This is a genomic window from Bradyrhizobium sp. BWA-3-5 (genome assembly GCF_032917985.1).
Taxonomy (GTDB): domain Bacteria; phylum Pseudomonadota; class Alphaproteobacteria; order Rhizobiales; family Xanthobacteraceae; genus Bradyrhizobium.
This window is the reverse complement of record NZ_CP136626.1, coordinates 6731855-7185906: the sequence shown is the minus strand read 5'-3', so window position 1 is coordinate 7185906 and position 454052 is coordinate 6731855. Positions and strand designations below refer to the sequence as shown.

Genomic DNA, 454052 nt, shown 5'->3' with positions numbered 1-454052 from the left:
GGCGGCGCGCTGCATGTTGGAAGACATTTCAGAGGTGACGGTGCTCTGCTCCTCGACGGCGGCGGCGGTCGCGTTGACGTACTCGCTGACGCCCTGGATCGCCTGCTTGATGCTGTCGAGGGCGCCGACGACGTCGCCGGAGATGCCGTTGAGGTTGCCGATCTCCTGGCCGATCTTGTCGGTGGCCTGCTTGGCCTGGGTGGCGAGGTTCTTGACCTCGGAGGCCACCACGGCGAAGCCGCGGCCCGCTTCGCCGGCGCGCGCCGATTCGATCGTCGCATTCAGCGCCAGGAGGTTGATCTGGCCGGTGATGTTGCCGATCAACTCGACGATGCCGCTCATCGCCTGCGCCGCCTCGTTCAACCGCTGCGCCTGGGCGTCGGCGGCTTCGACCCGCCCCACCGCAGTGGACGCGGTCTCGCGCGACTTGGTCATGGCTTCGGAGATTTCCCGCACCGAAGCGTTCAGCTCCTCGGCGCCGGCGGCGACCGATTCCATCATGCCGCGCACCCGCTCGTTGCCGAGGCGGACCAGCACCTGCGCCGTGGTGTCGGTGGCGTATTTCACCACCTTGAACGGCTTGCCGTTGAGATCGAGGATCGGATTGTACGACGCCTGGATCCAGACCTCCTTGCCGTTCTTGCCGATCCGCTTGTATTCGGCGGCCTGGTATTCGCCGCGGTTCAGCGCCGCCCAGAATTCGCGATAGGCCGCGCTGTCGCGCTCGCTCTGTTCGACGAACATGCTGTGATGCTTGCCCTGGATCTCATTGAGCGAATAGCCGACGGTCTTCAGGAAATTCTGGTTGGCGCCGATGATGGTGCCGTTCATGTTGAACTCGATCACCGCCTGCGACTTGCTGATGGCGGCGATCTGGCCGGCGAGGTCGGCGGTCGAAAGCTTCTGGCTGGTGATGTCGGTGGCGAACTTCACCACGCGGAACGGCTTGCCCTTGTCGTCGAGCACCGGGTTGTAGGAGGCGAGGATCCAGACTTCGCGGCCGCCCTTGCCGATCCGCTTGTATTCGGCCGCCTGGGTTTCGCCGCGGTTCAGCTTGGCCCAGAGTTCCCGATAGCCCGCACTGTCGCGCTCGCGCAGCTCGACGAACATGCTGTGGTGCTTGCCCTGGATTTCGCCGAGCGTATAGCCCATCGCCTTTAAGAAGTTGTCGTTGGCGGTGACGATGGTGCCGTCCATCTCGAAGGCGATGACGGCCTGGGCGCGGCTGATCGCGGCGATCTGGCTCGCGTCTTCCATGCTCCTGATCTTGCGCGCGGTGATGTCAGTGGCGAACTTCACCACCTTGACCGGCTTGCCGCTGCCGTCGAGGATCGGGTTGTAGGTCGCCTGGATCCAGACTTCCTTGCCGCCTTTGCCGATCCGCTTGTATTCGGCCGCCTGGTACTCGCCACGCCTCAGCGCCGCCCAGAAATCGCGGTAGGCCGTCGTGTCGCGCTCCGACGGGTCGACGAACATGCTGTGATGCTTGCCCTGGATCTCATTGAGCGAATAACCGAGGGCTTTGAGAAAATTGTCGTTGGCGGTGATGATGGTGCCGTCCGGCTTAAACTCGATCACGGCCTGCGAGCGGCTGAGCGCCTCGGCAAGCGCCTTGTCTGCCGAGGAGTTCTTGAGCAATTGAAACACGGGAAGGCCTCATCCAAATGGCGGTAGAAAATGAGGCCGTCGATAATCCACCCGAGCCTCGTTGCTAGCGCTCCACCGTGGATGGAAGGAAGAAAGATTACGTTAACGCTGTTATCCGTAATGTGACGGAGAGCCTCGCCAGCCTGACGGCGTTCTCATGCACAGCGCTGAGCGCGACTCGGCAAGATTAAGGCGCCGCACGCCTACTTCCCTTCACGACGCTCTCATAGGCGGCTTGCAATCGCTCGCCGACCGATGGACCGATTCGCTTGCGGCGCTTGATGCCGAGGTGAGCATCGCGCAGCTCATCCATGAACTCGGCCCACATCTTCGGTCCGCCCTCGCTGAGCAGCCGCGCGCGGATGCCAAGTTCCTCGCTGACGGGCAGATAGCGGTAACCCCAGGCGGCCATCTGCGCCAGAACCGGCAACAGCTCGATGCCCTGTTCGGTGAGCGAATAGATTCCCTTCTGCTTGTGCGTCGGATCGTCCTCGCGGGTGATGATGCCGGCCTCGAGCAGGGTCTTCAGCCGGTCGGCAAGAATATTGGAGGAGATGCCTTCCTCCGATTTCGTCAAGAGCTCGCGAAAATGCCGCCGGTTGCCGAACATCATGTCGCGGATGATCAGAAGGCTCCATTTGTCGCCGAGCACTTCCAGCGAAAGATTGATCGGGCAGCCGGAACGCTGGGCGTCGGTCATGGGCGGTCTCCGGGCGCCCGCTGGCGCCTTCGAAAAACTGCTTGCAATATTGCACCGGTTGGCCCAAGGTACAACCAGTTGCAATTCGCAATCAGTCTGGGAGATGGTGAGATGGCGAGGCTGATCATGTGGAACCTGATGACGCTGGACGGCTTCGTCGAAGGTCCGAACCGCGACATTTCCTGGCATGAGGACGTCTGGGGCGACGAGCTGGAACAACTGTCGATCCGGCAGCTGAATGAGGCCGGCGGACTGTTGTTCGGCCGCGTCACCTATGAATTGATGGCGAACTACTGGCCGGGCGCGACCGGCGAGGTCGCCGACTTCATGAACGCGGCGCCGAAATATGTCTTCTCGCGCACGGTGAAGAACTTGCCGTGGAACAACACGCAGGTTTTTGGCGTCGACGTGTCCGGCACCGTCGCCCGGCTGAAGCGCGAGAGCGCCAAGGATCTCTTTCTGTTCGGCAGTGCCGATCTTGCCGCCACGCTGATCTCTCACGGCCTGATCGACGAATTCCGCATCGCGGTGAACCCGGTCATCCTTGGCGGCGGAACGCCGCTGTTCAAGCCGGGCGAGAAGGTCAGGCTCACGCTGATCGACAGCCGGCCATTGTCGACCGGCATTGTCATCCTGCGCTACGTGCCGGCGGCGGCGAAATAGTCGATGCTTGAATCTGGAATTGTAAAGGAGTCTCCATGTCGCTGACGCTGCATTATCACCCTCTCGCCTCGTACTGCTGGAAGGCGCTCATCGCGCTTTACGAGAACGACGTCCCGTTCACGCCGAACCTCGTCGATCTCGGCAATCCCGCGGAGCGCGCCGCGCTGGTGAAGCTGTGGGGGGTCGGCAAGTTTCCGGTGCTGCAGGACGATGCGCGCGGCGAGATCGTTCCGGAATCCAGCATCATCATCGAATATCTCGATCGCCATCCTGGCGGCCGCACACCGCTGATCCCTGCCGATCCCGACAAGGCGCTGCAGGCCCGGCTGCGCGACCGCTTCTACGATCTCTATGTGCATCTGCCGATGCAGAAGATCGTGGTCGACCGGATGCGGCCCGACGGAAGAAGGGATCCACACGGTGTCGCGGAGGCGAGGGCGCAGCTCTGCGCCTCCTACGCCATGATCGAGCACCAGATGGCCGGCGGCGGCTGGGCGATCGGGGCCGACTTCACGCTGGCCGATTGCGCCGCGGCGCCGTCGCTGTTCTACGGCAATATGGCCGAGCCGTTCGGTGACGATCACCGGCACGTCGCCGCCTATCTGGAGCGGCTGAAGGCGCGGCCTTCCGTCGCCCGCGTACTCAAGGAGGCGGAGCCGTATTTCCATATGGTGCCCAAGGAACCTTAAGGCGGAACCTGATAGCGGGAGCCTTGGAGCCGAGCCCCAAAGGACAGCGCTCAACCAGGCGCGCCGTGCACGCGGTCTTTATGGTCTGCCTTGCGGACAACCACCAGTTGGTCGAGGCGCGGAGCGAGCAGCCGGCTGCTTGCACCAAAAATAATTCTCTCCGACATGTCGGCGGCGTAAAAGCCCGTTCGTCTTGTTGACGAAGGCCGGCGGACTGTCGCCGCTCCAGCAGGACGGAAATGGAGAATGACGATGCGATTCATGGTGATAGTGAAGGCCAGCAAGGATACGGAAGCCGGCGTCATGCCGAGCACGGAGCTGCTGGCCGCGATGGGCAAGTTCAACGAGGAGCTGGTCAAGGCCGGCGTAATGGAAGCCGGCGAGGGCCTGCATCCGACCTCCAAGGGCGCGCGGATCAGGTATGGCAGCGGCGAGAGCGTCACGCGCGGGCCGTTCGCGCTGAGCACGGATCTCGTTGCCGGTTTCTGGCTGATCAACACCAAGTCGCTCGACGAGGCGATCGCATGGATGAAGCGCGCGCCGTTCGCCGAGGGCGACGAGATCGAGATACGCCAGGTGTTCTCAGCGGAAGATTTCGGCGAAGCGCTCACCCCCGAATTGCGCGAGCAGGAAGAGCGGCTGCGCGCCGAGGCGGCAAAGAAGTAATTCTTGCTCCTTCATTCCGGGATGGTCCGAAGGACCAGACCTCAGATGCGCAATTGCGCATCGGGGAATCTCGAGATTCTCAGGTGCGCAATCGCTCACCATAGTTCGATGCTTCGCATCGCCCGGAATGACGACAACCAAAGAGGACTCCTCGCATGCGATTCATGATGCTGATGATCCCCCTCGGCTATGAGACCGCGCCGCCCGACGTCCAGCTCGACCCTGAGAGGGTCAAGGCGATGATGGCGTACAACAAGGCGCTGAAAGAGGCCGGCGTCCTGATTGCGCTTGACGGGCTGCATCCGCCCTCGATGGGTGCGCGGGTCTCGTTTGCCACCGGCAAGGCGGTCGTCACCGACGGCCCCTTCACCGAAGCCAAGGAAGTGCTCGGCGGCTACTGGATGATCAACGTGAGGTCGCGGGAGGAGGCGATCGAATGGGCAAAGAAGTGCCCGGCTTCCGAGAACGAGATCATCGAGATCCGCCAGGTCCAGGAGATGGCGGATTTCTCCGAGGAGGTGCAAGAGGCGGCCAAGGGGTTTGAGGAACTGCAGAAGGGAAATGCGCACAAGGCGCGGTGAGGTGCCCGATCTCTCCCTCTCCCCGTTCTTCACGGGGAGAGGGTCGGGGTGAGGGGCCTCTTCCCGCGTGTGAGCTCTATCGATAGACCTGTACCGCCGCGCAAGCGCGCGTCGACCTCTCCCCGCAAGCGGGGCGAGGTTTGCGAGCCGTCGAATGACCGCCCTACTATCCAACCGTTAACCTTCCTGAACGCGCAAAATAAGTGACCTTTACGGCCAGCTCATGTAAAAGCCCTTTACATGAGCTGGCGCAAGGACCAAGGCCGCAGCGAGCGCGGCTATCATCACGGTAATCTAAAAGAGGCGCTGCTGCAGGCGGCGCTCGATCTGATCTCGCAGAAGGGGCCGGCGGGCTTCACCTTCGCCGATGCCGCGCGCATGGCCGGCGTCAGCCCGGCGGCGCCTTACCGGCATTTCCGCGATCGCGATGAGTTGCTGTCGTCGATCGCCCAGCGCGGTTTCGAGCAGTTCGAGGCGATGCTGACGCAGGCCTGGGACGACGGCCGCCCGGACACGGTCACCGCCTTCGAACGGGTCGGCAAGGCCTATCTGGCATTCGCCCGCAACGAGCCGGCGTTCTATTCGGCGATGTTCGAATCGGGAATTCCCGTCGAATCCAATCCTAATTTGATGGCGGCGAGCGAGCGCGCCTTCGCCATCATCCGCGCCGCCGCCGAGCGGCTCGCGGCGATGGCGCCCCCGGGCGTGCCGCGACCGCCCGCGCTGATGATGGCGCTGCACATCTGGTCGATGGCGCACGGCGTGGCCTCGCTGTTCGGGCGCGGCGACGGCGCGCGGCGCAAACTGCCAATGTCGCCGGACGACCTCCTGGAGGCGCAGGTGCTGATCTATCTGCGCGGCCTCGGCTTCCCGACCGACCGGCGACCTTCCGACCCGAAGCCGCCGCCGGTCCCTCCCGGCGGACCCTGGGGTACCCCCAAATAATTTTTCAGGGGCGCGGCAAGCCGCCCGCTTGACAAAGACGCGGGATGGTTTAGGTATGTAAATGTTATTTACATTCACAACGGCGTGATCGCCGTCATGGAGAGGGAAATGGCCTACACCGCAGATGTCAATCGATGGCGCGGCCCGACGGAAGAGACCTATCACCGCCCCCATATGCTCGAGAGCCCGTGGCACCCCGGCTGGATCGTGGTGACCATTCTCGGCTTCATCATCTGGTGGCCGATCGGCCTTGCCCTTCTCTTTTTCACACTAGGGAGCAGAAAGATGGGTTGCTGGAGCCACCACGATCGCGATCGCTGGGCGAACAGGATGGAGAAGATGCAGTACAAGATGGACCGGATGCGGAGTCGCATGGAGCGCCGCGGCTTTGGCGGCTTCGGCTTCGGCCCGCCGTCGAGCGGCAACCGCGCCTTCGACGAGTACCGCATGGAAACCTTGCGCCGGCTCGAGGAAGAGCAGGTCGAGTTCAAGAACTTCCTCGACCGCCTGCGTCACGCCAAGGACAAGGAGGAGTTCGACGCGTTCATGGCGCAGCACAAGCAGCGTCCGACCCCGCCGAACGACCAGCCGCAGCAGGGTTGAAGTTCAGCAAGTCTCCAGGAAGTTCAGCCGCGGGTGTGATGCCCCCATGACGCCCGACGGCGGATACAACCGCCCATTTGCGAAAGCAGGTGGGCGGTTTGTTCTTTGGCTATCGAAGAGGCGACCGAACCGCGATGGCAACAGCAAGCGAGCGTGGGGATCTGCGGCTAAGCGAATACGGTCCGCTAGCGGCGCCTTCCCGGCGGTTCTATATTGTGTGACGCGCTAACCCAAGGGCGGACGTCATGATTGAAAGCCTGTTTGTCGATCAGCTCTGGCGCTCGATCCGCCAGGAAGCCGAAAGCGCCATTGTGCGCGATCCTGTATTCGGCGCCGCGCTCGCTTCGTCCATTCTCGATCATCCCGATTTCGCGCATGCGCTGGCGCACCAGATCGGCGCGCGGCTCGGCAAGACGGCGGACGATCGCGCGCACTTCGCACATTTCGCGCGCGAGGCGTTCACGGCATCGCCCGATCTGGTCGACGCCGCCAGCCTCGACCTGCAGAGCATCGCGGTTCACGATCCCGCAAAGACAACGCTGTTGCCGCCGCTGCTGAACTTCAAGGGATACATCGCGCTGCAGGTCTTTCGTGTCTCGAACTGGCTCTGGCGCGAAGGGCGCCACGATCTCGCGCTTCTGCTGCAAAGCCTGTCGTCGGACCAGCTTCAGGTCAGCATTCACCCCACGGCATCGATCGGAACGTCGGTGTTCCTTGATCACGCCACTGGCATCATCATTGGCGCCTTTGTCGTGATTGGTGACGGGGTGACGATTTTGCAGAACGTCACCATTGGCCGCAAACATTCGGAGCCGGATCGCGCGCCGAAGATCGGAAACGGTGTTTATCTCGGCGGCGGGTCGACCATGATCGGTGGTATCAGCATTGGTGATTTCGCCAAGATCGGCGCCGGGGCGCTCGTCGAGCAAGACGTGCCCGCCGGCTGCACCGCGGTCGGCGTTCCCGCGCGATTGACGGATTACCCGGAAGTTTCCGCCTGAGTGCGTAGCCCGGCCGAGCCACCGGGTCGCGCGAATGCGCGCCCGATGACAGGCTCCGCGACCCCGGGGACAATATTCCCGCATATCGCGTGCACTCATGCGGGCTACGATATACCCGCAAATCCCTACTTCACCATCGCCCCGTAGACGATGTCCTGCACCTGCTCGCGATAGTACTTCCTGAGTTCACCGGGCGCCGCCGTTCCCACGACAACGACAAGCCGCTCTTTCGGGTCGCTGAAGAACTGCGTACCGTAAGCACCGTTCCAGGTGAATTCGCCCGGATTGCCCGGCACCGACGACAGGCCTTCGCTGGTGCGCACCGCGACGCTGAGGCCGAAGCCAAAGCCGCCGCGATGCGGCTCCACATTGCCGACATTGTTCTTGATCTCGGGGCCGAGGTGGTTGGAGATCATGTGGTGCACGGTCTTGGGCCCGAGAATGCGCTGGCCGTCGAGTTCGCCGCCATTGAGCAGCATCTGCCCGAAGCGGACGTAGTCGCCCATGGTGGCGAACGCGCAGGCGCCGCCGCAGTCGAACTTGGTCGGCGTGTCCAGCAGCTTGATCGCCTGCGGCTTGCCGGTCAGCGGATCGTTTGGAAATGGCCGGGCAAGCCGCGCGCGTTGCGCTTCGTTCGGGTGGAACGTGGCGTCCTTCATGCCGAGCGGCTGCCATACATTGCTGGCGAGATAATCGCCAAGCCGCTGCTCGCTGACTTTCTCAACGACGGCACCGAGCACGTCGATCGAGAAGCCGTATTCAAAAACCGTCGCCGGCTGGTGCGCCAGCGGCAGTTTGGTGATGCGATCGATGAAGGCCTGGGTATCGCCTTCGATCGCCGGCGCGGTGCCGTCAGGATACTGACGCGCCACTGGGCTCGAGCTATCCGGGCGTCCGCCATACATCAGGCCGGATGTGTGCCGGTAAAGGTCGTGGATGAAGATCGGTGACGCCTGCGCATCGAGCTTTAGCGAACCGTCCGCTTGCGGAACACCCACCTTCATCTCGGCGAAGGCCGGATAGTAATCCGCAAGTTTTGCCTGCAGCGGCAGGCGGCCCTGTTCCATCAAGGTCAGGCCAGCGACGGCGGCCATCGGCTTGGTCATGGAGGCCAGCGCGAACACGGCATCCAGCGGCATCGGCATGCCCTTGACCGGATCCAGCTGCCCGTACGCCTTGTACTGCACGAGTTTGCCGTCGCGCGCGATCGCAACCACCGCACCCGGCACGCGCTTGGCGGCAATCTCGCGCGCAAAGAAATCGTCCAGGCGGGCGAGACCCGCTTGCGAAAATCCAACGTCATCCGGCTTTGCCTCGGGCAGCGGCGCAGCATGTGCCGAATGGGCGGCGACGCCGGCAACGATCGCTGCGGCCATCATGAATGGCTTCATGGTCTTCTCCCTGCAAATGCGGTTCAGGTCCGCATGATTGTTGTGTTTGGGAGCACCATGTTAGATCGCGCCCGCATGAGCGACAAGGCGAGCGAGCAAAGGGACGCGTAGTGCCGTAGTCCGGGCGAGCGAAGCGACCCCCGGGGACAGTGTTCCCGCATATCGCTACGCTCATGCGGGCTACATTCTCTGTGAATGTGACTGCCCGACGAGGCAAATCACTTCCGATTTTCAGAAGTTGCGTCAAGCCAATAATTTCTGAGAATCACCGCTTCCCTTCACCCAAATCAACGGCATAACTCCGCTCGTCTCACCGCGGGATGAGGGGCGTTGGCCATCGTCACCGACGCGCGGGGAGATGCGATGGACGCGGATGCCATGACAGACGAGTCCTATGGTTCTGGCGCCGTGGTGCTGGCGTTAAGTCCGCAAGAGGCGAAAGCGTCTTGCCGGCGACGGAGGCAAAAGAGCCGTTCTCCGGGAAGAGTACGAAGTAAGCCGTAAGCCATTGCGCAGGGAAGGCCGGGATGCTCCCGCCGAACCTGTATGCTCGCGTGCATCTTTTGCTAATGCGCATAATGGCACGCGAGACCACGGGTGCGGCGTGCACCGGTCTTCCCTGCATCCTCTAATTGGTGGGGCAACGAGATGCAAACCTCGGGCAATTCATGTCGCGAGAATGCCGCCTCATATTCAGTCGTCATCCCCGCGAAGGCGGGGATCCAGTATTCCAGAGACTCCAATGATTGAACCGATAAGCCGCGGCGTACTGGATCCTCCGCCTGCGCGGAGGATGACAGCGGTATGTGGTGCACACGCCGCCGATCCCAATGGCCTCCAGGTCCTAATACCCCCGCACCCCGTCCCCAGGGAACCCGACCTCAGCCGCCCTAACCGCCCGGCCGGCCTGGATTTCCGGCAGCCAAGTTCCCCTTTGGTAACCAAAACTTAACCAAGCTTAGCGTCTGGTTAGGGACGGAATGACGCGCTGACAGCCCTCGTTTTGACATGTTGGCAGGGGAAGCAATGCCCGGCTTTCGGCGGGCCCCCCATGCGACACCAAGAGAGCTCTCGCGCTGCGAAAATCGCCGCGCCCGACGCGCGGCTGTGGAGCCGGCAGCCATTTGCTCCCGGAGGAAATAGGGACACTTTGCGTTGAGAGGATACCGCCCATGAATCCCGCTGACGTTGCTCAGTCAGCCTTGCCGATGGTGTCGGCCGACGTATCGCTGATCGCGCTGTTCATGCAGGCGCATTGGGTCGTCAAGACGGTCATGCTCGGCCTGCTTGCCTGCTCGGTCTGGGTATGGGCGATCGCGATCGACAAGATTTTCCTCTATTCGCGCACGAAGCGGGCCATGGACCGCTTCGAGCAGGCGTTCTGGTCCGGACAGTCGATCGAGGAGCTCTATCGTGCGCTGTCGGCAAAACCGACGCAATCGATGGCGGCGTGCTTCGTCGCCGCGATGCGCGAGTGGAAACGCTCGTTCGAGAGCCAGTCGCGCTCCTTTGCCGGTTTGCAGATGCGGATCGAGAAGGTGATGAACGTCTCGATCGCGCGCGAGGTCGAGCGGCTGGAGCGGCGGCTCTTAGTGCTCGCGACCGTCGGCTCGGCAGGTCCCTTTGTCGGCCTGTTCGGAACCGTCTGGGGCATCATGTCGAGCTTCCAGTCGATCGCGGCCTCGAAAAACACTTCGCTGGCCGTGGTGGCGCCCGGTATTGCCGAAGCGCTGTTTGCGACCGCTATCGGGCTTATCGCCGCCATCCCCGCGACCATTTTCTACAATAAATTCACGTCCGAGGTGAATCGGCAGGCTCAGCGGCTGGAAGGTTTTGCCGACGAGTTTTCCGCCATCCTGTCCCGCCAGATCGACGAGCGCGGATGAGGGCGGCATATGACGAGCGCAGCGTGAGAGCTAGATCATGGCGATGAACATGGCAGGTTCGGCTGGTGGCGGCGGTGGACGCCGCGGCCGGCGTCGCGCCGCCGTGATGGCGGAGATCAACGTCACGCCGATGGTCGACGTGATGTTGGTGCTGCTCATCATCTTCATGGTGGCGGCGCCGCTGATGACTTCGAGCATCGACATCGACCTGCCGGTCGCCGGCGGCGGCAAGCAGATCCAGGCCAACGCCCCGCCGCTGACGCTGTCGGTCAAGCGCACCGGCGGCGCCTGCAATTCCAATGTCGAGCTCTATCTTGGGGATTCGCCGATTCCGGCCAACGAGCTGCTGCCCAAGATCACGGCGATCAAAGAGACCCGAACCGAGGCCGAGCGGGTGGTATACCTGCGGGGGGACAAAGACGTCTGCTACACGGATATGATGAAACTTTTGGGGTATATTCGGCAGGCGGGGTTCAAAGCGAATATCGTGATCGTGCCGGAGCAGGGGTCCTGAGCCATGTCATACACGACGGCTGACGGGGGAGCGGGAAAGCTCAAGTGAGGATCAAGGTCGACAAGACGGTTCTGGCGTCGGTTGCCCTGCACGTGCTCGTGCTGGGGTGGGTGATGCTGTCGTTCTCGACCAAGGCACTGGAAATGCCGCCCGAAGATTCGGTCCCCGTCGACGTGATTTCGGCCAACGAACTGGCCAAGACCATGGCCGGGATGAAGACCGGCAAGAAGGAAAATCCGAAGCCGCTGGTCGAGAAGGTCGCCGAAGCCAAGCCGGTCGATGACACCGTCGGCAAGATCAGCGAGAAGGCGCCCGTGGTGACCGAGACCGCGCCACAGCCGCAGCCGAAGGTCGAGGAGAAGCCGGTCGAGAAGAAACCCGACCCGCCGAAGGTCGTCGAAAAACCGAAGGAAGAGCCGAAGCCGGTCGAGAAGCCGAAGGAAGAGGCGAGGCCGGTCGAGAAAAAGCCCGAGCAGAAGGTCGACCAGATCGGCGACACCATCAAGAAGGAAGAGAAGAAGTCGCCGCCACCGCCGAAGCCCGCGCAGGCCGCCAAGCCGCCGGAGCCGCCGAAGCAAAGAATCGTGGAGCGGCATTTCGACCAGAGCCAGATCGCGGCGCTGCTCGACAAGCGCGATCCGACGCGTCAGGCCACGACCGGCGACACCATGAATTCCAATGCCGCGCTCGGCACTGCCAAGGGGTCGGCCGCGGACAATTCCGCCACCTGGGGCTCGATGTTCCAGCGTCAGGTCGAGCGCTGCTGGAAGAAGCCCTATGGCGGCATCGAGTCACAGAAGCCTGAAGTGGCGTTCGCCATTCGCCTGAAGCGTGACGGCACGCTCGAAGGCGCGCCGGTTCCGGAAGGAACGCCGGCGACGCCGTTCCTGCGCGTCTATCAGGAGAGCGCGCTGCGCGCGATCATCGAATGCCAGCCCTACAAGCTGCCGGCGGCCATGTATGACGAATGGAAATACTTCGCGCCGGTGTTCAAGGAAAAAGTCTAACGATTTGGTCACGTGGCGGCCACCTGTTAGCAATGACAGATATGAGCAAAGCTTGAAGCGATGACTGACAAAGATGGATTGCCGAACATGCTGTATCGCCCGAGCCGCCGGCAGATCATTTCCGGAATGGCTGCGCTTGGTGTAGTCGCCGGCGGTCGCAATGCCTTCGCGCAGAAGCGAGTCGTCATTCCCGAGGGCGAATTCACCCCGCTTCCGATCGCGATTACGAACTTCGTGGCCGGCACGCCTGGAGACGCCGAGGTCGGTGTTGGCGTGTCGCAGGTCATCACCAACAACCTCAAGCGCAGCGGATTGTTTGCGCCGATCGATCAGGCCGCCTTCATCGAGCGTATCAGCAATCCGGACAGCCCACCGACGTTTCAGAGCTGGAAGCAGATCAATGCGCAGGCACTGGTGCTTGGTCGCATGACGCGGCAGGGCGATGGACGCCTCAAGGCCGAATTCCGTCTCTGGGACGTCAACACTCAGCAGCAGCTCGCCGGCCAACAGTACTTTACCTCGCCGGAATATTGGCGGCGGATCGCCCACATCATCTCCGACCAGATCTACGAGCGTCTCACCGGCGAGAAGGGCTATTTCGACAGCCGGGTCGTGTTCGTCGATGAGACCGGTGCGAAGGAGCGCCGCGTCAAGCGGCTGGCGCTGATGGATCAGGACGGCGCCAATGTCCGCTATCTCACCAAGGGCTCCGACCTGGTGCTGACGCCGCGGTTCTCGCCGTCGACACAAGAGATCACCTACATGGAATTCGGCCAGGGCGATCCGCGCGTCTATCTGTTCAACGTCGAAACCGGACAGCGCGAGATCGTCGGCAACTTCCCCGGCATGTCGTTTTCGCCGCGGTTCTCGCCGGACGGCCAACGCATCATCATGAGCCTGCAGCAGGGCGGCAATTCGAACCTGTTCGTTATGGACCTGCGCTCGAAATCGATGACGCGGCTCACCGATACGCCGGCGATCGATACCTCACCTTCCTATTCGCCCGACGGCAGCCGGATCTGCTTCGAGTCCGACCGCGGCGGCAAGCCGCAGATTTACGTGATGTCGGCCAATGGCGGCGGCGCGCAGCGCATCTCATTCAATGAGGGCAGCTACTCGACGCCGGTCTGGTCGCCGCGCGGCGACTACATCGCCTTCACCAAGCAGGGTGGCGGGCAATTCGCCATCGGCATCATGAAGACCGACGGTTCGGGCGAGCGCATCCTCACCGCCGGCTTCCACAACGAGGGGCCGACCTTTTCGCCGAACGGCCGGGTCGTGATGTTCTTCCGCGATCCCGGCGGCAGCGGCGGGCCGTCGCTCTACACTGTCGATATCTCCGGTCGCAACGAACTACGGGTACCAACACCCGGTTTTGCTTCCGATCCGGCGTGGTCACCATTGTTGTCGTAGTGGAACTCAACCCCAGGGCGGCGCAGTCGTTAATCGGCAAACATTGCCTAGCCCACTGATTTTACAGGAATAATTTTTCGCGTATCAGCGAAAAGCAACGTCTCGGTAACGATGTTCCCTCAGAAAGACTTCATCTGAGGCGGGTAGAAATACCTACCCTAACAGGACGCGTGCCCTGGCGATGCAATTGGTCGACCCGAAAAAGAGAGGCAGCCGTGAAGAGCTGGAGCCGGTGCTCTATGCTGCGCTGGTCGATTCGATGTGCCAGAATTTCTGGCCCATGTTCATCGGCTCGGTCTCCACAGCGGTCGCCGCGGTACTGACGGCGCTGAAGACCGGCAACGTGTTGTTATGGCCCTGCGCGGTCCTGATCATCGGAATCGGCACGGTTCGCGCCCTTCACATGCGCACATACGAACGTCGCACCCAGGTGTTGACGTACGAGCAGGCCAAATATCTCGAGCCGCGCTACGCGGCCGGCGCCATGCTGTATGCCAGCGTGGTCGGCATCTGGTGCTTTCTCACCATTTTCGCCAACGACGATGCCGTAGCCCACGCGGTGTGTGTCGCCGCGACGGTCGGCTACACGGCCGGCGGTGCGGCGCGCAACTACGGCCGTCCCAAGCTGATCCAGTATCACATCCTGCTGGCATGCGGGCCGATGTCGCTGGCGCTCGCGCTGCACGGCGATTTCTATTACGTCAGCCTCGCCGTGCTGCTGGGGTTGTTTTTCCTCGGCCTGAAGGACATCAACCTCAGCCTGCACGCCATCTTCGTCAAGGCATTCACGTCGAGCTTCCGGGAAGCGGCGCTGGCCCGCCAGTTCGACACCGCGCTCAACAACATGCCGCACGGGCTCTGCATGTTTCGCGCCGACGGCCAGCTTGCCGTGATGAATCATCGTTTCAGCCAGATGATGAATCTTTCCGGGAATCTCATCCAGCGCGGCGCCAGTGCGCACGATATCGTGGCGGCCTGCATCGATTCCGGCGCGATCTCGGCGGCGAGCGGCGAGATGATCCTGTCGGAGATCGTGAACACGCATGCCCGCGACATGGTAACGACCGATCCCAACGCCACGCGCGGCCGATCGCTGTCGTGGACATTCCAGGCGATGGAGGGCGGCGGCGCAGTCGTACTGGTTGAAGACATCACCGAGCGCCGCAATGCGGAAGCCCGCATCAGTCATCTGGCGCGCTACGACGAATTGACCACGCTGCCGAACCGGGTCAATTTCAGGGACGAGATCGGACGGCTGCTGGCAGTCCAGCAGGGCGCCGATCATTTGTCCGCACTGCTGTTCATTGACCTCGACCAGTTCAAGCAGGTCAACGACACGCTCGGCCATCCCTGCGGCGATCAGTTGCTCTGCGCGGTGTCCGAACGGCTGCGCGAGATGCTGCGGCCCGAGGATTTCGTGGCGCGGTTCGGCGGCGACGAGTTCGTGGTGTTCCAGCAGAACATCCATTCCACCGACGACGCTGCCGGTCTTGCCCGGCGCATCGTGGATCGGTTGAGCGAGCGCTACAAGATCGACAATCATCTGGTCGAGATCGGCGCCAGCGTCGGCATTGCGATGACCTCGCGCGGCGTCAGCGCCGACACGCTGCTCAAGAACGCCGACATGGCGCTGTATCGCGCCAAGGCCGACGGCCGCGGCACCTTCTGTTTCTTCCGGGAGGAGATGGCGCAAGTCGTCGAATCCCGCCGCATCCTCGAACTGGATTTGCGCAAGGCGCTGGCCAACGAGGAGTTCGAACTGTTCTTCCAGCCGCTGGTCAATCTCAAGTCAGGACGAATATCGACCTGCGAGGCGCTGATCCGCTGGAATCATCCGGTGCGCGGCACGGTGTCGCCGACCGACATCATTCCGATCGCCGAGGACATGGGCCTGATCGTCGATCTTGGCCGCTGGATTCTGCGCAAGGCCTGCATGGAATGCATGAAGTGGCCCGAGGGCGTCAGCGTCGCCGTCAATTTCTCGCCGCAGCAATTCCACCAGCGCGACGTGCTGAGCGAAGTGCGCTACGCGCTCGAGGTGTCCGGCTTGCCGGCGAACCGGCTCGAGATCGAGATCACCGAATCCTCGCTGTTGCGCAACACGCAACTGACGCACGACGTGCTGTCGCAACTGCATTCGCTCGGCGTGCGGATCTCGCTCGACGATTTCGGCACCGGCTATTCGAGCCTGAGCTACCTTCACAACTTCCCCTTGCAGAAGGTCAAGATCGATCGCTCGTTCCTGGAAGGGATCGACAGCGACCGTCCGCTGACGCTGCTCCGGGGCGTGGCGCGGCTGTCGGCCGACCTTGGAATGTCGGTCGTGGTCGAAGGCATCGAGACCAACGAGCAGCTCGAACTGATCAGTGCCGACGGCGCGGTGACCGAGGCGCAGGGCTATCTGTTCAGCCCGCCGGTGCCCGCGGTGCGGGTGCGCCAGCTCCTCAATGCCTCGCACGGCCGCCGCCCGTCGGAGAGCCATCTGGTCCCGGTTGCCTCGCGATCCATCGCTTAAGACTCCGTGAAAATACGGGTCCTGGGCTCTTAACCCTAAGATTGTGTTCTGTTTGCAATCCGTTAAGAAGCTGTTAATCTTCTCCTAAGCTCGCAGAGGTTGCTTGATAGTGCTAGGAGTACAGTAGATGAGGTCCCCGGCCGAAGTTTCGACGGCCTTTGGACGAAGCTCGGACCTGTTGGATCAAGTCGACTATCGTCTCGCGCAAACACCCGAAGAAAAAGAAGAGATCTACAACCTTCGCTATCGCGCCTATCTTCGCGAAGGCGCAGTGAAGGAATCTCTCGCGCAGCGCGTCACCGATCAGTATGATGACCTGCCGAATTCCTGGACGTTTGGCGTCTATCTGCACGGAGAACTCTACAGTTCCGTTCGCATCAGTGTGCTGACGTCCGAATGGCGCGAGTCCTGTTCGGCCGAGGCATTCGGTGAAATTCTGCACCCCCGGCTCGATCGGGGCGAGGTGATCATCGATCCCGCGCGTTTCGTCGCCGATCCGGACAAGGCCAGGCGTTTCCCCGAGCTGCCCTATCTGACGCTGCGGCTCGCCTATATGGCGTGTGAATATTTCAACGCCGACCTCGGGCTCGCAATCGTGCGTGCCGAGCATCAGGCGTTCTATCGCCGGGTGTTCCTGCATGAAACCATTGCCGAGCCGCGCTTCTTCCCCGGCCTGTTGAAGCCGGTCGGATTGATGGCGGCGGATTTTCCGGCAATGAAGGAAAAAGTGTTCGAGCGTTATCCGATGATGCGCTCGACCGCCTTCGAGCGGCGCATGCTGTTCGAGCGCCTTAGCGAGCGGCGAGCCCGGCCGGCGGCGAAGGTCGCCGAATACGTCCAGGCCTCGATCGCTCCGAATTCCTGAACCGAAGCCCAATTCCTTAACCGAGGCGGTTGCCGGCGGACCCGAATCATTCGGGCCCCTCGCGCCTGCTATCGAAGCACCCGGCGAAGGCTTGTCATTTTGCAGCGATTGACGGGTCTGAACCTGCCGATTCCGGTGATTTCCGCCCTCGGGTACTTGCCTTCACCATCGCGCCACATTTACAAATCATTAACTATCGCAGTGGCTTTTCACGGTTTGTCGGCATTTGATCGAGCCTGGCAAGGTTCCATCAAGGTTGACGGAACGTTCGTTTAACCATCGACCTGTAGACCGGATCACAGTCGAAAAACGTGAGCGTTGGAGGCTCCGGAATGAAATATCAGATGCGTATCCTCCAGGGATGGAAGCTAGCGGCTGTGGTCGCTGTGGCGCTGTCGATGGGCGCCTGCGCCAAGAACAACATCGGCGCCGATGGCGCGATGGCGAGCGCGGCCACCCCGGGGAGCCAGCAGGATTTCGTGGTCAATGTCGGCGACCGCGTGTTCTTCGAGAGCGATCAGACCGATCTGAGCCCGCAGGCGATCGCTACCCTCGACAAGCAGGCGCAGTGGCTGCAGACCTACAACCGCTATTCCTTCACCATCGAAGGCCATGCCGACGAGCGCGGCACCCGCGAATACAACATCGCGCTCGGAGCGCGCCGCGCCCAGTCGGTGCGCAGCTATCTCGCCTCGCGCGGCATCGATCCGAACCGCATGCGCACGATCTCCTACGGCAAGGAGCGTCCGGTGGCGGTGTGTAACGACATCTCCTGCTGGTCGCAGAACCGCCGCGCCGTCACGGTGCTGAACGCCGGCGCCTGAGCGGTTTGCACTGTTCGTAAGTTCTCAAAGCCGGCGCCTTCAGGCGCCGGCTTAATTTCGCTTAGTGCTTTCAAGCCAAGTGGATGCGGGCGCGTGTTAAGAAAACTCACCAAGAAGTTAATCTAGCGCTTCAGGATAAAATTCCGGATCACTGCCAACGCTCGTTCCGGCGCGTCTGGCACGACGCCGTGCCCACAATCTGCGAACCGCTCGAATTGCACCAGATGGGCCGGTAGCGCGGCCGCGATATCCGCTTGGCTTTCGATCGGATGCATCGGATCGTCCTCGCCGCCGAGCACCAGGGTCGGGCACCGGATGCGGTCGAGATCCGGAAACATGTCGAAGCGGTCGCTTTCGCCGTCGGGCTTTGCGAACCAGTGCAGGCTCACCGCAGGGCGGTTGACGGCACGGCGCGCCATTTCCGGATCCCGTGGCCGGCGCGTATAGACCGGGAAAGCAAGCTGGAGCCAAGCCTCGCGTGACGCCTGATCCCAGGGCTCTTCAGGCCGGAGGAAGCGGCGCCGGGCCAGCGCGCCGACTTCCGGCCCGCCGAGGCGCTCGAACAGCGCCGCACGACGTTCCGGATAGGAACCGCCGCGGGCTTCGGTACTGATCAGGATTAGTTTCGCAGGATGCTCGGGGTGCCGAGTGGCGTAGGACAGCGCGACCATGCCGCCGAAGGACGCACCGAGCACGACTGGGTTGACTATGCCGAGCGTCTCGCAGAACGCGGCGACGTCGTCACCCCATTGCGCCAGATTCCAGCCCTCGCGGGGCCCGTCCTCGCTGCGGCCGTTGCCGCGATGGTCGAGATAGATGGTCTGGGCGACGTCGGCCAAGGCCGAATAGGCGGGCTTGTAAATCGAATGATCGAAACCGGGTCCGCCATGCAGCATCAGCAAGACCGGCTTTTCCCGCATTACGGGACCATCAGGGACGAGTTTCGCGCCCTCGACATCGAAGAACAGCCGCACTCCGTTCACTGAAACATACATGAACGAGGCTCCTCCGAATTGTGAACGGCCCGCCGGGCCATGCGGCTTGTCTTGAAGGAGATACTAAACCATACCGGAACCAGCGAACCGAATCGGAGACGCCAGTCACAATTCCGGCGCACTCCATTACTCCAGTGTTCTGCTTTCGTTTGACACGGAATTTCGTCGTCAGGGCAAAATGTCATCCAGATTCCTCAATGCAGCGGGCGCCGCGGCTGTTGCCGCGATGCTGGCTTTGTCTGTGCAGCCCGCATCCGCACAGATCACGTTTCCCTGGGAACGCGAACGCGCTCCGCAAGGCTACCCGCAGGGCCAGCCACAGTCCGATGATGCCGACGCGGAAATGCGGATCCAGCGGCTGGAACAGCAGCTTCGGCAACTGACCGGCCAGAACGAGGAACTGCAGTACCGCAACCGCCAGCTCGAAGAGCGGCTGCGCCAGCTCGGCGCTGCTCCGCCCGGGCCGGGCCAGCCACAAGCGGCGGCGCAGCCTGGCATGGCCGCTGCACCGCCGCCCGTCCAGCCGGGTCCGGCCGCAGAGCCGCAGCAGGGCTATCCGCAGCAACCGGGCTATCGCCAGCCATCACAGGGCTATCCGCAGGCGCAGCCGGGCTATGACCGGCAGCCGCAGATCGCTTCGCCCGCGCCCATCGTGCAAGAGCCGGCAGCCGGCGGCCGGCGCCGCGGCGATGCCTTCGATCCGAACCAGAATCCCAATGCGCCCGGCGCGCCTCGGGCGCTCGGCGGCGGCCAGATGCCAGTGTCGAGCGATGCTGCGGCCGGCGCCCCCGGCGGGCGCGGTCCAGGCGAGCCGCTTAATATCGGTGGCCCGCGCGATTCCGCCGGCGCTTTGCCGCCACCCGCGGCGGCCGCGTCGTCACCGCGTGGTCCGGGACCCGGCGCCAGCGCCGCGCTGACCACGCTGCCGCCCTCGGCGACGCCGAAGGACGAGTTCGATCTCGGCATCGGCTACATGCAGCGCAAGGACTATGCGCTGGCCGAGGAGACCATGAAGAACTTCGCGCAGAAATATCCGAACGATGCGCTGCTCGGGGACGCGCAATACTGGCTCGGCGAAAGTTATTTCCAGCGCCAGCAATATCGTGACGCCGCCGAAGCATTTCTCGGCGTGACCTCCAAATACGACAAGTCGGGCAAGGCGCCCGACGCGCTGCTGCGGCTCGGCCAGTCGCTGGCGGCATTGAAGGAAAAGGAAGCCGCCTGCGCGGCGCTCGGCGAGGTCGGACGGAAATATCCGCGCGCGTCAGCGGGCGTAAAGGCTGCCGTCGATCGGGAGCAGAAGCGGGTCAAGTGCTGACCACGATCTCCTGCAGCGCCGAGGGGCTGCAGGAGAGATTGGCGAACCGCGTCGATTGCTACTCGGCCTGCTCGATCGCCGCCGGCATTTTAGCTACCGACATCAGCGACCGCGCGACCTGGTTGAGAAGCTGATCGGAGTTTTCCTCTTCCGCCAGCGACTTCGACAACAAGGCGACCACCGCGCTGTGGCGGAGTTGCTGAGCCAGATTCTTCGCCGTCGTGTAGGCCGACATCTCGTAATGTTCGACGCGCTGCGCAGCGCCGATCAGCGCGAGGTCGGCGGCGGCATCTCCCTTTTCCTCGCCCTCGGCCATGACCTCCTGACCTTCCTCGATGAGCCCCATCATGCCTTTGCACGGCTTTGCGCGGGCGGTCTTGCCAAGCAGGTCGAAGCATTCATTGATGCGCTCGACCTGATTTTCGGTCTCGACGAGATGCTGCTCGAGCAGCTCGCGGAGCTGATCGAAGCGCGCCGCTTCGGCCATTTTCGGCAGCGCCTTGGTGAGCTGCTTTTCCGCATGCAGGATGTCGCGAAGCTCATCAATCAGGAGTTCGGTCAAGCCGGCTTCGTCGACCGGCGGCGAACTCTCCGTGACGATGACGGTGCCGGCACCTGCATCGGCCTGGATGGCGGGCGATTCCGTGAACACCCAGTCGCCGCCCTCATTCCACGGGCCACGGGTGTCGATCTCGCCGTGATCGCCGGTGCCGGTGGAATCGTTGAAGAACTGATCGACCAGCCCCGGGGTCGGTGCGATGCGTCCGATGCTGAAGGCCGGCTTCTGCATGCTTTCAAGCGCCAGCGCGAACGCCTTCATATGGGTGATCTCGCGGGTCATCAGGAACTGCAGCGCGTCCTTGGTGCCGGCATCGTCACAGAAATTGATCAGCCGCTCGTAGACAATCTTGGCCCGCGCCTCGGCAGCGATGTTGCTGCGCAGGTCGACGTCGAGCTCGCCTGTGATCTTCAGATAGTCGGCGGTCCAGGCGTTGCCTTGCGAGTTGAACAGGTTGACGCCGCCGCCGCCCGCGATGGCGATGAGCGGGTCGGCCTCCGCGGCCTGACGATCGAACTTTGCGGGTTTGAGATGCATGCGCGCCAGCGTGCCGACGACCTCAAGGTGGCTCAGCTCTTCCGTGCCGATATCCATCAAGAGGTCCTTGCGATCCGGATCCTCGCAGTTGAGCCCTTGAATTGAATACTGCATGGCGGCCGCGAGTTCGCCATTGGCGCCGCCGAACTGTTCGAGCAGCATGTTGCCGAAGCGCGGATCGGGCTCGTCGACGCGGACAGTGAACATCAGTTTCTTGACATGGTGATACATGGGAGGCCTCGGCGGTTGGGATGAAGAATCCCGAACGAGGGCCTCTGTGGTTTGTTCCTAAACCAGTGCGTGCCGGCAGGCAGCTGCCTCGATAGGAACGGTGGTCGCGGACGTGGGTTGACGGGAGGGCAAGCGCCTTGCGGTAATGGACAGATCGCTCCAAACATAGGCGTTCTCACCACCCGCAGAGCCATGCCCGATCCCGACCATTCGCCGATCTCGGCACAGCAAGCGAAAGAGCTGTTTGCGCACTGGAAGGCCGCGCCCGCGCTTGTACTGGCGGTGTCCGGAGGACCCGACTCGCTTGCCCTGATGTGGCTTGCCGCCCGCTGGCGCCGGGCGCTCTCGCGCGGGCCGCGTCTGATTGCCGTCACCATCGATCATGGCTTGCGGCCCGAAGCGGCGCGAGAGGCGCGCGACGTCAAGCGATTGGCCAGGCAACTCGATCTGCCTCACCGCACGCTGCGCTGGACCGGCGCCAAGCCGAAGAGCGGCCTGCCGGCCGCGGCCCGCGCCGCGCGCTATCAGTTGCTGGCGAAAGCCGCGCAAGCGAGCGGCGCCACGCATATCCTCACCGCCCATACCCGCGACGACCAGGCCGAGACGCTGTTGATGCGGATGCTGCGTGGCAGCGGCATCGCGGGTCTAGCGGCGATGGCGCGCGAGAGCGAACGCGAGGGCGTGTGGCTGGCGCGGCCGTTGCTGGATATCCCGAAATCCCGGCTCATTGCGACACTCGGCAAGGCGAAAGTCGCCTTCGCCGACGATCCCACCAATCGCGACATGAGTTTCACACGGCCTCGGCTGCGGGCACTGATGCCGGCGCTGGCCGGGGAGGGGGGCGACAGCCGAAACCTGGCGCGGCTGGCGTTCCGCTTGGCGCGGGCCAATGCCGCCATCGAGGTTCTGGCCGACGGCGCCGAGCGCTATCTCGCATTAAAAAATCGCAACGATGCCTCGCGCTTCGGTTTCGATGCGCAGGCATTTGCAGGCCTGCCCGAGGAGATCCGGCTTCGGCTGCTCAAGCGCGCCATCGATCGAGCGGGCCACGAAGGACCTGCGGAACTCGGCAAAGTGGAAACCCTTCTGGCCGTGCTGGACCGGGCCATTGCGCGCGGCGAAAGGGCCACAAGGCTGAAACAGACGCTTGCGGGGGCTGCGATCAGCCTGATCCAAGGCCGGATTCATGTTGATCGGGCGCCGCCGCGCCGTGGTAGCCGGGTGTGAGTGCCATTCCCTTACCGCGCTATCCGCGATATGGGGGACCGAGAGCCTTAACCACCCCGGAAAAAGCTCGGATTCTGCGCCATTTTTTGACCGGGAATCGCGTTAAGATGCGTTAAATAGTCCTGCGTGGTTCCCTTGGCATTGACCCGGGCGCCACCTAAATTGGGATGCAGTGGACCGGGGATTCTCGCCTCACTACCCAAGGATATTCAAGGCTTACTGCCAAGGACATAGGGCCGCGATCCGCGCGACCACGAAGGAAGATCAATGAACGCCAATCTGCGCAACTTCGCCCTCTGGGTCATCATTGTTTTGCTGCTGTTGGCATTGTTCACGCTTTTCCAGAATCCGGGTCAGCGCACGTCCTCGCAGGACATCTCCTTCTCGCAGCTCTTGAGCGAGGTCGATCAGGGCCGCGTGCGCGACGTCATCATCCAGGGGCCGGACATTCACGGCACCTTCACCAATGGCTCGAGCTTCCAGACCTATGCGCCGAGCGATCCGACGCTCGTGAAGCGGCTCTATGACGCCAAGGTCTCGATCACCGCCAAGCCGCCCGGCGACAACGTGCCGTGGTTCGTCTCGTTGCTGGTTTCCTGGCTGCCCTTCATCGCGCTGATCGGCGTGTGGATCTTCCTGTCGCGGCAGATGCAGGGCGGTGCCGGCAAGGCGATGGGCTTCGGCAAATCGCGCGCCAAGATGCTGACGGAAGCGCATGGCCGCGTCACCTTCGAGGATGTGGCCGGCGTCGACGAGGCCAAGCAGGACCTGCAGGAGATCGTCGAGTTCCTGCGCGACCCCGGAAAATTCCAGCGCCTCGGCGGCCGCATTCCGCGCGGCGTGCTCCTGGTCGGTCCTCCCGGCACAGGCAAGACGCTGATCGCGCGCGCGGTCGCGGGCGAAGCCAACGTTCCGTTCTTCACCATCTCGGGTTCGGACTTCGTCGAAATGTTCGTCGGCGTCGGTGCCAGCCGCGTGCGTGACATGTTCGAACAGGCCAAGAAGAACGCGCCCTGCATCATCTTCATCGACGAAATCGATGCGGTCGGCCGTCATCGCGGCGCCGGTCTCGGCGGCGGCAATGACGAACGCGAACAGACACTCAACCAGTTGCTGGTCGAGATGGACGGCTTTGAAGCCAATGAAGGCGTGATCCTGATCGCGGCGACCAACCGCCCCGACGTGCTCGATCCCGCGCTGCTGCGTCCCGGCCGTTTCGACCGCCAGGTCGTCGTGCCGAATCCGGACGTTGTCGGCCGCGAACAGATCCTCAAGGTTCACGTCCGCAAGGTGCCGCTGGCGCCGGATATCAACCTCAAGACCATCGCGCGGGGCACCCCGGGCTTCTCCGGTGCCGACCTGATGAACCTCGTCAACGAGGCTGCGCTGACCGCCGCCCGCCGCAACAAGCGGATGGTGACGCAGGCCGAGTTCGAAGAGGCCAAGGACAAGGTGATGATGGGCGCCGAGCGCAAGTCGCTCGTCATGACCGAGGAAGAGAAGCTCTTGACGGCCTATCACGAGGGCGGCCACGCCATCGTCGGTCTCAACGTCGTCGCGACCGACCCGATCCACAAGGCCACGATCATCCCGCGCGGCCGCGCGCTCGGCATGGTGATGCAGTTGCCCGAGCGCGACAAGCTGTCCATGTCGCTGGAGCAGATGACCTCGCGACTCGCCATCATGATGGGCGGCCGCGTTGCCGAAGAGCTGATCTTCGGCCGCGAAAAGGTCACCTCGGGCGCCGCCTCCGACATCGAGCAGGCGACGCGCCTGGCACGGATGATGGTGACGCGCTGGGGCCTTTCGGAAGAGCTCGGCACCGTGTCCTACGGCGAAAACCAGGACGAGGTGTTTCTGGGCATGTCGGTGTCGCGCACGCAGAACGCGTCGGAAGCGACCGTCCAGAAGATCGACAAGGAGATCAAGCGGCTGGTCGAGGAAGGCTATAACGAGGCCACCAAGATCCTTACCGAGAAGCGCGAAGACCTCGAGACCCTCGCCAAGGGCTTGCTTGAGTTCGAAACGCTGAGCGGCGACGAGATCATCGACCTCCTGAAGGGCAAGAAGCCCAACCGCGAGTCGGTGCTGGAGCCCAGCACGCCGCGCGCCTCCGCGGTGCCGCCGGCCGGCAAGCCCCGCCCGCGTCCCGATCCGGACCCGGGTCTGGAGCCGCAGCCGCAGGCGTAAAGCGGATGGCATCTCGAACAAGAAACGCGGCGGAGACGCCGCGTTTTTTTGTGAAACATCATGGCGCCGCGGTCGGAGCCCCGAGGTGTACAGCCAGAATGTGTTCCGGTGTCTCCGTCACCTCGATCGTCTGCCCGTCGCCGCCGACGAAGGCGAGCACGGTGCGCTCGCCTTCGCGCGACATGCTGCCGACGAGCGCGATGTTGATGTGAATGGTTTGTCCTGTCTCGAACCTCGTGCATTGAATCCAGAAGCGCATCGCGATCTCCTTCTATCCCACGTGGGCAAAGCATAGGCAGCGTCGCAGGGCGGGCAAAGCCGCGGTGCGGGCAGCCATTGCGCAAGGAGAGCGAGCGAAAGGCGGCGCGCTGCCCTGGGAATAGGGATCTCGCTATCGGCTCTGCGAACGCCAGCACGGCGGACAATAACCCGCGTCACCGTTCCAAAACTTAAGATTTCCTCAATTCAGTCCGGCCTATTGCTTGGGGTGTGCGCCTTCGGAAAGGGCACAAGCAAGGACCCGCGCATGACCGCCTCTTTGAAGACCGCGCCCAAGCAAGCCGCTATTCCCGAATGGCTCATGAAGGTGTGCCTGGCGCTGGCGGTGGCCAATGTCGCGCTTTGCCCCGCGGCCTATTTCGCGAGCTGGTGGATCTACAATCCGGATGGCCTCGGCATTCCGACCGACTTCATCAATGTCTGGGCCGCGGGCCGCCTGGTGCTCGATGGCGTTCCGGCGCAGGCCTATGATTGGGACATCCAGAAGCAGGTCGAAATCGCCAAGCTCGGTCAGGATTTCACCGGCTATTTTGCCTGGCACTATCCGCCGCCATTTCTGTTCGTCGCCTCGCTGCTCGCGATGCTGCCCTATTCGGTCGGCTATGCCGGCTGGGTGTATGTCAGCATGCTGCCTTATCTTGCCGTCATGCGCGCCATCGTCGGCCACAATCTCGGCATCCTGATCGCGCTCGCCCTCCCGACCGTGCTGATGAATACCTATGCCGGGCAGAACGGCTTCCTCACCGCGGCGCTGATCGGTGGCACGATCTACCTGATCCCGGTCCGGCCGGTCCTCGCGGGCATTTGCCTCGGACTACTGAGCTACAAGCCGCAATACGGGCTGCTGTTTCCGGTCGTGCTGGTCGCGGCCGGGCATTGGCGGGTGTTCGTCAGCGCCGCCGTGACCACCGTCGCGCTGTCGCTCGTCTCCGCGCTCGCCCTGGGCGTTGAGAGCTGGCTCGCATTCTTCCACTGGATGCCGCGATTCTCGCAGGCGTTCCTGACCGAGGGCAAGGCGACCTGGTGGAAGCTGCAAAGCATCTTTTCACTGGTGCGCTATTTCGGCGGCAGCGAGCCGCTCGGCTGGGCGTTCCAGTGGGTTCTCACCGCCTCGGTGGCCGTGGTGCAGGCGCTGATGTGGCGCAGCCGCGTGCCCTATACGTTGAAGGGCGCAGCGCTTGCGGTCGGCACGCTGCTGATCACGCCCTATCTCTTCGTCTACGACATGATGGTGCTGGCGATCCCGATCGGCTTTCTCGTTCGCATTGGCTTGAAGAGGGGCTTTCGTCCCTATGAGCTTCCCGCACTCGGCGCGGTCGTCGCCCTCATCACCTGCTACATGTTCGCGGGCATACCGACGGGCCTCAGTGCCACGCTGCTCGTCGGTGCGCTGGTCCTGCGCCGCGCCGGATCATGGTGGCGGCAGGAGCCGGCGCCGAAGGTCGTTGCGGCGGGCGCAGCTATTTGATGTACGCCGCCCATAGCGCGGCGCTCGCAAGCGTGCCGATCTCGTTCATGTGGCAGCCGTCGGAGCTGCGGCCTTCATTTCCGATCGTATCGGTATCCGGCCCCTGGCGGATGTTCAGCGCCGTGTCGACCGCGGATAGTTGCCCAGCTCGGACCGCCGCGATGTTCGTCGGCCCTAGATAGTCGCATTTTGTGCTGCGCGAGACGTAGAACGGCGCATCAAAGCCGGCGGCGCGAAACCGCTTCACGAGCTGGTGCAGCAGCGCCGCATATTCTTCGGCGGTCGTCGTCATCAGCGCATCGCTTTCTCCCTGCTGAAACAGGATATGCGTCGGAGTCAGGCCCGCGGCCGTGAGCTTCGCAACGCCGTTGGTCGTCAGCTCGGCGCCCTCGTTATTCAGGAAGGAAAGCGAGGCGCCGCCCCGCGCGATCGGCACGAGGATCACGCGGTCGTAGCGTCCGCTCTGGATCAGCATGTCGCCAAGACGCGTCGCAAAGCTCCCGCCCATGCCGTCGGTGCCCAGCAGCGGGTCGGCGGCGGCAAAGCATCTGCCCGTTCCAGGATCGAAATTGTCGACGGCCTGGCGCGCCGTGTACCGGGCCCTCTCCCAATTGGCCGCATTGCTCTGGCCATGCACAACGATGATTGCCGTCTTGGCGGATACGGGGTTGCAGGCCGTTAGCGTGGCGGCGGCGGTATTGTGGCCAATCGGATCCGCCCGCGCGCCACTTCATGAACTCGCCGATGACGATGCCGATCAGTAGCCCGCCCGCCACGATTATGGCGAGGCGCGGCCATCGGTTGGTTCGCCGGAGCGCGGGAGGTAATCCGAGGCTGTCCATTGGCCTGCATGCTGGCCGGGCCGCGTTGAGAGCTTGTTAATGGATTGAACGCGGGTTGCCGGAAAGATCGCATGGATGCGCGTCGCAGAACCGGCTTGTCATCGGCCCTGAATAGTTGTTCACTTCTTCAAAGCAACGGGCGTGCTCGTTGCTCAAGGGATTGAAGATGTGCGCGTTCTCGAAAGTCCCCACGGGCTCGAGCGCGCGCCGGGGACGGACAACGCGCCATGGTGTATCGGCGAACCCATCAGGTCGTAAAACGGCTGGCGGCCCGGCGCAGCGCCATCCTGGCTGCGGCGCGGGACGCCGCAGCCGAGGGCGGCATGGCGGCGGTGCAGATCGCGCCGGTGGCGGTCCGCGCCAATGTCGCGGCCGGCACCGTCTATCGTTACTTCCCCTCCAAGGCCGAGCTGATTTCCGAATTGATCGCGGAAGTGTCGCGCGATGAGTTGGCGGCGATCCGCCGCGCGGCGGACGCCGCGCCGGGGCCGTCCTCGGCGCTGGCGGCCGCCGTCACCACCGTTGCCGTCCACGTGCTGTCGCAGCGCAAGCTCGCCTGGGGCATCCTGGCCGAGCCTGTCGATGTCGACGTCTCGGTGTCGCGGCTCGCCAGCCGCCGCGAAATCTCCGGCGAGATTGCCACCCGGATCGACGCCGCGGTGCGCGCCGGCCATCTTCCGGCGCAGGACACGGCGCTCGCCGCCACCGCGCTGCTCGGCGCGCTGCACGAATCGCTGGTCGGGCCGCTAGCGCCGGACAATCTCGATGATCCCGCCAAGCTGCGCGATGCCGTGCAAACGGTCACGCTGCTGGCGCTGCGCGCCGTAGGCGTGATGGACGCCCGCGCCCGCGGCCTCGTTGTGCAGGCGGTGCTGCCGGCGAAGACGCTGGTGGGGGCGTAGACGCCGTCATTTGCGACACGCTGCCGTCGCAACCATTTGGCAGCTTGCGGCTTATCGACGGTCCAACCCGTAAGCAGGAGCATGCGATGACAACGACATCAGGGTCGGCCAAGTGGCAGGGTGGCATCAAGGACGGCAAAGGCGCGATATCGACCAAGAGCGGGGCGCTCAATGATTATCCTTACGGCTTCTCCAGCCGCTTCGAGGGCAAAGCCGGCTCCAATCCGGAAGAGCTGATCGGCGCGGCGCATGCCGCCTGCTTCACCATGGCGCTGTCGTTGATCCTGGGCGAAGCCAAGCTCACCGCCGAGCACATGGAGACCAAGGCCGACGTCACGCTGGAAAAGCAGGACGATGGGTTTGCCATCACCTCGGTCCACCTGACGCTGAACGCGAAGATACCGGGCGCTGACAATGCGAAGTTTCAGGAGCTGGCGGGCAAGGCCAAGGCCGGCTGCCCGGTGTCGAAGCTGCTGAAGACGAACATCACGCTGGATGCGAAGCTGGTGTAGTTTTCTGAGTCATTCCGGGGCGATGCGTCAGCATCGAACTATGGTGCGCACTTGCGCACCTGAGGATCTCGAGATTCTCAGATGCGCAAGTGCGCATCATAGTTCGCGGTTACGCGCGCCCCGGAATGACAGTGAAAGTTCGTGATAGGCCGTCACTTCTCCGCCTCGACATTGGCGATGCGCACCATGTTGGTGGTGCCGGGGATGCCTAGCGGCACGCCGGCGACGATGATCACGCGCTGGCCGGCCTTGGCAAAGCCGTCGCGGAAGGCAATCGAGCCGGCGCGATCGACCATGTCGTCCTGGTCGTGAGCGTCTTCCGCCACCACGCAATGCACGCCCCAGACGACGGACAATTTGCGCCCCGTCGCAACGTTCGGCGTGATCGCCACCACAGGCGGCTTCGGCCGTTCGCGTGCGACGCGGATGCCGGTCGAGCCCGACGAGGTCCAGCAAATGATCGCCGACAATTCCAGCGTCTCGGCGATCTGCCGCGCGGCGTCGGCGATGGCATCGCCGACGGTGTTTTCCGGCTGCATGCGCTGCGCCGTCAGCACCGAACGATAGGTCGGGTCGCGCTCCACTTCCTCGCCGATGCGGTTCATGGTGGAGACCGCCTCGACCGGGAATTTGCCGGCAGCGGATTCGGCCGACAGCATGATGGCGTCGGCGCCTTCATAGACAGCGGTCGCGACGTCGGAGACTTCGGCGCGTGTCGGCACCGGAGCCTGGATCATCGATTCCAGCATCTGGGTGGCGATTACCACCGGCTTGCCGGCGCGGCGCGCCATCCGCGTCATTTGCTTCTGCAGGCTCGGTACCCGCTCCAGCGGCAGTTCGACGCCGAGGTCGCCGCGCGCCACCATCAGCGCATCGGATGCGTCGATGATTTCGGCAAGGCGGTCGATCGCCTGCGGCTTCTCGATCTTGGCCATCACGGCGGCGCGGCCGCGGATCATCCGCTTGGCCTCGTGGACATCCTCTGCGCGCTGCACGAAGGAGAGCGCGATCCAGTCGACTCCGGTTACCAATGCGGCCTCGAGATCGGCGCGGTCCTTCGGCGTCATCGCCGACACAGGCAGATCGGTATCGGGCAGGCTGACGCCCTTGCGGTCCGACATCTTGCCGCCGATCACGACGCGCGTCACCGCGCGCTCGGGCGTGGTCTCTTCCGCAATCAGGCGCACCTTGCCGTCGTCGAGCAGCAGGGCATGGCCGGGGCGAAGGGCCGCGAGAATTTCCGGATGCGGCAGCTGCACGCGGTTGTTGTCGCCCGGCGCCTTGTCGGAATCGAGCACAAAGCTCTGACCGTTCTTGAGTTGCGTCGAGCCATCGGTGAACGCGCCAAGCCGCAGCTTCGGCCCCTGCAGGTCGACCAGAATGCCGATCGGGCGGCCGTAGCTGCTCTCGACATTGCGGATGGTGGCGACCAGCTCCCGCATCTTGTCATGCGGGGTGTGGCTCATGTTGATACGGAACACGTCCGCGCCGGCCTCGAACAGCTTCCGGATCATCGCGCTGTCTGATGATGCCGGGCCGAGGGTCGCGAGGATCTTGATGCGACGAAGCCGTCTCATTGCTTGGGCGCCGGGGCTGGCGGCAGACCCGGTCCGCCCGGCGGCGGATTGGCGAGGCCCGGAACCCCGCCGGGGCCGCCCGGTCCCATCGTTCCCGGAATCCCCGGCACGCGCTGTGCGGGCTGTTCGTTGGCTTCGGTCAGTTGCACGGTCCACGCTCGCTGTTCGCCTGTATCGACCTCGAAGAAGCCCGTGCGGTCGTAGCCGCGCGCCAGGCAATTCTCGGTGCCCTTGATGGTGAATTCTTTGTCACGCGAACACATGAAGGCCTGCCCCGACCATTCACCGCCGCGGTCATAGTCGAGCGCGTAGATGTAATAGTAACGTGCGACAAGAGTTCCGCGTAGCAGGGTCTCGCAGCTGCGCGAGGACACGTTCCACCAGCCTTCGGTGGTCCAGCCCTCGGCGTCCTTGTAGCCAAGCGCAATGCCGACCCGGCTCGACGTGTTGTTGCAGAGTCGGAAATCGGCCGCCGCAGGATCGCTCCAGAGGCACGTCACCGCCAAGGCCAGCACCGGCGCCAGAAGGCCGGCGGCTGTGCGAGCGCGAAAGGGGGACAAGCAGCGCGAATCTTTTGCAATCATGCAGCCAAGCTATATCAAATCATTGACGATTTCGCGTGAGCCGGCGGGACCTGTCAACGGCCGGGGAACGCCTTTCCCGCGTTGTGGGAAACCGGAGCTTCCTGTGAGGCCGGCAATTTTGCGCGCAGATATGGCAAAATCTGTGACAAATTCCCACCTGAGATCAAATGCCCGGCACCATGTGAGGCAGTACCCGCCATGACGATCGACGACAAAACCAGAACGGAATTGGAAGCCGCCGCTTTCCGGCGCCTGGTCAGCCATCTGCAGGCCCGGACCGACGTCCAGAACATCGATCTGATGAACCTGGCCGGCTTCTGCCGCAACTGCCTGTCCAACTGGATGAAGGAGGAGGCCGACGCCAAGGGCATCGCCATCAGCAAGGACGAGAGCCGCGAGGCGATCTACGGCATGCCCTATGAGGAGTGGAAGACAAAGCACCAGGGCACGGCCACGGCGGAGCAGCTCGCCGCGATGAAGAAGGTTCACCCCGGGCATTGAGCTCGGTCTGGCTCTCGCGTGCGCTAGCAACAAAGTTCTCCGTCATGCCCGGGCTTGTCGCGGGCATCCATGTCTTTGACGGGCCTCGACAGAAGACGTGGATGGCCGGGTCAAGCCCGGCCGTGACGTGGCAGACACTATGCTCCCATCTCCTGTGGGCGCGCTGTGGATGAGCATGATGCCGCCTTGACGCAAGGCCCCCCGATATTGAGGGTCATCTTGCAAAAAGCGCCGTGCGGTAACGCGTGCGGCGCTTGATCTTTCAGCATCACGCATCAGTTCCATTCAGGAGTATCCGATGGCCAATTCCGCCGCCGCAGCCGTCCAGGACGACGCCGCGCACAGATTCGCCAAAGACCAGCTCAAGGCCATCGTCGAGCGCATCGAGCGTCTGGAAGAAGAAAAGAAGACCATCTCCGACGACATCCGCGACGTCTATGCCGAAGCCAAGGGCAATGGTTTCGACACCAAGGCGCTGCGCACCATCGTGCGGATGCGCAAGCAGGACGCCAACGAGCGCGCCGAGCAGGAAACCATTCTGGAAACCTACATGCAGGCGCTGGGCATGCTGTGAGGCCCTGGGCCGCTACACAAGTTCCCCGTCGTCCCGGACAAGCCAACGGGTCGGCGCAAAGCGCCGCCCGATGACAGGCTCCGCGCGATCCGGGACGCATAACCACTGTTGGTCGAGTTGAAGAATGCTGGAGCTCCAGCAAACTTAACGACACGCATCTGTGGGGATGGGTCCTCGCGTTCGCAGGGACGACGGCGAGTTTGGGGAAACAGGGCGCCTTAGCGCAGCGCGGCGGTGCGCATCACGAACGACTGGGTCGGCAGCTGCGTGGTCGCCGATCCCGTGAAGCTGTCGCTGCTCATTCCCATCATCGGATCATCCGAGAAGGTCATGGCGATCGCGGCCTTCGGCTTGACGAAGTAGGCGCGCATCTGGGTCATCTCGGTGTCGCCGAGCACCGTCGTCGACATGGCGGTGCTTGCGCTCGGCGCGAGCATCACGACCCGCATCCAGACATCGTTACCGCGGGCGGCGGCCAGACGGGTCGCAGTGGCGACCACGGCGTCCTGGCCCTGACCTTGGGCGCTGCCCTGCGGGCCCTTGGCGACCACGGTGTTGATTTCAGTCGCGGCCGCGCCGGCGGTGCGGGCCGGCCGCACGGACCGCGGCACGGGCACGGAAGCCGCGACGATGTTGGCGCGATCGACCGGCGAGGAGGCGGCCGGTGCATAGGCCATCGCACGGTTGAAGGATTCGGTGACGCTGGCGGTCGGCTGCGGATCGGTGGCGGCGGCGAGGGCCTGGCGGGCGCGGAGGGCGGCGACCTGCGCGGGCGTGGCCTGGTTCGGGGATTTCGGGATGTCGTCCCAGAAGCCGCGTGAGTTGATGATATCGGCCGGGGTCTGGGGCTTCGGCTCGCTGGTGTCGGCGGCGGCCTGCTGGGCCGGCTTCGCCTCAGGCTTTGATTCGGCTTTGGCTTTAGGCGGCGACACGATCTGCGCGTCGGCGGCCGCCAGCTGAATGGTCGCGCCGACCGGTTTTGCGCGCGGCGTCGGAACCGGGTCGGCGGATTTCACAGCGGCCACGCTGGTCGGCGCCGGCTTCTCGTTCTTGACCGGCGCGCTGGCGCCCTCGTCATCCTCTTCCGTCGACGACTTGCCGCCCTTGAACAGTGCCGCGAACAGATTCGGCATCTTGACGGTCGAGGCATCGCCGCCATTGCCGCGGCGTTCGATGTCGGCGCGGGCCAGCTCGTAGCCCTTCATCGGTCCGCTGGTGGACTGGTGAACGGTCCGTCCGTCCGGGAAGACCTTGGCTAGCTGATCATGGGTCATGCGCGGCCAGTGACGGATGCTGCCGGTGTCGAGATGGACGAACGGCGAGCCTGAGGTCGGGTAGAAACCGACGCCGCCACGCTGCAGCCGGAGGCCGGCGGCGCGGATATTCTCCAGCGGCACGTCCGGGATGTAGAAATCCATCGCATGGCCGAGCATGTGCTGGCTGAAGCGCGCCACGCCGGAAGAGCGGCGGCGGAGCATGGCGTTGGTGGCGGGGGAACGGTAGGCGGAGATGATCTGGATCGGCTTCTTGCCGTCGACGTCGCGGTAGACTTCCCAGATGATATCGAACAGGTGCCGATCCATCGTGGTGGAGTCCTGGCTGCGCCAGTCGCGGAGGAAGTGATTGAGCTTCTTCAGCGCGTCTTCGTCGTAGCGGCCATCGCGCTTGAAGGTGACGGTGAGGTCTTCGTCGGAATGGGTGTGGTGGAAGGAGAGGGTGCGAGTTTCGTTCAGCGCAGTCGCGTCATGCACCGTGCCGGCGCCGGCGAGCAGCAACAGCGACGTCAGCCCGATCCGATATCCGGCCTTTGGCAGAGCAAGCGGATTGAATTGGCGCGCGAAACCAGCCAGCACGTATGAGCCCACCCAGTCGACGAGCGTTCACGGTGTTCTTTTGCAGACCCCCGGCAAAAGACGATGAACGCTTTCTTAAAGCAATACAGTTAACCGAGGTTTACCGTATTGCCCCCAAGCAAGCCTTAACCTAACCCGCGGACTGTGGCGAAAAAGTGCCGCATGCCCGATCGGCAGGGATAGTGGTTAACGTAAACAACCTCTCCGGCGGGGAGAGGTTGTTGATATTGTTAAGAAATTCTAACCAGGAGGCTCGCGCCGTAGTCCTGCGGGATTACCGGGTGAAGCGCTGCTGCGGCCGGCGGCCGACCGGGGCAGGGGGCGTCGCGGCGGTCGACGGACCGCCGAACAGGCGCTCGAAGAACGAGGGGCCGGACGAGTAGGTGTTGTCGCTGGCGAAGTTGACCCCCGCCGGCAGGCTCGAGCCGGACGGCCGCGAATAGCTCGGCTGCGCATGGGCGACCATGGCCTCCAGGTCCTTGTTGCGGCTGTTCTTGAGCAAGGCAATCATGACGGCGTCGCGGCCATAGACGTCCTTGCGGATCTGCAGCTTGCCGGCGTCGTCCACGAACGCGGTCTGGTAGGTGATGTTCACCGGGATCGGCGTCGGGAATTTCAGGTCGATCTCGCTGCGGCCGTACATGCTGCGAATTCGTTCCGGCGTGTAGCGCTCGTTCGGCATCGTGATGTTGAGCAGCGTTGCGGCGTAGACGTCCGGGTTCTGCACGCGCATGCAGCCGTGGCTGAACGCACGCTCTTCCTTGGCGAACAGGTGCTTGTCCGGGGTATCGTGCTGATAGACCAGGAACTTGTTCGGGAAGTTGAAGCGGACACGGCCGAGTGCATTGGCCTCGCCCGGCGGCTGCGAGATGTGGATGCTACCGTCGCGGTTGCGCTCGAGCTTCAGGCCCATGCGCTGCAGCACGGTCGGGTCCTGCTGCAGGGCCGGCAGGTATTCGTTGTAGATGATCGAGGGCGGCACGTTCCAGGTCGGGTTGACGGTGATGAACTTCATCGTCTCCGTCAGCATCGGCGTGGCGTGCTTGCCCGGCTTTCCGGTCACCACGCGCGTGGTCCAGACCTGCGCGCCGTTCTGCATCACCTTCAGCGTGAAATCAGGCACGTTGAGGATGACATAGGCATTGCCGATCGAGGCTGCGCCGAGCTGGCGCGGCAGCCAGCGCCAGCGCTCCATGTTGACGAGCACGATGTCGATCTGCCGGTCGCGCTTCGGGCTGTTGAGCGCCTTGACCGTGCGGTCGTCGAGCACGCCGGTCGGCTTGAGGTCGACGCTCTCCTGGAATTTGCGCACGGCAGCGGCGACCTTGGCGTCGTAAAGCGTGCTGTCCGGATGGTCGGAGACGTGGAGCTTAGCGCGCAGTTGCGGCACGCGCGAATCTTCCGGCGCGACCTCACCCTGCTTCTTGGTCGCGGCCTTGTAGGCCAGCGCCGGGCCTTCGGCGATCTGAAGCAGCGGTCCGTCGCCCTGGCCGCGCAGCTCGGCGAGCTTGGCCTTCAGTTCCTTGTAGAGCTTGTGCGGCGGGTTGTAGCCCTCGAGCGCCGCCGAGGCATCCTTGGCGGTCGAGATGTTGGCGAGCACTTCGGCCGGGTCGGTCGGGTGCTCGGGATACTGGATGTCGGCAGAGACCTGCGACCAGTGCATCCGGCCGCTCTGGGCCTGCCGTGCATAGTCGAGCATGCTCGCGGTCAGCTTCAGCTCGGCTTCGGCGAGCAGATCCGGCGAATTCGCGGAAGCAAAATCCGGCACCGGATAGTCGACCGGATTGAGGCCTTCGGCGCCGGCATCCTTCAAACGCGCGATCACACCCTTGCCGCTGTCGGTCAGCTTGCCGGCCTGCGTCCATTGCGGCGCATAGTCGCGCGCGGCGTAAAACTTCTCGACGGCCGCACGCTCGTTCTTGCGGTCGAAATAGCGCAGCGACTTGGTGCCGAGCATATCGCGCAGCTTGTCGGCGACCGGCTGATCGGCCGGCGCGACGGTACTGACTTTCACAGGCTCCTTGGCCGGTTCGGCGGCGGGCGCAGTGGCTGTCGCAGCCGGTGGCGGAGCGGTCGCGGCGTCGCTCGCGGCAGGTGCGGCGGCGGTGTCGGCCGGCTTGGGTTCAACGGCCTTCGCAGCCGTGCTCGGGTCGGCGGGCTTGTCGATCGCCTTGGTTGCGTCGGGCACTGAGGCAGTGGAGTCCATCTTGAAATCGCTGGCGGTCGGCGGCGGAACGTTGGCCGGTTCGGGGCGGGGTATGGCTGCGTCGATCGCCAGCTCGGCAGCACTGGTGCGCGGCGTCGTCGACTGACCCGCCAGTGCTGAGGTCGCAGACACCGTGAGGAAGGTTGCCGCGACGGCCATCAGCACGCGGTCAAATCCTGCACGATTGGTCGAACAGTCACGCATCGTCACACCCCCTTGGGCGAAACTGCCCCGGCATGGAACAGTTAGCATCGCTCGTCATAGCTTGCGCGGGAAAGCGCCGGCTTCGGTTCAGTCGTACGCCGCACGCCACGATTCAACGCGAGACGATACATGTGCCCCTATCATGCAGCCAGCGCCATGCGGGACAACTCACGACAAACTGACCTCAAACTACCCATTGAACTCGGGTCGCGTGTTTTTGCCACGCCCCCCGCCTTTTGTCTGTCACCGCCAAGCCACGGTTCAAAAGCTTCCGACCGACTCATGTCCTTGGTTTGCCACGATCTTTGCCATGCGGGCGCCATAATCAGGCACGCTGCCGCGCGCACGTCTTTCGCGGCTCAATTGGCGTCCTGTGCGCCGCCTTCGGCGGGGTTGTCGGCGGCCGCTTCATCGAGTTTGCGGTAGAGCGTGGAGCGGCCGATCTTGAGACGGCGCGCGACTTCCGACATCTGGCCGCGATAGTGCGAGATCGCAAAACGGATGATTTCGTTTTCCATCTCTTCGAGCGGCCGGACCTCGCCGGAGGCCGTGAGCATCGAAAGACTGCCGGCACTGCTCAGCGGGGCAATTGGTATGTCGCTACCCGATACCAGGGACGGTACCGCCGACGGTGCGACGACCAGCGGTTCGCTGTGCCGGAGTTCGCCGTCCGGCTGGGCCTGGCCGATCGTCTGCGGAAAATCGGACAGCGCAAGCATGTCGCTCTCGCTCAGCACCACGGCGCGGTACACCGTGTTCTCGAGCTGGCGGATGTTGCCGGGCCAGTCGAGCTGCGCGAGATGGGCGACGGCCTCGCCGTTGATGCCGGTGATGGTGCGGTTTTCCTCGGCGGCAAAGCGCGCCAGAAAGTGCCGTAGCAGATGCGGGATATCTTCGCGCCGCGTCCGCAAGGGCGGGATCGTCAGCGGCAATACGTGAAGGCGGTAGAACAGATCCTCGCGGAATGCGCCGCTCTTCACGAGGTCGAGCAGCTTGCGGTTGGTCGCGGAAATGATGCGGACGTCGACTTTCACGGGCTTGCGGCCGCCGACCGGCTCGACGGTGCCTTCCTGCAATGCGCGGAGCAGCTTTACCTGCGCGGCCAGCGGCAGTTCGCCGACCTCGTCGAGAAACAGCGTGCCGCCCGAAGCTTCGACGAACTTGCCCATGTGACGTTCGGTGGCGCCGGTGAAGGCGCCTTTCTCGTGACCGAACAGGATCGATTCCACGAGATTGTCGGGAATGGCGCCGCAATTGACCGCCACGAAGGGTTTTGATTTGCGTTCACTGGAGCCGTGGATGGCGCGGGCGAACAATTCCTTGCCGACGCCGGACTCGCCCTCGATCAGCACCGGAATGCCCGATGTCGCGGCCTTCTGCGCCGTGCGCAGCACGGCCGACATGGCCTCGCTGCGGGTGATGATGTCGGCGAAGGTGAGGCGTCCCTCGCGGCTGTGGCGGATGCGCTGCAATTCGCCCTTCAGCGCCGAGGTGTTGAGCGCGTTGCGCAGCGAAACCTGCAGCCGCTCGAAGCCGACGGGCTTGACCACGAAATCCTGCGCGCCGGCACGCATCGCCGAAACCACATTGTCGATGCCGCCATGGGCCGTTTGCACGATGACGGGGATGTTGACGCCGGCATCGCGGAGTTTGGCGAGCACGCCGAGGCCGTCGAGGCCGGGCATCACGAGGTCGAGCACGACCGCATCGATCGCCTGCGCGTCCGGGGAGGTCAGCAGGGCGACGGCGGCGTCGCCGTTTTCGACGACAAGGGGCTCATAGCCGCACTTCTGCACCATGTTTTCAACCAAACGGCGCTGCACGGCGTCGTCGTCGGCAATCAAAATGGTGGCAGCCATGGTTTTCCCCGCACGCTACTGAATTGTACCGAATCGGGGCACTTTCGCCGAAGCCGATTAACGACCTCTTAAACGTTGAAAAATGGCGTTGTTGGGAACGACGAGATGTTGAGGTGGGGCCACACCTCCAGCGAGCCGCGATAGCACATGTCGAACGCCACATAGAGGATGATCAAAAGGCCGACATAGGCGATCCAGCGATGCTTTTCCAACAGGCGTGCAATGAAATTGGCCGCGAAGCCCATTAATGCAATCGAAAGCCCAAGGCCGAATATCAGGATGATCGGGTGTTCCCGTGCGGCGCCCGCAACGGCCAGCACGTTGTCGAGCGACATCGATACGTCGGCGAGGGTGATCTGCCATATCGCCTGACCGAGCGTCTTCTGACGATGACCGGGCACATCGGTGGCGTCCATCGTCCTTGCAGCCGACAGATCGTGGAACTTCGGCTGATGCGCATGCGTGGCCTGCAGTTCGCGCCACATTTTCCAGCATACCCAGAGCAGCAGAACGCCGCCGGCAAGCAACAGCCCGATGATCTGCAACAGCTGCACAGTGATGCTGGCAAATCCGATGCGCAGCGCCGTGGCTGCCAGGATGCCGACAAGAATCGCTTTCTTGCGCTGGCCCTCGGGCAGCCCGGCGGCGGCAAGCCCGATGACGATCGCGTTGTCGCCGGCGAGCACCAGGTCGATCATGATGACCTGGAAAAGCGCCGTCAGGTGTTGCGAGGAGATCAATTCCAGCATGTGGGCCACTCCGTTCAAGGTCCAATCCGACATCGCAGTTCGCTTGAACTGCCAGAGGGGCCCGGGCCTGGACGCACACAGTTGAATGCGCAGTCAGAACCGCGCGGGGAGATGAGGTTCCTTACTCAGATTGGTCAGAGGCGCCGCATAGCCTCATCAGTTGTTCGGGCTCGATCAGCACGGAAAGAACGACGCCGATGAATGTCAGGCCGCCGGCGATCTCGAACCACGCCATGCGGAATGGGCCGGCGCGGCACAGCAGCGCGAGGACGGCCGTCGCCGCGCCGACCGCGAACAGCAGCGTGACGATGACCGGCGCCAGCGCGTCCGTCGGCACCAGGTTCCGGATCGCGAGCGCCGTAACCAACGCGGCCAGCAGGATGCCGGCCGTCAGCTCCTTGCCATGCGCGGGCGATGCCCGCTCGGTGGTTCGGACAATCTGACTGCGGTCGAGCAACGCCATCGGGTTCTTATTCGCGAGCTGGAATTGTGGTAGGGAACATGACCCACCCAGCAATTCATATTGGCTAGTTTAGTAAACATGAAACGTGCGAAACATCAAGACGTTTTCACTGAACGTCCGCCGGCCAAGGCTGCGCCCGACGCCAAGCAATTGCGTAAACTGGCTGGGGATTGGCTGAAGCAGCGCCGGGCGGATGCCGAATTGTCGCAGGCCGATCTCGCCGCGCGCCTCGGCCTGAAATATTACACGTTCATTTCTCAGGTGGAGAACGGGTTCAGCCGTGTTCCAACCGAAATCATGGGCGCGTGGGCGAATGAATTGGGCCTTGAACAGGCCGCGTTCGCTAGGCATCTGTTGCTATACTATGAGCCGGAATTGCACCGGCTGCTGTTCGGAGCAGAGAAGAAATGAACGTGGTTGCGTTCGCGCGCAAACAAGACACCGGCGAATGGAGCGAAAGGGAACTCCGCACCATTCTCACGGCGCTGGAGACAACGCTTGCGCCGGGGACCGGACGCGACTGGGAAACCGGCATGACGGAGGCGGGCGATGCCCAGTTCTATCTGCTCGGCCCGTTGCCGGACCGGGCGTGCGAATGGTGCCTGTCCCGAATCAAGGGCCGTTACATCCTAGAAAACGGATCGGGCCGGCTGCTGTTCGAGCACCGCAACCTCGATCTGGTGATGCTGCACGCGCAGGCCGCGGTGCCATCGACGTCGTGGCTGATGGTCCGCGCGATCACATTGTGGTGTGCTACGCGCAATACGATCCACGAAAAGGTGGAGCCGCTGCTCGTCGAGGGCGAAGAGATGTTCGTCCAGTTGGTTCCGCAGCTTGCGGCGTTCGCCTGATCTCCTCGCCCATTTCCTGATCACCTCTCACGTTTTGAAAGTGTCATGAGCGCAAAATCTGCGACTTCCCGAGCCGGCAAGACGTCCCGCAAACCCGCCACCAACAGCAAGGCAGCGGCAGCCAAATCCAAAACCGGCAAGCTGCCGGAATGGAACCTTGGCGATCTCTATTCGGGGATCGACGCGCCCGAGATTGCGCGCGACCTGCAGAAGCTGGATGCAGAGTGCGTCGCGTTCGAAACCGATTACAAGGGCAAGTTGGCCGAAGGCGTTGCCCGCGACGACGGCGGTGTCTGGCTGGCCCAGGCGGTCAGGCGCTACGAGGCGATCGACGATCTCGCCGGCCGGCTCGGCTCCTATGCCGGCCTGGTTCACGCCGGCGACAGCGTCGATGCCGCGATCTCGAAATTTTACGGCGACGTCTCCGAGCGGCTGACGGCGGCCTCGCTGCATCTCCTGTTTTTTGCGCTTGAGCTCAACCGCATCGACGACGCCGTGATCGAGCGCGCGATGCAGGCGCCCGAGCTTGCCCACTACCGTCCGTGGATCGAGGACCTGCGCAAGGACAAGCCGTATCAGCTCGAAGACCGCGTCGAACAGCTGTTTCACGAGAAGTCGCAGAGCGGTTACGCCGCCTGGAACCGGCTGTTCGACCAGACCATTTCCGGGCTGCGCTTCAAGGTCGGGGCCAAGGAGCTTGCGATCGAGCCGGTCCTCAATCTCCTGCAGGATCGTGCGCCGGAAAAACGCAAGGCCGCTGCGCAGGCGCTGGCGAAAACCTTCAAGGACAATGAGCGGACCTTCGCGCTCATCACCAACACGCTCGCCAAGGACAAGGAGATTTCCGACCGCTGGCGCGGCTTCCAGGATGTCGCGGATTCACGCCACCTCAACAACCGTGTCGAGCGCGAAGTGGTCGACGCGCTGGTCAGTTCGGTTCGCGCGGCCTATCCGCGCCTGTCGCATCGTTACTACGCGCTGAAGGCCGGCTGGTTCAAAAAGAAGAAGCTCGCCCATTGGGACCGCAACGCGCCGCTGCCGTTTGCGGCGACCGGCACCGTTGCCTGGCCCGAGGCGCAGAAGATGGTGCTGACGGCCTATCGCGGCTTTTCCACCGAGATGGCTGACATCGCCGAGCGCTTCTTCGCCGAGCGCTGGATCGATGCGCCGGTGCGGCCGGGCAAGGCGCCGGGCGCGTTCTCGCACCCGACCACGCCGTCGGCGCATCCCTATGTGCTGATGAACTACCAGGGCAAGCCACGCGACGTGATGACGCTCGCCCATGAGCTCGGCCACGGCGTGCACCAGGTGCTGGCGGCCAAGCAGGGCGCGCTGATGGCGCCGACGCCGCTGACGCTGGCGGAGACCGCGAGCGTGTTCGGCGAGATGCTGACGTTCAAGCGGCTGTTGTCGCAGACCAGCAACGCCAAGCAGCGCCAGGCGCTGCTCGCCGGCAAGGTCGAGGACATGATCAACACTGTGGTGCGGCAGATCGCGTTCTATTCGTTCGAGCGCGCCGTGCATACCGAGCGCAAGGACGGTGAATTGACCGCCGAGCGGATCGGCCAGATCTGGCTCAGCGTGCAGAACGAGAGCCTCGGACCGGCGATCGACATCCGTCCCGGCTACGAGAATTTCTGGATGTACATCCCCCATTTCATCCATTCGCCGTTCTACGTCTACGCTTACGCGTTCGGCGACTGCCTGGTGAATTCGCTCTACGCGGTCTACGAGAACGCCTCGGAAGGTTTCGCCGAGCGCTATCTCGAGATGCTCGCGGCCGGCGGCACCAAGCATTATTCCGAGCTGCTGAGGCCGTTCGGGCTGGACGCCAAGGATCCAAAATTCTGGGACGGCGGCCTCTCGGTAATCTCCGGCATGATCGACGAACTCGAGGCGATGGGCTGATCCGCGCGGCGCCTGCGCAAACGGATTTGTGATGGACGCGGACACAATTTCAGCCGCCGTCGCCCTTCATGATGGTGGTGAGAGAAGGGGAGGGCCCCATGATCGACACCCCGACGCGGCGCGTAGTGCTTCAAGCAGGCGTCTTCGCCGCCGGTTCGCTGCTCCTGGTCGATGGCAGCGTGGCTCAGGCCCCGCTTGCGCCAACGCCTGCATGCCACGACGGCGACGACCGCACGATGGCGCAAACCGAAGGGCCATACTTCAAGCCAGCGTCGCCGGAGCGAACCGAGCTGTTTGAAGAGGGCATGGCAGGCCAGCCGATCGAACTGGTTGGCTTCGTGTTCACCCGTGCCTGCAAACCGCTCGCCGGCGCCTTGCTAGATTTCTGGCAGGCGGACGACAAGGGCCGCTACGACAATTCCGGTTTTCGCCTGCGCGGCCATCAATTCTCCGATGCGGAAGGCCGCTATCGGTTGCGCAGCATTGTGCCCGGCATTTATCCCGGCCGTACGCGCCATATCCATGTGAAGGTGCAGCCGCGCGGTGGTCCCGTGTTGACCACCCAGCTCTATTTCCCCGGCGAGCCAAAAAACCGCTCTGACGACCTCTTCCGCAAGGAATTGCTGCTGCGCACGGCCAAGAACTCAGGCTCGCTCGCCGGTCGCTTCGATTTCGTGGTGGCCTAGGGGCCTCCACCCCAAAGTTCTGGCGTAAAACATCCGTTGAACATGCCATCCAACGATGTTATACATTTTGTATAACGGAGCTGGTGCCATGAACAAAACCCCTCGCGGAATGGAAGAGGCCAATGTCCTTCAAATCCGGAAGATCGGTAATTCGGTCGGTGTGATTCTGCCGAAAGAGCTTCTTGCCCGGCTCAACCTCAAGGAGGGCGACAAGTTCTATCCGGTGGAGCAACCGGACGGCAGCTTGCGGCTTTCACCCTTCAATCCCAAGCACGCGCGGACCATGGCAATCGCCCGCCAGGTCATGCACGAATATCGCGATACGTTTGCCGCGCTTGCCGAATGAGTGAGCCGATCTGGCTCGACGTCGATGAAGTCGTCGACATGGATGCCGAGCAACTGGCGCTATTCGGCGGTCCGGAAGGCATTCGGGACCGAGGCCTCCTTGAGTCGGCGATTTTGCGGCCGGTCAATCAATGGAATTATGGGACGACGGATATGGCTGCACTTGCTGCCGCCTATGCGTTCGGTCTCGCCCGTAAGCATGCTTTCGTGGATGGCAACAAGCGCATCGCGTTCCACGCCATGATGGTTTTCCTGCGCGTGAACGACATACCCTTTGCGCCCGATCCCGCGCACGCCACCGCCATCATCCTCTCCCTCGCCGCGGGCGAAGTCAGCGAGCAGAGCCTGACCCGCTGGATCCGGGATAATTGGCCTTCCGAATGACCCGATAGGCAAGGGGCCGTTGCCCTGCCAAACGCTTTGCGGTAATTGCACGCGAGAAACGAGAGATTTTCACTGGGGATACCGATGGCAGACCATAGCGAAGTGGCCTACACGACCGCGGACGGCAACGATTATCCGGCCCACGAGCAGACCTATGAAGGGTTCATCATGCTCGTCAAATACGGCACGGCCGCCGTCGTGATCATCGTCGCCCTGATGGGCTATTTCCTGACCTGACCGATCGCGGCCCCGCGTCGCCGCAATCTGCGGCGGCCGGAAAATTGCACGCATGCCGGTTACGAAACCGGTATCCAACTAAGCGAAAAAGACGCTAGTTTGCTTGCGCGCGCGCCCGCCGCGCCGGGGGAGGCTCCATGAAGATTGCGATTGCCAGGGAAATCGATCCGTCCGAACCGCGCGTTGCCGCTTCCCCGGACACGGTGAAGAAATTCAAGGCGCTCGGCGCCGAAGTGGCGATCGAGCCGGGCGCGGGCATCAAGTCGGGCCTGCCGGATTCCGAATTCACCGCGGTCGGCGCCACCGTCAGCGCGGATGCCTTGAAGGACGCCGACATCGTCATCAAGGTGAAGCGGCCCGAGGCCTCGGAGCTCGCCAGCTACAAGCGCGGCGCGCTCGTCATCGCGATCATGGATCCCTACGGCAATGAAGCGGCGCTGAAGACGATGGCGGATGCCGGCGTCTCCGCCTTTGCCATGGAACTGATGCCCCGCATCACCCGCGCGCAGGTGATGGACGTCTTGTCCTCGCAGGCCAACCTCGCCGGCTATCGCGCGGTGATCGAGGCCGCCGAAGCGTTCGGCCGCGCGTTCCCGATGATGATGACCGCCGCCGGCACCGTTCCGGCGGCAAAAGTGTTCGTGATGGGCGTCGGCGTCGCCGGCTTGCAGGCGATCGCGACCGCGCGCCGCTTAGGGGCCGTCGTCACCGCAACCGACGTGCGCCCGGCGACAAAGGAACAGGTCGAATCGCTCGGCGCAAAATTCCTCGCGGTCGAGGACGAAGAATTCAAGAACGCGCAGACCGCCGGCGGCTACGCCAAGGAAATGTCGAAAGAGTATCAGGCCAAGCAGGCCGCGCTGACCGCCGAGCACGTCAAGAAGCAGGACATCGTGATCACCACCGCGCTGATCCCGGGCCGTCCGGCGCCAAAGCTCGTCAGCGCCGAGATGGTGAAATCGATGAAGCCGGGCTCGGTGCTGGTCGATCTCGCCGTCGAGCGCGGCGGCAATGTCGAGGGCGCCAGGGCCGGCGAAGTCGTCGATATCGATGGCATCAAGATCGTCGGCTACACCAACGTCGCCGGCCGCGTCGCGGCGTCCGCCTCCGGCCTCTATGCCCGCAACCTGTTCTCGTTCATCGAAACCCTGGTCGACAAGGCGAACAAGGCCTTGGCCGTCAACTGGGACGATGAACTCGTGAAGGCGACCGCTCTGACCAAAGACGGCGCCGTCATCCATCCGAACTTCCAGCCGAAAGCCTAAGGAGAGAAGCCATGGAGCATGTCGCTCAAGCCGTCGACCCCTTCGTGTTCCGGCTGTCGATCTTCGTCCTTGCCGTCTTCGTCGGCTATTTCGTGGTCTGGTCGGTGACCCCCGCGCTGCACACGCCGCTGATGTCGGTAACCAACGCGATCTCCTCGGTGATCGTGGTCGGCGCGCTGCTCGCGGTGGGCGTCGGCATGATCTCGAGCGGCTCGGGCTGGGCGCGCGGTTTCGGCTTCATCGCGCTGATCTTCGCCTGCATCAATATCTTCGGCGGGTTCCTTGTCACCCAGCGCATGCTGGCGATGTACAAGAAGAAGACCAAGTGAATATCGAGCGTGAGTGGCAAGCACCTCGGGGTGCCGAAGGCATATAATGGGGACCTGAGATGAGCGCCAATCTCTCTGCACTTCTCTATCTGGTGGCGGGTGTGCTGTTCATCCTGTCGCTGCGCGGCCTGTCGAGCCCGGCGTCATCCCGCCAGGGCAATCTGTTCGGCATGATCGGCATGGCGATTGCCGTCGCCACCACGCTCGCCAATCATCCGCCGGCTGACGGTCTTGCCTGGGTCCTGGTCATCCTCGGTATCGCGATCGGTGCCGCCATCGGCGCTGTCATCGCTCGCCGCGTGCCGATGACCTCGATGCCGGAACTGGTCGCGGCGTTCCACTCGCTGGTCGGCATGGCCGCGGTGCTGGTCGCCGCCGGCGCGTTCTATGCGCCGGAAGCCTTCGACATCGGTACATCCGGCAACATCCACGCCTCGAGCCTCGTCGAAATGTCGCTCGGCGTTGCCATCGGCGCGCTGACCTTCACCGGCTCGGTGATCGCGTTCCTGAAGCTTTCCGCGCGCATGAGCGGCGCGCCGATCATCCTGCCCGGCCGCCACATCATCAACATCGCGCTGGCGCTGGCGCTGGTGTTCTTCATCTTCGGCCTGGTCCGCTCCGGCAGCGCGGTCGATTTCTGGCTGATCACCATCATTGCTCTGGTGCTCGGCGTGCTCATGATCATCCCGATCGGCGGCGCCGATATGCCGGTCGTGATCTCGATGCTGAACTCGTATTCGGGTTGGGCCGCGGCCGGCATCGGCTTCACGCTCGGCAATTCCGCGCTGATCATCACCGGCGCGCTGGTCGGCTCCTCGGGCGCGATCCTGTCCTATATCATGTGCCACGCGATGAACCGCTCCTTCATCTCGGTCATCCTCGGTGGCTTCGGCGGCGAGACCGCGGCCGCAGGCGGTGGCAGCGGCGAACAGAAGCCGGCCAAGCTCGGCTCGGCCGACGACGCCGCCTTTATCATGAAGAACGCCTCCAAGGTCATCATCGTGCCCGGATACGGCATGGCGGTGGCACAGGCTCAGCACGCGCTGCGCGAAATGGCCGATCTTCTGAAGAAGGAAGGCGTCGAGGTGAAGTACGCGATCCACCCGGTCGCGGGGCGCATGCCCGGCCACATGAACGTGCTGCTGGCCGAAGCCAACGTGCCCTATGACGAGGTGTTCGAGCTCGAGGACATCAACTCCGAATTCGCGCAGGCCGATATCGCCTTCGTGATCGGCGCCAACGACGTCACCAACCCGGCCGCGGAAGAAGACAAGACGTCGCCGATCTATGGCATGCCGGTGCTGCAGGTCTGGAAGGCGGGCACCGTGATGTTCATCAAGCGCTCGCTGGCATCAGGTTATGCCGGTATCGACAATCCACTGTTCTATCGCGACAACACCATGATGCTCCTTGGTGATGCCAAGAAGGTGACCGAGAACATCGTCAAGGGGATGTAACGCGCTCGCAGGAACTTCATGACCGCGCTGAAATGGCTGCTGATCACCGCCTCAGCCGGTTATGTCCTGGGCCTGCTCGCGCTGTTCCTTGGGCAGCGCGCCTTCCTGTTTCCGGCGCCGACGAGCGTGCGCACGCCGCCGGACGCGGCGGGCTTTCCGGAAGTTGAAGAACACGTCCTGGCCACAGCGGATGGTGAAAAGGTCATCGTCTGGCACGTTCCGGCCAAACCTGGACGCCCGGTCGTGCTCTATTTCCACGGCAATGGCGATTATCTCGCCGGCTTCTTCGGCCGCTTTCGCCCGCTGATCGCCGACGGGATCGGGATCGTTGCGCTGTCCTATCGCGGCTATGCCGGCTCGAGCGGGTATCCCAGCGAGCAGGGATTGCTGCAGGATGCCGCCGCGGCCTACGCCTTCACGGCAACGCGCTACAAGGCGGAAAGAATCGTCCCCTGGGGATTCTCGCTCGGCAGCGGCGTCGCCGTCGCGCTGGCTGCCGCACAGCCGGTCGGCAAGCTGATCCTGGAAGCGCCCTATACCTCTATCGTCGACGTCGCCGCGTCAGCGTTCTGGTTTGCGCCGGTGCGGCTGTTGATGCGCGATCACTTCTACTCCGACCGGCAGATCGGCCGGATCAGGGTCCCGCTGCTGGTGATGCATGGCGCGCTCGATCCTACGATCCCAGTCGCGTTCGGTGAACGGCTGTTTGCGCGGGCGAACGAACCGAAACGGTTCGTCCGCCTGGCAAGGGGCGGCCACAACGATCTGGACAATTTCGGCGCGATTGAAATCGCCCGCAATTTCATCAACCTTGCGAAGAGGTGATAGCTGCTTGGGGTTAGCGTCTTCGGCCCACCAACCTATTGGGAGCTTGATCGCATGAGCGCACATGGACCGATGCCGCGATCGGCCTGGATATTCCCGGCGCTGGCGATGCTGCTCTTTGGGCTGGCGACCGGGCTCGGGCTCGATTTCAAGCCGTCGGTCGGCGGCATGCTTTTCGCGGTGGTGCTGCTGGCGATCCTGTTCGGCACCGTGTTCGCGGCCGTACATCATGCCGAGGTGATTGCGGAGCGGATCGGCGAGCCTTACGGCACGCTACTGCTGACGCTCGCGGTCACCATCATCGAAGTGGCGCTGATCGCCACCATCATGCTCGGCGGAAAGCCGCAGCCGGCGCTGACGCGCGACACCGTGTTTGCGGTGGTGATGATCGTGTGCAACGGCCTTGTCGGCTTCTGCATCTTTATCGGCGGGCTGCGCTACCGCGAGCAGAATTTTCAGGTCTCGGGTGCGAACCTCTATCTCAGCGTGCTGTTACGCTGATCATGCCGAACTATACGCTGACGGCGCCGTGACGGAAATGATCGGTGCGCCGCCGGCTTTCGCCGGTGTGGTGGTGGCGCTGTTGATACTGATGCCGGAAACCGTTCCGGCTGTCGGTGCCGCCCGCCGGAACGACCTGCAGAAGAGCATCAATCTAGCGCTCGGCTCTTCGCTTGCCACGATCGGGCTGACGGTGCCGGCGGTCGCGGTCGTTGCCTATACGCTCGACAAGCAGCTGATGCTGGGGCTCAATGCGCCGGAGATGGTGCTGCTGTTGCTGACCTCGTCATCAGCATGCTCACCTTCGACACCGGGCGCACGAATGTTCTGTTCGGGCTTGTGCATATGCTGGTGTTCGCCGTGTACCTGTCATGGTATTCGTGCCGTAAATCCGCTGGAGTGAATCAACGATGCTTGCCGCCAAGTCCGAAGTTCAGGTCGATACATCAGAAGTCCGCGTTACCGAATGGCGGCTGGCGCCGGGCAGCGCCACCGGTCATCACACCCATGAGATGGATTACGTGATCGTGCCGGTGACGGCGGGCGAGATGACCATCGTCGCGCCGAACGGCGAACGCAGCAAGGCGCAACTGGCGGCCGGCAAGTCCTATTTCCGGAAGGCCGGCGTCCAGCATGACGTGCTCAACGAGACGGCGACCGAGATCGTGTTCCTAGAGGTGGAGCTGAAGCCGTGATTGCGGGTTCCCGGGCGGAGGTGTTCAATTCGGGGACAGTCGGCTGCCTGGATCCGCGACGTCTGCACAGGAACTGCTGATTTGCCATCGATCCGTCGCAGTTGATCCCTCAATTTGCCCTTAAGTTCCTGCATTTCAAGGGCCGCGGGGAGTGGCTCTTAATGCTGAATTACCTCAAGAAATTCGCGGTGGACATCTTCCCTTCGGTGGCTGCGACCGTCATCGGGGCGTACATCGTGAACCACTACATTGTGGCGAAGCCGGCGGACGTCCCTGCCGCCGCGGCGGTATCAGCCGCCAATCCCAAAGCAGACACCAAGCCCGCTGAATCGAAAGCCGACGACGGCGGCAAGTCTGACGAGGCTACGGCCAGCAATCTTCCGACGGCCGGCGTCAAGGCGCGGGGCATCTCCGAGAAGGCCGTCATGGATAAGACGGCCGCCGAGAAATCTCAGAAGGCAGACGAGAAGGCTGACGCCAAGTCTGCCGAAGCTAAGCCTGCTGAAGCCAGGTCCGACGCCAACAAGCCCGATGTGAAATCGGCTGAAAGCCCGGCCGACACCGAGCGCCGACATGCCGCCGCACCGCGCGAGAAGGAAAAGATCCGCGTCGTGCTGCCGTCGCCGATCCAGGCCGTGGAATCGCCGACAACCAACTCTCCGGTCGTGACGGCAGCCCCGACGGCGGTGCCCGCACCAGCCACCCCAGTCGAGACTTCGGCCGCGCCGGCGGAACGCCGCGACGCCAACGACTTGGCGCGCGCTGCGATCGAGCGCCTGCGCGCTAACGGTGAGGCCGTTCCGCGCGGCGCCGAACCGAGTCGTGCGCCCGAAGCGCCGAAGGTCGCGCATGCGCCGGCGGCCGCGAAGGAGCCTGCTGCCTCGCCCGTGCTTCGTCCGCTCCCGCCGCCGATCATGGTCTCGGGCTCGCCGGTCGGCGAACCCTTTGGCCACGCGCCGACGCAAGCGCGGCCGCCTTACGCTGAGGCCAATGATCCGAACCGCCCGGTCCCGCCAGCCGATATTCCGGTTTCGCGCCCGCTCGATCTGCGTGCCGAAATGGGCGAGCCCTCCGTGCGTGACCGCGCCACCGCCGCCGCCGAGGACGCGTTGTCGACCGCTAAGTCGATCTTCAACTCGGTGATCCCGAAGTAACTTTCGAGTATTTTTGGCTCTTTGTGTGAAGGAAGCTCCCGAAGTTGATTCGGGGGCTTTTGCTTTGTGCGCGCGAGAAGCGCGGCACTCCGGACTGCAGCAAAATATCAAATCCGACAAAGCTAGCCGCCGGTGCGCACGAGGCCGCTTCGCGCGGCTTCATCCCTGGGCCGCAGTGCAAGCGCCCGGCCATAGGATGCGAACGCCTTGGCCTTGTCGCCGAGCCGTTCATAGGTGACGCCGCGGGCCGACCAGGCCTGCGCGCTGTTGGGATCGGCCTGCACCGCTTCGTCGAGATCGGAGGCGGCTTCCTTTGTCTTGTCAATGGCGAGGTAGCTGGTCGCGCGCGCGAGCAGCGGCTCGACCCGCTGCGGCGTCAGGCCGTTGGCCGCGGTGAAATCCGCGATCGCCTGCTCATGCCGCTTTTCGGCCTGGTAGAGCAGGCCGCGGCCATACAGCGCCGGCACGTTGTAGGGATCGAGCGCGAGCGCGCGGTCGAATTCCGCCAGCGCCTCTTCGCTCTTGCCGGATTTGGCAAGCGCCTGGCCGCGCGCTGCATTGCCTTGGGCGTCGCTGACGTTTTGTCCGCTGATCGTACCGGTCGGCTTCTGATCAGTTGCCTGCGGCTTGTCCTTGTCCGGTCCCCATGAGCCCAGATCGAACGAACAGCCGCACAGGGGAAGTGCAAGAGCGGTTGCAAGTAGCGCGACAGGCAAAGCCGCAAAGCGCGCGGAGCAGAAGGCATTGCAATCCGTAACGGCCATGCAGCGGAATACTCTCGCGTTCACTGCACACATTGGTAGCGTGCCAAAATGCAAAATGCATCGGTCAAAATATCCGCAAGACTACTTGTTCGAGCGCTTTCGGCTTGAGGCCGCTCGCCACGGCTTCCGCAAGCGACGCAAAAAATTGCATGAGCAACGCACGAAGGTGCTCCTACTGAAATACGCTGACCCGCAAAAGCAAAAACGCGGACCCGAGGCCCGCGTTTCAGTTCGTGTCTCGCTAAGAACGCGCTTAGCGCGGTCCGCGTGGACCTGCGCCCGGGCCGCCACGGCCGCCGGCACCACCACGGTCGCCGGGACCGGCGCCGAACACCGGCTTCGGCTTCATCGGCAGCAGGCCTTCGCGCTGCAGCTTCTTGCGGGCCAGCTTGCGCGCGCGGCGCACGGCTTCGGCCTTTTCACGGGCCTTCTTCTCGGAGGGCTTTTCGTAGTGACCGCGGAGCTTCATCTCGCGGAAGATTCCCTCGCGCTGCATCTTCTTCTTCAGCGCCTTGAGGGCTTGATCGACATTGTTATCGCGAACGAGAACCTGCACGCGGCATCCTCTTTCAATTGACCGGATAGGAATTCTGGTGAAGCGAAGGGCCGGCGAAAGGCCTGGCTCTTAACCCTGAGCGCGGGCATGTAGCAGACAAAACCGCCGATGTCCACCTGAGAAGGCGGTTTTGGGCCCGGAAAAGCCCCGGAAATCGGCAAGATTCGGCCGGGACGCCCCCGATTCCCGCAAAATAACGAGCCCCTCACGGCACCTGGCCTAGCCTTGGGTCACGCAAAACATGCGGGAGGTGCGTATGAGTATGAAAAGATATGCCGCAGAAGCGATCGGCACGTTTTGGCTCACTTTTGCGGGATGCGGCAGTGCGGTCATTGCGGCCGGCTTCCCCCAGGTCGGGATCGGCCTAGTCGGGGTGTCTCTGGCGTTCGGCCTGAGCGTCGTGACCATGGCCTATGCCGTCGGCCACATCTCCGGCTGCCATCTCAACCCCGCGGTGACGGTGGGCCTCGCGGCGGGTGGACGGTTTCCGGCGCAGCAGATCCTTCCTTACGTGATCGCGCAGGTGATTGGCGCCATCGTTGCCGCATCGCTGCTCTACGCGATCGCCAGCGGCGCGCCGGGCTTCGATCTCGGCAAGGGCTTTGCCGCCAACGGCTATGATGCGCATTCGCCCGGCCAGTACGGCATGGTGGCCTGCTTCATCACCGAGGTGGTAATGACGATGATGTTCCTGTTCATCATCATGGGTGTCACACACGGCAAGGCGCCGGCGGGCTTTGCCCCGCTGGCGATCGGGCTGGCGCTGGTGATGATTCATCTCGTCAGCATTCCCGTCACCAATACATCGGTAAATCCGGCGCGCAGCACTGGACCCGCGCTGTTCGTCGGTGGCTGGGCGATGATGCAGCTCTGGCTGTTCTGGGTTGCGCCGCTGATCGGCGGCGTGCTCGGCGGCATCGTCTATCGCTGGCTCAGCGAGGAGCCGGCCGGCGTCGTGGAAGGCTTGAAGACGGCCTGATCGCGAGGCAAGCGTAGCAAGCGTTATTTGCTGCTCGCCGGGGCCACCTCGGTGACATGCCCCATCTTGCGGCCCGGCCGCGGCGCGCCTTTGCCGTAGAGGTGAACCGTCGCGCCGGGCACCGCCAGCCAGCGCTCATAGGTGAGAATATCATCACCGATCAGGTTGGTCATGGTGACCTGGCCGTGGCGAACCGGCTTGCCGAGCGGCCAGCCGGCGATCGCACGGATGTGCTGCTCGAACTGCGAGATCGACGCGCCGTCGAGCGTCCAGTGCCCGGAATTATGCACCCTCGGCGCAATCTCATTGACCAACACGTGCGGCCCGCCGTTTCCGGCAACGACGAATAATTCGACCGCGAGCACGCCGACATAGTCCAGGGCGTTGGCGATCTTCTCCGCGACAGCGCGCGCATCGGCGGCCAGCTTGTCCGAGATCGCGGCGGGCACGCGCGAGAATTTCAGGATGTGATCGCGATGTTCGTTCTCGGTGACGTCGTAGCATTCGACCTGACCGTCGACTGAGCGCGCGGCGATCACGGAGATCTCGCGCTCGAACGGCACGAAGGCTTCCAGGATCGCGGATTTGGTGCCGAGCTCTTCCCAGACCTGGTTGAGGTCATCGCCCTCGCGGATGATAGCCTGGCCCTTGCCGTCATAGCCGAAGCGGCGGGTCTTGATCACGGCAGGAAGGCCGATGCGCGCGACGGCGCTCTGCAGGGTATCGACCGATGACACGTCGGCATAGTCGGCGGTGCCGATGCCGATCCGCTTGACGAAATCCTTTTCGATCAGCCGGTCCTGCGTGGTCTCGAGGATCTTCTGTGCCGGCAACACCGGGCGGCGCGCGGCCAGCACCATGGCGGTCGCGGCAGGGACGTTCTCGAATTCATAGGTGATGACGTCGACGTCGTTGGCGAACAGCTCGAGCGCCTCGACGTCGGCATATTCGGCGCAGGTCGCGTTCAGCACCACGTCGAACGCGGGCGAATCCGGGTCCGGCGAGAACACCTGGCATTTGAGGCCGAGGCGCGCCGCCGCCATGGCCAGCATCCGGCCCAATTGTCCGCCGCCGAGAATTCCGATGGTGTCGCCCGGCTTCAGCTTCACCCTGCCTGAAGCCGTCACGCCGATCCCTCCGGGCGCTCCTTGACCGCTTCCGTCTGCTGCTGGCGCCAGGCGGCAAGCCGGCTCGCCAGCGCGGCATCGTTCAGCGCGAGCACGCTGGCGGCAAGGAGGGCGGCGTTGATGGCGCCGGCCTTGCCGATCGCCAGCGTGCCGACGGGAACGCCGGCCGGCATCTGCACGATCGAGTAGAGCGAATCGACCCCCGACAGCGCCTTGGACTCGACGGGAACGCCGAATACCGGCAGTTCCGTCAGCGCCGCCGCCATGCCCGGTAGATGCGCCGCCCCGCCGGCGCCGGCGATAATGACCTTGAAACCCGCCGCCTTGGCGCCCTTGGCGAACGCGAACAGTCGGTCGGGGGTGCGGTGGGCAGAGACGATGCGCTTTTCGCAGTCGACCCCGAGCGCCAGCAGGGTTTCGGCGGCGTGGCGCATGGTCTCCCAGTCGGACTGGCTGCCCATAATGATGGCGATCGGTGCGGTCATCTCGTCAATTCTGTGCGGGAATCCAGAAACATAGGCCGATTATAGGGTCGGCCCGGGGCTCATCCAAGGCGTGGCAAGGGATCAGGAATGGACTATCCTGTCTAGGTGAATCCCGGCAAGCCTTGATAAGCGAGCCTGCACAGGGAAGGCCATGAAGAAAAAGACCAGGGCGTCCGCCGGAAAGGCCAGAAAACGCCCCAAAAACGCGGCTTCCGGGCGAAAAACCGCTCCAAGGCGGCCGGCGACCGGCGGGTCCATGGCGCCTGCCATCTCCAACGGCACCAAGGCAACGATTCGCCGGCTCAAGGCCGAGCTGGCCCGGACCCAGGCGCAGATCGAGGAACTTCAGGCCACCGCCGACACCGACCATCTGCTCGGGATCGCGAACCGGCGCGGTTTCGAGCGCGAGCTCAATCGCGCCATTGCCTATATGAAACGCTATCGCGCCTTCGGCGCCTTGGTCGTGCTCGATGTCGATCGCTTAAAGCCGATCAACGACGCCTTCGGTCACGCTGCCGGCGATCAGGTGCTCAAGGCCATCGTGGCGGAGCTGACCGCCCATGTGCGCGCCTCCGACGTGGTCGGTCGTCTCGGCGGCGACGAGTTTGCGCTACTGCTGTGGAATCTTAGCGAGACCGACGCCAGGGCCAAGGCCGCTGCCCTGGAGGAAGCGATCGATAGTCTCAGTTTCGAGTTCGACGGCAGCACCATCAATGCAGGCGCCTCCGCCGGCGTCGCCGTTCTTGACACGCACTCCGAAGCCGGCCGTGCGCTGGAAGCGGCCGACAGCGCCATGTATGTGCGCAAGGCGCTGCGGCGGCACGAGAGCTGATATTGCAGCGCGCGAAACATGCGTTGTGCAGCGATGGAGCGCGATGATGGCGATTGCAGTGTCCGGGCGTGCGCCCTCACCGGTGGAATATATCGACCTTCGCGCGCGAGCGGGCTGGGGCGCGATCGATCAGGAAACCGCGACCAGGACGATTCACGCCGCGTCATTCACCGCCTGCCTGCGCGACAACGACCGTCTGATCGGGCTTGTCCGCGCGATGGGTGACGGCGTGCTCTATTTCTTTCTCGCCGATTTGATCATCGATCCCGGCTATCGCGGCGGCGGGCACGGCGATACCTTGATGCGGCTCGCCACTGAATATTTCGATCGAAACGCCAAGCCGGGCGCGTCAATCACGCTCGTTGCCCTGGATGGTCGCGAGACGTTCTACGAGCGCTTCGGCTTTGTGCGTTGCCCGAACGGCCCATTCGGCATGGGCATGCACTACGCGCCGGCTCCCTCGCCGAGATAGCGGCACGTCGCCGAAGCAGATGCGATTTCCTACAGCTCGCTCAGATCGTCAGGCACGTTGCCGAACTTGCGCAAAAGTTTCGCATCGCTGAATTCGCCGAGCATGGGATCGCCGCTGCGGCTGAAGGCGATGGCGCCGATGCTGCCGGCCATGCGCGACATCATCTCGGCGCGCCGCAGCGCCGTCGTCGGGCTCTGGCATTCTTCGGCGGCGCCCGCGACCGGCGCGCCGCTATCGTCCTGCAGGAATGGCATTGCGACGTAATAGGTGAGGTCGGCCATTGTCTTGCTCCGGGGGCTCTTGCTCCTGTGATGATCGGTCAGGCCGCGTCGCTCTTTGCCTCGGAGCTTCGCGCCGGCACGCAGCCGGCGGCGATGGCCGCCTGCCATTCCTCCAGCTCGATTTCCAGATACTCGTTCGCCATGATCAGCGCCTTGATGGTCGAGCGCAGATTGCCGTCGCACATCGCGATGGCCTGATCGCAGGCCTGCTCGTAGCGGCTGTTGTCGGAGAGGGGCGACGTGACGGACATGGCGATTACTCCCGAGGCGGCGGCAAGCAATGTTCTCTTTTTGTTCTCAAGAAGTCAAGCCCGCATGCGCCCGCGGCACGCCCGTTTTTTCGGCGCTCCGTAAGGCGCGATCGCTGCGTCTGTGGATGTCGGGGAAAGAGCCCGCGGAAACGCGAGCGCTTTCCGCGCATCAGACCGGCCGAACCAGGCGGCGCAAATCAGGCGATGATGTCGGGCGTGATCTGGTCTTCGATGAAGGCGATGCGGTCGCGCAATTGCAACTTGCGCTTCTTCAATCGCTGCAGTCGCAGCAGATCCGGCGCAGGCGACTGATGCAACGCGTCGATCGCCGCATCGAGATCGCGATGCTCCTGCTGCAGCCGAGCGAGCTCGTTTTCAAGCTCGCGCTCATCATCGTCGGTCATGGTGTATGCTAGCTGAAAACGTGATGAGGTTGTGAACGGATTCTGTTGAGCCGGCGGTGAATATCGGGCCTGCGAGGGCGCCGCGCAAGCTACCCGGTTCCATACTCACGATTGGTTACAGATAAATCCGAAAATATGAGAAGCGCGATTTTCGGATACCCATCGACAGATTCGTCGGCTGGTGTACACTCTCGCGTCCGGATCGAATCTGAGGTTCACCCACCGAGGAGATTTCGAATGGCTCTACAGGCGCATCTTGTTGAACTTGAACGTAAACACAAGATTCTCGAGAACGAGTTGCACGAAGCGCTACTGCACCTGTCCACAGACGACCTGCAAATTGTCGAGTTGAAGCGCCGCAAGTTGATGGTCAAGGATCAGATCGAGCGGTTGAGACATACCGCCGAAGAAACTCTCCACTAACCAGTCCCCTAGAGTACAGAAAATCGCACACGGCCGGATGGGCGCCACTGCGCTCATCCGCCTGGTGGTCGCACTTGCGGCCTCGGTCAAAGCCCCGCGAGATGGCCGACATGATCGGCGATCGCGAGCGAGGACGTCAGTCCCGGTGATTCAATACCGAACAGGTTGATCAGTCCGGCGACGCCGTGATCGGCAGGGCCCTGGATCAGAAAGTCCTGCGTGGCGACGGCTGGCGGCACGATCTTCGGCCGGATTCCGGAATAGCTCGGCATCAGTGCGCCGTCCGGCAGCGTCGGCCAGTAGCGCCGGATCGCCGGGTAGAAGCGTTCGGCGCGCGCCGGATCGACCGCATAATCGATGCTCTCGACCCATTCGACGTCGGGCCCGAAACGCGCCTGTCCGGCCATGTCGAGCGTCAGGTGCACGCCGAGCCCGCCGGGCTCGGGCACCGGATAGATCAGGCGTGAAAACGGCGCCCGCGCGCTGCAGCTGAAATAATTGCCCTTGGCGAGATAGGCGCAGGGGATCATGCCGACCGGCATGCCGTCGATGCTGCGCGCCACCGCGGGAGCGCTCAGGCCCGCCGCGTTGACGAACAGGTCGCAGGCCAGCATCATCGGCGCATCGCCACCGGTTTCGATTTCGATCCGGCCGCCGCTGGCGCGTGCGTGCAATAGCGGCGTGTGGAAGGCAAAGGCTGCGCCGGCCTCTTCCGCATCGCCGCGCAGCGCCAACATGTAGGCGTGGCTGTCGATGATGCCGGTGGATGGCGAGAGCAGGGCGGCATCGCAGTTGAGCGCCGGCTCCAGCGCCCGCGCCGCATCGCCCGTCAGCAATTGCAAGTCGTCGACGCCATTGGCTTCGGCATGCGCGCGGATCGACTGCAGCTTTTCGGCTTCGCTCGGTGTCGTCGCCACGATCAGCTTGCCGCAATGCCGATGCGGGATGCCGTGGTCGCGGCAATAGCGGTAAAGCGCATGCTTGCCGCTGACGCACATCCGCGCCATCAGGCTGCCGGCGCGGTAATAGATGCCGGCGTGAATCACCTCGCTGTTGCGGGAGGAGGTGACGGTGCCGATGCCCTCGGCGGCCTCGATCACGATGACTTCGCGGCCCGCCTGGGCCAGGCGCCGTGCGATCGCGAGCCCGATCACTCCAGCTCCGACGACGACGCAATCAACCTTTTCCATGTCTGCTTCAGGCCCGGGAATCTGGTGCGGTAGTCGGCGCCTGCCGCGCGCCGCGGTGATCGTTTCGCTCGGTCGAGCCGCCAGCCAACCCGTTGGTTTGCCTCGAATTATGCCGCGGACGCCATTCCATTAGTGAAGTATTAATCATGTCAGGGCAATTGCCGTAATTTGGGTCACATTTTAGAATTGTACGGGTAGGCGTTTACCCGATCCAAACCCGTCAAGCCAGACACTCCGCCCGCAAACCTTGGGTGGGTAATGGCTGACAGCAACCGGCAGGCAGGACGGAAGAATTCGATTCCGGCGCAGGCCCTCGTCTGTCTGCTCGCCATTGCTGCGCCGTGCGGATCTGCGTCGGCCGCGCCTGCCGTCGGCGAACTCGATCCCAATCAGATGTGGGAGATCCTGCTCGGCGGGATCGCGGGCGTCTCTTTCCTTCTCGCGATCGGCATCTGGATACTGGCCGCTTTTCGAAGGGCCAGGAACGCCCTGGCCCAGCGCAGCGCCTTCATCAGTTCGGCGCTCAACACGCTCAACCAGGGCGTGATGATGACCAACGCGCAAAATCGCGTGGTCTTCTGCAACGACCGCTTTCTCGAAATGTACGGGCTCAGCCGGGCCGAGATTTCGAGCAAGATGACCGGCCGCGAGCTGCTCGAATTGCGGCGCGCGCGCGGGCTGCTCAACCTCACGGTCGAGGAATTCAGCAAGCTGGCCCGTCGCCCCGAAGGGGTCGTCACCGATCTGCCGGACGGGCGCTCGGTGCTGACGAAAATCTTCCGCTTGCCCAATGGCGGAACGATCGGGACGCATGAGGACTGCACGCAGCAGCGCCAACTGTCGCGCAAGCTGGCATCGACCACCAAGTTCCTGGAATCGGTGCTCGACAACGTGCCGGTCTGTGTCGCCGCCAAGAACATCGAGGACGGCCGCTACATCTTCGTCAACCGCGCGTTCGAGCGTTTCTCGCGTTTCTCCCGCGATCGCATTGTCGGCAAGCGCGCCGACGAGATGTTCCGGCCCGAGACCGCCAAGAGCATCGAGGCGGCGGACCAGGCGGCGCTGACCGCGCCCGACGGCCATCACCATAACGAATACGTCGTTCAGCGGAGCGACGAGGAGCGCGTTCTGTCGGCCAACCGCGTCATCGCGCGCAACGAGAACAACAAGCCGGAATTCCTGATCACGCTGTTCGACGACGTCACCGACCGCCGGTCGCTGTCGCGCGAGCTGGAGAGCACCAAGAAATTCCTTGAGCTCGTGGTCGACAACATCCCGGTATCGCTGATCGTCGAGCGCGTCAGCGACGGGCGGTATCTGCTCGCCAACCGCAGCGCGGAGACCATTCTCAATCGCCGCCGCGAGGACGCCACCGGCCTGACGGCAGCCGACATCTTCAATCCGCGCGAAGCCAAACTGATCATCGCGCGCGACGAAGCCGCGATCAAGAAACGCGGCCTGCTCACCGAAGAGCACCCGATCTCGACCAAGGATGGCCTGCGGCTGTTCCTGACCCGCCGCATGACCGTGCTCGATGAGGCCGGCGAACCGCAATACCTGATCAAGACCCACGAGGACGTCACTGACAGGCGCCAGACCGAATCGCGGATGGCGCATATGGCCTATCATGACGGCCTGACCGACCTGCCGAACCGCGCCGCCTTCCTGCAGGCGCTGGCGCAGATGATCGAGGCCTGTGCCGGCACCGACGAGGAATTCGCGGTGCTGTGCGTCGACCTCGACGGCCTCAAGGAAATCAACGACGTGTTCGGCCATGCCATGGGCGACAAGCTGCTGATCGAAGTTGCCGGCCGCATCCAGGCCTGTGCCCGCGGCGGCGTGGTGGCGCGTCTTTCCGGCGACGAGTTCGGCCTGATTATCGACGGCACGCAGCCGGAGGCCGGCAAGGCGCTCGCCGAAAAGCTCGCGCAAACCCTGTCGGACGAGTTCGTGATCGACGGCAAGTCGGTGCGGACCGGTGTCACAACAGGCATTTCGGTGTTCCCGCATAACGGTTCCGACGCAGCTTCCCTGCTCGCCAATTCCGGCGCGGCGCTGTTCCGCGCCAAACAGAAATCGCGCGGCTCGATCAGCGTTTTCGAGCCGGAAATGGACCAGCAGATCCGCGATCGCCGCGTGCTGCACCAGGACCTCTCGATGGCGATCCGGAACGGCGAATTGTCGTTGTATTACCAGCCGCAGGCCGCGGCGGGGCCGACGATCGGCACCAGCAAGATCATCGGCTTCGAGGCGCTGGCGCGCTGGTTTCATCCGGTGCGCGGCTTCGTGTCACCAGGCGAATTCATTCCGCTGGCGGAAGAAAGCGGCCTGATCGTCGAAATGGGGGTCTGGATACTGCGCGAAGCCTGCCGGGAGGCCGCCTCCTGGCCGGAGCCGATGCAGATCGCCGTCAACCTGTCGCCGGCGCAGTTCATGCATGGCGACGTCGTCAGCCTGGTGCATTCGATCCTGCTTGAGACGGGTCTTGCGCCGGATAGGCTCGAGCTCGAAATCACCGAAGGCGTGCTGATCGAGGATTTCGACCGCGGTCTGGCGCTGCTGCGGCGGCTGAAGGCGCTCGGCGTGCGGATCTCGATGGACGATTTCGGTTCAGGCTACTCCTCGCTGAGCTATCTGCAGGCGTTCCCGTTCGACAAGATCAAGATCGATCGCGCCTTCGTCATGAATCTCGGCCGCAACCCGCAGTCGGCGGCAATCGTGCGGGCCGTCATCGATCTCGGCCATGGCCTCGAAATGTCGATCGTTGCCGAAGGTGTGGAAACCCAGGAACAGCTCGGTTTCCTCGCGGACGAGGGCTGCGACTCGGTGCAGGGCTATCTGCTCGGCAAGCCCCAGCCGATCGGCCACTACGCCGCGCTGGTCGGCCGCAGTGCCGCCAACGACGCCGAGACCGAACGCAAGCTCGCCAGCGCCTGATTCTCTCGCGATATCTATTTTTGGCCATCATGGCCTAGTGTAGTGAATTCACGATTCTCTGCAGTAGCCCTTGCGTATGGCGGACTACGATCTCGCGATCATTGGCGGCGGGTTAAACGGCGTCAGCATCGCGCGGGACGCTGTCGGACGCGGCCTGCGCGTCATTCTGCTGGAACAGGGCGATCTCGGCGCCGGCGCCTCCTCGGCCACGCCGCGGCTGATCCATGGCGATCTCGCAGGGCTTGAGCGGCGGCATTTTCTGCGCGTCCGTTCGGCGCTTGCCGAGCGCAGCATCTGGCTCACCATCGCGCCGCATCTGGTGCGCCCGGTGCGCTTTGCGATTCCCGCCCATTCGGAAGAGCGGCCCATCTGGCAGCTGCGCTCATGGCTGCTGCTCTACGATCGCTTGGCCGCGCGCAGCGGGCTTCCGGTCTCCGCCACCGTCGACGTCACCCATCATCCCCTCGGCAACGCGCTGAAGCGACCGTTCGGCACGGCCTTCGAATATTCCGACTGTATCGTCGACGATTCGCGCCTCGTGGTTCTCACGGCCGTGGATGCCGCGGCGCGGGGGGCGTTGATCCGCACCGGCGCACGGTGCACCCGCGCCGAACGTGGCAGGGAATGGCGTCTCGTGACGAAAGATCGCGGCTTTCGCCAGGTCGTCACGGCGAGAGCGGTCGCCAACGCTACCGGCGCCTGGACGCCGTCCGTCGCCGAGACGGTGTTGCGGGTGCCGCCGCCGAAGCTCGCCGCCGTTCAGATGAGCCAGATCGTCGTTCGCCGCCTGTTCGACGGCGACAACATCTATGTGTTCCAGAACAGCGACGGACGGCTGATCTTCGCAAGCCCCTATGAGCGCGAGTTCACCCTGATCGGCACGGCAAATCACCCCTTCAAGGGCGATCCGGCCGTCGTCGCGATGGGGGCGGACGATGTCGCCTATCTCTGCGACGCGGCCAACCGCTATTTCCGCGAGCGGATCGAGACCGTCGACGTGGTGCGGACGCTTTCAGGCGCCAACATGGCGCAAAATCCCGCGGATAGAAGCGAAGGGGCGGTGCGGCTTGACCGTGGCCGCGACAAGGCGCCGCTGCTAACGGTGTTCGGCGGCGACGTCACCACCTCGCGTCGGCGTGCGGAGCAGGCCGTCTCGAAGCTGACGCCGTTCTATCCGATGTCGCCGTGCTGGACCGCCAAGGCGCCATTGCCCGGCGGCGATTTTGCGTGGGATTGCTTTGACAACGAGGTCGAGGATGCGCGGGAGCGCTGGCGATTTCTCGGTGAGGAAGAAGCGAGGCGCCTGGTCGCCGCTTACGGAACGAAAGTCAAGGAGATCCTCGGCGAGGCCAAAGCGCGCAGCGACCTCGGCCCGGCCTTCGGACCGGAATTGACCGGCGCCGAAGTGCGCTATCTCATGCAGAAGGAATGGGCGCGCTTTCCGGACGATATCCTGTGGCGGCGCTCCAAGCTCGGGCTGACCATGCCGCCGGCGGACCGCGAGGCGCTGGCGGTGTTCATGGCGGACAGAGGTGCGAGTTGACGATCGGGAAGGCGAAGAAGGTCGGTCGCTTGAATGGTATCTAGAAATCGAGCCTGTCGCGCACCGCGTCGATGCCCGCTTTCGCGCAGGCTTCATCCGCCTCACCACCGGGAGCGCCGGACACGCCGACCGCGCCGAGCAGAGAGCCCGCCGATTCGACGGTCAAGCCGCCGCCGAGAATGACGGCGCCAGGCAGATGGCGGATTCCCGCTTGCATCATTCCGGGCTGGCTGATGGCAATGAGTTCGGTCGTGCTGGTGCGGAAGCTGGCTGCCGTCCACGCTTTGCCCGACGCGGTCGTCACCGTATGGGGACCTGCATAGCGGTCGCGCAGCAGCACTTGCGTCACGCCGAAACGGTCGACGACGGCGACCGACACCTGGTAGCCGCGCTTTTGGCAATCCGCCATCGTGGCACGCGCCAGATCGAGGGCCAGTTCGGGGCTCAACGCCTTGTAGCTCACGGTGGCCTCCTGGGCTCTGCCAGCTCCGGCGATCAGGAAGGGAATAGCCGTTGCGGCCAGCAGCTTCCGGATGATCATCTCGTTCCTCCGCGATCTGATACGTGAGCGTCGTCTCCGAGTATTAGCAGAAACTGTGCTCCTCTCCTGCGAACCGGTTGAGCCGGCGACAATCCGCCGGTAGCTTGCAACCACGGTTTGGCTGACGGATACCATGGCTGAGGAATTGGCAAAAATCGAGGGCATGGCGGAATTGGCAAATCTTGCGCGGCCGGCCGCGGCCGACGCACCGCTGCTTTCCATCGAGGGAGTTGCCAAGAATTTCGGCAGCTTTCGCGCGGTAGACCGGCTCTCGCTCGACATCCGCGCCGGCGAGTTCTTTGCGCTGCTCGGCCCCAGCGGCTGCGGCAAGACCACGCTGCTACGGATGCTGGCCGGCTTCGAGACGCCCGACGAGGGACGCATCCTGCTGGACGGCCGCGACATCGCGCCGGTGCTGCCGCATGAGCGGCCCGTCAACATGATGTTCCAGAACTACGCGTTGTTTCCGCACCTGTCGGTGCGCGACAACATCGCCTTCGGCCTGAAGCGCGCCGGCATGGCGCGCGCTGGGATCGATACCCGCGTCAGCGAGATGGTGGCGCTGGTCAAGCTTGATGGCATGGAGAAGCGCAAGCCGGACCAGCTTTCCGGTGGCCAGCGGCAGCGCGTGGCGCTGGCCCGCTCGCTGGCGCGGCGGCCAAAGGTGCTGCTGCTCGACGAGCCGCTCGCCGCGCTCGACAAGAAGCTGCGTGAGAGCACGCAGCAGGAACTGATGGAGCTGCAGCGCAGCCTCGGCATGACCTTCATCGTCGTCACCCATGACCAGGAAGAGGCGATGACGATGGCGAACCGGATCGGCGTCATGAATGCCGGCCGGCTCGAACAGGTGGCGGCCCCGCGCGATCTCTACGAGGCGCCAGCCTCGCGCTGGGTCGCCGAGTTTGTCGGCGACGTCAATCTGTTCGACGGCGAAGTTGCCTCGCACGAGCATCATCGGTTGACCGTTGCCAGCAGGAACGGCGGAAACATCGTGGCGACGGAGCCGCGCCAATTGGTCGCCGGCACCGGCGTCTCGGTTGCGATCCGCCCCGAGAAAGTGAAGTTGTGGCATGACGGCGGGCCCGCGTCGGACGCAGGCCGTTCGCAAGCGATCAACCGGCTGGCAGGCATAGTCGCGGACGTCAGCTATCTCGGTGGCGCGACAGTCTACAAGGTCAAGCTGGATTCCGGTGCGGTCGTGCGCGCGTCGATGGCCAATACCACGCGGCTGGATATCCATACCTATAGCGCCGGACAGCGCGTGGTGGCGTGGTTCACGCCCGACGATTGCGTGGTGCTGGAACGATGAGCGGGCGCCGTATCTTCGCGCAGCCGGCGCGCTATGCCGCCATCGCGCCCTATCTGTGGATGGTGCTGTTCTTCCTGGTGCCGTTCGGCTTCGTTCTGAAGATCAGCCTGTCGCAGACCGCGATCGCGCAGCCGCCTTACCTGCCGGTATTCGATTTCGCGGAAGGCTGGACGGCGATCAAGGAAGCCTTCGCGCAGCTCTCCTTCGATAATTTCAGGCTGCTCACTTCGGATAGCCTCTACATCAGCTCCTATCTGCGCAGCGTCGTCGTCGCCGTGACGTCGACGCTGATCCTGCTCTTGATCGGCTATCCCATTGCCTACGGCATGGCGCGGCTGCCGCAGCGCTGGCAACCGGTCGCGATGATGCTTGTCATCGTTCCGTTCTGGACCTCGTTCCTGATCCGCATCTATGCCTGGGTCAACATCCTGCAGCATGATGGCCTGCTCAACCAGGTGCTGCTCGCGCTACATCTGGTCGCGGCCCCGGTGGGGTGGCTCTCGACCGATACGGCGATGTATATCGGCGTCGTCTATTCCTATCTGCCGTTCATGATCCTGCCGCTCTACGCGACGCTCTCCCGGATGGACGCCTCGCTATTGGAAGCGGCCGCCGATCTCGGCGCGTCGCCGCTTCAGGCGTTCTGGCTGGTGACATTTCCGCTGTCCCTGCCGGGGGTAGTTGCCGGTGCGCTGCTCTGCTTTATCCCGATTGTCGGCGAGTTCGTGATTCCGGATCTATTGGCGGGTTCCGGCTCGATGATGATCGGCCAGACGCTGTGGCTGGAATTCTTCACCAACAAGGACTGGCCGGTTGCCGCGGCAGCGGCCATCGCTCTCCTGGTGATGCTGGTGCCGCCGCTGTTATTGTACGACCGGCTGCAGCGCCGCACCCTGGCCGGAGGTGGCTGATGGCGAGCAGGGTCAACCACCTGTCGCGCCTCAACATCACCGCGCTCGCGCTCGGGATAGCGTTTCTGTACCTGCCGATCGTGATCCTCGTGATCTATTCGTTCAACGCCTCGCGGCTGGTCACGGTGTGGGGCGGCTGGTCCCTGCGCTGGTATTACGAGTTCTTCAACGACCGCGCGATGCTGGATGCGGCGTGGATGAGCTTGCGCGTCGCCGCGCTTTCGGCGACGTCAGCGACCGTGCTCGGCACGCTCGCCGCCGTGGCCCTGGTGCGCGGTGAGCGCTTCCGCGGCCGGGCGCTGTTTTCCGGCATGCTCTATGCGCCGCTGGTGATGCCCGAGGTGATCTCCGGCCTCTCGCTGCTGCTATTGTTCGTGGCGCTGAATGCCGAACGCGGCTTCTGGACGGTGACGATCGCCCATACCACGCTGACCATGTGCTTCGTCACGGTGGTCGTGCAGTCGCGCCTCGCCTCGCTCGACCGTAGCCTGGAGGAGGCCGCAATGGATCTCGGCTGCGATCCGGTGCAGGCCTTCCTTCGCGTCACGCTGCCGCTGATCCTTCCGGCGATCGTGGCGGGGTGGATGCTGGCATTCACGCTCTCGCTCGACGATGTCGTGATCGCGAGCTTCACCACCGGCCCCGGCTCGGCAACGCTGCCGATCCGGATCTATTCCGAGGTGCGGCTCGGCGTGAAACCCGAGATCAACGCGATCTGCACCATGGTGATCGCATTGATCGCCGTGATCGTCGTGATCGCCTCACTGGCGTCGAAACTGTCGAGCTCGGAAGCCAAAAGCGCCGCGCCGCTGTAGCCTCCGTCATTGCTGCGAGCGAAGCGAAGCAATCCATGGCTCCACTTGCCGAGAGATGGATTGCTTCGTCGCTTGCGCTCCTCGCAATGACGGCGAAGGTACGTTCAGGATTTAACCGCGCCGGCTGTCAGTCCGCCCACCATGTACCGCTTGAACGCGTAATAGATCGCGGCCGGCGGCAGGGCGTAGATGAAGCCGGTGGTCATCAAGAGTTCCCACGGCGAGTCGTCCGCGGCCAGGAAGTTGCCGAGCGCGACGGGCAGCGTGATCTCGGTATCCTTGGAGAGCAGCAGGAACGCGTAGAGATATTCGTTCCAGGCGAGCAGGATCGCGTAGGTGCCGATCGCGACCAGCGAAGGCATCATCAGCGGCACATAGACCAGGCGGAACAGCTGCAGCGTGGTGGCGCCGTCCATGGTGGCGGCTTCATCGAGCTCGACCGGCAGCTTGTCGGAGGCCTGCTTCAACACCCAGATCGCGTAGGGCGAGGCAATCGTCACCATCGCCAGGATCAGCGACCAGTGATTGTTGAGGAGGCCGTAATTGCCCATGGTGCGGTACATCGGCACGGCAAGGAACGCCGCGGGGATGAAGTAGGTGAGCAGCGCCAGATTCATCACCCAGCGCCCGCCGGGGACGCGCAGCCGCGAGATCGAGAACGCGGCGGCGGTTGCGATCACCAGCGTCAACGCGCCGGCGGAAAGCGCGATCACCACCGAATTGAAGAACTGGATCCAGAAATCGCGCAGGAAGTAGTGCTCCTGGTAGAACACGATCTTGAAATTGTTCAGCGTCGGATGCGCTGGCCACAGTTTTCCCGAGAACGCGTCCTCCTTCGGCGAGATCGCGAACAGGAACATGTGGTAGATCGGCACCATCGTCCAGATCAGCACGGGAATGCCGATCAGAAGCAGCTTGGCCTCGTTACCGATTTCTTTGAGGGAGGGCAGCTTCATCGCGACAACCGTTTCATCATGAAATAAACCAGCGGCAGCACCAGCGGCAGCGCGCAGACGATCGAGGCCATCGCGAGCGAAAGCTGGTCGAGCCGGAGATAGCGGATACCGAGGGTGGCCAGCACGTGGGTGAGGTCGGCGGGGCCGCCGCCGGTGAGCAGGTAAACGCTGTTGAAGTCGCCAAGCGTCCAGATCATCGAGAGCAGCGTGCAGGTGATGTAGAGCGTCTGCATTGACGGCCAGGTGATGTAGCGGAATTTCTGCGACCAACTCGCGCCGTCGACCTCGGCCGCCTCATAAAGGTCGTGCGAGATCGCAAGGCGCCCGGTCAAGAGGATCAGCGTCCAGAATGGCAGCGATTTCCAGATGTGCACGCCGATCGCCATGCCGAGCGCCACCGTCGGGTCGTTCAGCCAGTTCGGGCCGTCCTCGGCGGTGAACTTGAAGATCAGCTGGTTGATCACGCCCCATTCCGGATTGAGCATGAAGCGCACGGACAGGATGGTGGGGATCGACGGCACCGCCCAGGGCAGGATGAACAGCACCGACAGCCATTTGATCCAGGTGCGCTGCTGCGCAAAGAAGCCGGACAAAAACAGCGCGATCGCCATTTTGACGTTGATACCGACCAAGAGGAAGATCAGCGTGTTGACGGCGGCGCGCGCGAAGATCGGGTCATGCCAGAGCGCGACATAGCTTGCCGGATGCCGCGCCAGCCACAGGCCGTAGCCGACGGGGTAGACCACGAAGGCCAGGAACACGAGCAGATAGGGCGCCAGCAGCAGGATGCCCCAGATCTGCGGCGTCGTCAGGCGGGCTGACAGAGGCGGGCTTGGGATCGCGTGATCGCCTGAAAGCGTGATTGCCATAGATTACTCTTAGACGACATGTCTGCCCCGGCTACGCCGTCGTCCCTGCGAACGCAGGGACCCATAACCACAGGCGGTTGTTGTTGCGCAAAGCCGTTGACCAGCATCTTTCAAAACGGCCGCCGCGGCGTATGGGTCCCTGCGTTCGCAGGGACGACAGCACACCGCGGCGGCCGGCAATGGGTACTCTAACCCGCGACCTGCTTGATGCGGGCGATCAGTTCGTCGACGGCCTTGTCGACCGGCACCTTCTCGCTCACCACGCGGTTCATCGCCTTGGCCCAGACGTTCTCGTTGTTGAGAATCGTGAACTTCCAGTTCTTGGTGAAGTCGAACGGCGTGGTGCCGCCGGTGAACTGATTGTACACCGCCTTGCGATGCCGGTCAGCCTGCCAGAACGGGCTCTGCTGGCTGGCCGTCGTCACCGGGAACCAGCGCCCGAGCGCGCCTTCGATGTACGGGCGGAGATTCTCTTCCTGCATCAGGAACTTGACGAACTCCTTGCCCTCCGCCTTGTTCTTGGCGGACGCGAACATCAGACCGGTCTTGACGTCGGAGCGATACTTGATCGGGGTACCGTCCGGCTTGTTCGGGAAGGCTGCGGTGATGATAACCTCTTCGTAGTTCTTCTTGCCGAGCGCGCGCTGCTCCGGCGTCAGCGCCGGGTTGTTGGCGTCGTCGAGCCACTTCGCCGCGATCGAGATCGTGAAGTTGTGCGTCATCACGATCGTCTTGTTGTGGAAGGCAACGTTGTTGTCCGGGTCCTTCCAGGTGGTGGAGGAGGGCGGCGTGCAGCCCTTGATGTAGGTATCGGTGTAATCCTTGAGCGCCTTGATCAGGTTTTCCCGCGTCTTTGGATCGTCGACCAGGAGCTTGCCCTCGTCATCGACCAGCTTGACATTGTGAGCGTCCATGAAGGTGTAGAACGACTGGAAGCTGTCGGTGGATTCCACGCCCATCGGCTGGCCGACGGCATAGATGCGCTGACCGGTCGCCTTGCGGATCGCCGGCTGCACTTTGTCGCACCAGAACGACCAGTAGTCTTCCCACTTGGTCGGGATGTCGCTCTGCTTGAAGCCGGCCTGCTCCAGCATGTCCTGCCAGATCTGCACATGCATGCTCTGCTGCTTCAGCGGGAAGCCGTAATAGGCGCGCTTCTTGGCGACGTCGTTGTAGAGGTTGACGGTCTCCAGCGTGTTCGGCGCGAATGCCGGCTTCATCGGCGTCATGATGTCGGAAAGATCTTCCAGCTTGCCTTCGAACGCCCACTTGCCCTGCGCCTGCACGTCATAGCTGTCGGAATAGGCGACATCCGGCACAGTGCCGGAATCCAGCGCCGCCACCGTCTTCGGAATCATGTCCTGGATGGCGTATTGCGACAATTCGACCTTGATGCCGGTCTTGGCCTCGAATTTCTTGATCGCCTCGAGCAGTGCGTCGTCCTCAGACTTGTAGAAGCCTTTGCCGAACCAGACGGTGATGGTCTTCTGCTGGGCGAGCGCGGGTGCCGTGGCGTAAAACAGCCCGACGGCAGCAACGGCGAGCGAAAATGACTTTAGTCTCCTGGATATCACGTTGTTCTCCCTGAAAACGCCGGGCTTTTTAACCGGTTGGATAATGATAGCGCAACCATGCAGCCATATCCAGCCAGCAAATCCCAGACTTCTGTAGGGGAGGGATCGTTTGTGGCGTCATTGCGGGCGAGCCGGTCAATTCGTTAAAGCTTTGATGAAGCGGAACCAATCGGCCCCTGACCTGACCGATGACGGGCCAAAATCCAATGATGGCTGACGCTAATCCGCCTTGCGCCGGGCTTTCCGTCTTGGCGCCGCGCGTTCCCTGATCGCGGCAACGCGGTGCGCCGCCGCCAGCGCGGATCGCGCCCAGGCGACAAATTCCTCAGGCTCGTCGAACAGCCGCTCGGGGATGCGCCAGAAAGAGAGATCGATGGTGCCGCCGCCCTTCGCGTAGTTGAGCGGCGGATAGGCCTCGGCCTCCTTGAACGCTTCCTTGCTCTCGTCATCGACCCGGAGATAGAGCGTGTTCTCCGTCACCATGCCGAACATCACGCCGTCGCAGAACACGCCGGTCTTGCCGAACATGCGCCGCATGGTGATGCCGCCGAGCGGGGCGAGTTGCTCACGCAGGAATTCGGCAAAGGACTCGCTCGCAACCATTTTCTGTCCATCGCAAAAATATGCAACTCGCAGAGCGCGGTGATATGCGGGATCTTCAAAACGAATTCGCCAGCTCGATCTCCGCCTTGAGCGCCGCGATACGTCGTTCGGCCTCCTGTGCCGTCAAATTCTTCGCGAACAGTTTGGGCTGATAGGCCTCAGCGCTGAGGCTGCGCAGGGTTGCCAGTTGGCGGGGCGTCATCGGGGCGTCCACCTGGTCGGGGAGGCGGGACATCGGGAACTCCAAGGATTTTTCATCAGAGAATTTTCAATTGGATGTCGACTCTTAACTTGAAATTTGTTCTTTATTTGTTCTTATAGGGTTCTACCGCAGTGAGGTGGCCCATGGATAACAAACTTAATGAAATTCGTAGAAAAATCAGAATGTTGCGGACGGATATGCGGAGCGCGGAGGATAACATCCGCAAACAGGTGAACCGGGATGAGGATTGCTCGGTCGCCGCCACGCATCTCATGGCCATGCGGGCCACAATGGTCGGCCTGATCGGCGAGCGGAACCGGCTCGGCGGCGAGGAGCGGCTGCTCAGTGTCGATGAGCGGCTGAAGCTGGAGGCCCGTGCGGTCGGCCGGAAGCCCTCTACCGGCGTGCCCAACGGCCGTGAGCGATGACACTGTAGAGGCCCTGCGCCGGCGGATTATCGAGCTGGACCAGCTTGCGCGCCAGCGCGATCAATCCGGCCTGAACAATGCAAGGGCGCAGCTCCTGCTCTCGCGCAAGCGGGCGGAGCTGGAAGATTTCATCAACAGAGGCCGGCGATGTCAGGACCGCTCCGATGGTACGATCACAGCGCGGACAACCCGCCGTGGATAAACGCGCTGGCGGAAGTCCGCATCATGGCGACGCGCGAAGGCTGGTGCCACGCCCATGTCCAGGCGATCATCGTCGCGATCGATCAATATGCCGAAGCGGCGCTGGGTAACCGGAGTTATTTTCTGAACAAGCCGTATGGTGTCGGGGGTGGCCGGGGCAATGACGTGCCGTAGTGAAGCGAGCGGGACGAAAGGCTTCGGCTACGCTCGTCTAGACGTAGCCGGCGTTACCGCGATGCCTGTTCGGAAACAGGAAGATGAGCGGAAGCGCCAGCGGCCCGATAAACGCGGCAATCCACGCCCACACCGTGAAGCGCCGTCCGCGCCGCTCGGCAATTCGGCCGGCGAGGTACATTGAACCGATCGCCACGATGGTCAGCAATGCAAAGAGGATGTTGGCGTCGAAGGCAATGTCGGCACTCATTCCACGAGCTCCAATCCGGCATTGCGCCAAGCATAATATGGAACTGGCCGCCCGGCGACTGCCGCTCAGGCCGCTCTCATTTAATTGAGATGGCCGGCGATCAATTCGCCTTCGCGCCGTCAGCGGTCTCCGGCGCCGCCGGTTTCGCTCCGCCGCCGGTAAACCGCTCGATCACCGAGCGCACCGCGTCGCGCGTCTTGCGGTCCTTTACGGCGTCAAGCAGCGGGGCCGCGCCTGGCGAACGGCGGATCAGGCTCTCGGGATCGGGAAATACCAGCGGATCGTCCCACGGGCCCTGCACCACGAAGGGCAGCTCAAACCCCTTGTCACCGCCGGACGCAGCCGCCGTCAGGCTGGCGACGCCCTTGAGGTCGTATTCGCGGCTCGGCACCGAAGCGGTGCCGGTGAGCGTCAGGCGCGTCGTCGGGCCGTCGACGCGGATATCCTCCACGGTGGCAATGCCGTCGTTGAAGCGCACGGAAACGTTGAGACTGTCGTAGGGCGTCGAGCCGCTGCGCAGATTACCACTGCCGGACAGCGGCCGCCGCTCCAGCCGTTTCAGCAACTGCTCGATATTGAAGCCCGCGATCGCGCCGTCATGGCCGACCAGGGTTGCGGTGCCGTCGAGCGAGGAGGCGAGGCCGAACGGGCTGGCGCCTGACGCCACCAGCGAGACACCGAGATTGCCGCGGCCGGACAGCTTTGTGATGCCGAACAATTCATTGGCGCAAGCCTGCAGGTCGACATCGGTGAACTGCAACTGCGCCTTGACGTCGGCGACTGCGTCCGAGCGCGCGATCCCGAACGAACCCCTGGCAATGCCGCCATACATCTGCGCCTCGCCGACCGAGAGCGCCAGCGCGCCGTTGCGCAAATTGGCGCCGAGGGCAGTGCGGCCGAGCTTGGTCCCGCCGACCGTCACCCGCGCAGCCGACAAGCGCATATCGAGATCGGTGGCGGAGAGCGACGACAGGTCGAACAACTGCCTGTTCCAGTCGCGCGCGCCGCTCGCCAAAAGGCGGAACGTCGATATGTACGGCGTGAAATCGAGGTTGCCGGCGGCGAGCGTTGCCTGCAGCGTCTGACGGCCGTTATTGGCGACGGTCATCACGCCTTCGGCGACGTTGCCGTCGAGCTCGACATTCACGTTGGTGAGCGCCACCGAGGCGCCGACGACGTTGGCGCGGGCCTTCAGCGCGAAACGGCCGAAGCCGCCGCTGCCGGGCACCTGTCCTCCCATCCAGCGCAGCGCGTTGCGCAGCGACAGGCTGTCGACGGTCATGGTGCCTTCCATCATCAGGCTGGTGCGGTTGGCAACCGAGCCGTCGAACGCGAGTTTTAAGGGTGCGCTGATCAGCCGCGCCTTCAGGCCCGAGCGGTCGCCCGAGAGCATCGCGACGAAGTCGCTGGCGGAGATCGAGCCGTCGACGCGTTCGCCGCGAAAGTCGAACTGGCCGGTCGCCGCGAACGAACGCGAGATCGAGGGCCAGGCCAGCGAGAGATCGATGTCGCCGAGCTGTTCCTTGAGATTATTGGCGGCGTCCTCGTATTTCAGCACGCCATCCTGAATCCTGATCTCGGAAAACGACACTTGATTTTCCGCGCCGGGCCGCATCGTGCGCGCGATCCGTTCGACGAACGGCGTCCAGTTGCTTTCTCCGCTTGCCTCCCTGACGACGCGGATATGCGGCCGCAGCATCATGACATCGGCGATCTCGAAGCGGCGCAGCAGCAGCGGCAGCAGGCGCAGGTTGGCGGTCAGCACGTCGACCTGCAGCGCGGGATCGGTGGTGCCACCGCCCTTCAGCCCGACATTGTGAAAGGAGACGTAGCTGCCCGGAAACACGGACACGTCGATCGCGCCTGAAACAACCAGATCGAGCCCGGTGACGGCGCGGATCTGCGCCTCGACCGCCTGCCGGAGCGCATCGCGGTTGAGGAACCAGGAGGTTCCGATCAACGCGAGCACGGCGACGGCAAACACTGCCGCAATCGGCATCCCGAGGCGCTTCATTCCTTGGGCCATCGTCAATGACATATCCGGATCTGGTTAAACCGAAGTCGGGTTACTGCTATAGCGTTTATCTTGATTAGGGCAGGCCGCGCAAAGATTAGCCCGTGCCAATTCACACAACTTGAAGCGTTTTCGTGACCCTTTCAAGGCCAGCCCGGGGTCGGTTCCGGCGGCGGATCGCAAACCCAGGGCTCGGCCGCCCGAAGCCGTACCATTCCCGTACCATTACGGATCACCAGAAGGTCCGAAGCGTGGGCCGAAAATCTCATGGCGGCCCCGAAGAAACTTGCTAGTATTTCCCAATATTGTCCGGCCCTGATTTTTATTAAGGGGGTCATCCATGGTTTCGGCTAATAGCGCCCGTTTGCTCCTGCCCAAGAACTTTCTGACATCCGGCGCCACTTCAAAATGCGCCATTTCGACGGCAATTCTTGTTATGTTGGCCTCCGCGGCGCAGGCGCTGAGCATCGAAGCGGCGATAGAAAATTGCCGGATGAGCGTCGGCCGCCCGATGGTTCAGGCGTGCATGCGCGCCTCCGGCGGCAGGGAAAATCTCGAAGCCTGCCGTGCCCAAGCGACGCCACGTGTACGCGCCTGTGTCAAGGCCGCGCTCGACAAGGCCAACGGCCGCGCCAACGTAGCGGTCGCGATTCCAACCGAAGTCGCGCCCAAGGTGGCGCCCGGTAGCGCGCAACCGGCCGGCTTCGTCGCGCCGCCGAGAACGATCACCGACATTACCGCGATCCTGGACAGCGAGAAGGCCGATCTCAAGACGATCGAGGCGCTGAAAGCGAAGGCTGATGCCAAGCCGGGCAGGGAGGCAGGCGAGGACCTCGCTCAATTCTATTTCGATCGCGGTAACGCACGTGCCCAGCTCGGCCGGCTGGCCGATTCCATCGCCGACGCCTACAAAGCCATGGAAGTCGGACGTGGGACCGTTTCTGCCCTCCTGATGGGAAGGTTTATTACGCTCGCCGCCCAGCAGCACGGCGCGGCAGGCGATCCCAAGAAGGCCGTTGAAGTGTATCAGCGGCTGATTCGCGAGACGTCCAACCAAAGGGGAGCGAGGGGATTCTCGATCGGTGCCAACCGGGCTATTGCCACCTATCTTATTCAGATGGGCGATATCGGGCAGGCTGAAGCTTATCTCCGCCGCAGCCAGCCGCTGCTTCAGGAAGCGCGGACCAGCGGCAATCCCTTGATGCGGGCGGCATACAACACCTACGGCCAGAACTGGGAGGCCGAAGTCGAAATCGGTCGCGCCATGATTTTTGAAGCGCGGGGACAGTATCGCGATGCTGAGACTTCGTACAAGCTGGCCGAAATGCGCAAACGAGCGGCAATCAAGCCGATGTTGGCCTCCGAGAGTCCGCCGTCGGAGTCCAGTATGGTGCTCGCAGTCGATTTCAACGTCGTGAGCCAGGCCAGGGTAAAAGCGCGACAAGGGCGGCTGCAGGAAGCCGAGGTCGATGCGCGCCGTGCGCTGCTCTCGCAATTGAAGAACCAAGGCAAGTACAATCCGATCACGCCGCGCTTTGTTACCGGATTAGCCGACATTCTGGTCGAGCAGGGCCGTTACGCCGAAGCTGAGCAATTGGTCCGGGTTTCTCTTGAGATCATCCGAACCGTCGGCATTGCCGAGGATTCGCTCTCGAACGTGCAGCAGCTTTCGCAGCTTGGCAATATCCTGAACCTGCAGCGTAAGGGGGGAGCTGCGATTGCCGTGTTCGCGCAGCTGGACAAGGCGATCGCCAACTGGGAGCCGGCGCGACGGCAGAGCTTTGAACTAGGTGGCGGACGCATCACCTCGCTCTATGCCGCCGGGCAGGTCGATGCCGGCATTGCGGCCGCCGAGCAACTCGTGAAGAGGCAGGTTTCCAGGGTCGGAGAAAATCATGCCGATACAGCCTTGGCACGCGGCATTCTGGCGGTCGGTCTGATGCGCGCCGGACGCGACGCGGAAGCTGCTCGCGAATTCCGCACCGCGATCCCAATTCTGATGGCATACTCCCGCGAGAATGCGGATGACGATACGACCGCGGTCGCTGCACGTAACCTCCGCCTGCAGAATACTGTCGAAGCCTACCTCGTCATGCTGGCGCGCGAGAAAAACGCTTCCGGCGAGATCGGTGCCGAGACCTTCAGCCTGGCCGATGCCATTCGAGGTCGCTCCGTGCAGCAGGCGCTCGCAGCCTCGAGCGCACGCGCCGCGGCCAGCGATCCGGCACTGGCCGAACTGGTGCGCAAGGAGCAGGACCTTGGCAAGCAGATCAACGCGCAACTGGGCACGCTGAACAACGTGCTGTCGCTGTCATCGGCGGAACGGGACGAGAAGGGCGTGCAGGCGATAAACGCCTCGATCAACGCCCTGCGCGCCGATCGCCTCAAGGCGCAGCAGGAGATCGGCCAGCGCTTCCCGGCCTATGCCGGCCTGGTCTCACCGAAACCACCGTCGGTCGAGCACATCAGGGCGACGCTGGCTGAGGACGAGGCGATGCTGTCGTTCTATTTCGGACAGAACTACAGCTTCGTCTGGGCCGTCCCGAAGAGCGGTCCGGTCGCATTCGCCGCGATCAAGGCAAGCAGTGGCGACATCGAAAGCAAGGTGCGCAAGCTGCGCGAGGCTCTGGAGCCGCAGGCTGCGATGATTTCGGACATTCCGCCATTCGATCTCAAGCTCGCCCATGAACTCTATTCGCTACTGCTGCAGCCGGTGGAAAGCGGATGGAAGCCGGCGAATAACCTCATCATGGTGACCAATGGCGCGCTCGGCCTGCTGCCGCTGTCACTGTTGCCGACCGCGCCGTCTGAAGCTCGCAGCGACGACGATCCGCTGTTCTCAAGCTACAAGGACGTACCTTGGCTGGCGCGCACCCATGCCATCACCACCGTGCCGTCAGCGGCGGCGCTGCGCACGCTGCGGCAATTGCCGCCGGGCAAGGCGGGGCGCAGCGAGTTGATTGCGTTCGGCGATCCCTATTTCAGCAAGGAGCAGGAAGCTGAAGCCATCGCCAGCGAAAAGGTCAGACTCGCCGACGCCAGCGGCAATACCACGCGCGGCGGTCCGTTGAAACGGCGCAACAGCGTCAAGCTCGATGGCGTCGACAGCGCTGAACTGGCAATGTTGCCGCGACTTCCAGACACGTCGGAAGAGTTGAAATCGATTGCGCTGGCGTTGCAGGCCGATCCGTCAAAGGTTCTGAACCTCGGCAAGCAGGCGAGCGAGCAGGCGGTCAAGACGATGGATCTGTCCGGCTTCAAGGTGCTGGCGTTCGCGACCCACGGCCTGGTGCCTGGAGAGCTGAACGGCCTGTCGCAGCCGGCGCTGGCGATGTCCTCTCCGACCGTGACCGGCGGCGAGGGCGATGGGCTGCTGACCATGGAGGAAATACTTGGCCTCAAGCTCGATGCCGACTGGGTGGTGCTGTCGGCGTGCAACACCGGTACCGGCGCGGGCGCCGGAGCCGAGGCGGCATCGGGTCTCGGCCGCGCCTTTTTCTATGCCGGCACCCGCGCGCTCCTGGTGACCAACTGGTCGGTTCATTCCCAGTCGGCACGCGAACTGGTGGCCGACCTGTTCAAGCGGCAGGCGCAGGATCCGAAACTGACGCGCGGCGAAGCCTTGCGGCAGGCGATGATGGCGCTGATCGACGGCCCGGGTTATGCCGGCCCCGATGGCAAGACAGAATTCGCCTATGCCCATCCGTTATTCTGGGCGCCATACAGCATCATTGGCGACGGCGGTGTGCGATAGGTTGGTAACGAGGGGAGGAAGAGCAATCGTGCGAAGTTGGAAATTGGGGGTGCTGTTGGCAAGTGCTGCGGCCATCGCAGGTTCGTCGCCGGCACGCGCTGCGCAGGTTCTGATCACCCCCGAGGAAGCGGCGTTGCCGCCGCCGAAAGGCGCGGTGATAACGGAACGGCGGGGGATCACGCGAGGACCCAAAGTCGACGTGGTGACAAGCCCGGGAGAGCTTCGATCTCCGATGCGCTTTCAATTGAAATTTGAACCGTATGGCGGAGCGAAGATCGATCCTACCTCCGTCAAGGTGATCTATCTCCGCACCCCGAACGTCGATCTCACGCAGCGGATAAAAGCCTTTGTGCAACCGTCCGGCATCGACATTCCGGAAGTCGAGTTGCCAGCCGGCGAGCATATGGTGCGCGTAGACGTCAAGGACAGTGACGGGCGCATCGGGACCACGAGCTTCCTCCTCAAGGTTGTGCCCTGAGCACCGCCTGTCCATATTGCGCGCGCGAAAATCCGCCAGCGGCGCGCGTCTGCGGTTCCTGCTCGCGCGAAATAGCCGTGCCGGAAAAGCTGCTCACCGAGCGCGACGAACTGGCTCGCAAGCGTGACATGTTGCGGCTGGAACTGGACCAGGCGCGCACCGAGCTCGAAGCGCTCCGGCGGAAACGAAAGCGGTCAGCCTGATGGAATGCCCGTTCTGCGCTGAAACGATCAAGGATGAGGCCGTCGTTTGCAAGCATTGCTCGCGCGATCTGCGGATCGTGCGCCCGGTCATTGCCGAGATCCAGGAAATCGTCCTGGAACTGGACGGGCTGCAGCGCGAACTGGACCGTACCCGCGCGCGCATCGAACGGATTCGCTCGCCGGGCCATTTCTACGTTGTTCACTCGCTCGCCTATGTCGTCGTACCCGTCATCCTGCTGGTCGCCGCGCACATCTTTGTCACCATCACGTTGAATGTGAGCCCGCTTTATCTCCGGCTCGCCTCGGTGATTATCCCGCTGCCGTTCGGGCTGCTGATCCGTGCGCGTCACAAGGTCGGCTTTCGCGGCGCCATATTGGTCGGGTTTCTGACCGCGGCGATCGCGGTGACATGCATGCTGACCGTCACGGGTATCAACGACAATGTTCCGATCGTACCGGGGCCGTGGGTCGAGTGGCGGGAAGTGATTGAATATTCGCTGAGCATTGCGCTCGCCTTTGTCACTGGCAACATTCTCGGATCGCTGATCTTCGAGATCTTGCCAAAGACGATGACGCAAGGCGGCGGCAAGCCCAATCCCGTGGCTTACAAGCTGGCCGGCCTGCTCGGTCAGCATGTCGGCGAGGAGCATCTTCGCCGCCGCGCGCGGACCATCCAGGACCTCATGACGACCGCGGGTCCCCTGCTCGGGGTGGTTGGGACCGCGGCAGGCTCCATATACGCAGGTCTGAAGGGCGTCATCGGCTGAGTGCATTGACGCACCGCGAAGAATTCGCCTAATACTCCTGATAATGCCGGCTTTCGGCCGTTCCCTTCATCAGGTCTTATTTCCATGAACAAGGTTTATCCCGACGCCAAATCGGCACTCGATGGCGTTCTCAAGGACGGCATGATGATCATGTCGGGCGGCTTCGGCCTGTGCGGTATCGCCGAAACTCTTTCGGACGCGATCCGCGATTCCGGCGTCAAGAATCTGACGGTTGTTTCCAACAATGCGGGCGTCGACGGCATCGGCCTCAGCCGCCTGCTGGAAACCCGGCAGATTAGGAAAATGATCTCGTCCTATGTCGGCGAGAACAAGCTGTTCGCGCAGCAGTATCTCGCCGGCGAGCTGGAACTCGAGTTCAACCCGCAGGGCACGCTGGCCGAGCGCATCCGGGCCGGCGGCGCCGGTATCCCGGCGTTCTACACCAAGACCGGCGTCGGCACGCTGATCGCCGAAGGCAAGGAAGTGAAGGAATTCGACGGCGAGAAGTACATCATGGAGCGCGGCCTGTTTGCCGACCTCGCCATCGTGCACGCCTGGAAGGGCGACACCGCCGGTAACTTGATCTACCGCAAGACCGCGCGCAACTTTAACCCGATGATGGCGACCGCTGCGAAGATCACCGTGGCCGAAGTCGAGCAGCTGGTTCCGGCCGGCGAACTCAATCCGGACCACATCCACACGCCCGGCATTTTCGTCAAACGCATCATTGAAGTGGGCACCGGCAAGAAGCGGATCGAATTCCGCAACACCCGCCCGCGGCCGGCTGCTTGAGCGCACGCACAGGAGAAACGATATGGCCTGGACCCGTGAACAGATGGCTGCGCGCGCCGCGAAGGAATTGCGCGACGGCTACTACGTCAATCTCGGCATCGGCATTCCGACGCTGGTCTCGAACTACATCCCCGACGGCATGGACGTCAGCCTGCAGAGCGAGAACGGCATGCTCGGCATGGGCCCGTTCCCCTACGAGGGCGAGGAAGATGCCGACCTGATCAACGCCGGCAAGCAGACGGTGAGCGAACTGCCGTCGACCAGCTATTTCTCGAGCGCGGACTCCTTCGGTATGATCCGGGGCGGCCATATGGATCTATCGATCCTTGGCGCGATGCAGGTCGCCCAGAACGGCGATCTCGCCAACTGGATGATCCCGGGCAAGATGGTGAAGGGCATGGGCGGCGCGATGGACCTCGTCGCCGGCGTCAAGCGGGTGATTGTGGTGATGGAGCATTCCGCCAAGGACGGCCCGAAACTGCTGAAGAAGTGCAATTTGCCGCTGACCGGCGAGCGCGTGGTCGACATGGTCGTGACCGATCTTGCCGTCTTCACCATCGACAAACACGGCAAGGACGGCATGGCGCTGATCGAGCTCGCCGACGGGGTTACGCTGGACGAGGTGAAGGCCAAGACCGAGGCCGAATTCCGCGTCGCGCTGAAGAACGCCTGATGTGATGGCGGGGCGGTCGCAAGTAGCGATCCGTCCCGCGCGTCGCGAAGACGCAAGATTCATTGCCCGCAACATCCTGGCCTCGCAGCGCGGCCCATTCCGGCGCGGCTGGTTCGACATCGCCCTCGGTTGGGACGAGCCGCAATGTCTTGCGTTCGTCGAATGCATCGCGCTCGCGCCAACGCCATCGTGGTGGCACATCACTCACTTCATCGTCGCCGAGGTCGAGGGGGAGCCGGCGGCATCGCTGTGCGCGCTGCCCGCGGCCGGCCCCGAGGCCGCGCGAGCGGCGATCCAGGAGGTGGCGACCGCAATGGGGCTGGGCGCCACCGATCTGAAGGCGATCTTCCGGCGCGGTACCTATGGAGTGAACTGCTGGGTGCAGGGCGGCGAAGGGGACTGGCTGATCGAACATGTCGCGACGCTACCTGAATATCGCGGGCGCGGGCTGGTGCAGGCGCTGATCGAGCATGCGCTCGCCGCTGGCAGGGCCGCGGGGTTCGAGATTGCGCCGATTTCGTTCCTGATTGGCAACGAGGCGGCCGAGCGTTGTTATGCCAAGGTCGGCTTTGCCTTCGCCGAAGAGAAGCGCGATCCGGCGTTCGAGGCTATCACGGGATCGCCGGGCTTCCGGCGGTTCGTGCGGGCGATCGGCGCACCGAGCTGACAAACGCGCAAGGCGCATTAGTGGTCGGCGGGTGTCCCCGGTCCCAGATGATAGCGGCTGGAGAAGTACACCAGCGGAAGATTGTCACTGTGATGGCAGCTGGATACTTCGGCGATGAACAGCGTGTGGTCGCTGACGTCGATCGTCCGGATCACCTCGCAGGCGAAGAACGCCACGCAGTTCGACAGCCGCGGCAGGCCATCGACAATGTCGTCGCCGGGAAATGCCTCGCGCGATTGATCCGCAAAATGCTTCGATAGCGCCTTCGCATGTTCCGGCAGCACGTTAACGCCGTAGCGCCGGCTCGCTGACACCGCCTCATGCGTCCTGCCTGGTTTCACCGAGACCAGCACGGTCGGCGGCGTGAGGCTGATCGTGACAAAACTGTTGGCCGTCATGCCGCAGGCCGCGCCATGCCGGTCGAGCGCGGTCAGTACCGCAACCCCCGTCGCAAAGCGCGACGCCGCCTGGCGGAAGGCAAGCGGGTCGGCGCGCTGCATCGCAGGCTCGCTCACGCCGTGGCCCGCACCGGTACCGCCGGCGTCTTGCGCTCGATCCAGGCATGGATGCGGTCGGCCGAGGCGACGCGGTCCCATTGAAGGTCCGGATAGTTGAAATTCTCGGTAAACTCGTCGGCAAGCGCCTGGTTCTGGCTCATCGTGCCGATCAGCATGCCGAGTGCCTCCGACGGCGGTTGCAGCATGATATTGGTCCACCGCGCCGCCGCCAGCACGCGGTCCTGCCGCTTGAGATCGACCTTCTCGCAGAAGCGCGCATCGAGCACGTCGGTGCCCACGATCTCCTCGCCGAGCACGAAAGCGGCGTAGGAGGCGACATTGGCGCCCTGTCCCATCATGGGATCGACGACCGAATGAACATCGCCGAGCGCAATCGCGCATTTGCCGCCGTCGAATTCCACCACCGTATTGCGAACCGTCGGCACCACGCCGCCCTGCAGCAAATCGAGCGGCTGTGCGAGATCGAAGCGCGCGGTGTCGATGCGGTCATAGGTGGTCGGATGATGCTTCTCGAGCTTGTCAAGCACGGTGCGCAGGAAACGCTTGCGGTCTGCATCATAGCTCAGCGTCGCCAGTTCCTCCATGTCGCCGCCCGGGACGTTCTCCATCAGAAGCGCGCTGGCGATGCCGTTGAAGGTGATGGTGGGAATGACGATCATCTCGCCATGCCCCGGCGAGACCGACAGCGTCACGTTCATGGGGTCCGGCTCGCGAACGCCGGTGTAAAGCCCGACACAAAGGCGCCGCTGTGGCTGGGAATAGGGCGAGTGCTCGGGCCGGTAGGCGAACAGCTGGCCGAGCGGACCCTTGCCGCTGGCGACGACGAGCAGGTCGAAGCGATTGACTAGCGGCATGATGTCATCTTCCTCGATGCGGCGGTATTCGATCCTGCCGCCACGATCGGCAAAATCCTTCATCAGCACCGGCAGGTAGATGCGGTAATCGACCGCGCGGCTCGGCCGCGAGAAGTAGCCGCGGAAGCTGATCGGCTGCGGGAAGTTGAAGAAGTGATCGTGGTAGTAATAGTGATGTTTCGGATCGCCCCAGTGATTGACGTCGAGATAGTCCTCGCGCGCGATCGTCACATGGTGATGCGCGACCGTGTTGAGCAGGCGGATGCCGCGATAGTCGTCTGGCGCGCGGTCGGTGATCAACGTCGCGTCGACGCCGTGCTTCTGAAGATAGAGGGCCAGGTGCAGGCCGGCGATGCCGGCCCCAACGATCCCGATGCGCCGCCTCATGTCCGCCTCCCCAAAAGATTGTCCAAGGATTGCCCGGGAGGTCGCGCTCCCGTTGTTGGCTGCAGCCTAGCTGCGAACTTGCCCGGGAAAAACGGAATGGATAGGATATGATCTATTCCTAATAGGAATGATCGAATGGACCGGCTCGACTGTCTGCGCGCCTTTGTCCGTGCCCTGGAGGGCGGCAGTTTCTCCGTCGCCGCCCATGAGCTCGGCATCGGCCAGCCAGCGGTGAGCAAGCGCATCGCGCTGCTCGAAAGCGAATTCGGCACGCAACTATTCTTTCGCACCACGCGCAAGCTCAAGCCGACGCCGGAAGGCCAGCGAATATATGATTTGGCCCGGCAGATTCTCGGCAACTTCGATCTGGCCCGAGCCAACGTCGAGGAGAATTCGCTGCGGCCGAGCGGCACGCTGCGGGTGAGCCTGCCCTCGTCGTTCGGCCGGCGCTACCTGATGCCCGTCATCGCCGAATATATCAGGACCTATCAGGGCGTTCGCCTCGACGTCCGCTTCAGCGAGCGTTTCGTCAACCTTGTGGAAGAGGGGATCGAGCTGGCGCTGCGGATCGGGCAGCTCGAATCGAGCACACTCGTTGCGCGGCGGCTCGGCACGGTGCGGCGTTATCTGGTCGCGACGCCGGCCTACCTCAAGGGTCGCACAGTCCCGCGCGCGCCTGACGATCTCAATGCGCATCAATGCATCGTCTATTCGCGGCTGCCGTCCGCCAACGACTGGATATTCGAATCCGAGCACGGCCGCCACGTCGTTTCGATCACCGGGCCGCTTCTGGTCGACGATGCCGATGCGATGGAGCAGGCGGTGAGGCATCATCTCGGCATCGCGATACTGCCGGAATGGAGCGCGCTTGCCGGCATCCGCGGTGGCCAGTTGCAGAACCTGTTGCCGGATTTTTCGATTGCCGCGCTGCCGCTGCACGCGGTCTATCCCGAGACGCACTGGATGTCGCTTCGGGCACGAAGCTTCCTCGATCTGCTGATCAAGCGCGCCGGGCAATTCTCCACGCCGTAAGACGGGTGAGAACTGGAAGCGGACTATGCCGGCCCTGACGGAACATCCGAAAACCGCGTCAGCCACGCAACCGGGCCGATGCTGGCGGCGACGATCAATAGCGCCGCCAGCGCGCCTTCCTCAAAGCTGCCGCGGCTGGCATATTGGTAGATCGAGGTCGCCAGCGTGTCGACGTTGAGCGGCCGCAGCAGCAGCGTCGCCGGCAGTTCGTTCAGGCAGTCCACGAACACGACGATGACAGCGCCGAGCATGGCCGGGCGGAGCAGCGGCAGATGGACCAGCCGCATCGTCGTGGTCTGGCTGGCGCCGACGGCGCGCGCGCTGTCGTCATAGTCGCGCGGGATCCGCTCGAAGCCTGCCTTGATGAACCCGGTCGGCACCGCCAGAAACCGGATCACATAGGCGATGACGACGGCGGCGCCGGAGCCGACCACGATCAGGCCCGGCGAGGCGCGCCCGAGCCATCCGGCGATCGCATTCAGCGAATTGTCGATAGCGAGCACCGGCCCGAGCAACCCGATCGCCAGCACCAGGCCCGGAAGGGTGTAGCCGGACTGTGCGACGTTCATGGCAATGAGGCGCAACGCGTTCGGCCGCCAGCGCCAGGCCAAAATGGTGGCAAAGCCGAGCAGCAGCGAAGCCAGCGCCGCGATGGTCGCGAACGCGATCGAGTTGAAGGCGTCGCGCCACAGCGCCGCATCGAAATTCGCAAACAGCCCGCGCTTGAAGCTCTGGTGGGTGAGATACGATAGCGGCACGAGGAAGCCGAGCGCCACCGGCAGCAGGCAGGCTGCGAGGGCCGCGGCACCCTTGAGGCCGGCAAGCTCGGTCCGCTGCGTCAGCCGCGGGCTCTCGGCGGAGAACTCCACGTTGATGTTGCGGCGGCCGTAACGCTCGATCGCGATCAGCCCGGCGACGATCGCGAGCATGAAGCAGGACAATTGCGCCGCGCCGGCAAGGCTGCCGCGGTTGAGCCAGGTCGTGAACACGGAGACGGTGAGGGTGCGGACGCCGAGATATTCGCTGGCGCCGATGTCGTTCAGCGTCTCCAGCGACACCAGCGCGACGCCGACCGCCAGCGCCGGCCGCGCCATCGGCAGCGAGACGCGCCAGAAGATGGTCCAGCGTCCGGCGCCAAGCGTCCGTGCCGCTTCCGCAAATTCGGCGCTCTGAAGCTGAAACATCGGCCGTGCTGAAAAATAGACGTAGGGGTAAAGCACCAGCGCGATCACGAAGATGGCGCCGGGCAGCGAGCGCAAGTTGGGCAGCATACGCACCGCGTCCTGCATTGGCAGCCACAGCGCCAGCGTCCGGTGGACCAGGCCAAGCGGTTCGAACAGGTCGACATAGACGTAAGCGGCAAGATAGGTCGGGATCGCCAGCGGCAGCGGCACCAGCCACAGCAAAATCCCGCGACCGCGGAAATCATGCAGCGAGATCAGCCACGCGGTGCCGGCGCCCATCGCGAGCGACAATACGCCGACGCCGCCGAGCAGCAGTGCGGTGTCGAGAATAGTGGCCGGCAGCACATAGTTGATCAGATGCTGCCAGACGTCAGGCGCAGGCTGCAGCGCGAGCGCGATGATGGAGATGACGGGAGCGGCGACGAGAATGGCCGTCGCAACCGCAATCGCGGCGGCGATCTGGCTGGAGCGCGAGGTGGGCGTCACGCCGGCACACGTCGACGAGGAGAGCCGAAGTTTTTCCGCTTGCGCAGGTAGACTCCCTCCCTCCTTGCGGGGGAGGGCGGGGGAGAGGGGTAGCCACGAGCGATACTGCCCGTGTGGCTCACCCCTCTCCCTAACCCTCCCCCGCAAGGGGGGAGGGGACGCAGTTGTGTCTGGCGCGCGATCACGGGTCTAACACTTCACCGGCGATCGCGATCAATTATCGAACCCGACCTTGTCGACCAGCGTCGAGGCCGCCTTGCGGTTGGCGACGATCTTGGCGATCGGCGTCGGGTCGGCGGTGAGCCTGCCGTAGCCCGCGATGGTCGGGTTGACGGCGACGCCGGCGCGGATCGGATACTCGTAGTTGGAATCGGCGTAGATGTGCTGCGCCTTGTCACCGACGAGCCACTCGATCAGCTTGACGGCGTTGGCCTTGTTGGGCGCGTGCTTGGCCAGGATGACGCCGGAGAGATTGACGTGGGTGCCGCCGCCTTCGAACGTCGGCAGGATCACCTTGGTGGCTTCGGCCCACGGCTTCTTCTCGGGGTCGTTGTTCATCATCAGCGCCCAGTAATAGGTGTTGCCGATGCCGATATCGCACTTGCCGGCCGCGACGTCACGCGCGGCTTCGCGGTCGCCGCCGGAGGGTTTTTGCGCCAAATTGGCCTTCACGCCCTTCAGCCATTCTTCGGCCTTGGCCTCGCCGTACTTGGCGACATAGGCCGCGAACAGGCCATTGTTGTAGATGTGCTGGCCGGAGCGGATGCAGATCTTGCCCTTCCACTTGGGATCGGCAAGCTCTTCATAGGTGATCTTGTCCTGCTTGACGCGGTCCTTCGACGCATAGATCACGCGCGCGCGCATCGAGATGCCGGCCCATTGGCCGTCCGGATCGCGGTACTGTGCCGGCACGATCTCGTCGATCACCACGGACTTGATCGGCTGGGTCACGCTGGCCTGCACGGCGTCGTCAAGGCGGCCGAGATCGACCGTCAGCAGCACATCGGCCGGGCTCGACGCGCCTTCCGCCTTCATCCGCTGCTCGAGGCCCGAGCTGGCCGAGACCACGTTGACCTTGATGCCGGTGTCCTTGGTGAAGGCATCGAACAGCGGCTGGACCAGCTTGGTTTCGCGATAGGTGTAGACGTTGACCTCGCCGTCGGCGGATGCCGGCGAAGCTCCGAACGCGGTGAGACAAAGCAACGCTGCGGTTGCGGCGGTAGCGCGAAATTTCGTCATGAAAGCTGCTCGACAAAGTTGAGGAGATGCCGGTCTCAGTAGCGCAGCCTCCATCATGCCGTCAGCGACGGGATGTCGCGAATGCCTCGATTTAGAGCGATTCCAACGAGATGATTTAGAGTGATTCCAAATATGGCAGGCTCAGCCGCCCCCTGGACCGGACGCACGCAATGCCAGCCCGAATTGGGCGGCAATACCGCGACCCGATGGCAGTCAACAGGAGCGGTTGAAATCAACGACGTCGGTATTGCCGCCGCAGATGATCACCCCAACGCGCTCGCCCGCAGCGGGCCGGTAGGCGCCCGATAGGACCGCCGCGAGCGCTGCCGCACCACCCGGCTCCGCCACGACGCGCAAGGCGCGCCACAGCGTCGCCTGCGTCTCGGCAATCGCGGCGTCGGTAACCAGCACCGTCTGTCGTGCATATTTCCAGACGATCGGAAAGACCCGTTCACCCACGCGTCGCGGCGCCAGTGAATCCGCGGCCAGTCCGCCGGCCTCCGCGTCGACCGGATGGCCGGCCTCAAAAGCTCTCGTCAGCGTCGGCGCTGCAAACGGCTCGACGCCAACAATCTTGACGCGGCCGGAATACCAGGCGGCCAGTCCGGAGATCAGCCCGCCGCCGCCAACCGAGACGAGCACCGTATCGATCTCAGGCGCCTGGCCCGCGAGCTCGAGGCCGAGCGTTCCCTGTCCCGTGATGGTCTCGTTCTGATCGAATGCGTGCACCGGCAATGCGCCGGTTTGCTGCAACCACGTCTCGCTGGCCGCAAGCGCATCGGCATAGCGATCGCCCCCGATCGTGAGATCGGCGCCGTAACCTTTGATGTGCTCAACCTTCGCCGGCGAGCAGATGCCCGGCACGAAGATCTTGGCCGGCTTGCCGAGCTTCATCGCCGCATAGGCGACGGCCACGCCATGATTGCCGCCGGACGCCGCCACCACGCCGGCCTTCGGCACGTCGCGGGTCAGCAAATTGGCGAACGCGCCGCGCGCCTTGAACGAGCCGGAATGCTGAAGCAGCTCGAGCTTGAGCGTCAGCGTATGGCCGCGGAGGCCGAACTCCGCGCCATCGACCTCAATTACCGGCGTTCGCCGGATGAAGGGCCGAATGCGCTGCTCACATTCTGCAATCGCTTCAGGAGTTACGGCATCCAAAGGCGCGTCCATCGGACATTTCCAGGTTTGACAGAAATTAGGCATTTAGCTAATTAGCAATATGACTTCTTTGGATGACGACGTCGAGTCTGCATTTCGCGCGCTGGCCAGCGATCGGCGGCTCCAGATCCTGGAGTGGCTGAAGCGCCCCCGCACGCATTTTCGCGAGCAGATCGATGGCGATCTGGTCAAAGACGGAGTCTGCGGGGTGTTGATTGCCGAGAAGCTCGGTGTGAGCCAGCCCACCGTGAGCGAGCATTTGAAGATACTGTCACAGGCCGGCCTGGTGAGCGCCAAGCGGGTCAAGCAATGGACGTTCTACAAGCGCGATGAAGCGCGCATCGCGAAGCTGAAAGCAGCCATGCTGGCGAAGATCTGAAGCGACGCCTAGCTTGCTCTGCCAACATTTTGGGCAGCGGGGCGAGTCTTATCCGTTCGACCCAGGCGTCATCAGTGCCTAGTCTTGGTGGACAAGAGGATGACGATCATGCGCGCAATGCTGGACTATTGTATCAGGGGAATTCAGCGAACCGTGCCGGCTGGCGCGCTCGTGCTCCAAGAGGGCAGCAAGACCGGGCATCTGTTCGTGCTGCTCGAAGGGCGGCTGGAGGTCATCAAGGGCGACAGCGTCGTCGCCGTCCTGACCGAGCCTGGGGCGATGCTGGGCGAAATGTCGGTATTGCTCGAGCAGCCCCACACCGCGACCGTGCGCGCCGCCGCCGATTCCGTCGTCTATGAGTTCGACGACGCCGCGGCGTTCCTGCGCGACCAGCCGGCGGCGGCGCTATTGATTGCGCGCCTGCTGGCGCAACGCCTCAACGTCGCCAACACCTATCTGGCCGACCTGATGCATCAATATGCCGGCCACGGTAATCATCTCTCGATGGTTGGCGAACTCCTGCAGAGCATGATCAACCTGCCGCCGACAGAGGTCTCGCCAGGCTCGGATCGGCAATCCGACCCAAGGATATGAGCCAGGGCGGCGGGTTCTCGATCGGGGCCGCCGGCCGCGCCAAAGGCGCACGCAGGTCGATGCGTTGCGCTTCGCCGGCCGCCAGCCAGAACGCGGCGCCTTCATCGAGGTCGAGCACGATGCACACCGGCGGGCGGCCGTGCTGCAGGCCGGTGTTGAACACCCAGGTCGAGCCGAGCCGATCGAACCACGAGCCGTCGGGAATGAAGGGCGATTGATGCACGTGGCCCGAGATCACCATCGAGGGCTGATATTGCGCGATCCATTGCACCAGCTCGACGTCGCCGAAGAACCGCTTGCCGCCCCAGCTCGTCGGCGAATTCGCCGGCGGCGCGTGATGCACCCAGATCCAGCGCTGCTCCCGCTCGCGCGCGGCGTCGCGAAGCTGCGCTTCGATTTGGTTTTTCACCAGCGGCCCGTCCCACCATGGGCATACCGTGAAGCTGGTGTCACCGACGGTCAGGCTGTCGCCGTCGCAGACGATGCCGAGTTCTCTGATGTCGCCGATCCAGCGCGCGATCTTTTCGCCTTCCGCGCTTCGTTCGTCGAGGTCGTGATTGCCCGAGCAGAGAATGACGCGCGTCGTCTGGGACAACAGCGACAGGTATTTCTTCACCACCAGGATCTGCGCGCGGAAATCGACGAACGATCCGATGTCGAGCGCGTCGCCGGCGAAAATCACGACGTCGAATTCGGGTGCGGCCGCGAGCAGCCAGTCGAACTGCGGCAATGAATAATGCAAGTCGGCAACGACAAGGCAGCGCATAATCATCAAATCCAAAATGCCAGGAAACGGGCGATCCGCAGGCGGATGCATTCAGGCAGACTGGATTCGAGCAAGAATTGTGCCGAACCTTATTTCCAGACGGGATCTGGCAAATCGACGCGAATAGCCCTTTTCAGACTTCAGACGACGTTTGATTCGAGTCCGGAAAGCGCCGGATAGATGACATCGATCAGGCCGCGCTCGCGGAGCTGGATTGATGATTAGTACTGAGCCTAATCCTCGGCCGCTTTGAAGCGGTCGAGGCCCTTCAGCACGAAGGGTGCCAATAGCGCGATCAGCGCGATGGCGAGCAGTGTCGCCGACATCGGGCTTTGCAGCAGCACGATGGGATCGCCGAGGCTGATGGCGAGCGCACGGCGCAACTGGCTTTCCGCGATCGGACCCAGGATCAGCCCGACGACGACGGGCGCGATCGGAAAATCGAACCGTCGCATCAAAAAGCCCATCACGCCAAAGCCCGCCAGCATCGAGAGTTCCACCACTGACGGTTTTGCCGCGATTGTGCCCATCGTCGCGAATACGAGAATGCCGGCATAGAGCCATGGCTGCGGGATTGCTAGCAGTTTCACCCAGAGGCCGACCAGCGGCAGGTTGAGGACCAGCAGCATCACGTTGGCGATGAAGAGGCTCGCGATCAGGCCCCAGACGAGATCGGGCCGTTCGGCGAACAATAGCGGCCCCGGGTTCAGTCCATATTGCTGGAAGCCCGCCAGCATCATCGCGGCGGTCGCCGAGGTCGGCAGGCCGAGCGTCAGGAGCGGCACCAGCGTGCCGGCGGCCGAAGCGTTGTTGGCGGCTTCCGGACCTGCGACGCCTTCGATCGCGCCCTTGCCGAATTCCTCCGGATGCTTCGTCAGCCGCTTCTCGGTCGAATAGGACAAGAAGGTCGGAATCTCCGCGCCGCCGGCCGGCAAGGCGCCGATCGGAAAACCGAACATCGTGCCGCGCAGCCACGCCTTCCACGACCGCTTCCAGTCCTCCAGCGTCATCCACAGCGAGCCGCGCACCGGCTCGATCTGCTCCTCGGCGTGATGGCGGCGCGAGGCGACGTACAGCGCTTCGCCGACCGCGAACAGGCCGACTGCCAGCGTCGTCACCTCGACGCCGTCGAGCAATTCCGGCACGCCGAACGCAAGCCGTGCCTGGCCGGTGAGCTTGTCGATGCCGATCAGGCCGAGCGTCAACCCGATGAACAGGCTGGTCAGGCCGCGGATCGGCGAATCGCCGAACGTCGCTGACACCGTGATGAAGGCGACGCACATCAGCGCGAAATAATCCTCAGGACCGAAGCGCACCGCAAAATCCACCAGCCATGGCGCGAGAAAAGCGAGGCCGATGGTGGCGATGGTGCCGGCGACGAACGAGCCGATCGCCGCGGTTGCCAGTGCCGGACCGCCGCGGCCGGCTTTCGCCATTTTGTTGCCCTCGAGCGCGGTCGCCATCGATGCGCTCTCGCCGGGCGTGTTGATGAGAATGGCGGTGGTCGATCCGCCATACATGCCGCCGTAATAAATTCCCGCGAACATGATCAGCGAGCCGCCGGGATCGAGCTTGTAGGTCACCGGCAATAGCAATGCGACGGTGAGCGCCGGGCCGATGCCGGGCAGCACGCCGACCGCCGTGCCGAGGAACACGCCGATCAGCGCATAGAGCAGGTTCATCGGCTGCACGGCGACGGCCATGCCGTGCGCGAGGGCGGCAAAGGTTTCCATTACAGCAGTCTTTCCAGAGGGCCGGTGGGCAGGCTGAGCGTCAGCAGCCGGTCGAAAGCCAGATAGATCAGGGTGCTCATCACGAGGGCGATGATGAGATCGGTCAAGACGGCGTGCCGCCCGAAGGCGGCGGACGTTGCGACGAACAGCGCCGAGGTCGCGAGGATGAAGCCGCCGCCAAAGCCGATGATGGCGATGAGCAGCGCGAGCCCGCCGAGGATCAGCAGCACGGGCTTCGGATCGGAGCTCTCGCGCGGCGGCAGGTTGCCGCGCAGGGCATCGATCAGATTGCCGATCGCGAGCAGGCCGAGACCTGTCGCGACGACGACCGGCATCGCCTCGGGACCCATGCCGTACATCGACGTCGACGGCAGTTGGCTGGCGTCCCACACCAGCACGGCGGCGAGCACCGCCAGCGCCAGCGCAATGACGATTCCGGCGGGATCGATGCGCCGCGGGGCGGGCGCATCACTGGAGGCGTTGTCGGTCATGACTTGACGAGGCCGACCGACTTCAGCACGTCGGTGACGCGCGTCGTTTCCTTCTTCAGGAAATCGGCGAACGCATCGCCGCCGAGATAGGCGTCCTCCCAGCCCTTCTGCTTGAGGATCTCCTTCCAGGCATCGGAGTGGACCATCTTCTCCACGGCATCGCTCAAGACCTTGCGCTGCTCCGGCGTGATGCCGGGAGGCGCGACCACCGAGCGCCAGTTGGCGATCACGAGGTCGATGCCCTGCTCTTTGAAGGTCGGAATGTCCTGGCCTGGGATACGCTTCTCCGAGGTCACGCCGAGCGCGCGCAATTTGCCCGACTTGATCTGGCCTTCATATTCGGAGAGGCCCGAAATGCCTGCGGTGACCTTGCCGCCGAGGATGGCTGCCAGCGACTCGCCGCCGCCGGAGAACGGGATGTAGTTGACCTTCTTGGCGTCGGCGCCGATCGCACCCGCAAACAGCGCCGCCATCACATGGTCGACACCGCCAGCCGAGCCGCCGGCAAAGGTGACTTTGGCGATATCGGCCTTCACGGCGTTGGCAAGATCCTGCGCGGTCTTGAGCGGCGAATTCGCCGGCACCACGATCACCTGGATTTCCTCGGTGAGCCGCGCAATCGGCGTCACCTGCTCGAGCGTCACCGGCGACTTGTTCATGGCGAGCGCGCCCACCATGACGAAGCCGTTCACCATCATCTGGTTACCATCGCCCTTGGCACCATTGACGAACTGCGCGATGCCGACGCTGCCGCCGGCGCCCGCCACGTTGGTGACCTGGACGCTGCGGGCGATCTTGGCGGCGACGAGGGCCTGCTGCATCGAGCGCGCGGTCTGATCCCATCCGCCGCCGGGGGCCGCGGGCGCCATGATCTTGAGCTCGAGCTGCTGCGAGAGGGCAGGGCTGGCTGCAAGCGCCAACGCAACGACCGCGCCGAACAGGCGCGTTTTAAACGGCATCATGGGTTTCCTCCAGGCTCACACGGCGCATCTGTGTGTCAATTCGCCGCATATCATCCGGAAATGCCGCCGCTGTCCAGACGGACTCTCGATGACGGTCCACCTTTTGATGCTGATGTGACGGCCGCGGCAAAACCGTTCCGCAGGTCGCGGTTCAGCGCGCCGAAAACACGCGCGCCGGCATGACCGATGCCCGCAAGGTCAGGCGCGCGCGACCGCGTGCGGAAACACGATCTCGATCAGCGTGCCGGAGCGGCCGCCGGTCTTGATCCGGAATTTGGCGCGGTTGGCTTCCACCAGCGCCTTGGTCAGCGACAGGCTGACCGCTGAAGTCTCCGCTTGATCGGAAGGCGCTCGCGTGCGGAACGGCTCGAGCGCCGCGGCAACCTCGTTGTCGTTGAGGCCGTTGCCGGTGTCGCGGACGCGGAGCATCACCTCGCCGAAATCGGACAGGGCGGTGGAGACGATGACCTGGCCGCCGGCATTGGCGAGGTGGATCGAGTTGCCGATCAGGTTCAGTGTGATCTGGCGCAGCGCCCGCGCATCAGCTACGACCGGCGGCAGCGAATGCCCGAGCGAGGTGCGGATGATGATGCGCTCGCGATTGGCCTGCGGCTGCATCACCGCCACGCAGCTCCCCACCATCTCGTTGAGGTTCTGATGGGTGAAGGCGAGATCGAGCTTGCCGGTTTCGATCCTGGAGATATCCAAGAGGTCGTTGATGATGGCGATCACGCGCTCGCCGGAGGCGCGGATGTCCTTCATGTATTCCCGGTAGCGCTCGTTGCAGAGCGCGCCGAAACGCTCGCCGATCATTACTTCGGAGAAGCCGATGATAGCGTTGAGCGGCGTCCGCACTTCGTGGCTGATCCGCGCCAGCACGTCGGCCTTGGCGTTGGCGGCGCGTTCGGCGAGCCGCCGCGCCTCGCGCAATTCGCTCTCGGTCTTCTTGGCCTGCGAAAGGTCGCGGAACACCGCGAAGAAGTTCGGACCGTCGGCGCGCGTTCGGCCGATGGTCATCGACAGCGGGATGATGCCGCCCTTGGCCTCGCGGCCCAGCACCTCGCGGCCCTGCTCGAGCAGGCTCTCGACGCCGGAAGCCTTGATGCCGGCGAGATATTCGAACACCGCGTGCTGGCTTTCCGGCGCGAAGAGATCGGCGAGATTGCGCTGCACGAGCTCGCTGCCGTCGCGGCCGAACAGCGCTTCGGCGCTGCGGTTGGCTGCGTGGATGTTGCCCTCGGCATCGAACATCACGATGCCTTCGGCCGTGGTGTCGAGGATGGCGGCGAGTTCTTCAGCGTTGGCGTGGCCGACATCGGAGGGCGGGACGATTTCGGCCGCGGCTGCGGGCTCTGTTTGGGCGAGCGCGGCGGCGACCGCCGCGGCCTCATGGCGCGTGCCCGAGAAGATTAGGGCGAGCGCGGAATCGCCGTCCCATGAAATCGTGTAAAGGCGGGCCTCTGCCGCCGCTGACGGCGCGGCATCATCTGCGGGCGCGCTTGCGGAAATTATCACGGGACGGCCGGTATCCGACGTCGAGGACGCATTGGAAGCGCCGGGTTCGACATAGAGCGCGTCGAGGCCACCGGCTTCTTCGAGCGCATGCAGGCTCGGATAGCCCATCTGCGTCAGGAAGGCGGGATTGGCATAGAGCAGACGGTCGAGCCGGTAGATCAGGATGCCGACGGGGAGGAGATCGAGCAGCGCCTTGTCGCGCGCGGTCTCGCCATGGGCCGGCGGCTCCGGCGTCGCCAGCCATTCCGGCGGTGCGGCCAGCGGTTCGAAGGGAGATCCTTCGCCGGCGTCCAGCGCATTTGTTTCTTGGCCGTTCTCGGTGTCGAGCCGCGCCGACAATCGGCGCGCCAGCTCGTCGAACGCGCTGTTTTCGACCGGCGTCAGCGATAGCGACTTGGTATCGCCCGGCGCGCGGAAGGGCAGGATGTTTCCGGCCGCGTCCGCCGGCAATCCGGTCGCGGCTTCGGTCGAACTATTCATGACGCTTTCCTTGACGTCGTCCTCGACGCTTTCCTCGACGCTCTCCTTGGGAGGTTCCACGGGCGTCTCCAGATCTTCCTGATGTGAAGTCTCGGCAGCGGTCAGGGCGGGCAATTCGTCTTGCGATGGTGATGGTGCTTTGATGGGCTCTGCCGCTGTAGCAGCGGGCGCTTCCTGCGGCGTCATCGACTCGCCGGATAATTCTGCAAGCCGCCGGGCGGCAAGCCGCGCCAGCGCGTCGAAATCCCGGCAGACGCCAAAGCCCCGATAGCCGACGAAATTTCGCAGCCCGTCGAAGACAGGCAATCCCGACAGTTCCGCCGGCAGCGTGCCGCCGCCATCGACCGGCCAGTTCAGCGTGATGCCGCTCCAGGTCGCCCCCGTCGCGAATGCCTTCATGATCCGTCCCTCCGGATCGAAGCCGAAGGTCTCGGCGATGTCGCGCCAGGGACGGCCGAACGCGGCCGTGGTGCGCGGGCCGATCAGTCCGGTGAATTCGTCGGCACCGAGCGTGAAGCGGCCTTCCTTGTCCATCTGCCAGGTGAAGCGCAGCGGCAGCCGACGCCCCTGTGTGGTGTGGCCGGCGAAGGCTTCGAACTTGAATGTTTCGAGCGCAGGTGCGGGCGGGGGTACGTCGGTTTCGGTCGCAGGCGGCGTCTCGGCTGCGGCGGGCTGCTCGGCAGCGGAAGATTTTTCAATCGTGTCATGCTCGGCGAGCGCATCGAACAGCGTAAAGCCGGCGGGCTGGTCATCGGGTGCCGGCGGCGGCGCGGCCGGTTGCTCGGCGATGGTCATGGCGGGCGCGCTTGGCCGCTGGCTCGTTTCCGATGATGCGGCAGCGGGCGGCATTTCATTCTCGGGCGGTTGATACGCCGGCGCCGGCCGCGGCGTCATCAGCGCGATATTGCCGGCAGCGATGAGGACGCCGTGGCCGCCGTCCGGAAAATCGAAGCGCGAACAGCCGCAGGTCGCGAGCATGCCGGGGGCTGCGCCAAATCCCCTCAGGCGCTCCAGGCGGATGGCGCCGCTGGCGAGCAGCCGGCCTGCGAGCCGCGCGATCTGCCGCCGGTGATGGTCGGCCGGCCCGAAATTTCGTTCAGCAAGGGCCGCCGCGCTGGTAGCGCCGAACACGCGGACGCCGGCCGCATTGGCCCAGAGAACCCGCCGGCCGTCGGCGCTCCATAACCATGCGGGCAGGCGGCTCGCCGCATAGGCCGCCAATCGCGGATCGCTCTGCGCCCGCCACTGAAATTCCGCATCCTTCATCGCTTGCTACATCACCGTCCGGCATCACATCGGCAGCCAGAACGCCGACAGGGTTAAGGCTTCGTTAGTATCGCAAGCCGGCCGCGGCAGGTCCACGGCCCGGCTAGCCGCTTGGTAACCTTAGCCGAGGATAACCTTAACCCGGCCGCATCCGCCTCAAGCGCTAGACCCTTGCGCAGCGTATTGCGTTCGGTGGGTTGCACGCCGGCGCCAGGACCATGATCGAGGAGGCTCCCGACGCCGTCTGATTCGGAGCGGCTTCCTCGGCGTTATCGGACGCGATCCGGAAGGAGCACGCGATGAGTGACGATATGCCAGGCCGTTTCGAGATACCCAGGGAGATCCGTGCGATGGCGGAAGCGAGCTTCGAGCAGGCTCGCCAGACCTTCGAGAAGTTCGCCGCCTCCGCCCAGGCCGTGGCCGGCTCCCTCGAAGAGCGCAACGCTACCGTCAATGCCGGCGCCCGAGACGTCGGCCAGAAGGCGATCGTCAACGCCGAGCGCAACGTCCGCGCCTCGCTGGACCACGCGCAATCGTTGCTCAAGGCCAAGGATCTGACCGAGGTGATCCGACTGCAGGGCGAATATGTGCAGGCTCAAATGCGCGTACTGGCGGAGCAGGCGGCCGAAATGGGCCAGCTCGTCAGCAAGACCGCGCTCGATGCAGCGAAGCCAAAAAACTGACCCGGCCGCATTGGCAAAGACTGCAACCACTGGGAATACCAGATGGAACCGGCATCCGTGGCGAGAATAAATGTTGCGACGCGCCACAAACTGCATTGCGTTGCACAAATTTGACATGATATGGGTGCTTATTAGGCAAGCCCGTGGATGGGCACTTCGGTGAATGCGTGTGTACGTAACCCCTTCGGTCGCTTGTCTGCCCGCGTCCGCGAGGGGGAAATATCGTTTAACCCCGTTGTGAAGGATGCAAGCCGTGACCAGCTCCACCGATCCCTTCTCTGCCTCCATCATTCCCTTCGAAGTGCCCGAGCAGATGCGCGCGCTCGCCGAAAAGGGCGTCTCGCAGGCCCGCGACAGCTATGCCAAGTTCAAGGACGCCGCCGAGACCCATAACGGCACCATCGAGGCCGTGTTCACCTCGGCCAGCAAGGGCGCCAGCGAGTACAACGCCAAGCTGATCGAGTTCTTCAAGGCCAACACCTCGTCCTCGCTCGATTTCGCGCAGGAGCTGTTCGGCGTGAAGACCCCGGCCGCGGCGCTCGAGCTGTGGACCTCGCACGCCAAGAAGCAGTACGAGACCTTCACTGCCCAGGCCAAGGAACTGGCCGAGCTCGGCCAGAAAGTTGCGAGCGAGACCGTCGAGCCGATCAAGACCTCCGCCGCGAAGTACTACAAGCCCGCCGCCTGATCGCTTGGGTATGAACTCTGGAAAAGCCCGGGCGAAACGGCCCGGGCTTTTTGCTTGCCCGTTTTTGCTTGCCTGTTTTTGCTTGTCCGGGCCGGTCACCGCCCTGGCGGACGGTTCGCAAAAATGAACGCAAAATGTCTCGCCGGCGACCATTATGTGTGACGTGGCGCACTTGCCAAAGCGAGGCGTTGCACCTAGTTTCCGGCCCATTCGCGAGGCCGCTTTTCGGCCCCCCGCGGTAGGATGCAGTTGTAGCTCAGTTGGTTAGAGCGCCTGTCTGTGGAACAGGAGGTCGGTGGTTCGAGCCCACCCAACTGTACCATCCTTCATCCCGCTAAATGGCCGCCGGACCCGAACTGCCGCGACACTTGTGCTGTGGCGCGTCGTCCACCCGTGCTTGCGAATCCCCCGCCATTCACCCACAATTCTGCCAAAGTTTGGGCTGGGGAATTTGATGACGATTTTTCGGGCAGGGATTTTTCGGATCGGATTGTTTTTGGCCACCGCGCTGTCGCTCTCAGCTGGGCCCACTGCGGCGCAGTCCTACACCGCCGAGCAGCAGCAGGCCTGCACCGGCGATGCGTTCCGCCTCTGCAGCGCCGACATTCCCGATGTCGACCGCATCACCGCCTGCATGATCAGGAACAAGTCGCAACTCTCGCCACCTTGCCGTGCGCAATTCAGGGCCGGCCCGGAGCCGGGGGAGGTTTCAGCCAGATCAGCGGGCCGGCCGATGGTGATCCGGCCGGCAACGCCGCGCAAGGCCGTGGGCGCGAAGCCGCGGAAGAAGAAGCCGGCGAAACCGGCGGCGTGACCGACATCACAAGGTTTCACGGTTTCGTTCGCGGCGGATTGATACCTTGTTTGCTGCCTCTGCAATGAACATCTCCTGACCTAAGAGGAGAGGGTGTTCATTGAGTAAGCATCAGAAGGAGCTCGACCGGCATTTTGCCTGGTTCGAGAAGAAGCTGCCGCCGCGGCCGGCGAAGTTCGTCGGCTGGGTGCGCAAGCCATCGTCGTTTTATGTGCGCGTTCCGCTCGCGTTTTTGCTTGTTGTCGGCGGCTTTCTCAGCTTCCTGCCGGTGCTCGGGCTCTGGATGCTGCCGCTCGGACTCCTTTTGTTCGCGCAGGATGTGCCGCCACTGCAGAAGCCGCTGGCGCAAGGGCTGGGCTGGGTCGAGCGTAAAATGGCTCGAGCGTCAGCGCGCCAAGTTCGAACGCGAGCACGCAAACAGCGCGCAGTGAGGCCCAGCAGAGCAAGCTTGCCGATTTCCGTGTCGTCCAGTCGGTGATTGCGCGGTGTGACTCAAAAACCAGCCTTATTGGCAATTAAGTGGCCCCATCGCGGCGGCCGTTAAATTTTTCTTTCACGAATCAGCGCGCTGATTCATTTTCGGCTTCTGGGGTCAACTGGAGGCCAAGGTATGAACGTAATTGTTTTTGCATCACGTAAAGGGGGGTCGGGAAAAAGTACCCTGGCTGCTCATCTTGCTGCCCATGTTCACAAGGCAACAAAACCTATACTGCTCGTCGACGCCGATCCGCAGGGCTCGCTCACGCTGTGGCACAAGCTGCGCGGCACCAATGAACCGCCGATCAAGGCTGCGGTGAATTCCGTCAGCGGCATCGTCGCCGCCGCCAAGCGCGACGGCATCGAATGGGTGTTCATCGACACGCCGCCGAACCTGTCGGCCGTGGTCGACGACGCGATCCGCAACGCGACGATGGTGATCATTCCGGCGCGACCCGGCGTGTTCGACGTCAACGCGGTGCAGGAAACGATTCAGACCTGCCGCTCGGCGCGCAAGCCCTACGCGGTTGTGATCAACGGCGCCCCCGCCGAACGTGACGGCGTCGAGAGCCGCATCGTCACCATCGCGCGCGAAGCGCTGGCGAAATTCCGCGCTCCCGTCTGGAGCGGCCAGATCACCAACCGCGCCGATCTGTTGATGGCGCTGAGCCAGGGCGAAGGCGCCCGCGAATATTACGCCGAAGGCCGCGCCGCGGCGGAGATCTCGAGGCTCTGGGGCGCGATCGAACGTTCGATCAAGGCGATCCGCGGAACCGCCTCGGCATCGGGCGCCATGCACAAGCAGGCGGCGTAACAACGCCGCTTGTCTTTCCGGACTGTTGAAGACGCGCGGCGCCCCGCGCGTTTTTCTCTTTTTGGGGTTGTTGTTCAGCAGTCATTCCGGAGCGATGCGAAGCATCGAACCCGGTTCTCGAGATTCTCAGGTGCGCAATCGCGCACCATAGTTCGCTTCGCGCCCCGGAATGACGCTGCCATTTGTGATCGCGCGCTTACGCTACCATCAGCACATAAAACACGACGACCGGCGACAGCGTCAGGATCACCGACCAGATGCCGACGGCCCAGACAATGTCCTCCGTGGAGAAGCCCTGTTCGGCCAGCCTGTTGTTTTCGAAATGCACGACGCGCCCCGCGTTTCTCGTTGCTCCGGCCAGTTTGATACGTGGCCGGTTTTAAAAACCTGGTTGAGATTTCGCTTGCAATTGAATCCACCTGCTACGGCGGACTAACCGCCGCCAGTGCTGGTTAACATCCGGTGACCGCGCGGCGTCAAAGTCGAGCGAAGCCGCGTCCGCAACGTTAGAATTTTACGCGTATGGATTCTTCTCAGAAAAAGTTTCGGGGGGATTCCATGACCTTTCATCGCAATAGATTTTCGTTCGGCGATTACGCCCAGAGCATGCACGACGTCCTCCTGGTGTCGTCGTTCGCCGCCTGGGCGATGCTGCTCGGTTTCGCGCCGGTCATGACCTATCGGCTGCTCTTCAGCTAGAGCGCATCGCTCCCGCTCGCCATCGAGCGGGAGTTGACCGGCTTCTCTTGTGTGCACCATTCAGGCCCGCATCTTCAGCGGCGGACTGCGCCGCGCGATTTCCTCGTCCAGTAGCGCCGCCAGCTCGGCGCTCACGTCGACCATCGGCAGGCGCACTTCGGCGCTGTCGATCAACCCGCTGCGCGCGAGCCAATACTTGGCGGGCGCCGGGCTCGGCTCGCTGAATAGCAGCCGGGTCAGAACCGAAACCTGCTTCCAGCAGACAAGCGCACCGTCGCGGTCGCCCTGCGCCAGCAGCGTCCGCACCGATGCGAAGGCCTCCGTCTCAAGATGCGCGGACAGCAGGATCGCGCCGTCGGCGCCGTCGCTGAGCCCTTCATGGTATTGCGCGTCTTCGCCGGTCAGCACGCGAAAGCCTGCAGGACGCCGGCTCAGGAAGTCGATCGACTGCGCGCGGTCGGCGCTGCAATCCTTCATGCCGACGATGTTCGGATGTGCGGCAAGCTGCAGCAGCGTTTCGTTGGTGATGTTGACCGCGGTCCGGTAGGGGATGTTGTAGAGCACGAGGGGGCGCGCAGCCCGGTCGGCGAGCGCGGTGAAGTGCTGCAGGATGCCGCGTTGCGACGGCCTGGTGTAATAGGGGCTCGCGATCAGATAGCCGTCGATCGGCCAGCCAGCCGTCTCGTCGAGCGCCGCCAGCATCTTGGCGGTCGAGGCGCCGGAGAGGCCGAGCAAGATCGGCAAATGACGCCGGCCGGCGGTGGCGAGCTCGCTGCGCGTCACCCTCACCAGCCGCTCGAGCTCGTCGGTGCGCAGCGACATGCCTTCGCCCGATGTCGCCGCGAGAATGAAGCCGTCGATCGGGCCGGCTGCATAGTGTCTGACGAGCCGGCGCAGCGACGCCTCGTCGAGTTCGCCGTTTCGAAACGGCGTGATCAGCGGCAGCCACAGGCCCTGCAGGCGGCTCGTCAAATCACGGGTCGAAGGTTCAATCATCGTTCCATCTCCTCTTGGGGTAAGCCGGAGACGGGGCCAATAAAAAACCCCGTCCAGACGGCGGGGCTTTGCGGATCACGGTTTGCGGCAGTTCAGCGCGCGCGTCGATCCCGGGTCCCCGGATGGAGACCTTTTTTCGACGACAGAGCTGCACACGAACGCGTGATCATCTGCGCATGATGGTTGTGAAAGGTTTCAATGTCAATCGGCGGACTCATGGGGTGCGCCTAAGAAAAAAAGCCGGGCCCAAGAGAGCCCGGCTTGAGGTATTGGCCACGTGAGGCCGACACAATCACCTTCCAAGAGGGATTACTGAACCGCCGCGTCACTGGAGGAGGGGGACATATGCGCGACACGACCGATCAGCGTTTGAGCACTATGATCCTCATCCATGCCCTGCAGCAACCGTCGAGGTCGCATGTCAGACATGCGGTGAGCGCGCCCTCTATAAAATAGGCTAATCCACAGGACGCGCGCGCATTTACGAAGGCCAGCGCTGCGCCTTGCTCACCACGAAGTCGCGGAACACCTGCACCCGCGCGACTGTCTTCAACTCTTCGGGATAGACGAAATAGGTGTCGAGCTGGATCGAGTCGGATTCGCCGAACAGCTGCACCAGACGGTCGTTTGACTCGACGAGATAGTCGGGCAGCGCGGCAATGCCGAGACCCTGCTGGCAGGCGCGGACCAGCCCCAAGATGTTGTTCACCTTGAAATAGGCTTCGCGCGGGCCCGAGCCGTTGCGGCCGGCGTCGATCAGCCAGGCACGGTTCTGCAGATGCGTCGGAACCTGCGCGTCGCCGAGCATAATGATGCGGTGCGAATCGAGGTCATCGAGGGTGCGCGGCGTGCCGAAGCGCTTGATGTATTCCGGCGAGCAATAAGCGTGGAAGCCGATCGAGAACAGCTTGCGCTGGATCAGGTCGGGCTGCGTCGGCTTGCGGGTCCGGATCGCGACGTCGGCCTCGCGCATCGACAGGTCGAGATCCTCATCGGTGACGATCAGCGAGATGCGGATGTCGGGATAGAGCGCGGTGAACTCGTCGAGCCGCGGGATCAGCCAGTTGATGCCGAGGGCAGGGGGCGTGGTGATCTTCAGATCGCCGCTCGGCCGCTCGCGGCTATCGGTCAGCTTGGCGCGCGCCGCCTGCAACTGCATGAACACGTCATGCGCGGTGCGGAACAATAGGTCGCCCTGCTCGGTGAGGATGAGCCCTCGCGCATGGCGATGGAACAGCGACACCGAAAGCTCCTGCTCGAGCGCACTGACCTGCCGAGACACCGCCGATTGCGAGAGCCCAAGTTGCTCGCCGGCATGGGTGAAGCTTCCCGCTTCCGCAGCCGCGTGAAACACCTTCAGCTTGTCCCAATCCATGTCCGTAAATCCGTCCCGCGTTCGAGCCATGATTATTCTGCCGCCGCGCGATCGCTCGCACGCAAAGCCAGGAAACGTTCGGCCTCGAGGGCCGCCATGCAGCCGAGGCCGGCGGCCGTGACCGCCTGCCGGTAGGTTTCGTCGGCAACGTCGCCGGCAGCGAACAGGCCGGGCACGGAGGTCGCCGTCGAGTTCGGCGCCACCTCGACATAGCCGGAGGATTTCAGCTTGATCTGGTCTTTGACGAGGTCGGTCGCCGGCGCGTGGCCGATGGCGATGAAGACGCCGTCGGCCGGCACTTCCGTCAGCGCGCCGGTCCTGACGTTCTTCAGCCGCACATGGGTGACCTTGCTAGGATTCTCGGCGCCGCAGATTTCGTCGATTGTCGAGTCCCACACCACCTTGATCTTGGGGTGCTTGAACAGGCGGTCCTGCAGGATGCGTTCGGCGCGGAAATGATCGCGACGATGCACGATCGTCACTTGCGAAGCAAAGTTGGTCAGGAACAGCGCTTCCTCGACCGCGGTGTTGCCGCCGCCGACCACGATCACTTCCTTACCGCGGTAGAAGAAGCCGTCGCAGGTCGCGCAGGCCGAAACGCCAAAACCCTTGAACTTCTCTTCCGAGGGGATGCCGAGCCAGCGCGCCTGGGCGCCGGTAGCGAGGATCACGGTCTCCGCCAGATAGACGTCGCCGCTATCGCAGGTCAGACGGAACGGGCGCTGCGCCAGTTCCAGCTTGCTGACGAGATCGGTGACGATCTTGGTGCCGACATGCGCCGCCTGCTTCTCCATCTGCTCCATCAGCCAGGGACCCTGGATGACGTCGGCGAAACCCGGATAGTTCTCCACGTCGGTGGTGATGGTGAGTTGTCCTCCGGGCTGGATGCCCTGGATCAGTATGGGCTCCAGCATCGCGCGCGCCGCGTAGATCGCCGCGGTGTAACCGGCGGGGCCGGAACCGATAATGACGACCTTGGCATGGATAGGCGCAGGCATCGGCGGATCCCTCTCTTATTCGGGGGTTGTTTTGACTGAGCAGAAAGCGCCCGGGGAGGAGGTCGCGGCGGCGCTGAAAGTGTCAAATCCAAGTCTAAGATATCTGGGTAGCTATGCAAGATTTGCAATTCATCCCAGCGAATTTTCCCCGGAACCGAATTCACAATCGCGAAATTGGGCAGCGCACGCGCAATAAAATTGCTCAAGCCGCGCGGCCTGCGCTAAGAGATTGCCAGCAAAGCTGCCCGGGCGCAGCGAAAATTAGGGAACCCGACGCGCGTGTCGAAGAATTTGGACGAAATCGATCTCAAGATCCTTGCCGAAATCCAGGCCGATGGCCGAATCACCAATGTGGAACTGGCCAAGCGCGTCGGCATCTCGCCGCCGCCCTGCCTGCGCCGGGTCCGCACCCTGGAGGAGGAGGGCTACATCCAGGGCTATCGCGGCCTCTTGGACCCGCGCCGGCTCGGCTTTGATGTCACTGTGTTTGCTTCTGTGCATCTGTCCAGCCAGGCGGACGCCGATTTACGCGCCTTCGAGGAGTTCGTCCGCGCCGAGCCCCTGGTGCGGGAATGCTGGATGCTGTCGGGCGAGGTCGACTTCATCCTCAAATGCGTCGCGCCCGACATGGCGACGTTTCAGGATTTCGTCACGCACCTGACGGCGGCGCCGCACGTGCGCAACGTCCGGACCTCGCTGGTGCTGCACAATTCGAAATACGAGGCGGCCGTGCCGCTCGATGTGAAGGTGGCGGGGTGAGAAGAGAGGGGCATTCCGGGGCGATGCGAAAGCATCGAACCTGGAATCTCAAGATTCCCGATGCGCAATTGCGCATCTGAGGTCTGGTGCTTACGCGCCATCCCGGAATGACTGAACCGACGCTCAGTCACCTCTTCCGCATCATGGCGTCGGCGCTGATCGGGCCGCCGCCGGCGGTCGCCAGATAGAGACAGGCGAAGCAGAACAGGATCGCCGCCGTGCCACCATTGAGTAGCGGCAGGAACACCGGTGCGTCGGGGGTCTTGAACATGTGGCCGATGAAGTAGGCGAACGCCATTTCGCCGGAAAGGATGAACGCGCTCAGGCGCGTGAACAGGCCGATCATCAACAGCGCGCCGAGCACGAGTTCGATCGTGCCGGCTACCACGATCAAGGGCGGTATCTTGGCGAACATAGGCACGGCCGGAAAGCCGAGAATCTTGGCGACGCCGTATTGAAACAGCAGAAGCCCGGTAATGAAGCGAAACAGGCTCAGCGCTGTCGGCTCCCATTTCGCGAGCATCTTGTCGAGTTGGTCCATGTCATTGTCCCCCTTTGTTTGACGCGCCAGAACTTGGCGCGACGAGATTACACGGTGTTGGCGGAACGCGTGTGATGCCGAGACAACACCAGCGAAATTGAATCATTCCCGCCGCTTCGCGAGATTGTCGCGATGCAGCGCAACAAGATCGTTTCGGCAGGCCGGTCCCCGCCGTTTCGATCCCTTGCCTGGTCCGGCGAACGAAACTCGCCGCGCCCGAATGGCAAGCTCATTTAGTTATGAAGTATAAGCATTGTACCAGGTTCGGTATTACGGAATCCGCGGTGTCGCCACTCACAATGCTGTCAGAAAGCGCAAGCAAGAGAACCACGTCGCCATGCGCGCCTTTACCGCAACAGTTACTCGCGGGTGACCGTCGTCTCGCGACGATTCCAAAGGTGCGCGCTGCGGCTATGGCTTGGGAGCGGAGCCGCGGCTCAGGCAGGTGACCGCCTTGGGCTGGCAGGCAGTGCCGATGTTGGAGCAGACCGGTTCAGCGTCCTTGTCGTCGCGCGCGCAGTTCACGCAGCCGTCGCTCCACCGGCTGCAATTCGGCGGGCCCTTCTGAACCGAAACATTGTCGTACCCACGGCGCGGCGGGATTTCGATTTCGGCGGCGAGTGCGGCCGATCCGCCGAGCGCGAGGAGGGCGACGACAAGGCGGTAACGCAGCATTCCGCTCTCCGTAGCCTGGGGCCGAATTCACCGGCAGGAAATACGTGAGAGCAGCAGAAAAGAATTTACCGCCACTCGACCTTGGTGATCTCGTAAGCCTTGGCGCCGCCGGGCGCCATCACTTCGACGGTGGCGCCCTTCTTCTTGCCGATCAGCGCGCGGGCGAGCGGCGAGGTGATGGAGATGCGGCCCTTCTTGGCATCGGCCTCGACTTCGCCGACGATCTGCCACACCGCCTTCTTCTCGGTGTCCTCGTCGACCAGCGTGACGGTCGCGCCGAATTTGATGGTGTCGCCGGACAGCTTCGAGATGTCGATGATGTCGGCGCGCGCGAGCTTGTCCTCGATCTCGGCAATGCGGCCTTCATTATGCGACTGCTCTTCCTTGGCCGCGTGATATTCCGCGTTCTCGGAGAGGTCGCCATGCGAGCGCGCCTCGGCGATATGCTCGATGATGCGTGGACGATCCACCGACTGGCGCTGCTTCAACTCGAGCTCCAGGGCGGCGTAGCCGCCGGCAGTCATCGGAACCTTATCCATCATCTCTTCCGTCCTTGCATCGCGCGAACCACCATTGGCGCAGCACGCACGAGCTACTTTCTAGATTTCGATTCGGGCCTTCGTGGCTCGGATATGAGCCGCCAGCCTATTAATTTTCGGCCCCTTCCGGGGCCGATTCAACATCCAACCAAGCGGTGAGTTCCAGCCATACGGCTTTATTGCCAATCGCTTAGCGGGCGTTCGCCCGGCCAAGGATCAGTTTTCGGAAAAGTAACTCTGCAACGTGCGAACCTCAAGGTCCCCGCCCAGATAGGCGCGGATGCCCTGGGCGGCCGCAACAGCACCCGAAAGAGTGGTGTAATACGGCACTTTATGCAAGAGGGCAGCCCGACGCAGCGAACGGCTGTCGGCCAGCGCCTGCGGGCCTTCAGTGGTGTTGAAGACGAGCTGGATGTCGCCATTGGTGATGGCGTCGACGATATGCGGCCGTCCCTCCAGCACCTTGTTGACTTTCTCGGTCGGAATGCCCCTGTCGGCAAGGAAGCGCTGAGTGCCCGACGTGCCCATCACCTTGAAGCCGAGCGAGTGCAACAGACGGACAGCTTCCGCGATGCGGTTCTTGTCGGTCTCGCGCACCGAGACGAACACGGTGCCGTTGCGCGGCACGCGGGTGCCACCGCCGAGTTGGCTCTTGGCAAAGGCAACCTCGAACGAGCGGTCGATGCCCATGACCTCGCCGGTCGATCGCATTTCCGGACCGAGCACGGTATCGACGCCGGGGAAGCGGGCGAACGGGAAAACGGATTCCTTCACGCCGACATGGCCGAGCTGCTTCTTCTTCAGCTTGAAGTCGGCGAGCTTCTCGCCGGCCATGATTCTTGCTGCGATCTTGGCCACCGGCGTGCCGATCACCTTGGCGACGAACGGCACGGTGCGCGAGGCGCGAGGGTTGACCTCGAGCACGTAGATCTCGCCGTCCTTGATCGCATATTGCACGTTCATCAGGCCGACGACGTCGAGGCCGAGCGCGAGCTCGCGGGTCTGGCGTTCCAGCTCCTCGATCATCTTCGCGTCCAGCGAATGCGGCGGCAGCGAGCAGGCGGAATCGCCGGAGTGAATGCCGGCTTCCTCGATATGCTCCATGATCCCGACGATGAAGGTATCCTTGCCGTCGCAGAGGCAGTCGACATCGATCTCGGTGGCGTCGGACAGATAGCGGTCGAACAGCAGCGGGTTTTTGCCGAGCACCGTGTTGATCTGCCCGGTCTTGTCGTTCGGGTAGCGCGCCTTGACGTCGGCCGGCACGAGCTCGGGCAGCGTGCCGAGCAGGTAGTCGTCGAGCTGGGTCTCCTCGCGGATGATCTGCATGGCGCGGCCGCCCAGCACGTAGGACGGGCGCACCACCAGCGGCAGGCCGAGATCTGCCGTCACCAGACGCGCCTGCTCGACCGAATAGGCGATGCCGTTCTTGGGCTGCTTCAGCCGCAGTCGGTCGAGCACGCGCTTGAAGCGGTCGCGATCCTCGGCGAGGTCGATGGCGTCGGGCGAGGTGCCGAGGATCGGCACTTCGGCGGCTTCCAGCGCGCGCGCCAGCTTGAGCGGGGTCTGGCCGCCGAACTGCACGATCACGCCGTGCAGCGTGCCGTTCTGCCGCTCGGTGGCGATGATCTCCAGCACGTCCTCGGCGGTGAGCGGCTCGAAATAGAGCCGGTCGGCGGTGTCGTAGTCGGTCGAGACCGTCTCCGGATTGCAGTTGACCATGATGGTCTCATAGCCGGCGTCATCGAGCGCGAAGCAGGCGTGGCAGCAGCAATAATCGAATTCGATGCCCTGGCCGATCCGGTTCGGGCCGCCGCCGAGGATGATCACCTTCTTGCGGTCGGAGGGCGCGCTCTCGTCGGCGAGGCTGCCTGCAAACGGCGCCTCATAGCTCGAATACATGTAGGCGGTCGGCGAGGCGAATTCGGCGGCGCAGGTGTCGATGCGCTTGAACGCGGGGCGGACGCCGAGCGCGTGCCGCTTGGCCTTCACCTCGGCCTCGGTGGTCTCGGTCAGTACCGCGAGGCGCGCATCGGAGAAGCCCATCGCTTTGAGCATGCGCATGCCGTAGCCGTTCGGCGGCAGACCGTTGGCCCGCACCTTGGCTTCCATGTCGACGATGCCGCGCATCTCGCTGAGGAACCACGGATCGATCTTGCAGGAGTTGAAGATCTCCTCGTTCGACCAGCCGAGCCGCATCGCCTGCGCCACCTGCAGGATGCGGTTCGGCGTCGGCGTGCCGAGTGCGGCGCGGATCGCGTTCTTGTCGTCGCCGCGGCCGAGGCCTTCGATCTCGATCTCGTCGAGGCCGGTGAGGCCGGTCTCGAGCCCGCGCAGCGCCTTCTGCAGGCTCTCCTGGAAGGTGCGGCCGATCGCCATGACTTCGCCCACTGACTTCATCGACGTCGTCAGCGTGGTGGAAGCGCCGGGGAATTTCTCGAACGCAAACCGGGGGACCTTGGTGACGACATAGTCGATGGTCGGCTCGAACGAGGCCGGCGTCGCGCCTCCGGTGATGTCGTTGGCGATTTCATCGAGCGTGTAGCCGATCGCGAGCTTGGCGGCGACTTTGGCGATCGGAAAGCCGGTCGCCTTCGAGGCCAGCGCCGAGGAACGCGACACGCGCGGGTTCATCTCGATAACGACCATGCGGCCGTCGGCCGGGTTGACGCCGAACTGCACGTTGGAGCCGCCGGTCTCGACCCCGATCTCGCGCAGCACCGCCAGCGAGGCGTCGCGCATGATCTGGTATTCCTTGTCGGTCAGCGTCAGCGCCGGCGCCACCGTGATGGAATCGCCGGTGTGCACGCCCATCGGATCGAGGTTCTCGATCGAGCAGACGATGATGCAATTGTCCTTCTTGTCGCGCACCACCTCCATCTCGAACTCTTTCCAGCCGAGCACGGATTCCTCGATCAAGACTTCGTTGGTCGGGGAGGCATCCAAGCCGCGTTCGATGATGTCGAGGAACTCTTCCTTGTTGTAGGCGATGCCGCCGCCGGTGCCACCCATGGTGAAGGAGGGGCGGATGATCGCTGGCAGCCCGATCTCGGACAGCGCCATCAGCGCTTGGCCGAGGGCGTGCTCCTGGTAGCGCTTGCGGCGTTCGCTTTCGCCGAGCGTCCATTGCCTTTCGAGTTCATCCAGCGCCGCGCCGGATAGTTTCTCCCGTTCGGCGAGGTATTTGTCGCGATAGGACTTCTTCAATTCCGAGGCGTTGGCGAGCCGCGATTTCGGCGTCTCGAGCCCGATCTTGGTCATGGCCTCGCGGAACAGCTGGCGGTCCTCGGCCTTGTCGATCGCGTCGGCCGTGGCGCCGATCATCTCGACGTCGAACTTGTCGAGCGTGCCCTGGCGGCGCAGCGACAGTGCGCAGTTCAGCGCGGTCTGGCCGCCCATGGTCGGCAGCAGTGCAAAGCCGCCGGGGATGACGTGACGTTCCTTCTCGATGATCTTGGCGACGATTTCCGGGGTGATCGGCTCGATATAGGTCGCATCAGCAAGTTCCGGATCCGTCATGATGGTGGCCGGATTGGAATTGACGAGGACGATGCGGTAGCCCTCTTCCTTCAGCGTCTTCACCGCCTGGGTGCCGGAATAGTCGAATTCGCAGGCCTGGCCGATCACGATGGGACCGGCGCCGATGATCAGGATGGTGGAGATGTCTGTTCTTTTGGGCATCAGCTCTCAAACGGGAAATTGGGCACAAAAAAAGGGCGCGCAGCCGCGCGTCCCCTAAGCCAAGAGCGCGGGTCACCCTCGCGCGCGGGTGGTCTTTAGACCAGATTTTGCACCCGCGAAACCCCCAAAAACGGGCCATCAACGGGGATTTTCAGGGATTTGGCAGCCTGCGAGTTGTGCGGTGGCCAGCTCGGTCCGCCTTCGCTCTGCGAGCTACGGCGGGACAGCCTTCGCTACGAAAGGGCCTGTCTAGCCGAACCCGCCGCCGCTCTGCGAGCTGTGGCGGAGCAAGGCTGGCTTGCCTAGCCGAAGCTGCGTAAGCAGCGAAGGCTGGAGGCCCGGCCTGGATTTGAACCAGGATAAAGAGCATTGCACTGCTCCCGCGTCGACGCTTCCGCCACCGGGCCATGCTCATCATGGCCGATCACGGCGCGGTGAACCATGCTTACCGTGGTTTAGGGTTAACAACCTTAGGGCGCCATAGCGTCTAATTGAGCTTCAGAGCGTGCCGCGCGACGAAGGTCATCCGCCAGGGGTTGTGGCCGATGTTCTGGGGCGCGCGCGAGGTCGAGAAGCCGGCGCGCGTGAGCTTCCCAATCATGTCATTCTCGGTGTAGCGCTGCAGTCCGATCCGCGTGCGCAGCTGCCGGTAATCCGACAGCGCCGTGCTCGCGAGGCCGTACAGGGCATCCTTCAGGAACCCGTGGGCGGAGGCGAACTTCAACAGCGCCAGCACGTCCCTGAACATGCCGACCTCGGGCCGCAGGATGTCGCCGACCACCAAGCGGCCGTTGGGCTTTAGCAGCCGGCGGACCACGCCAAAGGCCGAATCCAGCTCCGACGGCGTCATGTATTGCGCGACCGAATTCATGACGACGAGATCGACCGAGCCTTCCGCCATCCGCGAGAGATCCTCGAGCGAGCGGACGCGGATTTTGGTGTTCGGCGCAAAGCGCGCGATCAGCCGGCCGCGCACGCCGGGCGCCGGCTCGGCCAGATAGAGCATGGCGCAGGCGTCCGCCACGCGGGCCGCCGACAGCGCCTCGCCGCAGGCATAATCGAGCACGACGGCATCGGGCGTGGCGATGTAGCCGATGATGTCGCGCGCGATGAGCTGGAAATGCAGGTCGCGATGCAGCTTGCTCGCATAAATCGTATGCGTGGAATCGTAATAGTCGATCCATTCATCCATGCGTGCGCGCCCGGCCAAAGTCGCCGGTTCCGGTCGCGGAACCAGCCTGAAACTGATGCGTTAGGTCGTCCGGCGGCCAATGTCCACCGCCGCCGGTATCTGGTCCTAACAGGAAGGTGTAATGTGAGCAAAACCAACAATAAATCCGACAAGGTATCCCCCGACCTCGATACGCCGACCGACCTGGCGCCGGCCGCCGTCGAGAAGATTTCGGCATCGCTCAACGTGCTCCTGGCGGACGCCTTCGCGCTTTACTTGAAGACCAAGAACTTCCACTGGCATGTCAGCGGCCGCCACTTCCGCGACTATCATTTGCTGCTCGACGAACAATCCGAAGCGATCTTCGCAACCACCGACCAGCTTGCCGAGCGGGTGCGCAAGATCGGCGGCATTACGCTGCGCTCGATCGGTCAGATCGCCAAGCTGCAGACCATCCAGGACAACAATGAGGATTACGTGCCGCCGCGGCAAATGCTGCGCGAATTGATGGAAGACAACAAGAAGATGGCGGCGGCGATGCGCAAGGCGCACAAGCTCGCCGACGATAATGAGGACACGGGCACCGCCCAGCTGCTCGAACTTTTCATCGACGAGACCGAGCGCCGCACCTGGTTCCTGTTCGAGGCCAGCCGGCAGGAAGGCGCCAACGCGGCTTGACCCACAGCCTCCCGTGCGGGAGGAGCAGGTTCGCCAACGGGCCGGCGCGACCCGCCGCTCCGTCAGGCGTGGCCGATCTTTGAATCGACGTGCAGTGCCAAAGTAAAGGTAGCTTGCGGGGCGGGTTCCGCTACGATGCTGTCGTGCGAGATTAACGGGAGGCCTGCGATGCCTATCTCCTTCTCGATGATCATCTTGAACTCGCATCTGATCGTTATGGCGGCTGACGGAATGCCGAACTACGATATTGCCCGGAGCTGCAAGCTCGTCGCGGCCGCGGCTGCCGGGCTCTCTCTTGATCAATCGGTCAAGACCTGCGTCAGCGATGAACAAAAAGCGCAGAAGCAGCTCGCGGGCCAATGGTCCAAATTTCCTGCGCCGAGCCGCGCAGGCTGTGCTTCGCAAGAAAATATCGGTGGCACGCCAAGTTACGTCAGCTTGTTAACGTGTCTGCAAATGGGCCAGGCGGGCAGATGACCGACTAGCGTGGCTTCAATGCGCCTCGGACGCCGGCGCCCGAAGCGTCGGGAGTACCGAAGTGCCTTCCTTCATTGCGCCGCTCCAACCGTCGCCAGTGTCCGCACAACCGGCGGCGGATTCCATCTTCCGGTAAGTGCTTCGGACTTCGGCGCGTAAAGGCGCATGGTGAGATTGAAGGCTCCCTTCGGTGCCGGCAGCCAGTTGGCGTCCTTATCCTTTCCGGGGCTTTCGTTCTGGAAGTACAGGTCAAGCGAACCGTCGGCGTTGTACTTGAACGGCATCCAGCTGCTCACGGCGAAACGGCCCAGTACGTTGCTGACCTGGAATCCTTCCGGATCGTACAGCGTGATCGACCAGAACGCATTTACCGGCGGTGCAGCGCCCTTCTCGAACGTGAGGGTGTATTTGTTTGAGCCGTCGAGCGGCTTGCCGGATTCGTCACCGAGATTGAGCGGATAGATGGCGTCCTCAGGCAGATTGGCTCCGAGCCCCACTTGCGCGACGATCGCCCGCTTCAGGTAGTAGTTGCCGTAGACGCCCATGGTGTCGGTGTTCATGGACCAGTTGTTCGCGACCCGCGCCAGCGTCGGCACCTTCCAGGCCATCAGCTTCTGTGCCTCTTGCGGTGCAGTCTCCAATGCCCGCCGTATGTGGGGATCGAGCATGCCGATGTCAAAGCTCTTGCCTGGCTCGATGCCGATCTTCTTCATCTGCGCGATGATCGGCTCGTCGGTGATATGCGGCGGATGCAGCTTGAGCAATTCAGCCGCGTTGGCGAAGTAGACGCCGGCCGACATGGTATCGACCTGGACCTTTGGCGGTGTCTTCATATCGACGCTCGGATCGATCTTGACCTCGGCCGGCTTTGGCGTTTTGCCGAACTCGGATAGCGGGGTAACCTTGTACCCGGCCTGGATTTTATGAACGGCGCTGTAATCCGCCGGGCCATCCGTCTTGGTGCGGCCGATGATCCAGACATAGGGCGTCGGCGCTTCGATCCGCTGCGTATCTTCTGGAAGCCTGAACGCCTCGGCGAACTTCTCGCGCAGATCGGGCCTCCAGCCGGGCGGTGTTAGCAGAAACGTCCCCGCCTCGGTGCCCGTCGTTCGCCACCCCGGCGATGCAAAAACATCGGACCACATGTCGAGCATCGGCAACAAATAGTAGCGTCCATCTGTATCCGGGACAGTGATAACGACCGGCTCCTTGGACATGTCCAACCATGCCGAGGAATAAAGGGTGTCAAAATTGGACCGCACGACACCCTTGAAATCCGCCGGCGGGTATTCGCGCACGTTCACGATCGTGTTCATCGGGCCTTTGAAACTGTCCGTACCCGTTTCAACGTTCGTGAATTGCCTCCGCGTGATATCCATAGACAGGAGAGGGTAGAAATAGACATAAGCATCCACTGCAATGGCGCGCCCTTCGTCTTCGGCGATCGACGCCGTGAGCTGGGCCAGCGCCGCCGGCGCAGCAGCCGCACCTATGCAGAGAGATAGTGTCAGCGGCAGAATTCCTCGAAACATGTCGAATCCTCCTTCTGTCGTGATTGTTTGTGAGATATTCGGAGCCGTAGCTGATGCGCGTGGCCTCCATTGCTCCGCAAAATTAGTGGCAGACGCGATCGTGCGGTCGCGTCCGGAAATGGATTGCGTGCCCTAACGTGTCATTGTCGGCATCAAATGCCGACGCGCATGCTGACTTAGATCAAGGTTTCTTGGAAAACCGATGCCGGCGGGGTTGATCGAGGTGTGTTCAGCTACTTCCAACTGAGCGACGATGCGCGGCCCACCCGACAACCCGCTGCAGCCAAGTGTCGCAGGTAAATGACATGCGCACAAAGAAAGTGCTGCGGGATTCCGATAGTCAATTTAAGCGTGTTTGGGCGAGATTGCCGGTAGCATGTAACCCGGCCGGGTGAGCTGATTGCGCGGTAAAACAATAGCAACTTTCAAGTCCATAATTGCCGAGTTTGGAATCCTGCGATGCAGAAAATTGTCGAATTACGTGACGTAACATCCGGCCATCGGGCCGGCCCATCCGGTCAGCCGGCCACGAAAGCGCCGGGCTCACAGGCAGCGGTGCCGTCGATCGAGCCGATCTATGCGGTGGTCGATTCCCTGTCTCGCACGCTGGAATGCATCAAGACGATGTGCGCGACCGTTCCGAACGGGCCGGTCCGTGATGACAAGCTCGAGATCGAGCGCACCAATCTCGTCATCGGGCTGTTCGTGGCGCGGATCGCGGCGATGCGGGTCTCACCGGCCGATGCGGAGCCAGCCGCCGTGGCCGAGCCAAAATTCCCACTCGCCCGGAGCGGCTGACGAACTCCGTCTCATCCCGCGCGGCGGCTCCATAGCCGCACCAGCGGCCCGTCTTCACCGCGCACGGGATCGGTCTTCGGCACCTTCACGTCCGGGATCGTCTTCAACGCTTTTGCGTGGTTCTCCGGCGTCGGCCGCGTGATCTGCATCGGCGGCCCCGGCGGGTAGGCGCCGACCACGCAGAAATCAGGGCTGGCGAACACGCATTGATGCCCGGTGCCGGCCGGCAGGATGGCGACGTCGCCGGCGGATATTTCAAGCTCCTGACCGCCATTGCCGCCGAAGCGGACGCGCGCGCGGCCGCGGGCAACGCCGAGCACTTCATGCACGGTGGCGTGGTAGTGCACGTAATCATAAACGCCATTACGCCACATGGCGCCCCAGCCATTGGCGCCGAACAATCCCTCGATGGTCTTTTCCGGATGCTCGTTGGCAACGTCCACCGCGCCCCTGTAGACCAGGAACGGCAGCGGATTGTTCGGCACGAGGCCGTCGTCCTCGAAGACGAGGGCGAGCGGCTCGATATCGGCGTTGACGACGGACATGATGGGTTCTCCGCAGGACGCAGCAACCCATGGTGAGGAGCGCGTTGCGCGTCTCGAACCATGAGGTCCGGCCGATGGCTTCATCCTTCGAGACGCCTCTGCGCGGCTCCTCAGGATGGAGTCGACAAACCTACACTTTCAAACCGCCGCCAGCGCCTCACGTTCCTTCGGAATCTCGAAAACCATGCACGTCGTCGTGGCATGCGCAATTGTTGCGCCGGCTAATTCAGTCCGCCGTCATTGCGAGCGAAGCGAAGCAATCCATCTCTCGGCAATGAGGAAAGATGGATTGCTTCGTCGCTGGCGCTCCTCGCAATGACGATAGCGGCTTCTTACGCTCGCTTCCTCTGCCGCATCAGATCGGCGAACCGCTTGAACAGGTAGTGCGAGTCGCGCGGGCCCGGGGATGCTTCCGGGTGATACTGCACCGAGAAGACCGGCTTACCCTTCAGCTCGATGCCGCAATTGGAGCCGTCGAACAGCGAGATGTGAGTCTGCGTCGCGCCCTCGGGCAACGTGTCCTGATCCACGGCAAAACCGTGGTTCATCGAGGTGATCTCGACCTTGCCGGTGGTCTCGTCTTTCACCGGATGGTTGGCGCCGTGGTGGCCCTGATGCATCTTCTTAGTTCTGGCGCCGACCGCGAGGCCCAGCATCTGGTGGCCGAGGCAGATGCCGAAGGTCGGCGTGCCCGATTTGATCACCTCCTGGATGACGGGCACGGCATATTTGCCGGTTGCCGCCGGATCGCCCGGGCCATTGCTCAGGAAAACGCCGTCCGGCTTCATCGCCAGGATGTCCTCGGCCGGCGTCGTCGCCGGCACCACCGTGACCTTGCAGCCTTCGGCGGCGAGCAGGCGCAGAATGTTGCGCTTGATGCCGTAGTCGATCGCGACCACGTTGAATTCCGGATCGCTCTGGCGGCCAAAGCCCTTCTGCCAGTCCCAGGGCGTCTCGTCCCAGGTGAAGCGCTGGCCGGAGGTGACCATCGGCACCAGGTCCATGCCCTCGAGGCCCGGCCATTCGCGCGCCTCTTCCTTCAACGCGTGCAGGTCGAACTCGCCCCTCTTCGAATGTGCGATCACGGCATTCGGCATGCCCTTGGAACGGATCAGTGCGGTGAGCGCGCGGGTGTCGATGCCGGAGAGACCGATGATGCCCCTGGCGCGCAGCCACTGGTCGAGATGTTTTGTCGCGCGGTAGTTCGAGGGATCGGTGATGGCAGTGCGCAGGATCACGCCGCGCGCGCCGGGCGTTGCCGCCATGTTCACCGTCTCGATGTCTTCCTCGTTGGTACCGACATTGCCGATATGCGGGAAGGTGAAGGTGATGAGCTGGCCGGCATAGGAGGGATCGGTGAGGATCTCCTCATAACCGGTCATCGCGGTGTTGAAGCAGACCTCGCCGACGGCGCGGCCTTCCGCGCCGAGGCCAAAGCCCTCCAGCACGGTACCATCGGCGAGCACGAGGAGCGCGGTCGGCTTGTGGTCCGGCCAGGCTGAGGCGTTTTCGGATGTTGTCATGAGCGCACTTCATAGTCGCAAGCGCCCCCGCGCGTCAAAGCCGGAAGGCCAGAAAACGGCGCGATTCACATGCGTTTACCGCATATTTGATCGCCGGTTCCGGCGACCCGGCCGGTTTGGGCCCAATTCGCCGGAATTGGCCGCCCAGCTTAACCAATTCGAGCTGATGCCGCTCGTTCAGGTCCCACCGGCCGACATCCCAGCAGTGGCGCGGCTCGCTTGGCCGCTATATAGACGCGCGATCTTCCGATAGACCAAGGGTCCACCGGCGGCACCATCTTCAGTGAGGCAACCATGCTGCGCGACGACATCAACAACGCGGTCAAGGAGGCCATGAAGGCCAAGGACGAGCGCAAGCTCTCCACGTTGCGCATGGTCAACTCGACCCTCAAGAATGCCGACATCGAGGCGCGCGGGCAGGGCAAGCCGCCGCTCGCCGACGCCGACATCCTTGGCGTGCTGCAGAAGATGATCAAGCAGCGCCAGGAATCGGTCGAGCTCTATGAGAAGGGCGGCCGCGCCGAGCTTGCCGCGCAGGAGCGCGAGGAGATCGCCGTCATCTCCGCCTATCTGCCCAAGCAGATGTCCGACGACGAGGTGAAGGCGGCGATCTCGGCAGCGATCGCCGAGACCGGCGCCGCCGGCATGAAGGACATGGGCAAGGTGATCGGTGTGCTGCGCGCGAAGTTTGCCGGCCAGATGGATTTCGGCAAGGCGAGCGGCCTGGTGAAGGCGGCGCTGTCAGGCTAGTCTTGCCTCGAACCAACCCGGACTCCGACGATTCAAGTATTACGACGATTCATGTGTTACGCGGCCCGTTGCTTCCCTGATTTTTCATCGGTGATGGTCGCGGTTTCATCGAGCGCCTTTTCATAATTGCCCGCAAGCCTCTCGATGCTGTCGGCCCACAACCTCAGCATCGAAACCTGCAAGTGCATGATTGGCCTTAAGGCATCCATGCCGATTGCTGTCGCCATGATACGGCTCTGCGCGTCGTGTGCGGCGCGGTTTACGTTGGCGGAATCTGCCATGCTGCTGGCTCCTCTGCTCTTGTGTGTGGCCTACAATTAAGTCCCGGCCGGCGCACTTCGTGACTTCAAGCGCTCGGCCAAGGCCTGGTCTGCTGCGAGTCTCGCACTTCGATCGTCATGCAATTCGTCCAGCTTCTTCAAGTAAGCGACGGCCGCGATTTGCAAGAGACCGAAATCATAGTCGCCGGTATCGCGAAGATTGGAGACATAGCGATAAAGGGCGGAACGCCTGCTATCGTTCTCACTGATGCTGCTGTCTCGCAGCAGGTAGTTCCGCCAAGCGAACGCACATGCACCTTCTATGGCCTGAGAAGTCATGGGCACCTCCCAAAGGTCGAGAAAGACCGACGAGCCGTTTCGTTCCGCGAATCTGTGAGGTGTAACGCTGTTCTGTTGCTGCGCCGCACGAGTGCGACATCAGTGCCGGCGGTCGGCGTCCATGAGGCAATCGGTCGCGCAACGTGCCTCAGGAACACTACCGGACCGCTCGTCGTGCGGGTTTGCATGCGGCCGGAAGCAGGCATGCGACGGCTTGGCCGGCTGCTGGAGCGCACGCGGACAGCAAACGCCGTCAACTTTCCTAAGGTGCGCGGCCGAGTTCTCGGGAACCTTTCCGCCGAGGCTGCATCCAACGGGTTCAAGCTCGTTAATGCAAGCGTGGAAAGGCCTCTCGATGAATCCGAATGTACATGCACTGGATCGCGCTAGGACCCGGCCGTCTGAAATCCAGCGGCCTGATCGGGCCGAGGTCGAAGCGGCCGTTCGCACCATCCTCCGATGGACCGGCGAAGACCCTGACCGGGACGGCCTGCGCGAGACGCCGGCGCGGGTAACGCGCGCGTTCGAGGAATTCTTCTCCGGCTATGCGCAGGACCCCGTCGAAATCCTGAGAAAGACGTTTGAGGAGATCGAAGGCTATGACGAGATGATCGTGCTGCGCGGCATCCGTTTCGAGAGCCATTGCGAGCACCACATGGCGCCGATCGTCGGCCAGGCCTGGGTGGCCTATATTCCAAACGGCCGCGTCGTCGGCATCAGCAAGCTGGCGCGCGTCGTCGATGTCTATGCAAAGCGCTTGCAGATCCAGGAAAAGATGACGGCGCAGATCGCCAACACCATCAATGACGTGCTGGAACCGCAGGGCGTCGGCGTCATTATCAAGGCGACGCATCACTGCATGACGACGCGCGGCGTGCACAAGCCGGACACCGATCTCGTCACCAGCCGCATGCTCGGCTGCTTTCGCGACAACGCGCTGACCCGTCAGGAATTTCTGGGAATGGCAACTTAACGCCACGCTGCGGAGGAAGAGATGGCCGATCAGCAATCGCCGCCCGCCGGTCCCGATCTGTCAAAGGGCGTCACGCCGTCCGAATTCACCGGCCAGATGTTGCTCGGCCATGTCGGCGACGAGGAAGTCCTGCTGGTGCGTTCCGGGCCGGAGATTTATGCGATCGGCGCGCATTGCACGCACTATCACGGGCCCCTCGCCGAAGGTCTTGTGACCGGGGATGGCGTTCGTTGTCCCTGGCATCATGCCTGTTTCGACCTGCGTACCGGCGAAGCTACACGGGCGCCGGCGCTCAGTCCGGTCGCCGTTTGGAAGGTCGAGCTGCAAGGTGATCGCGTCTTCGTTCGCGAGAAGCGCGAACAGCCCAAACCGCGGATCAAGCCGCAGCCCGCTACCGACATGCCCGGCCAGATCGTGATCGTCGGCGGCGGCGCGGCGGGCTTTGCCGCCGCCGAGATGCTGCGGCGTCAGGACTATCGCGGCAACATCGTGATGCTGAGTGACGATGGCGCGGCGCCGGTCGACCGGCCGAACCTGTCAAAGGATTATCTCGCCGGCAGCGCGCCGGAGGATTGGCTGCCGCTGCGGCCGGATGATTTCTATACTGACGCGAAGATCGACCTCCGGCTCAATACCGAGGTCACGTCGATCGACACCAAGGCACGCCATGTCATCACGTCTGGCGGCGAGACCATTCCCTATGACCGCTTGCTGCTGGCGACCGGCGCCGAGCCGGTGCGCCTGCAAATACCGGGCATCGATCAGCCTCATGTCCACGTGCTGCGCTCGCTGGCGGATTCCCGTGCGATCATTGCGCAGGCCGATGGCGCGCGGCGCGCCGTCGTTATCGGCGCGAGTTTTATCGGATTGGAGACCGCAGCGTCACTGCGGGCCAGAAATGTCGAAGTTCATGTCGTCGGCCTGGAGCAGCGGCCGATGGAGCGCGTGCTCGGGCCCGAACTGGGCGACTTCGTCCGTGCGCTGCATGAGGAGCACGGCGTCATCTTCCATCTCGGCGACACTGTCACTGCGATCGACGGCAAGCGCGCGACGCTGAAAAGCGGTAGCGTGGTCGAGGCCGATATCGTCGTGGTCGGCGTCGGCGTGCGCCCGCGTCTTGGCTTGGCCGAGAAGGCGGGGCTTGCGATCGATCGCGGCGTCACCGTCGATATCTATCTGGAAACCAGCGTTCCCGGCATCTATGCCGCCGGCGATATCGCCCGCTGGCCCGATCCGCATTCCGGCGAAAACATCCGGGTCGAGCATTGGGTGGTGGCGGAGCGACAGGGCCAGACCGCGGCGCGCAACATGCTCGGGCAACAGGAACGTTTTGACGCCGTGCCGTTCTTCTGGAGCCAGCATTACGACGTCCCGATCAACTATGTCGGTCACGCCGAGAAATGGGACGAAATTACCGTGGACGGCGACATCGCCGGCAAGGATTGCCTGCTACAGTACAAGCGCAAGGGGCGCGTGCTTGCCGTCACCTCGATCTATCGCGACGTCGCAAGCCTCGAGGCCGAGCTTGCGATGGAGCAGGCGCTGATTTTTTGAGATTGACATCACCTCGGATGTCGTCCCCGCGAAAGCGGGAACCCATACTCCGCGGCCGCGCGATATATTCTAGATGCGCGTTGAATCGTTCTTACCCATAGCTAAACTTGGTGGCTATGGGTCCCCGCCTTCGCGGGGACGACGAACGAAGGCGTCCGATGCTCACCGAAGCCGCAACCTACGACGAACTCTACCGCAACTTCCGTTGGACCATCCCCGCGCGCTTCAACATGGCGACCGCGTGCTGCGACCGCCACGCCGACGGCTCCGGCCGGCTCGCGCTGGTTTATGTCGACGAGAGCGGCGCCATCACGCGCACTTCGTTCGACGAGGTTGCCGAGTATTCTCGCCGCTTTGCCAACGTGTTGAAAGCCGACGGCCTAATGCGCGGTGACCGCATCGCCGTGTTCCTCTCGCAATCGCTGGAACTGCCGATCGCGCATCTCGCCGCGTTCCGCTCCGGTATGATCTCGATCCCGCTGTTCGCGCTGTTCGGTGAGGATGCGCTGGAATTCCGGCTGTCGAATTCCGGCGCGCGGGCCATCATTACCGACGAAAGCGGGTGGGAGAAGCTCTCGAAGATCCGCGACCGGCTGCCCTATCTTCAGGCTATCTATGTCACGACCAGCATCGCGCACGCTGGCGCGAAGCCGTTCTGGCCGGCGATCGAGGAGGCGGACGAGGTGTTTCCTACCGTCGATACCTCGTCCGACGATCCCGCGCTGATCATCTACACCTCCGGCACCACAGGAAACCCAAAAGGTGCGCTGCATGCGCACCGCGTCGTACTCGGCCATCTGCCGAATGTCGAGATGTGCCACAACTTCCTGCCCAAGCCCGGCGATCTGATGTGGACGCCGGCCGACTGGGCCTGGATCGGCGGGCTGATCAACGGCCTGCTCGCGTTCTGGTATCATGGCATTCCGCTGGTCGGGCATCGCGCGCGAAAGTTCGAGCCGCAGGCAGCGATGCAAATGATGGCCGACCTCGGCATCCGCAACACGTTCCTGCCGCCGACCGCGCTGAAACTGATGCGGCAGGCGGACGTAAGGAATCCCGGCCTGAAGCTGCGCAGCATCTTCACCGGCGGCGAATCGCTCGGTGGCGAATTGCATGGCTGGGTGCGCGAAACGTTTGGCATCGACGCGCATGAGGTGTTCGGCCAGACCGAATGCAATCTTGTGATCGGCAGCAATTCGAACCTGTTTCCGATTCGCCCGGGATCGATGGGCAAGGCAACCCCGGGCTTCGACGTCCGCATCGTCAATGACAAGGGCGAGGAGCTGCCGCGCGGCGAGCGCGGCATCATCGGCGTGCGCCAGCCATGCCCGTGCACCATGATCGAATACTGGAAGAACCCGGAAGCGACCGCGAAGAAATATGCCGGCGAATTTCTGCTCACCGGCGATCTCGGTGTGCAGGATGAAGACGACTATTTCTGGTACGTCAGCCGCGAGGATGACGTCATCACCACCGCCGGCTACCGCGTCGGGCCCTCCGAGATCGAGCACACGCTGATGAAGCATCCAGCGGTCGCGATGTCGGCCGTGGTCGGCATTCCCGATCCGATCCGCACTGAATCGATCAAGGCCTGGATCGTGCTGCGTCCGGGCTTTGCCGCCAGCGACGAATTGGCGCGCGAGATCCAGGAATTCGTCAAGGTGCAGCTTGCCGCCCACGAATATCCGCGCTTTGTGCAGTTCGCCGAGACGCTGCCAATGACGGCGACGGGCAAGGTGCTGCGCCGCGAATTGCGGGCGCTGGGATAATTTTCGTTTCGGGGGACGAATGAAGAAGACTGCCAAACGCGTGGCGGGCCTGCACCGCGCCTCGCTCACCAAGCTCGACGAGTTGGATGCCGCGCTCGAACTGATGTACTACGGCTGGCGCGGCATGACGCTCACGGCCGACCAGTATCTTGCGACGCTCGGCCTGTCGCGCCCGCACCATCGCATTCTCTATGTCGTGGCGCGGCAGCCCGATATCTCGATCGGCGCGCTGATCGACATCCTCGGGATTTCCAAGCAGGCCGTGAACCGGCCGCTCAACCTGCTATTGGAACGCAAGCTCCTGATATCGAAGCGGTCGCCCGAGCAGCACCGCTCCAAATTGTTGCGGCTGACCCCGGAGGGGCAACGGATCGAACAGCGGGCGTCGGGTTATGAGCGCAAGGTGCTGCGCGCGGCGTTCGACCATGTCGGCGAGACCGGCGCTGCAGCCTGGATGGCGGTGATGGGAGCCATCGCCGACAAGCATTGACGCTTCTAACGTCAATATAGTTGACTTGAAAATTGCCTTGTGCCATCTCTTCTCCGCCGTTGCACGGAGAAGAGGGCGCGAGCATGAGCCAACAGCCAATGGACCGGGCGGCGATCGGGCGCTTTGTCGAGACATGGTGTGCGAACTGGTGCAAGGTCGATATCGACGCGGTCGTCTCGCACTTTGCCGAGAACGCCGAGATGCGCAGCCCGCTGGCGGTCAAATTGACCGGCGCTCCCGTGGTCGCGGGCGCCGAGAACATCCGTACCTATTGGCGGAAGGCGTATGGCCACATCGCCAGCGCTGATCTGAAAATCCTGAACTGGAGCTGGGACGAGACGATTTCGCGCCTGACCGTGTGGTGGCAATTGGGCGAGGCGCGCGCTAGCGAGTTCATGGATTTCGACAGCGCCGGCCGCGTGGTGCGCAGCGAAGCGTTCTACGGAAAGTAGCCATGCGATTTCTTCCGGATCTTGTCCTGCTGCTCAATGCGCTCTGGTTCGGCGGCGCCTTCATCCAGTTCAGCATCGCCCAGGGTAATACGCTGAAGATACTGGTGCCGCGCGAGGAGCGCGGAAATCCGATCGCGCCGACCTTGTCGGCCAGCGTGGCGTTTCTCGGCGGCATAAATCTGCCGATCGGCTTGCTGTCTGTGTATCTCCTGCTGTTCCGGCCGCCGTTCTTTGGGGCGCATGACGCGCAGCTTGCGCTGTTCCTGTTCTTCTCGGCGTGTCACTTCAGCCAGTTCGCCTACAACCTTCCGATCCTGATGCGCGGCGGCCGGGTCGGGGTGGCGTATTGGCCGGTCCTGAAGGGCCCGATGCTCAGGATCTTCGTCATCGATGCCGCGCTGTTCGTGGCCAATGCGATCGTCGCGATGATGCTGGCGGCGTGATGTAACGTCAATGTCGTCCCTGCGAACGCAGGGACCCATACGCCGCGGCCGTCATTATCGGAAAGGACGGGTAATTGACCGGCGCAAAAACAATTTCCGCTGGTGGTTATGGGTCCCTGCGTTCGCAGGGACGACAGTGAGAGGGGGGCTCGCCTCTCGATTCTTGACCGAGATCAACACATCTTTTGCTCCGCCTGCCTCAATGCCTCCGACAACACGGAGGAACCCATGGCGTCGGTTTCCGGCAAGGCCGATCCGGTGGTGCGGCGCATTGCGGCGGCCGATATCGCCGAGGCGCTGGGGCTGGGCTTGCGTGATTTCCAGGCGGTGCCGCTCTACGGGCTCGCCTTCGGCGCTTTCTATGCCGCTGGCGGCATTGCGATCCTGCTCTGCCTGACCGCGTTCGGCATGGTTTATCTGGCCTATCCGCTCGCCGCCGGCTTTGCGCTGCTCGGCCCGTTCGTTGCGATCGGGCTCTATGAGGTCAGCCGCCGGCGCGAAATGGGGCTGACGATATCGATCGGCGCGATCTGGACCACGGTGCGGACGCGCAGCGAGATCGGCTGGATGGCGTTCGTCACGCTGTTCGTGTTCGTGGTCTGGATGTATCAGGTGCGGCTGTTGATCGCGCTGCTGCTCGGCCTCAACGCGTCCTTCTCCAGCCTGCACGACTTCATCACGGTGGTGCTCACGACCAATGAGGGCCTGCTGTTTCTCGCGATCGGCAACGCCGTCGGCGCCGCGCTGTCGCTGATCCTGTTCTCGCTCACGGTGGTGTCGTTTCCGCTATTGCTCGACCGTGACGTCGATTTCGTCACCGCGATGATCACCAGTGTGCGCGCGGTGGTGACGAGCCCGATGCCGATGATCTCGTGGGCGGCGCTGATCGTGATCCTGCTGGCGGTGTCGGCGATGCCGTACTTTCTCGGCCTCCTCGTCACGCTGCCGGTGCTCGGCCACACCACCTGGCACCTTTATCGCCGGATCATCGCGCCGCTAAAGGAATAAGCTGGCCCTTAGCTCGCCTTCAAAGCCGAACGCAGCATCGATGCCAAGTCGTGGCGGCGATAGGGCTTGTTGAGAATCCGCACCTCGCGACCGTCGCCATCGGTCGCATCGACGGGATGTTCGGTGTGGCCTGACGTCAACAGGATTTTCAGCGCCGGCCGCAGCCGGGCGGCTTCCTTGGCGAGCTCGGTCCCGAACATGCCGCCGGGCATCACCACATCCGTGAACAGAAGGTCGATGCTCTCGGGCCCCCTCAATATGTCGAGCGCCGCGGGCGCGTGGCGCGTGACGATGACGCGATAGCCGAGCGCCTTCAATTCGCCCTCGACATAGCTGCGCACCATGTCGTCGTCCTCGACCACGAGAATGGTCTCGCTGCCAATGGGCGAGGTCCGCTGTGTGGTGGTGGGGGCAGCGCTGGCGCGGGGTGTGCCGACGCGGGGGAAGAACAGCCTGACGGCGGTGCCGTTTCCCGGCTCGGACCGTATCTGCATCAACCCGCCGGATTGCCGGGCGAATCCATAGACCATGCTGAGGCCAAGGCCTGTGCCTTTGCCCACCTCCTTGGTGGTGAAGAACGGCTCGAAGGCGCGGCGCGCGACCTCAGTGGTCATGCCGGTGCCGGTATCTGTCACCGCGACCATGACGTAGTCGCCGGGACGCGCCTCGCCGTTGACGTCGACATCGGATTCGCCGAGCGAGGTATTTTGCACCTCGACCGTCAGCTTGCCGCCCGACGGCATGGCGTCGCGCGCGTTGAGCACGAGATTGAGCAGCGCGGAGGCCAGCTGGCCGGGATCGACGCTGGCCTGCCATAATTCCTGATCGATGAGGAATTCGCACTCGATATGCTCGCCGAGCGTCCGCCGCAGCAAGGACTCCATGCCGACGACCTTCTGGCCGATGTTGATGTCCTTCGGCATCAATGGCTGCTTGCGCGCGAACGCGAGCAGGCTGCGCGTCAGGTCCGACCCGCGTTCGGCGGCGGTCGCGATGCTCTCGGCGATGGCGCTCAGCTCCTTGTGAGGGGCGAGCTGCTCGGCCAGGTGCTCGGCATTGCCGAGGATCACGGTCAGCAAATTGTTGAAATCATGGGCCACGCCGCCGGTGAGCTGGCCCATCGCTTCCATCTTCTGGGATTGGGTGAGCTTCTGATTGAGCTCGTCGATGGCCGTGCGCTGCCGCTGCAGCGATTCCGCGGTGCCGTTGAGCAGCGTCATCAGCCCGCCGAGTTCGCCACTCGGATGCGGCGGCGCGATCCGCGCGCTGAGGTCGCCAAGTCCGAGCTTCCTTGCCATCGCCGCTAGCCGTCCGACCTGACGGCCGATGCTAATGGTCGCCAGAATCCAGACGCCTGCCAGAAGCAGCAGCGAGGCCACCGCGAGAATGGCGAGGTCCTCATACAGGCGGCGGTTGGCCGTCGCCACCAGGCTGTCCTTGGGCCGTCCGACCAGAATGGTAAGCCCGGCATCGCGTGACGAGGGCGAGCGCGCGGCAGCCCAGACGCGGGTGCGGCCGTTGCGGCCGGTCACTTCCTGGAATGGCTCGCGGGTCGGCGACTCCGCAAATCGGAATAATTCCGAATTCGCCATCGACGTGCCGGCCGGCTTGGTCCAATCCTTGCTGTCGGGTGCGACGAGGACAGTGCCCTTCCTGTCAACGAGCAAAATCTCGCTATCATCGGACAGGCGCCTGTCGTGGTCCTCGGCGAATTTCTTCAGGTTGAACGAGGCGAGCAGGATGAATTTCAGCTCGCCGGATTCGGAGCGAACGGGATAGGCGATCTGCAGCACGGAGATCCCCGTCAGCCGGCCGAACACGGGCTCGAGCGTAACGATGCCATGGGCTTTCAGCGCCTGCCTGAAATATTCGCGGTCCCGCAAGTCCAGCGTCCGGTTGGTCCGCAGCGAGTCGCAGAACAGGCTGCCGTCCGGATTGATGGTCAATATGCCGGTGTATCGCGTGTATTCTTCGCGCACGGCGGACAGGAAGTCCGAACATGCCGCCTTGTCGCGCGTGTCGAGATCGCTGGCGCGAGCGAGGCCGTAGTGGAGCTGGGCGGTGCCCTGAATTTTCTCGTCGAGATCGCCCTGGATGTCGTTGGCGGTCGCCGACAGGCTGGCCAGCGCAGCATCAATGTCGTTGGTCCGGTTCTGAACGAAGCGCAATCCCACCAGCGTGGCCGGCACCAGCATCGCGGCGATAACCAGGATCAATAGCCGGGTGCGGAGGCTCATCGGTGCGTGGTTCCACGCTCAGGTCAGCGGTGTTGCGATAGGTAGCGTCCGGCGCGTGCGAGGCAGCCGTACTGTCCACGCATGCTGGAATATCCCTTGGGCGGGCTTAAGTCTACTTGCGAGCGGCGGCTTCCAGGTCTCAAGGTTACGTTCAACCGTCATCACCCGCGAAGGCGGGGTGACCCAGTAATCCGAGACACCGATGATTGAACCGAGAAGCCGCGGCGTACTGGATACCCCGCCTTTCGCGGGGTATGACAGCGGTGGGAATGGCGACATTCGCTCGCAATGATGACGGAAACTAATGCAGCTACTTCGGCGTTCCGATCCCCATTTCCTTCAGCGCTTTTAGCATCCGCTCCGGCGGCTGCATCTTGATCGCCAGCGCATGGCCGGTTTCCAAAAGGCTCTTCAGGCTCGACAGGATCGCGGGCCAGCCGGCGCGGCCGCCGGACAGGATGTCGTCGCTGATGTCCCGGTCATGCGACTGCAACATCGTCAGCTTGACGACGTCGCCGGCCTCCTCGATCTCATAGGTGACGAGCGTCGGCCCGAGCTTCTCCACTAGCCCCGGCCAGTTCACGTTCCAGGTGATGGTCAGCCGCTTCGGTGGATCGCATTCGATCACTTCGCCGGAGATATGTTCGGAGCCGTCGGGCGCGCGGGCGATGAAGGCGCCGCCGACCTTGAGGTCGGCCTCGATCGCAAAGCCGGAAAAATAGTTGCGGCTGAAATCGGCCGTCGTCAGCGCCTTCCAGATCTGCTCGGGCGTGGCGGCGATGTAGATCGTGTAGACGATCATCGGCTTGAATTTCTTGACGTCAATTCCGCTACCCTTACTCATCACGCTTCTCCAACTGCCGTTTCAACTCAGAGAGCGCGGCGAGCCTCCCGCGCTCGAATTTCCTGATCCAGCGCTCGCCGATCTGATGGATCGGGACGGGGTTGATGTAGTGCAGCTTCTCGCGGCCGTGCTTCATCGTACCGACGAGGTTGGCCGCTTCGAGAACGTCAAGGTGCTTGGTGACGGCCTGCCGCGTCATCGCAAGGCCATCGCAGAGTTCGTTCAGCGTCTGTCCGTTTCTGGCGTGAAGCCGATCCAGCAGCGCGCGCCGCGAACCGTCGGCAAGCGCTTTGAAGACTTCATCCATGCCTGGGATAATAGGCAACCAAAAGGTTGCATGTCAAGGGCGTGTGTTGGGCATGGCCCGCAGCCTGTGTTATCGTAACGTCAGCCAGCGCAGATTGGCCTTGAACATTCGGGGGTGGAAGATGAGCGCTCGCCTCACACTCGCAGCCTTTTTCTCGGTTCACCTCCTTGCTTGCCCAAATATCGCTTCTGCGCAGCAGCAAGTGATTGGCGCGCCACCCGAAGCGCTCAACATGAAGCTGGTCGGAACCAGCGACCTGCAGGCGCGCAGCGGCTATCAGCCGACCATTCATCATCAGGGCGAGCGCTGGATCGCCTATATCGGCCATCACGGCGGCAGCGACGAGATTCCCGCACCCGTCAATCCGCAGACCGGCAAGGCCGAGCCGAACGGCACCTCGATCGTCGATGTTACCGATCCCTCGCAGCCGAAATATCTGCGCCATCTGCCTGGCCAGGAGGGCAAATATGAGTCTGGCGGGGCGCAAATGGTGCGGATTTGCAACGGCAAGTCGCTGCCGAAGGGCGACCGCAACGCGGTCTACATGCTCCGGACGTTTGGCGGCGCGGCGCATGAAATCTGGAATGTCGCCGATCCCGCCAACCCCGTGCTGGTGACGCGGATCGCCGGCTTGAAGGACACACACAAGAACTGGTGGGAGTGCGACACCGGCATTGGCTTCCTGGTGTCGGGGGCGCCCGACTGGCGCACGCGCCGGATGACGCAAGTCTATGATCTCTCCGATCCGGCGCATCCGCAGAAGATCCGGGATTTCGGCCTGCCCGGTCAGGAGCCCGGCGCGACCGGGGCGGTGCCGACCGAGTTGCATGGGCCGATCTCGACCGGACCGTCCGGCAACCGGGTCTATTTCGGCTACGGCACCAACAAGGGCGGCATCCTGCAGATCGTCGATCGCGACAAGCTGCTCAATGGCCCGAAGGAGCCGACGCCGGACAATCTGCGCCTGCCGGAAATTGCGCGGCTGCCGATGTCGGCCTTCAACGGCGCCCATACCACGTTTCCGATGCCGGGCATGCCGATTGCGGAATTCGCCAAGGACAAGGACGGCAAGACCCGCGACATCGTCATGATCGTCGACGAGGCGATCCTGAACGAATGCAACGAGCCCAGGCAGATGGTGTGGTTCGCCGACGTCACGGTCGAAAAGGCCCCGATGATCATCTCGAACTACACGGTGCCGGAAGCGAGCGGCGCGTTCTGCGAGCGGGGAGGGCGGTTCGGCGCGCATTCCTCCAACGAGAGCATGGCGCCGGTGTTCTACAAGAAGATGGCGTTCATCGCCTTCTTCAATGCCGGGGTACGCGCGCTCGACATCCGCGACCCCTATCACCCCAGGGAGGTCGGCTATTTCATTCCCGCGATCACGGATGCGACCGACAAGCGCTGCGTCAAAGTCGGCGAGCAGGACCGCTGCAAGGTCGCGATCCAGACCAATAATGTCGAGACCGACGAGCGCGGCTATGTCTACATCGTCGACCGCGCCAACACCGGCCTCCACATCCTGGAGCTGACCGGGCCGGCGCGCGGGGCTGCCGGCCTGCCGTGAGGACGCCGGCCATGCGCCGATGGCCGCTCATTGCGTCAGTCCTTGTGGCGCTCGGCGCGATGTCGGGCGCGGCGGCCTATCATCAGCATGCCGGACTGCATCAGCAAGACGCATGGCAGGAAATCGCCTGGCCATTTCCGCGCGATGGCTGGCCCGCCGGCAAGGCGTTCCGCTGCGGTAACGCTGCGTGCGGCGGCGAAGTGGAGCTTTACGTGCGGCCGAAGCTGGGATTTTGTAATTGCGACCGCGGCGTCGCCGATGACGATGAGGTCGATCGCGTCGCCGATCTCGACCTGATGAGCGAACATTTTGCGCCACTGGCGCCGGGCGATATGGCGCAGCTCGCCGACATGCCCGGGCGGATCAGGGCCTATGATCTCAAGATGCCCGATCGTATGCCGCATACCGCCATCGGCATCGCCGTCTCGCGCCGCTGCGATCTCCTCGTTGCGGTCGCACACGGCAAAGGTGATGCGGCCGAATTGCGGCGCGCGGCGCTGGCGTTTCTGGAGAGGTATGAAATGAAGCGCTGGATGACCGCCGCGATGGCGGGAGGGTAGCAGTCTCTAACCTCGCCCCACTTGCGGGGAGAGGTCGGATCGCATCGAAGATGCAATCCGGGTGAGGGGGGACTCTCCGCGATTTGTACGCGCGGTAACAGCCCCTCACCCCAACCCTCTCCCCGTGAAGGACGGGGAGAGGGAGCAGAAGCAGCGGCGTACAAGAAATTGCGCCGCTTCCATCTCCACCCCTCACATGCATAATACCCCAATCGCTGTCCCACCCAGGATTCCTCTCCCATGTCCCTACAAGTCTATCTCGCCTTCGTCGCCGCCTGCATTGCGCTTGCGCTGTTGCCGGGCCCGGTCGTGACGCTTTTGATCGCCAACGGCCTGCGGCATGGGACTCGCGCGGCGATGATCAATTGCGCCGGCGTGCAAACCGGTATGGCGATCGTGATTGGCACCGTCGCGATCGGTCTGACCACGTTGATGGCGACCATGGGGTACTGGTTCGATTGGGTGCGCTTTGCCGGCGCGGCCTACCTGATCTGGCTCGGCATCAAGCTGATCCGATCCCCTGTCGAAGGCGTCAATACCGACGAGCCGCCACCGCCGCCGCGCGGCGGCTTCTTCCTGCAGGGCTTTCTGGTGCTGCTCAGTAACCCGAAGGTGCTGGTGTTCTTCGGCGCGTTCATTCCGCAGTTCATGGACATGGAGAAGCCGCATCTGCCGCAGGTGGCGCTGCTCGGCATCACCTTCATGGTGATCGCCGCCTCGACCGACGCGGTCTATGCTCTGCTCGCCGGCCGCGCGCGGCTGTTCTTCTCCAAGCAGCGGACCCGCCTGGTGTCGCGCGTTTCCGGCGGCTTCATGATCGGCGGCGGTATCTGGCTGGCGCTGACGCGGGCGCGCTGACCTCACACGCGTTGAACCCGGCGAGCCGGCGCGGCGTCTAACAGCCAGCCGTCTTAAGGGGGACAAGCCGTGCTGCCCGATCTGCCGTGGTTCGCCTATCTGATATTGCTGGGCCCGCTCGCGCTGCTGCTCGGCGCCGCCGTCTACAAGACACTCGAGGTGCGCGCGGCGCACGGATGGCCGTCCACTGCCGGCAAGGTGGTGGTCTCGAATGCCGAGGTGCGCGAAGTCAAAGTGATCGACGGCGAGCGCGAGAACGGCTTTCGCATGGAGCCGCGCAACTTCGCCAATGTGGTTTACGAATATTCCGTTGCTGGCAAGAAGCAGCGCAACAACCGCATCAGCATCGGTGAAGACCGCGGCGATTTCGAGCTTGCCGAGACGCTGGCGAAATACCCGGTCGGTACCATCGTCACCGTCTATTACAACCCCCGGCATCCGGATCGGGCAGTGCTGGAGCGCGACCTGCCGAAGGGCCTGTGGGGCTGCCTCGGCATCGGCACGGCCATCGTGCTGGCCATCCTGTTCGGCTCCGCGGTCGGACTGCACAAGATCACCGACTATATCGCGACCCAGATCCCCGCCTCCGGCAATCCGGCGGCCGCCGTCGCCTTCGCGGCGTTCGGCACCGTCGTGGCGCTGTTTGCGCTCGCGCTGCAGCGTCAGGCGTCGCTGGCAAAGGGATGGCCGGTCGTGACCGGCACCATCAAGCTCTCCGATATCGAGCAGTACCGCGCCGCGCCGACGGACGGCCGATCGCGGGGGCAGACCATGTATCAGCGCCGGGTGTCCTATACCTACAGGTACAACAATCTCACCTATACCAACACGCATGCCACGCTTGCGAGCAGCGTCGCTTCGAGCTCAAGCTGGCTGGTGAAGAAATCGACGACCGATTACAAGAACGGCGCCAGCGTGAAGGTCTTCGTCAATCCCGACAATCCGGCGCAGGCGACGCTGGAGCCGCGCGCAGGCTTTGTGTGGGTGCTATGGATCGCCGCCGCCGCGATCTGGGGCGTCGCGTATTACGCGGCGGTGCATGGCTGACGTTGCCAACGGCGGAGCAGACGCCGCCTGACCGTCCCGGGCAGCTTTCGGCCCTCCGAACTGCAATGCGTGTACGCGGATGGAGCGCCCCGGAAATTACGATGCCGAGGCGCGAGGAGGTTCCGCTTCTGGTCCCCGCCGACAGGCCTGTTTTGGCCGTCGACGGCGGCTTCCGGGTGGAAAACCACCCAGGCGACGACGAAGTCGCTTTTTGACCCAACTCGGGTCTCGGGCGGCCAAGTTTGTTGCGCCGCGATAAGCCACTTCCGGTAAACTGGCCCCACCGGCTCCAAAGGAGATATGTCCATCATGCTGGACCGCATTCTCGATGCAGCAACCGACAACCTCAGGTTCGCGAAGATTCTGGTCCAAATGGGTCTCGATCCGAACAACGTGACCTGGGACGCCATCTTCAACCGCCTGCTGGAAATCTTCCTGCACAACATCACGCTTGCCAATATGTTCGCGCTGGTCGGCGCGATCTTCTTTGTCGCCACATTGCTGACGCACACGATGGTGCCGCTGCGGGTCGCGAACATGATCGGTTGCGCATTCTTCGCCATCTTCGGTGCGCTCACCGGAGCCGTCGCGACGTTTCTTCTTTATCTCCTGATGATTCCGATTAATGCTTACCGTCTCCGTCAAATGCTCGCTCTCGTGAAGAAGGCGCGCACCGCAACACAGGGCGACACGTCGATGGAGTGGCTCAAGCCATTCATGACCGACCGCAAGTATCGCAAGGGCGATATCCTGATGAAGAAGGGTGACGCAGCAAATGAAATGCTGCTGACCGTTACCGGCAAATTCCGGGTCATCGAAATCAACGTCGAACTTCCGCCGGGGCGTTTGATGGGCGAGCTTGGTTTCCTCACGCCCGACAACCGCCGGACCGCGACGATCGAATGTATCGAGGATGGCCGCGTCCTGACCATCAGCTATGAAAAGCTGCTCGAGATCTACTTCCAAAACCCGCAGTTCGGCTATTACTTCCTTGTCTTGACCAGCCAGCGCCTGCTGGAAAATCTCGCGCGGGCCGAAGCCATCATCGCGCAGAACAAGATCGCGCCGCAGCCGCCTTTCGCCAACTGACCGCGGTCCGGGCGATTTGATCCCGGCCGTCGCCTGCCCTGCCGCCGTTCTAGTTCGCACCAGCTTCGCGTGCGGCGAGCGCGAGGCGCAAGGGCAGAAAACGTGGTCTCGTTCGCGCCACGCAGCGGCACAAGCAACGAGGCCGTCAAACCAACTGCCGCGCCCGCAGCGTTAGTTCGATCTCGCCGAGAATCCTCGCCAGCCGTTCCGCCCAGGCCTTCTCGCCCGCCTGATCCGAAATCAGATCCTGGCGGATTTCGATTCCCGTATTCATCAACCCGCGCGCTTCGCCATGGACGGGGATGGTGTAGTCGGTCTCGTCGCTCACCTTGTAGGGCTCGTTGTCGCCGACCACGAGGTCGCCCTCGGCGCGCAGCAGCTCCAGCATCAGCGGCGGCAAATGGGTGTCGCGATGGTAGAGCGTGCCGATGTGCCATGGACGCGCGATGCCCGCATAAACCGGGGTAAAGCTGTGCAGCGATACCAGCACCGTCGGCATGCCGGCGCTGCCGCGCTGGTCGATGATCTCGCCGATGCGCCGGTGGTAGGGATCGAAGATCTGCGTCCGCCGGATCGCGGCGGTCTCGCGCGAAAGACCTTCGTTACCGGGGATGGTGGTGGCCTCGCTGATGCGCGGGATCGAGCTTGCGACATGGGGCGGGCGGTTGCAGTCGATGACGAGCCGCGAATAGCGCTGCACGATCAAATGGGCGTCGAGATGCTTTGACAGCGCCTCGGCAACGCCGGCAATCCCGATGTCCCAGGCAATATGGCGCTTGAGCTCGCTCTCGGGCAGACCGAGGTCGCCGAGCAGGCGCGGGATCAGCCGGCCGTAATGGTCGCAGGTCAGAAGAAACGGCGAGCGCCCGGCTGCGTTGAACTCGTGGACCGGAGGAACATCTTCGTTGCTGAGGAGTAGAATTGTGCTGCTTGCGTCGTTCAAAGCATTTCCTCGAGAGCATTGCCTATCGAAGCGGCACGCCGATCTACAATTGGGCAGAATTCAGTTTAGGTGAGACCTGCCAGAATCGATGATTGTTTGACGATGCCGCCCCTGACCATCAATCACAAGACCATTTATCGTTACCGCCGGTGGCTTGGGCGCCGGATTCTCGACGTGTTTGCGCAAGACGAAGTACAACGGGGAGAAAAGGTCTGAGCCATGGAGATCAGGGTCGGCTTCGAGATCGCCTATGCGGCCGTGCAGCCGACGCCGATGGTGACCATGCTCTCGATCCACCCATCGCGCTTTTCCGATATCGTCGGGACCGAGCGCATTACGGCCGAGCCCGACGTGCCGATCAGCTTCTACCGCGACAGTTTTGGCAATGTGTGCGGCCGCCTGATCGCGCCCGCTGGCGGCATCACCCTGCGCGGCGAGGCATTGGTGCGCGATTGCGGTCTGCCCGATCCGTTCGTGCCGACCGCGCAGCAATTGCCGATCGACCAATTGCCAGACGACGTGCTGCTTTATCTGATGCCAAGCCGCTATTGCGAGACCGACAAGCTCACCGATATCGCCTGGTCGCTGTTCGGCAGCACGGCGCCGGGATGGCCGCGGGTCCAGACGATCGTCGATTTCGTCCACGGCCATGTCCGCTTCGGCTACCAGCACGCGCACCACATGAAGTCGGCGCACGATGTCTACGCGGAGGGCGCCGGTGTCTGCCGCGACTTTGCGCATCTGGCGCTGACCTTCTGCCGCTGCATGAACATCCCGGCGCGCTACTGCACCGGCTATCTCGGCGACATCGGCGTGCCCCGTGACCCCGCGCCGATGGATTTCTCCGGCTGGTTCCAGGTCTATCTCTCCGGCCAGTGGTACACGTTCGACGCCCGCCACAACACCCCGCGCATCGGCCGCATCCTGATGGCCACCGGCCGCGACGCCGCCGACGTCGCGCTGACCACCAGCTTTGGGCGGATGGATCTGGTGAAGTTTCTGGTGATCAGCGAAGAGGTCGTGCCGGCTTGACGTTTTGCTCCGTCCTCGCAATGACGCTATATCAATTCCCATGATTTCAGATCGACTGTTCGTCTACGGCACGCTGATGCGCGGCTTCGACCATCCGATGGCGCAGCTTCTGTCGCGCAGCGCGGATTTCCTCGGCACGGCTACCTGCCGCGGCCGGCTCTACCGCATCAAGCATTATCCGGGGCTGGTGCTCTCGGACGATCCTGATGATGTCGTGTTCGGCGAGCTCTATCGCCTGCGCGAGCGTGACGCGCTGCTCGCCGAGTTCGACATGTACGAGGCTTGCGGTGCCGGTTTTCCGGAGCCGACCGAATATATTCGCCGCATGCTTGACGTGACTCAGGAAGACGGCGCGTCCGGCGAGGCCTGGACCTATGTCTACAACTGGCCGGTGACAGGACTGCCGCAGATCACGTCGGGAAAGTTTTTGGAAACATAACTCTCGGGGCCCGGACGCGGTGCAGCGCGCAGCGATGCGCCGCAGAGCCGGGACCTATGCTCTCGTTGTGGCGCGGTGGTGGGCCCCGGCTCAGCAGCGCATCACTTCGTGCTGCGCAGCATCCGGGGCGCGAAGGCACCGAGGGCATCAATCGCCTGCGTCGAGCCGCTCGCGCTCCATCCTGATGTCCACCTCGCGCTCGACATATTTCCATTCCTCGCTGGCGCGCAGCGTTTGGACCAGCTCCTCGAACTTATCAGCATGTTCGGGCGCGTATTCGAACCAGGTCAGGAAATCGAAGGGCTCGCCGAGATCGCGGCTGTGATAGAGCTGGCGGGCAATATCAGGCAGATACTTGAGGCTCGCCGCGATGTGCTGCGATTTGTCCTCAAAGATCTCGCGCCGCTCTTCCTGCGTCAGATCCCACCATGCCGCCGATTTCTTGATCGGGATCAGCGCGGCATGGGTCGCCTCCGGTCGGCCGATCTCGGCCCGCACGGCGTCGAGCTCGCTCTTCTCGGGCCGTTCAGTATAGCGCAGGTGGCTGGCGACGCCGGCGAGCCGCCAAGAGGTCGGCGAGGGCAGGATCGGCAGCGCGATGGTCAGCGTATGCACGACCGACAGCGCCGGCGTCGGCGCCAGCGATGCGCCCTTCACCGGGGCAAACCGCGTCACCCGCCACGCCCCGCTCCTGCCACCCCGGAAAACCGTGAACATGCGGTATATGGAAGCGTGGAACCGTGACGGGATCAAGTATTCGCCGTCATTCCAGGGCGATGCGCGCCGGGGAATGACGGAGAGCTCCTGTGAATAGCGGCGAGAAATCCGGCGGCCTTCGCCTTTTAACGGCCCCGCCCTGTATCCATGGTCGGTTGGCACGGCCCCCTGATTCGGCAAAAACTCCACTGATGCGCTTTACACCCCAATTCCTCGAAGAACTGCGCGCCCGGCTTCCGGTCTCGGAAGTCGTGGGCCGGCGCGTCAAGCTGAAGAAGGCGGGCAGGGAGTTCAAGGGGCTGTCGCCGTTCCAGCAGGAGAAGACGCCGTCGTTTACGGTCAACGACCAGAAGCAGTTTTACCACGACTTCTCGACCGGCAAGCACGGCAACATTTTTGACTTTGTCATGGAGACCGAGGGCGTTTCGTTTCCGGAAGCCGTCGAGCGACTGGCCGCGATGGCCGGCCTGCCGCTGCCGGTGGCGACTCCCGACGCCGCGCGCCACGAGCAGCGGCGCAGGACGCTCTATGACGTGGTGGAACTCGCGGCAAAATTCTTTGCCGATACGCTGGCCTCACGCAACGGCGCGAAAGCGCGCGGTTATCTCGGCGACCGCGCGATTACGCCGGCGACGCAGCTCCAGTTTCGTCTCGGCTATGCGCTGCCGGATCGCTTTGCGCTGAAGGAGCACCTTGGCGCGCAGGGCATCTCCACCGACGACATGGTGGAAGCGGGCCTGCTGGTCGGCGGCGACGACATTCCGGTGCCTTACGACCGCTTCCGCGACCGTGTGATGTTTCCGATCACGGATGCCCGTGGCCGCGTCATCGCGTTCGGTGGCCGCGCGCTGGAGAAGGACGTTCCGGCAAAATACCTGAACTCGCCGGAAACGCCGCTGTTTCACAAAGGCGACAATCTCTACAACCTCGCCACCGCCCGCCAGGCCGCGCATGACGGCTCGCCGCTGATCGTGGTCGAAGGCTATGTCGACGTCATCGCCATGGTCACCGCGGGCTTTGCCGGGGCGGTGGCGCCGCTCGGCACGGCGCTCACCGAAAACCAGCTCGCGCTGCTCTGGCGGATGGCGGACGAGCCGATCCTGTGCTTCGACGGTGACCGCGCCGGGCAGAAGGCGGCGTATCGCGCCGCCGATCTTGCGCTACCCAATCTCGCGCCCGGCAAGAGCCTGCGCTTTGCGCTGCTGCCGGAAGGGCAGGACCCTGACGATCTCGCGCGCGCCGGTGGCCGCATGGCGATCGAGGAGGTGATCTCGGCGGCGCGGCCGCTCGCCGACATGATCTGGTCGCGCGAGATCGAGGGCGGCACGTTCGCTACCCCCGAGCGCCGTGCGGCGCTGGAAGCAAAAATCAACGAACTCAGTAACGGCATCCGTGACGAGGTGGTGCGCCGCTATTACCGGCAGGATCTGGCCGAGCGCCTGCAGCGCACCTTTGCTCCCGATACGGGGCGCGGCGGCTATGGCCGGGGCGGCTTCGTGGCCCGGCGCGGCGAATCACCCCGCGCCTTCGTCCCGCGTGGCGGCGCTCCGGCCGGCCGATTCGCTCCCCGCGGCGGCCGTCCGGCGGGAACGGCGTCGGGGATCGCCCCCGGTCCGTACCAGGCGGCGAGCCCGCAGCTTGCGACCAGCCCGATCATGCGCGGCCAGCGCAGCGCCATGTCCCGCCGCGAGGCTCTGATCCTGCAATCCCTGATTAACCATCCCTGGCTGCTGCATGACCACCTCGAGGAGGTGGCCGCGCTGGAACTGGCGCATGCTGAGGCCAACAAGCTGCGCGCCGGTATCATCGCCGCCTTTGCCAACGACCATCACCATTCCCCCGACGCCGAGGAGGCGGCCGAGAAGATGCGCGCCGATCTCGAAGCACGCGGATTAGGCGAGATTCTTCAAAGGGTTGAACGGGCAATCACGACTTCTGCGGTGTGGGGCACAAGGCCGGGGGCGGCGCGCGAAGACGTTTTGGCCACCTGGCAGCAACTCGTTGTCTTGCATCAGAAAACGCACGCCCTACTTAGGGAGAAGCGAGATGCCGAGATGGCGTTGGGCGAGGAGCCCAGTGAGGCCAATCTGGCGTGGCTGAAGGACGTCGGCGCCCGGCTGGAGTCGCTCGACGGCACGGAAGCCCTGATCGAGGGTTTTGGCGAGCTTTCGGGCCGGTTCCGGAAGAGCGTTTAGAATACAAAAAACATTTGCGGATGGCGGCGGCCGTGCCCGCAAAAAGACTCGCCAAATCCATGGTTTGGCGGCAAAAACAGGGTTAAGCGAAGCTTAATAGTCCGAAGGTACTTAACCAGCGAGGCGCCTTTCGGGCTATGGCATAACACCGGCGATGGCGGGTTACAGGGGTGGCGACGGTCTGCGCCGCCCTTTGCGCGTCGTAAGCATGCGAATACTCAGGGGCGGGCGTGATCCGGAAAAGCGGTAACCGGTTTTCGATATGGATCGCGCGCAGAGCAAGGATCTAGCGGGTTGGCTTTTCAAACAAAAGACATCCTGCTGTCGACTTCAGTAATTCAGGAGCGGATGACGCCTGGCGTCGTTCCGCACGAGCGCGTTTCGGGAGCTTCATGAATGGCCACCAAGGCAAAGACGCTGCAGGTTAAGGACAAGGAAAAAGACGACAAGGCAGCGGACGCCCCGGAGAAGGATTCGGCCGACGCGCCGTCGCCGTTGCTCGACCTCTCCGACGCTGCCGTCAAGAAGATGATCAAGCAGGCCAAGAAGCGCGGCTTCGTGACCTTCGATCAGCTCAACGAAGTGCTGCCCTCCGACACCACCTCGCCGGAGCAGATCGAGGACATCATGTCGATGCTCTCGGACATGGGCATCAACGTCTCCGAGGCCGAGGAAGCCGACGACGAGGCCGAGAAGGAAGACGATGACGACACCGACAACGAGCTTGTCGAGGTCACGGCGAAGGCCGTCACCGAGGTCAAGAAGTCCGAGCCCGGCGAGCGCACCGACGATCCCGTCCGCATGTATCTGCGCGAGATGGGCACGGTGGAGCTGTTGTCGCGCGAAGGCGAAATCGCGATCGCCAAGCGCATCGAAGCCGGCCGCGAGGCGATGATCGCGGGCCTCTGCGAAAGTCCGCTGACCTTCCAGGCCATCATTATCTGGCGCGATGAACTCAACGAAGGAAAGATCTTCCTTCGCGACATCATCGATCTCGAAGCCACCTATGCCGGCCCCGACGCCAAGAACAACATGAACCCGGCGCTGATCACCGCGCCCGCCGAGGGCCAGGCCGCCAATGGCGAGGCCGCTGCGCCCGCCCATGTCGCACCGCCCGCCGCGCCGCCGACGGCGACCCCGTTCCGCGCCACGCCCGATGCCGATGGCGAGGAAAAGGACCCGGGCGAAGCCGCCGCCGAAGGCGACATGGAAGAGGACGAGTTCGAGAACCAGATGTCGCTCGCCGCCATCGAGGCCGAACTGAAGCCGAAGGTGGTCGAGACCTTCGACAAGATCGCGTCCGAATACAAGAAGCTGCGCCGCCTGCAGGAGCAGGACATCGCCAACCAGCTGCAGAGCGAGTCGCTGTCGCCCTCGCAGGAGCGCAAGTACAAGAAGCTGAAGGACGAGATCATCGTCGAGGTGAAGTCGCTGCGCCTCAACCAGGCCCGCATCGACTCACTCGTCGAGCAGCTCTACGACATCAACAAGAAGCTGGTCTCGTTCGAGGGCCGCCTGCTGCGTCTCGGCGACAGCCATGGCGTCGCGCGCGAGGACTTCTTGCGCAACTACCAGGGCTCGGAGCTCGATCCGCGCTGGCTCAACCGCGTCTCAAAACTGTCGGCCAAGGGTTGGAAGAATTTCGTTCACTACGAGAAGGACCGCATCAAGGAGCTGCGCGGCGAGATCCAGCAGCTTGCGGCGCTGACCGGGCTAGAGATCGGCGAATTCCGCAAGATCGTGCACGGCGTGCAGAAGGGCGAGCGCGAGGCACGCCAGGCCAAGAAGGAAATGGTCGAGGCCAACCTTCGCCTCGTGATCTCGATCGCCAAGAAGTACACCAACCGCGGCCTGCAGTTCCTCGACCTGATCCAGGAAGGCAACATCGGGTTGATGAAGGCGGTTGATAAATTCGAGTATCGCCGCGGCTACAAGTTCTCGACCTACGCCACTTGGTGGATCCGGCAGGCGATCACGCGCAGCATTGCGGACCAGGCCCGCACCATCCGCATCCCCGTGCACATGATCGAAACGATCAACAAGATCGTGCGCACCTCGCGGCAGATGCTCAACGAGATCGGCCGTGAGCCGACCCCGGAAGAGCTCGCCGAAAAGCTCGGCATGCCCCTGGAGAAGGTCCGCAAGGTCCTCAAGATCGCCAAAGAGCCGCTGTCGCTGGAAACGCCTGTTGGCGACGAAGAGGATTCGCACCTCGGCGATTTCATCGAGGACAAGAACGCGATCCTCCCCATTGACGCGGCGATCCAGTCCAATCTGCGCGAGACTACCACGCGCGTTTTGGCCTCGCTCACCCCGCGCGAAGAGCGCGTGCTGCGCATGCGCTTCGGCATCGGCATGAACACCGACCACACGCTGGAAGAAGTCGGCCAGCAGTTCAGTGTGACGCGCGAACGCATCCGCCAGATCGAGGCAAAAGCGCTGCGCAAGCTGAAGCATCCCTCACGGTCGCGGAAGCTGCGGAGCTTCCTCGACAATTAATTCGCCGGGCGGTGTATGCATTCGAATGAAAACGGCGGGCGAAAGCCCGCCGTTTTTGTCTTGAATCGCATTGCATCCACGACGGCGCTCTTCTCCCTCTCCCGCTTGCGGGAGAGGGCGGGGTGGGGGTGTCGTCACGAGTCGCATCTCTCGTGTGGAGAGAGCCCCCACCCGCCGCGCTGCGCGCGTCGACCTCCTCCGCAAGCGGGAGAGGTGAATTGCCCACAGCGTTTCTGTCTTACTTCTTCTTCGCCCCGACGCGGCTGATGCTCTTGATCTCGAGCTGCGGACGGCCGGATTTTTCGGCGATCTCGCGATCCTGCTCGCGGATGAAGGCGCGGGCCGGCTCGTCGCCGTCGAGCCCGCCGAGCAGCTCCGACGGCACGCGGCGGTTGGAGCGCATGGAATCGTCTTCGTAGACGACGTTGAAAAAGGCGAATTCGCCTTTGGGATTGGTTCCGGGTTTTTTGGCCATGGCCGGCTTGTCCTCGATAGGGCCGCTGCTGTCAAAGCAAAATAATGCGCTTGCCGTGCCCATCTGCCCTGCGCGATCGGGCGGTCCGGCTGCTTGCCAAGCGGCAGGCGTCACGTGGCGGCTCGACGCGGTGGCGGGGCGCGATTACGCTCGCGGCTATGGCCGCGCCTCATCTCACCGTCTGGTACAACACACGCTGCCCGGTCTGCGACGCCGGCATCCACTGGCAGCAGAGCAAGCTGCTGGCGGCGGTGCGCGCCGGCGCCATCGCATTCAAGGATATCAACGAACAGCCCGACGCGCTCGCCGGCTACGGTGCCTCGCTCGAGGACGTGCGCCGCCGCCTGCACGCGACCGATGAAGGCGGACGCCTCGTTGTCGGCGCGGATGTCGCCATTGCGATCTGGCGGCTCACGCCCGGCGAACGTTGGCTCGCCACCCTGTTCGGCAATCGCCTCGCGCTGCCGTTCACGCGGTTCTTCTACGACCGCTTTGCCGACCTGCTGTTTGCCTGGAACAAGCGCAAGAGGCGGTGGTGATGCCGGCGTCGCGGGGGAAGGGCGAGCTCAGGCCGGTGCTGGTCGCCTGCTGCCTTGCGATGCTTGCGGTCGGCGACAACTCGACCGCGATCATGGCCGCGCTTCCCGACATGAAGGCTGGCCTGCGGCTTGGTCCGGCCGAGCTCGAATGGGTGGTCAACGCCTATCTCCTGACGGCCGCAATCTTCATCGTCGTCGGCGGCGGCGCCGCGGACCGGCTCGGCGCGCGGCGCTCCTCGGTGATCGGCATCGTGCTGTTCGCGCTGGCCTCACTGATCATCGCGTTGGCGCCGGCGGGCTTCGTCGTGATTGGCGCCCGCGCGATGCAGGGGCTGGGGGCCGCGTTCGCCGTAGCAGGCACGCTGGCGGCGGTGACGGAAGCTGCGCCTGACGAACGGCGGGCGGACGCAATCGGCGCCTGGACCGGCTTTCTGATGCTCGGCTTCAGCATCGGTCCGCTGGTCGGCGGCGCGGTCACGCATTACGCCGGCTGGCGCTTCATCTTCTGGTTGAACATCGCCGCGATGGTGCCCTCAGCCCTGATGCTGCTGCGGCACCCCGCCGCGCGCGGCCACGGCACGATATCGATGGACTGGGCCGGGCTCGGCCTTCTCGTCGTCTTCATGGTGACGCTGATCTCGGGCCTACAGGCGCTCGCGCACAGCAGCGGCAACGCGCTGGCCGCGATCGTTCCGCTCGCCGTGGCGGTAATCGCCTTTGCTGCGCTGCTGCGGATCGAGACGCAGCGCCCGCAGCCGCTGGTCGATTTCACTCTGTTCGCGAACCGCAATTTCGCAATTGCCGCCAGCCTCTTGTTCCTCGTGATGTCTGACATCATGACGCTGCTGCTCTACTACAATCTCTTCGCGCAATCCGTTGATGGACTTCACATGTCGGCCGTCGCGGCCGGCCTTTCCCTGGTGCCGCTCTCGCTGGCGCTGTTCGCCTTGGCGCGCGCGGCGCCGATGATCGCAGCAAAGATCGGCGTGCGCCGCATGCTGATATCAGCATCGCTCCTGCTCGCGGCCGGCTGCGCCATCATCTGGTGGTCACTGCAGATCGGCGCGACCTTCGTGGTCCTGATGCCGGGCCTGTGTATCGCGGGCATCGGCATCGCGCTCATCTATGCCTCGGCGCCGCGGCTTGGCCTCGCGGCGCTGCCGCCAACGCAGGCGGGCAAGGGATCCGGCATGCTCAATTCATGCAGCTTCCTCGGCGGAACCGTCGGCGTCACCTTCGGCGGCCTGGTGTTCGCGAGCCACGGATTATCCGGCGTACTGGAGCTGCTCGGGGCTTCAGCGCTGGCGAGTGCGGTGCTCTGCCTTCGGCTGCACGCAGATTGAGGGGTATTCGCGCGAAATCTGCAAATCTCCGTCGCGTTTCAACCGTGATCGGCGGCGATCCTCCCGCGCGTGCACCTTCCGAAACCGCTTCCAGATCATCCGCCATCCAGCCCGAGCGCCGCCGCCATCTGGCCGCCGCTCCGCCGCTTCATGGTCGCCGAATACCGCCTCGGCCGCGTCATGGCGCGGCGGCGCTGGACCTCGGCGCTCTACGAATTCATCCGCTTCGGCGCCAAGCAGGCCTTCGCCTGCCTGTTCGGCGGCATCGCCGTGTTCCTGATGATCGCGACCTGGCGTTTCTATCCGGCGGATGCCGCGCTGGCGCGCTACGACTTCCTGTTCCTCTGCATGATCGCGGTGCAGATCGCGCTGCTCGCCGGCCGCCTGGAAACGCTGGAAGAAGCCAAGGTCATCCTGATCTATCACCTCGTCGGGTCAGCGATGGAGCTGTTTAAGACAAAGGTCGGCTCCTGGATCTATCCCGAGCCGAACTTCTTTCGCATCGGTGGCGTGCCGCTGTTCTCCGGCTTCATGTATTCCTGCATCGGCAGCTACATCTGCCGCGCCTGGCGCCTGTTCGATTTCGAGTTCACGGCACACCCGCGCCGCCTTGCGCTCGCCGTGCTCAGCCTCGCGATCTACGTCAACTTCTTCAGCCATCACTTCATTATGGACCTGCGTTGGATCTTGTTCGCATGGAGTATCCTGCTGTTCTCCCGCACCCGCGTCCATTTCAGGGTCTGGCGCGAGTACCGCGCGATGCCGCTGCTGCTCGGGCTCTTCCTGGTGTCGGTGTTCATCTGGTTCTCGGAAAACATCGGCACCTTCACCAAAACCTGGCTCTATCCGTCGCAGCGGCAGGGCTGGGAGCCGGTATCCTTCGGCAAGCTCGGCTCGTGGTTCCTGCTGCTGATCATCAGCTACACGCTGGTGAGCCTGATCAACAGGCCCAGGGAAAGGCGAGGCGAGGCGCGCGCGGCCGGCATCCGCCAGAAGCTCAGTCGCACGCTGGATTTCTGGCATTCGCGATCGCAAGAAACGTGATCGTGGCCGGGGGCAGCGCGATCGCATCTGGCGGCGTTGCCACGCCGGCAAGCGCCGGCAGATCGTCATTCGGCCCGAGTTCCAAGGTCGTTCCGTTCAGCTTCACGTCGGCGCTCTGCAAATCATCCGCCGACAGCGTGTAGCGCTCGCTCCCCGCTGATAAAAGCAGCGCCGTCGCCGCCGTCCGGCTCGTATTGATCGCCAGCAGCGCAACGCCGCGCGCCCCGCGACGGCAATGCGCATAGAGGTGCATCTCCCTGTGCTCGCCGGCGTCGAGAACGACCGTGCCCATTAGTCGGCGCCACAGCAGCGCCGCCCAATAGTTCGGCCGCGGGCGGGACGTCGTCTCGTCGAGCAGGCCGTAATCGCTCGCCGCCAGCGTGTTGTGCGCCACCACCTGGATGCCGGCGCGGGCCAGCCGGCCGAGCTGATCGAGATAGCGGAACGTATCAAGGAAGGTCGAAGCCCAAGGATTGCCGCCGCAGGCCGCTTCCGCGGTCTCGGTCAGCCACATTGGCTTATCAGACGCAAACTCATCGCGCAGCGATTGGTAGAACGCGCGCGTGCGGTCGGTGCGCGCAAGCCAGTCATCCGACAGCGCGGCCTCTGGCGTGGTCTCGCCCGGAATTCCGGAGCATCGCTGCGATAGCGCGCCGTAATGATGGTAGGAAAACGCATCGATGCCGGGCCCCGATGCGGCCAAGAGGTCGCGCGTGCCGATGAAGCCGGCGCTGGATGGCGCCGCCGCCGTCTCGCTTGCCGAACCCGGGCCGAGAACGAGCGCGTCGGGCTCGCTGGCCTTCATGAACGCAACAAAAGCCCTGAAGTCCCGCCCGTAAGCCGCCGCATCATAGCCCTTGGGCGCGCTGCCCATGCCGGCCAGGTTCGGCTCGTTCATGAACTCGGCGGCGGCAATCCGGCCGCCAATGGATTTGGTATAGGCAAACAAGTGCCGCGCCTGGTCGCTCTGCCACAGGCCCGTTGCATCCCGCGCGCCGGGCCCTGTTGCCATCGAGGTCACGATGTCAGCATTTACCGCGCGGGCAAAGTCGATGACAGCCTTCCAGCGCGCCCGGCTCAGCACCGCGCGGAAACCATCCGGCGGCGTCGCAGGCGGCGCATCGCTGTCGGCAAAGTAGGTGGTGTTGGCCCAGGTGCCGCTGACGCGCACGTAGCTAGGGGCGAGGGCAGCCGCCAATGTGCGCAGCCGGGTGTTCGAGAAATCGATCGGCTTCCGATATTCATAGAGGTCCGGATTGCCGCCGCCTGGAGCATTGCCGGTGTTCGCCGCATCGCGCGCCGACGGCGAAGCGCCCGCCCGGTAGGGCCTCCAGAACCGTCCACCGGTAACTTCGACCATTTCGACATTATACGACTGAAAGCGCGCGTCGATGGTGCCGAGACGGGGCAGTCGTGAAGGATCTAAAGAAAGCGCCGGTAATTGTGCGGCCGCCGTTTCGCTTCCGGCCAGCGCAGCAATGGTAATTCCAATCCCGGCTTTGAAGCCGTCGAACCTGGCCATGGCCTTTGTCCTTGGAGCGCCAAGCGGTCTAAGCGCGCGTTGAAACTACGACGCCGGAGTTCGACGCCGTAGTTCAGGCGGAGCCGGCAGACCGGCGGTTCAAACTAGTCGCAATCATGGCTGATTTCGAGATGTCAATGGAGATGGCAAGCCTCGAAGCGCGGCGAAGGACATGCTAGAAACCGGGGCTTACTTGTAGCGCCCTATCAGGAATGGTTGTCTATGCTCCGCATCGTTTTTGTTTTCAGCGCTTCGCTGGCAACGCTCGTATCTTTCACCACTCACAGCCACGCCGCCACCTGCGGCAGCTCGGCCGCCGGCTACGCCGCCTGGAAACAGGAGTTCGCCGGCGAAGCCCGCGCCAAAGGCATCAGCGCGGGCACCATCCAGGCGCTGATGGCGACGAATTATGCGCAGGCGACGATCAATGCCGATCGCGGGCAGCGCAGCTTCAATCTCTCGCTCGAGGCGTTTCTCGCCAAGCGCGGGGCGACGACCATCGTGGCGAGGGGGCGGCAGCTCAAGAACTCGCAAGGCGCGCTGTTCGCTTCGATCCGGGAGCGCTATGGCGTGCCGCCGGGGCCGCTGTTGGCGATCTGGGGCATGGAGACCGGCTTCGGCAGCCAGCGCGGCAACCAGAACATGCTCGCCTCGATCGCGACGCTGTCCTATGACTGCCGCCGCTCGGCCTATTTCACCGAGCACCTCTACGCGGCGCTGCAATTGATCGATCGCGGCGCGCTGTCACCGTCGCAGCGCGGCTCGATGCATGGCGAGGTCGGCCAGACGCAGTTCATGCCGAAGGCGATCCTCGCCTACGGGACCGGCAATCTCGAGAACTCGGCGAATGCGCTGATGTCGACCGCGGCATTCCTGAAGGCACATGGCTGGAGGGCCGGTGCCGGCTACCAGCCGGGCGAGCCGAACTTTGCCGCGATCCAGGCCTGGAACGCCGCCGGCGTCTATCAGAAGGCGATCGCGCTGATGGGCCGCCAGATCGACGGCGGCAGCGAGTAGGCTATCACGGTCGTCCCCGCGCAGGCGGGGACCCATAGCCACCGGCGGCAATTGTTCAAGCCAAGCCGTCGACACGTCCGCTCTTACAAGGCAGGCCGCGGCGTATGGGTCCCGGCGTGCGCCGGGACGACAAAGTTAGAGCCAAAGCCAAAAGCACTTAACGAGCGCAGCAACTCACGCTGCCGGTTTCACATCCGCGCCCCCGCGCCATTCTTTCTGGCTCGCAAGGATGCTCTGCCACAGCGCCGCGACGCTGCGCTGCGTCTCCGGCGCGATCAGGCAGTGGCCCTGATTGTCGAAGCCGCAGAATTTTGCGGAGGCATCGCCGCGCACGTGTGAACAAGCCGCGTTGATCGCCTCGAGGCATTCGATCACCTGTTCGATATCCTCAAGGCGCGTGTGATAGAGGATGTCGATCAGCCGGAACGCCATCACCGGGGGCTGTCCGAACGAAATGCCGGGACGGGCAAATTCGAAGAACACGTTGAATGCCGGCATCATCCCCTTGATCTCTGCCAGCACCGCGGCCGCCTCTTCCGTCGTGCAGGCGACCAGATGTGCGGCCTGCGGATGCTCCGCGGGCGTCTCGGGCGCGAGGCCGAGCGAGGCGATCACTTGCTGCTCGATCCACTGCCGAACCGGCGTAGGGGCGTTGCGGATCTGGTCCGTGGTCAGGGTAATTCCGATCATCGAGGCTCTCCGTTTTGACCGATCCTAGGAAAGCCGGCGCGCGGCAATATTGACGCGGATCAAGCGCGGGAGCTGGAAATCAGAGGCTCTCAGCGGCGCGGTTTGGCAGGTGTCGCAAGCCGCCGGGATTGAGCGCGAGCAGGCCGCCGACCAGGGCGGCCGCCAGCGCCACGCCGATCGCCAGGTTGATCGCGAGCAGGCGAAACAGCTGCACGCGCAGCACGCCGGGGCGGACACGGTTCTGGTTCGCGCGGTCGTCCTGGATCACCGCATTTCTCCTGAGCAATGGCGGGCCGAATATCTCATCGCACGCCATTCTATTGCATCTTTGCGCCGGCTCAAATCCGGCAACAATCTCGAACGGCCGGCGCGGCCGTGCTACAAGCAGCGCCGGTTTGCCCGTGCCCTTCCGAAAATGGCTCCCCATGCACTCGTTTCGCCTCGTCTTTGCCTTCTGCGCGTCGGCGCTTGCCGTCCTCGCTTTTGCCAGCCCCGCCCGCGCCGCCCGGTGCGGCGGCGATTTCAACGCCTTCATCGCCGCGATGTCGCAGGAGGCGGCCGCGGCGGGCATCTCGCAAGGCGTGATCAGCCAGGCCTTCGCCGGCATCACGCAGGACCCGGCGGTGCTCGCCTTCGACCGCCGCCAGCGCGGCACCTTCAACAAGTCGTTCGAGCAATATGTCTCAACCCGCGTTGGCCCTGGCCGCATCAATATGGGGCGGCAGATGCTGCTGAGGCACGGCTCGCTGCTGGCGCGCATCGAGCAGAAGTTCGGCGTGCCGCGGGAGATCGTGGTCGCGATCTGGGGGCTGGAGTCCGATTTCGGCAAGGGCGATATCGGCAAGCTGCCGGTCATCCGCACGCTCGCCACCATGGCGCATGATTGCCGCCGCACCGAATTGTTCCAGGGCGAGCTGCTGGCCGCGCTCAAGATCGTGCAGCGTGGCGATCTGCCGCTCCGCGACCTGATCGGCGCGTTCGCCGGCGAGATCGGCCAGACGCAGTTTCTGCCGTCGTCCTACATCAAGTACGGCGTCGACTTCGACGGCAACGGCCATGTCGATCTGCGCCACAGCGTCCCTGACGTGCTCGCCTCCACCGCGAACCTGCTGCACACCGCCGGCTACAAGGCCGGTGCCCCCTATGACGAGGGCACCGCCAATTTCGAGGCGATGCGCGAGTGGAACAGGGCAACGATCTACCGCAAGACCATCGGCTATTTTGCGGATCGGTTGGCGGCGCGATAGCGACACGGGGGCTGCGCTTTCTTTCTTGTGAGCAGGGCGCCGCCCGCATATTCCACCTGTCATCGTCCGCGAAGGCGGACGATCCAGTATCCCAGAGACAGCAGTGATTGATCCGAGGAGCCGCGGCGTACCGGATCCCGCATGCGCGGGGATGACGGTCGTGTGTGCGGCGCTATTTCCCCGCCTTCGCCCCCATCTTCTCGATCCGCTTCGCCAGCACGCTCCAATAGGTCGCCGGGCGAAACCGCTGCAACAGATCCAGGAATTTCGCGTCGTTGCCGATCAAGATGCGCGGCTGGTTTTTCTCGATGCCGGCGATGATGCGCTGCGCGGCGATCGGCGGCGTCGTCTTGGCGATCGCATCGAAGCGGTCGATCGATTCGGCGCGGCGGGCATTGTCTGATATGCCTCTGCCGGTGCGGGAATTGCGCACGATGTTGGTGAGCACGCCGCCGGGATGCACCACCGACAGTTTTACGGGACTGTTCGCCATCGCCAGCTCATGCCGCAGGCTTTCCGAAAAACCGCGCACCGCGAATTTGGCGGCGCAATAGGCGGTCTGGCCGGGCGGGGCGACGATGCCGAAGATCGAGGACAGGTTGACGATATGCGCTTCGCGCCGCGTCGACAGGTGCGGCAGGAAGGCGCGGGTGCCGTGCACCACCCCCCAGAAATTGATGTTGATCAGCCACTCCATTTGCGCCTGGTCGACCTCGCCAAACGCGCCGAGCAGGGCGACGCCGGCATTGTTGATGACGATGTTCAGCCCCGGATGGGCGGCGATGGCGCCTTGTGCGAACACCTCGATCTCCGCGGCCACGCCGACATCGATGCGGTGCGTGGTGATCTTGCGTTTGTGCGCCTTGCCGATCTCGGCAGCCACCTCGAGCAACCCGGCCTCATCGCGATCGGCCAGCGCCAAGTCGCAGCCGCGCGCGGCCAGTTCCAGCGCCAGAGCGCGGCCGATGCCGCTGGCCGCGCCGGTCACGGCGGCGGCGCTTCCGGATATCGCAGTCATGTCGGGAGAGCTCCTTGGAAGATCTGGAGGGTAGTTCCCGCAAACTTTCGCAAATTGGAACCGAACCGAAAAGCGGTTTCATTGCTTAGTGTCGATTACCGGAAAAAAAACGACGTCGCCCGACCGACGCGAATCTTTCAGGAGGCTGACATGGGACAATCAAAACCCCTTCGCGCTACAGCCCTCATCGTCGAAGACGATCCGATGCAGCGGGACATGATCTGTCTCCTGCTGGAGGAGAGCGAGGTTGATGTCATCGAATGCGAGAGTGCGGAAGCTGCCGAGCTGGTGCTGGAGCGCGCCGCCGACAATCTCGTCCTGCTGATGACCGACGTGCAGCTCGCCGGCAACATGGACGGCGTCGAGCTCGCGCATATCGCGCGGCGATACAATCCCGAAATGGGCGTGATCGTCACCTCGGGCAAGCCGCTGCACCAGGAATTGCCTGACGGCGTCAAATTCTGGGCCAAGCCCTGGGCGCCGCTCGATGTGATCCGCGAGGCGGAGCGGATGGTCTATGAGCACCGCCACGATCACGGACGCGAGGCGCGCTCGTAAGCACGCAGGCCTGCTTTCGCGGCCGCTGGCGGCGTGATAAAGGCGAGGGATGACGCTGTCATTCCTCCTGACCTCCCTGATCGTGGTCGCATCCCCCGGCACCGGCGTGCTCTATACGCTGGCCGTGGCGCTGACGCAGGGCGCACGGCCCTCGGTCGCCGCGGCCTTCGGCTGCACGCTCGGTATCGTGCCGCACATGCTCGCGGCGATGCTCGGGCTTGCCGCGGTGCTGCACACCAGCGCGCTGGCCTTTGCCGTGCTGAAATGGTGCGGCGTGATCTACCTGCTCTATATGGCCTGGCAGGCGCTGCGCGAGACAGGCGCGCTGTCGGTCGATACCCGCCCCGCCGCGGCCACCCGCTCCAGCCGGCGCGTCATCGTCACCGCCGTCCTGATCAACATCCTCAATCCAAAACTGTCGATCTTCTTCCTCGCCTTCCTGCCGCAATTCGTCGCCGCCACCGAGCCGCATCCGCTCGCGCGCATGCTGGAGCTGAGCGCGGCCTTCATGGCGATGACCTTTGCGGTGTTCGCGGTCTACGGCCTGTTCGCGGCAGGGGTGCGCGACCGCGTCATCACGCGGCCGAAGGCGATGGCCTGGCTGCGCCGCAGCTTTGCCGCCGGTTTTGCCGCGCTCGGGGCCAAGCTCGCGCTCTCGGAGCGGTGAATTAAACCGCTGCTTATGTCCGTCATTGCGAGGAGCGAAGCGACGCGGCAATCCATCTTCGTGCTTGCGGCGCTATGGATTGCTTCGCTACGCTCGCAATGAAGGCTGAGAGACCGAAATAAAAAGGCGGACCCGCGGCCCGCCATTCTCCAAAAACGATCCCGGAGCTTGGGAGCCCGGGCGGAGCTGAGCACTCCACCCGGGCCAAAATTCACTTCTTCTTGGCCTTCTTGGCCTTTTTCGCCTTCGCCTTTTTGGCCTTCTTCGCTTTCTTAGCCATAGTATCCTCTCAAGGTTTTCATGGATTGAAACGCGACACCGAGGCATGCTTGGCGGAGGGCCAGCCTCGCAACATCCTCGTGCATGATCCCAGCAGATTCGCGGGCCGCTGCCGCGTGCCGTCATGGCGTTGTCATCACGTTATCCACAGTTGTTATGCATTTTGACGCGATTTTGTGCCGGAACGCGCGCTACCTTCGTCATTCGCAAGCGCGCACGTCATGCTTAACGATCCCCCAACGCGCGCGATCTTCATCAATTCAAAACCAAGGATTGGATTGGCCGGTGGCGGTGAGGGTCCGTTAAGCGGCGCGGATGCACCTTGTCCCGCAAGACGGCGGGGATCGTCGTGGGAGAAAACGCTGGGCACGCGCGTGCGCGCAAGGTCTCGGGCGGTCGTCAGAACAAGAGGGGAGACGGGACATTGCTGTCCTGATTTCGCGATGCTGAGCGTTCCGACGCTGTGGACGGTGTTCGTCATCAATTTTCTGGCGCTGGGCCTGATCTGGGCTTACGTCATGCGTTGCTATCCCTCGTTCGAGGCCGCGCGGTTCTGGACGGCTTGCGCATTCGTCGGCGCGGCAGGTGCAGCGGTCGCGATGCTGCGGGTCGTGCTGCCGGATACCATGGTGCCGCTGTTGTTCGCGGGCACCGCGCTGATCCTGGCGATCTGCCTTGCCGCGATGGGGGTGCAGCGGTTTTTCAATCAGCCCGTCTACTGGCGCTACGCTGTGCTGATCACGGCGCTTGGCTCGATCGGACTGTGCTTCTTCACCTATGTCCATGACAGCGTGCCCGCGCGAATGACCGTCTTGACGATCACCCAGACGCTGCCGATGGCGTTCAGCCTGAAACTGCTCTTGGCGCGGCATGACGGCCACATCAATCCGGGCGCGCGGCTGGCCGGCATGGTCACCATCATCATCATGGCCATCTTCGCCGTCCGCCTGTTGGGCGCGGTGACAGGCGTCGGCGGCGGCTTCTCCTATCTGCATTTCAACGCGACCCAGTCGGTCGTGGTCCTGGTGCTGGTGTTCCTGTCGATGGCGCTGAATTTCGGCTTCCTGCTGATGGCGATGGACCGCCTGCGCAACGAGGTCGCCGATCTCGCGCTGCTCGACGACCTCACCGGCGTCGGCAACCGCCGCTACCTCTTGCAGCGCCTCACGGAAGAATGCGCGCGCTCGGAGCGCAGCGGGCAGCCTTTCGCACTGCTCGTGATCGATCTCGACGGCTTCAAGGGCATCAACGACACCTACGGCCATGCGGCGGGCGACGCCTGCCTGCAGCATTTCACGCTGATGGCGCAGACGCGCCTGCGGCCCGGCGACATGCTGGCGCGCACCGGTGGCGACGAATTCTGCATCGTGCTGCCGTCCTCGACGCTGCGCGAGGGCGCCATGATCGCGCGCCGCGTGCTGGAGGTCTGCCGTGCCGATGCCGCGCAGTGCAGCGGCAACGACATCCCGGTCGCGGTCTCGATCGGCGTCGCGCAATGGACGGCCGAGATGGGCCTCTATCCCGACCGCTTGATCGCCGCCGCCGACCATGCGCTCTACGATGCCAAGAAGGCCGGCCGCAACGGCTTTGCGACCTACACGCCGGCGCCGCCGCTTCAGCCCGAAGCGGTCGATCTGCAAGTGACCGAGATGAGCCTGCGCCAGCGCGCCTGAAGCGTGGTACTGAGGTTCGTCACCGGATCTCGATCATGAATCGCTTCCTCGCGACCGCACTTTTGATCCTCGCCTTTCCCGCCTGCGCTGTTGCGCAGGCGCCCGACCTCGCCGCGATCGCGCGCGCGTCGGGAACGCCTGACATTCCCGGCCTGAAGATGGTGTGGCTCGCGCCGTGGGGCGACCTCGCCAAGTCCCATCCATGGCGCAACATCATCGTGCACCAGACCGAGGGGCCGGCGGGCTCGGCGCGCGGCGGCGCGCTGGCGCAGTCGAAGAACCCGACGCGGCGCGGCGTCATGGTGTGGGTCGAAACCGACGGCACGGTGTACTGGGCGGTAGCTGAGCATCTCGTGCCGACCCATGGCGACGGCGCCAACCGCAACGACGACAAGTACATCGACAACAAGGCGACCTATCGCCAGGTGGTCGGCCACAATTCGGTCGGCGTCGAGTTCGCCGGCAACTATCCCGACGTGACGCGCGGGCCGACCGAGGCGCAGATCGCCGCCTGGAAAATCCTGGTGAAGGTGCTGCGCGCGCGCTACGGCATTCCGCTGGACCGCGTCTATGCGCATAACTGGATCGACTACAAGGACGCGCGGTATTGCGAAGGCTGCGCGCTTGCGACAATGGCGCGGGAGTGGGGGGAGTAGGGGCGGGCGCACTCTCGTCGTCCGCGCAGGCGGGGACCCATACCCCCTAACGTTCATTGCTGCGACGGAAAGGCAATGGGCACCGCCGTAGCCACGACCGCTGCGGCGTATGGGTCCCCGCCTGCGCGTCGCCTGCGCGGGGACGACACCGTATGTGGAGAAACAGCGTGCCCCAAAAACAAAAAGCCGGCGTTGCCGCCGGCTTTCGTCGATTGTTACCTAGCCTCGCGATCAGTGCGCGGCTTCGAGCTCGGCTTCCTGCCGCGCAATCGTGCCCTTGACGGCCGACTGCACCTTTTCGAAAGCGCGGACCTCGATCTGCCGCACGCGTTCGCGGGAGACGCCGAACTCGGCGGCGAGGTCTTCCAGCGTCATCGGCTCTTCCGCCAGGCGCCGCGCCTCGAAGATGCGGCGTTCGCGCGGGTTGAGCACACCGATGGCGCCGTTCAGCGCCTGACGGCGATGATCGAACTCCTCGCTCTCCGCCATGATGGTTTCCTGGCTCGGTGAGTTGTCGACCAGCCAGTCCTGCCATTCGCCGGCTTCACCGTCGTCGCGGATCGGCGCGTTGAGCGAGGCATCGCCGCCGAGACGGCGGTTCATGTCGATCACGTCCTGATCCGTCACGCCGAGGCGCTTGGCAATCAGCTTCACCTGGTCGGGGTGGAGATCACCCTCGTCCAGTGCGGAGATCTTGCTCTTCGCCTTGCGCAGGTTGAAGAACAGCTTCTTCTGGTTCGCGGTGGTTCCCATTTTCACGAGCGACCACGAACGCAGGATGTACTCTTGAATCGAGGCCTTGATCCACCACATGGCGTAAGTGGCAAGACGGAAACCCTTCTCGGGCTCGAACCGCTTGACCGCCTGCATCAGGCCGACATTGCCTTCCGAGACGACCTCGGAGATCGGCAAGCCGTAGCCGCGATAGCCCATGGCGATCTTGGCCACGAGCCGGAGATGGCTGGTGACAAGGTGATGTGCCGCGTCGCGATCGTCATGCTCGCGCCAACGCTTGGCGAGCATGTATTCCTGCTGGGGTTCCAGCATGGGGAATTTGCGGATCTCGGCGAGGTATCTGGAAAGACCGGATTCTCCATTGAGAACCGGCAAGGTAGCTGTACGGGCCATTGAGCGCCCTCCAGTTGGTTCAGGCCCCCGATAGCGGCGGGCCCGGCAGGTGATCGCTGTGTTAAAGCCGACCAGGCTGCGATGTTCCGCGCTGGATATTCAGCGCAGGTGCAACATAGCAAAAATCGAACAAATAGGGAAGGAATACTGACGTCACGTAACCGTGTGTCTGGCATAACTTATTGTCATATCTTAGCTTTTCCAAAAGGCCTGCGTCATAGCGCCGCTTCGAGGGCGCTTTGCAGGGTAAGCAAATCCTCCGGCAGGCCGCTTTCCCAATGCAAAAATTCCGCGGTCCGCGGGTGTTCCAGGGCTAGCAGATAGGCGTGCAGGGCCTGCCGGCCAAGGCTGGTGAGCGCGTCCTGACCTTGGGAGCCGAGCTGGCCGGCCTTGGTCTTGAAGTGCGGGCCGTAAACGCCATCGCCCATCAGGGGGTGGCCGATATGGGCGAGGTGGACGCGGATCTGGTGCGTCCGCCCGGTCTCGAGCTGGCAGGCGAGCAGCGACGCGATGCCCTTGCCGTCGCGCCCCTGATAGGCCGCTTGCAGCTCCCAATGGGTGATCGCCTCGCGTCCGCCCGGGCGCACCGCCATTTTCTCGCGGGCGAACGGATGCCGGTCGATCGGCGCGTCGACCGTGCCGCGCTGGCGGTTCGGCACCCCCCAGATGAAGGCCATGTAGCCGCGCTGCATCGGCCCGGTGCGGCCGTGATCGGCGAATTGCGCGGTCAGCGATTGATGCGCGTGGTCGTTCTTGGCGACCACCATCAGCCCGGTCGTGTCCTTGTCCAGCCGGTGCACGATGCCCGGGCGGCGGACACCCCCAATCCCTGAAAGGCTGGCGCCGCAATGGGCGATCAGCGCATTCACCAGCGTGCCGGTCTCGTGTCCCGCGGCCGGGTGGACGACCAGGCCTTTTGGCTTGTCGATGACGATGATGTCGTCGTCCTCATAGACAATATTAAGGGCGATATCTTCGCCCTTGGGCTCCGGCGGGACGGCTTCGGGCACGTCGATTGTGATCGTATCCCCTCGCGCGACATGATAAGCGGGGTCGCGGATGGGGACGCCCTTGGCGGTGACGGAACCGGCCAGGATCAGCGCCTTCAGCCGCGAGCGCGACAGTTCCGGGCGAAGCACCGCGAGCACGCGGTCGAGCCGGGGCGATCCCTCGTCGCCGCCGACGGTGACCTCCAGCCTCTGACCGCTATTTGATGATCTCTGTTCCAACCAAGAGTCCTGCATGACCGATACCGTCGCGCCCGAACCGACCCCCGAGCAGGCCGCGCTGATCGCGCGTGTCAGGCGGATGATGCTGGTTGCGGGCCTGACCTCGGCGCTCGCGGTGGCCGTGGTCCTGATCGCCGTCGGGTACCGTCTTTCCCGCGGCGAGGGAAGCCCCGCAGCGGCCACGACCGACATCACGGCAAGCCTGCCCAGGGGCGCCAGGATCGTATCGACCGCCGTCGCGGGCGAGCGGCTGGTGCTGACGCTGGACATCGGCGGGGCGACCGAAATCCGCACCTTCGACGCCAAGACGCTGAAACCGGCCGGAAAGCTCAGATTTGTCAACGAACCGTAATTGACCTTCCCTGCCGTCATTCCGGGGCATCCCGCAGGGCTGAACCCGGAATCCATCTTGAGGCTGTGACGGCGGCACGTTGGATTCCGCTTCCGGACCCGGACAAACAGCACCTTCCGCCTTGCCCGCCGCACATTTCGCGGCTATTCCCTCTGACCAACGCTCCCTTCGTCTAGCGGTTAGGACGCGGCCCTCTCAAGGCTGAAACAGGGGTTCGATTCCCCTAGGGAGCGCCATAAAATCAATAGCTTAGAAGATGATCGCCTTGGTCATCCAATATCCGAAAAATTTGCATCGACGTACATCAGCGGACTGTGCCGGTTCAAACATTGCTCGCAGACTTTGCGATTGTCGATCTCCAACCGATTTTACGCCTCCGCTCCAACAGTTCGCGACGCTACTAGCGCGCTTTTGCTGACCCTCCTTCCGTAAAACGCGGATCGTTTGGGCGCAGCAGAGAATGCATTTTCCCGATGCACGCACCAATGATGGCAATCTAAACTCCGAAATACGAGATCAAGATTTGCGAACGAAAACGCGGGAGCCGGAAGCGTGCCGACTAAGTGGATTTTGGTTATGCAAGTCGCCAGCCCGATCAGGCGGCATCATTCCCAACGCAAGACATTGATCGGCCTTGGGCTGAACCGCATTCGACGACAGAGAATACTGCCGAACACGCCCGAAGTCCGGGGCATGCTTTGCAAGGTCAAACATTTGGTGCGCGTGTTCGACGGTCCGCTTATGGGCGAGATCACACCGGCCAAGAAAAACGTCTTCGATGTGCTTAGGCGATTCAATCGGCGGGTAACCCGCACCGAACAATCCGCGTTCTGGAGGCGCTTCGCAACTCAGGTGCCAAACGTTATTTCCCGTATGGATAAGATGACGTTCAAGAGAACCGGCGACGCTCGTTTCGAGATGCAGGGTATCATCCATTCTTCATTGGAGGATTTCGATCAAGACGCGATCGCCGCCTTTGTCCTCGACTATCGACAATACACGCAGAAAAACGACGCGATTTCGATTGCCTCTCTGGCGGAAATCTATTCGCAGCCGTGGATGCACGTCGGCGCGCGCAAGAATTTTGAAGAGTTCCGTGTGCACTTCAATCGCGCGCTTGATGCACCATCTACGCTAATCTTCGGAACGCATCATATCAGCACGCGCGAACTGGTTGAAACTGTCGTCTACGGCGGATTGGCACATTCAAATTCAGAAAAAGCTGCAACATTCGAAAGCTGGGAAGGGTCCGGCATCATGGGGTTCGTTTGGGCGGTATTCTTTGCGGCTATGCGCGACTTGATGCGAACGCTGAAGCAGGTCCGACTGCTCAATGAGCAAGTGCTGTCTTTAGCTGATCCCGAAGGAGTGCAAGATGCCTGACTGGATCGGCACCGCCATTTCAGGCGTGGCGTTGTGCGTCTCCGCGTACAGCCTTTTCATCGCGCGCCGTACGGCGCAGCGGGCTATCGACGCCGAGAATGTCTCGGCGTGGATCGAGATCGCGAAATCCGGCGACAAGGAATGGTTTGTGTGCACGGTGCACGTCAAAAATCCCTCGCGACACGACATAAAAATTGAAAAGCTAACTGTCGATCTTCCCGACTTTCGGATTGCCGATGTCCGGGCGGCCTACCAAGCCAGTAGCAGTGGCGATATTGTGATGAAGGAAAAAGTCGAAGTCGAACCGAAAGACCTGACACTGCCGCTCTCGCTGACGATAAAATCTGGGGAGACGAAGGAAAAGCAATTTTGTTTGTATCAACCCGCCCATAGTCAGCGGAGGAGCACGAAGGTGAGCGTGATGTACTGGACGCTGGAGCCTGTGCAACGATGGCGCATTCTGCCGGTCACCGTGAACACGAGATCGAGCTTTTAGTGGAGGGACGCGAATTGAAAATGCCGACGCGTCCTTGGTATCCTCCCGTGGAGTCCCTGAAAGATATCTTCGGACTTCATCACGTAACGATATTGGGCGCGGCGTGCGAGAGCGGTGTCGAACGTCAGCGCCGCGTGACCAGAGTAAAGGCGGGTGTGCTGGAGGCTTTTCTTGCCGCCTCACAGCATCTGGGCGAAGAGGTAGCTAGAGAGCTTTTCAAGCAGGTGCTTCGTCGCCCGAAGCGCGGAGCCGGGAAGTCGATTGCGACCGACCGCGATGCGATCCTTCTAGCCGCTTTCGACGCCGCGCCCGGTGAGAGCATCGCATCCGTCGCCCGCAAACTTCACGCGAAACATCAACGGCTCGGAAACACACCGGCAGCGATTGCCGCGCAAATCCGCAAGTTGGTGCAGGAACGCAAAGATCGGGAATATCGACGGCGCGTCGAAGCGCGGCGTTGGCGGATGGCAATGCGAAACGAACCGCCCTCGTTAATTAGCGGCGCGCTCACCGCGCGCAAGAAATGACCCCTAGCCCTTTTCTCTCTAGGGCCGGCAGACTTCGTCGCCTAACGTCGTCGCAAGCTTGAATTGGGGAGACCGGATCCCATGACGAGGGGAGACGATCATCTAGATGCATTCGCGAAGATACTGAGTGCGCTCGCGACGCTGTTGACAGCAGTAACGAGCGGAGCGGTGGCGGGCCACTCTATCGGTTGGTGGTAGGCGTCTCGATGTGTTCGTGTTTGGCAGCAAGCGTAGCCCCGGATGAGCGCGCAGCGACATCCGGGGGATGGGTCCTTACCGCACGGGCTCGGAAGGCTTACCCGTAGGCCCGAGCCTCCTGCCTCTCACAAGAGTCATGTCCCTTCTATCAATCACTTATACCGCTCCAAATAGAACAATAAAAGAACATTCAAAATTGCTTAACCATAGGCTGTCAGTGTAGAACACAGCAACGGGAGCGCACATGGCTGGTTTCTCGAAAATCGAATGGACGGATTCGACCTTCAATCCGTGGGTGGGATGCACCAAAATCGATCGACCAGGCGGCGCGCCCTCAGCTTGCGATTTCTGCTATGCGGAGGGATGGTCGAAACGTAGCGGCCATGTGAAATGGGGTAACAATCCGAGACGCAGGACCACTGAGTCCTACTGGAGCGCGCCCGCAAAGTGGAACGCCGCGGCCGCGAAATTTCAACGAGAGCATGGTCGCCGGCAAAGGGTCTTTTGCGCTTCGCTGGCCGATGTATTTGACAATCAGGTGGATCGTACCTGGCGTTCTGACCTCTGGAACCTTATTCGTGAATGCGATGCGCTGGACTGGCAGTTGTTGACAAAGCGCCCGCAAAACATCAGGAAAATGCTTCCGAAGGATTGGGGACAGGGCTACCCGAACGTTTGGCTGGGGACTACCGCGGAGGATGCGGCGGCCTATCAGCAGCGCGGACGTCACCTTCTGGAGATCCCGGCAGCAGTGCATTTTGTGAGCTATGAGCCGGCCATGGGTCCCCTCGGGCAGTTGCCGATCGCGGGCAAGGTGCCGCATTGGGTTATCATCGGAGGAGAAAGCGGAGTAGCTCTAGACAAAACTAGGCCGACCCACCCACAGTGGGCTAGGGCTGCGATCGCCGAGTGCTATAGAGTGGGAACGGCACCGTTTCTTAAGCAGTGGGGTCGGTACGCAAACAATCCCTTGGTGGTCGAAAACGGCATGAACGAGCGGGAAGCCGCCGCAGTGGACCCGTCTAGCAACGGCAAGGGCGGAGGGCTCCTCGACGGCCGCCTTTATCGCGATTTTCCAAAAACCTTGGGGTATTCCGTTGTTGCCGCTTGAGGTTGCTCGGCCGATGCTCCAGCATCGGTTGCATGATCAAACAGGGCAACCTATTCCCGGACCTTCCGTCAACCGATAAGCCGCTACGCTTTCGTTCGCCAGATCGGCCAATCTGGACGGAGAACAAGGCCAAGTTGATCGAACGCTACCTCTACTACTTCGTGATGATCACGAAACATGGAGCGTACATCGATGGATTTGCGGGGCCGCAGTATCCCGACAAGCAAGATGCTTGGGCGGCAAAGCTTGTTATCGAATCGAAGCCGCCATTTCTTCGCAAATTCTGGCTGTGTGAGACGAGCGAAGAAAAGCTGCCGGCGCTTTACAGTCTGGCCTCTGCCAGCTTTCAAAAAGGGCGATCCATTAAGGTGCTGCCCGGCGACTTCAACAAAAATCTGGAGTCGATCTTGGCCAGCGGTGCGATCACTGAAAAAATGGCCACGTTTTGTCTGCTCGACCAGCATACATTCGAGTGCGAGTGGAAGTCCCTTCAAGCATTGGCGGTACACAAGAAAGATAATAAGATTGAGTTGTTTTATTTTCTCGCCACGGGCTGGCTAGATCGAGCGATCGCGGCAACGACGCGTAGCCAGCATATCGTTAAAGCATGGTGGGGCGGAGATGATTGGAAAAAACTATTAGGCATGCGGTCGTTCGACCGAGCTCAGCTTTTTGCCAGCCGCTTCAGGCTAGAACTCGGCTACAAGCACGCTCATGCGTGGCCTATATACGATAGGGAAAGCGGCGCGCGTCGGGTTATGTATCACATGATTCACGCATCGGATCATGATGAGGCTCCAAAGCTGATGAGCCGTGCCTACCGAAAGGCAAACGAGCCAAAGGAAGAACTGGCTGATGTTCAGCGCGAACTTTTTGGGTCGGAAAGTTTTCACAAGCGTTAGGGTGCGTAACTATGCCGCTGCAAGTGAACCATCGAGGCGGGGAGGGTATAACAGTTCCGTATCCACCTCTCTTCGATGGCATCCGGGAAAACCGCGGATTCATTGACGCCAGGAGTAGGGTCGAGCTCGCATCAGAAATCGCTGAAGGCATTACGTCCAATGCCCTGCGAAATTGTCTGGTGAAAATCGCTGAAGAGAATAAATATGTGATGGCGAGGAGGGCCAAAGGCTGACGTCAGCGAGGCGCAGCCCGCGATTGCCTGACGCACGTCGCGGGACAAGCAGCCTCACGCAACCGCAAAACGGCAACTCTCCCCTTCATAGGAAACCTATCGTGCCGCCGTCACCCGCAACGATTTCCTCAGCGCCCGTTCGGGGCTCGATTCCGGATCTCCGATTGGGCGGCGGTAGGTCGCGACGCGGCGCAGCCAGCCGGCCTCGAAGACGCGGTTGGAGGGGAGGTTGCGAATTCTCTGCTGCAGGACGAACTGCGCCGCATCGGCGAATTCGGCGCGCACGGCCTTCGGATCGCCGGTCTCACCGTTCATCTTGAGCAGCACCTGCTTGAGACCCCAGCCCTGCCGCCGCCCGGTCTCCCTGTCCATGGCGGCTTCGTTCGGGTTGGTGCCCTCGCCCTTGAAGTTGATGTAGTCGATCAGCGGATAAAAATCATCGGAGGCGCTGACGACGCGCGTGAACTGGATGACGATATGGTCGCGCTCGGTGCCGTCGGGCGTCGTCTTGAGGATCTTCTCCATCGCACCTTGCGCCCGCACCACCATGAATTGCGTCTGCTCCGCCACGGTGTCGAGCATGAACTGCCTCAACTCTTTCATCCGCGGTGAGTTGGCGTTCCTCCTGAACTCGGCCCGGCTGGTCCACGGGTTGGCCGGAATTTGCGCCTGGTCCAGCCAGGCGGGCAAACGCACGTTCTTCTGGCGCATGAATTCGAGCAGGGCCGGAAAGCTCTCCTCGAAAGGCAGCCATTTGCCGACAGGAAACCAGATGAAATGACCGATGCCTAGGGAAGCGAATTCCTCGTTCGCATTCCATGACGTGATCGCATCAATTCTTCCGCCTGTTTCATTCAGCCAGATCTTCTGGCCGATCTTCTTCGCCAGATCCGCGGGCAAGACGAGCTGTGGTACAGGTAAATCCTTGGGTAAATCCTTGGGTAAATCCTTGACTAAATCCTTGGCCTCGGGGCTCGATTTCGGGGCGTCCGGCATTTGAACCGCAGCTTCCGGCGCCGGCTTCTGCACCTCGTTCTGTCGCAGGGCTGTTTCGGGTTCCGGCTTCTGCGTGCGCGATGCTCGTGCGGCGCCAGGCCCGCCCGGCTCTTTTTCGGGATCAGCGACGCCTGTCGCGGCCGGCGTTTCCGCCAATGCCGTTTGCGTCGCCATGCCGGCGACGATGACACACGCGAGCAGCCATGCGCTGCACGCAAGCCGCTTCGCGCTGTACGGTCCGCCTTTCACTAGCTGTGCCGTTCTCCCGCCGCCACCCGCACGCCAGCCATCAATGAAATCACAGCCCATATCCACTTTCCGAAGGCCAGCCTGACGGGAAGGATCGTACAGGCGAACAACACGATGCGTATGGCGAAATCGTGGGGTCATGGTGGCGGACCGGAGCCGCCGTCCATGTGTTGCTTTTCGGTGCCGACAAGTCCAGCCAGCGCCGCGATATCGCCAGGGCAAAGCGCATGGTGAGGGAGTTGAAGGAGGGCGGGCTACTCGCTAGATCGTGGACGCCGCTCTATCCGCGTCATTGCGAGCGCAGCGAAGCAATCCATTTATCCCCGAGGCGAGACGTCGATTGCTTCGCTGCGCTCGCAATGACGGAAGTGAAAGATTCGCAGGCTCTCAGGATGAGGGTTTTTCGAGCGCATATACGCAATCACTTTATCTCCTCCAGCAGCTTCCGCGCGTCACCCAACACCGCCTGTATCCGTCTTCGCTCTTCGATCGCATCCGTGGTGAACAGGCCGTGCTTGCGCGCGTTCAAGTTTGCCCTTGGCGCGCCGGAGCCCTTCGCGCCGCCGTGCATGCGGCAGCGGTTTTTGCCGTGCATCGCCGGCGAGCGGCACGCGCTACCGGCGCGCGTCTTGGCGCCACAGCGCGGGCTCGCCCGCATCGGGCCGGGGTTTCTGACGTGATCGCTCATGCCTCCGCTTCCCGCTCGGCATCTGCGCAATCGCGCCTTCGCCTGGCGCTTGCGGCCTTCGGCGGCTTGCGCGCCGCGGAGGCCGGGCGGTTGTCCGAAACAATCATGCGGGCATGCTGCGTGACATTGCCGACAATGGCCTTGCCGCCGCCGGCGATCGATACGTTCTGCACGGTGATGGCGGGCTCGCCATGGCTGCGGTAGCGGTTCAGCGCCTCGATCTGCATGGGGAAGGTGCGGGCGAGCCGTCCGAGGGCGCGTGCGGCGCTGTCGTGCTGGGCGAGGTCGTCGGCGCCGGCGAGGTGATGGGCGCAGCGCATCGCCATCACGTGAACCGAAACCATCTGCGCCACCAGCATGGCCTCGACGGAATCCCGGGGGCGGATGCTTCTGACCATCGACAGCATGAAGGAGAGGGTGACCTCGTCGGGACCTTCGCCGCTCACGCTGGCCTTCACCAATTGCCTGATAATGCCGTGCATCGCCTCGCGGTCGGTGACGCCCAGCGCATCGGCCATAAGCTGTTCGCCGAGGGTCTGATCCGGATGGTCGATGGCGAAGCCGTGCGACTGAAGTTTTATCCGCGGGACCGCGGCCGCGTTGGTCTGGTCGATTGCGCCGACCGGCGTTGACGTCGTGCTATCAGGAGCGGTGTTCATGTCGAGATTCCCTTATGCATGCGTGCTGGCGCACGCGGTTCGGCCACGCGCAGGCGATCGTTCGCCGCGGTGGTTAGACAAATTTCAATTGGCGGTGAGGAAGTTTTCGGCTGCGAGGGCCGCGCCCGCTATTGCGGGGCGACCGGCGCGTGCAGGATTTCGGAATATCGGAAAATGCCCCTGATTTGCCCGACATGTCAAGTCGCGATATCGAACGCCGGCCGCCGCCGGCTACTGTGCATGGGGTTGTTTTCGATATTTTTGGAAATGCGCCCCTCCGGAAGGGAGTTTCCCAGTGCCATCAAGCCGATGGTCTGGTGAAGACGTAGACCAGGCCCACCAGCATGAATGCGCCGACGCTGGCCATCAGGATCGGGCCGGGCGCGCTGCCGATCCAGAACAGCAGGAAGCCAACGATGATGCCGGCGAGGGCCAGCAGCTTCGCGCGCAGCGGGATGGCGCCGCGCTCGCGCCAGTCACGCAGCGCCGGCCCGAAATGAGGGTGGGAGAGCAGCCAGTTTTCGAGCCGCGGAGACGATCGTGCAAAGCAGGTCGTCGCGAGAATCAGGAAAGGTGTCGTTGGGAGCACCGGCAGGAAGGCTCCGATGAATCCGAGCGCGACGAAGAAAAAGCCGAGAACAAGATAAAGCCGACGCATCAGCCGCAACCCATCATGCAAGCGCGAGGACGTGATGAAGCGTTTTCCGCTAATCCCTATCCGCCGCTTGCCGCAGCTTGAAATGCCCGAACGCGGTGGCGATCGGCTTTGATGCGTCGTCCTGCCAGGCCTGTGCCTGAAAGGCGACGATGCGCAGGCCCTGCTTGACGATCGAGACATTCGCAAAACTGTCGAGCGCCCGTCCAGAACGCAGATAGTTGATGGTCAGGCCGATCGGCTTCGGCGGCGTTGCGAAGCCGAGTTCGCGCGCGACGCCGATGATCGCCGTCGTCTCCAGGAAGGCGCCGGTGATACCGCCGTGGATGGCGGGCAGCACCGGATTGCCGATGATTTTTGGCGAGAACGGCATGTGCAGCACGCCGTCATCAGCGATGCCGATGCCGAGGCAGCGCGCGAACGGGCTTTTGGCGAACGGGCCTGAAGGATCTTCGGGCAGATCGAGGGTCGGCACCTCATAGGCTTCCCGGTCCTGCAGCATATTGGTGCGGTTGGCGCCGATCATGAAGCAGGCGGCGGCGGTCGCGACCGGATCCTGCTCGGTCTCCTGATAGGCGGTGGCGCGCACGAAGGCGATCGAACGCGTGACGTGGTAGCAGATCGCGTGCGCCTTGATGTCGATGCCGGGTTTTGCCGGCTTCTGGTAATCGATGCGCAGGTCGAGTGTCGCAATCGCACGGCTGCCGTCGAGCGCCAGCTGCACGGCCATGCCGCAGCTTTCGTCCAGCATGGCGGTGACCACGCCGCCATGGATCACGCCGGTCGTGGTGTCGCCGGCGAAGACGGATTGGTAGGGCAGGCTGGACCAGGCTTCGCCGCGCTCGGCGCGATCGATGCAAAGGCCGCTGGCGCGGCCATAGAGCGAGCGGCGTTCTGCGATCGCTCTGGCGAGTTGTTCGAAGGGCAGCGGCTGCCCGCCATAGGTTGTGATTTCCGACATGGTGGTGATTTTAGCATGCCGCTGTGATGAATGGTGCAGCAATGCGCATGAGGTATCAGCATCGGCGGAGGTGGTCTTGGGCCGAAAAATCTGCCTCTATTGGAATCGAGGCGGTCCTCTGCGGCCGTCGATGTATCTTGCGGAACTGCCGGCGGCCGGGCCTCGCGTTCCTGCATGTGGGAGTGGCGATATGGGTGGCTTGGTGATCAGTGGCGGCCGGGTGGTGGATCCCGCCAGCGGGATGGATGGGATCGGCGATGTTGCCGTCGTTGATGGCCGGATCGCCGCGGTCGGCACCGATCTCGGCAGCGCCGAACGGGTGATCGACGCGACCGGGCTCGTGGTGGCGCCGGGCTTCATCGACCTGCATGCGCATGGCCAGTCGATCCCGGCGGACCGCATGCAGGCCTTCGACGGGGTGACGACGACGCTCGATCTCGAGGCCGGCGTGTTGCCGGTCGCATCGTGGTATCGGAAACAGGCCGACAAAGGCCGTGTGCTCAACTACGGCGCCGCTGCCAACTGGGCCTTTGCGCGCATCGGCGCGATGACGGGCTCGAACGCGGAGAGTTCGCTGGAGGCGTTCGGCAACGCCATGCGCGACCGGCGCTGGATGGACAATGTGGCCAGCGAGACCGAGGTGGCGGGCATCCTCGACCGCCTCGCAATCGGGCTGAAAGAGGGGGGCATCGGCATCGGCATCCTCAACGCCTATGCCCCGGGCGCCGGCGTGCAGGAGCTGACCGCGGTGTGCCAGCTCGCGGCCGCGCACAATGTCGCGACCTTCACCCATGTCGCCTACATGTCCCGCATCGATCCCGAGAGCGCGGCCGAAGCCTATATCCGCCTGATCGGCTATGCCGGCGCCACCGGCGCGCATATGCACATCTGTCACTTCAACTCGTCCAGCAAGACCGACATCGAGCGTTGCGCCGTGCTGGTGAAGAAGGCGCAGGCGCAGGGCCTGCCGATCACGGTGGAGGCCTATCCCTACGGCACCGGCTCGACGGTGCTGGCGGCGGCGTTCTTCAGCGACCCCGAATTCGAGGCGCGCAACGGCCTCGGCTACGATTCGGTGCAGCGGGTCACCGACGGGCGGCGCTTCCGCGACCGCGAGGAATTGCTGGCGGCGCAAGCCGAAGAGCCTTCGACGCTGGTGCTGTGGCATATCCTCGATACCGAGAACAATCCGCATCACCGCGATCTCCTCGACATCTCCGTGCTGTATCCCGGCGGCGCGATCGCCTCCGATGCGATGCCCTGGACGCTGTCGGACGGCAGCGTCTACACCGGTGATGCCTGGCCGCTGCCGAAGGACGCCACCTCGCATCCGCGTTCCGCCGGCTGCTTCACCCGTTTTATCCGCGAGTGGGTGCGCGAGCGCAAGGCGGTATCGCTGCTGGAAGGCATCCGCAAATGCGCACTGATTCCGGCGGAGATTCTCTCGGCGAGCACGCCGGCGATGCGTGCCAAGGGTCGGCTGCAGCAGGGCGCGGATGCCGACATCGTCGTGTTCGATTTCGAGGCGCTGAGCGACCGTGCGACGTTTTCGGCGATGAACCGGCCCTCGGAAGGCGTCAGGCATCTCGTGGTCAGCGGCCATCCGCTGATTTCGGACGGCGTGATGGATGTGGCGGCGCGGCCCGGCCGGCCGGTGCGCCGGCCCGTGGTCGAGAGCTGATCATGCCGGTTCCGGTCCTGCTCGTCACCGGCTTTCTCGGCGCGGGCAAGACCACGGTCGTGAACCATCTGCTGGCGCATGCGGAAGGGCGGCGCATCGCCGCCGTGGTCAATGATTTCGGCGCGATCAATATCGACGCGGAGCTGATCGCCGGCGCGAGCGATGGTGTGGTCAGCCTTAGCAACGGCTGCATCTGCTGCTCGCTGGAAGCCGACCTGTTGCGCACGCTCGCCACGCTGCTGCGGCGCGATCCGCCGCCGGAGTTCATCGTGATCGAAACCAGCGGCGTCGCCGATCCCGCCGATATCGTCCGCAACCTGATGGACCCCCTGATCTGGAAAGAAGCGCCGCTGGACACGGTGCTGTGCGTGGTCGACGCGACGACAACGGCAGCGGCGCTGAACGAGGACGCGCTGTTGCGGTCTCAGCTTCGCGCGGCCGATGTGGTGGCACTCAGCAAGATCGATCTGGTGGACGCAGCTCGTAGTGCGCAACTGCGCGAGGCCATCCGCGGGCTACATCCAGCGGCCGCGGTGGTCGATGCTCTGCACGGCGAAGTCCCGGTTACGCTTCTGTTCCCTGTTGACGTCGACCGCGCCCTCGCGCCGCGCGAGGTCGGGCTACAACGCCCCAAGGCTGACCGGTTCGAGACCCTGAGCTGGACATCGGAACGGCCGATATCGCTGCCGCGCTTGCAGCAGGCGATCGGCCGGTTGGCACCGAGGCTCATTCGGGCCAAGGGATTGGTTGAGACGGTGGAGCAGCCCGGGCGGTTGATGGTGTTTCAACTCGCCGGCGGCCGTGCGACCTTGGCACCAGGCGGGCCGTTGACGGTCGGAGTGCTGCGGACACGGATCGTATTCATCGCCGAGCTCGGGGTTCTCTCGAAGGGCGAGATCGAGAGGATCATGGAAGCGTGCACCGGGTGAGGTGCACCTGTTGCTATTGCTGCAACGACGACACGCTCGCCGCAATATTCTCCGCGAGCGCCTGCACCAGCGGCACGTAACGCCCGACGGCATCGGCGCGGTCGAGCGCCGAGGTGAAGTAGGTCATGCCGACGGTGGCGAGCACGCGGTCATTCGCGATGATCGGAACGGCGATCGTGTTCGACGAGCGCGGATCGACCATCGGGTCGCGTTCGGCAAAGCCTTGCTTGCGGATGGCGGCCAGCAGCGACAGCGCGCGCTTGCGCTCATTGGCGAGCTTGTCTTCGCGTTGCTGCGAGCGCGCCAGCATGTCGAGCAGGATCGATCGTTCGTTCACCGGGCAGAACGCCAGATAGGCGCGGCCGAGCGCCCGGCCGAGCAGGCTCAAATGCATGTTGAGCGTGCCGTGAAACGGCGAGACCGGGCTGTCGGGAATCGTGCTGAAGCGTACCACGACGGAGCTGCGGTCAAGCACGGCGATCGCGATCGGCCATTGATATTGCCGCGTGAAAGCGAGCGCCCAGGGCCGCGCGGCCTCCACCACCAGCGGATCGCCGTGAAAGCCGTTGCTCAGCGACTTGACCCGCGAGGCGACCGCGTAGCCGCCCTGCCGGCGGTCGTTGGCCGCATAGCCCATCGCGCAGAGCGATTTCATCAGCCGCACCACCGTCGATTTCGGTAGCCCCGTCGCCTTGTGCAGGCGATTGATCGAGGTGACGCGGTGGCGGTTGAGCTCCTCCAGCAGCAGAAGCGTGCGGGAGGCGGCTTCGACGGTGTCGGACTTGAGCGGCATCTAGGTATTCCACCTGGTGGAACGCGGCGGAATAGCTATGGCCGACCGCCCGCCGCCCTGCAATGGTTTTCACCAAGCTACGCCGGAGCGCCTCGAACGCGGTCCTGAGCCGATGGCGGGGAGGAACAATGTCTGGAGACGCCGTCAGGCCGCATTTTTCGTCGTTCCGCCGCCGCTTCGTCGCGCGGCAGACCGTTGTCGGCACCTTCATTAAGACGCCGACCACCCATGCGACCGAGATCTTCGGCGCGCTCGGCTATGATTTTGTCGTGATCGACGAGGAGCACGCGCCGATCGATCGCGCGATGACCGATGTCATGCTGCTGGCGGCCCGCGCCAGCAACCTTGCCGGCATCGTGCGGGTATCGTCAGACGATCCCTCGAAAATCCTGTCGTGCCTCGACTGCGGTGCCGCCGGCGTGCTGGTGCCGCATGTCGCGACCGTCGAGAAGGCGCGCGCGGTTGCCGCCGCGGCGCGCTATCGCGGCGGGCGGCGCGGCTATTCCGGCTCGGCCCGCGCCGGCAGCTATGGCGGCACGCCGATGTGGTCGCTGGTTGAGGAACAGGACGCATCGGTCTGCGCGATTGCGATGATCGAGGATCCCGAGGCGCTGGATCAGATCGACGCCATCGCCGCCGTCGACGGCATCCACGGCTTCTTCATTGGCCGCGGCGATCTCACCGTCGCCCTCGGCGCCAGATCCTCAGGCGACGCGTCGGTAAAGGATGCGGTCATCCGCATCATTGCTGCGGCGCAGAAGGTCACCAAGCCGGTCTGCGTGATGGTCGCGAGCGCGGCGGAAGCGAAGGATCTCGCCGGGCTCGGCGCCAGCGCCTTCATCATCTCGTCGGACCAGGGCCAGATGCGCCGGGCCGCGGCGCAGACGCTCACCGATTTCAGGAATCTCGTTCAAACCACGGATGGTCTCCATGTATCACACCAGTGATCCCCGCGCCGCGCTTGCCGCTGCGCCCGTCGGCGCAAAGCCCGCCGCCACGCATTTTGCCGGCGCGGAGTATGCAAAGTTCTACGAAATGGAGCCTGCCGAGAACCAGAACGGCGCGCGCACCTGGTACGCCCGCGGCCAGAACTTCATCATTGCCTACAGCGACGCCGATGAGGGTGCCGTGCTGGCCCGCGCCAACCAGCCGGATGAATATGTCGTGCTGCTTCCCGACCCCGGCGCGGGCGCCGAGATCGTGTGGGGCAATGAGCGCGCGCTGGTCAACGGCCACACGATCAGTTTCGTGCCGGCGGGTGCAAGCTCCGTCACGCTGCTTGGCGCCGCCAAGGTGGTGCGCTTGATGACGACGCAATCGGAAGATCTCGCCAAGCGCTGCTCGAATGCGGCGTCCTATGCGACGCCGCATCCGAATCTGCCGCCGTTCGAGCCGTGGCCGGAAGCGGCCGGCGGTCCTAAGATCCGCACCTACAGTCTCGACATCGCGGCAACGCCCGGAAGGTTCGGGCGGATCTTCCGCTGCTCGACCTTCATGGTGAATTTTCTCGAGCCGCGAAACGGCCCGCGCGATACGACCAAGATGTCGCCCCATCATCATGATGATTTCGAACAATGCTCGCTGGCGTTGGCCGGCACGTTCATCCATCATCTGCGCTGGCCATGGACGACAGACATGGCGCAGTGGCGCGACGACGATCACGAACACTGCGGATCGCCGTCGATCGCGGTCATTCCACCGCCGTCGATCCACACCACGCAGGCGATCGACCCCAAGCTCAACATCCTCGTCGATATCTTCTGTCCGCCGCGGCTGGATTTCTCGGCCAAGCCCGGCTGGGTGCTGAACGCGGACGATTATCCGATGCCTGAGCCCACGCCCGCCGGCAAATCCGCTGCCTGATCTGTCTTCAATCGAAAGGGCCCGCCATGGCCGAGAAGCAAGCGTCCTATCCGACCACCGTCCCGCTGCCGCCGCTGTCGCGCGCAGCGGAGGTTGCCGAGCTCCTGGTCGGCGCCATCGACTTGCACTGCCATAGCGGGCCGGCGGCGATGCCGCGCATCCTCGATCATCACGAGGAACTGCTCGATGCGGCCGCGGCCAAATTCCGCGCGGTGCTGTTCAAGGATCATTTCTACGCCGGCATGCCGCACGCGATCCTCTTGGAGAAGCTGTTCCCTGAGACCAATGTAAAATTGTTCTCGGGGATCGTGCTCAACAATGCGTCCGGCGGCATCAACCCGCACGCTGTCGATCACACGATCAAGCTCGGCGGCAAGATCGTCTGGATGCCGACGCTGTCGGCGGCGAACCACATAAGAGCGATGGCGGCGGGCAACTCGACCTTTCCGAAGACCGCACAAAAGATGCTCGATCCCATCCCGCTTTCCGCGCTCGATGCCAACGGCAAGCTCACGGATGACACCAGGAAAGTCATCGATCTTATCGCGGAAGCGGACATCATCCTGGCCGGTGGCCATCTGCCGGCCAACGAGCTGCACATCCTGTTCGACGAAGCGGCACGGCGCGGCGTCAAGAAGATGATGGTCAACCATCCCACTTACATCGTCGGCTGCAACGATACCGATATCCGCCAGCTTGTTGCACGCGGCGTCAAGATGGAGCACTCGATCTGCATGTTCATCGAAGGCAAGTCGCTGAAGTACAGCCCGGATGATCTCGCGCATTTGATCGAGGTGGCCGGCGTCGACAACACGATCCTGTCGTCCGATCTCGGGCTGCAGGGCTCGCAGCGCCCCGTCGACGGTTTCCGCAGCATCACGCAGATACTGCTCGATCTGCAGATGCCGCGCACGGCGATCAGAAAACTCATCAGCGACAATGCCGCAAGGTTCCTGAATCTTCCAGACATGGCGGCGCAGAACGCCGCCTAGCGAGAGGCGTAAAGACCGCAAAGCGGCGCGCCGGGGAGGGAGGCAGATGACGAGGAACAGTAAGGGCTGGCAACCGATTGCCGTGGCCTTGATGTTTGCCGCGATGAACAATCCGGTCTGTGCCCAAGAGGATCGCAAGAAGCCGCCGATCATCCTGGAATCGACCGGTGCGTATGAAGTGGGCGGCAAGATCATCGCCAAGCCCGGAGATCCTGGCCAGACGCTCTCTTGCGATCATGGTTACGTCGAATACTTCATTCCGGCAAAACGGCGCAGTGTCGGCCTGATCATGTGGCACTCTTCCAGCACGAAGGTGTGGGAGAACCGCTGGGACGGCGGTGAGGGTTACAAGAGCATATTTCTGCGCAAGGGCTATCCGGTCTATCTTTGGGACGGCCCGCGTGTCGGCCGCGCGAACTGGAGCTGCGAGCCGATCACCTACACGCCCGATTATTTCGATCAGCGCAATTTCGCCGCCTGGCGTTTCGGCCTGACCTATCTGAACTGGCATCCGGGCTTGCAGTTTCCGACAGCCGACAAGGAAGCCTGGAATCAGGCGACGCGCGCCCGCTATGACGAGTTCGATACGCTGGAGAATGCACTGCTGCAGGCTGAGGCCGGCGGCCAAGCCATCGACAGGATCGGGCCGGTCGTTGCCGTCACCAATTCCGCGGGCGGGTGGCGCGCGCTGTTGTCGGCGCTGAAGGCCAGGAGCGACAACCTGAAGGGCATCGTTGCCTATGAGACGCCGGGCTTCGTCTTTCCGGAAGGCGAAGGGCCCGAGCCGAAGCCGGACGCGCCGTATGGCCCGAACGCCGTGCCGCTCGCCGAGTTCAAGAAGCTGACGAAGTTCCCGATCCAGATCGTGTTCGGCGACTACACCGATACGCGTCCGATCTGGGCGAGCTCGGTCAAGGTGGCGCGGACGTTCTGCGACATCGTCAATCGCCACGGCGGGGATTGCGAGGTCCTGCTGCTGCCCGACGCGGGCCTGCGCGGCAACACGCACATCGCCTTTGCCGATCTCAATAACGAAGCCGTTGCGGATGAGATGTCCAAATGGTTGCACCGAAAGGGCCTGGACAGGTTCGCCGGAGAATAAGCGCGTCGGTCAACGAAAGGCACACGTCAGGAGGAAGCATGCGCCCGCTAGTTTTTGGCCTCTTGGGCCTGGCTCTCGCCCTCAGCCCATATCACCGCGCCGCCGCGCAGGGTTGGCCGAATCGTCCGGTGACCATGATCGTGCCGTTCCCGGCAGGCGCTGCCGTCGATACGCTGGCACGTGCGGTGGCCCACGCGCTCAGCGAAGATTTTGGCAAGCAGTTCATCGTCGACAACCGTGCGGGCGCGGGCGGCAATCTCGGCGGCACGGCGGTGGCCAAGGCTGCGGCCGACGGCCACACCTGGCTGTTCGGCACGCCGGCGCCCATCGCGCTCAACAAGCTCATGTACAAGGGTCTCGCCTACGATTCCGATCGGGATTTCACGCCGGTCATCCTTGTTGCCAAGTCGCCGATGATCATTGCGGCGACATCGGCCTTTCCGGCCAAGACGCTTCCCGAGTTGATCGCCTACGCCAAGCAGAACCCCGGCAAGGTCAATGTCGGCCATCCCGGCAACGGCACGCTCGGGCACATCACCTCAGCGCTGATCCAGCAGTTCGCCGGCGTGGAGATGACGCATGTACCCTACCGCGGCTCGGCGCCGCTGATCACCGATCTGCTGTCGGGACAGGTCGACGTCGCCATGGATTTCATGCCGACCTATCTGCCGCTGATAGCCGACCGCAGGATCCGCGCGCTGGCGGTGACGACGAGCCAGCGGGTGGCGCAGCTACCGGATGTGCCGACCGTGCAGGAAGCAGGTTTCAAGGGATTCGAGGCGACCGCATGGTATGCGATCGTCGCGCCGACCGGCACGCCGCCAGAGATCGTGGCGAAGGTGAACAAGGCGGTGAATGCCTTTCTGAGCAGCGACAAGGGCAAAACTATCCTCGAACAGAATTCGCTGCAGGGCGTCGGGGGCTCGCCTGATGACCTCAAGGCCTTCATCGACGGCGAACGCGACAAATGGCATCCGGTGATCGAGGCCGCGAAGATCGCGATGCAGTGACGAGATCGCCGATGACTGTAATTGAAATTCCGGTGCTGACGGCGCCGAAGGTCGCGCTGGTCACCGGCGGCAACAGCGGCATCGGCAAGGCGACCGCGGCACGGCTTGCTGCTATGGGGGCAGCCGTCGTGGTTGGCTACAACATCCGCCGCTCGCTGGCGGAAGAGCTGATCGAGGGACTGCAGGGAAGTGGGCATCTCGCGATGCGCACCGCCATTGACGATCCGGCTTCGATCTCCGAAGCAGCCGCGGCCGTGGAGAGGCGGTACGGGCGGCTCGATGTACTGGTCAATTGCGGAGGCGCCACGACGCCGGTACCCGCTGCCGATCTGGACGGGCTGACGGACGACATCTTCGATCGCACCGTTACGACCAATCTGCGCGGGCCGTTCGCCATGATCCGCGCCTTTCGCCCGTTGCTGGAGCGCGGCAGCGGCGCAGCCGTCGTGAACATCTCGTCGATTGCGGCCCGCACGGGCGTCGGCAGCAGCCTGGCCTATCTCGCCGCCAAGGCGGGCGTCGACGCGCTGACGATCGCGCTCGCAAAGGTGCTGGCGCCGCGCATTCGCGTGTTCTCCGTCTCGCCGGCCGGTGTGGATACGGATTTTGTCGCGGGCCGTACGCGAGAGCAGTTGCAGAAGATTGCCAAAAAACTGCCGCTCGCCCACCTCACCACGCCCGATGATGTCGCGAGGGCGGTGATCGCCTGCATCGTCAACCTGACGAGCTCGACGGGAATTGTGCTGCCGGTGGATGAGGGCAGGCATCTCTGACTGAACAACGCCATGCGGGCATCATGAACGGGGAACGATGGAAAAACTGAAATTCTATATCGAGGGCGCATGGGTCGATCCGGCGGCGCCGTCAACGCTCGGCGTGGTCAACCCTGCGAGGGAAGAGATCTTCGCCTGGATCAGCCTCGGCTCGAAGTCCGACGTGGATAGGGCCGTCGCTGCGGCGCGCCGCGCGTTCGCGGTCTATTCCGAAACCAGCGTCGAGGAACGCCTGTCGTGGCTGCAGAAGATCATCGAGGGTTTTAGAGCGCGCCTGCCGGAGCTGGCGCGGACGATGACGCTCGAAATGGGCGCGCCGATCACGTTCGCGACGGAGCGTCAGGCTACCGTGGCGCTGTTTCATTTCGAGGAAGCTGCGCGCGTGCTGGCGCAATACTCCTTCGAGGAGCGGATGGGAAACGGCATCGTCCGCCGCGAGCCGATCGGCGTCTGCGGATTGATCACACCGTGGAACTGGCCGCTGAACCAGGTTGCTTCCAAGGTCGCGCCGGCGCTCGCCACCGGATGCACCGTGGTCCTGAAGCCCAGCGAGATCGCCCCGCTCAGCGCGATGCTGTTTGCCGAGATCGTCGACGCTGCCGGCGTGCCGTCGGGCGTCTTCAATCTCGTCAACGGTGATGGCCCCACGGTCGGCGAGGCGATCGCCGTGCACCCCGGGATCGACATGGTATCGTTCACGGGCTCAACGACGGCCGGCGTGCGAGTGGCAAAACTCGCTGCAGATACCGTCAAGCGCGTCACGCAGGAACTCGGCGGCAAGTCCGCCAACATCATCCTCGCCGATGCCGACTTGAAGAACGCCGTGATCCAGGGCGTTCATGCCTGTTACACCAATGCCGGCCAGAATTGCCAGTCTCCGACGCGCATGCTGGTCCCCCGCGCGCAACTCGGGACGGCATTCGCGGCCGCGCAGGAGGCGGTCGGCAGCATCCGCGTCGGCGACCCCCTTGATCCGGCATCCACCATGGGGCCGCTGGTGAGCCAGGCGCAGTTCGACAAGGTGCAGGATTTCATTCAGTCCGGCATTGACGAGGGGGCGACGCTGGTCGCTGGCGGTCCGGGGCGGCCAGCCGACATCAACCGCGGATACTATGTTCGCCCGACCGTCTTCGGCCACGTGATGCCACAGATGAAGATTGCACGCGAGGAGATCTTTGGGCCGGTGCTGTCGATCATCAGTTACGATACCGAGGACGAGGCAGTCGAGATCGCCAACGACACGCCATTTGGCCTGGCGGGATTCGTGCAGTCTAGGGACGTTGCACGCGCCCACAAGATCGCCAATCGCATCCGCGCCGGGCGGGTCTATCTCAACGGCGCGCCGTTCGACCGCAGCCTGCCGTTCGGCGGCTACAAGCAATCCGGCAATGGGCGTGAGTTCGGCGTGTTCGGATTTGAAGAGTATCTGGAGGTGAAGGCGATCATCGGCTAGCACGCCTCGCATTCAGGTCGCGGGACGGAAATGTCCGGGCGGATGCTTCGTGTCGCGCCGGATCAGCCGGCGCAGCGTGGACGGCTCCGCATATCCGACGCGCCGCGCGATTTCGTCGACCGAAAGCCGCGTGGTCTCCAGCAAGAATCGCGCGGTCTCCAGCTTGATCCGTTGCACGAACTGAATCGGCGACACGCCGCAGGTCGCCGCCATTCGCCGGGCAAATGTCCGCGGCGCCAGCGCCACGGCTGCGGCGAGCTCTTCGATCGCGAAGTCGCGCGCGATGTTGTCGCGCACCCATTGCTCGGCCTTGGCGATCCGTTCGTCCTGTCCCGCCAGATAATTGATGGCCATGAAGGGCGCCTGCGAGCGTCGCCCTTCAAGCAGCAGATAGTTGGCGCAGGCTTGCGCCAGGGCCGATCCGGCAAACCGGCCGACGATCGCAAGCATGAGGTCCATCTGCGCCATGGCCGCGCCGCCGGTCGCGATGGGCCAGTCGGCGACCACAATCTGCTCCGGCACCAGGTCGACTGCGGGATAGCGCTGCCGGAATAGCGGTGCGAACCACCACGTCGTGGTCGCACGCCGGCTCTCGAGCAGCCCGGTGTCCGCCAGCAGGAAGGTGCTCGCGCAGGACGCGGCGAGCGCGGCGCCACCTTCGAACGCACCGGCAAGCATGTCGCCGGCGCGCCGGCAGGCCGAACTCTTCAACTTGAGAAGCAGCTCGTCTGCCGATGGCGTGCCAAGGCCGGGGACGATGGCGAGTTCGATGCCGCGCAGATCGACATTGCTGCGGCGTGGCCCGCACCGCACCGTCGTCACCTTGAACGGCACATGGCGCTTCGCACTGCCGATCCGGTTGGCAGTCGCAAATACGTCGTGGGTGATGGCCGCGCTTGAAGCCATGCATCCCTCGATCTCGATGATCGCGACTTTGGTCATGTCAAAAAATGCTCGATTAATGTCGTTTTTGACACTAGCGCGCCACCAGAAAAATCGCAACGATCGCTGCGAAAAGGCTGTCTTGGAAGGAATTGCGCCCATGCCGAACCGATCGATGAAAGAGGACGATCCGCTCGAGGATTTCACCCGCCGCGAGATCACGCTCGATGGCATCGCCAAGGTCGTCTACGTCGCCGGCACCGGGCCTGGCGTCATCGTGATGGCGGAGATGCCGGGCATCAGTCCGCATGTGGCGCGATTTGCGCGTTGGGTCCGTGACGCCGGCTTCACCGTCTACATGCCGTCGCTGTTCGGCCGCGACGGCGCCGTTCCCGGTGTGGAGGAGGGCGCGGCGGTCTTTCAGCGCGCCTGTGTGAGCGCCGAGTTTCGCGCGCTCGCCTCAAACCAATCCAGTCCGGTGACGAAGTGGCTGCGATCGCTAGCGCGATTTGCACGTGGCGAATGCGGCGGTCCCGGCGTCGGCGCGATCGGGATGTGCTTTACGGGAAATTTCGCGCTGACCATGATGCTCGAGCCGTCGATGCTGGCGCCGGTGCTCTCGCAGCCGTCGCTGCCGCTGAACGATCCGGCCGGCATTGAAATCGCGCCGGACGAAATCAGGGCGGTTCGCGAACGGCTCGAACGCGACGATCTGACGGTCATGGCCTATCGCTTCGAGGGCGACAAGTTCTGCATGGCGCAGCGCTTCAAGGCCTATGCGGAAGCGCTCGGTGACCGCTTCGTCGGGCGGGTGCTGCCGGACAGCGCGGCCAATACCGATCTTGCGCCGTTCTTCGCCCGCCACGTCACGACGCCGCACAGCGTCGTCACCGCGCACCTGATCGACGAAGCCGGCCAGCCCACGATCGCGGCACGCGATGAGATCCTGGCGTTCTTCAGGCACAGGCTGAGGTCATAGAAGGGCAGCACTCTGATCGAGATCAAACGAAGGGCGGAATGTGGTAAGCTCCTTTTGAAAAGGAGCCCACATGCGGGTATTGACTTGCACAGTTATGACGATCGCCGCGGCGCTGGCGGCCTCGCCGCTGCGCGCCCAGACCTACGACCCCAATTATCCGGTTTGCATCCAGATCTATTCCATCGGCGGCGGCAGAATCGATTGCAGCTTTACGTCCCTGGCGCAGTGCGCCGCATCGGCATCGGGCCGTGCGGCACAGTGCTACGATAATCCGTACTTCGCGCAGCCAGGCAGGAAACTGTCTCGACCACGCGGCGTTTACTAGAGAGCGCGGCTGGCTTGCGCCGGAGGCATCATATGCCGCTTTTGCCCGCGCCGGTGCTTCTACGTATAATGCGTTGAAACCATCCATTCCGTGAGGTCATGTGACTGCCCCCAATCCCGCTGCCGGCAAGCCGGTCGACCCCGCTTCCCTCGTCAACGTACCGCAACTGGTCACGGCCTATTTCGCTTTGAAGCCTGACCCGGCCGATCCCACCCAGCGGGTTGCGTTCGGGACCTCGGGTCATCGCGGGACGTCGCTGAAAAACTCGTTCAACGAAAACCACATCCTGGCGACGACGCAGGCCATCTGCGATCACCGCCGCGAGACCGGACTGACCGGGCCACTGTTCATCGGCATTGATACCCATGCCCTTGCCGAGCCGGCGCTGGCAAGCGCGGTGGAAGTATTTGCCGCCAACGGCGTCGACATCATGATCGACGAGCGCGGCGGCTACACGCCGACGCCCGTCATCTCGCATGCGATCCTGAACTACAACAAGGGCCGCACCAGCGGGCTCGCCGACGGCGTCGTCATCACGCCGTCGCACAATCCGCCCGAGGACGGCGGGTACAAATACAATCCTCCGCACGGTGGCCCCGCCGATACCGACGTGACCGGCAAGGTCGAGAAGGCGGCCAACGCCTATATGGAAGCCGGCATGAAGGGCGTCGCGCGGATGCCGTATGAGCGCGCCCGCAAGGCGCCCTCGACGCATCGGCACGACTATATCAGGTCCTTTGTCGCCGATCTCGGCAATGTCGTGGATATGGCGCTGATCAAATCGGCCGGCGTCAAGATAGGCATCGATCCGCTCGGCGGCGCTGCGGTTCACTACTGGGCGCCGCTGATCGAGCATTACGGAATCAACGCGACCGTCGTGAACAAGGCCGTCGATCCGACCTTCCGCTTCATGACGGCGGACTGGGACGGCAAGATCCGGATGGACTGTTCCTCGCCGTTCGCGATGGCAAGCCTGATCCAGATGCGCGACAGGTTCGACGTCGCCTTTGCCAACGATACCGACGCCGATCGCCACGGCATCGTAACGCGCACCGGCGGGCTGATGAACCCGAACCACTTTCTCGCCACCGCGATCGCCTATCTGTTCGAGCATCGGCCGCAATGGGGCGGCGGGGCCGCAATCGGCAAGACCATTGTCTCGAGCTCGATCATCGATCGGATCGCGCGCAAGCTGAACCGCAAGCTGGTCGAAACGCCGGTCGGCTTCAAATGGTTCGTCGAAGGCCTCGGCAGCGGTGCATTCGGCTTTGCAGGCGAGGAAAGCGCCGGCGCCTCGTTCCTCAAGCGCGACGGCTCGGTATGGACGACCGACAAGGACGGCGTCGTGATGGGGCTGCTCGCCGCCGAAATCCTCGGCCGCACCGGCCGCGACCCGAGCCAGTTGTTTGCTGCGCTGACCGCCGAGCTCGGCGTGCCCTTCTACGAGCGGATCGACGTGCCGGCAACGCCAAAGCAGAAGAGCGCGCTGAAGGCGCTCGGACCGGACGAGCTCGACATGCGCCAGCTCGCCGGCGACGCGGTCACGGCGGTTCGCACCCGGGCGCCGGGTAACGATCAATCCTTCGGCGGCATCAAGGTGGAGACCGAGGCCGGGTGGTTCGCCGCGCGGCCGTCAGGCACCGAGGACGTCTACAAGATCTATGCCGAGAGTTTTCGCGACCAGAATCATCTGAAGGCCATTCAGCAGGACGCCCAGCGCGCCATCGCGAAGGCGTTCTGATTTCCGCGAAGGCGCGTTGGCTCCGCACCGACTGATTTTTTTTCCCGGAAAGTGCAGGGATCCTGCGTCGATCTGCGTCCGATTGCACCAGTTCGGCACAGGCCGGCAGACAATGGAACTGCAGCACCAAATTTCGGCCGCGATTGCACCTCCGATCACGCTGAAATCACGAAGGGGCACGCAGTGTTAGGCTCGGGAAGTAGCTGTAAAAAGCCATCCGAATCGGGGGGCTCGTCAGCTATCACGGTACCGGGGGATGAGAATGAGTGCGGAATCGGTCGTTTACTACCTGAATCGCGTGCCTGAGAGCGATCCGAATGACCAAACCGAGTGGCTGTTGACGGCGTTGGGGAGCTATACCGGCGCGGAACTGCGTGAACTGCTCTATGTCGCGGAGGAACCGGGCTTCTTTGAGCTGATGCGCGGGCTATTTGCGCTGTCGGACGAAAGCCGTGCCGTTCTGCTGCACTATCTCGAAACCGGTCGTCCGTCGGGCATGAAGGCGGCGATCGACTCGAAAGGCCGGTTGACGCTCGAGCACGCCACTGAGGAGCCGCGGGTCAAATGGCTCCCTGTGATCGCAAATTAGCAGCAGAATCTCTCTGAGGTTGTGTTAGGGTCTCCCAGTTCAACAGGGTTGGGAGCTTGCCCATGGCGACGAGGAAGTCCGGCCCGCTGGACGTGCTGGTGGGTACGAGGATTCGTACATTTCGGGTGAACCGCGGCATGAGCCAGGCCGTGCTGGCGGCGCGGACCGGCGTTACTTATCAACAATTGCAGAAATTTGAGCGCGGGACTGAACGGGTCGGCGCCAGCCGGTTATCGCGGATCGCTGTCGTGCTGGACATTTCGGTCGGCGAATTTTTCGAATCTTCCGAGACAGGATCTTCCGACTTGGGTTTGCCGGTGCGCTTGCTCACCGAGCCGGGCGCCTTGCGCGTGCTCGAGGCCTATGCGCGGACGACCAATCCGCGCGTGCGCCGCAGCCTCGCGAAGCTCGTTGAAAGCATCGCCGATCGAATCCCCGGCGCCAAGGCTACGGTTGCGCGCCTCGAGCAGAGCGATCTTGCCGATCGGAGAAGGTCTCCGTCCCAGCGATAATCCGGCTGCGAATTTTCAGCCGGTCGCGCGAATCGCCAGCCGTTCCGGTGGCCGGCTGCCGGGCACGAACTCGCCGATCCAGTCGCGGCGCGTCGCCTCGATGTGCCAGGACATCGCCTCGGCCGAATAGGGCGCCGGATCGGGAATGTCCTTGCGGATCTCCTTGCCATCGAGCCAGCCGCAACTATGCGAATAGCGCGCCTTGCCGACGAGATGAATATCGCCATGGTCCTGCAGCAACACGTATCCGTCGGCAGGAAAGAATGTGCCGGCAAGCTCGATCGCAGCGGGCGGCTGGCGCACGAGCAGGAATGTGCTGGTGGACTGCTTTTCCGATTCGGAAACCAGCAGGCCGACCATACTATGGATTGGCGTGATTGACTGCGGTGCAACCACTGCGAGAGGTTCTGTGATCGGGCCAGCTGTCGCAATCGACAGGTATTCGCCTTCCGGTCCCCAGCGGCAGGCGATCAGCCACTCACGGCTTCGGCTACGAATCAAGGTCGGCTTGGCGTAATCCGATCGGGCAATATCTGCCGCCATGGCTATGACGAAGGCTTTCGCGAGCATAAGTTCCTCCAGGACGAGGGCTGGCCTCTCGTTCACAAGTCTGCACGTCAAGTCGTGAGGTCACCGTGAGCGGTACCGTAAATTCGATGCAGGAATTGTTTGCTGACGCGGCATCGTTGCTTCTTGGCAACGCATTGGACGCAGCCAGAGATCACGAAGCCAGAGGTGTGCTGCAGGCCCTGGAATATGAGGCTGAATCCGATAGGCGGACCGATCCGAAAACAACGAATCGCGCGCATTTGCTGATCGCGGCCTCCCGGTTTGCGCGGGTGTTCGAACTGGCGGCGCCAACGGCGCCCGGCCTGATCAGCTTTGGCGCGCAGTTTGATCCGGCGTTTGCCGACAAGTTGCACGACGGAAGCCCCATCGTTGGCGTTTCCGGCGTTGGTATCACACTGCAGGAGGCGTTTCAGGGCTGCATCGGTGAGGGAATAGAGTACCTCTCTCAATTGCTGACCGGGGCGGATCTGCTGCTCAATTCCTCCGTCGACGACTGGCGTGGAAGACTCGGACCAAAGGCGTTGGAGCTGGTGGCGCTTCTTTTGGAGCGTCGTATTCAACCGGAGCGAGCGCTTTCCTGGTGCCGTGCGACGCGGCTGACGGATGGTGGCGAGGTGTGGCTTCCGGCGGATATCTGCCTGCGCCGTCCGCCGGCGCAGCGTGATTTCGTGCCGCCATTTCCCTTGAGCATCGGCTCGGCCGCCGGACCGTCGTGGGACGCCGCAGCCCTGCACGGCCTTCTGGAATTGATCGAACGCGATGCGGCCAGCCTGTGGTGGAGGGGCGGTCGGTTAGCCCGATCGATTCCGCCGCAACACGCTGCCGGCGCGGCGGCGGAAGCGTTGTTGCAGAAGCTTCGCCACGGCATCTCGACGCCGCGCCGGACATGGCTGCTCGATATCACGACGGATATCGGCGTACCCTGCGTCGCCGCGGTCTCGTGCCGGGCGGATGGCGGCGGCTTTGCATTCGGCCTCGCTGCGCGGCCGGCGCTGGAGGCTGCGGTTCGCTCCGCGATTCTCGAAATGTGTCAGCTCGAACTTGCCGATGCCATTGTTTCGGCGAAGCGCGGCGAGCGCGGTGACGATGCGCTCAATGTTCAGGATCGCATCCATCTGCGGCGCGCGGCGATCAACGCGGATCAGTGCCGATTGCTGCAACCCGTCGCGGAGCCCGCCGCCCATCTGCCTCTCGACGCAACTGAAGCGAGCGACATATTCGGACTGATCGTGCAGCGTTTGCAAAAACTGGGAATCGATACATTTTGTATCGATCTCACGCGCGAACGCTTCGCCGTGCCGGTGGTCCGCGTGATCGCCCCGGGCCTGCAGCTGGAGCCATCCGAAATCGTCACCCCCAGGCTGCAGGATACGATTGCGCAAACCGGCGGGGGCGCAACCTATACCGGGGGCGTCTCTTTGATATAGACTGAACGGAATTAACCGGTCGGTTCCGGAAACTGTTGCAATGCCGGTCAGCGCCAACGCCATCACTGCAGACAACGCCGCGGCGCTCGACAGCGCGCCGCGCCTGTCGATATCGCTGATCGGCCGGCTCGGTGTGCGATTCAACGGCCGGCCGATCGAACTGCGCACCCGCAAGGCCGGCGCCGTTCTGAGCTATCTCGCCCTGTCGGAGACGAAACAGGAGAGCCGCGAGCGGCTGGTCGGCCTGCTCTGGAGCCGTTCGGACGAGGAGAAGGCGCGTGCTTCGCTGCGCCAGGTGGTTCGCGAACTGCGGTCGATGCTCGAGGAGGCAGGCTACGACGGCTTCGTCGCGGAACGCCTGATGGTCGGTCTCGACATCGGACGAATCGAGGTCGATATCGAAAGCGTGCTTCAACTCGCCGAGGGTGGACGCGTTCACCCGCTGCTGCTCAACACGCCGCAACTCGACGGGCGGCTGCTCGAAGGAATGGACGATCTCGACCCGTCATTCCGGGTCTGGGTTCTCGCCAAGCGCCAGACCATTCATGAACGCCTGATGCGAAACCTCGACGAGGGCTTGACCTCCGTCAACGTGCCGGCCGATTCCAAGAAGAAGATCGCGGCCGCGATCGTCAATCTCGATCCGACGCATGAATATGCCTGCCGCTATCTGATGCGGGCGCATGCGGAAGAGGGCGACACCGCCGGCGCGCTGCGCATCTACAAGTCGTTGTGGGATCTTTTGGATCGCGACTATGCGATGGAGCCGTCAGCGGCCACCGAAGAGCTCGTCGCCAACATCAAGCTCGGGATTCTGGAACGCGCGCCGGCCGATCGGGGCGCCTCGGCGGCGAACGATGAATTCGCCATCCGGATGGTCAGAGGAATCGGTCTGCAGCCGGTGGTCCCGCTCGCGCCGGCGTCCAATCCGCCGGCCAAGACACGCCTTGTGTTGCGGCCCTTTGCAATGCACGGCGTCGACGAGGATCACAGCCATCTGGTGCAGGGATTCTCCCAGCATCTCGCCGCTTGTCTGGTGCGCTTCCGCGAATGGAGCGTCGTCGACCGTCCGCCGGCCGCCGTCGTGCTTCCCGCCTCGGGCACGGCACCGCAATACTGCATCGAAACCACCGCCTATCAGGCGGGGGCCGAAATCAACATCGTGATGGTGCTGCGCGACGATACCACCGGGATCTATATCTGGAGCGAAAGCTTCCGCCTAGGTCTTGGCAACTGGTTCGAAACACAGCAGCACATCATCCGCCGGATCGCGACTTCCTTGAATGTACAGTTGTCGACCGAGCGACTGATGCGGCTCGCCGGCGAGCCCGACGTTTCGCTCGATCTTCATGACCGCTGGCTGCGAGGCCAGAGCCTTATTGCGAAGTTTGACCGGGAAAGCTGGCACCGGGCTGTCGCGATCTTTCGTGATTCAATCCGCGAAAATCCTGCTTTCTCGCCGTTTTACAGCAGCCTTGTGCAGATGAACAATATCGAGCATCTCGTGCACCCGGGAGTCTTCCGCAATCTCGACAAGACAAAGGCAACACTTGAACTGGCGAAAACCGCAGTCGAGCTCGATCCGGTCGATTCAAGGGCGCATCTCTGTTGTGGCTGGTCTTATACGTTTGCCTTACGCGAGGCCGAGGCAGCGCCGCACATGGATCTCGCGTGCGAGCTGAACGACACCGATCCGTGGACGTTGCTGTCCAGCGCTCATTATTTCGCTTTCTGCGGTTCGATCGAAAAGACCCGGTTGCGCTCCAGCCAATCGCTTGCCCTTTCGCTGGCGCCGTCGCGCCTCGAATGGGGCTATCACTGCGTCAATCGTTTCCTGTGCGGCGACTATGAGGGCGCGATAGAGGCCGCCGACCGCGCCTACAACGTCATTCAGACATTGCCGGCCTGGCGTGCCGCCGCGCTGTTCGAACTGGGGCAGCGGGAGGCGGCGCGCGAGGAAGCGCAGCGATTTCTGAACGGCATCCGCTCGTTCTGGGTTGGGTCAGACGCGCCGACCGACGTGACGATCACACGCTGGCTCTTGCAGGCGCATCCCATCAACATCATGGCGCGGTGGGAAGCCCTGCGCCGCAGCTTGCGCGGCGCCGGGTTTCCGGTCGAAGGCGTTGCGCCATTGTGCTGGTGACAAGTCCCGTCGTGGATCAGGCACAGGCACTGATGGTGTAGTCGCCAATACGTTCGGCGTGCACCTTGAACTTCTCGCTCTCCGGGATCACCGGATCCATGCCGTTGAACAAGCGCTTGTAGAACGGCGGCAGCGGATAGGTGGCTCCGGGTTGGTTGAGCAGCGCCTCGGAATCCTCAATCATCACTTTCGGGGGCAACTTCACCAGGATCGTGTCCTGCTCCTGTGCCACGAACTTGATGTGCTTGAAGCGGTCCGGCACGGTGGCGAATACCTGTGCCTTGGCGAGCTGCTCCTTGAACTCTTCCATCGTCTCCGGCAGCGGATAGACGTTGTCATCCTCGAGGTAGTTGGTGCCGGTCGCCCAGGTCTTCACCAGCTTTCCCCAACGCTCATGATTGGTCACCTGTAGCCTTTCGATACGCTGCATAATCTGGCTCCTTCGGGTTGGGTGAGACGGAACAATTCCGCTCACAAAAATGCAGGACAGGCCTGCTGCAGTTCGGCAATCTCGCTCGTGAAACTCACCAACTGCGCCATGCTTGAGATGGGGGGGATTTCCTGGAAAAAATCCACCGAATAACGTTCCCGGGAAAGGCGGGCGAGCTGCGCCGCGAGGGCGTCGCCGCTGGACGAGCGCGGATCATTTGCAAGCACGCCGAAAATCACTTCTGCTACGATGATAGAGCCGAGCGTTCCGAGCTTCAGACCCGCCATCTGCTGCATCGCTTCGAACAGTACGAAGAACGGCAGCGGCGGATCGTTCGAGAGGGTTTCGATGTCCTCCACGGTCAGAGCGCTGTAGGCATGCCCCGCAGCGAGCCATTGGCGGAGTTGGTCGACACGGTAGGCACGATCTGCAAGCAATCGCGACGCGGCGATGAGATGCGGCTGCCTGCTGCGGATCTCGCCGATCAATGCATCGACAGACCACATTCCGGCGAAACCCGCGCCGAGCAGGTCACGGTAGAGCAGGCCAACCCGTTCCGTCTCGTCGAACGCCGGAAAGATCTGATCATTGCCGAGTCCGTCGCTGAGAAACGGCCCGATCCGCCGGCTGAAGTTCGGCGTGGTTTCGGTGATTTCGAAAAACCGAGACCACTGAACCATCCAGGTTTCATCAAGCGGCATATTGACCGGGTCGTTGGCGGATGTCTTTTCGAGCGTGCTGTTGAGGTCCTGAATCGACAGATCATTGATGCAGTATTCATGTCGGACCATGGCGTGACCGAAGCGAAACGCGCCGTGCGAGAACTCAAACGGAATTTCCCAGTCGCCGATCGCAAGGCCTTGGTCGGCGTTATCGGGCCGGTCCATGAAGTGCGGAAACGGTCCGCTATAAGCCGCATAGATCGCTGGATGAATGACTCGCTGCATCAGATCGTTGCGGAGAATATTGTGATAGGTCAGCGTGACGGCCTCGCGGGCGCACAGAAACCGCTTATAGGCGGCGCCGAACTGGCTGTTTCGTCCGCTACCGTGCTCCTGCCGCCGGATGAGATCGATCAGGGCGTTGTGGAGCAGCGCGAATAGCGCGGTGAGCTGCGACATCACGGCGTGATCATCATTGCGCGGGTCGGCGACCAAAGCTTCGGTGAGCGCAACCCGAACGCCGGCGATGCTGCGATCTATCCCCGTCACGTTCTCGGCCTGGGCGCGGGCGATGTCGCGGAACGGGCAGCCGGTTGCGGGCTCATTCTCCTTCCAGCGCATGCGGCCTAGCCGCAGCTTGGTGCGGCGATCGTCGTTCGGCGCGTCGAGCGCGTAGATATGCGGGGATCCGACAGGGCCGCTGCCATACAGCGTCTCCAGCCGAAGCGGTATGCGGCGGGCGTTGGCCGTTCCGCGGCCGAGCCCTCCCGCCACCGAAAGCGGGATCGCAGAATGCACCAGATCATGCGCGATGAACTGCAGCAGATAGGTGTAGCCGGAGGGGATGAAGGGATTTTCCCAGTATTCCGCCGACTGGACATGGTGTGGCGGCCACTTGATGGCGGCGTCCATCCGTCGCGATAGGCGATGCATCAATCCGCGCAGCTTGGCATGATCCGACGAAGCGAGCGGATCGACACCGAAGGCGCGGAAGCGTTGCGCAGGCGATGGTGCGCCGAGGAAATGACGAAATCCGGGAGTGGTTGCAGCAGAAATGGGGCAACGCGCCGTGCGTCCGGAAGCTCGAAAGGACGATGCGTCAGCGGCCTCTTGCACAGCCATCAAACCTGCTCTCGCATTTGGTCAAGGCGGCAAGATTGGAAAGAAAGTCGTGAAATTATCGTGAGTTAAATCGTTAGAACCTGTGAACATTTGTGGACATCTTAGGCCTTTCGAACGCGTCTCTCACGCCTGTTTCACGGTGGCGGAAGCAGCGGTATGATTTGCATGTCGCGGCGAGGAATGAGAGGAGTACATCGTGAAGCTGATCGAGGCGGCATCCTTGGCGCGCCGTCTCGGCGCGATGCTCGCGGTGATGATTGTTGTCTCGGGCATCGCTCGAGCCGAGCCGGTTTTCTCCTTCGATGCGACGCCGGGCAAGCTGCCGAAAACCGTCGTTCCGATCCACTACGCGATCGAGCTGAGGCCCGATGCCGAGAATCTGACGCTCGGCGGTGTCGAACTGATCGACATCGAGGTGCGCGAACCTACCGCCCGCCTGACACTCAATGCGGTGAGCACCGCCTTTGCGTCCGTAACGATCGATGGTGGTGCCGAGCGCGCCGACATCGCGCTCGATGCCGCCGCCGAGACGGCAACATTCACCTTTGCGCAGCCGTTAGCTGCGGGCGCGCATCGGCTGCGCGTCGAGTTTACCGCTGGGATCAACAAGTTCGACCGCGGTTTCTTTTTCGTCGATTACCCGACCGACAACGGCACCAGGCGGCTGTTGACCAGCAAGCTCGAGCCCGCCGATGCGCGACGGATATTTCCCTGCTGGGACGAGCCCGCCTTCAAGGCGAGCTTTGGGCTGACCGTGATCGTGCCACGTCATCTCGTCGCCGTGGCCAACATGCCCGTGACGCGAGAAGAAATGCTGGAGCCGAACCTGAAGCGCGTTGCTTTCGCGTCCACGCCGAGAATGTCGACCTATCTGTTCGTCCTGATGGTGGGCGAGCTGGAGCGCATCACCGCGGAAGCGGAAGGCGTGACGATCGGCATCGTCGCCACCATGGGTAAGGCCGCGAAGGGACAGTTCGCGCTCGACAGCGCGATGAAGCTGCTTGGCTGGTTCAATGACTATTTCGGCGTCAAGTATCCGCTGCCCAAGCTCGACCTGATCGCCGTGCCCGGCGGCTTTGGCGGCGCAATGGAGAACTGGGGCGGCATCACCTTCTTCGAGAGCCGGTTGCTGTTCGATCCCGCGACCAATCCGGATAGCGCGCGGCGCGGCATCTTTTCCATCATCGCCCATGAGATGGCGCATCAATGGTTCGGCGATCTCGTCACCATGGCGTGGTGGGACAATCTGTGGCTCAACGAGGGCTTTGCGACCTGGATGGCGACAAAGGCGGCCGAGCAGTTTCATCCGCAGTGGCAGGGCTGGCTGAACGGCTACGGCCAGAAGCAGTTCGCCATGGCGCTCGACGCACGGCGCACCACGCATCCGATCCAGCAGGCCGTCGCCAATGAAAGCGAAGCCATGGTCGCGTTCGACGCCATCACCTACAACAAGGGGCAGGCGCTGATCCGGATGCTGGAGAACTATCTCGGCGAAGCCGCATTCCGGGACGGCATCCGCGCCTACATGGCCGCGCATGCTTACAGCAACACCACCACGGCCGATCTCTGGCGGGCGCTGGAGCGCGCGGGCCACAAGCCGGTGGCCGAAATTGCCGCATCCTTTACCGAGCAGGACGGCGTGCCACTGGTTTGGGCCGAAACCGTTTGCCAGGGCGGTACGCAGCGCATGATGCTGCGGCAGGATCGATTTGCGATCGCCCCCGCATGGATGGGCCCAGCCCTGCCGCCGCGCAACTGGCAGGTGCCGGTTGCGATCGGGCCGTTGGGCGCGACGCCGCCCGCCGATGTCGTATTGCTTCGCGGCTCGGCGGAAGTGGCGGCCGGGTCCTGCGGCGAGGCGGTCAAGGCCAATCTTGGCGATATCGGCTACTACCGCGTGGAATACGGGCCAGCGAGCCGGATGGCATTGACAAAGGCGCTGCCGCGGATGTCGGCGACAGATCGCGTCAATTTCCTCGCCGATAGCTGGGCGATGGTGCAGGCCGGCCGCGCCGAGCCGCCATCCTATCTCGCCTTGGTCGAACAGATCAGTGCGGATGACCGCCGTCCGGTATGGGATCAGGTCATCGGTGTGTTCTCTTCGCTCAACCGCCTGTCGCGCGAGCGCACTGAGCGACCGGCGCTGCAGCGCTATGCCCGCGCCAAATTGCGCCCGGTGCTCGATCGGCTCGGCTGGAATGGCAGCGGCTCTGGTGATGACGACGATACGCTGCTGCGCAGCAGCCTGATCTGGACGCTCGGCGACCTCGGCGACGAAGACGTCATTGCGGAGGCGAGGCGGCGGTTTGCCGGCTTCCTCGGCGATCCGCAATCCCTGCCCAACGCGTTGCGCGATGCGGTCACGCACGTTACGGGCGTAACGGCGGATCGTGCGACGTATGACGCGCTGCTAGCGCTCGCGCGCAAGAGCACCGTGACCAGCGAACGTACCCGTTATTACCTCGCCGCTGCTAGCGGGCGCGATCCGGCGCTGGCCCGCGCCACGCTGGCGTTGACGCTGACCGATGAAGTGCCGGGCACCATCGTTACCGGCATGATCAATTCAGTCGGGTTTTCCGGTGAGCAGCCCGGTCTGGCCTGGGAGTTCCTGCAGAAAAATTATGATGCGCTGTTCGCCAAGCAGGGACCGCAATTCCGCGACCAGTTCGTGGCGAACTTCATGACCAATTTCAGCGACGAGAGCCGCGCCACCGAACTCGCCGCCTTCGCACCGGCTCAGGCAACCTCTGGCGGACGCGTGATGGCCGGCCGGGCCCGGGAGACGATCGCGATCTCGGCCGATCTCAAGGCGCGTGCGCTGCCGGCAATCGAGGTCTGGATCAGGGAACGCAAATAGCGAACATTGCCTTGGATCGGCATTCCGGATAGCCATGGCGAAAACGACCTTTCCGATTGAGGCATGTTTCTTTCATGGCTGATTTTCACGGCGTCTTTCCCTATCTGGTCTCGCCGATCGATGCGTCTGGACAGGTCCGTACCGACGTTCTCGGCCGGCTCTGCGACGATCTGATCAAGGCGGGCGTGCATGGGCTGACGCCGCTGGGTTCGACCGGCGAGTTTGCCTATCTGAACCAGGCGCAGCGGGCGGCCGTGGTGCGGACCACGATCGAGGCGGCAAGTGGCCGCGTGCCGGTGATTGCCGGCGTGGCTTCGACGTCGACGGCGGATGCCGTGGCGCAGGCGAGGGAGTATCAAAAGCGCGGCGCCGACGGCATTCTCGCGATCATGGAAGCCTACTTTCCGGTCGCCGACGCGCAGGTCGAAGCCTACTTCCGCGCCATTGCCGACGCCGTCGACATTCCCATTGTCATGTACACCAATCCGCAATTTCAGCGGTCCGATCTGACGCTCGACGTTATCGCGCGTCTCTCGACCCATCCGCGCATCGGCTACATCAAGGATGCTTCGACCAACACCGGCCGGCTGCTGTCGATCATGAACCGTTGCGGCGAGGGCATCAAAGTCTTCTCGGCATCCGCCCACATCCCGGCGGCGGTGATGCTGATCGGCGGGCTCGGCTGGATGGCAGGCCCCGCCTGCATCATCCCGCGGCAGAGCGTCGAGCTCTACAATCTCTGCAAGGCAGCGCGATGGGATGAGGCGATGGCGCTGCAGCGCAGGCTGTGGCGCATCAACGAGGCCTTTGCGCGTTTCAATCTGGCCGCCTGCATCAAGGCCGGGCTCGACATCCAGGGCTATGCGGTCGGCGACCCCGTGCCGCCGCAGGCGCCGCTGACGGCCGAACAGCGCAAGGTGATCGAAGCTGCGCTGCGCGATTTGGCTTAGGCGAAATTTCGCAGGTTGGACTAAACCGCCCGCAATGCTTCCTTCGGCGTCTCTCGGATCAACGCCTCCAGATCGCTTTGCTCAAGCGTCTCCTTCTCCAGCAATTTCTTCGCCGCCCGGTCCAGGATCGCGCGCCGCGCTTTCAGGATGCCTTGCGCCCGCTCGAACACATGATCGACGATCGATCGAACCTCCTCGTCGACAGTCGCGGCGGTCTCGTCGGCATAGTCGCGCTCGCGCGTCGGATAGGGTCGATCGGCGCCGGCGAGGAAATTGCCGGGATCGCGCTCATAGGCGACGCTGCCGAGCTTTTCCGACATGCCATAGCGCGTCACCATGCTGCGGGCGATGTCGGTGACGCGGCGAAGGTCGTCGGCCGCGCCGGTGGAGAGATGATTGAACACGATCAATTCCGCCGCGCGGCCGCCGAGCAGCACCGCCATCTTGTTCTCCAGCTCCTCCTTGGTCATCAGGAAGCGGTCTTCGATCGGGCGCTGGATAGTGTATCCAAGCGCGCCGACGCCGCGCGGGATGATCGATACCTTGTGCACGGGGTCGACGCCGGGCAGCGACAGCGCGATCAGCGCGTGGCCCATCTCGTGATTGGCGACGATCTCGCGCTCCCTGGGATTGAGCAGCCGGTTTCGCTTCTCCAGCCCCGCCACCATGCGCTCGACCGCATTGTTGAAGTCGGTCATGGCTACCGCGCCGGCGCCGCGGCGCGTGGCGAGCAGGGCGGCTTCGTTGACAAGGTTGGCGAGATCGGCGCCGGTGAAGCCGGGCGTGAGTGCCGCGACCGCTTCGGCATCGACGCTCGTATCGAGCTGAATTTTCTTCATGTGCACTTTAAGAATCTCGATGCGGCCCTTCTTGTCGGGGCGGTCGACCAGCACCTGACGGTCGAAGCGGCCGGCGCGCAGCAGCGCCGGATCGAGGATTTCCGGCCGGTTGGTCGCGGCCAGGATGACGAGACCCGAACGCGAGTCGAAGCCGTCGAGTTCGACCAGCAGCTGGTTGAGCGTCTGCTCCTTTTCGTCGTGCCCGCCGGCAAACGGCCCGATGCCGCGGGCGCGGCCCAGCGCGTCGAGCTCGTCGATGAAGATGATCGCCGGAGCCTTCTGGTGCGCCTGCTGGAACAGGTCGCGCACCCGCGCCGCGCCAACGCCGACGAACATCTCGACGAACTCCGAACCGGAGATCGAGAAGAACGGCACCTTGGCCTCGCCGGCGACGGCCTTGGCCAGCAAGGTCTTGCCGGTGCCGGGCGGGCCGACCAGCAGCACGCCTTTCGGCATACGGCCGCCGAGCCGCCCGTAGTCGGACGGATTTTTGAGGAAGTCGACGACCTCGCGCAGCTCGTCCTTGGCTTCGTCGACACCGGCGACATCGGAGAAGTTCACGCCAGTATCGGACTCGACATAGATCTTGGCCTTGCTCTTGCCGATCGCCATCAGCCCGCCGCCAAGACCGCCGCCTTCCGCGGCGCGCTTGCCGATGTACCACCACAGTCCGAGGAACAGCAGCACCGGCATGACCCAGGACAAGAGGTCGCGCAGGAACGTGCTCTCGATCTGCCCGGTGAATTTGACGTTGTATTTCTCGAGCTCCTGCGCGGTCTCCTGGTCGACGCGGGTGGTGATGAACTGCTTCTGCCCTCCCGAAAGCGGCTCCTTCAACGTGCCCTGCACGGTGCGGTCGGAGATGCCGACGCTCACGACTTTTCCCTGCTTCAATAGCTGCTGGTATTCGCTGTAGGGAATAACGGCGATCTGGTTCGCCATGGAAATGAAGTACTGGATCACAAAGACGGCAAAGATGGCGGCGATGGCATAGCCGACGTTGAAACGTGTCTTGTTGTTCATGATCGAACTCCGGGCGCACACCCCAATCCCGCGTCGGCACATTTGCCTCAAATCAGCAAAAGCCGTGGCGCAACCTCGATTGTGGCCTTCTGACAATGGGATGAGGGAGGCTTGGTTTCAACAAGCAAGGGCTGCTTGCGCGACAATGCGCGCTCCCTAGATGATGGCTGCCCAACCCCGGGTGCGCCAACAAGTCTCTGAACGGTCAGAAACTTTCGGCTGTTCGGGGCGTTTGTTGACGCGGATACCTCATGGGCTGAAATCTCCGCCGCCCGTTCTCCTCGCCGGAGGCGGCATTTTACAGATGAGTAATCGATGAGCCGTCGCTTCGCGCTTTTCCTCACCGTCGTCGCAGCCGTACTGGTTGCCTTGACGCTCTCCAACATCCGCTATAGCCCATGGACAAATACGTCGGCCCGCAGCGTTGACCAGCGCGGGCCACTCTCCGAGGCCGAGCGCGCCAATATCGAATTGTTCGAGCGCGTGTCACCGTCGGTCGTGCAGGTCGCCGCACGCTCCGGCGCCGCCAATCCGCTGGCCGAAGATGAGGGCGGCGAAGCCGGCGCGGGCGCGGCTTCGGGCACAGGCTTTATTTGGGACAATGATGGCCACGTGGTTACGAACAATCACGTCGTTCAGAATGGCAGCGAAGTCGCGGTTCGCTTCGCCTCCGGCGAAGTGGCCCGGGCAGAGATCATCGGCGTCGCGCCAAACTACGACCTCGCGGTGCTCAGGATCAGGAGCGCCCGCAAGCTGCCGCCACCGGTGGCGCTGGGAAGTTCGAGTGAACTGAAGGTCGGTCAATCGGCCTTTGCGATCGGCAATCCCTTCGGCCTCGATCAATCGCTCACCAGCGGCATCATCAGTGCGCTCAAGCGCCGGTTGCCAACCTCAAGCGGCCGGGAGATCGCCAACGTGATCCAGACCGACACCGCGATCAATCCGGGCAATTCGGGCGGGCCGCTGCTGGATTCAGCGGGGAGGCTGATCGGCGTCAACACCGCGATCCTCTCGCCCTCCGGCACCAGCGCCGGCATCGGCTTTGCGATCCCCGTCGACATCGTCAACCGCGTAGTCCCCGATCTCATCAAGAATGGCCGTGTGCCGACGCCCGGAATCGGCATCGTCGCCGCCAGCGAGGCGGTCTCGACCAGGCTGGGCGTCGAGGGGGTGATCGTCGTGCGCACCGCGCCCGGCAGCCCAGCTGAACGCGCGGGTATCCGCGGCGTCGATTTCAACTCGGGTGCGCTCGGCGACGTCATCGTCCAGGCCGACGGCAAGCCGGTGCACCGGCTTTCCGACCTGACCGACCAAATTGAGCAGATCGGTGCCGGCAAGAGCATCCGCATCGGCCTGAAACGAGGCTCGCAGACGCGCGATGTCACGCTCGATATCGTTGACGTCGGCCGTAGCTGATAGCCCTTTTTGACAGCAGGATCATACCCGCCTGCGGGCCGGCCGCGAGGCGCCCTGGCGCATTTATTGCAGGCATTATTTCAATGAATTGAATGCGTTGCCTCCTGCGGAAAAACCGCTAAAACCCCGCCCAATTCCTACCAAGAAGCTCGAAGGAAAAACGGATGAACATTCTTCCCGGCAATATGCGTTTCGGTGCGGGCCAGCCGGTCAAGCGTTTGGAAGACCAGCGGCTGCTGACCGGGAAGGGACAGTTCATCGACGACAAGCCGGAGGAGGGCGCGCTGTGGCTCTATCTGCTGCGCTCGCCGCATGCCCACGCCAAGATCGTCTCGATCGATACGCAAGCTGCGGTCGGGATGAACGGCGTCCAGGCGGTCTATACTGGCGCCGATCTGATCAAGGACGACATTGGCACGCTCCCGACGCTCGCCATCTTCAAGCGGCCGGACGGTTCGGCGATGACGGTGCCGCCGCGCCGGCTGCTTGCGCACGAGGTCGTGCGCTACGCCGGCGAGGCCGTCGCCGCCGTGGTCGCGACCTCGCGGGTGCAGGCGCAGACCGCGGCCGAAGCCATCGTCGTGGACTATGAGGTGCTGCCGTCGGTGGTCGATCCGGTGGAAGCGGTCAAGCCCGGTGCGCCCGTGGTGTGGCCGGAGGCGCCCGACAATGTCGTCGCCGCCATGAGCTATGGCGATGCCGCCAAGGTCGAGGAAGCTTTTGCCAATGCCGCGCACAAAGTCTCGCTCGATCTGGTCAGCCAGCGGCTGGTGCCGTCGGCAATGGAGCCGCGCTCGACGATTGCCGAAATCGAAAAGAAGACCGGCCGCCTGATCCTGCATGTGCAGTCGCAAACCCCCGGCTCGACCCGCGACCTGCTCGCCGAATCCATCCTGAAGCGGCCGAAGGACAGCGTCCTCGTGCTGGTCGGCGATATCGGCGGCGGTTTTGGCCAGAAGACCAGCCTCTATCCCGAGGACGGCATCGTCGCCTACGCCGCGACCAAGCTGAACAGGAAGATCCGCTGGCGCGGCGATCGTACGGATGAATTTGTCGGCGGCACCCATGGCCGCGATCTCACCTCGACCGGTGAATTCGCGCTCGACGCCAAGGGGCGCGTGCTGGCCTATCGCGTGCGCTCGATAGGCGGCACCGGCGCGTACTCCTCGGGGACCGCGAACATCATTCCGCTGGTGCTCGGGCCCTTCGTGCAGACCGGCGTCTACGATCTGCCGCTGGTGCATTTCGAGGTGAAGTCGGTGATGACCAACACCGCGCCGGTCGGCGCCTATCGCGGGGCGGGGCGGCCGGAGGCGGTGTTCATCGTCGAGCGGCTGATGGACGCCGCGGCGCGGCAGATCGGCATGGACCCGCGCACCATCCGCAAGGTCAACTACATCAAGCCGGCGCAGCTGCCTTACACCAACGCCGTCGGCCAGGTGTATGATTCCGGCGCGTTTGCGCACATGCTGTCGCGCGCCGCCGAGCTGGCGGACTGGGACGGCTTTGCCGCACGCAAGAAGGCCGCGAAGAAAAAGGGCCTGCTCTACGGGCGCGGCCTCACCAGCTACATCGAATGGACCGGCGGGCGCGCGCACACCGAAAAGGTCTCCCTGCACGCGACCGCGGACGGCCGCATCATCCTGCATTCCGGCACCATGGCGATGGGGCAGGGGCTGCAGACCACCTACTCGCAAATGGTATCGGAATCGCTCGGCATTCCCCTCGACAAGATCGATGTCGTGCAGGGCGATACCGATCTCGCCACCGGCTTCGGCAGCGTCGGCTCGCGCTCGCTGTTCGTCGGCGGCACGGCGGTCGCGGTTTCGGCGAACGACATGATCACCAAGGCGCGCGAGAAGGCGTCGAACGTGCTGGAGACCTCGGTCGAGGATATCGAATATCGCGACGGCTGGCTGACGGTGGTCGGCACCGACAAGAAGATCAGCCTGTTCGAGATCGCGAAGAACGAGGACGGCGCGCGTCTGTCAGTCGATTCCGAGGGCGAGGTCGACGGGCCGAGCTGGCCGAACGGCACGCATATCTGCGAGGTCGAGATCGATCCGGAAACCGGCGTCACGCGGGTGGTGCGCTACACCACGGTTGACGACGTCGGCGTGGCCGTTAACCCGATGCTGGTGACCGGGCAGGTGCATGGTGGCGTCGCCCAGGGCATCGGGCAGGCGCTCTATGAGGGCGTTGCCTACAGCGAGGAAGGCCAGCTCTTGACCGCGAGCTATCAGGACTACTGCGTGCCGCGCGCCGACGACATTCCGCCGATCGTGGTCACGCTCGATGATTCCGCGCCCTGCCGCACCAACCCGCTCGGCGCCAAGGGCTGCGGCGAATCCGGCGCCATCGGCGGCCCGCCCTGTGTCGCCAACGGCGTGATGGATGCGCTTAGTGAGCTCGGCATCAAGCAGCTCAACACGCCGCTGACGCCGGCCAAGGTGTGGCAGGCGATCAGGGATGCGAGGATGACGGGGTAGAGACTGCGTAGCGTTCCCATCCTCCCCTGGAGGGACCCTCCAGGGGAGGATAAGACGACCAACGGCTAGTCGCCCTTAAAGCCCCAACACCATCTTCGCCACGATATCCCTCTGAATCTCCGACGAGCCGCCGAAGATCGTGTACGCCCGGCCGTTGAGATATTCCGGGACCACGGGCAGCATCTCCTCTGGAATTCCCGGCGCCCCGTTCAGCCGATACAGCGGCCGCATTGGCTCGACATACAGACCGTCATGGCCGATCACGTCGACGCCCAGCCGCGTCACCGCCTGGCGGATTTCGCTGTTGCGTAGTTTCAATATCGACGACACCGCGCCGGGGTTTTGCCCGGTTTGCAGCGCGGAGAGCACGCGCAACTCGGTCATCTCGAGCGTATCGATGTCGACCTCGATCTCCGACATCCGCATCGCGATGTCAGGGTCGTCGATGGCGCGGCCGGTCGCCTCTGACGCGGCGAGGTCGCGAATCGTTTTCAGCGCATCGCGCAGCTTGGCCGAGGCGATTCCGGCGCCGCGCTCGAACTCGAGCAGGTATTTGCCGTAGGTCCAGCCCTTGCCTTCCTCGCCGACGCGGTTCGTGACAGGCACGCGCACATCGTCAAAGAACACCTGGTTGACCTCGTGGTCGCCACCGATAGTAAGGATCGGCCGCGTCGTGATCCCTGCGCTCTTCATATCGATCAGGATGAAGGAGATGCCGTCCTGCTGCCGTTCGGTCTCGTTGGTGCGCACCAGTGCGAACATCATGTTGGCGTGGTGGGCATGCGTGGTCCAGATCTTGGTGCCATTGATGACGTAGTGGTCGCCGTCGCGTACCGCGCGGGTTTTCAGCGAGGCGAGGTCGGAACCGGAGCCCGGTTCGGAGTAGCCCTGGCACCAATAATCCTTGCCGGCGATAATCCGTGGCAAATAATAGTTCTTCTGCTCGAGCGTTCCGAAGCCGATGATGACCGGGCCGACCATCTTGACGCCCATCACATTCACATTCGGCACACCGGCGCGAGCGCTTTCGCTCTCGAAGATCCAGCGCTGCGCCGGGGTCCAGGGCGGTCCGCCATATTCGACCGGCCAGCCCGGCGCGCCCCAGCCTTTCCGGTGCAGCGCGCGCTGCCAGGCCATGCCGATATCGGGGTCGGAGAACACCGAGGGTGTCAGCGCGGTGGCGCGCTTCATTTCCGGGGTAAGATTGGCAGCGATAAAATCGCGGACTTCCTTTTCGAACGCGCGCTCTTCGGCGTTGAAGGTTAGGTGCATGGTTTCGGCTCCTTGTCAGGCCTGAGCGGCACGGCCGCCGAGCGCGGCATGACGGCGATAATGATGGGCGCTGCCGCCGAACAGCGTCTCGAAGGCGAGCAGCCGCTTGAAATAGGCACCGATGTCGAGCTCTTCGGTGACGCCCATGGCGCCGTGGAGCTGCACCGATTGTTCGGCGACGAAGAGCGCGCATTTTCCGATCTTGGCTTTCGCGCCTGACGCGGCGCGGCTCCGTGCCACCGGCTCGGCATTCGCCATCAGCGCGGCGCGTAGCGCCATCGAGCGTGCCTCGTCGCACTGCATCGCCATGTCGGCGAGGCGATGACGGATCACCTGGTTGGCGGAAAGCGGCCGGCCGAACTGTTTTCGGATCTTGGTGTATTCGAGCGTCTGGTCCAGCAGCGTCTGCATGATGCCGACGGCCTCAGCGCCGAGCGCAGCCATTGCGCGGTCGACCACCGCCTCGACCATCGGCAGCGCGTCGCCGCCGTCGCCGAGCAGTGCATCGGCGGGAAGCTCGACGCCGGTCAGTTCGAGATTGCAGGCGCGGCCGCCGCCAAGCCGCGGGTAGTCGCGCAAGGCCAGGCCTCGTGTGCCCTGCGGCATCAGGAACAGGCAGAGCTTGCCGTCATCGATGCGGGCCGAAACGATAATCTGGTGGGCCGCACTGCCGTCCAGCACGGCGGTCTTTTGCCCGTCGAGGCGCCAGCCGCCGGACGTCTTCTTCGCCGTGGTCCGAACATTGCCGAGATCGAAGCGCGCCTGACGCTCCCAATGCGCTGATGCGAGATACAGCGATCCGTCGGCGATCTTCGGCAACAGCGCTTGTTTCTGCGCTTCCGTACCGCACTCCGCGATCAGCGATGCCCCGATCACGGCGGTGGAGAGGTACGGCTCGGCGACGAGGCCGCGGCCGAACGCTTCCATGAGGATGCCGATCTCGATCGCGCCGCCGCCGAGCCCGCCGTAGACTTCAGGAATCGGCAGCGCCAGCCAGCCGAGTTCGGCGAACTGTTTCCAGATCGCGGCGCTGAAGCCGAGCGGGTCGTTCGCGATGCGGCGGCGATGATCGGCGGTGTAGGTTTCGCTGACGAAGCGGTCGGCACTTTCTCGCAGCAATCGCTGCTCGTCGCTCAGGGTGAGGTCCATTTGTTGGTCAGTGCTTTCTCTATTTGAACTTCTCTATTTGACCTGCGCCGATTTTCGAACCGAGGGATGAAGGCCTGCGGGATCGACCACCATGCCGAACTCCTGCAGGTTGTGCGCGTGGCAGAGCTGATGCAGTGCGAAGGCCTGATCGATCGCCGCTGGCTGTCCCATCACGTCGACCGAGCGATTGACCGCTTCCTTGGTCAGCTTCAGCGCAAACGAAGGTTTGGCCGCGATCCGCTCGGCGAGCTTCATGACGAAGGACGACAACTGCTCGCGTGGGATCACGTGGTTGACCATGCCGAGGCGATGCGCTTCCTCTGCGCTCCAGACGTCAGCCGTGAACAGCAATTCCTTTGCTTTGCGTGGGCCGAGCTCCCAGGGATGCACGAACCATTCGACGCCGCAGACGCCCATGGTGACAACGGGGTCGCAGAATTCTGCATCACTGCTTGCAACGATGAGGTCGCAGGCCCATGCCAGCATCAAGCCGCCGGCGATGCACTTGCCGTGCACTTCGGCGATCGTCGGCTTGGCCAGATTGCGCCAACGCCTCGTGATCTGGAGGTAGATCTCCTGCTCGCGGGCGAAGCGGCCATGGGCGTTGGGCTCGGCGAACCCGCCCCAATTTCCAACCGGCGGAAAATCCGCGCCGGCGGTGTTTTTGCCGCCCGGCCGCAGATCATGTCCCGACGAGAAATGCGGACCGTTGCCGGCGAGAATGATGACCTTGATCGTATCGTCCTGCACCGCCTGGTCGAAGGCGGCATTGAGGTCGTAGGTCATCTGCAGGTTCTGCGCGTTGCGCGCCTCGGGGCGGTTCATCACGATCCGGGCGATGCGCGGCTCCGGCCGCTCCACGACGATGGTTTCAAATGGCATCTAAAGCCCTCGCGTTTTCGCTTTTTGTTGCCGGGCATGTTGTTATTTCGGCAAATGATACGCAAGGGCTGTCTGGTGCATTCGGCCTGCAAAATCGGCCTGACGCAATTTCTGGCTTGCATACCGCGCGCAACCATTCTGCTATGCTGTCGTTTGATTGTTTTTGGGAGAGTTCGATGCGCAGACTATTGACCATGCTGGCGACGCTGTCGTGCCTGAGCCTGACCAATTGCGGCTACAACGCGATCCAGACCAACGACGAGCAGGTCAAGTCAAGCTGGTCGGAAGTGGTCAACCAGTATCAGCGCCGCGCCGATCTGGTGCCCAACCTCGTCAATTCCGTGAAGGGCTTTGCGCAGCAGGAAAAGGACGTCCTGCTCGGGGTCACCAATGCCCGTGCCAAGGTCGGCAGCCTCCAAGCGACGCCGGAAGTGCTGAACGACCCCGCTGCGTTCCAGAAATTCCAGGCGGCGCAGAGCGAGTTGACGAGCGCGTTATCGCGCCTCCTGGTCGTGACCGAGAACTATCCACAGCTCAAGTCGGATACGCTGTTTCGCGATTTGATGGCACAGCTCGAGGGCACCGAGAACCGCATCACCGTGGCGCGCAACCGCTACATCAAGGCGGTGCAGGACTATAATGTCGGCATCCGCACCTTCCCGAACAACCTGACGGCGATGGCATTCGGCTACAAGGAGAAGCCGAACTTCACGGTCGACAACGAGAAGGCGATCTCGACTGCGCCGAAGGTGGATTTCAATCCGACGCCAGCGCCCGCGAAATAGCGGGTGAGCGGACGATCCGCGATGAACATTGCAAGAGCCTCTCTTCTTGCGCTGCTGTTCTGCTGGGCTTCTTCGGCGCTGGCGCTCGTCGCGGTGCCGCCGCTGACGGGGCGCGTAGTCGACCAGACGGGCACATTGTCGGCGGGCGATATTGCTGCATTGACGCAGACGTTGAAAGATCTGGAAGCGCGGAAGGGCAGCCAGGTCGCGGTGCTGATCGTGCCGACGACCGATGGCGAGGCGATCGAGCCGTTTTCCCTGCGAGTGGCAGAGGCCTGGAAGATCGGCCGCAAGAAGGTTGACGACGGCGCGCTGCTGGTCATCGCCAAGAACGATCGGCATCTGCGCATCGAGGTCGGCTATGGCCTCGAAGGCGCGCTGACCGACGCCACAACAAAACGCATCATCGACGAGGACATCACACCGAAATTCAAGGCCGGTGATTTCGCCGGCGGCGTCTCCGCAGGAATCAATCGGATGATCCGGGTGATCGACGGCGAAAAGCTGCCGACGCCGGAGCCGGCGCATTGGGAAGCGCCTGACGTTCTGAACTATCTCAATCCAGGCAATCCGCTGGTTATCTTCGGGTTGATCATTCTGGCCGCGGCGCTGCGCAGTTTCCTCGGCCGGTTGATCGGCGCCGTAGCCCTGGGCGGGATGGTCGGGGTCTTCGGCTGGTTCATCTCGGGATCACTGGGAGCGGCGATCCTGGTGGGCTTCATCGCCTTCCTCGTCACATTCCTGTTCCAGAACCTGCAGTCGAGCGGGCCAACCATGCGCGGCCGCCGAACTCAGCGGGATTCCGGCGGCTGGGTGATCGGCGGTGGCGGCGGCTCCTGGGGCGGCGGCTCCTCTTCCAGCGACAGTGACAGCGGCAGCTTCAGTGGGGGCGGCGGCAGCTTTGGCGGCGGCGGCGCATCGGGGAGCTGGTAGATATGAGCGTTTCCCGCATCATCCGGCATCTTCTCCAGCATCACTGGCGGCGTCGTCTTGCCTTTCCGCCGGCGACGCTGGCGAAGATCGAGCAGGCGATCAACGCGGGCGAAGCCACGCACGCCGCCCAGCTCCGCTTCGTCGTCGAAGGCGCCCTCGACGGCGCCCCGCTGTTTCGCAACCAGCCGGCGCGCGAGCGGGCGTTGGACGTCTTCTCGCAGCTCCGCATTTGGGATACCGCGCAGAATAACGGCGTGCTGATCTATTTGCTGCTCGCCGATCGCGACGTCGAGATCGTCGCCGACCGCGGCATCAACGCCAAGGTCGGCGATGAAGGCTGGGAGCGCATCTGCCGGGAGATGGAAGCGGATTTCAGGGCAGGGGATTTCGAGCGCGGCGTGATCAGGGGTGTCGAGGCAGTGTCGCGCGAGCTGGCGAAGCATTTTCCCAAGGTCAGCGGTGGGCCGAACGAATTGCCGGATACGCCGGTGGTGATATAGCCGACCATCTCCCTAAACCAATGGATAGTCGTGCCCATCCGTTTCCATGGTGGCGCGCCTACCTTGGTTCGGTTCGCAAATACCTGCGCGCAATGGCGTCAGGCGGTCCTGGATGATACTGATCGAACAGTTCTAATTGCACAATGCACAGCAGCGGAACCGGACCTGCGAGCCGGCAGTTGCAAGACAAGGTCGGCGGCGTAACGCTCGCCGGCCTTTTCTCTTCTCTTGATCGACCGACCGCGGTCAAATGGGTGACCGCAAACAGCCCGTCTCACACGGACTCATCAGCTTTGAGCGTGCCGCGGTAGGCATGCTTTCGATATTCGGCCGGCGTGATGTTCATGTGACGGCGAAACACCCGATTAAGATGGCTCTGATCGGCGAAGCCGCTCAACAGAGCGATCTCCTTGAGCGGCAATCGATCCTTACGCAGAAGCTGGCACGCACGCTCCACCTTGCGGCTCAAGACATAGGCATGTGGGCGCATTCCGTAATGCACCTGGAATTTGCGGGCAAACTGTACCGGTGTGCAGTTGCAGGTGTTTGCCAGCTCCTCAAGCGTGATGTTCCGGAAGATATTTTGTTCGATATAGTCTTCGATCAGGCGCGCATGGGGCGGTCTGAAACGTCCCTGTGCGCAGGGCATCTTGAACTGCACGGAGGCGTATTTGCGCAAGATGTGCACGCTGGCCTGCAGCGCCAGCGCATCGTAGCAGAGCCGCCCGCCCGGACCTCCTGAGGCAACCTCCTGAACCATTTGATCGCCGATCCAGGTCAGGACCGGATCGTCGATCCTGAGCAGGTCGTGGAGCTCGACGGCTTCCGCGTCGCGGTCGAAAGCCTCGCTCGCGGTTTTCGCCATCAGCGTCGGCGAAATGTAGAAATGGCTGACCTCGATGTCATGCGCCCAGCGCCAGTTCGAGGCTTCGGCGCGGGTCAGCAGCGTGGCGACGCCGCGGCCGACATGATCCTGCTTCCAGGCGCCCGTAACGCGGCGGTTCATCGACGTCGTGCCTTCGCGGTAGACGACGATCAGAAAATTTTCCGACGGCGGGACCCAGATATCTGACGGCGCATAGCGGAACACGCGCAGCCGGAAATCGGCCTTTCCCAACGCAAAACTGTCCAGCTTTAGTTCACCGGGAGCATAGCGGGGCAGCTCCTCGACCGTGATGAATTGGCCCATCGCCTAGGCTCCCTCCGTGCAACTCAGTATGGCGCGCTTAGGCGCTCTTTCTCGTTGGCCGGATTGCAGCCTGGGCAGCATAAGCCGCTTTTGTCATTTGCCAAGCGAACTATGCGTAGCCGCTCGCGGGGTAGCGGTGAGTTTGTTCAAAGGATTGTCTGTTTCGTCCAAGCCCGGGACGCAGGCGGGACCGTAGGCTCCTTCCCGTCTCGAGCAGGAACGGGAAGAACGGCGAAAAAGCCGCGGGCCCACAGAACTCGTCCGATCGACCGCCGGGACTGACCATTGCGACGCGTCGCCAGCCGATCACATCTCGGGTGGAAGGAAAGCCGCGCGCGAAAAACCTGGGAGGGAGGGAAAGATGACGGAAGCTGCGACCAAGTCCAACGGAAGCAACGGCACGCAAGTGACGGCGAAACTCGATGCGGTGGTTGTCGGGGTCGGCGTTGCCGGGCTCTATGCACTGCACCGTCTGCGTGAACAGGGCTTGAACGTCAGGGCGATCGATGCTGCAACGGGGGTCGGCGGCACCTGGTATTGGAATCGCTACCCTGGCGCGCGCTTCGATTCCGAAAGCTATATCTATCAGTACCTGTTTTCCGAAGAGCTCTACAAGGGATGGAGCTGGAGCGAGAAATTCCCCGGCCAGCCGGAAATCGAACGCTGGCTGAACTACGTGGCGGACCGTCTCGATCTCCGGAAGGACATCCAGTTTGCCACGACGGTCAAGAGCGCGCATTTCAACGAAGCAACGCAGCGCTGGCTGATCACGACCGATCGGGGTGACGTGATCGACAGCCAGTTCCTGGTCACCTGCTGCGGCATGCTTTCGGCGCCTCACGTGTCGTTCCCCGGACAGCAATCGTTCGAGGGGCAGGTGTTCCATACGGCACGCTGGCCGAAGCAACCGGTCGATTTCGCCGGAAAGCGCGTCGGCGTCATCGGAAACGGCGCGACCGGCATCCAGGTCATCCAGACCATCGCCGGCGAGGTCGGCCAGATGAAGGTGTTCGTCCGCACGCCGCAATACATCATCCCGATGAAGAATCCGAAATACAGCCCGGCGGACGCGGAAGCCTACAAGTCGAAGTTCAAGCGCTTCACCGAGCGGCTGCCGCATACCTTTACCGGATTCGAATACGATTTCGAGCACAGCTGGGCCGGCCTGACCCAAGAGCAGCGCCGTGAGGTGATCGAGGATTGCTGGAACGACGGCTCCCTCAAACTGTGGATCTCGTCCTTCGCGGAGCTGTTCTTTGAAGAGGAGGTCAACAGCGAGATCTCCGAATTTGTGCGCAAGAAAATGCGCGAACGGCTCAAGGATCCGAAACTGTGCGAGCTGCTGATTCCGTCGGATTATGGGTTCGGGACCCACCGGGTCCCGCTCGAGCAGAACTTTCTCGAGGCCTTCCACCGTCCCAACGTCGAGATCGTCAGCGTCAAGGATAATCCGATCGAATGCGTGACACCGGCCGGCATCAGGACCGCCGACGGGACGATTCACGATCTCGACATCATTATCCTGGCGACCGGGTTTGACGCCGGCACCGGCGCGCTGACGCGGATCGACATCAGAGGTCGCGGCGGACGATCGCTCAGGGATGACTGGAGCAGGGACATCCGCACCACGATGGGCCTCCAGGTTCACGGCTATCCGAACCTGTTCACGACCGCCGTGCCGCTCGCGCCCTCGGCTGCGCTGTGCAACATGACCACGTGCCTGCAGCAGCAGGTCGAATGGATCGACGATTGCATCGCCCACATGCGCCGCCAGAGCCTCAACGTCGTCGAGCCGACGAAGGACGCGGAGGACGGGTGGGTAGCCCATCACGATGAGATCGCCAATGCGACGCTGATTGCAAAAACCAATTCCTGGTATCTGGGCTCGAACGTTGAAGGCAAGCCGCGTCGGATCCTGTCGTACTGCGGCGGCGTCGGCGCCTACCGCCAGAAGTGCGACGAGGTCGCCGCGAATGGCTACCCGGGTTTCGCCATGCAGTGATCAAAGTGCCAGGCCGACGAAGCTATTCCAATCCAGAAGGGGAAAGATCATGAGCGCCAACTTCAGTGCGGCGGCGGACGCCGTTCTTGATGGTATCGTTACCTCCACTCCGCGCGTACCCGGCGTCGTCGCCATGGTGACGGACCGCCATCGCAACATCTACGAAGGTGCGGCCGGCAAGCGCCGCCTCGATCAGCCTGCCGACATGACGACCGACAGCATTTTCGCCATCTTCTCCACGACCAAGGCGATTACCGGGACTGCCGTCCTACAACTTGTCGAGGAAGGCAAGCTAGATCTCGACGCGCCAGCGCGACGCTATGCGCCCGAAATCGGAAAGCTGCAGGTGATCGAGGGTTTTGCCGCCAATGGCGAGCCGATCCTGCGGGCGCCGAAGCGCGACATCACCACGCGCATGCTGATGGTTCACACTTCCGGCCTGAGCTACGATTTCATCAACCACACCTATAATCGCCTGGCGCAGGAGAGGGGACAACCCAGCGTCATCACCGCGTCCAAGGCGTGCCTGATGACGCCATTGCTGTTCGATCCGGGCGAGCGATGGGAATACGGCACCAATCTCGATTGGTGCGGTCAAATCGTGGAGGCCATCACGGGGAGCCGGCTCGGCGAAGTGTTCAAGACAAGAATTTTCGAACCGCTCGGCACGCACGACACCACATTCGAACTTACCGATGCGATGCGCAAGAAGCTGGCCGGGATTCACGCGCGAAATGCCGACGGGTCACTGACGCCGATGAATTTCGAGCTGCCGGCCAAGCCCGAGGTACACATGGGCGGTCATGGCCTTTATGGCACGGTCAGTGACTACATGCGCTTCATCCGAATGTGGTTGAATGACGGAATGGGCGAGCACGGCCGTGTGCTGAAGGCCGAGACGGTGCGGATGGCGGAGAAGAACCATCTGGGGGAGAGCAAGGTGACTCCTATCACTGGCGTCATTCCTTCGCTGTGCAACGATGCGGAGTTCTTCCCGGGGCAATCAAAGTCCTGGGCGCTAACCTTCATGATCAACGACGAGGAGGCTCCCACCGGCCGTCCCGCCGGCGCCCTCGGCTGGGCGGGCCTTGCCAACCTGTTCTATTGGATCGATCGGCGGAACGGGTTCGGCGGGTTCTGGGCCACCCAGATTCTTCCCTTCGGCGATCCGGCGTCGTTCATAGGTTACATGAACCTCGAGACCGCGTTCTACGCGAGCCTGAGGCAGCGCAAGGCAGGCTGAAGCCCACAGGCAATGGGATCACGCCTTCACCGAGGGCCGCATGCATTCGGCGTAGCGGAATACAGCAAGCCGGCTGGCCTAGCTGTCGTCGAGCTTGTTGAGGTCGCGCACCGACTGCATGATCGGCTCGAAATTCGCGCGCGCGTCCAGCGCGTCGAACAACTGCGCGGTGTCGGACAGCAGGCCGTGCGAGCGCTGGATCGCGATCCGCACGTCCTCCTGCGGCGTGTCGGACAGCCGCCCGTGGCCGGACAGCAGGATCCTGGAGTCGAGGCCCTTCAGCCGCTCCAGCGACTGGATGTAGTCGGCGATGCTGCCGGAGCCGAATACGCCGCCCATTACCCCGCCGGGCATCAGGGTATCGGAGGCGAACAGCAATCCCTTGTCCTGCTCGAACAGCGTGATGCAGGCGGAGGTGTGGCCCGGCGTATGCATCACGTTGAGGCGGAAATTGCCGAGATCGATCAAATTGCCTTCTTCCAACCAGAGATCGATGTTGATCGGCACGTTCGGCTCGTTGAACATCTTGCGCAGCATCGAGAAGTCGTCGCGCAGCATGATCTTGTTGGCGGCCAGCCGGTGTGCGGCGATGAAAGCACGGCCATGGAAATGATAGGCGGCGCCGATATGGTCGAGATGCTCATGGCTCAGCACCACCATGTCGATATCGTCGGGCTTCACCCCGATATGGCTCAGTGATTTCAGGAGGTAAGGATAGTTCGAGGAGAGGCCCACGTCGATCATGATGGTGCGCGAGCTGCCGCGCACCAGATAGGCGTTCGCCGCTCGATTCTTGAACCGCATCTGATAGACGTCCTTGGCCGCCTCGATCAGCGTGCACATCTCGCTGTCGAGCAGCGTCTTGAATGGGCTTGGCCGGCGCTCGCTCATGAAGAGGCCGCGGCTTTGTAGGCGACGGTATTTGAGGCCCGCAGGCGCTTGCTGAGCGCATCCATGATCATCAGCGCAAAGGCCGGCTGCTGGCTGACCAAATAGACGAAGCGGGCATGGTTGATCCGCATCACGCGGGTGTTCGGGGCGGCCGCGATGGCCGTTGCCGAACGGGACGAGCCGTCGATGACCGCCATCTCGCCGAAGAACTCGCCCTTGCCCAGCGTGACGATCACCGTCTTGCTGGCGCCGTTCATCTTGGCGATCTCGACCTTGCCGTCGAGCACGACGAACAGTTCCCGCCCGGTCGAGCCTTCCTCAAAAATGACGTCATCTACATCAAAGTCGGCGATGCATTTCTCGATGGTCATGGCGGCCTCCTGCCTTTCTGGCTGGTCGGTTACGTCCATGTTAGTCGGGAAACAGACCGGCGCAAACGGAACCAGCGAATGCCGCGGGGCAGCATAGGGCCCAGGGATCGGGTCGGCCAATACTTAGCGATCCAAAATCCCGGCCGGATGAGTTCCTAAAATTTCGGTAAGGCCGTGGCCGGTAACGATTTGGCAAGCAATAAAAGTTACCAAATGGTCAATCAATTCTGGAGAATCCAAACGTGAGCGATCAGCAATCCCAGCCCGCCAGTGGTGAAACCGGAACTTCCGGCACGGGGCCGTCCGGTCCCGTGATATCAGCGCCGAACGAGCCCGTCATGGCCGCGCCGGACGTGCAGGCGGCAAGGCTGGCGCCTGAGCAGGAAGAGACCTCGCCCAAGGCGGACGCGCCCAAGCTGGAAGCTGACAGAATCGAAGCGGCGGAGGTCAAGGCGCCCAAGGTCGAGGCGCTCAAGGCTGAGGCTCCGAAGGCCGAGGCTCCGAAGGCTGAAGCATCCAAGCCCGAAGCTTCCAAGGCCGAAACTCCCAAGATCGACGCCGTGAAGGCGGAAGCGCCGCGCTTCCCCGGCAATGTGACGATCATGTCGTCCGGCGACCGCGTCGGCGCCGATGCGAAGGCCGCGAAGGTGGAAACATCGTCCGACAAACGCAGGTTCGGCGCCATGGCCGCAGTGGTGGCGCTGGCGACGGTGGCGGGTGCGCTGGGTGGTGCGCTGGCGACCGCGGGCATTGGCAAGCTGATGGCCGAGGAGCCGGCCGCCCAGGCTGCCGTGAAGGACGGCGCGCTCGAAGCCGCGGTGGCGCGGATCGATGCCGACATCGCCACGCTCAAGGCCAGCATCGAACATACCGCCAAGGCCGGCGCGACCCAGTTAAACAAGGCCAACGACCGCCTCGACAAGGTCGAGAAGGCGCAGGCCGAGCCGGCTGCGAAACTCGCCAAGCTCAGCGAGACCGTCGACAAGCTCCGCGCCGCCCAGGCGTCGGTGACGACAACGGCTGCCGCAACTTCCACGAAGGAGAAGGACGTCACGGGCTCGATACCGCAACAGGCGGCCGCTGCACCGGCACCCGCGCCCGCCGCGCCGCCCAAGCCCGAGGTTGCCCGCCTGCCGACCGTCGAAGGCTGGGTGCTGCGCGACGTCGCCAACGGCAGCGCGCTGATCGAGAGCCGCCGCGGCATGTATGAAGTCTATGCTGGCGATCCCGTGCCCGGCCTCGGCCGCGTCGATGCCATCCGCAAGCAGGATGGCCGCTGGGTGGTCGTGACCAGCAAGGGCCTGATCGTCGCGCGTTGACAGGACAACAAAGCTGACAGCAAGGCGCCTCACGGCGATGTGAGGCGCCTTTCTTCTTGAATAGACCACTTTGTGCGGTGTTAGTGTGGCATGAGCCGCGCCCCGGGATTTCTCGCCATCATGTTCGTTCTGCTGTGCGCCGCCTTGCCGGCGTGCGCGGCACAGGATGAGGCGTTGGAGCGTGGCACCGCGATCCTCGATCCCGCGACGCTCCGCAAATTCGATGCCGGAAAATTTCGCCTCGACCGTATGCTGGTGCCGGAACGGCCGGCCGCCACCCCGCTCGCCAACAACGAACTGTTCGCCATCCCGTCGATGACGCCGCTCCGGCAAGCGATCGATGGCGAGTTCGATCGCTATGTCGCGCGGCACCGCGCGAGCCTGCCGAAGGAGACGATCGGCGTCGGCGCCGGCTTTGATTTTCAGCTGTTCGACCGTGCGCTGCTTTACTCGGCGGATACGCGGTTCGTGCTGGCCGGCATCATCAACCGCATGGATCGCACCTACGTCGCGGAGGCAGGCTGCGGCGAGATCCGCCTGATCTATCGCCTGACGCGGATCAACAAGGCGGCCGGCGACGACGCTTCGCCGCGGCTGCCGATGACGCTCAATCTCGTATTGAAGACGAAAGCCGAGGGTGCGGCGATCACCTGCGCCGAAATCGCACGTCGCTGGCTGGCCGCGTCAACGGCAGGCGCATGGACGGCCAATGGCGGCCCGCTTGATCTGATCGGCCCCGAGAATATCGGCCGCATCGAGACCAATCTGCAGATCGCGCATGCGCCGAAATCCGCGGTGCGCGATTTCCGCACCGACTATCTGCTGAAAGTGTTCCGCTACGATCGGAACATCAGCATGTTCGCGGAAGCGCCGATGGAAAACCAGATCGATCGCGCGCGGCTGTTGGCGGATGACGGCCTCAAGCGCGAGTTCAAGGCGTGGCTGCTGGATCCCGCCAATCTCGCCGCGTTCGATCGCGGCACGCTGCTGATCCCGGAAAAATTTCTCGCGAACGCTGCGATTGCGCCGACGCCCGTCGGCTTCGATCCATCCGATCTCGAGCCCGAATTCGGGCTGGTGCAGGGCGAGGGCGCCGTGTTCGGCGAGGCCGATGTCGTGGCAGCGCTGAGGAAGGCGGCGGAGGGCGGCGTGAAGCTGCAGAACATCCGCTCGCCCGCCGGGTTCGAACGGCGCCTCAACGACGTGACCTGCTCCGGTTGCCACCAGACCCGCGGCATCGGCGGCTTTCATTTCCCCGGCGTCGACTGGATGGAGGACAAGCCGTCGAATATGGCCGTCGTGCCGGCGTCGCCGCATTTCTTCGGCGACCAGGTCCGTCGCCGCGATATTCTCGCCTCCTTGCGTGACGGCAAGTCGCCGGACTATTCGCGCGGCTTCGCCAACCGTCCGCAACTACGCGGCAGCACCGAGCTCGCCGGCAGCAACTATTCCGATGGATGGGGCGCGCATTGCTATGCGCAGGGCAAGCCGGCCGCCGGCAACGACGCGAGCTTTCGCGACTGGATCTGCGCCGAAGGCCTGAGCTGCCAGGCCGCCGGTAAGGTCTCGCGCATCGGCATGTGCTTCGTCAAAAGCCGCTGAGGTCATGTTACTTGGCGTAATGCGTCAGGCGCTTACCCGGCAATAGGTCATAGGCCGATTTCCAGCCCGGCAGTTGCGCCATGCGTCCAAGCCACGCGCTGATCGCGGGATGGCTCGTTGCCAGATCATATCCCGTCTCGTCAGCGGGATAATGCAGATAGGCCATCATGGAAATGTCCGCGACTGTCGGTCGGTCGCCGATCGCAAATGCATTCTTCTGCATGTGCTGCTCGAGGATGGACAGGAAATCGTCAAGACGGCGGCGAAAATGCTTTACCACATGCTCATCCGGCGATGGCGTGAACGTGCGGAAATAGCGGTAGGTCGCCATGTAGCCGGTGAGCTTGTGGTTGTCCCAGAACAGCCAGCGCAGCAGTTCGAACTCTTCCTGCTCGGTCTCGCCACGGAACTTGCCGAATTGCTTCGCGAGCTTGAGCAGGATCGGTGCAGTCTGGGTGAGGCGTTCGCCGTCCACCTCCAGCACCGGAATTTCGCCCATCTCGTTGACATCGCGCCGCCATTCCGGCGTCCGCGTTACGCCGCCGCCAAAATCCGTCCAGACCTCTTCGAAGCTCTGGCCACACAGAGTGAGCATCAGTGCGAGCTTGTAGCTGTTTCCCGATTCCGGGAAATAATGCAGGCGATAGCGGGGCATCGCTCGTTCCTTCTCAAGCCACCGCGCCGGCCGTGCGCAGTGCCTTGATCGCGGCCTCGTCATAGCCGGCGCCGCGTAGGATTTCGTCGCTGTGTTCGCCGATGCCGGGCGGCTTGCGCGGCTGGACCTTCTTGCTGCCATCCACCCAGATCGGGCTATTGATCGTCAGCATGGTGTCGTTCTCGAACGGCACCAGCACCTCGTTCTCGATCATCTGCTTGTCGTTTGGAATGTCGTCGAGGATGCCGACCACGCCGAACACCAGGCCGTTGCCGTCGAGGATCCTGCGCCATTCGGCGAGGTCCCTGGTGGCGAACACTTCATCGAAGATCTTGATCAGTTCGAGCGAGCGTGCGTGACGATCCTTCTTCGCTTCAAAGCGTGGGTCGCTGACGAGGTCTTCGCGGCCGAGGCAGCGCGCCAGCGTCGGCCACTGCCGGTCTTCATTTAGTAGCGAGAGGATCAGCCAGCGGCCGTCCTTGCACTGATAGTGGTTGGTGCACGCGTTCAGTGCGCGCTCGCGGGGCCGCCGCTCGCCGAATTTCGCGCCGACGAGTTTCGCCTGCGCCAGCACCGAAGCGGCCCAGACGCCGTTCGCCATCAGGTTGGAGCTGACATGCGAGCCCTTGCCGGTGCGCTCGCGCTTGTAGAGTGCGGTGACGATCGCGCCGTAAAATGCCATCGCGCAGGGGTGGTCGCCCATGCCGGCGATCGAGCGCGCTGGCGTGGTGTGCTCATCCGCCCGCACCAGGTCCATCAGGCCCGAACGGGCCCAATAGGCGTTGGAGTCGAAGCCGGGCTTGTTGGCTTCCTCGCCCTTTTCGCCGTAGCCGGTGAAGGAGGCATAGATCAGGCGCTCATTGTGGGGCGCCAGATGGTCATGGGTGATACCGAGCCGCTCGCGCACCTGGGGCGGATAGTTGGTGATGAAGACGTCGGCCTGGGCCGCCAGCCGGTGCAGCACCGCCTGTCCCTCGGGCTTGGAGAGATCGAGCGCGAGGCTCCGCTTGTTGCGGGCTTCCAGCATCCACGCGAAATTGTGCTCGCTGTGCGGGTAGCCCGGGAGATTCGGCAGGTTGCGATAGGGATCGCCGGCGCCGGGAGGCTCGATCTTGATCACGTCGGCGCCGAAATCCGACAGCACGGTGGCGGCCGCTGGCGCAGCGATGAAGCTCGCGCAATCCAGAACCTTGAGGCCTTCGAAAATACCCTTTTCCATCGTGGCGCCGCTCCGTGACGTTTATTCCGTCTTGTTGAATTATCGCCTCTCATCGCTTTTGGGCGATCAGGTTCAGACGTCATTTGGCGCATCTTGCGGGGGGATGCAACTACTCGTCGCCCGACATCAGCGCTGCATTTCCGCCGGCCGCCGCCGTGTTGACCGTTACCGTCTGTTCGGTTGCAAACCGCGCGAGATAATGCGGCCCGCCGGCCTTGGGCCCGGTGCCCGATAAGCCATGGCCGCCGAACGGCTGGACGCCGACGACGGCGCCGATCATGTTGCGATTAACGTAGATATTGCCGACCTGGAGCTTTTCGATCGTATCCTCCACGGTGTCGTCGATCCGTGAATGGATGCCGAGCGTCAGCCCATAGCCGGAACGTTCGACCGATTGCAGCACCTGGTCGAAGCGGTCGGCACGATAACGCACCACATGCAGCACCGGGCCGAACACTTCCTCTGTGAGTTGTCCGGCATCGGGCAATTCGAAAATATGCGGCGCGACGTAATTGCCCGGCGGCGCGCTGCCTACGAAATGCGCCCGGGCTTCCTTCTTCATACGCGCGATATGCGCATCCAGCCGCTGCTTGGCCTCGGTGTCGATCACCGGGCCGATATGCGTCGCGGGATCGGAGGGATCGCCGATGACGAGCTCGCGCGCCGCGCCCGCGATCATCTCGATCATGCGGTCGGCGACATCGTCCTGCAGGAACAACAATCGCAGCGCCGAGCAGCGCTGGCCGGCGGAGCGGAACGCCGACGTAACCACATCGTCGGAAACCTGTTCGGGCAGGGCCGTGGCATCGACGATCATGGCATTGATGCCGCCGGTCTCGGCGATCAGCGGCACGATCGGTCCGTCCTTGGCGGCGAGCGTGCGGTTGATCGTGCGCGCGACTTCGGTCGAGCCGGTGAAGACGACGCCGGCAATACCGGGATGGGCCACCAGCACGCCGCCGATCCGGCCATCGCCGGCGACCAGATGCAGCGCCGGTTCCGGCACGCCGGCTTCATGCAATAGCCGCACCGCCTCCGCCGCGATCAGCGGCGTCTGCTCGGCCGGCTTCGCAACGACCGCGTTGCCCGCCATCAATGCCGCGCTGACCTGACCGAGGAAGATCGCCAGCGGGAAATTCCACGGCGAGATCGCGACGAAGACGCCGCGCCCGCGCAGGCGGAGCACGTTGCTCTCGCCGGTCGGCCCCGGCATCAGCCTGCCGTCGCCGAACAGTTCGCGCCCTTGCATGGCATAGTAACGGCAGAAATCCACGGCCTCGCGGACTTCCGAAATCGCATCATCCAGCGTCTTGCCGCCCTCGCTTTGCAACAGCGCGATGAAACGGGCGGCGCGCGCCTCCAGCAGGTCGGCCGCCTTTTCCAGTGCGGCGGCGCGCGTCCCGGCCGATGTCGCAGCCCAATGCACGAAGCCGCCGCGCGCGGCCACGATCGCCGCATTGGCCTCGCTCTTGGTTGCGTCAGCGACGCTGCCCGGAGCTGGCAATGATGCGGCGGCGATGTCCGAGACGAGCTGCGCCAACGCCGCGCGGTCACCGAGTTCGGTGCCGCGGGAGTTTCTTCGTGTCGTCCCGTAGAGATCGCGCGGCAACGGAATGTTCGGATGATTGGCATTTTCGGCGGTGCTGATAATTTCGGCCGGCCGCCGCAGCAATTGCGACACCGGCACCGTCTCGTCCGCGGCGAGTGCAACAAACGATGAATTGGCGCCGTTCTCCAATAGTCGCCGCACCAGATAGGCCAGCAGATCTCGATGGCTGCCCACGGGAGCATAGGTGCGATGGGCGATGTCCGGGCGATCCTCGCCGAGCTTGGCATAGAGCGCCTCGCCCATGCCGTGCAGACGTTGGAATTCGAAGCCGGTGTGGTCCGTCGCCAGTTCGAGGATGCTTGCGACCGTAAGCGCATTATGGGTGGCGAATTGCGGAAATATCCGCGGCCGCAGCGCCAGCAATTGCTGCGCGCAGGTAATGTAGTTCAGATCCGTCATCGCCTTGCGGGTGAAGACGGGATAGCCGTCGAGCCCGCGTTCCTGCGCGCGCTTGATCTCGGTGTCCCAATAGGCGCCCTTGACCAGCCGCACCATCATCTTGCGGCGGAGGCTGCGTGCGAGATGATCGACATAGTCGATCACATCGATGGCGCGCTTCTGATAGGCCTGGATCGCCAGCCCAAACCCATCCCAGCCCGCAAGTGAGAGATCGCCGATCGCTGCCGCGATTACGTCGAGCGACAGTTCCAGCCGGTCCGCTTCCTCGGCGTCGACGGTAAGATTGAGGTCGTAGGATTTGGCTTGCCGCGCGAGATCGATCAGCCGCGGCACCAGTTCGTCCATCACCCGCGCGCGGCTTACCGCCTCGAAACGGGGATGCAGCGCCGACAGCTTGACCGAGATGCCGGGCCGGTCGGGCAGGGGACGATCGCCCGCGATGCGGCCGATTGCCTCGATCGCACTGGTGTAGGAATTGAAATAGCGCGTGGCGTCGTCTTTGGTGCGCGCCCCTTCGCCGAGCATGTCGAAGGAGTAGCGCTGGTGGCGCGAGGCGTGCGGCTGCGCGCGCGACAGCGCCGCCTCGATGGTCTCGCCGAGCACGAAATGATTGCCCATCAGCCGCATCGCCTGCCGCGTCGCGGCCCGCACCGCCGGGGCGCCGAGCCGCTTGGTCAGCCGTCCGATGGTCCCCTGCGGCGTCTCGCCGGGCTGGATCACGCGGGCCGACATGCCGAGCGCCCAGGCGGAGGCGTTGACGAGGAAGGCGCTCGATCGCGTTTCATGGTGGACGAAGTCGCCCTGGCCGAGCTTGTCCTCGATGAACTGGTCGGCGGTGCGGGCGTCCGGCACGCGCAGCAGCGCTTCGGCCAGTACCATCAGCGCAAGGCCCTCCTTGGTCGAGAGCGCGAACTCGCGCAGCATGTCCTCAACCCCGCCGAGCGGGTCGTCATTGGCCCTGATGGCCTCGATCAGGGTCCTCGCCGTGCGGTCGATGCGGGCCTCCTGCGCCGCATCGAGCCGCGCGGCCCGAAGCAGGCGGGTAGCCATGGTGCGATCATCGGGCGCATAGGGCGCGCTGAAAGGCGGAGGGGGCGAGGCGGGAATCGGCATGGGATTCGGCATGGGATTCTCTTGGCTTCGGCCAGCTTACCGGGGACGGGAGGACCGGAACAGGCGCAATCCCGCCGACTGGCGCACCGAGAGCACAGCCGGCGTATTTTCGGCGCGGCGATCCACGGGACTGCGGGCTTGACGGTTGGCAGCGCGACGGCGCCGCGCTAATCGTCACGCACGCCGTCGTCGGGGAACTCGCTGACATGATGAGGGACGCTGCTCTGCCGATACCGGGAAGCCGCACATGGAACCACGTCGCCGCGGTGCTTGGCGTGCTCCTTGCCGCGATGATCGGCGCTCGGGCCGCGACAGCCGCCGGAATCAGCTCCGCGATCAGCTATCTCTACGAATCGGTATCGATCAATCCGCCGACGGCCAGCTCCATGACGGTGTGCTACGGCTTCGTCTGCCGCCGCCGGGAGGTTCTCGAGTTCACCGACGCCGACCGGAAGGCAATCGCCCAGATCATGACCGCCGGGCGCGCTTCGGCGGCGGCTGAGCGCGCGGCCGTGCAGAAGGTGGTGGTATGGTTCGACCGCCGAATGGGCCCGATCCTCGGCACCAACAAGCGCGTGGCGAAGGCGGACTTCCGCTACTTCGACGACAAGCACAATTACGATTGCTGGGACACGACGCGCAACACCACCAGCCTGCTCCTGGTGCTGCAGGAGTGGGGCCTGCTCAAGCATCATTCGATCGGCGATCCGAAGTATCGCGGCAATACGCTGGTGCTGCAGACGCCGCACAACACGGCGGTGCTGGTCGACCGCGGCACCAAGGTCGAATGGGTCGTCGATCTCTGGCCTCGCGGCTATCTGCAGCCACCGGACGTGATGACGGTTCAGCAATGGGTGACGGAAGATTGAGCGGCCGGTGCTTGCGCACGAGTGGACCATCGCGCGTGCAGAAGCGGTGCCCGCTCCGCCGAACGCTCACAGTTTTCGGGTAGTTTCTTTAGCCTACTCCCGGATCTCGATCCGAGAGCGTGCCGTTGCCGACGGCGCCTGCGCGCTAAACCTTGAGGTTCTCGGCCGAAGTCTTGCCGCGGTTGGCGATCTCTTCGTACTCGACGGTCTGTCCTTCATTGAGTGTCGAAAGGCCCGCTTTCTCAACTGCCGAAATATGAACGAACACGTCCTTGCCGCCCGTCGAGGGCTGGATGAACCCGTACCCCTTGGTTGGGTTGAACCACTTTACCGTACCTTTAGCCATTCACGTCGTCTCCGCGGAATCAAAAAAATAAACGAGCCGCCGGTCCCCGCACTAACCGGCATGCCCGTTCATGAAGGATACGCGGGTTAGGGCAGGCTGAATAGCGCAAACGGATCGGCCGTTTCGGCGAAAAAGCCCCCATTCGCCGCCGATTTTAGCCGTTTTGCCGGTTTCGTCCCGATTTCGCGGGACCAAGTGGCGGCGATTCCCGAATTGGCCGGTTGCCCTGACCCCTACGCGCGAAGGTGTCATTCTCGCGCTCGGTCCCCGATCAGGCGAGTCGCAGCACTGCGAAAAACCCCGGCCGCAGCAGCGACCGGGGTGTCTGCACCGAACGTGCGTTGATCTAAATCAACGGAATAGTTGATCTGGATCAGTAGCAGACGTTCACGGTGCGCCAGCGGAAGCCGTAGGGCGTCAGCACCCGGCGGGTCACGTAGCAGCCATCATAGCCACCGCCAGTGAAGCCGATGCCGAAGCCGTGGCCGTAGCCCCAGTGATGGTGGTGATGATGGTAGTTCGGCCAGATGAAGCCGCCGGCCGAAGCGCTGGTCGGAGCCAGCGCGATGGCGCCGAGGGATGCTGCAGCGGCAAGCGCGAGGGTCAATTTGCGAAACATGGTCGTTCTCCGTTAAGTGCGCGCGTTCGACGTTTTGTCTTGGCGCGGGTTGAGGTTTCAGTCTTACCCATCGCCAATCAGTCGCGTGCCCGGAAATGCGGGTTCGAGGAATCTGCGCCGCGCGGGCCGACAATTTTCTGAACGATTATTCAGATGTGAAAAACATCACAGAGGCGCTGAACCACTATTACTGCAGCGTTTTACGCGGCGGCGCTTTGCTCGCCATTAACCAATGCCGACAGCGTTCGCGCATCACTGACCGTGCGCACGATCATCGGTTCGTTGCGTCCGCGGATCGTGACCTCCTGTGCCGGCAACGCATCTTCCGAAAGTCCCGCGGTCGCGCGCACCTCGTCCGAGACGACGAGCTCGCACGCAAGGCTCTTGGTCATGTCCTGCAGGCGGGCCGCGACATTGACGGGATCGCCGAGCGCGGTGAACACCATGTGGTCGCGATAGCCGATGTCGCCGACGATGACTTCGCCGCCATTGATGCCGATGCCGAAGCGGATCGGCTCACGCAGATCATGCTCGAGAAACTTGTTGAGCGCGTCGACATTGGCGGCGATCAGCGCCGCGGCGCGGAGCGCCTGGCGACAGGCTTGCTGTCGGGTGGTGGAGAGCCCGAACAGCGCCAGCATGCCGTCGCCGACGAACTGGTTCGGCATGCCGCCGCTCTCGAGCACCGCCTGCGACACCGCGCCGAGGAAGCGGTTGACGATGAACACCGTGTCGAACGGCAGGCGCTTCTCGGCCAATTGCGTCGAGCCGCGCATGTCGACGAACAGGCTGACGAGGTAGCGCTCCTGACCGACGCGTGTCGGATTGGACTCATGGCCGTCGGCGGAAGTGTGCGGCAGGAAGAGCTGGAAGAAGGAAAGGTCGGACGGCGGCCGCAGCTGGCAGGCGAGGCGGATCGACGGATCCGATGTGCCGACCCGGCCGAGCACGAACGCTTCGCGCTGCGAGGGTTTTGGCAGGTCGTGGCAGTCGCCGATGATGCGGATGCGGCAGGTCGAGCAGCGCGCGCGGCCGCCGCAGACGCTGGCGTGCGGCACGTTGTTGCGCAGGCTCGCCTCCAGCACGCTGAGGCCCCGGGGAACGCGCACGGTGCGGCCGTTGCCGTAGGAGAGGTTGATCATGCCGCGGCGGCGTTCGTTGATGGCGCGGGCGCCCCGCGCGAGCAGCGCGATGCCGATCAGACCGAAATAGCCGAACAGGAAATAGTCTGTGATGCGGTCGAGCGTCTGTGCCTCGGCGCGGGTGCCGATCTGTCGCTCCGATTGGGTCTCGGCACGCCATTCCTCGCTGTCGAGCTCGATCACCATGCGGCCGCTCTGATAGAAGCCGAGCATGGACAGCGTCGGCACCAGCACCGCGGCGGCGAGCAGGAACGGCGCGGCGCGCTTGTAGATCGCCCGCATCCGTAGCCAGAAATACAGGCCGATGCAGCCATGGACCCAGGCAATGGTCATCACCGCGAGCATCATCGGAATCCGCCATGGCGCCCAGATCCAGTACAGGAACAGGATCTGCGGATAGAGCCGCTCATGACCGTACAGTGTCTCGCCGAGCCGGATGCCAATGACATGGGCGATGATCAGCATCGGTATGCTTAAGCCAAGCGCGAGCTGCAGCGGCTCGATCGCCTTCCAGCGGAACTGCCGGCGCTCATAGAGCGCCCAGATGCCGAGCGCGGTGTGCACCACGCAGGCGGCGTAGAACAGGATCGTGATCGGGAGGAATTGCCAGAATGCGACGTGGATCTGGACGCCGGCCGCCAGCGCGTCCAGCGAGATGTTGCCGAGCGCGTGGTTGAGGAAGTGGCTGATCAGGTAGGCGAACAGCACGACGCCGGTGACAAGACGGATCTGCCGCAGGCTGATGCCGCGCAGGAAGGTCGTTACGCGTTCTCGGGACAGGGCGGCCATGCGATCCATAGTGGCTATATCGGCGATACCGGTGCTTTATTCCAGCGGTGAACATTCCGGTTGGTCGTCCCTGCGAATGCAGGGACCCATACTCCGCGGCGGTTCAGTGGCGCCGTAGTGCAAGCCGTTTTCCTTACCACGATCGGTGGTTATGGGTCCCTGCGTTCGCCGGGACGACGATCAAATTTTTCCGGTCAAGCCGCGTTGACACTCCCCGCTCAGTCGAGGAGAAAGCGCCGTGACGAATGCCCCGCCCCAGAAGAGTCAAGCCGGCCCGGCCGTCTCGCCATGGCGCGCCGTTATCCTGCTGATCGCGGCGATGACGGCGATGCGACTGGTCTATGCCAGCGTGCTCGAGCTGCGTACCGACGAGGCCTATTACTGGACCTGGTCGAAGGAGAGCGCGCTCGCCTTTCTCGACCATCCCCCCGGCATCGCCTGGCTGATCCGATTTGGCACGGCGATCTTCGGCGATACCAATCTCGGCGTGCGGTTCGGCGGCATCGTCGCGATGCTGGTCACGCAGCTCCTGCTCGCCGATATCGTCCGCCGCGTGACCCATGACATGCGCGCCGTGATCTTCGCGGTGTTGCTGCCGGAGGCTGCGCTCTATTACGGGCTGTTGATGGCGAAGGTGGCGCCCGATACGGCGATGATCCCCTGTGCGGTCGCGATGCTGTGGGCACTGGTGCGGCTCGACGAAAGCGGAAACCGGCGCTGGTGGCTTGCCGCCGGGCTGTTCGCGGGGCTGGCGCTGCTGTCGAAATTCACCGCGATCATGCTGCTGCCGGCGGTCGCCGCCTTCGTGCTGGTGCCGGACTGGCGGCGGCGCTGGCTGCTCAGCCCGTATCCATGGGCTGCAATGCTGATCGCGGCGATCGTGTTTTCGCCGGTCCTGATCTGGAATGTGCAGCATGACTGGGCTTCGTTCCGCTTCCAGTTTGTGCGCGCGGTCGCCACCCATCCGTTTTCGTTCCGCACCGTCGGCGAATTCGTCGGCCTGCAGTTCGGCCTCGTCGGCTTCGTGCTGCTGCCGGTGGTGCTGTCGGGCGTGACACTGACGGCCTGGCGCGGTTATCGCACTCGCGAGCCGGTCGCGATCCTGCTGTCGACCGCCGTGCTGGTGCCGTTCCTCTACTTTCTCTGGAAGTCGCTGACGCTGCGCGTCGGCGATACCTGGCCGATGTTCCTGTGGCCCGCCGGCTTTGCCGCGACCGCGATCAACTTGGTGATGCTGCCGCGCGAAAATTTTCCGGAATGGATGGTGAAGTCGACGTTCCACTGGGCGCGGATGGCGGTCATCTCCGGCATCGTCTTCGTCGTCTGTGTGTTCTTCTATTACGTCGCCACCCCGTGGAATCTGATCGGCAGGACCGATCCGATCGGAGGCGAGGCCGGCTATCAACAGGTCGCAGCGAGCGCGCGCGAGCAGTTGCAGAAAACCGGCGCGACGTGGATCGCCACGACCGACTACCGCACCTATGCGATGCTGCGCTGGTATTTCAACAGCGAGGTGCCGGTGGTGCAGGTCAACGAGCGCGGCCGCTTTCAGGGCTTTGCCGATCCCGGCATGAAGCTGATCAAGGATCATCCCGGCCTCTATGTCGCGCGCGAGCCCGATCATCGCCTGCCGCTGTGGGATCTCACAGGTGCCAGGCGCGAGCCGCTGGAGCGGGTCGAGCGCGTCTGGCGCGGCATGGTGATGGATACGTACGCGCTGGAGAAGCTGACGGGCTGGACGCCGGAGCTTTCGCCGCCGCCGGACTCCCCGCTGTTCCGCTGGCGCGTGCTGGCGGGAAGTGACGGGGGCGAGATGCGCGCCGCGCACACAACTGTCATTCCCGCGCATGCGGGAATCCAGTACGCCGCGGATTCTCGGTTCAAGCATTGACGTCTCTGGATACTGGGTCGCCCGGTCAAGCCGGGCGATGACAATTGCGTTTGAGGAGCATTCTCGCGCCCTACTTCGCTTTGCTCACCTACGAAGGCTCAGGCATCATCATCGCGCTTGCTCAACAAGTCCTTGGCGAGATCGCCGAGCGCCGGCCGCGGCAACGCCGTGAACGGCAGGGGGCGCGTGACGTCGATTGCCGCGAGCCCGAGCCTTGCCGTCAGCAGGCCGTTGAGCACGCCTTCGCCGAGCCGTTGCGAGAGCTTGGCCGCGATGCCGTGGCCGAGCACCTGTTGAACGAGACTGTCGCCGACCGCCATGCCGCCTGTTATGGCGAGGTGGCCGATCACATGACGGAGCAGGCTGATCATGCCGAGCGTGCCGGGCCTGCCGCCATAGAGCCGTGCCAACTGCCGGATCAGCCGCATCGCAGCGACGAACACGAACAGCACGTCGATCAGCGCGCGGGGGCTCACCGCCGTCACCACCGAGACGCGCTGCGCGGTCGCCGAGACCAGCCGGCGCGCCTCCTCATCGAGCGGCGCCATCAGTTCGCGTTCGGCGAGCTTGATCATGTCGGCGCCGTCGATAATGTCGTCGGCGTGGCTGACCAGCGTGGCGCGGGCGCGCGCCAGTTGCGGGTTCTGGTGGGCAAGCTTGAGCAGGTCCTGAACGATCTCGCGGCTCGCGGCGCGGTCGTCGCTGCGCAATACCTCAATGGCGCGCTGATGCAGTTTCTCGATTGCTGCGAGCCGCGCCAGCCCGAAGGCTTCGCGGCCGATGACGACGGCAAGCGCCAGCCCCGCGGCGATTGCGAATGCCAGTGCGACATAGCCGAGCGTCTGGCTGCGCGCGAACAAATCCTCGATCAGGTTGACGACGCCGAGCCCAGAGCCGAGCAGGACCAGCCCACTGAGCGCCGACCAGAACAGCGTGCCCCAGCGAAAGCCGCGCCGCGCCGGGAGAAGCGGTTTGTCGATCGGCACGGGCAGCGTCGCCGGATCCGCCTCAGGCGTGATCTGCACGGTGCCGCGGGCCGGGCGGGCGCTCTCGTCGGGGTCGATGACGATCACGTTGGGGTCGCCGAGCTTGAACGTCGCCGGCCGCCGATGGGGCGTCTTCTCGCTCATTGCAGTCGGTCTCCGATCAGGAACTGAAGCGCGCGGTCGAGACGGATGTGCGGCAGCGCCGGCTCTTCCTTGGGCCTGCGTTCCAGCAGCGGCGGCCGGAAACGCAGGAAGCGGAAGTCGGCCGCCTCATGCGGCGTCGAGGAAAGCCCGCGAAAGCCGCCCTTGAACAACGCCTCGGGATCGGCGGGCAGGTCGCCCGGAAAGGTCGCCACTTCCGTCTCGCCGTCGAATGTGTCGCCATTGGCGGTCTCGCCGGGCGCGGGCGTGCCGAGGATCGACGGCAGTTTTTCGCGGCCGCGCGCCACCATCGCCTCGCGGGTGGCGCGGACGGCGGCGAGCGCGACGACGTCGATGACCGCACCGGCATATTCGGCGCGATCCGCCGCCTTGGCGACGGCGCGGCGCAGCACCGCTTCCAGGTGGTCATGGCTGGCGTGATGCAGGTGATCGGCCTTGGTGGCGGCGAACAGGATGCGATCGATCCGCGGGCGAAACAGGCTGCTCAGGATCGTAGAGCGGCCGACACGAAAGCAATCGAGAATGCCGGCAAGGGCGGCTTCGAGATCGTGCAGCGCCTCAGGCCCGGCGTTGAAGGCCGCGAGCGCATCGACCAGCACGACCTGGCGGTCGAGCCGCGCAAAATGATCGCGGAAGAACGGGCGCACCACGATGTCCTTGTAAGCTTCATAGCGCCGCCGCATCATCGCCCACAGCGAACCGTCCGGCGCGGTGCCGTCGACGGCCACATCCAGCGGCGCAAACGTCAGCGCCGGCGTGCCGGCGAGGTTGCCCGGCATCAGGAAACGGCCGGGCGGCAAGAGGCTCATCGCAAAGCGTTCGTCGCGGCAGGCGCGCAGGTAATCGGTGAACAGCTTTGCCGCGGCGAGTGTCGCCTGCTCGTCCTCGCGAGCCTCGGGGACGAGCGTTGCCAGATGCGCGTGCCAGGGCGCCGCGAGTTTTGCACGCGGGCCCTCGCGCGAGAGCGCCAAGCTCTCGGCCGACCATTGCTCAAAACTCTTGTTGAGCAGGGGAAGGTCGAGCAGCCATTCGCCGGGATAGTCGACGATGTCGATGGTGAGCGTCCGGTCGGCGCCGTTCTGCCGCTGGTAGTCGATGACGAGCCGGAGTTCAGAGATGTCGGTGGTCGAGTTCGGCCAGCGCCGTTCCTCGATCAGGGTGCGGACATGGTTCTCATAGGCGAAGCGCGGCACGGCATCATCAGGCTGCGGCTCGAGCCGGCCGCGGGCGATCCGGCCCGAGGCATAGGGTTCAAACACCGGAAACCTGCCGCCACGGGTGAGGCCGTGGATCAGCGCCGTGATGAACACGGTCTTGCCGGCACGTGACAGGCCCGTGACGCCGAGGCGCACGGTGGGGTTGAAGAAGCTGTCGCCGTAATCAAGCAGCGCCCGCGCCGACAGGCGCGCTTCCTCGATGATGTCTGAAAAACGGGGGGCCATGCGGGCAGGAAACTCGATGAGAGAGGCGGGGCGGGCGACCACCGAAAAGTGGCGATTGGCCGGCCAAAATCAAGCTTTCGTCATACCCTGCGAAGGCGGGGTATCCAGTAATCGCAGGTGCGCGAAAAAGCCACGGTGGTGGGATACTGGATCATCCGCCCCAGTGCGCAATTGCGCACAAGGCGGATGATGACAGCTAGCTTGGGGCCCAGCTCATTCTCCCCGGGGAACATGTGTTATATGACTTCTCTCATCGGTTTTTGCGGGCCTGCATGACGATCTTCAGACTGAAACAACTCGCCTCGACATCCATCCACGCGGCGGCCGGTGTCATGCACTGGAACTACGACCGTGCCGAGCTGATCGCCGACGGTGTCGTTCATATCATCGGTGTGTGCCTCGGGCTTGTCGCGGCCACAGCGCTGATCGTCTTGACGGCGGTCTATGCCAGCACGTTCGAAATCACCGTAGTGTCGGTCTATGTCGCCGGCCTGCTCGCGATGCTGGTGCTGTCGGCGATGTATAATCTCTGGCCGGTTTCACGCGCCAAATGGGTGCTGCGCCGCTTCGATCATTCCGCGATCTATCTGCTGATCGCCGCCACGTATACGCCGTTCATCGCGGGGCTGAAGGAGAGCTATCTGGCGATCGCGCTGTTGATCGGGGTGTGGTGCGCTGCGATCGCCGGTATCGTGCTGAAGCTGGCGTTGCCCGGACGGTACGATCGTCTGGCGGTCGGGCTTTATCTCGCGCTCGGCTGGAGCGGCGTCATGATCTACGACGCCGTGGTGAAGGCGGTGCCCCCGATGGCGCTCGGCTTTGTGGTCGCCGGCGGCGTGCTCTACAGCCTAGGCGTGATCTTCCATGCCTGGCAGCGGCTGCGCTTCCAGAACGCGATCTGGCACGGCTTCGTCTTGCTCGGCGCCGCCTGCCATTATACGGCTATTCTCGATATGATGGTCCTGACCTAGGACCAAAATAAACGGGAGGAGCGGCCATGCAGGTGACGGGCAAAGTCGTGGTTGTCACCGGTGGCGGCAACGGCATCGGCAAGGCGATGTGCGAGGCCTTCCACCGCGAGGGCGCCGCCAAGGTGGTGGTGGTCGATCTCGACCATGCCGCGGCCGAGAAGCTTGCCGTCTCGATCAACGGCGCGGCGTTCAAATGCGACGTCGGACAGGAAAAGAACATCCGCCATGTCATCGAGGAGACCGAGCGGCAGTTCGGGCAGATCGAGCTGTTCTGTTCCAATGCCGGCATCGGCGGCGGTTTCGATCCACTGTCGGTGAATGCCGGCGGCAGCTCGGACGAGCCGTGGCAGCGAAGCTGGGCCGTTCACGTGATGGCGCACGTCTATGCGGCGCGGCATCTGATTCCCCGCATGAAGGCGCGCGGCGGCGGCTATTTCCTCAACACGATCTCGGCGGCGGGATTGTTGTCGCAGGTCGGCAGCCCGGCCTATTCGACGACCAAGCACGCCGCGGTCGGCTTTGCCGAGAATCTCGCGATCTCGCACCAGGCCGACAACATCCGCGTCTCGATCCTCTGTCCGCAGGGCGTCGATACCAACATGCTGCGCGGGATTCCGAAGGGCCCGCAATCCAGCGACGGCGACCTGTCGCCGGAGCAGGTAGCGGAGGATGTGCTGAAGGGGCTGGACGCGGAAACTTTTGTCATCCTGCCGCACCCGCAGGTGCTCGGCTACATGCGCAAGAAGACCGAGAACTACGACCGCTGGATATCAGGCATGGCGAAGATCCAGGCCAAGATGCGGGACGCTTACGGGAAGTGATTTGAGGGCGCATCGACCTCTCCTCCGTCATTGCGAGCCACCCGGTCGGCGCGAAGCGCCGCCGGATGACAGGCTCCGCGAAGCAATCCATCGCGCCACACGGGGATAGATGGATTGCTTTCGCGTTTATCGCAGGCAATGACGGGGATTGATTGCCCCAAGATCACTGGCACCTGTGCATCAGGCCGTCCTCGAGACGGATCAGGGTGCCGGGCTGGCAGATGATGCCATTGCGCGCCGCGTAATCCTGGCTCCATACGCCCGGCCCGCTGTAATAGGCATAAGTACCGCCGGTGTAGGTGGGGCCGCTTCCGACGTACGGAGCGTTGCCGTCGTAATAGGCGTACGGGCCGCTTCCGTTATAATAGGGCCCGCCCGCGCCGTAGGTGGGACCGCCACCGGCGTAGTAGGCGGCGGTTGCTCCGGCTGCGACCGCACCAGCGCCAACCGCGGCGGCGCCCGCGCCCATCGCCGTCGCACGGCCCGCCCGCCGCGCCGAGCGGCGGGTGGTGAAGGCCGGGCTCGCCGTCTCGTCTATCGTCTGTGCTTGCGCGCGCCCGATGGACAGCGAGCCGCCCTTCTGTTCGCTCCCGTCAAATGAGAGCATGATCGCGCAGGCGAAGACGGAGACCGCGAGGGCTGCTTTTCCAAGAACTGGCTGTTTCATGGTATTCACTCCAGGGTTGCCCCATGCTGCACTCTCGTGCGAGCGTAGAGGGCCGTCAAATCACGTTCGCGGGTGACTTGCAGGCCAATTGTCGATCGTTTGAATCAAACGAGGCCTTATGAGCTGGCGTGGCTGGCTATCGGGACAAACGCCATCGGCGCCGGGCACGCCGGGTACGCTGCTCGCCGGGATCAAGCAGCGGGGCAGGCAATATCTCGATGACGCCGACAACGGCAAATGGGTCTTCCCGGCCTGCAAGCGGACCACCGCGGATGCCGGCGCCGACAGGGCGACGGTCTGCGATCATACCCGGCTGGAAGCGTTCCGCTATCTGCTGATGGTGCCGCGGGGCGAGTTCAAACTGCTCGCCGAGCCGGATTCGCAAGGCGCTGCCATCGAGGCCTATCTGCGCCAGCGGCCGCACGAGGACATCGTGATCGAATTCACCGGCAACACCATGAACGACCTCGCGACCGCCGTGATCGCCGGGTTCAACTGGCTCAACCATTGCGCCGGCCTTGCCCGCGCCGATCGCCGGCCGTTTTCCGGCACGCTCAATCACTTTCGCAGAGTGGCGCTGTCGGCACAGAAATGGTGGGAGATGGAGGGCGCAAAGGCGCGCTCTGCGCAGATGCTGCAGGCCGGGCAGGAGCCGCCGCTGTTGCTCAATCTGGTGTGGGCGGATTACGGGCGGCTTGCGGCGGAGATCGCCGCGGGGCGGCGGGGTTAGCTCTTGCCGAGGGGCTGCGTTCGTTCCCCGTCATTGCGAGGAGCGAAGCGACGAAGCAATCCATGGTGCGGCAAGCGGCGCCATGGATTGCTTCGCTTCGCTCGCAATGACGGGGATAGAGCCTTCGTCTCAATCCTTCCGTGCATAGAGCAGCGGCACGGCGGAATCGACGATCACCTCGACGAGGCTGGTGCCATCATGTGAAAGGCCCTGTTTCAACGCGGCCGGCAGTTCGGATGATTTCGTCACCCGTACGGCGTGGCAGCCCATGCTCTCCGCGAGTCCAGCGAAATCGATGCCGGGCAGCTCCAGCCCCGGCACGTTGCGCACCTGCATGACCTGGCTGAACGAGCGCATGGCGCCGTAGCCCGAATTGTTGATGACGACGACGGTGAGCGGCAGCTTGCGCTGCGCCGCGGTCCACAGCGCCTGGATCGAATACATCGCCGAGCCGTCGCCGATCAGGCAGACCGTGCGCGCATTGTGCCGGCCGAGCGCCATGCCGACCGCGGCCGGCAGGCTGTAGCCGAGGCCGCCGCTCGACATGGTGTAAAAACTGTCCTGGCCGCGCATCGGCATGAATTTTTGCATCGCCGGCCGATGCGAGGGCGCCTCTTCCACCAGCACGTCGTGCGGCCCCATCGCCGTCGAGAGCGCATGGAGCAGGAATTCGGCCTGGATCGGGTCGGAGGCCTTCGGCGGCGGCGGCAGCACGCGGCCTGCGGGCATCGCGCGCGACGTTTCGGGCAGCAGGTCGAGCAGCATCGCAAGCGCCGGCTTCATGGTGGCGATGATGCTGGCGCCCGACGGGGTGACGGCGGCGGCGTCCGGATCGTCGGTGATCTGGAAGATCGTGGTGCTGCCGTCGAAAATAGAAGCGTGGCCCTCGACATGGAAGGTGAAGACCGGCGCGCCGATCACCACGACGAGGTCGTGGTCGCGCAGCGCCTCCGATAGCTGTCCCGGCGAAGCGTGCAGGAAGCCGGAGAACTGCGGATGGCGTTCCGGGAACGAGCAGCGAGCCGAGAACGGGCTGACCCAGACGGCGGCCTTCGCCTTCTCGGCCACCTTCACCATCAGCTCGACGGCGCCGGCGCGATCGACGGCGGGGCCGACGATCAGGGCAGGGCGCTTGCTCTTCGACAGCACTTCGACGACTGCGTTCATCGCCGCCGCATCGGGGCCGATCTCGCGGCTGATCTGGCGGGCGTCGATCGGTTGCGTCGGGCGCGTCCAGTCGTCGATCGGGATCGAGACGAAGGTCGGCCCGCAGGGCGGCTGCATTGCGACGTAATAGGCGCGTGCGATCGCCGCCGGCACGTCCTCAGCGCGCGCCGGCTCGACGCTGTACTTGACGTAGGGCCGCGGAAATTCGGAAGCGCGCTCGGCATAGAGAAAAGCCTGCAGCGGCAGGATCGAGCGCGCCTGCTGGCCGGCGGTGATGACGAGCGGCGTCTGGTTGCGGTGCGCGGTATAGATATTGCCGAGCGCATTACCGACCCCGGCGCCGGAATGCAGATTGACGAAGCCGGCGTTGCGCGTCGCCTGCGCATAGCCATCGGCCATGCCGACCACGGAAGCCTCCTGCAGGCCGAGCACATATTCGATGTCCTCCGGCCAGTCGCTGAGAAAGGGCAGCTCGGTCGAGCCGGGATTGCCGAACACCTTGTCGATGCCGAAGGCGCGGAGCAGGCCGAAGGTGGCGTCCTTGACGGTGAGGGCGGTGGCGGCGGATTTGGCCGGTTTGCGGGACGACATCAGGCGGCTCCCATTTCTGGTTTCTTGCTGTTCCGTTGCGAGGAGCAAACGATTACCCGTCCGCCATGGCGCGTGAGCGAAGGCGGAAGCCATCCACCTGTCGATGGATTGGCTTGCGAAGTCAAGCAGCGGGGCGCAATGACGGCTCAGGGACGTATTCAAAAAGAGCCTGGACCTGTGTCTTGGATCACACGACCGCCGTTGCCGCAGTGCGATCGTCGTTGCCGCTGACGGCTTGTCGATCTGGTGACGCCGAACCTTTGATCGGGCGTCAAACGCCGGCGTCGCGTCTCTGGTGTCCTTGAAGATCGGAGGGTCCAATGTTTCCCATCCTGTGCCGATTGCTGACGCTTGTTCTTTGCTGGCTCATCAGCGAAGCTGCTTATGCCGGCGAACTGCGGCAGAAGGTTTTCACGGCGAAATCCTACGCCGGCTCGCGCGATCGCCACTATCAGGTCTTCGTGCCGTCCACCTACACGGGGCAGGACGCGGTGCCGCTCGTCATGATCCTGCACGGCTGCCGCCAGACCGACGTCAACATGATCAACGAGACCCGCTTCAAGGATCTGGCGGAACGCGACAACATCATCGCGGTTTATCCCTTCATCACCTCCTATGACGGTATGCGGGAAACGAATTGCTGGGGTTTCTTTCTCGACCAGCACATTCACAAGGGTGCCGGCGAGGCCGAGGACCTGCACCAGATCGCAGTCGAGGTCGAGGCCGAGCTGAAGATCGATCCCAATCGGCGCTATGTGACCGGCCTGTCCTCGGGCGCCGGCATGTCGGTGGCGCTCGCCGTCGCTCACAGCGACTATTTTGCCGCGGGCGGCTCTGTCGAGGGCTTGCCCTACGCAGAGACATCCTCCGCAGTTGGGTTCGTCTGCGCCAATCCGGGAAGTTTCAAGCCGGTCTCCGCCGACGTGGTCGCGATGAAAACAGAGCAGCAGCAACCCGAGGAGCAGCGTCCGGTTCCGATCATGGCCATTCATTCGCGCAATGATTGCGTCGTCAATAAATTGGCCTCCGAGAACATACGCGATGCCTGGATCCGCCGTTACGGACTTAGTCCGTCTGCGGTTGCGACATTGGATTGTACGGCTGAAGGCGTGCCCTGCACCCAGACAAAGTATGGGAGCCCGCAGCGTTCCGTGGTCGAGACAGTGTTTTACGAGGGCAAACGCGGCGATTTCATCGGCACCGGCTCGCACTATTGGGTTGGCGACAACAGCGGACAATATGCCGATCCGACCGGGCCGAGCGCCAGTGAGTTGCAATGGGCGTTTTTCAAGGCGCATCCATTCCGCGAGACCCCACCCCCGTCGATCTCGATCAGTTCGGCCCAGGCCACCGGAAATTCGATCGGCGTGAATGGGACGACATCCGCCGCCGCGGGCTCGGTTGCAAGTGTGACCGTGCGGCTGGATGGCCGCTTTCCTCAGCCATCCAAACCAGCGTTGGGCGCAAGCAATTGGGCCGTCACGTTCGACAATCTGCCGATGGATGCCGTCTATGTGCCGGTCGCGACCGCGAAAGACAATGATGGCGCCACCGCGACGATATCAGGCAATCCGATCACGGTTGGATCGCCGCCGCCGAATGTCCCACCCAGCGTCACGATCAGCAGCGCCTCGGTCAGCAGTGACTGTGTCACGATAGCAGGCTCGGCATCCGATCCCGAGGGACAGCTTGCCAACGTCCAGGTCGAGTTGGGGACGCGGCCACGAAAACAAGCGGCTCTGAGCCAGGACAGGTTCAAATACCAGGAATGCGGGCTGCCGGGAGGAACCTATTCGACCCGAGCCCAGGCAACGGATCGCGCCGGCGCAACGAGTCCAGTTAATTCGGGCCCCGACGTAACCGTGAGCAATTTGCAGGCCGTGACCGCCAATTGGCAGGCCCACATGGGGGCGGGGAGGCTCCGGGTCTACTCGGCGCCCTGTGCGAATATTGGATTTGGCTCGTGCGATCAGGGATTTTCCGAGATCTTCCTCGCCAACATGTTCAATCCCTTCCCGCTGCACAGGAAAGCGAGTTCCAATGACTGGTATGTGCGGCGGGAGATCATACCCTGAGGGTTTGGTGGACTGTTTGAACCTCTGTCCGGATTCACCCATGTCGATCTCAAACACCGGCTCGTAGCCGCTGGTACTCGCGCGGATATGCCGGGCGAGTGTCGGAGCCCGGCTATACGCAGAAAACACCATCTGTTCACCAACACCCTGAACGGGCTGACAACCACCTTTCCTAACTGGCCCGAAACGGCTGCGCGCTAGTCTCCCCAGACAAACAGGGGACAGCCAATGTCATCCGCTCTTCAAATTGTGCTCCTGCTACTCAGCGCCTACGCAGGTTCTGCCCTTGCGACGGTGCAGTTCGGGGAATTGCCCGAAACATCTGACGTGTCATCGAGATAGTCCGCGCGAGAACGATCATGTCCACTGCCCTTGCCAATATTCAAATTGATGAAGAGCACTCGCGCGCGATCTGCGAGGAAATCGGTGATCGCCTGCGTATCGCACTGGGCGGCCCCCCTCCAGCCTCAGCAATTCTGGACAGCCTGGTCGCCAGGCTCATCGAATTGGACGAGCACGATTCTCCTTCAATTGTGCCGGCTATCGATAGCGCAGAAGTCGAGGTCGAAGTCGGCATCTGACCTCGTGATTATTTCCCGGAGCCGATCCGGAATTGCTTGAGAGTCTGTCTCTTGCTCATCAGCAACGATTGGTAAGTCGCGTCCCGAATTAAAGCGTGCCTGAAGACGAAGGCACCCTCAGAAGGAGGTGCGCTGCCACGAGTTCGGCGATGGCGGCGTCAAGGACCGCGGATGGCAACTCGCAAACACGAGCAAGCAGATCCCGGCCAAACTCGCGGCCGATGACAGAGGCAATTTGTGCAGCCTCCCTTGCGGTCGGCTCGCATCGATCAAGTCGCACTAGGAGAGATCCCTGCAGTGTCGCTGGCAACACCATCTTAGTTTCGCGCTCGCTCGCATCGCGTTCGACAAGAAAGCGGGCCATCTCCTCGACGAACAGTGGGATGCCGTCGGTTTGATCAACGATTTCATTGACCAGTCGAGCGCTGGCGCTCAGACCTACGATGTTTCGTACCATGTCGGCGACAAGTGGCTGGGCGAGGGCCCCGATGGAAAGCGGCAGCACGTGATCGCATGCGCGGGACCATTCGGATTTCCAGCTCGGCCGATGGGTCACAAGCAACATGACAGGTGCTCGATTGATCGCTGGCAGTAGGGCGTCGAGCAGCTCGGTCGTGGTTGGATCGATCCAGTGGGCATCTTCAACAACCAGCAGCAGGGTGGTACGTCCCGCGCGGTGTAGGAAGTGCTCGACGAGAGTCTGCAAGATGAGACCCTTCCTTTGCTGTGGCGCGAGTTCGAGCTCGCCATAGCGATCATGGTAGTCAAGTGAAAGGAGCTCGGCGTAGACGGAACCCACGGCGCTGGTGTCGATGCAGAGATCGGTGAGCATGCGCTCGAGTTTGTCGAGGCGCTGATCGTTATGATCGTCCGGGTCGAAAGGCGGCCATTCGCGACAGGTTCTGAACGATTGGAAATAGCGCACTGTTGCTATGGTAGGGTGAGCACTGAAGACAGATGACCTCGTGCGGTGCGGTATCGAGCTTTTCTATAAGGACCTGGACGAGCCGCGACTTGCCGATGCCGGCGTCTCCCGATAGCAGGACTGCCTGTCCCTTCGCCCCGCGCGCGAGATTCGATTTTTCGAGGAGCAGGGCGAGTTCATGTACGCGACCAACGAATGGCGACAGTTCTCCCGCATGAGCGGCGTGGAAGCGGCTCTTTACCTCACGTTCCGACTCGACGAGATCTGGCTTCTGTGAGATGCGGGAGCACCCTCAGGTCGATGTCGTTGGCAACGAATGCATCGGAATATTGCTCAAGGCCGAGCGCACGCAGCCACGTATGAACGTCGTCGCTCATTGGCTTCCCGTCGCTTCTTCACTCCCTTTTTGTGCTTGCCATGCGGTCAAGCCGTCACCGGGGTCGAGAAAAGCCGGCGCAATGCTATGTTGGTCCGAAACAGGTCAATTCTTGCTCGGGCGGCGACCATCCCCGATCTGCTCCCGCCGGTAGCACTTTGGACCATCGGCCAGCTTGCTGGCTAACCCATGCGGTAGGCGTCCAGAGCGTGGGCGGCAAAGATTGCCACGCTAAGTACCGTCAATAGGGCTATTGAAATCTCGATCATTGCCCGGCCTCCAGTTGAGCCATTTCGATGAGATACTGGCTGCGTGACTGATCCCAAATCAGATCTAAAATGAATTGCATGTGACCGTCCCCTATTAATCGAGTGAGGGTACCCGGCCTTTTGTTTCAGGACGGTTTCGTCGCCTCAGGAAAATGGTTTCGTCCCGACAGTGGCTGGATTTGCTTAATGACGAAATCCAAGCGCGCGCCCATGCTCCCTCTGGGCGAGGTGATTCGATGATGTTGGAAACAATTCTATTGCTGATGGGCATTGCGAGTTGTGCCCTGGTCCTCATCGCCTTCAGGGGCACTGACTTACTGGGCAATGAGTGGCGCAAGCGGCACTAGGCAGTGCCCTTGGTATCGAGTGCCTGGCGCCGCCGCAGGCGGCGCGTTTGTCAGTGGGCTCCCTGACCGAGCCTTACCAGCTCGCCGTGCCCTTCATGGTCGGCTGACCCTCGGCGTTCGCGATCCACAATTCCATGCCGGCGCTGGTCTCGTTGGCGTTGATCGAGAACTCGCCGCCCTCGAACAGTGGCTGCACGCCGCGATAGCTGAACTTTTTCGGCGCCGAGTCGCCATGCAGCTTGGCGGCGAATTCGACTATCAGCGCAGCCTGCAACGGACCGTGGAAGATCAGACCGGGATAGCCCTCGACCTTGGTGACGTAGTCGCGGTCGTAGTGGATGCGGTGGCCGTTGAAGGTCAGCGCGGAATAGCGGAACAGCAGAACGGGATCGCTGACATGGGTTTCCCGGTGCCTGGCGACCGGCGGCGGAGGAGGGGCCTTGGGCGGCGAAGCGGGGGTCGCGCCGCCCATCTCGCGGTAGACGATGTCCTGCCGCTCGCGGATCGCCACGCCGCGCGATGTTGTTATCGTGTGCTCGACCGCGACGAAGCACAGCGCGCCGGTCGAGCCGGTCTTCAGCGTCACGTCGGCGATGCGCGAGGTGCGCGTCGCTTCATCGCCGACGCGCAAGGAGGCGAGGAATTCGATCTCGCCGCCGGCCCACATCCGGCGCGGCAGCGGCACCGGCGGCAGAAAACCGCCGCGGGTCGGATGGCCGTCGGGGCCGAGCATCGACATCGGGAACACCGGCTGCGCCAGGCACCAATGCGTGGTCCATGGCGCGGCGTCGCCCGGCCTGGGTTCGCCGATGTCCTGAAACAGCGTCGCGCGCAGGCCCTTGACGAGCTGCGCGGTGACGATGTCGGAGGCTTCGGTGCTGCGGCCGATCCATTGGCGCAGATGGTCGAGATCGAGTTTGGCGGCGGATTCGGTCATGATTTCAGGCTTTTTTGCGGGCTTTGGGAAATTCGGCGTGCTCGCCGATTGCGGGCACGGCGCCATAGTGCCTGTCTTCGCCGACGAAGATCGCGGCCGGCGCGGCGTAGCTCACTTTGCCATTCGGCGTATCGACCTCGATGCGGCGCAGATGCGGATGCACCGCGAGATCGGCCATGCTGTTGACCTCGGCAAAGGCGATGTCGGCTTCATCAAGGCGCTTGAGCAGTTCGATGCGATCCATCGCGGCAAAACTGTCGGCCACCGTCCTGTCGGTGAGCGCCCGGTTGCGCACGCGCTCGACCATGTTGGCAAAGCGTGGATCGTTCGGCAGATCAGGCTGTCCCAGCACCTCGGCGCAGAGCTTCTTCCACTCGCGCTCGCTCTGGATCGAGATCAGGATGCCCTTGCCGTCCCTGGAATTAAACACGCCATAGGGCGCGATCGAGGGATGGGCCAGCGCCATCCGCTTCGGCGGGTTGCCGGCTTCCGAATTGATCAGCGGCACCGCCATCCAGTCAGCCATCACGTCGAACATCGAGATGCGGATATCGGCGCCCTTGCCGGTACGTCCGCGCGCGATCAGCGCTTCGAGGATCGACGCATGCGCCGTGGCGCCGGTTGCGATATCGACCACAGAAATGCCGACGCGCGACGGGCCCTCGGGGCCGCCGGTGATCGAGGCAAGCCCGCTCTCGGCCTGGATCAAGAGGTCGTAGGCCTTGCGTTCGGCATAAGGGCCGCTGTCGCCATAGCCGGAGATGGTGCAGCAGATCAGCGCCGGATAATCCTTGCGCAGCCGCTGCAGCGAGAAGCCGAGCTTGTCCATCGAGCCCGGCTTGAGGTTCTGCAGCAGCACGTCGGCGCTCGCGATCAGTTCTTCGAGCGCCGCACGGCCTTGCTTGGTTGCGAGGTCGATCACCTGCGAATGCTTGCCGCGGTTGAGCCAGACGAAATAGCTGCTCTGTCCCTTGGCGGCGGCGTCATAACCGCGGGCGAAATCGCCCTCGGGGCGTTCGACCTTGACGACATGCGCGCCGGCGTCCGCCAGGCGCGAGCTGCAGAACGGCGCGGCGACGGCCTGTTCGACGGAGACGACGATCAATCCTTCAAGCGGCAGCATGTTCTGAACTCAGTAGGAGCGGGGCAGGCCGAGCACATGCTCGGCGACGTAGGACAGGATCAAATTGGTCGAGATCGGCGCGACCTGATAGAGCCGCGTCTCGCGGAACTTGCGTTCGACATCGTATTCTTCCGCAAAACCGAAGCCGCCATGGGTCTGCACGCAGGCATTGGCGGCTTCCCACGACGCATCCGCCGCCAGCATCTTGGCCATGTTGGCCTCGGCGCCGCAATCGAGCCCGGCCTCGTATTTGCGCGTGGCTTCCTTCACCATCAATTCGGCTGCGCGCATCTGCGCGTAGGACTTCGCGATCGGGAACTGGATGCCCTGATTCATGCCGATCGGACGGCCGAACACGGCGCGCTCCTTGGCGTAGTTGGTCGCCTTGGCGATGAACCATTTGGCGTCGCCGATGCATTCTGCCGCGATGAGGATGCGCTCGGCGTTCATGCCTGACAGAATGTAGCGAAAGCCCTTGCCTTCCTCGCCGATCAGGTTCTCGGCGGGCACGCGCATATCCGTGAAGAACACTTCCGTGGTGGCGTGGTTCATCATGGTGCGGATCGGGCGGATCTCGAGCCCCTTGCCCTTGACCTCGCGCATGTCGACGATGAAGACTGAAAGACCATCGGTGCGCTTCCTGGCCTGCTCCTTCGGCGTGGTGCGCGCCAGCAGGATCATCAGGTCGGAATGCTCGGCGCGGCTGGTCCAGATCTTCTGGCCGTTGACGACGTAGTGGTCGCCGTCGCGCCTGGCGACTGTCTTCAGGGAGGAGGTGTCGGTGCCGCTGGTCGGCTCGGTGACGCCGAATGCCTGCAGCCGTAATTTGCCGCTGGCGATGCCGGGCAGGTACTTCGCCTTCTGGGCATCGTTGCCGTGCCGCAGCACGGTGCCCATCGTGTACATCTGAGCATGGCAGCCGCCACCGTTGCATCCGGCGCGCTGGATCTCTTCCAGGATCGCGGCCGCCGCCGACAGTTTCAGCCCGGAGCCGCCATATTCCTCGGGAATCAGCACCGAGAGGTAGCCGGCCTCGGTCAGCGCATCGACGAACTCCTTCGGATACGCCATCTCGCGATCCAGCTTGCGCCAGTACTCGCCGGGGAACTGGGCGCAGAGTTTGGCAACGGCGTCGCGGATGTCGTGGAATTCGTCTTGCTGTTCTTGTGCGGTCATCTGATTTTTTGGGCGTGGATACGGGTTGATGTCAATTGCTCGGGGAAGGGGAACGTTGTGCAACGGCGGCGGGTCCCCTATGCTGAATTGTTATAGCGTATGAACCTGCCTTCGAAGAATGGCAAGCAATGGATATCAGGCAGCTCAGGACCTTCAGTTGCGTCGCCGAGCTCGGCAGCCTCAGCAAGGCTTCCGATACGCTGCGCGTGGCGCAGCCGGCGCTGAGCCGGCAGATCAAATTGCTCGAGCATGAACTGCGCGCCGAGCTGTTCACGCGGAACGGCCGGGGCATGGTGCTGACCGACGCCGGCCGGCTTCTGCTTGCAAGAACGTCGGGCATTGTACGGCAGATCGACCAGGTGCGCGACGAGATCCAGTCCGCCGGCGGCCCGCCCTCGGGCCGCGTGGTGCTTGGCCTGGTGCCGACCGTGAGCTGCGTGATCTCGGCGCGGCTCGCCCGCCGCACCGTCGACAAGTATCCGGGGATCTCGCTCTGCATCGTCGAAAGCTACAGCGGCCACCTGACGGAATGGCTGCATCGCGGCGAGATGGATCTGGCGCTGATCTATGGTCCCTCGAGCGACCTGCACCTTGCCGTGAAAAGCCTCGGCCGCGATCCCATCGTCGCCGTCGGTCCGCGCGGCAGCGGATTGTCCAAAAAGAAGCAGGTCGATATCGGCTGGCTCTTGAAGCAGCGCCTGGTGCTGCCCAGTCATTCGCACGGTCTCCGGGCGCTGATCGAGCAGGCAGCGGCGAAGAAGAAACTGAAGCTCGACGTCAAGCTGGAGGCGGACTCCTTCCGCGTGCTGACCAGCCTGGTCGAGGAGGGGCTGGGATACACGCTTCTGCCGCCGTCCTCGGTGCGCAGCGAGGTCGCCGGGGGCCGGCTGGAGACCGCGGCGATCGCGAAACCGTCGCCGATGCGCGAACTGACCCTTGCGTCTCCCATCGATCATCCCGGCTCGACTGCGATTGCGCTGGTGAGCGAGCTGCTTCGCGATGAGCTGATCGCCTGCCGCGAAGAGGGCCTCTGGGACATCAAGCTCGCCTGAGCCGGTGCCGGCCCATGAGCGTTGGCTTAGAGCAAAACGGCCGCTCGCGGCATTCTCATCTGGCTACTTCTGTCATGCCGCAATTGTATAGGGGGCACCCAGCTGGCGCGCTCGGTCCTGGATGCGAACAGATCGAGTCGACGCGCTTGATCTAAATCAAGTCGCTGAAGCGTCCAAAAGCACAGCGCTATGCAGCGAAGAAGGTCATCGCCTGCCGCGGCAAGAGGGAAGAACACCGATGTGGGTCCTGATGTATGTCTTCTCCTACTCGGTCAGTCCGGCTGCTACGAATGACCGGGCGGAATGGAGGCTCCTCCCGACCGTGGTGTTCCAGGAGTTTTCGAATGAAGAGCGATGCAAGGCGGCCAAGGCAACACTCGAAGGCAGCCTGAAGGACGCAGGGACGCGGCTGAAAAGTGGGTTGGAGGACCTGAAGACCATCGGCAAGGCCGACCCTGCGCAGATCATCATCGCCTATAATGTGGAATGCCTTCTGAAATAGGCACGCCATTCGGACATCCTGTGCTGATGGCTCACTGCGCACCGGAGCGGCCCGTGAGGCTCTGCAGGCCAGCTCGCTGGCCGCCCCGGCTTTCCGGCCTGTACGAAGTTCTTGTGCGGGCGACAGAGGTTTCGTCGACCGTAGGTGGCTCCTCCGTAGAACCGGAGCTGCACTTCTGATCGCCCTCGCCGCCCTTGCGAGCGAACGGTTCGCGCACGATCACCTTTGAAGCCAGCAGATCGGCCTGATCGAGATACGTGATCTTGCCAGGCGGTGTCGCTACCATCTTTCCGATGGTCGAGCTGGGAATGCCAAGTTGCGCAGACAGCCTTGCGAAATAGATCGTGTCCCGGACGGCGCCGTTGTCCTCATTGCCATACTCGTTGCCGACCGCATGAACGCCGATCTTCGCGTCTTTTCCGATGTAGCGCTTGGTGCCGAGGAGAAAGATGAAAGCGCACGCCGAATCGCATTCCTTTGCCACGAAGGTGGCAAGCCGCTTTTGGCGGGCCATAGCTGCAATTCGAACGCCTTCGTAAAGTGAGCCGCCGCCGGAATGCAGATCCAGTCCGACGATCCGTCGCGGATCGCCGAAATGGGATCGAAACTTAGCATAGTCGCCGTGCTCTATCGGGCCCCGCAGCCGCAGCACGTCACCGCCGACGCATCCTACCAGCCGTGACATTTCCATCGCGGCACCTGGCTCGGAAATCGCAGTGATCAATGACGTGATCAGCACGAACTGGCGGATGCGTCTCTGTCGCAAGTTCGCGAACGCCCTCGACAGAACCCTGTCGAGGCGCGTCGCGGTAGCGAACTGCATTGCAACCCGTGCCATGCCTCTTCACTTGAGCTCGGGTATCTTCGCACCCCTTGCGATCCAATTTTCATAGGTGCGGAATGGCAGCCCGAGCCTGTCGTAGTGAACGCGCAGATACCCGTCGCCGCCACGATGGACGGCATCGGGACGGACTACGCTGACCTCCTGCGCCATCACGCCGACATAGGCTTTCTCGCTGCCCTCGTAGGCGAAACGATAGTAGCCCAATCCATTCTCGAGGCGGCCGAGCAGCACGATGTCGTGCTTGAGCGCGATGTCCGACCGGCGTCCACCGCCGCGCCCGCCGCCGCCACGGAATCCGCCGCCACCGCCGCGGAAGGCTGCCCCGCCACCGCCGCCGCGAAATGCTGCACGGTGTCCGCCGCCGGCAAACCGGGTGGCGCCCCCGTGGCGCATGCCGGCCGAGGGCCTGAAGTGCCCAGCCCGCGAGGCTGGTCGCGCGGCTACCCGACCTGCGCGCGCGCTGCGTCCCGCTGTCGGGCGATTCCGGCTGACGGCTTGCCGGTTCGCGGCCGTCCTTCCGGCGCCCGCCTGCCGGCCACGATCGATGCCTTGCGCTCGGTTGCCGATGCCTTGGGCGCGATCGGCGACATTCGGCCGATTGGTGCCCTGGCCCACGCCCTGGCGTCCGCCGCCGGGACGTTGGTTCGGATTGCCAAATCTCTGCTGCAGGTTTGCGTTGTTGTAACGCGCGCCCTGGCGATGCGCCGGATTGTGCTGCCAGTGCTCGACGCGGGCACCGCGGTTGATGTTGATGCCACCGCCGGCCCAGTTGACGCGGCTGCCGCCCCAATAGCCTCCGCGGCCCCAATATCCGCCGGTGGCCCATCGGCCTAATCCGTAGGCTGCACCGAATGCGAGACCGGTCGCAATCACGCCGGCGGCGATGTAGCCAGGATAGCCCCAATAGTAGGGATAGGCGGGATAGTCTGCGTAGGGCCAGTCTCCGAACATCACGGGCGGATCGTAGTAAGGAACGTAGATGCTGTCGGATACGGCGGGCTCGATGTAGATCATCTGCCGGTTCTGCTCCTGTCGCACGGACACGACCTGTTGTGGCGTAGTGACAAGTTTCTGCCTGTCGTGGGCCCTCGCGCGCAGCCGCTGCACCGCGTCCATGACGTCCTGCTGCTGAGCCAGGAACGCTTCGCCGAGCTTCTGCGTCCAGTCGAGACGCTCGTTCATCATGTCCAGCACGGAAGGTGTCGCGACCAGCGCCTTTACGCTGGAGTCCCAGCTCTGCTGTTCGGCCGCGGCCTTCAGCGCGTCGCCCTGCAGCTTGCTGTTGTCCTTCAGCCAGCGTTCGGCCCGGACGATCTCCAGCGGATAGGTCGCCGCCATCAGGACATTGGCGAGAAGCGTGTCGGGATAAAGCGCGATGGGCGCAACCAGTCCGTCGAGTTCGGCCGGCTTGAGCAGTTCAGGGGCCGGCGCGGCTGGCGTAGCCGCTGGCGGCGGCGCGGTCTGGTCGCCGGTCTGGGCGAGGGCGGGATGGCCGAGGTTCAGCGCGCCGAGAACGGCGAGGAAGCGGATCTTCTTGAATGCAAGCATGGGCTTGTGCCTCCCGTTGATGATCCGGAGCAGCGACGAAACGGCCGCCGGCCCGGGCAGAGCGAAGTGCGGGTGCGTCCCTGGCAGCAATATGTGGGCGTGCAGCCTGGGGGGCTGTCGGAGAGGGCAATTGACGTAAGTCAACGAAACTCAAATCACCGTTCTCGATGCGCACCAGCGGTCACTTCAATTGTGGCCGAAGCCGTCCACGACCTGCGAGGGCTGTTTTGCGATGTGGATTGAGATAGGCAGCCGGCGTCTCTCAGCCGCAAACCAGCCCGCTGTTGATCTAGATCAAGGGATCAAAATGGCCGCCTCGAAAGTTAGGCAAGGCGCTTTCTTCAGTCGAGTTCCTGCCATGACCACGCTGCTCCGGGTTCTTCTGGCGATCCTCGTTGCGCTCGCGTCGCTGGGCGCGATTTCCGAAGGCGTGCGCCAGGAGGGGGTGAGCGATGACGAAATCCGTATCGGCAATCTTATGCCCTACAGCGGAGGCCTTTCGATCTTCGGGGCGATCGGCAAAGCGGAAGCGGCTTATTTCGAGATGCTGAACCAGCGCGGCGGCATCAACGGCCGCAAGGTCCGCTTCATCTCCTATGACGACAAGTCCGATCCCGCCTCCGCGCTCAATCTGACGCGCACGTTGGTCGAAGAAGACAAGGTGCTCCTGATGTTCGGCTCGTTCGGCACGCCGGGCAATTTCGCGGTCCGCAAATATCTCAACGAGCGGCAGATTCCCCAGCTCTTCGTGGCGTCCGGAGACGATCATCTCAGCGATCCCTCGCTGTTCCCATGGACCATGGGCTGGCAGCCCTCGTTCCGAGAGGAGGGGCGCATCTACGCCAACTACATCCAGGCGTTTTATCCGGGCAAGCGGATCGTCGCGCTCTGGCAGAACGATTATTTCGGCCGCGAGGTCATCAAGGGCATGGAGGACGGCCTCGGCCCCGTCGCGCGCATGATCAGGGTCGGCATCGCCTATGATCTGAGGGATGAGCATCTCGATACGCACGTATCGATCCTGAAGCGATCGGGCGCTGAAATCCTGGTGTTCGCGGGCGTGCCTGAAAACGCCGCGAAGGTCATTCGCCTGGCGGCGAGCCTCGACTGGCGTCCGGTGGTCATCATGAACCAGATGGCTTCGTCGATCGGCGACGGGCTGAAACCCGCGGGCCTCGAAAACGCGGTGGGCGTGACGACCGCCGCCTATCTGAAGGACGCCGACGATCCGGCCTGGAAGGACGACCAGTCCGGTGCCGACTGGCAGTCGTTCCTGGAAAACTATCGCCGCGCCGGCGGCACGGATGAAAGCGCCGCCATGTTCGGCTTTGCCGCCGCAGAGACATTGGCGCAGGTGCTGAGGCAATGCGGCAACGACCTGTCGCGCGAGAACGTCATGAAGCAGGCGGCGGCGCTGAAGGATTATCAGGGCTCCGTTCTGCTGCCTGGTATCAAGATCAGCACCGGGCCCTGGAACTTCCGTCCCATCAAGCACATGCGGCTGGTGCAGTTCGACGGCCGTACCTGGCAGCCGATCGGCGACGTCCTCGAAACCGCGTTTGCCGGCACCGACAAGTAGACCTTTTCGATTCACGGAGGAGCACGCAGGTCATGGCCGAAACCAAAAAGCTCTCGGTGGAAAAGGCGCTCAACAAGATCCGCGAAGCGGACGCAACGAAATCTCGGACCGAGCGCCGCGACGAGGAAATGGATGTGCTCGACGAGGAGATCAAGCGGATGAGATTGCAGCGTCAGCGTCTCGAGCGGCGTCAACGCAAGCAGGATTGAAAGGGCGCGGGCGCGCGGAAGTGAGAGCAGTTCTTTGGGGGCTCCTGATCCTTGCCCTTCTTCATGGCGAACCAGGAGTTCGCCGACGGGCGCTATACCCGTAGCGCCAAGAAGGCGCTGACGAAGATCAGGAACACGATCGGCATCTGGTATCTGGCAGTCATACCAACAGCTCGTGCGAGCCGTGGCTTGCAGCATGCGAGTGAACGGTATGGTCTTGAACGACATGCGACAGACCGGCAGCGTGTTCTTCGGCCGGGGAAAGCGCAGCCACGATCTCCGGGATTGCTGCTGGTCCGCCGAGCTCGGCCAGCTCCGCCGGGCCCGTGGGTTCGAAACCGGTGTTCTTGAACTGGAATGAATTTCCGTGCCCGGGCTCGTTCACCGTCGGCGCGGGACTGATGCCGGCGGAAGTGGCTTGATGGCTCTGGCCGGGGGACGTCGCTGGCGCCGACGCTGAGTGGGCATTGTTGGAGCCGGCTTGCAGAGCGGCCGCAGGCAGCTCGTGCGGCGGCTGGTTGTGGCTCGCGCCGCTGCCCGGCGTTACCCCGAGTTGTGCAAGCTGGGACGCGGCGACGGGGTTCGCCACCGAATGAGGCTCATTGGGTCCGGCTTGCTGAGCGGCGGCGTGCGGCTCATGCTGCGACTGCTGATGGTTCGCACCGCCGCCGGGCGTCACACCATGTTGGGCATGCTGTGAGGCGGGGACTGCATTTTCCACCGAATGAGGATCATTGGGTGCAGCCTGTTGCGCGGCGGAGTGTGGTTCATGCGGCGGCTGATGGTTCGCACCGCTGCCCGGCGTCACCTCATTGCTCACAAGCTGAGACGTGGCGACCACATTCCCCACCATGAAGCCGGCCGGCTCGATGCTGACCGGAACCATGATCTCGCCGGTCACAGTGGCGCCGGCGTTGATCGCTGCTTGATGGAATGTGAAGTGATTCTCCGTTAGCGTTCCGATGTAATCGTGCCAAAGCTCGGCCGGTGATGCGCCTGCCGGCGCAATGGCCGCCTCATCTTCGCTGACTGCCGTCGCGTAGGTGGGAGCCTCGCCAAAGTGGGCTAGCCTGACGGAATCGATGGTTTCGACGTCGCGCTCGAAACGGAATTTGAAGCTCTCTTCTTCGGCTTGCAGAGTCCAGGCGCTGGTGCCGCCCGCGATGGAGCCTTCGGTCGAGCCGGTGAAGGTTTCGGAGAACGTTTCAGCGCTGGCCGCCGCCAGAACGGCGTCTTCGGCCGCAAGTAACTGAAGCGAGACGTCGATCGCTTCGCCGGCTGCAGCGACGGCATTTGTCGCCGCCTGATAGATGAAATCCGATTCCCGGACGGACACAACGCCCTGCAGGTGAATTTCCAGGAGAGACGAATCGCCGATCTTCAGGGTGTTACCGGTCGGATTCACGTAGACGATGGTTTCATTGCTCGCACTGTCGTAGATCCAGGCGATGGTATGCGGCGGCACCGATGTGCTTGTCGACGTCAGGTGCAGGAATGCCAGCCCGCCAAGGGCCGCCAGGTTGATCTTGTCCGACCCCGATGCGAAATCGGTAATGGTGTCGAACTGCGTGGCATTGGAATCGGCAACCGACAGGTAGACGAAGACGTCATTGCCGTTGCTGCCGGTCAGCCTGTCCGCGCCAAATCCGCCCGTGATGGTATCGTTGCCGTTGTTGCCGTTGACGGTGTCGTTCCCGGACCCTCCATAAATCGTGTCGTTGCCGTCGTTTCCCTTGATCGTATCGTTGCCGGATCCCGAATAGAGAATGTCGTCCCTGCCGGTGCCGTTGACGACGTCATCGCCGGCGCCGGCGTAGACGATCTGAAATTCATCGCCGCCGCCCGCAATATTCTCGCCGTTCGGCGTTCCGTACACGTATGGCGTATTGACGATGACGTGGTCCCCCTGCGCCAGATTATCGAAATCGTTGGGATCCGCATCGCTGCTGCCGTGGATGACGATGGTCACGGTCTGTGTGGTGCCGTCGATCGTGGCGACGGTGAACGTGTCGGTCAGCGTCTGGCCGGCCTCGAGGGCCTGTACCGTGCCGTTGTTGTTGTCCAGCATGTAGGTCCACACGCCGGCCACCGTGATCATGAAGGTGCCATAGCCTTTGCTGCTCGCGGTCGGCGAGGTCACGGCGGTGAAACTGTTGGCCGCATTGTCGACGTCGGTATCGGTAAGAGTGCCGGTCGCAGTCGGCGTGCCCGGCGTGGTGGTGCCGGCCTCGATCACCGAGCCGGTGGTGGCACCGGAAATGACGGCTGCGTCATTGGCGCCGACGATGGTGATCGTCACCACCTGGAGAGTGCCGTCGACGGTGGTAACGGTAAAGGTGTCGGTCAGCGTCGCGCCGATATTGAGCGCTTGCACGGCGGGGTTAGTATTGTCCAGCGTGTAGGTCCACACGCCGGCCGCGGTCATGGTGAAGGTGCCATAGCCGTTATGGCTCGCGGTCGGCGAGCTGACGGCTGTGAAGGTGTTCGCGGCATTGTCGGTGTCGGAAGCGGTGAGCGTGCCGGTCGCGACGGGTATGCCGGCGGCAGTGCCGGTGGCCTCGACCACCGAGCCGGCGACGGAGCCAGAAATAATCGCTGCGTCATTGGCGCCGGTGATGGTGATCATCACCACCTGCGTGGTGCCGTCCACGGTGGCCACCGTGAAGGTGTCCGTCAGCCTCTCGCCGGCGTTGAGCGCCTGTACGGCAGCGTTGGCGTTGTCGAGCGTGTAGGTCCACACGCCGGCCGCCGTCATGGTGAAGCTGCCGTAGCCCTTGTTGCTCGCGGTTGGAGAGGGCACGGCGGCAAAACTGTTGGCTGCGTTGTCGACGTCGGTATCGGTGAGCGTGCCGCTCGCGACAGGAACTCCGGCCGCGGTGCCGCTGGCCTCGATCACCGTTCCGGTCTGGGCCCCGGAAATGACGGCCGCATCATTGGCCCCGGTGATGATGATCGTCACCACCTGGGTGGTGCCATCTATTGTGGCCACGGTGAAGGCATCGACCAGCGTCGCGCCAACATTGAGCGCCTGCACAGCGGGGTTGGTATCGTTCACCGTGTAGGTCCACACGCCCGCCGCTGTTATCGTGAACGTGCCGTAGCCCTTCGCGCTCGGTGTCGCCGAGCTAACTTCGGTGAAGGTATTCGCTGGATTATCGACGTCAGTGTCGGTGAGCGTACCGCTCGCGGTCGGCGCGCCAGGCGCGGCGTTGGCTAGGCCGCCCGCCTCCGCCACGGCGCCGCTCGCGGTGCCGCTAATGATCGCGGCGTCATTCGTGCCGTTGATGATGACCGTGTAGGTTTGACTGACCGACAGCGTGCCGTCCGAAACCGTGATGGTGAAATTTTCGGTCGTGGGTACCGACAGCGCGTTCACCGCGGCATTTTCCGGGACGTAGAGGTAGGCGCCGGTTGTGCTGTTGAGGTAGAGCGTGCCGTAGAGGCCTGTCTTCGAGATATTGTAGGTGATGGCTTCCATCACCGTGTTGCCGGCGGTGCCGCCGGCGATGCCGAAGGTCAGCGTCGCTCCTGGCTGGGAACTGCTGGCGGTGAAACTTCCCCCCGACGCGGTGAAGAGATCGAGCGCCGCCGTATCGATCAGCGTCGGGCCAGTCGCCGAATTCAACGATGGCGGTTGGGGCGGCGGAATGAAGGGTTCGATGACTATGGGACTTGGACCCTCCGGCAGCGGCGGGAGCACGCCTGGCGCTATCAAGCCGCCGGACTGCACGTTGTTGATCGGCTGCAGTTTCGGCAAATCAAGGTAGTAGGGAGTGCCGGATCCGCCCGGACCATAGCCCTTGGCGTAATTGGCCAGCACGGCCTGTTGGGCCGTTTGCAATTCCTCCATGCGGGCCGCGGAATTAGTGACCTGGCTTACGCTGACCGAAGAGCCCTTCCTGGTGAGCACGACTGTCTCGCCGGGATCTTCGACGATGATGTGTCGCGGGATGGCTTCCTTGGTCCACAGCTCGAATGCGCCGTGTTCGAAATCCTTGTACGCGATATTGTCGTCATCCAGGAACGTCGCGTCAGGGTCGGCCGCCTTGGCATCGCTCATCATTGCGAAAGTGAGCGCCGTGAGCGACAGCATGCCAAATCCGCCAGCTTGGGCCCGGCCGCGAATACTTCCGACCGGCGTCTCGATCCGGAGCGAACCGGCCTTTGCCATCCGGCCAGCAACGAAGGCGAATGATCCCTTGTCCACCGCGAACAGCGACGATTGCGAGACACAGCCGGGATCGTCAGCGAAGCCGTCAAAAACCACCCGCGTGTCGTGCGACAGAACGAATTGGGTGCCGTCGATCAGGCTGATTGCGATCTGCCCGTCGGCCGCAGTCTCGATGACATCGCCTTCGCGAATGGAATCGCCGGCCATCGCTGGAACAGCAATACCGTCTGCAGGCGTCCAGGTGCCGCAACCGATCGTTGCTTGGATGGTGCCGATGATCGGGGGAAGCGCGGCCGCAACGGCCTGGTCTCCGGACGCAACATGGGACGCAACTGACATGGCTTGACCTCGCTGCCCCGCGTGGCGCCGCCGTCTTCTTGCTTTGGCTTGCCGGACGCCCCTGAGGTCCAATTACTGGCGCCGGCCAGCCTTAGGCTGCCCGCCGAAATGTCTGATCAAATAATCTAGTATCTTCAGGGGGAAGACGTGGTCAGGGCGACGTCAAACAAGCTTCTTGTTTCGCCGCGAACGTGTCCGGCCCCTCAAGAATTATTGAATTCGTCTTGAGGAACAACCTGCGCCCTTTTTGTGGCACCACGCAAGTCCCTGGAGTACAGTTGAAAAAAATATTTGCAATGGTCGGCATTAAACTACCACACTACATCGGACTGGCGCATTAGACGTCGTGCAGCGTTTGGTTGTTCTTTAGTGAACCAGCGGACTGTTACGCGAACGGGATCTTCTCAGGAAAGGAGAGGGTCATGGTTACGCAAAAGAATATATTATTAGTAGCCGGTTTTGTTTTGACGCTGGCAGGCTGTTTCCCTGGCTATTCTGTGGCCCAAATTGCGCCGCCACGGCCGGCCGTTCTGGATGCCCAGTCTAAGGCGATTGGCAAAGTGGTTGTTGTCACCGGTTCGGTCTCGATTGAGCGCGCCAGCGCGATGGTCGTTCAGGCAAGCACTGCCGCGCCGGAGACCAAGATCGGTGATCTCGTCTATCAGGGCGATGTGGTCAAGACAGGTGCTGATGGTCGGATCGGCATCAACTTTGCCGATAGCAGCTCGTTCAATCTATCGAGTAACGCGCGCATCGCGTTGGACGAGTTCGTTTACGATCCGAATAGCAAATCGAACTCCACCCTCTTCAATCTGACGAGCGGGACGATCACTTTCGTGGCCGGCAATGTCGCGAAAAGCGGCGACATGAAAGTCGATACGCCGGTCGCGACGATGGGTATCCGAGGCACGACGCCACATGTCGAGATCGCGGAAGATGGCGCAGTGAAATTCTCGACGCTGATCGAAGCGGGCAAGGACAAGCTTGCGAAGCGATCAGCGCCGGCCGCCCCGCAGCGGACCGAACCGCAGGAGCGCGACCGGTTGAATCTAAAGATTTGCCGGGGATGCTAGGTGCTTCTTCGCGCGCAGACCCGAGCTTACCAGCGGCGGCGGGACGCCAATTTCTGCACAGGGCTCTTTTCGGATAGCCGCGTCGGGAAAGCCGACATGAGACGTGGTGCAAGAAGCTGCTTGGGCGAGGGGACGGTCGCCATTCTCGTCGTGCTGCTGCTCGGATGGCCCGCGGCGGCGCAGTCGCCAGGACAGAAGAGTGATTATCTGAAGAATACTGAATTGTGCAACGGCAAAGGCGCCACGTCTCCCGAAGCCCGGATCGAAGGTTGCACGGCACTCATCCAGACCGTTCAAGGCAACGCGACGGCACTGCCGATCGCCTACAACAACCGCGGCAATGCGTATATCGCGAAGCACGACTACGACCGCGCCATCCAGGACTTCGAACAATCGATCAAGCTCAATCAGACCTACACCAAGCCGTTCAACAATCGCGGCGTGGCCTACCTCCGAAAGGGCGAATACGACCTTGCAATCAGGGCTTTCGATGCGGCGATCAGGCTCAAGCCGGATTATGGCGAGGCCTTCGCCAACCGCGCCGCGGTCTACCTGAAAAAGAAAGAGTACGATCGCGCTGTGCGAGACTTCGACGAGGCCATCCGGATCGATCCCGGTCTGCGGGCTGCCTGGAGTGGCCGCTGCTGGAGCCGGGCTATCGCCGGCGCATTGCAGGCCGCGCTGGAAGATTGCGACAAAGCGCTCGAGACCGAGCCGGACAGCGCCGTGGCATATGATTCCCGCGGATTGATCCGCCTGAAGATGGGGCAGCCCGGCGCGGCCCTGGCCGATTACAATTCCGCGCTACGTCTTGATCCGAAGCTTGCAAGCGCGCTTTACGGCCGCGGATTTGCCAAGCTCAGAACCGGCCGCGTCGCCGATGGCAATGACGATATCGCGGCGGCAACCTCGATCGATGCCGAAATCGCCGACAAGTTCATGCATTACGGTGTTCGGTGATCTCAACCCGATGAACGGTTGGCGTGTGGAGGCGGATTGAGGCTGTCTTGATACGATCCTTGCTGTGTTCACAAGTGCACCGATCGAAGCGCCCCGTCCGTAATACTGCGGAGCGCCATGAGAAAATCTTTTAAGCGATCATTAGGTGCTTGGCTCTCATGCTGAGCCAATGAAGGTCATCGTTGCCGCATCGGTGTGCTGTATTGTTGTTTCGCTGGCGGACCGGGCGCTTTTCGGTGGCCGGCTCGTCGAAAGCTTGCCCTTGTTCTTCAAGGCGGTTGCGCGGGGCTTCTTCGGCTGACATCGGGCCCGTTCGTAGCGGCATCTCTGTTCAGATTCTTGCCTGCGACAATTGAATGCCGAGCGCGGCGACGGTCGCGGCGATGCGGATGCCGCCGCCGCTCAGCCGGGAATGCGCACCGGCAGCTGCTCGATGCCGCGCACGAAGCTGGAATAGACCCGCTTCGGCTCGCCGACCACTTCGATGCGGTCGAAGCGCTTGAGCATTTCCTGCCAGACGATTTTGAGCTGCAGTTCGGCAAGGCGCATGCCGACGCAGCGGTGGATGCCGAAGCCGAACGACAGATGGGTGCGCGGGCGGGCGCGGTCGATGATGAACTCGTCGGGACGCTCGATGCCTTCCTCGTCGCGATTGCCCGAGACGTACCACATCACGACGCGGTCGCCCTTCCTGATCTTCTTGCCGCCGATCTCGGTATCGACCAGAGCGGTGCGCCGCATATGGGCGAGCGGCGTCTGCCAGCGGATCACCTCAGGCACCATGGTGTCGATCAGCGCGGGGTTTTCGCGCAGCTTCTGGTATTGATCCGGGTTCTCGTTCAGCGCCAGCACCGAGCCGCTCATGGTGTTGCGCGTGGTATCGTTGCCGCCGACGATGAGCAGGATGATGTTGCCCATCAGGTTATCGGGGTCCATGTGCCGCGTGGCGTCGCTATGCGCCATCATCGACAAAAGGTCGTTCTTCGGCGGCGCGTTGACGCGCTCGTTCCACAGCTTCGAGAAATAGGCGTAGCACTCGTCCATCTCGCGGCGGCGCTGCTCCGGCGATTCCACGACGCCGCTCTTGGGCAGCGCGGTCGAGACGTCGGACCAGCGCGTCAGCTTGCGCCGCTCTTCCCAAGGGAAGTCGAACAAGGTCGCCAGCATCTGCGTGGTCAATTCGATCGAGACGCGCTCGACGAAGTTGAAGGTCTCGTTGCGCGGCAGATTGTCCAGCACCTTTTGCGAGCGCTCGCGGATTAGCTTGGCCAGCTCATCCAGATGCGTCGGCGTGAACATCGGCGACACCGTCTTGCGCTGCGCCGAGTGGCGCGGCTGGTCCATCGCGATGAAGCTCGGATAGTCGTAGCCGGGCGGGACGTCGCGGATCGAGATGCCGCCGAGCGTGGAATCGGAGGAGAAGATGCCGTGATTGGTGTCGACATGCATGATGTCGTTGTATTTGGTGACCGACCAATAGGGCTCGATCGGCGCGTTGGTGCAGTAATGCACCGGCTCTTCCTTGCGCAGCCGCTCGAACCACGGCCACAGGGTGTCGTTCTGGAACAGCTTTGGCGCACCGGGATGAAAATCCTTCAGCGGCGTCGAATAGGCCTCTTCGCGCGCGGCGCGAAGCAGCTCTTTCTTGTCGGCCCTGATTGAGGTCTGAACGTTCATGGTTCGGTCATCCCGGGTGACGTTGAATTCAGACGAGACTGCTAGGCGGCGATGCGCACCGGCAGGGTCTCGTAGCCCTTGACGAAACTCGAATACACCCGCTTCGGTTCGCCAGCCAGCGCAATATTATCGTATCGCTTGAGAATTTCCTCCCAGATAATCCTGAGTTGCAGCTCGGCCAGCCTGATCCCGACGCAGCGGTGGATGCCGAAGCCGAAGGAAAGGTGCGTGCGGGGACGGGCGCGGTCAATGATGAACTCGTAGGGACGATCGATCACGTCCTCGTCACGGTTGCCCGAGACATACCACATCACGACCTTGTCGCCCTTCTTGAACTGCTTGCCTCTGAACTCGATGTCTTCCAGCGCAGTGCGGCGCATATGCGCCAGCGGCGTCTGCCAGCGGATCACCTCAGGCACGAAACTATCGATCAGGTCGGGGTTGTCGCGCAGCTTGCGATACTGGTCCGGATTCTTGTTCAAGGCATAGACGCTGCCGGAGAGCGTGTTGCGCGTAGTGTCGTTGCCGCCGACGATCAGGAGGATGAGGTTGCCGAGAAAGTTCTTCGGGTCCATGTCGCGCGTGGCCTCGCTATGCGCCATCATCGACAGCAGGTCGCTTTTCGGCGGCGCGTTGATGCGCTCCTTCCACAGCCTTGCGAAATAGGTCGCGCATTCCATCAACTCGGCCTGCCGCTCCTCCTCGGTGGCGACCAGCCCGCCCGGGCCTGGAATGGTGGTCGCAACGTCCGACCAGCGCGTCAGCTTGCGGCGATCCTCCCAGGGGAAGTCGAACAGCACGGCCAGCATCTGCGTGGTGAGCTCGATCGAGACCTGGTCGACCCAGTCGAACACTTCGTTCTTCGGAAGGTTGTCGAGGCATTCAGCCGAACGTTTGCGGATGTTGATCGCGAGCTGATCCAGATGCGTCGGCGTGAACATCGGCGCCACCGTCTTGCGCTGCGCGGAGTGGCGCGGCTGGTCCATGGCGATGAAGCTCTCGCGACGCAGGTCCGGCGCGACGTCGCGGATGGTGATGCCGCCGAGCGAGGCCGCCGACGAGAACACCGCATGGTTGGTTTCGATATCCATGATGTCGTTGTATTTGGTCACCGACCAATAGGGACCGAACATCGAGTCCTTGCAGTAATGCACCGGCTCTTCGCGGCGCAGCCGGTCGAAATACGGCCAGAACGTATCGCTCTTGAACAGTTCGGGGTTGCCGACATCGAAATCGGCAAGCGGAGTGGACTGGGCCGCATCGCGCGCGGCCCGCAGATGGGAGTCTCCGGCGAGATCGATGGTTCCTTGCATGAGCCGCTCTCCCAAATTTCCCCGCGCGAAGCATGCCGAACGGGTGATGTTTTACCCTATTACATCCCGAGCCGTGGCCCGGCGCAAGGGCGAGTTCAGTGCATTTGGCCGCAGCAATGGCCAGTGGGCTACACTCATTTCGTCGCGTGACAACGGCAGTCTCGAAGACTAAGTCTGTTTGAAACAACGTTTAATTCCGCCGGGAGGCGACCATGATCCCCAACGTCCATCGGATGCTCAATTTCGATCTTGGCGAGACTGCGGACGCGATCCGCGAGACGGTGCAGGCGTTCTCGCAGAACGAAATCGCTCCTCGCGCCGCCGAGATCGACCGCAGCAATCAGTTTCCGCGTGACCTCTGGCCGAAGATCGGCGCGCTCGGCCTGCACGGCATCACGGTCGAGGAGGAGTATGGCGGTGCCGGCCTGGGCTATCTTGAGCACTGCATCGCGGTCGAGGAAATATCCCGCGCCTCCGCCGCGGTCGGGCTGTCCTATGGCGCGCATTCCAACCTCTGCATCAACCAGATCCGCCGCAATGGCAACGAGGCGCAAAAGCGCAAATACCTGCCGAAGCTGATCTCCGGTGAGCATGTCGGCTCGCTCGCGATGTCCGAGCCCGGCGCCGGCAGTGACGTGGTCTCGATGAAGACCCGCGCCGAGAAGAAGGGCGACCGCTTTGTGCTCAACGGCAACAAGATGTGGATCACCAACGGCCCGGTCGCCAATACGCTGGTGGTCTACGCCAAGACTGATCCCAACGCCGGCCCGCGCGGCATGACGGCTTTCCTGATCGAAAAGGGCATGAAGGGGTTTTCCACCGCGCAGAAGCTCGACAAGCTCGGCATGCGCGGCTCCGATACCTGCGAATTGCTGTTCGAGGATTGCGAGGTGCCGGAGGAGAATGTGCTCGGCGAGGTCGGCCGCGGCGTCAACGTGTTGATGTCCGGTCTCGACTATGAGCGCGCGGTGCTGGCGGCCGGCCCGATCGGCATCATGCAGGCCTGCATGGACGTGGTGTTGCCCTATGTGCACGAGCGCAAACAGTTCGGCGAGCCGATCGGCACGTTTCAACTGGTGCAGGGCAAGATCGCCGACATGTACACCACGATGAACGCCTCGCGCGCCTATGTCTATGCGGTGGCGAAAGCCTGCGACCGCGGCGAGACCACGCGGGAGGACGCCGCCGGCGCCATTCTCTATGCCGCCGAGAAGGCCACGCAATGCGCGCTCGACGCCATCCAGCTCTTAGGCGGCAACGGCTACATCAACGACTATCCGACCGGGCGGCTGCTCCGCGACGCCAAGCTCTACGAGATCGGCGCCGGCACATCCGAAATCCGCCGCATGCTGATCGGCCGGGAGCTGTTCGAGAAGACGGCGTAAGGTGCGGATTTGCGCGCTGATATAGTCCAGAAACTGGACTATATTGGCGGCCCGCGTGATGCTAAAGTTCTCGTCATGAAAGGCTATGGATCATTTTGTCCCGTAGCCAAAGCTGCGGAAATCCTCACGGAGCGGTGGACTCCGCTCGTGCTCCGCGAGCTGTTGCTCGGGTCCCGCCACTTCAACCAGCTTCGCCGCGGCATCCCTCAGATGTCGCCGAGCCTCCTCTCCAAGCGCCTTCAAACGCTAGAAGAAGCCGGGCTAATCTCACGCCAATCAGGCGATAACGGGCATTGGGAGTACCATCCAACCCAAGCGGCCAGAGAAGCCCGGCCAATTATCGATGCATTGGGTCATTGGGGTCACAGATGGGCGCGCAGCCAGCTCACGCCCAACGAGCTCCACGCGGGCCGGCTCATGTGGAATATGCGCCGTTCGTTCGATCTAAAGCACATTCCATGCGACTTCGTGCTGTACATCGAGATTGCGGACGCTCGGCCAAGGTGCTGGTGGTTTGTTGTGAAGAAGGAGGAAGCCGATCTCTGCTGGGATGATCCCGGTTTCGAGGTCGATATCAGTCTCTATGCGAGTCTGCGGACACTTGTGCAGATTTTCATGGGCGAGCTGCCGCTGCTCCGGGCGCGTGAGCTCGGCAAAATCGAGATCGACGGTCCAAAACATCTTGTGGACAGCATGGGCATTTGGTTCCCACGCAGCAAATATGCCGATGAGGCGCCTGCGCTGGCAGGTCAGGTCTCGGTCCGCTGACGACATTCTCTCCAGTTCACTTTTTGGACTAGTGGTCCTGTTTTGCTCAGCGGTAGCGTTTGCGCTCACGCTAAGCATCTCAAGGAGGCAAAGATGAGCCGCCCTTCTCTTCCTGCCTACGTCGTGCTGTTGATCCTAACTTGTGCTTGCGTTGGTCATGCAGGGGCAGACCAACTTGCCAACGAAATTTCCTCGTTGGCTGCCAAATGGGATGCCGCCATCAACAACGCGGACTTCGATGCCCTGCTTCCATTGTATACCGCGGACGGCAGACTGATGCCGCCCGGTGCCCAGCCGGTCACCGGCCCTCTGGCAATCCGTGATTTCTTTGCCGGGCGGGGAAGAAGCGTCAGAAACCACAAGGTTGAACTAGTCGATGTGTTACCCGTCGGGAACTATGCCTATACCACCTCCCATTTCACGGCCACGTTGGTGGTGAATGAGAAGGCTGCGCCAATTTCTGGCAGCACCGTGAGGCTCCTTGAACGCCAAGCCGACGGGCGGTGGAAGATAAAGTCTCATATGTTCGTTAGAGAATGAACACGTGGTGCCACAGCCATCCGGTCAGACAGCCAGAAACCTGACACGGCTCATAGATGATCATGCACCCGATTTTGCCCTAATCGGCTTCGAGTGATGTTCGGCGCCAGCCCGCAAAAACCGCTGCAAAGCGGACGCAGATCAACCGATATCCGCCCATCTCGATTGGTGAGTTTGCCCCATAGCAAGCGATTGTGGGACCTGGGTCACACAACGGCCGACAATTTCGTGATTTGATCCGCGACAAATCACCCTGGAGTTGATCCGTGAACCAGATGACCTGGCCGCCGCAGGTGCCGCCGATGCCGTCGCCCGTACCGCCGCCGATGCCGGTGGCATTCTCCGGCAAGCGACGCGAATTCTTCGACCTGGTCAAGCGCGGCGCCGGGCTGGAATTCGTCACGCTTGGCTTCTATCGCTTCTGGCTGCTTACCGATATCCGCAGGCATCTCTGGGCCAACACGCAGGTCGGCGGCGATGCCGCCGAATATACCGGCCGCGGCAAGGAGTTGTTGATCGGATTTCTGGTCGCGCTGGCGATCCTGATGCCAGTCTATATTGGCTATTTCCTAGTCGGCCTTGAGGCCGAGCATATCCAGGCCTTTGCCAGTATTCCGCTGATCGCCTTCTTCTATGTGTTTGGGCAGTTCGCGATCTACCGCGCGCGGCGCTACCGCCTGACGCGCACGGTGTGGCGCGGCGTGCGGTTCTGGATGACCGGCTCGGGATGGATCTATGCGCTGCAGGCCTCGCTATGGGGGCTGTTGATGATCCTCACGCTCGGGCTGATCCTGCCCTGGCGCAATGCGGCGCTCGAGCGCTACAAGATGCGCCATTCCCATTACGGCGACCTGCAGGGCAGTTTCGAGGGCCGCGGCTGGGATTTCTTCAAGCGGGGCTGGTGGCTGTGGCTGCTGACGCCGATCGCACTCTATGTGACGCCGATCGCGCCTTTCATTTACGGCGCGTACAAGGCGATCGAATGGCGCTGGTGGCTGTCGGGCATCCGGTTCGGCGGCGTGCGCGTGGAATCGACGCTGCGAAAAGGCGATCTGATCGGGCTGTACTGGAAAGTGATCGGCTGGATCGTCGTGTTCGCCCTGGTCTTCTCGGTCTATCTGGGCTTGGCAGCGGTGCTGGTCGCCAGCATGACCGACGGGTCATTCACCGAGTTCTTCAAATCGCAGGAGTTCATGAAGAGCATTCCGTTCCTGGTGCTCGCCGGCCTCGGCTATCTCGTGTTCGCGCTGGCGATGAACATCGTAATCCGGGTCTATCTGCTGCGCGATCTCTGGGTGAGGGTGCTCGGCTCGATCAATGTGAGCGGGCTCGAGGCTGCGGCCAATGTCGCCGCGCGCGGCGATTTGGCCAATGCGCTCGGCGAGGGGTTTGCCGACGGCCTTGATGTCGGCGGCTTCTGATCGGAGCTTTGATGGCCATGGATAACGCGACGCCCGAGCAACTGACAACGCAGACATCGCAAGGAAGCGGACCAGCGATCTATTTCGACGGCGTGTCGAGCCGGCGACGCGCGGTCACGCTTTATCTGTCTGAGCGGCTCGAGATCGGCGAGGACGGGCAGGCGCTCGCGGCATGGGATTATCAGGACATCCGCCGCGTCGATAGCCCCGCCGGCGTGCTGCGCCTCTCCAGCCTGACCGCGCCGGCGCTGGCGCGGCTCGAAATTCGCGACCAGGCGCTGGCGGCTGAGCTCGCCTCGCGCTGTACCAATATCGATGATCACATGATCGGCCGCCGCGGCGTTGCCGCCATTGTCGGCTGGTCGCTGGCGGCCGCGGCTTCGATCGTTGCGGTCGTGCTGTTCGGACTGCCGCTGATTGCCGACCGCCTGACACCGCTGGTGCCCGAAGCTTTCGAACGGCGGCTCGGCGAGGTCGCCGACGCCCAGGTCAAGACCATGTTCGACGCCAAGGTCTGCGACGATGAGGCCGGGCAGAAGGCGTTCGTCAAGCTCGTCACCGCGATCCGCGAATCCGCGGGCCTTGATACGTCAGTGCAGTCGGGCGTGCTGTCGAGCTCGATTCCCAACGCCTTCGCGCTGCCGGGCGGCAAGGTCTATCTGTTCAACGGCCTGCTCGCGAAGGCCGAGAACGCCGACGAGATCGCGGGCGTGCTGGCCCATGAGCTCGGCCATCTCAAGCACCGCGACAGCATGCGCGGGCTGATCCACAATGGCGGCACGTCGTTCCTGGTCGGGCTATTGTTCGGCGACATCACTGGCTCCAGCGCGCTGATCTTTGGCTCGCGCACGCTGGTGACGTCATCCCACTCCCGCGAGGCCGAAACCAACGCCGACAGCTTTGCCATCGAAATCATGCACCGGCTCGGCCGGCCGGCGAAACCGACCGGCGAGCTGTTGCTTCGGGTGACCGGAAAGGAAGGCAAGGGCCTTTCCATCATCTCCACCCATCCCCTGAGCGAGGACCGCCTGGCGCGGATGAGCCGGCAGGATCCGCCGGCCAGCGGGCCGCCTCTGCTGACGTCAGCGGAGTGGAGGGCGCTGAAGTCGATCTGCAGCGCCAAGTTTGACACAAAGTCCGAGAAGATCTGAGATCAATATCTGTCCCCGGCTACCTGCGCGCGCTCTTGCGCGACCGCGCCGCTTCGATCGGTGCGGGCGCGGTGTTGCTCGGCTGCAGGTCCCAAACCGACTGCATGACGGAAAACGCGCGGGCGATGACCGGCTCGTGGCGCCGCGACGTCAGACAGGCGAAGCTGAGGTCGCAGGTCAGAGCCACCTCGTCGGCAACCACGAAATTCCGTTGGCGCGTGATGCGGTCGAGCACGCTATCTCTGATGAGGCTGAGACCGGCGCCGGATTCGACGAGGCCGATCATGGCGTCTTCCTGCTCGGCGAAGGCGCCGCGCTTGGGCAGCGTTCCCATCGGACGATAGACATCGTCGAGCAGCCGCCGCTGCGCCGAATCGAGCGGGGGCGCGAGCCAGGGCAGGTCGACGAGATCTGCCCAGCTCTTTCCCATGACCATGCCGCTCCATTCGGCGGGCGCGATCACGCGGTAGTTGAAGCGCGACAAAGCAACGAGCAGGAACTTGCCCTCTTCGATGGTGCGTTCCGGCGAGGCGCCCGATGCCAGGGATTCGGGAGGCGTGGCATCGATGTAGAAGCCGACATCGAGCTCGCCCCGGCCGATCTGCGCCAGCACGTCGTCGCTCATGCCGTAGCGCAGCACGACTTCGGTCTTCTTCGAAGAGGTGGCGAGGCTGCGCACGAACGGGCCGAGCCGGATCGATTCCGGATCCAGGATGGTGCCGATCCGGAGCGTGCTGCGCTGCGATTCGCGCAAAGAGTCGGCGGCCGTCCTGAAATCCGCCGAGGCCGCCACCGTGCGGTGCGCCAGCGGCAGCAGGGCGGCGCCCGCTTCGGTCAGGGTGAAGCCGCCCGGGGTGCGGTTGAACAGCTGCAGCCCGGTATTTTCCTCCAGGCCCTTCAATTGCAGGCTGACAGCAGGCTGAGTCAGGTGCAGCAAGGTGGCCGCGCGCGACACCGTGCCCTCGCGGGCGACGGTGATAAAGCAGCGCAAAGCCTGAATTCGCGGCAGGTCGTTCATTTGGCAGAAGTATCGAAGGCGCCCATGGCCCCATTAGACAGGATTTGCTCTTGGAAGTCACAATGTTTCGACAACAAAACTTTGCGTTGTTGTCGAAAAACGGTGAATGGTGCCGCGATCCGGTGGCCGGGGGTCTCCCACAGGCCTCCGGGGAGCCGTTCCGGTCCCATGGCTTGGGAACTCTCCAAGGTTGCAACTGGCTGGAAGGCGGCGTCGGCGGCATGGTCCGGCCGTCATGGCAAGGAAGCGCGGCGCGTCACTGCGGCAGGTTGTTGACTTTGCGCACCCAGGCGCGGACGTCGGCAAGCACGTCCGGCAGCACCGCCTTGGCCTCCTGAACGGTCATGCCGGGCTTGATCCGGGGATTGTAGAGCAGGTTGAGCAGATACTGGTCGTAGACGTCGAAATAGCCCATCGACACGTTGTCGTTGAACATGGTCCAGGGCACGGTCGAGGTATCGTTGATCGGCCCGAGCGACTGCAGCAGTTCCTCATAGGCGCAGTCGAAGAAGACGAAGTCGCCATTGTCGACGGTGAGGATCACGTCGGAGCGCTCGATTTCGAACTTCTCGTTCTTGCGGAAGCCCGACAGGCATTGCGGATCGAGCGAGGAGCGAATCTCTTTCGCCCGTTCGCTGCCGTAGAAGGTCGTGATGGTCTTCTGCAGGTCGCGGTCGCGCACCAGCTTGACCTGCACATTGGCGTCTTCGAGGCTTTCAGCCATGCCAATGTCAAGGTGCTGGACGCGCGCGGCGATGTCGGCGACGATTTTCGCGATCTGCGCCTTGCGGTCGGCGCGGTTGCCGTCGGCAAACACCCGCACCGGCCCGTCATATTTGCGGATGCGGTCGACGCGGCCGGCGAGGTGATATTCGGCGCCGAACGCGATCTTCAAAAAACCCTCGACGATCTCGTTGTCGGTGAAGCTCTTTTTCTCGGTGCGCTGACGCTGCGCGATCGCCGCAATCTCGCCGGCGGCCGCCGGCGGCACGGTGATTTCGCCGAACATGACGGCGCCGAGGGCAGCCGCTAGCGTCCGTACAGACAAGAATCGGCGGAGCGTGCGCATTTCAAACGACGCTGCAGCAATCGACGCGCGCGTGCAAGGGGCGTGCAAGGGGTATGTAAGCCTGGAAGGGCGCGATCACGCGATTGCGTGCATGATCGCGCCGGTTCCTTGCCTCAATTCCTGACGATGACCGTGGTGCCGACTCGGACGCGGCTATAGAGATCGGTGACGTCCTCATTGGTCATGCGGAAGCAACCGGAGGATACCGCCTGTCCGATCGTCTCGGGCTCGTTGGAGCCGTGGATGCGGTAGAGCGTCGATCCCAGATACAGCGCCCGCGCGCCGAGCGGATTTTCGATGCCGCCGGGCATGTGGCGCGGCAGGTCCGGCCGCCGCCGCAGCATCTGGGCCGGCGGGGTCCAGCTCGGCCATTCCTTCTTCGCCGAAATGCGGTGGGTTCCACTCCAGCGAAAACCATCCCGGCCGACGCCGATGCCATAGCGGAGCGCCTGACCGTTGCCTAGCACGAGATAGAGCCGCCGCTCGGCGGTGGAGATAAGGATCGTGCCGGGCGCATAATTGCTGTCGAAGTACACGGTGGTGCGTGGGATCGGGCTCGATCCCGAGGGCATGCCTGGCCGGAAGAAGCCGGGGCCGCCGCCCATGATGTCGCGCGAGTCTTCGAATTGAAAGAAACCTTGGGCCTGTGCCTGGCCGGCTCCCGCCAGCATGGTGAGCGCCGCAAGTAGCAAAGCAAAAGCCCGGGTCATTCTTTTTCCCTCGCGAAAAAATCTCAATATGCAAGGACACAGGCCATAATTGCGGCGGTCGTGCAACCAACGAGCCTGTGACCACAGCCATTTTCAATCGCTGCGGTTAAAAAAGGCAACATGCCCTACGCGATGGCTGCCTTGTTCCGCTAAACCTTTGACGAAACGCGAGAACAATGTTTGATCTTCAGCGGCTCAAGAAAAACGAAGCGCGAAGGGGAATGAGGCTATGAACGGTGCGGAAAGTCTGGTGCGGACATTGGTCGCGGGCGGCGTCGACGTCTGCTTCACCAATCCCGGCACCTCGGAGATGCATTTCGTCGCCGCACTGGACCGGGTCGAGGGAATGCGCTGCGTGCTCGGCCTGTTCGAGGGTGTGGTGACGGGCGCGGCCGACGGCTATTACCGCATGAAGGGCACGCCGGCGTCGACGCTGCTGCATCTCGGCCCCGGTCTCGCCAATGGCCTTGCCAATCTGCACAACGCCAAGAAAGCCAATTCCGGCATCGTCAACATCGTCGGCCAGCATGCGACGTATCATATCGGTTACAACGCGCCGCTGACGTCGGACATCGAAGGGCTGGCGCGGCCGATGTCGGCCTGGGTGCGGACCTCGCCGGACGCCAGGTCTGTCGCCGCCGACGGCGCCGCCGCCATTGCGGCGGCGAGGAGCGCGCAGATCGCCACCCTGATCCTGCCCGCCGACACGGCCTGGAACGAGGCCGACGGCATCGCGCAGGTGCCGCACGACAGCCAGCGCGCTAGCTATTCCGCGCAGGCGGTCGACCATGCCGCCAAGGTCATGCGCAACGGCGGCGCATCGACGCTGCTCTTGATGACCGGCAGCGCGCTGACCGAGCATGGGTTGGATCTGGCGGCCCGGATCGCCGGCAAGACCGGCTGCAAGGTGATGGCGCAGACCTATAATCCGCGCATGGCGCGCGGCAAGGGTCGCTTCTCGGTCGACCGCATCCCTTACGTGATCGAGCAGGCGCTGCCGATCCTGAAGGATTTCAAGAATATCGTATTGGTTGAGGCCAACGATCCCGTCGCCTTCTTCGCCTATCCGAACAAGCCGAGCATGCTCAAGCCGCAGGGCTGCGAGGTGCACCGCATGACCTCGGGCGCGGAGAATTCGGTCGCGGCGCTGGAAGCGCTGGCCGGCGCGCTGCATGCGCAGCCGTCGGACCGGCAGGCGCAGAAGCTGGTCGAGATCGCAAAACCGACCGGCGCGCTGACGCATGCCTCGATCGCGCAGGCGATTGCGATGGCGATCCCGGAAAACGCCATCGTGGTCGACGAATCCGTCACCACCGGCCGCGGCTTCTTCCCGCCGACGGCGGCCGCCGCGCCGCACGACTGGCTGCAGAACATGGGCGGCTCGATCGGCTTCTCGACCCCGGTGGCCACCGGCGCCGCAGTGGCGTGTCCCGATCGTAAAGTCATCTGCATGGTTGGCGACGGCAGCGCGATGTACACGCTGCAATCGCTGTGGACGCAGGCGCGCGAGGGCCTCAACGTCGTCACGATCGTCTTCGCCAACCGGATCTACCAGATCCTGCGCGGCGAGTTCGATGGCGTCGGCGCCGGCGAGCCCGGACAGCGGGCGCAGGACATGCTCAAGATCGACCGGCCGACGCTGGACTTCGTCGCGATGGCCAAGGGCATGGGCGTGCCGGGCCGCGCGGTCGCCAACGCCGACGACTTCAACAAGGCGCTGGCGGAGGCCATTGCCGAGCCCGGACCGCGGCTGATCGAAGTGCAGATGTAAGGCGGCGTATACCGCCTTCGTGGGAGGCGACATGCAGACCGAGCTGAACAAGGTCATCACCGCCCTTCACGAGTTCTATGCGCGCGAAGCGTTCCTGCTGGAGCGGGATGTCGGCGAGCGCGCGCTGACGCACCGCCTGGCGGTGCATTTCGAAAAGCCGTTTGCGGGTTGGGAAATCGATTGCGAATATGACCGGCTCGGTGACCGCACGCTGCGGCTGCCGCACGGCTCGATCGTGTCGACCGACGATCACCTCGCCAAATCGATCTATCCCGACATCGTGGTGCACCAGCGCGCCATTCCCAACAATCTGCTCGCGGTCGAGATACGCAAATCGGCCAATCATCAGCCGATCGAGCACGACCAGCACAAGCTGCGCGCGCTGACCGATCCACATCTGTGGTTCGCCTACTGGATCGGCCTGCTGCTGACGCTCGGCAAGACGCAGGTCACGGCGTCGGAAGTCTATACCAGCGGCGTGTTCGACCAGGCGCTGTCGGCCTGGTTCGCAAGCCGGCTGAAAGAGGCCGGCTTAAGCGCAGGATAAAGTTACCAACGGAGTATTTTTTGATGACGCTCACCCGATCGATCCTGGCCATTGTCTTCGTCGCCGCTGCGCAGCACGCGCTGATCCAGGAGGTGCGGGCGCAAGGCGCTGGTGCGCCTGACCTCGAGGCCATTCTCGCCGCCCCCAAGATCGTCAAGGCGCTCGACGACATCAAGGCCGATGACGAACGGACGTTTGCCGAACAAAAGCGCATCACGGAAATTCCGGCGCCGCCGTTCAAGGAAAAGGTCCGCGCCGAATTCTACCAGAAGCGGATGCAGGAGCTCGGCCTCAAGGACGCGTCGATCGATGCCGAGGGCAATGTGATCGCACTGCGCAAGGGCAGCGGCGGCGGCCGGCCGAAGCTCGTGGTGTCGGCGCATCTCGACACGGTCTTTCCCGAAGGCACTGATGTGGCCGTGAAGGAAAAGGACGGCGCGATCGTTGCGCCCGGCATCGGCGATGATTCACGCGGGCTTGCGGCGCTGCTGTCGCTGATCAAGGCGATCAACGAGAACCAGATCGGCACCTTCGGCGACATCATGTTCGTCGGTACGGTCGGCGAGGAAGAGCTCGGCAATCTGCGCGGCGTCAAGGCGCTGTTCCGCGACCACGCCGACATCGACGGCTTCATCTCGATCGACGGGCTCGGTATCACCCGCGTCGTCAACCAGGCGACCGGCAGCCATCGCTACGAGTTCGTGTTCAAGGGGCCCGGCGGACACTCGTTTGCGGAATTCGGCCTGCCGAGCGCGACCCATGCGATGGGCCGGGCGATCGCGAAGATCGCCGAGCTGCAGCCGCCTGCTGACCCCAAGACCACCTTCACCGTCGGCACCGTGACCGGCGGCACCTCTGTCAATGCCATCGCGGCCGAAGCGCGGATGGCGGTCGACATGCGCTCGAACTCGGAGGAAGAGCTGCTCAAGCTCGAGGCGCGGCTGCTCGAACTCGTCAAGGAAGCCGTGGCGGATGAAAACGCCCGCTGGAAGTCCGACAAGATGACGGTCGATGTAAAGCTGATCGGCGATCGTCCGGCCGGAATCGTGCCGATGGATTCGCCGATCGTGCAGGCCACCCAGCGCACGGTCGCGGCCGTCACCAAGGGCCCGCGCCCAACCTTTGCCGGCTCCTCGACCGATTCCAACATCGCGATGTCGCTCGGCATTCCCGCGGTCACCATCGGCGGCGGCGGCGAAGGGGGCAACTGGCACTCGCGCAACGAATGGTACAAGCCGGTCAACGCCTGGTACGGCCCGCAAAACGCGCTGCTGACGGTCTTGATGCTGTCCGGCCTCGATGGCGTCACCAAACCGGCGCTTTCGGTGCGAAAAGCCAGCAAATAGCGCCTAAATTCGTCCCCAAGGGCGGCGCCGCGCCCCTGATTGGTCAGATTATCGGCCCATTGCGGCCAAAGCCGTAACTGAAAATCCCCTCAAGTTCACCGAGCGTGAGGGGATTTTGTGATGGCGTACAGGATCGTGGCGGAGCGTCAGGACGAGACCGTCCGGATGGACCGGAGCAGCATGCTGGTGGCCGTCGCCAAGGCGCGGGTCTGGGCCAGCGAAGGCTGGAAGGTCACCATCATCGTCGGCGACGAGGACGAGATCGCGCCGTCCGACCCGCGCCGGCTTACCTTCAACTGATCGGGATCGTGCGCCGTCGTTCCGGCGGCGCGAAACTAAGGCGGAACCGGGAACCCGGTTCGGCGTTATCGCTGCGGGCAGGCTTTCTGGAGCAAGGCCATGCAGTGGCGGTCAGCAAGCACGGGCGCCGACGCGATGCGCGGCACCGACGACGACCAAATCTCCTACGCAACCGGATGGACCATCAGCGGGCTGGCGACGCTGGGCACGATCGTCGCGATCTGGCTGCTGGGGATCTGAGTTGATCTGGTGCTCTTGCGCGACCCGCATGCCGCCGGGCACGAGCACCCCTGTCCATGACGCCAACCAAAAAGACCGCCCGAAGGCGGTCTTTGCGTTTTCGGTCGGCTGACATCCATCAGACCGCGGCAAGCGCGCCAGGCTGTGGCCGGCGGCGGTACGCCACCAAGCCGACAAAGCCAAAGCCGGCCACCATCATGAACTAGGTGGAAGGCTCGGGGAGCGCGGCCACCGCAAGGAATGCCTCGGCGATTTTCTCATGCGCCGCCCCTGTCGGATGAATGCCGTCCCAATAGGCGTAAGTGGCGCAGTTCGCGCCGACGATCGCGCCGCAGGCATCGGTCACGTTGGTGAAACCAAACGCTCCCGGATTGAGCGAGCCATCGAAAAAATCCCATCATCTTTGGAGCTTACGGAGCTTACCGTTAAAGCATTGCTTGGCGCTACCTCGGCGAGGGCTGCGCGGTTGGTTGATGAAGTCATCTGCCGTTGAGGCAGTTGAGACGAACGCAGCCCGCAACTGACTTGGAGCATTACCATGAGCAAGTAAGTCCCTTCTCGTGAGACCTTCAGCGATTCGATTCGGAGACCCGCATCCGTTCTGACGGCGGCTTTCGTACCCGCCGGGCACAGTCAGAGAGTGGCGACCGTTCGCGATCGTGAGCCGCAAAAGAAGCCTGAGAGCGACACGGCCATTGAGAAGCTCGCCGACCCCACCAGGGCGGCGGGTTTTGATTTAAGCCGTGAACCCGAAATCGACCAAGCTGACGCTCGCGAGAGTCCGCTTTGCCCCGATAGCGATCAAATTCGGGATCGCAGCGAAATGACGCGATGGCCAAATTCCGACTTGGCCCCGCATCGACCGAGCAAGCATGATATGCTTCGGTTCTTTATTCGGTTTTTGTTGACGGTGATGACATGGCTCATCGAGGACTGACCGGGGCTGTACTGTATGCGAAGGATCTGCATCGGCTGGTGCAGTTTTATACTGCGGTAGCTGGTCTTGATGTGCAGAAGATCGAACGAGCATATGCAGTCCTTGGCCGTGAGCCATCGCAGTTGGTAATCGTCCGGATTCCAAAACGTATCGCAGCCGCGATTCAAATCACAACGCCTCCTAAACGCCGCGAAGACACGCCGATCAAGCTTGTATTCGCGGCCGAGGACATTGCGATCGCGCGAAGTCGGGCAGCAGAGTTGGGCGGCACCATGAATGCTGTGAACGAGAATGGAATTTTGAAGGCGCTAAAGTCTGCGATGGCTGCGATCCCGAGGGCAATGTTTTCCAGATCAGGGAGGCGGGCCGAATTCTTGAACGGTCCGCGGAGCGGCCTGGCTAAGGTCTGCTTTGGCTCAGCAGGCGACCTCGCCAATCCATCAGGCGCTAGTCCGCTCCACCTCACACCGGACATTTGCGCGCTCGTCACGCAGGTCAGCAACGGGCCACAAGCAGCAATCCCGCCGCTCATCTCGTCAGGTCCGGTTCTCCTCTAAGAGCGGCCTTTGCGACCCGCTCGAAGGCAGTTCGGCTGAGGGCCAAAAGCAGAGGAAACCATCGAGATTCAATGTTCATCGGTTGGATTTACCAGTCAGGGCATTCGCTTGCCGGCGAGCGGCTTGGCTATCTCCCGCGCGCACTCGATGAATAGCCGCCGCGCTGGATTTGGCGTACGGCCCTTCAGCGTGATGATTCCGATCGGCCACATCTGCGCGGGCATTTCGACAGGCAAGACTTTCATCGAGAGCCGCTTGGCGCTGAAATGCAGCATCGATGCCGGAAGGAAGCTCAGGAAGCGCTCCGACGAAAGCAAAGCCGACTGCATCAGGATCGAGTACACTGTCACGCTGGCCCGCGGCACCTCCAGTCCGGAGGCGTGAAACGCGTTGGCAATCCAACCGCCCGGAAAGCTTTCGCGCGGTGGCAGGCACCAGCGCTCGTTGACCAGTTCGGCGAGGCGGATCTTGCGCCGCCGCACCCACGGATGATTCAAGCCTGCAACAACTACACCGCTCTCGTGCAACAGCTCCTGCACTTCGGTGTCGGCAGCCGGCGTCGGGCTCGGCAGCCGTCCGATCATTAGGTCTATATCATGGTTGCGCAGATGCCGGTCCTGAAGCTCCGGCGGTTCGCCCTCGATGATATGAAGCGCGAGCCGTGGATATTGCCGCGAAAGTCGGTCAATAATGGCTGGAAGGAGGCCCGCCATCACCGGCTCCGTGCTTCCGATGCGCAGTTCGCCCATCGCGGGATCGGCCAGCGACTGCAACTCATCGACGCCGCTTCGCAGATCGTTGCACAGCGCGATGCTGCGTTTGAGCAAGGCGTTGCCGTACAGCGTGGGCTCGACGCCGAGCCGGCCGCGCTCCAGCAGAGGAACACCGAGCGTCTGCTCCAGGCTCGCGATCATTTTGGAAACGACGGGCTGCGAAATGGCAAGGTGCTCGGCCGCCTTGGCCATGCTCCCGTGCTCCACGACAGCGATGAAGACGTTCAGCTGCCGCAGCTTGATCCGCCGGCTGATCTGGGATGCGTCAAGCATGCCGACCCTTTCTGAAATGGAATAGAAGGATCGCAAATTAGAACTTTTCTTATATAGGTCCGACGGCCAAGCTGCAATTGCACCTGATTTCACTGCCAAGCCTTGGAGCAGCCCATGTCGGAGACACCGCATTCCCGCCTGCCCCGTCGCACGTTCCTGCTGGCAGGCCTTGCAGGATTACTGCTGCCCGGACAGGTCGCCGCGCAACCCTATCCGTCCAATCTCATTCGAATTGTCGTGCCGACCGGTGCCGGCACGCCACCTGACATCATCAGCCGCATGGTCGCCGACGAACTAGCCGCCAATGAAGGCTGGCGGCTCGTAGTGGAAGACCGTCCGGGTGCCTTGCAGACGATCGCCATGAACGAGGTAAGCGGCCGTCCGGCGGACGGTTATACGCTGCTCACAATGAGCCTGCCGATGACGGTCACGCCGTCGCTGTTTCCAAGGGCGGAGGTTCGCCCCGATGTGGATTTCGATCCCGTAATCAAGATCTCGAGGTCCTATACTGTCCTTGTCACAACGCCGTCCTTGCCGGTAAATTCCCTGGCCGAACTGGTGGCGTTGCTCAAGAGCAAGCCGGGAAAGCTCAACTTCTCCTCAGCCGGATTCGGAACGCCCTCGCATCTGATCGGCGAGATGTTCGCATTGCAGGCGGGCGTGCGCGCCACGCATGTGCCCTACCAGCAGTTTCCTCAGGCGATTGCCGATCTGATCAGCGGCAACGTTCAATACATGTTTGTCACCACGCTTCCAGTCATTGACCTCATCGCGACTGGCAAGCTGCGCGCGCTCGCTGTCACGGCCCCAACCCGGATCGCTGCGCTTCAGGACGTCCCCACCGTGGTCGAGGCGGGCTTTCCCAATCTCGTGACAGCCGACTGGATCGGCTTTGCCGCCAAGCGAGGAACGTCCACGGAGATCAGATTGCAGCTCAACAAGGCGATCAACAAGGTTCTTGCAGGGCCGAAAATCCGTGCTTCGCTCGACAAGATAGGAGCCGTACCCGTCGGCGGCACCGCCGCAGAATTTGGTGACGGAATCCGAACCGATGTTGGCCACTGGGCCAAGATCGTCAAGGACGCGGATATCAAGTTGCCCCAATGAGCAAGGCCGGATCCAAAGAGCCGACGGGCCGGCGCATGACCGGAACATTTGCTATAACGCCGCCGCAGATCGTCGGCCCGTTCTATCCAGTCTCTGAGCGCCCCGACCTGGCAACCGATCTGGCGCGTCCAACGGGCAGCGCCGCCGAGGCGCAGGGCCAGCTCATCCATGTCGGGGGCCGCGTGCTCACTCCTTCGGGAGAGCCGGTGTCGCATGCGCGCATCGATGTCTGGCAGGCCAACGCTGCAGGGAAATATCGTCACCCGAGCGATATCAACCCGGCGCCGCTCGATCCAAATTTCAAAGGCTTCGCGCGCCTCACGACAGATGCGTCCGGGCGATACAATTTTCGTACGATAAAACCTGGCTGCTATCCGACGGCAGAAGGCGAAATCAGGCCGCCGCACATTCACCTCACCATCGAGGGTCGGTTTGACCGCCTGGTAACTCAGCTCTATTTCGCCGGCGAAGCCGAAAACCTGACCGACCGCTGGCTTAACGCGGCCCCTCATCCCGAACGGCTAATTGTCACTTTGCAAGAGCCGCCATCGCACCTCGAAAAGCACGCGATGGTCGCGAATTTCGACATCGTTCTTGCCAGCGGGTGATGGGGAGTCTCGGCGGCTTGCAGGTCTGCTCAGGGTCACAAGCTGTGGTCCGGCCGCTCATTGCGTCAGATCCGGTTTGCCCTTGAGAGCTGCCTTTCGACCGCTCATAGGCAGTTCGGCTAAGGGCCAGGAGCGGACGTGCTGAGGGCGTAAGGTACCTGACGTCGCAGCTAAGGAACTGAAGCCGGCTCTGCAAGTTTGACGCTGATAAGCGAAGCGGAGGTTTGCCATGCGGCTCGTGATGATAGCAATTTGCCTGACCTTATCGTGCGGATTTGCCGCGGCGCAAACCGACCCAAACAAAGACGTCAACACGACGACCGGGCGCTCGCCGTCCGAAGATAGAGGCCGGTTGCAGCCGCAGGATGCGGCGGGGCCGTCCGAGACGAAATCGGGCGGCGCGCCCGCCGAAAGCCCACAGGGGGAAAGCCCGCCAGGCATGCAGGCAGCGCCCGAGGGATCGACCAAAGCCGTCGTTGAACCTCCCAAATAGCGCGTGTCTACGGCGGTCATTCCGCTCCGTCTGAAATGTCGAGAGCGAGATACTTTGCCGAATGCCTTAAGCGCGCCTTCGCCCTGTCGACGCTGATGGACCGATTAGCGGACAGAGACTTCCACCATGATTCAAAACGTGACATCGATCGACTTTACGCCTTCTGCCTTGGGTCATTCGCGACAGAGCACACGTTCTTGATCCATTTGGCCACTACTGAGCGAGCATCCGACAGCATGTTCTTGGCGCAACTTCTAATTATTTTGCGAAGATTGGGGGCAATCCTTGGCAGCTATTTGAAGTGAGGCGACATAGGTGGCCGCGTATGTCGGTCGGTTTTGAATTTCTGATTGAGGGGCCGTTCAGGAAACCGCGTGCTTCTCAGCGACTTTGGATAAACCGACCGAATTATGGGCGCACATGGGATCGAACCATGGACCTTTCGCATGTGAAGCGAACGGCTCTCCTGCCGAGCTTTTGCCTTAAGCCGATATGTCCTCTAAGGCGCTTTCTGCTCAACGGCAAAAGGTCGCGCGCAATAGCCTCCGATGAGATTAGCCGCGGTCCGATGGTGGCATCGTGCCGCTGATTTGCCCGACGTGTCAAATGGATTCGGAAAATCCGTAACCCTCATGGGGGCCGCATCGGCTACTGTGCATGGGGTTGTTTTCGATATTTTGGTGCGACGGTCGCGAAAGCCGCCGGCGGGCGCCTGGCGTCGAAGATTGTCCGCAACCGGTATGCTTCAGGAGGCAGGATGGTGGACGCACAAGGGATCGAACCTTGGACCTCTCCCGTGTGAAGGGAACGCTCTCCCGCTGAGCTATGCGTCCGGGAACGGCGAAAAATCAGGGCCGTCAGAGCCCGCGATTTACGAAGGACGGGCCCCTAGTGTCAAGCGATCAGTCGGGCCGAAACGTCGCGTTTCGCCCCGAATGAAGCAAATCAGGCGCCCTGGGGGCGGGCCCGCGAGGCATGGGACTGCAGCGCGCGGATGCGTTCGGCGAGCGTGCCGCCGCCTTCCGGCAGGCCGGCGGGCGCACCAGTGACGTCGTTGGCGGGCTTGGCCGGCACTTTCGGCACCGCCGGTTCCGCCGCCAGCATCGCCTCGATCGCCGAATTCGGTCCCTCGAGCTGCATGGCGAGTTTTGCCACTTCAGCCGCGATGTCGTTGATCCGCTCGCGCAGAAGCGCATTCTCCATCCGCTCGGTCTGCCAGGAGCTTTCTGCCTGTTGCTGGATCGCGTTGATGTCGCGCTGGAGTTTAGCGCGCTCGTCGCGGGCGATGCGAAGCTGCTCCTCGACGGCCGCCTTCTCGGCGCGCAGTTTTTCCACGACCGGCGACCTGCCGCCGTTCATCGCCGCGATCTCCTCGCGCAGTTCGCGTGCGGCGCGCTCGGCGTTTTCGTTGGCCTGCCGGAGCTGGTTGTTTTCGTAATCGCGCTCCGCCAATAGCTTGCCCTGCGTCGCCAGCCGCGCCTCGAGGTCGTCAACGCGGTTGCCGAGCATCTCGGCTTCCTTGACCTGCACGATCAATTGCCGGTCGAGATCGGTGACGCGCTGGCTCAGGTTTTCGACGCGGCTGCGCGCTTCCGAAAGCTCGCGCGTCGCATGCTCGGAATCGGCACGCTCCTGGGTGAGGCGGGCCTGCGTCGTCGAGAATTCCTTCTCGGCCTCGCCGACGCGGCCCTTCAATTCCTCGATCTGCGTGCGCACCGCGACCAGCTCGACCTGACGGCTGTCCGCCATTATCGAACGGTCGCTCAGTTCCTGATTGATCCTGGCGAGTTCGCCCTGCTTGTCGCTCAGCGCCTGTTCGGCGTTGCGCAGAAGCTCGGTCTTGGCCGCAAATTCCTCCTCGGTGGCGCGCAGCTGCTCCTTCATCGCCTTCTCGCGCGCCTCCAGCGCAAAGATCGTGGCGTTCTTTTCGCCGAGCTCGATCTTCATGCGGTTGATGGCGTCGCTCTTCTTGCCGAGTTCGGCGAGCTGGCTGGTGGTCTTGTTCTTAAGCTGCTCGACGCTCATTTCGAGCCGCCGTGCCGACATCGCGAATTCCGCGCGCAACTGGTCCTTGTCGGCCTGGATCTCGGCCATCGACAGCGGGGTTGCTGCCTCGAGCCGCCGCGTCGTCAGCCGCACCGCGCGGTTGTGCACCAGCGGCACGATCATCAGGCCGCACAGCATGGAGAGCAGAAAACCGATCGCCAGATACATGATCGGTTCGATCATGGATGGTCACTCCACACGAGGTTAGGATTCGTTAATCACAATGCCACGCCCGGCCCGAGCAACGCCAGCCCAATGCCGCATTAACCTGAATCCACCTGGGGAGATGATGCGCGTCGATGCGCGAGGACGGCTCAGAATGGGTTCCAGGTCGCCCGCGGCGTATATTTGAGATAGCCGACATTGGCGCCGAGCCGCAGGCCGATGCCGGAGCGGATCGGCACCAGCACGATGTTGTTGGCGGTCAGCGCCGTCATGCCGAAGCCGCCGACGATATAGGCGGAGCCGTCGATGCCGACGAAGCGCTGATAGATCGCGTTGGTGGCGGGCAGGTTGTAGACCAGCGTCATGGTGCGCGCGCCGTCGCCGCCCCAGTCGAAGCCGACCGAGGGGCCCTGCCAGTAGACCCGCAAATCACCGGCGTTCTTGGTGTAGAGCGTGCCTTCGCCATACCGCAGGCCGGCCACAAAAGCGCCCGAGCCTTCTTCGCCGAGCACATAGCCGTTGGGCAGGCCCCATTGGCTGACCGCCCGCTCGATGACGGAAGCGAGCCCGCGCGAAACATTGCCGAAGAATTTGTGCCCGGCCGATACCAGCTCATCGGGCCCGAACGTCTCGGGTCCCGCCTGGCGCTGCGGCGGCGGGTAAACCGCCGGCGGCTGCTGCGCGGGATACGCAGCCGGCGGCTGTGCCGGATAAGCGGGCGGTGGCTGCTGCGCCGGATAGGCCGGGGGCGGCGGCTGTTGTGCGAAGGCCGGAACGGTCCAGCACATCAGCGCGGCTGACATCACCGCGGCAAGGCGTGAAGCAAACGTCATGAAAGAACCCCTGGCATCGAAATTCTGGCCGCCGCCTTAACCTGACGCCAACAAGCATGGCTCTAGGTTGCGCCCAGTGTCCCCTCGACTCGCAATGTTATCGGCACCAACTATGACGGCACAACGGCAGGAAAGATACCAGTTGCGCCCCCAAATGGCCGTTTTTGCCTTACTGGCAAGCTTTTTTGGTTTGCTCGGCCTTGATTTCGCCGCCTCTGCTGCGACCACCGAACGGATTGTGGTGAACCGTTATTCCGGTCTCGCCATCGCCGGCTTCGATCCCGTTGCCTATTTCACCGACTCAATGGCGATCCAGGGACTGCCTGACTTCGAAGCCCGCGAAGGCGGCGCCGTCTGGCGTTTCCGCAACGAAGGTAACCGCGCTTCCTTCATCGCGCATCCGGAGATTTACGGGCCTCAGTTCGGGGGCTACGACCCAGTCGATCTCGGGCGCGGCGTCAGCTATCCGGGCAACCCGCATTTTTGGCTGGTCGCGGGGCAGCGGCTCTATTTGTTCGGTCGCGAGGAAAACCGCGATGCGTTCGCCGCCGAGCCGGAGCGTTTCCTGAAGGAAGCGGCGTCGCGCTGGCCGGCGGTTGAGCGCGAGCTGGCGCAGTAGCGAGCGGGCTGTCTCACGCTTGAGGCGCCGCCGCCGGATCGCCCCAGGCGATGAATTCCGGCACGATGCAGCCGTTCAGCCCGGTGCCGAAGACCAGCGGCGCGCCGCGTGAATCCGTGATCCGGCCGCCGGCCGCCGTGACGACCGCGAGGCCCGCGGCAACATCCCATTCCGAGGTCGGCGACAGGCGCGGGTAGATATCGACGGCGCCTTCGGCGACCCGGCCGAATTTCACCGCCGAGCCGAGCTCGCACCTGATCGCGCCCGGCCGCTTGGCGATGAAGGCTTCGGTCCTGGCATCGCCATGCAAACGGCTGACCGCGACCGTCCAGGGCTCGCCGCGCGGTGGACAGGGGCGGGTCCGCACCGGCTCGATCAGCGGCTTGCCTTGCCCCAGCGTCAGCCGTTCCGCACCCCGGCCGACGATGCCGCGCCAGATCAGCCCCAGCGCCGGCGCGCTGACGATGCCGAGCAGCGGGGTTCCACCGCTCACCAGCGCGACGTTGACGGTGAATTCCTTGCGGCCGGCGACGAACTCCTTGGTGCCGTCGAGCGGGTCGACCAGGAAGAAGCTTTCCCTATGGGGTGGCGCATCCTTCTCGACACGCTCTTCCGACAGCGAGGGGATCGCCGGTGCAAGCTGCGCGAGGCCTTCGGCGATGATGCGGTCGGCGGCGAGGTCCGCCTCGGTTACCGGCGATCCGTCGATCTTGCCGTCGACCCGCATGGCGGAACGGTTGACGGCGAGGATGGCCTCGCCGGCCCGGGTCACGATCTCGGTCAGCGGTTCGATCAGGGCCGCGGCGGCGTCGCGATCGAGCATGGAACGTGCCTCATTCATGGGCGGGGCCTGTTTGCTGTTCGTCCCTGCCTTACCATTGCCGCCCGATGCTGGCAGCAGGGGGTGGCGCAGTGTATCAAAGCGATAAGCACGCGTGATTCGTAACGGTCCGCCAGCAATCGGCTTTCGGCGGCTTTCCAGGAACCCATGATGTCTGGCACTTCGACTCCCGGTCCGGCTCCCGATGCCCTCGAACTTGCGGCGCTGCTCTGCTCGCGCGTCTGTCACGATCTCATCAGCCCGGTTGGCGCCATCGTCAATGGGCTTGAGGTGCTGGACGACAATCCCAAGCCCGAAGATCGCGATTTCGCGCTCGACCTGATCCGCAAGAGCGCCAAGACCGCTTCCGCGCGGTTGCAGTTCTGCCGCCTGGCATTTGGCGCTGCGGGATCGTCGGGTGCGCAGATCGATCTCGGCGACGCCCAGACCATGGCACGCGGTCACATCGAGGACGGCAAGGTCACCATCACCTGGAACTTGCCGCGCCTGCTGCTACCGAAGAACCGCGTGAAGCTGCTGCTCAACATGCTGATCATCGCGCAGCAGACGATCCCGCGCGGCGGCACGCTGACGATCGATCCGATCGGCGAGGGCGAGGGGATGAGCTTTCGCGTGACCTCATCCGGCCTGAACGCCCGCGTGCCGCAGAACATCGTCGATCTCCTGAGCACAAGCTCGACGGCATCAGTCGATGCGCACGCGGTGCAGCCTCACTATACGCGGCTCCTGGCGCAGGCCTGCGGGCTGAACGTGACCCTGGCGCCCGACGGGGAAAAGGTGGTCATCACCGCTTCCTAAAGGCGCTTCGGCGCGCAAATATGGTTAACCAACGGTTGAGAAAAAGCGGCAGAGTGTATTTCTGCCGCTTATCTCTTTGTTGATCCCGTTCTTTTCCATTTGCTCAACCAATATTAAACGCTTTGCATGGAAGCTGGGCCTCGTTCCGTAAGGCGCGTCGATGTCGCGTGCCGGTGCGTACGAAGGCCAGTTTCATGGATGATCTGTTGCGGGAGTTTTTGACCGAGACCAGCGAGAGCCTGGACACGGTCGACAATCAGTTGGTTCGCTTCGAGCAGGATCCGAGCGACGCGAAGATTCTGGATAACATCTTCCGCCTGGTCCACACCATCAAGGGTACCTGCGGCTTCCTCGGGTTGCCGCGGCTCGAAGCGCTGGCCCATGCCGGCGAGACCTTGATGGGCAAATTCCGCGACGGCATGCCGGTCAAGGCCGAGGCCGTGACGCTGATCCTGTCCTCGATCGACCGCATCAAGGAAATTCTCGCCGGGCTGGAAGCCACCGAGATCGAGCCCGAGGGCACCGACGAAGATCTGATCGAGCAGCTGCATGCGATGGCCGAGGGCGGCCACCACGCCGCCGCCGAGCCGCCGCCACCGGCCCCGGTGGTCGAGGCGCCGCCCGCGGCGCCCACGATGACCAAGGGCACGCTGGTCGAGCAGGTGCTGGAGCGCCCGTTGCGTCCGGGCGAAGTCTCGCTTGACGACCTCGAACGCGCCTTCCGCGAGACCGAGACCGAAGTCGCGCCGGCGCCCGTCGTCAAGGCCGCCCCTGCGCCGGAAGCCGCCAAGGAAATTGCGAAGGAAAAAGCCAAGCCCGCCAGGCGCGCGCCTGCCGCGGACGCCGACGGCGAGGTCGCCGACAAGATCGCCAACCAGTCGATCCGCGTCAATGTCGACACGCTCGAACACCTGATGACCATGGTCTCCGAGCTGGTCTTGACCCGCAACCAGCTTTTGGAAATCTCCCGCCGCAACGAGGACACCGAGTTCAAGGTGCCGCTGCAGCGGCTCTCCAACGTCACCGCCGAGCTGCAGGAAGGCGTCATGAAGACGCGCATGCAGCCGATCGGCAATGCCTGGCAGAAGCTGCCGCGCATCGTCCGCGACCTCTCCGGCGAACTCGGCAAGCAGATCGAATTGGAGATGCACGGCGCCGACACCGAGCTCGACCGCCAGGTGCTCGACCTGATCAAGGATCCGCTCACCCACATGGTGCGCAACTCCGCCGACCACGGCCTGGAGACCCCGGCCGAGCGGCTGGCCGCCGGCAAGGGCGAGCAGGGCACCATCCGGCTGTCCGCCTATCATGAGGGCGGCCACATCATCATCTGCATCGCCGACAATGGCCGCGGTTTGAACACCGAGCGGATCAAGGCGAAAGCGCTGCAGAACGGTCTCGTCAGCGAGGCCGAGCTGGAGAAGATGACCGAGGCCCAGATCCACAAGTTCATCTTCGCGCCGGGCTTCTCGACCGCGGCGACCGTCACCTCGGTGTCCGGCCGCGGCGTCGGCATGGACGTGGTGCGCACCAATATCGACCAGATCGGCGGCACCATCGACATCAAGAGCGTGGCCGGCGAGGGCTCCAGTGTCACCATCAAGATCCCGCTGACGCTGGCGATCGTCTCGGCCCTGATCGTCGAGGCCGGCGGCGACCGTTTTGCGATCCCGCAATTGTCTGTTGTCGAGCTGGTCCGGGCACGGGCCAACTCCGAGCACCGCATCGAGCGCATCAAGGACACCGCGGTCTTGCGGCTGCGCAACAAGCTCTTGCCGCTGATGCACCTGAAGAAGCTCCTGAAGATCGACGACGGCTCCTCGAGCGATCCCGAGAACGGCTTCATCGTGGTCACCCAAGTGGGCAGCCAGACCTTCGGCATCGTGGTCGACGGCGTGTTCCACACCGAGGAAATCGTCGTCAAGCCGATGTCGACCAAGCTGCGGCACATCGACATGTTCTCCGGCAACACCATTCTGGGCGATGGCGCGGTCATCATGATCATCGATCCCAACGGCATTGCCAAAGCGCTCGGCGCCTCCGGCTCCTCGGCCCATGAGATGGCCGACGAGGCCTCCGCCGCACACGCGGTCGGCGGCGAGCAACTCACCTCGCTGCTGGTGTTCCGCGCCGGCTCGAACCAGCCCAAGGCGGTGCCGCTCGGCCTCGTCACGCGGCTGGAAGAGATCGCCACCGACAAGATCGAGCTCAGTAACGGCCGCTACATGGTGCAGTACCGCGACCAGCTGATGCCGCTGGTGCAGATGAACGGCGTCAGCGTCCAGACCCAGGGCTCGCAGCCGATCCTGGTGTTCGCCGACGACGGCCGCTCGATGGGGCTCGTGGTCGACGAGATCATCGACATCGTCGAGGAGCGGCTGCACATCGAGGTCGCCGGCCAGGCCGACGGCATTCTGGGCTCGGCCGTGATCAAGGGCCAGGCCACCGAAGTGATCGATGTCGGCCACTTCCTGCCGATGGCGTTTGCCGACTGGTTCTCGCGCAAGGAGATGCGGGCGTCCTCGACCGCGCAGTCGGTGCTGCTGGTCGACGACTCAGCCTTCTTCCGCAACATGCTGGCCCCGGTGCTCAAGGCCGCCGGCTACAAGGTGCGGGTTGCCGTCAACGCGCAGGAGGGCCTCGCCGCGCTGCGTTCGAACCAGAGCTTCGACGTCGTGCTGACCGACATCGAGATGCCCGACATGAACGGCTTCGAGTTCGCCGAGACGATCCGCGCCGACAACAATCTGAGCCAGATGCCGATCATCGCCTTGTCCTCGCTGGTGTCGCCGGCGGCGATCGAGCGCGGCCGGCAGGCCGGCTTCCACGACTATGTCGCCAAGTTCGACCGTCCCGGCCTGATCGCGGCGCTGAAGGAACAGACCGCCGAGACGCGGAAAGCGGCCTAAGGATTAACGATCATGACAACCAAGACCGAGACCATCGAAGGCGCCGTGGCCGAATACGTCACGGCCGTGATCGGCGGGCAATTGTTCGGCCTGCCGATCTCGCGCGTGCAGGACGTGTTCATGCCGGAACGGCTGACGCGGGTGCCGCTGGCATCGAGCGAGATCGCCGGCGTGCTCAATCTGCGCGGCCGCATCGTCACCGTGGTCGACATGCGGGCCCGGCTCGGCCTGCCCAAGAACGACGACGGCAAGCCGCCGATGGCGGTCGGCGTCGACCTGCGCGGCGAGTCCTACGGGCTTCTGATCGACCAGATCGGCGAGGTGCTGCGGCTGCCCGAAGCGAGTTGCGAGGAAAACCCGGTCAACCTCGACCCCCGCATGGCCAAGCTCGCCGGCGGCGTGCATCGCCTCGACGGTCAGCTCATGGTCGTGCTCGACGTTGACCGCGTTCTCGAACTCGCGCCCGACATGATGGCGGCGTGAACATCAAACCTTGAATGAAACATCCCGGTTGGGAACTGGTGCAAGTGGAGGCCTAAAATGAAAACCTGTCTGGTCGTCGATGACTCCAGCGTCATCCGCAAGGTCGCACGAAGAATCCTCGAAGGTCTCGACTTTCAGATCGTCGAGGCCGAGGACGGCGCGAAGGCGCTTGAGGTCTGCAAGCGCGGGATGCCCGAGGCGGTGCTGCTCGACTGGAACATGCCTGTCATGGATGGCTACGAGTTCCTCGGCAATCTGCGCCGCATGCCCGGTGGCGACGCCCCCAAGGTGGTGTTCTGCACCACCGAAAACGACGTCGCGCACATCGCGCGCGCGCTGCATGCCGGTGCGAACGAATACATCATGAAGCCGTTCGACAAGGACATCGTCACCGCGAAGTTTCAGGAAGTGGGCCTGATCTGATCGCGCGTGTAGTCCCGGCGGCTCAACGGCCTTCGGCGTTGTATTTGTAAGTGTGCCGCTTGAGTTGGGTCGGGTGAAGGTATGAGTGTTGCGTTAACGAGGTCTCCGCCACCCGTCTCGACACGGCAGGATAAACTGCGTGTCATGGTGGTCGATGACTCCGTCGTGATCCGAGGGATGATCTCGCGGTGGATCGGCGCCGAGCCCGATATGGAGGTATCGGCCTCCTTGCGGACCGGCCTCGACGCAGTCAACCAGATCGAACGCATCAAGCCCGACGTCGCCGTGCTCGATATCGAAATGCCGGAGCTCGACGGCATTTCGGCGCTGCCGCAACTGCTCGCAAAAAAGCGCGACCTCGTCATCATCATGGCGTCGACGCTGACCCGCCGTAACGCGGAGATCAGCTTCAAGGCGCTGTCGCTAGGCGCGGCCGACTACATTCCAAAGCCGGAAAGCACCCGCGAGGCTTCTGCCGCCGAGACTTTCCACCACGATCTGATCCAAAAAATCCGTCATCTCGGCGCGCGGGCGCGCCGTCGCGCTTCGCCTGCCGCCGGTCCGTCGCCGGCGCCGGCCCTCGACCGGGTGCGCGAACTCGCGCCCCAGCCGGCCGCGGCGCCGCTTGCGCAACTGCAATTGGCGCGCCGTCCGTTCAGCATGCTGGCGCCGCGCGTGCTGCTGATCGGCTCGTCGACCGGCGGTCCGCAGGCGCTGATGACGCTGGTTGCCGATATCGGCCCGGTGATCGATCGTTTTCCGGTGCTGATCACCCAGCACATGCCGCCGACCTTCACGACGATCCTTGCCGAGCATCTGGGGCGCGCGAGCCGCCGGCCGGCGCACGAGGCGGTCGATGGCGAGCTGGTCAAGCCGGGCCGCATCTATCTTGCGCCGGGCGGCCGCCACATGCGCGTCGTGCGCCACGGCGCTGATGCAGCGATCGCGCTCGACGACGGGCCGCCGGTGAATTTCTGCAAGCCCGCGGTGGACCCGCTGTTCAATTCCGCCATCGACGTCTGGCAGGGCGGCATCATGTCGGTGATCCTGACCGGCATGGGCTCGGACGGCATGCGCGGCGGCAAGGAAATCGTCGCCGCCGGCGGCAGCGTGATTGCCCAGGACGAGGCCACAAGCGTGGTCTGGGGCATGCCGGGCGCGGCGGCCAATGCAGGGATCTGCGCTGCGGTGCTGCCGCTCAATCAGATCGCGCCCAAACTGGTTCGGTTGTTTTCGGGAGATCGTTCGTGACGCCTTCAGACTATGAGTATCTGCGTAAGCTTCTGAAAGAGCGCTCCGGGCTCGATCTCTCGGCCGACAAGCAATATCTGGTCGAAAGCCGGCTGTTGCCGCTCGCGCGCAAGGCGAGCCTGCCGGGCATTCCCGAGCTTGTCGCCAGGATGAGAGGCGGCGCCGAGGCGGTGACGGCGGAGGTGGTCGAAGCGATGACCACCAACGAGACGTTCTTTTTCCGCGACAAGATTCCATTCGATCATCTGCGCGAGGCTATACTCCCGGCGATGGCGCAGGCGCGCGCCGCCCGCCGCTCGCTGCGCATCTGGTGCGCGGCGTCCTCCACCGGGCAGGAGCCGTATTCGATCGCGATGTGCCTGAAGGAAGCCGGCCCCCTGCTGGCAGGCTGGCGCACCGAGATCGTCGCGACCGACCTATCGCAGGCCGTGCTGGAAAAATCGAAGGCCGGCATCTTCAGCCAGTTCGAGGTGCAGCGCGGATTGCCGATCCAATTGCTGGTGAAGTACTTCACCCAGAACGGCGAGCTCTGGCAGATCAATGCCGAGCTGCGCAGCATGGTGCAGCACCGCCAGCTCAATCTGCTGCAGGATTTCTCCCATCTCGGCGTGTTCGACATCATCTTCTGCCGCAACGTGCTGATCTATTTCGACCAGCCCACCAAGGCCAACATCTTCGAGCGGCTGTCGCGGATGATGGAGCCCGACGGCGTGCTGGCGCTGGGCGCGGCCGAATCCGTGGTCGGCATTACCAGTACCTTCAAGCCCTATCCGGAGCGGCGCGGGCTCTATCGTCCGAACATCGCGCCGGTGATACGGGTCGGCGCATCGACCATGATGCCGCAAACGTTGCGGGCGGTTGCTTCGGCGCTGTAAAGGGTCGCGCGGCGATGCCTCAGACCGTCCTGGTGCTTCGCCCTTTCTGGCTGCTTCCATTGCTGTTGGCGCTGCTCGGCTTCGCCGTGTGGACGCTATTTTCGCTCTGGCCGTGGCTGATGAATTCCGATGCGCCGCTTCGGATTCGCGAGGCGTGGGATATCCCTTTGTTCTGGCAGGTCGGCGTACCCGTCATGCTGCTCGCGCAACTCGTTGGCGGAATGCTGTCCGATGGCAGGATTTCATGGCAGCCGCTGGGCATGCTGGGCGGACTTCTTGCCGGGATCGTGCTGTTGCGTCCTTCCGGCAGCGATGGAGGCATGTTGTCCCTCGCCATGATCCTGATCGGCGTGCCGGCTTATGTCGGTCTGCTCGCGGCCGCAGCCGTCGGCCGTACCATCGGCAAGCATCTCGGCCCTTAGCCGGGCCCGGCTACGATCGCGTGCGGCAGGAAGCGCGAGGTGTTGCCCGTGATCGGGTTCACGTCCTCGCGGATCGACAGGCCGCACGGCGCACCGTCCACCAGCCAGCTTCCGAGCACCGGGTATTGGTCGGTGAAGCTTGGCAGCGGCGCAAAGGCCTGCCGGATAAACCCTTCGGCGCCGTAGGGACCCTCTTGCTCCGCCAGGGTGGTGCCGCCGCTGACCAGTGCGACATTGGCGCCTTCGCGCGAATAGAGCGGCTTGCGGACGAAGGAGGAGCCGAGCATGGACGCCTTCGGATCGTCCTCGAAATAGGCCGGCAGCAGATTGGGATGTTTCGGAAACATCTCCCACAGCAAGGGAAGGATGCCCTTGTTGGAGAGGACCGCCTTCCATGGCGGCTCGATCCAGCGCGTTGTCGCACTCGCGATCTTTTCGCCGAAGGTGTCGCGGAACATCCATTCCCAGGGATAGAGCTTGAAGGCGAGTTCGATGAGGTTGTCGTCGAGATCGACGAAACAGCCGTCGCTATCGAGCCCGATATCCTTGATGTCGAGCGGCGTGGTCGTTAGTCCGGCCTGGCGCGCGGTGTCTTCCAGATAGGCCAGCGTGCCTGAGTCCTCGGGGTTATCGACCATGCCAGCGAGATGAAGGTGCTTGGCGCCATGCTTCTTCCAGGCGCCGATCAGCCGGTCGTGGATTGAATTGAACTGGTCGGCGCGCTTCGGGATGATGGCACGCTCCATCGCCTGTTCAAGCCAGGTCCACTGAAAGACCGCCGCTTCGAACAGCGAAGTCGGCGTATCGGCGTTATATTCCAGAAGTTTCGCCGGGCTCCAGCCGTCATAGCTGAGGTCGAGCCGGCCGTAGAGGCTGGGATCCCTGCGGCGCCAGCTCTCGGCAATCAGCGGCCAGAACGCTTCGGGTATTTTCAGCCGTCGCAGATACTTCTCGTCCTTGACGACGCGGCCGACCAGCTCGAGGCACATCGCATCGATCTCGCCGGTGGGCCCTTCGATCCGCCGCTCGATCTCGTTCAGCGTGAATCCGTAATAGGCCCGCTCGTCCCAATAGCGTTCGCCATTGATGGTGTGAAAGACAAAGCCGACGCCTTCGGCGGTGGTGCGCCAGTCGTCGCGTTCGGGACAGTCGATCCGTTGCATGAAATTCAACCGCCTGAGAAGCCGATGGCATGCCCGAACGAGCCGAAGCCGCCGCGCTGCGCCGCGTGCGAGCCGGAATCGTAGGAGGAGGAGTGGCTCGACGAGGAACTCGATGAGGAGTCGCTGCTGTAATAGCTGCTGCGCGAAGATCCTGAGCCGCCGCCGGAGCTACTGCTGTGGCTCGAGGAAGAGCTGCGCGAGGAGCATTCGGCCGCGTTCTGCGTCGGAGATCCCGCGGAGGTATTCGATGGCTGCTCGCAGGTGCGGCTCGGCATCAGCGTGTAGGCGGTGGTGCCGACGGCAAGCGTACCCATCAGCAAGAGCGCGACGTGGCCCGAGCGCTTGGAGGGCGGCGGCGCGGGGCGCGGCGAATCCGGCACCGAAACCTGCTTGCGCTTGCCGAAATCCTGGTTGGGTTTGTCGGACATGGTCAGTAGACCATGCAGGCGGCGTTGAGCGCGCCGGCTGCCAGCGAGGACAGCCCGAGCCAGATCGCGGCGGCCAGCTCGCCGGAGGCGATCCGTTCCGACAGTTTCGGCACGGGAACCCTGACGAGGTAATAGACAATGATCTGCACGATCAGCGCGATCGCCGCCCAGATCAGGCAATCCCAGACATTGGCCGAGTGGGTGATGGCGCTGACCAGCGGCAGCACGAAGCCGAGTAGGCTGAGCCCCAGCGCAATGGCGGCCGCCGGCTCGTTGGCGCGGATCAGATCGAACTCGTTATGCGCGGTGACGCGGGTATAGACGAAGAGGTAGGCCACCACGGCGACGATGGCCGTACAGAAATAGACCAAAAATGCCGGGAGCCCGGCAAGCGATTGCAGGATCATTGAACTCGCCCCAACTCGTGCGTTCCAGAGATTCGCACGATCTGTCAGTCGGTGCACCGGGGCGGGGGGTTCAAACCCGAACAAAGGTTGCCCAAAACAAAAACCGCGCCGTTTCGGGCGGAGTTTCGCCAGATTTTCGTTGCGAACCGGGTCGGAACGCTACTCGGTCACCTCGATCTTGCCGTTCATGGCCGGGTGCAGGCCGCAGATGACAGATTGACAGCATTCACATCGGCGAGGTCCCCATCGCCCACCGCAAACACGCCTCTTCGTTCGAGGGTCCGGCAATAGGGCTGATGATGATCGTCCAGATCGCAACAGGTCTCATTGAACTTCGATCAATCCGGCGAGGTTGTAACACAACGTGATTAAACTTTGGAGCGAAATCCGGAATCGACGGACTACCTTGAGCAGGCAACTGCACTCTACTCGGGAGGATCGTCATGGCGACGAATTTGGTCTCTGCAGTGATGCAATTCCTCACGCCGGACGTGATCGCAAAGATCGCTTCTGTTCTGGGTCTTGATCGTAATGTCGCGCAAAAAGCCATTGCGGGTGCAATTCCCGCGCTTCTTGCAAGCCTCGCTGACGTTGCTTCCACCCCCAACGGCGCACGTCAGCTCACTAATACGCTGACGCAGCAATCCGGCTCGCTCGATGGTTTCAAGAATTTCACCGGCAGTGCCAGCGCGAATTCGCTCGCGGAAAGCGGGTCGAACATGCTTTCGGGCTTGTTGGGGGACAGAACCCTGGATGCGATGTCACAGACCATCGGCAAGTTCGCGGGGATTGGCGAGGAGACGACCAAGTCGATGCTCGGCATGCTTGGCCCCATGGTCCTTGGCGTCTTGGGCCAGCAGCAAGGCGAGGCTGGTCTCGACGCAAGCAAGTTGGCGTCGCATCTCTCTTCGCAGAAGGATCAGATCGCCGCGGCAATACCGTCCGGTCTCGCCGGTCCGTTGAGTGCCGCTGGTCTTATAGACGGAGCGACCGAAAGCTTGCGCAGCGGTGCCGCGGAAGCCAGCATGGCCGCCAGCCGGATAGCAGAGGCTTCGGAGCGGACCGTTCCTGGGGCTGATCAGGCGGCGTCTGCGATGGGCCGCAGGACTGCGGTACCACCATGGCCATATTGGCTGGCCGCTGCCGTAGTAGTGGGCGGACTCGCATGGTTCGCCCTTGGCCGTCCAGGGGAGGACACCATCGCTCAGGTGTCGCCTGCCGCCACGACGCGTAGCGACACCGGAACCGTGGGCAAGGCTCCGACGGATTTAACGGTCGGGGGCATGAATCTTGCGAACCAGATCAACTCGTCCGTTGGTTCGATCAGGACCGTGCTTCCCAGCATCACCGATGCCACCTCGGCCGAGGCCGCACTGCCCAAGCTGAAGGAAGCGACCGCTCAATTGCATGAGGTCAATTCCCGCGCAGCGCAGCTCCCCCCGGAAGGGAAGGTCGTTCTCGTAAAGCTGATCGTTGCGGCTACCCCCACGATCAATCAGATGTGTGACAAGGTGCTGGCGACGCCCGGCGCCGGCGACATTGCGAAGCCGGCGATTGATGAGCTTCGAGGCAAACTCGACGCGCTTGCGCGCACCTGAATGCCGGAACTTCGTGCCGTCCCGCATGCGCCGGACGGCAGTGTCGCCCCTGGGCCATCCGCCCAAACAAAAACCCCGCCGTTTCGGGCGGGGTTCAGGTCGGGAGGAGCGAGCCGTCCGGCTCGCCGTAAACCCTGATCAGGCGGGGATGCGCTCGTCCGCCTCGTGCGGCTCGCGCAGCACGTAGCCGCGGCCCCACACGGTCTCGATGAAGTTGCGGCCTTCGGAGGCGTTGGCCAGCTTCTTGCGCAGCTTGCAGATGAAGACGTCGATGATCTTCAGCTCGGGCTCGTCCATGCCGCCATAGAGGTGGTTGAGGAACATTTCCTTGGTGAGGGTGGTTCCCTTGCGGAGCGAGAGCAGCTCCAGCATCTGGTATTCCTTGCCGGTCAGGTGCACCCGCTGGCCGCCGACCTCGACCGTCTTGGTGTCGAGATTGACCACGAGGTCACCGGTCTGGATGACCGACTGGGCGTGACCCTTGGAACGGCGCACGATCGCATGGATGCGGGCAACCAGTTCGTCCTTGTGGAAGGGCTTGGTCATGTAGTCGTCGGCGCCGACGCCGAGACCCTTGACCTTGTCCTCGATGCCGGCGAGACCGGAGAGGATCAGGATGGGAGTCTTGATCTTGGAAACCCGCAGCTGCTTGAGCACGTCGTAGCCGGACATGTCGGGCAGATTGAGGTCGAGAAGGATAATATCGTAGTCGTAAAGCTTACCTAGATCGACGCCTTCTTCCCCGAGGTCCGTCGTATAGACGTTGAAACTCTCGGATTTCAGCATCAATTCGATCGACTGCGCGACGGCGCTGTCATCTTCTATCAGCAAAACGCGCATGCCAGTCCCCTTTAGTCCGCCGCTCCGGGCGTCAGGTCGGCCGCACTTGCGGCACTCAAAACGCCTTTAACAACTGATTCGGATCCTGACAGACATATGGTTAACAAAATCTGATTCCGGTTCGCAAGCTCTTTAAGTGCAATTTTTAGCGAATCGCCCTAAGATGTTGCTCGGAAGCAGCTTTTCTCCAAAATGCCCACTCAGGTTCCAGATTAAGAGACGGGCCTAACCGACTCCCGCGTTTAGCCATCTTCTGATGGCAAGCGCTCTCAGTCACCAAAGACAGTGACGCAATGATTAATGATGCGGGTAAACACGAGGTTAAGCGCGGTTTCTTAAAGTGCGGAAACTTAAGGTTTCCGCAATGAAGGCCCTCGCGGAGCAGATCGGCGATATCGACGGCGTCAATATATATGGCCGTGTTGTGGGCGTTCGCGGCCTGATGGTCGAGATCGCCGGGCCCATCCATGCAATGTCGGTCGGCGCCCGGATCGTGATCGACACCGGCGGCAACCGCTTTATCCCGGCCGAGGTCATCGGCTTCTCCGGCAGCAATGCGGTGGTCATGCCTTTCGGCGGACTCGACGGCGTCCGGCGCGGTTGCCGCGCGGTGATCGCTACCGCCGCCAGCCAGGTTCGGCCGTCGCCGGCCTGGCTCGGCCGCGTCATCAATGCGATGGGGGAACCGATCGACGGCAAGGGGCCGCTGGTACAGGGGCCGTCGCCGATGCCCTATCGCAACGCGCCGCCGCCGGCGCATTCGCGCAAACGTGTCGGCCTCCCGCTCGATCTTGGGGTGCGCGCGCTCAACACCTTTCTGACCTGCTGCCGCGGCCAGCGCCTCGGCATCTTTGCCGGTTCCGGCGTCGGCAAATCGGTGCTGCTGTCGATGCTGGCGCGCAACGTCGATGCCGACATTACCGTCATCGGCCTGATCGGCGAACGCGGCCGCGAGGTGCAGGAGTTCCTGCAGGAGGATCTCGGCGAGGAGGGTCTGGCGCGTTCGGTCGTAGTGGTTGCGACGTCGGACGAGCCGGCGCTGATGCGGCGGCAGGCGGCGTATCTGACGCTGGCGATATCAGAATATTTCCGCGACGAGGACCGGGACGTGCTGTGCCTGATGGATTCGGTCACGCGCTTTGCGATGGCGCAGCGCGAGATCGGGCTGTCGGCCGGCGAGCCGCCGACCGCCAAGGGCTACACGCCGACGGTGTTCACCGAACTGCCGAAACTCCTGGAGCGGGCAGGGCCGGGCACCGGCAGCGGAACCATCACCGGCATCTTCACGGTGCTGGTCGACGGCGACGACCATAACGAGCCGATCGCCGATGCGGTGCGCGGCATTCTGGACGGCCATATCGTGATGCAACGCTCGATTGCGGAGCGTGGACGATTTCCCGCCATCAATATTCTCAAATCGGTCTCCCGCACCATGCCGCGCTCGGCCGATCCGGCCTACCTGCCCGTACTCACACGGGCCCGGCAGGTGATGGCGACCTACGCCGACATGGAAGAGCTGATCCGTCTGGGCGCCTATCGCGCTGGTTCCAGTCCGGAAGTCGACGAGGCCGTAAAGCTGCACGAGCCGCTGGAAGCTTTTTTGCGTCAGGCCAAGGAAGAGAAATCGACCCTCCATGACGGCTATCGCCAATTGGCGCTAATCCTCGGCAATTTGGAAACGGAACGCTAACTTTGTCAGGCCATCATCCCCGGCACATGATTAACGACGCCGGTGGGGTCCTCCCGGGGAGCCGGCTCCGTCCCGCGTTCAGATTGGGACTTCTGGGGAGTATGAGTCGATGAAGTCACGAGAAACGCTGATCCGCCTGAAGAAATTTCAGGTCGACGAGAAGCGACGAAGGGTTACCCAGATCGAAGGCATGATCGCCGACTTCCAGCGCATGTCGGTCGATCTCGAGCGCGAGATCCAGACCGAGCAGGAGCGGGCCGGCATCAACGATCCCTCCCACTTTGCCTATCCGACCTACGCCAAGGCCGCGATCCAGCGCCGCGAAAACCTGACCCGCTCCGCCGACGAACTGCGCATTCAGCTCGAAGACGCCAAGAGCCTGCTCAGCGAGGCGTTCGAGGAATTGAAGAAGGTCGAGCTGCTCGACGAACGCGACCAGGCGCGCGAGCGCGCCGAGGAGAGCGCAAGAGAGCAGGCCGACATGGATTCGATAGGCCTGATGCGTGCCCGGCTGGGCGTCGCCTGACGCTTACAGCCTTTATCCGCCAAAGATCGTAGCCCGGGCCGCAAGGCCCGGGTTTTTGTTTGCCAATGGCGCGGAAACGGGCGACTTGGTGCCTCCAGTAACGCAGGATATGGTACGAAACTTCTCGACAGCTCCGGCGTAACACGCGGGTAGAGCACCGGGATCTGGGGGACACTGAATGCTGACGCCAGCGGAGCTGGTCTGGCTGATCGCCGCGGTGGCGAAGAGGGATGAGGCGGCTTTTGAGCGCCTATACGCCGCCACGCGCGCGAAACTCTTCGGCGTCGTGCTCCGTATCTTGCGGCGTCAGGACCTCGCGGAGGAGGTCATTCAGGAGGCTTACGTCAAGATCTGGAACAACGCCGGCCAGTTCAATCCGGCCCTGTCTTCGCCGATTACGTGGATGGCGTCGATCGCGCGCAACCGGGCGATCGACGTGGTGCGCAAGAAGAGCGAAAGCTCGATCGAGGAGGAGCCGGCCGCGATGGAAGTGGCGGCCGAGTCACCCGATCCGCTGGCGCGGCGCGAGATGACGGAAGAGTTGAAGCGGTTGCTGGAATGCGTCGGCCGCCTTGAGCCGGACCGGCAGAAGCTCGTGCTGCTCGCCTATTACAACGGCTGGAGCCGCGAACAGCTTGCCGCCAAGTTCGAGACGCCGGTGAATACGGTGAAGACGTGGCTGCGCCGCAGCATGATGGATATCAGGGAGTGTCTCGGGCTGTCGCGGCCCGGATCTTGAACGATGGCCTATAGCGAAGACCATATCGCGCTCGCCGCGGAATACGCACTCGGCACTCTCGATGCCGACGAACGCGCGCAGGTCGAGACCATGATGGCCGCAGATGACGAATTCACCGCGATCGTCCACGCCTGGGAATACCGGCTCGGCGTCCTGAACCAGATGGTCGGCCCGATCGAGCCACGGCCGGTCGTGTGGGAGAACATCAAGACCGCGATCGGTCACTCCACCGAGCAGCGGGCGCCGCTGGTCTTGCCGGAGGCGCCGCCGGCTTCGCCTGCGCCGGAACCACCGGCCGAGGTGGCGACAGCGGTCGAGACGCCTGCGGTCGTCGAGCCGCCTGCGCGGCAGCCCGCCGCTGACAATTCCAACATCGTCCTGTTGTCGGACGCCCGCGCCAGGCGCTGGCGCAATGTCGCGTCGATCGCTACCGCAGTTGCCGCGGCGCTGATCGCGGTGCTGGGGATGCAGGTCTATCAGCCCGATCGGTTGCCGGAGGCTCTGCGGCCGACGCCGCGCATCCAGACCGTCGAGGTGAAGGTACCGGCGCCGCCGCAGATGGCCTCGGGGCAATATGTCGCGCTGCTGCAGCGCGATGCCGGCTCGCCCGCCTTCATCCTGACGGTCGACGCTGCAACCAAGAATTTCACGGTCCGCCGGGTCGGCTCCGGCGCTGAGCCCGGCAAGAGCTTTGAACTCTGGCTGATCTCCGACAAGCTGCCGCAGCCGCGCTCGCTCGGCGTGATCGGCGGCAGCGATTTCACCGCGCGTCCCGTGCTCGCCGGCTACGACACCGGTACGATCAACGCCGCGACCTTCGCCGTCACTGTCGAGCAGGCCGGCGGCTCGCCGACAGGCCAACCGACCTCGGCGCCGATCTATACCGGCAAGCTGATCGAGACGGTGCCGGCGCGGTAGCCCTTGGTACATCCTCATGGTGAGGAGGCGCAAAGCGCCGTTTCGACCCATGAAGGCCCGACTAGCCGCCAATTGAAAATCGCCCGTGGCCATCCTTCGAGGCCGCCCGCTTCGCAGGCTCTCAGGATGGGGCTCGGTTGTTGACGAAGCAAGCGACGATCCCGATACCGAATTCCCAAAAAGAAAACGCCCGTGGGGAGCGGGCGTTTTCGCAGTCAACTTGGGGGTAGTTGGGGTCTTAATATCCACGTAGCGACTTTGGGGGGCTGTAAAGAGCCACGTGAATTCCGAAAAATTCTGTCTCCTCTAGCGAACGATTGAGTTGCTTGAGCTGGTGACGACGACCGGCTTACCGGCCTTCATCACGCGCGTGCTCGCGGTCTGGGTGAGACCTTCATCCGAGCTGGTGCGCGCCGAGATGCTGAAACCGGCGACCACGATACCTGCCACGAGCGCCACGACCACGATCTTGAGATGGGTCGTGCGATCTGCGCTGTAGATCGAGTGGTTCATGGAAGTCTCCTGCCGCCTTCCCGCGTGTGGATTCGTCGAATGCCTCCACGGGCGGGTTCAACGTCTCGCGTGCAGAAAACGTAGGAATTCGGGGATTCGTTCCCAATGGTCGATCACAAGGCGGTGAAAAGACTTGAACGGCCGCGATCAGGCGGTCGCGTCCAGCGGTCAAGAATGAACAATTATTTATGTACTGCAATATGTTGTGGCGGCGACCGTGCCGGTGACCGGGAAGGGGCCCGTTTTTCCCGATTTTAACAAACCGTTTGCATGTGACGAAAAGGCCTCGGGATTTTCCGGGGTGATTTGCCCCTTTCGCTATACACTCCCCACCGTCTTCAACCGCGCCCGCGGATGAATTTCGGCCTGCGACAATACGGTGGTCTGCGAGCGGAAGCGCTCGACCAGCGAGCGGACGAACGGGCGGATCGCCGCCGAGGTCACCAGCACCGGTGCCTCGCCCTCGCGGGCGGCCTGCTCGAAGGCATTGCGAACCGCGGTCATGAACTCCGAGAGTTTTGAAGGTTGCATCGCGAGGCTGCGCTCTTCGCCGGTGCCCACGATCGATTCTGCAAAGGCCTGCTCCCATCGCGCCGACAGCGCGATCAGCGGCAGGTAACCGTTGTATGTGGTATTCTGTGCGCAGATCTGGCGGGCGAGGCGGGCGCGGACGTGCTCGACCATGGTCGCCGGGTTGCGCGAGAAGGCGAGCGCGTCGGCGATGCCTTCGAGAATGGTCGAGAGGTCGCGGATCGAGATGCGCTCGGCGAGCAGCAACTGCAGCACGCGCTGGATGCCGGAGATCGTGACCTGGCTCGGCACGATGTCCTTGACCAGTTCGCCCTGTTCCTTCGGCAGGTCCTTGATCAGCTTCTGCACCTCGCCATAGGACAGCAAGTCGCTCATGTTATTCTTGAGCAGCTCGGTCAGATGGGTCGACAGCACGGTCGCGGCGTCGACCACGGTATAGCCCTTCAGTGAGGCCTCTTCCTTCAGCGCGGCATCGACCCAGGTGGCGGGCAGGCCGAACGTCGGCTCGACGGTGTGGATGCCGGGCACGCCGACCTGGTTACCGGCGGGGTCCATGACCATGAACTGGTTCGGCCAGATCTTGCCCGAGCCGGCGTCGACTTCCTTGATCTTGATGACGTAGGTGTTGGCCTCAAGCTGAACATTGTCGAGGATGCGCACCGCCGGCATGACAAAGCCCATCTCGATCGCCAGCGAGCGGCGCAGCGCCTTGATCTGCTCGGTCAGGCGGTCGGTGCCGTCGGGGCCGTTGACCAGCGGCAGCAGCGCGTAGCCGAGCTCGATCTTGAGGTCGTCGATCTTGAGCGCGGTGGCGATCGGCTCCTCGGCCGTCGCCTGGGCGGCGGCGGCGGCATCGGGTGCGGCGGCGGCGGCCGCTTCCTGCGCCTTGACGACCTTGTTGTGGTTGCGCGCCTTCCAGGCCAGCGCCGCGGCGCCGCCGCCGAGCGCCAGGAAGGGCAGCATCGGAATACCCGGCAACAGCGCCAGCACCAGCATCACGCCGGCCGACATGCCGAGTGCCTGCGGATAGCCGGAGAGCTGCTTTATCAGCGCCTTGTCGGCGGCACCGGTGATGCCGGCTTTGGAGACGAGCAGGCCCGCCGCGGTCGAGACGATCAGCGCCGGTACCTGGGTGACGAGGCCGTCGCCGACGGTCAGCACGGTATAGGTGCGGGCGGCATCGCCGAAGCTCATGCCCTGCTGGGCGACGCCGATGATGATGCCGCCGACGATGTTGATGAAGACGATCAAAAGACCCGCGATGGCATCGCCGCGGACGAATTTCGAGGCGCCGTCCATGGCGCCGAAGAATCCGCTTTCGTCCTCCAGCGCCTTGCGCCGTTCTTTCGCGGTCTTCTCGTCGATCAGGCCGGCGGAGAGGTCGGCATCGATCGCCATCTGCTTGCCGGGCATCGAATCGAGCTGGAAGCGGGCGGCGACTTCGGCGATGCGGCCCGAACCCTTGGTGATGACGACGAAGTTCACGATGACGAGGATCGCGAACACGATAATTCCGATCACGAAATTACCGGACATCACGAAATTGCCGAAGGCCTCGATGACGTGGCCGGCCGCCGCGGTGCCTTCATGGCCATGCGAGAGGATCAGGCGGGTCGACGCCATGTTGAGCGACAGCCGCAGCATGGTCGAGATCAACAGCACGGTCGGAAACGCCGAGAATTCGAGCGGCGCCTGGATGAACAGCGAGGTCATCAGGATCAGGATCGAGACCGTGATCGAGATCGCCAGGAACAGGTCGAGCACCAGCGAGGGCAGGGGCAGGATCAGGACGACCAGGATGACGAGGACGCCGAACGCCAGCGCCAGGTCGCCGCGCTTCAGGATCTCGCCGATCTCGCCAAGGCTCGGAAATTTGGTGCTCGGGGCGCCGCCGCCCTGACCCGCCGTCACATCGACCATGGTAGCCGCATCCCCCCGCGACTGGCGCCCGCGGGCGCCAAATGTCTGCGCGGCGGCCGAAGGACCGCCGGTTCGAAAGTGAGGCACCGCACTGGCGTTCACGGGGGTTCCTCCCGTATCTAACGCGGCCGACGACACTCGACTTCACCCGGCAATTTTTGCCCGGTGTATGGTTAGCAAAGGGTTAACGGGGGTGGGGGTGGGGCGGTCATTCCGTCCGGTCGGTCTCTTTCAGGGGCGTGCGCGAGAGTTCGACGGACGCCGACGGCGGATGGCGATCCCCTTGGAGCAGCCCGCTCTATCCAGGATGACCTGATCTGGACCTGGCGCAAACGTCTGGTTTGGTCTCTCGCGCCAATCGCTCTGCTTTCAGACGCTCGCGATTTTCCTGAATCGACCGCTGTTCCTTCGCGTAGTCGGTGAGCGGCTTGTTGCCTTCGATTGTCTTGAATATTGCATTGGCCTCGCGCAGAACGCGAGTAGCCCGACTTGTTCTCATCTCAACCTCGATACCGGTTTAAGCAGTAGGACAAGCGGGAGACCGGCGGCAGCCCTTGTATCCTGTCCTGGTAACGGACCGACCAGCCTCACCTGGAGCGGTCCACGCGGACGCGATTGAATTCTTCCGGCCCATTGAGCAGATGCCGCTTCCGGCTCGCCCTGTCGCCTGGATTGGCCGCGGCGTCGCCCACGTCGTCGATCGTGTCCGAAGCCATCTTGCGGGCGCGCCGCTGCTGCTTTCCGCCAAATCGGCGTCCGTCCTCTCCGACCGTCAGACCCAGTTCGACCAGACGGCCAAGGGCCTGCGGCAGCGTGGGTGTGTCGGGCTGATGCTCTGCCCATTTGATGATGGCCGCTCGCAGCGTTGGCGCCGGTCGGAAGCCCATCAGAGGTGCAAGCGCCGCACGCTTTTTCGACTTGCTGATCATCTGCAGCGCCGGGTGACTCGGATCGAGGGCATGGACACTCGCTGTTTCACTTGATGTTGCAGTTAACGGGCGACTTCTGCGCCAGTTCCTTGAAATCGGGCCGGACCTACAAAGTACCGCGGCTGCAACGAAATCAGTCCAGGGGCCGGACGAGGTCGAGGACCTGCTGCTCCAGCCGATCGCGATGGTCGACATATACCTGTTGCATCTCCTCGATTTCCCCGAGGATGAGAATAGCCTGCAGAGGATCTTCGCCCTTCTGCTCGATGCGTCGGACGGCTTCACGTTGAGACGCCAACTCGCGTTCGCCATCGGCAACGAACTGCCGGGCCGCGGAGAGGTATTCCAAGGTCTTCACCAGGCTCATCCAACTCCCCGTGCCTGCGGCCGAGGTAAACTCTCATCCGCATCGACCGTTCCAAAACGGAAGGAACGCCTTCAGCCTTGAGGATGGGACGAAGGGCTGGCGGCCTTCACCTCACAATACGCTGCCTAGCGAGCGCCAAAACACTTGGCGTGGACCGCGGCATGAGCGCACAGGTCGCGACAAGGAACCCGTTTATTCGTCGCGGCAAGAAAGCGATGGCTATTGAGATGGAAGGGGCGCATGCTCCTGGAAGGCAACGCTGGCCAGGCGTTTTCGAGAAAGGCAGGCGCACGTGACTATCGTGTCTAAACGCGAAGTCGTCACCTTCAAGCACGCCTTCCGCATCAAAGGTGTAGATCGCCTGCTGCCAGCCGGCAACTACGAGGTCGTGACCGACGACGAGATGATCGACGGACTGTCGTTCACGGCGTCCCGTCGCGTCGCCACCATGATCATGGTGCCGGCCAAGGACTCCCGCGGCCTTGCGATGGAGATGATCTCGCTCGGCATGGGCGACCTGGCCGACGCGCAGCGCATCGATGCGAGTGCTTCCAATGACTGATGAGCCGCTCGATCTCGACAGCCACCGCGGCATGATGGCTCAGAAGGCGACCGATCTCCGCCGTGCGCTCGGGGAGGTGGAAACCCATGCGCTGGAGCTGCGCCAGCGCCAAGCGAAGATCGAACGTCACCTGTTGTCGGTCCCCGCCGCGTCATGGGCGGAGGCGGCCGTCAAGGCGCGCTACGTCCTCAAGCTGTATGCTGCAGCGCTGCCGCCCCACGATACACTGCATCGCGATCTCGTCGTCGCCGTCCTCGAGGATTTTGCCCGGTTGACCAAGCAGGATTGAGGAATGATGGCGGCGGCGCTTTGAAGGAGTAGCACATGACGCTCCTGCGTGGCCGCTTCCTCGGCTATGAATACGACAGGATGGTCGTCCTGTTTTCGATGCTGGACGGAGAGAGGGAGGTGCCCTGCGCGATTTCGACTTCCGCCATGGATGAGCTGGAAGGCGTGGTGCGTGCGAGGGCGGGCGAGCGCGAGACACAGTTCATGCGGCTGCGTGAGCGGATCGAAGTCTGCGCCGACTACAAATATCGGGCGAGCGAGTTCGAAGGGCAGCCTCCGGGCATTATTCTTCGCAGCATCGATTTCCGGAACCGGCGATAGCAGTCTCGCTGTGTACACCGTTTGACCGACGTCAGAAGACCAAAGGGTCGCGCTTTTAGAATTGCGCTTCTCACTTGAGACGGCACCCCGAGACATGTGGTGCGATGACCAGACGAAGATCGTACTGTACAGCGTCACGAGAGGCTGGCAGGCAGTGGCTGACCTTAAAGCTGTCCATGAAGCGGTGACGGCACCGCGTTCGGCGCGGTTGCGGCGGTGACAATCGGATTTATGTGGGGCGGCTGGGTCACTGGCGGCACCGCAAAGCCATGACCGCAATGGCGGAGAGTAGCGGCCGGATGTCCGTCTTGGTCCCGATGTGGTTGCGCAGTTCACTTACGAAGATCTGAGCCGTTGATCCGTCAATATTGGTATCGAGCGAAATGAACGATCGGCGGTTTCGACGGCCTACTTACCTTGTGTACTGTCCGATGGCGGTCGTTCTGTTCGGCTGTCATGTGCTGCTCGACGGCCTTCAGGCCGATAGCTCCGCAACGATGGCTCCGAATCTGGTTCTCGCCAGATGACGCTTCGTGCGTCTGTCTACCGAGTACCTCGCCGGCTTCCTGCAGGCAGGTGACCTGAGGCAGGCGCACGATCAGCCTTCGTGTTCTCCCGGCCTGATGCACCGGCTTCCCGGCGATGGCTTATGTAAATGCCGGCTTCTTCCGCTTCTTTTTTACCGTCGGCACGTCGCCTGCATCGCGCCTTCGGGTTTCTTCGGCTTCCCTCAAGGTTCGCAAGCGCGCCATGTTTTCGCGAACTGCAATGGCTTGTCGTGCGACATCGACCAAAGCCTTCTTGCCTTCTTCGGCCGCGATCCTGAGGCGATTTGCCCTCGCAACGCTTTCGGGGGAAGGTTCGCCCGATTTCCTGCCGGTCATGTACTTCCCCCCCCATTTTCACGACGAAAACCCGCTCAACCCCTTGGGCCGAGCGGGCACAGCGCTTTCCAGTACATCCGTGGAACAGCGCGACGAGCCTTAGGCCAGCGAGAGATTGTCCGCGCTCACCTTGCCCCGCATCCTGTCGGTCTTTACTTCAAAGTTGACTTTCTGGCCTTCAGCCAGGCCGGAAAGGCCGGCTCGCTCAACCGCGCTGATATGCACGAACACATCGCTGCCGCCGTCGTTGGGCTGAATAAAGCCGAAGCCCTTCTGGCCATTGAACCACTTCACGGTACCTGTCGTCATTTCTCTTCTCCAATTGCAGCTCGCGCGCCAATCGCGCGAGCGAAATTCAACTTCGTCGATGTCGTTGGAAAAGAGCCCGCGGGCACGTTCAACAAGGCACAGCGGCTGATCGAATGACGCTAACATATACCTATTTCCAGTTGTTGCAATGGGGCGCTGCCAATTAAATCCTGGCGCGCTGTTCCCTTGACGTCTTCCTACAAGCAGATGGCGACGACCGTCGCGTGCTTAGCGATTCAACGGCCAGACGCTTTCGCTCCACAGCACGTCGAACGTCTCAGGGACGTAATCCGGTGTCCGCGCTTGCACGGCTTTTTCCGGACGCGACCACGCTTTTGGACCCGGCGGACTGCGGCGCTTCGCTGAGACCGCGTCGGCAACATCCTTGCGCGAGGCTCGGGCTGAATTTTTCCGTAGTGCTTGACCCCGCGAACCCAGTCTCGCTCTTCCTTGACAGCCGGCATCGGAGAGACCAGTCAAGCGCGTTGGACGAACTGGCGTAATCACGTGCGATGCTGACGACACCGGTAATGCGCGGCGCGATCCTCTGCGGCCAGAACTCGCTGCCAATCTTTTGCCTCGGCGTTCTCTTGACCATCGCCAGCCACATGGCGCTGTTCGACATTTCAGAGGGACCTGCCATGCATGGCGTTCAGTCTCCTCGGCGTCGCGGCGATGATCGCGACTGCGACACTGCTGAACCAATCCGTATCAAGCCCAGGCAGCGATCGTAATATCTGGGACACTGCGATCGAACGTTGTGCATCGAACCAGTCTTCGCCACATCGGGGCTGTGAGCAACATAACTTACTGAACTGCAATGACCGATCGCGCCGCAATTTCGTTTGCGGGCCAGAATGAATCCGCCGCCTTGCCAGATTTGAGTCGCATTGTGAACGAGGTCGCGGCCAAAGGTCGTGCGGCGTGGGGCGCAACACTGGAGTTTCCATGTCGGGTCATTTGCGATTGAGCATCGCCGCCTTCGTCGTTCTCACAAGCCTCCCGACTTCTGCGTCGTCGAATCCTCTTGCCGATGTGTTCGGTGCCTCTCCTCCCCCGGCAGCCCCGGAGCTCGCTCCTGCGGAAAAGGAAAGGGAATGCTCGTCGCGGCCCGGGACATCGACGGCGGACGGTCAGCGCTGGGTCTATCGCACCGAGGGAGGCCGCAAGTGCTGGTTCCAGACTGCCGAGGGGAACGCGACGGTGAAGCAGGTTCGTGATCGAGTTCGCGCCGCGAAGGCTCGTGTCGTTGGCGCGAACGAGACCGCGCGCAAGCGCAAGGCAGTCATGGAGGCGCGCGCGGAGATGCTGCGCTCCGCGCCGGTGGAAGCGCCTGAACCGCCGCGGCCGGCGCCCGAGGTCAAGGTCGTTGATGTTGCTCCCGTCCAGGCCACGGGCGCCGCGACCTTCGTGCCGGCGGTACCCGTCGCGGCTGCCAACCAAGCGACCGATCAGCCCGCGCCTGACCAACCCACGCCGCGCCGGCTCGACGAGAAGACGCTTCTGGCAGCCGCGCCGGCCCCGAGCGACGCGGTTGCCGTCTCCGTCCCTCCGGCTGCGCAGGCCGCCGCTCCGATCGCAGCGAGGGCCGATGATGGGCCGGGCTGGACGGCAACCTGGCTTGGCGTGCTGCTGATGGCGCTGGGACTCGCCGTTGTCTTGGGCTCGAGCCGGACCGTTCGGGAAGCCGTGCTGTTGCGCGATTGACGCGAGAACGAAATTGGTGGCCATCGCGAACGCCGGGGGATCGATCATTCGGCGGCGCCTCCATTCAACACCTGCGCGTTAGCATCCCGGCCGGCGTTAACCCTGTCGGCAAGCCGGCTGTGAGCCGCCGCCAAGTTGCCTCATTGAATCGGAGAATTTCACCAGCGCTAGACCAACCGGAGGAGCTACCATGCTCAGAATGGTGTTGGTGGGCCTCCTTATCCCATTGTGTGTAGGAGTGCTGGTGGCAATGGAATTCAGGACTCCCGCGCGTGATGCAGTGGCCATCCAGCCGCTTGCCGACACAACGATGCGCATGTCCGATTCACATGAAGCGTTGGCGAAGGCCGACCGGCTTGAAGTTGCCGTTGCGAGCAGTGAGGCGCCGGCGCAGCCTACTCCGATCAGCGAAGATATTGCTCAGCCGGAAGTCGTCAGTGTGGGTTCTTCGGAGCCCCCGATGCTGATCAACCGCCAACGACACGAGCCCAAACCGAAGAAGGTCACTGCCGCCGCACGTCCCAAGCCGAAGCCCAAAATAGTCAGTATCAAGACCGTCGCTATCAGGACAGTGGCGATCAAGACGTCAGCTATCAAGACGGCTGCCGTCAAGCGAATTGCCATTTCCGAACGGCCAAAGCTTGCCAGCGACGCCGAGACCTGTCGGCTAAGCGCCTTCGGTGGCTTGCGCAAAGCATTGAATTCAGCCGATTGCGAAATCTGATTCATCCGAATGGCTCCGACGGCTCTGACTCGAAGTTCTTCCAGAACCGTGAGCGCAAGGCCGGTCTCAGGACCAATTCGAGCCGGCGCGGTTACTGCTCTTCAGTCCAACTGGTTTTTTTACAACTGAGGCAGCGCAGGAGGCGAACGTTCTTGCCTTGCCGGCTATCCAGAATCTCGACGGCCCGTGCGGTGCCGCCGCAATGATTGCACGTATGATGTTGAAGCGGCTGGCGCCGCCCGGCCTCACCCTCACGCAACAGATTGCTCACGGCACCCTCCTCTAAAGGGCGACACTCAGATAAGACCCCAAACTCTCGTTCCAACGTGCCGAGTGACCATTGATCGAACAGCCGTTGTCTTGAGAACCGCAGACGATGAAATCAGTGTCGAAAATCAGCGACAGACCTCGTTAGGAAGAAACCGCGACGCCCCGAACGAGCCGCGGCAGGTCAACCTTTCAGCGGTCTAACAGCCAGATCCTTCCGCTCCACAGCGCATCGAACGTGTCGGGGACATAGTTCGGTGCCCGCGCTTGCACGGCTTCTTCCGGCACCCAGGGCTGCACGGCTTCTTTCGGCGACCACGCTTGTGCATCCAGTGGACTGCGGCGCTTCGCTGAGACCGCGTCGGCAAAATCCTTGCGGGAGGCTTGCGTAGAATCCTTCGGCGATGGTTCCGCCGAGGCGCTCTTTGGCCATTCCAGCAAGGCTTTCGAAAGTCCGGGCTTGCCTTCGTACCAGCACTTGCGTCCATCGATAAGACGATAGGACCACCATTTGCCGTTCTGGCTGGATGGCATCGCGGCGCTGCATTGCTGTTTCGCTTCGACGTCGGGCATTCCCAACAACAACAGCGCAGCAACGGAAGCCGTCAAAGTCGTTGATGAAGGCTGCTTGTTCATTTGAGCGCCTCCGAGCAACTGCGTTGCTGCAAGCGGCTCACCGCCGCCATCACGTCGGGACGCTCCAGAACCTCTACGAGCTTGTCGAGGATGCGCTCATTGTTCTGAGGCCGGGGTTGCAGATATTCTTCAAGTATCAGCTGAGCCTCGCCAATCGCGGCAATAGCCAATTGTTGGTCGGTCATACGCGTTACTCACCGATCGGCCCCGTTAAAACAAGAAAGCCAAATCAAGGCTGCATTCGGGTTTGTCCCCGTTTTTCAGCGAAATCAGATCAAATTTTGGTGTAGTTCCGCCGCCGCTGCGGTTCCATCGTTTCGATAAGTAGTTGGTTGGCTTGAGTTTTGCGTGAGTAAATCCAGCAGCGTGGGGAACTCGCCTGGTGCTATCGCACCGTTCTGCGGCCCGGCGATGCAAAGTCGAACGCGTATCATCCACGATCGGCGAGCAGCGCAGTCAGGAACGATTGCTTCGCTGGAAAAAGAGGGCGAGCCCTTGCCCAGGCGTGCTTCGCTGGTGCTGACGCTTTACTGCGCCATACACGCGCTGATGGCTGGCGCACTGGCAGCATCCCTGGAGCACGTCGCGTTCGAAAGCGCCTCTCAACGACTCCTTTCCGGTACGATCATCGACGGTGAGCGCATCGAGGGTTATCTGGCGAAGCCCGATGGCGCGGGTCCTTTTCCGGCCGTCGTCGGACTGCACGGCTGCGCCGGGATGCATGACACGACAAGGCAGAGGCTGGCCGATAGACTTGTCGGTCGCGGCTATGTCTTGCTTCTGGTTGACAGCTACGCCACGCGCCGCATCGTTGATGCCTGCACATCGACCGCGTTCGCCACCTTCCTCAAGCGCAGACCGGATGCTTATGGTGCGCTGCTCTTCTTGGGCAGCCAGACCTTCGTCGATTCGGAACGCGTGGCGGTGGTCGGCTTCTCGGCGGGCGCTCGGGTCACTCTCTCCGTCGCGGAGCCGAACTCATTCGAGCTGTTCCTTCCGCCGAGCAAGTTGCGCTTCCGGGCGGCGGCTGCGTTCTATCCGCCATGCAAGGATCCATGGACGTCCCGTCCGGGAATCCCGACGCTCATCTTCATTGGCGCCCTCGACAATTGGACGCCGGCGTCCGACTGCGCCGACAAGGTCGCGAGCTGGGGCAATGACGGGCCGCCGATCGAACTGATCGTCTATCCCGGCGTGTACCATGGATTCTATTACCCGCACCTGCAGCCCGGGCAGACCATGTTCGATCACTGGCTGGAATACGATGGCGAGGCGGCCGACGATGCAACGCACCGCCTGCACCAATTTCTCGATCGCCATCTCAAATGAAGGGTGCCGATCGCCTTTATGACCGCGCGCCGTCGGCAAGTTACAGAGGCGAGACGATGACTGAGATCGATGCGAAGCGCTGACGTCATTCCGCGCGGGAAAGCGCGGCGCGCGGCAGCGTGACCCGGCTCACAGAAATTTACCGGCTGTTAGGCAACAATGGAGCATCGGTGGAACGCAACAATTCGCTTCAAATTATTTCGGACAATTGAGGGCCGGTCATGAGCAAGCTCGAACATCTGTTGCAGCAGGCGGCCCGCGCCGAGCGGCTCTCGAAGGCCATTCTCGACACGCTGACGGTCGAACGGCTTCAGTTATTCGCAGGCCAATGCCGCGCGCAGGCCAAGACACTGGAGATCGAGCAGCAAACAACCAACTCGCCGCAGCAGGTCCGGCCTGCCGCTTAAGCGCGCTGCCATTGCTCGATGCAGATGGGAGCTATGCCGAAAGGTCTTCGACAGGAACACTCGCATCGACATTTGGTTGCAACCACACGAGCGAACCGAGGTCGGTGGGAGAAGCCTTGTTGAGTATCGGAACTCCGCAATCGTCCTGCGTCCCCAGGTTCGAGCACATGGACAATACGAACCGGACTAGTGTCGTCGAAATGAAGATTGGCAAATGGTATGACCCGATTTCGGAACGGTGGCTCGTGCCGCGTGAAGCCGTTTCGTTCCCCGCCAGTTCGTCGTGCGAGCAGCCGCCGAGCCCGGAGAGGGTGCTGGAAATCCACAGAAGGGCAGAAGCGCAACGCACCGAAGCACAGCGCATTTGGCAGCTGTTGGTCGAAAGCTGCGCACATCGATAAGCGCTGTTTCCGCAATCAACCAACGTTCGCGGCAGGCAGGCCTCTGCCGCAGGCGGCGAGGGCGCCCAAATTCGCCGGCGAAAACGCTGTGACTATTTCGGTCGGAGGGTTGGTGCTTCGCCGGCGGACCGGCGGATCTTCAGCCATGGATTGACGTGGGATGATTCTATCATCTGCGCCCGTCGAAGCAGCAGTTCCCGGGCCATGCTGCCGGGAGGCTCATGTTCCGCAGCTTCCCTGAATTTGTGCGCTTCTTGTTCCAGCCGCTCCGCATAAGTCTGCGTGTGAGCGATCCCTGTACGCTGGTGAGCCATGTGGCTGGATCCTTGTGAACAACAACGCCCCGGCATGTTGTAGGGAGCCATCTCGCGTTCCGTCTGTCCGATAGTGGACAGACACTCGGCAGAATCCGCGGCAGCGGGGGTGACGCATCGGACTTGCATCTTGTGGCCGGGCATCGCCGCCTGGATTACGGCGTCGCTTCCGCTCGCCAAGCCCGGCCATCGATCAATCGCAACGAACGCTCGCGCAGCGGCTCAGTTGCAATAGGTCCAGCCGCCATAGCCGTCGTCGCACCGCGCGCGCGTGCGATAAGGCACGCCCAGCGGCGGCCGCGGTGCGTATTCCGGCGCGTACTCGTAGTCCCGGGCGTAGTAACGCTCGGGATAGGCGGGTGCGCGCTCGACATAGACCGGCTGGGCCGCGTAGGCCGGACCGTAGTCGCCGTAAACTGCAGCCGGCGCGCGATAGGTGGGCGGCGCGCCGTAAGAGCGATAGCCGTAACCGGGTTCTGCGTACGGCCGATATTCGGGGCGCGGACGCACATAGACGTTGGACGACGGCGCGTAGACACCGCCCGGTGCGACGTACACGGACGACAAGTCGCTGGCCGCCGCAGTTGCCGAACAGAGGACGACAAAGGCCAGCGTGAGCGATGATCGGTACATTGTGAAGCCTCCAACAAACTCTAGCCGCGCCAGCCAGCACGGTTAATTTTCGCTAAACAATCTGCGTGGTGCAATGATATTTTGCGCGCTGATGTGTGCCATTTCTGGACTGCCCACAGCGCATCGGCATTGTGAACGAGGAACTGTGATGCGATCACAGGCATCGTGCTGCAATTATCGTGATGTCGTAGCAGCGTCATTGCGAGGAGCGCGCGACAAAATTGCAAAGCCATTTCGCACTGAGGCGACGAAGCAATGACGGCGGAGTGCATAGTCGAGGATCGTCATCGATGAACAGCTTCACCATCCGTGCCATGCGACCGGACGAAATCTCGATCGCGATCGAATGGGCGGCGGCGGAAGGCTGGAATCCGGGCCTTGCCGATGCGGCCTGCTTTGCCGCTGTCGATCCGCAGGGCTTCCTGATCGGTGAGCTCGACGGCAAGCCTGCCGCGACCATCTCCTGCGTCAATTACGACGCGCGCTTTGCCTTTCTCGGCTTCTATATCGTGCGACCGGATTTGCGCGGCAAAGGTCTTGGCTTGCGGATATGGAATGCAGCGGTCGCGCATGCGGGATCGCGCGTGATCGGGCTCGACGGCGTGGTGGCGCAGCAGAACAATTACAGGAAGTCCGGCTTTTCACTCGCTTACGCCAATATCCGCTATGGCGGCACGGTCGCAGCGCCGGATGCGCCGCGGAGCGATCTCGTCGCGCTCGGCGATGTGCCGTTCGCGGACGTGGCTGCCGATGACGCGACGGTGTTTCCGGCGCCGCGATCGTCCTTCCTGCGCGCGTGGATCGGCACGTCAGGACATGTCGGCTGCGCGCTGATGCGGGACGGAAAGCTTGCGGGGTGGGGCGTGATCCGCCCGTGCCGCACCGGGCGCAAGATCGGCCCGCTGGTGGCGGATGACCGCGCGGCGGCCGAATCGGTGCTGTCGGCGCTGCTCGCCAGGACGGGTGGCGGCGAGGTTTTCCTTGACGTGCCCGGCATCAACGGCGAGGCGAGCGCGCTGGCGGAAAGTCTTGAGCTCGCGCCGGTGTTCGAGACCGCGCGCATGTACACTGGCGTGATTGCGCCGCTGCGGCTGGAGCGGGTGTTCGGGGTTACGAGCTTTGAATTGGGGTAGGGTGCGATATCCGGGCGAACTATTCCGTCACCGTCTCATCCTGCGTCGTCCGGCGCGACGCGACAAAAATTTCCCAGCTCACCATGAAGATTGCGGCGATCAATGGGCCCAGCACAAAACCGTTGAGGCCGAACACATCGATGCCGCCGAGCGTGGAGATCAGCACGACGTAATCCGGCAGCTTGGTGTCCTTGCCGACCAGAAACGGCCGCAGCAGGTTGTCGACGAGGCCGATGACCAGCACGCCATAGGCGATCAGGCCAAGGCCCTGCCAGATCGCGCCTGACGCGAGAAAGTAGATCGCGACGGGCACCCAGACCAGGCCAGCGCCGATCGCCGGCACCAGCGACAGGAACGCCATCAGCACCGCCCACAGCAGCGCGGCATGAACGCCGAGAAACCAGAAGGCGAGGCCGCCGAGCGCGCCCTGCGCCATCGCCACCAGGATGCCGCCTTTGACGGTGGCGCGGACGACGTCGGCAAAGCGGCTGAACAGCGCCGACTTCCGGTCGCTGCGCAGCGGCACCGCCTCCTTGATGCTTTCGGCAAGCCTGCCGCCATCGCGCATCAGGAAGAACAGTAGATACAGCATGATGCCAAGGCTGATCATGAATTCGAACGTGTTCATGCCGATGCTGAGCGCTTGCGGCGCCAGGATCTGGCCGCCCTTCATCAGGCTGGACGACAGCGTCTCGCGAAGCCCGGAAAGATTGGTGAGGTTGAAGCGTTCGAGCAGACCGACTGCCCACGCCGGCAACGCGTCGAACACGCGCTGAACATAGCCGGCGAGGTCATATTCGCCGGACTGGATCTTTCCGAACAGACTGGTCGCTTCCTGGACCAGCGATGTCGCGACGATCGCCAGCGGCAGGATCACCATGGCGATGACGAGAAGGACGGTGAGCAGCGCCGCGAGGTTTTGCCGGCCAGGCATCGATGCCAGTAGCCTGCGGTTGACCGGTGCAAAGATCACCGCGACGATGATCGCCCACAGCACCGCGCCGTAGAAGGGGTACAGCACCCAGCCGAATGCCAATGTGACGACAAACAGCAGGAGCAGGAACGTTTGATCGTCAATTCGTCGCACGGGCGTCTCGTTTCGTCTTCTGCTCCTCGCATCCATGTTCAGGACGGAAGTCGAGCGCTGTCCAGCGCCTTGTACAACATTTTCGGGGCGCGCGTCATTTGCGTAGAGATGGCGGCCTGCGGATTAACTCTGATGGAGATTAGCGCGCGCCGAGGAACCGGATGAGGGATTCAACGGCAGCGCCGCATCGGCGGCGCTTCCATCATATCGGCCTCCATGCGTTCGTGGTGAGGTAGGTGCAATCCACGATACGCGTGGTTGTTCCTTCGTCAGACGCGATCAGCACGTGCGCGATCGCGGCGCAATGACCGGCACCGCAAGGCAGCCCGGTGCGGTGCCGGCGGGGGCGTCTATTTGGCTTTGTGTATTTTCGTCACGGTGTATCCCGACGCGCCGTTCTCCGCCTCGAACTCGACCTTGTCGCCGACCTGGACCTGCTTGAGCATCGCAGGGTCGTTGACGCGGAAGACCATGGTCATGCCCTGGTCCATCCCGAGATTCTTGATCGGGCCGTGCTTGAGCGTGACCTTGCGGGCGCCCTCGTCGATCTTCTTGACTTCGCCTTGAACGGCGTTGCCTTGCGCGTAAGCGGCAGGTGCCAGCAGCATCAGTGTGAAGGTTGCGGCTGCGAGCGGGTGTGCGAACTTCTTCATGGTGTTCTCCTTCAATAGGTCCCGGGTTCTGCGGCGGCTGCGAGATCTCTTGTGCTTCACTTCACGCTGATCTTGCCGATCATGCCGTAGTCGCGGTGGTCGGGGATCAGGCACGAATATTCGAACGTTCCGGTCTTGGTGAATTTCCAGATGATCTCCGCCGATTTCGCGGGCTTGAGCCGAACGGCGTTCGGTTCGTCGTGCTCCATGTGCGGGTGCTTCTTCATGTCCTCCGCGTGCTTGAGGTTCTCATCCGTCGTCGCGAGCAGGAATTCGTGATCTTCCTTGCCGGCATTACGGATCACCAAACGGATCTGCTCGCCGCGCTTCACCTCAATGCGCGATGGCGTGTATTCCATCTCGCTCATGGCAACCTCGATGGTGCGCGAAGGTTTCTCGGGATTGCCGGGCTCGCCGGCCGAATAGGTTTCATGGGCGTGCTTGTCGTGGCTCAACGCAGGTGGTGCCAGCGCGGCGAGCGCGATCAGTGCCAAGGTGATCGTCGCGATATTCTTCATCGGTATTGTTCCGTTGTTGATTGGGTTGTGTCCGGTTCAAGGCGGTGTGGGCCACTTGTTACATCTTCATCCCCTTGTGCATCGACTTGTGGTCCTTGCTCTTCGCGGGCGGTGAGGTCGCAGGCGTCTCCTGCCGCGGAGGACTGGCGGCGGGCGCGTCGACTTCCCACGCGACGGTGCCGGCTGGGAATTTATAGGGGCCGGGATCTCTGTAGTCGTCGCGCGCCAGCCCCTCGCGGATCTTCATCACCGTGAACATGCCGCCCATCTCGATCGGGCCGAACTGACCGGTGCCGGTCATCATTGGCAGCGTGTTGTCGGGCGCCGGCATTTCCATCTGGCCCATCGCCATGCCGGTCGATCCCATCACCATCGCGTCGGGCGCTAGCTTGCCGACCGCCTTGGCGAGATCCCGGTGCGGCACGCCGATCAGGTTCTTCACGTCGTGGCCCATCGCATTCATCGTGTGGTGCGACTTGTGGCAGTGGAATGCCCAGTCACCGGGATTGTCCGCCAGCATGTCAAAAGCCCTGACCGCGCCGACCGGAACATCGATGGTCGTCTCCGGCCATTGCGCGGTCTCCGGGACCCAGCCGCCGTCGGTGCACGACACCACGAATTTGTGGCCGTGCAGATGGATGGGATGGTTGGTCATGGTGAGATTGCCCATGCGCACACGCACGGTGTCGCCAAGCCGGACGGGCATCGGATCAATGCCGGGGAAGACGCGGCAATTCCAGGTCCACATGTTGAAGTCGGTCATCTCGGTGACCTTCGGCAAATAGGTGCCGGGGTCGATCAGATAGCTCGACATCACGAAGACGAAATCGCGATCGACCGGGCGGAATTTCGGATCGCGGGGATGCACGACGAACATGCCCATCATGCCCATCGCCATCTGCACCATCTCGTCGGAGTGCGGGTGGTACATGAACGTTCCGCTGTGCCTGAGCTGGAACTCGTAGACGAAGGTTTTCCCCGGCGGGATGTGCGGTTGGGTGAGGCCGCCGACGCCGTCCATGCCGCTGGGCAGGATCATGCCGTGCCAGTGCACCGTGGTGGCTTCGGGCAGGCGGTTGGTAACAAAGATGCGGACCTTGTCGCCTTCGACCGCCTCGATCGTCGGCCCGGGTGCCTGACCGTTGTAGCCCCACAGATTAGCCTTCATGCCTTCGGCGAATTCGCGCACCACGGGTTCGGCGACCAGGTGGAATTCCTTCCAGTCGCCGTTCATGCGCCAGGGCAGCGTCCAGCCGTTCAGCGTGACGACGGGGCGGTAGTCAGGGCCGGTGGTCGGATGCAGCGGCGGTTGCATCACCGCCTTGTCCATTGTCGCCGCCTCGGGAATCGATGCGGCCTGCACGTGGCCGGTGATGGCGCTGGCGCCGACGAGGGCTGCGGAGCCGAGAAATCCTCTACGTGAGAACATCGTGCTTCTCCTAATGTGCGCCAGCGGCGGCGGGTGCGGCTGCTGCCGTGGCCGTTGGATTCTCTTTCGCGCCCGATCCGCCGCCGTTGATTGCGGTTTGCAGGTCGGATTGCGCCAACCAGAACGCGCGCTTGGCGTCGATCGCCGCGCGCAGCGAGGCGAGGCGCTGGCGCGCTTCGGTCAGCAGCGCGAACACGTCGATCTGCATCGAGGAGAAGCGAAGCTGCATCTCCTCGGTGATGATCTGGCGCAGCGGCAGGATCTCGCGCTGGTAGTGGCTGGCGATATCCCAGGTCGAGCGGTAGACGCGGTAGGCGTCGCGCGCCTCCGAGCGCACGTTGACGGCCTTTTCAGTCAGCAGGTTGAAGGCCTGGTTGTAGCTCTCGACAGCCTGGCGGACGCGCACTTCGCCGCCGTCGAAGATCGGAATCTGGAACTGGATGTCGAAACCCCGTTCGCGGAACGGCGGCGTCTCCGGATCCGCCGTGCGCTTCGATATGCCGGCGACGTCGAGCAGCGTGACGAAGCGCGTCGCCCGGGTGAGACCGAGCGCCTTTTCGAGCGCGGCCAATTCCATCCGCGCGATCCGCAGGTCGATGCGATGGCCGACCGCGTCGGCTTCGATGGTCGGCAGCGATCGCGGCTGCCGCGGCAGCGCCGGAAGGCGGTTCGGCAGGCGGAAATCGACATCGTCGCCCCACAGGCCCATCAGGCGCGTCAGGCGCTCGCGGGCGCTGGCTGCCTCCTGCCGCGCGGAGGCGAGGTCGGCGGTGGTTTCGGCGTAAAACACCTGCTCGCGCGCCTGGTCGAGCTTGTTCAGCGAACCGGTCTCGCCGAGTTTTTTTGCAAGCTGCGCCGTGCTCTCGGCGGTCGATTTGGCATCGGACAGCAGCACGACCATCTCGTTGGCCGCAACGGTGCGGAAATAGGTGCGCCTGAGCTCGGCGGCGAGCCGCAGCGTCTCCAGTGCGGCGCGGAGTTGCGCCTGACGGAAACGCTCGCGCGCGATCTCGGAGCGGAACGGCAGGGTGGCGAGCGCGAGAATGTCGCCGATCACCTGCCGCTCGATTTCGCTGGCGCCGTTGCCGGAGATGCGGGAGATCGAGAACGTCGGGTTCGGTGGCAGGCTCTGGGCGATGAGATCGGTTTCCGCCAACGCCAGTTCATTATAGGCGGCCTGCAAGCCCTTGTTGCTGAGCAGCGCGACCTGCACAGCGGCATCGGCGGTGAGCGGCCGACCGAGCAGGCGGCGTACCGTGCCGCCGGTCCGCGTGGCATCGTCGGCCCAGCGCACGAAGGCGACGTCTTTGCCAATGGTCTGGTTAGCGACGTCAGCGACGACGGTCATGCCGGTACCCGGCGAAAACGACGCGCAGCCGGCGAGTGCAACGCTTGCTGTCAGCAGCACGATGATCGGCGTGTGCCGGATGAAGAGACATTTCATGGCCGTTCCCCTTGCTTCGGGGCGACACTGTCATTGCGTTCACGCCACGGCGCCGGTGTCGACGGGCGCAGCGCGGTATAGGGCGCGATGGTCGAACGGTAGCCGACGCCGGCCGTCTTCGCCGCGGGATCTGCCGGATCGGCACCGGCGATTCGCGTCGACGCGGGCGTACAGCCGACGGCGCCGGCGGCCAGCGCGATGGCGATCCCACACATCGGCAAATGAAATATGGAATGGCGCCCGCGCGCCGCATCAACGGCGGTGGGCTTCGCCCCAGACTGCGAAGACATGATCTATTCCTGATTCTGATGGACCACGGGCGTGCGCGCGCTCATCGCGCGGCTGCCGACGTCGTTAGGTCAGAAAATCAGGCGATGGGGGGACGGTAGAGCAGGGGGGTCGCCTTGCTCGGCAGGCGCTGGAAATTCTCGGATACACAGAGCGAAATCGGCTGCGACGGCGTTGCCACAGAAGGCAGATCGGCCGCGATCGCGGACACGCACAGCATGGCACAGCACGGCCCCGGCGAAGACTTGCCATGGTGCTGAGGCTCGGCTGGTTCGTCGTGAACGGCGCCGGCATTCGCATGATGGGCGCTATGCGCCTCATGGTGCTGATGCGGGGACGCATCGTGCCCCGGCGCAGCCGCGGCCGTTTCGACCTTCATCACAAGACACGAGGCCGCGTCACCGAGCGCCATCGCGGCGCCGGGCGCGAGCACGCAAGACAGATAGAGCAGGGCGGCAAACCACCCGGCTCTGGCGCGTGCAGGTCTCGTCAGGCGAACGAACATGGCGGCAAACTAATACCAACGGCCGATTCCGCCAAGGTACCGATGGCCGCCGTCCCATCACATTCTGCATGCCCAATATCTCGGCATTGTGGCTTGACGTTAGGCGATTGGCCCCCGAAGCTGCGCCCGCCGTGGTAATTTCTTCTGAACTTTCCCGAGATTCCGAGCTGTTCATTCCCGACTCGCGCCGGGCATGGCTGCGGCTTGTCGTTGCGGTGCTGATCGGCTCGCTCGGCAGCGTTGGCATGTGGTCGGTGGTGGTCGCGCTGCCGGTGGTGCAGGCCGAGTTTGCCGCCAGCCGCGGCACTGCCTCGCTCGCCTTCACCATGATCATGCTCGGCTTCGGCTCCGGCGCGGTGCTGACCGGCAAAATCACCGACCGCTACGGCATCGTCACCGCGATCGGGCTCGGCATCGGCATTCTCGGCCTCGGCTATGTGGTCGCGGGGATGTCGACCTCGATCTGGCAATTCATCCTGGTGCATTTTGCGATCGGACTGTCGTCGTCGGCGACCTTCGGTCCGTTGATGGCGGAGGCCTCGCACTGGTTCGTCCGCTACCGTGGGCTTGCCGTCGCAGTCGCCGCCAGCGGCAATTATATCGGCGGCGCGGTCTGGCCGCCGCTGGTCAATTACGGCATCGAGACGATGGGCTGGCGCACCACCCATATCGCGCTCGGCATCTTCACCGCGGTCGCTATGGCGCTGGCGCTGGTCGTCTTGCGCCTGCTGATGGGGGCGGGTGGGCAGCGCGACCACCAGAACGCGGCGCCGCCGCGCGTTGACTTACGGATATCCACCAACGCACTGACGGCGATCCTGTCGCTGGCCGCGATCGCCTGCTGCGTCGCGATGTCGATGCCGCAGGTTCACATCGTCGCTTATTGCGGCGATCTCGGCTATGGCGTGGCGCGCGGCGCCGAGATGCTGTCGCTGATGCTGGGCTTCGGCATCATTAGCCGGATCGGCTCCGGCTTCCTTGCCGACAAGATCGGCGGCATCCGCACGCTGCTGATCGGCTCGGTGGCGCAGGGCACCGCGCTGTTGTTCTACCTGTTCTTCGACAGCCTGACCTCGCTTTACGTCATCTCGGCGATGTTCGGCCTGTTCCAGGGCGGCATCGTGCCGAGCTACGCCATCATCGTGCGCGAGGCGATGCCGGCCGCGGAAGCCGCGACCCGCGTCGGCATCGTGATCTTCGCCTCCGTGTTCGGCATGTCGTTCGGCGGCTGGATCTCAGGCGCGATCTTCGACGCCACCGGCTCCTACACCGCTGCCTTTGCCAATGGGCTGGCGTGGAACGCGCTCAATATCGGCATTATGCTGCTGCTGTTGATGCGCGCACGGCAGCGGCTGGCGATGGCGTGAGACGAAATATTTCCTACCCCTCGATCTCGACGTCGATAAAGCCCTTCTGATCCTGCAGCATGCGTTCGAGGTCGGTGCGCATCGGTTGCGGCTGGGCGAACGATTCCTTCTCGAATTCGCCGAATTTCGGCACCTCGGACGTCTTCTTGCCGGCCTTCTTGAAGGCGTCGGCGTAGTTTCTGGTGTTGGCGACGCGCTTGCCGATTTCGGCGAGCAGGTCGGTGCGCGGAATGGTTTCGTAATTGCCGCGCCGTGTCGAGACGATCGCCCGGGCGCCGGCCTTCGACTGCACTGGCAGGATGGCGTCGAGGATTGCGAGCGGCTCGCCGGCGCTGGCGGCCGGCGTCATGCCCCAGGGCGTCGCATTGACGCTGCCGTGATGGCCGATCTTGTAGAAGGCCAGCGGGCCCTTCAGTTTTTCCTTGCGCAGCTTCCACATCACGTTCCAGGCGCAATTGGCCTTGCCTTCCTTGTACGCGCCGTCCCATTCGGCGTCGCCGACGAACAACAGCCGCTTGCCCTTCCATTCGATCAGCAGGACAACGCTGGTGTTGTTGCAGACCTTGCCGTCGAGATCGGCGAACGCCAGCGCGGTGGACAGCATGCGCGAGCGGAGCTGGCGGAAATCCGCAGGATCGATATTTGCCGGAGTAGGCACCGTGTCCGGCCGCGGCACCGCGGCCGACGGATCGGGCTGGCTGGTATCGCCAAAGCCGAACCGCCGCAGCGTCTGATCACCTTCCTTGCCGAGATAATAGAAATCGATGTCCTTTTCCGGCCCGAGCACGCTGACCTCGGCACCCCTGAGCGGCAGGGCGAGCTCGGTCTTCTTCGCGTTGGCGTGAACATAGACCGGCTTGATCTTGCTTGCCTTGGGCAGGGTCTCGCGCAGCGTCTTCATCGCATTCTTGTTGAGCGCGAGTGCCGCAGCGAGCTCCATCAAGGGCGGGCTGAGCGACAAATTGAGCCGCACCGCCTGTTCCATGGCATTGGCCGCGAAACTGTGCAGCTTCTTGGCCCGCTTCGCCTCAGGATGGTCGAGGTCCATCGCCGCGCTCATCCAGATCGCGCCGAACGACAGCCCGCCCCAGAGATCGAGGCCGAAGCCGGTCATATGATCCTTGTGCTCGTGGGTCACGACAAGCAGATCGACGTGACGCTTGCCGTCGATCTCGGGCAGCATGGTCTTCAGATTGTCGAGGGCGGCTTCCAGATAATCGGTGCTGCTCAGCGTTCCGCAGTCGATCAGGATATGGAAATCCCGGCCGCTCTCGTGGGCGTTCGGAATCCGGCAATAGATGCAGTCGCCGAGGCCGACGTCGTAGAGCCGGATCAGAAGCTTATTTGCCATTGCCGATCCCCCGTGCCGTCGTGTTCGTGGTCGTCGTCGAGCGCGAAATGCGGCGCGAGGCCAAAGCGCAGCGCGCCGTCGACGCGCTCGACGGTGAATGGCGGCGTGGCGCGCTGCAGCAGGCCGAGCTCGCCGCCGATCGATTCGCCGACCATGCCCGCGGCGATGCGCGCGGCGAGCGTGTCGAGCAACTCGTTGCGCCGGCGAACGCCCTCGGCCTGCTCGTTGAGCGCCACCTGCGAGGTGCCGACGGCGGCGGTGCCGGGCTTGCGCGCCCAGTGGATCAGATTGCCATTCTGGTCGAGAACGATCGTGGCGCCGCACAGCATCGTGGTTCGCTCGCCGGCAAACCGGCCGAACCTTTCGCCTTCGAGCACCAGCTCCTCGCGCCAGAGATATTGCACGATGGTCTGCTGCGGCAGCGGCAACCTGTCACGGCTGCGCTTGCTGGCGCGTATCACCTCGGGGACGTCGATGTCGGCGCTGGACGGAATGAAAAGCTTGGCGCGATTGTCGTCGAGAAAGCGGTAGGCGCCACCGCGCGAGGCGCCGATCGATTCGACGGAGTGGAAGACATCCAACGCCGGGCGGCGAAACACCGGCCCGTTCTCCATCAGCCACGCGCGGTCGACCTCGTCGAGAATACCGCGCTTGATGAAGCAGTCGATCATCAACTCGCGATAGCCCGATGGATCGGTCGGGTTGGCGACGTATTCGGCGCGTAGCACGGCCAGCGCGTAATCGCGGAACGTCACGGAGCAGGGCGGCAGCAGGTCGAGCGGCTGGATGGCGAGCATCTGCATGCGGGGGACGGTATCGGCGAGCGCACGGATGTCGCTCGGCTTGGCGCTGCGGCCGGCCTTTGCGCGCTCGACCTCATTCTTCTGGTGCTTGGCGAACACCCCCATGAGGATGTCGAAGATGGCCCCGGTCAGCACCTCCGACAGCGCATGCGGCTCCAGATTGCCGGCAAGATCCTGCATCGTGAGCTTGTTCAGGGCGGTCCGGAGGTAGGGAGCGTTCGCGGTCGCTTGCCCGAATTCGCGCGCCAGCCCCGCCAGCAACTGTGCGTTGGTGAGCTCGCCGTTGCTTTCCTTGAGCACCGCCTTGCGGAAGGCGTTGTTGCTGAAAGCCATCAGCAGGGCGGTGAGGTCGCCGAGGAATTCGTGAAACGCCGCAGTCTCGGCGAGAACGGATTCATAGTAATGCGGCCGTAGCCCGTCGAGCACCGCGTGGCCAAACTCGTGGTTCACGATGTCGGTCGACAGGCAGGTGTAGACCGTGCCCTTCTCGCTCTCGAACCAGTAGAGCTGCAGCGATTTGCTGCCCCGGTCGTAATAGGCGTTCTCGCCGTAGCCGGCGTGCGGCACGATGATCAGGCGGTTGCCCTCGAACGCCCAGCTGATCCGGCGGCCGAGCCCGGCGCCGCTCTCGAAGAAATCGAGCGTGTTCTGGACCGTCGCCCAGACGCTCAGTTGATGGTACTGATAGAGCTTCTTGACGTTGTCATCGAGCACGGTCTTGCGGTCGGGCGCCAGATAGCAGTTGTTGCGCGGGTGCCAGATCGCAGGCGGCGTCAGCACGTTCCTGGTCGCGTCGTAGTCGACCACGGCGAAGCGCGCGCTGGTCGGGCCGTCCGCGAGCCCCGGCTCCCAGGGCGTGGTGAAGTCGTCGTCGATGCCGGCGCCCTCGGTGCTTGCCGCGACCGCCGGGTCCTTGAAGTAGACGCGCACCTTCATGCGCAGGCCGGTTTCCTTGAGCGTGTCGAGCCCGAGATACTGCCGCGCCTGGTACAGATCGATCATCATCTCGCGCGTCAGCTTGCGCTCGGGCTTTTCCCGCGGCGTCCCGGTCTTCTTCGTCGTGTTCTTCTTTTTCGCTGAAGTGCCCATGTCTCGGCTCTCCTGCAGGAATGGCTCCGCCGCGACCTCAAAGCCAGCGGCCCGCGCGAATCGGTGGCCGTTGCAACTAAGGCCGAGTATGAATTTCGAAAGGCGTCCTGCAAATTCGGGACGGTCGTGAAACAATCAAAACGGGTAAAATCGAGCGAAGTATATTTCGGCGGTGGGCGGATGCAAGAGCCTCGATCCCGCCATGCGGGGCAAGCCCGCTGCCTCTATACCGACTGTCCCGCCTTCAACAGCGAGCAGCCGGTGATCTTCAGGCTGCCGTCGCTCTGCTGCTCCAGCGTATACATCGCCTCCCACACCTCGCCATTGTCGTCGACGATGTGGACGCGCTGGGCGATATGGCCGCCGGCGGCGCGCGCTTCGCCGAACTTCGAAGCTTTTGTGGCGATAGACCGGCGCGTAGCCCTGGCGGACCATCTGCATGAAGATGTCGGCCTGCGGGAAGAGCTGCCTGATCTCGGGCGCCGCATGGGAATAGGCGGCCGCAGCGTCGTCTCGGCTGAACGCCTGCTCCTGCGCGCGGATCACGCTTTGCGCCGCGGCGACGTCGTCGGCGCGGGCAGGGGCGCAAAGGCCGAGCAGGATGGCGAGGATCAAGATTGCGCGCACGGCACACTCCCGCTTCTCGTGTCAGTCCAGCCGTGTCAAGGTTACACACGGCCCGACATGCGCGCAAATCACGACTGGCTTGGCAAGCGCGGCATAGCCGGCCACGCCATGCCGATGCGATCTCCTAGTGCCCCATCAGATCGAGAAACGGCGTGTCGTTGGCGCTGACATAGAAAATGACCACTTTCGTCGGTTCTGTGGCGCTGCGGTTATAGCCGGTCATCGGCACCTTGGGCGGCTCGACCAGGGCCTCACCGGCCTTCACCGTGAGCGGCGGGCGGCCGTCGAGTTCGAGCGTGAAGGCGCCTTCGAGGACGTAGACCGTCACCGGAAAACGATGGGTGTGATAGACGGTCTTGTCGCCAGGCTTGAAGGTCGCCGTCATCACCCGCACGGTCTGCCTGTCGTCCGTCGGTAATCCCTCGACGACCTGCTGCAGCACCATGTTCGGCTTGGCGATATTGGGGGCGGCCGCGCCGTGCTGTTGTGCCCATGCCGGACTGCCGGCGCCGAGGCCGGCGAGCAGGGCGAGGCCGGGGATGAGATGGCTGCGCATGTATCGCTCCTTTGTTCGTTATGAAAGCTGTTTGGGCGCAAAAACCCTATGGCGGCGCGGCCATGCCGCGGGAGCCGCAAGATTGCGAGGGCCCGCTCCAAAAGTGCATAATGGCCGCATGTTCGACTGGAACGACCTGAAATACTTTCTTGCCGTCGCGCGCCATGGCAGCACGATCGCCGCCGGCAAGGCGCTCGGCACCAGCCAGTCAACCGTGCATCGACGCCTCGAAGAACTCGAACGCCGGATCGGGCAGGCGCTGGTGACGCGGCAAGCCAGCGGCTATCGCCTCACCGAATACGGCACCACATTACTGCCCTTCGCCGAACGCATCGAGGCCGCGGTCGGGGATTTTCAGCGGCGCGCCACCGATGCCGAGCAAGACATGAAGGGCACGATCCGTGTCACCTGTCCCGAGCCGATCGTCATCCGCATGACGCAGTCGGGCCTGATTGAACGGTTTCATGCCCGCCATCCGCATCTGCGGGTCGAGTTCATCACCAGTGACCGCTATCTCGACCTGTCGAAGGGCGAGGTCGACGTCGCATTTCGCTCAGGTGATACCGACGATGAATTGATCGGGCGGAAGATCGCGGACTCTTTGTGGGCGGTCTACGCCAGCCGGGATTATGTCGCCCGTCACGGCAAGCCCGATCGTGTCGAAGACTTAGCACAATTTCCGCTCATCGGCTTCGATGAGTCGTTGACCGGTCACCGCGCCGCCAAGTGGCTGAAGGAGGTCGCGCCCGGCGCCAAAATGCCGGTGCGCAACAACAGCGTGCTTGGGCTTGTGTCCGCGGTGAAATCAGGCGCCGGGATAGGACCGTTGCCGACGGCGCTCGGCGATGCCGAGCCGGACCTGATCCGCGTGCTGGGACCGGTGCCGGAGCTGACGCGAAGCTGGCGGCTGCTCACACATCCCGACATCCGCCGTGTGCCGCGCATTGCCGCCTTCTTCGATTACATCATCGAGCAGCGCGATGCGCTGAAGCCGATCCTGACGGGGTGAGGACGCGAGCGTCCTAATCACTTCCCCTGGAATACCGCGGCGCGCCGCTCGATAAAGGATTGAATGCCCTCGCGCGCATCGGCGCTGTTCAGCACGCGCTCGCGGACCTTCGGAATGTAGGCGATCGCCGCCTGCTCGCCCTGTTCAATATATTTCAGGGCGGCTTCCTTGGTGGCCTGGATGCCGAGCGGCGCATTGCTTGCGATGATCCTTGCCAGCGCCATGGCGCGCTCGACCTCTTGGCCCGCCGGCACCACCTCCTGCACCAGGCCGATCTCGCGGGCGCGCGCCGCCGTGAACTCGTCGCACAGGAACAGGTGATACATCGCATTGCCCCAGCCGGTGCGGGACAGGAAGCGGAAGTGCGCGCCGCCGAGCGGGGCGATGCCGCGCTTGGACTCCATCTGGCAGAAGCGGGCGTCGTCCGCGGCCACCACGATGTCGCCCGCCAGCATCAATTCGATGCCGATGGTGAAGACGATGCCCTGCACCGCCGTGACAATCGGCTTTCTGCAGCGCTTCTGCAGGCCGAACACATCGACATTGCCTTCCCTGAAATTGCGCTTCTCGGCGTTGGGGCCGAAGAATTTCGGCATGTCGAGACCCGCGGTGAAATCCTTTCCCTCGGCGCAGATCACGCCGACCCAATAGCTGTCGTTGTTGTGCAGCTCGGTCAGCGCGTCCGACAGCTGCTCCATCATCGCCGGCGAGAACGCGTTCTTCTTGGCGGGATTGTCGATGATGATCTTGAAGATGCGATCATGGGTCTCGGTGCGGATTTTTCCCTCAGTGCTCATGCTTCCTTCCCCGTCGTTATGTTCATTGCGCTATCGTTCGTATTTGACCGCGAGCGCGGTTCGAATCGCAGCGGCGCGCTCCGGCGAAAAATGTGACGGGCCGTGCTCGAGCAGGTCGGGGAACGACAGCACGCCGCCGCGCGAGCCCCAGCTCCTTGCCGGCATCGGCACCGGCTATGACGATCGTCATAACTCCACACGAGGCTGGCTATGTCAAGCGTCATAATCTAGGATAAGTTATCCCGCCGACGAGGAACCCGATGACATCTGTTACCCGCGCCAAGATGGTGGCAGGCGCCGCCGACCTGATGAGCCGCCGCGGCGTCAACGCCACCAGCATGCGCGAGGTGGTGCGCCACACCGGCACGCCGCGCGGCTCGATCGGCCATCACTTTCCGCGCGGCAAGCTGCAATTGATCGAGGACGCACTGCTGTTCGCCGGCAAGCAGGTGAGCGGGCCGCTCGCGCACCTCACGGAAACGCGCGGCGCGGTCGCGGGCCTGCGCACCTTCATCGCACTGTGGCGCCAGAGGCTGGAGCGGACGAAATTTCAGGCCGGCTGCCCCGTGCTCGCGGTCGCGGTCGAGCAATATGTCAACGACGCCACCGAGAAGGACGGCGAGCCCGATGAAGCCGCGCAGCAGCATCTGCTCGATCTCGCCAATGGCGTGTTTGCCGATTGGCAGCAGATCATGTTCACGGCGCTGCGGCGCGAAGGCGTCGCGCCGGCGCGCGCCCGGCGGCTCGCAGCCCTCGTCATCGCATCGACGGAAGGAACGGTCGCGATGTGCCGCGCCGCGCGCAGCGCCCAACCGCTCGACGACGTCAGGCAGGAGCTCGAGCTGCTGCTTGCCAGCGCGCTGGAGGAGTGATCCCGGCCCGGCACGCGCCTGCGCCGCTCCTGAGTAAGGCGGTTATCTATCCAGAAGAACTCACGATGCCAGCGCGATCAGAAGCATTCGCGCCAGGTCGGCGCTGACGTAGGGTTTTGGCAGCAGCAGCACGCCGGCATCGAGGCGGCCGTGATGGACGAGGGCATTCTCGGCATAACCGGAGGTGTACAGCACCTTGAGGCCCGGGCGTCGTTTCACCGCCTCGGTCGCAAGCTGGCGGCCATTTACGCCGCCGGGGAGCATGACGTCAGTGAACAGCAGGTTGACCCTGTCAGGTCCATCGATGATCGCCAGTGCCTCGGTGGCGTTGGCAGCGGCGAGCGTGCGGAATCCGAAACGGGTGATTTGCGCCAGGACATATTGGCGGACCAGCGGATCGTCCTCGACGATCAGGATCGTCTCGTCGCTATGTTCGCCGGCGTAGGAGCCCGTCTCGCCGGCGGGCTCCTGCGTGCCGGCACTCGTGGCCTGCGGCAAGTATAGCTTCACGCTCGTGCCGTGGCCCACCTCGCTGTAGATCTTGATGTGACCGTTCGACTGCCGGGCAAAGCCGTACACCATGCTGAGGCCGAGCCCCGAGCCCTTGCCGGCCTCCTTGGTGGTGAAGAACGGTTCGAACACCTTTTCGAGCAGGTTGCCGGGGATGCCTTCCCCGGTGTCGCTCACGGCGATCATGACGTAGTTGCCCGGTTTCACCTCGCTGTTCAGGCGGGCATAGTTCTCATCGAGCACCACGTTCTTGGTTTCCAGTGTCAGCTTGCCGCCATCGGGCATGGCGTCGCGCGCGTTCAAAGCAAGGTTCAGGATCGCGGTCGATAGCTGGCTGGGGTCGATCAGGGCCGGCGCCGAATCGTGCGCCAGCATCGATTCGATTTCGATGTGCTCGCCCAGCGTCGGGCGCAGCAGACGTGCCGCTTCGATCACCAGTGCGTTGACGTCGGTATTGCGCGGCTGCAGCGGCTGCCGGCGGGAGAAGGCGAGCAAATGCTTGGTCAGCTCGGCCCCCCGTGCCGCGGCCCCGCCCATCAGATCGGTGATCTGGGTGAGATGCGGGCGATCCTTGACGGCATCGGCGAGGATTTCGATGGTGCCGGTGATCACGGTCAGAATGTTGTTGAAGTCGTGCGCCACGCCGCCGGTGAGCTGGCCGATGGCCTCCATCTTCTGCGCTTGCCGCACCTTGGCCTCGGTGGCCTCCTTCTCTTCAAACCGCTTGACCATAGCCTCGGCCTCGCGGCGCTGCCTGACTTCCTCCTCGAGCGCGCTATAGGCATTGGCAAGCTGAATGCGCGTCGGCAGCACCAGGATTCGCGGCAGCGCCAGCAGGAGTGCTGCCGTGACCGGGATCGAGATCAGTGCCAGGAAGGCTTTGGCGAGGGCCTCGATTTCATAGGCCGGCGTCCACATGGTGAAGATCGATAGCAGGCGGGTCACCCCGCAGACCGCGACGAAGAGCGCGAATATCAGGAATACGCCCCGGAACATCAGCTCGCGGTAGCGCCGCCACGCGAAGAAGGCGAGGACATAGGCCGTCGTAAGAAGGGCGATGGCACTCATCGCATCGGAAACGACATTCAGCCAGATCAAGTCCGGCTTCCACAGCAGGCACGCGGCGTGCTCGGTGAGCTTCGACATGCGAAAAAGCTCCAACAAGCGGCTGCATGCGTGCAGCCGCACGCTTCCGATTTCTGCGTCGGATCACGTAAACTATTCAGCTTTTTTGCAACCTGCGCAAGCGCAGCGCCGGGCGTCATCATCACAACGCTGCAGCGGATTTATAGAAATTTATTTCTCGCCGCTCAGAAGGTCGGCGGTGTGCAGGCGCTGATCACTTCGCACGGCTTGGCGCCGACGCAGCGGAAGCGGTGCGGCCTTCGGCTCTCGAAATAATAGGCATCGCCGGGATCGAGGATGCGGCGCTCGTCGTCGACGGTGACCTCGAGCCGGCCGGAGACCACGATGCCGCCTTCCTCGCCGTCATGGGTCAGCGGCACGCGGCCGGTGTCGCTGCCGGGCTCGTAACGCTCTTTGAGGATTTGCAACGCGCGGCCGAACAGATTGTCGCCGACCTGGCGGTAGGAGATCGGTTTCTTGCCGATCTCGGTCAGCTCGTCGGAGCGGTAGAACGCCTTGCGCGGCCGCTCCGGCTCGATCGCAAAGAACTCGGCGAGCCCCATCGGCAGGCCGTCGAGGATGCGCTTCAGCGCCCCGACCGAGGGGTTCATCTGGTTGGATTCGATCAGCGAGATCGTTGAATTGGTCACTCCGGAACGCTTGGCCAGCTCGCGCTGCGACAGCTTGTGCCTGGAACGGATGAATCGGAGTCGCCCGCCGATATCGACGCTCATCGGAAAATCCCTGTTGCAGGTGTTTCGGATCGAACAAATATGCCCTATTGAGGCTAGTAAAATCAATAGGTTGCAGGAGCGAAGAAAAGGACTTGTTATGGCTTCCCGAGCGTGGCCCGGTGTTGGCTTGAGCTGCCAGCAAAGGAGCTAAGCCCGTGACCGTTCACCAAAAGCCGAACACCCTGCAGACCGACTCGTTCTGGATGCCTTTCACGGCCAACCGGCAGTTCAAGAAAGCGCCGCGCCTGTTCGCCTCTGCCGAGGGCATGCACTACACCACCGTCGACGGCCGCAAGGTGATCGACGGCTCCGCCGGCCTGTGGTGCGTCAATGCCGGCCATGGCCGCCGCCAGATCGCCGCCGCCGTCGAGCGCAGCCTGACCAACCTCGACTTCGCGCCCTCGTTCAACATGGGCCATCCGCTGGCCTTCGATTTCGCCGAGCGCCTCACCGAGATCGCGCCGAAGGGGCTCGATCGCATCTTCTTCACCAATTCGGGCTCTGAATCGGTCGACACCGCGCTGAAGATCGCGCTGGCCTATCAGCGCGCCATCGGGCAGGGCACGCGCACGCGCCTGATCGGCCGCGAGCGCGGCTATCACGGCGTCGGCTTCGGCGGTATGTCGGTCGGCGGCATGGTGGCGAACCGCCGCGCCTTTGCGACCCATCTGCCCGGCGTCGATCACATCCGCCACACCCATGACCTCACCCGCAACGCCTTCGCCAAGGATCTGCCGGAGCATGGCGCCGACCTCGCCGACGATCTCGAGCGGATGGTGGCGCTGCATGGCGCCGACACCATCGCCGCCGTGATCGTCGAGCCGGTGCCCGGCTCGACCGCGGTGTTGCCGCCGCCAAAGGGCTATCTGAAGCGCCTGCGCGAGATCGCCGACAAGCACGGCATCCTCTTGATCTTCGACGAGGTGATCACCGGCTTCGGCCGTCTCGGCACGCCGTTCGCCGCCGATTATTTCGGCGTCACGCCCGACATGATGACGACCGCCAAGGGCATCACCAACGGCACCGTGCCGTGCGGCGCCGTGTTCGCCAGCCGCAAGATCCATGACGGGCTGATGACCGGGCCGGAAGGCACCATCGAGCTGTTCCACGGCTACACCTATTCGGCGCATCCGACCGCCTGCGCCGCCGGCCTTGCGACGCTCGACATCTACAAGGACGAGAAGCTGCTGACCCGCGTTGCGTCGATGGCCGACTACTGGCGCGACGGCCTGCATTCGCTTAAAGGTTTGCCGAACGTCGTCGATATCAGAAATGTCGGCCTGATGGGCGCGGTCGAAGTCGCGCCGCGCAAGGAAGGCGTCGGCCTGCGCGGCTATGACGTGATGGTCGACTGCTTCAATCGCGGGCTTTATTTGCGCATGAGCGGCGACAGCTTTGCCTTGTCGCCGCCCCTGATCGTCGAGAAGAGCCACATCGACGACATCGTCTCGATCCTCGGCGACGCGATCAAGCGGGTGGCCTGATCCTTGCTGGTTAAGAAGACAGTAGCCGCGGCAACATTGCCGCGGCAAATCTGTGAGGCATTGTGAAAGTCATCGTTCTCGGCAGTGGCGTGATCGGCGTCACCACGGCCTACTATCTGGCGCGCGCCGGCCACGAAGTGGTCGTCGTCGACCGCCAGGCCGCACCCGCGCAGGAAACCAGCTTTGCCAATGCCGGCGAGGTTTCGCCCGGCTATTCCTCGCCCTGGGCGGGGCCGGGCGTTCCGGTCAAGGCGATCAAATGGCTATTGATGCGGCACGGCCCGCTGGTGATCTGGCCCAAGCTCGATCCTGTGATGTGGATCTGGGGGCTGAAGATGCTGCGCAACTGCACGGCCGCGCGCTACGCCGTCAACAAGAGCCGGATGATCCCGATCGCCGAATACAGCCGCGATTGCCTGCGGGCGCTGCGTGCCGAGATCGGCATCAAATATGACGAGCGCAGCCAGGGTACGCTGCAGCTGTTCCGCAAGCAGAAGCAGCTCGATTCGACGGGTAGCGACATCGCCGTGCTCAAGCAGTATGGCGTGCCTTACGAGGTGCTCGATCGCAACGGCTGCATCGGCGCGGAGCCGGCGCTGGCCGGCGTGAAGGACAAGTTCGTCGGGGGCTTGCGGCTGCCGCAGGACGAGACCGGCGATTGCCACATGTTTACGCAGGCGCTGGCCCAGGAAGCGGCCAAGCTCGGCGTGCAGTTCCACTTCAATACGGCGATCGAGCGGCTGGTCGCCGATGGCGACAAGATATCGGGCGTCGCCACCAGCACAGGCCTGTTCTTCCAAGGCGACGCCTATGTGGCCGCGCTCGGCAGCTGGTCGCCGCGCATGCTCAAGCCGATCGGCATTTCCGTTCCGGTCTATCCCGTGAAGGGCTATTCGATCACGGTGCCGATCACCGATCCCGACGGCGCGCCGGTCTCGACCGTGATGGACGAGAGCTATAAGGTCGCGATCACCCGGTTGGGGGATCGCATCCGCGTCGGCGGCACCGCGGAAATTTCGGGCTATTCGAATACGCTCGACGCGGCACGGCGTGCGACGCTCGACCATTCGCTGACCGACATGTTTCCGCGCGGCGGTGATTTGAGCAAGGCGACGTTTTGGAGCGGCCTGCGCCCGATGACGCCGGATGGCCCGCCGGTGATCGGCGCCACGCGCTTTAGCAATCTGCACCTCAACACCGGCCACGGCACGCTCGGCTGGACCATGGCCTGCGGCTCGGGGCGCGTGATGGCGGACCTGATCTCGGGGCGGAAACCGGACATCGATGTGAGCGAGCTGAATGTAAGCCGGTACGATTCAAGGTTTGGGTAAGACAAGCGCAACTCTCGACCCCGTCAATGCGAGCGAAGCGAAGCGATCCATCTCACAGCGCAGGGATAGATGGATTGCTTCGTCGCTTCGCTCCTCGCGATGACGGTGGAGCTAGCTCGTTCCCGTCACCGCTTCACTCCTGCTCCGGAGGATCGAAGGCGCGGATGTCGGGCAGCTCTCCCTGATACTTCTCGCACTCGACCACCGTCACCTGACCGCAGCAGCCTTGTGCGAGCCGCGACGTGCCGATGTCACGGGTCAGGACGTTCGGATTGCCATGAACGCACAGCGGATACTCCGCCACGCCGGCCTGCGGATCGTACCAGGCGCCGGTGGATAGTTGCATCACGCCTTGCATGACGTCGTGCGAAAGGACGGCAGCGGCGAGGCACGCGCCGCGATCGTTGAACAGGCGGACGATGTCGGCATTCTTGATGCCGCGGCAGGCTGCATCAGCGGGGTTGAGACGGACCGGTTCGCGGCCGACGACCTTCTTTGACTGACTGTACGCGCCGAAATCGAGCTGGCTGTGCAGCCGCGTCGCCGGCTGGTTGGCGATCAGCGTCAGCGGGTGGCGTGCATCCGGCGGTTCGGTCGAGGGCAGCCATGCCGGGTGGGATGGGCAGTCGTCGTAGCCGAAGCCCGCGATGGTTTCCGAAGAGATCTCGATCTTGCCGCTCGGCGTCGGCAGTTTGTTGCCGACGGGATCGTTGCGGAAGGCACGCAGGAAGCCGCCGTCATCGGGAGCGGAAGGCAATGCGAGTTCGCCGCGCCGCCAGAACTCCTCGAAGTCAGGGGCATCCCAACCAGCATCGAACAGCGCGCGCCGCGTCGGCTCGTAAAGATGCGCGAGCCACTGCCGACTGTTGCGTCCTTCCGTAAAAGCCTGTTCGACGCCGAGGCGCCGCGACAGGTCAGCAAAGATGTCGAAATCGTCGCGGGCTTCGCCGATCGGATCGACGGCCCGACGCATCGCCACCAGCCTCGGATCGGTGGCGGCGGCACCGATATCGTCGCGCTCTAGCGTCATCGACGCCGGCAGCACGATGTCGGCAAATTTCGCCATCGGCGTCCAGGCGCTTTCGTGCACGACGATGGTTTGCGGGACGTTGAAAGCGCGGCGCAGCCGGTTGGTGTCCTGGTGATGGTGGAACGGGTTGCCGCCCGCCCAATAGACCAGCTTGATGTCGGGGTAGTGCATCGCGCGGCCGTTATAATCGAACCGCTCGCCGGGATGCAGCAGCATGTCGGCGACACGCCCGACCGGGATGAAGTCGGCGACGCCGTTCTTGCCTTGCGGCAGCGTCGGGATTGGCACGGCGTTGGGCCGGCGGCCGGTATGGCCGAGGGCGCCGAGCGCGTAATGATAGCCGCCGCCCGGCAGGCCGATCTGGCCGAGCATCGCCGCCAGCACCGCGCCCATCCACACCGGCTGCTCGCCATATTGCGCGCGCTGCAGCGAATGCGAGACCGTGATCAGGGTGCGCCCGCGCGGCAGGCGGCGGGCGAGGTCGATGATTGCTGTAGCCGGAAGGCCGACAATATCGGCCGCCCATGCCGCATCCTTTGGCTGATGATCGTCGCGGCCGAGCAGATAGCGCTCGAAAATGTCGAAGCCGGTGCAATAGCGCGCGACGAAGCCGCTGTCCCAGAGGTTTTCGACAAGCAGCGTATGCGCCAGCGCCAGCATCAGCGCGACATCGGTGCCGACCTTGATCGGCAACCACCGGCCGCCGGCCTCTTCCGGCATGTCGTCGCGCAGCGGCGCAACGTTGTAGAAGACGGCGCCGCGGCGCGCAGCCCGTTGCATTGCGTCGCGCTCGATATGACGGCTGACGCCGCCGCTCGCGACATCCGCATTCTTTACGGCCATGCCGCCGAAGGCCAGCACCGTATCGCTATGCTCGGCGATCGCATCCCAGGTCACGTTATGGCGCGAGATGGCCTCATAGCCGCCCATCACGTGCGGCAGGATCACGGCCGAGGCGCCGGCGCTGTAACTGTTCACCGAGCGCACATAGCCGCCGAATGCCATGTTCAGGAACCGGTGAACCTGGCTCTGCGCGTGGTGGAAACGTCCGGCGCTGGACCAGCCGTAGGAGCCGCCATAGACCGCCGCGGCGCCATGCTCGGTTTTGATACGCGACAATTCGGTTGCGAGCAGGTCGAGCACTTCGTCCCAGGGGCATGCGACGAATTTCTGGTCGAACGTGCGCTCGCTGCGTATGCCGCGATCCAGCCATGCCTGGCGCACCATCGGACGGAGGATGCGCGCCTTGTGGCGCATGGCGTTGGAAAAATTCTGCAGCAGCGGTGAGGGGGCCGGATCGCCCTCGTAAGGCGTGACGTCGAGACTGGCGCCATTCCATCGCGCGGAAAAGGCTCCCCAGTGCGCGCTGTGTGGAACCCAATCGTCTGCGGCCTGATCCATCATTCACTCCAGACTGCTATTTACTCCGGGCTCACCCCGCCTGCGTCACGCAGTTCACCCATAGCACAACTGCCTTCGCATCATCTGCCGGATTTGAAAAGCGATGTGGCCGGCGGCTGGCGAAACGAAAACTGTCGCCGGTTTTCAGCGTCCAGGTTTCGGCGTCGACCGTTAGCGTCATCTCGCCTTCCAGCACGAGGCCGGCCTCTTCGCCGTCATGGGTGTAGAGTTCGTCGCCGGTGTTGCCGCCGGGCTCCATGTGGACGAGAAACAGGTTGAGCCGGTTTTCCGTTCCCGCCGGACTCAGCAATTGCTTGGAAATGCCGGTGCGCCACAGTTTCAGTTCGGCGCGCTGCAACTGGCGCGTCACCACGCCATCCGAAGCGGCATCCGCGCTATGCCCGGCGCCGAACAATGCGGCAATGCCGACGCCGAGCACGTCGGCAAGCGTTGCCAGCACGCGCAGCGACGGCGACGACAGGCCGCGCTCGATCTGGCTGAGGAAGCCGATCGACAGATCGGTTCGCGCGGCAATCGTCTCCAGCGACAGCCTGTGCTCGCGGCGCAGTTCGCGGATGCGGTGGCCGACCGCAACATCCATCGCGGGCTCGGCTGGCTTGGCGGCCGGCTTCGCCTTCGACGCAGCCCTTGCCTTGCCGGCCTTCATCCGCGCTCTCGGGGCAGATTTCCTGATCCTTTTGCCGCCGCTCACGTCAGGCTGCTTCCTTCATGTGGATGAAAATGGCTTGCAATGCCCGGGGAAGTGTGACCACAATTTCATATTGGTGAAAATAGGCCTGAACGGCTTGTCCCGCAACCCTTTGGTCGAACGCGGGCGAAACGCTTAGGGCCGGCGTTCAATTCGGGAGGTGGTGCGATGGCTCTGAAGCGTTTCGTTCAGGCCGCGATGGCGGCGTTTGTTCTTTTGGCCGCGATGCCGGCATCCGCGCAGCAGGTGCTGAAGGTGGGCTCGACGCCGACCGGCGTGCCCTTCACCTTCCTCGACACCAAGACCAACAGCATCCAGGGCATCATGGTGGATCTCATCACCGAGATCGGCAACGACGCCGGCTTCAAGGTGCAGATCGAGCCGATGCAGTTCTCGGCGCTCGTGCCGTCGCTGACCTCGAACAAGATCGACATCATTTCGGCCGCGATGTTCGCAACCGCGGCACGCAAGGAGGTGATCGATTTCTCCGACGCCGTCTACACCTATGGTGAGGGGCTCGTGGTCCCGAAGACCGACTCGAAGAATTACGCCTCGCAGGATGATCTCAAGGGCGAGGCCGTCGGCGCCCAGGTGGGAACGGCCTTTGTCGACGCATTGAAGAAAACCGGGCTGTTCAGCGAGGTCAAGGTCTACGACACCATTCCCGACATCCTGCGCGATGTGAATGCCGGCCGCCTCAAGGCGGGTTTTGCTGACTACCCGATCCTCGCCTACAATCTCAAGCAGGGCAATTTCGCCGAGGTACGTCTGGTCGATTCCTACAAGCCGGTCACCGTTGGTACCGTTGCGATCGGGGTGCGCAAGAGCGACACCGAGCTGCTCGGCAAGATCAATGCCTCACTCGCCAAGCTCAAGAAAAGCGGCGCGATCGGCAAAATTCTTGAGAAATGGGGACAGAAGGCCGACGCTTCCTGATCTCTTGAGCCACGCCGCAACATTCCCTTGGCAGGACGCAACCCTGACCTGAGCCGATGCAAAAGTTTTTCAGCGACGCCGTCGAGTTCGTGCCGATCCTGCTGCAGGGCGTCTGGCTGACGATTGTCGTCACCATCGGTTCGCTGGCGCTATCGACCGTGCTCGGGCTTTTCTGGGCGCTGCTGCGGGTATCCGGCGTCAGTGTGCTGGTCGGCCTGAGTGCCGGCCTGATCAATGTAATCCGCGGCATCCCGATCATCGTGCTGCTGTTCTACCTGTATTTCGTGATGCCGGATTTCGGCATCGCATTGACGGCGCTGCAGGCCTCGATTCTCGGGCTCGGCATCGCCTATTCCGCCTATCAGTCGGAAAATTTTCGCGCCGGTATCGAGGCGATCGACAAGGGGCAGATCGAGGCCGCGCAGACCATCGGCATGGGCTGGTGGCTCACCATGCGTCGGGTGGTGCTGCCGCAGGCGGTGAAGATCGTGTTGCCGCCTTACGGCAACATCATGATCATGCTGCTGAAGGATTCCTCGCAGGCCTCCACCATCACGGTGGCCGAGCTGGCGCTGCAGGGCAAGTTGATTGCGTCCTCGACCTTCAAGAACACCAGCGTGTTTACGCTGGTGGCGCTGATGTATCTGACCATGAGCATTCCGCTCATTCTGCTGGTTCGGCATTTCGAGAAGAAGGCGAACCGGAAATGATGGAGCTGGCGGATGTTCACAAGAGCTTTGGCAAGGTCGAGGTGCTCAAGGGAATCTCCGCGTCGATTGCGAAGAGCGAGGTGGTTTGCATCGTCGGCCCCTCGGGTTCGGGCAAATCCACCATCCTGCGCTGCATCAACGGATTGGAGAGCTACGACAGCGGCGACATCCGCGTCGAAGGCGCGCGGGTCGATCGCAATGCGTCGTCGATCGTTTCGATCCGGACGCAGGTTTCGATGGTGTTCCAGCGCTTTAACCTGTTTCCGCACCGCACCGCGCTCGAGAACGTCATCGAGGGCCCGGTCTATGTCAAGAAGGAGCCGCGCGCTGAGGCACTGAAGCGCGGCCGCGCGCTGCTGGCGCAGGTGGGGCTGGCCGAGAAGGCGGATAGCTATCCGCCGCAACTCTCCGGCGGACAGCAGCAGCGCGTCGCGATTGCGCGGGCGCTGGCGATGCAGCCGAAGGCGATTCTGTTCGACGAGCCGACCTCGGCGCTCGATCCGGAACTGGTCGGCGAGGTGCTCTCGGTGATGCGCAAGCTCGCCGATGACGGCATGACCATGGTCGTCGTCACCCACGAGATGGGATTTGCCCGCGATGTCGCCGACCGTGTGCTGTTTATCGATGGCGGGGTGATCGTCGAGCAGGGGCCTGCGAAATCCGTGCTCAACCAACCGCAGCATGCGCGCACGCAGGATTTTTTGCGGCGCGTGCTGCATCCGCTCTGAGTTATCAAACATGACTGCGCCCGCTCGACTGCCGCTGCCCCCGAGTCTCTATGCCGATACGGCGGTCGCGCCGGCAGCGACGCCGCCGCTCACGGCCGACAAGAGAGTTGCAGTTGCCATCGTCGGCGGCGGCTTCACCGGGCTTTCGACCGCTCTGCATCTGGCCGAGCAGGGCACAGGCGTCACCGTGCTGGAAGCGCGCGAGCCGGGCTGGGGCGCCTCGGGCAACAATGGCGGCCAGGTCAATCCGGGGCTGAAGCACGACCCTGATAAGATCGAGGCGGATTTCGGCACCGAGCTCGGCGGCCGGATGATCGCCTTTGCCTACGGCACCACCAACTACACATTCGACCTGATCCGCCGCCACCAGATCCCCTGCGAGGCACGGCAGAACGGCACGCTGCGCGCGGCTTATAATGAGGCAAGCGCCGCGGCCATCGAGAGCACGGCCAAGCAATGCATCCGCCGCGGAATGCCGGTAAGATTTCTGAACCGCGAGCAGATGCGCGAGATGACCGGCACCGACCGCTATCTCTGCGCCATGCTGGACAGTCGCGGCGGCGATCTGCATCCGCTGAGTTATGCGCGCGGCCTCGCGCGCGCCGCGATCTCGGCCGGCGCGGCCGTGCATGGCGAGACGCCGGCGCTCGCCTTGTCGCGCGAAGGCGCCACCTGGCGCATCGAAACGCCGCGTGCGGTCGTGCGCGCCGAGAAGGTGCTGCTGGCGACCAACGGGTTTACCGATAATCTGTGGCCCGGCCTGCGCCGCTCCATCGTGCCGGTGTTCTCCTCGATCACGGCCACCGAGCCGCTTTCCGATGAAGTTGCCCGCGCGATCATGCCGACGCGCCCGGTGCTCTACGAAAGCGGGCACATCACGGTCTATTACCGCATCGACCAGCATAATCGCCTGTTGATGGGCGGCCGCGGGCCGATGCGCTGGATCGATAAGCCCGCCGATGTCGCCTACCTGATCCGTTATGCCGAGCGGCTGTGGCCGCAGATCAAGGGCGTGAAGTGGACTCACGGCTGGAACAGCCGGCTCGCGATCACACCCGATCACTATCCCCATGTGCATGAGCCCACGGAGAATCTGTTGATCTCGCTCGGCTGCAACGGCCGCGGCGTCGCGCTATCGACCGCGATGGGCGCGCAACTGGCGCGCCGCCTCGCCGGTGGCAAGAATGTCGCCATCGATATGCCCATCACCGGCATCAAGCCGATGCCGATGCACGCCTTCTGGCCGCTCGGCGTCGCCGCCGCCGTCATGGCGGGACGGGTGCGGGACCGGCTTGGCATCTAACCTTCTGCTCAAACGTCGCCCCGGCGCTGCAAGACCTCGCCGAAAACCGCATTCAGGTAATGGTGTCGGCGCCTGCTACCATGATGCCCACTGTCGCCAGCGGCAAGGCAAGGCTGCTGATGGTCACCAACCGGGAGCGCTCGCCGATCGCGCCTGATGTGCCGACCGCGATGGAAGCGGGATTCCCCGAACTCACCTTCGATGGCGTGGTGGGCTTCTTCGGCGGACGCGATTTGCCGGCGGCCGTTCGTAATGGGATCGCCGATGACATCGCCATCGTTGGCAAAAATGCGGAGATCAATTCGCGGCTGCAGGCGGCCGGCGTCAAGGTGCGTATGCTGAACGCCGCGCAGTTTGCCGGCGCGATTGAGGAACAGCGCGTGAAGCTGCGCGAGATCGTGTCGACAAACAAGGCGGCGCAGTGAGCGCGGGTAAGGGACAGCTCAGGAGCGACTGCAATTCCAACCGGCGTGCGGAACCTCCGGCGGCGGCGAACGTTCGCATGCGTAACGCCGATCTGGAGGACGTCCACATGCGCAAGCAGTTGCTGTTATCGACGGGAATTATCTGCCTGATGCTGGCTCCGGCCGTGTCCTATGGCCAGGCGCCGAGCGCAAGAGGCGAAGAGCAGAAACAGATGCGGCCGGCAGATACCGGCAAGGGTGGTGCATCGCAGGAACGCGGCGCCGAGCGGGCGCAGGAACGCGGGCAAGCCGCGGAACAGAAGGGGGCGGCCGGCCGCGAGGAAAGGGGCGCCGGTTCCCGTCAGAGCGAGGAGCGGGGCAAGGCGTCGAGCGAACGCCCGGCAACCGCTGCCGATGACAAGCGCGGCCGTGGCGAGGATGCGAAATCCACCGAGCGCGCGCAGGATTCCCGCCAAGATTCTCACCACGGCAGCCGCGACCAAACGGCGCGCGAAGGCAAGGACGCCAAGGACAGCGCCAAAGACAGCAAGGGCAGCGCCGAGATGAAGCGCGACAGCGATCGCGAAAAATCGCGCGCGGAATCGGACAAGTCCAAGGAAGGCAAGGAAGGCACCACGGCCGCTCAGAAGGAGCGCGAGGGCACGGGCACGACGCAGAAGGACGCGGGCCGCGACCAGCGCGACAGCTCGAAGAATGCTGCGGAGCAGGGCAAGGATATGAGCAAGGATGCAAAACAGCCGTCGACTGCGACCGACACCACGCGGCAGCAGCCTTCCACCAATGCGCAAACCGCGCCGGCTGGCTCGACCAACCAGACCACGCAGAGCCAGTCCACACAGAGCCAGACCAACCAGACGCAGGTCAGCCAGCAGTCCAATCTGTCGACGGACAAGCAGGTGCGGATTTCGCAGACCCTGACCCGCGAGCGTCTGGCGGAGCCCGAGCGCAATCTGAGCATTTCAATCCGCGTCGGCGAGCGGGTGCCGGATCGCGTCCGCTTCCATCGGCTGCCAGATACCATCGTGTCGATCGAACCGGAATATCGCGGCTATGATTACTTCACGACTGAAGAGGAGATCGTGATCGTCGAGCCGCGCACGCACCGGATCGTAAGCCAGATCCCGCGCGACGCCTCGCGCATCCACGCGGCGGGCGGCGCCGGCGGCACTGGCAGCACCACCGGCACAGCCGGATACACCGGCACGACGGCGGCCGCCGGTGGCGCCTCGCCGTGCCGCATCATGCGGCGCGATACCGCCGGCAACGTCACCGAACTGACGCCACAGACCGTCGGAGCCGCGGCGCAGCAGCAATCCATCAGCGTCACGGTGCAGGTGCCCGGCGGTGCGACGACCCCGCCGATTGCGATGGGCTCGCCGGATGGACAGATCGTGGTGTCCGGTCAGAGCGGTGCTGATTGCACAGTGACGATCGAGGCGCAGACAAGATAGTCTGCACTTCACATCAATACTCTCTCGTCATGGCCGGGCTTGTCCCGGCCATCCACGTTTTGTTTTGCCACTCAAAGCGAAACCGTGGATGCCCGGGTCAAGCCCGGGCATGACGGTGAGAACAACCGATTATCCCTCCGCCACGGCCTCGCTCCAGGCGTGGAACGGCTCGCTGGCGCCGCTGTTGGTGTCGCCGCTGCGCATCACCATGCTGGGGACGGCAAATTTCATCGGCAGGGTCTGGCTTCCCGCGCGCTCGTAGTCGAAGCGTGCGGCGAGTGCATCATGCGTGGCCTGCGGCAGGCGTTTGTCGCCAATCACGATTGCGCCTTCGCTGGCATCGATGCGCGGCTGGTGGATCGCGGCGTCAAGGTCCATGCCGTAATCCATCACGAACGATAGCAGCTGGCTGACCGCGGGCAGGATGCGCCGGCCGCCGGACGCGCCGACCGCAACGCGGCAGCCGTCGGATGCCTGCGCCAGCACCGGCGTGTAGTTGGTCAGGCAGCGCTTGCCGGGCGCCAGCGAATTCGTCATGCCCGGCGTCGGGTCGAACCACATGATGCCGTTGTTCATGGTGATGCCGGTCGCTTCCGTGACGAATTTTGAGCCGAAGGTCGAGAGCAGGGTCTGCGTCACCGCCGCCATGTTGCCGTCGCGATCGACCGCCGAGAAATGCGTGGTGCAGGCCGGCGCCAGCGCCTCAGTGCCGAGCGAGCGCCGGCCATCCTCGTCGCCCATGCCCTTCAGGCGTTCACGGTAGGCGGCCTGCAGCGCCGATGCATAGGCGGCGTAAGCCGCGGCATCCGGCCCGCCGCGCGCCGGGGAAAGCTCCTTCTGCAGCAGGCCGAGCACGCGCGACAGCGTCGGGCCTGCGGTGAGTTCGGGCGTCGCGAACACCGTGCCGCTCCGATAGGGGATCACCAGCGGCTCGCGCAACTGGGCGCGGAACGGCTTGAGGTCTTCCAGCGACAGCGTGCCGCCGGCCGCCTTGATGTCGGCAACAAGGCTCGCCGCCAGATCGCCTTCGTAGAAGTCGCGTGCGCCGGCACTCGCAAGCTGCGCCATCGTAGCCTTGAGGCGATCCTGCGGCAGACGGATCACCGAGCGGATGCCCCATTGCGGGTTCGGCGGCAGGCCGTCGACGAGATAGGCGGCGGCGCTCGCGCCATAACGGCGCAGATCCGCAGCCGCGCTCGAAATCATCACGGTGGTCCACCAGTCGACCGCGAGGCCTTCGCCGGCAAGCCTGACGATCGGCGCCAGCAATTCCTTCCACGGCATTTTGGCGTGGCGGCGATGCGCTTCGTCCATGCCGGCGACCACGCCGGGCACGGCGATCGAACCGGGGCCGTGCATGTTGCGGTCGTCCTTGACGCGTGCCCACGGAAAGATGTCGGAAGCCGCCCCGCCGCCGGCCAGCGGATAATCCGCGACGTTCAGGCTCGCCGGCGCGCGCATGCCGTAATCGATCACTTCATAGCGATCTTCGCGCGCCCGGTAGAGCACCATCGCACCGCCGCCGCCGGGCCCGCTCATCCAGGGCTCGAGCACACCGAGCGCGAACGTCGTCGCGATGACCGCATCGACACAATCGCCGCCGGCGGCCAGCACCTCGGCGCCGACTTCGGCCGCCCGGCGCGATTGCGCCGCAACGACGCCGCCTTTGGAACTCACGGCTGGCTTGCGGGTTTGTTGGTTGTTGGAGAACTGGTCGCGCATCAGCTGGCTCTCGTTATCCGTGCGGTGGATTTGGTTTCCGGCAGCACTGCAGCGGACTTGCTGCTGTACCGGCCTCGCAACGAAGCGATACGGGTTCCCTCCCTTAGGAGATATTCCGGAACGCCGGTAGGGCCCTGAGCGCAGGGCCTCATTCGGAAGTCGTAGATGGCAGTCAGCCGATTTTAGGCTTGCACAAGCTTCGGGCACGTCGCAATCTTTCTGAAAATGGGAAGTTGGCTTGGTGTGCAGCTCGCTGGCAATAGCGAACTGGCGGACCGTAGAGGGTCAAAAAATGCCTCACGCTTCGAACTTCCTGCTTGGCCGGCTTGTGCCAGCGACGCTGGCGCGCCTCGGGCCGCATCTTTCGGTCGTTGAGTTGGCTGCGGGAGAGGTGCTTGCCGAACCTCATCAGCACATTCGGCGGGTCTATTTTCCGCATTCCGGCATCATCTCTAGCATCGTCGAGCTCTCCGACGGCTCGACCATCGAAACCGGCATGGTCGGCCATGACGGCGTCTTCGGTGCGAGCCAGGCGCTCGATGACAAGGTCTCCTTGAACCTCGTCACTGTGCAGATCCCCGGCAAGGCCTCGGCGATCGGCCCCGACCGGCTGCGTGTGCTGGCGAACGAATTGCCCGACTTCAAGGCGCTGCTGATCAAGTACGAGCAGTTCTTTCTTTCCCAGGTGCAGCAAACCGCTGCCTGCAATGCGGTCCACGACATCGAGGCCCGCACCTGCAAGTGGCTGGCGCGCATGCACGACCTCGCCGGTCCCGATCTGTTGCTGACCCAGGAGTTCTTTGCGCGGATGATGGGCGTGCGGCGCACCAGCGTGACGACGGTAGCCGGGGCGTTGCAGGGCGCCGGGCTGATATCCTACAGCCGGGGGCGGCTCCATATCCACGATATCGAACAGATCAGGAAGCGGGCTTGCGAATGCGACGATGCGGTCCGGGCCAACTTTCAGCGGATGTTCGCTGACGTGGAGGCCGATACGCGGATCCAGCGCTGCGTGTGATGTGTGGCCTCCCGCCGGTGAATCTCAGCGCTGCACGGATCGGGCTGCCAGATGATCGAAGCGCTTGATCGAGTCCCTGAGGATTTCGGCTTCCTGCTCGCATTCGGCAAGCTTCTTACGCCAAGATTCCGCAAGGTGGGTGCGGCCGGCATTCTTCGCCTGCTCGAACAGTCTTCGAGACAGTGCAATTCGCTCGTCCAATGCGCGTAAGCCGCTATTCAGGGCGCGTCGCAGTGTCTCGTCGAGCGCCAGGCTCATCAGTTCGGCGGTATAGGCGTGGCCGACGTGGCAGCGGTAGCGGATGAGGTCGCCTTCCTTGATCTGCCACATCACGCCGTGACAATCCGGGCAGGCCAACAGGGACCGCTCGGCCATCTGATCCAGTTGGCTCATGCTGCCGTTCCTTCCCTTGGCCAGATCGACCTCGTAGATCAGGTCGGAAGATGGCTCGATGGGTTTTCCCTGCGGTTCATTGAGGAGACGCTGAAACAGTACCGGCATCCCGGCGAGGCTCGTGACGTGGTCGGGGGTGAAGTTGGTCAGGGCCGCCTCCGGCATTCCGGAGAAGGCGGCGTCGTTCGGATCCTGGACCACCGTGAGCCCGCCATACTCGTGCAAGGTGTGCAGGCCGGATGCGCCATCGCCAAGCGTGCCGGTCAGCACGGCGCCGACCGCGCGGTAGCCGCAGCATTGCGCCACCGAGCGGAACAAGGGATCGATCGCGGGGCGGGTATTGTTCTCCCGTGGACCCTGGCCGAGCCGAAGCTTGTCGCCTTCGAGAATAAGATGGCTGTCGGGCGGGCCGATATAGATCTGGGCGGGCTCCACGGTCGTATCGTCCTTGGCGAAGCGCGCCGGCAGCGGGCCTGCCTGCGTCAGAATGGAGTCGAGCGATGACTGGTATTGCGCCGACAGATGAATGACTGCCAGCACCGAGGCAGGAAAGTCGCGGGGAAATTCGGAGGCGAGAAAGCGCAAAGCTTCGACGCCGCCCGCCGACGTGCCAATCGCCAGAACGTTCCGATTGGCCATCCGCGAACTCCATCTTTGACCCCGAAGGACAATGGCCGCGGCACCACCTTGTTCCTCCCCTTGAGGAACCGTATCAAAGTTCTTGCCCGCGTCGCCAATCCACGGTTCGATGCGTTGTCGAGGGAAAACAGGTGGTTGAAAACAACGGAAAAAACGATCGCATGATTGGCAATGCCGCCAGACCGATCGTGGTGGGGATGGGCGCCTCCGCCGGGGGCGTGAAGGCCCTCCAGGCTTTCTTTGAGGCACTTCCGGACGCACCCGGGGCCGCGTTCGTGGTGGTCCTGCATCTCGACCCCAGCCTCCCCAGTGAAATGGCCAACATCCTGAGCCTGCGCACCAAGATGCCGGTCGTCCAGGTCGGTGCGCCCCAGCGCATGGAAGTCAATCACGTCTATGTCATTCCCCCCAATCGGCAGTTGCAGATCTCTGATCATGAGATCGGCGCTGCCGAGTTCGCCGAGCCGCGCGGACATCGGGCGCCGATCGACCTGTTCTTCCGCTCGCTGGCCGAGCAGCACGGCGATGGGTTTGCCGTGATATTGACCGGCGCCGGCGCCGACGGCGCGATCGGCATCAAGGCGGTGAAGGAAAGCGGCGGCCTGATCCTGGTCCAGGATCCCGCCGAGGCCGAGCATGACTCGATGCCGCGAAGTGCGATCGCGACCGGCATTGTCGATTTCGTTCTGCCGATCGAAGAACTTGCGAAACGATTGGTGGAGTTGATCAAGGATAAGGAAACGTTTGCGGCGACGGAGCCCCGCAACTTCAACGAAGATGTGCTGCGACGAATCCTGGCGCATGTGCGGGTGCGGACCGGGCACGATTTCGCCAAGTACAAGCGCGCCACTGTGGTGCGCCGGATCGTGCGGCGCATGCAGGTCATGCGGTGCGACGACCCCGCGGAATATTACAATCTGCTGCGCGATCATCCCGACGAGGCAACGGCGCTGCTCGGCGACCTCTTGATTTCGGTCACCACGTTTTTCCGTGACCCCGAGGTGTTCGATGCGCTGAAGGCGGACGTGATGCCGCAGCTTTTCCAGGTCAGGCAGCCGAGCGAGCCGATCCGCGTCTGGGTGGCCGGCTGCGCCACCGGCGAGGAAGCCTACAGCATTGCCATGTTGTTGCTGGAGGAAGCCTCCCGCCACGACCTGCGGCCTACGATTCAGATATTCGGCTCCGATCTCGATTCGCGTTCGCTGTCAGTCGCCCGCGAGGGACGCTATCCCGCGGCGATCGAGGCCGATATCTCCGAGGAGCGCCTGCGGCGCTTCTTCATCCGCGAGGGCGACCATTACCGGGTGCGGCAGGAATTGCGCGACACGCTGCTTTTCGCCAGCCATAGCGTGCTGAAGGACCCGCCGTTCTCCCGCATCGATCTGGTCTCCTGCCGCAACCTCTTGATCTATCTCGATCGTGAACTGCAGCAGCAGGTCTGCAGCACGTTCCACTATGCGCTCAATCCCGGCGGATTTCTCCTGGTCGGATCGTCAGAGACGGCCGACAGCCCACCGGGCTTGTTCCGCACCATCGACCGCAAGGCGCGCATCTATCAGTCGACCGTTCAGTCCGGGGACAAGCCGCGGCTGCTGCCGCGTCTGCTCGGCAGTATGGGGGCCTTGCAGGACCACGCGGCGAGCGCCCGAGCCTCCGTTGCGCCGAGCGCGATGCTCACCGAGGCGGCGTCCCACCGCAAGGCGATCGAAAAGGTCGCGCCACCAAGCATTCTCGTCGACAGCGCGCATCGCGTGATTCACCTTTCGGAGAACGCCGGCCGCTATCTGCAGCCGTCCGGCGGGCCATTGAGCGGCGACATCGTCGATCTGGTTCGTCCCGAATTGCGGTTCGAGCTGCGCTCCGCGTTGCACCGCGTGTTCGAAAATCCAAAACCTTCGCTGAGCATTCCGATCCTGGTGAAGTTCAACGGCTCGTCGCATCGTGTCTTGCTGCACGTCAAACCTGTCGTGGACGACGACGGCGAGCGCCCGCACGAAGCGGTCGTCATCTTCATCGAAGGCGAAGCCGTCGATCCCGCGAACATGAAGGATTTCGACAAGACCGGCGGTGTCGATGAGGTCGTCCGCCGGCTGACGGAGGAATTGCAGCTTACGCAAGCGCGGTTGCGCAGCACGCGGGAGGAATCGGAAGCGACCAACGAGGAACTGCGCGCCGCCAACGAGGAACTGCAATCCATCAACGAGGAATACCGCTCGACCTCGGAAGAGCTCGAGACCAGCAAGGAAGAGCTGCAATCGATCAATGAGGAACTGCAAACCGTCAACACTGAGTTGAAGCTGAAGCTCGAGGCGGTCTCGCGCGGCCACAGTGATCTGCAGAACCTGATGGCCGCCACCGATTTCGGCACGCTGTTCCTCGACGCGGGCCTGCGGATCAAGCGCTTCACCCAGCAGGTCACCGAGCTGATCAGCATCACACCGAATGACGAGGGGCGGCCGGTCACGGACTTCGCCCATCGCCTGGAGTATGAGGATCTGATTAAGGATGCGCAGAACGTGCTGTCGCATCTTGCCCCGATCACGCGCGAAGTCCGCAGCCGGGGCGGCCGCTGGTACGATATCCGCCTGCGGCCCTACCGTACCGTCGACGACAAGATCGATGGCGTCGTCATCACCTTTGTCGACATTACCGATCGCAAGGCGTGGGAGACGCGGCAGGCGCTGCTGCTCGGGGAACTGACCCACCGGGTCAAGAATACGCTGAGTGTGGTGCAGTCGATCGCACATCTGAGCTTCAGGAGCTCGAGATCCTCTGAGGAATTTGTCACCCAGTTCGACGGCAGGCTGGCGGCACTCGCCAAATCGCATAGCCTGCTGGTCGAATCCGACTGGCAGGGCGTCGATCTCGCCGCCCTGATCCGCCAGCAACTCGAGCCCTACATGGTTGGGGGACATGATCGGCTTAAGATCCAGGGTGATGCGGTTACCTTGCCTCCCGATCTCGCCAGCCCATTCGGCCTGGTCTTGCACGAACTGGCGACCAACGCGGCGAAGTATGGTGCGCTCTCGCAGGCGGCGGGCAGAATTATTATGAATTGGTCGATATCCGTGCGGAACAAGAAGCAGAATCTGAAATTCGTATGGAGAGAGCTTGGTGGGCCTCCGGTTCAGGAGCCCGATCACGCCGGTTATGGAACTTCGGTGATCGAGCGAGGTGTTCCCGAGGCCGTCGTGAACAGGGAGTTTTCGCCGGAGGGGATGGTATTCACAATCGAGTTTCCGGTGAGAACGGCAAGTCTCGTGAACGCGTGATGAGGTTAGCAGACAAATTCCGAAGCGCAGGCTTCGGAGCCATTGACGAACGATGACCCCATCAGGTCAGGCTGAAACAGAGTGACCTGAGACAGGACCTGAGACAGGACCTGAGACAGGACCTGAGACAGGAACAACCCCATGCCCCTCTACTACTTTGTCCTGAAGACCGGCCGCCGTAGCTATCCGGACAGCGAGGGGCAGGAATTTCCCGACGACACCGCGGCCCAGGCGCATGCCCATGCGGTGGCGCACGAACTGATGCGCAACCGGGAAAGCAGGACCTCTCACTGGCGCCTTCAAGTCTGTGACGATTACCTGCAGCCGCGCTTCGAATGCCTGTTCGCCGATGTCGACCATACGCTCGAACAATACGACAGCAATCTTCGCGCTACCGTAAGAAGGGTGGCGCGAACGACCGCAGCCCTGCGCGATTCCATCAGCGGCATAGATGCGCAGATGAACAATCTGCGCCAACTGATGAGCCAGATCGATGCCATCGGATCTCGCCGGCCACCGATCTGACTCGTCGCGGGGGAGGGGTTAGACGCTGCAATCCGAGACCCTAAAAATATGGGTCATGTCATGAGATAATGACGCGAAAGCGCCGCTTGGTCGGGATTGGCGTCCATTCCCCGTGCTGGCAGATTGGCGGCAAGAGACATCTGCAAAGGGGGATGCAGGCTTGACGGCGGACGCATTCATTCACTTGCCTGACCTCGAGGGCCGGGTGACGCATCCGGAACAATCGCTGCTGCGGCTGACGCCCGAAATGCTTGCGATGTGGGAGCAGCGCGCGCGGGCTGCGGGATGGCCAGCGAGCTGGCGGCTGCCGGACGATGTGATCGAGGCCTCGCGGCTGGCGCTGCTTGGTGATTATCCTGACGGCGACGATCTCTGGATTTTTTCCTATGGCTCGCTGATGTGGGATCCCGGATTTCATTTCGCCGAGGTGCGCCTTGCCGATATCGACAACTATCAGCGCCGCTTCACGCTGAAGATCAATCTCGGGCGCGGCTCCCCCGATCATCCGGCCCTGATGCTGTCGCTGGAGCCAGGCGAGGGATGTTGCCGCGGCCTGGCGTTTCGCATCGAGGCAGATGTCGTGCATGCGGAATCCACGATCCTGTGGCGCCGCGAAATGCTGCGCGGCGGCTATGCCCCGGCGCTGGTGCCGATGACGACGCCGCAGGGTCCGATCACCGCGCTGGCTTTCACCTCGAACACCTCGCATCCAAGCTATGTCGGCGAGCTGCCGCTTGCCGACACCGCCGCGATCATCACCAGCGGGAAGGGCGTGCTGGGCAGCAACAGGGAATATGTCGAGCAACTGGTGATGCAGTTGCAGGTGTTGGGGATCGAGGACCCGTATGTCGAAGAGCTGCATGCGCAGATCGGCGCGGGCTCGATCCCGTAAGTCCCCGCTGGTCCGCGTGGTGTCGACGCGCATCAGGTGTTACGAGACTGACGAGTGTGGCTGAGGCGTACGTGAAGTCGTATGGTTCTGGCGCCGTGGTGCTGGCGTTAAGTCCGCAAGAGGCGAAAGCGTCTTGCCGGCGACGGAGGCAAAAGAGCCGTTCTCCGGGAAGAGTACGAAGTAAGCCGTAAAGCCATTGTGCAGGGAAGGCCGGGATGCTCCCGCCGAACCTGTATGCTCGTGTGCAGCTTTTGCAAATGCGCATAATGGCACACGAGACCGCGGGTGCGGCGCGCGCCCGGTCTTCCCTGCGCCCTCACAATGGAGAGGGCGAAAAGTTTCAGCAAACCTCGGGCAAACCATGTCGCGAGATCGCCGCCTCATATTCAGTTGTCGTCACTCGCGCAGGCGGGTGACCCAGTATCCCAGAGACGCCAATGTTGAACCGAGATGCCGCGGCGTACTGGATCCTCCGCCTGCGCGGAGGATGACAGCGGTGTTTGATGTGCCTGCCGGGTCTCGATGATCAGCAGTGCGTAGGATGGGTAGAGCGGAAGCGAAACCCATCAGCGTTCGCGCCGCGGGCGCAATTGATGGGTTTCGCTTCGCTCTACCCATCCTACGAATTTTGCAACCCGCACCGGCTTGCTGACGCAAGTGCACGCGACCCGAGACTTGCTATACTGCCGCCCAGTCGCGCAGAGACCGCAGGCAGCAAGAACGACGTGAGAAAGCCGCACATGACCGGGGACATCAAGCCGCATTATGAGGCCGTCGTCGTCGGCGCTGGCGTGTCCGGCATCTACCAGATCAAGCGGCTGGCTGATCTCGGCGTCGATGCCCTCGTGCTCGATGCTGCGCCGGATCTCGGCGGCACCTGGTACTGGAACCGCTATCCCGGCGCGCGCTTCGATTCCGAAAGCTATACCTATGGCTATTCATTTTCGAAGGAGCTGCTCGAGGAATGGCACTGGAAGGAGCGGTTTTCGGCGCAGCCGGAGAACCTGCGCTACCTCAACTACGTCACCGACAAGTTCGATCTTCGCAAATACATGCGCTTTAAGCGCAAGCTCAAGGCGGCCGAGTTCGACGAGGCCGCTCATCTCTGGCGCCTGCGGCTCGACGACGGGCAGGAGCTGAGCTGCCGCTTCCTCATCCTGGCGGTGGGGCTGCTGTCTATCCCGACATTGCCGCGGCTGGAAGGCATGGAGCGTTTCAAAGGCCGCTCGTTCCACACCTTTCACTGGCCGCACGAGCCGGTCGAGCTCGCCGGCAAGAAGGTCGGCATCATCGGCACCGGCGCCACTGCGATCCAGATCATCGGCGAGATCGCCGACAAGGTCGGTGAGCTCACCGTGTTCCAGCGGCGGCCGAACTGGAGCGCGCCGCTCAACAACAGCCCGATCTCCGAAGCCGAGATGGCGGACATCCGCGCGCGCTATGACGAGATCTTTGCCGCCTGCACCCGCACGCCCGGCGGCTTCGAGCACGAGCCGGATAGACGCGGCTTCTACGAGGTCACGCGCGAGGAGCGGATCGCACTGTGGGACAAGCTGTATGACGAGCCGGGCTTCGGCATCTGGCTGAGCAATTTCCGCGAGATATTCACCGACGAGGCGGCCAATGCGGAATTTTCCGCCTACATCGCCGGTCGCATCCGCCAGCGCGTCAAGGATCCGGTGACCGCCGAGAAGTTGATCCCCATGGATCATGGCTTCGGCGTGCAGCGCGTGCCGCTGGAGACCAATTATTTCGAGGCCTATAACCGCGACAACGTGCATCTCGTCGATATCAGCGAGACCCCGATCGAGCGCGTCACCGAAAAAGGCCTGCGCACCAGCGCGCGCGACTACGAGCTCGACATCCTCGTCTATTCGACCGGCTTCGACGCCATCACCGGCGCGTTCGATTCGATCGATATCACCGGCGCAGGAGGCGTGAAGCTGGCGGACGAGTGGCGCGATGGCCCCTCGACCTTCCTCGGCATGATGGCGCACGGCTTTCCGAACCTCTTGATGCCGACCGGGCCGCAGAGCGGTTCGGCATCGACGAATTTTCCGCGCGGTATCGAGAACGGCGTCGGCTGGTGCATGGGCCTGCTCGAGCATATCTGGCGCCACGGCTACACGCGGGCCGAGCCGACCGCCGAGGCACAGGCGCGCTGGACGGCGCATGTCACCAAGATGTACGCGATCATGCTGATGCGCAAAGCCAAGTCCTGGTTCACCGGCTACAATTCCAACGTCCCCGGCCACGAATACGGCAAGACGCGGTACCTCGTCTACAACGGCGGCACGCCGAAATATGTCGCCGCGATTAGCGAAGTTGCGCAGAAGGGGTATGAGGGGATTGAATTTGAGCGGCAGGCGAGGGGTGCCGAGCGACCGGCGAGCGCAGCGGAGTGATCGCGACATGGCGCAACCCTGAACTTCGAAGTCGGGCCGCGGTTCGCGACCACCAAGAAGGTGCTCACCTCTCCCGCTTGCGGGGGAGGTCGGCGAAGCGCCGGGTGGGGGCTCTCTCCACTCGGGCAGTGCCGCCCGCGGAGGCACCCCCACCCCAGCCCTCCCCCGCAAGCGGGAGAGGGAGACCATCTTTCAGCTTACCCCGCAGCCGCGTTCACCGTGATCGGCGAGACGTCCTGCTCGCTCGCCTCAAACTCCCGCGGCAGCCCCGCAAACCCACGCAATGCTTCGGCCATCTTCACGCGTGCGCTGACGCCGGTGATCACGACGTCGACCATCATCAGCGAGGTATGGATGTGACCACGTGCCTGCAGTTGTTCGACCGGGCTGCCCGCGGCTGCCAGCGCTTCGGCATACTCGATGCCCTCATCGCGCAGCGGATCGAATTCGCAGGTGGCGATGAATGCCGGCGGAAGCCCAGCGAGATTGCCGCGCAGCGGGGAGGCGCGCGGATCGGTGCGGTCGGCAGGCGAGCAATAGATGTCCCAGAACCAGAACATCATGGACCGCGTCACGAAATAGCCAACCGCGTTCTCGGCATAGGAGGGGCGGTCGTACCTGCAGTCGGTGACCGGGCAGATCAGGAGCTGGCCCGCGATCTCAGGGCCGCCGCGGTCGCGCGCGAGCTGGCAGGTGACGGCGGCGATATTGCCGCCGGCGCTCCAGCCCGCGACCAGCACCGGTCCGGGCCGGCCGCCGAGTTCGGCCGCATGCTCGGCAATCCACCGCGTCGCCGCATATCCGTCCTCGGCCGCCGCCGGGAATCGGTATTCGGGCGCGTGGCGATAGCCGACGCTGACGACGATCATGCCGCTGCGGCGGCAGAGGTCGCGGCAGAACGGATCGTCGGACTGCTCGTCGCCGAGCACCCAGCCGCCTCCATGGAAATAGACCACGATCGGATGCGGGCCCGGCGTTGCCGGCCGGTAGAGCCGATAGGGCAGCAGACCCTCGGCGCCGTGCAGCACGCCATCGCCGACTTCGCCGACCGGACGTCCGGGTGGACGGCCCTTGTTGAATTCGGTCAGGAAGTCGCGCGCGCCCTGGGCGCCAAGCTGCTCGATGATAGGGAGGTTCATCTCCGCCAGCATGCCGAGCACCAGCCGGACGTCCGGCTGCAGCTGCACGACCCTGCCGTCATTGCACTGCTCGGCAATTTCGGGGCCGGTCATGCGGAAACCGAGCATGCCGCGCGCGACCACCTCGTTGCAGATGCTGCGATAGGGGCCCACGCCGCCGCAATAGGGCATCACACCCTGCGCCTTGCCGGGGACGTTGGCGCCCGTGTACCAGGTGTTGGCCAGCCGATGCAGCGTCATCATCGAGCAGTCGGCCATATGCTGCGCCCAGCCGGCCTGCGCCGTCTCGGTCGCGTCGATCGTGGTGAAGCCGGCGTCGCGCATCGCGGCCAGGCGGTCGACCACCCAGTCGACATGCTGCTCGATGGAAACCGCCATGTTCGACAGCACCGAGGGGCTGCCCGGGCCCGTGATCAGGAACAGGTTCGGGAAGCCGGCGACGGTGAGCCCGAGATAAGTCTGCGGGCCCTTGGCCCAGATGTCCGACAGCGATTTGCCGTCGCGGCCGGTGATCGGATGCACCGCGCGGATCGCGCCGGTCATGGCGTCGAAGCCGGTGGCGAACACGATGACGTCGACGTCGAAGCTACGCTTGTCGGTTGTGATGCCGGAAGCGGTGATCGCCGTGATCGGCTCCTGCCGCAAATTGACCAGCGTGACATTGGGGCGGTTATAGGTGGCGTAGTAGTTGGTATCGAGGCAGGGACGCTTGGCGCCGAACGGGTGATCGTGCGGCGTCAAGGTTTCGGCCGTCGCGGGGTCCTTGACGATCTCGCGGATCTTCTCGCGGATCAGATCGGAGAGCAGCCTGTTGCCGTCGACGTCGACGCCCTGGTCGGCCCAGAGCTGGGTCAGGATGTAGACGAGGTCGCCGGTGGCCCAGGCCTGCTCGAAGCGTTCGCGCCGCTCGGCGTCGCTGAGCTGCCAGCTCACCGCCATCTGCTGCGGATAGGGCACGCCGGCGAGCGACCAGCGCGCCTGCTCGCGATAGGTGGCGCGGTCGCCTTGCAGCATCGCGAGCCGATCAGCCGGCGCCGGGCCGTTATGGGCGGGCAGCGCGAAATTAGGGGTGCGCTGGAATACGGTGAGATGCGCGGCCTGCTCGGCGATGATCGGGATCGACTGGATGCCCGACGATCCCGTGCCGATCACGGCGATACGCTTGCCGGCGAGCTTGACCTCGTCATGCGGCCAGCGGCCCGTGAAATAGACTTCGCCCTTGAAATCCTTGACGCCGTCGATCTCCGGCGGCTTCGGTGTGGAGAGGCAACCGGTCGCCATGATGTAATAGCAGCAGGAGACGCCGGCGCCATTGCTCGTCGTCAGCTGCCAGCGCTGCGTGCCTTCGTCCCATGTGGCCGATGTGACCTTGGTGCCGAAGCGGATGTCGCGGCGCAAATCGTAGCGGTCGGCGACGAAGCCAAGATAGCGCAGGATTTCCGGCTGTGTCGCGTATTTCTCCGACCATTGCCACGCGCTCTCCAGCTCCGGATCGAAGGTGTAGCTGTAGTCGATGGTCTGGATGTCGCAGCGCGCGCCGGGATAGCGATTCCAGTACCAGGTGCCGCCGACATCGCCGGCTTCCTCGATCACGACCACCGAGAATCCGGCCTTGCGCAAGCGATGCAGAAGATAAAGGCCGGCAAATCCGGCGCCGACCACGGCAACATCGACCTGTTGCGTCGTGCCGCTGTTGGTCGTTTCAGAAGAACGTGCTGCGACCGCTGCGTCTGGCATGCCACTCCTCCCGTGCTTTATGTTTTGCGAGAGGCTACGCCCGGGTGTTCAGTTTGTCATCAGGACAAATGCAATCGCTGGATGATTGCTGCCACCATGCGCTGCCGCGTCCGATTTTGCGGATTGCTGTCGTCCCTGCGAACGCAGGGACCCATACCGCGTGATTTCTCGATATGGCGCCATGGCAGACGCATTTCGCAAAACTTCTGTCGGGGGTTATGGGTCCCTGCGTTCGCAGGGACGACGCTGAATGTGTACGTTCTTCCGCTACGCTCGCTTGCGCCGTTCGGTGACGCGGCGGCGTTCGATTCCGGCATTCGCCCAGTTCGGACTGAAATCCAGCGTGAAGTCGCGAAAACTTTCCACGGCCGGCGAAAGCGAGGCGCTATTCCGCACGAACATCGCGATCCTCCATCTGACGGTCGGTTGCGTGAGCGGCAGGAATCTCAGCCCAAAGCCGCGCACCAGCGGCTCGGCCATCGACGGGCAGATCACCACGCCTTGCCGCACGCGCAGCATCGACAGCGCGGTGTTCACCCTGTGCACCGGCACCAGCTCCTTCGGGTGATGCCGCGGCGGCACCTGGCTCAATACGTTGATCGCGATGTTGGGCATGTAGTTGAGCAGCGGCCACTCGCGCAGCTCCTTCCAACTCACCGACTTGCCCTTCGCCAACGGATCATCGCTGCGCACGGCCGCCCAGAGCGGATCGGCGCAGATCATATGCACTTCGACGGATTGATCGGGAACGACGCCGGCCGGCCCAAAGCCGATATCGGTAGAGCCGTTCTGCAAACCCGCCAGCACTTCCTGGATCGGCACGTCGTCGAAGCGGACATCCACGCCGGGGTGGCTGCCATTGTAGGCGGCGATCAACTCCGGCAGCAGCGTGCAGGACAGCGTCTCGGGCGCGGCGACGCGCACCAAGCCGCGGCGCAGCTCCTTGAGATTAGTGAGATTCTCCAGCGCCTCGTCGAGGCTCGACAGCACGCGCCGCGCCATCGGCGCAAACGTCTCGCCGACCGCCGACGGCGAAACCTTGCGGGTGGTACGGTCGAGCAGGCGGACGCCGACGCGGCTCTCGAGCTCCTTGATCAGACCCGACAGCGCCGCCTGCGACAGGTGCATGGCCTTGGCGGCTTCCGAAAAGCTCGCGGCGTCGAGCACGGCCAGATAGGCGCGGAGCTGCCGCAGGGTCACATCCATCGCCATCACGTGCCTCCCGATCTCGTTTCGTCATTCATAGGAGAATCTTATCAATTGGTCAAAAAATACACATTGTTCGATAGAAGCCGCCTCTCTATCGTTGCGACCAGATAACAAGAGCCTGGCGATCCCTCGCGGCCATGCGGCTCGAAGAAGATGGATGGACGCGCCGGCAACGTCGTGCCTTTCCCGGGAGGCATTCATGAACGTCACGCGCCGAACGCTGCTGGGGACGATGGCTGCCGGCTTCGCCGCAAGCTGCGGCTTCGAGGCGGCAGCCGAGGGCGACTGGCCGTCGCGCCTGGTGCGGCTGATCTCGCCCTATGGGGCCGGCGGGTCCAACGACATTTCGCTGCGGATCCTCGCCGAGCAATTTGGCCGCAGCTTCAACCAGCAATTCATCGTCGAGAACCGGCCGGGAGCGGGCACGCGCATCGCCAACGAGATGGTCGCGCGCGCCGCGCCCGATGGATACACCTTCCTCTATGCCGCCGCGCCCTATGCGACCGCCGAAGCGCTGTTCGGAAAATTGAAGTACGAGCGCAAGGACCTGCAGCCGGTGGCGATGGCGGTGATGGCGCCACTATTCCTGATCGCCAACGCCAAGGCCGGCGTCACCAGCCTGCAGGAGCTGATCGCGCGCGGCAAGTCGCAGCCCGATGGCTTGACCTTTGCCTCTCCGGGTGCCGGCTCGCAGCCGCATCTGGCGGCCGAGCTGTGGCTGCGGGACGCCGGCGTCAAGGGCCTCAACGTGCAGTATCGCGGCGATGCGATGGCCTATACCGAGTTGCTCGCCGGCCGCGTCGATGCGACGTTGACGGCGATCAGCACGGCGCTGCCGCACATCCAGAGCGGTGATTTCCGCGTTCTCGGCGTTGCCTCGGCCGAGCGCAGCGCGATCTATCCGGACGCGCCGACCCTGCGCGAGCAGGGCTTTCCGAATGTAGTCGCGTCCGGCTGGTTCGGCTTCATGGCACCGTCAGCTACGGCGCAACCGATCGTCGGGCGGATGGAGGAAGAGATCATCCGCGCGCTCAGCGATTCCGAGGTGAAGCAGAAGCTGCTCGCGCAGGGGCTGGAAGCGCGCCCCGGCACCGCTGCCGATCTCGGCAAGTTCGTCGACGACGAGACGCGCAAATGGGGCGATCTGATCCGCGCTGCCGGCCTCAAGGGAGAATAGCCATACCGCACGAGGAACTATGGCCAAGTCCGCGTCGAGCTATTACTGATGTAGTAGCATAAATACGATGGTGGACCTGGCGAGGGATCGTGAATTTCTTCGAGCGTCTGAAAAAACAAGCGCCCGCGGAGTGGCGCGCCTACACCGAACATGCCTTCACGGACGCGTTGGCGGACGGCTCGCTCCCTGAGGCGGCGTTTCGCCACTATCTCGTTCAGGACTACCTGTTCCTGATCGAGTTTGCCCGCGCCTACGCGCTCGCTGTCTACAAGTCGCCTGATCTCGCCGACATGCGGGAAGCGGCGGCTGGCCTTTCGGCGATCCTCGATGTCGAGATGAATTTGCACGTAAAACTCTGCGCCGGATGGGGCCTGTCGCCGGATGACCTCGAACGAGCTCCTCCGGCGAGCGAAATGCTGGCCTACACACGCTACGTGCTCGATGCAGGAATGCGCGGCGATCTCCTGGCGCTCAAGGTCGCGCTGGCGCCTTGCGTGATCGGCTATGCGGAGATCGCGACGAGGCTTGCCGCAAAGCCCAATGCGATGGCTGCGACAAATCCCTATCATATCTGGATCGGCGAATACGCCGGTGCGCCGTACCAGGAGGTCGCGGCGAGGGCGCAGGCGCACCTGGACGATCTCGCCGCTCGCTACGTCACGCCGGCCCGCGAGGCCGAGCTGATCGCCATCTTCAGGGAAGCCACCCGGCTCGAGGCGGATTTCTGGGAAATGGGCTGGCGCGCGGGCCAGGCGTGATTGGAGGGCTCAGTGTGCGTAGAGGCCCTCGACGATCGGTAGTCGCGCCGCGCGCAGCGCCGGAAACAGTCCGCCGATCAGGCCGACGATCAGCGCCAGCGCAACGCCTTCGGCGATCAGCCAGGGACTGAGCTTGAAGTCGAACACCACCTGCGTGAAGTTGCCGCCCAGGGTAGAGGCCGTGACGCCGTCGAAGATCAGATAGGTGGCCGCGGCGCCCAATAGTCCGCCGATGGCGGAGAGCAGCAGCGACTCGGCGAGCGTTCCGACAAAGGCGGGAAAACCGCCAAAGCCGATGGCGCGCAGCGTTGCGATCTCCGTCGCGCGCGAGGCGACCGACGAATACATCGTGTTCAGCGCGCCGGCAACGGCGCCGAGCGCCATCGCGATCGCCAGCGGCCAGCCGAGTTTCTGGATGAGATCAGAGGTCTGCGACGCCTGCTCGGCGAAGTAGGCGGCCTCCGATTTGACATCGAGCTTCAGCCGCGGGTCGTTGTCGCTGTAGCCCTTCAGTTCGCTCAGCGCAGCCGGCCCAGTGAGGCGGGCGCGCACGGTCTGGACGATGTTGTTGCGGTTGAACAGGCTCTGCACCACGTTGAGGTCGGCCCAGATCTCGGATTCGAACACGCTGCCGCCGGCCTCGAACACGCCGACGACGTTCCAACGCGTGGCGCCGAACGACACGGTCGAGCCGATATCGAATCCTTCGAACTCCCGCAGCAATGCCTTGCCAACCACCACCTCGTTGCTGCCGCGATTGAACATGCGGCCCGCAATAATGGTGATGCCCTTGCGCAGCTCCGAGCCCTGTTCGCCGATCCCGCGCAGCGGCAGATTGGCCTTGGTCTTGGTCGTGCGCTTGATGCCGTCGACCACGAGATAAAGTTCCGGCGAGATCAGCGGCTTGCCGTCGCTGCCGCGGGCAATGCCGGGGCCGTCCTCGATCAGGCGGACCTGATCGCGGCTCACCGTGCTGTTGATCTCGGCCTGCGAGCCGGCGCGCAGCACAATCGCGATGTCATTGGCGCCGGAGCCCGCAATGGTGCGCTGGAAACCGTTGGCCATCGCGAGGAACGCGAGCAGCACGATCACGACCAGGGCGATCGCGATCACCGTCGAGAGCGAAAGCCAGCGCCGCTGCGCAATGCTTTTGAGATTGATTGATGTGACCGCTGCCACCTGAAGCCAGAGCGAGCGCATGCCTTAACCCCGTCCGAGTGCAGTTGCGATCTTGAGCCGCATGGCGTTGAGCGCCGGAATGATCCCGGTGATCAATCCGAGCGCGATCATCAGCGCCAGCCCTTGAAGGACGATCGTCGGCGATACGGCAAAAGCCGGCGCGACGTTGGTGAGGCTGGCGCGGAGCGCCATCGCGATCAGCGCCGCAATCGCTAGTCCAGGAATTCCGCCGAGCAGTGCCAGCAACACGGATTCGCCGAGCACCATTGCCAGAATCCGCGGGCCTGAAAAGCCGAGCGTCTTCAGCACGCCGATCTCGCGGGTGCGTTCCCGGATCGAGAGCGCCATGGTATTGCCAACGATCATCAGGATCGTGACGAAGGCGGCGCCCACCACCAGGAGCACGATCAGCGCGATGTTGCCGAACTGCGCCACGAAGGCCTTGCCGAACGCCTTTTCGGTATCGGTCGAGGTTTCGGCGGTCGAATTGGCAAACATGGCGTCGATCGAGTTGGCCACCCGATCGTTGTTGTCGGGCGAGGTGGTCTGAAGGATCATCCAGCCGATGGTGTCCTTGCCGAAGCTGCGGGTCTCATCGAAATAGGCGTACTGGAACAGCAGGAAGTTGGTATCGACGTGCTCGAGCTTGCCCTTGACGATGCCGGCAATGGTGAGGTCCCAGGTGTGGCCGCCGCTCTTCTGGCTGAAGATATTGCTGTTAAGCGGAATGCGGTCGCCGATCTTCCAGCCCCATTTCTGCGCCAGTTTTTCGCCGACCAGCGCGCTGCTGCGGTCGCGGACGAAGGCCTGTAGTTGCTCGGGTGGAACGTCGAATTCGCTGCGATAGACATCGAAATAGGTAGAGGGCTCGATCGCGAGCGCCATCACGAAGTTCTTCGGGTCCTGATAATAGCCGCCGAACCAGTTGGCGAAGGTCACCTGCCGGACCCCTTCCACCGCCTTGACGCGGTTGAAATAGGCGATCGGCATCGGCTGGGTAAAGTTGATCTTGTTGACCGTGATCATGCGATCCGCGGCGGCGCGGTCCTCGCCGAGGGTGAAGGCGCGGTGGAATCCGGCGAGCACGCCGAAGATCATGAAGGCGATCAGGATCGAGACGATCATCAGGCTCGCGCGCAATTTGCGGCGGAACAGGTTCTTCCGTACCAGGTCGAAATCGTTCACGCGGCAAGCTCCCGTTCGACGAAGCGGCCCTTGTCGAGATGCAGCACGCGCTTGGCATAATTCGCCGCCGCCGGATCGTGCGTCACCATCACGATGGTCTTGCCGAGATCGCTATTGAGCAGTTGCAGGATCGACAGGATCTCGTCGGCGGATTGCCGGTCGAGGTCGCCGGTCGGTTCGTCGCAGAGCAACAGGTTCGGATCGGAGACGATAGCGCGGGCAATCGCCACGCGCTGCTGCTGGCCGCCGGACATCTCGCGCGGACGGTGCTTCATGCGGTCGGCCAGCCCGACCACGGAAAGCGCGGTCTCGACGCGAGCGGCGCGCTCCTTGCTGCGCAGTTTGGTGAGCAATAGCGGTAGCTCGACGTTCTGCGCCGCCGTCAGCATCGGCATCAAATTGTAGAACTGGAAAATGAAGCCGATATTGGCGGCGCGCCAGGCGGCGAGTTCACCCTCGGAGAGGCCGTCGATGCGCCGGTCCGCCACCGAAATTTCGCCCGCTTCAGCCCGGTCGATGCCGCCGAGCAAGTTGAGCAGTGTCGTCTTGCCGGAGCCGGACGGCCCCATCACGGCGATGAAATCACCGCGGGGAATCGCGAGATCGAGGTGATCGAAGATCGAGATCGTTTCCTTCCCTTTGGCGAAACGCTTGTCTACGCCGGCAAGGCGAACCATCGGGTGTTCGGCTGTCACGTGTGTCTCCTCTTCTATATCGGCCGGGAGTTAGTTCGCGGCGGTGGCTTCAGCCGTGCCATTCGCCCTGGCTTCGCGCATGAAGTTCACCTTCACCGCCATGTCGGGCAGGATGCGCGGGTCCTTCTTCTCGAAGCGGATGCGAACCTTCACGGTGGCCTTCTCGCGGTTCGCGGTTGGCACGATGGCTATCACCGAGGCGGGAATGGTCCAGTCTGGGTAGGCGTCCAGCACGGCGTTGACGGGGCCGCCGGGGGAGACCCGGCCGATGAACGCCTCATTGACGTCGACCTCGATTTCGATCGAATCCATGTCGACGATGGTGCAGATGCCTGTGCGCGTATAGCCGCCGACCGACATCGGCGAAATCATCTCGCCGGGCTGGGCGCTGCGGTCGACCACGACGCCGGAAAACGGCGCCTTGATCTGGTGCTTGTCGAGCATCGAGCCCGAGCGCTTGGCGTCGATCTTGGCGGTCTCGAATTGCGACTGGGCCTGGCGCAGTTGCGCGCTGAGCACCCCGACGCGGGCCTGCGCCTTGGTCAGGTCGGCCTCGGTCGCAAAGTTCTTTTGCGAGAGTGTTTGGATGCGCATCATGATGCGGGTCGCGTCTTCGAGATCGGCTGATATCGCGGCTACAGCGGCATCGGCCGTCTCGACGCGCGAGCGCGCCAGTTCAAAATCCTTTTCGGCGAGCACGCTGTCGAGCCGCGCGACGACCTGGCCTTCAGTCACCGTCATGCCTTCGTCGATGAAGACCTCGACCACCTTGCCGGTGATCTCGGCCGCCACGGTGGCCTTGCGGCGCGCCACCACATAGCCGGAGGCGGCGAGACTGCCGGCGGCCTTGTTGCCCGCGGCGGCTTGCTGCTGCGGGGGAGGCGGTGTTTGCGGCTGCGCGGCGGGCTGGGTCGCGGCTGGCGATGTCGTGTCCTTCGAACCCTGCTGGCTGAACTCGTAAGCGCCAAAGGCAGCGAATGCGACGACGGCGGAGACAGCAGCCGTCATCGCGACCGGCAGCCAGCGGCGGCGGGGCGGTTCCGCCTTTTCAGTGCTGCGATCGATGGTCAGCGATCTCAGCAGTTCGCTCTTGTCTTTGGTCATTGCTCATTTCCATCCGGCGGCTTGCGGCAGCTCCCGCGCGAACGGTATCCTTCTCGCGCTGGTGGTCCCGCTCACAGCCGGTCGACATGTCTCGCTACAGAACGGGGCAAGCCCCTCGGCGCTCCCTAAGGCAGCGTCCCCCAGCCCGGTTGTAGCTCCCGATCAGCTCTCGCGAGCGCCAGGCGGCGCCCATTTATCGACGAGGCGAATGACACGAATTTAAAGCCTAATGGTGACGGAGGCAATCGCCGCGGCTAGCAAGAGTTGTATGGCTGGTGTTGCCAGTTGTGGCCATTGGGATCAAGAATTCGGAAGTCCACGGATTCAAAATGCGCTCAAAACTCGGCAAATGGCGGGAACCGGCTGCGGTGCCGAAAAGCGCGGTCAGCCGATCTCGATCGCCACCTTTCCAAAGTGCGCGCCGCTCTCCATGTGCAAAAACGCCTGCTTCGCCTGATCGAACGAGAAGATCTTGTCGATCACCGGCTTCATCTGGTGAACTGCGATGGCATCCACCATCGCCTGGAGATCCTCGACCGATCCGACGGTGACGCCCTGCAGCCGCTGCTGCTGCATTACCATCAAGGGGAGCCGGAGGTCTGACGGCGGCGGGCCGGCGAGCACGCCGATGAATGCGATGGTGCCGCCGATCCTGACAGCCCGGATCGATTCGTTCAGCGTGCCGACGCCGCCGACCTCGACGACGAGGTCGACCCCCTGGCCGCTCCATTCGCGGGCCTTCTTTCCCCAATCCGGTGCCGCCTTGTAGTTCAAGGTGAAGTCCGCGCCGAGCTGCTTGAGACGTTCGATCTTGGCATCGCCTGAGGAAGTCGCGATGACGCGCGCGCCGCACATTTTCGCGAATTGGAGGGCGAACAGCGATACGCCGCCGCTGCCTTGCGTCAGAACGGTCTGGCCGGGCTTGATGCCGCCGAGCTTGACGACCGCGCTCCAGGCTGTGACGCCGGCGCAGGGAAGCGCGGCGGCTTCGACGTCGCTGAGGTGGTCCGGCGTTCTCACCAGAGCGTGCCTGGGAAATATCCGGTACTGCATCAACACGCCGTCGACAGAACCGCCGAGCGCCGCGCTCATCTTGGTTGCGCTCGGTTCTCCGCCGAGCCAGCTTTCGAAGAAGCTGCCGATGACGCGGTCGCCGGCGGCGAATTCACGTACGCCCGGGCCGACCCGTTCGATGACGCCCGCGCCGTCGGATAGCGGTACGAGCGGGAACTTCTGGCGCGAGCCGTAGCCGCCCTTGACGGTGAGAAGATCGCGATAGTTCAGCGTGGCGGCTCTCAGCCGCACCAGCACCTGGCCCTTGCCGGGCTCCGGCACGGGCTTGTCTACGAGGGCGAGCCCGTCGATTCCGCCCGGTCCCTGCAGCTCATAACATTTCACCGGCAATCTCCTTCGGCGCGGTCGGGTAAGCGCCATATTGCCGCAAATGTTCCAGCTGCGCCAACATGCCCGATTAGAATCTCGCCGCCATCTCCGCCAGCCGCCGATGCGCGCTGTCACGCGCGGCCCGGATCGGCTCATCCGGTCCGGTCGTCGGGCCGATCGGCACGAAGCGGACGTCGCTGACGCCGATGAAGCGCAGCGCCTCGCGCAAATAGGGCGTCGCCATGTCGATGCGGCCGCGGTTCATGCCGGTGATGAAGTCGCTGCCGCTCGCCAGGATCACGACCGTAGGCCGGTCCTTGACGAGCGGCAGATAGCCCTGCGCAGGATCGAACCGGAACGTGAGGCCAGGCTGCGTGATGACGTCGATCCAGTGCTTCAGCTTGTAGGGAATGCCGAAATTCCACATCGGCGTCGAGATCAGGACGCGATCGGCGAGCGTGAAGCGGAGCGCGATGCGCTCGGTAACCGCAAAGGCGTCGCGTTGCGAATCCGTAAACGCGCGCCCGCCGATGCGGGCATATTTGGCTTCCAGGACATAACCCTCGAATTCCGGAAGGTGATCCTTCCAGAGATTCATGACGTCGATATCCCAGTCCGGCCGCGCCTCGCGGAAGCGCTCGATGAAGACCCGGGCGCCGGCGGAAGATTCTGAATCCGCGCGCGGCGAGCAGCTCAGGTGAAAGAGCTTTGGCATGGCCGGGTCCTGGTCACCCCAGTCCCCGTATCACCGCATCGGCGTTGGTGACGACGGCAACGTTCTGCATCGCAAAATTGATCGAGGCGTTGTGCCAGTCGGCGTTCATGGTCGAGCAGCAATCCTCCGGTACGATCATGAAATAGCCTTTGTCGGCGCCGGTGCGCGCGGTGTGCTCGACGGACATGTTGGTCCAGGCGCCGGTATTGATGATCATGTCGCGGCCGGTCGCCTTCAGGATGGTCTCCAGCCTTGTACCTTCCCAGGCGCTCATGCGCATCTTCTCGACCACGAAATCTCCGGCGCGCGGCTCCAGCCCAGACACAGGCGCCGCGCCCCAGCTTCCGCGCACCATCGCTCCGCTATCGACGAGGCCTTCGAACAATGGAGCGTTGAGCGTGACACCCGGCGCACCTGGTTCGACGATGAACCAGACATGGATGATGACGACGCCGCGGGCGCGGGCGGCCTCCGCGAGGCGGCGGACATTGTCGACCACCCGCTGCTGGCGCGCATGGCCGGGCGAGCCAGAATCGGCAAACGCGCCGCCTTCCATGATGACGTCGTTCTGCAGATCCTGGATGAGCATCGCGCAGCGCCGCGGGTCGAGCTGCATGTCGCCACTGGCCAATTGCGGCGCGGCGGGTGGAGCGGAGCTGGTATCGGGGCCGGTCGAAATCCGACCGCTCATATAGGGCTCGTGGCGCGGTCCGGCCTTGACCGGGATTGCGTACACGGAATGGGTTGCAGTCAGATATAGCGTACGGAAATCAGGACCGCCCCAGGCGAGATTGGCGACGAGTTCGGGCACCCGCACCTTGCCGAGCAACTCGCCCGCGGGCGAATAGACCCAGACGCCGCCGGGCGCGGTGACCCAGACATTGCCGCGCTGATCGCACTTCATGCCGTCGGGCAGACCGGGCTCGAGCTCGGAACGGATGCCGCTGGCGAAGACGCGCGCGTTGGCGAGCGAGCCATCGGCCTCGACATCGAAGACACGGATCAGCGCCTGCACGGTGTCGTTGATATAGAGCAGGCGCTCGTCGGGCGAGAAGCAGAGGCCGTTGGGCTGATCGAACAAATGGCGGTCGACGACGAGCTTTGCTGCGCCGCCCCCGGGCGGAACGCGATAGACGCCCTGGAAACCGAGCTGGCGCGGCCGTTCGACGCCATAGACCGGCATGCGGCCATACCAGGGATCAGAGAAATAGATCGCGCCGCTGGAATGCACACAGACGTCGTTCGGGCTGTTGAGTTCCTGGTTCTCGAAATGCGAGGCGACCACCTCGCGCCGCCCGTCGGGACGCTCGCGGATCAAGGACGAGGTGGCATGCTCGCAGACGATCAAATTGAGCTCGGCATCATAGGTCATGCCGTTGCATTTGTTCGAGGGACGCTTGACCTCGACCACGCCGCGCTTGGCATCCCATCGCCGGCGCACGTCGGCCGGCATATCCGAGAATAGCAGGAAATGATGGACCGGGTGCCAGATCGGGCCCTCCGTGAAATCAAAACCGGTGCCGACCTGGCCGACCGGCGCATAGGGATCGATCAGCGTCTCGAATTCCGGGCGCAGCGTGACGTGCGTCATCGGTCGGTCCTTCCTAGGGCTTCAGGCCGGGAACCAGTGGCGTTGCGGCAGGCTCTGAACGATCGGGCCGGGCACCTGGTCATGCAGCCGGCCAACCACCATGCCACCCTCGATCTTGGCCGGGCGGTCGTGCACGGGCAGCAAATAGCGCGAATGGCTCAGCAGCTTCTTGATCGCGGCCTTTTCCGCGCGCTTGCTGGTGCCATGATTGCCTGTGGTGCGCGGCTCCCAGTCATGGATTTCATGGAAGGGATTTACGATCTGGTCGTTGAAGTCGTAGATCACGTCGCCGCAGATGGTGGCGATGCCATCGGCCGTGTGAACATGGATGTTCATCGAGCCTTCGGTGTGGGCGTTGGCGGCGTCGCAATAGACGCCCGGCATCAGCTCGATCGGACCAGTGATTTCGAGATCGAGAAAGCGCAGCGCGCTCTTGGTGTGCAGGCGGTCGATCAGATGCTTGATGTCGGGCGCCGGATATTGCGGATGCATCAGGCCGGAGACGGAATATTCCAGCTCCTTGCGGTTGAGCACGACCGTCGTGTTCATCGGGAACAGATCGTCCTTGCCGGCGTGATCGATATGCAGATGGGTGTGGCAGACGAAGCGGACGTCGCCCATGCGCACGCCGTGGCGCGCGAGCTGGTTCTCGATCATGTTCTCGTGGAATTGCAGGCCGCGCATGCCCAGCGTTTCCATGATCTGGTTGGAGCGGTAGCCGGTGTCGACGACGACCGGATAGGGGCCGCCGGTGATGAGGAAGCCAAGCGTCAGGACACGGCGGGTCCGGCCGCAATCGCGGCCGAGCACGAGAAAGCTCGATTCCAGTTCGATATCCCCATAGTCCAGGATCTTGATTTCAAGCGGCATCTGTTCCCTCCCATATTCTTTAATTGGCATGCACCGTCATCGGTCGAGCCGGTAGACGCGCAAGGCAGTCTTTCGCAAAACGGCGTCGCGCTGATCCGCGGCAAGCGCGGCCGTGGCGGCCAGATAAGCATCGATCAATTCGCGATAGGTGGTCCAAAGTTTCTCGATTGGAAAATTGGAGCCGAACAGGCAGCGGTCGGCGCCGAAGATCGTCACTGTGTCGGCAAGGACCTCGGATACATGCGCGGGATCATTGCGGTGTATGAACGTGCCGAGGCCGGACAATTTTGAGACGACGTTCGGACAGGCCGCCAGCTGCATCATTCCGCCGCGCCAGGCGGACCTGCCCTGCGGCGACAGGTCCTCCAGCATGCCGGCGTGCTGCAGGATGAAGGTCACATCGGGGCATGCTTCGGCGAGGCCGGCGGCACCTTCCATCTGCGGCGCGAACACCTGCAGGTCGAAGCTGAAGCCATAGTCGGCGAGCCGCGCGACATTACGCCGGATTTTCGGATCGGCGCAGAGATCGGGCCGCGCGGCGAAGCGATAGAGCGGATTGTCGTGCCAGTGCAGTTGCATGCGCACGCCGCGCACCAGCGGGTAGCGCGCCAGGCGATCGAGCTGCGGGCGGATGTCATCAACATTGAAATCGGCATAGGCGACGATCGCGTGCGGCCAGCCATGGTCCCTGGCTGTCGCCTGCACCCAGGCGGTTTCATCCTCGAAGCGATCATTGGCCCAGTTGGTCTGCACATAGACCGAGCGCGTGACGCCGCAACCGGCGAGGTCGCCGAGATATTCCTCGATCGGATAGTCGCGGCGGATCGGCTCGTAGGGGCCGAAGATGCGCGGCTGCATCGGGCCGATCAGCCAGGGCAGGTCGGCCTGACGCCAGATATGGTGATGGGCATCGACGATGTCGGTCACGCGGCCTTCCTTTGTCCGAGCGAGAGCACGTGGGAGACGATCGCGGCGGTCGATCCGCCGTCGACCAGGTCATCCACGAAACGGCGGATCGTGATCAGCGCTTCGGTCTGCGGCTGAAAGCCGGGGCCTGAGGCCAGCGGCGTCAGCCAGCTCAGCCGCCAGGCGCGTCGCGACAGTTTGGCGACGGCATCGCGCAAGGCTGAGGGATCGCCGCGCTCGAGGCCGTCGGAGATGATGACGGCGGCAGCGCCGCGCGCATAGCCGCCGAACCGGGGCACCGCCAGGAACGCCTGCAGCGCATCGCCGATCCTTGTGCCGCCATCCCAGTCGCTAACGAGATGGGCGGCAGCCGACAGCGCCTGCTCGCGGCGCTTGAGGCGGAGCGCGCGGCTGACGCGGGTCAGGCGGGTGCCGAAGGTGAAGACCTCGACGTTGGGAGCTGCATGCACGACAGCATGGGCGAGCTTCATGTTGTCGTCGGTGCGGCCCTTCATCGAGCCGGAGACGTCGATCAGGAGCAGCACCTTGCGCGGGCGGGTGCGCCGTTTCAGCCGTCCGAGCCGCAGCACTTCGCCGTCGCTGCGCACGCTCTCGCGCAAGGTGCGGCGCAGATCCGCCCACGGCCCGCGGCGCGCCCGCATGCGTCGGTGACCGCGCCGCCGCGACAACCGCGCAGGGGCCTCGCGCGCCAGACGCCGCAAGGCTTCGCCGGTTTGGCTTGGTGCAAAACGACGCTCGACCAGCGCCTCCGCGCGGGCGGCAACAAGCCCGGATTCATTAGCCTCGTCGGCCAGTAATGCTTCGTCTTCGCCGCGGCCTTCTTCCTGCAGGCGAACCACTTCCTCGTCTTCCGCACCGGCCTGATCGATCGCCTCGCTGCCGAGGAAATGCAGGTCGAACAGCCGGTCATAGGTCGCGCGCCGCTCGGGCGGCGGGGCAAGCGTGGCGAGTCCGGCCTGGCGGATAGTCTCGATGCTACGCGGCCCAAGCAATTCGATTGCCGCAAGAAATGCCGTGGTCTGTTCGGGCGCAACCGCAAAGCCGTTGACGCGCAGCAACGCGACAAAGGACAAGAAAACTCTGATAGGGCGCGGCAGTTGCAGCTCGTCACTCACGCGGCAGCCTCCGCGATCAGGGCATCGAGGCGGCCGGAGATGAAGGTGAGATCCTCCTCGTCCTTGAGCGCGACGCCGATCGAGCGCTTGAAGGCATCGGGCCAGCGCGCGCCGCGCGCGTTCAATAGCGTTGCCGCTTCGGCCCAGTCCACGGCTTCCGCAATGCCGGGCGCCTTGCTCAGCGGCTCGCGCCGCAGCTTGCCGACGGCGGCGACGACGGCGCGGGCGGTGGATTCGGCAACACTGGACGCCCTCATCATTACGATGCGCGCTTCGCGCTCCGCGGTGGGGTAGTCGATCCAGTGATAGACGCAGCGGCGGCGCAGCGCTTCGTGCAGATCGCGGGTGCGGTTCGAGGTCAGCACGACGACGGGGCGTTCCATCGCGCGGACCGTGCCGCGCTCGGGGATCGAAATCTGGAAGTCGGAGAGGAATTCGAGCAGGAAAGCCTCGAACTCCTGGTCGGCGCGGTCGATCTCGTCGATCAAGAGCACGGTGGAGTCGGGCGCCCGCAAGGCGGCGAGCATCGGACGTTCGATCAGAAACGTCTCGCCGTAGATATCGATGCTTTCCTCGCCGGCCTGGCGGATCGCGAGCATCTGGCGCGGATAGTTCCACTCATAGAGCGCAGCCGATGCGTCGATGCCTTCATAGCATTGCAGGCGGATCAGGCGGCGGCCGAGCACGGCGGCGATGGCCTTTGCAGCCTCGGTCTTGCCGACACCCGGCGCGCCCTCCAGCAGCAACGGCTTGCCGAGCGCGAGCCCAAGATAGGCCGCCGTCGCAAGGCCCTCGTCGGCGAGGTAGTACGCCGTCCGCAACGCACGTTCGAGCGCCTCGGGGCTATCGATGCCGACAATATTGCCACGGACCGTCATATCAGCGCCTCAGCGCCGCGCCTGCGGCCGTGCGCCGCCCTGGGCCTTGATGGCGCGCAACACCTTCTCTGGCGTGATCGGCAGCTCGTCCATCCGCACGCCGACCGCATTGAAGATGGCGTTGGCGACCGCGGGCAGCACCGGATTAGCGCACATTTCGCCCGGGCCCTTGGCGCCGAACGGCCCGTCGGCCGCGGGGCGTTCCAGCACCGCGATATCATGCGGGCAGACGTCGCCGGGGCCGGGCATCAGATACTCGACGAAATCGCGTGGGCCATGCGCAGGGTCGGGGTAGTATGGCTCGGGCGTTTCGAACAGTGCGTGGCTGACGCCCATCCAGGCGCCGCCGACGAGTTGTTGCTCCACCAGGCGTGGATTGAGCGCACGGCCGAGCTCATATGCGCTGTCCATCCGAACCATCGCGACTTCGCCGGTCTCGTCATCGACCTCGACCTCGGCAACGAGACAGGCATGCGCGTAGCAGGTGGCGGGCGACATCTCGCCGGTCTCGGGATTCACCTCGGACAATGGCACCAGGAAGATGCCGCGGCCCGAGATGGTCTTGCCTTGCTTGAACTGCGCGGCAATGGCGACGTCCTTGGTGGAGATCGAGCGATGCGGCGCGCCCTTGACGTGGATGTTGCCGCGCCCGTCGGTTTCGAGGTCGGCGGCGTTGACCTCCAACTCCTCGGCGGCGGCTTCCATCATGACGCCGCGCGCTTCTTTGGCTGCCGCCATCACCGCATTGCCGACGCGGTGCGTGCCGCGCGAGGCGAACGAGCCCATGCAGTGGGGCCCGGTGTCGGAATCGGCGGTATCGACATAGACGTCCTCGACGGGCACGCCGAGCGTTTCCGCGCAGATCTGCCGCGTCACCGACTTCATGCCCTGGCCGAGGTCGATCGACGAAAGCGACACCGTGAACTTGCCGCTGGGGTTGGAATGGACCAGCGCCTGGCTGGGGTCGCCGCCTAGATTCATGCCGATGGGATAGTTGATCGAGGCGATGCCGCGTCCGCGATGTCTGGTCATGGTCAGCGCCTCCTGGTGCCGAAGACGGACGAGAAACGAGTGGCGCCATGCGAGGGCGACGAAGCCGGTGGGCGCGGGGGTGGAGGCGTCGGCGCAGGCGGCGGTGGCTGGAGCGTGGCAGGTGGCGCGCGATCATAGGTGGTTCGCTGCTGCGATACCGCCGTGCGCTGCGTGACAGGTTCGAGCGGCGTTGAAGGTATTGCCGCCCGGCTGCCGCCGCCGTCCTTGCGTGACGACATGCGCTTGATCTCCTCGCGCAGCGGCCACTTTGCTTTCTCGGCGGCGACCTGCACGCATTCGATCAGCGCGGTGTTTTTTGCCTCGCGCCGGTGCGCCTTCATGTCGCCGTCGCGGTAGGCGTTGAGAATCCGGAACTCCATCGGATCGATGCCGACGAGGTGCGCGAGCTTGTCCATCTGGCATTCCAGCGCAAAGTCCATCGCGGTGACGCCGAAGCCGCGCATCGCGGTCGCCGGCGTCCGGTTGGTGAACACGCAATAGGCATCGCCATGGACGTTGGGAATCGTGTAGGGGCCGGGCAGGTGAGCCACGCATTTGACCACGGCGTAGCTCGACAGCCGGGTGTAGGCGCCGCTGTCGAAATAAGCGCGGATCTTGCGGGCGACGATGCGCCCGTCGCGCATCACACCGTCCTTGATATAGATTCGCTCGGCGCCGCGCGGCGAGCCGAACTGCATCTCTTCCTCGCGGCCGAGCTGGTAGCGCACCGGACGCCCCGTCAGCATAGCGCCGAGAATGGCGAGCGGCTCGGTCAGCGTATCGACCTTGCCGCCAAAGCCGCCGCCGACGGTGCCGCCGATGAAATGGAAGGTATTGGATGGGACGTCGAGGATTTTTGCGCAGGTATCGAGCGAGAAGAACAGCGCCTGCGTCGAAGTATAGACGACATAGCGGCCGTTGGTATCGGGGGCCGCGATCGAGCCGTTGGTTTCGGTCGGCGCATGCTCGATCGGCGACATCTGATAACGCTGTTCGAGGACATGGTCGGCCTCGGCAAAGCCGCGCTCGACATCGCCAAAACGCAGCTTCTGGTGATCGTAGACGTCGTGATAGACGAACGTGTTCTTCGGGTAGACCTCGTTGATGACAGGCGCGCCGGGCTTCAGCGCCTCCTCGACGTCGAACACGGCTGGCAGCGGCTCGTAATCGACCCGCACTTTTGCCAAAGCCTCAAAAGCCTCGCGCGGACTATCGGCGACGATGGCGACGATCGGCTCGCCCTTGTAGCGCACCTTGTCGACGGCGAGCGATGGCTCGTCGTCCTTGCCGAAATTGATCAGGCTGAGCAGCGTGTTGAGATTGACCGGTACGTCGGCGCCGCGAATGATGCGCCGCACGCCGGGGGAACGTTCCGCCTCCATCGTATCGATGCGGCGCAGGCGCGCGTGCGCGTGCGGGCTGCGCAGCACCTTGAGATGCAGCATGCCCTGCAGCTTATGATCGTCAAAGTAGGTCGAGGTGCCCGTGACATGGCCGAGCATGTCCTGGCGCTGCGTGCCCTTGCCGATCTCCTTCAAGTTGTCGTCGCGCTCGTCGGCGAAGATATCCTTGCGCAGTTCCAGCATAGCGATTTCCTCAGGCCCGCGCGCGACCGCAAGGTGCGGCGGCGAGTACGGCGTTAATGATTGGCTCGTAGCCGGTGCAGCGGCAGATATTGCCGGATATCGCCTCGATAACCTCGGCGCGGGTCGGCGACGGATTGCGATCGAGCAGCGCCTTCGCGGCCATCAGCATGCCCGGTGTGCAGTAGCCGCACTGCGCGGCGAACTGTTCCATGAAGGCGCGCTGCAGCGGGTGCAGATTCGGGCCGTCCTTCAGCCCGTCGAGCGTTTCGACGGAGCGACCGGCCGCGGTCTCCGCCAGCGTCAGGCAGGAGAGGTGCAATTCGCCGTCGATCAGCACGCTGCAGGCGCCGCAGCCGCCCTGGCCGCAGCCGAATTTCGGTGTCATGTCGCCCAGTCCTTCGCGGAGAGCGACCAGCAGATTGACGCCGCCGTCGACGAACAGGGCGACGTCGCGGCCGTTGTGGCGAAACTGGAGCGGGGTCTTGGCCATGAATGCTTACTCCAGGCCGGTCAGCAGGCGGCGAAGATGGATGCCGACGATCTCGCGGCGATACCAGGCGCTGCCAAGCGCGTTATCGGCGGGCGATACGCCCTCCGCGGCCACCGCCGCGGCGGCGCTGATGGCGGCGTTATCAAGCGCGCGCCCTTCCAGCGCCCGCTCGGCTGCACGCGCACGGATCTGCATCGGGGCCATCGATCCCAGCGCGATACGCGCGCCCGAGACACGGCCGCCATTGACTGGTAGGTGCGCTGCGAGCGTGATCACCGAGCCGCCCTTCGGCTTGATGCGCGCGATCTTGCGATAGCGGAACGCATCGGCGTTCGCAGGACGCTGACAGGAGATGGCCAGTACGAGTGCGCCGCTCTGCCGCTCCCGGGACTGCAGGAACTCTTCGATTGCCATGTCCCGCGCACCAAGTCCGCCCTGAACGGAGACAGTCGCATCCAGCGCCAGCAGCGCGACGGTGAAATCGCCATAGGGATTGGGTGCGAACAGATTGCCACCAACCGTGCCCATGTTGCGCACGGCCGGCCCGCCGATCGAACGGGCCGGTGCGTGCAGAAAGGCAAGCTCTCGTTCGGCCAGGATCTTGGCGAAGGTCACGCCCGCGCCGATGGTGATGCGTGAGCTCGACACGTCGATGCGAGACAGCGCCCGGTCGGTGGCGCGGACGACGGTCGAGATCGAGATGTCGCCCTCGTTGAGCGCGCGCATCACCAGCGTGCCGCCGCCGAGATAGCGCGCGCCGCGGTCGGACGACAATGCCAAGGCGGCCTCGCCGAAACTCGCAAAGGTCTTCACCGTGACGGGCATAGCTTCGCCTCCGCTCTCATGCGGCCTCCTTCAAATGCCGGCGGATCGCATCGAAGCCGGCTTGATAGATTTGTTCCGCGACCATCTGCGTCAACCGCTCGGCATCCGCAGGTCGCGCGGTGAACCGGGATTCCCACTGCCAAAAAGTGCGGTCGCCGTCGGTGACCGGCAGCAGCCGGACATGGGCGACATAGTTGTACATCGGGATCGGCGTATCGAGCAGGCAATAGCTGAAGGTCTGTTCGAGGTCGGACAGCGCCAGCAATTGTTCGCGCAGCTCCGAGCCGTCCTGCAACTTGAAGCGCCTGACGCAGCCGATCTTGTCGGACGTCTGCGCGCGCTCGATCGTGCTGGTCGCGACGGCCGGATGCCAGCGGTCGTGACCGTTGAAATCGCGCAGCACATCCCACACCGAGCCGGTAGGCGCGTCGAGGATCGTGCTTTTGACGATATGCGGCACGCTAGCCTCCGAAGGCACGCTTGAGCGCATCAAAACCGCCCTGAAACACGCCGGAGCCGATATTGTTCACGAGTTCGTTCTCGCGCTCCGGCGCGCAATCAAACTCGGCGCTCCATTCCAGAAAAGTCTGGTCACCGTCGGTCACCGGCGTCAGCCGCAGCGTTGCGACGTAGTTCTCCACGCCCATCGGCGATTCCAGGATCGAATAGGTGCAGAACATATCATAGTCGGAGAGTCCGAGCAGCTTTTCGCGGATGCGGTCGCCGTTGCGCAGGCGAAAATCCCGCACGCAGCCGATCTTGTCCGCGGGCTCGCCGCCTTCGATCCGGCTCTCCGCAATCGCCGGATGCCAGTTCGGCAGGCCGTTGAAGTCGCGGACGCGCGCCCAGACGCGGTCATTGCGGGCGTTAACGACGGTGGAGACGTAGACGCGGGCCATGGCGTGATCTCACCCTTTCTTGCGCGGACCGCGTTCGGCCGGAGGTTCGCCCGGAGCAGGGGACGGCGCGTCGGTCTTGGCGGGCTGGGCCTTGCGGGCCGAGTCCTTGATACCCTGCATGTCGCGGGCTTCGCGGATCAGGCCGGGCATCTTGGCCAGGCTACCGCCTTCGACGCCGATGTCGGAGAGAATGGAGTCGATCAGCGGCGCCTGCACACGGTAGCGCAGCGCCGAGTCGATCACCTCGTCGGTGGCGCTGCGGCCGCCATTGCCACCGCCGTTGTTTGCGAGCCCGTCGACCTGAAGGATGCGGATGCCCTCGATCTTTTCCATCGGCTTGACGCTTTCGCGCACGATGCCCTCGATGCGATCGAGCAGCTTGCGGCGGAACAGCGAGTAGCGCGCCTGGTCGGTGAGCACGTTCTCGGCTTCGTTGAGCAGCCGCTGCGCCTCGGCTTCGACCGCGGCGCGTACACGCTCGGCATCGGCAGCGATACGGGTCTCCTCGGCCCGCTTCTCCGCCAGCAGAACCTCGATGGTCTTTTGTCGTTTTGCGATCTCGCTTTCGCGGGCGGTGACGACGCGCTCGGCGGCTTCCGTCGCGCGCACGCGGGCGTCCTCGGCCGCGACCTTGGCGGCGGATTCCTCCAGCGATTTCTGATAAAGGGCGATGGCCTTCTCCATCAGCGCGGTCTCGACATCCTTTTCGCGGTTAACCTCAAGCTTCCGCAGGTCGCGCTCGCGGCCGATGCGGGCTTCGTCGAGGCCGCGGTCGGAGGCAATACGGGCGCGCTCGACTTCCTCGCGAGAGGCAATCTCGGCCTCCTGCAGCGCCTGAACGCGGCCGACCTCGAGCTGTTCGATCGCCCGCCGGCGCGCGAGCCGCGCGGCCTCGAGCGCCTGTTCGCGGGAGACGTCGGTGGTTTCGACTTCCTTGCGCGCATTGATCTCGGCCTGCTTGACCTGACGGTCGGCGTCGATCCGTTCGGAGCGCTTTGCCGCGAGCGCGATCACGCGCTCCTCGTCGGCGATCTCGACCGCCTTCTTCTGATCGATGTTGAGCACTTCACGGGTCTTTGAGGAGGCGATGCGCTCGGCTTCCAGCGCCAGCTCGACCTCGACGCGGCGGCGTTCGATGGCGTCGCGGCGCTTGAGCTCGGCAGCCTCGATCGATTCGGTGCGCTCGATTTCGAGCCCCCTGGTTTCCTTCTCGGCGCGGATGCGCTGGGCGGCGACGACCTTCTCCTGGGCAATGCGCGCGGCCTCGATCGCTTCGCGCGAGGCGATATCTGCCTCCTCGATGGCCCGGTTGCGCGCGATTTCGAGCGAGCGGACGCGCTCTTCCTGGGCGATGCGGGAGGCTTCCGTGGCCTCGCGCGCGGCGATCCCGGCGACTTCCAGCGCCTGATTACGATCGATCTCCAGCTTGCGCGTGGCGTGCTCGGAGCTGATCCGTTCGGCCGCAAGCGTCCGCTCGCGGGCGATCCGCGCGGCTTCGACAGCCTTCTGCGCCTCGATCTCCGCTTCCTGGATGGTGCGCACCTGCGCGATCTCCAGCGAGCGGGTGCGCTCGTCGGAGGCGATGCGCTCGACATTGACGATGGTGGTCTGGGCGATGCGGGCCTTCTCGGTGGCCTCGCGCGCCGCGATCTCGGCTTCCTCCACCGCGCGGGTGCGTTCGATCTCGCGGCGGCGCGTTTCCTCCTCATTGGCGATCCGCGCGTCGGTGACGGCGCGATCCTGCTGGATGCGCGCCTTCTCGACCGCCTCGCGGGCCAGGATCTCGGCCTCCTCGACCGACCGCGTGCGTTCGATGTCGCGCTGACGCACCTCGCGCTCGGAGGCGATGCGGGCGGTATCGACCGCGCGCTGGTTGGCGATCTTGGCTTTTTCGATTTCCTCGCGCGCCAGCAGCTCCTTTTCTTCCACCGCACGGGTGCGCTCGATCTCGCGGTGCCGCGTCTCGCGCTCGGAGGCGATGCGGGCTTCGGCGATGGCGAGCTCGTTGGCGATGCGCGCCTTCTCGATGGCTTCGCGGGCCGCGATCTGTGCCTGCTCGGCCTCGGTCTCCCGCAAGGCGCGCTCGCGCGCCACCTCGGTGCGCTGCAGCGCGCGACGCATTTCGATGTCGCGTTCCTGTTCGAGGCGGGCCGTTTCGCTCTCGCGTTCGATCTCCAGCGCCTGCCGCTCGGCATCGAGGTTGCGGGTGCGGATCTTGATCATCGAATCCTGTTCGATGTCGTTGCGCAGCTTACGCCTAGCCTCGATGTCCTCCATCAGGCGGGTGAGACCCTCGGCGTCGAAGCGATTCGACGGGTTGAAATATTCCAGGTCAGTCTGGTCGAGATCGGTGATGGCGACGGATTCCAGTTCGAGGCCGTTCTGGGCCAGAGCCTCGGCGGCGGCGGCCTTGACGCGGGCGACATATTCGCCGCGCTGCTCGTGCATCTGCTCCATGGTCATTTCGGCGGCGACCGAGCGGATCGCGGAGACGAATTTGCCGGAGAGCAGGGCGTGCAGTTGCCCGGGTTCCAGCGTGCGTCGGCCGAGGGTGGCGGCGGCGATCGCGACCGCCTCGCGGGTCGGCTGCACGCGGACGTAAAAATCGGCCTCGATGTCGACGCGCATGCGGTCGCGGGTGATCACGGCGTCATGCTGCGACCGCACGATTCCCATCGGCAGCACGTTCATGTTGACCGGGGTGTAGTCGTGGATGAACGGCAGCACGAAAGCGCCGCCGTTGATCACGACCCGCTCGCCCAAAAGACCGGTTCGGACGAAGGAGACTTCCTTCGACGAGCGGTGATAGAGCCAGTTCACGATGTAGACGACGATGGCGATCACGACGACCGCGACGATCAGCCAGAGGATCAATTCGCCAACCAGAGTCCCCGACATCTTCTCCTCCCTTTGCCCTCGGCGTTATCGCGCGCCGATCGCCTTGAATTTGCGTACCTGTTCCGTCAGCGCGCGCTCCACCGGCAGGCGCTCCATCGAGGACGCCCCGTAGAAGCCGTGGCACTTGCGCGTATGCTTCATGATGAAGTCGGCATCGTCGGGCTCGGCGATCGGGCCACCGTGCGCGAGCACCAGAATGTCCGGATTGACGCTGAGCGCCGCCGAGGCCCAGGTGTCGATCTGCTCCGGGCAGTCTTCCAGCCTGGGCGCGGTGTGCGCGCCGATCGCGCCGCCGGTGGTCAGGCCGAGATGACAGACGATGATGTCGGCGCCGGCAATCGCCATGGCGGCGGCCTGGCTTTCGCTGAACACGTAGGGCGTCGTCAGCATGTCCTTGTCGCGCGCCTTGGCGATCATGTCGATCTCCAGCGCATAGGACATCCCGGTTTCCTCGAGATTGGCGCGGAAGATGCCGTCGATCAGCCCGACGGTCGGAAAATTCTGCACGCCGGCAAACCCGAGGGCTTTCAGCTCATCGAGGAAGCGGTCCATGTCGCGGAACGGATCGGTGCCGTTGACGCCGGCGAGCACCGGCGTCTTGGTGACGACCGGCAGCACTTCGCCGGCCATTTCGACCACGATCGCGTTGGCATCGCCATAGGGCATCAGGCCCGCAAGCGAGCCGCGTCCGGCCATGCGGTAGCGGCCGGAATTGTAGATCACGATCAGGTCGACGCCGCCGGCCTCCTCGCATTTAGCCGATAAGCCGGTGCCGGCGCCGCCGCCGACGATCGGCTCACCCTTGGCAACCATGGTGCGAAACTTCTTCAGGATCGCTGAACGTTCGAACTTCGCCATGGTCACCTCGCAACTCTCCGACGGGTCCCCGGGCGCCCGACCAGCGGGCGGAGCGCGGCGACGATGGCGGATGCAAATTCGGGTTCGTTGATGTGGCGCTTGATGCGGATGAGCTGGCGGTTGCCGGTCTGGCGCACGCTGCGTTCCAGCGCCGTGAACAGCGCCGCATCGGCTTCCGGGTCCCAGAACGGCTGGCCGGACGCATCGAGCGCGGAAACGCCGCCTTCGGGCAGGAAGAAGCGCACCGGCCCGTCCATCCGGTTGAGTTTTTCGCCGATCCAGCGCCCGATGCGCTCGTTCTCTTCCGGCGTGGTGCGCATCAAGGTCACCTGCGGATTGTGAACGTGGAATTTGCGTTGCCGGTAGCGCTCGGGAATGGTGTCGGGCGCGCCGAAATTGACCATGTCGAGCGCGCCGACCGAGCCGACGAAGGGGACACGGCTGCGGATGATGGCGCCGAAGCGATCGTCCGTGGCGGGAAATACCCCGCCCATCAGGAAGTCACACACCTCCGTCGTCGTGAGGTCGATGACTGCGGCGAGCATGCCGGAATCGACCAGCTTCTCCATCGAGCGGCCGCCGACGCCGGTGGCGTGAAAGACCAGACATTCGAAATCGCTGCGCAGGTCGGCCGCGACCTTCTGCACGGCCGGCGTCGTCACTCCGAACATGGTGATGCCGACTGCGGGCAGCGCAGCCGGTGCATTGCGCTCAGTCGCGGCCTGATCTTCCAGCCGTGCCTTCACCATGCCAGCGATGGCGTTGGCGCCGTTGGCGAGCACGGCGCGCGAGATCGAGTTGAGGCCCTGCACGTCGGTCACCGAGTACATCATGGTGATGTCGGCGGGGCCGACATAGGGGCCGACATCGCCTGATGCGACCGAGGAAATGATGAGCTTTGGTACGCCGACGGGCAGGGCGCGCATGCCGGGCGCGACCAGCGAAGCGCCGCCGGAGCCACCGGCCGAAATGATGCCAGCGATATTGCCCTGACGGCGCAGCCAGTTGGCGAAGGCGTCCGCCATCGCGGTCACGGACGCGCCGCGGTCGGCACCGAACACGGTCGATCCGCCGCGGCCGTGGTTGAGCGCGATCTCCTGGGCCGACACGTCGCAGGTGGAGAGCTTGCCACTGGTGGAGACATCGACGAGGCGCGTCCGGAGGCCCTGTCCGGCGATCACATCGCGAATGAAGCGCAGCTCTTCCGCCTTGGTATCGAGCGTGCCGACGACGAGGACGACCGGAGGTCCGGACGTGCTTTGCACGCTCGCGCCGGGCTGCCGCCTTTGCCGGGCAGCATCTTCGATCCGCGTCACGCCTGTCGAAACCGTGCGTGCGGCGGCTTCGATGCGCGCAATTGGCGCTGGCTGCGACCAGCGCGTCGGCAGCGTGGGATTGGAGATGTAGATCCGGACCGGCGCCGCGCCAGCTGCGCGTGCCGGCGCGGAACGCGCCTTCGCCGCGCTCGCATCGGCAGCTTCGATGTCCACTTCCGGCTCGACGCCGTGGACGCCGACGCCGAGCAGGCGCTGCTGCAACTCGCGGTCGGCGGCAAGGCGCGCGGAATCGATGATGCGGTTGATGCGACCATTGACCATGATCGCGACATTCCTGGAGATCGCGGTGGCGACGCCGATGTTCTGCTCGATCACCAGCACCGACATGTCGCCGTCTTCGCCGAGCCGCACCAACATGTCCTCGACCTGGGCGACGATGACGGGCGCCAGCCCTTCGGTCGGCTCGTCCATGATGAGCAGATGCGGGTTGGTCAGGAGCGCGCGGGAGATCGCCAGCATTTGCTGCTCGCCGCCCGAAAGCTGGCCGCCGCCATGATCCTTGCGTTCGGCGAGCCGGGGAAAGGTCTGGTAGATGCGCTCGATGCCCCAGGCGCCGCGGCGCATGCCGGCGGCGAGCCGCAGATGCTCGTCGACGCTGAGCGAGCGCCACAGACGTCGCCCCTGCGGCACGTAGCCGACGCCCGCTTGCGCGATCCGCGTCGGGCTGAAGCGCGTGATGTCCTCGCCGCGCACGCGCACCGAGCCGCCGCTCGCCTGCAACAGGCCCATGATGGTCTTGCACAGCGTGGTCTTGCCCATGCCGTTGCGGCCGACCACCGAGAACACCCCGGAATCGAGCGTCAGGTCGACACCCTGCAGCGCATGGGAATGGCCGTAATAGACGTCGAGGCGGCTGACTTCCAGCGCAGGCGGTGCGCGGCGGAGCTCACTCATGGCCGGCCCCCAGATAGAGTTCCTGGACCTCGGGATCGGCTTCGATCTCGTGCGGCAGGCCTTCCTTGAAGACCCGGCCGTTGTGCATCATCGTGACGCTTTCGACGACGCGCAGCGCAACATCCATGTCGTGTTCGATGATGATGTAGCCGATATGGGCGGGCAGCGAGGTCAGGATCTCGACCAGCTCCCGCCGCTCAGTGGGCGAGAGCCCGGCGGCCGGTTCATCGAACAGGATGAAGCGCGGCGCACCGGCCAGCGCGAGCGCGATCTCGAGCTGTCGCTGCTGGCCGTGCGCGAGCTCGGCGACGCGTTGATCCCTGACCGCGGTCAGATGCACCGCCTGGATCAGCGCCTCCGCCGCATTCATGAGGGCGTCGTTCGCACCCGGGCGCAAGAAGGAGTACCGTCCACGGGAAACGCCGCGGCAGGCGAGATAGACATTGTCCCGCACCGTGAGACCCGGAAACAGCGCCGATATCTGGTAGGTGCGGCGCAAGCCGCGCCTGATCCGCTCATAGGGCGGGAAATGGGTGATGTCCTCGCCGAAGAAGCGGATGGTGCCGGAAGACGGCGGAAAGTCGCCGGTCACGCAGTTGAACAGCGTGGTCTTGCCGGCGCCGTTGGAGCCGAGCACGGCGCGGCGTTCTCCGGGGCGAACCGTGATGGTGACGTCGGTGAGGGCCGCGAGCGCGCCGAACAGCCGCGTCACGCCACGCAGCTCCAGCGCGGCGCCGGCCCCGACGGCTGAAAAGCGTGGCGCTGATCTACCCATGGCCATTCTATCCATGACCTTGGCCTCCGCCAGTGCGCTTATCCGGCGTGGCCGCCCGGCGCCGCCAGCGCTCCCACAGCCCGATCACGCCATCCGACGACCAGAATACGATGGCGAGGAAGCCGAGGCCGATCAGCAGGCGGAAGCGGTTGCCGTCGAGCCCGAACTTGACCAGGAGATCGAGCGCGAAGGTGCGCAGGATGACGAAGATGAAGGCGCCGATATAGGGCCCGACGGGACGGGTGATGCCGCCGACCACGGCGATGATCAGGATATCGATGCAGGCGCCGACGCTGACCGAGCCGGGCGAAATCTGCCGGTAGTTCCAGACCTGCAGGACGCCGCCGAGCGCCGCGATGAAGGATGCGAACGCATAGGCCGCCACGCGATGCGCGTTGACATTGAAGCCGAGCGCCGCCATGCGGCGCGGATTGTCGCGCACGCCCTGCAGCGCAAGCCCGAACGGCGCGCGCGAGACGTATTGAACGGCGAAATAGCAGAGGGCGGCGACGCCGAGCGTGACGTAATAGTAGGGGACGTCGGCGCGCCAGTCGACGCCCCAGAATTTCGGCGTCGCGACTGTGTTAATCCCGGTGTGGCCGCCGAAGATCGCCCAGTTCTGGTTGGTGAAATAGTAGAAGGCGGCGCCGATCGCCAGCGTGATCATGATGGTGTAGATGCCTTCGGTGCGCACCGCTAGCGCGCCGCCGAGCGTGCCGAAGATCGTCGCAAGCAGCAGCGCCGTCGGTGTTGCCAGCCACCACGGCCATCCCAGGCTGATATTGGTGTTGGCGCTCATGCCGAACACCGCGACCATGTAGGCGGCAAACCCGGCGATGGTGAGCTGCATCAGGCTGACCATGCCGCCATAGCCGGCGAGGAACATCAGGCTGAGGGCGATGGTCCCGAGGATCAGCGTGGTGGCGAAGATCTCGATCAGGAAAAAGCCGTTGGCGATCAGCGGCATGATCACGAGGATCACGGCCACAAGCCACGCCGCGGGCTTGTTGAACTCCGGCAATGTCAGGAAGGTCGCGCGCTGCGCCGCGGGCGGCTGGCTGGTCGGAGGATGCGCGCCCTGAACCAACGACATGTCAGCGCCTCGCCAGAAGGCCCTGCGGCCGCAACGCCAGCACCAGCACCATGATGAGGAAGGTCACCACGATCGCGTAGGTTGGGATGTAGACCGAGCCGAGTTGCTCGGCGAGGCCGATGATGATGGCGCCGAGCGCGGCGCCGGGGATCGAGCCCATGCCGCCGACGATGACGACGACGAGGGAGGCGAGGAGAAAGCGGGTGTCTTCGCCGGGCGAGAGCGACTGGAAGGTTCCGCCGACGACGCCGGCGATTCCAGCAAGCCCGGCGCCGAGAGCGAACACGGCAACGAAGACGAGCTGGATCGGCACGCCGGTCGCGGCCAGCATGTCGCGGTCATCGACGCCGGCGCGCACCATCATGCCGACGCGGGTGCGGTTGAGCGCCAGCCACATCACGATACCGATCACGATCGCCGCGACGAAGATCACGAGGCGCACCAGGGGATAGCGCAGATAGACCGCTTCGCCCGACGATTTGACCGCGGTGACCAGCGGCAATTCGACCGGGCCGATCAACCAGCTCGGGGTCTGGATCTGATAGAAATCGCCGCCGAACACCCACAGCATCAGATCGGCAAACACGATCGAGAGGCCGATGGTGACCATGGTCTGGCGCAGGTCCTGACCCTCCATGCGGCGGAAGACGACGATTTGCAGGACGATGCCGAGCAGGGCGACGCCAAGAAATGCGACGATGAAGCCGAGGAGCCAGGAGCCGGTCCAGGTGCTGATGGCGTAACCGATATAGCCGCCGAACAGATAGAGCGAGCCATGCGCCAGGTTGACGTTGCGCATCAGGCCGAAGATCAGGGTAAAGCCGCTCGCCACCAGGAAGTAGAGGCTGCCGAGCGTGATGCCGTTGAAGACGGCGTTGAGGAATACACGCTTCCGACCGATCGCCTCTTCGAGGCCGGGCGGCCAGACGGCGAGGATCAGCCACAGCAGCAGCGCGACCACGACGAGCGTGATCAGCGCCCATGCCGGATGGCGTTCGATGAACCTCGTCATGGCAATCGCCCGGCCGTCGCCATACCGTCCTCCCAGACGTCGCGGCCGTTCCGGCTCGCGTTTTCGGACCATCCTAACGGTGCCGAAAACCGTGCACTTGATCGTCAGTATCTTTTCGCGAGCGTCTTTCCGCGCCAGGCGCGCTTACGGCCGCAAGACTTTGGCGGCGCGGCGGTATTCTGTCGGCGCCATCCCGACATTGGCCGCGAAGAAGCGGGTGAAACCGCTCTGGGAGGAGAAGCCGAGATCGAAGCCGATATCGGCGATCGGCACCTCGGTGGCGACCAGCGCGTCCAGCGCCTGCTCCATGATCAGCGTGTTGAGGTAGAGGTTCGGCGTGACGCCGGTCTGGGTGCGGAACAGCCTGTAAAAATGGGGACGCGACAGGCCGGCGGCGCGGGCGATCGAATCCAGTTCGATCTCGGCGCCAGGGCTTTCCGACATCAGCTTGATGGACTTGCGAACGCGGAAGTCGGTGACGGCGGTGGTATTGCGCGTTTCCTGTACCGGTTCTGACCTTTGCCAGCTTTCCTCGTAGCAACTCTCGATCAACTGCCTGAGCTCGCTATCGAGGCTGCTCAGCGACGGTGCGCCGCAAACCAAGGCTGCGGTGCGCCTGATATGTCGGTCGAGCGTAACAGTTCGCTTGAAGCAGGTGCGGCCGAACCGCAGGCTGTCGGCCCGCGCCGCGTCGGGAGCGAACCATTCGGGATTGACGTAGAGGACGAAGAAGATCGCGCCGTTCTCGATGTCGGTGGGAATAAAATTGTGTGGTTCCCACGGGTTGACGGCAACAATGGAGTCTTCTGCGAGAAGCCATCGCTCATCGCAGACGTCGATCCGGGCCGGCGTTCCACCGACATGAAAAACCAGATGCCCTTCGCGATGCGCATGCATGTTGAAGGGGCGGTTCAACTGATAGACCGTCGCGCGACCGAACCGGCCGTGGAAGACGGCCAGAGCCTTGCTCATGCCTTCCCTCCCGCGGGATGTTCTTGTCTTTTCAACCAGCGTTCAACATCCACCGCGAGAATGCAAGGGTTGATCACTTCGAGCGTAGATCGCATCCCGCCCGGTCGTGCCCGGGCCCCGGTGTGCTCGGGGCCCGTTCGCAGGTGCGAAGAACTCAGTACTTCTTGCACTCCGGAACCGTCCGGCTCGGCAGGCCAATCTTGGAGAACACCGCCGGGTCATAGCCCAAGGTCTGGTTCACGTTCGGGATGACCTTCACGACCTTGCTGAACAGCGCGCCCTTGCCGTCATCGACGACTTCGGTGACGAAGTTGGTGCCGATCGCCTGACGGTTGGAGTCGAGCTTGATCTTGCCGTTCGGCGCATCGAGCTCGATCTTGGCAAGCGCTTCCTTGTATTTCGCCTGGTTGTTGCTGAGATCGCCATTGACCTGGCGCAGCGCGAGGATGAGCGCCATGGTCGAGCCGTAATAGTTGGTGGCGAGCAGCGAGGGGCTCGGGAACCTTTTGTTCGGCGGGAAGGCGTCCTGATAGGCCTTCACGAACTTCTGCCAACCCGGATCCTCCCAGGTATCGGCCTGGCCGCTCGCGGCGATGGTGCCGAGCAGTGCATTCTTGGCGTTGCCCTTGGCGGAGAGGATGGTCTGGTCGACCATGATCGAGCCGCCCATCAGATGCGCCTTGCCGCCGGCCTGCTGATACTGGTTGAGGAAGTTGACCGCGTCGGCACCGCCGAGGCCGAGATAGATCGCGTCGACGTCGTCGGGCAAGGCGGCGATGACGGAGGCAAAATCCTTGGTGCCGAGCGGCACCCATTGCCGGTTGGTGATCTGCCCGCCGGCGCCGCAGAACTCGAGCACCAGCCCGAACACCTGCGTATAGATGAAAGAATAATCCTCGCCGACGGTTGCGATCTTCCGGTAACCCTTGGTCTCATAGGCGTATTTGCCGAGACCGACCTGCCACTGGGCGCCGTCCATGTTGTAGCGGAAGAAGTTCGGCGACGGATCGACGTAAGTGGTTTCCTGCGCGCCGGAGGCGGCGTTGATGAAGGTCAGCTCGGGACGCGTCTTGGCAAAATTCTTGACCGCGATGCCTTCGTCGCCGGACAGCGGCGACAGCAGGATCTGGACCTTGTCCTGCTCGATCAACTTGCGCACGGCGCGAACGGCGGAGTCGGGCGTCGCATCCGTGGAGGCAATGATGAACTCGAGTTCCTTGTCGCCAACCTTCTTGCCAAGTGTATTGATCGCGGTCTGGTGACCGCGGATGCCGTCCTCACCGAGCACCGTGTAGGTGCCTTCGAGCGTCGCGGTGACGCCGACCTTGATCTTTTCCTGAGCCATGGCAGCGCTGGAAAGCAACAGGGTGCTCAGCGCGACCAATCCCGCACAGCTTCTCAACATCGAACCCCTCCCTTGTATCGCCAGGTCTTTATTGCTGGATCTTGTATCGTCAGGTCTTGCTTGTAAGCTCGTTCCGAAATCGCATGCGGTCGATCCCGGTTGCGCAGCGTGCAGCCGGAAATGCATTCGGAACCGCCGGAGCGAAAGCTAGCTGATCACTGGGGCCGCGCGTGCAGCTTGGCCGCTCGCAACTTGACCGGTAGTCTCATTTTGCATGTTGCGGCGCGAAGGCGTTGCTCACGCGTTTGGGCGTCAAAGACTGTCTGTCGCAGTCGAAAGTTGCTTTTCCGCACAAACGAACCAATCCTCGAAGACAAGCAGCACTCTTGAACGGAGGCGGGTGTGGTTGATCTGCGAGCGGCGCGATACCGGCCTGTAATTGTTGGCCCTGATACGGGCCGCGCCATCGTTGGAATATTTGTGGCAGTCGTGCTGACCTGGTGCGCCAGCACCATGGCTGCGGCGGAAGACGATCTCTATCGCGCGAAGGTCACCGTGACGGGCCAGGGCGAGGCAAACCGCATGCTGGGCTTTGCCGCGTGTCTGGAAGACGTCCTCATCAAAGTGTCCGGTGCGCAGAAACTCAGCGGTGACCGGCGACTGGCAGCCTACAAATCGAAAGCAAAGAACTACGTCACCTCGTTCAGCTATCGCGACCAGTTTTTCGGCAAGCCCATTCGCGACGAGCAGGGCACCCGCGACCGCCCCTACGACCTGACGGTCGATTTTGAAGAAAGCAAGATCAACGAACTTCTCAAAACGATCGGCCTCAAGCCCTGGCTGTCACACCGTCCTCTGCTTGCTGTCTTTGTCGCGATGGAGCAGGGCCCGAGGAAATACGTTGTCACCTTGGATGGAACCCAGTCCGACCTGCAGCGCGACGCCTTGCTCGCTGCAGCTGACAGGCGCGGCATCTTTATCGTGCTGCCGGGCGCGGCGGCATTGGCGAAATCGAGCATCACCGGCGAAACGCTAGCGACGACTCCATCATCTGCGCTCGCGCCGATTGCGGCTCAGGAGGAGGCGGAGGCTGTTCTGACCGGGCGGCTGGTCTGGGACGACCGGCAACTCGGCTGGACCACGCAATGGCAGATGGAGTGGGCTGGCCGGACGCACCGTTGGCAGGTTCGTGGCGTCACATTCGATGAAGCCTTCCGACGCGGCATCGGCGGCGCGGCGCAGGTTTTTTCAGGCAATGGCGACTGAAAAAGCAGAACCCGGCAATTGAATGCCGGGTCCGCCAGGCAGCGAAGGCTACTTCTTGTAGGCGGCGATCACGGCTTCACCGTCGGCACCGGCCTTCTTGAGCCAGTCGGCGGTCAGTTGTTCGCCGATCTTCTCGAGGCCGGACTTCAAAGCGGGAGGCGGCGGCAGCACCTTCATCTTGTTGGCTTCGAGCTGCTCAAGATACCACTTGGCCTTTTCTTCGGCGAGCTTCCAGCCGCGTTCTTCCGCGACGGCTGCCGCCTTGACGATGGCTTCCTGGGTCGGCTTGTCGAGTGCGTCGAACGCCGCCTTGTTCACGAACGTCACGTTCTTCGGAATCCAGGCCTGCGTATCGTAGAAGTGCGTCATAGTTTCCCAGGACTTGCTGTCGTAGCCGGTGGAGCCCGAGGTCATGAAGGCATTCACGACGCCGGTCGCCAGCGCCTGCGGCAGTTCGGCGGCCTGGATGGTGACCGGCTGGGCGCCGACCAGTTCGGCGATGCGCGAGGTGCCGACATTATAGGCGCGCCACTTCAGGCCCTTCATGTCCTCGACGGTGTTGATGTCCTTCTTGGCATAGATCCCTTGCGGACCCCACGGCACCGCGAACAGGAGCATCAGGCCCTGCGAGGCGAGCTTCTTCTCGATCGCGGGTTTTGAGGCGAGCCACAGCTTCTTGGCCGCCGGATAGCTCGTCGCCAGGAACGGGATGACGTCGATGCCGAACATCGGGTCCTCGTTCTCGTGCAGCGAGATCAGGACTTCGCCGGCCTGCGCCTGCCCGGTTGCGACCGCGCGCTTGATCTCGGGCGCCTTGAACAGCGATGCCGCGGGATGCACCGTGATCTGCAGCTTGCCGGAGGTCGCATCGCCGACGTCCTTGGCGAACGCGATCAGGTTGACTGAATGCGGATTGTCCGCAGGATAAGCCGCCGGAAGATTCCATTTCGTCTGCGCCATCGCGGGCAGGGCGAAAGTCGCAACGCAGGCAGCCATCGCACACGTTTGCAAAAGCCTGAACATAAAAAACACCTCTCTCTAGCCAGGGAACGCCATCTGCGGCAGCACCATCACGATGGAAGGAAATACCGTGATGATGGCAACCGCGAGAACAAGCAAGAAGAAGAATGGCAGGGCCGCCTTGGCGACCGTATTGGAATCCTTGCCGCTCATGGTCTGCAGAACGAACAGGTTGAAGCCGACCGGCGGCGAGACCTCGGCCATCTCCACCACCAGCACCAGGAAAATGCCGAACCAGACCAGATCGAAGCCGGCCTGCTTGACCATCGGAATGACGATGGCGGTGGTCAGCACGATCATGGAGATGCCGTCGAGCGCGGTGCCGAGCACGATGTACATGATCGTGAGCGCGGCGATCAGCGCGTAGGGGCTGAGCTGCAGGCTGTTCACCCAGCTCGCCAGCGCCATCGGGATGCCGGTATAGGCCATTGACGTGCCCATGTAGGAAGCGCCCGCCAGGATCAGGAGGATCATGCAGTTGACCCTGGTCGCGCCCATCACACTCGCCCAGAACGATTCCCAGGTGAGCGCGCCCTGCCACCACGCGATCGCGAGCGAGCCGAGCACGCCCCATGCCGCGCATTCGGTCGCGGTCGCCCAGCCCATCAACAGCGACAGGAAGACGAAGACGATCAGCAGCAGGCAGGGAATGAGATTGAGCGACTCGGTGATGCGCTGGCGCAGGCTCATCGCCGGCTCCGCCGGGGGCGTCTGCTTCGGATTGGCGAGCGACCAGATCGCGATGTAGCCGGAGTAAAGCGCCATCACCAACAGGCCCGGCAGAAATCCGGCGAGGAACACCTGAATGATCGAGACGTTCGCCTGAACGGCGTAGACCACCATGGTGATCGACGGCGGGATCAGAATGCCGAGCGTACCGGCGCCCGCAAGCGAGCCGAGACTCAGGTCTTCATTGTAGCCGCGCTTCTTCAGTTCGGGCAGCGCGATCTTGGCAACCGTGGCGCAGGTCGCGGCCGACGAGCCCGACACCGAGCCGAACACGCCGCAGGCCAGCACGTTGACGTGCATGAGCCGGCCCGGGAGCCAGTTCAGCCAGGGCGCAAATCCGCGGAACATTTCCTCTGACAGCCGTGTGCGGAACAGGATCTCGCCCATCCAGATGAAGAGCGGCAGAGCCGCGAGCGACCATGACGCGCTGTTGCCCCACACCGTCGTCGCCAGCACGCTGCCCGCCGGGATATTGCCGCCGGCGAATTGCATGCCGGCCCAACCCGTCGCCATCAGCGCGACGGCGATCCAGACGCCGGCGCCGAGCAGCAGCGCGAGGAATCCGAGCAGGATGGCGGCGATGGAGAGCAGCTCCATGTCAGACCCCGCTCTGCACGGCGCGCTCGACCACTTCCTCGGCGCTCTGCGGTTTCGGCAGTTCGTAGCGCGGCGAAAAGCCGCGCAGGACGTGGATCAGCTCGTCGACAAAGGCGATGAAGAGGATCACGAGACCGCCGCTGTAGCCAAGCTGTGGAATCCACAGCGGCACCGCGATGACGCCTTGCGAGATGTCGGAAAATTTCCATGACTGCCAGGTCATGACCGCGGCATGCCAGGCGAAAAAGCCGATGAAGCCGGCGCCAACGATCAGCGCGACGATCTCGACATAATGCCTGACGTTGTCGCTGAGGCGGTCGATCAGCAGGCCGACGCGGATCATCTCGCCATGCTTGAAGGTGTGGGCGAGCCCGAGGAAGGCGGTCGCCGCCATGCACCAGGAGATGAAATCATCGCCGGCGGGAATATTGATGCCGAGCGGCCGGCCGCCCGACAGCAGCATCATCAGCACGAAGATGGCAATGAGGAAGAGACCGGCGAGATAGCCTGAGAAAAGGTAGAGTCGATCAAGAAACACGCGAAGCAAAGCCTATCCTCCTCCTGCACGCCGATCCCCGGAGGCAATAGACGTACCATTTCCGGCATCCATTCTCTTTCGGAAAAGACCGGCCGACACAAGCCCGCCGAAAGTGGATGAAGGGCAGGGGCGCTTGCGGCGGTCGCAGAAGCGCCTTGACAGCCGAAATGTTTCGCGCGCACATTCTTACACTAAGTAAGGATGACGACAGGGATGGAAATGTCGGAGCAGCCGAGAAGTCGGCGGCAGACGCGCGCGGCCATTCTGGGGCATCTGCTTCAGTCCGGCGGCATGTTTCGGCCGCCGCTGGCCAAGGCGGTGCGCCTGTCCGAGGCGAGCCTGTCCCGCATCCTGTTTGATCTGAAGGCAGAGGGCCTGATCGAGGAAGTGAGGCGGCCCGCGCCTTACGTCGGCGGCCCGACAGGCCTGGTGTCCCTCGATAATTCTGTCGCGCTCGCGGCCATAGAGCTGACCGCTCAGCGGCTGAGTGTCGGCGTCGGCGGGCTCTCGGGCGAACTGCATTATACCGAACGCCTGCCGCTGCCGAAAACGCCGACCGTCGAGTCCGTCGGCCGGGTGTTTCACGACGCGCTGCAATTGCTGCAGGACTGGACGCGGCGACGGCGCGTCCGCCTCTCGCAGATCGGCATTGCGATCCCCGGCCTTGGCCGGTCGAGCGTATCAGACAATCCGATCATTCCCTGTGACGTCAGGCTGACACGCGGCGTGCTCGGCGAGATGTTTGCGGGCGTGCCGGTTGAATTCACCAATTCGGTCGTGGCGCATGCAACGTTTCACCGCTGTCGCACGGAGGATTATCCGTTTACCGGGACGCATCTGTTCGTCTTTGTCGGCCAGGGCGTTGCCGGTGCGTGGATGGAAGACCCGATCGAGGCCGATGCCTTGCTGCCGGTCGAACTCGGCCACATGGTGTTCGGCGAGGGAGGTCCGAGGTGCCGCTGCGGCCATCAAGGCTGTGTCGAGGCCTATACATCGCTGCCGGCATTGGCGGAGCTTCTTGGTGTGCCCGAGCCGGAGCTGCTGCATCTCGGTGCCGAGTGGGTGAATGCCATCCCGATCTCGTCGCGCGTGCGGCAGGAGCTGCGGCGCCGGCTGTTCCGGCTTGGCCTTGCGATCGGCAATACGTTGAACGTGAAGCCTTGCCCAGCTGTCGCCATCAGTGGCTGGCCGTCGCTTCTCGCGGAAGAAGATCGAAAGGCCCTGGTCGAAGGGATCGATGCCTGTCTGCTGGGCGGGCGCAAGTTCGCCGGCGTGTCGCTGGCTTTCGTGCCGCCTTCGAACGGCAATGATCCGAATGCCGCGCTGGCCTTTGCCGCCTTTTGTCTGGCGTGTCGCGGCGGCATGCCGGCCGCTTCGGTGGAGGCGGCCTGAGATGCCATGAGCCGCGCGGTCAGCCGCGCCGAGAAGATTCATACCGGGAGGAACATGCTATGCCGATCTCCATCACAAGGCGTCGTCTGCTCGCTGGGTCCGCTGCCACGCTCGCACTGCCGGCGTTCGCCCGCGCGCAAGGCGCGGTCAAGCCGCGCCTGACGGCTATCTCGCAATGGTCCGCCGGCAGCGATGGCGCGGCGATCACGGCGCTCGGCAAGAAATTCGAGGAGAAGGGCGGGATTTGGCAGCACTCGCCCGTCCCCGGGTTCACCACCGAGATGATGAACAAGCTGCGGGCGCAGATCATTGCCGGCGATCCGCCGGCCTGTTCGCAGCTCAAGGGCCCGGAGATTGCGGCTTGGTCGAAGATTGCTCCGACCGTCAATCTCGATGCCCTTGTTGCCGCCGCCGGCTATGAAAAGGTTGTTGCCCCGGACCTTGCGAAACTGCACAAGCCGGGCGGCAGGTGGATTTCGCTGCCGTTGCAGATCTACAGCACCAACATGCTGTTTCTCTCCAAACGCGCGATGGACAAGGCCAAGGCCGACAAGGTGCCCGTCACCTGGGCTGACTTCAACGATCTTGCCGAAAAGATGAAAGCAGGCGGCGTCACATATCCCGTCGCCAACGGCGGCACCCGCCCCGATGACGGGCAGAAATTCGAGGCCTCTCTCGCCGGCATCAGTCCAGCTGCATACCGAGCGGCCATCATGAATCTCGACAAGAAGGCCCTGGAGGGCCCCGAGGTCAAAGCCGCCTTCGCCCAGGTGCGCAAGATCGCCGACTGGATGGATCCCAATGTCGGCGCCCAGCCCTATGCCACCAACCTGAAGCGCTTCATCGACGGCGACATGGGCATGATGATCATGGGCGGGTGGGCCCAGGGCGTGTTGCGCAATGCCGGTTTCAAGTTCGAGGACTTCATCATCGCCCCGGGCCCCAGCGACAATGGCAAGCCGGTCTTCCTCCTGAATGCCGATGCCTTCATCTTCTGGCAGCGCAAGGAGCCCGATCTGCAGGCCGGTCAGACGCTGATGGCCCAGCTCGTCATGGATCCGGCGATCCAGACCATGTATTCGCAGATCACGGGATCGATCCCCGTGCGCACCGACGTCGATCTCTCCGGTGACGGCTGGTCGGACGGTCAACGGCGAACCGCAGCCGCGCTCAAGGACGCTGTCGCCAACAACCAGGCCGTGCTCAGCCTCGCGCACAACATGGCGCAGGAAAACGGCCTGACCGCCGCGATGATCGACGTGCTCACCGAATACGTGAAGAACAAGGCGATCAAGCCGGAGCAGGCGGTGACCCGTCTTGCCGAGGCCGTCGAGGGCGCGCGTTGACCGACACCGTCGCCACGGCACCGCGAACAGGGCGGCCGACAACACCCGATTGGGTGGGGCGGCTGCCCGAAGTCCTGACGATCTGGGTGCCGCTGCTCTTGTCCTCCGCGCATCTCGTTTCGTTTTCGCTATGGACGATCTGGATTTCGTTCACGCCATCCACGCTTGTTCCGGTCGCGGGCTGGGTGGGTTTGCGCAACTACACGGCCGTCCTGGCGACCCGGAACTGGAACATCGCCTTCGACAATCTGCTGCTGTTTGGCAGCGCTTTCGTGCTGCTGAGTCTGATGACCGGCCTCATGCTTGCGATCCTGCTCGACCAGCGCATTCGCGGCGAAAACATGCTGCGCTCCATCTTCCTCTATCCCCTCGCGGTGTCGTTCGTCGTCACCGGCACGGTCTGGAGCTGGCTGCTCAATCCCGGCCTCGGAATCCAGAAGCTCGTCGGTGACCTCGGCTGGACTTCCTTCCGGTTCGACTGGCTGGTCGACCGCGACATGGCAATCTGGACAATTGTGATCGCCGCGATCTGGCAATCGTCCGGCTTCGCCATGGCGCTCTTCCTGGCAGGCCTCCGGTCCGTCGATGCCGACCTCATCAAGGCTGCGCAGATCGACGGCGCCGGGCCAGTTCGAATGTACCGGCGCGTCATTTTGCCGACGCTTTGGCCGATCACCATCACCGTCATCGTCATCCAGCTGCAGTTCGCCATTTCGACCTTCGACCTCGTCCGCGCGCTCACCAACGGCGGCCCCGGAATCGCGACCCAGCTGCCGGCGCTCGTCGTCTACGACCTGATGTTCCAGCGCGGCCTGCTCGGCCGTGGTGCGGCGGCGGCCGTGCTCATGTTGCTGATCCTTCTCGCGGTGCTGCTGCCGTATGCGGCGTGGCGATATCTCCAGCGACGGCGAGCCAGCCATGCGTGATCGATCTTTCGCGCCTGGCCGCGTGCTGATCTATCTCGTCGTTTCGCTGGTCGCGGCGGCGTGGCTCGTGCCGCTGATCGTCGTCGTGCTGAACTCGCTGCGCAGCAACGAGGAGATCGCGCAGACCTCGATGATCGGCTGGCCGCAGCACTGGGCTTTTGGCAACTACCTCACCGCCTGGTCCGACTTCTGCGTTGCGCAGACCTGCGCTGGTATCCGTCCCTACATGCTGAACTCCGCGCTCGTCACCATTCCCGCGACGATCTTCTCCACCCTGCTTGGTGCAGTCGCCGGTTACGCGGTTTCGCTCTGGCGCTTTCGCGGCGATAGCTGGATCTATGGCATCGTCACGCTCGGCATCTTCCTGCCGCAGCAGATGCGTCTGCTGCCCTGGACCATCGTGCTGCGCGATACCGACCTGATGAACACGCTGACGGGCCTGGTGCTGATCCACACGATCCAGGGGCTCTCCTTTACCGTCTTGTTCTGGCGAAACTACTACGTTGCCATCCCGCAGGAGCTGATAAAGGCCGCGCGCGTCGATGGAGCGGGATTCTTTCGGATTTTCTGGCGCATCATTCTGCCGCTCTCGCCGCCCATCCTGATCGTCACCGTGATCTGGCAGTTCACGCACATCTGGAACGAGTTCCTCTACGGCGTGACTTTCACGACCGGCCAACAGCAGCCGGTCACCGCGGCGCTGATCGCGCTTTCCGCCGCGGTCGCCGATATCCCGCATCACGGCGTGCAGAGCGCCGCGGTGATGATCGCGGCGCTGCCCACGCTGCTGATCTATCTGATCGGCGGCAAGTACTTCGTACGCGGGCTTACCGCCGGCGCCGTGAAATGAAGGGGAAGTCATGGCAGCGTTGAGCATTCGTACTCTGTCGAAGCGTTACGCTAATCTGGAGGTGCTGAAGGGGATCAACCTCGACATCGAGAGCGGCGAGTTCACCGTGCTGGTCGGTCCGTCCGGTTGCGGCAAGTCCACCCTGCTCAACATTGTTGCCGGGCTCGATCGTCCGAGCTCCGGCACCATTGAAATCGGCGGTCGCGTCGTCAATGACGTTCCGCCAAAGGACCGCGACATCGCCATGGTGTTCCAGTCCTACGCGCTCTATCCGTCGATGACGGTGCGCCAGAACATCACGTTCGGTATGGAATGCCGCCACGTGCCGAAGGCGGAGCAGGAGAAGGCGCTGGCGAACGTCGCGCGGCTATTGCAGATCGAGCCGCTGCTTGGCCGCAAGCCGTCGCAGCTCTCCGGCGGCCAGCGCCAGCGGGTGGCGATGGGCCGCGCACTGGTGCGCGATCCCTTGCTGTTCCTGTTCGACGAGCCGCTGTCCAATCTCGACGCCAAGCTGCGGGTGGAGATGCGGATGGAGATCAAGCGGCTGCACCAGCGCATCGGCGCCACCATCGTCTATGTCACCCACGACCAGATCGAGGCGATGACCATGGCAACGCGGATCGCCGTCATGCATCAGGGCGAGGTGCAGCAATTCGCCGACCCCGATACCGTGTACCGCTATCCGGCCAATCTGTTCGTCGCGCGCTTCATGGGCTCGCCGCCGATGAACACGATGCCGGCAAGGCTCGAGGCCGAGAACGGCGGCGCGGCGGTCGTGATCGGCGCGGGTCGGCCGGATGAGGTCCGCCTGCGCCTGCAGGGATATGATGCGGCAGCTTCCTTTGTCGGCCGCGAGGTGGTGCTCGGCATCAGGCCGGAATGCATCGCCGAGGGCAGCCGCGCCTTTTCCGGCGCGTCTGGCGCGCCGATCGTCGTCGATGCGCCAGTCGAGATGGTCGAGCCCACCGGCGCCGAGACCATCGTGTTGCTGCGGCTTGGCGGCGAGGCCGCGCTGGCTCGCATTTCGCCTGATGTCCGGCCCGCACCGGGCTCGGTCGCGCCGTTCGCGCTCGATACGCGCCGCATCTGCCTGTTCGATCCTGCCACGGAGCGTCTTATCGCATGACCCACACAAGTTACGCCGGCCTCGCTGATCGCACTGTACTGATCACCGGAGGTGCCAGCGGCATCGGTGCTGCCTTCGTGCGCGCCTTCGCGACCCAAGGTGCGCGTGTCGCCTTTCTCGACATCGATGCCGATACGGGCGAAGCGCTGGTGCGCGAGTTGGCAGGCGCTTCCGGCCCGGCGCCGCTGTTCGTTTCGTGCGATCTCCTCGATATCGACGCCTTGCGCGCCGCGATAACCAAGGTGCATGCCGCGCTGGGCGACGCTGCGGTGCTGGTGAACAATGCCGCCAACGACCAGCGTCATGTTCTTTCCGAGGTGACGCCGGAAGAATTCGACTGGACGATCGGCGTCAACCTCAAGCACGTCTTCTTCGCGGCGCAGGCGGTGGTACCGCAGATGCGGGCGCGCGGCGGCGGCTCGATCATCAACATGTCGTCGGTCGCATGGATCCGCGGCGCGCCGGCGCTGCCGACCTATGCTGCGGCGAAGGCGGCGATTGTCGGCTTCACCAACTCGCTGGCCCGCCTGGTCGGACCCGACCGCATTCGCGTCAACGCCATCGCGCCGGGCATGGTGATCACGGAACGCCAGCGCCGGCTCTGGTTTCCGGACGAGCAGCAGATCGCCGAGTTTCGCACGCGGCAGGCGATTCCGGATGCGGTGACGCCCGACGACATCGCACGCGTGGCGCTGTTCCTGGCGTCCGACGAGAGTCAGCGCATTACGCGCCAGTGTTTTCAAGTCGACGGAGGGCTCTAACGGCGAGGCCTCGTGGTTAGCCGCGCCTCGACCGCACCGACGAGCGGGTGAGGCGGATCCGTCGATGCGTGCGCGGCAAAAACTGCTTGCCCTTGGCGCTGAGGAAATCGAGCATCGCCTGCGCCGGCGGCAGCAGCACCTTGTCCTTGCGCGCGAGCGCGAACCACTGCCGCACGATCGGCAAACCATCGACGTCAAGGGTCACGAGGCGCCGTTCGTCGAGCTCGGTCGCGACCGTGTGCGCTGAGATGAAGGCGATGCCGAGCCCCGCGATCACTGCCTGCTTGATGGTCTCGTTGCTGCTCATGGCGAGGCCGATCCTGGGGCGGATGCCGGACTTCTCGAACAACTGCTCCATCAGCCCGCGCGTTCCCGATCCCGGCTCGCGCGTCAGGAAGGTCTCGCCGGCGAGCTCGCGCGGCGCGATGCGGGAGTTCCGCGCCAGCCGATGCGCGGTCGGCGCGATGATGACGTGGGGATGATCGCCGATCAGGTGGACATTCATGTCGATGTCGGCGGGCGGACGGCCCATGATCGCGAAGTCGAGGTCGTAGCCGCGCAGCGCTTCGCCGACTTCCTGCCGGTTGCCGATCGAGAGGGTGATTTCGACATTCGGATAGAGTTTTGAGAATCCGGAGATCATGAACGGCACAAAATATTTTGCCGTGGAGACCGCGCCGATCGAGATGCGGCCCGCGGTTTTTCCTGCCATCATCTCCAGCGTGGTCCCACAGTCGGTGATCGCGGCCTCGATCCGTTCGGCGAGCGCCAATACCTCGCGCCCGGCATCCGTCAGCAGCATGCCGTCGCCGGTGCGCTGGATCAGCGGCAATCCTGCGACCGCCTGCAGGTTGCGGAGCTGCAGCGTCACGGCGGGTTGCGTCAAATAGAGCTGCTTCGATGCTGCAGTCACCGAGCGATGCTTCTGCACCGCGGCCAGCGCGCGCAATTGACGGATGGTCACTTCCCGCAACAACCGGCCGGCCAAGGTCTGCCTCCAATTATAACAAAAACTTTGTGAAGGCCAAAGATAACAAAATTTCCCTAATTCGGCAAATTGCGTTTCCCTAAGAACGCGGATCGCCAAATCAGGCGGACGCTTCGACAGCGCCGACAGAGCGCGCCGGGAGAGGGCCATGGACGAACGCGTGACGCTGCGTTCACATCTCGATCGATCCGTTGTGCAGACCATGCACGGCGCCGCGGTCGGTGCGGTGATCGAGGCCGTTGCCCTTGCCGCGATCGAGCTTGCTGCACTGATTGCCGATGGACCGCTCGTCGATATCACCGGGCAGGACGGCGGTATCAATACCGACGGCGACCGGCAGAAGGACATCGACATCGTCGCCGACGACCTGATGCGGCGCGCGCTGCGCGATGCGCCGGTGGCGGCAGTTCTTTCCGAGGAAGCGGCACTGCCGGAGACCTTGCGGCCGGAGGCGAGCCTCTGCGTTGCGATCGATCCGCTCGACGGATCGGCCAATCTCGAAAACAACATCTCGATGGGCACCATCTTTTCGATCCGCCCGCGGGGCAACGACATCCTTTCCACGTTCTTCGAGCCCGGAACGGCGCAGTGCGCGGCGGGCTTCGTCGTCTACGGTCCGCAGACCACGCTCGTTCTCGCGCTGAACACGCGCGTCGACATCTTCATTCTCGACCGCCGCGTGGGCGAGTTCTTGCTGATCCGGCAGGCGGTGCAGATCGCGCGCGACACTCCGGAGTTTGCCATCAACGCATCCAACCGCCGGCACTGGCATGGCCCGGTTCGCGCCTACATCGACGAATGTCTCGCCGGCACCAATGGCGGCGGCGAGGTGGATTTCAACATGCGCTGGATCGGCTCGCTGGTGGCGGAATCGCTGCGCATCCTGGCGCGCGGAGGCGTGTTCCTTTATCCGGCCGACGCCCGCCCCAGCTATCGCGAAGGGCGAATTCGTCTGCTCTACGAAGCGCACCCGATGGCGCTGATCATGGAATGGGCCGGCGGCGCGGCCTCCACCGGGCGGCGGCGAATCCTGGAAGTGGCGGCAAAAACGCCGCACCAGCGAGTGCCGCTGATCATGGGGTCCGTGCGGGGTGTACGCGATATCGCTGCTCTCCACGAGCGGGTCGAGCCGATGTTCGACAATAGCACGGCGCCGCTGTTTGCGCGGCGCGGCCTGTTCCGTGACGGGGCATTGTGATGTCACGGGCTCATCCCATCATATCGATCACAGGCTCGTCGGGCGCCGGCACGACGTCGGTGAAGAAGACCTTCGAGCAGATCTTCCGCCGTGAGAAGGTGGTTGCCGCCTACATCGAGGGCGACGCCTTCCATCGCTACAATCGTTTCGAGATGCGAAACAAGATGCGGGAGGAGGCCGAGCGCGGCAACAAGCATTTCAGCCATTTCAGCCCCGAGACAAACCTGTTCGAGGAGCTCGAAAGGGTGTTTCGCGATTACGGCGAATCCGGCACCGGAACGACGCGTCATTACGTTCACGATGACGAAGAGGCGAAGCTGTACGGCGCCAAGCCGGGCACATTCACCGAATGGGAGCAACTGCCCGAAGGCTCCGACCTGCTGTTCTATGAGGGACTGCACGGCGCCGTCGTGACCGACAAGGTCAACGTGGCGCAGCATGCCGATCTCAAGATCGGTGTCGTTCCCGTGATCAATCTGGAATGGATCCAGAAGCTGCATCGCGATCGTCGCGACCGCGGTTATAGCCAGGAGGCGGTGACCGATACGATTCTGCGTCGGATGCCAGATTACGTGAACTACATCTGCCCGCAGTTCGCGGAGACCGACATCAACTTCCAGCGCGTGCCGACCGTCGATACGTCGAACCCGTTCATCGCGCGCTGGATCCCGACGCCGGATGAATCGATGGTGGTGATCCGTCTCAAGAATCCGCGCGGCATCGATTTTCCCTACCTGCTGTCGATGATCCCGCACAGCTTCATGTCGCGCGCCAACTCGATCGTGATTCATGGGGCGAAGCTCGACCTGGCGATGCAGCTCATCCTCACACCGCTGATCCTGCAACTGATGGAACGCAAGAGGCGCACGATATGAACGCTCCCGTCCTGTCCCGCACAGCCGTCCGTTCCGACGCCTCGCACGCCGAGATGGCCAATGCCATCCGTTTTCTGGCGATCGACGCGGTCGAGAAGGCCAAGTCCGGCCATCCGGGCATGCCGATGGGCATGGCTGATGTCGCGACCGTGCTGTTTTCGCGCTTCCTCAAGTTCGATCCGTCAGACCCGGCATGGCCGGACCGCGACCGTTTCGTATTGTCGGCCGGCCATGGCTCGATGCTGCTGTATGCGCTGCTGCATCTCACAGGCTATGAGGGCATGACGCTGGATGAGCTCAAGGCCTTCAGGCAGTGGGGGTCGAAGACGCCAGGACATCCCGAGTATGGCCATACGGCCGGCGTCGAAACGACCACGGGACCGCTAGGGCAGGGCATTGCCACTGCCGTCGGCATGGCGCTGGCCGAGCGGCTGATGAACGCCCGCTTCGGCGACGATTGCGTCGATCATTTTACATACGTGATCGCCGGAGACGGCTGCCTGATGGAAGGAATCAGCCACGAGGCGATTTCGCTGGCCGGGCATCTCCGGCTCAATCGCCTGATCGTGCTGCTCGACGACAACGAAATCTCGATCGACGGTGCGACGTCACTATCCTGTTCGGATGACCAGCTCGCACGGTTCAAGGCGGCGGGATGGGCGGCGTGCCGGATCGATGGCCACAATCCCGAAGCCATCGCGGCCGCGATCGAGCGGGCGCGCAACAGTGACCGCCCTTCGCTGATCGCATGCCGCACCATCATCGGTTTCGGCGCACCGAATCGGCAGGGAACGGAGAAAGTTCATGGCGCGCCGCTGGGGGCCGAGGAAGCCGGCAAGACACGGGCTGCGTTGAACTGGCCGTATGCGCCGTTCGAGGTTCCGCAAACCGTCCTCGCGCAGTGGCGTGAGTCCGGCCGCCGCGGGCATGCCGCCCGCCGCAACTGGATCGAACGGACCAGACTTCTGGGTTCGGACTCCCGCTCACCGTTTCACGATGCGCTGAATCGCAACCTGCCGTGCAGCTATGTACGGGCAATGACACGACTGCGCGAGGACTTCGCGACCGAGCGGCCGCACATTGCCACCAGGCAGGCGTCGCAGCGCGTCATCGATGTCATCGCTGAGGCGCTGCCCAATCTGCTCGGCGGCTCGGCGGATCTGACACATTCGAACCTGACCCGGGCCAGGACCCAGCAGCCGGTGCAGGCAAGCTCGTTCGAGGGCAGCTACATCCACTACGGCGTCCGCGAGCATGCCATGGCGGCGGCGATGAATGGCATTGCGCTGCATGGTGGGTTCATCCCCTACGGCGGCACGTTCCTCAGCTTCGCCGACTACAGCCGTCCGGCGATCCGGCTGGCGGCGTTGATGAAGGTTCGCGTGATCCATGTGATGACGCATGATTCCATCGGGCTCGGCGAGGATGGCCCCACCCATCAGCCGGTCGAGCACCTGGCATCGCTGCGGGCGATCCCCAATCTGCTGGTGTTCCGGCCCGCCGACGCCATCGAGACGGCGGAGGCATGGGACTGCGCGCTACAGGCACAGGCCAATCCATCGGTGCTGTGCCTGTCGCGGCAGGCGCTACCCGCTTTCCGCAACAGCGGCCATGACAATCTCGTTGCCCGCGGCGCCTATGTCGTCGTGGAGGCGGCGCTTGGACGGGATGTCACGCTGATCGCGACCGGATCCGAAGTCTCGATCGCCATCGAAGCGGCGAAAGCGCTCGCGACGGACGGCGTCCGCGCCGCCGTCGTGTCGGCGCCGTGCTTCGAGCTGTTTCGCCGGCAGTCGCCCGCGTACCGGGCGGAGGTCCTCGGCGACGTCCCGCGAATTGGGGTCGAAGCCGCGGTCGAGGGCGACTGGGCGCGGTGGCTCGGCGACGCCGGCGAATTTGTCGGCATGACCGGCTTCGGCGCATCCGCGCCCGCGGAAACGCTCTATCGCGAGTTCGGCATCACCGCGAACGCTGTCGCAATAGCCGCCCTGCGCTGCATCGCGCGATCAAGAATGGCGGCAGCTTAGCAGAAGGAAACGGAGACTCCGATGGCGCGAATTACCTTGAGACAATTGCTGGATCACGCCGCCGAACACGGCTACGGCGTGCCGGCATTCAACATCAACAACATGGAACAGGGCCTTGCGATCATGGAGGCGGCGACGGTCACCGACGCGCCTGTCATCCTGCAGGCCTCGCGCGGCGCGCGTTCCTATGCGGGCGACCTCATGCTGGCGAAGATGATCGATGCGCTGGAAGAGATGTATCCGCAGATCCCGCTCTGCCTGCATCAGGATCACGGCAACGAGGAATCGACCTGCGCCACCGCCCTGCAGCACGGATTTACTTCCGTGATGATGGACGGCTCGCTTAAGGCCGATGCCAAGACCGCCGCGAGTTACGAATATAACGTCGACATCACGCGCCGCGTTGTCGACATCGCGCACTGGATCGGCGCCTCGGTCGAAGGCGAACTCAGCGTGCTCGGGTCGCTGGAGCGTGGCGGCGGTGAGCAGGAGGACGGCCATGGCGTAGAGGGCGAGGTCAGCCACGATCAGCTACTGACCGATCCGGACCAGGCGGTCGATTTCGTTCGTGCCACCAAGGTCGATGCGCTGGCGATTGCGATGGGCACGTCGCATGGTGCCTATAAATTCTCGCGCAAGCCAGACGGCGACATTCTCGCCATGCGCGTGGTCGAGGAGATCCATCAGCGGCTGCCCAATACGCATCTGGTGATGCATGGCTCATCCTCGGTGCCGCAGCCGCTGCAGGACGCCTTCAACGCGTTCGGCGGCGAGATGCCGCAGACCTGGGGCGTGCCGGTCGAGGAAATCGTGCGCGGCATCAGGCATGGCGTCCGCAAGATCAATATCGACACCGATTGCCGGCTGGCGATGACCGCGGCGTTCCGCAAGGTCGCCACCCAAAGCAGGAGCGAGATCGATCCGCGCAAATTCCTGAAACCGGCGATGGACGGCTTGCGCGATCTTTGCCGCGAGCGCTTCGAGCAATTCGGCACCGCGGGACATGCGTCGCACATCAAGGTCGTGCCACTAGCCGAGATGGCACGACGCTACCGCTCCGGCGCGCTCGATCCGAGAATCGGAGGAATTGCCGATGCCGCGGAATGAGCTGATGACACGTCCAATCGCGACCAGTCGCCGCACAACAGCCGAGGAGGCCAACATGAACATGCACTCGATGACCGTCCGCGGCAAGGAACGCTACAAGTCCGGTGTTCTCGAATACAAGAAAATGGGCTATTGGGAGCCGGATTATGTGCCCAAGGATACCGACGTCATCGCGTTGTTCCGCGTCACGCCGCAGGACGGGGTCGATCCGGTCGAGGCATCGGCCGCGGTCGCCGGCGAATCCTCGACGGCAACCTGGACCGTGGTGTGGACCGACCGTCTGACGGCGGCGGAGAAATACCGCGCCAAATGTTTTCGCGTCGATCCGGTGCCGAATTCGCCGGGGCAGTATTTTGCCTATATCGCCTACGACCTCGACCTGTTCGAGCCTGGATCGATCGCCAATTTGTCGGCCTCGATCATCGGCAACGTGTTCGGCTTCAAGCCGCTGAAGGCATTGCGGCTCGAGGACATGCGCCTGCCGGTGGCCTACGTGAAGACGTTCCAGGGGCCGGCGACGGGTATCGTCGTCGAACGCGAGCGCATGGACAAGTTCGGCCGGCCGCTGCTTGGGGCCACGGTGAAGCCGAAGCTCGGCCTGTCCGGCCGCAACTATGGGCGTGTGGTGTATGAGGCGCTGAAGGGCGGGCTCGACTTCACCAAGGACGACGAGAACATCAACTCGCAGCCGTTCATGCATTGGCGCGAACGCTTCCTGTTCTGCATGGAGGCGGTCAACAAGGCGCAGGCAGCGACCGGCGAGATCAAGGGCACCTATCTCAACGTCACCGCCGGCACCATGGAGGACATGTACGAGCGCGCGGAGTTCGCCAAGGAGCTCGGCTCGGTCATCATCATGATCGACCTGGTGATCGGTTACACCGCGATCCAGTCGATGGCAAAATGGGCGCGCCGCAATGATATGATCCTGCATCTGCACCGGGCAGGGCACTCCACCTACACGCGGCAGCGCAGCCACGGCGTCTCGTTCCGGGTGATCGCGAAATGGATGCGGCTTGCGGGGGTCGATCATATCCATGCCGGCACCGTGGTCGGCAAGCTGGAAGGCGATCCGGCGACCACGCGCGGCTACTACGACATCTGCCGCGAAGATTATAACCCGGCGCGGCTGGAGCACGGCGTGTTCTTTGACCAGCACTGGGCCAGCCTCAACCGGCTGATGCCGGTCGCCTCTGGCGGCATTCACGCCGGGCAGATGCATCAGCTGCTCGATCATCTCGGCGAGGACGTGATCCTGCAGTTCGGCGGCGGCACCATCGGCCATCCCATGGGCATCCAGGCCGGCGCGACCGCCAACCGCGTGGCGCTGGAGGCGATGATTCTCGCGCGCAACGAGGGCCGCGACTATCTGCACGAGGGGCCCGAGATTCTCGCCAAGGCCGCGGAGACCTGCACGCCGCTGAAATCGGCGCTCGAGGTCTGGAAGAACGTCACCTTCAACTACGAATCGACGGACATGCCCGACTATGTCCCGACGCCCAGCGTCGCAATGTGAGGAGCCAAAATCATGCGCGTTACCCAAGGCTGCTTCTCGTTCCTGCCTGATCTCACCGACGAGCAGATCACCCGACAGGTCCAGTACTGCCTGAACAATGGCTGGGCGGTGAACATCGAATTCACCGACGATCCGCATCCCCGCAACAATTTCTGGGAAATGTGGGGATTGCCAATGTTCGATCTGCGCGACGCCGCCGGCGTGATGATGGAGCTGGAGCAATGCCGCAAGGTCTATGGTGATCGCTACATCCGCCTGTCAGCGTTCGATTCCAGTCACGGCTGGGAATCAGTGCGGCTATCCTTCATCGTCAACCGGCCGAAGGACGAGCCCGGCTTCCAGCTCGAACGGCATGAAATGGCCGGCCGAAACATCCGCTACACGACCAGATCATACGCCGCCGACCGTCCGGAGGGCCGGCGCTACGGCTAGCACGTTTACCCGGTCCGACAGACGAGTTCTCCCGATCGTGCCTTTCGTCTGCCGGAAGCACTGCTCCGTCGCTGTGAAAGCGGCGACGGAGTTTTTTTAACACGCCGAGGTTTGCCGGATGGACCTGGATATCGCCGACATGACGGATACGGTCAACCTTCGCGAGGAGTTAGAGGCCGTCGGCATCGAGGACGTCCTCACACAGCTCGACCGCGAACTGATCGGGCTGATGCCCGTCAAGACCCGCATTCGCGAGATCGCATCGCTGCTGCTGATCGAACGTATCCGCAGGCGCATGAACCTGACCACGGAGGTGCCGACATTGCACATGTCGTTCACCGGCAATCCCGGCACCGGCAAGACCACGGTGGCGCTGCGCATCGCGAGCATTCTCCATAAACTAGGTTTCGTACGCCGCGGCCACGTCGTATCGGTCACCCGCGACGAGCTGGTCGGGCAGTATATCGGCCACACCGCGCCCAAGACCAAGGAGGTGCTGAAGAAGGCGATGGGCGGCGTGCTGTTCATCGACGAGGCCTATTATCTTTACCGGCCGGACAATGAGCGCGACTACGGCCAGGAGGCGATCGAGATCCTGCTGCAGGTAATGGAATCCCAGCGCGAGGACCTGGTGGTGATCCTCGCCGGCTATGGCGACCGGATGGACAAGTTCTTCGCCAGCAACCCCGGCTTCCGCTCCCGCATCGCCCATCACATCGATTTTCCGGATTATTCCGAGCCGGAACTGCTTGCCATTGCCGAATTGATGCTGCGTGACATGAACTACAAATTCACCGCCGACGCGCGTCAGGCGTTCATCCGCTATATTGCGCTGCGCAAGACCCAGCCGCTGTTCTCTAACGCACGCTCGATCCGCAACGCACTCGACCGCATGCGGCTGCGCCAGGCCAATCGCCTGGTCGCCGATCTCGACCGCGTGCTGGCTGCCGACGACATCATGTCGCTGGAGGCATCGGACGTGCTCGCCAGCCGGGTCTTCCGGAAAGACGAGTCGCGGCCTGGCCCTGCGTGAAGCTGATTCCGCGTTATCGGACCAGCCTGTGTGTCAGGTATGCTTGTCGAGGCGGCGCTTGAGCAGGGTCAGGTGCTGCAGCAGATCCGACTGCGCGGCAGGTGACAATTCGCCGATCAACGCAATCACCCACTCCTCGTGACGCCGCGCCATGCGGCCGAATTCCCTGGCGCCTTCCGACGACAGGCGCAGGCGGAAGGTGCGGCGATCCTCCGAATCGACCTCGCGATGGATCATGCCGTCGGCTTCGAGCTTCTGCACGAGCGCGGTGATAGCTCCGTTGGAGACCATCAGCAGTTCGGAGACCTCGGACATGGTCGCGCCGGCGGGCCGGCGCGCGAGCTGCGCCAGCAGGTCGAACCGGGCAAGGGTGGTGTTGAATTCCTTGCGCAGCCGGGCGTTCAGCGCCTTCTCGATTCTGGTGGCGCAGGACAGCAGCCGGAGCCAGATGCGCAGTTCGAGATGCGCACCGTCGGATTCATGGGCCGGCTCGGCGGGGAGCGGCGGCTGCACGCGCGTGCCCTTCGCGGATCTGGCCTTGCGTTTGACTGTGGCATCCATGGCGGACATCTCGCGTCGCTGGAAGGAAATTGGCTAGATGGATATTGATCCGATGCTGGCGCCGCCGCAGACATACAGCGTCTGTCCGGTGATGAAGTCGGCATCCGGTGAACTGAAGAACGCGACCGCGCGGGCCACGTCGGACGATTTGCCGAGCCGGCCGAGCGGAATCGATTGTGCCAGCTTCTTCGCACGTTCGGATTCCGGCGACATCACGCTCTCGAACATCTCGGTATCTCCGATCGGACCGGGCGCGACGACATTGACGGTGATCCCAAAGGGGGCGAGTTCCAGCGCCCAGGTGCGCGCCATGCCGATGATGCCGGCCTTGGTAGCGGAATAGACGGTGCGCGTGGCGGCCCCCAGCGCGGCGCGAGAAGACAGGAGTACGATGCGGCCGAAGCGGGCCATCTTCATGCTCGGCAGCGCCGCCTGCGCCAGCGCAATCCCCGCCCCAAAATGCAGTTGCGCCAATGCGCCGACATCCTCGTCAGCAACCTCTTCCAGCAGCTTCGCGCGGATCGCGCCGGCATTATGCACGACATGGGTAATCGCCACGTTCGCCGCGATTTCCGACGCCACCTGCCGCGTCGCCGCCGCATCGAGCAGATCGACTTCGTGCGATATGAATCTTGGATGGCTCCAGTCGGGTTTGCGCCGTGACAGCGAGATCACGTAGTAGCCGTCGGCCAGGAAGCTGCGGGCGATCGCAGCACCAATGCCGGTATTGCCGCCGCTGACGATCGCCGTGTAGGGAAGCGCGGGCATCGTACCTCACATGAAGAGCTGGATGTTGCCGAAGGCCGCATCGCAATTGATCAGGTCGACGCGCTTGAGCTTGATTCGCAGCCTGCCGTTTTCGACGCGGAGGTGATGCGTGGCCCAGGCCGCATAGAGCGTCTGCTCGTCGAGGCGGGTCTCGACATAATGCATCGGGGTCCAGGTGACGTAGCTGTTCGCGGCCGCGTCGCGCGAATCCACCTGCGGGGTCTGCAGCACGTGGTGGCAGCGGCTCTTCGGCTTCTGGCTGAAGGTGCGCGCGCCCTTCAGGCGCTCGACCCGGATCGAGAGCAGCAGCTTGTCCTCGTACATGAGGGAGCAGGTCAGCCGCGGATCGGTCTGATTCCACTCCAGCGGCATCCAGTAGAAGGCGTCGTCGGCGTAGAGATCGAGCCATTCGTCGAAACGCTGCTGATCGATCAGGCGCGCCTCGCGGACGACGAAATCGATCAATTCCTGGTCGGTCGGGACTGCGTTCTTGAGGGGGGCTTCAGCGAGCATGGTCATGTCACATCCCCATCGTCATGAACTTGCTCCACGCGCGGAACTGATGACGCATCGGCCATTCGCTGGTGCCATTGACCGCCACGTTGGTCTGCCCGGCTTCGTCGGGACTATAGAGGCGCTGCAGGTTGACCCATTCATTGCCGTTCGAATGCAGGCCTTCCTGCGCGCGTTCGTACATTTCGAGATCGTCGTGGCCGACGATCGAGGTCGGCGCGTTGATCAGCCGGTTGTACATCAGCGTGCGCTCCAGCAGCATGTCGGGCGCATCGACGAGCTGGAACGTCCAGGATTCCACCAGCGTCTTGTTGGCCGCGATCGGCTTGAAATGCCTGAGCAGCTGGATCGGGCCCTTGATCATGATGTTGGGGAAATAGACGGTGTTGTGCCGGTTTTCCCCTAAGATCGCCTTGGCGCGCTCCTCGCCATAGGCCGCCGTCATTTTCTCGAAGTAGCCGGGGATCGCCGAATAGTCGGAATGGATCGAGTGGTGCACGCCGGTGTGGCCGTGGCCATTGTCCCAGATCCGGATCCCCATGTTCTCGAAGAACTCGTACGGGCTCATGAAGGGCGCGATGATCTCGACCGCCATCGGCTTCTTGGTGCCGGGCGGGGCCTTCTTCCAGACCTCGACGACGGTGCCGGCTGAGGATTCGTGCGCGACCATAGGATGGCAGGTGTCGGTCTGGTTTTCGACCAGCATCTTCCAATTGCAATTGTGCATGTAGCGCAGCACGCCGCCGGCGACCTTGAGCTGGCCGACCGGCGAACGGTCGATCATGTTGTCGAAGCTCGACAGGCTCTCGCCGAAGAATTCCTCAAAGCCGAGCCCGCCGTCATTGATCTTGGCGAACACGAAGCCGCGGTAGTTTTTGACATGGCGCACCGGCGTCATGCCGGACGCGGCGTGGCTCTGCTCGAAGCCGGTGTTCTCATAGCCCTTCTTCAAGGGGATCGCGAGCAGCGAGCCGTCGGTCTTGAAGCTCCAGGCATGGTAGGGGCAGCGGAAGAATTTTCCGGTGTTGCCGCAGGTCTCGGAGGTGATGCGCGTCCCCTTGTGGGGGCAGCGGTTGTGCAGCACCTTCACCGTGCCGTCGGTGTGGCGGACGAGCAGCACCGGCTGCGTGCCGATCGTTGTGCCGAAATAGTCGCCGGCATTGGGGACCTGGCTGTCGTGGCCGACATAGACCCAGCTGTTCGGGAACATATGCTCCATCTCGAGCTGGAACACTTCATCGCTGACATAGACGTCGCGGTGAACCTCCTGGTCGCGGACCAGGGCGCGAACGGCCGCGGCGTTGCCGGCATATCGGGTCATGCGTTCCTCCATCACAGGTCGAGCACGAGTCTTTTGGTTTTGGCGCGCGAGATGCAGATCTGCATCACCTTGTTCGAGGCCCTTTCGCTGTCGCTCAAGATGTAGTCGCGATGATCGGGGATACCGTCGATCACCGTGGTCTGGCAGATGCCGCAATCGCCGCGCATGCAGTCGTGCATCGGGTCTTCACCGGCCTCGAGCAGCACGTCGAGAATGGTCTTGCCGGCGGGAATCTCAAAGACGCGTCCGCTGCTCTTGAGCTCGACCTCGAAGGCGGTGTCGCCGGATTTCTCCGCGGGCGCGGTGAAGATTTCGAAATGCAGCCGGCCCTGCGGCCAATTCATTTGCTTGGCCAGCGCGAGGGCCGTTTCGATCATCGGCAGCGGACCGCAGAGATAAAGCGGCACGTCGGGCGCGAGCCGGTTCATCAGGCCCGCGAGATCGAAGAAGCGGCCGGCCTCGTCGTCGGCGTGGATGGTCGCGCTTGTGCCGGCCAGCCGTTCGATCTCGCCGATAAAAGCCAGCTCGCTGCGGCTGCGGCCGGCGTAATAGAACGAGAACGGGCGCTTTGCCGCGTTCAGCTCGCAGGCCATCGCGAGCAGCGGCGTCACACCGATGCCGCCCGCGACGAGCGCGACTTCGCCCGCACCGGCACGAAGCGGAAAATTGTTCGCCGGTGGCGAGATCGTCAGGCGATCGCCGGGCTTGAGACCGTGCATATGGGTCGAGCCACCCTGGCCCTTGCTTTCCTGCAGCACGGCGATGCGGTAAGCGGCCGGATGCTCGGCCGCCGTGCGCGGCGAAACCGTCTCGATCAGCGAATAGGAACGGCGGCCGACATCGGGCAAATGGACATCGATATGGGCGCCCGGCGCCCAGCCCGGCATCGGCGCGCCGTTGGGCCGCGCCAGCACGAATTCGCGGATTCGCGGCGTCAGCGCCTCGGCCTTCGACACCACGACTTCGAACCGATCCATCCTCAGGCGTCCTCGAACAGGGTCTCGACCGTGCGCAATGCGCCGTCGAGCTCGGCGCCATCAGCGTCCTTCAGCGCCACCTTTGTCAGCCGCTGCACCCATTCGGCGGCGTCGGGCCGGCCGGCCAGGCGATCGGACGCGCGCATCACCTTGTCGAACTTCGTTTCGCCGCGCGAGTGCGTATCCGAATAGCCGCCGACGAGACGGCGCGCCTCGCACACCGCGGCCGCATGCGCGGGATCGGCTATCGCGAGCTTCTTGATGCGCTGTGCCCATCCGTCGAGATGGCGCATCTCTCGGGCATGCCGCAGGGTGCCGCGGCGAAATCGGCGCAGGCCGGCGACGCCGTAAAGCAACAGGAATGCCGACGGTGCGGTGGTGCGCAGCTTCCGTCCGCGATCGATGAGCTTGCCAAGCCGTGCGCTGCGTTCGAGCCTCTCGCCGAGCCACGGCGGCAACAGCCCGGCCATTTCCTCGATCCGGGGATGGAAGAATTCGGTGATTGCGAGGATCTGGCCGTCGCCCGCACGCACCTCGCGGCGCACCCGCTCGAACCGTCCCGCGCGCGTCTTGAGATCCGCAACGCGAATCACGTCGTCATAGGCCATCGCCACCGCAAGATATTTGGCAAAGGCTTGCAGCAGGCTGGTTGCCTGACGCGGCATCGCTTCGAGCCGGTCGAGATATTCGCCGCCATAGGCGACGTCCTGGAAATCGACGACGCGCTGCATGCCGGCGGCAACGATGCCGTGCGATTCTTCCGGCAGCAGCCGCGCCCGCGCGACCAGCGCGTCATAGCCGACGTCGCCGATCGGCTCGAGGCGCGGAAAGCGTTTTGCGAGCGGCGGCTTCGCCGCCAGCTTGATCTTCGGATCCTGCTTAAGCTCAGTAACGGTCCGCTCGCGGCCGGCGGTAAAGGCACGCAAACTGGCATCGACGCCGACGCCTGCCGCTCGAATCGTGGCTTCAAAATCTTCCGTGGTGAAGGGCAGGGCGCCGGAGCCTGCGAGCGCGCCGAACAGCACGGCCGAAACCACGCTGCCGGTGGCATCGGCGATCTCGGCCATGTCGAAGGCGATGAAACGGTTGGCGGCGACATTCGCCGCATCGAACACCTGCGCTGCATCCGCGGTGCCGTCACCGGGCGCGGTCTTCTCGATCACCGCCAGCGAGCGGTGCGAGGAGCCGATCAGCAGCGTACGATCCGGCGAGACCAGACCGCGCAGGATGGCGCGGCCCGCTTCCATCAATTCGGCGCCGATCACGATGTCGACCTTGCCGGGCGCCGGCATCAGCGACAGTACCGGGTGTCGGCCTGGCCTGCTGGCATCGGGGGCGATCATCTCGATGTAATAGATCGTGGCCCCGGTGCGCTGCGCGACGCCAGGCACCGAGGTTGACTGCGCGAACCAGCCGCGCTGTTCGGCCAGCGCCACGATCCAGTCGACCAGCACGCCGCCGCCCTGGCCGCCCATCGCGAGCACCGCGACGCTGATCGGGCGGGCCTGGCTGAGGCCGACGGAGGAGGGCGCGACCGATACGTTCATGTCGCATCCTGTTCGAACATGACCCGGCGGCCCGCGCGCCAGCGTTGCAGAGCGTTGATCATCCGCTGCCAGATGTGGTCAAGCCGGGTTTCGAACGCCGTCGGATTGGAAACGATGTCGGCGCGATAGAAGGACGGGCAGAGCACGGCGGCATCGGCGATCTCGCCGCAATGGCCGCAGCCGACGCAGCTATCGTCGACAGCGGCAACCGGATTGTCCTTCAGCGGATCGCTGGTCGGCTTCACCGACAGCGACGGGCAGCCCGACAGGCGGATGCAGGCGTGGTCGCCGGAACAGACGTCCTCATCGACCCCAAAGCGTTCGCGCACGATGCGCTCGCCGCGCTTGACGGCCGCCGCCACCAGCGGCTTCACGCGCCGCTGTTTGTTGAGCATGCATTCCGAGGAGGCGACGATGATCTTCGGGCCCTTCTCCTCGGTCGTCAGCGCCTCGCGCAGCGTGTTGCGCATGCGTGTGACGTCATAGGTGCGGTCGATCTGGCGCACCCATTTAGCGCCGACGCCCTTCACGGCCTCTACGATCGGGTGCTTGGTCGAGCGCGAGCGGTTGTCGGCACGCGAGGAGGGGATGTCCTGGCCGCCGGTCGCGGCGGAATAATAATTGTCGACCACGACGATCACGCCGTCATGCTGGTTGAAGACGGCGTTGCCGACGCCGCTGGTCAGCCCGTTGTGCCAGAAGCCGCCGTCGCCCATGATCGAGATCGGGCGCTTTCCTGCCGGCACGTTGAAGGCCGAAGCCGATGCCGGGCCGAGGCCGTAACCCATCGTGGTGGCGCCGATATTGAACGGGGGCAGGATCGAGAACAGATGGCAGCCGATGTCGGCGGCGATGTGGTGCGGCCCTAGCTCCTTCTCCACCAGCTTCATGGCGGAAAAGATCGGCCGCTCCGGACAGCCGGTGCAGAAGCCCGGCGGGCGCGGCGGCACCACGTCGGCCAATGCGCGGATCTTGTCGTCGACCTCGACACGCTCGATGTTCGGCGCACGGGCAGAATCGGATAGCGCGTCGGGACGCCAGCGGCGGATGAAGGCGCCGATCGCGTCGCACATGACCTGCGCGGTGTATTCGCCGGCCATCGGGAACAGGTCCTTGCCGTGCAGCTTGGCCGGGATATCCGCGTTGCGCAGGATCTTGTGCAGTGCCTGCTCGATGAATTCGGGCTGCCCCTCTTCGACCATCAGCACGGCTTTCTTGTCGCGGCAGAACTCGATCACCTCGCGGTCGACGATCGGGTAGGTCACGTTCATCACGTAGAGCGGCACCCGTGTCTCGCCCCAGATGTCGGCAAGCCCGGCCTCGCGCAGCGCGGTGATGACGCCGTTATACATGCCGCCCTGCATGATGATGCCGATATCGTCGACATCGCCGCCGAATGTCTCGTTCATGCCGCGGGCATGGATGAACTCCACTGCGGCGGGCCAGCGCTGCTCAACCTTTTCCTTCTCGTGCAGGAAGGAGGCGGGCGGCAGCACGATCCGGTTGGTGTCGCGCGACGGCTGTTCGAGCGCGCGCGCCAGCGGAAACGCGGGCCGGACATTGTCGCGGGTGGCGAAACGGCCATGGACATGGCAGGCGCGAATTCGCACCTCCAGCATGACGGGCGTGTTGGAGGCCTCCGACAGCTCGAAGGAATCGCGCACGGCGCTCACGATCGAGGCGACATTGGGCCGCGGATCGACCAGCCAGAGCTGCGACTTCATGGCAAAGGCATGCGAACGCTCCTGCATGATGGAGGAGCCTTCGCCGTAATCTTCGCCGATGATGATCAGCGCGCCGCCGGTGACGCCGCCCGAGGTGAGATTGGCAAGCGCGTCAGAGGCGACATTGATGCCGACCGGCGCCTTGAAGGTGACCGCGCCGCGGACCGGATACATCACGGAAGCCGCCAGCGTCGCCGCCGCGGTCGCTTCGCTCGCGCTCGATTCGAAATGCACGCCGAGGTCGGAGAGAATGTCCTGGGCGTCCGACAGCACGTCCATCAGATGTGAGATCGGCGCGCCCTGGTAGCCGGCGACATAGCTGACGCCGCATTCGAGCAGTGCCTTGGTAATGGCGAGGATGCCTTCGCCGCGGAATTCCTCGCCGGCGCCGAGCTTCAGGTCTTCCACCTCGCGCGCGAAAGAGCGTTCTGCCATGCTCGTCTCCTCGGCCTTGCGGGGAACTATGGACGACCGAATATAATTTTAGACATCAAACAAAAATGATGTCAATCGAACTCGCCTGACCCCGCGCAGCATTTTGCCAGGAGCGCAATTCCATGCGTTCTGCAGCCTGTTTCATAGGCTTCATGTACGGCGGTCCCGTTCAGTGTGGGAGCCGGCTCGCTTGACAAGATATTTTAGCCATGAAACATTATTGGTATGCGCTGCGCTCGGTGGCGCGCGCAAAGCCGGCCTTTGCGGGAGACTGACATGACCCCGGTTTCGCAACTGCGCGGGCCGTCGCGCGAACATCTCGCGTGGCCGTTCTTCGATTCCCGCCACAGCGAATATGTCGCTGCGCTCGACGTGTTTGCAGCCGGTCTCGGCGACACGCATGGCGGCGACGTCGACGAGACCTGCAGATCGCTGGTCCGCAGACTCGGCGCGGCAGGATTGCTCGAGGCGTCGGTCGCGGGCGATTCTCCAAATGCGGTGATCGATTCCCGGCTGATCTGTCTCGCCCGCGAGACGCTGGCCTGGCATAGCGGGCTTGCCGATTTCGCCTTTGCAATGCAGGGCCTAGGCACCGGGGCGGTAGCGATTGTCGGTTCGCCGGAGATGCGCGCGCTGGTGCTGCCGAAGGCGCGGCGCGGCGAGTGGGTTTCCGCCTTTGCGCTTTCGGAGAGGGAAGCCGGCTCCGATGTCGCCGCGATGGCCTGCAGCGCCCGGCGCGAGGGCGACCACTATATTCTCGACGGCGAGAAGACCTGGATTTCGAACGGCGGCATCGCCGACGTCTACACCCTGTTCGCGCGGACCGGCGAGGCGCCGGGGGCGCGGGGAATTTCGGCCTTTGTGGTGCTGCCGGACGATCCCGGCTTTTCGATTGCTGAGCGTATCGACGTGATGGCCCCGCACCCGCTGGCGACGCTGCGCTTCGAGGGCTGCCGGATTCCGGCGGCGCGCCTGCTCGGCTCGCCCGGCGAAGGTTTCAAGATCGCCATGCGCACCCTCGATATTTTCCGCGCCTCAGTCGCCGCCGCCGCGCTGGGCTTTGCCCGCCGTGCGCTCGATGAAGCAACGGCACATGCGCGTAGCAGGCGGATGTTCGGCGGCGTGCTGGCCGACCAGCAATTGACACAGGCGGCGCTCGGCGAGATGGCCGCCGGCGTCGATGCCAGCGTGCTCCTCACCTACCGCGCCGCCTGGCGGCGGGATGTGCAGAAAGCTTCCACCACGCGCGAAGCGGCGATGGCGAAGATGGTCGCCACCGAAACCGCACAGGAAGTGATCGACCGCGCGGTGCAGATGTTCGGCGGTCGCGGCGTACGCTCGGGCGAGATGGTCGAGCAGCTCTATCGCGAGATCCGCGCCTTGCGCATCTATGAAGGCGCGACCGAAGTCCAGAAACTCATCATCGGGCGCGACATCCTGAAAGCCTAGCCGCTGTCCGGCAGCGTCCTGTCATGGGAGATGAAATGTTCGAAGTCTTGCAGCCGCCGGGGTGGGCCAAGCCGAGCGGTTACGCAAACGGCGTCGCCGCCCGCGGCAAGATGATCTTCGTCGCCGGCCAGATCGGCTGGAACGAGCAATGCAGGTTTGAGTCGGATGATCTGGTGGAGCAGATCGGCCAGACCCTGAAAAACGTCGCAGCTGTCCTTCGCGCCGGGACAGCCGCACCCGAGCACGTCGTGTCGATGACCTGGTTCCTGCTCGATCGCAAGGAATACTCGGCCCGCCTGAAAGAGATCGGTGTGGCCTATCGCGACGTCATGGGGCGGCACTTTCCGGCGATGACGGCGCTGCAGGTGTCGGGGCTGGTCGAGGATCGCGCCAAGGTCGAGATAGAGGCGATCGCGATGATACCTGATCCGATGAATTGACAGATAGCGCCGGGCACGGCGGACAACTCACAGGAGGGCGACATGGCAACGAAAGCTCGTGAGAACCACCGGGAAGACGTGGCCGGACGGGCCAATGTCGAGGACACGCCGGAACTGCTCGCCTATTACGACGAGCTCGAACGGCTGGAAGCCGGCGCGCTCTGGACGGTGGCCAACAAGATCGAGCCCTGGCAGCCGAAATCCTCGTCCGTCCCGGTATTGTGGCGCTACGAAGACCTTCGCGCGCATGTGTTGCGCTCGGTCGAACTGGTATCGCCCGAGAAGGCGGGGCGCCGGGTCATCTATCTGAACAATCCGGGCCGGCGCGAGCACGCTGCCGCGGTTGGCTGGCTTTATTCCGGGCTGCAGGTGATGCATCCGGGCGAGGTCGCGTCCGCCCACGTCCATTCGGCGTCCGCGCTGCGCTTCATCATGGAAGGTGAGGGCGCCTACACCATCGTCGACGGCCACAAGATGACGCTCGGCGCCAACGATTTTGTGCTGACACCGAACGGCACCTGGCACGAGCACGGCGTCTCCAGTGACGGCACACCCTGCATCTGGCAGGACGGCCTCGATATTCCATTGGTCAACGCGCTCGAAACCAATTTCTACGTGGTTCACCCCGATCTGCAGCAGAGCGTCGGCTATCCCGTCGACGACATGGCGCATAGCTGGGGCAATCCCGGCCTGCGTCCGGTCGGCGCCGAATGGTCCAAGGGATATTCGCCGCTATTGAAATATGAGTGGGGGCCAACCTACGAGGCGCTGCAGCGTTACGCCAAGGCGACCGACGGCTCACTTTATGATGGCCTTCTCATGAACTACGTCAATCCCGCCACCGGCGGTCCGGTAATGCAGACGATCGGCGCGTCGATGCAGATGTTGCGACCGGGTGAGGCCACCCGTGCGCATCGTCACACTGGCAGCTTCATCTATCAGGTTGCCAAAGGCAGCGGTCACTCGATCATCGACGGCAAGCGTTTTGATTGGAAGGAACGCGATATCTTCTGCGTGCCGTCCTGGGCCTGGCATGAGCACGTGAACGCCTCCGCCAGCGAGGACGCCTGCCTGTTCACGTTCAACGATCTGCCGGTCATGCAGGCGCTCGGGCTCTATCGCGAGGAAGCCTTTGGCGACAATGGCGGCCGGCAGCCGCTCGTAGCCTAGGAGAAAAAACAGTGCGTCTCGTCACCTATCGCAGCACAATTGAGGCTGCTGCCCGTCTGGGCGCTGTCGTCGATGATCTGGTCGTGGATGTCGAAAAAGCAGGCCGGCATGCTGGCGTGTCCTTGCCATCATCGATGCTCGATTTCATCGATCTCGGGCCGCCAGCGCTGGCGGCGCTCAAGAAGATATTGAACGAAAGCAAGGACCAGTGGCCTGTCGGCGCTACCTTGCCGCTGGCGAATGTCAGGCTGCTCGCGCCGATCCCGCGGCCGCGCAAGAACATCTTTGGCATCGGCCTCAATTATGTCGAGCACGTCGCGGAGTCGTCGCGCGCCCTCGATACGGCAAAGGACCTGCCCAAGCAGCCCATCATCTTCTCCAAGCCGCCGACCAGCGTCATCGGGCCGGACGAGGCGATTCAGCACAACAAGGAGATTACGCAGCAACTCGACTGGGAGGTCGAGCTTGCTGTCGTGATGGGACGCACCGCGCGGCGGGTGTCGGAGGCCGAGGCTCTAAGTTTTGTGTTCGGCTACAGCGTGATGATCGACATCAGCGCCCGCGACAATCGCCGTGCCGGCCAGTGGATCTACTCCAAGGGACAGGACACTTACGCCCCGTTCGGGCCATGCATCGTCACGGCAGACGAAATCACCGATCCGCACGCGCTCGATCTCTGGCTGACGGTGAACGGCGTCGAGAAGCAGCGCTCCAACACGCGCCACATGCTGTTCAAGGTGCCGCTTTTGATTGCGGATATTTCGGCCGCGATGACGCTGGAGCCCGGAGACATCATCGCGACCGGCACGCCCGAGGGCGTCGGCGCCGGGCGCTCCCCGCAGGAATGGCTGTGGCCGGGCGATGTGGTGGAAGCGGAAGTGACCGGCATCGGCCGGCTGCGCCACCCCTTGGTGGCGATCTGAGAGGCCGACATGATCTTCGATATGGAGACGCTGGAGGCGCAGAACCGCTACAAGATCCTGACCGCCACGGTGACGCCGCGCCCTATCGCCTGGGTCACCACGCTCTCTGCGGGCGGCGTGATCAATGCCGCGCCTTTCTCCTTCTTCAACGTGATGGGGCATGAGCCGCCGACCGTCGCAATCGGGCTGCTGGCGGGAACAGGCCGCTTCAAGGACACGGCGGCGAATATTCTCGATACCGGTGAGTTCGTCGTTAATCTGGTCGCCGAGCGCAACACTGAAGCCATGAACATCACCTGCATCGACGCGCCGCCCGATATCGACGAACTGGCGCTCGCCGGATTGACGGCGGCTGCGTCGGATGCGGTACGGCCGCCGCGCATTGCGGAATCGCCGGTGTCGTTCGAATGCCGTGTGCTCACCTCGCTGGTGACGGGGCCGCGGCAGACCGCCGTCATCGGCCGTATCGTTCGCGCCCATGTCGACGATGCCGTGATCCTGGACAAGGACCGCTGTCACATCGATACGCCGGCACTGCGCCTGATCGCCCGCATGCACGGCAGCGGCTGGTATGCGCGCTCCAGCGACCTGTTTCAGATCGATCGGCCGAGTTGGGCAGCGTGGCAGGAGAACAGCGCCAAGGCAGAATCGGCGTAACGATGTGTTGCACACAGCGGAGCCGCGCCTAGTGCGGCATCGGTTGTGCATTGCAGATGCGTCGTTTCAGTCCGGTCGGCAAGAAAGCGGAGGACAGTCTTGAAGATCGCGGTGTTGGGTGGAGGAAACGGCTCGTTCGCGGCAGCGGGCGACCTCGGTCTGGCCGGCCACGAAGTGCGGCTGTGGCGGCGAAATCCCGCTGATATCGACGCACACCGCGCCGCGGGCGGCACGATCACGGTGATCGATCGGTCGGGCCGGAGGGAAGCCAGGCTTGCGGCGATCACGTCTTCCATTGCCGAGGCAATCGAGGCGGCCGATCTTGTCCTGTGTCCGGCGCCGGCCTTCGCGCAGCCTGCCATCGCCGAACTGGCGGCGCCGAATTTGCGTGACGGCCAAGTCGTGTTCCTGCCGCCCGGCACGTTCGGCTCCTACATCTTCGCCCACGCCGCGCGTGCCGCGCGCAACCACGCCGAGATCGCAACGGCGGAAACGGGAACGCTGCCATGGCTTGCGCGCAAGCAGGGACCATATGCCGTCCGTATCTCGGGCCGGGGCGCGCGGCTGCCGACCGGCGTATTTCCGTCGCGTCTCGCGCATCATGCGCTCGGCGTCATCGAGCGCGCGTTTCCGAACGCCATCGAGCCGTGCGGCGATGCGCTTTCGGCCGCGCTGATGAACGCCGGGCCGATCATTCATCCGCCGCTGATCACCATGAACGCCGGCCCGATCGAGCATTTCAACAAATGGGACATCCACAAGGAAGGAACGCAGCCGGCGATCCGCCGCGTGACGGATGCGCTCGATGCCGAGCGCATCGCCATCCGCGAGGCTCTCGGCTACGGAAAGCCGCATTTCCCCCTGGCCGACCACTATTCGAAGGACGGCGAACCCTGGATGTATGCACGCGACGCGCATGACGAGCTCACGGAATCGGGCGACTGGTCGGAACGTCTGGTTCTCGTGAAGCACCGCTACATGCTGGAGGACGTCCGTCTCGGTCTGTCGTTCCTCGCCTCGGTGGCAGGCCTTGCGGGCGTACAAACGCCGCTGGTCAACGCTTTCCTCGCGATCGGCTCGGCCATCACCGGCGAGGACTTTGCGGCGACCGGGCGTACCTTAGCATCGCTCGGCCTCGGTGGGCTCGATCGGGCGGCGTTGCAAAATCATCTCGCCGAGGGTTTTCGATGAAACCGGTCATCGGCTGTCTCGGTGCCGGCCGCATGGGGCGCGGCATTGCCGTCGTATTCGCATTCGCCGGCCACCAGGTCGTCGTTGTCGACTTCAAGGAACGCGAGGCGGCGGCCTTCGATGCGCTTGCCGCCGAGGCGCGGGCTGAGATCCGCTCGACGCTGGAAATCCTTTCCCGCATCGGCCTGCTCTCGCCGGAGCATGTGACCACGATTACCGAACGGGTCACGATGGCATCCCGGCAGGAAGCGGCAGCTGCGCTGCCACGCTGTGACGTCATCTTCGAAGGGATGCCGGAGATTCTAGCGCTGAAACAGGCGGCGCTCGCCGAGGCCTCAAGGCTGGCCGGCGAGGCGCCGATCATCGCCTCGACCACGTCGACGATACTGGTCGACGATCTCTCAGGTTCGATCGAGCATCCCGGCCGTTTTCTCAATGCGCACTGGCTAAACCCGGCATATCTGGTGCCGCTGATCGAGCTGTCGCCCGGACGGCTTACGGCGCCGGAGATTACCGCGCGGATGAAGGCGCTGCTCGAAGGCATCGGCAAGGTGCCGGTCGTGTGCGCTGCACGGCCGGGATTCATCGTTCCGCGCATTCAGTCGCTGGCGATGAACGAGGCCGCCCGCATGGTCGAAGAGGGCGTCGCCTCGGCGGAGGATATCGACAAGGCCGTGATCTACGGCTTCGGATTCCGCTTCGCCGTCCTCGGCCTGCTCGAGTTCATCGACTGGGGCGGTGGCGATATCCTGCATCATGCCAGCCGCTATCTGGTCGAGGCGCTCGGCGACAGCCGTTATGCCGCACCCGCCATCATCGCGACGAACATGCGCGAGGGGCGCATCGGCATGAAGACCGGGCGGGGCTTCATGAACTACGACGGCGTCGACCAGGCCGCCTATCGCGAGCAGCGGCTGGCGGCCTTTGCCAAGGCGCTGCGGGCGATGGGGCTCGCGCGCGAACCTGTGATCTGAAGCGCGGCGGCGGCCGTCGCTTCAGTGGCCGCCGAGATAGGCCGCGATCAGTTTCGGATCGTGGATCAGCGTGTCTGCGGGCCCGGACTGGATGATCTCGCCGGTTTCCAGCACATAGCCGTAATCCGCGGTCTCCAGCGCGGCGCGGGCGTTCTGCTCGACGAGCAGGACCGAAACGCCGAGGCTGCGCAGCGAGGCGATGGTGCGGAAGATTTCCCGCACGATCAGCGGCGCAAGGCCGAGACTGGGTTCGTCGAGCACCAGGAGCTTTGGCTTGGCCATCAGCGCGCGGCCGAGCGCCAGCATCTGCCGTTCACCGCCCGACAGCGTGCCGGCGGCCTGCCTGGCCCGCTCCTTCAGCCGCGGGAAGCGATCGAAGACTTCGTCGAGGCTTTTACGCGTCGTCGAACGGTCACGCAGGCTGTAGGTGCCGAGCAGGAGATTGTCGGCGACCGACATGTCGGCGAACAATTCGCGCTTTTCCGGCACGAGACAGAGCCCGCGCTCGACGCGGCCCTCGACATCGATGCGCGCCAGGTCGGCGCCCTGAAATATCATCCGTCCCGTGGACTTGAGCAGGCCGATCGCCGCCATCAGCAGCGTGGTCTTGCCGGCGCCGTTCGGGCCGATCACGGTGACGATCTGGCCCTGTTCGACGGACAGCGAAACGTTCCGCACCGCCTCCACCTTGCCGTAGGCGACCGATACATTCTCGATCGAGAACATCTGCGTCACGCGACACCTCCAAGATAGGCTTCCTGGACGCGGGCATCGCTGCGGATCGCGGCCGGTTCGCCTTCGCAGAGCTTGGAGCCGAAATCGAGCACGACGATGCGGTCGACCAGCGACATCACGAATTCCATGTCGTGCTCGACGAGCAGGATGGTGAGATGCTCGGCGCGCAGCGAGCGCAATAGGTCCGCTAGCTTCAGCTTCTCCTGCCGGCGCAGGCCGGCCGCCGGTTCGTCGAGCACCAGCAGCGTGGGATCGGCGGCTAGCGCCCGGGCGATCTCGAGCACGCGCTGATTGCCGAGCGGCAGATTGCCGGCGAGCTCGAATGGCTTGTCGCCGAGCCCGACGCGTTCGAGCTGCATCAGCGCCTCGTAGCGCGCGCTGGCTTCTTCAGCCTTGTTCAGACGGAAGGCGCCGGCGAACAGGCCGGTTCTGGTGCGCGAATAGGTGCCAAGCAAGACGTTATCGAGCAGGGTCATGCGCGGGCGCAGCTTGACGTGCTGGAAGGTGCGGGAGATGCCGGCGCGGGCAATGTGGAATTGCTGATCGCGGGTGATCGACCGTCCCGCGAACGCGATCTCGCCGCTGTTGGTGCGCAGCGCGCCCGTGAGCAGGTTGAACATCGTGGTCTTGCCGGCGCCGTTCGGCCCGATCAGCCCGAGGATTTCGCCGGACCTGACTTCGAAGCTGACGTTGTTGACGGCGACGAGGCCGCCGAAGCGGCGCTGCGCCTCGTTCACTTTCAGGAGGAGCGTGCCGGGTTTCGGCTGATCGCGGAGCGGCAGCGGATCGGCCACCTGCGGACGGGATTGCTTGATGTCGGGGAGAAAGCCCGCGAGGAACGGGACGATGCCTTGCCGGGCCCGCTGCAGGAACAGGATGAACAGCGCCGAGAACGCGACGATCTCGAGTTGGCCGGAGGCGCCCTTGGCGATCAGCGGCAGATAGTCCTGCACGGCATTTTTCAAGAGCGTGACGATCGCGGCCCCCACCACGCCGCCCAAAATGCTGCCGGCACCACCGACCATCGCCATCATCAGATATTCGATGCCCATGCCGGCTTCGAACGGCCCCGGGCTGACGAAGCGGCCGAGATGGGCATAGAGCCATCCGGACAGCGCGCCGAGAAAAGCGGCGATGACGAAGGTCAGCAGCTTGATCTGGAATGCACTGATCCCGAGGCTTTCGACCAGCGTGTTGCCGCCGCGAAGCGCGCGCATGGCGCGGCCGATCCGGGAATCGAGCAAATTGTAGCAGAGCAGCAGTACCATGACGACGATGGCCCAGATCAGGAAATAGATCTGCCAGCTCTCGACCAAAGCGAGCCGGCCGATCGAGATCGGCGGAATGCCCGAAATGCCATTATGCTGGCCGAGCCCGTCGATGTTGCCGAACAGGAACGCGATCGCCAACCCCCAGGCGACGGTGCTTAGCGACAGGAAGTGACCGCCGAGGCGAAGCGTCACAAACCCCAGGACGGCGGCGACGCTGCAGGTCATGATGACCGCCAGCACGAGGCCGAGCCAAGGGGAATAGCCGTTCAGTGCCGTCACCCATGCGGTCGAATAGGCCGCGACGCCGACGAAAGCCGCCTGCCCGAACGACACGATGCCGCCGACGCCGGTCAATAGCGCAAGCCCGATCGCCGCCAACGCGTAGATGCCGATGTAATTCAATAGAGTGATGCTGAACGGATTGAGCACGAACGGCGCCGCCACGAGGCAAGCGATCGCCGCCGCAACGATGAGACGGATCTGGAGCAGCGTCATTCCTCGACTTCCTCTTCCGAATGCTGCGAGGCCAGCGAGCGCCAGAGCAGGATGGGGATCAGCAGCGAGAAGACGATGACGTCCTTCAAGGTGCTGCTCTGGAACGAGGCGAAGCTTTCGAGGATGCCGACGCCGAACGCGCCGAGCGCCGCGCCGGGATAGCTGGTCATGCCGCCCACGATCGCGCCGACGAAGGCTTTCAGGCCGAGCAGGAATCCGGAATCGTAGAAGATCGTGTTGACCGGGGCGATCAGGATGCCCGAGACGCCTGCCATCAGCGATCCCAGCAGATAGGCGATGGTGCCGGCGCGCGCCGGCCTGATTCCCATCAGGCGTGCGCCCGTCCGGTTGAACGCGGTGGCGCGCAGCGCCTTGCCGAGCAGGGTGAAGTCGAAGAAGAGAAACAGTAGACCGCTGAACACCAGGGCCGCGGCCAGGATGAGCATTGTCTGTCCGGACACATGCACGCCGGCGATTTCCATCCCTAACGAGGTCAGCGGCTCGGTCCGCACGCCTTCGGGGCCGAAGAACAGCAGGCCGAGCCCGACCAGCGCAAAATGCAGCGCGACCGAGACCGTCAGCAGCAGCAGCACCGAGGCGTCCGCAATCGGGCGGAAAACGATCCGGTCGAGTAGCGGCGAGATCGGCATAATCAGGAGCAGCGCCAGCACGATCCTGACCGGCATCGGCGGATTGAAGCGCATGGTCAGCCAGACGATGCCGACGACGAGCAGCGGCAGCACGAGATAGCCGAGAACGGCCTTCGGCAGCGCGCGAAACTCGCCAGCGCGCGACAGCGCGACGACTTCCATTAGGCAGGCCATGCAGGCCAGCACGACAACCAGCCCGACCGTTCCGGGAAGCTGCTTGGCGTCGAGCGCGGCCAGTGTCAGCGCCGTGAAGGCGGCAATGTCGCCGAACGGAATGAAGATCACCCGCGTTACCGTGAAGATCAGCACGGTGCCGATCGCCACCAGGGCGTAGACCGCCCCGGTTGCTATTCCGTCGATCGCAAGGATCGCTGCGATATCTGCCGTCATGCCGTCGGCCGTCCTTCCGTATTATCCGTCGGCGTTGCTCAGGGCTGGTAAGTCCATGCGCCGTTGTTGAGGCGGACGATCACCAGCGCGCGCTCGTCGACGCCATGATAGGCGCCGGGCTTGAAGTTGTAGACCGCGTGCACGCCCGAGAGCTCCTTGGTGGCGAGGATTTCGTCGCGGAGGGCTTTGCGGAATTCGGTGGTGCCGGGTTTCGCGGTCTTCAGCGCACGCTCGGCGGCTGACGTGAAGATCCTCCAGCCGTCGAAGGAATAGGCCGAGAAGCCGTCCGTGGTCGGCAGATTATTGGCCTTCTGGAAGGCAGCGCGGAACTCGAGCGCCAGCTTCTTGGCGAAATGATCGTCGGGAAGCTGCTCGGCGACGATGACCGGGCCGGCCGAGACCTGAATTCCTTCCGCCGCCTTGCCGCCGACGCGGACGAAATCGGGATTGACCAGCGCGACCGTGCCGTAGGTCTTGCCCTTGAAGCCGCGCTCGCCGAGCGCAAGCAAGGGCAATGCGCCCTGCGTGCCCGATCCGCCGATCAGCACGGCGTCGGGACGCGCCGCGAGAACCTTCAGGATCTGGCCGGTGACCGAGGTATCGACGCGCGCGTAGCGCTCGTTGGTCAGAACCTTGATGCCGTCCTCGGCTTCCACCGCCTTGGCACCGTTATAGACGAGATCGCCCCAGGCATCGGAGAAGCCGATATAGCCGATGTTCTTCATCGCATCGCGCTTCATGCGGTCGGCGACGACCTTGACCAGCAGAGAGGCGGGCTGCGGAACGGAAATACCCCACTGGTCCGCGGGATTGGGCTGGCCGGTGACCGGCGAGACCGCGATCATCGGCACCTTCAGTTCGGTCGCAACCGCCATCATCGCGATGGTCGACGGCGCGGTCGCGGTGCCGATCAGGATATCGACCTTCTCTTCCTCGATCAGCTTGCGCGCATTGCGGGTTGCGGCGGACGGATCGGAGCCGTCGTCGAGCTGGATCAGCCGAATTTTTTCGCCGTTGACCTCGCTCTTGTACTCCATGGCGGCCTGGATGCCGCGGCCGTACGGGATGCCGATCGAGGAGCCGGGTCCGCTGAGCGATGTCACGAATCCGACCGTGATGTCGGCCTGTGCGGCCTGGGCCGCAACGAGACCGCCGATGAGTGCAGTCAAACTCAACATCTTGCGCATTGTATTCCCCTTGGTTGAAAACAGCCGCGACTTGAGCGAGATGTCAGCACGGATCGAGGTCGGCCCAGCACGATCGATGCCGCGATTGCCGCCGAAGGCCAGCGTGGACCTGGTGCTTGCGTGCGGACGGAGTTACGAAATGAGCGCTGCCAGCACCGGTTCCAACGTCGAACGCCGCTTCATTACGACGCCTCTTGGGCGCATCCATGTCGCGCTCGCGGGAACCGGCGTTCCGGTGCTTCTGCTTCATCAGACCCCGCGCTCGTGGGACGAATACCGTGATGTGCTGCCGCGGCTCGGCCGCGACCTCCGTGCGATCGCCATGGACACGCTCGGCTTCGGCGATTCCGACAGGCCGGCTGGCGATCCCTCGATCGAAGGGTGGGCGCAAGGGGCGTTCGCGCTGCTCGATGCGCTGGAAGTGCCGCGCGCCGCGATCGTCGGTCATCACACCGGGGCCGTGATCGCGGTCGAGATGGCGGCGTCCAGCCCTGCGCGGGTGAGCGCGCTGGTGCTGTCGGCCTGTCCCTTCGTCGATGCGGCGCGCCGCGCCAAGCATGAAGACATGCGCGTCATCGACGAGGTAGAGCCGCGCACTGACGGCGCTCATCTTGCCGAACTGTGGGGGCGGCGGCAGCCATTCTATCCAGAAGGCGATACCGATCTGCTGCGGCGCTTCGTGATCGATGCGTTGCGCGCCGGCGAGATGGCGGCGGAAGGCCACCGGGTCGTGAATCGCTATCGGATGGAAGACCGTCTGGGGCGAATTCGCTGCCCCACGCTGGTCATTGCTCCGACAGGCGACCCGCATGTTCATCCGGTGGCTCCGAGAGTGGCTGGAGCTATCGAGGGGAGCATCCTGCGTGAACTCTCAGGAGGCATGGTGCCGCTTCCCGATCAGATGCCGGAGGCCTTTGCCGGCCTTGTCCGTGACTTCATCGCTGCGCAGGTTGCCCGGACATGAAACGGCAGGCGTAATGTTCGGCGCAATCGCAGCGAACGCGAACCTGCCGGCAGCCTGCCCTGTTCCGAGGTCGAAGATCTCAGCCACGATTGATGAGCCTCTATCAACGCAACTATTCAAGGGCGACATGCGCCCGCCCAGGCTCCGGCGCCCGCCAATTGTTTAAAGCCTAAAGTATTTATCGGCGGCAGGTCAATACGCCAGTTTCGCGCTTCGCGGAAAAAGTTTGCCGCGGCGCGTGCAGGCGCGAAAGCGGAATTCACCTGTGCGAAAGGGTGAGGCGATGTCTGCCTGTCGGTTCGGCAAAGCGATTTCGTCGTGCGCAGCGATGCCGACGTGCCGTTCAATTGACGCGAAAATTATTTTGTGCTTGAAATATTTCGGTCGATGGAATGGCGCTACCCCGCGAGGCGCCTCACAACGACCGTCGCCTGCGTGTCATCGGCCTTCACCGCGAGGTTCGGATGATCGGCATGCGCCGGCAGTGAACGGGATATCCGCTGTGCGCATCTTCTGGCAGAGCTTCGTCGACCAGGCCACCAGCGCGCCCTATATGGCGCGGCTTGCCGCCTATCTGAACGAGATCGCGGCGCCCGGCACCAGCGTACACGTTGAAGGCATCTCGCCTGCCGACCGCGATTTCGGCCGCCTCAGCGAATTGCGCTGCGCAGTTCTCGCGATCGACAACGGGCTCGCGGCGCAGGAGAACGGCTTCGACGCCTATGTCATGGGCCACTTCCAGGATCCGGGGCTATACGAATTGCGTTCGGCGCTGACGATCCCTGTCGTTGGTGCCGGTGAGGCCACGCTGCTCGCGGCCTCGCAGCTCGGCCGGCGCCTTGGCCTCGTTACGCTCGATTCAGCTTTCGAGGTCTGGCACTACGAGCAGGCCGACCGCTATGGATTGTCCGGCCGCATCGTGCATGTCACCGGCATGGGCTGCCGTCCGGAGGATTTCAGCGCTGCGTTCGCGGGCGATGCAACAGCGAAAGCGCGGATGCTGAGCGACTTCGCGGCCTGCGCCCAGCCGCTGCTCGATCGCGGCGCCGATGTCGTCATTCCGGCCGGGGTGCTGCCCGGTCTCCTCACCGCCAGCGAGCACGGCTTCAAGGTCGGTCATGCGCCGGTGGTGAATTGTGCGGCGGTGGCGCTGAAGAGCGCCGAGATGTGGGTGCAGCTGCGGCAGCTCAACGGCATTGAGCCGAGCCGGGGACCGAGCTTCGCACTGGCCAATGATCGCGCCCGCCAGGATTTCCGCGCGCTGGTGGCGCGAGACAAGACCAACCGTTCTTGAGGACAAACATGCTGCAGCCGGAAAAAATTCTGTACGAAGCCGAAGTGACCGCAACCGGCGGGCGCGACGGCAAGGCTGCGAGCGATGACGGAATTTTGTCGGTGTCGCTGTCGCTGCCGAAATCGCTGGGCGGCCCGGGCGGGCCCGGAACCAATCCCGAGCAGCTTTTTGCCGCGGGCTATGCCGCATGCTTTCTCGGCGCGGTGAAGCTCGTCGCGCGCACGCGCAAGATCATGCCGTCGGCGGAGCCGACCGTCACCGCGAAGGTCGGCATGGGGCCTGTCGCGGTCGGCTATGCGCTCACCGTCGAACTCAGGGTGCAGCTGCCCGGCGTGGAAAGATCCGTGGCCGAGGAAGTCGTTGCCGGCGCCCATGAACGCTGCCCCTATTCCAACGCGACGCGCGGCAATATCGACGTTAAACTGACCGTACTCTAGGGCGGCAGACAGGAATCCGGCGGTCCGATGCAGCGCTCCATCCGAACACCATATGATCGGGTCGTGATGGCGGTTCCGGTGACGATCCCCTATGTGCGCTACTCGATCGAGAGCGCGCAATGGTGGATCGGCCGCGCGCTGAAGGCGCTGGTCGATGGCGGGGGGATCACGCCGCGCGATATCGACGGCTTCTGTGTTTCCAGCTTCACGGCGGGGCTCGATAGCGGCATCGGCCTCACCCAGCATTTCGGCCTGTGCGTGCGGTGGCTCGACACCATTCCGCTCGGCGGCGCGAGCGCGATAGCGGCGCTCCGCCGCGCCGCGCGGGCGGTGCAGGCTGGCGATGCCCGTATCGTCGCGTGCGTCGCCGGCGACACCAACCATGTCGATTCCTTCCGCTACACGCTCGAGAATTTCTCGCGCTTCAACCAGGACGCCGTCTATCCCTATGGCGCCGGCGGTGCCAATGCGAGCTTTGCGCTGATCGCGCGCAACTATATGCGGACGTTCGGAGCAAAGCGCGAGGATTTTGGCAAGATCGCGGTGGCCCAGCGCAGCAACGCGCTGCGCAATCCGCATGCCCTGATGAAGACGCCGCTGACGATCGAGCAATACATGTCGGCGCGGCCGATCGCCGACCCGATGCATCTGTTCGACTGCGTGATGCCGTGCGCCGGCGCCGAGGCATTCTTGGTGATGGGCGAGGATGTCGCCGCATCGCTGAATTTGCCGGCGGCCAAAATTCTCGCCACGATCGAGCGGCACAATGCGTTCGGCGACGATCCCGTTCAGGTGCGGGGCGGGTGGGCTATGGATGTCGACGAGCTCTACGCGATGGCCGGCGTCAAGCCGGACGACCTCGATTTCGTCGAGACCTATGATGATTATCCCGTGATCTCGATGATGCAGTTCGAGGACCTCGGCTTCTGCCGCAAGGGCGAAGGACCTGATTTCGTCCGCCAGCACGATCTGACCATCGACGGCTCCTTTCCGCATAACACCTCCGGCGGCCAGCTCTCGGTCGGGCAGGCGGGGGCGGGCGGCGCCTATCTCGGCGTGGTCGAGGCGCTGCGCCAGGTGCTTGGGCAGGCCGGGCCGACGCAGGTGAGGGATGCCCGCATCGGGTTGGCATCGGGGTTCGGAATGATCAATTATGATCGCGGCCTCGCGTCGGGCGCGGCGATCCTTGCGGGACCAGGCGCATGATAGAGCCGATCGTCAAGCCGCGCCGGAAGAATCCACTACAGCGGACGCGGCTGCCGACGTCGCCGCCGCGGGCGCGCAGCCGCGCCGCGCACGGGTTTACGCGGGCCGCGGCCGAAGGCCGCTTCATGCTGCAGCGCTGCGGCGCCTGTGCGGCCTTCTGCTATCCGGCACGCGATGCATGCCCTGCGTGCCTTTCCGCCGATCTTGTCTTCGCGGACGCACCGCGGCGCGGCATCCTGCTCAGCGAAACCACGCTGCATATTCCGGCTGATGTGCACTTCCGCGAGCGCGCGCCATGGCGCGTCGGCCTGGTCGCCATGGAGTGCGGGCCGAAACTGGTGACGCATCTGCATGCCGACTGCGAGGAAGGCCGGCCGGTCGTGATGTCGTTTCAACTGGACAAGAGCGGGCAGGCCGTTGCCTTCGCCCATCCCGAACGGGAGACCTCCAACATGACGGACGACAGGCAGTGGCGCGAGATGACGGCCGATCCAAAGTTCCGGCGGGTGCTGGTGACGAACGGACGCAGCATCGTCGGCCAGGAAACCGTGGCCGCGCTGAAGGCGGCCGGTGCATCGATCGTGTTCGTCGGCGTCGCCGAGCCCTGGAAGCCGTTCCGCGGCGAGGAGGCGTTGCGGGCGATCGAGGGCGTCGAGATCGTGCCGCTCGATATCGGCGACGAAAAATCCGTCGCTGACCTTGCGGCGGATATCGGCGGCAAGGTCGACATTCTCGTCAACACCACCGAGCATGTCCGCGCCGGTGGGCTGCTCGATCGTCAAGGCACCAGCATCGTGCGCGACGAGATCGACCAGAGCTATCTCGGTTTTGTGCATCTGGCGCAGGCGTTCAGCCCGGCAATGCGGATGCGGGGTTCTGATGGCGTCAGCAGCGCCGCGGCCTGGGTGAATATCCTGTCGGTCTATGCGCTGGCGAACTGGCCGGCGTTCGGCGCCTATTCGGCCTCGCAGGCCGCCTGCCTTTCATTGTCGCACTCCCTGCGCGCGGAACTGCGGCCGGGCGGCGTCAAGGTGGTGAACGTGTTCACCGGTCCGCTCGATATCGAGTGGTTCCAGACGGTGCCGCCGCCGAAGGTCGCGCCGCGCGTCGTGGCATCGTCGATCGTGTCGGCGCTGAAGCGCGGACTCGAAGATGTGTTCGTGGGCGATGTCGCCGAAGATATTCGCCAGCGCCTGGCGGCCAATCCCAAGGCGGTCGAGCGCGAGCTCGGGGCGTAGCGGCTTGTTGGAAGCAGGAGAAGCGCAATGGACAGCAACAGTCTCATGCAGTTTGCCGGCGCAGTTGCATCCGGCGCCGTACGCGTCGTCGATCTGACATTCACGCTGAGCCCGGACTTTCCGGTCATCGTGCTGCCGCCGGAATTTGGCCAGGCTGCGCCGGTGCGTATCCAGCAGATTTCGCGTTACGACGCATCCGGCCCCGCCTGGTACTGGAACAACCTGACCTTCGGCGAGCACACTGGCACGCATTTCGACGCGCCGATCCACTGGTTCACCGGCAAGGACCTGCCGAACAATGCCGTCGATACGCTCCCTGCGCGCGACATGATCGCGCCAGCCTGCGTGATCGATTGCTCGGCCCAGGCGGCGCAGGACCCGGATTTCCTGTTGACGATCCCGGTTGTCGAGGAATGGGAAAGTCGCCACGGCCGGATTCCAGAACGTCACTGGGTGCTGCTGCGCACCGACTGGTCGAAAAAGGGCTGGCGCGACTATGCCAATTTGAAGGACGACGGCGCGCACACACCGGGGCCGAACGCCGCCGTGATGCGCTGGCTGGTCGAGGAACGCGGCGTGATCGGCTTCGGCACAGAGACGATCGGGACCGATGCCGGCCAGGCGGGCCATCTCGATCCGCCCTATCCGGCGCATCATTTCCTGCACGGTGGCGGCCGCTACGGCCTGCAGTGCCTGTGCAACCTCGATCAGCTGCCGCCGACCGGCGCGGTGATCGTGGCCGCGCCGCTCAAAATCCAGAACGGCTCCGGCAGTCCGCTGCGCGTGCTTGCGCTGGTGCCGGTGGCTTAGCTTGTTTCGCTTACATTGAGGGGCGTCATGAAAAAGAAAAAGACTCTGTTGATTAGCGCCGCGCTCCTGCTCGGCGTGATGGCGCCGGCGCATGGCGAAATCCTCGTCGGTTTCGTCACCGGCCTGAGTGGGCCGGTGTCCTCGATCGGCGTGCCGAACGCCAAGGGTCTGGCGGCGGGCCAGGCCTATGTCGGCGAAATCGATGGCGAGAAAATCCGCGTCATCCAGCTCGATGACGGTTCCGACCCGGCGGCCTCGACGCGCAACGCACGCAAGCTGGTCGAACAGGAGAAGGTCGACTTCCTGATCGGCACATCGGGCGCGCCGCAGACGCTGGCGATGGCGACCGCAGCGATCGAGATGAAGGTCCCGATGGTGGCGGTCTCGCCGATCGCACCGGTTGCGGCCGGCGAGGGCGGGCCGTGGGTGGTGCAGACGCCGCAGCCGACGCCGCTGCTCGTGCAGGGCATCGTCGATCACATGAAGAGCCGCAACGTGAAGACGGTGGCGTTCATCGGCTTCTCCGACGCTTTTGGGGACCTGATGTACAACTCGCTGCTGCAAAGCGCCGACCCTGCCGGCATCAAGGTGATCGCCAACGAACGCTATGCGCGTTCCGACAATTCGGTGACCGCGCAGGTGCTGCGCGCGATCTCCGCGCGTCCCGATGCGATCATGCTGGGCGGGACCGGAACGCCAGGCGCGCTGCCGGTGATCGCGCTGGCCGAGCGCGGTTACAAGGGCCCGCTCTACGGCAATCACGGCATGATCAGCGCAGATTTCCTGCGGCTCGCCGGCAAATCCGCCGAGGGCATCATCTGCCCGACCGGACCGGTGACCGCAGCCGAGCAACTTCCCGAGGACAATCCGATCCGCAAGGTCGCGCTGGCGTTTCGCGCCGCCTATGAGAAGGCCAATGGCGAGCCGCCGGCCGACGCGTTCTCGCCCTACGCCTTCGATGGCTGGCTGGTATTCACAGACGCCGCCAAGCGCGCCAAGGCATCGGGCGCGGCGCCGGGAACGCCGGCGTTCCGGACCGCGCTGCGCGAAGCCCTGTTCACGACCAAGGAAGTCGTCGGCACGCACGGCATCTACTCCTATACGCCGGCCGATCGTCATGGCGTCGACAGCCGCGCCCGTATTTTGGTCCAGATCGAAAACGGCAAATACAAGCTGCTGCCCTGAAATGGCAGCCGCCGCTCAGCCGTGACGCAGCTTGGCCTTCAGCGCACGCATGTCGATCGCGCGTTTGTCGGCGACGGAAGCGGCTGCGAGCGTCTTGATCTCGCCGCGCGCGAGCTTGCGCGTTGAAGACAGCGGCAGCTCGTCGACGATGGCGATATAGCCGGGCACCTTGTGATAGGCGAGGCGTTCGGCGCAGATCTTGACGATCGAGGCCGCGAGCACGGCGGCGTCTTCGACCTCCTTGTTCGGCACGATGAAGGCGAATACCTCTTCGCCGCGGATCTCGTCCGGCACGGGCGTCACGGCGCAGCCGCCGATCCGCGTATCCATGTAAAGCGCGCTTTCGACCTCGAGCACACCGATATTCTCGCCGCTGCGGCGAACGATAGTCTTCTTGCGGTCGAAGAAATAAAGCAGCCCGTCTTCGTCGGCGAAAACGAGATCGCCGGTGTGGAACCAGCCGTCCTGCCACGCCGCTTCGGTGGCTTCCTCGTCCTTCAAATAGCCGCTGAAGAATCCGGCGCGCTTGTCGTTACCTTTGGCGCGGACCAGCAATTCGCCGGGTTTTCCAACCGCGACATCGGCGCCCTGATCGTCGACGAGGCGATATTCCATTCCATCAGATGGCCGGCCGACGCAGCGCGCGCCGAAACCCGCCGGCTCGCGCGCGGTGGTCGTGGCCGCCGCGCCGCCGGTCTCGGTCATCGCCCAGGCCTCGACGATCGGGATGCGGTAGCGCTCCTCGAAGGTGGCGCGGTGGCGGACGTCGACGCCGGGCGCAAAGGCGAAGCGCACGCGATGCTGTCGCTCGACTTCCGTGACAGGCAGTTGGAGCAGAATGGCGGGAATGACGCCGAGGCAATGCACGACGGTGGCGCCGCTATCGGCCACGCACTGCCACCAGCGGTTGGCGTGGAAGCGGTCCAGCGGAACCACGGCGCCGCCGAGCACCATCATGCCGACCGCGCTGCAGCCGAGCGCGTTCATGTGAAACATCGGCAGCGGTGTCAGGTTGATCTCGCGGTCCGTCCGCAATTCGGCGACGCCGCCTTGCGCGAGGTACCAGTCGGCGACCCCAAGGAAATACCGGTTCGAGAGCATGCAGCCCTTTGGCTTGCCGGTACTGCCCGACGTGAACAGCAGCGCGCATTCATCGTTGAACTCGGGGCTTTGCGCGACAACTTTGGTCTGGCATGGCGGGATGCAGCTATCGGTATCGATCAGGCGGACGCGCCCCAGCACGGCATCCCTGGTCACATGCATGCGATCGGCCGTCGCCACCAATAGGTCGGCCTGCGACAGCTCGAGCTGAAACGACAATTCGTCGGGGCGGACGTCGGGGTTGATCGGAACGATCGAAACGCCGAGCGCATTGAGCGCCAGCCAATGCAGGAAGAAGACCGGGCGGTTTTCCAGTAGCAGGGCCACCCGCGCGCCGCGTCCGTAGCCCGCGGCCGCGTATTCGCCGCGAAGCCGGTCGACTTCGGCCTTGAACGCCCCGTAGGCAATGGTGAATCCCTCCGGCGCGTAAGCAAGCTGGGCACTGGCAGGGGCGAGCAGGAACGGCGCATCCGGCCGTCGTTCGGCGGTGGCCGCAAAGGCATCGGACGGCGAACGATAGGGAATGTCGTTCATTGCGGACACAGCTCCTGTTGATGCCTCCCGCCGCAGGCGATCGGCCGGAACCTCACGCAGCTCTTGCTGCGGCGGCAGCTTTCGTGAAATACTTTAAGCCTAAACTATCTTGCGGGCCAATAGCCAACTATGCAAGCCGGCCCGGCGAAGCGGCGGAGGTGCGCGTGCGGGCAGATCAGGGCAGGACGTCGATGCAGCGGCCCCGCCAGCCGGTCTGGGCGCAGGCGATCGAGCGCTTCGCGCCGGCGGAGCGAACGCTTCCCAACATCCTGACGCGCCAAGCCGCGCAGTACCGCGACCGCACGCTGTTCGTCTTCGGCGAGACATGCTGGAGCTACGACGAGACGGCCTCCATTGCCGCCGCTTCGGCCGCCCGCTTGATGCAGGCGGGAATTCGCACCGGCGACCGCGTCGCCCTGATGTGCTCGAACCGGCCGGAATTTCTGGAAATCTATCTCGGTTGCGCCTGGATGGGCGCCGTGACCGTGCCGATCAATACGGCGCTGCGCGGCATTCAGCTCAGCCACATCCTGCGCAACTCGACGCCGAAACTGCTGGTGATCGAACAGGGCTTCATTCCGGCGATCGAAACACTGGAACGCGACTTCGCGCTGCCGGACATCGTGTGGACCATCGGCGAGGGCGCCGCGCCAGCGATGGCGCAGGTGTCGATCTTGCCGCTGCCTGCACTCGGAGAGAAAGCCGATCCCGTGCCGGTGCAGCCGGACGACACGGTCGCGATCCTCTATACATCCGGCACCACGGGTCCTTCGAAGGGGGTGTGCTGTCCGCAGGCGCAGATGTTCTGGTGGGGTATCTATTCGGCGCGCGCGCTTGGAATCGTCGAAGGCGATGTGCTGTTCACGACGCTCCCGCTATTTCACACCAACGCGCTGAACGCGTTCTATCAGGCGCTGCTGAACGGCTGTACCTACGTGCTCGAGCCGAAATTCTCCGCCTCCGGCTACTGGGCGGCGGCGCGCCGGCATCAGGCGACGATCGGCTATCTCCTTGGCGCGATGGCTGTGATGCTGCTGGGGCAGCCAAAATCCGCCGATGACACCGCGCATTTCATGCGGGTCGCGCTCGGCGGCGGCGTCCCCGGTCAGTTTCATGGCCCGTTTCTCGAACGCTTCGGTGTGCCGCTGCTGGACGGCTACGGCTCGACTGAAACGAATTTCGTGTTCGCCAGCACGATCCCGTCCGAACGTCCCGGCACCATGGGCCATCTGGTCGAGGGCATGGAGGCACGCATCGTCGGGCTCGACGACGGGCCTCTTCCTGATGGTGAGGCCGGCGAGCTCCTGCTGCGAGCGCGCGAGCCGCTCGCATTTTCGACCGGCTATTTCGAGATGCCTGACAAGACCACTGAAGCCTGGCGAAACCAGTGGTTTCACACCGGCGACCTTGTCGTGCGCGATGCTGATGGCCACTATCGCTTTGTCGACCGGATGAAGGATTCGATCCGGCGGCGCGGCGAGAACGTTTCATCCTGGGAGGTGGAGCAGGTGCTCCTGCAGCATCCGGCCATTGCCGCCTGCGCGGTCTATCCGCTGCCGTCGGAACTCGGCGAGGATGAGGTGGCCGCCGCCGTGCAGCTCGAAGCCGGCCATGCGCTCGGCGCGATCGAGATCATTGGGCATTGCGAGGGAAAGATGGCTCATTTCGCGGTGCCGCGCTATGTCCGGATCGTCACTGAAATGCCGCTGACCGAGAACGGCAAGATCAAAAAGGTCGCGCTGCGCGAGGCCGGAAAGACCTCTGACATCTGGGACCGCGATGCCGCTGGCTACAAGCTGCGCCATTAACCCGCTTTAGGTCTAAACCAGGATGAGTCTTGTGCATGGCCCGCTTTGAGCCTCTGACGCTATCCGATCTCCCGAGCTCGATCTGGCGCACGCGCTTGCCGGTGCGCTTCGGCTCGTGCGATCCGGCCGGAATCGTGTACACGCCGGAATATCTCAACCTGTTCAACGGCGTCATCGAGGATTGGTACGGCGAGGCGCTGGGACTTCCGTATTACGAACTGGTCAGGACGCGGCGGACCGGCCTTGGTTACGCGCATGTCTCGGCGGATTTCGCCAAGCCCAGCAGCATGGGGGATGTTCTCGACGTTGCGCTGATCGTGCGCGGGATCGGGCGCGCCTCGGTGACGCTCACAGTCCACGCGTTCAAGGATGGCATCGAATGCGTGCGCGCCACTTTCGTGACCGTGACGACGTCGCTGGTGAATCACAAGTCGATCGCGTTGCCTGACGACATGCGCCTCGCCCTGAAGCATTATCAGGCGAGGAGCACGTCAGCCGGCCTTGCTCCTCAACAAGCCTGAAGGTGAGCGACCATCGCCCCCCCACGGCCCTCAGCCGTGAACGGCGACCTTCAATGCCTCGGCGCGGATTTCCTCGACGAGCCGTTCTTTCAAGCTGACGAATTCGGGCGTGGTCTTGATCTTATAGGATCGCGGATGCGGCAGATCGACTGGGATTTCGGCCTTGATGCATCCCGGACGGGCACTCATCACGATGACTCGGCTGCCGAGGAAGATGGCTTCCTCGATGTCGTGGGTGACGAACAGCACGGTCTTCTGGTCGCGCTCCCAGATCCCGAGCAGCATTTCCTGCATCAATGCGCGGGTTTGATTGTCCAGTGCGCCGAACGGTTCGTCGAGCAACAGGATTTTTGGATCGTTGGCGAGGGCACGCGCGATGGCCGTGCGCTGCTGCATGCCGCCGGACAGCTGCTTCGGCCAGTGATTCTCAAATCCGCTCAGGCCAACCCGATGGATGAATCCGTCGGCAATCTTGCCGCGCTCCGTCTCGGAGATGCCCCGTTCGCGCAGGCCGAACGCGATGTTTTCACGCACGGTCAGCCATGGGAATAGCGTGTAGGACTGAAACACCATGCCGCGATCCGCGCCAGGTCCGGTCACCTCGGCCCCATCGACGATGACGCGGCCGCTGGTCGGGCGATCGAGCCCGGCGATGATGCGCAGCAGCGTGGACTTTCCGCAGCCGGAGGGGCCGAGGATGGTGACGAAATCATTGTTGCCGATGCTGAGATTGGTCGGCTCCAGGGCCCGCGTCGGCGCATGGCCCTGCCGCGCGGGAAAGGTGCGGGATACCTGATCGATCTTCAGCAACGTCATGCTAATTTCCACGGAAACAGCCAGGCATTGAACGCCTTGAACAGGAAGTCCGATACCAGCCCGATCAGCCCGATGACGATGATGCCGAAGATGATCTGGCCGGTGTTGAGCAGCGCCTGGCTGTCGGTGATCATGTGGCCGATGCCCGACGATGAGCCGATCAGTTCGGCGACGATGACATAGGTCCACGCCCAACCGAGCACGAGCCGAAGGATTTCCGCGATGTCAGGGGCGGAGGAGGGCAGCAGCACGCGACCGATGATGCCGCGATCGCTGGCGCCGAGCGTATAGGCTGCCTCGACGAGGTCGCGCCGCGTGCTGCCGACGCTCACCGCGATCATCAGGATGATCTGGAACACCGAGCCGATAAAGATAACGAGAAGCTTCTGCAGCTCGCCAATGCCCGCCCACAGGATCAATAGCGGGATGAAGGCCGAGGCGGGCAGATAACGCGCGAACGAGACGAACGGCTCCAGGAAGGCTTCGATCGGCTTGTAAGCCCCCATCAGAACCCCCAGCGGTACCGCGATGATCGCCGCCAGCACGAAGCCGCCGACAACCCGCCAGATCGTCATGCCGATGTCGAACAGAAAACCGTGCTTGGTCAGGAGCTCCCAGCCCTCCTGCAGCATGGTCAGCGGATTGGCGAGAAACGTTTTCGAAACGTGCCCGCCGAAGGTGGCCCATGCCCACAAGGCAACGAACAGCACAAAGAACGCGAAGCCATAGACGGCGCGCTGCTTCGATGTCACGGGGTCGAGGGGACGTATCAAGGGAGAACTCCTCAAAGTGCCGCTTGCGGCAGGTCCCGCCGCCTCATGGGAAGCGGGACTACCGCGGCGGCGACAGGCTTACTTGATGAAGTTTGTGTCGACGAGATCGTCGATCTTCGGAACCGATTTGATGATGCCGATCTCGAGCAGGAGGTCCGCGGCATCCTTGGTGAACGCCTGCCACTCGCCGGCGAAGAACTTCTGGTTCGCGGCCTTGTCCTGCCAGCGCAGATATTTGGCCGAATTGCCGAACTGCTCGCCGGATTGCTTCACATCGGCGCCCATGATCTCATAGGATTTGGCCTGATCCTTTTCGATCATGGCGACGGCCTCGAAATAGCTGTCGGCCAGCGCCTTCGCGGCTTTCGGGTTTTCGCTCAGGAACTTCGGCGTGCAGCCGAACGTATCCATGATCATCGGATAATCGAGGGTGGTGGCGATGATCTTGCCCTTGTCCGGCGCGGCGCGCACCGTCGACAGATAAGGCTCGTAGGTCATGGCTGCATCGTTCTGGCCGGACACAAAGGCCTGCGCCGCCGCGGCCGGCTCCAGGTTCACGACCGTGACGTCCTTGACCGAGAGCCCGTTCTTCTTGAGCATCCAGGCCAGGGTGAAATAAGGCGCCGTGCCGGGTGCGGACGCGGCGACGGTCTTGCCCTTCAGATCCTTGATCGCCGCAATGTCATTGCGCGTCACCATGCCGTCGGCGCCGTAGCTCTTGTCGAGCTGGAAGATCTGCTTGGTCGCAACGCCGTTGGCATTCCAGGAAATCCAGGTTTCGACCGTGGTCGCCGCGCACTGGATGTCGCCGGAGGCGATGGCGAGGTGGCGGTCCTTCTGCGGAATCTTCTTGAGGGTCACATCAAGCCCGTTCTTCTTGAAGATGCCGGCCTGGCTTGCGAGCGTCAGCGGCGCGAATCCGGTCCAGCCCGAGATACCGATGCCGACCTTCACATCCTGCGCGAGCGCTGGTGCGGACACCAGAAGCGCGGCGGTTGCGACAAATATTTTGAGATTACGCATGGCTATATCCTCTTGGCTGTTTCATGGATTGCTGTTCGTCGTTTTCAAACCTGCAGGCGACGTTGCATAAATTGTGCCGTCTTCATCCCTATCGTTATCCTTTCCCTAACCGCCCTTGAAGCGGGCCACGAGTTTGTGGGATTCGCCGGGATAGACGAGGCGTACGGCGGTCAGCGTCCGTGCGCTGCGCCAGGTGTGCCGGTCGATCACGAGGCAGGGGGCGCCGATCGCAATATCAAGGGCCGTTGCGGTCTGCTCGTCGGCCGCAATCGCGCTGATCGAATGTTCGGCCTCCGTCCACGGGATATGGTGGAGCAGCCAGGTGCCTGGCGGCTCGACCGCGAAATCCGCCGTGGCGGCTTCCGGCACCGCGTCGAGATCGATCAGTCGATCCTCGATCGCGAATGGCACGCCATCGGCGCTGTGGCGGCATGAGATCGCGATCACCTTGCCGGTTTTCCGTATGCCGAGACGGGCACGGTCGGCGGCGTTGGCCGCCCGCCGCGCGCGCCGGATCAACTGATAGCCATAGCTACGGCCGAGCGCAGTGATCTCGGCGCGGATATCGGGGATCGTCAAAACCGCTGACAGGAATTGGGGACGGCGCACAAACGTGCCGGCGCGCCGGCGCCGCTCGATCAGATCAGCCTGCGCCAGCTCCGACAGCGCCTTGTTCACCGTCATTCGCGAGCAGCCATAGCGCGCCATCAGCTGGTGCTCGAACGGGATGCGGTGACCCGGCGGCCATTCGCCGGTCAGGATTCGGCGCTCGATGTCGAGCCTGATCTGCTTGTACAGCGTCGGCTTGTCGGCCGCCTGGAATTTGTCGCGATCGATCGAGAGGCTCATGTCACGAGCCTTTGCACGGCTTTGTTGAATGCCTCGCGCGCCTGCTGGCGAAGCCGGTGGCATCCGCCCTCGACGACTTTATCCCCGCCCGCCCACACACACGCGACGGCATCCGAGCCCGTTGCAAACATCCAGCCGTCGAGAACGGCGTCGCCGCGCCGCCCGGCGAGCGAGGGATGCGTGGTGTCGAGCGTCACGATATCGGCGCGCGCGCCCGGCTGGAGGCCGACGATCGGCTGCGCGAGCGCTTGGGCGCCGCCCGCCAGCGCAGCATCGAACAGCGTGCGGCCGGTCGAGATGCCGGGACCGCCCGACAGAACATTGCGCTCCCGGTGTCTCAAACGCTGGCCATATTCGAGTTGACGCAGTTCGTCGGCGACGCCGACCAGGACATTGGAGTCGGTGCCGATGCCGAACCGGCCGCCGGCTGCAAGGAATTCGCGCGCCGGGAAAATCCCATCGCCGAGGCTCGCTTCGGTCACCGGGCAGAGGCCGGCGACGGCGCCGCTTCGCGCCAGTGTTTCGACTTCTGATGCGACCGTCTGGGTCGCATGGATCAGGCACCATCGCTGATCGACCGGCGCATGCTCAAGCAGCCACTCCACCGGCCGGCGGCCCGACCACGTGATGCATTCCTCGACTTCCTTGACCTGCTCGGCGGCGTGGATATGCACCGGCCCGCCCTCGGCCAGCGGCAGGATGGCTGACAGTTCGTCCGGCGTCACCGCGCGCAGGCTGTGCGGCGCGATGCCGATAGTGGCGCCAGGTAGATGGCGTATCGCCATCCGCGTGGCATCGATCAGCCTGGCAAACTGGTCGACCGAGCAGATGAACCGGCGCTGGCCGGCATGCGGAGTGGCTCCGCCAAACGAGCCGTGCGCGTAGAAACTCGGCAGCATCGTCAGCCCGATACCAGTGACATCGGCGGACCGCGCAATGCGCGTCGCCATCTCGGCGGGATTGGCGTAGGGCGCGCCGTCGTGATCGTGGTGTAGATAGTGGAATTCCCCGACGCGGGTAAAACCCTGCTCGAGCATCTCGGTATAGAGCAGCGTCGCGACCGCTTCGGTATCGTCCGGCGTCATCTCCAGCGCAAAGCGATACATCGTCTCGCGCCACGTCCAGAACGTATCCGCAGAATTGCCGCGCGTTTCGGCGAGCCCGGCCATGCCGCGCTGGAACGCGTGGCTGTGCAGGCTCGTTATCCCGGGGATTGCGAGTTCGTGACGTTCGTCCTGGGGGCCAGGAGCCACGCCGGCCGTAACCTTGGTGATGATCTGATCCGTCACCTCCACCTGCACGTCATCCGCCCACCCCGAGGGGAGCAGTGCTGATGCGAAATGCAGCGTCGACATGGTTCAAAACCGTCTGGACAGAACACGCGGCCGATTTTATGTATAGACATATAGAGACGTCAAGCTCCTGCCGCCTAAGGAGAGATCCATGGCCGAGCGCTTCGATCGAATCTGGCTCAACGCCCGGCTCGCCACGGTTCGGGAAGGCCTGCCCGGGCTCGGCGAGGTCGAGGACGGCCTGATCGCTGCGCGCGGCGGCCGCATCGTTTTCGCAGGCAGCCGGTCCGACTTCCCGTCGGATGCCGATGCCGCCGAGCGGATCGATTGCGAAGGACGCTGGATCACGCCCGGACTGGTGGATTGCCACACCCATCTGGTGTTTGGCGGAAACCGCGCACACGAGTTTGAGCTGAGGCTGCAGGGCGCCAGCTATGAAGAGATCGCGCGTGCGGGCGGCGGTATCGTCTCGACGGTCGCGGCGACCCGCGCCGCCAGTGAATCTGATCTCGTCGCCGGCGCACTGCCAAGGTTAGAGGCCCTGATCAGCGAGGGCGTGACGACGCTGGAGATCAAATCCGGCTATGGGCTCAACGCTGAAACAGAGATGCGCCAGCTTTCGGCGGCGCGTGCGCTTGCGAACAACCGGCCGGTCACCATCCGGACATCGTTCCTTGGCGCGCATGCGCTGCCGCCGGAAGCCGGTGGCGACAAGGACCGATATATCGATTTGGTTTGCCGCGAAATGTTGCCAGCGGTGGCGCGGGCCGGCCTCGCCGATGCCGTCGACGCCTTCATGGAAGGTATCGCCTTCTCCGGCGAGCAGACGGCGCGGGTGTTCCGTGCGGCGAAGGCGCTTGGACTGCCGGTCAAATTGCACGCGGACCAATTATCGAACCTCGGCGGCGCCGCGCTTGCCGCCGAATTCTCAGCCTTGTCCGCCGATCATCTCGAGCATACGGACGAGGCCGGCGTTGCGGCGATGGCGCGGGCCGGCACGGTCGCGGTGCTGCTGCCGGGCGCGTTCTATTTCATCCGCGAGACGATCAAGCCGCCGGTCGAACTGTTCCGCGCCCACGGCGTGAAGATGGCGCTGGCGACCGATTGCAATCCCGGCAGCTCGCCGCTGACATCGCTTTTGCTGGCCATGAACATGGGCGCAACCCTGTTCCGGATGACCGTCGCCGAATGCCTCGCCGGCGTGACGCGGGAAGGCGCGCGTGCGCTTGGCGTTCTCGCCGAGAGCGGCACGCTCGCGGCCGGCAAGTGGTGCGATCTTGCGATCTGGGATATCGAGCGGCCCGCCGAGCTCGTCTACCGCATCGGTTTCAATCCACTGCACCGCCGGGTGTGGAGAGGCCAATGAACGACGGGCGCGCTTCCATCGTCGTCTCGCCTGGAAGGGTCAGCCTCGACGATCTGCGGCACGTGCTCGCCGGTGCGTCCGTGACGCTCGATCCGTCATTCTGGCCGCGCGTCGAGGCGGCGTCCGTCATCGTTGCCGAAGCGGCGCGCTCCGCCGTTCCGGCTTACGGCATCAACACGGGCTTTGGAAAACTGGCGTCGCGGCGCATTGCCTCGGATCAAACGGCGCTGCTGCAACGAAATCTCATCGTCTCGCATTGTTGCGGGGTAGGGCCGCCCACGCCCGAGCCGATCGTTGGCCTGATGATGGCGCTCAAGATCGTCTCGCTTGGGCGCGGTGCCTCGGGCGTGCGGCGCGAGATCATCGAGCAATTGCAATCGATGCTGGCGCGCCGCGTTTATCCGCTGGTGCCGCAGCAGGGTTCGGTCGGGGCATCGGGCGATCTGGCGCCGTTGGCGCATATGACCGCGGTCATGATCGGGGAGGGACAGGCGCTGGTCGATGGTAAGATCGTGCCGGGCCATGAGGCGCTGGCCTCCGCCAATCTCGCGCCGATCACGCTCGGGCCGAAGGAAGGCCTTGCCCTGATCAACGGTACGCAGTTTTCGACAGCCTATGCCATTTCCGCCCTGCTCCGCGCCCATGGCCTCGCCTGTGCGGCGCTGGTGACGGGCGCGCTATCGGTCGATGCGGCAATGGCCTCGACGGCGCCGTTTCGCCCAGAGATTCAGCAGTTGCGCGGACATGCCGGACAAATCGCCGCCGGCGCCACCCTGACGGCGCTGCTGGATGGCAGCGACATCCGCATGTCCCATCTCGAAGGCGACGAGCGTGTGCAGGATCCCTATTGCCTGCGTTGCCAGCCGCAGGTCGCAGGCGCAGCGCTCGACATTTTGACGCAGGCGGCCCGCACGTTGACGATCGAGGCCAACGCCGTCACCGATAATCCGCTGGTCTTGGTAGACACCCGCGAGATCGTCTCGGGCGGAAATTTTCACGCCGAGCCGGTCGCATTCGCTGCCGATCAGATTGCGCTGGCGCTGTCCGAGATCGGCGCAATCAGCGAGCGCCGCATCGCGACACTGGTCGATCCCGCGCTGAACTTCGGCCTGCCGCCGTTCCTCACGCCTGATCCCGGCATCAATTCCGGCTTCATGATTGCCGAGGTGACGGCTGCCGCGCTGTTTGCCGAGAACAAGCAGCGCGCCGCGGCTTGTTCGATCGATTCGACGCCGACCAGTGCCAACCAGGAAGATCATGTGTCGATGGCCGCGCATGCGGCGCGCCGGCTGTCCGATATGGCGGATAATCTCGCCAGCATTCTGGGCATTGAGCTGTTGGTGGCGGCGCAAGGCATCGGCCTGCGCGCTCCGCATACGACAAGTCCCGCGCTTGCCGCGGTCATCGCCGTGCTGCGGGAGCAGGTGCCAGCGCTGGGTAACGACCGCTACATGGCCGAAGATATCAAGAAGGCAGCCGCCCTGGTCGAGGCCGCCGCCTTGCCCGCCGCCGCGATATCGGTGCTCGCGAATAACCCGTTTCCAAACCTTGCCGAGAGAGGTCATCTGTCATGAACCGCCGACTGGACAACGAACGCACGATCCGGGCCCCTCGTGGCTCTGAGATCAGCGCCAAAAGTTGGCTGACGGAAGCGCCTCTTCGCATGCTGATGAACAATCTCGATCCTGACGTTGCAGAGCGGCCGAGCGAACTCGTCGTCTACGGCGGTATAGGCCGTGCCGCCCGCGACTGGGAAAGTTTTGATCGCATCGTCGCCGCGCTGCGCAAGCTCGATGGCGACCAGACGCTGGTCGTTCAGTCGGGCAAGCCGGTCGGCATTTTCCGCACCCATGCCGATGCGCCGCGGGTGCTGATCGCAAATTCGAACATCGTGCCGCACTGGGCGACGCTCGATCACTTCAACGAACTCGACAGGCAGGGCTTGATGATGTTCGGCCAGATGACGGCCGGATCGTGGATCTACATCGGCAGCCAGGGCATCGTGCAGGGGACCTACGAAACCTTTGTCGAGGTCGGGCGGCGTCATTACGGCGGCAATCTCGCGGGCAAGTGGATCCTGACCGCGGGTCTCGGCGGCATGGGCGGCGCGCAGCCGCTCGCCGCGACGATGGCCGGCGCGTCGATGCTGGCAATCGAGTGCCAGCCGAGCCGGATCGAGATGCGGCTGCGCACGGGTTATCTCGACCGGCAGGCGGCGACGCTCGATGAAGCGCTCGCGCTCATGGCGGAGGCGGCGCAGAGCAAAACGCCGGTTTCCGTCGGCCTGCTCGGCAATGCCGCCGATATCTTCCCCGAACTGGTGCGCCGCGGCGTCAGGCCCGACATCGTCACCGACCAGACCAGCGCGCACGATCCGATCAACGGCTATCTGCCGAAGGGATGGTCGCTCGCGGAATGGGAGGCCCGGCGTGCGGCCGATCCGAAGGCGGTCGAAGTCGCGGCCAAGACCTCGATGGTCGGCCATGTCCAGGCCATGCTGGATTTCCACGCCCAGGGCATTCCAACCCTCGACTACGGCAACAACATCCGCCAGATGGCAAAGGACATGGGTCTGAAGAATGCGTTCGATTTCCCCGGCTTCGTCCCCGCCTATATCCGGCCGCTGTTCTGCCGCGGCGTCGGCCCGTTCCGCTGGGCGGCGCTGTCAGGCGATCCCGAAGATATTTTCCGTACCGATGTCAAGGTGAAGGAGCTGATGCCGGACGACAAGCATCTTCACAACTGGCTCGACATGGCGAAGGCGCGGATCAAGTTCCAGGGATTGCCGGCGCGGATTTGCTGGGTTGGTCTTGGCGATCGCCACCGGCTGGGCATGGCCTTCAACGAAATGGTGGCGCGCGGCGAGCTGAAGGCGCCGATCGTGATCGGCCGCGATCATCTCGACAGCGGCTCGGTGGCAAGTCCGAATCGGGAAACCGAGGCGATGCGCGATGGCTCGGACGCCGTATCCGACTGGCCGCTGCTCAACGCGCTGCTCAACTGCGCCAGCGGCGCCACCTGGGTCTCGCTGCATCATGGCGGCGGCGTCGGCATCGGTTATTCGCAGCATGCGGGCATGGTGATCGTCGCCGACGGAACCGAGGCAGCCGCGCGCCGCCTCGAGCGCGTGCTGTGGAACGATCCGGCGAGCGGGGTGATGCGCCATGCCGACGCGGGCTACGAATCTGCGATAGACTGCGCCCGCGCCAATGGGCTCGATCTGCCCAGTCTGGCGCTCTAGCGCACCGGAAGATTCCATGCCGCCGTGTGCGCCGGGCTCGATGTTCCCTCAAGACAGCGAGAGAGGCCATGGTCAAACCGTTTCCGTCGAAGACCCACATCGGTAATCACACGCTGCATCCCGAAACGCTGATGCTGAACTACGGCTACGATCCGCAATTGTCGGAGGGCGCCGTCAAGCCGCCGGTGTTTTTGACCTCGACCTTCGTCTTCAGGACCGCAGAGGATGGCAAGGACTTCTTCGATTACGTGGCCGGCCGGCGCGAGCCGCCTGAGGGAATGGGCGCTGGCCTCGTCTATTCTCGGTTCAATCATCCGAACAGCGAGATCGTCGAAGACCGCCTGGCCGTCTACGAGCGCGCGGAATCCTGCGCGCTGTTCTCGTCCGGCATGTCGGCGATTGCGACCACGATCCTGGCCTTCGCGCGGCCGGGCGACGTCATCCTGCATTCGCAGCCGCTCTATGGCGGGACGGAAACGCTGCTGGCGAAGACGCTGGCTGACTTCTCGATCCGTGCGGTGGGCTTCGCCGATGGCATCGACGAGGATGCGGTCGAGCAGGCGGCGGACGAGGCCATGCAAAAGGGCCGGGTGGCGATGATTCTGATCGAAACCCCGGCGAATCCGACCAACGGCCTCGTCGACATCGCGATGGTCCGCCGCATCGCCGACAACATCGGCGAGGCGCAGGACCACACGCCGATCGTCGCATGCGACAACACGCTGCTCGGACCAGTGTTCCAGCGGCCGATCGAACACGGCGCGGACATTTCATTGTACTCGCTGACCAAATATGTCGGCGGCCATTCCGATCTGATCGCCGGCGCCGCGCTCGGCTCCAAAGCCCTGCTGAAAGATATCAAGGCGCTGCGCGGCGCCATCGGCACCCAGCTCGATCCGCACTCCTGCTGGATGCTTGGCCGCTCCCTCGAGACGCTGAGCCTGCGCATGGAAAAGGCCGACCAGAATGCCCGCCTGGTGGCGGATTATCTGCGCGACCATGCCAAGGTGGAGCGGGTTCATTATCTTGCGCACCATGACGAAGCCTCGGCTGCCGGCCGCCTGTTCGCCAGACAATGCCTGGGCGCCGGTTCCACGTTTTCGTTCGACATCGTCGGTGGCCAGGCGGCGGCGTCGCGATTCCTGAACGCGCTGCAGATCTTCAAGCTGGCGGTGAGCCTCGGCGGCACGGAGTCGCTCGCCAGCCTGCCGGCCAGCATGACCCACTCCGGCGTTCCCGTTGAAATCCGCCGCAAGATCGGCGTCCTCGATTCCACGATCCGCCTGTCGATCGGCATCGAACATCCGTCCGACCTCATCGCTGATATCGCGCAGGCCTTGAACGAGGCATAACGGCGGCGTGCAAATCACCGTTCTCAGATCAGCTCGCCGTCAATACGTCTCGGTAATCTTGCTCAGGCGAGGGGGACGATCCGGGTCAAACCCGCAGGCGCGCGCGGTCTGCTCAATGATCCGATAGGCCGGAACCAGCATGGTGATCGGGTCGGTGGAGGGGTCATCTTCCGCCAACCAGGGCAACGATCCCTGCGGTCCGCCGCATAGATGCAGCGCGATCTTTTGCCTGCGCAATTCTTCCGCCAAGGCGTCCACCATAACAGCCGTTTCATCCATCAGGCGCATCATGATGACAGGCGTGCGCGATGATAGCGCCGCCCGCGGCCCATGCTGCAGCTCGGCGGCGCTCAGGCCAATCGACGGCAGGCGCAGGATTTCCGAAAGCTTGAGCGCGATCTCCCGCGCCGAGCCGAGGCCGAGGCCCCGCGCTGCCACGAACACGGCCGACGCCTTGGCGAGGTCATCTGATATCTCGGACCAGTCGAGCGCCACCGCGCGGTGCAGGCGCGCGGGCAGTCGGTCGAGTGCCGACTGCAGCGCACGATCTCCCGCCAGCTCGGCAACGAGTGCGGCGCCCGCAGCCATCGAACCGATCACGGTCTTGGTCGCCGCGACGGAGTGCTCTTGGCCGGCTTCCATCGGAACGACGAACTCCGCTTCGTCAGCCACCGGCGATGACGTCGCGTTGACGATGGCGACGGTGCGGGCGCCCGCGGCGCGCGCCGACCTGGTTGCCGCGACAAGATCCGGGCTGCGCCCGGATTGCGAGATCACGATGAACAGCGCATGACGCAGAAGTAAGGGCGTGCGAAATGCCGTGATCACCGAAGGCGCGCTGGCCGAAACCGGAAGGCGAAGCCGCGTCTCCACAAGATATCTCAAGTAAACCCCGGCATGCCCGGAGCTTCCCCGGCCGCACACGACGCACAGGGGGGCCGAACCGATCCCAATTCGCTGTGCGATGTCGCGCGTGGCGGGCCGGTTACGAAAGATTTTGGCGACAACCTCCGCACTTTCCGCGATTTCGCTCGCCATTGCGGATGTCGTCACGACTCCATCGCTCCGCCCTGCTTGCGTCCCGCCGCTTCCTTGGAATGCCGCTCACGATGCAAATCGCGATCCGAATCACGATCCCTGGCGAGCTCGGCAAATATTCGGCGAAGGTTGCCGTCGCCCTCCTTCAGAATGGTCTCGACATCAGCCCGGTCTAGTCCCAATGCCAGAAGAACTGCTGTCTTGACGTCTCCCTCGGCCTGTTCGAGCGAGCGTGCCGCGTGCGACGGATTACATTGCGCGATCTGCGCCACCATGGCCTCGGCACGCCGCTTCAGCTTGGCATTGGTCGGCTGCATGTTCACCATCATGCCACGATACACCCGGCCAAGGCGCAGCATGATCCCTGAGGAGATCAGGTTGAGTACGACCTTCTGCGCGGTGCCGGCCTTCATCCGCGTGGAGCCGGCGATCAGCTCGCGGCCGGTCTCGATCAGAATGGGAAACTTTGCCGAGGCAAGCAGTGCGGTGCCGGGATTGTTGGCGACACCGATCGTCACTGCACCGAAGGAGCCTGCCTGCTGCAGCGCCGCCACCGTGAATGGCGTTGTGCCGCTGGCGGCAACGGCGATCACGACGTCCTGTTGTGTGAGCTGTGCGGCGTTGATCTGCGCGATCGCATCTTCGACATCGTCCTCCGCACCCTCGATGCTGGTGACGAAGGCGCTGTCGCCGCCGGCGACAACGAAGTGGACGCGCGCTTTGGGCCAGGCGAAGGTCGGCGTCAGCTCCGCGCCGTCCTGGACGGCTACGCGGGCCGAGGTGCCGGCGCCGACATACACAATGCGGCCTCGCTCGCCGAGCGCCGCCCTGGCCGCTTCGGTCGCTGCGGTGATCGCCGGAAGGGCATGGCCGATCGCCGCCACTGCCGCAAGCTGGCCCTCCCACATGGCTTCCATCGCCGATGAGAGCGACCATGCGTCAAGGTCGGCAAAACGGGGGTCGACGTCCTCGGTGGCCATGTTGTTGATCCAAGCGCCCTCAAACGCGGAACTTCGAAGCCTGTTCATGGTCGGTTTCTCTCTTCGGCAGGGCAAGCCGGCCTCGCGCCACCAATAGCGCGCCGGCCGCCGCATCGGCGTCAGGGCGCCTCAGGCGGGCGCGCAGGTCAGGCGTCAGCCAGGGTGTGATGGCATCCGCGAGCCCGCCCACCACCGAGAGCCGCTCGATCCCTCGCGCCAGGAACAGATCCAGCAGATCGCCAATGGCATCGGCCGCGCGTTCGACGATGCGCCGGCCGACCGGATCGCCCTGATTGGCATGCCGCATCACGATCGGCGCGAATGCAGCATAGTCTCTGGCCCGGGCCTCTTCAGACCACGCCACCGCCTGATACGGATCTTGATCGAATGCGCCCAGCACCTCTGAAAGCAACGGGGTCAGCTCGCTGCGGCGATCCGCGGCGCGCAGCGCCAGTCGAACGACTTGCAGGCCGATGTCGGCGCCGCTGCCTTCGTCCGACACGGGGAAGCCGTAACCGGCGAGACGGATTTCGCGGCCGTCGATCAGGCCGATCCCCACAGAGCCGGTGCCGGCCACCACGATGGCCCCATCCGCGCCACTATGGGCGCCAAGACAGGCCGCCAGGCCGTCGCTGATGAAGACCACGGACGCGAAGGGATGCGCGATCTTGTTGAGCGCGGTTTCCGCGCCCCGGCGACCAATACCGGCAAGGCCAATTCCGGCCTGCATCCGCGCGAAATCCTCGCGCGTCAGTCCGGCGAGTGCGGCCGCCGCTTCGGTCGCCTCCATGATGGACCGCCAAGCCTTTTCGAGGCCAATCCGCGTCGTGGCAGGCCCCGAGCTTGCTTCACCGAGCACCCTGCCGTTTTCATCCTCGATCCGGGCGCGGCAACTGGTTCCGCCGCCATCAATGCCGAGATACGTGGTACCTTTTGTTCTCATGGAAAGTTAACGCGAGGGTTTCGCTTCGGGTCCTTCCAACCCCTTTGGTGTACATATGAAGTTCTATGCGGGAGAGGACTCGCCTCACGAGTCCGTGACCGCCATTTCCGGATGAACACTGATGGACCACGCTCCGTCTTCTGCATCGCTCATCATTGCCGCGCAGCACATCTTCGATGGTATCGAGATGCGCGGGCCGGGGACGGTCAGGATCTCGCGGGGGCGGATTGAAAGCATCGGTTATGGCGAGGCGGAGCCGCGCGATGCAATCCACCTTCCCGCAGAGACGATCCTTGCACCCGGATTTATCGACATCCAGGTGAACGGAGGTGGCGGCGTTCTTCTCAACGACCAGCCGACAGAGGCCGGCGTTCGACGCATCGTTGAGGCGCATCGCAAGGCGGGCACCACGGGCTGCTTGCCGACCCTCATCACCGATCGCAGCGAGGTTCTAGAGCGGTTGGCGGCAATTGCAGAGAATTGTCTGATTCCCGGCGTGCTCGGCTTTCATCTGGAAGGACCGGCCCTCAACAGATCTCGCAAGGGTATTCATCCGGAAGCCGAGATACGCGCTCCCAATCGGCGCGATCTTGCGGCGATCAAAAGTTTTGCAGGCTGCGGCCGCTCCATCGTGACCCTGGCCCCGGAATGCGTGCCTGCGTCGATGATCGATGAATTGCGCGGCGCCGGGTTGCGTATCGCGGCCGGCCACAGCGACGCTACCGCGGCCGAAATCGGGCGGGCGGTCGATCGCGGTGTTTCCGGGGTGACGCATCTGTTCAATGCCATGTCGCAGTTGACTGCAAGGGAGCCGGGTCTGGTCGGCGCCGCGCTTGATGACGACCGGCTGTTTGCAGGCATCATCTGCGACGGCATCCATGTTGACCGCGGCGCTTTGCGTATTGCCTTCCGCTGCAAGGGGCGCGATCGATTGATGCTGGTCACCGATGCCATGCCATTGGTGGGCACGAATGACCGGCAATTCATGCTGCAAGGAAGGCAGATCACGTTGCACGAAAACCGCCTGACAGGTCCGGATGGCACGCTGGCGGGAGCCCATCTCACAATGATCGAAGCGGTGCGCAACGCCGTTGCGCTGCTCGGAATCCCCCTTGTCGATGCCCTCATCATGGCCTCGCGGACGCCAGCAGCATTTTTGGGCCTTGAGTCCGAGCTCGGACGGATCGCGCCAGGATACCGCGCGGACCTTGTCGCTTTCACTCCGAACTTTGAAGTCGCCGGCACATGGATGGGTGGTGTCGGCTCGGTTGGCGAGGCGAACCTGGTTTCTCACCGAGGCTAGATGCGCAACCATCCCATCATCGTGCAAAAATATGGCGGCGTCTGTCTTGAGACGCCGGAGAAGATTCGTGCCGTTGCGCGCAGTCTCGCCGACCTGCATGGCCGCGGTTATCGTGTCGTGGCGATCGTCTCCGCCATGGGCAAGACCACCGATCAACTGATCCAGATGGCTTATCAGGTAAGCCCTAGTCCCAACCGCCGCGAACTCGACATGCTGCTGACGACCGGTGAGCGCATCAGCATGTCGCTGATGAGCATGGCGCTTTCCGATCTCGGCGTGCCGGCGATCAGCTTCACCGGCAGCCAGGCTGGCGTGATGACTGACGGCTCCCACTCCGCCGCACGCATTCTGGATGTACGGCCGATGCGCGTGCGCGAGGAACTTGATCGTGGGCGTGTTGTAGTGCTGGCAGGATTTCAGGGCGTGAACCCCGTGACCAGGGAAATCACCACGCTCGGCCGGGGCGGCAGCGACACCACAGCGGTTGCGATGGCCGCAGCGCTGAAAGCCGAGCGCTGTGAAATCATCAAGGAAGTCGACGGAATCTGTTCGGCCGATCCGCGCATCGTGCCGAATGCAACACCCCTGCGGCGCGTGGACTTCGCATCGCTGTCGGAGATGTGCTTCTGGGGGGCAAAGGTTCTGCATTTTCGCAGCGTCGAACTGGCGCAAAGTCAGGATGTGCGTCTGGTTCTCAAGCAGTGGGGCGGCGTCAAACGCAGCACGCTCGTGATGAAAGAGGTTGCTGGCATGGAAAACGGAAAGGTTCTGGCCGTCAACTCGATGGCGCGCATCGAGCATGTGGAAATCGATTGCGTGGATCTCAATGACGGTTTCGAGAAGTTCGCGCAGCATCTCAAGCAAAACAGCCTGTCCTGGCCGCAGCTCCTGGCATCACAATTCACCGCTGGAAAAACCAGCATGACCGTGGCCTGCGATGCGGAGTGGCTAGACGCCCTGCTGCGCACGCTGGAGCACGCCAAGGATCTGCGCAAGCAGGGCGAGGCTTCAAGCTCGGTCAGTCTCACCTGTTTCGGCGGAATCTCATCGGAATTGCCGTTCAGGGCGTTGCAGGTTCTTGGCGAGCACGGAATTGTCCCCGACAAATACGTGCTATCGCCGCATTCGGTCAGTCTGTTTGTCGCTGCGGAGAAGCGGGAGGCTGCGGTCAAGGCGCTGCATTCGCTCGTCGAGCAGGGATAGGCGGCGCTCAAGACCGCACGCTAACGAAGCAATTCGCGGGCGATGACGACCCGCTGGATCTGGTTCGTGCCCTCAAAGATCTGCGTCAGCTTCGCATCGCGCATCATGCGTTCGACGGGATAATCCATGGTGTAGCCATATCCGCCGAAGATCTGCACCGCATCCGTCGTGACCTTCATGGCCATGTCGCTACCCACACACTTGGCCATGCTGGCAAGAACGTTGAGACGCTTCCAGTCACCCGCGTCGCCGGCGCGCGCGCACTCGTATACCAGCGCGCGTGCGGCCTCGATTTGCATGGCCATGTCCGCGAGCATGAACTGCACGCCCTGGAATTCCGAGATCGATTTCTTGAACTGCTTGCGCTCTTTCGCGTAGGCGACGCAGGCGTCGAGTGCGCCCTGAGCCAGTCCGACGGACTGCGCTCCGATCGTTGGCCGATTGAGATCGAGTGCGCGCATCGAGGCTCGAAAGCCCTTGCCTTCTTCCCCAACCAGATTTTCCTGCGGAACGCGCACATTATCGAAGAAGATCGGCGTATTCGGCGCGCCCCGGAAACCCATCTTGCGCTCGTGACGTCCGAAAGAAATGCCTGCCATCTTCTTCGGCTCGACAATGAACGCGCTGATGCCATCCGCGCCTGAACCGTCGCTTGTCCGGGCCATCACCACGATATAGTCGGCGACCGCTCCGTAGCTGCACCATTGCTTCCGGCCGTCGAGCACGTAGCAATCGCCATCCTTCCGGGCGCGGGTCGCGATCGCGGTGACGTCTGAGCCGGCCTGCGGCTCGGAGATCGCAATGGCCGTGACGACGCCGCCCTTGGCGATGATCGGCAGGTACTTTCTTCGCTGTTCCTCCGAACCGAAATGGAGGAGCGGCATGATGAACATGGTGTTCAGACAGGCGATCGACGCACAGGCCGGCGATATCCTGGAGATTTCCTCGCGCGCGATGCAGGCCATTGTGAGATTACCGTTCGGGCCGCCATACTGCTCCGGCACCCAAAGTTGCATCAGGCCCATCTCGCCGAACAGCTTCACGAGCTCGGTCGGAAAGCGGTCGGTCTCGTCGATTTCGGCCGCGATGGGCGCCACATGCTTGTCGGCCATCCTGCGGACGGTGTCGCGGAATGCGAGCTGCTCCTCGGAAAAACTCATGGACCTCTTGCGAACCTTTTGACGGGAGGCCCCCAAAAAGGGGCTTCCATTGAATGGGTGATCCATTTAATAATCCACCGTATGAGCACCAAGTCAAGCCTTCGCGCCGCTGCGCGGTCACGCAATTTCTCGTCCGCCAGGCCGAAGCGTCCCGCCGATCAGCGGGCGGCGGCAAGCCCGGCGCCGGTCCCCCGGTTCCGCCCGATCCACACCAGGCGGGCCTTCGAGGAAATCTGCGAGCGCATCCGCGAGCAGCTCGCGCTCGGGCTGCTCAAGCCGGGTGACAAGCTGCCGCCGGAGCGCGATCTCGCCCAGCAGCTCGGCGTGAGCCGGAATGTCCTGAGGGAGGCGCTGCGCAGCCTCGAGATGGCCGGTGTGCTTCGATTGCTGAAGGGCGTCAAAGGCGGCGCCTTCATCCAGGAAGGCGATACCAGCCGCATGAACGACGTCATGCGGGACATGCTGAGCCTCGGTACGATTTCCGTTCGCGAGTTGTCCGAGGCCCGTGTCCATGTCCTCGACCTCGTCGTGGGTCTTGCGTGTGACAACGCGCGTCAGTCCGATCTGGACGCGCTGGAGGCCAACATCCAGCGAACGGAACTTGCGACGAAGGAGGGGAGGCTGCTCGACCGGGTCGAGTGCTCTCGGGAATTCTACAAGCTGCTCGCGGCTTCGACCGGAAACAAGGTCATCGCGATGATCATGGATTCGGTGACGGAAATTCACATGCGCTTTGTCTACGCCAAGGTGGCATCGAGCGGCGTTGCAATGAGCCGGCTGGCCGAGAGGCGGCGTCAACTGCTCTCGGCAATCGCCAGCGGAAACGCGGCATCGGCGCGCCGGTTGATGCGGACGCATCTCGAAGCTGTGCAGCGGATGCTCGAGCAGGATCCCGGCGCCATGTCGCTGCATGTCGCGCTGGCCGAGATCCAGCCGGGCATGCGGCGTTAGGGAGCGAAAACCAGAGCCGAAGCTCGGAACACGATAACAGCGGGAGGAATAAAGTGTCGAATTACGCGAAATACGAATGCCTGAAGGTCGAGGTATCGGAGAAGGTGGCAACGGTGTCCCTGAACCGGCCGCAGTCCCGCAACGCGATCAATCAAAAGCTGATCCGCGAGCTGCGGACGATCTGGGACGACCTTGGCGACGACCACGCCGTCAACGTCGTGGTGCTGACCGGTGCTGGCGATTTCTTCAGCGTCGGCGGTGACGTCAAGGCAATGTCGGAGCGCCCCGGAGGAGATGTCCTCGAGGAGGGCGAGGTGCATGATCCCATGATTAGCCGCAGGGCGGTCACCCGGCAGCTCGAGCTCGACAAGCCCATCATCGCGGCGATCAATGGCGATGCCATCGGGCTGGCCGCGACGCATGCCCTGCTGTGCGATATCACTGTAATGTCCGAGGACGCGCGCATTGGCGACACGCATGTTTCGCGCGTCGGCCTCGTCGCCGGCGACGGCGGCACCGTGATCTGGCCGCTGCTGGTCGGCATCAACAAGGCCAAGGAATTCCTGATCCGCGGCACGCTGCTCAAGGGCAGGGAAGCGGAGCGGATCGGCCTCGTCAATCATGTCGTTCCCCGTGCCGAAGTGCTGGGCAAGGCGCGGGAAATCGCCATCGAGCTCGCGAACGGGCCGACCTGGGCCATCCGCTGGACCAAGCTGTCGATCAACCAGATCGTGAAGGATCGCGTCAACATGCTGCTCGAAGCGTCGATGGCGCTCGAACAGGTCACCTTCGAGACCGCGGACCACAAGGAAGCAACCCAGTCGTTCAAGGAAAAGCGAAAGCCGAAATTCGGCCAGGCGTGAGGCCCTGCGATGGGTGCGGTGTGCGTCGAGAGCGATGACATTACAGAGCTGCTTCGCGACGCCATGCGGGGCCTCCTCGAAACGCATTGGCGGGCCGACGGCCCGATGGAAGGCGCGTCCCCGGAAGCCATCGCCACCATATGGGACAGGCTGGTCCGGCAGGGTGTGACGGTTCTGGGGGCCGATCCGCAGGAACGCAGTTTTTCCGCGGTCCTTGTCGTGATGGAAGAGCTGGGGCGTGCCGCCTGTCCCGCGCCGATGTGGTCGGCGGTGCTGGCGAATATCATGCTGCCGGGCGCTTCCTCCGCTGCCAATGAGATGCGACCGGCGCTTGGGGACGGCAGTGCACGGGTGGCGTTTTCCTTTGGCGCTTTCGATCCTGATTCCGGTATCGGCTCGATTGCACTCCACAACGAAAGGGCGACGGGATCGCTTCGTTTTGTCGAAGCGGCGGGAAGCGCCACGCACCTGCTCGTGCCGGTGTGTGAAACCGAGCTTGCGCTCGTGGACCTGAAGGTGTCCGGCGTCAAGCGCGTGCCCACGCGGGCGATGGGCGCGTGGGGCAATTGGGAGCTGACACTGGACGCGGTGCCGGCAACGCTCGTTCCCCTCGGCGACGTCAGCCTCGGCGAGCTGCGATCGATCGCCGCGACCCTATTGTTGGCGCGAGCCCATGGCGCTGCACGCCGGGCATTCGAGCTGGCGACGGAGTATGCCAAGGAGCGGACGCAATTCGGACAACCGGTCGGAAGATTTCAGGCAATCCAGCACAAGCTCGCCAATTGCTTCATCGACCTCGAGGGTATCAGGCTCGTTCTGCACCACACGGCAAGACTGCTCGACAAGGCTGACGACGACTGGTCGTACTTCGCCGATTGCGCCATGGCATTCGCCGGGCCGGCGTTGCGGCGGGTTTCGCTCGAGACGCAGCACACATTTGGCGCTATCGGCTATGCCGAGGAACACGAAGCGCCCCGGCATTTCAAGCGCGTGCATCTGGACACGATTGCGCTTGGCGGCATGGCTTATGCCAAACGGCGCCTTGCCTCGCGTCTGTTCGATGGCGGCGGCACCGGCCTGCCACAGTACGATCTCGGCACCGCCGGCAACGAGTTGCGTGAACAGGTTAGGCGCTGGCTGGCGCAGAACTGGGCGGCTGAGAGGAAGGCCGCTTTCGACGCCAGGCCCTTCGCCAAACGCGAGTTCGATGCCGAATTTGCCCGCGACGTCGGGGACACGGGATGGATCGGCCTCGGCTGGCCGCGACAGTTCGGCGGTCAGGCGCGGACGCCGATCGAGCAAATCGCCTTCATCGAAACCATGGAACGCAGCGAAGCGCCGCGCATCGGCGCGTCGATACAGTCCAACGCCCTGATGATGTTCGGCACGCCCGAGCAACAGCGGAAATACCTGCCGGAGATTCTGCGCGGCGAGGCCATGCACGGGATGGGCTACAGCGAGCCGCAGGCGGGATCGGACCTCGCGGCGCTCCGGACCAGCGCGGTTCGCGACGGCGACCATTGGGTGATCAACGGACAGAAGATCTGGACCACGACCTGGTGGGGCAAATACATGTTTCTGGCGGCGCGAACCGACAGCAGCGCGACGCCGCCTCACGCCGGCATCAGCATGTTCATCGTTCCGATGGACGCGCCTGGAATCACCATCCAGCCGGCAACGACGATGTACGATGGATCGTTCGCGAACATCTTCTATGACAATGTTCGCGTGCCGCTGGAGAATCTGGTCGGCCGGGTGAACGAGGGCTGGAAGGTCCTGACCGGGGCGCTCGCCTTCGAGCGAGGACTGGTCGGCGGCGGCATTGTGCTGAAAGTCGTGCATGCCTTCGAACAGCTCCGGCAGCACCTTCTGAGCCGGCCGGAGTTGAATGCAGATCCGATCATCCGGGACAGGATGGCAAATTTCGCCTCCGAGATCGAGATCGGCCGGCAACTGATGATGCATTGCGCCGAACTCGCGGCGGATGGCATCACGCCGCCGGAATATGGCGCCATCAGCAAGGTCTTTTCCAGCGAATTGATGGAGCGCTTCTGCGAGGCCGCGCTCGACATGCTCGGCATGCGCGCCGCGCTTTCCGAGCAGATGCCGGGCGCCGTCGACAACGGCCGGTTCGAGCAAAATCTGCGTCATTCCCTGATGTGGGTGATCAGCATCGGGACGAACGAAATTCAGCGCAGCCTGATTGCACAGCGCGCGCTCGGCTTACCGCGATAGGAAAGATGATGCAGGGTCAGCCATTGAACTCACCGCTTGACGGCATTCGCGTGCTGGATTTCTCCATCATGCTGGCCGGTCCCTATTGCGCGCGCCTGCTGGCCGATGTCGGCGCCGAGGTGATCAAGGTTGAACCTCCGGAGGGCGAGGAGATGCGCCTGCGCGCGCCTCTTCGCGATGGCCAGAGCGCCTATTTCGGCCAGCTCAACGCCGGCAAGCAGAGCATCGCGCTTGATCTCAAATCGCCGGAGGCGATCAGGCTCGTACATCGCCTGATCGAAACCACGGACATTCTCGTCGAGAATTTCCGGCCCGGCGTCATGGAGCGCCTCGGTCTCGGATATGAAGCGCTGCGGAAGATCAACCGGCGTCTGATCTATTGCTCGATCTCCGGCTACGGTCAGACCGGCTCGCAGTCCGAACGCCCCGCTTACGCGATGATCGTTCATGCCGAGAGCGGCTTTGACCGTGCGCTTATGCGCTACGCCGGAGATCGTGACCGGCCGGCGGCGGGAGCGGTGTTCGTGGCCGATATTCTCGGCGGCATTTTCGGTTTCTCGGCCATACAAACCGCCATGGTGCAACGGGCGCGCACCGGGGCAGGACAGCACGTCGACGTCGTCCTGATGGACTGCATGCTGAACCTTCTGGTGTACGAGTTGCAGGAAGCGCAGTTCTCCGCACCGGTGGCGCGGCCGACTTATGGACCGGTGCGTGCCAGCGATGGGGACATCCTGATCGCGCCGGTATCGGCGCGCAATTTCGCGGCGCTTCGCGACCTGACCGGGCTGCCGGAGCTTTCGCTGGACCCGCGATTTGCATCGGTGGCGGCGCGCGGCGCGAACTGGAGCGCGATGATGCAAGTGGTCGAGAGATGGGCGGCGCAGCACTCGGTGGATGAATGCCTGGCCGCGCTCGATCGTGCCGGAATTCCGAGCGCGCGCTTTCGCGATCCGGCGGAGACGCTGCACGATCCGCATTTGGCTGAGCGCGGTGTATTCGCAGATGTTGCTGATGCTGCCGGCGAGTTCAAAGGCGTCAACGCGCCATGGCGCATGTCGGAGGCCCGAACCGGGATCGGCCACCACATTCCCGCCATCGGAGAGCACCGGGACGAGATCCTTGCGCGCGTGCTTGGCTGGTCTGCGAATGAAATCGGGCAGGCCGCTGCCGGCGGCGCGTTTGGCACGCTGGCGCCGCCCTGAACCGATGCCGCGTTGCGCGCCTGCATTGCTGCAAGACAATAAACCAAAAAGACCAAGGGAGGATCGACGTGAAAGTGTTAAAAGTTCTGGCTCTTCTTTTGGGAGCCGCAACCGTGTCCGCGCCTGCCGCAGCGGATAATTTTCCCTCGCGGCCGATCCGGCTGATCGTGCCCTACCCCGCAGGCGGGTCGACCGACATCATGGCGCGGGCGTTGCAGGAGCCGATGGCAAAAATCCTCGGCCAGCCGCTCGTTATTGATAACCGCGGCGGCGCGGCCGGCACGACCGGTGCCAACGAAGCGGCGCGATCGGATGCCGACGGCTACACACTTCTGTTTGCCAACAACGGTCCGATTTCGATTGCCCCGCTGCTGCAAAAGGGCGTCGACTTCGATCCGCTGAAGAGCTTTGCGCCGGTCTCGCTCGTCTCCACCGCGCCGCTGGTGCTGGTGGCAAGCGAAAATGTTCCCGTGAGCGACGTTGCCGGGCTCATCGCCTACGCCAAGGCGCAGAGCAAGCCGATGCTGTATGCGACGGCCGGACCAGGGTCGCTGGGACATCTGAGCACCGAACGCTTCCTCAATCAGGCAGGCCTGCAGATGGTCCACGTTCCGTACCGGGGCCAGGCGCCGACGACACTTGCGATCTTTGCCGGCGAAGTGGATATCCTGCTCACGACGACTTCCGATACGTTGAACGAGCATATCAAGGGCGGAAAGGTGAAACTGCTCGGCGTATCGTCGCCCGGTCCTTCGCCGGTGGCGGCGGGGGCAGCGCCGATCGGCAATGCCTTGAAGGGTTTTTCAGTCGAAACCTGGTTCGGCATCCTTGCCCCGGCGGGAACGCCCGCGGAGGTCATCAACAAGCTCAACGCCGCGCTCGGTACGGTCCTCGCAATGCCGCAGTTGCGCGATCGCTTTCTCGCCTATGGCGTCGAGGCCAAGGCCAGCACGCCGGCGGAACTTCAGGCCATGATCGCCGCCGAGATACCCTCGTGGCGCAAGGTAATCGAGGAGCGCAACGTCAGGACCGAATAGCGGGATCTAGATCGAGTCCAGCGATAGTTGCCGACGCTGAGATTGGCAGGCTCGGACGCTCGATGATGCGCGCGATCATGTATTTATGCCGGTGATTTGCCCGACGTGTCAAATGCATCGCCGTTGAGGCCGCATCCGTGCCGGCGACAGCCGTCCTACTGTGCATGGGGTTGTTTTCGATATTTTGGTGAGGCGTGGCTTGTGGCCTCACTTCCGGCAGCGGTGGCCTTGGTATATGAGCAAGTAGCCGAATGGATCGCGATCGAGACTTGAGCAACGCGCATCCGGAAGGCTTTCGACCGGGGCAGGGAATGCCGAATCAATGCACGATCGCCGCTGTGCGGCGCTGGGATCGCTACGCCAAGGCCGTGCTTGCCGCGATGGCGGCGCTGGTCATGCTGACCGCAGATACGGCGGCGCGGGAGGTGCGCCGTGCGCAGACGCGTGAGGAGGTTGCGCCGCGCCAGGGCGGCGAGCCCGTCATGGCCATCGTGTCGATCAAAAGCCAGCAGGTCACCTTCTACGACGCCGACGGCTGGGTCCTGCGCGCGCCGGTCTCGACCGGAGCGACCGAGTACGAGACGCCAGCCGGCGTCTTTGCGATCGTTCAGAAGAAAAAGGACCATCGCTCGAACATGTATGACGATGCCTGGATGCCGCACATGCAGCGCATCACCTGGAACGGCATCGCGCTGCATGGCGGGCCGCTGCCCGGCTATGCGGCTTCGCACGGCTGCGTGCGGTTACCTTTCGGTTTTGCGGAAAGGCTCTTCGAGAAGACGCGGATCGGAATGCGGGTGATCATCGCTCCGGACGACGTAGCCCCGGTCCCGTTTTCCCACCCGGCGCTGCTGGTACCGAGCGCGGAGGCGTTGGCGGCCGCGCGCGCGCGAGCGGAGCCCCTCGTGCTTCAGGCGGCGGAGGCGGCCAGGGCTGAGGATCAGGCGAAACGAGCCGCAGCGGTAGCGGCGCGCGAGGCCGCAACGTTCACGGCGTCGCTGCGCAAGCTTGAATTGTCGAAGCGGCGCGCAGACGCGGAGCTCGCATCGGCCGACAAAGGGCTGACCGGCGCGCGGAAGGACCAAGCCAAGATGCAAGTCGAGGGTTTGAGGCGAAGGGCTGCAGAATTGAGCAGGCAGTTCGACGCCCTGAGTGCCGAAGCAAAGCAAAAGCTCGAGGCGAGCAACTCCGCAAAGGACGCCGCGGAAGCGGCGGAGGTCAAGAAGGCCGACACGGCCAGGGCCGCGGGTGAGGCAAACCTCTCGCTTGAACCCGTCTCGATCTACATCAGCCGTGCGACGCAGAAGCTCTATGTGCGACGCGCGACACGCAAGCCGGTACGAGATGGCGGCGAAGTGTTCGATGCGAGCATCGAGGTTCCGGTCAAGATCCGCAATCCAGGCAAGCCGATCGGCACCCATGTATTCACAGCGATGGCGCGGGAAGGGGCAAACCTGCGCTGGAGTTCGGTAACGATCGACGGCAGCGACGATGCCAAGAGCGCGCTTGACCGCATCGCGATTCCGCAGGAAGTGCTCGACCGCGTCGCGCCGACCGCATTGCCGCGGTCGTCGATCATCGTCTCGGACGAGCCCCTGAGCTCCGAGACCAACTATCGCACAGAGTTCGTCGCGGTCCTCAGCAACCACCCCCAGGGCGGCTTCGTCACGCGCGATCGAACGGGCGATGTCCTCTATGCCGACGATGATCCTTGGCGTGGACGATACGAGCCGCTAAGCGGCATCAGGGGTATCAGCGAGTAGCATCGATCGGGTTGCGCAGCAGTCTAGCGCGAGGGGGCCCGATCCAGCTTGTTCTTGGCGGCCAGCAGCGAGGAACGAACGACCGGGCTGGTCTCCGCTGCCAGGCGCGTCTCGATGGCCTGCGTCACCGCGGCGGTGCGGACGTTGCCGAGCGCGTCGGCGGCGAAGTAGCGCACGTCGTCGTCGCTGTCGGAAAGCGCCGTCAGCAGCGCCGTCTCGGCCTCGGCCGGCGCAATGACGCCCAGCGCCAGCGCGGCCTCCTTGCGCACCGGCGCGCTTTGATCTTTCAGGGCGGAGACGAGAGGCGCTATCGAACTCTTTTCCTTGAGTGTCCGCAGCCCCTTGCAAGCCAGCACTTTCTGCTCTTCGGAGGCGCCGCTGTCCGCCAAGCGCCGCTCCAGCACCGGAACGGCGTTAAGGGCGCGCAGCGCGCTCTGGATCGCCGCAAAAATACCCTCGTCCCTTATATCGAACTGCCTGACGAGGGTGTCGATGGCTTTGGGGTCCTTCGAGTCGCCGAGAGCCTTGGCGGCCTTGATGCGCTCCGCGCGCGAGGCCGCGGGATCGTTCAATGTGGCCATTGGATTGCCCTTGCTGGCGCCAGCCCAGCCCGTGCCCGGCGCGAGCACGAGCGCACAAGCGAGCGCGGAGTGGATCAGACATGATGTCAGTCGTCGTCGAAGCCATCGAGTTTCCATGTGCTTCACTTTCCTGCCAGTTGATGTCCTCGAGCCAGCCCCGACTTCGCGGATGGCTTCGTCCCTCGCGGTTTACTTGGACAGTTACCTGGAGCTAGTTGTCATTGAAGCCGTCGACCTTCCACAACTGCCCTTTGCTTCCCGGCTTCCTGTTGATGTCCTCGAGGTCTGACTTGATCTGGTTGATGCTCTCACCTGCGGTGACACCGTCCAGCATCCTCAGCACGTCGGTGGTTCCAGTACTCCAGGAGAGCGTGCCGGTCGATACGACGAGGTCGAGGTTCTTGCTGTCCTTGCCGGGAACGCGGCGCAGGTCGTCCAAATAGTAGTTTGTGGTGCACGCGTCGAACAACATGAGCTGGTAGTCCTTGGTCATCGCCGTCTTCTGCAGATCCGTTTGGCCTTTGTTCAGCGCGACGTGGCCGGCCTCGTAAGGCTTTCCGATGACGAAGTTGCCCTTGGCCGAGGTGATGGGGTCAAAATCGGGCCCGGAGCCGTAGCGGCCATGGCCGCTGTAAATCACCATCTCCGACTCGCCCATGGCCTTGGCGAACTTGTCTTTCGCCTGCGGCGTGTCCGGCGTGATCAGCTTCACCACCGAGGTGACGTCTTTTCCGTCGTGTTTGAAGGTCTTGGTGAAGTACTGAAGCCCGTCCGCCTTGGCGGCGGCTGGGTCAATGCCGGCTGCCTTGAACCGCTCTGCCATGGCCTTGTCGGTGGCGGCCGTGTTCGGGTCCAGCTCCGTGTACCCTCGCTTCGACAGTCCCGCGATGACTTCCTTGGTTTGATCCTTGTGCGAGTTACCCTCGTCGAAGCCGACGCCAATGGTGGTGTTGAGCTTCCCGTCGGCAAACAGCTTACCGTATTCAGGGAACTTGGTGGACGCGATGCTGAGCTGTTCCATGGTCTGCTTGTCGAGACGTCCGGTGTCCTTCAGGCAATGGTCGGTCTGGAATTTCTTCAGCGCCTTCGCCGTCTCGTCACCGAACTTTCCGTCCGCACCGTACTTGGGCAGCTTGTAACCGGCCGTCTGCAGGGCTTCCTGCATCTTGCCTACGTCCGTACCTTTCGCGCTCTTGGCGAGCTCCTTCTTGCCTGCCGCCACGTCGCGCAACGCCGGGTCGACAAAGGCGCGGGCTTTTTGCTGTGCGGTGGGCGGCGCGCAGGTCAAGGCTTGCTGAGCTGTTTGGGCCGGGCTCGGCGGCCGGCGCGCCAGCATGATGGGGGCCGACGCTGACGACCCCTGTGACTGCTGCGAACCATTGTTCGAGCTGGTCGAACGGCCGACCGCATCGTTGAACTTCTGCACCTGGTCCGGTGAATCGGCGCCGCGATTGCTGGGTGGTGGGGGTGCGCTCTTGACCGCCGTATCCGTCGAGATGCTCATTGGATGCCGCCTTTCAGTGCTGCCTCTGTTCTGGCTCCCATCGTTGTCGACTGCTGCGTGAGAAGCTGTGACGGACGTCACTAACCTTCCGCGGCACGCCGATAATGCGGTTTGAGGAACGTGCGGTGGGGGTGGGAGGTCGCTCTACCTAGATACCTCAAAAGAGCTGCCCAATCTGAACCGCTGTCGCCGCGCCGACAAAGCGGGTGCGGGCGAAGCTGTGGCGCCGCAGGGCAGCCGGCGGCAAGAAGCAGAACCGATGGCGCCATTGACCGGTCCCGTTCGACGGCGCGAATATCCAGCCCACTTTCCGGTGACGACGAGCCTTTGTGACGTCGCTCACTGTTCTCCGGTGGCGACGGGTCTACCTTGTGGACGTCCAGCCTAAGAATACGGGGTCCAAAATGGCCGCTACCGGGATGATGTCTTCCTTCACGACTTGGCTCTCCGCCATCGTCT

434 protein-coding genes, 4 tRNA genes and 3 pseudogenes (2 of these 441 running past the window's edge) are annotated in these 454052 nt (G+C 63.6%); 240 read left to right on the top strand and 201 right to left on the bottom strand.

Going from position 1 to position 454052, the window contains the following annotated elements; translation table 11 throughout:
- On the bottom strand, positions 1-1647 hold the 5' portion of the coding sequence (locus RX331_RS34545) for a PAS domain-containing methyl-accepting chemotaxis protein (protein ID WP_317254037.1). 30 nt of this gene lie to the left of the window's left edge; only the first 1647 of its 1677 coding nucleotides appear in the window; the start codon lies at positions 1645-1647; its stop codon lies beyond the left edge, outside the window.
- A gap of 187 nt (positions 1648-1834) precedes the next feature.
- A complete protein-coding gene (locus RX331_RS34540) occupies positions 1835-2347 on the bottom strand; it encodes a helix-turn-helix domain-containing protein (protein ID WP_317254036.1) in 513 nt (170 codons plus the stop codon).
- A 111-nt stretch (positions 2348-2458) separates the two neighbouring features.
- Between RX331_RS34540 and RX331_RS34535 the strand changes: the two genes are divergently transcribed.
- From RX331_RS34535 to RX331_RS34505, 7 genes are all read left to right on the top strand, one after another.
- The gene (locus RX331_RS34535; protein ID WP_317254035.1) at positions 2459-3010 is read left to right on the top strand and encodes a dihydrofolate reductase family protein; all 552 of its coding nucleotides are present in this window, start codon (positions 2459-2461) and stop codon (positions 3008-3010) included.
- Between the two features lie 35 nt (positions 3011-3045).
- Entirely contained in the window at positions 3046-3699 is a 654-nt protein-coding gene (locus tag RX331_RS34530) for a glutathione S-transferase family protein (protein ID WP_317254034.1), read from the top strand.
- 252 nt (positions 3700-3951) lie between these two features.
- Positions 3952-4365, top strand: coding sequence for a YciI family protein (locus RX331_RS34525; protein ID WP_317258308.1), 414 nt, complete (start codon positions 3952-3954; stop codon positions 4363-4365).
- A 155-nt stretch (positions 4366-4520) separates the two neighbouring features.
- Positions 4521-4946 carry a YciI family protein gene (locus RX331_RS34520; protein WP_317254033.1) on the top strand — a complete coding sequence of 142 codons (426 nt, stop codon included), beginning with the start codon at positions 4521-4523 and terminating at the stop codon, positions 4944-4946.
- Positions 4947-5186: 240 nt separating this feature from the next.
- Positions 5187-5891: a TetR/AcrR family transcriptional regulator gene (locus RX331_RS34515; RefSeq protein ID WP_317254032.1), complete on the top strand. Its 705-nt coding sequence runs from the start codon at positions 5187-5189 to the stop codon at positions 5889-5891.
- A 108-nt stretch (positions 5892-5999) separates the two neighbouring features.
- Positions 6000-6494 (top strand): DUF2852 domain-containing protein, encoded by a 495-nt coding sequence (locus RX331_RS34510; RefSeq protein ID WP_317254031.1) that lies wholly within the window; start codon positions 6000-6002, stop codon positions 6492-6494.
- Between the two features lie 245 nt (positions 6495-6739).
- Positions 6740-7495: a serine O-acetyltransferase gene (locus RX331_RS34505; protein ID WP_317254030.1), complete on the top strand. Its 756-nt coding sequence runs from the start codon at positions 6740-6742 to the stop codon at positions 7493-7495.
- Positions 7496-7620: 125 nt separating this feature from the next.
- Here the strand turns inward: RX331_RS34505 and RX331_RS34500 are convergent, their stop codons facing one another.
- A complete protein-coding gene (locus RX331_RS34500) occupies positions 7621-8886 on the bottom strand; it encodes a serine hydrolase domain-containing protein (protein ID WP_317254029.1) in 1266 nt (421 codons plus the stop codon).
- A gap of 1172 nt (positions 8887-10058) precedes the next feature.
- Between RX331_RS34500 and tolQ the strand changes: the two genes are divergently transcribed.
- From tolQ to pal, 7 genes are all read left to right on the top strand, one after another.
- Positions 10059-10772, top strand: coding sequence for a protein TolQ (gene tolQ, locus RX331_RS34495; RefSeq protein ID WP_283030224.1), 714 nt, complete (start codon positions 10059-10061; stop codon positions 10770-10772).
- A 37-nt stretch (positions 10773-10809) separates the two neighbouring features.
- Positions 10810-11286 (top strand): ExbD/TolR family protein, encoded by a 477-nt coding sequence (locus tag RX331_RS34490; RefSeq protein WP_317254028.1) that lies wholly within the window; start codon positions 10810-10812, stop codon positions 11284-11286.
- Between the two features lie 50 nt (positions 11287-11336).
- Positions 11337-12293, top strand: a complete 957-nt coding sequence (locus RX331_RS34485) for a protein TolA (protein WP_317258307.1) — start codon at positions 11337-11339, stop codon at positions 12291-12293.
- Between the two features lie 60 nt (positions 12294-12353).
- A complete protein-coding gene (gene tolB / locus RX331_RS34480; RefSeq protein ID WP_410708038.1) occupies positions 12354-13706 on the top strand; it encodes a Tol-Pal system beta propeller repeat protein TolB in 1353 nt (450 codons plus the stop codon).
- Positions 13707-13887: 181 nt separating this feature from the next.
- Positions 13888-16221, top strand: a complete 2334-nt coding sequence (locus RX331_RS34475) for a putative bifunctional diguanylate cyclase/phosphodiesterase (RefSeq protein ID WP_317254027.1) — start codon at positions 13888-13890, stop codon at positions 16219-16221.
- 127 nt (positions 16222-16348) lie between these two features.
- Positions 16349-17086 (top strand): N-acyl amino acid synthase FeeM domain-containing protein, encoded by a 738-nt coding sequence (locus tag RX331_RS34470; RefSeq protein ID WP_317254026.1) that lies wholly within the window; start codon positions 16349-16351, stop codon positions 17084-17086.
- A gap of 332 nt (positions 17087-17418) precedes the next feature.
- Positions 17419-17910 carry a peptidoglycan-associated lipoprotein Pal gene (gene pal, locus RX331_RS34465; RefSeq protein WP_283030219.1) on the top strand — a complete coding sequence of 164 codons (492 nt, stop codon included), beginning with the start codon at positions 17419-17421 and terminating at the stop codon, positions 17908-17910.
- Positions 17911-18032: 122 nt separating this feature from the next.
- Here the strand turns inward: pal and RX331_RS34460 are convergent, their stop codons facing one another.
- Positions 18033-18905: an alpha/beta hydrolase gene (locus RX331_RS34460; protein ID WP_317254025.1), complete on the bottom strand. Its 873-nt coding sequence runs from the start codon at positions 18903-18905 to the stop codon at positions 18033-18035.
- Between the two features lie 178 nt (positions 18906-19083).
- Here RX331_RS34460 and ybgF point away from each other — a divergent pair, with 178 nt between their 5' ends.
- Positions 19084-20223 carry a tol-pal system protein YbgF gene (gene ybgF / locus RX331_RS34455; RefSeq protein ID WP_317254024.1) on the top strand — a complete coding sequence of 380 codons (1140 nt, stop codon included), beginning with the start codon at positions 19084-19086 and terminating at the stop codon, positions 20221-20223.
- A gap of 58 nt (positions 20224-20281) precedes the next feature.
- Here the strand turns inward: ybgF and RX331_RS34450 are convergent, their stop codons facing one another.
- Positions 20282-21550 carry a DUF892 family protein gene (locus tag RX331_RS34450; protein ID WP_317254023.1) on the bottom strand — a complete coding sequence of 423 codons (1269 nt, stop codon included), beginning with the start codon at positions 21548-21550 and terminating at the stop codon, positions 20282-20284.
- A 192-nt stretch (positions 21551-21742) separates the two neighbouring features.
- Between RX331_RS34450 and tilS the strand changes: the two genes are divergently transcribed.
- On the top strand, positions 21743-22777 hold the full coding sequence (gene tilS, locus RX331_RS34445) for a tRNA lysidine(34) synthetase TilS (protein WP_317254022.1): 1035 nt from the start codon (positions 21743-21745) through the stop codon (positions 22775-22777).
- Between the two features lie 267 nt (positions 22778-23044).
- Positions 23045-24967, top strand: coding sequence for an ATP-dependent zinc metalloprotease FtsH (ftsH, locus tag RX331_RS34440; RefSeq protein ID WP_317254021.1), 1923 nt, complete (start codon positions 23045-23047; stop codon positions 24965-24967).
- 58 nt (positions 24968-25025) lie between these two features.
- Here the strand turns inward: ftsH (RX331_RS34440) and RX331_RS34435 are convergent, their stop codons facing one another.
- Complete coding sequence (locus RX331_RS34435) at positions 25026-25226, bottom strand: hypothetical protein (RefSeq protein WP_317254020.1); 201 nt, start codon at positions 25224-25226, stop codon at positions 25026-25028.
- Between the two features lie 267 nt (positions 25227-25493).
- Here RX331_RS34435 and RX331_RS34430 point away from each other — a divergent pair, with 267 nt between their 5' ends.
- Complete coding sequence (locus RX331_RS34430; RefSeq protein WP_317254019.1) at positions 25494-26714, top strand: glycosyltransferase family 87 protein; 1221 nt, start codon at positions 25494-25496, stop codon at positions 26712-26714.
- Here RX331_RS34430 and RX331_RS34425 read toward each other — a convergent pair.
- Positions 26707-27351 carry a sialate O-acetylesterase gene (locus tag RX331_RS34425; protein WP_317254018.1) on the bottom strand — a complete coding sequence of 215 codons (645 nt, stop codon included), beginning with the start codon at positions 27349-27351 and terminating at the stop codon, positions 26707-26709. The two genes, RX331_RS34430 and RX331_RS34425, sit on opposite strands and share 8 nt — an antisense overlap.
- A gap of 432 nt (positions 27352-27783) precedes the next feature.
- On the opposite strand from RX331_RS34425, the gene RX331_RS34420 reads away from it, so the two are divergent.
- Positions 27784-28458 (top strand): helix-turn-helix domain-containing protein, encoded by a 675-nt coding sequence (locus tag RX331_RS34420; protein WP_317254017.1) that lies wholly within the window; start codon positions 27784-27786, stop codon positions 28456-28458.
- A gap of 86 nt (positions 28459-28544) precedes the next feature.
- Positions 28545-28970 carry an OsmC family protein gene (locus RX331_RS34415; RefSeq protein WP_317254016.1) on the top strand — a complete coding sequence of 142 codons (426 nt, stop codon included), beginning with the start codon at positions 28545-28547 and terminating at the stop codon, positions 28968-28970.
- Between the two features lie 152 nt (positions 28971-29122).
- On the opposite strand, the gene pyk is transcribed toward RX331_RS34415, so the two are convergent.
- Both pyk and RX331_RS34405 read right to left on the bottom strand, forming a co-directional pair.
- On the bottom strand, positions 29123-30547 hold the full coding sequence (pyk, locus tag RX331_RS34410) for a pyruvate kinase (RefSeq protein ID WP_317254015.1): 1425 nt from the start codon (positions 30545-30547) through the stop codon (positions 29123-29125).
- The gene (locus tag RX331_RS34405) at positions 30544-31131 is read right to left on the bottom strand and encodes a DUF1036 domain-containing protein (protein ID WP_317254014.1); all 588 of its coding nucleotides are present in this window, start codon (positions 31129-31131) and stop codon (positions 30544-30546) included. The genes pyk and RX331_RS34405 overlap by 4 nt, the downstream gene beginning before the upstream one ends.
- 198 nt (positions 31132-31329) lie before the next feature.
- On the opposite strand from RX331_RS34405, the gene RX331_RS34400 reads away from it, so the two are divergent.
- Together RX331_RS34400 and RX331_RS34395 are read left to right on the top strand one after the other, a co-directional pair.
- On the top strand, positions 31330-31632 hold the full coding sequence (locus RX331_RS34400; RefSeq protein ID WP_317254013.1) for a DUF1244 domain-containing protein: 303 nt from the start codon (positions 31330-31332) through the stop codon (positions 31630-31632).
- Between the two features lie 298 nt (positions 31633-31930).
- Complete coding sequence (locus tag RX331_RS34395; RefSeq protein WP_317254012.1) at positions 31931-32206, top strand: DUF2312 domain-containing protein; 276 nt, start codon at positions 31931-31933, stop codon at positions 32204-32206.
- A gap of 218 nt (positions 32207-32424) precedes the next feature.
- Here RX331_RS34395 and RX331_RS34390 read toward each other — a convergent pair whose 3' ends face one another.
- The 5 genes from RX331_RS34390 to RX331_RS34370 form a co-directional block, all read right to left on the bottom strand.
- Complete coding sequence (locus RX331_RS34390) at positions 32425-34059, bottom strand: DUF882 domain-containing protein (RefSeq protein ID WP_317254011.1); 1635 nt, start codon at positions 34057-34059, stop codon at positions 32425-32427.
- Positions 34060-34333: 274 nt separating this feature from the next.
- Positions 34334-36469, bottom strand: a complete 2136-nt coding sequence (locus tag RX331_RS34385) for a murein L,D-transpeptidase (RefSeq protein ID WP_317254010.1) — start codon at positions 36467-36469, stop codon at positions 34334-34336.
- A 359-nt stretch (positions 36470-36828) separates the two neighbouring features.
- The gene (locus tag RX331_RS34380; RefSeq protein WP_317254009.1) at positions 36829-38328 is read right to left on the bottom strand and encodes a sigma-54 dependent transcriptional regulator; all 1500 of its coding nucleotides are present in this window, start codon (positions 38326-38328) and stop codon (positions 36829-36831) included.
- A gap of 68 nt (positions 38329-38396) precedes the next feature.
- Positions 38397-39077 (bottom strand): TerC family protein, encoded by a 681-nt coding sequence (locus tag RX331_RS34375; RefSeq protein WP_317254008.1) that lies wholly within the window; start codon positions 39075-39077, stop codon positions 38397-38399.
- A 121-nt stretch (positions 39078-39198) separates the two neighbouring features.
- Positions 39199-39540 (bottom strand): hypothetical protein, encoded by a 342-nt coding sequence (locus RX331_RS34370; protein WP_317254007.1) that lies wholly within the window; start codon positions 39538-39540, stop codon positions 39199-39201.
- A 78-nt stretch (positions 39541-39618) separates the two neighbouring features.
- Here RX331_RS34370 and RX331_RS34365 point away from each other — a divergent pair, with 78 nt between their 5' ends.
- The 14 genes and pseudogenes from RX331_RS34365 (at position 39619) to RX331_RS34300 (ending at position 50177) form a co-directional block, all read left to right on the top strand.
- Complete coding sequence (locus tag RX331_RS34365) at positions 39619-39951, top strand: helix-turn-helix transcriptional regulator (protein ID WP_317254006.1); 333 nt, start codon at positions 39619-39621, stop codon at positions 39949-39951.
- Positions 39948-40391, top strand: coding sequence for a hypothetical protein (locus RX331_RS34360; RefSeq protein WP_317254005.1), 444 nt, complete (start codon positions 39948-39950; stop codon positions 40389-40391). The genes RX331_RS34365 and RX331_RS34360 overlap by 4 nt, the downstream gene beginning before the upstream one ends.
- A gap of 45 nt (positions 40392-40436) precedes the next feature.
- On the top strand, positions 40437-42299 hold the full coding sequence (locus RX331_RS34355; protein ID WP_317254004.1) for a M3 family oligoendopeptidase: 1863 nt from the start codon (positions 40437-40439) through the stop codon (positions 42297-42299).
- A gap of 98 nt (positions 42300-42397) precedes the next feature.
- Positions 42398-42985, top strand: coding sequence for an intradiol ring-cleavage dioxygenase (locus tag RX331_RS34350; protein ID WP_317254003.1), 588 nt, complete (start codon positions 42398-42400; stop codon positions 42983-42985).
- Positions 42986-43073: 88 nt separating this feature from the next.
- Complete coding sequence (locus RX331_RS34345) at positions 43074-43331, top strand: AbrB/MazE/SpoVT family DNA-binding domain-containing protein (RefSeq protein WP_317254002.1); 258 nt, start codon at positions 43074-43076, stop codon at positions 43329-43331.
- Entirely contained in the window at positions 43328-43714 is a 387-nt protein-coding gene (locus RX331_RS34340; RefSeq protein ID WP_317254001.1) for a type II toxin-antitoxin system death-on-curing family toxin, read from the top strand. The genes RX331_RS34345 and RX331_RS34340 overlap by 4 nt, the downstream gene beginning before the upstream one ends.
- A gap of 84 nt (positions 43715-43798) precedes the next feature.
- Positions 43799-43951, top strand: a complete 153-nt coding sequence (locus tag RX331_RS34335) for an aa3-type cytochrome c oxidase subunit IV (RefSeq protein WP_317254000.1) — start codon at positions 43799-43801, stop codon at positions 43949-43951.
- Positions 43952-44088: 137 nt separating this feature from the next.
- Complete coding sequence (locus RX331_RS34330; RefSeq protein ID WP_317253999.1) at positions 44089-45216, top strand: Re/Si-specific NAD(P)(+) transhydrogenase subunit alpha; 1128 nt, start codon at positions 44089-44091, stop codon at positions 45214-45216.
- A gap of 11 nt (positions 45217-45227) precedes the next feature.
- Positions 45228-45545 carry a proton-translocating transhydrogenase family protein gene (locus tag RX331_RS34325; protein WP_317253998.1) on the top strand — a complete coding sequence of 106 codons (318 nt, stop codon included), beginning with the start codon at positions 45228-45230 and terminating at the stop codon, positions 45543-45545.
- Between the two features lie 59 nt (positions 45546-45604).
- Positions 45605-47002, top strand: coding sequence for an NAD(P)(+) transhydrogenase (Re/Si-specific) subunit beta (locus tag RX331_RS34320; protein ID WP_317253997.1), 1398 nt, complete (start codon positions 45605-45607; stop codon positions 47000-47002).
- 18 nt (positions 47003-47020) lie between these two features.
- The gene (locus tag RX331_RS34315) at positions 47021-47827 is read left to right on the top strand and encodes an alpha/beta hydrolase (RefSeq protein ID WP_317253996.1); all 807 of its coding nucleotides are present in this window, start codon (positions 47021-47023) and stop codon (positions 47825-47827) included.
- 54 nt (positions 47828-47881) lie between these two features.
- A pseudogene (locus tag RX331_RS34310) lies at positions 47882-48717 on the top strand (calcium:proton antiporter).
- A gap of 21 nt (positions 48718-48738) precedes the next feature.
- Positions 48739-49023, top strand: a complete 285-nt coding sequence (locus RX331_RS34305) for a cupin domain-containing protein (RefSeq protein WP_317253995.1) — start codon at positions 48739-48741, stop codon at positions 49021-49023.
- 161 nt (positions 49024-49184) lie between these two features.
- Positions 49185-50177: a hypothetical protein gene (locus RX331_RS34300; RefSeq protein WP_317253994.1), complete on the top strand. Its 993-nt coding sequence runs from the start codon at positions 49185-49187 to the stop codon at positions 50175-50177.
- Between the two features lie 122 nt (positions 50178-50299).
- Here RX331_RS34300 and RX331_RS34295 read toward each other — a convergent pair whose 3' ends face one another.
- On the bottom strand, positions 50300-50941 hold the full coding sequence (locus tag RX331_RS34295) for a tetratricopeptide repeat protein (RefSeq protein ID WP_317253993.1): 642 nt from the start codon (positions 50939-50941) through the stop codon (positions 50300-50302).
- A gap of 253 nt (positions 50942-51194) precedes the next feature.
- Positions 51195-51497: a 30S ribosomal protein S21 gene (rpsU, locus tag RX331_RS34290; RefSeq protein WP_317253992.1), complete on the bottom strand. Its 303-nt coding sequence runs from the start codon at positions 51495-51497 to the stop codon at positions 51195-51197.
- A gap of 256 nt (positions 51498-51753) precedes the next feature.
- Between rpsU and aqpZ the strand changes: the two genes are divergently transcribed.
- Positions 51754-52476, top strand: a complete 723-nt coding sequence (aqpZ, locus tag RX331_RS34285; protein WP_317253991.1) for an aquaporin Z — start codon at positions 51754-51756, stop codon at positions 52474-52476.
- Between the two features lie 23 nt (positions 52477-52499).
- Here the strand turns inward: aqpZ and RX331_RS34280 are convergent, their stop codons facing one another.
- Positions 52500-53603, bottom strand: coding sequence for a 5-(carboxyamino)imidazole ribonucleotide synthase (locus RX331_RS34280; protein ID WP_317253990.1), 1104 nt, complete (start codon positions 53601-53603; stop codon positions 52500-52502).
- Positions 53600-54088, bottom strand: coding sequence for a 5-(carboxyamino)imidazole ribonucleotide mutase (purE, locus tag RX331_RS34275; RefSeq protein WP_317253989.1), 489 nt, complete (start codon positions 54086-54088; stop codon positions 53600-53602). The genes RX331_RS34280 and purE overlap by 4 nt, the downstream gene beginning before the upstream one ends.
- 151 nt (positions 54089-54239) lie before the next feature.
- Here purE and RX331_RS34265 point away from each other — a divergent pair, with 151 nt between their 5' ends.
- Both RX331_RS34265 and RX331_RS34260 read left to right on the top strand, forming a co-directional pair.
- Positions 54240-54920 (top strand): GGDEF domain-containing protein, encoded by a 681-nt coding sequence (locus RX331_RS34265; protein ID WP_410708037.1) that lies wholly within the window; start codon positions 54240-54242, stop codon positions 54918-54920.
- A 46-nt stretch (positions 54921-54966) separates the two neighbouring features.
- The gene (locus RX331_RS34260) at positions 54967-55392 is read left to right on the top strand and encodes a GNAT family N-acetyltransferase (RefSeq protein WP_317253986.1); all 426 of its coding nucleotides are present in this window, start codon (positions 54967-54969) and stop codon (positions 55390-55392) included.
- Between the two features lie 29 nt (positions 55393-55421).
- Here RX331_RS34260 and RX331_RS34255 read toward each other — a convergent pair whose 3' ends face one another.
- The 3 genes from RX331_RS34255 to RX331_RS34245 all read right to left on the bottom strand — a co-directional run bounded on the left by RX331_RS34255 (position 55422) and on the right by RX331_RS34245 (position 56328).
- Positions 55422-55673, bottom strand: coding sequence for a hypothetical protein (locus RX331_RS34255; RefSeq protein ID WP_317253985.1), 252 nt, complete (start codon positions 55671-55673; stop codon positions 55422-55424).
- Between the two features lie 38 nt (positions 55674-55711).
- On the bottom strand, positions 55712-55924 hold the full coding sequence (locus tag RX331_RS34250; RefSeq protein ID WP_317253984.1) for a hypothetical protein: 213 nt from the start codon (positions 55922-55924) through the stop codon (positions 55712-55714).
- A gap of 197 nt (positions 55925-56121) precedes the next feature.
- On the bottom strand, positions 56122-56328 hold the full coding sequence (locus tag RX331_RS34245; protein ID WP_057851906.1) for a YdcH family protein: 207 nt from the start codon (positions 56326-56328) through the stop codon (positions 56122-56124).
- A 237-nt stretch (positions 56329-56565) separates the two neighbouring features.
- On the opposite strand from RX331_RS34245, the gene RX331_RS34240 reads away from it, so the two are divergent.
- The gene (locus RX331_RS34240) at positions 56566-56751 is read left to right on the top strand and encodes a YdcH family protein (protein WP_171709829.1); all 186 of its coding nucleotides are present in this window, start codon (positions 56566-56568) and stop codon (positions 56749-56751) included.
- An 86-nt stretch (positions 56752-56837) separates the two neighbouring features.
- Here the strand turns inward: RX331_RS34240 and RX331_RS34235 are convergent, their stop codons facing one another.
- Positions 56838-57941 (bottom strand): NAD(P)/FAD-dependent oxidoreductase, encoded by a 1104-nt coding sequence (locus tag RX331_RS34235; protein WP_317253983.1) that lies wholly within the window; start codon positions 57939-57941, stop codon positions 56838-56840.
- Positions 57942-58199: 258 nt separating this feature from the next.
- Here RX331_RS34235 and RX331_RS34230 point away from each other — a divergent pair, with 258 nt between their 5' ends.
- The gene (locus tag RX331_RS34230) at positions 58200-60878 is read left to right on the top strand and encodes an EAL domain-containing protein (protein WP_317253982.1); all 2679 of its coding nucleotides are present in this window, start codon (positions 58200-58202) and stop codon (positions 60876-60878) included.
- A gap of 76 nt (positions 60879-60954) precedes the next feature.
- Entirely contained in the window at positions 60955-62421 is a 1467-nt protein-coding gene (locus RX331_RS34225; RefSeq protein ID WP_317253981.1) for a glycerol-3-phosphate dehydrogenase, read from the top strand.
- 40 nt (positions 62422-62461) lie between these two features.
- Here RX331_RS34225 and RX331_RS34220 read toward each other — a convergent pair whose 3' ends face one another.
- Positions 62462-62962: a heme-binding protein gene (locus tag RX331_RS34220; protein ID WP_317253980.1), complete on the bottom strand. Its 501-nt coding sequence runs from the start codon at positions 62960-62962 to the stop codon at positions 62462-62464.
- A 163-nt stretch (positions 62963-63125) separates the two neighbouring features.
- On the opposite strand from RX331_RS34220, the gene RX331_RS34215 reads away from it, so the two are divergent.
- From RX331_RS34215 to RX331_RS34205, 3 genes are read left to right on the top strand one after another with little or no spacing between them, the layout of a single operon-like run.
- Positions 63126-64271 (top strand): ABC transporter ATP-binding protein, encoded by a 1146-nt coding sequence (locus tag RX331_RS34215; RefSeq protein WP_317258305.1) that lies wholly within the window; start codon positions 63126-63128, stop codon positions 64269-64271.
- Complete coding sequence (locus tag RX331_RS34210; protein WP_317253979.1) at positions 64268-65182, top strand: ABC transporter permease; 915 nt, start codon at positions 64268-64270, stop codon at positions 65180-65182. Before RX331_RS34215 ends, RX331_RS34210 begins: the two co-directional genes overlap by 4 nt.
- Positions 65182-65997: an ABC transporter permease gene (locus RX331_RS34205; protein WP_317253978.1), complete on the top strand. Its 816-nt coding sequence runs from the start codon at positions 65182-65184 to the stop codon at positions 65995-65997. The genes RX331_RS34210 and RX331_RS34205 overlap by 1 nt, the downstream gene beginning before the upstream one ends.
- A gap of 104 nt (positions 65998-66101) precedes the next feature.
- On the opposite strand, the gene RX331_RS34200 is transcribed toward RX331_RS34205, so the two are convergent.
- The 5 genes from RX331_RS34200 to RX331_RS34180 all read right to left on the bottom strand — a co-directional run bounded on the left by RX331_RS34200 (position 66102) and on the right by RX331_RS34180 (position 70234).
- Positions 66102-66953, bottom strand: coding sequence for a carbohydrate ABC transporter permease (locus tag RX331_RS34200; protein WP_283030173.1), 852 nt, complete (start codon positions 66951-66953; stop codon positions 66102-66104).
- Positions 66950-67822: a sugar ABC transporter permease gene (locus RX331_RS34195; RefSeq protein WP_317253977.1), complete on the bottom strand. Its 873-nt coding sequence runs from the start codon at positions 67820-67822 to the stop codon at positions 66950-66952. Before RX331_RS34195 ends, RX331_RS34200 begins: the two co-directional genes overlap by 4 nt.
- Before the next feature lie 188 nt (positions 67823-68010).
- The gene (locus tag RX331_RS34190) at positions 68011-69396 is read right to left on the bottom strand and encodes an ABC transporter substrate-binding protein (protein WP_317253976.1); all 1386 of its coding nucleotides are present in this window, start codon (positions 69394-69396) and stop codon (positions 68011-68013) included.
- A gap of 219 nt (positions 69397-69615) precedes the next feature.
- On the bottom strand, positions 69616-69999 hold the full coding sequence (locus tag RX331_RS34185; protein WP_317253975.1) for a TfoX/Sxy family protein: 384 nt from the start codon (positions 69997-69999) through the stop codon (positions 69616-69618).
- A 55-nt stretch (positions 70000-70054) separates the two neighbouring features.
- Positions 70055-70234, bottom strand: a complete 180-nt coding sequence (locus RX331_RS34180; protein WP_317253974.1) for a DUF3072 domain-containing protein — start codon at positions 70232-70234, stop codon at positions 70055-70057.
- Positions 70235-70383: 149 nt separating this feature from the next.
- Here RX331_RS34180 and RX331_RS34175 point away from each other — a divergent pair, with 149 nt between their 5' ends.
- Positions 70384-70629, top strand: coding sequence for a hypothetical protein (locus RX331_RS34175; RefSeq protein WP_317253973.1), 246 nt, complete (start codon positions 70384-70386; stop codon positions 70627-70629).
- 147 nt (positions 70630-70776) lie between these two features.
- On the top strand, positions 70777-71004 hold the full coding sequence (locus RX331_RS34170) for a hypothetical protein (protein WP_317253972.1): 228 nt from the start codon (positions 70777-70779) through the stop codon (positions 71002-71004).
- Between the two features lie 37 nt (positions 71005-71041).
- Here RX331_RS34170 and RX331_RS34165 read toward each other — a convergent pair whose 3' ends face one another.
- Together RX331_RS34165 and RX331_RS34160 are read right to left on the bottom strand one after the other, a co-directional pair.
- Positions 71042-71254, bottom strand: coding sequence for a hypothetical protein (locus RX331_RS34165; RefSeq protein WP_317253971.1), 213 nt, complete (start codon positions 71252-71254; stop codon positions 71042-71044).
- A gap of 100 nt (positions 71255-71354) precedes the next feature.
- Positions 71355-73280 carry an AsmA family protein gene (locus RX331_RS34160; protein ID WP_317258304.1) on the bottom strand — a complete coding sequence of 642 codons (1926 nt, stop codon included), beginning with the start codon at positions 73278-73280 and terminating at the stop codon, positions 71355-71357.
- A 481-nt stretch (positions 73281-73761) separates the two neighbouring features.
- Between RX331_RS34160 and RX331_RS34155 the strand changes: the two genes are divergently transcribed.
- The 7 genes from RX331_RS34155 to RX331_RS34125 all read left to right on the top strand — a co-directional run bounded on the left by RX331_RS34155 (position 73762) and on the right by RX331_RS34125 (position 80602).
- A complete protein-coding gene (locus RX331_RS34155) occupies positions 73762-77022 on the top strand; it encodes a CHAT domain-containing tetratricopeptide repeat protein (RefSeq protein WP_317253970.1) in 3261 nt (1086 codons plus the stop codon).
- Between the two features lie 49 nt (positions 77023-77071).
- Positions 77072-77500: a hypothetical protein gene (locus tag RX331_RS34150; RefSeq protein ID WP_317253969.1), complete on the top strand. Its 429-nt coding sequence runs from the start codon at positions 77072-77074 to the stop codon at positions 77498-77500.
- A gap of 77 nt (positions 77501-77577) precedes the next feature.
- The gene (locus tag RX331_RS34145; protein ID WP_317253968.1) at positions 77578-77703 is read left to right on the top strand and encodes a hypothetical protein; all 126 of its coding nucleotides are present in this window, start codon (positions 77578-77580) and stop codon (positions 77701-77703) included.
- Positions 77703-78470: a hypothetical protein gene (locus RX331_RS34140; RefSeq protein ID WP_317253967.1), complete on the top strand. Its 768-nt coding sequence runs from the start codon at positions 77703-77705 to the stop codon at positions 78468-78470. Before RX331_RS34145 ends, RX331_RS34140 begins: the two co-directional genes overlap by 1 nt.
- Before the next feature lie 84 nt (positions 78471-78554).
- Complete coding sequence (locus RX331_RS34135) at positions 78555-79262, top strand: CoA transferase subunit A (protein WP_161851842.1); 708 nt, start codon at positions 78555-78557, stop codon at positions 79260-79262.
- Between the two features lie 22 nt (positions 79263-79284).
- Complete coding sequence (locus RX331_RS34130) at positions 79285-79935, top strand: CoA transferase subunit B (protein ID WP_317253966.1); 651 nt, start codon at positions 79285-79287, stop codon at positions 79933-79935.
- A 4-nt stretch (positions 79936-79939) separates the two neighbouring features.
- Positions 79940-80602 carry a GNAT family N-acetyltransferase gene (locus tag RX331_RS34125; RefSeq protein WP_317253965.1) on the top strand — a complete coding sequence of 221 codons (663 nt, stop codon included), beginning with the start codon at positions 79940-79942 and terminating at the stop codon, positions 80600-80602.
- Between the two features lie 17 nt (positions 80603-80619).
- Here RX331_RS34125 and RX331_RS34120 read toward each other — a convergent pair whose 3' ends face one another.
- Both RX331_RS34120 and styA read right to left on the bottom strand, forming a co-directional pair.
- On the bottom strand, positions 80620-81102 hold the full coding sequence (locus RX331_RS34120) for a flavin reductase family protein (RefSeq protein ID WP_317253964.1): 483 nt from the start codon (positions 81100-81102) through the stop codon (positions 80620-80622).
- Positions 81103-81113: 11 nt separating this feature from the next.
- Positions 81114-82361 (bottom strand): styrene monooxygenase subunit StyA, encoded by a 1248-nt coding sequence (gene styA / locus RX331_RS34115; protein WP_317253963.1) that lies wholly within the window; start codon positions 82359-82361, stop codon positions 81114-81116.
- Between the two features lie 135 nt (positions 82362-82496).
- On the opposite strand from styA, the gene RX331_RS34110 reads away from it, so the two are divergent.
- Complete coding sequence (locus tag RX331_RS34110) at positions 82497-83393, top strand: LysR family transcriptional regulator (protein WP_317253962.1); 897 nt, start codon at positions 82497-82499, stop codon at positions 83391-83393.
- Positions 83394-83416: 23 nt separating this feature from the next.
- Here the strand turns inward: RX331_RS34110 and RX331_RS34105 are convergent, their stop codons facing one another.
- From RX331_RS34105 to RX331_RS34095, 3 genes are all read right to left on the bottom strand, one after another.
- Positions 83417-85063: an iron ABC transporter permease gene (locus RX331_RS34105; RefSeq protein WP_317253961.1), complete on the bottom strand. Its 1647-nt coding sequence runs from the start codon at positions 85061-85063 to the stop codon at positions 83417-83419.
- A gap of 213 nt (positions 85064-85276) precedes the next feature.
- Positions 85277-86302, bottom strand: a complete 1026-nt coding sequence (locus RX331_RS34100) for a Fe(3+) ABC transporter substrate-binding protein (RefSeq protein WP_317253960.1) — start codon at positions 86300-86302, stop codon at positions 85277-85279.
- 213 nt (positions 86303-86515) lie between these two features.
- The gene (locus RX331_RS34095) at positions 86516-87472 is read right to left on the bottom strand and encodes a threonine/serine dehydratase (protein ID WP_317253959.1); all 957 of its coding nucleotides are present in this window, start codon (positions 87470-87472) and stop codon (positions 86516-86518) included.
- Positions 87473-87530: 58 nt separating this feature from the next.
- Here RX331_RS34095 and RX331_RS34090 point away from each other — a divergent pair, with 58 nt between their 5' ends.
- Together RX331_RS34090 and RX331_RS34085 are read left to right on the top strand one after the other, a co-directional pair.
- Positions 87531-87839, top strand: a complete 309-nt coding sequence (locus tag RX331_RS34090) for a metalloregulator ArsR/SmtB family transcription factor (RefSeq protein ID WP_317253958.1) — start codon at positions 87531-87533, stop codon at positions 87837-87839.
- A gap of 108 nt (positions 87840-87947) precedes the next feature.
- A complete protein-coding gene (locus tag RX331_RS34085) occupies positions 87948-88433 on the top strand; it encodes a cyclic nucleotide-binding domain-containing protein (RefSeq protein ID WP_317253957.1) in 486 nt (161 codons plus the stop codon).
- Here RX331_RS34085 and RX331_RS34080 read toward each other — a convergent pair.
- The 5 genes from RX331_RS34080 to RX331_RS34060 all read right to left on the bottom strand — a co-directional run bounded on the left by RX331_RS34080 (position 88372) and on the right by RX331_RS34060 (position 95646).
- Entirely contained in the window at positions 88372-89199 is an 828-nt protein-coding gene (locus RX331_RS34080; protein ID WP_317253956.1) for a metallophosphoesterase, read from the bottom strand. The two genes, RX331_RS34085 and RX331_RS34080, sit on opposite strands and share 62 nt — an antisense overlap.
- A 233-nt stretch (positions 89200-89432) precedes the next feature.
- Complete coding sequence (locus tag RX331_RS34075; RefSeq protein WP_317253955.1) at positions 89433-90932, bottom strand: tripartite tricarboxylate transporter permease; 1500 nt, start codon at positions 90930-90932, stop codon at positions 89433-89435.
- The gene (locus RX331_RS34070) at positions 90932-91423 is read right to left on the bottom strand and encodes a tripartite tricarboxylate transporter TctB family protein (protein WP_317253954.1); all 492 of its coding nucleotides are present in this window, start codon (positions 91421-91423) and stop codon (positions 90932-90934) included. The genes RX331_RS34075 and RX331_RS34070 overlap by 1 nt, the downstream gene beginning before the upstream one ends.
- Positions 91420-92385, bottom strand: a complete 966-nt coding sequence (locus RX331_RS34065) for a Bug family tripartite tricarboxylate transporter substrate binding protein (RefSeq protein WP_317253953.1) — start codon at positions 92383-92385, stop codon at positions 91420-91422. The genes RX331_RS34070 and RX331_RS34065 overlap by 4 nt, the downstream gene beginning before the upstream one ends.
- Positions 92386-92583: 198 nt before the next feature.
- Positions 92584-95646 carry a PAS domain S-box protein gene (locus RX331_RS34060; protein WP_317253952.1) on the bottom strand — a complete coding sequence of 1021 codons (3063 nt, stop codon included), beginning with the start codon at positions 95644-95646 and terminating at the stop codon, positions 92584-92586.
- A gap of 299 nt (positions 95647-95945) precedes the next feature.
- Between RX331_RS34060 and RX331_RS34055 the strand changes: the two genes are divergently transcribed.
- From RX331_RS34055 to RX331_RS34030, 6 genes are all read left to right on the top strand, one after another.
- Positions 95946-96329, top strand: a complete 384-nt coding sequence (locus tag RX331_RS34055) for a phasin family protein (RefSeq protein WP_317253951.1) — start codon at positions 95946-95948, stop codon at positions 96327-96329.
- A gap of 253 nt (positions 96330-96582) precedes the next feature.
- Positions 96583-97017, top strand: a complete 435-nt coding sequence (locus RX331_RS34050; RefSeq protein WP_317253950.1) for a phasin — start codon at positions 96583-96585, stop codon at positions 97015-97017.
- 245 nt (positions 97018-97262) lie between these two features.
- A tRNA-His gene (locus tag RX331_RS34045) sits at positions 97263-97339 on the top strand.
- Positions 97340-97471: 132 nt separating this feature from the next.
- Positions 97472-97831, top strand: coding sequence for a hypothetical protein (locus RX331_RS34040; RefSeq protein WP_317253949.1), 360 nt, complete (start codon positions 97472-97474; stop codon positions 97829-97831).
- Between the two features lie 100 nt (positions 97832-97931).
- Positions 97932-98309 carry a hypothetical protein gene (locus RX331_RS34035; RefSeq protein WP_317253948.1) on the top strand — a complete coding sequence of 126 codons (378 nt, stop codon included), beginning with the start codon at positions 97932-97934 and terminating at the stop codon, positions 98307-98309.
- A gap of 132 nt (positions 98310-98441) precedes the next feature.
- Entirely contained in the window at positions 98442-99122 is a 681-nt protein-coding gene (locus tag RX331_RS34030) for an AAA family ATPase (RefSeq protein WP_025590355.1), read from the top strand.
- A 196-nt stretch (positions 99123-99318) separates the two neighbouring features.
- Here RX331_RS34030 and RX331_RS34025 read toward each other — a convergent pair whose 3' ends face one another.
- Complete coding sequence (locus RX331_RS34025; RefSeq protein WP_317253947.1) at positions 99319-99450, bottom strand: hypothetical protein; 132 nt, start codon at positions 99448-99450, stop codon at positions 99319-99321.
- A 230-nt stretch (positions 99451-99680) separates the two neighbouring features.
- On the opposite strand from RX331_RS34025, the gene RX331_RS34020 reads away from it, so the two are divergent.
- On the top strand, positions 99681-99821 hold the full coding sequence (locus RX331_RS34020; RefSeq protein WP_317253946.1) for a hypothetical protein: 141 nt from the start codon (positions 99681-99683) through the stop codon (positions 99819-99821).
- 60 nt (positions 99822-99881) lie between these two features.
- Here RX331_RS34020 and dapA read toward each other — a convergent pair whose 3' ends face one another.
- From dapA to trxB, 3 genes are all read right to left on the bottom strand, one after another.
- Positions 99882-100817, bottom strand: a complete 936-nt coding sequence (gene dapA / locus RX331_RS34015; protein WP_317253945.1) for a 4-hydroxy-tetrahydrodipicolinate synthase — start codon at positions 100815-100817, stop codon at positions 99882-99884.
- A gap of 481 nt (positions 100818-101298) precedes the next feature.
- The gene (locus RX331_RS34010; RefSeq protein WP_283030135.1) at positions 101299-102222 is read right to left on the bottom strand and encodes a LysR family transcriptional regulator; all 924 of its coding nucleotides are present in this window, start codon (positions 102220-102222) and stop codon (positions 101299-101301) included.
- A gap of 2 nt (positions 102223-102224) precedes the next feature.
- Positions 102225-103190, bottom strand: a complete 966-nt coding sequence (gene trxB / locus RX331_RS34005) for a thioredoxin-disulfide reductase (protein WP_317253944.1) — start codon at positions 103188-103190, stop codon at positions 102225-102227.
- A gap of 279 nt (positions 103191-103469) precedes the next feature.
- On the opposite strand from trxB, the gene RX331_RS34000 reads away from it, so the two are divergent.
- Positions 103470-103949: an Lrp/AsnC family transcriptional regulator gene (locus RX331_RS34000; RefSeq protein ID WP_317253943.1), complete on the top strand. Its 480-nt coding sequence runs from the start codon at positions 103470-103472 to the stop codon at positions 103947-103949.
- A gap of 127 nt (positions 103950-104076) precedes the next feature.
- Here RX331_RS34000 and RX331_RS33995 read toward each other — a convergent pair whose 3' ends face one another.
- The 6 genes from RX331_RS33995 to RX331_RS33970 form a co-directional block, all read right to left on the bottom strand.
- Positions 104077-104490, bottom strand: a complete 414-nt coding sequence (locus RX331_RS33995) for a DoxX family protein (RefSeq protein ID WP_317253942.1) — start codon at positions 104488-104490, stop codon at positions 104077-104079.
- A 411-nt stretch (positions 104491-104901) separates the two neighbouring features.
- Positions 104902-105165, bottom strand: a complete 264-nt coding sequence (locus RX331_RS33990; protein ID WP_317253941.1) for a hypothetical protein — start codon at positions 105163-105165, stop codon at positions 104902-104904.
- Between the two features lie 65 nt (positions 105166-105230).
- Positions 105231-105704 (bottom strand): transcription elongation factor GreA, encoded by a 474-nt coding sequence (gene greA / locus RX331_RS33985; protein ID WP_317253940.1) that lies wholly within the window; start codon positions 105702-105704, stop codon positions 105231-105233.
- 216 nt (positions 105705-105920) lie between these two features.
- Complete coding sequence (carB, locus tag RX331_RS33980; RefSeq protein ID WP_317253939.1) at positions 105921-109385, bottom strand: carbamoyl-phosphate synthase large subunit; 3465 nt, start codon at positions 109383-109385, stop codon at positions 105921-105923.
- Between the two features lie 331 nt (positions 109386-109716).
- Positions 109717-109792: transfer RNA gene (locus tag RX331_RS33975), tRNA-OTHER, on the bottom strand.
- 80 nt (positions 109793-109872) lie between these two features.
- Complete coding sequence (locus RX331_RS33970) at positions 109873-110577, bottom strand: class I SAM-dependent methyltransferase (protein ID WP_317253938.1); 705 nt, start codon at positions 110575-110577, stop codon at positions 109873-109875.
- A 123-nt stretch (positions 110578-110700) separates the two neighbouring features.
- Between RX331_RS33970 and RX331_RS33965 the strand changes: the two genes are divergently transcribed.
- Complete coding sequence (locus RX331_RS33965) at positions 110701-111234, top strand: DNA starvation/stationary phase protection protein (protein WP_317253937.1); 534 nt, start codon at positions 110701-110703, stop codon at positions 111232-111234.
- 168 nt (positions 111235-111402) lie between these two features.
- Positions 111403-111711 (top strand): hypothetical protein, encoded by a 309-nt coding sequence (locus tag RX331_RS33960; RefSeq protein ID WP_317253936.1) that lies wholly within the window; start codon positions 111403-111405, stop codon positions 111709-111711.
- A gap of 71 nt (positions 111712-111782) precedes the next feature.
- Here RX331_RS33960 and RX331_RS33955 read toward each other — a convergent pair whose 3' ends face one another.
- A complete protein-coding gene (locus RX331_RS33955) occupies positions 111783-113243 on the bottom strand; it encodes a DUF1254 domain-containing protein (protein WP_317253935.1) in 1461 nt (486 codons plus the stop codon).
- 459 nt (positions 113244-113702) lie between these two features.
- Here RX331_RS33955 and RX331_RS33950 point away from each other — a divergent pair, with 459 nt between their 5' ends.
- On the top strand, positions 113703-114041 hold the full coding sequence (locus tag RX331_RS33950) for a hypothetical protein (protein ID WP_317253934.1): 339 nt from the start codon (positions 113703-113705) through the stop codon (positions 114039-114041).
- Positions 114042-114052: 11 nt separating this feature from the next.
- Here the strand turns inward: RX331_RS33950 and RX331_RS33945 are convergent, their stop codons facing one another.
- Both RX331_RS33945 and carA read right to left on the bottom strand, forming a co-directional pair.
- Positions 114053-114586, bottom strand: a complete 534-nt coding sequence (locus RX331_RS33945) for a cupin domain-containing protein (protein WP_317253933.1) — start codon at positions 114584-114586, stop codon at positions 114053-114055.
- Positions 114587-114918: 332 nt separating this feature from the next.
- Complete coding sequence (gene carA / locus RX331_RS33940; protein ID WP_317253932.1) at positions 114919-116109, bottom strand: glutamine-hydrolyzing carbamoyl-phosphate synthase small subunit; 1191 nt, start codon at positions 116107-116109, stop codon at positions 114919-114921.
- A 294-nt stretch (positions 116110-116403) separates the two neighbouring features.
- Between carA and RX331_RS33935 the strand changes: the two genes are divergently transcribed.
- Complete coding sequence (locus RX331_RS33935; RefSeq protein ID WP_317253931.1) at positions 116404-116859, top strand: GatB/YqeY domain-containing protein; 456 nt, start codon at positions 116404-116406, stop codon at positions 116857-116859.
- Positions 116860-116915: 56 nt separating this feature from the next.
- On the opposite strand, the gene RX331_RS33930 is transcribed toward RX331_RS33935, so the two are convergent.
- Positions 116916-117140: a hypothetical protein gene (locus RX331_RS33930; RefSeq protein WP_317253930.1), complete on the bottom strand. Its 225-nt coding sequence runs from the start codon at positions 117138-117140 to the stop codon at positions 116916-116918.
- A 36-nt stretch (positions 117141-117176) separates the two neighbouring features.
- On the bottom strand, positions 117177-117458 hold the full coding sequence (locus tag RX331_RS33925) for a hypothetical protein (protein ID WP_317253929.1): 282 nt from the start codon (positions 117456-117458) through the stop codon (positions 117177-117179).
- Between the two features lie 355 nt (positions 117459-117813).
- Here RX331_RS33925 and folE point away from each other — a divergent pair, with 355 nt between their 5' ends.
- From folE to RX331_RS33890, 7 genes are all read left to right on the top strand, one after another.
- Positions 117814-118431, top strand: coding sequence for a GTP cyclohydrolase I FolE (gene folE / locus RX331_RS33920; protein ID WP_317253928.1), 618 nt, complete (start codon positions 117814-117816; stop codon positions 118429-118431).
- Between the two features lie 21 nt (positions 118432-118452).
- Complete coding sequence (locus RX331_RS33915) at positions 118453-119985, top strand: FAD-dependent oxidoreductase (protein WP_317253927.1); 1533 nt, start codon at positions 118453-118455, stop codon at positions 119983-119985.
- Between the two features lie 158 nt (positions 119986-120143).
- Positions 120144-121754 (top strand): acyl-CoA synthetase, encoded by a 1611-nt coding sequence (locus RX331_RS33910; RefSeq protein ID WP_317253926.1) that lies wholly within the window; start codon positions 120144-120146, stop codon positions 121752-121754.
- A 19-nt stretch (positions 121755-121773) separates the two neighbouring features.
- Positions 121774-122244 (top strand): MarR family winged helix-turn-helix transcriptional regulator, encoded by a 471-nt coding sequence (locus RX331_RS33905; protein ID WP_317253925.1) that lies wholly within the window; start codon positions 121774-121776, stop codon positions 122242-122244.
- Between the two features lie 83 nt (positions 122245-122327).
- On the top strand, positions 122328-122696 hold the full coding sequence (locus tag RX331_RS33900) for a hypothetical protein (protein ID WP_317253924.1): 369 nt from the start codon (positions 122328-122330) through the stop codon (positions 122694-122696).
- A 2-nt stretch (positions 122697-122698) separates the two neighbouring features.
- A complete protein-coding gene (locus RX331_RS33895) occupies positions 122699-123139 on the top strand; it encodes a hypothetical protein (RefSeq protein ID WP_317253923.1) in 441 nt (146 codons plus the stop codon).
- Positions 123140-123367: 228 nt separating this feature from the next.
- The gene (locus tag RX331_RS33890; RefSeq protein WP_317253922.1) at positions 123368-124147 is read left to right on the top strand and encodes a DUF2189 domain-containing protein; all 780 of its coding nucleotides are present in this window, start codon (positions 123368-123370) and stop codon (positions 124145-124147) included.
- An 8-nt stretch (positions 124148-124155) separates the two neighbouring features.
- On the opposite strand, the gene RX331_RS33885 is transcribed toward RX331_RS33890, so the two are convergent.
- The 3 genes from RX331_RS33885 to RX331_RS33875 form a co-directional block, all read right to left on the bottom strand.
- Positions 124156-126384, bottom strand: coding sequence for an ATP-binding protein (locus RX331_RS33885; RefSeq protein ID WP_317253921.1), 2229 nt, complete (start codon positions 126382-126384; stop codon positions 124156-124158).
- A 310-nt stretch (positions 126385-126694) separates the two neighbouring features.
- The gene (locus RX331_RS33880) at positions 126695-127228 is read right to left on the bottom strand and encodes an SRPBCC family protein (protein WP_317253920.1); all 534 of its coding nucleotides are present in this window, start codon (positions 127226-127228) and stop codon (positions 126695-126697) included.
- Positions 127221-127535 carry a helix-turn-helix domain-containing protein gene (locus RX331_RS33875; protein ID WP_317253919.1) on the bottom strand — a complete coding sequence of 105 codons (315 nt, stop codon included), beginning with the start codon at positions 127533-127535 and terminating at the stop codon, positions 127221-127223. The genes RX331_RS33880 and RX331_RS33875 overlap by 8 nt, the downstream gene beginning before the upstream one ends.
- A 121-nt stretch (positions 127536-127656) precedes the next feature.
- Here RX331_RS33875 and RX331_RS33870 point away from each other — a divergent pair, with 121 nt between their 5' ends.
- The 5 genes from RX331_RS33870 (at position 127657) to RX331_RS33850 (ending at position 132656) form a co-directional block, all read left to right on the top strand.
- Entirely contained in the window at positions 127657-129102 is a 1446-nt protein-coding gene (locus RX331_RS33870) for a hypothetical protein (protein ID WP_317253918.1), read from the top strand.
- 11 nt (positions 129103-129113) lie between these two features.
- Positions 129114-129662, top strand: coding sequence for a hypothetical protein (locus RX331_RS33865; protein ID WP_317253917.1), 549 nt, complete (start codon positions 129114-129116; stop codon positions 129660-129662).
- 240 nt (positions 129663-129902) lie between these two features.
- Positions 129903-130520 carry a LysE family translocator gene (locus tag RX331_RS33860; RefSeq protein WP_317253916.1) on the top strand — a complete coding sequence of 206 codons (618 nt, stop codon included), beginning with the start codon at positions 129903-129905 and terminating at the stop codon, positions 130518-130520.
- Positions 130521-130589: 69 nt separating this feature from the next.
- A complete protein-coding gene (locus tag RX331_RS33855) occupies positions 130590-131567 on the top strand; it encodes a DUF3592 domain-containing protein (RefSeq protein ID WP_317253915.1) in 978 nt (325 codons plus the stop codon).
- A gap of 300 nt (positions 131568-131867) precedes the next feature.
- Complete coding sequence (locus tag RX331_RS33850) at positions 131868-132656, top strand: Crp/Fnr family transcriptional regulator (protein WP_410708036.1); 789 nt, start codon at positions 131868-131870, stop codon at positions 132654-132656.
- A 145-nt stretch (positions 132657-132801) separates the two neighbouring features.
- On the opposite strand, the gene RX331_RS33845 is transcribed toward RX331_RS33850, so the two are convergent.
- Positions 132802-133599 carry an N-formylglutamate amidohydrolase gene (locus RX331_RS33845; RefSeq protein WP_317253913.1) on the bottom strand — a complete coding sequence of 266 codons (798 nt, stop codon included), beginning with the start codon at positions 133597-133599 and terminating at the stop codon, positions 132802-132804.
- 219 nt (positions 133600-133818) lie between these two features.
- Between RX331_RS33845 and RX331_RS33840 the strand changes: the two genes are divergently transcribed.
- Entirely contained in the window at positions 133819-134631 is an 813-nt protein-coding gene (locus RX331_RS33840) for a transglutaminase family protein (protein WP_317253912.1), read from the top strand.
- Positions 134632-134671: 40 nt separating this feature from the next.
- A complete protein-coding gene (locus RX331_RS33835; RefSeq protein ID WP_317253911.1) occupies positions 134672-135070 on the top strand; it encodes a gamma-glutamylcyclotransferase family protein in 399 nt (132 codons plus the stop codon).
- Positions 135071-135217: 147 nt separating this feature from the next.
- Here the strand turns inward: RX331_RS33835 and RX331_RS33830 are convergent, their stop codons facing one another.
- On the bottom strand, positions 135218-135787 hold the full coding sequence (locus tag RX331_RS33830; RefSeq protein ID WP_317253910.1) for a chlorite dismutase family protein: 570 nt from the start codon (positions 135785-135787) through the stop codon (positions 135218-135220).
- Between the two features lie 191 nt (positions 135788-135978).
- Between RX331_RS33830 and dnaG the strand changes: the two genes are divergently transcribed.
- On the top strand, positions 135979-137982 hold the full coding sequence (dnaG, locus tag RX331_RS33825) for a DNA primase (RefSeq protein WP_317253909.1): 2004 nt from the start codon (positions 135979-135981) through the stop codon (positions 137980-137982).
- A 396-nt stretch (positions 137983-138378) separates the two neighbouring features.
- Positions 138379-140481 (top strand): RNA polymerase sigma factor RpoD, encoded by a 2103-nt coding sequence (gene rpoD / locus RX331_RS33820; RefSeq protein WP_317253908.1) that lies wholly within the window; start codon positions 138379-138381, stop codon positions 140479-140481.
- A 238-nt stretch (positions 140482-140719) separates the two neighbouring features.
- On the opposite strand, the gene RX331_RS33815 is transcribed toward rpoD, so the two are convergent.
- Positions 140720-140956 carry a hypothetical protein gene (locus RX331_RS33815; protein ID WP_317253907.1) on the bottom strand — a complete coding sequence of 79 codons (237 nt, stop codon included), beginning with the start codon at positions 140954-140956 and terminating at the stop codon, positions 140720-140722.
- A 158-nt stretch (positions 140957-141114) separates the two neighbouring features.
- Here RX331_RS33815 and RX331_RS33810 point away from each other — a divergent pair, with 158 nt between their 5' ends.
- From RX331_RS33810 to RX331_RS33800, 3 genes are all read left to right on the top strand, one after another.
- A complete protein-coding gene (locus RX331_RS33810) occupies positions 141115-141495 on the top strand; it encodes a thiol-disulfide oxidoreductase DCC family protein (RefSeq protein ID WP_317258303.1) in 381 nt (126 codons plus the stop codon).
- Positions 141495-142838: an MFS transporter gene (locus RX331_RS33805; RefSeq protein WP_317253906.1), complete on the top strand. Its 1344-nt coding sequence runs from the start codon at positions 141495-141497 to the stop codon at positions 142836-142838. Before RX331_RS33810 ends, RX331_RS33805 begins: the two co-directional genes overlap by 1 nt.
- A gap of 150 nt (positions 142839-142988) precedes the next feature.
- Positions 142989-143882: a DUF817 domain-containing protein gene (locus RX331_RS33800; RefSeq protein WP_317258302.1), complete on the top strand. Its 894-nt coding sequence runs from the start codon at positions 142989-142991 to the stop codon at positions 143880-143882.
- On the opposite strand, the gene RX331_RS33795 is transcribed toward RX331_RS33800, so the two are convergent.
- Positions 143836-145404: a hypothetical protein gene (locus tag RX331_RS33795; RefSeq protein ID WP_317253905.1), complete on the bottom strand. Its 1569-nt coding sequence runs from the start codon at positions 145402-145404 to the stop codon at positions 143836-143838. The genes RX331_RS33800 and RX331_RS33795 overlap by 47 nt on opposite strands.
- 222 nt (positions 145405-145626) lie before the next feature.
- Between RX331_RS33795 and RX331_RS33790 the strand changes: the two genes are divergently transcribed.
- Positions 145627-146421, top strand: coding sequence for a lytic murein transglycosylase (locus RX331_RS33790; protein WP_317253904.1), 795 nt, complete (start codon positions 145627-145629; stop codon positions 146419-146421).
- Positions 146422-146595: 174 nt separating this feature from the next.
- On the opposite strand, the gene RX331_RS33785 is transcribed toward RX331_RS33790, so the two are convergent.
- Together RX331_RS33785 and RX331_RS33780 are read right to left on the bottom strand one after the other, a co-directional pair.
- Positions 146596-147111, bottom strand: a complete 516-nt coding sequence (locus tag RX331_RS33785) for a hypothetical protein (protein ID WP_317253903.1) — start codon at positions 147109-147111, stop codon at positions 146596-146598.
- Positions 147112-147190: 79 nt separating this feature from the next.
- Positions 147191-147379, bottom strand: coding sequence for a hypothetical protein (locus RX331_RS33780; RefSeq protein WP_317258384.1), 189 nt, complete (start codon positions 147377-147379; stop codon positions 147191-147193).
- 157 nt (positions 147380-147536) lie between these two features.
- On the opposite strand from RX331_RS33780, the gene RX331_RS33775 reads away from it, so the two are divergent.
- Positions 147537-148358 carry a lytic murein transglycosylase gene (locus RX331_RS33775; RefSeq protein WP_317253902.1) on the top strand — a complete coding sequence of 274 codons (822 nt, stop codon included), beginning with the start codon at positions 147537-147539 and terminating at the stop codon, positions 148356-148358.
- A 172-nt stretch (positions 148359-148530) separates the two neighbouring features.
- Here the strand turns inward: RX331_RS33775 and RX331_RS33770 are convergent, their stop codons facing one another.
- Positions 148531-149376 (bottom strand): SDR family NAD(P)-dependent oxidoreductase, encoded by an 846-nt coding sequence (locus tag RX331_RS33770; RefSeq protein WP_317253901.1) that lies wholly within the window; start codon positions 149374-149376, stop codon positions 148531-148533.
- Positions 149377-149526: 150 nt separating this feature from the next.
- On the opposite strand from RX331_RS33770, the gene RX331_RS33765 reads away from it, so the two are divergent.
- From RX331_RS33765 to RX331_RS33750, 4 genes are all read left to right on the top strand, one after another.
- Positions 149527-149934: a response regulator gene (locus RX331_RS33765; protein WP_317253900.1), complete on the top strand. Its 408-nt coding sequence runs from the start codon at positions 149527-149529 to the stop codon at positions 149932-149934.
- 49 nt (positions 149935-149983) lie between these two features.
- Positions 149984-150601 carry a LysE family translocator gene (locus RX331_RS33760; RefSeq protein WP_317253899.1) on the top strand — a complete coding sequence of 206 codons (618 nt, stop codon included), beginning with the start codon at positions 149984-149986 and terminating at the stop codon, positions 150599-150601.
- Between the two features lie 722 nt (positions 150602-151323).
- Positions 151324-152553 carry a GGDEF domain-containing protein gene (locus RX331_RS33755; protein ID WP_317253898.1) on the top strand — a complete coding sequence of 410 codons (1230 nt, stop codon included), beginning with the start codon at positions 151324-151326 and terminating at the stop codon, positions 152551-152553.
- 35 nt (positions 152554-152588) lie between these two features.
- Positions 152589-153209: a peptidoglycan recognition family protein gene (locus tag RX331_RS33750; RefSeq protein ID WP_317253897.1), complete on the top strand. Its 621-nt coding sequence runs from the start codon at positions 152589-152591 to the stop codon at positions 153207-153209.
- A gap of 231 nt (positions 153210-153440) precedes the next feature.
- On the opposite strand, the gene rpoH is transcribed toward RX331_RS33750, so the two are convergent.
- Positions 153441-154337, bottom strand: a complete 897-nt coding sequence (rpoH, locus tag RX331_RS33745) for an RNA polymerase sigma factor RpoH (protein WP_317253896.1) — start codon at positions 154335-154337, stop codon at positions 153441-153443.
- A gap of 215 nt (positions 154338-154552) precedes the next feature.
- Positions 154553-155581 carry an RluA family pseudouridine synthase gene (locus RX331_RS33740; protein WP_317253895.1) on the bottom strand — a complete coding sequence of 343 codons (1029 nt, stop codon included), beginning with the start codon at positions 155579-155581 and terminating at the stop codon, positions 154553-154555.
- On the opposite strand from RX331_RS33740, the gene RX331_RS33735 reads away from it, so the two are divergent.
- The 7 genes and pseudogenes from RX331_RS33735 (at position 155580) to tcmP (ending at position 160535) form a co-directional block, all read left to right on the top strand.
- Positions 155580-155918: a hypothetical protein gene (locus RX331_RS33735; protein ID WP_317253894.1), complete on the top strand. Its 339-nt coding sequence runs from the start codon at positions 155580-155582 to the stop codon at positions 155916-155918. The two genes, RX331_RS33740 and RX331_RS33735, sit on opposite strands and share 2 nt — an antisense overlap.
- A gap of 161 nt (positions 155919-156079) precedes the next feature.
- Positions 156080-156154, top strand: a tRNA-Glu gene (locus RX331_RS33730).
- A 340-nt stretch (positions 156155-156494) separates the two neighbouring features.
- A pseudogene (gene rpmD, locus RX331_RS33725) lies at positions 156495-156650 on the top strand (50S ribosomal protein L30); the annotation flags it as partial.
- Positions 156651-157293: 643 nt separating this feature from the next.
- Positions 157294-157797: a hypothetical protein gene (locus RX331_RS33720; RefSeq protein ID WP_317253893.1), complete on the top strand. Its 504-nt coding sequence runs from the start codon at positions 157294-157296 to the stop codon at positions 157795-157797.
- Positions 157752-158324, top strand: coding sequence for a hypothetical protein (locus RX331_RS33715; protein ID WP_317253892.1), 573 nt, complete (start codon positions 157752-157754; stop codon positions 158322-158324). Before RX331_RS33720 ends, RX331_RS33715 begins: the two co-directional genes overlap by 46 nt.
- 442 nt (positions 158325-158766) lie before the next feature.
- The gene (locus RX331_RS33710) at positions 158767-159633 is read left to right on the top strand and encodes a DUF5131 family protein (protein WP_317253891.1); all 867 of its coding nucleotides are present in this window, start codon (positions 158767-158769) and stop codon (positions 159631-159633) included.
- Positions 159634-159665: 32 nt separating this feature from the next.
- Positions 159666-160535: a three-Cys-motif partner protein TcmP gene (gene tcmP, locus RX331_RS33705; protein ID WP_317253890.1), complete on the top strand. Its 870-nt coding sequence runs from the start codon at positions 159666-159668 to the stop codon at positions 160533-160535.
- Positions 160536-160864: 329 nt separating this feature from the next.
- Here the strand turns inward: tcmP and RX331_RS33700 are convergent, their stop codons facing one another.
- The 5 genes from RX331_RS33700 to RX331_RS33680 all read right to left on the bottom strand — a co-directional run bounded on the left by RX331_RS33700 (position 160865) and on the right by RX331_RS33680 (position 164976).
- Positions 160865-162154, bottom strand: a complete 1290-nt coding sequence (locus RX331_RS33700) for a hypothetical protein (RefSeq protein ID WP_317253889.1) — start codon at positions 162152-162154, stop codon at positions 160865-160867.
- A 280-nt stretch (positions 162155-162434) separates the two neighbouring features.
- Positions 162435-162701, bottom strand: a complete 267-nt coding sequence (locus RX331_RS33695; RefSeq protein ID WP_317253888.1) for an HGGxSTG domain-containing protein — start codon at positions 162699-162701, stop codon at positions 162435-162437.
- The gene (locus tag RX331_RS33690; RefSeq protein WP_317253887.1) at positions 162698-163360 is read right to left on the bottom strand and encodes a hypothetical protein; all 663 of its coding nucleotides are present in this window, start codon (positions 163358-163360) and stop codon (positions 162698-162700) included. Before RX331_RS33690 ends, RX331_RS33695 begins: the two co-directional genes overlap by 4 nt.
- 301 nt (positions 163361-163661) lie before the next feature.
- Positions 163662-164018: a YbaN family protein gene (locus RX331_RS33685; RefSeq protein WP_317253886.1), complete on the bottom strand. Its 357-nt coding sequence runs from the start codon at positions 164016-164018 to the stop codon at positions 163662-163664.
- A 49-nt stretch (positions 164019-164067) separates the two neighbouring features.
- A complete protein-coding gene (locus RX331_RS33680; RefSeq protein ID WP_317253885.1) occupies positions 164068-164976 on the bottom strand; it encodes a PaaI family thioesterase in 909 nt (302 codons plus the stop codon).
- A gap of 190 nt (positions 164977-165166) precedes the next feature.
- Between RX331_RS33680 and RX331_RS33675 the strand changes: the two genes are divergently transcribed.
- Positions 165167-166657: an amidohydrolase family protein gene (locus RX331_RS33675; protein ID WP_317253884.1), complete on the top strand. Its 1491-nt coding sequence runs from the start codon at positions 165167-165169 to the stop codon at positions 166655-166657.
- A gap of 2 nt (positions 166658-166659) precedes the next feature.
- The gene (locus RX331_RS33670) at positions 166660-167586 is read left to right on the top strand and encodes a GTP-binding protein (protein ID WP_317253883.1); all 927 of its coding nucleotides are present in this window, start codon (positions 166660-166662) and stop codon (positions 167584-167586) included.
- 13 nt (positions 167587-167599) lie between these two features.
- Here the strand turns inward: RX331_RS33670 and RX331_RS33665 are convergent, their stop codons facing one another.
- A complete protein-coding gene (locus RX331_RS33665) occupies positions 167600-168379 on the bottom strand; it encodes a DNA-binding transcriptional regulator (protein ID WP_317253882.1) in 780 nt (259 codons plus the stop codon).
- Positions 168380-168507: 128 nt separating this feature from the next.
- Here RX331_RS33665 and RX331_RS33660 point away from each other — a divergent pair, with 128 nt between their 5' ends.
- From RX331_RS33660 to RX331_RS33630, 7 genes are read left to right on the top strand one after another with little or no spacing between them, the layout of a single operon-like run.
- On the top strand, positions 168508-169326 hold the full coding sequence (locus RX331_RS33660) for an HpcH/HpaI aldolase family protein (RefSeq protein ID WP_317253881.1): 819 nt from the start codon (positions 168508-168510) through the stop codon (positions 169324-169326).
- On the top strand, positions 169310-170242 hold the full coding sequence (locus RX331_RS33655; RefSeq protein WP_317253880.1) for a hypothetical protein: 933 nt from the start codon (positions 169310-169312) through the stop codon (positions 170240-170242). The genes RX331_RS33660 and RX331_RS33655 overlap by 17 nt, the downstream gene beginning before the upstream one ends.
- Before the next feature lie 26 nt (positions 170243-170268).
- A complete protein-coding gene (locus RX331_RS33650; protein WP_317253879.1) occupies positions 170269-171234 on the top strand; it encodes a DUF6282 family protein in 966 nt (321 codons plus the stop codon).
- A gap of 46 nt (positions 171235-171280) precedes the next feature.
- Entirely contained in the window at positions 171281-172336 is a 1056-nt protein-coding gene (locus RX331_RS33645) for an alpha/beta fold hydrolase (RefSeq protein ID WP_317253878.1), read from the top strand.
- Positions 172337-172374: 38 nt separating this feature from the next.
- A complete protein-coding gene (locus tag RX331_RS33640) occupies positions 172375-173346 on the top strand; it encodes a tripartite tricarboxylate transporter substrate binding protein (protein ID WP_317253877.1) in 972 nt (323 codons plus the stop codon).
- A gap of 11 nt (positions 173347-173357) precedes the next feature.
- On the top strand, positions 173358-174119 hold the full coding sequence (locus RX331_RS33635; RefSeq protein ID WP_317253876.1) for an SDR family oxidoreductase: 762 nt from the start codon (positions 173358-173360) through the stop codon (positions 174117-174119).
- A 37-nt stretch (positions 174120-174156) separates the two neighbouring features.
- Positions 174157-175572 (top strand): aldehyde dehydrogenase family protein, encoded by a 1416-nt coding sequence (locus RX331_RS33630; protein WP_317253875.1) that lies wholly within the window; start codon positions 174157-174159, stop codon positions 175570-175572.
- A 12-nt stretch (positions 175573-175584) separates the two neighbouring features.
- On the opposite strand, the gene RX331_RS33625 is transcribed toward RX331_RS33630, so the two are convergent.
- Positions 175585-176514: a GlxA family transcriptional regulator gene (locus RX331_RS33625; RefSeq protein ID WP_317253874.1), complete on the bottom strand. Its 930-nt coding sequence runs from the start codon at positions 176512-176514 to the stop codon at positions 175585-175587.
- 100 nt (positions 176515-176614) lie between these two features.
- On the opposite strand from RX331_RS33625, the gene RX331_RS33620 reads away from it, so the two are divergent.
- From RX331_RS33620 to RX331_RS33600, 5 genes are all read left to right on the top strand, one after another.
- Positions 176615-177433 (top strand): dienelactone hydrolase family protein, encoded by an 819-nt coding sequence (locus RX331_RS33620; protein ID WP_317253873.1) that lies wholly within the window; start codon positions 176615-176617, stop codon positions 177431-177433.
- 94 nt (positions 177434-177527) lie between these two features.
- Positions 177528-177758 carry a DUF3551 domain-containing protein gene (locus RX331_RS33615; protein WP_317253872.1) on the top strand — a complete coding sequence of 77 codons (231 nt, stop codon included), beginning with the start codon at positions 177528-177530 and terminating at the stop codon, positions 177756-177758.
- 100 nt (positions 177759-177858) lie between these two features.
- Complete coding sequence (gene pgm, locus RX331_RS33610) at positions 177859-179499, top strand: phosphoglucomutase (alpha-D-glucose-1,6-bisphosphate-dependent) (RefSeq protein WP_317253871.1); 1641 nt, start codon at positions 177859-177861, stop codon at positions 179497-179499.
- A gap of 262 nt (positions 179500-179761) precedes the next feature.
- Positions 179762-180088: a hypothetical protein gene (locus RX331_RS33605; RefSeq protein ID WP_317253870.1), complete on the top strand. Its 327-nt coding sequence runs from the start codon at positions 179762-179764 to the stop codon at positions 180086-180088.
- A 62-nt stretch (positions 180089-180150) separates the two neighbouring features.
- On the top strand, positions 180151-180600 hold the full coding sequence (locus RX331_RS33600) for a helix-turn-helix domain-containing protein (protein WP_317253869.1): 450 nt from the start codon (positions 180151-180153) through the stop codon (positions 180598-180600).
- Positions 180601-180615: 15 nt separating this feature from the next.
- Here RX331_RS33600 and RX331_RS33595 read toward each other — a convergent pair whose 3' ends face one another.
- Positions 180616-181170, bottom strand: a complete 555-nt coding sequence (locus RX331_RS33595; protein ID WP_317253868.1) for a hypothetical protein — start codon at positions 181168-181170, stop codon at positions 180616-180618.
- A gap of 65 nt (positions 181171-181235) precedes the next feature.
- On the opposite strand from RX331_RS33595, the gene RX331_RS33590 reads away from it, so the two are divergent.
- Together RX331_RS33590 and RX331_RS33585 are read left to right on the top strand one after the other, a co-directional pair.
- A complete protein-coding gene (locus RX331_RS33590) occupies positions 181236-182597 on the top strand; it encodes a YcaO-like family protein (protein WP_317253867.1) in 1362 nt (453 codons plus the stop codon).
- Positions 182598-182637: 40 nt separating this feature from the next.
- On the top strand, positions 182638-184743 hold the full coding sequence (locus RX331_RS33585; protein WP_317253866.1) for a BTAD domain-containing putative transcriptional regulator: 2106 nt from the start codon (positions 182638-182640) through the stop codon (positions 184741-184743).
- A 16-nt stretch (positions 184744-184759) separates the two neighbouring features.
- On the opposite strand, the gene RX331_RS33580 is transcribed toward RX331_RS33585, so the two are convergent.
- Positions 184760-185173 carry a hypothetical protein gene (locus RX331_RS33580; protein WP_317253865.1) on the bottom strand — a complete coding sequence of 138 codons (414 nt, stop codon included), beginning with the start codon at positions 185171-185173 and terminating at the stop codon, positions 184760-184762.
- 41 nt (positions 185174-185214) lie between these two features.
- On the bottom strand, positions 185215-186747 hold the full coding sequence (locus RX331_RS33575; protein WP_317253864.1) for a hypothetical protein: 1533 nt from the start codon (positions 186745-186747) through the stop codon (positions 185215-185217).
- Between the two features lie 406 nt (positions 186748-187153).
- Here RX331_RS33575 and RX331_RS33570 point away from each other — a divergent pair, with 406 nt between their 5' ends.
- Entirely contained in the window at positions 187154-189814 is a 2661-nt protein-coding gene (locus RX331_RS33570; RefSeq protein WP_317253863.1) for a M1 family metallopeptidase, read from the top strand.
- Positions 189815-189888: 74 nt separating this feature from the next.
- Positions 189889-190764, top strand: a complete 876-nt coding sequence (locus tag RX331_RS33565; protein WP_317253862.1) for a dihydrodipicolinate synthase family protein — start codon at positions 189889-189891, stop codon at positions 190762-190764.
- Positions 190765-190784: 20 nt separating this feature from the next.
- Here RX331_RS33565 and ftsH (RX331_RS33560) read toward each other — a convergent pair whose 3' ends face one another.
- A complete protein-coding gene (gene ftsH, locus RX331_RS33560; RefSeq protein WP_317253861.1) occupies positions 190785-192626 on the bottom strand; it encodes an ATP-dependent zinc metalloprotease FtsH in 1842 nt (613 codons plus the stop codon).
- Positions 192627-192941: 315 nt separating this feature from the next.
- Here ftsH (RX331_RS33560) and RX331_RS33555 point away from each other — a divergent pair, with 315 nt between their 5' ends.
- Together RX331_RS33555 and RX331_RS33550 are read left to right on the top strand one after the other, a co-directional pair.
- Positions 192942-194042, top strand: coding sequence for a S1C family serine protease (locus RX331_RS33555; RefSeq protein ID WP_317253860.1), 1101 nt, complete (start codon positions 192942-192944; stop codon positions 194040-194042).
- A gap of 164 nt (positions 194043-194206) precedes the next feature.
- A complete protein-coding gene (locus RX331_RS33550; protein WP_317253859.1) occupies positions 194207-196531 on the top strand; it encodes a xanthine dehydrogenase family protein molybdopterin-binding subunit in 2325 nt (774 codons plus the stop codon).
- 75 nt (positions 196532-196606) lie between these two features.
- Here the strand turns inward: RX331_RS33550 and RX331_RS33545 are convergent, their stop codons facing one another.
- Genes RX331_RS33545 through RX331_RS33535 form a run of 3 tightly spaced genes read right to left on the bottom strand, consistent with a single transcriptional unit; the run spans position 196607 to position 199834 of the window.
- Positions 196607-197803 (bottom strand): acyl-CoA dehydrogenase family protein, encoded by a 1197-nt coding sequence (locus tag RX331_RS33545; protein WP_317253858.1) that lies wholly within the window; start codon positions 197801-197803, stop codon positions 196607-196609.
- A 15-nt stretch (positions 197804-197818) separates the two neighbouring features.
- On the bottom strand, positions 197819-198952 hold the full coding sequence (locus RX331_RS33540; RefSeq protein WP_317253857.1) for an acyl-CoA dehydrogenase: 1134 nt from the start codon (positions 198950-198952) through the stop codon (positions 197819-197821).
- Between the two features lie 33 nt (positions 198953-198985).
- Positions 198986-199834 carry an enoyl-CoA hydratase gene (locus tag RX331_RS33535; RefSeq protein ID WP_317253856.1) on the bottom strand — a complete coding sequence of 283 codons (849 nt, stop codon included), beginning with the start codon at positions 199832-199834 and terminating at the stop codon, positions 198986-198988.
- Positions 199835-200010: 176 nt separating this feature from the next.
- Here RX331_RS33535 and RX331_RS33530 point away from each other — a divergent pair, with 176 nt between their 5' ends.
- From RX331_RS33530 to RX331_RS33520, 3 genes are read left to right on the top strand one after another with little or no spacing between them, the layout of a single operon-like run.
- Positions 200011-200619 (top strand): LemA family protein, encoded by a 609-nt coding sequence (locus RX331_RS33530; RefSeq protein WP_317253855.1) that lies wholly within the window; start codon positions 200011-200013, stop codon positions 200617-200619.
- A gap of 21 nt (positions 200620-200640) precedes the next feature.
- Complete coding sequence (locus tag RX331_RS33525; RefSeq protein WP_317253854.1) at positions 200641-201552, top strand: YgcG family protein; 912 nt, start codon at positions 200641-200643, stop codon at positions 201550-201552.
- 2 nt (positions 201553-201554) lie between these two features.
- Positions 201555-202052: a TPM domain-containing protein gene (locus RX331_RS33520; protein WP_317253853.1), complete on the top strand. Its 498-nt coding sequence runs from the start codon at positions 201555-201557 to the stop codon at positions 202050-202052.
- Between the two features lie 274 nt (positions 202053-202326).
- On the opposite strand, the gene RX331_RS33515 is transcribed toward RX331_RS33520, so the two are convergent.
- Positions 202327-203241: an AraC family transcriptional regulator gene (locus RX331_RS33515; protein ID WP_317253852.1), complete on the bottom strand. Its 915-nt coding sequence runs from the start codon at positions 203239-203241 to the stop codon at positions 202327-202329.
- Between the two features lie 361 nt (positions 203242-203602).
- Between RX331_RS33515 and RX331_RS33510 the strand changes: the two genes are divergently transcribed.
- On the top strand, positions 203603-205243 hold the full coding sequence (locus RX331_RS33510; RefSeq protein WP_317253851.1) for an NAD(P)/FAD-dependent oxidoreductase: 1641 nt from the start codon (positions 203603-203605) through the stop codon (positions 205241-205243).
- Positions 205244-205292: 49 nt separating this feature from the next.
- Positions 205293-206486: a serine hydrolase domain-containing protein gene (locus RX331_RS33505; RefSeq protein ID WP_317253850.1), complete on the top strand. Its 1194-nt coding sequence runs from the start codon at positions 205293-205295 to the stop codon at positions 206484-206486.
- Between the two features lie 78 nt (positions 206487-206564).
- Here RX331_RS33505 and RX331_RS33500 read toward each other — a convergent pair whose 3' ends face one another.
- Both RX331_RS33500 and RX331_RS33495 read right to left on the bottom strand, forming a co-directional pair.
- Positions 206565-207377, bottom strand: coding sequence for an MBL fold metallo-hydrolase (locus tag RX331_RS33500; protein ID WP_317253849.1), 813 nt, complete (start codon positions 207375-207377; stop codon positions 206565-206567).
- Positions 207374-207748 (bottom strand): cyclic nucleotide-binding domain-containing protein, encoded by a 375-nt coding sequence (locus RX331_RS33495; RefSeq protein WP_317253848.1) that lies wholly within the window; start codon positions 207746-207748, stop codon positions 207374-207376. The genes RX331_RS33500 and RX331_RS33495 overlap by 4 nt, the downstream gene beginning before the upstream one ends.
- A 242-nt stretch (positions 207749-207990) precedes the next feature.
- Between RX331_RS33495 and RX331_RS33490 the strand changes: the two genes are divergently transcribed.
- Both RX331_RS33490 and RX331_RS33485 read left to right on the top strand, forming a co-directional pair.
- Complete coding sequence (locus RX331_RS33490; RefSeq protein ID WP_317253847.1) at positions 207991-209067, top strand: hypothetical protein; 1077 nt, start codon at positions 207991-207993, stop codon at positions 209065-209067.
- A 90-nt stretch (positions 209068-209157) separates the two neighbouring features.
- The gene (locus tag RX331_RS33485; protein ID WP_317253846.1) at positions 209158-210669 is read left to right on the top strand and encodes a hypothetical protein; all 1512 of its coding nucleotides are present in this window, start codon (positions 209158-209160) and stop codon (positions 210667-210669) included.
- Between the two features lie 7 nt (positions 210670-210676).
- Here RX331_RS33485 and RX331_RS33480 read toward each other — a convergent pair whose 3' ends face one another.
- From RX331_RS33480 to putA, 3 genes are all read right to left on the bottom strand, one after another.
- A complete protein-coding gene (locus tag RX331_RS33480) occupies positions 210677-211324 on the bottom strand; it encodes a glutathione S-transferase family protein (RefSeq protein ID WP_317253845.1) in 648 nt (215 codons plus the stop codon).
- A gap of 13 nt (positions 211325-211337) precedes the next feature.
- Positions 211338-212543: a CoA transferase gene (locus tag RX331_RS33475; RefSeq protein WP_317253844.1), complete on the bottom strand. Its 1206-nt coding sequence runs from the start codon at positions 212541-212543 to the stop codon at positions 211338-211340.
- Between the two features lie 109 nt (positions 212544-212652).
- Positions 212653-215676, bottom strand: coding sequence for a bifunctional proline dehydrogenase/L-glutamate gamma-semialdehyde dehydrogenase PutA (putA, locus tag RX331_RS33470; RefSeq protein ID WP_317253843.1), 3024 nt, complete (start codon positions 215674-215676; stop codon positions 212653-212655).
- Between the two features lie 197 nt (positions 215677-215873).
- On the opposite strand from putA, the gene RX331_RS33465 reads away from it, so the two are divergent.
- Positions 215874-216533 (top strand): hypothetical protein, encoded by a 660-nt coding sequence (locus tag RX331_RS33465; RefSeq protein WP_317258301.1) that lies wholly within the window; start codon positions 215874-215876, stop codon positions 216531-216533.
- Between the two features lie 145 nt (positions 216534-216678).
- On the opposite strand, the gene RX331_RS33460 is transcribed toward RX331_RS33465, so the two are convergent.
- The 3 genes from RX331_RS33460 to RX331_RS33450 all read right to left on the bottom strand — a co-directional run bounded on the left by RX331_RS33460 (position 216679) and on the right by RX331_RS33450 (position 219429).
- On the bottom strand, positions 216679-216879 hold the full coding sequence (locus tag RX331_RS33460; RefSeq protein ID WP_057836919.1) for a cold-shock protein: 201 nt from the start codon (positions 216877-216879) through the stop codon (positions 216679-216681).
- A 373-nt stretch (positions 216880-217252) separates the two neighbouring features.
- Positions 217253-217498 (bottom strand): hypothetical protein, encoded by a 246-nt coding sequence (locus tag RX331_RS33455; protein WP_317253842.1) that lies wholly within the window; start codon positions 217496-217498, stop codon positions 217253-217255.
- 200 nt (positions 217499-217698) lie between these two features.
- Entirely contained in the window at positions 217699-219429 is a 1731-nt protein-coding gene (locus RX331_RS33450; protein ID WP_317253841.1) for an adenylate/guanylate cyclase domain-containing protein, read from the bottom strand.
- Positions 219430-219748: 319 nt separating this feature from the next.
- On the opposite strand from RX331_RS33450, the gene RX331_RS33445 reads away from it, so the two are divergent.
- Positions 219749-221320, top strand: coding sequence for a glycosyltransferase family 39 protein (locus tag RX331_RS33445; RefSeq protein WP_317258300.1), 1572 nt, complete (start codon positions 219749-219751; stop codon positions 221318-221320).
- A gap of 98 nt (positions 221321-221418) precedes the next feature.
- Here RX331_RS33445 and RX331_RS33440 read toward each other — a convergent pair whose 3' ends face one another.
- Positions 221419-222450 (bottom strand): TIGR01620 family protein, encoded by a 1032-nt coding sequence (locus tag RX331_RS33440; protein WP_317253840.1) that lies wholly within the window; start codon positions 222448-222450, stop codon positions 221419-221421.
- Complete coding sequence (locus RX331_RS33435; protein ID WP_317253839.1) at positions 222447-223910, bottom strand: YcjX family protein; 1464 nt, start codon at positions 223908-223910, stop codon at positions 222447-222449. Before RX331_RS33435 ends, RX331_RS33440 begins: the two co-directional genes overlap by 4 nt.
- Before the next feature lie 272 nt (positions 223911-224182).
- Here RX331_RS33435 and trhA point away from each other — a divergent pair, with 272 nt between their 5' ends.
- Together trhA and RX331_RS33425 are read left to right on the top strand one after the other, a co-directional pair.
- Complete coding sequence (trhA, locus tag RX331_RS33430) at positions 224183-224881, top strand: PAQR family membrane homeostasis protein TrhA (RefSeq protein WP_317253838.1); 699 nt, start codon at positions 224183-224185, stop codon at positions 224879-224881.
- A 26-nt stretch (positions 224882-224907) separates the two neighbouring features.
- Entirely contained in the window at positions 224908-225702 is a 795-nt protein-coding gene (locus RX331_RS33425; protein WP_317253837.1) for an SDR family oxidoreductase, read from the top strand.
- Between the two features lie 163 nt (positions 225703-225865).
- Here the strand turns inward: RX331_RS33425 and RX331_RS33420 are convergent, their stop codons facing one another.
- On the bottom strand, positions 225866-226369 hold the full coding sequence (locus RX331_RS33420; protein WP_317253836.1) for a hypothetical protein: 504 nt from the start codon (positions 226367-226369) through the stop codon (positions 225866-225868).
- 118 nt (positions 226370-226487) lie between these two features.
- On the opposite strand from RX331_RS33420, the gene RX331_RS33415 reads away from it, so the two are divergent.
- Positions 226488-227099 (top strand): hypothetical protein, encoded by a 612-nt coding sequence (locus tag RX331_RS33415; RefSeq protein ID WP_317253835.1) that lies wholly within the window; start codon positions 226488-226490, stop codon positions 227097-227099.
- 129 nt (positions 227100-227228) lie between these two features.
- Here the strand turns inward: RX331_RS33415 and mdlC are convergent, their stop codons facing one another.
- Positions 227229-228857, bottom strand: coding sequence for a benzoylformate decarboxylase (gene mdlC, locus RX331_RS33410; protein WP_317253834.1), 1629 nt, complete (start codon positions 228855-228857; stop codon positions 227229-227231).
- 320 nt (positions 228858-229177) lie between these two features.
- On the opposite strand from mdlC, the gene RX331_RS33405 reads away from it, so the two are divergent.
- Positions 229178-230932, top strand: a complete 1755-nt coding sequence (locus RX331_RS33405) for a PHB depolymerase family esterase (protein WP_317253833.1) — start codon at positions 229178-229180, stop codon at positions 230930-230932.
- A 359-nt stretch (positions 230933-231291) separates the two neighbouring features.
- Positions 231292-231513 (top strand): hypothetical protein, encoded by a 222-nt coding sequence (locus RX331_RS33400; RefSeq protein ID WP_317253832.1) that lies wholly within the window; start codon positions 231292-231294, stop codon positions 231511-231513.
- 88 nt (positions 231514-231601) lie between these two features.
- Here the strand turns inward: RX331_RS33400 and RX331_RS33395 are convergent, their stop codons facing one another.
- From RX331_RS33395 to RX331_RS33380, 6 genes are all read right to left on the bottom strand, one after another.
- Positions 231602-232438, bottom strand: a complete 837-nt coding sequence (locus RX331_RS33395; RefSeq protein WP_317253831.1) for a hypothetical protein — start codon at positions 232436-232438, stop codon at positions 231602-231604.
- Positions 232374-232607 carry a hypothetical protein gene (locus tag RX331_RS39130; RefSeq protein WP_410708341.1) on the bottom strand — a complete coding sequence of 78 codons (234 nt, stop codon included), beginning with the start codon at positions 232605-232607 and terminating at the stop codon, positions 232374-232376. Before RX331_RS39130 ends, RX331_RS33395 begins: the two co-directional genes overlap by 65 nt.
- 73 nt (positions 232608-232680) lie before the next feature.
- On the bottom strand, positions 232681-232815 hold the full coding sequence (locus RX331_RS39125; RefSeq protein WP_410708035.1) for an SAM domain-containing protein: 135 nt from the start codon (positions 232813-232815) through the stop codon (positions 232681-232683).
- A gap of 688 nt (positions 232816-233503) precedes the next feature.
- Positions 233504-234367, bottom strand: coding sequence for a MaoC family dehydratase N-terminal domain-containing protein (locus RX331_RS33390; RefSeq protein ID WP_317253830.1), 864 nt, complete (start codon positions 234365-234367; stop codon positions 233504-233506).
- A gap of 4 nt (positions 234368-234371) precedes the next feature.
- Positions 234372-235490, bottom strand: a complete 1119-nt coding sequence (locus RX331_RS33385) for a CaiB/BaiF CoA-transferase family protein (protein ID WP_317253829.1) — start codon at positions 235488-235490, stop codon at positions 234372-234374.
- A gap of 9 nt (positions 235491-235499) precedes the next feature.
- Positions 235500-236666, bottom strand: a complete 1167-nt coding sequence (locus tag RX331_RS33380; protein WP_317253828.1) for an acyl-CoA dehydrogenase family protein — start codon at positions 236664-236666, stop codon at positions 235500-235502.
- 128 nt (positions 236667-236794) lie between these two features.
- On the opposite strand from RX331_RS33380, the gene RX331_RS33375 reads away from it, so the two are divergent.
- Complete coding sequence (locus RX331_RS33375; RefSeq protein ID WP_317253827.1) at positions 236795-237718, top strand: LysR substrate-binding domain-containing protein; 924 nt, start codon at positions 236795-236797, stop codon at positions 237716-237718.
- 238 nt (positions 237719-237956) lie between these two features.
- Positions 237957-238220 (top strand): hypothetical protein, encoded by a 264-nt coding sequence (locus RX331_RS33370; protein ID WP_317253826.1) that lies wholly within the window; start codon positions 237957-237959, stop codon positions 238218-238220.
- Between the two features lie 31 nt (positions 238221-238251).
- On the opposite strand, the gene RX331_RS33365 is transcribed toward RX331_RS33370, so the two are convergent.
- A complete protein-coding gene (locus tag RX331_RS33365) occupies positions 238252-238959 on the bottom strand; it encodes a hypothetical protein (RefSeq protein ID WP_317253825.1) in 708 nt (235 codons plus the stop codon).
- 105 nt (positions 238960-239064) lie between these two features.
- Entirely contained in the window at positions 239065-240612 is a 1548-nt protein-coding gene (locus tag RX331_RS33360; protein ID WP_317253824.1) for a DUF3300 domain-containing protein, read from the bottom strand.
- 358 nt (positions 240613-240970) lie between these two features.
- Here RX331_RS33360 and RX331_RS33355 point away from each other — a divergent pair, with 358 nt between their 5' ends.
- On the top strand, positions 240971-242191 hold the full coding sequence (locus tag RX331_RS33355) for an ABC transporter substrate-binding protein (protein WP_317253823.1): 1221 nt from the start codon (positions 240971-240973) through the stop codon (positions 242189-242191).
- A gap of 32 nt (positions 242192-242223) precedes the next feature.
- A complete protein-coding gene (locus RX331_RS33350) occupies positions 242224-242400 on the top strand; it encodes a hypothetical protein (protein WP_317253822.1) in 177 nt (58 codons plus the stop codon).
- Between the two features lie 160 nt (positions 242401-242560).
- Here RX331_RS33350 and RX331_RS33345 read toward each other — a convergent pair whose 3' ends face one another.
- Complete coding sequence (locus RX331_RS33345) at positions 242561-246778, bottom strand: VCBS domain-containing protein (RefSeq protein WP_317253821.1); 4218 nt, start codon at positions 246776-246778, stop codon at positions 242561-242563.
- A gap of 554 nt (positions 246779-247332) precedes the next feature.
- On the opposite strand from RX331_RS33345, the gene RX331_RS33340 reads away from it, so the two are divergent.
- From RX331_RS33340 to RX331_RS33330, 3 genes are all read left to right on the top strand, one after another.
- Positions 247333-247983, top strand: coding sequence for a FecR family protein (locus RX331_RS33340; RefSeq protein ID WP_317253820.1), 651 nt, complete (start codon positions 247333-247335; stop codon positions 247981-247983).
- 96 nt (positions 247984-248079) lie between these two features.
- Complete coding sequence (locus tag RX331_RS33335; protein ID WP_317253819.1) at positions 248080-248943, top strand: tetratricopeptide repeat protein; 864 nt, start codon at positions 248080-248082, stop codon at positions 248941-248943.
- A gap of 169 nt (positions 248944-249112) precedes the next feature.
- The gene (locus RX331_RS33330; RefSeq protein ID WP_317253818.1) at positions 249113-249244 is read left to right on the top strand and encodes a hypothetical protein; all 132 of its coding nucleotides are present in this window, start codon (positions 249113-249115) and stop codon (positions 249242-249244) included.
- Between the two features lie 101 nt (positions 249245-249345).
- Here the strand turns inward: RX331_RS33330 and RX331_RS33325 are convergent, their stop codons facing one another.
- Positions 249346-250620 carry a cytochrome P450 gene (locus RX331_RS33325; RefSeq protein WP_317253817.1) on the bottom strand — a complete coding sequence of 425 codons (1275 nt, stop codon included), beginning with the start codon at positions 250618-250620 and terminating at the stop codon, positions 249346-249348.
- 41 nt (positions 250621-250661) lie between these two features.
- On the bottom strand, positions 250662-251933 hold the full coding sequence (locus tag RX331_RS33320) for a cytochrome P450 (RefSeq protein ID WP_317253816.1): 1272 nt from the start codon (positions 251931-251933) through the stop codon (positions 250662-250664).
- Positions 251934-252145: 212 nt separating this feature from the next.
- Between RX331_RS33320 and RX331_RS33315 the strand changes: the two genes are divergently transcribed.
- The 5 genes from RX331_RS33315 (at position 252146) to RX331_RS33295 (ending at position 257198) form a co-directional block, all read left to right on the top strand.
- The gene (locus tag RX331_RS33315; protein ID WP_317253815.1) at positions 252146-253318 is read left to right on the top strand and encodes an isovaleryl-CoA dehydrogenase; all 1173 of its coding nucleotides are present in this window, start codon (positions 252146-252148) and stop codon (positions 253316-253318) included.
- Positions 253319-253327: 9 nt separating this feature from the next.
- The gene (locus RX331_RS33310; protein ID WP_317253814.1) at positions 253328-254086 is read left to right on the top strand and encodes a winged helix-turn-helix transcriptional regulator; all 759 of its coding nucleotides are present in this window, start codon (positions 253328-253330) and stop codon (positions 254084-254086) included.
- A gap of 93 nt (positions 254087-254179) precedes the next feature.
- On the top strand, positions 254180-254626 hold the full coding sequence (locus tag RX331_RS33305; RefSeq protein WP_317253813.1) for a YybH family protein: 447 nt from the start codon (positions 254180-254182) through the stop codon (positions 254624-254626).
- 275 nt (positions 254627-254901) lie between these two features.
- A complete protein-coding gene (locus RX331_RS33300; protein ID WP_317258299.1) occupies positions 254902-256047 on the top strand; it encodes a DUF898 family protein in 1146 nt (381 codons plus the stop codon).
- A gap of 17 nt (positions 256048-256064) precedes the next feature.
- A complete protein-coding gene (locus RX331_RS33295; protein ID WP_317258298.1) occupies positions 256065-257198 on the top strand; it encodes a M48 family metallopeptidase in 1134 nt (377 codons plus the stop codon).
- A gap of 19 nt (positions 257199-257217) precedes the next feature.
- Here RX331_RS33295 and RX331_RS33290 read toward each other — a convergent pair whose 3' ends face one another.
- From RX331_RS33290 to RX331_RS33280, 3 genes are all read right to left on the bottom strand, one after another.
- On the bottom strand, positions 257218-258216 hold the full coding sequence (locus tag RX331_RS33290; RefSeq protein WP_317253812.1) for a LysR family transcriptional regulator: 999 nt from the start codon (positions 258214-258216) through the stop codon (positions 257218-257220).
- A 256-nt stretch (positions 258217-258472) separates the two neighbouring features.
- Positions 258473-259225, bottom strand: a complete 753-nt coding sequence (locus RX331_RS33285) for a DUF2927 domain-containing protein (RefSeq protein ID WP_317253811.1) — start codon at positions 259223-259225, stop codon at positions 258473-258475.
- A 173-nt stretch (positions 259226-259398) separates the two neighbouring features.
- Entirely contained in the window at positions 259399-259995 is a 597-nt protein-coding gene (locus RX331_RS33280) for a L,D-transpeptidase (protein WP_317253810.1), read from the bottom strand.
- Between the two features lie 229 nt (positions 259996-260224).
- On the opposite strand from RX331_RS33280, the gene RX331_RS33275 reads away from it, so the two are divergent.
- From RX331_RS33275 to RX331_RS33255, 5 genes are all read left to right on the top strand, one after another.
- A complete protein-coding gene (locus RX331_RS33275) occupies positions 260225-261766 on the top strand; it encodes an acetolactate synthase large subunit (protein WP_317253809.1) in 1542 nt (513 codons plus the stop codon).
- A gap of 31 nt (positions 261767-261797) precedes the next feature.
- On the top strand, positions 261798-262313 hold the full coding sequence (locus RX331_RS33270; RefSeq protein WP_317253808.1) for a hypothetical protein: 516 nt from the start codon (positions 261798-261800) through the stop codon (positions 262311-262313).
- Between the two features lie 23 nt (positions 262314-262336).
- Positions 262337-263659: a M20/M25/M40 family metallo-hydrolase gene (locus RX331_RS33265; RefSeq protein ID WP_317253807.1), complete on the top strand. Its 1323-nt coding sequence runs from the start codon at positions 262337-262339 to the stop codon at positions 263657-263659.
- Between the two features lie 120 nt (positions 263660-263779).
- Positions 263780-263959, top strand: coding sequence for a hypothetical protein (locus tag RX331_RS33260; RefSeq protein ID WP_317253806.1), 180 nt, complete (start codon positions 263780-263782; stop codon positions 263957-263959).
- Between the two features lie 99 nt (positions 263960-264058).
- Positions 264059-264199, top strand: a complete 141-nt coding sequence (locus tag RX331_RS33255; protein WP_317258383.1) for a hypothetical protein — start codon at positions 264059-264061, stop codon at positions 264197-264199.
- Between the two features lie 202 nt (positions 264200-264401).
- On the opposite strand, the gene RX331_RS33250 is transcribed toward RX331_RS33255, so the two are convergent.
- A complete protein-coding gene (locus RX331_RS33250) occupies positions 264402-264545 on the bottom strand; it encodes an SGNH/GDSL hydrolase family protein (protein ID WP_317253805.1) in 144 nt (47 codons plus the stop codon).
- A 294-nt stretch (positions 264546-264839) separates the two neighbouring features.
- On the opposite strand from RX331_RS33250, the gene RX331_RS33245 reads away from it, so the two are divergent.
- Both RX331_RS33245 and RX331_RS33240 read left to right on the top strand, forming a co-directional pair.
- Entirely contained in the window at positions 264840-265136 is a 297-nt protein-coding gene (locus tag RX331_RS33245) for a hypothetical protein (RefSeq protein ID WP_317253804.1), read from the top strand.
- Positions 265118-265693 (top strand): VOC family protein, encoded by a 576-nt coding sequence (locus RX331_RS33240; RefSeq protein WP_317253803.1) that lies wholly within the window; start codon positions 265118-265120, stop codon positions 265691-265693. The genes RX331_RS33245 and RX331_RS33240 overlap by 19 nt, the downstream gene beginning before the upstream one ends.
- A 95-nt stretch (positions 265694-265788) precedes the next feature.
- On the opposite strand, the gene RX331_RS33235 is transcribed toward RX331_RS33240, so the two are convergent.
- A complete protein-coding gene (locus tag RX331_RS33235; RefSeq protein WP_317253802.1) occupies positions 265789-266739 on the bottom strand; it encodes a LysR family transcriptional regulator in 951 nt (316 codons plus the stop codon).
- Positions 266740-266853: 114 nt separating this feature from the next.
- Between RX331_RS33235 and RX331_RS33230 the strand changes: the two genes are divergently transcribed.
- The 3 genes from RX331_RS33230 to RX331_RS33220 all read left to right on the top strand — a co-directional run bounded on the left by RX331_RS33230 (position 266854) and on the right by RX331_RS33220 (position 268947).
- Positions 266854-267846: a Bug family tripartite tricarboxylate transporter substrate binding protein gene (locus tag RX331_RS33230; RefSeq protein ID WP_317253801.1), complete on the top strand. Its 993-nt coding sequence runs from the start codon at positions 266854-266856 to the stop codon at positions 267844-267846.
- Positions 267843-268454, top strand: a complete 612-nt coding sequence (locus tag RX331_RS33225) for a protocatechuate 3,4-dioxygenase (RefSeq protein ID WP_317253800.1) — start codon at positions 267843-267845, stop codon at positions 268452-268454. The genes RX331_RS33230 and RX331_RS33225 overlap by 4 nt, the downstream gene beginning before the upstream one ends.
- 229 nt (positions 268455-268683) lie before the next feature.
- Entirely contained in the window at positions 268684-268947 is a 264-nt protein-coding gene (locus tag RX331_RS33220; RefSeq protein WP_317253799.1) for a hypothetical protein, read from the top strand.
- Between the two features lie 758 nt (positions 268948-269705).
- On the opposite strand, the gene RX331_RS33215 is transcribed toward RX331_RS33220, so the two are convergent.
- The 3 genes from RX331_RS33215 to RX331_RS33205 form a co-directional block, all read right to left on the bottom strand.
- Positions 269706-269780 (bottom strand) — tRNA-Val (locus RX331_RS33215).
- Between the two features lie 112 nt (positions 269781-269892).
- A complete protein-coding gene (locus tag RX331_RS33210; protein ID WP_317253798.1) occupies positions 269893-271176 on the bottom strand; it encodes a hypothetical protein in 1284 nt (427 codons plus the stop codon).
- 131 nt (positions 271177-271307) lie between these two features.
- Positions 271308-271991: a DUF1134 domain-containing protein gene (locus RX331_RS33205; protein ID WP_317253797.1), complete on the bottom strand. Its 684-nt coding sequence runs from the start codon at positions 271989-271991 to the stop codon at positions 271308-271310.
- Between the two features lie 142 nt (positions 271992-272133).
- Between RX331_RS33205 and RX331_RS33200 the strand changes: the two genes are divergently transcribed.
- Entirely contained in the window at positions 272134-272610 is a 477-nt protein-coding gene (locus tag RX331_RS33200) for a YHS domain-containing (seleno)protein (protein WP_410708339.1), read from the top strand.
- Positions 272611-272623: 13 nt separating this feature from the next.
- On the opposite strand, the gene RX331_RS33195 is transcribed toward RX331_RS33200, so the two are convergent.
- On the bottom strand, positions 272624-273433 hold the full coding sequence (locus tag RX331_RS33195; RefSeq protein ID WP_317253796.1) for a 3'(2'),5'-bisphosphate nucleotidase CysQ: 810 nt from the start codon (positions 273431-273433) through the stop codon (positions 272624-272626).
- Positions 273434-273601: 168 nt separating this feature from the next.
- Between RX331_RS33195 and chpT the strand changes: the two genes are divergently transcribed.
- From chpT to RX331_RS33160, 7 genes are all read left to right on the top strand, one after another.
- Positions 273602-274249, top strand: coding sequence for a histidine phosphotransferase ChpT (chpT, locus tag RX331_RS33190; RefSeq protein ID WP_317253795.1), 648 nt, complete (start codon positions 273602-273604; stop codon positions 274247-274249).
- A 194-nt stretch (positions 274250-274443) separates the two neighbouring features.
- Positions 274444-277158 (top strand): hybrid sensor histidine kinase/response regulator, encoded by a 2715-nt coding sequence (locus RX331_RS33185; protein ID WP_317253794.1) that lies wholly within the window; start codon positions 274444-274446, stop codon positions 277156-277158.
- Positions 277159-277170: 12 nt separating this feature from the next.
- Positions 277171-277641, top strand: a complete 471-nt coding sequence (locus RX331_RS33180) for a chemotaxis protein CheW (RefSeq protein ID WP_317253793.1) — start codon at positions 277171-277173, stop codon at positions 277639-277641.
- Positions 277642-277698: 57 nt separating this feature from the next.
- Positions 277699-278064 (top strand): PleD family two-component system response regulator, encoded by a 366-nt coding sequence (locus tag RX331_RS33175; protein ID WP_317253792.1) that lies wholly within the window; start codon positions 277699-277701, stop codon positions 278062-278064.
- Between the two features lie 81 nt (positions 278065-278145).
- A complete protein-coding gene (locus RX331_RS33170; RefSeq protein WP_317253791.1) occupies positions 278146-279315 on the top strand; it encodes a chemotaxis response regulator protein-glutamate methylesterase in 1170 nt (389 codons plus the stop codon).
- Positions 279312-280190, top strand: coding sequence for a protein-glutamate O-methyltransferase CheR (locus RX331_RS33165; RefSeq protein WP_317253790.1), 879 nt, complete (start codon positions 279312-279314; stop codon positions 280188-280190). Before RX331_RS33170 ends, RX331_RS33165 begins: the two co-directional genes overlap by 4 nt.
- Before the next feature lie 59 nt (positions 280191-280249).
- Positions 280250-280612, top strand: a complete 363-nt coding sequence (locus tag RX331_RS33160; protein WP_317253789.1) for a hypothetical protein — start codon at positions 280250-280252, stop codon at positions 280610-280612.
- Here RX331_RS33160 and RX331_RS33155 read toward each other — a convergent pair.
- Genes RX331_RS33155 through RX331_RS33145 form a run of 3 tightly spaced genes read right to left on the bottom strand, consistent with a single transcriptional unit; the run spans position 280609 to position 282610 of the window.
- Complete coding sequence (locus tag RX331_RS33155; protein ID WP_317253788.1) at positions 280609-281775, bottom strand: glutathionylspermidine synthase family protein; 1167 nt, start codon at positions 281773-281775, stop codon at positions 280609-280611. The two genes, RX331_RS33160 and RX331_RS33155, sit on opposite strands and share 4 nt — an antisense overlap.
- A gap of 5 nt (positions 281776-281780) precedes the next feature.
- Positions 281781-282203 carry a hypothetical protein gene (locus RX331_RS33150; RefSeq protein ID WP_317253787.1) on the bottom strand — a complete coding sequence of 141 codons (423 nt, stop codon included), beginning with the start codon at positions 282201-282203 and terminating at the stop codon, positions 281781-281783.
- 2 nt (positions 282204-282205) lie between these two features.
- Positions 282206-282610: a DUF350 domain-containing protein gene (locus RX331_RS33145; RefSeq protein ID WP_317253786.1), complete on the bottom strand. Its 405-nt coding sequence runs from the start codon at positions 282608-282610 to the stop codon at positions 282206-282208.
- A gap of 443 nt (positions 282611-283053) precedes the next feature.
- Between RX331_RS33145 and RX331_RS33140 the strand changes: the two genes are divergently transcribed.
- Entirely contained in the window at positions 283054-284208 is a 1155-nt protein-coding gene (locus tag RX331_RS33140; RefSeq protein ID WP_317253785.1) for a DUF937 domain-containing protein, read from the top strand.
- Positions 284209-284346: 138 nt separating this feature from the next.
- Here RX331_RS33140 and ctrA read toward each other — a convergent pair whose 3' ends face one another.
- Positions 284347-285048: a response regulator transcription factor CtrA gene (gene ctrA, locus RX331_RS33135; protein WP_016848562.1), complete on the bottom strand. Its 702-nt coding sequence runs from the start codon at positions 285046-285048 to the stop codon at positions 284347-284349.
- A gap of 364 nt (positions 285049-285412) precedes the next feature.
- On the opposite strand from ctrA, the gene fliI reads away from it, so the two are divergent.
- The 4 genes from fliI (at position 285413) to RX331_RS33115 (ending at position 288921) form a co-directional block, all read left to right on the top strand.
- Positions 285413-286738, top strand: a complete 1326-nt coding sequence (gene fliI, locus RX331_RS33130; protein ID WP_317253784.1) for a flagellar protein export ATPase FliI — start codon at positions 285413-285415, stop codon at positions 286736-286738.
- Between the two features lie 109 nt (positions 286739-286847).
- Positions 286848-287264: a flagellar export protein FliJ gene (fliJ, locus tag RX331_RS33125; protein ID WP_057842912.1), complete on the top strand. Its 417-nt coding sequence runs from the start codon at positions 286848-286850 to the stop codon at positions 287262-287264.
- Positions 287265-287442: 178 nt separating this feature from the next.
- Positions 287443-288003, top strand: coding sequence for a sigma-70 family RNA polymerase sigma factor (locus tag RX331_RS33120; RefSeq protein ID WP_317253783.1), 561 nt, complete (start codon positions 287443-287445; stop codon positions 288001-288003).
- A 3-nt stretch (positions 288004-288006) separates the two neighbouring features.
- A complete protein-coding gene (locus tag RX331_RS33115) occupies positions 288007-288921 on the top strand; it encodes an anti-sigma factor domain-containing protein (RefSeq protein ID WP_317253782.1) in 915 nt (304 codons plus the stop codon).
- A gap of 306 nt (positions 288922-289227) precedes the next feature.
- On the opposite strand, the gene RX331_RS33110 is transcribed toward RX331_RS33115, so the two are convergent.
- The 4 genes from RX331_RS33110 to RX331_RS33090 form a co-directional block, all read right to left on the bottom strand.
- Positions 289228-289434, bottom strand: coding sequence for a hypothetical protein (locus RX331_RS33110; RefSeq protein WP_317253781.1), 207 nt, complete (start codon positions 289432-289434; stop codon positions 289228-289230).
- A 318-nt stretch (positions 289435-289752) separates the two neighbouring features.
- Positions 289753-291885 (bottom strand): flagellar biosynthesis protein FlhA, encoded by a 2133-nt coding sequence (gene flhA, locus RX331_RS33105; RefSeq protein ID WP_317253780.1) that lies wholly within the window; start codon positions 291883-291885, stop codon positions 289753-289755.
- Between the two features lie 587 nt (positions 291886-292472).
- A complete protein-coding gene (locus RX331_RS33095; protein WP_317253778.1) occupies positions 292473-292814 on the bottom strand; it encodes a hypothetical protein in 342 nt (113 codons plus the stop codon).
- Positions 292815-292947: 133 nt separating this feature from the next.
- Positions 292948-293181 carry a hypothetical protein gene (locus RX331_RS33090; RefSeq protein WP_317253777.1) on the bottom strand — a complete coding sequence of 78 codons (234 nt, stop codon included), beginning with the start codon at positions 293179-293181 and terminating at the stop codon, positions 292948-292950.
- A gap of 292 nt (positions 293182-293473) precedes the next feature.
- Here RX331_RS33090 and RX331_RS33085 point away from each other — a divergent pair, with 292 nt between their 5' ends.
- From RX331_RS33085 to RX331_RS33075, 3 genes are read left to right on the top strand one after another with little or no spacing between them, the layout of a single operon-like run.
- A complete protein-coding gene (locus RX331_RS33085; protein ID WP_317253776.1) occupies positions 293474-293743 on the top strand; it encodes a hypothetical protein in 270 nt (89 codons plus the stop codon).
- Positions 293736-294032: a hypothetical protein gene (locus RX331_RS33080; RefSeq protein ID WP_317253775.1), complete on the top strand. Its 297-nt coding sequence runs from the start codon at positions 293736-293738 to the stop codon at positions 294030-294032. The genes RX331_RS33085 and RX331_RS33080 overlap by 8 nt, the downstream gene beginning before the upstream one ends.
- 35 nt (positions 294033-294067) lie before the next feature.
- Positions 294068-294352 (top strand): DUF1488 family protein, encoded by a 285-nt coding sequence (locus RX331_RS33075; protein ID WP_317253774.1) that lies wholly within the window; start codon positions 294068-294070, stop codon positions 294350-294352.
- Positions 294353-294999: 647 nt separating this feature from the next.
- Here the strand turns inward: RX331_RS33075 and RX331_RS33070 are convergent.
- Positions 295000-295236 (bottom strand): transcriptional regulator, encoded by a 237-nt coding sequence (locus tag RX331_RS33070; RefSeq protein WP_317253773.1) that lies wholly within the window; start codon positions 295234-295236, stop codon positions 295000-295002.
- Between the two features lie 99 nt (positions 295237-295335).
- Positions 295336-295545, bottom strand: a complete 210-nt coding sequence (locus RX331_RS33065; RefSeq protein ID WP_317258296.1) for a cold-shock protein — start codon at positions 295543-295545, stop codon at positions 295336-295338.
- A gap of 512 nt (positions 295546-296057) precedes the next feature.
- Between RX331_RS33065 and opgC the strand changes: the two genes are divergently transcribed.
- The 3 genes from opgC (at position 296058) to RX331_RS33050 (ending at position 297976) form a co-directional block, all read left to right on the top strand.
- On the top strand, positions 296058-296279 hold the full coding sequence (gene opgC / locus RX331_RS33060) for an OpgC domain-containing protein (RefSeq protein WP_317253772.1): 222 nt from the start codon (positions 296058-296060) through the stop codon (positions 296277-296279).
- 214 nt (positions 296280-296493) lie between these two features.
- Positions 296494-297252, top strand: a complete 759-nt coding sequence (locus RX331_RS33055) for a hypothetical protein (protein ID WP_317253771.1) — start codon at positions 296494-296496, stop codon at positions 297250-297252.
- Positions 297253-297442: 190 nt separating this feature from the next.
- Positions 297443-297976 carry a hypothetical protein gene (locus tag RX331_RS33050; protein ID WP_317253770.1) on the top strand — a complete coding sequence of 178 codons (534 nt, stop codon included), beginning with the start codon at positions 297443-297445 and terminating at the stop codon, positions 297974-297976.
- Between the two features lie 91 nt (positions 297977-298067).
- On the opposite strand, the gene RX331_RS33045 is transcribed toward RX331_RS33050, so the two are convergent.
- The 3 genes from RX331_RS33045 to RX331_RS33035 form a co-directional block, all read right to left on the bottom strand.
- Entirely contained in the window at positions 298068-298247 is a 180-nt protein-coding gene (locus RX331_RS33045; protein ID WP_317253769.1) for a hypothetical protein, read from the bottom strand.
- 188 nt (positions 298248-298435) lie between these two features.
- A complete protein-coding gene (locus RX331_RS33040) occupies positions 298436-298879 on the bottom strand; it encodes a hypothetical protein (protein WP_317253768.1) in 444 nt (147 codons plus the stop codon).
- A complete protein-coding gene (locus RX331_RS33035; RefSeq protein ID WP_317253767.1) occupies positions 298876-299064 on the bottom strand; it encodes a hypothetical protein in 189 nt (62 codons plus the stop codon). Before RX331_RS33035 ends, RX331_RS33040 begins: the two co-directional genes overlap by 4 nt.
- A 163-nt stretch (positions 299065-299227) precedes the next feature.
- Between RX331_RS33035 and RX331_RS33030 the strand changes: the two genes are divergently transcribed.
- Together RX331_RS33030 and RX331_RS33025 are read left to right on the top strand one after the other, a co-directional pair.
- Positions 299228-300208 carry a dienelactone hydrolase family protein gene (locus tag RX331_RS33030; protein WP_317253766.1) on the top strand — a complete coding sequence of 327 codons (981 nt, stop codon included), beginning with the start codon at positions 299228-299230 and terminating at the stop codon, positions 300206-300208.
- A gap of 221 nt (positions 300209-300429) precedes the next feature.
- Positions 300430-300615 (top strand): hypothetical protein, encoded by a 186-nt coding sequence (locus RX331_RS33025; RefSeq protein ID WP_317253765.1) that lies wholly within the window; start codon positions 300430-300432, stop codon positions 300613-300615.
- Between the two features lie 937 nt (positions 300616-301552).
- On the opposite strand, the gene RX331_RS33020 is transcribed toward RX331_RS33025, so the two are convergent.
- On the bottom strand, positions 301553-301963 hold the full coding sequence (locus RX331_RS33020; protein WP_317253764.1) for a hypothetical protein: 411 nt from the start codon (positions 301961-301963) through the stop codon (positions 301553-301555).
- Between the two features lie 290 nt (positions 301964-302253).
- Between RX331_RS33020 and RX331_RS33015 the strand changes: the two genes are divergently transcribed.
- The gene (locus RX331_RS33015; RefSeq protein ID WP_317253763.1) at positions 302254-303096 is read left to right on the top strand and encodes a GNAT family N-acetyltransferase; all 843 of its coding nucleotides are present in this window, start codon (positions 302254-302256) and stop codon (positions 303094-303096) included.
- Positions 303097-303115: 19 nt separating this feature from the next.
- Here the strand turns inward: RX331_RS33015 and RX331_RS33010 are convergent, their stop codons facing one another.
- From RX331_RS33010 to RX331_RS32980, 7 genes are all read right to left on the bottom strand, one after another.
- Positions 303116-304183 (bottom strand): AI-2E family transporter, encoded by a 1068-nt coding sequence (locus RX331_RS33010; protein WP_317253762.1) that lies wholly within the window; start codon positions 304181-304183, stop codon positions 303116-303118.
- A gap of 350 nt (positions 304184-304533) precedes the next feature.
- Positions 304534-304836 (bottom strand): copper-binding protein, encoded by a 303-nt coding sequence (locus RX331_RS33005; RefSeq protein WP_410708034.1) that lies wholly within the window; start codon positions 304834-304836, stop codon positions 304534-304536.
- A 56-nt stretch (positions 304837-304892) separates the two neighbouring features.
- Positions 304893-305354, bottom strand: a complete 462-nt coding sequence (locus tag RX331_RS33000) for a cupredoxin family protein (RefSeq protein WP_317253761.1) — start codon at positions 305352-305354, stop codon at positions 304893-304895.
- 58 nt (positions 305355-305412) lie between these two features.
- Complete coding sequence (locus RX331_RS32995) at positions 305413-306783, bottom strand: copper oxidase (protein WP_317253760.1); 1371 nt, start codon at positions 306781-306783, stop codon at positions 305413-305415.
- A gap of 10 nt (positions 306784-306793) precedes the next feature.
- On the bottom strand, positions 306794-308227 hold the full coding sequence (locus tag RX331_RS32990) for a TolC family protein (protein ID WP_317253759.1): 1434 nt from the start codon (positions 308225-308227) through the stop codon (positions 306794-306796).
- Positions 308224-308517 (bottom strand): hypothetical protein, encoded by a 294-nt coding sequence (locus RX331_RS32985; protein WP_317253758.1) that lies wholly within the window; start codon positions 308515-308517, stop codon positions 308224-308226. The genes RX331_RS32990 and RX331_RS32985 overlap by 4 nt, the downstream gene beginning before the upstream one ends.
- 77 nt (positions 308518-308594) lie before the next feature.
- Positions 308595-309020: a hypothetical protein gene (locus RX331_RS32980; protein ID WP_317253757.1), complete on the bottom strand. Its 426-nt coding sequence runs from the start codon at positions 309018-309020 to the stop codon at positions 308595-308597.
- 167 nt (positions 309021-309187) lie between these two features.
- Here RX331_RS32980 and RX331_RS32975 point away from each other — a divergent pair, with 167 nt between their 5' ends.
- Positions 309188-310387 (top strand): MFS transporter, encoded by a 1200-nt coding sequence (locus RX331_RS32975; protein ID WP_410708338.1) that lies wholly within the window; start codon positions 309188-309190, stop codon positions 310385-310387.
- 13 nt (positions 310388-310400) lie between these two features.
- On the opposite strand, the gene RX331_RS32970 is transcribed toward RX331_RS32975, so the two are convergent.
- The 4 genes and pseudogenes from RX331_RS32970 to RX331_RS32955 form a co-directional block, all read right to left on the bottom strand.
- A complete protein-coding gene (locus RX331_RS32970) occupies positions 310401-311738 on the bottom strand; it encodes a metallohydrolase (protein ID WP_317253755.1) in 1338 nt (445 codons plus the stop codon).
- On the bottom strand, positions 311720-313630 hold the full coding sequence (locus tag RX331_RS32965; RefSeq protein WP_317253754.1) for a serine protease: 1911 nt from the start codon (positions 313628-313630) through the stop codon (positions 311720-311722). The genes RX331_RS32970 and RX331_RS32965 overlap by 19 nt, the downstream gene beginning before the upstream one ends.
- 224 nt (positions 313631-313854) lie before the next feature.
- A pseudogene (locus RX331_RS32960) lies at positions 313855-314257 on the bottom strand (DUF4864 domain-containing protein).
- Positions 314258-314381: 124 nt separating this feature from the next.
- On the bottom strand, positions 314382-314813 hold the full coding sequence (locus RX331_RS32955) for a cupin domain-containing protein (protein ID WP_317253753.1): 432 nt from the start codon (positions 314811-314813) through the stop codon (positions 314382-314384).
- Positions 314814-314895: 82 nt separating this feature from the next.
- Here RX331_RS32955 and RX331_RS32950 point away from each other — a divergent pair, with 82 nt between their 5' ends.
- Positions 314896-315822: a LysR family transcriptional regulator gene (locus RX331_RS32950; RefSeq protein ID WP_317253752.1), complete on the top strand. Its 927-nt coding sequence runs from the start codon at positions 314896-314898 to the stop codon at positions 315820-315822.
- 17 nt (positions 315823-315839) lie between these two features.
- Here RX331_RS32950 and RX331_RS32945 read toward each other — a convergent pair whose 3' ends face one another.
- Positions 315840-316619 (bottom strand): crotonase/enoyl-CoA hydratase family protein, encoded by a 780-nt coding sequence (locus RX331_RS32945; protein ID WP_317253751.1) that lies wholly within the window; start codon positions 316617-316619, stop codon positions 315840-315842.
- 30 nt (positions 316620-316649) lie between these two features.
- Complete coding sequence (locus RX331_RS32940; protein ID WP_317253750.1) at positions 316650-316784, bottom strand: hypothetical protein; 135 nt, start codon at positions 316782-316784, stop codon at positions 316650-316652.
- Between the two features lie 95 nt (positions 316785-316879).
- On the opposite strand from RX331_RS32940, the gene RX331_RS32935 reads away from it, so the two are divergent.
- A complete protein-coding gene (locus RX331_RS32935; RefSeq protein ID WP_317253749.1) occupies positions 316880-317491 on the top strand; it encodes a helix-turn-helix domain-containing protein in 612 nt (203 codons plus the stop codon).
- Between the two features lie 60 nt (positions 317492-317551).
- Here RX331_RS32935 and RX331_RS32930 read toward each other — a convergent pair whose 3' ends face one another.
- Both RX331_RS32930 and RX331_RS32925 read right to left on the bottom strand, forming a co-directional pair.
- Positions 317552-319147 (bottom strand): ATP-binding protein, encoded by a 1596-nt coding sequence (locus tag RX331_RS32930; protein WP_317253748.1) that lies wholly within the window; start codon positions 319145-319147, stop codon positions 317552-317554.
- 164 nt (positions 319148-319311) lie between these two features.
- The gene (locus tag RX331_RS32925) at positions 319312-319860 is read right to left on the bottom strand and encodes a cupin domain-containing protein (RefSeq protein WP_317253747.1); all 549 of its coding nucleotides are present in this window, start codon (positions 319858-319860) and stop codon (positions 319312-319314) included.
- Between the two features lie 155 nt (positions 319861-320015).
- Here RX331_RS32925 and RX331_RS32920 point away from each other — a divergent pair, with 155 nt between their 5' ends.
- On the top strand, positions 320016-321344 hold the full coding sequence (locus RX331_RS32920; protein ID WP_317253746.1) for an aspartate aminotransferase family protein: 1329 nt from the start codon (positions 320016-320018) through the stop codon (positions 321342-321344).
- Positions 321345-321406: 62 nt separating this feature from the next.
- Positions 321407-322675, top strand: coding sequence for a D-amino acid dehydrogenase (locus RX331_RS32915; RefSeq protein WP_317253745.1), 1269 nt, complete (start codon positions 321407-321409; stop codon positions 322673-322675).
- A gap of 133 nt (positions 322676-322808) precedes the next feature.
- On the opposite strand, the gene RX331_RS32910 is transcribed toward RX331_RS32915, so the two are convergent.
- Both RX331_RS32910 and RX331_RS32905 read right to left on the bottom strand, forming a co-directional pair.
- Positions 322809-325106: a molybdopterin guanine dinucleotide-containing S/N-oxide reductase gene (locus RX331_RS32910; RefSeq protein ID WP_317253744.1), complete on the bottom strand. Its 2298-nt coding sequence runs from the start codon at positions 325104-325106 to the stop codon at positions 322809-322811.
- A gap of 31 nt (positions 325107-325137) precedes the next feature.
- The gene (locus tag RX331_RS32905) at positions 325138-325773 is read right to left on the bottom strand and encodes a cupin domain-containing protein (RefSeq protein WP_317253743.1); all 636 of its coding nucleotides are present in this window, start codon (positions 325771-325773) and stop codon (positions 325138-325140) included.
- 210 nt (positions 325774-325983) lie between these two features.
- Here RX331_RS32905 and RX331_RS32900 point away from each other — a divergent pair, with 210 nt between their 5' ends.
- The 6 genes from RX331_RS32900 to RX331_RS32875 all read left to right on the top strand — a co-directional run bounded on the left by RX331_RS32900 (position 325984) and on the right by RX331_RS32875 (position 331368).
- Positions 325984-326751, top strand: coding sequence for an ABC transporter substrate-binding protein (locus RX331_RS32900; protein WP_317253742.1), 768 nt, complete (start codon positions 325984-325986; stop codon positions 326749-326751).
- 56 nt (positions 326752-326807) lie between these two features.
- The gene (locus RX331_RS32895; protein ID WP_317253741.1) at positions 326808-327461 is read left to right on the top strand and encodes an amino acid ABC transporter permease; all 654 of its coding nucleotides are present in this window, start codon (positions 326808-326810) and stop codon (positions 327459-327461) included.
- On the top strand, positions 327458-328189 hold the full coding sequence (locus RX331_RS32890) for an amino acid ABC transporter ATP-binding protein (protein WP_317253740.1): 732 nt from the start codon (positions 327458-327460) through the stop codon (positions 328187-328189). Before RX331_RS32895 ends, RX331_RS32890 begins: the two co-directional genes overlap by 4 nt.
- 10 nt (positions 328190-328199) lie before the next feature.
- The gene (locus RX331_RS32885) at positions 328200-329492 is read left to right on the top strand and encodes an FAD-binding oxidoreductase (RefSeq protein WP_317253739.1); all 1293 of its coding nucleotides are present in this window, start codon (positions 328200-328202) and stop codon (positions 329490-329492) included.
- Positions 329493-329551: 59 nt separating this feature from the next.
- Positions 329552-329917 carry a tripartite tricarboxylate transporter substrate-binding protein gene (locus tag RX331_RS32880; protein ID WP_317253738.1) on the top strand — a complete coding sequence of 122 codons (366 nt, stop codon included), beginning with the start codon at positions 329552-329554 and terminating at the stop codon, positions 329915-329917.
- A 77-nt stretch (positions 329918-329994) separates the two neighbouring features.
- Entirely contained in the window at positions 329995-331368 is a 1374-nt protein-coding gene (locus RX331_RS32875) for a DUF1236 domain-containing protein (RefSeq protein WP_317253737.1), read from the top strand.
- A gap of 129 nt (positions 331369-331497) precedes the next feature.
- Here the strand turns inward: RX331_RS32875 and RX331_RS32870 are convergent, their stop codons facing one another.
- Positions 331498-333090, bottom strand: a complete 1593-nt coding sequence (locus tag RX331_RS32870) for a gamma-glutamyltransferase (RefSeq protein ID WP_317253736.1) — start codon at positions 333088-333090, stop codon at positions 331498-331500.
- A 292-nt stretch (positions 333091-333382) separates the two neighbouring features.
- Here RX331_RS32870 and RX331_RS32865 point away from each other — a divergent pair, with 292 nt between their 5' ends.
- Entirely contained in the window at positions 333383-334108 is a 726-nt protein-coding gene (locus RX331_RS32865) for a Crp/Fnr family transcriptional regulator (RefSeq protein WP_317253735.1), read from the top strand.
- 24 nt (positions 334109-334132) lie between these two features.
- Here RX331_RS32865 and RX331_RS32860 read toward each other — a convergent pair whose 3' ends face one another.
- Positions 334133-335140 carry a chemotaxis protein CheB gene (locus RX331_RS32860; RefSeq protein WP_317253734.1) on the bottom strand — a complete coding sequence of 336 codons (1008 nt, stop codon included), beginning with the start codon at positions 335138-335140 and terminating at the stop codon, positions 334133-334135.
- A 164-nt stretch (positions 335141-335304) separates the two neighbouring features.
- Between RX331_RS32860 and RX331_RS32855 the strand changes: the two genes are divergently transcribed.
- The 4 genes from RX331_RS32855 (at position 335305) to RX331_RS32840 (ending at position 342234) form a co-directional block, all read left to right on the top strand.
- Positions 335305-338412: a chemotaxis protein CheB gene (locus RX331_RS32855; protein ID WP_410708337.1), complete on the top strand. Its 3108-nt coding sequence runs from the start codon at positions 335305-335307 to the stop codon at positions 338410-338412.
- 141 nt (positions 338413-338553) lie between these two features.
- Positions 338554-338937, top strand: a complete 384-nt coding sequence (locus RX331_RS32850) for a DUF6894 family protein (RefSeq protein WP_317253732.1) — start codon at positions 338554-338556, stop codon at positions 338935-338937.
- A gap of 160 nt (positions 338938-339097) precedes the next feature.
- Positions 339098-339829, top strand: coding sequence for a gamma-glutamylcyclotransferase (locus RX331_RS32845; RefSeq protein WP_317253731.1), 732 nt, complete (start codon positions 339098-339100; stop codon positions 339827-339829).
- Positions 339830-340569: 740 nt separating this feature from the next.
- The gene (locus RX331_RS32840; RefSeq protein ID WP_317253730.1) at positions 340570-342234 is read left to right on the top strand and encodes an NAD(P)/FAD-dependent oxidoreductase; all 1665 of its coding nucleotides are present in this window, start codon (positions 340570-340572) and stop codon (positions 342232-342234) included.
- 197 nt (positions 342235-342431) lie between these two features.
- Here the strand turns inward: RX331_RS32840 and RX331_RS32835 are convergent, their stop codons facing one another.
- Together RX331_RS32835 and RX331_RS32830 are read right to left on the bottom strand one after the other, a co-directional pair.
- The gene (locus tag RX331_RS32835; RefSeq protein WP_317253729.1) at positions 342432-345110 is read right to left on the bottom strand and encodes a flavin-containing monooxygenase; all 2679 of its coding nucleotides are present in this window, start codon (positions 345108-345110) and stop codon (positions 342432-342434) included.
- Between the two features lie 267 nt (positions 345111-345377).
- Positions 345378-346322: a LysR family transcriptional regulator gene (locus RX331_RS32830; RefSeq protein ID WP_317253728.1), complete on the bottom strand. Its 945-nt coding sequence runs from the start codon at positions 346320-346322 to the stop codon at positions 345378-345380.
- A 196-nt stretch (positions 346323-346518) separates the two neighbouring features.
- On the opposite strand from RX331_RS32830, the gene RX331_RS32825 reads away from it, so the two are divergent.
- Positions 346519-347496, top strand: coding sequence for a Bug family tripartite tricarboxylate transporter substrate binding protein (locus RX331_RS32825; protein WP_317253727.1), 978 nt, complete (start codon positions 346519-346521; stop codon positions 347494-347496).
- An 89-nt stretch (positions 347497-347585) separates the two neighbouring features.
- Positions 347586-348254: a thiaminase II gene (gene tenA, locus RX331_RS32820; protein ID WP_317253726.1), complete on the top strand. Its 669-nt coding sequence runs from the start codon at positions 347586-347588 to the stop codon at positions 348252-348254.
- 9 nt (positions 348255-348263) lie between these two features.
- Here tenA and RX331_RS32815 read toward each other — a convergent pair whose 3' ends face one another.
- The 25 genes from RX331_RS32815 to RX331_RS32695 form a co-directional block, all read right to left on the bottom strand.
- Complete coding sequence (locus RX331_RS32815) at positions 348264-349454, bottom strand: ABC transporter permease (RefSeq protein ID WP_317253725.1); 1191 nt, start codon at positions 349452-349454, stop codon at positions 348264-348266.
- Between the two features lie 3 nt (positions 349455-349457).
- On the bottom strand, positions 349458-350618 hold the full coding sequence (locus RX331_RS32810; protein WP_317253724.1) for an ABC transporter permease: 1161 nt from the start codon (positions 350616-350618) through the stop codon (positions 349458-349460).
- A complete protein-coding gene (locus RX331_RS32805) occupies positions 350615-351295 on the bottom strand; it encodes an ABC transporter ATP-binding protein (RefSeq protein WP_317258294.1) in 681 nt (226 codons plus the stop codon). Before RX331_RS32805 ends, RX331_RS32810 begins: the two co-directional genes overlap by 4 nt.
- Positions 351296-351343: 48 nt before the next feature.
- Entirely contained in the window at positions 351344-352417 is a 1074-nt protein-coding gene (locus tag RX331_RS32800; protein WP_317253723.1) for an efflux RND transporter periplasmic adaptor subunit, read from the bottom strand.
- Between the two features lie 384 nt (positions 352418-352801).
- Positions 352802-353815, bottom strand: coding sequence for an NAD(P)-dependent alcohol dehydrogenase (locus RX331_RS32795; RefSeq protein ID WP_317253722.1), 1014 nt, complete (start codon positions 353813-353815; stop codon positions 352802-352804).
- A gap of 73 nt (positions 353816-353888) precedes the next feature.
- A complete protein-coding gene (locus tag RX331_RS32790; protein ID WP_317253721.1) occupies positions 353889-354515 on the bottom strand; it encodes an FMN-dependent NADH-azoreductase in 627 nt (208 codons plus the stop codon).
- Positions 354516-354528: 13 nt separating this feature from the next.
- Complete coding sequence (locus RX331_RS32785) at positions 354529-356106, bottom strand: isochorismatase family protein (RefSeq protein WP_317253720.1); 1578 nt, start codon at positions 356104-356106, stop codon at positions 354529-354531.
- Between the two features lie 21 nt (positions 356107-356127).
- A complete protein-coding gene (locus tag RX331_RS32780) occupies positions 356128-356976 on the bottom strand; it encodes an MBL fold metallo-hydrolase (RefSeq protein WP_317253719.1) in 849 nt (282 codons plus the stop codon).
- A gap of 36 nt (positions 356977-357012) precedes the next feature.
- The gene (locus tag RX331_RS32775) at positions 357013-357903 is read right to left on the bottom strand and encodes an amidohydrolase family protein (RefSeq protein ID WP_317253718.1); all 891 of its coding nucleotides are present in this window, start codon (positions 357901-357903) and stop codon (positions 357013-357015) included.
- The gene (locus tag RX331_RS32770; protein ID WP_317253717.1) at positions 357900-359018 is read right to left on the bottom strand and encodes a vWA domain-containing protein; all 1119 of its coding nucleotides are present in this window, start codon (positions 359016-359018) and stop codon (positions 357900-357902) included. The genes RX331_RS32775 and RX331_RS32770 overlap by 4 nt, the downstream gene beginning before the upstream one ends.
- Positions 359015-359896, bottom strand: a complete 882-nt coding sequence (locus tag RX331_RS32765; protein WP_317253716.1) for a MoxR family ATPase — start codon at positions 359894-359896, stop codon at positions 359015-359017. Before RX331_RS32765 ends, RX331_RS32770 begins: the two co-directional genes overlap by 4 nt.
- 9 nt (positions 359897-359905) lie before the next feature.
- Positions 359906-360928, bottom strand: a complete 1023-nt coding sequence (locus tag RX331_RS32760; protein WP_317253715.1) for a xanthine dehydrogenase family protein molybdopterin-binding subunit — start codon at positions 360926-360928, stop codon at positions 359906-359908.
- Positions 360929-360930: 2 nt separating this feature from the next.
- Positions 360931-362514, bottom strand: a complete 1584-nt coding sequence (locus RX331_RS32755; protein WP_317253714.1) for a xanthine dehydrogenase family protein molybdopterin-binding subunit — start codon at positions 362512-362514, stop codon at positions 360931-360933.
- Positions 362515-362524: 10 nt separating this feature from the next.
- A complete protein-coding gene (locus RX331_RS32750; RefSeq protein WP_317253713.1) occupies positions 362525-363004 on the bottom strand; it encodes a (2Fe-2S)-binding protein in 480 nt (159 codons plus the stop codon).
- A 6-nt stretch (positions 363005-363010) separates the two neighbouring features.
- Positions 363011-363829 carry an FAD binding domain-containing protein gene (locus RX331_RS32745; protein ID WP_317253712.1) on the bottom strand — a complete coding sequence of 273 codons (819 nt, stop codon included), beginning with the start codon at positions 363827-363829 and terminating at the stop codon, positions 363011-363013.
- A gap of 16 nt (positions 363830-363845) precedes the next feature.
- Complete coding sequence (locus tag RX331_RS32740; RefSeq protein WP_317253711.1) at positions 363846-364289, bottom strand: SRPBCC family protein; 444 nt, start codon at positions 364287-364289, stop codon at positions 363846-363848.
- 1 nt (position 364290) lies between these two features.
- Entirely contained in the window at positions 364291-364728 is a 438-nt protein-coding gene (locus RX331_RS32735; RefSeq protein ID WP_283029909.1) for an SRPBCC family protein, read from the bottom strand.
- 9 nt (positions 364729-364737) lie between these two features.
- A complete protein-coding gene (locus tag RX331_RS32730) occupies positions 364738-367626 on the bottom strand; it encodes a flotillin family protein (RefSeq protein WP_317253710.1) in 2889 nt (962 codons plus the stop codon).
- A gap of 24 nt (positions 367627-367650) precedes the next feature.
- Positions 367651-368484 carry a phosphoenolpyruvate hydrolase family protein gene (locus RX331_RS32725; RefSeq protein WP_317253709.1) on the bottom strand — a complete coding sequence of 278 codons (834 nt, stop codon included), beginning with the start codon at positions 368482-368484 and terminating at the stop codon, positions 367651-367653.
- Positions 368485-368486: 2 nt separating this feature from the next.
- A complete protein-coding gene (locus RX331_RS32720; protein WP_317253708.1) occupies positions 368487-370715 on the bottom strand; it encodes an ABC transporter permease in 2229 nt (742 codons plus the stop codon).
- Positions 370708-371490 (bottom strand): ABC transporter ATP-binding protein, encoded by a 783-nt coding sequence (locus RX331_RS32715; protein ID WP_317253707.1) that lies wholly within the window; start codon positions 371488-371490, stop codon positions 370708-370710. Before RX331_RS32715 ends, RX331_RS32720 begins: the two co-directional genes overlap by 8 nt.
- A 7-nt stretch (positions 371491-371497) precedes the next feature.
- Positions 371498-372583, bottom strand: coding sequence for a branched-chain amino acid ABC transporter permease (locus RX331_RS32710; RefSeq protein ID WP_317253706.1), 1086 nt, complete (start codon positions 372581-372583; stop codon positions 371498-371500).
- Between the two features lies 1 nt (position 372584).
- Complete coding sequence (locus RX331_RS32705; RefSeq protein WP_317253705.1) at positions 372585-373595, bottom strand: branched-chain amino acid ABC transporter permease; 1011 nt, start codon at positions 373593-373595, stop codon at positions 372585-372587.
- Positions 373596-373739: 144 nt separating this feature from the next.
- A complete protein-coding gene (locus tag RX331_RS32700; RefSeq protein ID WP_317253704.1) occupies positions 373740-374567 on the bottom strand; it encodes an AraC family transcriptional regulator in 828 nt (275 codons plus the stop codon).
- Between the two features lie 154 nt (positions 374568-374721).
- Positions 374722-375972: an ABC transporter substrate-binding protein gene (locus tag RX331_RS32695; RefSeq protein ID WP_317253703.1), complete on the bottom strand. Its 1251-nt coding sequence runs from the start codon at positions 375970-375972 to the stop codon at positions 374722-374724.
- A gap of 420 nt (positions 375973-376392) precedes the next feature.
- On the opposite strand from RX331_RS32695, the gene RX331_RS32690 reads away from it, so the two are divergent.
- The gene (locus tag RX331_RS32690; protein WP_317253702.1) at positions 376393-377178 is read left to right on the top strand and encodes a DUF2066 domain-containing protein; all 786 of its coding nucleotides are present in this window, start codon (positions 376393-376395) and stop codon (positions 377176-377178) included.
- A gap of 48 nt (positions 377179-377226) precedes the next feature.
- Here the strand turns inward: RX331_RS32690 and RX331_RS32685 are convergent, their stop codons facing one another.
- From RX331_RS32685 to RX331_RS32675, 3 genes are read right to left on the bottom strand one after another with little or no spacing between them, the layout of a single operon-like run.
- Positions 377227-378174 (bottom strand): TRAP transporter substrate-binding protein, encoded by a 948-nt coding sequence (locus RX331_RS32685; RefSeq protein ID WP_317253701.1) that lies wholly within the window; start codon positions 378172-378174, stop codon positions 377227-377229.
- Between the two features lie 42 nt (positions 378175-378216).
- On the bottom strand, positions 378217-379524 hold the full coding sequence (locus tag RX331_RS32680; protein WP_317253700.1) for a TRAP transporter large permease subunit: 1308 nt from the start codon (positions 379522-379524) through the stop codon (positions 378217-378219).
- A gap of 1 nt (position 379525) precedes the next feature.
- Positions 379526-380062 carry a TRAP transporter small permease gene (locus tag RX331_RS32675; RefSeq protein WP_317258293.1) on the bottom strand — a complete coding sequence of 179 codons (537 nt, stop codon included), beginning with the start codon at positions 380060-380062 and terminating at the stop codon, positions 379526-379528.
- A 213-nt stretch (positions 380063-380275) separates the two neighbouring features.
- Here RX331_RS32675 and RX331_RS32670 point away from each other — a divergent pair, with 213 nt between their 5' ends.
- The 6 genes from RX331_RS32670 to RX331_RS32645 are packed head-to-tail and all read left to right on the top strand — an operon-like array spanning position 380276 to position 386463.
- A complete protein-coding gene (locus RX331_RS32670; protein ID WP_317253699.1) occupies positions 380276-381454 on the top strand; it encodes an ROK family transcriptional regulator in 1179 nt (392 codons plus the stop codon).
- 59 nt (positions 381455-381513) lie between these two features.
- A complete protein-coding gene (locus RX331_RS32665) occupies positions 381514-382800 on the top strand; it encodes an ABC transporter substrate-binding protein (protein ID WP_317253698.1) in 1287 nt (428 codons plus the stop codon).
- Positions 382797-383726 carry a sugar ABC transporter permease gene (locus RX331_RS32660; protein ID WP_317253697.1) on the top strand — a complete coding sequence of 310 codons (930 nt, stop codon included), beginning with the start codon at positions 382797-382799 and terminating at the stop codon, positions 383724-383726. Before RX331_RS32665 ends, RX331_RS32660 begins: the two co-directional genes overlap by 4 nt.
- A complete protein-coding gene (locus RX331_RS32655) occupies positions 383719-384576 on the top strand; it encodes a carbohydrate ABC transporter permease (protein WP_317253696.1) in 858 nt (285 codons plus the stop codon). The genes RX331_RS32660 and RX331_RS32655 overlap by 8 nt, the downstream gene beginning before the upstream one ends.
- A gap of 10 nt (positions 384577-384586) precedes the next feature.
- Positions 384587-385702, top strand: coding sequence for a sn-glycerol-3-phosphate ABC transporter ATP-binding protein UgpC (locus RX331_RS32650; protein WP_317253695.1), 1116 nt, complete (start codon positions 384587-384589; stop codon positions 385700-385702).
- Positions 385699-386463: an SDR family oxidoreductase gene (locus RX331_RS32645; RefSeq protein ID WP_317253694.1), complete on the top strand. Its 765-nt coding sequence runs from the start codon at positions 385699-385701 to the stop codon at positions 386461-386463. Before RX331_RS32650 ends, RX331_RS32645 begins: the two co-directional genes overlap by 4 nt.
- Before the next feature lie 16 nt (positions 386464-386479).
- On the opposite strand, the gene RX331_RS32640 is transcribed toward RX331_RS32645, so the two are convergent.
- Positions 386480-387451 carry a LysR family transcriptional regulator gene (locus tag RX331_RS32640; RefSeq protein WP_317253693.1) on the bottom strand — a complete coding sequence of 324 codons (972 nt, stop codon included), beginning with the start codon at positions 387449-387451 and terminating at the stop codon, positions 386480-386482.
- Between the two features lie 148 nt (positions 387452-387599).
- Between RX331_RS32640 and RX331_RS32635 the strand changes: the two genes are divergently transcribed.
- The 7 genes from RX331_RS32635 to cbbX all read left to right on the top strand — a co-directional run bounded on the left by RX331_RS32635 (position 387600) and on the right by cbbX (position 395639).
- The gene (locus tag RX331_RS32635) at positions 387600-388649 is read left to right on the top strand and encodes a class 1 fructose-bisphosphatase (protein WP_410708033.1); all 1050 of its coding nucleotides are present in this window, start codon (positions 387600-387602) and stop codon (positions 388647-388649) included.
- A complete protein-coding gene (locus RX331_RS32630; RefSeq protein ID WP_317253692.1) occupies positions 388649-389524 on the top strand; it encodes a phosphoribulokinase in 876 nt (291 codons plus the stop codon). The genes RX331_RS32635 and RX331_RS32630 overlap by 1 nt, the downstream gene beginning before the upstream one ends.
- Positions 389521-391551, top strand: coding sequence for a transketolase (tkt, locus tag RX331_RS32625; protein WP_317253691.1), 2031 nt, complete (start codon positions 389521-389523; stop codon positions 391549-391551). Before RX331_RS32630 ends, tkt begins: the two co-directional genes overlap by 4 nt.
- 21 nt (positions 391552-391572) lie before the next feature.
- Positions 391573-392658, top strand: a complete 1086-nt coding sequence (gene fba, locus RX331_RS32620) for a class II fructose-bisphosphate aldolase (RefSeq protein ID WP_317253690.1) — start codon at positions 391573-391575, stop codon at positions 392656-392658.
- A 55-nt stretch (positions 392659-392713) separates the two neighbouring features.
- Positions 392714-394174, top strand: coding sequence for a form I ribulose bisphosphate carboxylase large subunit (locus RX331_RS32615; RefSeq protein WP_317253689.1), 1461 nt, complete (start codon positions 392714-392716; stop codon positions 394172-394174).
- Positions 394175-394186: 12 nt separating this feature from the next.
- The gene (locus RX331_RS32610; RefSeq protein WP_317253688.1) at positions 394187-394606 is read left to right on the top strand and encodes a ribulose bisphosphate carboxylase small subunit; all 420 of its coding nucleotides are present in this window, start codon (positions 394187-394189) and stop codon (positions 394604-394606) included.
- 118 nt (positions 394607-394724) lie between these two features.
- A complete protein-coding gene (cbbX, locus tag RX331_RS32605) occupies positions 394725-395639 on the top strand; it encodes a CbbX protein (protein WP_317253687.1) in 915 nt (304 codons plus the stop codon).
- Between the two features lie 33 nt (positions 395640-395672).
- Here cbbX and RX331_RS32600 read toward each other — a convergent pair whose 3' ends face one another.
- From RX331_RS32600 to RX331_RS32570, 7 genes are read right to left on the bottom strand one after another with little or no spacing between them, the layout of a single operon-like run.
- Entirely contained in the window at positions 395673-396200 is a 528-nt protein-coding gene (locus tag RX331_RS32600) for a MarR family winged helix-turn-helix transcriptional regulator (RefSeq protein ID WP_317253686.1), read from the bottom strand.
- Between the two features lie 33 nt (positions 396201-396233).
- Positions 396234-396968, bottom strand: coding sequence for an SDR family NAD(P)-dependent oxidoreductase (locus tag RX331_RS32595; protein ID WP_317253685.1), 735 nt, complete (start codon positions 396966-396968; stop codon positions 396234-396236).
- Positions 396969-396974: 6 nt separating this feature from the next.
- Positions 396975-397487: an aromatic-ring-hydroxylating dioxygenase subunit beta gene (locus RX331_RS32590; protein WP_317253684.1), complete on the bottom strand. Its 513-nt coding sequence runs from the start codon at positions 397485-397487 to the stop codon at positions 396975-396977.
- Position 397488: 1 nt separating this feature from the next.
- A complete protein-coding gene (locus RX331_RS32585) occupies positions 397489-398802 on the bottom strand; it encodes an aromatic ring-hydroxylating dioxygenase subunit alpha (RefSeq protein WP_317253683.1) in 1314 nt (437 codons plus the stop codon).
- 11 nt (positions 398803-398813) lie between these two features.
- Positions 398814-399779 (bottom strand): PDR/VanB family oxidoreductase, encoded by a 966-nt coding sequence (locus RX331_RS32580; protein ID WP_317253682.1) that lies wholly within the window; start codon positions 399777-399779, stop codon positions 398814-398816.
- 2 nt (positions 399780-399781) lie between these two features.
- Complete coding sequence (locus RX331_RS32575) at positions 399782-401326, bottom strand: indolepyruvate oxidoreductase subunit beta family protein (RefSeq protein ID WP_317253681.1); 1545 nt, start codon at positions 401324-401326, stop codon at positions 399782-399784.
- Positions 401323-403485 carry an indolepyruvate ferredoxin oxidoreductase subunit alpha gene (locus RX331_RS32570; protein ID WP_317253680.1) on the bottom strand — a complete coding sequence of 721 codons (2163 nt, stop codon included), beginning with the start codon at positions 403483-403485 and terminating at the stop codon, positions 401323-401325. Before RX331_RS32570 ends, RX331_RS32575 begins: the two co-directional genes overlap by 4 nt.
- Before the next feature lie 276 nt (positions 403486-403761).
- Between RX331_RS32570 and RX331_RS32565 the strand changes: the two genes are divergently transcribed.
- From RX331_RS32565 to RX331_RS32535, 7 genes are all read left to right on the top strand, one after another.
- Positions 403762-404934, top strand: coding sequence for an acyl-CoA dehydrogenase family protein (locus RX331_RS32565; RefSeq protein WP_317253679.1), 1173 nt, complete (start codon positions 403762-403764; stop codon positions 404932-404934).
- Positions 404935-404969: 35 nt separating this feature from the next.
- Complete coding sequence (locus RX331_RS32560) at positions 404970-405374, top strand: RidA family protein (protein ID WP_317253678.1); 405 nt, start codon at positions 404970-404972, stop codon at positions 405372-405374.
- A gap of 42 nt (positions 405375-405416) precedes the next feature.
- Positions 405417-406544, top strand: coding sequence for a cupin domain-containing protein (locus RX331_RS32555; protein WP_317253677.1), 1128 nt, complete (start codon positions 405417-405419; stop codon positions 406542-406544).
- Positions 406545-406555: 11 nt separating this feature from the next.
- Complete coding sequence (locus tag RX331_RS32550) at positions 406556-407467, top strand: fumarylacetoacetate hydrolase family protein (protein ID WP_317253676.1); 912 nt, start codon at positions 406556-406558, stop codon at positions 407465-407467.
- Between the two features lie 9 nt (positions 407468-407476).
- On the top strand, positions 407477-408124 hold the full coding sequence (locus RX331_RS32545; protein ID WP_317253675.1) for a flavin reductase family protein: 648 nt from the start codon (positions 407477-407479) through the stop codon (positions 408122-408124).
- 99 nt (positions 408125-408223) lie between these two features.
- Positions 408224-409315, top strand: coding sequence for an NAD/NADP-dependent octopine/nopaline dehydrogenase family protein (locus RX331_RS32540; protein WP_317253674.1), 1092 nt, complete (start codon positions 408224-408226; stop codon positions 409313-409315).
- Between the two features lie 32 nt (positions 409316-409347).
- Complete coding sequence (locus RX331_RS32535; RefSeq protein WP_317258291.1) at positions 409348-410289, top strand: 3-hydroxybutyryl-CoA dehydrogenase; 942 nt, start codon at positions 409348-409350, stop codon at positions 410287-410289.
- Between the two features lie 21 nt (positions 410290-410310).
- Here the strand turns inward: RX331_RS32535 and RX331_RS32530 are convergent, their stop codons facing one another.
- The 4 genes from RX331_RS32530 to RX331_RS32515 are packed head-to-tail and all read right to left on the bottom strand — an operon-like array spanning position 410311 to position 415017.
- Positions 410311-411015, bottom strand: coding sequence for an ABC transporter ATP-binding protein (locus RX331_RS32530; protein WP_410708335.1), 705 nt, complete (start codon positions 411013-411015; stop codon positions 410311-410313).
- A gap of 5 nt (positions 411016-411020) precedes the next feature.
- The gene (locus tag RX331_RS32525; RefSeq protein WP_317253672.1) at positions 411021-412790 is read right to left on the bottom strand and encodes a branched-chain amino acid ABC transporter ATP-binding protein/permease; all 1770 of its coding nucleotides are present in this window, start codon (positions 412788-412790) and stop codon (positions 411021-411023) included.
- Positions 412787-413830, bottom strand: a complete 1044-nt coding sequence (locus RX331_RS32520) for a branched-chain amino acid ABC transporter permease (protein WP_317253671.1) — start codon at positions 413828-413830, stop codon at positions 412787-412789. The genes RX331_RS32525 and RX331_RS32520 overlap by 4 nt, the downstream gene beginning before the upstream one ends.
- A gap of 38 nt (positions 413831-413868) precedes the next feature.
- The gene (locus RX331_RS32515) at positions 413869-415017 is read right to left on the bottom strand and encodes an ABC transporter substrate-binding protein (protein WP_317253670.1); all 1149 of its coding nucleotides are present in this window, start codon (positions 415015-415017) and stop codon (positions 413869-413871) included.
- A gap of 139 nt (positions 415018-415156) precedes the next feature.
- Here RX331_RS32515 and RX331_RS32510 point away from each other — a divergent pair, with 139 nt between their 5' ends.
- The 7 genes from RX331_RS32510 to RX331_RS32480 all read left to right on the top strand — a co-directional run bounded on the left by RX331_RS32510 (position 415157) and on the right by RX331_RS32480 (position 422151).
- A complete protein-coding gene (locus RX331_RS32510; protein WP_317253669.1) occupies positions 415157-415981 on the top strand; it encodes an alpha/beta hydrolase in 825 nt (274 codons plus the stop codon).
- A 502-nt stretch (positions 415982-416483) separates the two neighbouring features.
- A complete protein-coding gene (locus RX331_RS32505) occupies positions 416484-417275 on the top strand; it encodes an aspartate/glutamate racemase family protein (protein WP_317253668.1) in 792 nt (263 codons plus the stop codon).
- An 8-nt stretch (positions 417276-417283) separates the two neighbouring features.
- On the top strand, positions 417284-417712 hold the full coding sequence (locus RX331_RS32500) for an organic hydroperoxide resistance protein (RefSeq protein ID WP_317253667.1): 429 nt from the start codon (positions 417284-417286) through the stop codon (positions 417710-417712).
- Between the two features lie 27 nt (positions 417713-417739).
- Complete coding sequence (locus tag RX331_RS32495; protein ID WP_317253666.1) at positions 417740-418918, top strand: thiolase family protein; 1179 nt, start codon at positions 417740-417742, stop codon at positions 418916-418918.
- Positions 418915-420156, top strand: a complete 1242-nt coding sequence (locus RX331_RS32490) for an SDR family NAD(P)-dependent oxidoreductase (protein ID WP_317253665.1) — start codon at positions 418915-418917, stop codon at positions 420154-420156. Before RX331_RS32495 ends, RX331_RS32490 begins: the two co-directional genes overlap by 4 nt.
- Before the next feature lie 27 nt (positions 420157-420183).
- Positions 420184-420966 carry a cyclase family protein gene (locus RX331_RS32485; RefSeq protein ID WP_317253664.1) on the top strand — a complete coding sequence of 261 codons (783 nt, stop codon included), beginning with the start codon at positions 420184-420186 and terminating at the stop codon, positions 420964-420966.
- A 27-nt stretch (positions 420967-420993) separates the two neighbouring features.
- A complete protein-coding gene (locus RX331_RS32480) occupies positions 420994-422151 on the top strand; it encodes an ABC transporter substrate-binding protein (protein WP_317253663.1) in 1158 nt (385 codons plus the stop codon).
- A gap of 15 nt (positions 422152-422166) precedes the next feature.
- Here RX331_RS32480 and RX331_RS32475 read toward each other — a convergent pair whose 3' ends face one another.
- Positions 422167-423786, bottom strand: coding sequence for an AMP-binding protein (locus RX331_RS32475; protein ID WP_317253662.1), 1620 nt, complete (start codon positions 423784-423786; stop codon positions 422167-422169).
- A 164-nt stretch (positions 423787-423950) separates the two neighbouring features.
- Between RX331_RS32475 and RX331_RS32470 the strand changes: the two genes are divergently transcribed.
- Positions 423951-425594: an ATP-dependent acyl-CoA ligase gene (locus RX331_RS32470; RefSeq protein WP_317253661.1), complete on the top strand. Its 1644-nt coding sequence runs from the start codon at positions 423951-423953 to the stop codon at positions 425592-425594.
- Positions 425595-425629: 35 nt separating this feature from the next.
- Positions 425630-426115 (top strand): thioesterase family protein, encoded by a 486-nt coding sequence (locus RX331_RS32465; protein WP_317253660.1) that lies wholly within the window; start codon positions 425630-425632, stop codon positions 426113-426115.
- 30 nt (positions 426116-426145) lie between these two features.
- On the opposite strand, the gene RX331_RS32460 is transcribed toward RX331_RS32465, so the two are convergent.
- From RX331_RS32460 to RX331_RS32440, 5 genes are all read right to left on the bottom strand, one after another.
- Positions 426146-426931, bottom strand: coding sequence for an ABC transporter ATP-binding protein (locus RX331_RS32460; protein ID WP_317253659.1), 786 nt, complete (start codon positions 426929-426931; stop codon positions 426146-426148).
- Positions 426928-427701 carry an ABC transporter permease gene (locus tag RX331_RS32455; protein WP_317258290.1) on the bottom strand — a complete coding sequence of 258 codons (774 nt, stop codon included), beginning with the start codon at positions 427699-427701 and terminating at the stop codon, positions 426928-426930. The genes RX331_RS32460 and RX331_RS32455 overlap by 4 nt, the downstream gene beginning before the upstream one ends.
- Before the next feature lie 81 nt (positions 427702-427782).
- Positions 427783-428727 (bottom strand): ABC transporter substrate-binding protein, encoded by a 945-nt coding sequence (locus RX331_RS32450; protein ID WP_317253658.1) that lies wholly within the window; start codon positions 428725-428727, stop codon positions 427783-427785.
- 105 nt (positions 428728-428832) lie between these two features.
- Entirely contained in the window at positions 428833-429576 is a 744-nt protein-coding gene (gene hutC, locus RX331_RS32445; RefSeq protein WP_317253657.1) for a histidine utilization repressor, read from the bottom strand.
- Positions 429573-430931, bottom strand: a complete 1359-nt coding sequence (locus RX331_RS32440; protein ID WP_317253656.1) for a formimidoylglutamate deiminase — start codon at positions 430929-430931, stop codon at positions 429573-429575. Before RX331_RS32440 ends, hutC begins: the two co-directional genes overlap by 4 nt.
- An 88-nt stretch (positions 430932-431019) precedes the next feature.
- On the opposite strand from RX331_RS32440, the gene hutI reads away from it, so the two are divergent.
- The 4 genes from hutI (at position 431020) to RX331_RS32420 (ending at position 436827) form a co-directional block, all read left to right on the top strand.
- Positions 431020-432234: an imidazolonepropionase gene (hutI, locus tag RX331_RS32435; RefSeq protein WP_317253655.1), complete on the top strand. Its 1215-nt coding sequence runs from the start codon at positions 431020-431022 to the stop codon at positions 432232-432234.
- Positions 432231-433808 carry a histidine ammonia-lyase gene (hutH, locus tag RX331_RS32430; RefSeq protein WP_317253654.1) on the top strand — a complete coding sequence of 526 codons (1578 nt, stop codon included), beginning with the start codon at positions 432231-432233 and terminating at the stop codon, positions 433806-433808. The genes hutI and hutH overlap by 4 nt, the downstream gene beginning before the upstream one ends.
- Positions 433805-435475: a urocanate hydratase gene (gene hutU, locus RX331_RS32425; protein WP_317253653.1), complete on the top strand. Its 1671-nt coding sequence runs from the start codon at positions 433805-433807 to the stop codon at positions 435473-435475. The genes hutH and hutU overlap by 4 nt, the downstream gene beginning before the upstream one ends.
- A 68-nt stretch (positions 435476-435543) precedes the next feature.
- Positions 435544-436827, top strand: coding sequence for a cystathionine gamma-synthase family protein (locus RX331_RS32420; RefSeq protein WP_317253652.1), 1284 nt, complete (start codon positions 435544-435546; stop codon positions 436825-436827).
- A gap of 39 nt (positions 436828-436866) precedes the next feature.
- On the opposite strand, the gene RX331_RS32415 is transcribed toward RX331_RS32420, so the two are convergent.
- Genes RX331_RS32415 through RX331_RS32405 form a run of 3 tightly spaced genes read right to left on the bottom strand, consistent with a single transcriptional unit; the run spans position 436867 to position 439788 of the window.
- The gene (locus RX331_RS32415; protein WP_317258289.1) at positions 436867-437865 is read right to left on the bottom strand and encodes an SIS domain-containing protein; all 999 of its coding nucleotides are present in this window, start codon (positions 437863-437865) and stop codon (positions 436867-436869) included.
- Positions 437866-437876: 11 nt separating this feature from the next.
- Positions 437877-438845, bottom strand: a complete 969-nt coding sequence (locus tag RX331_RS32410) for an N-acetylmuramic acid 6-phosphate etherase (RefSeq protein WP_317253651.1) — start codon at positions 438843-438845, stop codon at positions 437877-437879.
- Between the two features lie 19 nt (positions 438846-438864).
- Positions 438865-439788, bottom strand: a complete 924-nt coding sequence (locus RX331_RS32405; RefSeq protein ID WP_317253650.1) for a BadF/BadG/BcrA/BcrD ATPase family protein — start codon at positions 439786-439788, stop codon at positions 438865-438867.
- A 121-nt stretch (positions 439789-439909) separates the two neighbouring features.
- On the opposite strand from RX331_RS32405, the gene nagA reads away from it, so the two are divergent.
- A complete protein-coding gene (nagA, locus tag RX331_RS32400) occupies positions 439910-441091 on the top strand; it encodes an N-acetylglucosamine-6-phosphate deacetylase (protein ID WP_317253649.1) in 1182 nt (393 codons plus the stop codon).
- Positions 441092-442294, top strand: a complete 1203-nt coding sequence (locus RX331_RS32395) for an aspartate kinase (RefSeq protein ID WP_317253648.1) — start codon at positions 441092-441094, stop codon at positions 442292-442294.
- A gap of 20 nt (positions 442295-442314) precedes the next feature.
- Here the strand turns inward: RX331_RS32395 and RX331_RS32390 are convergent, their stop codons facing one another.
- Positions 442315-443454 (bottom strand): acyl-CoA dehydrogenase family protein, encoded by a 1140-nt coding sequence (locus RX331_RS32390; protein ID WP_317253647.1) that lies wholly within the window; start codon positions 443452-443454, stop codon positions 442315-442317.
- An 81-nt stretch (positions 443455-443535) separates the two neighbouring features.
- On the opposite strand from RX331_RS32390, the gene RX331_RS32385 reads away from it, so the two are divergent.
- From RX331_RS32385 to RX331_RS32360, 6 genes are all read left to right on the top strand, one after another.
- Positions 443536-444405, top strand: a complete 870-nt coding sequence (locus RX331_RS32385; RefSeq protein WP_317253646.1) for a FadR/GntR family transcriptional regulator — start codon at positions 443536-443538, stop codon at positions 444403-444405.
- A 53-nt stretch (positions 444406-444458) separates the two neighbouring features.
- Entirely contained in the window at positions 444459-445268 is an 810-nt protein-coding gene (locus RX331_RS32380; RefSeq protein ID WP_317253645.1) for an enoyl-CoA hydratase/isomerase family protein, read from the top strand.
- A gap of 9 nt (positions 445269-445277) precedes the next feature.
- Positions 445278-447503 (top strand): acyl-CoA dehydrogenase, encoded by a 2226-nt coding sequence (locus RX331_RS32375; protein WP_317253644.1) that lies wholly within the window; start codon positions 445278-445280, stop codon positions 447501-447503.
- Positions 447504-447511: 8 nt separating this feature from the next.
- Entirely contained in the window at positions 447512-448708 is a 1197-nt protein-coding gene (locus RX331_RS32370; protein WP_317253643.1) for a CoA transferase, read from the top strand.
- 113 nt (positions 448709-448821) lie between these two features.
- Entirely contained in the window at positions 448822-449745 is a 924-nt protein-coding gene (locus RX331_RS32365; RefSeq protein ID WP_317253642.1) for a Bug family tripartite tricarboxylate transporter substrate binding protein, read from the top strand.
- Between the two features lie 311 nt (positions 449746-450056).
- Positions 450057-451508 carry a L,D-transpeptidase gene (locus tag RX331_RS32360; RefSeq protein ID WP_317253641.1) on the top strand — a complete coding sequence of 484 codons (1452 nt, stop codon included), beginning with the start codon at positions 450057-450059 and terminating at the stop codon, positions 451506-451508.
- A gap of 23 nt (positions 451509-451531) precedes the next feature.
- Here the strand turns inward: RX331_RS32360 and RX331_RS32355 are convergent, their stop codons facing one another.
- On the bottom strand, positions 451532-452080 hold the full coding sequence (locus tag RX331_RS32355) for a HEAT repeat domain-containing protein (protein WP_317253640.1): 549 nt from the start codon (positions 452078-452080) through the stop codon (positions 451532-451534).
- 220 nt (positions 452081-452300) lie between these two features.
- Entirely contained in the window at positions 452301-453593 is a 1293-nt protein-coding gene (locus RX331_RS32350; protein ID WP_317253639.1) for a peptidoglycan-binding domain-containing protein, read from the bottom strand.
- Positions 453594-453922: 329 nt separating this feature from the next.
- On the opposite strand from RX331_RS32350, the gene RX331_RS32345 reads away from it, so the two are divergent.
- Positions 453923-454052 carry the 5' portion of an FHA domain-containing protein gene (locus RX331_RS32345; protein ID WP_317253638.1) on the top strand. 1079 nt of this gene lie beyond the right edge of the window, so the window shows 130 of its 1209 coding nt (coding positions 1-130); it begins with the start codon at positions 453923-453925; the stop codon falls past the right edge of the window.

Bases quoted from the DNA above. Each gene is read 5' to 3' on its own strand.
- RX331_RS34540 (WP_317254036.1), bottom strand. From the start codon at position 2,347: ATGACCGACGCCCAGCGTTCCGGCTGCCCGATCAATCTTTCGCTGGAA.
- RX331_RS34535 (WP_317254035.1), top strand. From the start codon at position 2,459: ATGGCGAGGCTGATCATGTGGAACCTGATGACGCTGGACGGCTTCGTC.
- RX331_RS34530 (WP_317254034.1), top strand. From the start codon at position 3,046: ATGTCGCTGACGCTGCATTATCACCCTCTCGCCTCGTACTGCTGGAAG.
- RX331_RS34525 (WP_317258308.1), top strand. From the start codon at position 3,952: ATGCGATTCATGGTGATAGTGAAGGCCAGCAAGGATACGGAAGCCGGC.
- RX331_RS34520 (WP_317254033.1), top strand. From the start codon at position 4,521: ATGCGATTCATGATGCTGATGATCCCCCTCGGCTATGAGACCGCGCCG.
- RX331_RS34515 (WP_317254032.1), top strand. From the start codon at position 5,187: ATGAGCTGGCGCAAGGACCAAGGCCGCAGCGAGCGCGGCTATCATCAC.
- RX331_RS34510 (WP_317254031.1), top strand. From the start codon at position 6,000: ATGGCCTACACCGCAGATGTCAATCGATGGCGCGGCCCGACGGAAGAG.
- RX331_RS34505 (WP_317254030.1), top strand. From the start codon at position 6,740: ATGATTGAAAGCCTGTTTGTCGATCAGCTCTGGCGCTCGATCCGCCAG.
- RX331_RS34500 (WP_317254029.1), bottom strand. From the start codon at position 8,886: ATGAAGCCATTCATGATGGCCGCAGCGATCGTTGCCGGCGTCGCCGCC.
- tolQ (WP_283030224.1), top strand. From the start codon at position 10,059: ATGAATCCCGCTGACGTTGCTCAGTCAGCCTTGCCGATGGTGTCGGCC.
- RX331_RS34490 (WP_317254028.1), top strand. From the start codon at position 10,810: ATGGCGATGAACATGGCAGGTTCGGCTGGTGGCGGCGGTGGACGCCGC.
- tolB (WP_410708038.1), top strand. From the start codon at position 12,354: ATGACTGACAAAGATGGATTGCCGAACATGCTGTATCGCCCGAGCCGC.
- RX331_RS34475 (WP_317254027.1), top strand. From the start codon at position 13,888: ATGCAATTGGTCGACCCGAAAAAGAGAGGCAGCCGTGAAGAGCTGGAG.
- RX331_RS34470 (WP_317254026.1), top strand. From the start codon at position 16,349: ATGAGGTCCCCGGCCGAAGTTTCGACGGCCTTTGGACGAAGCTCGGAC.
- pal (WP_283030219.1), top strand. From the start codon at position 17,419: ATGAAATATCAGATGCGTATCCTCCAGGGATGGAAGCTAGCGGCTGTG.
- RX331_RS34460 (WP_317254025.1), bottom strand. From the start codon at position 18,905: ATGTATGTTTCAGTGAACGGAGTGCGGCTGTTCTTCGATGTCGAGGGC.
- ybgF (WP_317254024.1), top strand. From the start codon at position 19,084: ATGTCATCCAGATTCCTCAATGCAGCGGGCGCCGCGGCTGTTGCCGCG.
- RX331_RS34450 (WP_317254023.1), bottom strand. From the start codon at position 21,550: ATGTATCACCATGTCAAGAAACTGATGTTCACTGTCCGCGTCGACGAG.
- tilS (WP_317254022.1), top strand. From the start codon at position 21,743: ATGCCCGATCCCGACCATTCGCCGATCTCGGCACAGCAAGCGAAAGAG.
- ftsH (WP_317254021.1), top strand. From the start codon at position 23,045: ATGAACGCCAATCTGCGCAACTTCGCCCTCTGGGTCATCATTGTTTTG.
- RX331_RS34435 (WP_317254020.1), bottom strand. From the start codon at position 25,226: ATGCGCTTCTGGATTCAATGCACGAGGTTCGAGACAGGACAAACCATT.
- RX331_RS34430 (WP_317254019.1), top strand. From the start codon at position 25,494: ATGACCGCCTCTTTGAAGACCGCGCCCAAGCAAGCCGCTATTCCCGAA.
- RX331_RS34420 (WP_317254017.1), top strand. From the start codon at position 27,784: ATGGTGTATCGGCGAACCCATCAGGTCGTAAAACGGCTGGCGGCCCGG.
- RX331_RS34415 (WP_317254016.1), top strand. From the start codon at position 28,545: ATGACAACGACATCAGGGTCGGCCAAGTGGCAGGGTGGCATCAAGGAC.
- pyk (WP_317254015.1), bottom strand. From the start codon at position 30,547: ATGAGACGGCTTCGTCGCATCAAGATCCTCGCGACCCTCGGCCCGGCA.
- RX331_RS34405 (WP_317254014.1), bottom strand. From the start codon at position 31,131: ATGATTGCAAAAGATTCGCGCTGCTTGTCCCCCTTTCGCGCTCGCACA.
- RX331_RS34400 (WP_317254013.1), top strand. From the start codon at position 31,330: ATGACGATCGACGACAAAACCAGAACGGAATTGGAAGCCGCCGCTTTC.
- RX331_RS34395 (WP_317254012.1), top strand. From the start codon at position 31,931: ATGGCCAATTCCGCCGCCGCAGCCGTCCAGGACGACGCCGCGCACAGA.
- RX331_RS34385 (WP_317254010.1), bottom strand. From the start codon at position 36,469: ATGCGTGACTGTTCGACCAATCGTGCAGGATTTGACCGCGTGCTGATG.
- RX331_RS34380 (WP_317254009.1), bottom strand. From the start codon at position 38,328: ATGGCTGCCACCATTTTGATTGCCGACGACGACGCCGTGCAGCGCCGT.
- RX331_RS34375 (WP_317254008.1), bottom strand. From the start codon at position 39,077: ATGCTGGAATTGATCTCCTCGCAACACCTGACGGCGCTTTTCCAGGTC.
- RX331_RS34370 (WP_317254007.1), bottom strand. From the start codon at position 39,540: ATGGCGTTGCTCGACCGCAGTCAGATTGTCCGAACCACCGAGCGGGCA.
- RX331_RS34365 (WP_317254006.1), top strand. From the start codon at position 39,619: ATGAAACGTGCGAAACATCAAGACGTTTTCACTGAACGTCCGCCGGCC.
- RX331_RS34360 (WP_317254005.1), top strand. From the start codon at position 39,948: ATGAACGTGGTTGCGTTCGCGCGCAAACAAGACACCGGCGAATGGAGC.
- RX331_RS34355 (WP_317254004.1), top strand. From the start codon at position 40,437: ATGAGCGCAAAATCTGCGACTTCCCGAGCCGGCAAGACGTCCCGCAAA.
- RX331_RS34350 (WP_317254003.1), top strand. From the start codon at position 42,398: ATGATCGACACCCCGACGCGGCGCGTAGTGCTTCAAGCAGGCGTCTTC.
- RX331_RS34345 (WP_317254002.1), top strand. From the start codon at position 43,074: ATGAACAAAACCCCTCGCGGAATGGAAGAGGCCAATGTCCTTCAAATC.
- RX331_RS34340 (WP_317254001.1), top strand. From the start codon at position 43,328: ATGAGTGAGCCGATCTGGCTCGACGTCGATGAAGTCGTCGACATGGAT.
- RX331_RS34335 (WP_317254000.1), top strand. From the start codon at position 43,799: ATGGCAGACCATAGCGAAGTGGCCTACACGACCGCGGACGGCAACGAT.
- RX331_RS34330 (WP_317253999.1), top strand. From the start codon at position 44,089: ATGAAGATTGCGATTGCCAGGGAAATCGATCCGTCCGAACCGCGCGTT.
- RX331_RS34325 (WP_317253998.1), top strand. From the start codon at position 45,228: ATGGAGCATGTCGCTCAAGCCGTCGACCCCTTCGTGTTCCGGCTGTCG.
- RX331_RS34320 (WP_317253997.1), top strand. From the start codon at position 45,605: ATGAGCGCCAATCTCTCTGCACTTCTCTATCTGGTGGCGGGTGTGCTG.
- RX331_RS34315 (WP_317253996.1), top strand. From the start codon at position 47,021: ATGACCGCGCTGAAATGGCTGCTGATCACCGCCTCAGCCGGTTATGTC.
- RX331_RS34305 (WP_317253995.1), top strand. From the start codon at position 48,739: ATGCTTGCCGCCAAGTCCGAAGTTCAGGTCGATACATCAGAAGTCCGC.
- RX331_RS34300 (WP_317253994.1), top strand. From the start codon at position 49,185: ATGCTGAATTACCTCAAGAAATTCGCGGTGGACATCTTCCCTTCGGTG.
- RX331_RS34295 (WP_317253993.1), bottom strand. From the start codon at position 50,941: ATGGCCGTTACGGATTGCAATGCCTTCTGCTCCGCGCGCTTTGCGGCT.
- aqpZ (WP_317253991.1), top strand. From the start codon at position 51,754: ATGAGTATGAAAAGATATGCCGCAGAAGCGATCGGCACGTTTTGGCTC.
- purE (WP_317253989.1), bottom strand. From the start codon at position 54,088: ATGACCGCACCGATCGCCATCATTATGGGCAGCCAGTCCGACTGGGAG.
- RX331_RS34265 (WP_410708037.1), top strand. From the start codon at position 54,240: ATGAAGAAAAAGACCAGGGCGTCCGCCGGAAAGGCCAGAAAACGCCCC.
- RX331_RS34260 (WP_317253986.1), top strand. From the start codon at position 54,967: ATGGCGATTGCAGTGTCCGGGCGTGCGCCCTCACCGGTGGAATATATC.
- RX331_RS34255 (WP_317253985.1), bottom strand. From the start codon at position 55,673: ATGGCCGACCTCACCTATTACGTCGCAATGCCATTCCTGCAGGACGAT.
- RX331_RS34250 (WP_317253984.1), bottom strand. From the start codon at position 55,924: ATGTCCGTCACGTCGCCCCTCTCCGACAACAGCCGCTACGAGCAGGCC.
- RX331_RS34245 (WP_057851906.1), bottom strand. From the start codon at position 56,328: ATGACCGACGATGATGAGCGCGAGCTTGAAAACGAGCTCGCTCGGCTG.
- RX331_RS34240 (WP_171709829.1), top strand. From the start codon at position 56,566: ATGGCTCTACAGGCGCATCTTGTTGAACTTGAACGTAAACACAAGATT.
- RX331_RS34235 (WP_317253983.1), bottom strand. From the start codon at position 57,941: ATGGAAAAGGTTGATTGCGTCGTCGTCGGAGCTGGAGTGATCGGGCTC.
- RX331_RS34230 (WP_317253982.1), top strand. From the start codon at position 58,200: ATGGCTGACAGCAACCGGCAGGCAGGACGGAAGAATTCGATTCCGGCG.
- RX331_RS34225 (WP_317253981.1), top strand. From the start codon at position 60,955: ATGGCGGACTACGATCTCGCGATCATTGGCGGCGGGTTAAACGGCGTC.
- RX331_RS34220 (WP_317253980.1), bottom strand. From the start codon at position 62,962: ATGATCATCCGGAAGCTGCTGGCCGCAACGGCTATTCCCTTCCTGATC.
- RX331_RS34215 (WP_317258305.1), top strand. From the start codon at position 63,126: ATGGCGGAATTGGCAAATCTTGCGCGGCCGGCCGCGGCCGACGCACCG.
- RX331_RS34210 (WP_317253979.1), top strand. From the start codon at position 64,268: ATGAGCGGGCGCCGTATCTTCGCGCAGCCGGCGCGCTATGCCGCCATC.
- RX331_RS34205 (WP_317253978.1), top strand. From the start codon at position 65,182: ATGGCGAGCAGGGTCAACCACCTGTCGCGCCTCAACATCACCGCGCTC.
- RX331_RS34200 (WP_283030173.1), bottom strand. From the start codon at position 66,953: ATGAAGCTGCCCTCCCTCAAAGAAATCGGTAACGAGGCCAAGCTGCTT.
- RX331_RS34195 (WP_317253977.1), bottom strand. From the start codon at position 67,822: ATGGCAATCACGCTTTCAGGCGATCACGCGATCCCAAGCCCGCCTCTG.
- RX331_RS34185 (WP_317253975.1), bottom strand. From the start codon at position 69,999: ATGGTTGCGAGCGAGTCCTTTGCCGAATTCCTGCGTGAGCAACTCGCC.
- RX331_RS34180 (WP_317253974.1), bottom strand. From the start codon at position 70,234: ATGTCCCGCCTCCCCGACCAGGTGGACGCCCCGATGACGCCCCGCCAA.
- RX331_RS34175 (WP_317253973.1), top strand. From the start codon at position 70,384: ATGTTGCGGACGGATATGCGGAGCGCGGAGGATAACATCCGCAAACAG.
- RX331_RS34170 (WP_317253972.1), top strand. From the start codon at position 70,777: ATGTCAGGACCGCTCCGATGGTACGATCACAGCGCGGACAACCCGCCG.
- RX331_RS34165 (WP_317253971.1), bottom strand. From the start codon at position 71,254: ATGAGTGCCGACATTGCCTTCGACGCCAACATCCTCTTTGCATTGCTG.
- RX331_RS34160 (WP_317258304.1), bottom strand. From the start codon at position 73,280: ATGGCCCAAGGAATGAAGCGCCTCGGGATGCCGATTGCGGCAGTGTTT.
- RX331_RS34155 (WP_317253970.1), top strand. From the start codon at position 73,762: ATGAGCGTCGGCCGCCCGATGGTTCAGGCGTGCATGCGCGCCTCCGGC.
- RX331_RS34140 (WP_317253967.1), top strand. From the start codon at position 77,703: ATGGAATGCCCGTTCTGCGCTGAAACGATCAAGGATGAGGCCGTCGTT.
- RX331_RS34135 (WP_161851842.1), top strand. From the start codon at position 78,555: ATGAACAAGGTTTATCCCGACGCCAAATCGGCACTCGATGGCGTTCTC.
- RX331_RS34130 (WP_317253966.1), top strand. From the start codon at position 79,285: ATGGCCTGGACCCGTGAACAGATGGCTGCGCGCGCCGCGAAGGAATTG.
- RX331_RS34125 (WP_317253965.1), top strand. From the start codon at position 79,940: ATGGCGGGGCGGTCGCAAGTAGCGATCCGTCCCGCGCGTCGCGAAGAC.
- RX331_RS34120 (WP_317253964.1), bottom strand. From the start codon at position 81,102: ATGCAGCGCGCCGACCCGCTTGCCTTCCGCCAGGCGGCGTCGCGCTTT.
- styA (WP_317253963.1), bottom strand. From the start codon at position 82,361: ATGAGGCGGCGCATCGGGATCGTTGGGGCCGGCATCGCCGGCCTGCAC.
- RX331_RS34110 (WP_317253962.1), top strand. From the start codon at position 82,497: ATGGACCGGCTCGACTGTCTGCGCGCCTTTGTCCGTGCCCTGGAGGGC.
- RX331_RS34100 (WP_317253960.1), bottom strand. From the start codon at position 86,302: ATGACGAAATTTCGCGCTACCGCCGCAACCGCAGCGTTGCTTTGTCTC.
- RX331_RS34095 (WP_317253959.1), bottom strand. From the start codon at position 87,472: ATGGACGCGCCTTTGGATGCCGTAACTCCTGAAGCGATTGCAGAATGT.
- RX331_RS34085 (WP_317253957.1), top strand. From the start codon at position 87,948: ATGCGCGCAATGCTGGACTATTGTATCAGGGGAATTCAGCGAACCGTG.
- RX331_RS34080 (WP_317253956.1), bottom strand. From the start codon at position 89,199: ATGCGCTGCCTTGTCGTTGCCGACTTGCATTATTCATTGCCGCAGTTC.
- RX331_RS34075 (WP_317253955.1), bottom strand. From the start codon at position 90,932: ATGGAAACCTTTGCCGCCCTCGCGCACGGCATGGCCGTCGCCGTGCAG.
- RX331_RS34070 (WP_317253954.1), bottom strand. From the start codon at position 91,423: ATGACCGACAACGCCTCCAGTGATGCGCCCGCCCCGCGGCGCATCGAT.
- RX331_RS34065 (WP_317253953.1), bottom strand. From the start codon at position 92,385: ATGATGCCGTTTAAAACGCGCCTGTTCGGCGCGGTCGTTGCGTTGGCG.
- RX331_RS34060 (WP_317253952.1), bottom strand. From the start codon at position 95,646: ATGAAGGATGCGGAATTTCAGTGGCGGGCGCAGAGCGATCCGCGATTG.
- RX331_RS34055 (WP_317253951.1), top strand. From the start codon at position 95,946: ATGAGTGACGATATGCCAGGCCGTTTCGAGATACCCAGGGAGATCCGT.
- RX331_RS34040 (WP_317253949.1), top strand. From the start codon at position 97,472: ATGACGATTTTTCGGGCAGGGATTTTTCGGATCGGATTGTTTTTGGCC.
- RX331_RS34030 (WP_025590355.1), top strand. From the start codon at position 98,442: ATGAACGTAATTGTTTTTGCATCACGTAAAGGGGGGTCGGGAAAAAGT.
- RX331_RS34020 (WP_317253946.1), top strand. From the start codon at position 99,681: ATGACCTTTCATCGCAATAGATTTTCGTTCGGCGATTACGCCCAGAGC.
- dapA (WP_317253945.1), bottom strand. From the start codon at position 100,817: ATGATTGAACCTTCGACCCGTGATTTGACGAGCCGCCTGCAGGGCCTG.
- RX331_RS34010 (WP_283030135.1), bottom strand. From the start codon at position 102,222: ATGGCTCGAACGCGGGACGGATTTACGGACATGGATTGGGACAAGCTG.
- trxB (WP_317253944.1), bottom strand. From the start codon at position 103,190: ATGCCTGCGCCTATCCATGCCAAGGTCGTCATTATCGGTTCCGGCCCC.
- RX331_RS33995 (WP_317253942.1), bottom strand. From the start codon at position 104,490: ATGGACCAACTCGACAAGATGCTCGCGAAATGGGAGCCGACAGCGCTG.
- RX331_RS33990 (WP_317253941.1), bottom strand. From the start codon at position 105,165: ATGCTGCGTTACCGCCTTGTCGTCGCCCTCCTCGCGCTCGGCGGATCG.
- greA (WP_317253940.1), bottom strand. From the start codon at position 105,704: ATGGATAAGGTTCCGATGACTGCCGGCGGCTACGCCGCCCTGGAGCTC.
- carB (WP_317253939.1), bottom strand. From the start codon at position 109,385: ATGCCCAAAAGAACAGACATCTCCACCATCCTGATCATCGGCGCCGGT.
- RX331_RS33970 (WP_317253938.1), bottom strand. From the start codon at position 110,577: ATGGATGAATGGATCGACTATTACGATTCCACGCATACGATTTATGCG.
- RX331_RS33960 (WP_317253936.1), top strand. From the start codon at position 111,403: ATGCCTATCTCCTTCTCGATGATCATCTTGAACTCGCATCTGATCGTT.
- RX331_RS33955 (WP_317253935.1), bottom strand. From the start codon at position 113,243: ATGTTTCGAGGAATTCTGCCGCTGACACTATCTCTCTGCATAGGTGCG.
- RX331_RS33950 (WP_317253934.1), top strand. From the start codon at position 113,703: ATGCAGAAAATTGTCGAATTACGTGACGTAACATCCGGCCATCGGGCC.
- RX331_RS33945 (WP_317253933.1), bottom strand. From the start codon at position 114,586: ATGTCCGTCGTCAACGCCGATATCGAGCCGCTCGCCCTCGTCTTCGAG.
- carA (WP_317253932.1), bottom strand. From the start codon at position 116,109: ATGACAACATCCGAAAACGCCTCAGCCTGGCCGGACCACAAGCCGACC.
- RX331_RS33935 (WP_317253931.1), top strand. From the start codon at position 116,404: ATGCTGCGCGACGACATCAACAACGCGGTCAAGGAGGCCATGAAGGCC.
- RX331_RS33930 (WP_317253930.1), bottom strand. From the start codon at position 117,140: ATGGCAGATTCCGCCAACGTAAACCGCGCCGCACACGACGCGCAGAGC.
- RX331_RS33925 (WP_317253929.1), bottom strand. From the start codon at position 117,458: ATGACTTCTCAGGCCATAGAAGGTGCATGTGCGTTCGCTTGGCGGAAC.
- folE (WP_317253928.1), top strand. From the start codon at position 117,814: ATGAATCCGAATGTACATGCACTGGATCGCGCTAGGACCCGGCCGTCT.
- RX331_RS33915 (WP_317253927.1), top strand. From the start codon at position 118,453: ATGGCCGATCAGCAATCGCCGCCCGCCGGTCCCGATCTGTCAAAGGGC.
- RX331_RS33910 (WP_317253926.1), top strand. From the start codon at position 120,144: ATGCTCACCGAAGCCGCAACCTACGACGAACTCTACCGCAACTTCCGT.
- RX331_RS33905 (WP_317253925.1), top strand. From the start codon at position 121,774: ATGAAGAAGACTGCCAAACGCGTGGCGGGCCTGCACCGCGCCTCGCTC.
- RX331_RS33900 (WP_317253924.1), top strand. From the start codon at position 122,328: ATGAGCCAACAGCCAATGGACCGGGCGGCGATCGGGCGCTTTGTCGAG.
- RX331_RS33895 (WP_317253923.1), top strand. From the start codon at position 122,699: ATGCGATTTCTTCCGGATCTTGTCCTGCTGCTCAATGCGCTCTGGTTC.
- RX331_RS33890 (WP_317253922.1), top strand. From the start codon at position 123,368: ATGGCGTCGGTTTCCGGCAAGGCCGATCCGGTGGTGCGGCGCATTGCG.
- RX331_RS33885 (WP_317253921.1), bottom strand. From the start codon at position 126,384: ATGAGCCTCCGCACCCGGCTATTGATCCTGGTTATCGCCGCGATGCTG.
- RX331_RS33880 (WP_317253920.1), bottom strand. From the start codon at position 127,228: ATGAGTAAGGGTAGCGGAATTGACGTCAAGAAATTCAAGCCGATGATC.
- RX331_RS33875 (WP_317253919.1), bottom strand. From the start codon at position 127,535: ATGGATGAAGTCTTCAAAGCGCTTGCCGACGGTTCGCGGCGCGCGCTG.
- RX331_RS33870 (WP_317253918.1), top strand. From the start codon at position 127,657: ATGAGCGCTCGCCTCACACTCGCAGCCTTTTTCTCGGTTCACCTCCTT.
- RX331_RS33865 (WP_317253917.1), top strand. From the start codon at position 129,114: ATGCGCCGATGGCCGCTCATTGCGTCAGTCCTTGTGGCGCTCGGCGCG.
- RX331_RS33860 (WP_317253916.1), top strand. From the start codon at position 129,903: ATGTCCCTACAAGTCTATCTCGCCTTCGTCGCCGCCTGCATTGCGCTT.
- RX331_RS33850 (WP_410708036.1), top strand. From the start codon at position 131,868: ATGTCCATCATGCTGGACCGCATTCTCGATGCAGCAACCGACAACCTC.
- RX331_RS33840 (WP_317253912.1), top strand. From the start codon at position 133,819: ATGGAGATCAGGGTCGGCTTCGAGATCGCCTATGCGGCCGTGCAGCCG.
- RX331_RS33835 (WP_317253911.1), top strand. From the start codon at position 134,672: ATGATTTCAGATCGACTGTTCGTCTACGGCACGCTGATGCGCGGCTTC.
- RX331_RS33830 (WP_317253910.1), bottom strand. From the start codon at position 135,787: ATGTTCACGGTTTTCCGGGGTGGCAGGAGCGGGGCGTGGCGGGTGACG.
- dnaG (WP_317253909.1), top strand. From the start codon at position 135,979: ATGCGCTTTACACCCCAATTCCTCGAAGAACTGCGCGCCCGGCTTCCG.
- rpoD (WP_317253908.1), top strand. From the start codon at position 138,379: ATGGCCACCAAGGCAAAGACGCTGCAGGTTAAGGACAAGGAAAAAGAC.
- RX331_RS33815 (WP_317253907.1), bottom strand. From the start codon at position 140,956: ATGGCCAAAAAACCCGGAACCAATCCCAAAGGCGAATTCGCCTTTTTC.
- RX331_RS33810 (WP_317258303.1), top strand. From the start codon at position 141,115: ATGGCCGCGCCTCATCTCACCGTCTGGTACAACACACGCTGCCCGGTC.
- RX331_RS33805 (WP_317253906.1), top strand. From the start codon at position 141,495: ATGCCGGCGTCGCGGGGGAAGGGCGAGCTCAGGCCGGTGCTGGTCGCC.
- RX331_RS33800 (WP_317258302.1), top strand. From the start codon at position 142,989: ATGGTCGCCGAATACCGCCTCGGCCGCGTCATGGCGCGGCGGCGCTGG.
- RX331_RS33795 (WP_317253905.1), bottom strand. From the start codon at position 145,404: ATGGCCAGGTTCGACGGCTTCAAAGCCGGGATTGGAATTACCATTGCT.
- RX331_RS33790 (WP_317253904.1), top strand. From the start codon at position 145,627: ATGCTCCGCATCGTTTTTGTTTTCAGCGCTTCGCTGGCAACGCTCGTA.
- RX331_RS33785 (WP_317253903.1), bottom strand. From the start codon at position 147,111: ATGATCGGAATTACCCTGACCACGGACCAGATCCGCAACGCCCCTACG.
- RX331_RS33775 (WP_317253902.1), top strand. From the start codon at position 147,537: ATGCACTCGTTTCGCCTCGTCTTTGCCTTCTGCGCGTCGGCGCTTGCC.
- RX331_RS33770 (WP_317253901.1), bottom strand. From the start codon at position 149,376: ATGACTGCGATATCCGGAAGCGCCGCCGCCGTGACCGGCGCGGCCAGC.
- RX331_RS33765 (WP_317253900.1), top strand. From the start codon at position 149,527: ATGGGACAATCAAAACCCCTTCGCGCTACAGCCCTCATCGTCGAAGAC.
- RX331_RS33760 (WP_317253899.1), top strand. From the start codon at position 149,984: ATGACGCTGTCATTCCTCCTGACCTCCCTGATCGTGGTCGCATCCCCC.
- RX331_RS33755 (WP_317253898.1), top strand. From the start codon at position 151,324: ATGCTGAGCGTTCCGACGCTGTGGACGGTGTTCGTCATCAATTTTCTG.
- RX331_RS33750 (WP_317253897.1), top strand. From the start codon at position 152,589: ATGAATCGCTTCCTCGCGACCGCACTTTTGATCCTCGCCTTTCCCGCC.
- rpoH (WP_317253896.1), bottom strand. From the start codon at position 154,337: ATGGCCCGTACAGCTACCTTGCCGGTTCTCAATGGAGAATCCGGTCTT.
- RX331_RS33735 (WP_317253894.1), top strand. From the start codon at position 155,580: ATGACCGATACCGTCGCGCCCGAACCGACCCCCGAGCAGGCCGCGCTG.
- RX331_RS33740 (WP_317253895.1), bottom strand. From the start codon at position 155,581: ATGCAGGACTCTTGGTTGGAACAGAGATCATCAAATAGCGGTCAGAGG.
- RX331_RS33720 (WP_317253893.1), top strand. From the start codon at position 157,294: ATGCCTGACTGGATCGGCACCGCCATTTCAGGCGTGGCGTTGTGCGTC.
- RX331_RS33715 (WP_317253892.1), top strand. From the start codon at position 157,752: ATGGCGCATTCTGCCGGTCACCGTGAACACGAGATCGAGCTTTTAGTG.
- RX331_RS33710 (WP_317253891.1), top strand. From the start codon at position 158,767: ATGGCTGGTTTCTCGAAAATCGAATGGACGGATTCGACCTTCAATCCG.
- tcmP (WP_317253890.1), top strand. From the start codon at position 159,666: ATGATCAAACAGGGCAACCTATTCCCGGACCTTCCGTCAACCGATAAG.
- RX331_RS33700 (WP_317253889.1), bottom strand. From the start codon at position 162,154: ATGACCCCACGATTTCGCCATACGCATCGTGTTGTTCGCCTGTACGAT.
- RX331_RS33695 (WP_317253888.1), bottom strand. From the start codon at position 162,701: ATGAGCGATCACGTCAGAAACCCCGGCCCGATGCGGGCGAGCCCGCGC.
- RX331_RS33690 (WP_317253887.1), bottom strand. From the start codon at position 163,360: ATGAACACCGCTCCTGATAGCACGACGTCAACGCCGGTCGGCGCAATC.
- RX331_RS33685 (WP_317253886.1), bottom strand. From the start codon at position 164,018: ATGCGTCGGCTTTATCTTGTTCTCGGCTTTTTCTTCGTCGCGCTCGGA.
- RX331_RS33680 (WP_317253885.1), bottom strand. From the start codon at position 164,976: ATGTCGGAAATCACAACCTATGGCGGGCAGCCGCTGCCCTTCGAACAA.
- RX331_RS33675 (WP_317253884.1), top strand. From the start codon at position 165,167: ATGGGTGGCTTGGTGATCAGTGGCGGCCGGGTGGTGGATCCCGCCAGC.
- RX331_RS33670 (WP_317253883.1), top strand. From the start codon at position 166,660: ATGCCGGTTCCGGTCCTGCTCGTCACCGGCTTTCTCGGCGCGGGCAAG.
- RX331_RS33665 (WP_317253882.1), bottom strand. From the start codon at position 168,379: ATGCCGCTCAAGTCCGACACCGTCGAAGCCGCCTCCCGCACGCTTCTG.
- RX331_RS33660 (WP_317253881.1), top strand. From the start codon at position 168,508: ATGTCTGGAGACGCCGTCAGGCCGCATTTTTCGTCGTTCCGCCGCCGC.
- RX331_RS33655 (WP_317253880.1), top strand. From the start codon at position 169,310: ATGTATCACACCAGTGATCCCCGCGCCGCGCTTGCCGCTGCGCCCGTC.
- RX331_RS33650 (WP_317253879.1), top strand. From the start codon at position 170,269: ATGGCCGAGAAGCAAGCGTCCTATCCGACCACCGTCCCGCTGCCGCCG.
- RX331_RS33645 (WP_317253878.1), top strand. From the start codon at position 171,281: ATGACGAGGAACAGTAAGGGCTGGCAACCGATTGCCGTGGCCTTGATG.
- RX331_RS33640 (WP_317253877.1), top strand. From the start codon at position 172,375: ATGCGCCCGCTAGTTTTTGGCCTCTTGGGCCTGGCTCTCGCCCTCAGC.
- RX331_RS33635 (WP_317253876.1), top strand. From the start codon at position 173,358: ATGACTGTAATTGAAATTCCGGTGCTGACGGCGCCGAAGGTCGCGCTG.
- RX331_RS33630 (WP_317253875.1), top strand. From the start codon at position 174,157: ATGGAAAAACTGAAATTCTATATCGAGGGCGCATGGGTCGATCCGGCG.
- RX331_RS33625 (WP_317253874.1), bottom strand. From the start codon at position 176,514: ATGACCAAAGTCGCGATCATCGAGATCGAGGGATGCATGGCTTCAAGC.
- RX331_RS33620 (WP_317253873.1), top strand. From the start codon at position 176,615: ATGCCGAACCGATCGATGAAAGAGGACGATCCGCTCGAGGATTTCACC.
- RX331_RS33615 (WP_317253872.1), top strand. From the start codon at position 177,528: ATGACGATCGCCGCGGCGCTGGCGGCCTCGCCGCTGCGCGCCCAGACC.
- RX331_RS33605 (WP_317253870.1), top strand. From the start codon at position 179,762: ATGAGTGCGGAATCGGTCGTTTACTACCTGAATCGCGTGCCTGAGAGC.
- RX331_RS33600 (WP_317253869.1), top strand. From the start codon at position 180,151: ATGGCGACGAGGAAGTCCGGCCCGCTGGACGTGCTGGTGGGTACGAGG.
- RX331_RS33595 (WP_317253868.1), bottom strand. From the start codon at position 181,170: ATGCTCGCGAAAGCCTTCGTCATAGCCATGGCGGCAGATATTGCCCGA.
- RX331_RS33585 (WP_317253866.1), top strand. From the start codon at position 182,638: ATGCCGGTCAGCGCCAACGCCATCACTGCAGACAACGCCGCGGCGCTC.
- RX331_RS33580 (WP_317253865.1), bottom strand. From the start codon at position 185,173: ATGCAGCGTATCGAAAGGCTACAGGTGACCAATCATGAGCGTTGGGGA.
- RX331_RS33575 (WP_317253864.1), bottom strand. From the start codon at position 186,747: ATGGACGCCGCCATCAAGTGGCCGCCACACCATGTCCAGTCGGCGGAA.
- RX331_RS33565 (WP_317253862.1), top strand. From the start codon at position 189,889: ATGGCTGATTTTCACGGCGTCTTTCCCTATCTGGTCTCGCCGATCGAT.
- ftsH (WP_317253861.1), bottom strand. From the start codon at position 192,626: ATGAACAACAAGACACGTTTCAACGTCGGCTATGCCATCGCCGCCATC.
- RX331_RS33555 (WP_317253860.1), top strand. From the start codon at position 192,942: ATGAGCCGTCGCTTCGCGCTTTTCCTCACCGTCGTCGCAGCCGTACTG.
- RX331_RS33550 (WP_317253859.1), top strand. From the start codon at position 194,207: ATGAACATTCTTCCCGGCAATATGCGTTTCGGTGCGGGCCAGCCGGTC.
- RX331_RS33545 (WP_317253858.1), bottom strand. From the start codon at position 197,803: ATGCACCTAACCTTCAACGCCGAAGAGCGCGCGTTCGAAAAGGAAGTC.
- RX331_RS33540 (WP_317253857.1), bottom strand. From the start codon at position 198,952: ATGGACCTCACCCTGAGCGACGAGCAGCGATTGCTGCGAGAAAGTGCC.
- RX331_RS33535 (WP_317253856.1), bottom strand. From the start codon at position 199,834: ATGCCATTTGAAACCATCGTCGTGGAGCGGCCGGAGCCGCGCATCGCC.
- RX331_RS33530 (WP_317253855.1), top strand. From the start codon at position 200,011: ATGCGCAGACTATTGACCATGCTGGCGACGCTGTCGTGCCTGAGCCTG.
- RX331_RS33525 (WP_317253854.1), top strand. From the start codon at position 200,641: ATGAACATTGCAAGAGCCTCTCTTCTTGCGCTGCTGTTCTGCTGGGCT.
- RX331_RS33520 (WP_317253853.1), top strand. From the start codon at position 201,555: ATGAGCGTTTCCCGCATCATCCGGCATCTTCTCCAGCATCACTGGCGG.
- RX331_RS33515 (WP_317253852.1), bottom strand. From the start codon at position 203,241: ATGGGCCAATTCATCACGGTCGAGGAGCTGCCCCGCTATGCTCCCGGT.
- RX331_RS33510 (WP_317253851.1), top strand. From the start codon at position 203,603: ATGACGGAAGCTGCGACCAAGTCCAACGGAAGCAACGGCACGCAAGTG.
- RX331_RS33505 (WP_317253850.1), top strand. From the start codon at position 205,293: ATGAGCGCCAACTTCAGTGCGGCGGCGGACGCCGTTCTTGATGGTATC.
- RX331_RS33500 (WP_317253849.1), bottom strand. From the start codon at position 207,377: ATGAGCGAGCGCCGGCCAAGCCCATTCAAGACGCTGCTCGACAGCGAG.
- RX331_RS33495 (WP_317253848.1), bottom strand. From the start codon at position 207,748: ATGACCATCGAGAAATGCATCGCCGACTTTGATGTAGATGACGTCATT.
- RX331_RS33485 (WP_317253846.1), top strand. From the start codon at position 209,158: ATGAGCCGCGCCCCGGGATTTCTCGCCATCATGTTCGTTCTGCTGTGC.
- RX331_RS33480 (WP_317253845.1), bottom strand. From the start codon at position 211,324: ATGCCCCGCTATCGCCTGCATTATTTCCCGGAATCGGGAAACAGCTAC.
- RX331_RS33475 (WP_317253844.1), bottom strand. From the start codon at position 212,543: ATGGAAAAGGGTATTTTCGAAGGCCTCAAGGTTCTGGATTGCGCGAGC.
- putA (WP_317253843.1), bottom strand. From the start codon at position 215,676: ATGCCGAATCCCATGCCGATTCCCGCCTCGCCCCCTCCGCCTTTCAGC.
- RX331_RS33465 (WP_317258301.1), top strand. From the start codon at position 215,874: ATGAGGGACGCTGCTCTGCCGATACCGGGAAGCCGCACATGGAACCAC.
- RX331_RS33460 (WP_057836919.1), bottom strand. From the start codon at position 216,879: ATGGCTAAAGGTACGGTAAAGTGGTTCAACCCAACCAAGGGGTACGGG.
- RX331_RS33455 (WP_317253842.1), bottom strand. From the start codon at position 217,498: ATGTTTCGCAAATTGACCCTCGCGCTTGCCGCTGCAGCATCCCTCGGC.
- RX331_RS33450 (WP_317253841.1), bottom strand. From the start codon at position 219,429: ATGGCCGCCCTGTCCCGAGAACGCGTAACGACCTTCCTGCGCGGCATC.
- RX331_RS33445 (WP_317258300.1), top strand. From the start codon at position 219,749: ATGACGGCGATGCGACTGGTCTATGCCAGCGTGCTCGAGCTGCGTACC.
- RX331_RS33440 (WP_317253840.1), bottom strand. From the start codon at position 222,450: ATGAGCGAGAAGACGCCCCATCGGCGGCCGGCGACGTTCAAGCTCGGC.
- RX331_RS33435 (WP_317253839.1), bottom strand. From the start codon at position 223,910: ATGGCCCCCCGTTTTTCAGACATCATCGAGGAAGCGCGCCTGTCGGCG.
- trhA (WP_317253838.1), top strand. From the start codon at position 224,183: ATGACGATCTTCAGACTGAAACAACTCGCCTCGACATCCATCCACGCG.
- RX331_RS33425 (WP_317253837.1), top strand. From the start codon at position 224,908: ATGCAGGTGACGGGCAAAGTCGTGGTTGTCACCGGTGGCGGCAACGGC.
- RX331_RS33420 (WP_317253836.1), bottom strand. From the start codon at position 226,369: ATGAAACAGCCAGTTCTTGGAAAAGCAGCCCTCGCGGTCTCCGTCTTC.
- RX331_RS33415 (WP_317253835.1), top strand. From the start codon at position 226,488: ATGAGCTGGCGTGGCTGGCTATCGGGACAAACGCCATCGGCGCCGGGC.
- mdlC (WP_317253834.1), bottom strand. From the start codon at position 228,857: ATGTCGTCCCGCAAACCGGCCAAATCCGCCGCCACCGCCCTCACCGTC.
- RX331_RS33405 (WP_317253833.1), top strand. From the start codon at position 229,178: ATGTTTCCCATCCTGTGCCGATTGCTGACGCTTGTTCTTTGCTGGCTC.
- RX331_RS33400 (WP_317253832.1), top strand. From the start codon at position 231,292: ATGTCCACTGCCCTTGCCAATATTCAAATTGATGAAGAGCACTCGCGC.
- RX331_RS39125 (WP_410708035.1), bottom strand. From the start codon at position 232,815: ATGAGCGACGACGTTCATACGTGGCTGCGTGCGCTCGGCCTTGAGCAA.
- RX331_RS33390 (WP_317253830.1), bottom strand. From the start codon at position 234,367: ATGACCGAATCCGCCGCCAAACTCGATCTCGACCATCTGCGCCAATGG.
- RX331_RS33385 (WP_317253829.1), bottom strand. From the start codon at position 235,490: ATGCTGCCGCTTGAAGGATTGATCGTCGTCTCCGTCGAACAGGCCGTC.
- RX331_RS33380 (WP_317253828.1), bottom strand. From the start codon at position 236,666: ATGACCGCACAAGAACAGCAAGACGAATTCCACGACATCCGCGACGCC.
- RX331_RS33375 (WP_317253827.1), top strand. From the start codon at position 236,795: ATGGATATCAGGCAGCTCAGGACCTTCAGTTGCGTCGCCGAGCTCGGC.
- RX331_RS33370 (WP_317253826.1), top strand. From the start codon at position 237,957: ATGTGGGTCCTGATGTATGTCTTCTCCTACTCGGTCAGTCCGGCTGCT.
- RX331_RS33360 (WP_317253824.1), bottom strand. From the start codon at position 240,612: ATGCTTGCATTCAAGAAGATCCGCTTCCTCGCCGTTCTCGGCGCGCTG.
- RX331_RS33355 (WP_317253823.1), top strand. From the start codon at position 240,971: ATGACCACGCTGCTCCGGGTTCTTCTGGCGATCCTCGTTGCGCTCGCG.
- RX331_RS33350 (WP_317253822.1), top strand. From the start codon at position 242,224: ATGGCCGAAACCAAAAAGCTCTCGGTGGAAAAGGCGCTCAACAAGATC.
- RX331_RS33345 (WP_317253821.1), bottom strand. From the start codon at position 246,778: ATGGCCGGCGATTCCATTCGCGAAGGCGATGTCATCGAGACTGCGGCC.
- RX331_RS33340 (WP_317253820.1), top strand. From the start codon at position 247,333: ATGGTTACGCAAAAGAATATATTATTAGTAGCCGGTTTTGTTTTGACG.
- RX331_RS33335 (WP_317253819.1), top strand. From the start codon at position 248,080: ATGAGACGTGGTGCAAGAAGCTGCTTGGGCGAGGGGACGGTCGCCATT.
- RX331_RS33330 (WP_317253818.1), top strand. From the start codon at position 249,113: ATGAAGGTCATCGTTGCCGCATCGGTGTGCTGTATTGTTGTTTCGCTG.
- RX331_RS33325 (WP_317253817.1), bottom strand. From the start codon at position 250,620: ATGAACGTTCAGACCTCAATCAGGGCCGACAAGAAAGAGCTGCTTCGC.
- RX331_RS33320 (WP_317253816.1), bottom strand. From the start codon at position 251,933: ATGCAAGGAACCATCGATCTCGCCGGAGACTCCCATCTGCGGGCCGCG.
- RX331_RS33315 (WP_317253815.1), top strand. From the start codon at position 252,146: ATGATCCCCAACGTCCATCGGATGCTCAATTTCGATCTTGGCGAGACT.
- RX331_RS33305 (WP_317253813.1), top strand. From the start codon at position 254,180: ATGAGCCGCCCTTCTCTTCCTGCCTACGTCGTGCTGTTGATCCTAACT.
- RX331_RS33300 (WP_317258299.1), top strand. From the start codon at position 254,902: ATGACCTGGCCGCCGCAGGTGCCGCCGATGCCGTCGCCCGTACCGCCG.
- RX331_RS33295 (WP_317258298.1), top strand. From the start codon at position 256,065: ATGGATAACGCGACGCCCGAGCAACTGACAACGCAGACATCGCAAGGA.
- RX331_RS33290 (WP_317253812.1), bottom strand. From the start codon at position 258,216: ATGAACGACCTGCCGCGAATTCAGGCTTTGCGCTGCTTTATCACCGTC.
- RX331_RS33285 (WP_317253811.1), bottom strand. From the start codon at position 259,225: ATGTTCGGCGAAATCACCGTGCCGCCGGCGGCCGCCGGCGAGATTGCG.
- RX331_RS33280 (WP_317253810.1), bottom strand. From the start codon at position 259,995: ATGACCCGGGCTTTTGCTTTGCTACTTGCGGCGCTCACCATGCTGGCG.
- RX331_RS33275 (WP_317253809.1), top strand. From the start codon at position 260,225: ATGAACGGTGCGGAAAGTCTGGTGCGGACATTGGTCGCGGGCGGCGTC.
- RX331_RS33270 (WP_317253808.1), top strand. From the start codon at position 261,798: ATGCAGACCGAGCTGAACAAGGTCATCACCGCCCTTCACGAGTTCTAT.
- RX331_RS33265 (WP_317253807.1), top strand. From the start codon at position 262,337: ATGACGCTCACCCGATCGATCCTGGCCATTGTCTTCGTCGCCGCTGCG.
- RX331_RS33260 (WP_317253806.1), top strand. From the start codon at position 263,780: ATGGCGTACAGGATCGTGGCGGAGCGTCAGGACGAGACCGTCCGGATG.
- RX331_RS33255 (WP_317258383.1), top strand. From the start codon at position 264,059: ATGCAGTGGCGGTCAGCAAGCACGGGCGCCGACGCGATGCGCGGCACC.
- RX331_RS33240 (WP_317253803.1), top strand. From the start codon at position 265,118: ATGGCTCATCGAGGACTGACCGGGGCTGTACTGTATGCGAAGGATCTG.
- RX331_RS33235 (WP_317253802.1), bottom strand. From the start codon at position 266,739: ATGCTTGACGCATCCCAGATCAGCCGGCGGATCAAGCTGCGGCAGCTG.
- RX331_RS33230 (WP_317253801.1), top strand. From the start codon at position 266,854: ATGTCGGAGACACCGCATTCCCGCCTGCCCCGTCGCACGTTCCTGCTG.
- RX331_RS33225 (WP_317253800.1), top strand. From the start codon at position 267,843: ATGAGCAAGGCCGGATCCAAAGAGCCGACGGGCCGGCGCATGACCGGA.
- RX331_RS33220 (WP_317253799.1), top strand. From the start codon at position 268,684: ATGCGGCTCGTGATGATAGCAATTTGCCTGACCTTATCGTGCGGATTT.
- RX331_RS33210 (WP_317253798.1), bottom strand. From the start codon at position 271,176: ATGATCGAACCGATCATGTATCTGGCGATCGGTTTTCTGCTCTCCATG.
- RX331_RS33205 (WP_317253797.1), bottom strand. From the start codon at position 271,991: ATGACGTTTGCTTCACGCCTTGCCGCGGTGATGTCAGCCGCGCTGATG.
- RX331_RS33195 (WP_317253796.1), bottom strand. From the start codon at position 273,433: ATGCTCGATCGCGACGCCGCCGCGGCCCTGATCGAACCGCTGACCGAG.
- chpT (WP_317253795.1), top strand. From the start codon at position 273,602: ATGTCTGGCACTTCGACTCCCGGTCCGGCTCCCGATGCCCTCGAACTT.
- RX331_RS33185 (WP_317253794.1), top strand. From the start codon at position 274,444: ATGGATGATCTGTTGCGGGAGTTTTTGACCGAGACCAGCGAGAGCCTG.
- RX331_RS33180 (WP_317253793.1), top strand. From the start codon at position 277,171: ATGACAACCAAGACCGAGACCATCGAAGGCGCCGTGGCCGAATACGTC.
- RX331_RS33175 (WP_317253792.1), top strand. From the start codon at position 277,699: ATGAAAACCTGTCTGGTCGTCGATGACTCCAGCGTCATCCGCAAGGTC.
- RX331_RS33170 (WP_317253791.1), top strand. From the start codon at position 278,146: ATGAGTGTTGCGTTAACGAGGTCTCCGCCACCCGTCTCGACACGGCAG.
- RX331_RS33155 (WP_317253788.1), bottom strand. From the start codon at position 281,775: ATGCAACGGATCGACTGTCCCGAACGCGACGACTGGCGCACCACCGCC.
- RX331_RS33150 (WP_317253787.1), bottom strand. From the start codon at position 282,203: ATGTCCGACAAACCCAACCAGGATTTCGGCAAGCGCAAGCAGGTTTCG.
- RX331_RS33145 (WP_317253786.1), bottom strand. From the start codon at position 282,610: ATGATCCTGCAATCGCTTGCCGGGCTCCCGGCATTTTTGGTCTATTTC.
- RX331_RS33140 (WP_317253785.1), top strand. From the start codon at position 283,054: ATGGCGACGAATTTGGTCTCTGCAGTGATGCAATTCCTCACGCCGGAC.
- ctrA (WP_016848562.1), bottom strand. From the start codon at position 285,048: ATGCGCGTTTTGCTGATAGAAGATGACAGCGCCGTCGCGCAGTCGATC.
- fliI (WP_317253784.1), top strand. From the start codon at position 285,413: ATGAAGGCCCTCGCGGAGCAGATCGGCGATATCGACGGCGTCAATATA.
- fliJ (WP_057842912.1), top strand. From the start codon at position 286,848: ATGAAGTCACGAGAAACGCTGATCCGCCTGAAGAAATTTCAGGTCGAC.
- RX331_RS33120 (WP_317253783.1), top strand. From the start codon at position 287,443: ATGCTGACGCCAGCGGAGCTGGTCTGGCTGATCGCCGCGGTGGCGAAG.
- RX331_RS33115 (WP_317253782.1), top strand. From the start codon at position 288,007: ATGGCCTATAGCGAAGACCATATCGCGCTCGCCGCGGAATACGCACTC.
- RX331_RS33110 (WP_317253781.1), bottom strand. From the start codon at position 289,434: ATGAACCACTCGATCTACAGCGCAGATCGCACGACCCATCTCAAGATC.
- flhA (WP_317253780.1), bottom strand. From the start codon at position 291,885: ATGGTCGATGTGACGGCGGGTCAGGGCGGCGGCGCCCCGAGCACCAAA.
- RX331_RS33095 (WP_317253778.1), bottom strand. From the start codon at position 292,814: ATGATCAGCAAGTCGAAAAAGCGTGCGGCGCTTGCACCTCTGATGGGC.
- RX331_RS33090 (WP_317253777.1), bottom strand. From the start codon at position 293,181: ATGAGCCTGGTGAAGACCTTGGAATACCTCTCCGCGGCCCGGCAGTTC.
- RX331_RS33080 (WP_317253775.1), top strand. From the start codon at position 293,736: ATGACTGATGAGCCGCTCGATCTCGACAGCCACCGCGGCATGATGGCT.
- RX331_RS33075 (WP_317253774.1), top strand. From the start codon at position 294,068: ATGACGCTCCTGCGTGGCCGCTTCCTCGGCTATGAATACGACAGGATG.
- RX331_RS33070 (WP_317253773.1), bottom strand. From the start codon at position 295,236: ATGACCGGCAGGAAATCGGGCGAACCTTCCCCCGAAAGCGTTGCGAGG.
- RX331_RS33065 (WP_317258296.1), bottom strand. From the start codon at position 295,545: ATGACGACAGGTACCGTGAAGTGGTTCAATGGCCAGAAGGGCTTCGGC.
- opgC (WP_317253772.1), top strand. From the start codon at position 296,058: ATGCTGACGACACCGGTAATGCGCGGCGCGATCCTCTGCGGCCAGAAC.
- RX331_RS33055 (WP_317253771.1), top strand. From the start codon at position 296,494: ATGTCGGGTCATTTGCGATTGAGCATCGCCGCCTTCGTCGTTCTCACA.
- RX331_RS33050 (WP_317253770.1), top strand. From the start codon at position 297,443: ATGCTCAGAATGGTGTTGGTGGGCCTCCTTATCCCATTGTGTGTAGGA.
- RX331_RS33040 (WP_317253768.1), bottom strand. From the start codon at position 298,879: ATGAACAAGCAGCCTTCATCAACGACTTTGACGGCTTCCGTTGCTGCG.
- RX331_RS33035 (WP_317253767.1), bottom strand. From the start codon at position 299,064: ATGACCGACCAACAATTGGCTATTGCCGCGATTGGCGAGGCTCAGCTG.
- RX331_RS33025 (WP_317253765.1), top strand. From the start codon at position 300,430: ATGAGCAAGCTCGAACATCTGTTGCAGCAGGCGGCCCGCGCCGAGCGG.
- RX331_RS33020 (WP_317253764.1), bottom strand. From the start codon at position 301,963: ATGTACCGATCATCGCTCACGCTGGCCTTTGTCGTCCTCTGTTCGGCA.
- RX331_RS33015 (WP_317253763.1), top strand. From the start codon at position 302,254: ATGAACAGCTTCACCATCCGTGCCATGCGACCGGACGAAATCTCGATC.
- RX331_RS33005 (WP_410708034.1), bottom strand. From the start codon at position 304,836: ATGAAGAAGTTCGCACACCCGCTCGCAGCCGCAACCTTCACACTGATG.
- RX331_RS33000 (WP_317253761.1), bottom strand. From the start codon at position 305,354: ATGAAGAATATCGCGACGATCACCTTGGCACTGATCGCGCTCGCCGCG.
- RX331_RS32995 (WP_317253760.1), bottom strand. From the start codon at position 306,783: ATGTTCTCACGTAGAGGATTTCTCGGCTCCGCAGCCCTCGTCGGCGCC.
- RX331_RS32990 (WP_317253759.1), bottom strand. From the start codon at position 308,227: ATGAAATGTCTCTTCATCCGGCACACGCCGATCATCGTGCTGCTGACA.
- RX331_RS32985 (WP_317253758.1), bottom strand. From the start codon at position 308,517: ATGTCTTCGCAGTCTGGGGCGAAGCCCACCGCCGTTGATGCGGCGCGC.
- RX331_RS32980 (WP_317253757.1), bottom strand. From the start codon at position 309,020: ATGTTCGTTCGCCTGACGAGACCTGCACGCGCCAGAGCCGGGTGGTTT.
- RX331_RS32970 (WP_317253755.1), bottom strand. From the start codon at position 311,738: ATGGCAAATAAGCTTCTGATCCGGCTCTACGACGTCGGCCTCGGCGAC.
- RX331_RS32965 (WP_317253754.1), bottom strand. From the start codon at position 313,630: ATGGGCACTTCAGCGAAAAAGAAGAACACGACGAAGAAGACCGGGACG.
- RX331_RS32955 (WP_317253753.1), bottom strand. From the start codon at position 314,813: ATGCGCAGCCATCTCATCCCCGGCCTCGCCCTGCTCGCCGGCCTCGGC.
- RX331_RS32945 (WP_317253751.1), bottom strand. From the start codon at position 316,619: ATGAGCACTGAGGGAAAAATCCGCACCGAGACCCATGATCGCATCTTC.
- RX331_RS32940 (WP_317253750.1), bottom strand. From the start codon at position 316,784: ATGCCGGCAAGGAGCTGGGGCTCGCGCGGCGGCGTGCTGTCGTTCCCC.
- RX331_RS32935 (WP_317253749.1), top strand. From the start codon at position 316,880: ATGACATCTGTTACCCGCGCCAAGATGGTGGCAGGCGCCGCCGACCTG.
- RX331_RS32930 (WP_317253748.1), bottom strand. From the start codon at position 319,147: ATGTCGAAGCTCACCGAGCACGCCGCGTGCCTGCTGTGGAAGCCGGAC.
- RX331_RS32925 (WP_317253747.1), bottom strand. From the start codon at position 319,860: ATGAGCGTCGATATCGGCGGGCGACTCCGATTCATCCGTTCCAGGCAC.
- RX331_RS32910 (WP_317253744.1), bottom strand. From the start codon at position 325,106: ATGGATCAGGCCGCAGACGATTGGGTTCCACACAGCGCGCACTGGGGA.
- RX331_RS32905 (WP_317253743.1), bottom strand. From the start codon at position 325,773: ATGAAGGCCGGCAAGGCAAGGGCTGCGTCGAAGGCGAAGCCGGCCGCC.
- RX331_RS32900 (WP_317253742.1), top strand. From the start codon at position 325,984: ATGGCTCTGAAGCGTTTCGTTCAGGCCGCGATGGCGGCGTTTGTTCTT.
- RX331_RS32895 (WP_317253741.1), top strand. From the start codon at position 326,808: ATGCAAAAGTTTTTCAGCGACGCCGTCGAGTTCGTGCCGATCCTGCTG.
- RX331_RS32890 (WP_317253740.1), top strand. From the start codon at position 327,458: ATGATGGAGCTGGCGGATGTTCACAAGAGCTTTGGCAAGGTCGAGGTG.
- RX331_RS32885 (WP_317253739.1), top strand. From the start codon at position 328,200: ATGACTGCGCCCGCTCGACTGCCGCTGCCCCCGAGTCTCTATGCCGAT.
- RX331_RS32880 (WP_317253738.1), top strand. From the start codon at position 329,552: ATGGTGTCGGCGCCTGCTACCATGATGCCCACTGTCGCCAGCGGCAAG.
- RX331_RS32875 (WP_317253737.1), top strand. From the start codon at position 329,995: ATGCGTAACGCCGATCTGGAGGACGTCCACATGCGCAAGCAGTTGCTG.
- RX331_RS32870 (WP_317253736.1), bottom strand. From the start codon at position 333,090: ATGCGCGACCAGTTCTCCAACAACCAACAAACCCGCAAGCCAGCCGTG.
- RX331_RS32865 (WP_317253735.1), top strand. From the start codon at position 333,383: ATGCCTCACGCTTCGAACTTCCTGCTTGGCCGGCTTGTGCCAGCGACG.
- RX331_RS32860 (WP_317253734.1), bottom strand. From the start codon at position 335,140: ATGGCCAATCGGAACGTTCTGGCGATTGGCACGTCGGCGGGCGGCGTC.
- RX331_RS32850 (WP_317253732.1), top strand. From the start codon at position 338,554: ATGCCCCTCTACTACTTTGTCCTGAAGACCGGCCGCCGTAGCTATCCG.
- RX331_RS32840 (WP_317253730.1), top strand. From the start codon at position 340,570: ATGACCGGGGACATCAAGCCGCATTATGAGGCCGTCGTCGTCGGCGCT.
- RX331_RS32835 (WP_317253729.1), bottom strand. From the start codon at position 345,110: ATGCCAGACGCAGCGGTCGCAGCACGTTCTTCTGAAACGACCAACAGC.
- RX331_RS32830 (WP_317253728.1), bottom strand. From the start codon at position 346,322: ATGGCGATGGATGTGACCCTGCGGCAGCTCCGCGCCTATCTGGCCGTG.
- RX331_RS32825 (WP_317253727.1), top strand. From the start codon at position 346,519: ATGAACGTCACGCGCCGAACGCTGCTGGGGACGATGGCTGCCGGCTTC.
- RX331_RS32815 (WP_317253725.1), bottom strand. From the start codon at position 349,454: ATGCGCTCGCTCTGGCTTCAGGTGGCAGCGGTCACATCAATCAATCTC.
- RX331_RS32805 (WP_317258294.1), bottom strand. From the start codon at position 351,295: ATGGTTCGCCTTGCCGGCGTAGACAAGCGTTTCGCCAAAGGGAAGGAA.
- RX331_RS32800 (WP_317253723.1), bottom strand. From the start codon at position 352,417: ATGACCAAAGACAAGAGCGAACTGCTGAGATCGCTGACCATCGATCGC.
- RX331_RS32790 (WP_317253721.1), bottom strand. From the start codon at position 354,515: ATGCCAAAGCTCTTTCACCTGAGCTGCTCGCCGCGCGCGGATTCAGAA.
- RX331_RS32785 (WP_317253720.1), bottom strand. From the start codon at position 356,106: ATGACGCACGTCACGCTGCGCCCGGAATTCGAGACGCTGATCGATCCC.
- RX331_RS32780 (WP_317253719.1), bottom strand. From the start codon at position 356,976: ATGCCGCTTGAAATCAAGATCCTGGACTATGGGGATATCGAACTGGAA.
- RX331_RS32765 (WP_317253716.1), bottom strand. From the start codon at position 359,896: ATGACGGTCCGTGGCAATATTGTCGGCATCGATAGCCCCGAGGCGCTC.
- RX331_RS32760 (WP_317253715.1), bottom strand. From the start codon at position 360,928: ATGACCAGACATCGCGGACGCGGCATCGCCTCGATCAACTATCCCATC.
- RX331_RS32755 (WP_317253714.1), bottom strand. From the start codon at position 362,514: ATGCTGGAACTGCGCAAGGATATCTTCGCCGACGAGCGCGACGACAAC.
- RX331_RS32750 (WP_317253713.1), bottom strand. From the start codon at position 363,004: ATGGCCAAGACCCCGCTCCAGTTTCGCCACAACGGCCGCGACGTCGCC.
- RX331_RS32745 (WP_317253712.1), bottom strand. From the start codon at position 363,829: ATGCCCGTCACGGTGAAGACCTTTGCGAGTTTCGGCGAGGCCGCCTTG.
- RX331_RS32735 (WP_283029909.1), bottom strand. From the start codon at position 364,728: ATGGCCCGCGTCTACGTCTCCACCGTCGTTAACGCCCGCAATGACCGC.
- RX331_RS32730 (WP_317253710.1), bottom strand. From the start codon at position 367,626: ATGTCGGGGACTCTGGTTGGCGAATTGATCCTCTGGCTGATCGTCGCG.
- RX331_RS32725 (WP_317253709.1), bottom strand. From the start codon at position 368,484: ATGGCGAAGTTCGAACGTTCAGCGATCCTGAAGAAGTTTCGCACCATG.
- RX331_RS32720 (WP_317253708.1), bottom strand. From the start codon at position 370,715: ATGAGTGAGCTCCGCCGCGCACCGCCTGCGCTGGAAGTCAGCCGCCTC.
- RX331_RS32715 (WP_317253707.1), bottom strand. From the start codon at position 371,490: ATGGGTAGATCAGCGCCACGCTTTTCAGCCGTCGGGGCCGGCGCCGCG.
- RX331_RS32710 (WP_317253706.1), bottom strand. From the start codon at position 372,583: ATGTCGTTGGTTCAGGGCGCGCATCCTCCGACCAGCCAGCCGCCCGCG.
- RX331_RS32705 (WP_317253705.1), bottom strand. From the start codon at position 373,595: ATGACGAGGTTCATCGAACGCCATCCGGCATGGGCGCTGATCACGCTC.
- RX331_RS32700 (WP_317253704.1), bottom strand. From the start codon at position 374,567: ATGAGCAAGGCTCTGGCCGTCTTCCACGGCCGGTTCGGTCGCGCGACG.
- RX331_RS32695 (WP_317253703.1), bottom strand. From the start codon at position 375,972: ATGTTGAGAAGCTGTGCGGGATTGGTCGCGCTGAGCACCCTGTTGCTT.
- RX331_RS32685 (WP_317253701.1), bottom strand. From the start codon at position 378,174: ATGGCTGCCTGCGTTGCGACTTTCGCCCTGCCCGCGATGGCGCAGACG.
- RX331_RS32680 (WP_317253700.1), bottom strand. From the start codon at position 379,524: ATGGAGCTGCTCTCCATCGCCGCCATCCTGCTCGGATTCCTCGCGCTG.
- RX331_RS32670 (WP_317253699.1), top strand. From the start codon at position 380,276: ATGGAAATGTCGGAGCAGCCGAGAAGTCGGCGGCAGACGCGCGCGGCC.
- RX331_RS32665 (WP_317253698.1), top strand. From the start codon at position 381,514: ATGCCGATCTCCATCACAAGGCGTCGTCTGCTCGCTGGGTCCGCTGCC.
- RX331_RS32655 (WP_317253696.1), top strand. From the start codon at position 383,719: ATGCGTGATCGATCTTTCGCGCCTGGCCGCGTGCTGATCTATCTCGTC.
- RX331_RS32650 (WP_317253695.1), top strand. From the start codon at position 384,587: ATGGCAGCGTTGAGCATTCGTACTCTGTCGAAGCGTTACGCTAATCTG.
- RX331_RS32645 (WP_317253694.1), top strand. From the start codon at position 385,699: ATGACCCACACAAGTTACGCCGGCCTCGCTGATCGCACTGTACTGATC.
- RX331_RS32635 (WP_410708033.1), top strand. From the start codon at position 387,600: ATGGACGAACGCGTGACGCTGCGTTCACATCTCGATCGATCCGTTGTG.
- RX331_RS32630 (WP_317253692.1), top strand. From the start codon at position 388,649: ATGTCACGGGCTCATCCCATCATATCGATCACAGGCTCGTCGGGCGCC.
- tkt (WP_317253691.1), top strand. From the start codon at position 389,521: ATGAACGCTCCCGTCCTGTCCCGCACAGCCGTCCGTTCCGACGCCTCG.
- fba (WP_317253690.1), top strand. From the start codon at position 391,573: ATGGCGCGAATTACCTTGAGACAATTGCTGGATCACGCCGCCGAACAC.
- RX331_RS32615 (WP_317253689.1), top strand. From the start codon at position 392,714: ATGAACATGCACTCGATGACCGTCCGCGGCAAGGAACGCTACAAGTCC.
- RX331_RS32610 (WP_317253688.1), top strand. From the start codon at position 394,187: ATGCGCGTTACCCAAGGCTGCTTCTCGTTCCTGCCTGATCTCACCGAC.
- cbbX (WP_317253687.1), top strand. From the start codon at position 394,725: ATGGACCTGGATATCGCCGACATGACGGATACGGTCAACCTTCGCGAG.
- RX331_RS32600 (WP_317253686.1), bottom strand. From the start codon at position 396,200: ATGGATGCCACAGTCAAACGCAAGGCCAGATCCGCGAAGGGCACGCGC.
- RX331_RS32595 (WP_317253685.1), bottom strand. From the start codon at position 396,968: ATGCCCGCGCTTCCCTACACGGCGATCGTCAGCGGCGGCAATACCGGC.
- RX331_RS32590 (WP_317253684.1), bottom strand. From the start codon at position 397,487: ATGACCATGCTCGCTGAAGCCCCCCTCAAGAACGCAGTCCCGACCGAC.
- RX331_RS32585 (WP_317253683.1), bottom strand. From the start codon at position 398,802: ATGACCCGATATGCCGGCAACGCCGCGGCCGTTCGCGCCCTGGTCCGC.
- RX331_RS32580 (WP_317253682.1), bottom strand. From the start codon at position 399,779: ATGGATCGGTTCGAAGTCGTGGTGTCGAAGGCCGAGGCGCTGACGCCG.
- RX331_RS32575 (WP_317253681.1), bottom strand. From the start codon at position 401,326: ATGAACGTATCGGTCGCGCCCTCCTCCGTCGGCCTCAGCCAGGCCCGC.
- RX331_RS32570 (WP_317253680.1), bottom strand. From the start codon at position 403,485: ATGGCAGAACGCTCTTTCGCGCGCGAGGTGGAAGACCTGAAGCTCGGC.
- RX331_RS32565 (WP_317253679.1), top strand. From the start codon at position 403,762: ATGACCCCGGTTTCGCAACTGCGCGGGCCGTCGCGCGAACATCTCGCG.
- RX331_RS32560 (WP_317253678.1), top strand. From the start codon at position 404,970: ATGTTCGAAGTCTTGCAGCCGCCGGGGTGGGCCAAGCCGAGCGGTTAC.
- RX331_RS32555 (WP_317253677.1), top strand. From the start codon at position 405,417: ATGGCAACGAAAGCTCGTGAGAACCACCGGGAAGACGTGGCCGGACGG.
- RX331_RS32545 (WP_317253675.1), top strand. From the start codon at position 407,477: ATGATCTTCGATATGGAGACGCTGGAGGCGCAGAACCGCTACAAGATC.
- RX331_RS32535 (WP_317258291.1), top strand. From the start codon at position 409,348: ATGGGGCGCGGCATTGCCGTCGTATTCGCATTCGCCGGCCACCAGGTC.
- RX331_RS32530 (WP_410708335.1), bottom strand. From the start codon at position 411,015: ATGTTCTCGATCGAGAATGTATCGGTCGCCTACGGCAAGGTGGAGGCG.
- RX331_RS32525 (WP_317253672.1), bottom strand. From the start codon at position 412,790: ATGACGCTGCTCCAGATCCGTCTCATCGTTGCGGCGGCGATCGCTTGC.
- RX331_RS32520 (WP_317253671.1), bottom strand. From the start codon at position 413,830: ATGACGGCAGATATCGCAGCGATCCTTGCGATCGACGGAATAGCAACC.
- RX331_RS32515 (WP_317253670.1), bottom strand. From the start codon at position 415,017: ATGCGCAAGATGTTGAGTTTGACTGCACTCATCGGCGGTCTCGTTGCG.
- RX331_RS32510 (WP_317253669.1), top strand. From the start codon at position 415,157: ATGAGCGCTGCCAGCACCGGTTCCAACGTCGAACGCCGCTTCATTACG.
- RX331_RS32500 (WP_317253667.1), top strand. From the start codon at position 417,284: ATGCTGCAGCCGGAAAAAATTCTGTACGAAGCCGAAGTGACCGCAACC.
- RX331_RS32495 (WP_317253666.1), top strand. From the start codon at position 417,740: ATGCAGCGCTCCATCCGAACACCATATGATCGGGTCGTGATGGCGGTT.
- RX331_RS32490 (WP_317253665.1), top strand. From the start codon at position 418,915: ATGATAGAGCCGATCGTCAAGCCGCGCCGGAAGAATCCACTACAGCGG.
- RX331_RS32485 (WP_317253664.1), top strand. From the start codon at position 420,184: ATGGACAGCAACAGTCTCATGCAGTTTGCCGGCGCAGTTGCATCCGGC.
- RX331_RS32480 (WP_317253663.1), top strand. From the start codon at position 420,994: ATGAAAAAGAAAAAGACTCTGTTGATTAGCGCCGCGCTCCTGCTCGGC.
- RX331_RS32475 (WP_317253662.1), bottom strand. From the start codon at position 423,786: ATGAACGACATTCCCTATCGTTCGCCGTCCGATGCCTTTGCGGCCACC.
- RX331_RS32465 (WP_317253660.1), top strand. From the start codon at position 425,630: ATGGCCCGCTTTGAGCCTCTGACGCTATCCGATCTCCCGAGCTCGATC.
- RX331_RS32460 (WP_317253659.1), bottom strand. From the start codon at position 426,931: ATGACGTTGCTGAAGATCGATCAGGTATCCCGCACCTTTCCCGCGCGG.
- RX331_RS32450 (WP_317253658.1), bottom strand. From the start codon at position 428,727: ATGCGTAATCTCAAAATATTTGTCGCAACCGCCGCGCTTCTGGTGTCC.
- hutC (WP_317253657.1), bottom strand. From the start codon at position 429,576: ATGAGCCTCTCGATCGATCGCGACAAATTCCAGGCGGCCGACAAGCCG.
- RX331_RS32440 (WP_317253656.1), bottom strand. From the start codon at position 430,931: ATGTCGACGCTGCATTTCGCATCAGCACTGCTCCCCTCGGGGTGGGCG.
- hutI (WP_317253655.1), top strand. From the start codon at position 431,020: ATGGCCGAGCGCTTCGATCGAATCTGGCTCAACGCCCGGCTCGCCACG.
- hutH (WP_317253654.1), top strand. From the start codon at position 432,231: ATGAACGACGGGCGCGCTTCCATCGTCGTCTCGCCTGGAAGGGTCAGC.
- hutU (WP_317253653.1), top strand. From the start codon at position 433,805: ATGAACCGCCGACTGGACAACGAACGCACGATCCGGGCCCCTCGTGGC.
- RX331_RS32420 (WP_317253652.1), top strand. From the start codon at position 435,544: ATGGTCAAACCGTTTCCGTCGAAGACCCACATCGGTAATCACACGCTG.
- RX331_RS32415 (WP_317258289.1), bottom strand. From the start codon at position 437,865: ATGGCGAGCGAAATCGCGGAAAGTGCGGAGGTTGTCGCCAAAATCTTT.
- RX331_RS32410 (WP_317253651.1), bottom strand. From the start codon at position 438,845: ATGGCCACCGAGGACGTCGACCCCCGTTTTGCCGACCTTGACGCATGG.
- RX331_RS32405 (WP_317253650.1), bottom strand. From the start codon at position 439,788: ATGAGAACAAAAGGTACCACGTATCTCGGCATTGATGGCGGCGGAACC.
- nagA (WP_317253649.1), top strand. From the start codon at position 439,910: ATGGACCACGCTCCGTCTTCTGCATCGCTCATCATTGCCGCGCAGCAC.
- RX331_RS32395 (WP_317253648.1), top strand. From the start codon at position 441,092: ATGCGCAACCATCCCATCATCGTGCAAAAATATGGCGGCGTCTGTCTT.
- RX331_RS32390 (WP_317253647.1), bottom strand. From the start codon at position 443,454: ATGAGTTTTTCCGAGGAGCAGCTCGCATTCCGCGACACCGTCCGCAGG.
- RX331_RS32385 (WP_317253646.1), top strand. From the start codon at position 443,536: ATGAGCACCAAGTCAAGCCTTCGCGCCGCTGCGCGGTCACGCAATTTC.
- RX331_RS32375 (WP_317253644.1), top strand. From the start codon at position 445,278: ATGGGTGCGGTGTGCGTCGAGAGCGATGACATTACAGAGCTGCTTCGC.
- RX331_RS32370 (WP_317253643.1), top strand. From the start codon at position 447,512: ATGCAGGGTCAGCCATTGAACTCACCGCTTGACGGCATTCGCGTGCTG.
- RX331_RS32360 (WP_317253641.1), top strand. From the start codon at position 450,057: ATGCCGAATCAATGCACGATCGCCGCTGTGCGGCGCTGGGATCGCTAC.
- RX331_RS32350 (WP_317253639.1), bottom strand. From the start codon at position 453,593: ATGAGCATCTCGACGGATACGGCGGTCAAGAGCGCACCCCCACCACCC.